The following is a 461373-nucleotide window of genomic DNA, read 5'->3' as shown; positions in this document are numbered from 1 at the left end:
GAGGGGGTGCAGGACCGCGACGCCGGACACGGTCAGGGTGCGGCGGTGTGCCCCAATGCCACCGTATGGTCCGGGACATTGCACGACCCCTACACGGGTTCGGTAGTCGCCTTCGAGCGTGGACAGGACACCTCCGACGCAGTCCAGATCGACCACGTCATCCCCCTGAACTACCTTTACGCGCATGGCGCCTGGGCGTGGGATGAACGCACCCGCCTGCTGGTGGCCAACGACCCGCTGAATCTTTTGGCCGTGGAGGGCCGGGCCAATCAAGAGAAGTCGAACTGCGGTCCGGCCACCTGCCCCGCCGGGTCCACACAGACGGGTACCTGGACTACCGCCGTCGGGCCCGGGTGGTGGCCGCCGGCCACCGGTTACCGCTGCGAGTACGCCCGGCGCTTCGTGAGTGTAGCCGCCGCCTATGAGCTCGGTCTGCCCGACGCCGATACCCGGGCGCTGCGTGATGTGCTTAGGGACTGCGCCGCCGGCGGCGACGGCGCGGTGTCCATCACCGAACGCATAGGCAGCCTCGGTGCGCGCGTGGGGCACGCGGTGGTTAATAACCGCGGCTATACGCTGGTGTGCGCGGCCGGGGCGATGCTGATCGGAGCGGGCTTGGTAGTGCGCGGGAGTAACGCCCTGCGCCCTGTCGGCACCGTCCGTGCCCGCCGCCGCACCCGCCGAGGTCGGTCGAAGTAACCGCCGAGGTCGGTCGAAGTAACCACCGAGGTCGGTCGAAGTAACCACCGAGGTCGGTCGAAGTAACCACCGAGGTCGGTCGAAGTAACCACCGAGGTCGGTCGAAGTAACCACCGAGTTTCGATGCCCTTCGTCTACCATGAGCATGTGGCGAATTCGTATGCGAGCCGAACGGCGGCAGGACTTGACCGGAGCGCTTCCAGCGCCAACGATCCGGCGTCAGCACGCGTGGACGTATGGCTTTGGAGTGTGCGCCAGGTGAAGTCTCGCTCCGCCGCTACCGCCGCCTGCCGCGCCGGACATGTGCGTATCAACGGAGAGACCGCCAAGCCTTCCCAGCATGTGAAAATCGGCGATGAGATCCGCTACCGCGTGCAGGGTTTCGACCGGCTGTTGCGGGTACAGCGCATTCTGGTCAAGCGCGTGGGAGCGCCGATCGCCCGTACCGCCTACACCGATTTCTCTCCCCCAAGGCCCAAGCCGTTGGATGTGCCGGCGGCGATCATCCGCGATCGCGGTGCCGGCCGCCCCACCAAGAAGGAGCGCCGTCAGCTCGACGCCCTGCGTGCCACCCAAGAATCTACGGTCGACATCGAGCACCTGCTCGACGCCGACTGAACGGGTCCGCGGCCGTGTCTGCTTCAGCTCGCGCCACTCTTGGCGCCGCCGCCATTGCGGCCCTGAGCGCTGTCGGCGCATTGGCGATTCGCCGACGTGAACTGGGCCCCGGGATTGACCGGGTGGCCCGTGAGTTGCGTGCACCGCTGTTGGTCATTGGGCGTGGCGCCGACGGCGTGCCTGAAGATCTTCCGACCGACTTCTCCTCGGTACTGTCATCGCGGGTGCCCGCACGTATCTTCCCCTCCGGGCTGGGACGGCATGACGCAATCATTTGCAGCGGCCGGGAGGTACCCGTGTGGCTGTATGAACCCTCCGCCCGTAGAAAAGGCCCGCCCACCAGCGCACTGATATGGCTTCATGGAGGCGGTTTCGTTGGTGGAAGCCCAGCCCAGGATCATCTGCTGTGTTCCAGGATCGCGCGGGAGCTTGGCATCCTGGTGGTGTCTGTTGATTACCGGCTCGCTCCGACCCACCCTTACCCTGCCCCACTTGACGACGCAGCCACCGTATTACGGTGGCTGCGGGAGCGGTCCGGGGAACTGGTAATCGATCCGGCCCGCATAGCGGTGGGAGGCGCCAGTGCGGGAGGCGGCCTTGCCGCCGCATTGGCTCAGCGCGCCCTGGATGAGGGGATGGCGATCGCCTTCCAAATGCTGATATATCCCATGCTCGATGACCGCACCGGCCTTGGCGGCATTGAGATCCCTGGACGCGGGGAGTTCGTGTGGACGGCGCGACGCAATGCCGAGAGTTGGGGCGCCTACCTGGGTCGTCCGGCGAACATCCGCCCGGCATCAGCGACGGGCACCGCACAGTCGCTTCCAGGACGTTGGGCAGTGCCCGCCCGCCGTGAGGACCTTTCAGGCCTGCCGGACGCCTGGATCGGCGTCGGTGATCTCGACCTGTTCATGGAGGAGGACATCACTTACGCCAAGCGTCTGCAGGCACAGGGGATCACGGCTCAACTGCGAATCGAGCCCGGCATGTACCACGGCGCCGACTACTGCACCTGGTCCGCGGCCATGCGGGACTTCCGCAGTGAGGCAGTTTCCGCCCTGGGCCGGGCGCTGCGATCCGCGGGTTGAGCAGCGGCGGGGTGTAGGCGACCGCTGAGCACCTATTGTTCACATCTCCTCGTGGGTCCGGGGATCGCCGTCGAAAAGCCGACCGTTTGGGCGGCCCAGAGCAGTGATCGCCTCGACCTCGGCGGCATCCAAGGTCACTGACGCCGCTGCGAGATTCTCCGTCCGCCTCTCGGCGGTGGCGGATTTGGGGATCGGGTGGACACCCCGGGCCACGTGCCAGGCCAAGATGGCCTGTGCCGGGGTGACCGAATGTGCGTGCGCGATCTGCTCAATGACCGGATCCGCTAGCACCTCCCGACCACGCCCCAGAGGGCTCCAGGCCTCGGTAAGGATGCCGTGCGCGGCGTTGTAGGCGACCTGCTCGGAGTTGGGAAAGTATGGGTGACTCTCAATCTGGTTGACGACGGGCAGCACACCCACCTCACGCTCAAGGCGCTGAAGGTGCTCTGGCAGGAAGTTGGAGACGCCGATTGCGCGGACTAGGCCGCGCTCGCGCGCCCTAACCAGGCCGTCCCAGGTCTCCACGTAGCGGTTCTGGGCCGGGTTGGGCCAATGAATCAGGTACAGGTCAATGGCGCCAATCGGGCTCATACGTGCCGCAGACTCCTCGACGGCGGCGATGGCCTCGTCGCGGCCGTAGTGGCGTCCGGGCACCTTGGAGGTGACGATGATCTCCTGGCGTTCGGCGACTCCCCGCTCGACCGCGCGAGCCACGCCGCGGGCGACGCAGCCCTCGTTCTCGTAGGAGAAGGCCGTGTCTATGAGCCGGTATCCGGCGGCGATCGCTTCGGTTACCGCGGCGGCCCCGGCTGCTCCCCGCAGTTTGTAGGTGCCGAAGCCGATTGCCGGGAGAGTGAAGCAGGCCTGCGTGTTCTGTGTCATGGTTACCTCCTGTCCGCAGCCTACGTGCCAACCCTCCGGCCCGCAGCGATTGGGCGGGTTTCTCAGCCTTGTCACCGGGAGCGATCAGCCGATTCGATCAAGCAGGGCGTCGACGGTGCGCAGGACACCGCCCTCCGTATTGGCCGGAGCGATCCAGTTGGCAACGGCCTGGATGCCGGGGTGGGCATTGGCCATAGCGAAGGAGAGCTCGGCACGGTCATACATGTCCAGATCGTTCAGGTAGTCCCCGAAGACCGCCGTCTGGGCTGGAGTGATGCCGACACGTTCCTGCAACGCGGCCAGGGCTCGCCCTTTAGAGGCGGTGGGCGACATCAGGTCTGTCCAGTGCTCTCCGGAGACCACGGCCTGTACGTCCGGCACGGCCGCCCTTAGTGCCTGCGAACTTCCGGCCTCGACGTCGCCGAAGTCGTATACGGCGACCTTCAGGGTCCGATCCAGTGGCACCGCGAGCAGGTCGTCAACCACTTCCAGTTCCCGGTAGTAACGGGATACCTCTTCCAGGAACGGCGGGTCTTGACGATCGATGTAGGCGCACTCGACTCCGGCCAGGACGGCGCCGACGTCGTAGCCGTCTATGCGCAGGTCGCGGGCGGTGTCAATGGCGGCGATTGTGTCATCCACACCGATCGTCTCGCAGTGTATGACCTGATCATCCTGAACCACCAGAGTGCCGTTCTCCGCGATGATGGGCGAGTTCTCAACTGCTTCGCCCAGCACGGCCCGAAGATTGGCCAGTTGACGTCCGGAGGCGGGGGCGAACAACACTCCGTGCTCGCGCATGCGCACCACCGCCTCGGCGAAGCCATTCGGCAACAGGCCCCTGCCGTCTAGAAGGGTGCCATCCATGTCGGTGACCACCAGTCTCAGGTCGATGGGCGCGGGCGGCAGCAGCGGGCGGACGGATCGTGGAACAGGCGATGCGGATCTTGTCACGGCGGCGATTGTTCCAGGCTAGAGGTCCAAGAAGGTAGCGAATCGGAAAGCAGTTGGTCAGATCATGCGCTCAATAACCTCGACGACGGCGGTTACGGCCAAAGCCAACACGGTGGCGCGAGCACCTTTGCCACCATGGCATGCACACTGGTGTCATGGCGCGGTCGGCTGAGGCGATGCCGCTGGTGGTGGTGCACCTCGGTGCTGCGCTTGGTGGTGCGGGTGCGGCGCACCTGTAGCAGCTGGGCCACCCCGGTGATCGCGGGGACCTCGGCCCAGGGCAGCGCCTTGAGCGTTGGCTGGTTTTCTTAATTGTCAACACATAGTCAGCGCTCCTCCACGGAATTTAGGAATCCCTACCGATTCAGTCCTCATCGTCAGGGGCGGTGACATCACCGCCGCGATCCAGGGTCGGATCCTGGGTCGCACCCGCAGTCGGGTTGGACGCGGACTCCTCCCCGTCCTCGGTCACCAACCCGGTGTCGGCAGCGTCGTCACCAGAGGCGGAGGTGTTGTCGCCCGTGGTCTGGATGTCGATGTCGGAAACGATCGTCTCGGGACGAAATACGACTCGGTAGTGATACGGGTCAGAGGTCGAGGCGTCGGGTCTTGGTCCTGTTTGTTGGATGCGCTGATTGTGGCCCTGCGGGGTGGGGGAGAGGGAGATGATCTGACCTGTGGTTATGAAGAGTTACTCGGCAGGTGCTTGCGTCGTCAGGGGCGTGGGTTTGTACGAGATGACACCGGGGGTGATGCGTGCGTGGCGTCGCCCAGGACCTGGGGGTCTGCCGGGGCACGCTGCGCGGCTGGCTGCACCGGTGGGGCACCGGAGGTAAGACCGGTCTGGATGGGGCACCGGCCCCCAGCCCGCTCAAACCCAACAGCAAGACCGGGGCGACAGCACCTGCTCAGGCCGGCGCTGACGGTGCACTGGCGCCAGCTGGGGAGTCGATGGAGGAGCGGGTGGTCCGCCCGAGTGGCGGCCAACGCCGCCTTGCGGGCGGAGCGGGCCAAGCTGACCCGGGAGAAGGGAGATCCTGCCGGCAGGCGGCCAAGCATGCCTTGTCGCGGTGGATGATCCGGTAGGGGCCGTCTGTCCGGTTTCGTCGCCGTCCATGCAGCCACCCATGGGGTGGGAGCGGCTTTGTGAGTTGCTGGAGGTAGCCCGCCCGCTCCTGACTGCGCCTGGAAGGCAGGTGCTCCCAACAGGGCGCAGCGGGCGGCGGCCGATACCGCACCGGGCCGAGCCGGTACGGGCCATCAATGCTGGTGACCGGGCCATGGGAGCCCCCAGGACCCGCCGCCGATGTGCCCAACCACAAGTACGTGGGCGACATTCCCCCACTGCGTGGCAGGTGCCCCCACCTATCTGCCGCTGGCTGACGGGAGCAAATCTGTATCTGGCCACCGTCATCGACCGCGCACGGCAGGCGCCTGGTCGGTTGGGCGATACCGCGAGCCGCATGCGCGCACATCCCTCGTGATCGACGCCAGGGTGCGGCAGCCGGCCTGCGCGCTAAGGCCGCCATACCGTGGGCTCGGGCTCCAGCAGCTCAGTCGCGGCAACGTCGGCGTTGTCGGCCAGGCTCACGCACCGCAGCGCCGGGTCGTCGTAGGTCGAGTAGTAGTAGGTGCCCGTCCGGGCCGAGAAGCCGCCGGTGTACAGCGTGCGCTCGTAGGCGCCGTCGGCCATGAGGGCGGCACCGTCCACCATGGAGACGTTACCCAGGGTGTGGAACAGCCGGGAGACATTTTCCGCCTCATTGTCCTTGACCGGGTAATGGGCGTTCAGGAATGCCGCCTTGGCGAACCTCGACGGCGAGTAGTAGTCGCCGGGAATGCCGCGCATGCCGGCGCCGGACCCGAAGGGCACGAGCTCGGCGTCGCGCCAGTGGGCAGCGTCGGGCAGGGAACCGTCGGCTGTGATGAAGGTGCGCAGGTTTTCCAAGTGCCAGTCGAAAGCGGGCTGGTTCGCCAAAGTGTCGACCGGGTTGTGGTGAATGTGCATGCCGTCCTTCATGTATTCCACCACAATGCTGCGCGTGCCGTCTCCGATGATCCAGTGCAGCAGGGAGACGCCGAGGTCATCGCTGACCGGTTTGGCCACGATGGCGGTGTCCGCCAACGCCGCCTCCACCTCGTTGACGGTGGTGAAGTTAGCGGCGATCCACAGGGGGAACTCGTAGGCGGCCACATTGGTCTTGCCGACCACCGGTCCGTCCTGGTAGCAGGCGTAGCCGGGGAAGTTCAGCCCGGCGACGGCCAGGCCGGAGTCGTTGCCGCAGTCGAAGTACAGCGGGTAGTCCTCAAGGACGATGCCCATGCCGATCACCGCGTGCGCGGCCGGAGCGCCGTCGCCGAACGCCGAGCGGATCATGAATCCCGACGGCACGACGACGATGCGCTCGCCATAGGACGTGCTCCAGTCCAGATTGCGCCCGAAGTACATATTGCCTTCGCTGTCAGTGAACCTGATCGCCGTACACATGGCAGCCTCTTTCCGTATGTGAGCGTTGACGAAATATTGACTGAACGGTGCCGGCCGGGCGCCTGCAAACAAATGTAGTACACCACTCAAGCGCATATGTGCTATTTCACCAATTCGATACGACCGGAGCCTTATCTGGGAAATCAATGAAATTGGGCTCCGGTTTTCCGGAGTGCTGTTGAACAGCTACGCCTTGCGCTGCTGTCAGATCGCTGTTTGTCCGGTACGCATGGGAACATGCTTGAGCTTGACTACGCGTTCCTCGCCGAGTATGCATCGATCCAGGACGGCAACCTTACGACAGTGGGAGGCTCGTTTACGCGGCTCGTGACGCCCCAGCTACCGGTTCAGGCGTTCCTCGCGGTTGCCGGACGCATCCGCTGCGACGAGCCGCAGCGCGAGACGGTCGATGTCACGATCCGGATCACCTCACCCGGAGATGACCAGTTGAAGATTGAGGCTACTAACCGTCTCGATGCGTCCGAGACCACCCACGCACCTTACGACGGGCACAAGCGGGGCATCATCTTCGCGGCGCAAATAGGCGTTCCCTTGATCGAAGCGGGCACCTACACCGTCGAGGTGGACATCGACGAAACTGAGGGGGTCGACCGCGTGCTCAAGTTCGAAGTGGTCACCGAGGGCCGCGGCGAGCAGTTCGAAGGCACGGCCGACGTATTCCCGGTTGCTGAGTGCCATGTCAGTCCTCTCCGTTCATGTTGAAGCCGTCCTGTATGGCGGTGGGTATCCCGGCGAAGCGGCGGGCTTTGCCGGTGATGTCTGCCCAGGCGGTTACCAGGCCGTTGAACAGGAGGGCGTCCTCGGTGTGATGCTGTTTCTCGGCCTCGTGGAAGAGCAGGAAGCCGAGTTCCCTGATGGAGTCCGGGCTGATGCGCCGCTGCGCCTGCGCGAGCAGCTGGGCGGTCCGTTCCACGCCTTCCTTGCCCATGACTGCGGCCAGGCGCACGGTGGCCTCCCAGATGCTGATGCGGTCGTCGGCCTCGGGGTTCCACTGCCCGTCCAGCTCTGAGGGCGTCAGCAGGCGGGCCTTGCCTCCGCGCGCCTGGAAGATGCCGCCGCGTTCGAGGGCGCCCAGGGAGGTGTCGCAGCTGCGCGCCAGCTGGTCGGCCAGGCCGGCGCTGCCCTGTCCACAACACGTCCTTTCATGTTCGACGGTGGCGGGCTAGCATACGTCCCGCCTCCGACACGTAAGCTCAAACCACATCGGGCCTGGGCAGCTCCCGCCCGGCAACCAGCTCCGCCACGCGGAAAACCTCCTCCAGGTCCGAGACCTCGCCGAGGTAGGTCAGCCGGTAAAGAAAGGTGCCGACCAGCATGTCCACGCAGGTTTCCGGGTCCGGTCCGTTCCACAGCCCGGCATCCGCAGCGCGGGCGACGGCGTCGATCGCCCCGTCTCGCAGGGGCGCGATCACGCGCTCCCGGTAGGCTGCCGCCGCCCGGGGATGCCCGGCGAGCTCCATACCCAGGCCGGGCAGCGCCGTCGTCAGGGGCGGGCGCATGAGTAGTCGCCAGGTGTGGACGATGAGGCGCGAGAAGTCCTCCAGCGGGTCATCCCCCGCCGGGAACTCGCGGGGTCCCAGGGCGGCGTCGACGGCGTCGACGGCCAGCTCGGGCAGGGATCGCCAGCGCCGGTAGATCGTGGATTTGGGGACGCCGGCGCGTGTGGCCACCTGGTCGATGCGCAGGCCGTGCAGGCCCACCTCGGTCAACAGGGTGAAGGTCTCTTGCAGGATGCGTTCGTCCAGCGCGGTGTCACGTGGCCGTCCGCCGCGGCGCGCATCTTGAACTCCAGCGTCCTCTGCCACGTCCGCCCCTCTCGCCTACCGGTGCGGGCGATTCTTCCATCCACCCCCGGATTTTCGCTACTCTTAGTTGCACAACTGTCGGTTGCGTAACGTTGGGAGGACTCATGGACGAGGTGGATCTGGCGACGTCGGGATTGTTCTTCTCCTGGCTCGCCCATGACCTGGAGGAGTACGCGACCATGCCCGGCCGCGCCCATCCCTTCATGCGCTCGCTGCCGTTCCTGCCCGAGGAGGTGCGCCTGCGCGGATTCTCCCGCGACCAGGTGCAGGTGGCACTGAGCCTGATGGGGGCACTGATGGCGGCCGCCTCCGTGGACGGCTTCCGCACCCGGGGGCGCTCGAGCTTCTACCAGGCAATGCTCTACGGCTACGGCATGCACGCCTTCATGCACCTGGCTTCGGCCGTACTCGCACGCGGTTACACACCGGGGTGCGCGACGGCGCTGCCCGTGGTGCTGCCGTTCTGGCGCTTCGCCAAGGCGGCGCTGCGGGCCGACGGCGTGGAGCCGAAGGCCGCCCGGTGGACGATCCCCGCCTTCCCCGTTGTAGGCGTCGTGCTGCACGGCGCGGGCTACCTGGCCGCCCGGCGCTGGCGGAGGCTGGCGGCATGAGGCGGCCGAGCCCGGTGGAGGCGGCCACGTTGGGACTGGCCGTCTGCTATCTGCTCAACGACGCGGAGGAGCTACTCACCTACCGCGCCTCCTCCGCCTGGCTGCCGGTGCTGTGCGCCGCACACGCCGGGGCGGAGTGCCTTCTTGCCGCAGTCGACCAGGCTGACGGTAACGTTGCCATGTAGCCCAAGCCGACCGAGGAGAATGGAGACAACCGCTGTGACACGGGTACTGGTGACCGGAACGAGTGCCGGACTTGGGCTGAGTGCCCTGGGCCACCTACTGGATGCCGGAGCGCAGGTGGTGGCGCATGTGCGCCGCGCGGAACAGCTCGACGCCGTCGGCCGCACTCTAGGCACGGATGTTCCCGGAGTCTTCGGGGACTTGGCGGACCGGGAGCAGGTGCGCGATGTGGCCGAGCAGGTTGCCAGACTCGGAGGCGTCGACGCGATCATCCACAACGCGGGTACCATGGATGAAAGCCTGGTGCTGGACGTTAATGTGATCGCCCCCTACTTGCTCACCGCACTGATTCCCGCACAGCGCCACGTTTACCTATCCTCCGGCATGCACCGCGGAGCTCGACTCAACACCACCCGCTTGGCCGAGGTGGATTGGACGGGCGCCCGGCCGACAGTGTCGTACTCGGACTCCAAGCTGCTGGTGACAGCGCTGGCCGCGGCGGCAGGCCGAATGCTGCCGGGCACGTGGACCAACGCCGTCGACCCGGGGTGGGTGCCCACGCGCATGGGCGGTAGCTGCGCGCCGGACGACCTTGAGGCCGGGCACCGCACCCAGGTCTGGTTGGCACTGGGCGAGGATCCACGCACCCTTGCCAACGCCTATTGGTATCACCTGAGCGTCCAGGAACCCGATCGGCGCGTTAAAGACACGGAGTTCCAGGACGGTGTCATCGCCGCCCTTGAGCAGGCCACTCAGACCCACCTGGGCTGAGCATCCCACAGCAGCGGCTCACTCTTCCTTCACCCGCCCATCCTCGTCTTCCGCAAGCCGCCAAGCCAGCAACGCTATCCAGGCCGAGCACGCCAACACCTGGACCATCTGCACCGGCCCCTGCGTTCCGGGCGCCAGCGCCGGTGCTGCCGCGCTGAACACCAGCAGACCCGCAACAACCACCGCGAAGCCGGCCACCGCCCGCACTCGGGCCGTCCAGCCGCCGCGCTCAGCCAGCCCCAGCGCCACCAGGGCGATAAGTGCCACCAGGGCCACCGATACGAGTACCGAGGCGGCCTCATGCAGGTGCCGTACCAGGCTGGGGGTTGCGGCACATACCGGATCCCTGCTTTCAGCGCACGGCAGGTTGAAAACCGTGTCCAGAACCGTTCCGACGCCCACCAGCGCCAACGCCGCAGCCGCGTGCGGGGCGCGCCCACCGATCCATCGTCTCCAACCTCGTCTTCCCAGCACGGCGATCACGGCAAATACGGCCGCAGCCGCAAGATCACCCAGGCGGAACAGCCACTGGTAAGGCTGATCCTGGGCGGCCAGTTCGGAGAGGTAGCCGGATAGTACCCGTGAGTCACCGTTGAGCGGCCACAGCAGCCAACTGTTGTAGGTGACCAGAACGAGCGCGGCCAGCACACCACGCAGCCGGCACAGACTCACAGCTCCGGCCTTACCAACGGGAAGGCAATCGTCTCCCGGATGGAGGCGCCGGTGAGCATCATGACCAGCCGGTCCAGGCCCATGCCGAGCCCTCCCGAGGGCGGCATGCCCTGCTCCAGTGCCCCCAGGAAAGCCTCGTCCAGCTCCATCGCCTCGGGATCACCCCCGGCAGCCGCCAGTGACTGAGCGGTCAGGCGTTCACGCTGAATCACCGGGTCAACCAGTTCAGAGTAGGCGGTGCCTACCTCGGCGCCGAACACAATCAGATCCCAGCGTTCGGCCAGCCTGGCGTCCTCCCGGTGAGGTCTGGTCAACGGCGATGTCTCCGCCGGGAAATCGGTGAAGAAGGTCGGAGCCACGGTGGTTGATTCCGCCAGGTGCTCGTACAGCTCCTGCATCATCGTTCCCCACCCCCAACGCGGATCGTAGGGCATAGCTATGGCGTCGGCGTGGGTGCGCAGCACCTCCACGGGCGTGTCCGGCCCGACGTCCTCCCCCAGACCCTCACAGACGGCCTGGCATACACTCACCGTCCGCCATGGGGCCGCCAGGTCAATCTCGTGCTCGGATCCTCCTACCCAGCCCCGGATCACCGTAGTCCCGAGGGCCTCCCGCGCAGCGGAGACAATCAGATCACGTGCCACATCCTTCATGACTCCGTAGTCGGCGTGGGCCTGATAGGCCTCCAGCATGGTGAACTCGGGGTTGTGCGTGGCGTCGGCCCCCTCGTTGCGGAAGTTGCGGCCGATCTCGAAGACCCGTTCCATGCCGCCGACCATAAGGCGCTTGAGGTACAGCTCCGGGGCGATACGCAGATACAGGTCAAGATCGTAGGCGTTAATGTGGGTTTTGAACGGGCGAGCGTTCGCTCCGCCGTGCACCGGCTGGAGAATGGGGGTCTCCACCTCCAGGTAGTCACGTCCCAGCAGCTCCCGGCGTACAGCCTGAATAGCGTGAGAGCGGGCGGTAACCATGGCGCGCTCCTTCGGGTCGACTATCAGCGCGAGGTGCCGCTGCCGCACCCGGGTCTCGGGGTCGCGGATGCCTCGCCGCTTATCCGGCAGGGGACGCAGTGCCTTCGAGGTCATGGACCAGTTGTTGGCCAGCAGGCTGCGGGTGCCGGTGCGTGAGGCACCCACCGTGCCGGAGACGACCACCTGGTCCCCGGCACGCACCAGCCGCCGGAACCGAGCGACGCCGTCGGCGCCGGTTGTGGCGCGCTCAAGCAGAATCTGCAAATCTCCACTGCGATCACGCAGATCCGCGAAGATGACACCGCCGTGGTCGCGTACCGCTAGGACTCTGCCGGCCACCCGGCATGCCCCTTGCGCCTGGCCGCAGGATGCGCTGACCTTCACTGACGGCGGGTAGGGGTCCAGGCCAGCGGCGAGCATGGCCTCACGGGAGGCCAGACGTGAGGCGAACTGCTTGGGGGGCCGCCTGCGCGAAGTGACGCTGACCGATCCCCTGCTGATGCCGGCCAGCAGTGCCGATTCCGCATCATCGCGGCGGGGCTGTTGAATGTCAGTGTTCGGCGAGAGCCAGGCGGGAGGGGACACAAAACCCTCCGCGATTCCCATGGTGAAGGCCACCCGGGCTAGATCCCCGCCGTCGGGATAGCAGATCATCCGGGGGAACCAGTCGGGATCGTACTTGGAGTTTGATCGATACAGGGATTCCAACTGCCACCAGCGGGAGGCCAGCAACAGCAGGCGCCGCCATAGACGGCGAATCGGCCCGGCACCGATCCGCTCCCCCTCAACAAAGGCTGATCGGAAGACGGCGAAATTCAACGACGCCCGGGTTAACCCCAGGTCAACCCCGTCGGTCATGAGCGCTGCGACCATGAATTCGGTTACGCCGTTGTCGGCCCGCGGGTGGCGCCTCATCACATCCAGGCTCAAGCCGTCCGATCCCCAGGGAGCGAAGGACAGCAGCGCAGCAACCTCTCCGCGCTCATCGCCGGGCGGGAACAGCGCCTCAACCATCACGCATTCGGAGTCTGAGGGGTCACCCAGGCGGCCCAACGCCATTGAGAATCCGCGTTCAGCCTCCCCTCCCAACCATTGCTGTGCCAGAGAGGCAAGAGACTCCAGCTCTTGGGCGGGGATCGAGCCATGCCGTCGGACTCGCACCCCGTATCCCATCTCCTTGAGACGACGAACCGGTCGGCGCACCTCGGACATCTCACCGATACGCGCGCGGGCGAAGTCCAATACGGCCTCATCACCGATATGCAGGGCCCGCAGTCCGGCGTCGGCATAGGCGCGAGCACCGGCCTCGGAGGCCCCAATGACGGCGGGCGTCCAGCCGAACTCTGCCGCACGGCGAACAAAGGCACGCGCTGCGGTCGGCCAGGTGGCCGGGTCCCCCAAGGGGTCACCCGAAGCTAGGGCAACTCCCTTGGCTACCCGGTAGACCACAGCCGAGTCGTCTACCAGTAGCACGGACTTGTCCCTACGGGTAGCGAAGTATCCCAGTGAGTCCGTTGGATGCTGCGCCAGCAGGGTACGCACACGACCCTCCTCCTGAGTGGTCATCTGCGCGATCTCCTTCTGGGATCGCAGCAACATCCCGAAGGCGATCAAGAAGCTGACCGTCCACCCGAATCCGAGCAGGCTGACCAACCACTGGGGGGAGGCATCCGCAATGAACAATTCACTCATCTGCCGCAGCCCCACACCCGATACGGCGAACTTGACGGCGATGGCCACAAGCGTCACGCACACGGCCATGAGCAGGAAGGCCCCGAAGGCGCGGCGACTGTTTCCCGGCTGGGAACGGACCGTGTAGCAGCGCCTATGCATCAGCAGCAGAATGAGGAACACCAGCAGGGTCACCACGTTCACCGTGAGGACGGACCGCATGTCAGCTAAGTCTGCTTCCTGAAGGGCGGCTATCAGGACAAGCACGTGCAGCACGGTTACCAGCACGGTCATCACCGTGAGCGCCGTCCAGGCAGACCGCTTGCGTTTGTCTGTACCCGCCGCGAGCAGAAGAATGACCACTCCGGTCAGCCAATCGATGGATGGCAGCGGAATCACCCACATGAAGATGAGCTCCAGCGCCGGTCCGATTCCGGGTTTGGAGTACAGCAAGGTGTCCGCCAACGCGAGGATGGCGATCGTGTACAGAAGCTTAGGCAGGAGCCGTGGGAATAGGGAATCGTGGGTCCGCATCGTCTGTGCTTGTTCCTTCCGGTCGATGGGTGCGCCCCAAGTGCACAGGGAAATATTCTTAGCAGATGCGACGTCGCGTGAATCGTTCTGACGCACGAGAACGGAAATGACATCCCCTACCCCGTTGAGAGGATCTCGCTCCTTCGGTCAGGTGAGTTCAACGATGCCCGGGCGAGGGAGTTGGAACGGACGATAGGTCAACCTACTGCCGCGCAATCGTTTGAGAGGAGGGCCTGCCGCGAAGGTGCCGTTTTCCCTACTGCCAACGGCTTCGCGATGCGGTCGGGCTGGCGGGATTTGAACCCACGACCCCTTGACCCCCAGTCAAGTGCGCTACCAAGCTGCGCCACAGCCCGTGTCCGCGCGGACCGTGCCGCTCGGAACATGGAAGACGATAACCCATGTTGGCGCCGCCGTCGAAATCCGTGGACGGTGACGCCGCTCACCGTCGCCGCCGAACCCTGGCAGCCACGTCGACCGAACTCGATGGTTATATCTGCCGACCTCGGCGGTAACAACGACCGACCTCGGCGGGGTGGAGGCGGTCAGGCGGAGGCGTTCCAGGCCTTGATGCCGCCCTCCAGGTTGGTCATGGGGCCCGCGTATCCGGCCGCCTCCAGCGCCTCGATGGCGCGGGCCGAGCGCACGCCCCCGGCGCAGTAGACGATCAGCTCCCGGTTCGGCTCCAACTCCCCACGGCGCTCGACCACTTGGTCGAGCGGAATGTGCGCCGCTCCGTCGATCGAGTCGAACTCGACCTCGTGCGGCTCACGCACGTCCAGCAGCGTGTAGGCCTGCCCGGGCAGCTCGCCCGCGGCGATGCGCTCGCGCAACTCGGCGGCGATGATCGTGTTCATGGTGCTCTCCTGTACTCGAGTATCGTGCTCCTGCCGCGGCCGGGCGCCGCACAGGGCCTCATAGTCCACCAGGCGGGTGATCGTCGGCTGGGAGCCGCACACGGGGCAGTCGGGGTTCTTGCCGATCGACAGCTCCCTAACGCTTCCCTCCCAGACGTTGACCAGCAGCATGCGGCCGATCAGCGGGCGCGCTCCCCCGATCACCAGTTTGAGCGCCTCCGCGGCCTGCATGGAACCGATGATGCCGGGCAGTACGCCCAGTACCCCGGCCTCGGCGCAGGACGGTACCGCACCCGCATCGGGCGGGCTCGGGTGCACGCAGCGGTAGCACGGTCCGCGCCGCGCATCGAATACGGTGACCTGGCCGTTAAAGCGCAGCACCGCCCCGTGCACGAGCGGTATTCCCAGCAGCACGCAGGCGTCCCCCAGCAGGTAGCGGGTGGGGAAGTTGTCGGTGCCGTCGATCACCACGTCCCAGCCGCGCAGCAGTTCCATGGCGTTGGCGCTGGTCAGGGCCTCCCGGTGGGTGACGATCTCCACGTCCGGGTTCAGGGCGGACACGGCCTGCCGCGCGGAGTCCACCTTGGCGCGGCCCGCGGCGGCGGTGGTGTGCAGCACCTGACGCTGCAGGTTGGAGACGGCGACGTCGTCGTCGTCAATGATGCCGAGCGTGCCCACGCCGGCGGCGGCCAAGTACAGGACGGCGGGCGAACCCAGGGCACCCGCGCCCACCACCAGGATGCGGGCGGCGCGGATACGCTGCTGCCCGCGCCCGCCCACCTCAGGCACAAGCGCGTTGCGCGAGTAGCGCATCCGCTCGGCGGCGGTGAGTGGGCGCAGGCGGGCGTCGTCGATCAGCGAGGGGAACTGCTCCCCCTCCCCCGGTGTCATGGTTCTACCGGAACCGCGGCGCGGCGGTCAGTGGCGCAGGCCGCGGTAGCGGTCGATCAGCTGCCGGGTGGAGGCATCCTGGGCGGCGTAGGCGGCCTCGTCGCCCCGCACGGCGGGGGCGATCTCCAGGGCGAGCTTCTTGCCGAGCTCTACGCCCCACTGGTCGAAGGAGTCGATGCCCCACACAATGCCCTCGGTGAAGGTGATGTGCTCGTACAGGGCGATCAGCTGCCCGACCACGGCGGGGGTGAGGGCCGGGGCGAGGATCGACGTCGTCGGCCGGTTGCCGGTGAACACGCGGGCCGGCACGATGGCCTCCGGGGTGCCCTCGGCGCGCACCTCCTCGGCGGTCTTGCCGAAGGCGAGGGCGGCGGTCTGGGCCAGGAAGTTGGACAGCAGCAGCTCGTGCACGTCCGCGTCGCCGTCCTTGACCGGGTGGGCCGGGTTGGCCACGGTGATGAAGTCGGCGGGGATGAGCCGGGTGCCCTGGTGGAGCAGCTGGAAGAAGGCGTGCTGGCCGTTGGTGCCGGGCTCGCCCCAGAAGATCTCCCCGGTGTCGGTAGCCGCGGGGCTGCCGTCCCAGCGCACGGACTTGCCGTTGGACTCCATGGTCAGCTGCTGCAGGTAGGCCGGGAAGCGGTGCAGGTACTGGGCGTAAGGCAGCACGGCGTGGGAGGCGGCCTGGAAGAAGTTCACGTACCAGACGTTGAGCAGGCCCATGAGCATGGGTACGTTCTCCGCCGGCGCCTTGGTGGCGAAGTGTTCGTCGACGGCGTGGAAGCCGGACAGGAAGTCGGCGAAGTTCTCCGGGCCGACGGTCACGGCCAGCACGGTGCCGACGGCGGAGTCCACCGAGTAGCGCCCGCCCACCCAGTTCCAGAAGCCGAAGGCGTTGGCCGGGTCGATGCCGAAGGCCTCCACCTTGTCCAGGGCGGTGGACACGGCCACGAAGTGCTTGGCGACGGCGCCGTCGGTGCTGATGTCGCGCGCGGCCAGCGCCTCCAGCAGCCAGGTGCGGGCCATGCGGGCGTTGGTGAGGGTCTCCAGGGTGGTGAAGGTCTTGGAGGCGATGATGAACAGGGTGGTCTCCGGGTCCAGGTCGGAGACCTTCTCGGCGCAGTCGTTGGGGTCGATGTTGGAGATGAAGCGGGCCTCGAGGCCCTCCTGCACGTATGGGCGCAGGGCCTCGTAGACCATGACCGGGCCGAGGTCGCTGCCGCCGATGCCGATGTTGACGACCGTCTCGATGCGCTTGCCGGTCACGCCGGTCCACTCCCCCGAGCGCACGCGGCGGGCGAAGGCGTAGATCTTCTCCAGGACCTCATGCACGTCGGCGACCACGTCCTGGCCGTCCACGGTGAGGGTGTCGGTGGCGGGCCGCCGCAGGGCGGTGTGCAGGACGGCACGGTCCTCGGTGACGTTGATGTGTTCGCCGGAGAACATGGCGTCACGGCGGCCGGGCACGTCCACGGCCTCGGCCAGCTCCACCAGGGCGTCGCGGACCTCGTCGGTCAGGAAGTTCTTGGACAGGTCGACGAACAGGTCGCCCATCTCGTAGGAGTAGCGCTCGGCGCGCTGCGGGTCCTGGGCGAACCAGGCGCGCAGGTCGGGCTCCATAGACTGGTGCAGCTCAGTGAGCCGCTTCCAGGCGGCCGTGGTGGTGGGGTCAACCGGTGTGCGTGTTGTCGACATGTCGCCAGTCTAGGCCGTCCGCTACCGTTACCGCATGGGAGACCTGGTGATCGGCGAGGACGGTCTGGCGCGGCCGGTGTGGGCGGCTGGCGACCCGCTGCTGCGCGACTACTACGACACCGAGTGGGGCATGCCCGTGCGCGACGAGCGCGGCGTGTTCGAGCGGCTCAGCCTGGAGGCCTTCCAGTCGGGCCTGTCCTGGCGCACCATCCTGGTCAAGCGGCCCGCCTTCCGGGAGGCCTTCGCCAACTTCCAGCCGGAGGCGGTGGCCGACTTCGGGGACGAGGATGTGGCCCGGCTGCTGGCCGACGCCCGGATCGTGCGCAACCGGGCCAAGATTCTGGCCACCATCAATAACGCCCGGGCCACCGTGGCCCTGCGGGATGCCGACGACGTCGACGGCGGCCTGGCGGGCCTGGTCTGGTCCTACCGGCCGGCGGCCACCCCCGCCCCGCGCACGCTGGCGGAGGCTCCTACGCGCTCGCCGGAGTCGGAGGCACTGGCCCGGCGCCTGAAGCGCCTGGGCTTCCGCTTCGTGGGCCCGACGACGGCGTTCGCGCTGATGGAGGCCATCGGCATTGTGGACACCCACCTGGTGGGCTCCTGGCGGCGCGGCTCGTCCGGGGTGTGGCACTAGGGCAAACATGCAATGCACATCCTCGAAGGAAGCGCCGCCCCGATGTCACGCCGGTTCGGTTGTGCCGCCCCGGAACACGGCCTCAATATTGTGCCCATCGGGGTCTAAGACGAAGGCCGCGTAATAGCCGGGCTGATAGTGTGGGCGTTCGCCCGGAGCACCGTTATCGGTACCTCCTGCCGCTAAAGCAGCTCGGTGAAAGGCCTCGACCTGGTCGACGGAACTCGCGCTCAGTGCCAAGTGGAGTGTCATCGGATTGGCCTCCGGCGTAAGCCAAACTTCCGGATGCGTGCGCCCGTCGTGATCGGCTGCGCCAAAAGCAACCATCGGCCCATGTTCCGCCACTACGGAATAACCGAGTGACGTCAACGTATGCTCGTAGAACACGCGTGATGCTTCTGGGTTACTCACGGCAAGGGACACGTGGTCAATCATGCCAGCGACGGTATCACATTGCACCGGCGCTTCTTGCGGCGGTTCTGGGTGACGATCCAAGCCACGTCCGGGTCGCCGACGTCGAGCGCATTGAACGCGGCTAGGCCCTCCTGCGGGTCGGACGCCACCGCAACGCTGAGCTCAGCCAGCGACGGCGTTGTGTCGACCATGCCTCGACGCTACAGCGCCAATATGGATTCGTACAGGTCGGCGCGGGGCACCACCTTCCCGGACAGATAGGTGCTCAGGCGCGACGTACTGGTCCCGAGCCGGCTCGCCACCTGTGCGCGTGAGAGTCCCGAGCGTTCCACCGCGGCCCGCATTCGCCGGGCCGCTAGCATTGCCCGCTCCTCTCGAGGAAGACCCTCAAGCCACAGGCGCACCAACGCGGCGCCGGGGTCGTCGCCAAGCACGTCACACGCGTCCAAGAACGCGGCGCGCGTCTCCGGATCACGGTCGCACGCCGCCTTGATCCGACGGTAGTCATCAAGATCCCCGCGCTCCACGGCAGTGATCTTCGCGTCGAACGGCCAGGTAGCTGGATCGTCAGCGGGATCGGCATCCACGTTGCGGAAGCTCAGCAATGTGCCATCTCCTCCGCTACGGCATGACATACCGCAGCCACTTCGGACCAGTCCTGCCATTTGGGAGACAACCCCTTGTATCGCGCCAGCTCGTTAACCGTGCGTATGTCGCTCGGCTGCGGCGATGCCAGGGCCAGTGCCAGGCTTGTGGTGGCAGAGTCCGATTCTGAAGCCTCGTAATACGAGTCCAGATCGTTGAGCACCTGCGCGGCGTATTGCGGTGAAGTCGCGTCGGCAAGAGCGGCAACGTCCAGGTAGTCACGGACCGAGCGTCGTTGGAGCAGCATCCAGCCCTTGATCCGCACCATCTCCTCATAGGTTGGGACCCGCAACTGAGCGCCGTTGTCGAGAGTGATGGCTTCCACTTCAAGTGGACGTGCCCTCCTGAGCTGTCGTAGCCCGGCCTCTACACCGTCCAACGCCCCCATGATCGTGTTCGGTCGTCGCGAATGGCGACCGGACAGTACCCAGCCATCGGTTGCTTCTACCGCATCAAGGACTGCGTCATAGCGTTCCGACAGGTCCGCGACAACATGGTCGTGAGCGAACGAGACCCTGTGTCGGGTGTAGAGACTCGCTGCTGAGCCTCCAACCATCACAGCGTCAGGAACCACCTGCTGCAATCTTGCGGCCGACTCGAAGACGCGCCGCATTCTCTCGTCCACCTCGGGCGTAGGCGCGGCAAGCGAAGGCGACGGTTCTCCCCGGGAGCTTGGCTCTCCAGAGGTATGTGATGGGTCACCCACAAGTGAATCATATCAGATCAGATAACTCACTACGGGCGGTTCCATGACATCCCGGCACAGCAACGACTGTATTCATGGACCAAAAGACGGTGCGCTCGACGACGGCTGGGCCGAGACTCGACCCAAACTGACCGCACACCCTGTCGCCCGGACAGAGACCTCACCACTCGGAGGCGCGCGCCAGACGCCTCGCGGGCGTGACCGCTACAACCACAGCGGTTGCCGCCACCCCGAGGCCGAGGGCGACCAACACGCACAGGCGCAGGCCGCCGAGTTCGAGCAGAACCCCGGCCGTGACCGGCACGACCGCCGAGATCGCGGCGATGACCAGCCCCACCAGCGCCAGAGCGCGTCCCTGTCCGGCTTTCGGCACCACGTGTTGGATGTAACCGAAGGTGCAGCCACTCGTGGCCGCGGTGGGCAACCCGACAAGTGCCAGCGTAACCGCCTGGACGACGGGTCGCGGTTGGACCAATACGGGAAGCACCGCAAGCGCGCACAGCAGCGATCCCACGGCGATGATCCTGCCGGCCCGCACGCGTTGAATCAGCCACGACGCGGGCAGCGCACCGACGAGCAAGCCCACCGCCATGAACGTGTTCAGCAGTCCCACTGCGGCGGTGGAGGCACCGGCCACGCGCAGGGCCATCTGCATTCCGTCTACCAGGAGCAAGACCTCCAGGCTTGACAGCATGGCCGAAGATGCCAGGGCCAGTACGGCCGGTCGGGTGAGTATTCGCAGCAGGCACCGCCAGGTCACCCCGGCTTCCGGGGTTGGTGGAGCAGTGCTCTCGCCGTCGTCGGCAAGCGGGTGCAGGTCCGCCCGCACGCGACTAATGCCGACGGCCTGACCGAGCGCACCAACCACCGAGGCCACGAATGGCACCCAGGAGCCCACCGCCAGCAGTAGCCCGGAAATCGGCTGCCCGATTATGTTGACGACGCCGTCACGTCCCCGGTTCACGGCCAGCGCGCCGGGCAGCCGTTCGCCGGAGACAATGCTCGGCAGGGCAGCGTCCGACGCCGTGCCGAAGACACCGGTGATGAGCCCCGCGGCTCCGGCGCACCCGGCGAGGAGGCCGAGCGAAAGCCTGCCGGTCACACACATGAGAGCAACCGCGGAATAGAGCACGGCCCGCAGCATCCCGGAGGCAATGATGGCCCAGCGTCGATCCACGCGATCCATCGCCATGCCGCCGGGTATGGAAAGCGCCGCAGCCGCCAATCCGGCGACCGTCGATACCAGGCCCGCCTGCGCCGTCGACCCGGTGACGTCCAGCGCGACCATCTCAGCGCGAAGGTGCCGACCACCGAGCCCAATTGCCAGGAGGTGTCGGCGCACAACCACGCCAGATAATCGGCCCGCCGTGATCCCACCGCCTCAGCCTATGACTTCTCGTATCGGTTCCGGGCCACAACCGCCGCGAAGAAATGTCCGAAACCGGCACGAACAAGCCCGCCGCCCCAATGCGCAGCTCAGTAACCGTTGGAATCGTGCGGATGCGAAATCACTCCGGGCGGCCGACTCCGGTGTTAATGCCGATCTTGGACATTCTGCCGCGCCCGGCGCACGCTCACGTCCGTGCGAAGCCGCCCTCAGCGCCGCTGGCGACGTTCGCGCACGCGCACGCCGATTTGGATCGGGGTGCCGGCGAAGCCGAACTCCTCACGCAGCCGGTTCTCGATGAAGCGCCGGTAACCGGCGTCCAGGAATCCGGTGGTGAAGATGACGATGCGCGGCGGGGCGGTCTGCACCTGGGTGGCGAACAGGATGCGCGGCTGCTTGCCGCCCCGCACCGGGTGCGGGCTGGCCGCCTGCAGCTCCCCCAGGAAGCCGTTGAGCCGCCCCGTGGGCACGCGGGTGTTCCAGCCGGCCAGGGCCGTGTCCAGGGCGCGCGCCAGCCGGTTGGTGTGCCAACCGGTGCGGGCGGAGAGGTTGATACGCGGGGCCCAGTCCACATGGGCGAGCTCGTGCTCCGCCTCCCACTCCAGCTGCTTGCGGCGGTCCTCATCCACCAGGTCCCACTTGTTGTTGACGATCACCAGGGCGCGCCCGGCGTCGACCACCTGCTGGATCACGCGGATGTCCTGCTCGGTGACGGCCTCGGAGGCGTCCAACAGGACCACGCCCACCTCGGCCTTCTCCACCGCCCCCTGGGTGCGCAGCACCGCGTAGTAGTCGGCGCCGCGCGCCTGCCGGATGCGGCGGCGGATGCCAGCGGTGTCCACCAGCACCCACTGGCGGCCGTCGAACTCCACCACCTCATCCACCGGGTCGCGGGTAGTGCCGGCCAGTTCATTGACCACCACCCGCTCGTTCCCGGCGAGCTGGTTCAGCAGGGAGGACTTGCCGACGTTGGGCCGCCCCACCAGGGCGATGCGGTGCAGGTCATCGCTGCGCTCCGGCCCGGCCACGGCGGACACCTCCGGCAGGATGGCGACGGCGGCGTCCAGCAGCTCCCCGCTGCCGCGCCCGTGCAGGGCGGAAACAGCGTAGGGCTCGCCCAGTCCCAGGGCCCACAGGGCGGCGGCATCGCCCTCCTGCACGGGCGAGTCGACCTTGTTGGCGGCCAGCACCACCGGCTTGCCGGAGCGGCGCAGCATCTTCACGATCCGGTCGTCGGCCTCGGTGACGCCCACACGGGCGTCCACCACCAGCAGCACCGCGTCGGCCAGGTCCACGGCAGCCTCGGCCTGTGCGGCGACGGCGGCGTCCAACCCAGCCACGTCGATCTCCCAGCCACCGGTGTCAACGATGGTGAAGCGCTTACCCGCCCACTCTGCCGGGTAGGAGACGCGGTCTCGGGTCACCCCGGGCACATCCTGCACTACGGCCGCCCTGCGGCCGAGGACCCGGTTGACGAGAGTGGACTTGCCCACGTTCGGCCGGCCGACAACGGCAAGGACGGGCAGGCCCGCCTCCAGGCCGACTTCGGCAGCGGGAATATCCTCCCCCGCGAGCAGGGCCCGGTCCTCCTCGTCTAGCTCGTAGTCGTCCAGTCCGGTACGCAGCGCGTCGGCACGGGCGTCCTCCAGCCGCTCGCGCTCGGCGCTCTCGGCGCGCGACTGCTCGACCAGCTCGGTGACGCGGGTGATGGTCTCCTCCAGCGTCAGGTTCGAGGTATCCACCGCGGTGACGCCCTCGGGGGCGGTGAGGAACTGGGAGACGGTGGCGTCGTCGCGGTCGCGGCGCACCACCTGGTCGCGCAGGGCGGCGGCATCCACGGCCTTTCCGGCGGCGTCCAGGTCGGCGGCGCGGCGGGCCAGCCGGGCCTGCTCACTGGCGGTCAGCAGCAGGCGCACGTCAGCGTCGGGGGCGACGACGGTGGTGATGTCGCGCCCCTCGGCGATGATGCCGGCGCCGCGGGAGAAGGAGCCGGCCAGGCCACCGGCCTCGGCGCGGATGATTTCACGCTGGAGCCGCGCCATCTCGGCGCGCACATCCAGGTTGGTGGCGACTTTGGAGACCACCGCGGACACGTGCGGCTCGCGGATGGCCTCGGCGATGTCCACCCCGTCGCAGACCACGCCCGGGGAACGGGGGTCCACCCCCATGTCCAGCGGCATGGCCTGCACGGCGTCGGTGACGGCCTCGGCGTCGTCGAAGTCTACACCGGTGCGCTCGCACCACCAGGCGGCCGCCCGGTACATGGCGCCTGTGTCCAGGTATGCCAGCCCCAGCGCGGCCGCAACCCGCTTGGACACCGTGGACTTGCCGGACCCGGACGGCCCGTCAATGGCGACGACGATTCCCATCTGCTCCTCCAACTGCCGACCCAGCGTGCTCCGGCGAGCTCCGGTCGGCCTCAGGGGGTAAGCGTCGCACAACCGTGCCGCCGGGCGCGGATCCACAGCAGATGAGTCCGCCCACAGCCGATCATCGGGTACCGTCTGCGGCCACCAGGGGCGCATAGCCGCCCCACACGGGCATGGGAACACCGAGGTGCTCGCCGGCCGCCAGCACCTCGAAGAAGCCGGCCCGCCACTCCTCGCGGCCATGTGCCATATGCGCCAGCACCATGCGGCGGGTGTCGGCCTGAGAGAACATGCGGCCCAGGCCCGCCGCGATGATCCTCGCCGGTAGGCGCAGCAGCGGCGCGGGTTGTATCCGGCCGGTAGCAATGCCCCGCGCCCGGCATACGGCGACTCCTTCGCGCAGCGCCAGCACCATCCGTTGCAGGGAGTCCCGGTCGGTGCACAGCCGGTCGTAGTCACCCGCTTCCAGCAGCGGGCCGAGGGTGACGGACTGTTGGAGGTAGTGCACGGCCAGCCAACCGGCCATGTCCCGCTCCCGTCGGACCGACAGCCCGGCACTGGTCAGGGCGGAGACGGCGGTGTCCAGGTCGGCCCGTTTCGCAGGCTCGTCCGCCTCCAGACGGGTGCCGTGGTGATAGAGCGTCGCCTCTATGCTCACCTCGCCGCCCGTGTCGGTGCGTCCCCCGCCGATCTGGCCGGGGAAGCCGAGGCAGTAGTCCTCCCGCGGCAGCCACTCCTGCAGCTGAGCGTCGATGTCCCAGTGGTTGAGCATGAACAGCAGGGACGTCCGCCCCGCAAGTGGCGCGACGGTTGGAAGCACCTCATGCAGGTGGAGCCGGTCCACCGTCACCAGCGTCAAGTCGGCCTCCACGGGCGCGGTGACAATCTCCGGAAGATACCGGCCGACCAGTGGCCGCCTGCCGCGGCCACCGCCTCCGCGGTGCAATCGCATCTGTACGCCGCGGCGCAGCTGCTCCGCGCGTCCTGGCCTGGTCAGGACTGTCGTCTCATGGCGTCGGCTCAGCAGCCAGCCGTGGCTCAGGCCGATCACGCCCGCCCCGACGATCAGGATGCGCATGCCGGTCTCCTCAGGACACGACCACGCGCCAGCCGCGGGCGTCCAGGGCCTCCTCCAGGCCCTGGGCGACGGCCGGCATGACCGAGAGCAGGGCCAGTCCGGCGCTCTGCCCGGGCGAATGCTCCATGGCGAAGTCCTCGATATTGACGCCCGCCTCGCCGACGTCGGAGAACAGACGACCCAGCGAGCCGGCGGAGTCCGGGACCAGTACCTGCACCTGTGCGTAGCGGCGCGGCGCCCCGCCGTGCTTGCCGGGTATGCGTTCCTGTCCGGCGTTGCCGCGGGTCATCACGTCCGTCACGGCCCCGACGGCGCCCGGCGCGATGGTGGCGGCATCCCCGGCGGCGGTGTAGGCCGAGTCGCCGGGGTCGACGGCGGCCGGCGCGATCCCGTCGATCAGGGCGTCCAGGTCCCCGCGCAGCTGTCGCAGCATGTCTGCCACCGGCCCGGCATTGCCGACCACGATGGCCGACCACAGCCGCGGATCGGAGGCGGCGATACGGGTGGTGTCGCGCAGGCCCTGCCCGGCCAGGCCGAGCGCGTTCTCGGGAAGCTGCTCCAGGCGGGCGGCCAGTAGGGAGCTGACCAATTGTGGGACGTGGCTGACGGCGGCGACGGCGGCGTCGTGCTCGGCAGCGCTCATGCGCACCGGTGTGGCGCCCACATCCACGGCCAGGTTGCGCACCGCCAACTCGGCCTCCGGGGCCGCCCCGTCCGCAACCACCACCCAGGGGCGTCCGGCGAACAGGTCGGAGTCGGCGGCGCCCGCACCGGAGCGCTCCCGCCCGGCCATGGGGTGCGAGCCGACGTACCGGCGCGCCGCAGCGCCGCCGCGGCGGCGCACCTCGGCGGCGATGCGCTCCTTGACGCTGGCCACGTCCGTGACCACCGCATCCGGATGTGCGGACAGTTCGCGCAGCACCACGCCGGCAGCCACGTCCGGTGGGGTCGCGACCACGATCAGCGCCGGCTCGGGGCTGCGCTCGTCACACACCTGCCCGGCCCCCATGTCCCGGGCCAGTGCCAGGGAGGTGGGTGAGGTGTCGGCCAGCTGCACCTGGACGCCCGCACCGGTCAGGGCCAGCGCCAGGGAGGTGCCCAGCAGCCCGGTGCCGACCACCAGCACCGGCCCTCGGGTGGACAGGACGGCCGAGGGGTTTCCGATGGCGCTCACAGCCCCACCTCCTGCTGCAGGGCGCTGACCTCCGCGCCGGTCAGTGCCCGCATGGCACCGGGGCGCAGGTCGCCTAGCGCCAGCGGTCCGATCCGGGTGCGAGACAGTCGGGTCACGGGGTGGCCAACGGCGGCCAGCATGCGGCGCACGATCCGGTTGCGTCCCGAATGCAGTGTTATTTCCACGATCGACGCTCCCGGGGCGGTGTCCTTGATCACCACGCGATCCGCGGCGATCTGACCGTCCTCCAGCTCGATTCCACGCTTGAGTCCACGCGCCACCCCCGGGCCGACGCGTCCCTTGACCACGGCCACATAGGTTTTAGCGACCTCGTAGCTAGGGTGGGTGAGCCGATGGGTGAGCTCGCCATCATTGGATAGCAGCAGCAGCCCCTCGGTCTCGGCGTCCAGACGGCCCACGTGCACCAGGCGGAGGGAGGCGGCCCGCTCGGGCCCGCCCAGCTCGGCGGCGTGCTCCTTCAGATACCTCTCGGCGTACTCGGCAACCGTGGGGCGTCCCTCCGGGTCCTCCATGGTGGTGACCACGCCGGCGGGCTTGTGCAGCATCACAGTTATGACATCGGGGTCGGTCAGCACCCGGGAACCGTCCACCCGGATCTCCTGGACGGCGGGGTCGACCCGTATTCCCGGCTCGGTGACCCGCACGCCGTCTACGCTGACTCTGCCGGCGGCAATCAATTGTTCGCATACGCGCCGCGAGCCCATCCCGGCGTGCGCCAGCACCTTCTGGAGTCGCTCCCCGCCAGCCGTGTACGGGTCGGACGGCGCGCCCTTGGAAGCGTGCTCCCGCTCGGCATCTCCCCGTCGGGTGTTAGCCGGGGCCGCGGTCTCGTAGTCGATCTCCTCCAGGTCGTCGGGGTCGTAGAATTCCTCGGCGCCGAAGTCCAGGCCTTCCCGGGCGCCGCGGGCGTCTTCGATGTTATTGATGTATTTGTTCACGGCAGCATCCTCACGGTGATCTCCTCCTCTATGTCTCCCAAGGTGGAGGCGTCTGGCAGGTAGGGGGCCAGGGCCGGCAGGTCCTCAAGCGAGTTCAGCCCCAGGTATTCCAGGAACTCGGCGGTGGTGCGGTACAGGATGGCACCGGAGGACTCGGTGCCGGCCTCCTCGATCAGCCCGCGGGCATGCAGCGTGCGCACCACCCCGTCTACGTTGACGCCGCGTACCGCCGCCACCCGACCGCGGGTGACGGGCTGACGGTAGGCGATCACGGCCAGAGTCTCCAGGGCCGCCTGCGATAGGCGTGCCGTGGCGCCGCCGATTACGAAGCGCTCTACGATCTCACTGAACCGGGGCGCGGAGGCAAGTCTCCAGCCGCCGGCGGCGCGCCGCAGCACGAAGCCGCGGGCCCGCACGGCGGTCGTGTCCTTTTCCGGACCGCCGTCGCCGCCACCGGACTCGCCGGCGTATTCGGCGGCGAGTGACTCCAGCAGCGCCTCCATGTCGTCCTCATGCGAGCCCAGGGCGGCCGCGAGGGCGGCGGCAGTGACCGGCTCATCCGCCACCACCAGGACTGCCTCAACAGCACGGCGTAACTCCTCCGGCGGCATGGACATTGACGCCGTTGACTCATCCGGGCCGCTCATGCGAACTCCTCCTCCAGCTCAGGTGACGCCATGGCAGCCATCTCCACCTCGCCCCGCCAGGTGATGGTGATCTCCTCCATGGGGGCGTCCTGGGCCAGGTCTACTCCACCTTGACGGTACAGGATCAGCACCGCCAGGAAGCGGGCGACGACCACGGCGGTACGGTCCGTGTCGGCGGTCAGCTCCTTAAATGTCAGGGTGCCTCGGCGGCGCAACCGTTCAGCGAGCAGCCGCAGCTGCTCCCCCACCGGGACGCGCTCGTGCAGGTGCACGGTCTGTACGCCCGGGTCGCGGGGCCGGCTGAAAACCTCGGCGGCGATGCGGGCCAGGTCCTGTGCACCGGCGGTGAACACCAGTCGGGGCAGCAGGGCCGCCAGTTCGGGTGGCAGCCCGACGGCGCGGGGGTGGGTGCGGGAGGCGTTCTCAGCGCGGGTACGGAAAGCGGCGGCCGCCTCCTTGTAGGCCCGGTACTGCAGCAGGCGGGCAAAGAGCAGATCGCGGGCCTCCAGCAGCTCCATGTCCTCATCCGTCTCCTCCGGGTCGTGGGGCAGCAGCCGGTGCGCCTTGAGCGCCAACAAAGTGGAGGCGACGACCAGGAATTCGCTGGCCTGCCCCAGGTCCCAGTCGGCGCGCATATAGGCGATGAACTCGTCGGTTACCTCCGCCAGGGCCAGTTCGGTGATGTCGAGTCGTTTGCGGGCTATGAGGGTGAGCAGCAGGTCGAAAGGGCCCTCGAACTGAGGCAGGTTGACATTGAATCCGGGCACCTGCGCGGGGCCGGACGGGACAGGCTCGTCCTGCGGCGGCCGGGCCTGGTCCCGGGGCGTGTTCGCAGCAGGGTTCTCAGGCGACATTGCCGCGGGCGATGACCTCCCGGGCCAGACGCCGGTAGGCCTCGGCTCCCGGGTGTCCGGGGGCATAGCTGGTGATGGGTTCGCTCGCGACGGAGGCGTCCGGAAACTTGACGGTGCGGCGTATCTGCGTGTCGAAGAGCTTGTCTCCGAATGCCTCGATCAGACGTTCGAGCACTTCCCGAGAGTGGAGGGTGCGCGGGTCCACCATGGTGGCCAGGATGCCATCGATCTGCAGACGCGGGTTGATTCGATCACGCACCCGGTCCACGGTCTCCACCAGCAGCGCCACGCCACGCAGCGCGAAGAACTCGGTCTCCAGAGGAATCATGACGCCATGGGCCGCCGTCAGCGCGTTGACGGTGAGCAGTCCTAGTGAGGGCTGGCAGTCCACGATGACGGCGTCATAATCATCCAGCACGGGACGTAGCACGCGAGCCAGCGCCTGCTCGCGGGCGACCTCGCCCACCAGCTGCACCTCAGCGGCCGAAAGGTCGATATTCGCGGGGATCAGATCCAGACCCGCAACGGAGGTGGAGTGGATGATCGGACGCACGTCCGGACGGACAGCCACCAGCATGTCGTAGACCGTCTTGTCCAACTCGTGCGCGTTAACTCCCAGGCCGGCGCTGGCCGCGCCCTGCGGGTCGAAGTCGACTACCAGCACACGACGCCCGTATTCGGCCAAGGCCGCGCCCAGATTAATGGTGGTGGTGGTCTTACCGACGCCGCCCTTCTGGTTGCACATGGCGATAACGCGGGCGGGGCCGTGCGATTCAAGCGGCGCCGGAACGGGGAAGACCTTCTCTTCCTCCTCCTGGAGGTACTCGGCAGTGGTCTCGGGCGGATCGATCAGGCCGGGTTGCTGGGCGTCACTCACACCGGCAGCCTAGTCGAAGTGCCGACGCGGGGCGCGGAGACGAACCCAGCTGCAGTCAACCGCGGGCGCGCGGGTGGCTGGTGGCATATACCTCGCGCAGATGGTCGACGGTGACCTTGGTGTAAATCTGAGTGGTGGTAACCGAGGCGTGGCCGAGCATCTCCTGCACCACGCGCACATCGGCACCGCCGGCAAGCAGATGCGTGGCAAAGGAGTGGCGCAGCGTGTGTGGAGAGATGCGCCGGTTCCCCTCAGCGGATGAGTCGTCGGCGCCCATCAGTGAGGCACGTCGGGCCGCCTGCTGTAGCACCGCCCATGCGGACTGCCGCGACAGGGGACGCCCGAGCGTGTTGAGGAAGACCTCCGGCACCCCCCGTCCCTTGGCCGCCAGCACGGGGCGTGAACGCACCAGGTAGGCCTCAAGGGCATCCCAGGCGTATCGGCCCACAGGCACGATCCGCTCCCGGCGGCCCTTGCCGAACAGGCGCAGGCATCCGGAAGCGGCGTCGAGATCGTCAACCACCAGTCCCACGGCCTCAGAGATGCGGGCGCCGGTGGCGTACAGGAGCTCCAACAGGGCGCGGTCGCGCAGGGAAACCGGGGAGTCATCGGTGCCTGCGGCCTCCAGAAGTCGACGCACCTCCTCAACGGTAAGCGCCTTCGGCAGGCGCCGCCCCACCTGCGGAGGCCGCACGGACACAGAAGGGTCGACGTCGGTTATGCCCTCGGCGTGAAGGAACTTGTGCCAGCCGCGTACAGCGGTGACGGTGCGGGAGACCGAGGACGCGGCCAGCGGACGGCCGCCGTCGGCGCCGGTGCGCAGGGTCTCTGAGAAAGCGGCCACATCCGCCTCACCGATCCGCGCGGGGGCGTTTATGGCACGAGAACGCAGGAACTCGGCGTACCGTTCCAGGTCACGCGCGTAGGCCGCCAGCGTATTCGAACTGAGCCCGCGCTCGACCCGCAGATGGGCCAGGTAGCCGACCCGCGCCCGCTCGAGAGCATCTCCGCGGGGGTCGACGGCGGGGTTGACGGGGACCGGCGCAGACGGTTTCGTGGCGTTCCCGCCCTTGTCAGGCGAAGCGGGCTACCAGCCCGAGACTGATAATGGTGGCCGCCCAAAGCAGAGCGACGCCTACGGTGATGCGGTTGAGGTTGCGCTCGGCGACTCCGGAGGATCCCGCCGAAGATGAGATACCGCCACCGAACATGTCGGACAGGCCACCGCCCCTGCCCTTATGCATCAGGATCGTCATGATCAAGAAGAAACTGGATAGCACCAGCAGCACTTGCAGGATGATGGTCAGTGCTCCCACGCCGTGTTCCCTTCGTCGTCTGTTGGGCCGGATCGGCCGATGTGGCGGTAGGGCCGATGCCGCCCGGTCGAGCGCGACTCTACCCGATGACCCGCCGATTGCGCGTGTGTGCGCCCGGATCCATGACGGACCCGGGCGCACACACGCTACCTGCAAAGAATCCGCAGCAGCTTAGCCGCGTCGGGATCAGGCTGAGGTATCAGGCGTAGAAACCGGCCATCTGCGCAAAGGAGTCGGCCTTCAGCGAGGCGCCGCCCACCAGGGCTCCGTCGATGTCCGCCTGGGCCATCAGCTCCTTGATGTTGGCGGGCTTGGCGGAGCCTCCGTAGAGGATGCGGGTGGCATCGGCGGTGGCGTCGCCGTAGTCAGAGCGCAGGGCCTGACGGATGGCGCCGCACACCTCCTGGGCGTCGGCCGCGGTGGCGGTCTCACCGGTGCCGATGGCCCAGATGGGCTCGTAGGCGATCACGATCTTGGCGACCTCCTCGGCGGACCAGCCCGCCAGAGCCGCACGGATCTGGCCCAGCACGAAGTCGACATGGGTGCCGGCCTTGCGGACCTCCAGGGCCTCGCCGCAGCACAGGATCGGCGTCATGCCGGCGTCCAGCACCTTCCGGGCCTTGGCGCCGACCAGTTCATCGGACTCATTGTGGTACTCGCGGCGCTCGGAGTGGCCCATAACCACATAGGTGCAGCCGAGCTTGGTGAGCATAGCGGTGGAGATCTCACCGGTGTAGGCACCGTTGTCGTGGATGGATACGTCCTGGGCGCCGTACTTAATGTCCAGGGAGTCGGCCTCCACCACGGTCTGGACGGAGCGGATGTCCGTGAACGGCGGAATCACCAAGACCTCACACTCGGTGTAGTCATGGCCGGCGTCGCTCAGGGCCATGGCCAGGCCCTGGAGCAGGTGGTTGGCCTCGAGGTGGTCGAGGTTCATCTTCCAGTTGCCCGCCATCAGCGGGGTGCGGTTGCTCATAATGGATGTTCCTTGCAGTCGGTGTGGGTTTGATTAGAAATGAAACCTTAGGGTCTCAGTCCTCGAGGACGGCGATGCCGGGCAGGGTCTTGCCCTCCAGCAACTCCAGGGAGGCACCGCCGCCGGTGGAGATGTGGGAGAAGGTGGACTCATCGAAGCCGAGCGTGCGCACGGCCGCGGCGGAGTCGCCACCACCGATCACGGAGAAGGCGTCTGAGTCCGAGATGGCCTGGGCCACGGCCTTGGTGCCCTCGGCGAAGGCCGGGAACTCGAATACGCCCATGGGGCCGTTCCAAACCACCGTCTTAGAGGAGGCGATCGCCCGGGCGAACAGCTCCCTGGTCTTGGGGCCGATATCCAGACCCATCTGGTCCGCGGGGATCGCGTCCGCGGACACCACGCTAGCCGGTGCATCCGGCTTGAACTCGGGGGCGACGACGGTGTCAACAGGCAGCAGCAGCTCCACCCCGTTCGCCTCGGCGGTCTCAAGGTATCCCTTGACCGTGTCGATCTGGTCCTTCTCCAACAGGGAGGTACCAACCTCGTGGCCCTGCGCGGCGAGGAAGGTGTAGGCCATGCCGCCGCCGATCAGCAGGCGGTCGGCCTTGCCCAGCAGATTGGCGATCACGCCGAGCTTGTCGGAGACCTTGGATCCTCCCAGCACCACCGTGTAGGGCCGGACGGGGTCGTTGACGGCCCTGCCCAGGGACTCGATCTCCTTAGCTACAAGCAGCCCGGAGGCGGCCGGGAGGATGCGGGCCACATCATAGACGGAGGCCTGCTTGCGGTGTACAACGCCGAAACCGTCGGAGACGAACACGTCGGCCAGTGCGGCCAGTTGCTCGGCGAAGGCGGCACGCTCGGCGTCATCCTTGGAGGTCTCGGCGGCGTTGAAGCGGACATTCTCCAGCAAGACGATGTTGCCGGGCTCCAAAGCGGCCACTGCCGCCTTGGCGCCCTCACCGACGGTGTCCTCGGCCAAAGTGACGTCCACACCGGCCAGTTCGGCCAGCCGTGTGGCGACCGGGGCCAGGGAGAAGTCGGGGTTGACCTGCCCCTTGGGGCGGCCCAGGTGAGCGGTGACAATCACCTTCGCGCCGGCGTCGAGCAGCGTCTTAAGAGTCGGCAGAGCGGCACGGATACGGCCGTCGTCGGTGATGTGCTTGTTTTCGTCGAGCGGGACGTTGAAATCGGAGCGGACCAGGACACGCTTGCCCTTCAGGTCACCGAGGGAGTCGATGGTCTTCATGAAACCTCGCAGTGTTGAGTATGGCGTCAGTATCGGGAGTTGTGGGTGTCGGGTTGTTGACCGAGCAGATACGACCGGACGCCCGCACATGCCGCGGCGTGTGCGGGCGTCCGTCGGTTGCTCACGGTGGTGAGTGCCGGCTGTGCGCGCGGCCTCAGGCGAGCTTCTCGCAGACCAGGGCGGTCAGCTGGACGAGACGGTTGGAGTAACCCCACTCGTTGTCGTACCAGGACACGACCTTGACCTGGTCGCCCTGCACCTTGGTGAGCTTGGAGTCGAAGACGGAGGAGTGGGCGTCACCGACGATGTCGGTGGAGACCAGGTCCTCCTCGGAGTAGGCAAGAACACCCTTGAGCGGGCCCTCAGCAGCGGCCTTGACGGCGGCGTTGATCTCCTCAACGGTGGCCGGCTTGGAGGGCTTGAAGGTCAGGTCCGTGACCGAGCCGGTCGGGACCGGAACGCGCATGGCGTAGCCGTCCAGCTTGCCCTTCAGCTGCGGGAGCACGAGGGCGACCGCGCGGGCGGCACCGGTGGAGGTCGGGACGATGTTGAGGGCGGCAGCGCGGGCGCGACGCAGGTCCTTGTGCGGCGCGTCATGGATGCGCTGGTCGCCGGTGTAGGCGTGAACGGTCACCATCAGGCCGTTCTCGATACCGAAGGCCTCGTCCAGCACCTTCGCCACGGGGGCGAGGCAGTTAGTGGTGCAGGAGGCGTTCGAGATGATGTTGTGCTTGGTGGTGTCGTAGTCCTGCTCGTTGACGCCGACCACGAAGGTGCCATCCTCATTCTTCGCCGGGGCAGAAATGACGACCTTCTTGGCGCCGGCGTCAATGTGCGCCTGGGCCTTGGTGGCGTCGGTGAAGAAACCGGTGGACTCCACGACGACGTCGACACCCAGATCCGCCCAGGGCAGGTTGCCGGGCTCGCGCTCGGCCAGGACGCGGATCGGCTTGCCATCAACGATGATGTTCTGCTCGTCGTAGGTGACCTCGGCGGCGAGGCGGCCCATGATGGAGTCGAACTTGAGGAGGTGGGCGAGGGTCTTGATGTCGGTCAGGTCGTTGACAGCCACGACCTCGAAGTCGGCGCCCTGCTCGAGGGCGGCGCGGAAGAAGTTGCGGCCGATGCGGCCGAAGCCGTTGATACCAACGCGGGTGGTCACTTTGTGTCCTCCTAGTGCGCATGGGCGCACATATTCGTAGCTCTTTGCACACACGGTGTGCCCCGGCCTTCGTGGGGTATTCACCCGTCCGATTACCGGCACGTTGAGTCTAGCGTCACGTGCCGGTCGCCGTGCAGGTTCGGACACGCCACGGGCGAACACACGGGCGCATCTCACATATCGAGCATGTCCTGGGTGAGCGCCGCCTCCGTGTCCGGCATACCCAGTTCGTGGGCGCGTTTGTCCGCCATGGCCAGCAGTCGGCGGATGCGTCCGGCCACCGCGTCCTTGGTCAGCGGCGGGTCGGCCATGCGACCGAGTTCCTCCAGGCTGGCCTGCTTGTTCTGAATACGCAGCCGGCCGGCCTGCACCAGGTGATCGGGAACGTCGTCTCCGAGGATCTCGAAGGCCCGTTCCACACGCGCCCCTGAGGTAACGGCCGCCCGCACCGAGCGGCGCAGGTTGGCGTCGTCGAAATTGGCTAAGCGGTTGGCCGTGCCCCGGGTCTCGCGGCGGGTGCGGCGCTCCACCCAGTTGGTATTGGCCTCCACCGCGCCCATCTTCTGCAGCAGAACGCTGATCGCCTCGCCGTCACGGACCACCACCCTGTCGGTGCCGCGCACCTCCCGGGCCTTGGCCGCCACTTCAAAACGGCGGGCGGCCCCAACCAGGGCGAGGGCGGCCTCCGAGCCGGGGCAGGTGATCTCCAGGGCGGAGGAGCGACCGGGCTCCGTCAGTGAACCACGGGCCAGAAAGGCGCCGCGCCAGGCCGCGGCGGAGGCATTGCGTCCGCCCTGAACCACGGCCACGGGCATACCGCGCACGGGTCGGCCGTGACCGTCCACCAGGCCGGTCAGTCGCGCCAGGTCACGGCCGCGATCGGTTACGCGCAGCACGTAGCGGCTGCCGCGGTGCAGGGAGCCGGCCTGCACCACTAGCACCTCGGGGGTCATGCCAAACAGCTCCCGCAAATCGCGGTGCAGTCGACGCACGGCGCCGCCGTGATCGAGTTCGGCCTCGACCACGATACGGCCGGAAACGATATGCAGGCCGCCGGCGAAGCGCAGCATTGAAGCTACCTCGGCACGCCGCTGGGCGGCGTTGTCGGTACTCACGCGTGCGAGCTCGTCCTTGACGGTAACCGTCAGCGACATGTGGTGGTGCTCCTGGTCTTAGCTGGTGTACGGAACGGTTGTGGCAGGGAACATTCAGGTTAGCGGCAATGCGCCGGCGATGTCGCCGACGATGCCGTCGAAGGCGTCCCGGAAGACGGCAGCCAGCCGCAAAGGATCATGGTGGCACAGTGCATCGCCCGTGCGCACCTGTCTCAGCACTAGAACCGCTCCCATCGACTCGGCGACGGCGCTCAGATCGGCCACATCCTCCACTACGCTGGGATCGGCGACGACCACATCCAGCCGCAGGGCGGGCGCATACTCCGCCAGGACGCGCAGGTGATCGGCCACGGTCATGTCATCGGTCTCACCGCTTTGGGCCGATAGGTTCAGCACCACTGCCTTACGCGCAGGGGTGCGCTCCAGCGCACGCCGCATGGAGGGCAGGATCAGGTGCGGCAGCACGGAGGTGTACCAGGAACCGGGGCCGAGGATCACCCAGTCGGCGGCGTCGATGGCATGGATCGCCTCAGGGTGGGCGTCCGCGTCCTCGGGAACCACCCGCACGTTCTCCATCCGGCCGCGGGTGGAGGCAACCGCCACCTGCCCGCAGACGCGCTGGCGGCTGTCGTCGTCAACGATATCCGCCTCGATGACCAGCGGGGAGGCGCTCATGGGGATCACGCGGCCATGGATGCTCAGCAACCGCCCGACCCAGTCCAGCCCCTCAACCTCGTTCCCCAGCAGCTGCCACAGGGCCAGTATGAGCAGGTTGCCCAGGGCGTGGTTGTTCAGCTCACCCTCACCGGAGAAGCGGTGCTGGAGCACATCGCGCCAGGTCAGACCCCATTCGGTCTCGTCGGTAAGGGCGGCCAGCGCCATGCGCAGGTCCCCGGGGGGCAGACAGTCGAACTCGCGGCGCAGTCGCCCCGAGGAGCCGCCGTCGTCGGCGACCGTGACCACGGCGGTAAGCCGATGGGTGACGTGGCGCAGGGCCCGCAGGGTGGCTGACAGCCCGTGCCCGCCGCCCAGGGCGACGACGGCCGGCCCCTCCTCACCGCGGCGGCTCCAGCCGGCCGAGTCGATGGTGGCACGGGTGCCGCGTGCACGGGTGTCGGACTCTGCCCCGTCTGCGGGCACAGCCAATGCGTCATGCCGGGATCCGCCCGGAATCTCACTCATGCTCGCCTCACTCCCTTCCCAGGTCCCGGTGCTGCACGGCCACCTTGAAGCCGGCGGATCGCAGGCTGGCGGCGATCCGTTCGGCGGTTGCCACCGAGCGGTGCTTGCCGCCGGTACAGCCCGCCGCGATGGTGACATTGGGTTTGAGCTCATCGACGTACCTGGGCAGCGCCGGAATCAGCAGGCCTACGTAACCGTCCACGAAGTCCGCTGCGCCGTCCTGCTGGAACACGTATTCGGCCACGGGCGCATCCCGTCCGGTCAGGTGCCGCAGCTCCGTAACCCAGTACGGGTTGGGGATGAAGCGGACGTCCAGGACGTGGTCGGCATCCATCGGCAGGCCGTATTTGAAGCCGAAGGACATGACCGTGACCTGCAGGGCCAGATCGGACTCGTGGGCGACCAGTTCACGGATGCGCCGGGCCAGATCGTGCACGGAGTAGTCGGTGGTATTAATGACCTCGTCGGCCGTGCCCTTGAGGCCGGCCAGCAGTGTGCGTTCATGCTGGATGCCGTCCAGGATCGAGCCGGTTCCCTGCAACGGGTGCGGACGGCGAGACGACTCGAAGCGGCGGATCAGCGCGGCGTCGGAGGCGTCCAGGAAGATCAGGCGGACCTCCACGCCGGTGTCGCGCAACTGCGCCAGGTACTGCATGAAGGAGGCGAAGAACTCGCGGCTGCGCACATCGACGACGGCGGCCAGCCGGTGCACGCCCGCGCCGACCGTGGTCATCATGCCGGCCAGCGCCGGCAGTAGCTGCGGGGGAAGATTGTCCACCACATACCAGTCGAGATCCTCCAGGGCGTTGGCGGCGCGAGAGCGCCCCGCACCCGACATGCCGGTGACAATGATCATCTCCGGCCGCTTGGCCGGAGGCACCGGGGCGGCCGCCTCGTCCAGGGCGGGAATGCCACGTGGCACCGTGTCCTTGAGCGGGTCCCTGCGCCTGCGCGGCGGGACGCCAGGCGGGAGCGGGGCGGTGGCGCGGTGGCCGGTCACAGGAACCGACGGCGGGATCCGGTCACGGCCGCCGTCCGGTGCGGGCGGACGGCCGGGGTCGGTTAGGTCCGGTGCATCCATGCCACCAGCATGGCACAACCAGCTGTGTCAGACCCGCGTAATTTCGGTAGCGTGGCCGTAGCAGTCGGCACCGAGATGCCGAAACAGAACGCACGCGCGCGCGTGCCGAGCAGCGGAGGTCGCCGTGACCGCATTCAACTCCTCCTCCCCCGCCGCCGAGGGCATCGGCACCCCGGACACGAAGTGCGCCACCCGCGTGGCGCTGCTCGGCTCGGGCGAACTGGGCAAGGAGGTCACGATCGCGCTGGCGCGTTTAGGGGTGGAGGTCACCGCGATCGACCGGTATGCGGGGGCCCCCGCCCAGCAGGTCGCGCATCACGCCCTGACCGTGGACATGTCCGACCCGGCGGCGCTTACGGCCGCGATCGAATCCACCGGGGCGAGGATCGTCGTGCCGGAGATCGAGGCCTTGGCGACCGATGCCCTGGTGGCACTGGAGCAGGCCGAGGCGGTGCGGGTGGTGCCCACCGCCAGGGCAGCTCGACTGACCATGGATCGGGAGGGCATACGTAGACTCGCCGCCGAGGAGCTCGGCCTGCCCACCAGCCCCTACGCCTTCGCCTCCAGTGCTCTGGAACTGGCCGCCGAGGCCGAACGGATCGGTTACCCATGCATCGTCAAGCCGGTGATGTCCTCCTCCGGGCACGGCCAGTGTCTGGTGCACGGCCCCAATGACGTGACCACCGCCTGGCGCCTGGCGACCACCCGGGGCCGGGTGGACCGGGGCCGGGTGATTGTGGAGGGGTTCATTGAATTCGACTCCGAGATCACGCTGCTGACGGTGCGCTCCCGCGACCCGCGCAGCGGCCGGACCGTCACCTCATTTTGTGAACCGATCGGGCACCGGCAGGTGGACGGGGACTACGTGGAGTCCTGGCAGCCGCACCCACTGCCCCCGGGCGCACGGGAGCGGGCACAGCAGGTCGCCGCCGCGGTGACGGAGGCACTGGGCGGCTGGGGCCTGTTCGGAGTGGAGCTGTTCATCTGCGGGCAGGAGGTGCTCTTCTCGGAGGTCTCCCCCCGCCCGCATGACACCGGCATGGTGACCCTGGCGAGCCAGCGTCTAAGTGAGTTTGAACTGCACGCCCGAGCCCTGCTGGGGCTGCCCGTGGATACGACGCTGCACTCCCCCGGTGCCTCCGCCGTCATCAAGTCGCCCCTCCAATCCGCGCCCGGCGCCGGGGTGAGCTACACGGGCGTGGCCCAGGCGCTGGCCGTGCCGGGCAGTGACCTGCGCCTGTTCGGCAAGCCCGATGCGCATCCGGGTCGACGCCTGGGTGTGGCCGTGGCCGCAGCCGAGGACATCGCCACGGCCCGGCGGCGCGCGCAGGAGGCGGCCGGGGCCGTCACCGTGACACACTCCGGCGGCGACGTTCCTTCGGCGCGGTGACCCTGGCCGTCCCGTCCCCGTAGCGCACGCCCTCCTCCGCCTTGACGGCGGCCACCAGCACGAAACTCAGGGTCACCAGCAGCGCCCAGCTGCCGAGCTTGCCGGTGTGCACCAGGTGCCACCCCGTCTGCTGGTCCGGGTAGCGCCACGCATTGAGGAATGTGCCGAGGTTCTCCGCCAACCATAGGAAGACCCCGATGAGCACGAATGACACGGAGGTGGGCATGCGGTAACGGTCACCGCCCACCGTGAAGTGCACCACGGAGCCCCACAGAGCCACGATGAACCCTCCCGCCACCGCCCAGCGCAGGTCCCAGATGAAATGGTGGGTGTAGAAGTTCGTATAGGCCGCCACCGCCAGGACCGTCACCGGCCAGCGGCGAAAGTCGGAGATGCGCAGGTCGAAACGCCGGAAGGCCTGGCAAATGTATGAGCCGACCGAGGCGTACATGAAACCCGAGAAGATCGGCACCCCACCCAGGCGCACCGCCCCGGCATCCGGGTAGGTCCATGAGCCCACGCGCACCTTGAAGACCTCCAGCGCCAGGCCGATAAGGTGGAAGGCGCAGATCACCGCCAGTTCACGCCAGGTCTCAAGCTTCAGCGCTACGAAGGCGATCTGCACCACTACCACGTAGATGAGCAGCGCGTCATAGCGTGCCAGTGGCAGGTCCATCCGGTTCCAGACGAGCACGGAGACCGCCATGCCGGCGAACACGGCGATCGGGAAGGCGCAACAGGCCAGTTGGATGGCGGCGAACTGGGCCAGGCGCAGCGGCAGCAGCCGCAACCGGCTCAACGGAGCGCGTTCTACAGGCATCTGCACACACTACCCAGTGCCCGGTTCGCACGCCGTGAGCCGGCTGCGGCCACTACTACTGCTCGCGCCGAGTTGGTCAGGCCTTCAGGCTGCCGCCATTGGAGGCGATCACCTCCCGATACCAGCCAAAGGACTTCTTGCGGTAGCGCTCCAGCGTGCCGGTGCCGTCGTCGTTGCGGTCCACGTAGATGAAGCCGTAGCGCTTGGACATCTGAGCGGTGGAGGCCGATACACAGTCGATGCAGCCCCAGGAGGTGTAGCCAATGACCTGCACGCCGTCGGCAACAGCCTCGCGCACCTGCACCAGGTGGTCGTTCATGTAATCAATCCGGTAGTCGTCCTCAACGGTGGGGACACCGTCGGGGCCGGTGATCAGCTCGTCGCGGGCGCCCAGGCCGTTCTCCACGATGAACAGGGGCTTGCCCCAGCGGTCCCAGTAGTCGTTCAGGATCGTGCGCAGGCCGCGCGGGTCGATGGCCCAACCCCACTGGGAGACCTCCAGGGTGGGGTTGACGACGCCGCCCATCAGGTTGCCACCGCTGGCCTCCCTCTCCTGGGTGGCGGTCTCACAGGAGGACATGTAGTAGGAGAAGGACACGAAGTCAACCGTGTGTTCGGCCAGGGTGCGGCGGTCGTCCTCGGTGATGTCCAGCTCGATGCCCTTATCCCGGAGCTTGCGCAGGAAGTAGCCGGGGTAGGTGCCGCGCACGTGCACGTCGCCGAAGGTGTAGTTGTCACGTTCGGCCTGCTTGGCGGCCCACACATCCCGCGGGTCCGGGGTAAGCGGGTAGAAGGGGATCGCCAGGATCATGCAGCCGACCTTCAGATCGGGGTTTACCTCGTGGGCGATACGGGTGGCGGAAGCGGAGGCCACCAGCTCGTGGTGGATCGCCTGGTACAGGTCCCGCTCGCTGAGCTCCTCCTTGGGAGTGTTGATGCCGCCGGACATGAAGGGCTCGTGGAGCACGGAGTTAATCTCGTTGAAGGTCAGCCAGTACTTCACCCGCTTGCCGTAGCGCTCGAACAGGGTGCGGGCGTAGTGCTCGAAGAAGCCGATCATGCGCCGGTCGGCCCAGCCGTTATAGGTCTGGGCGAGATGCAGCGGCGTCTCGTAGTGGCTGATGGTCACCAGCGGTTCGATTCCGTACTTCTCCAGTTCGTCCAGTACCCGGTCGTAAAAGGCCAGGCCGGCCTCGTTGGGCTCGGTCTCATCCCCCTTGGGGAAGATGCGAGACCAGGCGATGGAGAAGCGGAAGACCTTGAAGCCCATCTCCGCCAGCAGGGCGATGTCCTCGGCATAGCGGTGGTAGAAGTCGATGCCCTCCAGCTTGAGGTTGTCCGGGGTGGGGGCCTTAGTGCGGGGGCCGACGATGCCCTGGGGCATGACGTCCTGGACGCTCAGGCCCTTGCCGTCGGCGTCATAGGCGCCCTCGTACTGGTTGGCGGCCAGTGCGCCGCCCCACAGGAAGTCGTCGGGGAAATCGGAGGGGGTGGTTGGTGTCGACATGGGTGGGTTCTCCTTAAGAGTGTGGACTAGGTTCGTATCCCGGCTCAGGGCCGATTCTGCCCCGGTCAGTGGTCGATCTCGATGACGTCGACGTCGGCATCCACATCGGCGTCGACCACCGGGACCACGCCCGCCAGGCTCGCCGTGTTGGTGACTACCAGGATGGTGGTGGGGTCGTATCCGCCCTCACGCACAACCTCAAGGTCGACCTCGGCCAGCTCCTGGCCGCGTGCGACGCGCTGCCCCACGGTGACCTTCGGTGAAAAGCCCTTGCCCTCGAGCTGGACCGTGTCCAGACCGACGTGTACCAGCAGTTCCACACCGTCGTCAGTCTTGATGCCGTAGGCGTGCCCGGAGTCCATGACGGTAAGCAGCGTTCCGGCCGCGGGCGCGGTCACCGTGATCCGCCCGGATCCGCTGGGGCGCACGGCAACACCCCCGCCCAGCGCACCGGAGGAGAAGACGGGGTCGGCGACCTTCTCCAGCGGCATGGCCCGGCCGACCACTGGGGCGCCCAAGGTGGTGGTGGGCTCCGTGGAGGCCGTCGTCTGCTCGGTTTGCGCCTCCTGGGCCCCGGAGTCGGCGGCGTCGGCCTCGTTGAAACCAAGCACGAATGCCAGTACGAAACCGATGACTACGGCCACACCGATGCCGATGAATGTCACCGGCACATTGCCTTGTTGCAGCAGGGCCGAGATGCCGATCAGGGAAGGGAACACGAAGGATGAGGAGGCGCCGCCGCCGATGGCGATAATCGCTCCGCCCACGGCGCCGCCGATGCAGCCCGCGATGAAGGGGCGCTTCAGCGGCAGGTTAACGCCGTAGATGCCGGGCTCGGTGATGCCGGCGAGGAATGCCGAAAGCGTGGCGGGACCGGCAACCTGCCGCATCTGCGCCGAACGGGTGCGGATCATTACCGCGAGCATCGCGGCGGCCTGTGCCAGGACCGCGGCGAACAGTGGGGCCGCCATGAGTGAATAGCCGGGGTCGTCATAGTCGGCCAGCATGATGGGCACAAAGCCCCAGTGGACGCCGAACATGACGAACACCTGCCAGAAGGCGCCCATAACCGCACCCGCGGCCCAGGGCGCGGCACGGAACAGGGCCTGAATACCGCCGGAGATGCCGCCGGACAGGGCGGTGGTCACCGGACCGATGGTCATCAGCACCAGCGGCACCATAATCGTGAGCACCAGCAACGGCACCGCGAAGTTGCGGATGGTGGAGGGCAGCACTCGCTTGAGCCAGCGCTCCAGGTAGCCTTGGATCCAGGTGGAGAAGATAATCGGCAGCAGGGATGAGCTGTAGGAGGCCATGATCACGGGGATGCCGATGAAGGTCACCGAGTCGGCGTCCGCCAGGGCCGCAATATCCGGGTAGACCAGGGCGCCGGCGATCGCCACCGCCGTAATCTCGTTGGCTTTGAAGCGGCGCGCCGAGGAGATCGCCAGCACCACCGGCAGGAAGTAGAAGACGGAGTCGCCGGCGGCATTGAGGATCGTGTAGGTGGTGCCGGTGGCGGACATCCACTCCAGCGTGGTCAGCAGCGCCAACGTGGCTTTGATTAGGCCGGCGCCGGCCAGGGTCCACAGGACCGGGTTGATCAGCGCGGAGATCAACTTGATGAAGCGGTCGAAGAGGTTTCCCTCCTCCGCGGGCTGCTCGGCGGTCTCGGTCCCCGCCCCCAGCGAGGTAATGCGCCCCAGTTCCTCGTACAGCAACGGTACGTCGTTGCCGATCACCACCTGGTACTGGCCTCCGGCCTGAACGACGGTGACGACGCCGGGCATTTGCTTGATCTGCGCCGTCGCCGCCTTTGACTCCTCGGCCAGGACCAGGCGCAGGCGGGTGGCGCAGTGGGTCATGGAGCGGACATTGCCCTCACCTCCGACCTTGTCCAGCAGTTGCGACGCCAGCGCCGCGTAGTCCACTTTGGCCATGCCGATCCTCCTCGATTCGGTTGCCCGCGAGAGGTTGGGAAATAAAAAAGACCCGAGACGCCTGCGCAGAACTCTGCGAGTCGTCTCAGGTCTTGCCCCATGCGGGTAACAATCCTGGGCCCCGTTCGGGCCTCGCAACCCAGGATAGGACAGCTCAGCGCCATCACATCAGCGCAATACGAGGTGCCCTTGGTCACAGTGACTAATGTGACTGAGGGCGCGTGCGGTCAAGGCCGAGCTCCAGGCGCGCCACATGCATGGTCAGGTAAGCGGTCTCATCCTCCTGAACCGTGATTCCCAGGCGCATCTCCAACAGCTCTTTGACCCGCACCGCCACCCGGTAGGCCTGTGGATACCGCAGGCGCAGGGACTCGGCGATGACGCTTCCGGTGCCGTCCACCAGCTGCTCGCCGGTGCGGGCACGCACCAGGAAGTAACGCAGATGCACCGCGAAACGGGCAGCGTCGATCGACTCGGCGCGGAAGTCCTGCCCGTAGGCGGCCTTGAGAATATCCATCACCTGCCCGATCAGCTTGGACTGGCGCACCGCCTCCCGGGTTGAGGGAGCGCCTACGGCGGCGGCGAACAGGTGCAGAGCCAGGGCAACGGCCTCGCCCTCGGGCAGCTGTATCGCCTGGGCGCGGTTGAGTTCGGCGACCATGCGCTCGGCCAGCCGCAGCTCCTCCGGATGCAGGTGGGCGGCCTCGGCGCGCAGCGGGTAGTCCATGACTATGCCCGCGGCGGCCCGCTCCATGGCCTGGTTGACGTGGTCGACCACCGCCACGATCGTGGAGGATGGGACCGCCGTTCCCAGCTCCCTGGCGGCGGCGCGGAAAGTACGCTCGATCAGGGCTATCCGCTCCAGCGGAATCGCCGCCATCACCTCACCGACGGTTGCGGCATTCTCTGCCAGCACGTAGCGTCGCGCCACCCGGGAGGTGTCCACCTCCTGACCCGGTTTGCATTGGAAGCCGAGTCCGCGACCGGTCAGCACCGTTTCGCGCCCCAGCTCGTCGCGCGCCAGGATCACATTGTTGTTGAACACCCGCAGGATCTCCACCCGCTGGATTGTGTCATCGATCCGATGACACCGCAGCAGGCGTCGACTCCGCCGAGTCCACCTCCGCCCCGGTGGCCGTCCTAGCCCTTCCCCCATCGGCCAGCCGCCGTTGAATGGTTGCGGCCAGGGTCGGGCCGATGCCCTTCACGGCGGCGATCTGCTCGGGGGTGGCGGCCCGCAGGCGCTTGACCGAGCCGAACTCCTTAAGCAACGCCGCCTGTCGGGCCGGGCCGAGCCCGGGGATCGAGTCGAGCACGGATCGGGTCATTCCCGCCGAACGCTTCTTACGGTGGTGCGTGATGGCGAAGCGGTGGGACTCGTCGCGCAGGTACTGCAGCAGGTATAGGGCGGGTGAGGTGCGTGGCAGAACTATTGGGAACTCTTCACCCGGCACCCACACCTCCTCCAGGCGCTTGGCCAGGCCCACTAGGGGCACCTCCACGCCGAGTTCGTCGAGCACGGCCTGGGCGGCATTTACCTGCGGCAGGCCGCCGTCGACGACGACGAGCCCGGGCGTGTAGGAGAAGCGGCGCGGGCGGCCGGTGTCGGGGTCTACGGGGCCGGAGGCGGGAGTTACGCCGGCGCTGTCCGCGGCCACCACCGTCCCCACAGGCTCGCCGTCGACTGCCGCCGGTACGACGTCGTCGGCCATATCCTCCACGTACTGCCCGCCGAGACTCGCCGGTACGGAGCCGGACACCGGACCGGGGGTGCTGCGCTCAGCCAGCAGCCGCTTGAAGCGACGGGTGAGTACCTCATGCATGGCGGCGGTGTCGTCGGCGGCGCCGGATCCGTCCCGACCGCGGATAACGAAGCGCCGGTAGTCGGACTTCTTGGGGGCACCGTCCTCGAAGACGACCATGGAGCCGACCTGGTAGCTGCCCTGCGTGTGGGAGATGTCGTAGCACTCCACCCGCAGCGGGGCCTCCGGCAGGTCCAGGGCCTCGGCCAGTTCCTCCAGCGCCTGGGAGCGCTGGGTGAGGTCGCCGGCACGGCGGGTCTTGTGCTGGCGCAGCGCCTCCTCGGCGTTCTTGCGCACGTTGTCCATTAGGGCGGCCTTGTCCCCCCGCAGGGGCACGCGCAGCTCCACCCTGGCGCCGCGCAGACCGGTCAGCCAGTCGCGCACGGCCTCGGCATCGGACGGCAGGGCGGGCACCAGGATCTCCCGCGGCACCGCGGTGGTGGCGGTGTGAGTGACATCGTCGACGCTGGTTGCGCTCCGCTCGCGCCTGCCCGTACGGCTGCCATTCTCGGGGGCGGTGCGTTCCTGGGGCGCAGCGGGGGCCCGGTCGCCCACGCCTAGGGAGGTGGTGGGCCCGGAGCGTTCGGGGGCGCCGACGTCTGTGCCGACAGGAGCGGCGTCGGCGGGTTCGAGCAGGTCGGAGTAGACCTGCTGGAGGAGCCGCTCAATGAGTTCAGCGTCGGTGGCCTCCTCCACCAGGTCTATAACCCAGCCGCGCTGGCCGCGCACCCGCCCGCCGCGCACGTGGAAGACCTGCACGGCGGCAGTAAGCTCATCGCGTGTCAGGGCGAACACGTCGGCGTCGGTGGCCTCAGGCAACACCACCGTGTTCTGCTCAATGACCTTGCGCAGAGCCTCGGCGTCGTCGCGCAGGCGGGCCGCCTTCTCGAAGTCGAGCGCTTGGGCGGCAGCCCGCATCTGCGCCTCGACCTCGCGCAGGTAGGGACCGGTGCGGCCAGCCATGAAGGCGCAGAAGTCCTCGGCCAACGCCCGGTGGTCGGCGGGGCTGATGCGTCCCACGCAGGGTGCGGAGCACTTGTCTATGTAGCCCAGCAGGCACGGGCGACCGGAGGCGTGGGCGCGCTTGAACACCCCCGCCGAGCAAGAGCGGATGGGGAAGACGCGCAGCAGCTGGTCAAGGGTCTCCCGGATGGACCACACCTGCACGAAGGGCCCGAAGTACCGCACGCCGGGGCGGCGGGCGCCGCGCACGATCTGCGCCCGCGGATAGGTCTCCTGCATGGTGACCGCAAGATACGGGTAGGACTTGTCATCCTTGTACTTGACATTGAAGCGCGGGTTGAACTCCTTGATCCAGGAGTACTCCAGGGCCAGGGACTCCACCTCGGTGGACACCACCGTCCACTCCACCGCGCAGGCCGTGGTCACCATCCTCTGGGTGCGCGGATGCAGAGCGGCCAGGTCCTGGAAGTAGTTGCTCAGGCGGGCGCGCAGGTTCTTGGCCTTGCCGACGTAGATGACGCGCCCCTCGGCGTCAAGGAACCGATACACGCCCGGCGAGGTAGGGATGTCGCCGGGAGCGGGACGGTATGTCGACGGGTCGGCCATGGCAGGAGATTATGCGATCGCTTTCCTACCCGCGAAGATCGCCAGGAGCATCGGGGCGGTGGCCCGGCGGCCGGCTCCCGGGCCTTCGGCGCCTCCCCACGTGGTGCCGCGCGTTGGCCTGACGATTGGTGGCGTGCCCTAAGGGCGTGCGGATGGTGCATGGCCCGGCAGGCCGACGGGAGCCCATTCGCCATATCAACCGATCTCGGCGGTTATTGCTACCGACCTCGGCGGTAACGTCTACCGACCTCGGTGGAATCGCTTCCGGCCTGCGTGGTCCTGGCCCGGCACCGGGTCGCCACCTATGCTGTGATCATTGTCTCGGCTCGCCACATGCGCCTGTTCGGCCAGGGCCAACACCGTCCAGGAGTCACCCGTGTCCAGTTCTCCGCCCGCCCCGCCGGATCTGCCGGAACGGCGCGCACCCGCGTCGGCCACGGCATCGGCTCGGCCCCGCATCATCCTGATGGATGTGGACGGCACCTTGGTGACCTACACGAACGTGCTGCCCGACTCGGCCGTCAGCGCGGTCCGGCGGGCCCGGGCCACCGGGCATCGCGTCTATGTGACTACCGGGCGTTCCCGAGCGGAGGTGCCTGCACGCATCTGGAACATCGGCTTGGACGGCATGATCGGCGGCAACGGCGCCTACGTGGAGGATGACGGCGAGGTGCTACTGCACCGTCACCTGTCTCGTGACGACTGCGCCCGGATCGTGGCGTGGCTGCGGGCGCGCGGGCTAACCTTCTACCTGGAGTCGAACTCGGGCCTGTACGCGCCGGGGTCGTTCCCCGATACCGCTCGCGATGCGATTCGTGCCTATGCCGCCGGCAGGGGGCGCGATGACGCCGCGTCGCTGGAGGTGGCGGACGCACTGCCGGATCTAATACTCACCGAGCAGCTGATGCGCGAGGACGTCAACAAGATCAGCTTCGTGCTGTCCGGCCCGCAGGATGTCGAGGCCGCGCGGCACGCCTTCCCCGGGCTGCTCGTCGGTACCTGGGGCGGCCGCGGGCACGACGCCCTGTTCGGAGACGTCGCCCTGCCCGCGGCCAACAAGGTGGAGGCCATAGACGTGCTGCTGCGCCACCTGGGAGTGTCTCCCGCCGAGGCCGTGGCTTTTGGGGATGGCGCGGTGGACCTGGGCATGCTGGAGTACTGCGGGGTGGGCGTGGCGATGGGGAATGCCGCCCCGGAGGTGAAGGCGGCCGCCGACCTGGTGACCGACGACGTCGAGGACGACGGCCTGGCCAGGGCCTTCACCCACCTCGGCCTGATCGAGGAGCTCTGAGATGAGCCAAGCACCGGAAAGGGAAGGCGCCGCGGCGCCGCCTGCTCCCCCGGCCTGCCGGCCGCCGGGTCTGCGCGTAGTGGCGGTGGACATGGATGGCACCTTCCTGCGCGCCGGGTCCACCTACAACCGGGGCCGCTTCGCGCCGCTGCGCCGCCGCATGAGCAAGGCCGGGGTGCGCTTCGTGGTCGCCTCCGGCAATCAGGAGGCGCAGTTGCTCGGCTTCTTCCCGGCCGCTGAGGGCCCGGCTCCCGACGGCGTGGTGTCCGACAACGGGGCGATCGTGCTGGCCGATGGTGTCCGGCTGCTGGAGACGCACGTGCCCATGGATGCGCTGGCCCGGGTGCTGGCGGTGCTCGACGAGGACGCCGGGCTCGCCTTCATCGCCTCCGGCCCGGACGGCGCCTACCTGCGCGAGTCGGAGACGCCGCAGATGCGGGAGCTACTGACCTTCTACCACCCGCAGTACCAGTACGTCACGCACACCGCCGACATCAACGGCCACCGGGTATCCAAGATCGCGCTAGTGGACAAGCGCGGCTTCACGCAGGTCTTCCTGGACCGGTTGTCCGCGGCGCTGGAAGGAGCCATGGTGCCGGTGGTGTCCGGGCATGACAGCGTGGACCTGATCGTGCCCGGGCGGCACAAGGCCTCCGGGCTGGACGTGCTGCTGGACCACTGGGGCCTCACACGTGGTCAGGCCGCCGCCTTCGGGGACTCCGGCAATGACACGGAGATGCTGGCCGGCGTCGGCTACGGCATCGCCATGGGTAACGCTTCACCGGCCGCCCGGCGGGGCGCCCGCTTCACTGCGCCCGCCAATGACGACGACGGCGTGCTACAGGTCTTGGACGCCTGGTTCCCGGCCGACTGACTGGCGGGAGAAGCAAGGCGGTGGTGGGCGATACTGGGATCGAACCAGTGACCTCTTCCGTGTCAGGGAAGCGCGCTACCGCTGCGCCAATCGCCCGAGGTGGGTACCGGATTCGAACCGGTGTAAACGGCTTTGCAGGCCGGTGCCTAACCTCTCGGCCAACCCACCAGTGAGATGCTGGGAGGAACCCGGCTCCTCGGAGCGGATGACGGGACTCGAACCCGCGACCCTCACCTTGGCAAGGTGATGCTCTACCAACTGAGCCACATCCGCATGCGCAACGCTCGTCAGGCTCATCTGAACCCGTGAGCGCGGCTGAACCATAACACCCGACCCGGCCCGTCAGGCAAATACAAACACGGTGATCCACCTCACCGGCACTCCATTTGCCGGAACGGCCCTTGCACCGCTAATGTCTGCACCGCACCGGGCGATTGGCTCAGGGGTTAGAGCGCCTCGTTCACACCGAGGAGGTCACTGGTTCGATTCCAGTATCGCCCACCGGAAGCACGTGAGGCCCCGGACCGTCTGGTCCGGGGCCTCACGCATCCACCGCTTGAAACGACGCCGCCCCGCCTGCGAGCACTCAGCCCAGCCGAGCGCCGTCGGCCAGCACCCCAGGCGCGTCCTGCTCGCAGACAACCGCATCCCCGGTGGCGACGACCTCGGTCCCGAAGGTCCAGTCGCCCCGCACTGTCAGGCTGCGTGCGTCGCGGATGGAGGGGACCCCGTGCGGGAAGCGGGCCTCGAAGTCGGCGATCCGCTTGTAGTAGCGCGGGTCGAGGTCCACCACACAGGCCTGCTCTGGCACCTGCTGCAGCAGCCCGTCGGCGTCGACCTCATACACATCCGAACGCACCAACAGCAGATCATTGGTGGTCTTGACCGGCAGGAAGCGGCTACGCGGCACCTCCACGGCGGTGGCGCCGTCGAAGGCCTCCACGGCCGCCCCCATGGCGGTCTCCAGCTGAATGACCGGTGTCGAGGCGGGGTCCGCCGGGTCCACGGTCTTGTCATTGCGGATCAACGGCAGTCCCAGGATGCCACGACGCTCGACGAGGGTGTCCCGCAGCACCTCCAGGTCGAACCACAGGTTGTTGGTGTGGAAGAAGGGGTGGCGGAACTGGTCGGTGAAGTAGTGCATCTCCTCCGGCGGCGTCTGCGCGGTGTCCCGCAGGATGATGCGGCCGTCCGCCTTGCGCACGGCCAGGTGCCCGCCCTTGACGTCGGCGGGGGTGCGGCGACACATCTCCGGCGCGTAGGGCGCGCCGGAGGCGGCGAACCAGCCGGCTATGCGGGCAGAGGGCGCGGCGCCCAGGTTATCGGAGTTGGATGTCATCGCGTACTTGTAGCCGCGCTCCAGGAGCGTTTCCAGCACGCCGGAGGCGACCAGGGCGGTGTAGATGTCGCCGTGTCCAGGCGGGCACCACTCCAGGGACGGATCCGCCTCCCACTCCACCGGGGTGAGATCGTCGGCGCGCAGCTTCGGCTCCCGGTTCTGCAGAAAGTCCAACGGAATTCCCTCCACCTTGATGCCCGGGTGGGCGGCCAGGGCCGCGAGCGTGTCCTGGCGAGTGCGGAAGGAGTCCATGAAGATCAGCGGCAGGGTGACGTCATAGCGGGCGCGGGCGGCCATGACCTGGTCTACCAGCAGGTCCAGGAAGGTCTTGCCATCGCGTACCGGCAGCAGCGACTTGGCCCGGTCCATACCCATGGAGGTGCCGAGCCCGCCGTTGAGCTTGATGAGTACGGTCTTGCCCAGCGCCTTGCGGGCGGCGGCCTCGTCTACAGCGACGTCGTCAATGGAGTCGATCTGCGTGAGCGGTTCAATGGTGTCCTCGGGGAGGAGTCCGGTGGCTCCCTCCTCAAGCTCACGGTAGTAATGGCTGAAAACATCGATTGCCTGCTCGGCGACGCCGGCGTCGCGCATCTTTGCCTGGGCAGCGGCCAATCCTGTGGTGCTCATGGGCAAAGGCTATCCCACCGCGTGGAACTGCCCTCATCAAAGTCGTGACAAGGCCCGCGCTTTACCCGATCCTTGTCCCATGGAGCACTACGACAGTGCGCAACTCGATGATCTGATCACCCGCCTGGCCGCCCTTGAACACAAGGTAGATCGGCTGGAGAGTCAACTCGCCCATACGCCCACCGGCTCCGTCAAGCCCCGAGACACTGCTCCCACCCAGCCACAAGCAACTACCGCGTCACCGCCGGCGGCACGCAAGGGTCCTGCAGCGGAGGCGCTATATGACGACTTCGATCCCTTCCTCGCCCCCGGCCCCCGGTCGAGGCGGTCGCCCGTCCCTTCACCGACGGCAGTACACCCGACCGCCGTCGGATCGAGTCGCGCCGAACACAGACCGCCTGCGCCGCCGCGGCGTGAGGGCCCTGTGGGCTCTTATCTGCTTTCAGGTGCCGCCGGGCTCCTGGTAGTGCTGGCGGCTGTCAGCCTCATCGCGCTGGTTTGGGAGCAGATTCCCGACACCTGGAAGGTAGGCGGCCTGGGGCTGCTGGCCATCGGCATGACCACGGCGGGAACCACGCTGGCGGAGAATAAGCCGCGCCTACAAGTAGCGGCCGCCACCGTCACGGGCACGGGCGGAGCACTGGGATTCGTGACCATCATCGGCGCCGTGCAGATGCTGGGCGTGCAGGCAATCACGGCTCTGCCCCTGATGGCTGCGTGGGGATTCGTGCTGCTGCTGGTGTCCTGGACGACCCAACAGTTCTTCACGGCCGTAATCTCCGCCGTAGGGGCCCTGGTGACCGTGCTCTTCGCCTGTGCCCAGGCCAATGCCCAGCCCGGGCAGGCGACGCTGCTGTGGACGCTGGTAAACGGGTACGTAATCGTTCTGGCGGCGGTGTGCGCGCTGCTGCCGCACTACACGCCGCGCATGCGTCTGGTGCAGTGGTTCCCGACCACCTCAATAGTGGTTACCGCGACGGCGCTTTTGATCGGTCCCTTGGGTCTGCTGTCGGACAGGCCGCCAGCAGGGACCATGTTGCTGTGCCTGCCGGCCGTGGTGCTGTTGGCTCAGACGCACCACTCCGGGCGCTTGTTGTCCCTGGCGTCCGCGCCTCAGGCGGCCGCCTGGGAATGGGCGGGGATGGGTGCCGCTCTGACCCTTGCGGTGCTGCGCTTTGGACTGATGTCTGCCGTTGTCGAGGCACAGCCCGGCCTCAGTACGACTTTGATACTGGCCGCCGTGACCGCATCCACTGCCGCCCTGCTCACCTACGGCGGGACCGGAAACAGCTGGCCGCGAAGCGTGGTCGGCGTGAATCTTTGGGTGATGCTGGCAGTCGGCGGCGCTGCCTTCGCCGTTGACAAACGCCTGCTGCTCCCAGCGGTACTGGCACTGGCTCTGGCATCCGTGCCGGTGGTGGGCGGTGGTGGCGCCACACCCGTGCCGATGCTGCCGGGGACCGGCCTGGCAGCCCTGGCATTCGCCGTCACCCACCGGCCCCAGCCGGTTGTCGTGGGCCTGGCGATTGTCACGGTGATCATCGCAGTGGGACTTGGCGTGCTGCTGGAGAGCCGCCTGACCCCGGCCCCCGACGGACCTCCCGGCACTGCACGCTCCAATACGCACGCAGCCCAGTTGACCGCTGCCGCCTGGTTAATCGCCGCCGACCTGGTGGTGGTTCTGCCCGCACTGGTTGACGCATTGGTGCCGGGAACTACCACCGCAGCGCTTTTGGCGGCCTCCTGCGCCTTGGCGGTGTCGGGGCTGGGCCTGTTCACGCGCGGATGCACCCCGATGGCGCTGGTTTCGGGCGCGCGAGCCGGCGCCTTGGAGGGCGCGCGCAGTCTGCGCACTCCCCTGTCGCAGCACGTCCCGACCTTGTCCCGGCTCGGTTTCGGGCTGCTGTCCCTGCAAGCAGCGGTGACCCTCATGGCGGCCGATGCGACCCGCGCCACCTCCGGCGTGTTGACCGCCACACCCCTGTTGCTGCTGGGCCCGGCACTGATGGTGGCCGGTACACGACTATTGCTGCCCTGGCTCGGCCGCACTGCCCCGACCGTAGCGATCGCGGTCTCCTTGAGCCTGGCACTGTGGTGGTCGGCCGCGATTCTCACCGGCGCATCGCCAACCTCCATGTTCATCACAGCATTGGTGCTCGTAACCGGAGCGGTTTGCATCGTGGTCGGTTTCAGGGCCAGGGCGGTTGCATTGCGCCACTACGGGCTCACGCTAGTTATGGCTGTGGTGGTTAAGTTGGCGGTTCTGGATCTTTCCGACGGCAACTCGCTCACCCAGATCCTGGCGCTGCTGGTGGCGGGACTGGTGTGCTTCTGCCTGTCTTTGGCATACAACCGTTTCGCCAATGAGCAATCACGCCATGCCACCGCAACGGGTGCGGCAACGACCGGACCGGAGGATCACCAGGCGCCGCCGCACGCGTGAATGCATCGGCTGTTCTTTGAATGTTTTATGTACCCGGCGTTCCCGCCATATGCCATCACAATCCGGGCCGTGGGGAGTTCTCCCCGCCGCAGCGGCGTGACTTCGGCCCGCCACGACCGGATCCTTGAGGCATGGATACGGTCAACAGTGAGCAGCTCGAAGAGATCATCGAGCGCTTGACAACCCTCGAACGCAAGCTCGACTGGGTGGCCAAAAGGATCTCCCGTGATGGGTACCCCGCGCTCGGTTCTGCGGAGCGTCCGCAGCCACGCTCCGCGCCGGTCGCCTCCCAACCCGACCGGCCGACGACTTTACCGACATCGTCCTCCTCACCGGCCGCGCCCCCCACGGCGCAACCACCCCGGACCCCGGCCCTGGCCACGTACCCGCCGGCCAAGCCCGTTCAAAAGGCCCCCGCCGCCCCATCGCACAACGCCCCGGCAGCAGTGGCGCCGAGCGGCTCCACTGGCGCCGCCGCCAACGACCCGTTCTCCACGCGGCCCATACGGCAGAAGCGCAACGAGGGCAATATCGGCAGATACGTCCTGTCCGGAGCGGCCGCGTTCCTGATCGTGTCCGCGGCAGTCAGCCTCATAGCCCTGGTCTGGGACCAGATTCCCGACGGCGTGAAAGTGGGGGCGCTGGGTGTCGTCGCCGTCGCCCTGGTCGCCGCGGGCACGATTGTCAACCAGACGCGGGAGCGGCTGCAGGTGGCGGCTGCCACCCTCACGGGCACGGGCGGTGCGCTCGGCTTCGTCGCCGTCATTGGTGCCACGCTGATCGCCGGGTTGACGCCGGTCGCCGCCCTGGGACTGATGGTGGCCTGGGCCTTCGTGCTGCTGCTGGTGTCTTGTGTCACCGCGCAGTTCTTCACGGCCGTCATCTCCATGCTGGGGGCTCTGGTGACCGTCGGCTTCACCACCTGGCAGGTGGCAACGCACCCGGAACAGGCGATCCTGGCCTGGTCCCTGATCGATATCTACACCGTCGCCCTGGCCGCGGTGGCCGCGATACTGCCGCGCTTCACGCCGCGCATGCGCCTGGCGCCCTGGCTGCCGACCACCTCCATGGTGGTCACCGGCACCGTACTGCTGACCGGTCCCTCCCGGCTGCTGGTGACGCAGCCGCTCACCGGCATCGTGCTGCTCGCCGCGCCCTGCGCGGTGCTCCTGGCGCAGGCGTATCACTCCACACGTCTACTGGCCGGAGCTGGAGCGAAGGAGGCCGCCGGATACGAGTGGGCCGGTACCGGCATCATCCAGGCGTTGGCGTTGCTGATGCTCGCATCCGCTAACGGCGTGGCGTCATCCACGCGCAACGGCATGTCCATGGCGTTCCTGGTCCTGGCCTGTCTGGCCACGGCCGCCCTGCTCCCGCAGCAGGCCGCCTCCCCGTGGCTGCGCGTCGTCGCGCCGGTGAACCTGGGGACGGTGCTCTGCGTCGCGGCGGCCGTCTTCGCTTTGAATATCGCGCTGCTGCCGCCTGCGGTGGCGGCGGTGGTGCTGGCCGCCGTACCTGTGGTGCGTGTCGGTTACAGCGCCCCCGTGCTGGTGCTCCCCCTGTTCAGCGCGGCCGCGCTGGTGGTGGGGCTCTCCCCCGATCGCAGCACCGTGATGCTGGGTGTTCTGGCCGTACTCATCGGCGTGCTCCCGACCGCTTCTCTTGAGGCGCTGCTGGCGCCACCGCCCCCGCATTCCGAGGAGCACGCGAACCGGCACCTGTGGCTGTCCGCGGGGATGTGGGTCGCGGCCGGTCAGTTGGTACTGACCATCCCCCGGTTGCTGGACCGGCTGGTTCCCGCAGACGACCTCGGCGGAGCGGGCCGGATCATGGCGCCGCTGCTGGCGGGCGCCCTGGCGTTGGCGCTGGCCGGCATGGGAGCATTCACGTCCCGGTGCAGCCCGCGCATGCTCGTCTCGGGTCGGCGCGCGGGGCAGCTGGCAGGCGCTAACGACCTGCACACCCCGCTCGTACCCACGGCGCCGCCCCTGGCATGGCTGGGCGAAGCGCTGTTGACGGCGCTGGCCGTCGCGGTGCTGGTGCGCGCCGACTCCCTGGACTTCCCGCTGCTGGCGGCGCCGTTGGTCGCCCTGGCGCTGGCCCTCGTGGTGGTCGGCGGGCGGATGCTGCTGCCCTGGCTGCGGCACTCCGTGGTGTCGCCCACCGTGACGCTGACCATTGCGCTCTCGCAGAGCCTGGCCCTGTGGTGGTCGGTGATTATCCTCACCGGCGCCTCCGCCTCCTCCCTGCTGGTCACCGGTGTGGTGCTGGCGACCGGCGCCGCGTGCATCGTCATCGGATTCCGGCTGCGCGCCACCACGCTGCGCCACTACGGGCTCACCCTGGTACTGCTGGTGGTATTCAAACTGGCGTTGGTGGATCTGGCCGGACAGAACTCGCTCACGCGGATCCTGGCGCTCATGGTCGCCGGCGTCGTGTGCTTCGGTCTATCGCTCGCGTACAACCACTTAGCACAGGAGCAGGCTGACCAAGGCACGATCGGAACCAGCCCCGCCGACCAGCGCAGTCCAGCGGGCCGCGGTGGAGCACCGTATTCTCGGTGAGCTCGGGATGAGCGGAAAGGCTGAGACTCCGCCGCTCCTCGCCGCCCTGTCCGACGCTGCGGCCGGTCACCAGCCGCGCTCCGCCAGCCGGTGGGGGGCGGGCAGATCCGCCACGTTGATGCCCACCATCGCCTCTCCCAGTCCCCGGGACACCTCCGCGATCACGGCCGGGTCGTCGTAGGCGGCGGTGGCCCGCACAATCGCGGCCGCGCGGGCGGCAGGATCACCGGACTTGAAGATGCCGGAACCGACGAATACGCCATCGGCCCCGAGCTGCATCATCATGGCGGCATCGGCCGGCGTGGCGATACCACCGGCGGTGAGCAGTGGCACCGGCAGACTGCCGGTGCGGGCGACTTCGGCCACCAGCTCGTAGGGCGCGGCCAGTTCCTTCGCGGCGACGTAGAGCTCGTCCTCCCGCAGGCCGTGCAGCCGGGCGATCTCCTCCCTGATGGTGCGGATGTGGCGCGTGGCCTCCGACACGTCGCCGGTGCCGGCCTCGCCCTTGGAGCGGATCATGGCGGCGCCCTCTGCGATGCGGCGCAGTGCCTCACCCAGATTCGTGGCACCGCAGACAAAAGGCACGTTGAAACGATGCTTGTCGATGTGATGGGCGTAATCCGCCGGCGAGAGGACCTCGGATTCGTCGATATAGTCGATCCCCAGGTGCTCCAGGACCTGGGCCTCCACGAAGTGGCCGATTCGGGCCTTGGCCATCACGGGGATGGAGACCGCGTCGATGATGGCGGTGATCAAGTCGGGGTCGGACATGCGGGCCACGCCGCCCTGAGCACGGATATCCGCAGGGACGCGCTCAAGCGCCATGACGGCCACGGCGCCGGCGTCCTCGGCGATGCGGGCCTGCTCCGGGGTGACCACATCCATGATCACCCCACCCTTGAACCTATCGGCCAGACCCCGCTTGACCAGGGACGAGCCAGCAGCCGAGGGGGAGGAGGTGGCGGAATCCGGGACGACAGGAGTTTCGTGTGCGCTCATGGCGTCATGCTCGCGACACCCGTGGCTCATTGTCAGGTCCACTTTGAGGCGACTTCTTTGGACCACCGGATACCCTAGAGCCTAAATGAGCCTAGGAGTCGGCGCGTGGCGCAGCCGGTCCAACAGATAGCCAACAGGCATGGGAGGCAGTGTGCTAATCATTGACCGCAGGCAGCCGATTCCCCAGCAGGTGGTGGTGGACATTCGCGACCGCATCGCCCGCGGCGGCCTCGCCCCCGGGGATCCGCTGCCGGCCACCCGGGTACTCGCGCGCGATCTCGGCATCTCACGTGGCAGTGTCGTGGCCGCCTACGACCAGCTCGTCGCCGAAGGTTTTCTCATCGCCACCCACGGCGGCACCCGTGTCAATCCGAAACTGCCCGGACCCCAGCCGCGCAGACGCGCCGTCGCCCGGGCGGCGACTAAGACCTCTCCACCCACCGAGCTCAAGCCGGGGGCACCCGTAACCGGGGTGCTCACCACCGGACTGTGGCGCTCCGCCTGGCGGGCCGCCGCCGCCGATCCCCGGCCACACCCCGCCTCCGGCTCAGCCGAGCTGCGCGAACTGCTGGCCACACATATTCGACGCACCCGGCAGGTCGATGTAGATCCGGCGCACATCCTGGTCACTGCCGGGGCACGCGACGGCCTGCGGTTGGCCCTGTCCGCGATCGGTGGCTGTGAAGGAGACCTGAGTGCAGGGGCACTGGCGATTGAAGAGCCCGGCTATCCCTCGCTGATCGGGATTGCCCGGGCACTGGGCTGGCGCACGGTCCCGGTCGACACCACGGCCTTCCGGGACGTACAGGGGTCCCCTGAGCTTCCCACCGGGACGCAGGCGGTGCTGGTCACGCCGAATCATCAGTTCCCGTGGGGTGAGCGCATGCCCGCCGGGCAGCGCCTGTCCCTGCTGGCGGCGGCACGCCGGGCGGGGGCCATGATCATTGAGGACGACTATGACGCCGAGCTGCGCAGCGCACCCGCACCCCTGCTGTCTCTTGATCCTCGCGAACGCGTGGTCATGCTGGGTTCCTTCGCCAAGACACTCAGCCCCGCCGTCGGCCTGGGCTACCTGGTGGCCCCGGAAGATGTGACGACGCGGATGCGCCCATTGTGTGTGCCCGTGTCTGGGATCGTGCAGGATGCGATGACGCGCTTCCTGTCCCAGGACGGCCTGCGCCGCCATGTGGCCCAGGCACGTCGGATCGAACGAAAGCGGCGGGAATTGTTCACCGAGGTCTTCCCCGAGGGTGTCCCGATGGAGGGCGGCCTTCACGCCGTAGTCCTGCTGGCGCCGCAGGCGGATGAGGCGGATGCCGTGGCAGCCTGTCACCGCGCGGGCCTGGGCGTGGCCGCAATATCGACCTATTGGGCCTCCCCGGGGGCGCCGGTCGGCCCGGGCGTGGTGCTGGGACTCGGCGCCCGCACACCCGCATACCTGCAGGAGTTGCTGTTGCGGCTGCGGAAGGTGCTCGTTCCCTTTTGCCTTCAATCTCCTCCGGAGCGGGCCTGCCAGGGCTTCTGCCCGCCCGCGGCGGAGCCGGTCAGCTCGCCGCCCGCCGTTGCTCCATCATCTGTCTGAGGTAGCGCCCCGTCCAGGAGCCCTCAACACCGGCGACCTGCTCCGGGGTGCCGGTGGCGACGACGGTGCCGCCCCCCTTGCCGCCCTCTGGACCCATGTCGATGATCCAGTCGGCATTAGCGATCACATCCAGGTTGTGTTCGATCACCACCACGGAGTTGCCCTTGTCCACCAGTCCCTGCAGCACGCCCAGCAGTTTGCGGATGTCCTCGAAGTGCAGGCCGGTGGTGGGCTCGTCCAGCACGTAGATGGTGCGTCCCGTGGAGCGGCGCTGCAGCTCCGTGGCGAGCTTGACGCGCTGGGCCTCACCGCCAGACAGGGTGGTGGCGGCCTGCCCCAGGCGCACATAGCCGAGGCCGACCTCCACCAGCGTGTTCAGGTGCCGGGCGATGATGGGGGTGGCGGCGAAGAAGTCGGCCGCCTGGCTGATGGTCATGTCCAGAACGTCGGCGACGGTGGCGTCCTTGTAGCGGATCTCCAGGGTCTCCCGGTTGTAGCGGGCGCCGCCGCACACCTCGCAGGGCACGTACACATCCGGCAGGAAGTTCATCTCGATTTTAAGGGTGCCGTCACCCTTGCAGGCCTCGCAGCGCCCACCCTTGACGTTGAAGGAGAAGCGGCCGGGGCCGTAACCACGCACCTTAGACTCGGGTACGGACGCGAAGATCTTGCGGATGTGGTCCCACACGCCCGTGTAGGTGGCGGGGTTGGAGCGCGGGGTGCGGCCGATGGGCGACTGGTCCACGTGCACGACCTTGTCCAGGTTGTCCAAGCCGCGCACAGTCTTGTGCCGCCCGGGCACGCCTCGGGCGCGGTTGAGGCGATTAGCCAGCGCCTGGTACAGGATCGAGTTGACCAGGGAGGACTTGCCGGAGCCGGACACGCCGGTGACGGCGGTGAATACGCCCAGCGGGAAGGTGACGGTGACGTCCTTGAGATTGTTTTCCCGGGCGCCAACTACGGTAACGGATCTTCCCTTGACTGGCTTGCGGCGGCTGGCTGGCATCTCAATAGCACGACGGCCGGACAGGTAGTCGCCGGTGATCGAGGCGTCGGCCTGCAGCAGGCCGGCAACCTCACCGGTGTAGACGACCTGGCCGCCCCGCTCCCCCGCCCCGGGGCCGATGTCCACCACCCAGTCGGCAGAGCGGATGGTCTCCTCGTCGTGCTCGACGACGATCAGCGTATTGCCCAGGTCCCGCAGACGCTCCAGAGTCTCGATCAGACGGGTGTTGTCGCGCTGGTGCAGTCCGATGCTGGGCTCGTCCAGCACGTACAGCACGCCGACCAGCCCGGAGCCGATCTGGGTGGCCAGGCGGATGCGCTGCGCCTCCCCGCCGGACAGGGTGGCGGCACCGCGGGACAGGCTCAGGTAGTCCAGGCCGACGTCGACGAGGAAGCCCAGGCGGGCGGCTATCTCGTTCAGGACGCTGCCGGCGATCTGGGCGGCCTGGCCGGTCAGCTCCAGCCCGGCCAAGAAGTCGCGGCACTCGCTGATGGACAGGTCGCACAGCTGGGCGATGGACTTGTCTCCCACGCGCACCGCCAGCACCTCCGGCTTGAGCCGGGTGCCGTTACATACGGGGCAGGGGATCTCCCGCATGTACCCCTCGTAGCGCTCCTTGGACCATTCGGACTCGGTCTCGTCATGCTTGCGCATGACGTAGTTGAGGGCGCCCTCGAAGCCCGTGGAGTAGATGCGCTCCCGGCCCCAGCGGTTGCGGTAGCGGACCTTGACTTCGAAGTCCTTGCCGCGCAGGATCGCATCCTTGGCGCGCTCAGGCAGGGCCCGCCAGGGGGTGTCGACGTCGAAGGAGAGCTCCTCGCCCAGTGCCTGGAGCTGGCGGGTGAAGTACTTCTGGTGGCCGGCCCAGGGGGCGACGGCGCCCTCGGCCAGGGTGAGTTCCTCGTCGGGGACGACGAGTTCGGGGTCGACCTCCAGGCGGGTGCCGATGCCGGTGCAGGCCGGGCAGGCGCCGTAGGGGGCGTTGAAGGAGAAGGTGCGCGGCTCCATCTCATCCAGTTGGATCGGATGCTCGTTGGGGCAGGCGCGCTTCTCGGAGTAGCGGCGGGTGCGGCCGGGGTCGTCCTCGGCCAGATCCACCAGGTCGATGATGACCAGGCCGTCGGCCAGGCCCAGGGCGGTCTCCACCGAGTCGGTCAGACGCTGGCGGATGCCCTCGCGCACCACCAGCCGGTCGACCACCACCTCAATGTTGTGCTTGAGCTTCTTGTTCAGGGCGGGCACCTCCCCCAGCCGGTGGGTGGCGCCGTCGACGCGCACGCGGGAGAAGCCGCGGCCCTGCAGCTCGGTGAACAGCTCGGTGTACTCGCCCTTGCGGCCGCGGATCACGGGGGCGAGCACCTGGAAGCGGGTGCCGTCCCCCAGCTCCCGGATGTGGTCGACGATCTGCTGGGGCGTCTGGGAGGAGATGACGGCGTCGCAGACGGGGCAGTGCTGGATGCCGGCGCGCGCGTACAGCAGGCGCAGGTAGTCGTAGACCTCGGTGACGGTGCCCACCGTGGAGCGGGGGTTGCGGGAGGTGGACTTCTGGTCGATGGACACGGCCGGGGACAGGCCCTCGATGAAGTCGACGTCGGGCTTGTCCATCTGACCGAGGAACTGGCGGGCGTAGGAGGACAGCGACTCCACATAGCGGCGCTGCCCCTCGGCGAAGATCGTGTCGAAGGCGAGGGAGGACTTGCCCGAGCCGGACAGGCCGGTGAAGACGATCATCTTGTCCCGCGGGAGGTCGATGCCGATGCCCTGCAGGTTGTGCTCGCGGGCGCCACGGATGATGAGGGAGTCGTTCACGGGGTCAGAGTGTAGGGCCAAGGCCCCACCTTCGTACACCCGTTCGACTGTGCGCCCAGCCATCCAGCTACACCTTCGCATAACAATTCACCCACGCTCGTCAGCCGCCAGACTCACCAACCATGCAGCACATGGCGACGCACGACGCGACACGAAAGAAGCGTCACGACATATCTCCAGGTCAGAGGTCATTTCGACCAATCGATAAACAAAAGCACCCGCAAACAAGCAACAACACACACGACGCTGACATCGCGTAATGCAAGATACCGCAGTGCCCGCTAGACATCGATTTGGCGCACGCTAGCACGCAGGGTTGCGTACAGCAGACCACACATGCAGGCTGTTAGCGGAAGGCAAAAGGTCTTCATGTCCCTTCCCCTGAACGGATACTGACATGCAAATCCGCCGATCCCTTGCAGTCGCAGCGCTTCCGACCTCCCTCATTGCAACGCCGCCCGCACTGGCAGGAACAGCCGTCACTAGCGACGGAGCCGCCAAGGCGTGGAACTCTGGTAACACGCTCTACGTCACGGACACGAAGGGGGATGACCACGCCGTCTATGGCAACGCCAACCACACCGGCAACCGCCTGAACAACCACTCCGGCTACGGATCGACCGTCTCCAAGACGTACAACTTCAAGGTGACTGCAGTCCGAGCCTGCGTCAATCTTCAACTGCAATCCGACAGGTGCAGTGCCTGGCGCTGACGAACAATCGCATACTGTGTGCGTATGAGTCCCACGCCGCAGCAACGGTCAGCCCTTCTTCATGATAAGCCTGAGGAAGTGCTGACCGTTCAAGGCCTCACCGTCTCCTTCGGGGAGCGCACCGTCCTGGACACCCTGGATCTGACTCTGCAGGCAAGCACCACCACCGCGCTCATCGGCCCCTCCGGCTCCGGCAAGAGCACTCTGCTGTCCGCCATCCTCGGACTGCTGCGTGCCGACGCCGGCTCCATCACCATCTGCGGCGAGGCCATGCAGGCCGGCAACAGTGCCAGCATCGCCCGCATTCGCCGCGAGCACATCGGCATGGTCTTCCAGGACGGCTACCTCATCGATGAGCTGACCCCCGTGGAGAACATCATCGTGCCGGCGCTGGTGGCGGGCGTGCCCGCCACCGAAGCCGAGGAGCGCGCCCGCGCGATCCTGGCCGAGCTGGGACTGACCGTGCAGGAACGGGCCACGTCCTCCTTCTCCGGTGGTGAGCGCCAGCGCATCGCCATCGCCCGCGCACTCATCAACTCCCCACAACTGCTCATCGCCGACGAGCCCACCGGTTCACTGGACCCCGCCAACCGCGACCGCGTCATGGACACGTTGGTGGCCCTACCGCATCAGCTGGGCTGCGCCATCCTGCTGGTCACCCACGACCCCATGGTTGCACAGCGCGCAGATCACGTCATGGCGCTGACCGACGGGAAACTGACGGCGACGGATCACCAATCCGGGCTGGCGGCGGGCCGATGAACCGTCGTCTGCTGTCCGGTCTGCTGCGCATCGGCACCAGCCTGCGGCACTCGGAGTCCCGGCTGCTCGCGCGCACCCAGACCGTGGCCTTGTTCCTGGGGACGTGTCTGCTGTGCCTGAGCCTGGCCGGCCTCGCACTGACCTGGTTCGGGGATGCCCTGCACCGGGAGCGCGCCGAGTCCATTGCTCCGCAGCTGTGCGACGCGCAGGAGGCCACCGTCCTGTACCGCTTCGGCGGCTTTACCCAGGTGAACAACCGCCCGGTCACCGTCATCGTCCTCTCCCCACTGAGCGACGACGCCCCGTTGCCCCCGGGCGTGGACCAGTGGCCCGAGCCCGGCGAGGCCGTGGTCTCCCCCGCCCTCGCCCGAGACCTGACCGGGCAGTTGGAGGGGCTGTTCGGCCCCATCTCCGCCGAGATCGGCCTGGACGGCCTGGAGGTGCCACAGGAGCGGCGCGTGTACCTGCGCCCAACCGAACAGGCACTCAACGCGGATGGGATGGAGTCGATCTGCGGCTTCGGTGCAGTGGTTGAGGGCGGCGCCTACGCCGGCTCCGGCTCACTGAACGCCTCGCCCGTGGCGGAGGTACTGCTGCTGGTGGCCGGGGTGCTGCTGCTCCCCGCCCTCGGAGCCACCGCCTCCGCCTCCTCGCTGCGTGGGGAGGAGAACCGGCGGCGTATCACCGCCCTGGTGACCTCCGGTCTGCGCCGCCGCGACCTGGCGGTCATCGACCTGGCGGAGACCTGGCCGGGAATCCTCGGCGGTTTTGTGCTCGCGGGGGCGCTCACCGGCGTTGCCATGTACATGGATGTGCGCGTTCCGTGGGTGGACGCCTGGTTCCCGGCCGCGGATACGCGCCGGTTGGCCTGCCCCATTGTTGCCGCCCTGCTGATCGGCGCGGTGCTTACCGTCGCCATTGTGCTGCTCGGCCGCGGGCGCGGCCGCCACGTCGCCGTTCCCCGGCGGCATCACCGCCGCTGGCAGAAAGCCAGCCCGTCGCTGCTGCTCATCTGCGGTTTGCTTCTGGCGATTTGGTTCCCGCTGTGGAATCCCTCCTCCGTGTTCAAGCAGTTCGCCTATGCAATCGGCGTGGTGCTCACAGTGCTGGCGCTGCCCGGAGTCGTGACGGCGTTGTCCGCCTGGTGTGGGCGGATGCTGGCCCGCTGGGGCTACCGTCGCAGTCACGCCGGGCGCCTGATCGCAGGCCGCCAGTTGGTGTCCTTGTCCAAGGCCAGTAGCCATCTGGCACTGGCGATGACGCTGGCGCTGCTGGCCGGAGGCCAGATCCAGCTGTGGGCGAGTTCCATGTCCCCGCAGTACTTCGAGTCAGTAGAAACCCTGAACAGGTGGGGTGAGAAGGTCGCCGTCCTTGACCATCTGGATGCGGCCGCTGCTTCCGAGGATCTGGTTGCGCTCTTGCCCAATGAGGTTGGGGCATTCTCTGCCGGAACCGACTTCGACGAGTCGGATGCGGCCGACGCCGAACCGGTGCCCCATATCGAAGCCGGCTGCGAGCTGCTGTCCTCCTGGGGGCTGGACTGCGCCCAACAGCAGGTCGCGGCCACCGAACTGTTGACGAACGTTCCCGTCCTCGGGCAGGTGTACGAACTCGCCGGCGCAACCGACATTGAGATCACTCCAACGACCGACCCCGCCCAGATCATGCGCGGTTACGAGACCGGCAGCGGCGTTTACCTCATGTCGGTGAACGGCGCGGATCTCGATATGCGCGGGATCGAGCGGATGCTGCATGCAAATGCCCCTGGTGTGCAGATCATCACCCAGCCGCAGGAGTGGATTACCGCCGGTCAGGTGCAGTACATCCGCGCCCGCTGGACCGTGACCCTGGGCGCCGTCGGACTGTCGGTGCTGGCGATCGTGCTCGGGCTGGCACTGGCGCATGACTCCGCGCGTGCCGCCCGCAACCTGGCGCCTGTGGGCGCTCTGTCCGGTTCGGTGTCATGCGCAGCCTCGACGGCCCGCTGGCGCACCGGCGTGATCGTGCTCGCAGCCGGGCTGACCGCAACGGTCCTCTACCGCGTTTTGCCGATCGGCATGGCCCGAATCTCCACGGACAACGACATCGCCACATGGCAGCCCAGCAGCGCGTACGTTGCCGTCTGCTTGGCGATCACGGTGCTGGTAGCAGCCATTGCCAGCATCAGCGCGGCGCGCGCCACTGGACGTGCCACCCGCCGTTGGCGCCCCTGACCGCCCGTACGCGTCTCACCGGTCCCTCACCCGGCACCACCGCCAAGGCTCCTGAGCCGCTGCTCCCGCCTCTTCCTGGGCGGCGGGCATACGTTTTACGACCTTGGGGTGCGTTTCACGACCACCCCAAGGTCGTAAACCACACCCCAAGGTCGTGAATTGCGAGAGATGGCCGCGACAGGCATCCGCCGCGGCCACGGACAAGGTCCGGATCGCCCCCGCCATGTGGCGGCTCGGGCGTCTCCATAAGCCGGCCCCGTCAGCGGCTGATCAGGAACACCGGCTCCGGAGACTGCGATGATTCATCGACGAGCACATAGCCGGTCCCGTCCAGGCAGAAGTTCGCGATTCCAACACTTCCGTCCTCCGGATAGACCTCCGCGGCGCCCTCGCGCGCCGGCCCCACGGGGTGGGAGTCTGCGTAGGCCTGCACTGCATCGATGGGGTCAACCACCTTCAGCGCGGTGTCGAGCTGGAGTACCAAGTGCCAGTCTCCTCCTTCGGTGAGAACCGTGCCGCCGGAGTACCGGAAAGCCTCGGTCCCGTTCACCGTCCAGTAGGGAAGGCCGCCGACCTTGGTCTGGAGCGTGAAATCGAAGTCGTGCGGGTACGCAATACTCTCCGGCAAAGCGGCATGTCGGGCATCGAAGAACGCGGGCTCCAGGGATGCATCCACGCCGTCGTCGTGCACGCGCCACCGCAGCGCCCACAGCTCGAGCAGCACCGGTGTGCCCTCTGGCGCAGCTACTGCCATATCACCCAGTTCACCGAAGCCAACCAGCTCAACGCGGTTGCGGCCCGTGGCCGGCTCCCAAAAGGAGCAGATGCTGTAACGCTCGCACTTGAACACGAACATGACCTGACCCGCAGGCGTGTGAGGCAGCTGCGCGGACTCCCCGGCCTGGAGGAGGAAGGACATCGGCAGGCCACACTCGGCGCATAGAGGCCAGCCCCTGTCGACGGGCCACCCGAGCGGAAGACCGCCCACCTTCACGACCTCGCGGGGAATCGGGGACTGCGGCGCCCGGATCGTCCACTCGGGAATACGGCACAGCATGGCGCGAGCGTAGCCGATCAAGGACGCGCATCCCGGAGGCAGACGGCCGGGCCGGAGGATGGCTAGGCTGGCGGCATGAGCAAGATCTTCGCCGTCGAGTACCACTACGTCACCGACCAGGACGAGGCCATGGCCGCCCTCCGCCCCACCCACCGCGCCTTCAACGCCGCGCTGGCCGAGCAGGACCGGCTGCTCGCCGCCGGCCCCTACGTGGGCACGCATGACGCGCTCATCGTGGTGCGCGCCGACGACGCCGCCGGAGCCCTGGCCCTGCTGGAGGAGGACCCCTTCAACCAGGCTGGCTTCATCGCCGAGCGCATCCCCCACGAGTGGAACCCGGTGATCGGCGTCCTGGCCTGAGACCCCGCCGCCCGCCGATAATCAGGTCAGTTCACCAGGCCACGGCCGCGTAGGTGGTCCACCAGGCGGGGGCGCAGCAGGTAGACCGCCTCAATGCCCGCCACCGCGGCGGCGGAGACGATCAGGATCACCAACCAGGTGCCCGCCGCGGGCCAGGCCAGCAGGAAGAAGTCGCGCACCGCAGGCACGAACACGCCCAGCACCGCGATTCCGGCCATCGCCGCCACCAGGCCGAGCCGCCAGCCCAGCAGCGGCCGGGCCGTCAGCGTCAGTAGCCACAGTCCGGCGCACACCAGCACCAGGGTGGCGCCGGTAGTCACCTGCGCCTGTGCCGCCCCGGAGGCGACCAGCCAGGTGCGGGCCGCTAGGGTGGCGCAGCCGGCCACTAGTCCCGCCGGAACCGCCAGGGTCAGCACCCGGCCCAGGAAGCCGGCCCGGTAGCGGCGGGAGTTGGGGGCCAGAGCGAGAATGAAGGCCGGGACGCCAATGGTCAGGGACGACACGATGGTCAGCTGCCGCGGCAGGAACGGATAGGCGATGGCGGTCATGGACACCACCACGGCGATCAGCGAGGCGTAAACGGTCTTCGCCAGGAACAGCGAGGCGATGCGCTCGGTATTGGCCATGACCCGCCTGCCCTGCGCCACCACGCCCGGCAGGGCGGAGAACTCCCCCTTCAGCAGCACCAGTCGGGCCACCGCCTTGGTGGCGGGCGCCCCGTTGCCCATGGCTATGCCCAGGTCGGCGTCCTTCAGGGCCAGGGCGTCGTTGACGCCATCGCCGGTCATGGCCACCACCCGGCCCCGCGACTTGAGCGCCCGCACGAAGGCGCGCTTCTGCTCGGGGGTGACCCGCCCCAGCACGCTCGCCCCCTCCAGCGCGTCGGCCAGGCGCTCGGCCTCCGGTCCGTCCGGCTCCGCCTCCTGCGGCAGGGTGCGGGCGTCGACGGCGACCGGCTCTCCACCATCCGGCCCGGTCACGCCCGCGCGGCGGGCCACGGCGGCAACCGTGTCCGGGTTGTCCCCGGAGATCACCTTCACTTCCACGCCCTGCCCCCGGAAGTAGTCCAGGGTCTGGGCGGCATCGGGGCGGACCTCCTCGGCCAACACCACCAGCGCCACCGCCTCCAGACCACCGGGCAGCAGATGATCCTCGGCGCCCTCCCCGCAGGGCTCGCTCGAGCGGGCCAGCGCCACCACTCGGGCGCCGTCGGCGGCACGCTCGCGCGCCCGTACCAACACTTCCTCGCCGCCCTGAACGCCTCCCAGCACGATCTCCGGCGCACCCAGAACCCAAGTGGTGGCGTCGTAGCGTACGGCCGACCACTTGCGTCGTGAGGAGAAGGGTACGGCGACCTCCACCGAGCGGGAGCCGACCGCGGCGGCCCTCTCCCCCAGGTAGTCCGCCCCGGCGAGCCCGCGGGCGACGGCGACGGCGGTCGCATTGGGGTCCTCGCCGCCGCTCACGACGGCCAGCGCCTCCAGCACCTCCCGCCCCGGGGCGCCGCCGTCGGGGGCGGTGACCTCCTCCAGGCGGATCGCGCCGGTGGTGATCGTGCCGGTCTTGTCCAGGCACAGGGTGTCCACCCGGGCCAGGACCTCGACGGCGGGCAGCTCCTGCACCAGCACGTTTCGGCGCGCCAGCGCCAGGGAGGCGGTGGCGAAGTTGACGGAGGTGAGCAGCACCAGCCCCTGCGGCACCATGCCGATCACGCCGGCGATCCCGGCCACCAGCGCGAAGCGCCACTGCCCGGAGGTCAGGGCCTGCGTCACGCCGCCGTTCTGCCGCAGCTGCGACCAAACCAGCAACAGGGCCACGGGCACAATCACCCAGGAGATCCAGCGCAGCACCCGGTTGGTGCCCTCCTGCAGCTCGGAGCTGACCACCGAGTAGCGGCGGGCCTCACGGGCCAGCCGGTGGGCGTAGGCGTCGGCGCCGACCGCCGTGGTACGCACCAGGGCCGTGCCCGCGGTGACGGTGGTGCCGGACATGACCCGGTCCCCCGGCGTGGGCCGCACCGGGGCCGACTCACCGGTGAGTATCGATTCGTCCAGTTCCAGGTTGTCGCTGGTCAGCACCACCGCGTCGGCGGGGACCTGTTCGCCGCTGCGCAGCCGCAGCACGTCGTCGAGCACCACCTCGGCCACATCCACCTGCTGCTCGACTCCGTCGCGCAGCACGTGGGCACGTGGGGCCTCCAGGACGGACAGGCGATCCAGGGCCCGCTTGGCGCGTACTTCCGCAATGGTGCCGGTGGCCGTATTCAGCAGCAGCACGAAGCCGAACAGGGCGTCCTTCCAGGAGCCAAACAGGAGAATCAGCACCAGCGCGGTGCCGAGGATCGCATTGAATACGGTGAAGACATTGGCGCGCAGGATCGCGGCGGCGGAGCGAGAGCTGCGGTCCCGGTAGGCATTGGTTTTCCCGGCCTCGACGCGCTGGGCGACCTCATGGCTCGTCAGCCCGGTCGTATCCGGCATGGTGGCCAGGGCGGTTGTGGCGGGTGTCGTGGTCACGGGGTCAGCATGTACTTTCCTGCCCGGAACTTCCTGAGAAGGTCTCAGCGTGTTGGCGATTCAGGCGCCGGACTGTGCCGTGACGGTCGCATGCGTGGACTGGCCGATACCGCCGTCCGCCGCCTCGCTCTCGTCCCGCCGGGCGCGTCGGCGTGAGACGAGCACCGAGGCCACCACGGTGATGAGAATCACCACCACTATGAATCCGAGGGAGACGCCGATGTCGGGTTCGGGAATGACCTGCCAGGGCTCGCCGCCGTTAATGAAGGGCACCTCATTGGTGTGCAGGGCGTGGTTGATCAGCTTGAATCCAATGAACCCCAGGATTGCAGCCAGCCCGTAGTGCAGGAAGACCAGTCGGTCCAGCAGCCCGTCGATCAGGAAGTACAACTGCCGCAGCCCCAGCAGGGAGAAGGCATTGGCCGCGAACACCAGGTAGGGCTCGCTGGTCAGGGAGTAGATCGCCGGGATGGAGTCCACGGCGAACATCACGTCGGCGGTGCCGATGGCAATCACGCACAGCAGCATGGGAGTGATCATGGTGCGGCCGGCGTGCCGGTGAATGAGTTTGCCGCCGACGAATCCGTCGGTCATGGGCACCACCTTGGCCACCAGACGCACCAAACCTGTGGGCCGGTACTCCTCGTCGTCGTGCGCGTCGGGCTCCTCCACACCTTCAAGCGCCTGAGACACGGCCGTCCACGCCAGCCAGGCACCGAAGAGGTAGAAGATCCAGGAGAAGTTCTCGATCAGGGCGGCGCCCGCCAGAATGAAGGCCAGCCGCAGGAACAGGGAGATGATGATGCCAGCCAGCAGCACCTCCTGCTGATACTTCCGAGGCACCCGGAAGGCGGCAATCATAATGACGAACACGAACAGGTTGTCTATGCTCAGCGCCTTCTCGGTGATGTAGCCAGCGAAGTACTCCTGACCGTAGGTACCGCCCCAGATCGCCCACACGATGCCGCCGAACGCCACCGCCATGGCGATGTAGCCGATGGACCACTGGGCGGCTTCCTTCAGGGTGGGCTCATGCGGGGTGCGGACGTGACCGACGATGTCGATCGTGATCATCGTGACGATGACGGCGGCCAGGGCGAGCCAGCCGAGGGCGTGGACATCCACTACATGTACCTCCGGTACGGTTGTGGTACCGGAGGTCTCCTCCCGCCAGGGGCGCGGACGGCACCCGTCTTCTGGCCTGCGACGCCGGGGGCCGGGGCTGCCGCGGTGCGGTGCCGGTCCGGCCTGCCGTGATGACGACGTCGCTGTTGCTGGGAGTACTCCCCTCCGTATGGGCTTATGCCCCGAGTCTATCGCCGTGGCCCGGCGGACCCGCTACCCGGGGCGGTCCCACGCGGTGTGGGGTTGCCGACGCCGACGTGCTCCCCAACGCCGGTCGATACCACCTCAGGAGGCGGCCCGCATGTCACGCAGCTCCTTCTTCAGGTCCTGGATCTCATCGCGCAGACGCGCGGCCAGCTCGAAGTGCAGGTCCTCGGCGGCGGCGTGCATCTGGGCGGTTAGTTCCTGAATCAGCCCGGCCAGGTCCGACTGGGCTGCCCCGGCGAGCTTCTCGCGCACGGTGGCCTCGGCTGCCTGCTTGCGGCGGGAGACGACCTGCTTCTCTTCGTGTCCGCGGTAACCGCCAGCCAGCAGCTCGGCGGTGTCGACGTCTTCGCGGGCGAGCATGTCGGTCACGTCGGCGATCTTCTTGCGCAGCGGCTGCGGGTCGATGCCGCGGGCGGCGTTGTAGGCGAGCTGCTTGGTGCGGCGCCTCTCGGTCTCCTCAATGGCCTCCGTCATGGCGGGGGTGACCTGGTCGGCGTACATGTGCACCTCACCGGAGACGTTGCGGGCGGCCCGCCCGATCGTCTGAATCAGGGAGGTCGATGAGCGCAGGAAGCCCTCCTTGTCGGCGTCGAGGATCGCCACCAGCGACACCTCCGGCAGGTCCAGGCCCTCACGCAGCAGGTTGATGCCTACCAGCACGTCGAAGTCCCCCAGCCGCAGCGAGCGCAGTATCTCCACGCGGCGCAGGGTGTCAACATCGGAGTGCAGGTACTCCACGCGCACCCCCCGGTCGGCGAGGTAGGTGGTCAGGTCCTCGGCCATGCGCTTGGTCAGCGTGGTGACTAGGACGCGCTCGTGCTTGTCGACACGGCGACGCACCTCCTCCAGCAGGTCGTCGATCTGCCCCTCGGTGGGCTTGACGACGATCTTGGGGTCCACGAGCCCGGTGGGACGGATGATCTGCTCTACCACGCCGTCGGCGCGCCGGGTCTCATACGGGCCGGGGGTGGCGGACAGGTAGACGGTCTGCCCCACCCGATCTTCGAACTCGGCGAAAGTCAGGGGCCGGTTGTCCAGGGCGGAGGGTAGGCGGAAGCCGTGATCCACCAAGGTGCGCTTGCGGGAGGCGTCACCCTCGTGCATGGCGCCGATCTGCGGGACTGTCACGTGGGACTCGTCGATCACCAGCAGGAAGTCCTCGGGAAAGTAGTCCAGCAGCGTGTTGGGGGGCGTGCCCGGGGAGCGGCCGTCGATGTGCATGGAGTAGTTCTCCACCCCGGAGCAGGAGCCGATCTGCCGGAGCATCTCCAGGTCGTAGGTGGTGCGCATGCGCAGCCGCTGCGCCTCCAGCAACTTGCCGTCGCGCTCCAACACCGCCAGGCGCTCGGCTAGTTCCTCCTCGATACCGGCAACGGCCCGCTCCAGGCGCTCGGGTCCGGCCACATAGTGGGAGGCGGGGAACACAAACACCTCATTCACCTTGTCGATGATGTCTCCGGTGACCGGATGGAGGGTGGCCAGGGCGTCGATCTCATCTCCGAAGAACTCCACCCGGATGGCCAGTTCCTCATACATGGGGATGATCTCCACAGTGTCTCCACGCACGCGGAAGGTGCCGCGGGTAAAGTCGATGTCATTGCGCGTGTACTGCATGGTGACAAAGCGCCGCAGCAGCTCGTCGCGGTCGATCTGTTCCCCCACGTGTAGAGGAGTCATGCGGTCGACGTACTCCTGGGGGGTGCCCAGGCCGTAGATGCAGGACACGGAGGAGACCACCACCACGTCCCGGCGGGTGAGCAGGGAGTTGGTGGCGGAGTGGCGCAGCCGCTCGACCTCGTCGTTGATGGAGGAGTCCTTCTCAATGAAAGTGTCCGTCTGGGGGACGTAGGCCTCCGGCTGGTAGTAGTCGTAGTAGGAGACGAAGTACTCCACCGCGTTATTCGGCAGCAGCTCGCGGAACTCGGCGGCCATCTGGGCGGCCAGGGTCTTGTTGGGCTCCAGGATGAGGGTGGGGCGCTGCACCTGCTCTACCAGCCAGGCGGTGGTTGCCGACTTGCCGGTGCCGGTGGCACCCAACAGCACTATGTCCTTCTCCCCCGCGTTCAGCCGTTCGGCCAACTCGGCGATCGCCGTGGGCTGGTCACCGGAGGGCGTGTAGGGGCTGATGACCTCGAAGGGCTTGGCGGCGCGGCGCAGGTCGGTTACGGGACGCATGGCTCCAAGGCTACGCGCCACCCACGACACCTTCTACGCGTGCCTCAGGAGGTCATTGTGCGCTGATCGCAGCCGCCCTCCCAGAACAGGTAGGGATAGCTGCGCGCCTGGGCGTCGGTGGCACCGGCCGCCAGACCGCCGATGAGGGTCGCTGAGGTCAGCGCGAGGGCAGCTCTTGGGGTCAGAAGCGGGGCACGCATGGTGTAGTTCCTTCCTTGGTCCATTACCGGCAGGGTCGGTCGGGTCCTGGCAATGAGGCTATTGCGCCCGCGCTGGTGTTCCTATGGGGAGCGCTTCCTGCCCGACCCGCATCCCGCCTACATGGCGGAAAGCCGCTGCCAGAGCTCCTCAACGGAGCGCGCCAACTCCTCCAAGGATCCGGAGTTCGTCAGCACGACGTCGGCGACGGCGCGCCGCTCGGCGTCGGTGACCTGGGAGGCGATGCGCGCCAGGGCTTGTTCCCGCTCCAGGCCGCGGCGCTCCAGACGCGCCAACCGGGTCTCCAACTCCGCCTCCACCACCACGACGACGTCGAACATGCCCTCCATCTGCCCCTCCACGAGCAGAGGGACGTCATAGACCGCCACCGCGTCCACCGGCGCAGCCTCCAGGCGCGCCCAGGCCTCCGCGGCCACAAGCGGCAGGATGATCTCCTCCAGGCGGGCGCGGCGCAGCGGATCGGCGAAGACAATGCGGCCGAGTGCGGACCGATCCAGGGCTCCGTCCGCCCCCAGGACCCGTTCCCCGAACTCGGCGACAACCGCCGTGAGGCCCTCGCTGCCGGGGGCCACCACCTCACGGGCAATGGCGTCGGCGGACACGACCTCCGCTCCGCGGGCCGCCAGCAGGCGGGCGACTTCCGACTTGCCGGCGCCGATACCGCCGGTCAGCCCCACATACAGGGCGCGCCCGGTGCGCCGAGGGCGCGGGATGCGGGTGGAGGCCTTGAACATGGCAGTGCTCATGGCACCATCATGCCCGCTTCACCCCTCGGTCAGCTTCAACCCGGCCACGCACGCGATCAGCCCCGTTAGCAGCAGCACCCGCACCAGGGACACCGGCTCGGCGCCAGTGGACATCGCCCATACTGCGGTTGTGGCCGCCCCCACCGCGGTCCAAACCGCGTATCCCGTGCCAACAGGAATCTCCCGCAGCGCATAGGCCAGCCCAGTCATCGAGGTCAGGCAGGCCAGTAGGAACACAACCGTGGGCATCAACCGTGTGAATCCCTCGGACCGGCTCAGTGCGGTGGCCCAGACAGCCTCGAAAAGGCCGGAGCCGACCAATATCAGCCAGGACATGCACGCACCTTCCGCGGGGCCGTCCCCAAGTGTGATCCGTGGACTCCGGGTCGTCCCGGGTGGGGCTAGGCTAGCAGCTTCCCGCGGGCCGAGCCTCTGGCATCCACGCGGATTATTCTTCTTCCTCCGCCTGCTCCTCGGCTCGATGGCGGCCGCCCCGACCACGGCCGTAGGGGGCGATGGTCTGCTCCACCGCCAGGATGCGGTCGGTGACCCCTGGCGGTGGTGTCTTGCTGCGTTCGAGCTGCTCACGGCAGCGCTTGCACGCCTCCCGGGCCGCCGACGCCCGCGTATGGTCCTCCGACACGCCCTCAGCCATTCGTTCGGCCAGGGCAATCAGGGCCAGGGCGCTTGTCTCGGGATTCCCGACCGCCTCCACTAACGTCCCGATCCGCTCACCGAGACGCCCCATCGGCCAGGTATCCATCAGTTCACCCATCCGGGTCCAATGCGTCTGCGTGGCGTCCCGATCCGCGCGCGCGTGGGTGCCGCGAGCGGCCGTGGCCAAACTGGCACAGGCCAGCTCCACCCACCCCTGTGACAGGCACAGCTCGGTGGTGTCCAGCGCCTCCTTCTCGGCGCGCTCATCGGCACCCAGCTCCAACAGTAGGCGCGCAAAGGCAATGCGCAGGTCAACGACCGCCTCCAGCTGGGAGTCGTCGACCACTTCGGCAAGGGACTGGCCGACGACCTCCGCGGTGGTGATGGCTCGCTCGTGAACGGACTGAAGACCGTAACCGCGGGCTAGCACTAACAGCTGGTCGACCTCCGCCAGCAGGGCGCGACGATCCGTGAGTCTGGGCGCGGGGACGGCAGGACCGGTAACGGTGCCATAGGAGCGGCTTGCCAATCCGGCCGCCTCCGCCGCCATGCGGGACTCCGCCCGGTAGGAGATGGTGTTGTTGCCGTTGCGCCTGTCGAAGCAGGCCGCCAATGCGCGGGCGAAGGCGGTGACCGCGTCGTAGGCGTGGACGACGGTGTCCCAGCCGGTCACTGCCGGCGACTCAACCCACTGGTTGGGCCAGTTCAGGGTCGAGCCAATGGCGTTGGCTCCGTATCCCGCCCGATTGGCCTCGCGCAGGACCAGGCTGGTGCCCACGGCGGCATTGAGCAGGCTCCAGGCACTTGACTCCTCACCGGTGAGATCCGTGTGGCGCAGCCGGGCGAGTCCCCGCTCCCACTGCCCCGACAGTCCCAGGTACTCCAACTCATCCCCGAGCAGCCGCAGTCGCAATGGAACGGGTGCCTTGAGCAGCGTCAGTGAAGCCAGGGCGTCCTCCGCCTCCACCCGCCGGTGCTGGGCTAGATAGGGCAGCAGGCCGGCCGACAGTCTCAGGGCGGTGCCCGCCGGGTCGGCCTCGGGCCGGGTGGGCACCGCCGTCGTAGTGCGGATGACGCCGGAGTAGTCGTCGTGCATGCGCGCCGTCGCCAGGGTGGCGCCCAGATCGACCGTGTCGAAGGAGAACAGGCGAGCCACACGCAGGTTCTCCAGGGCGTCGGCGCTGCGACCGTAGTAGGTGCACAGCTCTACCTGCGCATAGCGCAGCGGCAGCACTGACAGGCCCGCACCGCGGCGCGCGGCGGTGCAGGAGGCAAGGGCCGCGTCGATGTCGTCGCTGGGCCGATCAGGATCTTCTCCCAGCCCGGCCAACCAGATTCGGTCCACGGCCGACAGCGCCCCGGCGAATTCCTCCGCCGCTCCCGCCGACGGCTCGCCTGCGGGCGGATCGGCGACAATGAGCCGATACAGCCGCTGCTGCGTTTGCGGGCTGCGCGGATCACCGGCGTCCCGGATCAGCGGGGCGAGCTCATCCCAGGTCGTCATTATCACTCCCGTACTCGGTGGATTCGCGGACTTGCCGATCGAGGCCCGTCCACCTGATGGTGGGCGGGCCTCGATCGTGGATACTCGTCACGCCGGCCGTGGAGACCGACGCCGACGGCCGCCTGCAGCCGGAATCAGTTGCCGGTCAGCTTCTCGCGCAGCGCGGCGAGCGCCTCATCGGAGGCGAGAGTGCCGGTGGCCTCGGACTGCGCGGTGGAGAAGGATGTGGCGGTCTCGGCCGGGGCGGCCTCGCCCTCCTCCTGGTCCTCCTCCAGGGCGCGGGCGACCTGAGCCTTGTGGGCCTCCCAGCGTGCCTGTGCGGCCGCGTACTCGGCCTCCCAGGCCTCCCGCTGGGCCTCGTAGCCCTCCAGCCACTCGTTGGTCTCCGGGTCGAAGCCCTCGGGGTACTTGTAGTTGCCGTTCTCGTCGTACTCCGCGGCCATGCCGTACAGCGACGGGTCGAAGTCGTCAGAGTTGGGGTCCACACCGTCGTTGGCCTGCTTAAGCGACAGGGAGATACGGCGGCGGTCCAGGTCGATGTCGATAACCTTGACGAAGACCTCGTCACCAACCTTGACGACCTGCTCGGGCAGCTCCACGTGACGCTGGGCCAGCTCGGAGATGTGCACCAGGCCCTCGATGCCGTCCTCCACACGCACGAACGCGCCGAAGGGGACCAGCTTAGTGACCTTGCCGGGCACAACCTGACCGATGGCGTGAGTGCGGGCGAAGGCCTGCCACGGATCCTCCTGCGTCGCCTTAAGCGACAGGGAGACGCGCTCGCGGTCGAAGTCGACGTCGAGCACCTCGACGGTGACCTCCTGGCCGACCTCGACGACCTCGGAGGGGTGATCGATGTGCTTCCAGGACAGCTCGGAGACGTGGACCAGGCCGTCCACACCACCCAGGTCCACGAAGGCACCGAAGTTGACGATGGAAGAGACCACGCCCGTGCGGACCTGGCCCTTCTGCAGGGTTTGCAGGAAGTTGGTGCGAACCTCGGACTGGGTCTGCTCGAGCCAGGCGCGACGGGAGAGGACCACGTTGTTGCGGTTCTTGTCCAGTTCGATGATCTTGGCCTCGAGCTCACGGCCGACGTAGGGCTGCAGGTCGCGCACCCGGCGCATCTCCACCAGCGAGGCGGGCAGGAAGCCGCGCAGGCCGACGTCGAGGATCAGGCCGCCCTTGACAACCTCGATGACGGTGCCGGAGACGACGCCGTCCTCCTCCTTGATGCGTTCGATGGTGCCCCAGGCGCGCTCGTACTGGGCGCGCTTCTTGCTCAGCAGCAGACGGCCCTCCTTGTCCTCCTTCTGAAGGACTAGGGCCTCGATTTCGTCACCGACGGAGACGATCTCCTCGGGGTCGACATCGTGCTTGATCGACAGTTCGCGAGCGAGGATGACGCCCTCGGTCTTGTAGCCGATGTCGAGGAGGACCTCATCGCGGTCGACCTTGACAACGGTGCCCTCGACGATGTCGCCGTCGTCGAAGTACTTGATGGTCTCGTCGACGGCGGCGAGGATCTCCTCGGTCGAGCCGATGTCGTTGACGGCGACCGGGGCGGGGCTGGGCGTAGTGGTGGTCATTGAGTGGTTGCTCCGAATATGGACAGAAGGGTCGGGTCAATAGATTCCACACGTCCCCCGCCGCGCGTGCCGGCCCGGACCGACGCCGCACCGCGGTTGGATGCCGTGAACGGCACCCAGGGGCGTGCGTGTGGAACCATACCAGCACGTTCCCAATCCGTGACTTGTGGGCGTGTCACAAAGACGGCCCGTATTTACGTGCAATTCCTCACGCTAGCCTCGGTGTCGCTCTTTGGAGGGGTCAGTGGGCGGCGTCGCGCCAGGTGGATCCGCGACCGACGGACACCTCCAGCGGCACCGACAACTCCGCCGCCCCGCTCATTTGCGCACGCACCAGTTCCTCTACGGCATCGACTTCCCCCGGGGCAACCTCCAGCAGCAGTTCGTCATGAATCTGCAGCAGGATGCGCGAACGCAGATCCGCGGCGGCAAGCGCCTCGGCGACATCGACCATCGCCTGTTTGACGATGTCGGCGGCGCTTCCCTGGATGGGGGCGTTCAGGGCGGCGCGCTCGGCCATTTCCCGGCGCTGGCGGTTGTCGCTGTTCAGATCGGGCAGGTAGCGGCGGCGCCCGAACATGGTCTGGGTCCAACCGTCGCGACGGGCCTGTTCCACCACATGTTCCAGGTACTCGCGCACCCGTCCGAAGCGGGCGAAGTAGGCCTCGCGCAGGGCGGCGGCATCGGCGGTTTCGACTCCGAGCTGGCGCGCCAATCCAAAGGTGGACAGTCCGTAGGCCAGCCCATAACTCATGGCCTTGACGTGACTGCGCTGTTCGGAGGTGACTTCGGCGACATCTATGCCGTTGACCATGGCGGCGACGTAGCGGTGCAGATCCTCTCCGGAGCGGAAGGCCTCGATCAGCGCCTCATCCGCGGACAGGTGCGCCATGATCCGCATTTCGATCTGGGAGTAGTCTGCGGTCAGCAGGCACTCGTACCCGTCTCCGACGGTGAAAGCCTCGCGAATGCGCATGCCCTCCTGGGTGCGGGCGGGGATGTTCTGCAGGTTGGGTTCAGTGGATGACAGTCGTCCCGTGGCCGCGATGGTCTGTTGGAAGGTGGTGTGGACACGGCCGTCGGGCATGATCGCCTTGCGCAGCCCCTCCACGGTCTGCCGCAGTTTGATGGCGTCGCGGTGCTCAAGCAGGTGCTCCAGGAAGGGGTGACTGGTCTTGATATACAGGGAGGCCAGCGCATCAGCGTCGGTGGTATAGCCGGTCTTTGTGCGGCGGGTCTTGGGCATCTTCAGCTCGTCGAAGAGCACCGTCTGCAGTTGCTTGGGGCTTGACAGGTTGAGCTCGTGCCCGGCGGCGGCGAAGGCACCCTCGGCGGCGTGAGTCACGCGCGCGTCCAACTCGGTCTGCCGCGCTGCCAGGACACGGTCGTTGACCGCGATGCCGGCGTCCTCCATCTGCGTCAGCGTCGCCGACACCGGCATCTCCAGGTCCAGGTACAGGTCCAGGACTCCGCGCTGGCGCATCTGCTCCTCCAGAGCCCGTTGCAAGGGCAGTAGCACAGTCGCCCGGTGGGCAGCGGCGAGCGCGGTAGCCGCGGGGGCGTCGTCGACGAGGGATTCCAGGTCGAAGGAACTTTGCGCCTGGTCGCTCTGTGGTGTGGCAAGCGCCTCCAGGTCGACGCCGAGCCACCGCTGCGCCAGTGAGGCGACGTCGTATGAGCGCTGCTCGGGACGGCACAGGTACCCGGCCAGCGACGGGTCGGCCACCACCCCGTCCAGGTGGATTCCGCGGGCACGCAGGGCATGCCAGGACCCCTTGGCGTCAGCGACGATCTTGGGCCGGTCGGCGTCGGCCAGCAGGGCGGACAGCGCCTGTTCGTCGGCCGGGTCGAGCAGCGACAGGTCGGCCACCAGCGCCGCCTCGCCGTCGGACAGCGCGATCATGGTCGCATCCCCCTGACCAGGGCGCAGAACCCCGCCGACGTCGAGTCCGAGCGGGACCTGCTCGCGCCGGGGCAGCCTGGCCTCGAGCCAGGTGGCCACGCCACCGGGATCGACGTCGTATCCCACCACGGCAATGGCTACGGTCTCCAGTCCGTCCGCGGGCGAATCCGCGGCAGTCGCCTGGGCCGCGACGGTCCCATCGGCGAAGGGCAGGATGCGTTCGGAGCGCCGCTTGAGGGTGCGGAACTCCAGGGCGTCCATGATGCGGGCGAGTTCCTCCCGGTCGGCGCCGCTCAGCTTCAGGTCGACGACGGGATCGAGTCCCAGATCCAGGTCGGTGAGCAGGTGGTTCAGGCGGCGGTTGCGCAGCACGTCGTCGAGGTGGTCGCGCAAGGACTGGCCGGCCTTGCCCTTGATCTGGTCGGCGTGGGCGATGATGCCGTCAAGCCCGTCGTACAGGCGGATCCACTTGGCAGCGGTTTTGGGGCCAACCCCAGGCACGCCTGGCAGATTATCCGAGGTCTCACCCACCAGCGCAGCCAGATGCGGGTAACGCTCGGGAGACACGCCGTAGCGGTCCTCGACCTCCGCCGGGGTCATGCGCCGCAGGGTGGACACGCCCTTGATGGGGTAGAGCACAGTGCAGTTCTCGGTCACTGTCTGAAAGGAGTCGCGGTCCCCGGAGCATATGAGCACCTCCATGCCCGCGCGCTGAGCCTGAGAGGCGACAGTGGCCAGAATGTCGTCCGCCTCGTAGCCCGATGAGGTTATGGCAGGAACTCTCATGGCCCCCAGCACCTCTTGGAGCAGTTCCACCTGACCGACGAAGGCCGGCGGCGTCTCCTCGCGGGTGCTCTTGTAGTCGGCGTACTCCTGCGTGCGGAAGGTGCCGCCGGGCAGATCGAAGGCGACGGCCACATGCGTGGGGCGCTCCTGCTCCAGCAGGGACAGGAACATGGACACGAAGCCGTAAACCGCGTTGGTGGACTGCCCGGTGCTGGTGGTGAAGTTCTCAGCGGGCAGCGCGTAAAAGGCGCGGAACGCCATGGAGTGGCCGTCTATCAGGAGAAGACGACCGGAAACATCCGGGTCGGCAGGGCTGGTCTCGGTGGTGCTCACCGTGACAGCCTAAGGGCATGAGCGACAAGGACCCCGTATCCCGCAATGCAGATGTGCCCGTGGCCTTCCCGGCCAAGTCGGCCCGCCCTTTCCCGGTGCCGCGGCCCGCCGGCTCCGCAGTATCAGCCACCAGCGCCCTGGGAACCTCCGGATTGGCGAGCACCGAGGGCGATACGCTGATGGCGACACTGCGCATGGAGCTGCAAGACCGTTCTGCCGAACGCACGGTAGTGCGCATGCCTGTGGACGGGGCCCGGCAGGTGACGGGGACGCTACACGGCGGTGCCAGTGCGGCACTGGTGGAGACGGCTGCGTCCGTGGCGGCGCGGGAGGGCGGTCCTGCTGGCACGGTCCCGGTCGGTGCCGAACTCCAGGTAAGTCATCTCAGGCCAGCCCGGCGCGGCTGGGTCACAGCCGTGGCCACACCCCTGCACCGGGGCGGTCGCAGCGCCGTCTACCAGGTGGAGATCAGCGACGAGGACGGAAACGTCGTTGCCCACGGCAGCTTGCGCTGCCTGTATGTCGAGGTCGACGGGTCCTGAGTGACCCTTGCCCGAGCTGTTCAAGACTCCTTCTTGGCCCCGCCGACCTGTTCGATGACGGCGTCGGCCACCTCACGCATGGTCAGGCGGCGGTTCATGGAGGTCTTCTGCAACCAGCGGAAGGCTTCGGGCTCACTAAGCCCCATCCGCTCCATCAGCAGGCCTTTGGCGCGGTCAACACGCTTGCGGGTTTCGAAGCGCTCCTGCAGGTCGGAGATCTCCGACTCCAGGGAGCGAATCTCCTCATGGCGGGACATGGCCACCTCGATAGCGGGGATCAGGTCTGCCGGGGTGAAGGGCTTGACCACGTAGGCCATGGCCCCTGCGGCACCGGCGCGCTCCACCAGTTCGGTTTGCGAGAAGGCCGTCAGCATCACCACGGCGCAGCCGTGCGCTTCGATAATGCGTTCAGCCGCGGTAATGCCGTCCAACACGGGCATCTTCACGTCCATGACACACAGGTCCGGCTCGTGCTCGCCGGCAAGGCGGATCGCCTCCTCCCCGTCGGCGGCCTCGGCGACCACCTCGTAGCCGGCATCGTTCAGCGTCTCGACGATGTCCAGGCGGATGAGGGTCTCGTCCTCGGCGACAAGGACTCTGCGGGTTCGGGAGGAAGTCGACTCGTTGCTCACGCCTCGATCCTAGTATGATCTCCCGCGTTGCGAGGTCCGCGCGCCGCCGAGTACGCTGGCACGCACGCCTCCGTAGCCCAATTGGCAGAGGCATCCGACTCAAAATCGGAGTGTTGTGGGTTCGAATCCCACCGGAGGTACCAACAGGCACAGATTCGCCCGGAACCGCAACGAAAGCGGCTCCGGGCGAAAGGCATGCCCCACCAACTCCCACCAACAGCCCTGCGGCAGCGGAGCGCGGCCGCCCCGCGGCATCCCAACTATCTGACGAACCGTCAGAGGTTCACAAAACAGTCACGACAATTTAGGGTAGGCAGAACTAAGTCATCCGTTCCGAGGGTAACAACCGAGGGACGGGCCGTCCTACGTTCTGAAGGAGCCACATGCGCGCCCATTCCTGTCCTCGGCGCACCGTCCTTCGGGCAGCCGCCGGCATCACCACGGCACTGCCCGCCATCCTCGCCGTCGGGGCCTGTTCCTCCCGCTCCGGCCAGGACGTGGCCGAGAACAGCGCCACGCTAACCGAACCGATCGTTATCACCGATCAGCGCGACAAGACCCACACCTTCACCCGACCGATCACAAGCATCGTCACCACGGTGATCCCCTCCCCATCGATCCTCACCGCGATCGACCAGAGCTACGACCGCATAGACGGCGTCAACGAGTCCACCGTCAAGCGCGACCGGGGCTCGGTGTTCGAGACGATGTTCCCTCAGGCCGTCTCGAACGACACCGTCGCCAACTCCGACTTCATCCCCAACGTCGAGGAGATCACCCGCATCAACCCCGACGTGGTCATCCAGTGGGCCGATCAGGGGGACTCCGCCACCTATATCGACCCCATTGAGGCCGCAGGTTACCCGGTGATCGGCCTGCGCTACGGCACCCAGGAGTATCTGGAACAGTGGATCCAGATATTCGCGACCCTGCTGCAACGCCAGGAGCGCGGCCAGCAGATCCTCCGGCGCATGCACCAGACCATCGCCTCCTTGAAAGCCTTCGCCGCCGAACAGAACGCCTCCCCCACGGTGCTATTCCTGCGCTCGGCCGGCGACTCCGGCTATAACGCCGGCATGAGCTCCACCCGCGGGTACATGAACACCTGGATGACACTATGCGGGGCCACGAATATCGGCGCCGACGTCGACTACTCGACCTCCAACGCCACCAGCGTGGAGCAACTGCTGGCGTGGGATCCGCAGATCATCTTCGTCTCCTCCATGACGGCCCTGACGCCCGCAGATCTATATGCCGACTCCGCCCTGTCGGAGTTGCAAGCCGTGAGGAATCACAGGGTTTACGCGGTTCCATCCGGCGGTTTCTGGTGGGATCCGCCCAGCGCCGAATCGCATCTGATGATGATGTGGGCAGCCCAGATCGCCTACCCGGACACCGCCGCCTTTGACCTGCGTGAGCAGCTGCGGGACAACTACGACTTCCTGTACGGCTACTCGCTTTCGGAGGACGAGATCGACCAGATCCTGCGGTTCGATGACAACACCGAGGCGCAGGGCTATGAGCAGTTCTCCCGCTGACGCCTCCCGCGGACAGCCCTGGCGCAACAGACCGTGGCTGACCGTAGGCATGATCGGGATGGTCTCGGCAGCCGTGTGCCTGCTGGCGCTGGCGGCGGGCCGCTTCAGCATCCCGGTGGTGGAGGTGGCCCGCATGCTGCTTGCCCGCGTGTTTCCGCTGGAGCGCACCTGGTACGCCCAAGAGGCGAGCATCGTCTTCGAAGTGAGATTACCGCGGGTGATCCTGTCATTCCTGGTCGGTGCAGCCCTGGCGACCTCGGGAGCCGTGCTGCAATCGGTGTTCCGCAACCCCCTGGTCAGCCCGCAGGTGCTCGGCGTTTCCGCCGGAGCGTCCTTCGGCGGAGTGTTGAGCATGGTGGCCGGACTGGGCTCGTCCTGGCTGGTGGGCGGCGCCTTCCTGTTCGGGCTTGGGGCGCTCGGCTGCGTGGTGGCCTTCAGCCGCATCGTCTCCAGCGCGCCGCTGCTGATGATCGTATTGGGCGGTGTGGTCATCAGCGCCCTGTTCAGCGCACTGACCTCCCTGCTCACCTATATTGCCGACCCATACCGGGATCTTCCCGCGATCACCTTCTGGCTGCTCGGCTCCCTGGCAACGGCCGGCTGGGGCGGCGTGTTAACGGCACTTCCGCCAATACTGGTGGGCGCCGTCACGGTCCTGCTGTTGCGCTGGCGACTCAACATCCTGTCTCTGGGCGACGACGACGCCCGTGCGTTGGGCGTGCCGCCCGCCCCCTACCGCAATGCGGCGCTACTGGCAGTGGCGCTGCTGACGGCCGCCGCCATCTCCGTATCCGGAGTCATCGGCTGGGTAGGGTTGCTCGTTCCCCACCTGGCCCGTCTGCTGGTGGGAGCCGACAACCGCGTGTTGCTCCCCGCCTCCTTCCTGCTGGGCGGCGGCTACCTCACGGCGGTGGACACGCTTGCCCGCTCCATCGCCTCGGTTGAGGTGCCGCTGGGCATTCTCACCGCGATCATCGGCGCCCCATTCTTCGTGGTCCTACTGGCGCGATTCAGAAGGCGGGTGTGGCTCAGTGACTAATACGCTCGGCAAAACAACCGATTCACCCCCTCCCAAGCGCTCAGGGGCGTTGCTGGACGCCACCGGCCTCGGCTTCCGCTACGGGCGCGGCGGATGGATCTTCCGCGGCGTGGATCTGCGAGTGGAGACGGGACAGGTGCTGGCGGTGCTGGGCCCCAATGCCCGCGGTAAGACCACGCTGGTCACTTGTCTGGCCGGGCTGCGCGGACCCACCGAGGGTGAGGTGACCCGGCGTGCGGTTGTCGGCTATGTTCCACAGTCCCACGGCGCTGCCGCAGCCTTCTCCGTGCTCAATATGGTGCTGATGGGGCGGGCCCGATTCATACGCGCCTACTCCAGCCCGGGCCGCGCCGACCACGAGGCCGCGCTAGCGGCAATGGACCGAGTCGGTATCAGTCACCTGCGCGACCGCAACTACCAGGCGCTTTCCGGCGGTGAACGTCAACTAGTGCTCATTGCCCGGGCACTGGCCACCGGTTGCCGCGTCCTAGTACTGGACGAGCCCGCCTCCGCATTGGACCTGCGTAACCAGGCCCGTGTGCTGGGCGTTCTGCATGCCCTGGCGAAGGACGGCATGGCCGTGGTGATGACCAGTCACCACCCGGAGCACGCCCTGCGGATCGCCGACCTAACGCTGCTGATCGTGGATGCCACGGACATTCGCATAGACGCCACCGCCAAGCTGCTGACCGGCACCACCCTGTCCTCCTTGTACGGCCTGCCGGTTACTACCCCCGAGGTGAACGTCGGCGGCCTGCCGCAGCGCGTCGTCGTTGCGGACTACGGCATCCGCAGACCTCCCGCCGCGCAGACCTCTGCCGCCAACACCCGCCATTCCAAGTAGAACGGAGCACACTCATGGCAACTGACCAACCGCTCTGGCTCACGCCGGTGCCCACTGGTGGCTCCCCCACCATGGGGGCCGTCACTGTACCGGAGGGGTTTCGGCCCCTCGACCCTTACGATCTGGACACCCGCGCAATCATGTGCGCGCCCGGCATCCTTGTCTCCGGCATGTGCGACCAGCGGCACCTGGCCCGCCACCGCGAGCTGTTCGACGCGTTCCTGCGCGCTGGCGGACGCATGCTGGTCAACGGTCATGTGGTCGAGCCCTGGGTGACTGACCTGCCCAAGTGGCGGCTACTGGAGTACCACGGTCCACGCGATCTGGGCATCACCCGCCTGGCCCCGCACCCGGTGTGGCACGGCATCGACGTTAAGGAGCTGCTGTACCGGACCGGGCCGTATACGCCCCGCACCCGGGAGAACCTGGAACGGTTCGGTGTAGCCGGCTTCTATGGCCGAGGTTACCTGTTGGACCTGCCGGAGGGCAGCACCACCATCAACGGCCTGGGTCCGTTGGAAGCGCCGATCGACGTAGAGATCCCGATGGGTGAGGGCCGTGTGGTGGTTCATGCCGGCCTGGACCTGGCCATCTTCGCCCGCACCCCGGGCACCACCCTCACTCGATTCACCGACAACATCCGCAACTGGCTTGGAGGCGCAGCATGACCCCCACATCCACACCGAACATCGGTTTGGCCCACACCGGAACCGGATCGCAGCTGCGGACCCTTGCCGACCCCGCCCTGCGCCCCTACCGCCCGGTGGACCTGTACCTGCCCGACGCGACAACGGCCGACTTCGCCGACCTTGATGCTCTGATAGTCGCGGACCGCTCGCACCCCCGGCTGCTCATGCGCCACGCCGCCGCCATGCACGCCGTCGCCGAGCGCGGCGGAACCCTGGTCGTCTTCGGGGAGAACTCCGCCCACGAATGGCTTCCGGGGCTGCAATGGCAGCCGCGCCCCACCAACTTCTGGTGGTGGCGCACCGGAGAGGACTCCGGCATGCGACGCCGCAGCCCGGAGCACCCCATCTGGGACTATCTGTCCGAGCGCTCGGTAATCTGGCACCACCACGGGATCTTCCGGCTACCCGACGGCGCGGTCCCACTGGTTGCGCTGGAGGAGGACGGTGCCGAGGCGGGCGTGACGACCTTCCTGGACGAGTCCAGCACGCCCGGCGCGATCCTGGTCACGACCATGGACCCCTGCTACCACCACGGGGCGGGCTTCATGCCGGGCGCAACCCAGCTGCTCTACTGCGTGCTGCGCTGGGCCGGCACCCGGTAGTCGCTGCGCTCCCCCACGGTGTGCACGCGGATAGAGTTGGTTGATCCGGGCGTGCCCGGAGGCATGCCGGCCACGATGATCACCTCGTCGCCCGGCTGGGCCAGGTGCTTGGCCTGCAACACCTCATCCACCTGATCAACCATGTCATCGGTGTGTTTGACCTCGGGGACCTCGTAGGTCTGCACGCCCCAGGAGACGGACAGCTGGTTGCGGGTGGAGCGCAGCGGCGTGAAGGCCAGCAGCGGGATGGTTGAACGCAGGCGGGACAGTCTGCGGGCGGTGTCCCCGGACTGGGTGAAAGTGACCAGGTAGGTGGCGTCAAGCTGCTCACCCATGTCTGCGGCCGCCCGGGTGATAGCACCGCCGCGGGTCTGCGGGTAGGAGCCCAGCGGGGCGATACGCTCGCCGCCGTTCTCCTCCACGTTCTCAATGATATTGGCCATGGTGCGCACCGCCTCGATCGGGTAGGCCCCCACGGAGGTCTCACCGGAGAGCATGACGGCGTCGGCACCGTCAAGGATGGCGTTGGCGCAGTCGGAGGCCTCGGCGCGGGTGGGGCGCGGGTTCTGGATCATTGACTCCAGCACCTGGGTGGCAACAATGACCGGCTTGGCCTGGCGGCGGGCCAGTTCGATGGCGCGCTTCTGCACCAGTGGCACCGCCTCCAGCGGCATCTCCACGCCGAGGTCGCCGCGGGCCACCATGATGCCGTCGAAGGCGGAGACAATGTCCAGCAGGTTCTCCACCGCCTGCGGCTTCTCGATCTTGGCGATCACCGGGATGCGCACGCCGGTCTCATCCATGATCTCGTGCACGTCCTTGATGTCCTCGGCGTTGCGCACGAAGGACAGGGCGATCAGGTCGGCGCCGATCTTGAGGGCCCAGCGCAGGTCCTCCCGATCCTTCTCGCTCAGAGCGGGCACGGACACGGCTACGCCGGGCAGGTTGATGCCCTTGTGGTTGGAGACATAGCCGGGCACCTCCACCCGGGTGACCACATCGGTGTCGGTGACAGCGGTGACCCGCACGGCCACATTGCCGTCGTCGATCAGCAGCCGGTCCCCGGGCCGGCAGTCACCGGGCAGGCCCTTGAAGGTGGTGGACACGCGCTTGACGGTGCCCAGGACATCGTCGGTGGTGATGGTGAATTCGTCGCCTTTGTTGAGCATGACCTTCTGGTCATCCACGAAGTTGCCCAGGCGGATCTTAGGGCCCTGCAGATCCACCAGGATCGCCACCGCTCGACCGGAGGCCTCTGCGGCGGCCCGGACGCGGGCGATGACCTCTTCCTGGTCTTCGGCGCGCCCGTGGGAGCGGTTTATGCGGCACACGTTCATGCCGGCGTCCACGAGCGCCTGCACCTGCTCGGGTGAGTCGGTGGCGGGCCCCAGGGTGCATACGATCTTCGCTCTGCGCATAGGGCAAGAGTAAATGACTCGCGCCCCGACTACGAGCACTCTCACGCGCTCACTAGCGGGTTGGGACCTTCGTCACCGCTGCTCGCGATTGACGTCATCGCGCACAGACCGGCGCGAGGCCCAGATGAAGCAGGCTAGCCCCACCAGGAAGATCAGGATGGAGGTCCACACGTTCAACCGCAGCCCGGCGATCAGCTGGGCGTCGTCAATGCGCAGGGACTCGATCCACACTCGTCCGGCCGTGTACACCATCAGGTAGGCCCACAGCAGGCGTCCGCCCACAGCCCCGTCACGCCGCCGTAGCCACCGCTCCAGCCAGATGAGGAAGGCGGCGCCGGCCAGGTTCCAAAGCGCCTCGTAAAGGAAGGTGGGGTGAAACAGGGTGCCGGAGGCGTAACCGGCCGGCAGGTGGGCGTCGTCTATCTGCAAGCCCCAGGGCAGGGTGGTCGGGGAGCCGAAGAGTTCCTGATTGAACCAGTTGCCCAGGCGCCCGATGGCCTGTGCCACCAGCAGGGCGGGGGCGACGGCGTCGGCGAAGGGCGCCCACCGCAGCCCCCGGCGTCGCAGCATCCAGGCCGCGGCAAGCGCACCGAAGAATATTCCTCCCCAGACTCCCAGGCCGCCGCGCCAGATCTGCGGGATCAGCGCCGGGTCGCCGGCGGCGCCGAAGTAGGCGTCCGGGGAGGTGACCACGTGGTACAGGCGTGCGCCAACGATGCCGGCAGGCACCGCCAGCAGGGCCACGTCCAGAACCTGGTCCTTGTCCCCGCCGGCGGCACGGTAGCGGCGGTCGGTCCACCACACGGCGACGAACACTCCGGCCAGAATGCACAATGCGTAGGCTCGCAGGGGGAACGGGCCCAGATGCCACACCCCCTGGGCGGGGCTGGGGATGTATGCCGCCGACACTACGGTCGGGCCGAACAGGGTTGCGGGCAATTACTACCCCTCTCGGTAGGTTGTGGGATGGAGCGCCGGGTGACTGCCGGCGGCGACCAACTCGGCGACGAACTGCTGGGGGTCGACGGAGCGGATGACGGCCTCACCCACGAGCACGACATCGGCACCGGCGCGGGCATAACTCATCACATCATGGGGGCCGCGCACACCCCCGGTGGCGATACGGGTCACGGTGGGCGGCAGCACCTGCGCGACCTGTTCGAAGCGGGAGCGGTCCACCTGTCGGGTCTCCGGATCACGAGCGTCAACCGCGACATAGCGCGCTCCGGTCTGTACGGCGGTCACGGCCTCACCTTGCGAGTGCGCCTGGACGACGGCGGCCATGCCCAGGGAGTGAGTGCGTTCAATCAGCGATTCCAGGATGAGGGGACGCAGACGGGCGTCCAGCATGAGCAGGTCGGCACCGTGGGCGCGGGCCTCATGCACCTGGTAGGGAGTGACCACGATGTCATTGACAAGCACGGGCACGTCCACCGCGGCACGCACGGCGTCCAGGTCCGCCAGTCGCCCGTTGGAGCGGACCGGCTCGGTGACCACCGATACACAGGCGGCACCACCGGCGGCGTAGAAGCCGGCGAGTATGGCCACGTCCCCGACACCGGACAGGTCCGCGAAGGTTGCAGTTGCGCGCTTGACCTCGGCGATCACAGTGACAGCCCGGCCCTCACTGCGCAGTGCGGCGGCGGCGTCACGGCAGGCCGGGGCGCCGCGTACCGCCTCCTTCAGCTGCGCCAGCGGGACCCGCCGTTCGCGTTCGGCCACACAGGCCCGCGCCGTGCCGGCGAGCTCTCCGAAGGTGTCCACCCGTCGATCACCCCCTTACGATTCTCAGCCCACATGGTTCCCGGAGGGAGCCTTGGAGGCAAATCCATCCCGGCTGGAGGGACGCTCCCCCACGCTGGCACCCAGATCGCCGCCGGCCAGGAAGCAGGTGCGCGCGCCGGTGTGGCAGGCGGGGCCTACCTGGTCCACCTCCACCAGCAGGGCGTCGCCGTCACAGTCCAGGGATACGGCCTTGACGTACTGGTGGTGTCCGGAGGCATCACCCTTGCGCCAGTACTCCTGCCGGGACCGCGACCAGTAGGTCACCCGTCCCTCGGTGAGGGTGCGACGCAGGGCCTCGTCGTTCATCCAGCCGACCATGAGCACCTCACGGGTGTCGTACTGCTGGACGACGGCGGCCACCAGGCCGTTCGCGTCCCGCTTTAGGCGGTCGGCCAGCTCGGCGGGCAGGGACTCGGGTGAAGCTGTCACCCCTGAATTCTCGCACGACTGCGGGCTCGTCCCGCTCATCGAATCCGGGACGATCAACCGCGCACAGGGTGTCCGGCCGCCCGCAACGCATCCTTGGCCTGCGCGATGGTCATGGTGCCGTAATGGAAGACGCTGGCGGCCAGGACGGCATCGGCGCCGTGGTCGGCGGCGGCGGAGAAGTCCTCGGGTCGGCCGGCGCCGCCGGAGGCAATCAGCGGAATGTGCACGGCGTTGCGCACAGCGTCAAGCATTTCCAGGTCGAACCCGTCGGTGACGCCGTCGGCGTCCATGGAGTTCAGCAGGATCTCACCGGCACCCAGTTGGGCGGCGCGCCCCGCCCATTCCACGGCGTCGATGCCGGTGGAGCGGGTGCCGCCGTGGGTGGTGACCTCGTAGCCGGAGGGCGTGCTCACCCCTTCCGGGCAGCGACGGGCATCCACGGAGAGCACCACCACCTGGTTGCCGAAGCGGGAGGCGACCTCGGCCAGCAGTTCCGGACGGTTGATGGCGGCGGTGTTGATGCCGACCTTGTCGGCGCCGGCCCGCAACAGCCGGTCGACGTCCTCCACGCTGCGCACCCCACCGCCGACGGTCAGCGGCACGAAAACCTGCTCGGCGGTGGCGGCCACCACCTCCAGCATGGTGGCACGGCCCTCGGAAGAGGCCGAGACGTCCAGGAAGGTGATCTCGTCGGCCCCCTGGGCGTCGTAGCGCGCAGCCAGCTCCACCGGATCTCCGGCATCGCGCAGACCCTTGAAGTTCACCCCCTTGACCACGCGGCCGTCCTTGACGTCCAGGCACGGGATGACACGCACGGCGACACTCATGTCTACTGCTCCTCCCTGCCCGCCGGTGGGCCGACGGCGGATCGCAAGCCCGTTTCGGGACCTGGAGTGACACGCACTACACCCTTGTCCTCGGGGCCCTGCGTGGTGGGCGCGGCGGTGGCGTCGGTCAGGGAGTCACCGGCGGCGACGGCGAGTATGTCTATGACCACCGCCAGCGCATCGTCACCGGCCGCCTGATCGGCCGGTAGCGCCAGCACGATGCGGCTGCCCACGGTGGAGTCCACCAGCTGCTGCGCAATACCAGCCATGGTATCGGACATGTTGATGGTGCCGGGGACGGTTGTGGCACCGTAACTGGAGGTGCGCAGCTCGGAATCGGACCAGTTGACGAAGGCGTAACGTGCGATGATCACGTCGCCGGAGTCGATCTGCCTTCCAGCTCCTGCCACAAGCACGGAGGCTGCGGCCCGGGTGGGCGCGCTCAACCCCTCAACGGATAGAGCCACGGTGCCGTCGGCGCTGAAGGTGACGGTGGGCATGCCGTCCACAGGTGCCCGCTCCTGCCCGGAGGCGGTGGTGGGCAGCACGTCGACGACGGTTATCTCGGTGGCCACGGCGCCGTCCTGCCCAGACACGGGAGCGCGCAGCACCAGGCGGGAGCCCTCGGTGACGCCGGTGACCGTATCAGCCAGTACTTCGCCGAGCGCGGTTTGGTCAACGGTGCCGCGGTATACGCGCACACCGCTGGAGGTTCCCGTGGTGTTCGCCCCGCTGGTTCCAGAGAAAGTGGATACGGACAGCAGGACGGCGTCGCCCTCGGACAGGGCGCGGCCCTCACCGGTGATCAACGTGTCCGTGGTGACGGCGGTTGCCGGCGCAAGCGGCGACAGCAGCGACACCACGGGAACGGACCCGACCCGCCCGGCCACCTCCACCACCGTTTCGATTGGGGCGTCGGCGGCGATTGCCTGCTCGGTAGCCGCCTCAGCCACCTCGTCGCCGTGTCCCATCCGGGACACGACCACGGGCACCAGCACGATCGCGGCGACGATCAGCACCGCCAGCACAACGGCGACGCGTCCCTTGGGACGAGGCCGCCCCAAGGCGGCGCCAATGGCTCGTTGGGCCCCGGTGACAGCGGGGGGCTCCGCCGCGGCGGATAGCGACTTAAGCGCCGCCGGCGCGGCGCCCGGCATGCCATGGGACTCCTCCTCCCGCAGGCGGGCGCGCTCCATCTCCCGCTCAAGCTCGCGCAACTGGCGGCGAGTCAGCGGTTTGCCGTCGGGCCCGCGTAGGGGCAGCGGCGTGGTCTTGTCGTCGTAAGAAATCATGGGCCGGTCACGAGTATGCCAGAGCGAGGCGGTTCAGGCGTATCTATGGCGGCCAGCAGTGCGTCCACACGCGTATCAACGGCGGCAAAGGGGTCACGCAGAGCCACCGAGCGGGAATGGCCGTCGTCCAACTTGAGGTTGACCCAGTCTACGGACAGGTCCCGGCGCAGGTCCTCGGCGCGGGCGATGGCGGCACCGCGCAGGTGGGCGCGGGTGGTGGCCGGGGGCGTGTCGACGGCGGCACGGCAGGCGTCGTCAGCAACGATGCGGGTCAACAACCCGGCCGCCTCCAGCCGGGGTCGCAGCCCGTCGCTGGGGTCGACGTCATGGTAGGCCAGGGCCAGGCGGGCCACGCGCGGGTCGTCCAGGGCGGTGTCGGCACGCTGCGCGTAGCGGGTCAACAGCTGCTGCTTGGCCGCCCAGTCCAGTTCTGTGGCCACCAGCGTGGGATTACCCGTGCGCACCGCTTCCAGGCCGCGCTCCCACAGGTCCAGCACACACCGGTGTGCGTCGGTCAGGTCGAGCTCGGCGTCGGCGTGTGCGCGCACGCGCACCAGGTGTTCAGTCTGCAGCTCTACGGGGGTGATGGTGCGTCCGTCCGCCAGCTCGAGCAGCACGGTGCCGCTCAGGTCGTGGCAGGTGTCGCGGATGGCACGCATGGGATCGGCCAGGCGCAGGTCGGACAGGTCGCCGCCGGCCTCCAGGTAGTCCAGCAGCAGGTCCATGGCGCCGACCTTGAGCAGGGTGGAGCCCTGGGCGATGTTGGAGTCCCCGACGATCACATGCATGCGCCGGTACTTCTCGGCGTCGGCGTGCGGCTCGTCGCGGGTGTTTATCAGGGGCCGGGCGCGGGTGGTGGCCGAGGAGACGGCGTCCTCCATCTGGTCGGCGCGCTGGGAGAAGACGTAGCGGGCGGGGCGCGAGCCTGTTGGGTCGGTGAGGATGTGCCCGGCGCCGACCAGGATCTGTCGAGTAACCAGGTGGGGCACCAGGGTGCGGGCGTCATTCCAGAAGTCCCCGCGGCGGCGCACCAGGTAGTTCTCGTGACAGCCGAAGCCAGTGCCCTGGGCGTCAAGGTTGTTCTTCAGCAGGTGGATGCGGCCGGGCACCTCCTGCGCAGCCAGGCGAGCGTTGGCCTGTGCGGCCAGGTCGGCCATGGTCAGTTCGCCTGCCCGGTCCTGGGCCAGCAGGTCGATGAGGTTATCGCATTCGGCGGTGGCGAACTCGGGGTGGGAGCCCACATCCAGGTACAGGCGCGCGCCGCCACGGGTGAACACGTTGGAGGAGCGGCCCCGGTCGATCAGGGGGGCGAATAGTTCACGGGCGGCGTGGTCGGCGTCCAGCGGCGGGGTTCCGCCAACCGTGGAGGCACAGGTGATGCCGTACTCGGTTTCGACGCCGAAGATCCGACGGGCGGGCGCGCGCCGAGTGCGGGGGGCGTCCGCGGGCGCCGTCACCGTCACTGCCCGCCCTTCTGGACGAAGCCCTGGACGAAGGCGGCAGCATTGGTCTCCAGGACGGTGTCGATTTCATCAAGGATGTCGTCGACTGCCGCGGCCTGCATCTGCCCGGAGCCGGCGGCCGGTTCCGGGTTGGGGGCGGCGGGCTCGGGGTTGGGCTGGATCTGCTCGTTCAGGCTCATGCGCGTGATTGACTTTCTGATTCTTCCGGCTCTGCGGGGGTGACGGCGGCTTGGACGGCGCCCAGGATACGTGCCGACTCGGCGTCCGAGACGGCCACGGCGTCGGGTAGTGGCAGGCGCAGCAGCTCGGCTCGCCCGGGCACGTCCAGCACCAGGCTGGTCCAGGAGGCGGCGACGACGGCCCCGTGGTTGGCTACCGCCGCGCCGCGGACTGCGGCGCGCGTGCCTGCGGGCGGCCGGTCAGCTGCGGCTTCCGCCTCGGCCTCGGTGACCAGGCGGCGGGTGCGGCCAGCGGCAATGAGCCTTTCGGCCAGGCCGCAGCCGGCGCGCAGGTCGGCCCACTGGATGTCGGCGGCGGCCAGGCGCGGGTCGTCCCAGCCGGTTCCGGAGCGCGCACGCAGCCCCTCGCACAGTTGCAGTTTGGCAACCCATTCGACCAGCTCGGCGGCACGATCGGTGGCCGCGCCCTGCTCGGGGGTGCCCAGGGAGGCGGCGTAAGCGGCGAGCGCGTCCAGGGTCTGCCCCCAAAGGCCGAGTGCCTGGGCGGTTTCTGTGCCAACGTGTTCGGCGTCGATGCCGCCGTAGTCCTCGCCCAGTGCGGCAGTAATCGCATCGAGGTGGGCGCGCTGGATCTCCAGTGCGGTCAGCGGGCCGCGGGCGGTGGCCAGCGCATAGGTGAGCGTCGGATCGTGGGACAGCGCCCAGTGCTCCTCCACCGGGTCGGCGGTGATACGCAAGTCGGCCAGCACCCCCAGCCCCTGACCGCGATCGTGGGCGCGCTCCAGGTACCACAGCAGCAGGTCGGTGGTGGCGACCTTCAGATAGGTGGGCACGTCGAAGCGGTTGGCGTCACCGTTGATGATGTGCAGGCGGCGGAAGCGGACGGCGTCGGCGTGCGGCTCGTCGCGGGTGTTGACGATGGGCCGGTTGAAGGTGGTTTGCAGGGCAATGTCGGTGCCCACATAGTCGGCGCGTTGGCTGATCTGGAAGCCGGGCGTCTCGCTGCGCTGCCCAATACCGATCCGGCCGGCACCGGCGAATACGGGCCGGGTAACAAGGAAGGGGATCAGGGCAGCGGCCAGCGTGTCGAAGGGCAGGTCACGGCGCACCAGGTAATTCTCGTGCGAGCCGTAGGCGGCACCCTTGCCGTCAACGTTGTTCTTGTACAGCACGACCTTGCCGTCGCGCGGGTCCAGGGCAGCCATGGCGCGGCGGGCGATCACCTCCCCGGCGCGGTCCCACACCAGCGCATCGCGGGGGGTGAGCACCTCCGGGGAGGAGTACTCGGGGTGGGCATGGTCCACGTACAGACGAGCACCGTTGGCGAGCACCGCGGTGGTGGCCTGCGGCAGGGCAGCCTCGGCAGCGCCAGGGCGCGGGCGCGTGCCCCACGGGGCCGGGGGGAGGTCGCCAGAGGGGGCGGGGCGGTCCGGGTCATCGGTGAGCTGACTGGGGTGGGCGGTGGCACGCTCCAGGCGGCCCCCGCGCAGGTCGGCGAGCGGATCCTCCCCCTCATAGTCCCAGTGGACGGCCTCACGCGCACCGGTGTCGGGACGCGAGACGCCGCCGTAGGCGGCCACGATCCGGCTGGCCATTACCACCGAGTTGGCGCGGGGGTTGCCCGGCTCGATTACTCCAAACTCCGTCTCCAGGCCCACGGGACGGTGCACCGGCCCGAAGTCAGTGCGATCAGTGCTGCCTGTTGTATTCATATGTGCTCAGTCCCCCTCCTGAATACGGCGTACCGCGTGGATGGGCCCGCTGCTGTGGCCTATGAAGCGGCCCGCGGACTCCGGGGCCGCGGCGGCGGTGATCTCCTCATTCTGCCGGGCCTCAACGGCGACCGCCGCGCGCAGCCGCTCAGTGGACAACCCGCCGTCCCCGCCGGCCAGCTCATCCTTAATGGCGGAGGTCTTGGCGCGGGCGACGATGGCGGCGAGCATGGCGCCGGAGACGAAGTCGGCCAGGTACAGGGTCTCGCGCCGCCCGGAGGCGTACATGATCTCCAGTACCGCGTTGGCCGGGTCACGGGCGTAAAGGTCGGCGACCACGGCCCGGCGCATGGCGGCGGCAGCGGCCTCCCGGTCGCCTCCGACCGCGGCCAGCGCCGCCGGGTCCAGGGGTAGGTCGGCACGCAGGTGCTTGGCGAGGATCTCCTGCGCACCGGCGGCGTCGGGGCGGTCGATGCGGATCTTCACGTCGAAACGGCCGGGCCGCAGGATCGCCGGGTCGATCATGTCCTCCCGGTTGGAGGCGCCGATGATGACCACGTTGTTCAGCGACTCCACACCGTCGATCTCGGTGAGGACCTGCGGCACGATCATGGTCTCCACGTCGGAGGAGACGCCGCTGCCGCGGGTGCGGAACAGGGCCTCCATCTCGTCGAAGAAGATCACCACCGGCCGGTCCTCGGCAGCGACCTTGCGGGCCTGGTCAAAGATGGCGCGTATCTGCCGCTCCGTCTCGCCGACGAACTTACTAAGCAGTTCCGGGCCCTTGATATTCAGGAAGGCGGCGTCCTGGACGCCGGCGCCCGTGGAGCGGGCCAGGGAGGTGGCGACCGCCTTGGCGATCAGGGTCTTGCCGCAGCCGGGCGGGCCGTACAGCAGCATGCCCTTGGGGGCCTGCAGCCCGTAGGCGCGGAACAGGTCGGGGTGGGCGAAGGGCAGTTCGAGGGAGTCACGGATCTGCTGAATCTGCGGGCCCAGGCCGCCGATGTCGTCCCAGGACACGTCCGGGGTCTCGGCGACCACCAGCTGCTGGACGCTGGTGCGGGCGATGCGGGCGGTTACCAGGTCGGCGCGCAGGTCGGTGGCGAGTGTGTCGCCGGGCCGCAGCGTGTCGGCGTCGAGGTGCCCGGCCAGCCGCACCACGCGGGTGGCGCCAGAGCCGGTGGTGACCAGGGCGCGGGCCGCGGACACCGCCGTGCGCTCGCCAGCGGTCGCGGCGTCGTCGACGTCGGCCAGCACCTCATCCAGGGTGACCGCCTCCCCGGTGTCGGGTGCGGGCAGGGCGTCAACCACAAGCATCTGGTCGTTGACGGCCACGCGCTGCCCCACTTCCAGCTCGGCCGTATCCAGATCGGGGTGCAGCCCCAGCCGCAGGTGACGTCCGCCCAGGGACACGTCGGCCTCGGCGGAGCCGGGTAGGCCGGTGAGCAGTCCCAGGGTGACGGGTGGGCGGGTGACGGCGTCGAGCTGGGCGCCGAGCTCGGCGATGCGCTCGCGGGCGGCGTTCAGGGCCGTCACGAGGCGCTCGTTCTTCGCGGACAGGCTGATGGCCTCCGCGCGGGCCTCACGCAGCTGATGGCTGGTGAAGTCGCGCGCCGGCATGCCCAAGGGCTGGGACTCACTCATGTTCCGACTCCTGCGGCCCGGGCAGGCCCGGCTGTACCGGGGTGGCGTCCTCGGGCTGCTTGGCCCGGCAGTCGCGCAATACCCGGCGAACCTTGCGGTCGGTGCTGGTGCGCTCCCCCACATCCTCGATGGTCCAGTAGCCGGCGTCGTCGTAGGCGCCGCGGGCGGGCGGGCGCTTACGGGTCAGCGGGGCGCAGTCCGCGGCGAGGCGGCGGGCGGAGACCAGGAAGCCGGTGTGGGCGACCATGCGGTGGTCGGGGCGCACGGCCAGGCCGTCCACGTGCCAACTGCGCACCATCGACTCCCAGGACTCGGGCTCGGTGAAACGCCTGGAGCGGCGCAGTGCCTCCACCGTGCGCGACAGCTGCGGAACCGTGGCGACGTAGGCGAGGAACACGCCGCCGGGCACCAGCGCGCGGGCGGCGGCGTCGATGTTCTCCCAGGGGGCGAGCATGTCCAGCACTACGCGGTCCACACTCGCGTCGGCGACGTGGGTGGGGACCACGTCGGCGAAGTCGCCGGTGCGCAGCTCCCAGGCGGGGTGGTGACGGCCGAACCAGGAATCGACGTTGGAGGCGGCGATCGCCGCGAAGTCGTGGCGTCGCTCGATGGAAAGCAGGTGGCCGCCCTCCCCGATCGCGGACAGCAGGCTCATGGTCAGGGCACCGGAACCGACCCCGGCCTCCAGCACGCGAGCACCGGGGAAGATGTCGGCGAAGGCGATCACCTGGGCGGCGTCCTTGGTGTAGACGACCTGGGCGCCGCGCGGCATGGACAGCACGTAGTCGGCCAGCAGCGGGCGCAGCAGCAGCAGTTCATGCCCGGATTCGGTGGTGATCACCGTGCCCTCGTCGCGGCCGACCACGTCGCGGTGGTAGAAACTGCCGCGCTGGGACTGGAAGTAGCCGCCGGGGTCGAGCACGAAAGTGTGCTTGCGGCCCTTGGAGTCGGTGACCTGCACGCGTTCGCCGTAGCGGAAGGGGCCACGGCGCCCGGCCTGCCCCAGCACCTGCTGGGTGGCCACGCGTGGCTGCACGGCGGGAGTGGTCTGCTCGCTCATCGGCCCCGAGTCTAGTGATCCCCGGGTACGTCGGCATTACGCGGTATGCCCGCGCACGCGCGTAGGCAGCGGAACGAGAACGGCTTCAGCGTGAGCGCCACGAGCAACGCCGGGAAAGGGCAAAACGCCGCCACCGGGGTCACTGACCTCCGACTTGCTCCGGCAGGTGGGCCACCACCGCGAGCTGAAGCGGAAGCCGGTCGCGCAGGGCCGGGTCGGCGAAGCGGAAACCCTCCGCACAGCGTTCCATGAGTTCGGGCCAACGGCACCAGGCGGAGTAGCGGGTCTCGGTCACCTCGTCGAGCACCAGCCCGGCAGCGAGCAGGGCGGTGAGGATCTCGCCGACGCCGTGGTTCCACTGGTGGCTGACCGTATGAGTGATGGCGGGCGCCCCGTCGGCGGCGGCGACGTAGGAGCCCGCATCCTCCCAGGTCATGGGGTCGGCGCATTGGAAGTAGGGCTCGTGGAGCATCAGGCCGCGACTGACGTCGTCGCCCACCGCCTGGAAGAGGGGATGATCATCGCGCAACACCAGACGGCCCCCGGGCCGCAGCAGCGAGACGACCACGCGGGCCCATGCCGCCACGTCGGGCAGCCAGCACAGTACCCCCAGAGACGTGTAGACGAGGTCGAAGTCCCCCACCAGCGCCTGACGGGCGTCGTAGACATTGGCCCGCACGAACTCGATGTCGGCGCCGGCACGCGCGGCGATGGACCTGGCGCGGCGCAGGGACCCGCCCGACAGGTCCAGCCCCACCACACGGCGGGCGCCCAGGCGTGCCAGGCTCACCGTGTCCAGGCCGAGGTGGCATTGAAGGTGCACAACGTCCAATCCGCTCAGGTCGCCCAGGCGCTTGCGGTCCGGGGCGATCTCGGCGGTGATGGCGGTCGGGGAGGCGAGCAGCGCCTCGATGCCGTAGCCACTGGCCTCGTGCAGTGCGGCGCGATCGTCCCAGTTGGCCCGGTTGTCGGCGAAGTAGGCGGCGCGGCGGGGCGGGTCGGCGGAACTCACGGCGTCAGTGTTCCACAGCCTGCGCCGGCGGCACCGCCCCGGGGCGTGGTTCAGTCCGTCGGCAGGCGGCGCGCGTCACCGATGCGGCCGACCAGCAGGTAGGCGCACCAGGCGCCGACAATGCCGACCAGCATGACGGCGACCATCGGCACTGCGCTCTGACCGCCGCCGGAGGAGGCCAGGGGCGCGGAGGTGCCGTTCGCGGCCGCCTGCGCCACGCCGAGCAGTGCGCTGGCCACGCCGGCAACATGCGGTGCCTCCCCCAGGGCCAGGGCGCTGGAGTTGCCGAAGATGAATGCCTGGGCGGACATCACCAGTAGGAATCCGGCACACAGCGGCACGAGGGCCACATCGAGCAGCAGCACGCTCACCGCGACGGCGCCGATGCCCACGGCGGAGATGCTCAGCCCCAGCCCGATGAGGCGGCGAATGCCCGCGTGCTGCACTAGGCGGGCGTTCAGGAGACTCAGCAGCATCTGGCTGCCCGCCGTGGCGGCGAAGAACACCGAGAACGTCAGCGCGCTCAGCCCCTTGATCTCCTGCAGCACGAATGATGAGGAGGAGATGTAGGCGAACATGGCGAACCCGGAGCAGGCGGAGGTGAGCATGTAGCCCAGGTAGCGGCGGTGGCGGAGCAGCTCCCCGGCGCCTTCAAGGAAGCGCCGTAATCCGTTGCCGTGCAGCCGCCGCTGCTCCGGCAGGGTCTCGGGCACGAAGACGGCGGCCATGACGGTCATGAACAATCCGAAGCCGACCAGGCACCAGAAGACGGCGCGCCACGAGGCGACGGTCAGTACGGCGCCGCCGGCCACCGGGGCGATCATGGGGGCGAGGGCTCCAACCGCCATGAGGATCGACATGGTAGAGGCCAGGCGTGGGCCGTGGGCAACGTCCACGAGCACCGCGCGTCCCACCACGGCGGCGGTGCCGCCGCCGAGCCCCTGCAGGAACCGACCCGCCAGCAGCACTGCGATGCCGGGCGCGAAGGCGCACACCACCGCACCGAGCGTGCACACCGCCCCGCCCAGAAGCATGGGACGACGCCGCCCGTAGCGGTCCGAGGCGGTTCCGCCGACCACCTGCCCCAGAGCCATGCCGATGAAGAAGGCGGTCAGGGTCAGTCCGACGGCGGTCGAGCTGGTACCCAGATCCACCGTGATGCGGGGGAAGGCCGGGGAGTACATGTCGGTGGCGAAGGGCGGAACGGCGTTCTGCACCGCCAGCGCAATGACAAGACCAACGGTCACGGTGGCGGGCTGCGGCCGATTCCGAGACAAGGACACTCCTAGATATTGAGATAGACACCGGGACAGAGACTGGGTTACTGGGTCGGGGCGGCGGTCTCAGCGGGCCCCGGTGGGGACGGCGCCGGTGACACGGCTGCCTTCCACCAGCACCAGCCAGCGGGAGACCGTGCGCGCCCGGGCCAGGGCGTCGGCCGCGCCCTGCCCGGTCATCTGGGTGGTGACGGCCGACGCCGGCAGCACGGTGCACACCTGGCCAACAGTCACGGCGCCGTCATCGGGCAGTCCGGAACGCTCCAGCTCCGCCAGGGCCGCGGCGTCGAGCACGCCCTGCAGCCGTACGGATTCGGCGACCAGTACGAGCGCCGCCCCCGCCTCCATCCGTCCGCGCGCGACGGCGAGCGACGTGTCCGCAGTCACGACGGCGACCGGTCGGGCCAGGGTGCGCAGATCGAGCCTGGCGGCGGCGCGACCGCCACGCCCCAGGCCGAGAACGCGCCAGGACGTGGTGGCGATCGGCCAGCCGACCATGACGGAGAGGATGAGACTGAAGGAGTCGGGTCGTGCGCCGGCGAGCAGCGGGGTCAGGATCCAGCGCCAGGCGATGCCCGCCACCACAACCAGTCCGCCCACGGCCGCCACCCGCCGGCCCAGTCGGCGCCTGCCGGTGAGCTGCTCGATCAGGGCGCTGAGCGCGTGTCCGCCGTCCAGCGGCAGGGCCGGCAGGGCGTTGAAGATCGCCAGGGCGAGGTTGACCCAGGTCAGGGTCCACACGGCCACGAACACGGGTGCGGGGCCCACCCGGGTGTCCAACAGGGTGCGCCCGAGCGCCCACAGGATCAGGTTCGCGGCCGGGCCGGCCAGGGAGGTGATTACATCCTTCCAGGGCCGCCATTGCTCTGCGGGGCCGAAGCTGGTGCGCCCACCCCACAGGTACAGCTCGTAGAGCACCGGCTTTCGTCCCAGCAACGTACCTGCCAGGCCATGGGCGAGCTCATGAATGAGGATACTCACGCCGACTCCGAGCACCACGGTTACAACAGTGCCCAGTACGGTCAAGAGGCTCTGGCCGTCAAGCAGCGCATGCAACACGGGGTACCAGCTGCCAGCGATGAGCAGGCCCAGTAGTAGCGAGGTGGGGGCGACGACGACGGGCGCGCCGCCCAGTGTGAACAGCGTCCAGGAGTCCGATCGGCGTCGGGCGGCAGAGGCGGTCATGCCCCGACCTTAGTGGCGCAGGCTCCACTCGCCTTGAAGGCGCCGGCATTCAACCGTCGGAATCCAATGCGTCCACGTTGTCGATCGTGATCCACACCGCTTGGGTGTAGTTGACGGCATCCACTTCCTCGCCCCTGATGAGCTTGTCCATGGTGTCGACTGCCAGCGCGCCGATGCCGGCGGTGTCTTGCGAGACCGTTCCCGCCATGCCTCCGTCGCGGATGGAGGCGACGCCGTCGTCGGTGGCATCTACACCCGACACATGCACCTGCTTATCCCGACCGGCATTGCTCAGTGCCTTCATTGCCCCCAGCGCCATCGAATCGTTCTGGGCGACAATCGCGTCTATATGCGTTCCGGTGGACAGCCAGTTCTCGGTGACGGTCAGGGCTTCGGCCGTATCCCAGTTAGCGGTCTGCTCGAGGACGATGCTGACCCCCGGGTGCTCCGCCAGTACCGCGTCGTAGCCCGCCTTGCGCTGTAGCTGTCCGTCGGAGCCCATAGGGCCGTACAGGACGGCGACCGCGCCCTGTTCACCTATCGCCTCGACGACCTGCGTCATTTGCAGTTCGCCCGCGGCGGTGTCATCGCCTCCGATATAGGAGGCGGCCCGTTCCTGCTGCTCGGCCTGCTGCACGATGGTGGCGATCGGGATCTGCGCCTCATTGGCCGCCTTGAGGCCCGGAGCGATGCCCTCCTTCGAGACGGGCTCGACCAGGATGCCGTCATACGCCTGCGCGACCGCGGACTCGATCTGACTGATCTGCGTGGCGGCGTCACTGTTACCGTCGAACACGGTTACTTCCAGGCCGAGTTCCCGGCCCTCGGCGACAGCGGCATTGGCCACCGTGGTCGTGAACGAGTTGGTCATGTGACTCATGACCAGCGCGATCCGCGTTTTCCCGTCAAAGTCACCGACCGTGCAGGCCGTGACCAGGGACGCGGCAACAAGCATGACGCCAACCGCTGCGAGTAAACGCCTCATGTTTCCTCTCCCTTCGAAATAGCGCTTACGCATGTCATTTCCGCCGCCGCGCCTTGACATCCAGGAGCACCGCCGTCACGATGATCGCGCCCTTGACGACCCGCTGGAAGTTGGCGTCTATTCCCAGGATGTCGAGCCCGTTGGCGATCACCGCGATCATCAGCGCGCCGATAAGCACGCCTGAGGCCCTTCCTCTTCCTCCCGACATGGACACGCCGCCAATTACCACCGCTGCGATCGCATCCAGTTCGTAGGACTCGCCGGCGGTGGGGGCACCGCTGATCGTACGAGAGGCCAACAGCACCCCGCAAAATCCAGCCAGCAGGCCCGCGATCACGAAGACCGAGACTTTCGAGCGCTTCACGTTGACGCCGGAAACCTCGGCCGCCACGGGATTGCCCCCGACGGCGTACACTCGTCGGCCGTATACCGTGCGGCGCAGCACGAAGGCGCAGACCAGGAAGATGACCAGCAGGTATATCGCCATCACGGGGAAACGCCCTATTCTGGCGCTGGCAACGGCCTCGAAGGTCTCTGAGACGTTGAAGATCGGGGCTCCGCCGGAGACGATCAGGGCCAGCCCGCGCACCGCTGTCATCGTGCCCAGGGTGACGATGAAAGATGGTATCGCTCCGTAGGCGACGCCGATTCCGTTGAGCAGGCCCACCAGCGCACCGACCAGAAGCGCCGCCAGAATCGGCACGATAACCGGGTACTCGCCGGGATGGGCGAGCATGGCGGCAACCACGCCCGCCAGGCCGATGGTTGAGCCCACGGACAGGTCTATCTCCCCGGAGATGATGACGAACATCATGCCCATCGCGAGGATTCCGTTGATCGTGGTCTGGACCAGTATCAGTAGCACATTGTTCACGCTGAGGAAGTGATGGCCGGGCGACACCAGCCACAGGCCGAACACAAGCGCGAGAAATACCAGCAGAATCCCCGCATCGCGGATCGACCATCCTCTTACCCTCTGTATGACAGCATTCATGATTCATCCTTCGAATCGCGAGGCGAGCTCCATGATCGCCTCCTGGGAGAATTCGGAACGTTCCAGCGTCCCGGTGCAGCGGCCCCCGGCCAGAACCATTATTCGATCACTGAGACCGATCAGCTCCCCCATCTCCGAGGAGATGAGGATGACGGCCTTCCCCCGCTCCACCAGGTCGCCGATGAGTTCGTAGATATCGCGTTTGGCGCCGACGTCGATTCCGCGGGTCGGCTCGTCGAAGACGACGACATCGGGCTCGGTCAGCATCCACTTGGCCAGCACGACCTTCTGCTGATTGCCACCGGACAGCTCGGCGACGTACTGGTTCGGAGAGGTGGCCCTAACCCGCAGTGATTGCATGTAGTCAGTGACGGTGCGCCGCTCCTTGCGCGGTGCTATGAGTCCGCCACTGAACAGTCGACCCAGGGAGGGCAGGGTCATGTTCTCCAGCACCGTACCGGCGAGATTGAGGCCGGTGCGCTTGCGGTCCTCCGTGATCAAGGCGATCCCATGGGCAATGGCGTCGGCGGGCCGCCGCAGTCGCACCTCAATGCCGTCGCGCCGCACCGCGCCCGCGGTATGAGTGCCGAATCCGAACAGCGACTGGACCAGCTCGGATCTGCCCGCGCCGACCAGCCCGCCGATGCCGAGGATCTCTCCGCGCCGCAGTGTCAGGCTGATGTCTTCAACATGTTCGGGAACGCTCCAGTGCCGCACTTCGAAGGCGGGTTCACCCAATGGCACCTGCCGTTTGGGGAAGACGTCGTCTATGCTCCTGCCGACCATGGCCTTGATCAGCGCCGGCTCGTCGAAGTCGGCCGCCGGTCCGCTGACCACGTTCTTGCCATCCCGAAGCACCGTTATGCGATCGGCTATGCGGAAGATCTCCTCCATCTTGTGGGAGATGTAGATGATGCCCACCCCCGCTTCGCGTAGGCTCCGGATCTGCGCGAACAGCTTGTCCACGTCGTCGTCGGCGATCGCGGAGGTCGGCTCGTCCATGATGATGATGCGGGCGTCCACGGACAGCGCCTTGGCGATCTCGACCTGTTGGCACTGGGCGACGGACAGGTCCCGCATGTAGGCGTCCGCGGACAGTTTCACGTCCAAAGAGTCCAGTAGGCCGATGGCCTCCCGGCGCATGCGCCGCAGGTCCGCCAGTCCCAGGCGGTCACGCGGTTCGCGGCCGATGAAGATGTTCTCGTACACGCGCATGTCCAGCACCGGGTTGAGCTCCTGGTGAATCATGGAGATGCCGTGATCCATTGCCCGGCGGGGCGAATCGATCCGGGTCGGGCGCCCGTCGATCAGTACCTGCCCGCCGTCTGCGTGCAGGGCACCGATGAGGATCCGCATGAGCGTGGATTTGCCAGCCCCGTTCTCCCCCATCAGGGCGTGCACCTCACCACCGCGCACATCCAGTGACACGTCGTCGAGCACTTGCACGCCTGTGAAGGACTTCGCTATTGCACGCGCCTGAAGCGCCACCTCGCCCATAACCGCTCCTTTGCGTAGACGATTCTGTGACCTGAAGCCTAGGACGACATTATTGTCCTGTCAATAGATTTTCATAGACTCAGCTCACCGCCGTCCACAGGGAGCGTTCGTGCATGGCTACGGCGCCGGGATGTGGATCCCCGGGCGGACCATCCCCCGTCACACCACCGGGCGGCGGTAGGTTCACCCATGTGAGTGAGCAACCCAATCGCCCCGCCGCCTCTCCGGTTCCCAGCGCCGCCCGCACTACGGGCCCCGGGGGCGGCGCAAGCCGCGGCGGCTCGGGACGTATGGCGCTGTCTCCGTCGCGGGCGAAGGACTTCATGCAGTGCCCACTGCTGTTCCGCCTGCGCACGGTTGACCGCCTACCGGAGCCGGGCTCCCTGGCCACCCATAAGGGAACCCTCGTGCATGCGGTGTTGGAGCGGCTCTACGATCTGCCGGCCCAAGACCGCACTAGCCAGGCCGCCCTGGACCTGCTGCCCGGACAGTGGGAGGCGCATAGGGCCAACAACCCGACGGTGATGGAGCTGTTCGATGATCCCACCCAGGTCGGCCCGTGGCTTCAGCAGGCCGAGGAACTGATCAGCGCCTATTTCCGGCTGGAGAACCCCAGACGACTAGAACCGGCCGAGCGCGAACTATTCGTCCAGACGCACACGCGCGACGGGCTGTTGCTGCGCGGCTTCATCGATCGGTTGGACATCGCCCCCGACGGCGCCATGCGCGTGGTCGACTACAAGACCGGACGCTCCCCCGGCCCACGCTTCCAGGAGGAGGCGCTGTTCCAGATGCGCTTCTACGCACTGGTGCTGTGGCGCCTGCGCGGCCGCGCCCCGGCGCGCCTGCAGATCGTCTATCTCAAGGATGGGCGCATCCTCACCCACGATCCGCGGTTGCCGGAACTGGAGGCGACTGAGGCCAGGCTCGCCCGCATCTGGGATGAGGTGGAGGACTGCGCCGCCGCCGGCGACTTTGCTCCCCACGCCTCCCGCCTGTGCGATTGGTGCGCATTTCAGGCGCTTTGTCCGCTGTTCGGCGGAACCACCCCCGAGCTGCCGGCCGATGGCGTAGAGCGGCTGCTCACCGCCCGGCCCGCAACAGCAGGACAGGCACGGGTCACCGGACCGTCTCACGAAGTGGTATCCCGTTGACGCAGACTACTCGGCCGCGCCTAGCATCATGGCCATGGTCGCCGACCGCGGTCGATGGCCTCTAGCAATACCCTCACCCTGTACGGAAGACGCACTCATGAGCTCCCAGATCGCAGCCCGCAGCCCCCGCGCACACCGCGGAGAGTGTTGCTGCATGCTCGACCTGGCCAGGGCTCAGTGAGGCAGCAGCACCCGAGTACTATTAGTCAGACTACTCATTCCCTGCTTCTTCCCCCGCCTGCCGCTGCAACGGCATGCACCGACAGGCAGCCCTGGTCAGGTCATGGCCACCCCCTCCAGTCGCGGGTGGGCCGTGTCTGCGGCCGACGGCGCCAACGCGCCGAAGCAGTCTCTCACCCGCGTCCTCAACCACACAGCCGCTGTCACAGCGGTTGGTGAAGTCAACCGAAGGACCACCATTGATATTCACCGGACTACTCGTTGGCGGCGTACTCGGACTTGTACTCCAACGCGGCCGCTTCTGCATCACCGGCGCCTTCCGAGACCTGTGGGTCTCCGGCTCCTGGCGGTGGATGACCGCCTTCCTGCTGGCCGTCGCCGTGCAGGCCGTCGGCGTCGCCCTACTCACGGCCACCGGCGCCATCACCCCTGAGGTGCCCACGCTTTCGGTGGTGGCCACCGCGGCCGGTTCCCTGCTGTTCGGCGTCGGTATTGTGCTGGCCGGAGGATGCGCCACCGGCACGTACTACCGCGCCGGCGAGGGCCTAGTGGGCTCATGGTTCGCCCTCATCGCCTACGCAGGCACCGCGGCCGCATCAAAAACCGGTGTCCTGGCTCCGGTAACCACGTGGGTCAAGGGTCTGTGGACCACGCAGCTGACCACGATCCCCGCCGCCTTCAGCCTGCCCGACTGGGTCGGTGTGCTCGCACTGTCGGCAGGGGTCGCCCTTCTCGTGCGGTGGCAACGCCGTCTTGCCGCCAACAGGCCGGTGACTTTGCAGCTGGCCCCTCAGCGCACCGGCCTGAACCACCTGCTGTTCGAGCGTGCCTGGAATCCGCTGCTCACGGGCGTGCTCGTCGGTCTGGTGGCGATCATCGCCTGGCCAGCGTCCTGGGCCTCCGGGCGCCACGACGGACTGGGAATCACCACGCCCTCGTCGAACCTCGTCGGCTGGTTGGTGACCGGCGACGAGAGCCGACTCGACTGGGGTGTGCTGCTGGTGCTCGGCATTCTCATTGGGGCGCATCTCAGCGCGCGCGCCTCGGGCGAGTTCCGTGTGCGCGTCCCCTCCGCCACCGTGATTCGGCGCTCAATCGCAGGCGGGCTACTCATGGGCGTGGGCGCCGCCTGGGCTGGCGGCTGCTCCATCGGCAACGCCCTGGTGCAAACCTCCCTGCTGTCCTGGCAGGGCTGGACCGCGCTGGTCTTCCAGGTGCTGGGCGTGGGCGCCACCGCCTACTTCACCCTGATTCGCCCACGCAACCAGCGGCGTGCCGCCCGCGCAGCAGGGGCATCACGCCCAACTGAGCACCTGGAGAACTCCAAGGCGGCGAGCGCAGTCGTGGCGACCCGCTGACCCGCCCCCTGTCATCTGGTCCCAGCACTCCCGACACACTGAAAGGATCCGACAATGCGTACAGTACTGGAAACCGAGGGCCTGGTCTGCCCGTTCCCCGTGATGGAGGCTGAGGAGGCGATGGCCGATCTGACCACCGGAGATGAGCTTGTCATCGCCTTCGACTGCACTCAGGGCACCCAGTCGCTGCCAGCCTGGGCGGCCGACAACGGCTACACGGTCACAGAGTTCGCCAAGACCGGTGAGGCCTCCTGGACCATCACCGTCCGCAAGTAGCCGACCTGCGCCCCGTTCGCCGTCCCATCCGATGAGCGGCGGGCGGGGCGCGCCGTCGGCGACCTGCACGCTTCGGCACGGCGTTAACCATACGGTTGGCACATGGAACACAGGAGGCTCGGACGCACCGGGTTGCGCGTCTCTTCGGTCGGGCTCGGCACTATGACCTGGGGGCGGGACACCGATGAGATCGAAGCCAAGGACCAGTTGGAGATCTTCCTCGACGCCGGAGGCACCCTGGTGGACACGGCCGCCTCCTACTGTGAGGGCGCCTCGGAGGAGGTCATCGGCCATCTGCTGACCGGGACGGTGGATCGTCGCGATTTGGTGCTGGTATCCAAGGCGGGCGTGCGCACTTGGCGCACCGGGGCGCGCTCTACCGTGGCCGATGCCTCCCGCGGGACCTTACTGGACACTTTGGACGAGTCACTGGCCCGTTTGAGCACCGATCACCTGGACCTGTGGCTGGTGCAGGTTCCGGATCCCACCACCCCCCTGGAGGAGACCGCCCACGCGCTGCGCGCCGCAGTTGTCACCGGTCGCACCCGCTATGTGGGGGTGTCGAATCATCCCGCCTGGGCCAGTGCGCATTTGGCGGGACTGCTGCGTGAGGCCGGTGGCCCAGGGATGGCCGCGGTGGAGGTGGAGCACTCGCTGCTGTCGCGCGGCATCGAGCGGGAGCTGCTGCCTGCCGCGCAGGGGCTCGGCTTCGGCGTGATCGGCTACGCCCCGCTGGGACGCGGCGTGTTGACGGGTAAGTACCGCGCCTCCACTCCCCCGGACTCCCGCGGAGCCTCCCCGCATTTGCGCTCCTACGTAGCCCCTTATCTGGATGAGCGGCACCAGGGGGTTGTGGAGGCCGTGGCCACTGCCGCCGTCGGACTGGACCGCAGGCCCGTGGAGGTCGCTCTGGCCTGGGCCCGCGATGCCCCCGCAATCGCCTCCACTATTGTCGGGGCCCGCACCCCCGGGCAGCTGCGCGGCGCCCTGGCCGCCGAGGACCTTAGGCTGCCGGTGCAGATCCGCCATGCCCTGGACGAGGTTACGGCACCCGCGATCGGTTATCCGGAGCGATTCTGAGCGACGGGCGTGGGGCGCTCAGCCCTCGTAGTCGTCCTCGTCCAACTCGCGATCGTCATAGTCGTCGTAATCATCGTCGACGTCGTCCTCATCGTAGTCGTCGAGGTCGTCATCATCGTCATCCTCTGCCTCTTCGTCATCCTCCTCGGAGTCGAAGGCGTCGAAGGGCAGCTCAATGCCGTAGGCGGTGAACAGGGCGTCATCGTAGGTGAAGAAGGCGTCCTGCAGGGAATCTTCCGCAACCACGACGGCCGGGGAGGTCTCATCACCCGTCGCGGCGGCGTCAAGATGCGCCTCGAAGGCGGCGATGAGTCGGTTGAGCGCTGACCGCGGGTCGTTCGTCATGTGGCACAGGATACAGGCTCGGCCCCGGGGCGCACCCAATCGGCCGAACAACGATCTAATTCAGTCCCCGGCGCCGAAGCAGCGGCGCGATCTGTGGGTTGCGGCCGCAATAGGCGCGGTAGGAAACCAGCGGATCACGGGAGTCCCCGCGGGAGAGGAACTCGCGGCGGAAGCGCTCCCCGGCCTCACGGTTGAGCCCGAGGTCGCCGTCCTTACCGCCTTCGCCGTCGGTGCGGAACCATTCGATGGTGTCGGCATCCATAACCTCGCTCCAAATGTAGGCGTAGTAGGCGGCTGCGTAACCGCCGCCGAATACGTGGGCGAAGTAGGTGGTGCGGTAGCGGGGCGGGACCAGGGCGTCGTCTATGCCGGCGCCCTCCAGCGCGGCGTGTTCGAAGGCCTCGACCGCGGTCACATCGGCGGGCACCTCCTGCGGTTCCAAGGTGTGCCAGGCCTGATCCAAGACGGCAGCGCCCAGATACTCGGTGGTGGCGTATCCCTGCCCGAATGCGCCTTGCCCGCGCAGTTTCTCGGCAAGAGACTCCGGCAGCGGAGCGCCGTTTTCCACGTGGCGGGCGTAGGAGGCGATCACCTGCGGATGCAGAGCCCACTTCTCGTTGACCTGGGAGGGGAACTCCACGACATCGCGGGGCACGTTGGTGCCCGAGGCACTGGGCCAGCGGGTGTCGGCGAACAGGCCGTGCAGAGCATGACCGAATTCGTGGAAGGCGGTGATGACATTGTCCCAGGTCAGCAGGGTGGGACCGGCTTCGGGCTTGGTCAGGTTGAGGCAGTTAATGACCACCGGCCTGCGACCAGTTAGATGGCTCTGCTCCACCAGGCAGTCCATCCAGGCGCCGCCGTGTTTGCCCGGACGGGCGTAGTAGTCGCCAATGAACAGCCCCAGCAGGGGCGCTTCGTCTCCCTCGCCGTCGCGCACCTCCCACACTCGCACGTCGGGGGCATACATGTGGGCGGCCAGATCGGGGCGCTCGTGGAAGGTGATGCCGTATAGGCGGCCCGCGGCGTAGAAGACGCCATGTTCAATGACGTTGTGCAGCTCCAGGTAGGGGGCGAGGGTGGCATCATCAATGCCGAAACGCTCCTTGCGCTCGGCCTCCTCGTAGCGCAGCCAGTCGGCGGGGCCGAAGATCTCACCGGGAAGGGTGTCCGGGTCGGCCGCCATGCGAGCGGCATATACCTCGCGGTCGCGGCGGGCATTGGCCATGGCCGGGGGCACCAGGCGGGTTAACAGCTCGCCGACGGCCTGGCCGGTGCGGGCGGCCGATTCGGATGCCACCAGTTCGGCGTGGTGAGGGTAGCCAAGCAGCCCGGCGCGTTCGGCCCGCAGCCTGGCCTCCTCCAGCACGAGGGCGCGGGTGTCGTACTCGCCGCTCAGACCGCGTCCGGTGGATCTGGCCAGTAGGGTCAGGCGCGCGGCGTGGGGCGTGGTGGTGGCCAGCTCGGGGGTGGCGGTGAAATTGGCAACCCCGGCGGCGTGCATCGCCTTGGTTGTCAAGGTGGCGAAGCGGGTGGAGAGGGCCGTCAGGCGGGCGTTGATGGCGCGCAGCCGGTCGGCATCTGAGCCGGTCAGGGCGACGCCCTCACGTTCGAACTCCTCCACGGCCAGGCGGATGTAGCGGGCGGTGGCGGCATCGATCACCTGACCGTCGGCATCCACGGGGACCTGGGCGGGGGTGGCCTCGGTGGCGGAGCGCACCAGCTCGTCGAGGCTCTTGAAGCGGCGATACAAGCGCTTATCAAGGCCATAAGCGTCCTCGTGGGCGGCCAGGTCGGGGGCCAGGGACTCCTCCAGCGCATCCAGCTCGGGACTGTCGGTGGCCGAGGTCAGGGTGTACAGCACGGTCAGGGCGCGGGACAGCAGCTCGCCGCTGCGTTCGACGGCGGCGACCGTGTTCTCCACGGTCGGCGCGGCGGGGTCGGCGGCAATCGCCTCCCACTCGGCGCGCTGGGCCGCCATGCCGGCCCGGATGGCGGGCTCGATGTCCGCGGGCTTCACGGCGGCGAAGTCGGGCAATTCCAGGTCAAGCTCCCAGGGGTGGGCAAAGGGGTTGGTCTCGGGAAGTGCATCCACCGCGGCGGGAGTCGAGTCGATCATGCGCAAATACTGCCACGGGTGCCATCAGAGCCCGAGCACGCCCTGAACGTCCGGCGGGAAGAAGCCGGGCCCCTTGAGGACCTTGCCGTCCTCCCGGTAGATCGGCTTGCCGTCCGCTCCGAGCTTGGACATGTTGGAGCGCTGCACCTCGGCCAGCACCGCCGCCAGGTCGATACCGGTCTCCAAGGCCATGCCGTAGATGACATAGACCAGGTCGGCCAGGGCGTCGGCGGCCTCCACCGTGTCGCGGGTGCCGTCGTCACTGGCCACGGCGCGCCGGAAGGCCTCCTCCATCTCGGTGCGCGCCGCCTTCCCGTAGACGGCGCCGGTCAGCTCGGCGAACTCCTCGGCAATGAGGCTCATGCGCATGTGCAGGCTCTCGCGGTCCAGGCTGGGCCCGTCGGTCTGGATCGGCAGCCCATAGGTGGCGTGGAACCGGCGCACCAGCGCCTCGGGGTCGTCCCCCTCGCGCTCGCCGACGGCGTCGGCTGGCACCAGTGCAGTGGCAACGCCATGGGTGTGTGAGGAGCCGGCCGCCTGCCCGTCCACCGTAACCGGACCATCCCAGGGGGCGGCGGGGCGGCGAAGGTCGGCGGGCAGGAGGGTGCCGACCCAGCCGTCGTGCAGCACGCCGTCGTTGGCGAGGAAGGAGCGCACTCGCCCCTCGCGGCGGAAGCCCAGCCCCCAGGCCACGCGCCAGGAGGCCCAGTTGGGCACGCCGTCGTGGATGTCGCAGCGCCAGCGCAGGGCGACTGCGTGTAGCGGACCATCCGGATCGAAGGCGGCGGCAATCAGCGCTCGGGCGGCCCGGGAGATGGTCCCGCGGCCGCGGGACTCGGGAGCCAGCCAGTAGCCGATATCCCAGGCGCCGTCGGCTTGACCGGAGACGCCCATCATGCCTACCAACCGGGCCGAGCCGTCAGCGGCGAGCTCGCGCACCGCCCAGTTCAGGTCGTTACCGGCCTCCCAGCCGGCGCGCACAATCCGCTGCACGAAATCCTCCGCATGCGCACGGGTGTAGCCGCGGGGAACGGTGGTCCACTCCTGAATATCGGGATCCTGACATACCTCCGCGATGCGGTCGATGTCGGCCTCGGTCGGGGCGGACAGCAGGAGCGCGGGCAGGCTGGCGCCGTCGCGGTACTCGGCGGGCACGCGGATCTCGAAGGGCTGCATGCGGCGAGCCTACCGGCAGCGCCGCATGCGGGTTTCCGCTCAGGCCGCGACGGCCTGACCTGCGGCGTTGGAGCGCGGCCCCCCGCGCAGTGCCGGCCAGCTCAGCAGCAGGACGATCCCGCCCAGCAGTCCATAAACCAGTGCCACCCAGGTGCCGTGGGCGTCGGCGAACCAGCCGACAATAGGCGGGGAGATAAGCATGATTACCCGGGCGAGCCAGGACACTAGTGTCAGCCCCATACCGGGGCGCAGGCCGGGAATGTCATCGGCCGCCGCGTAGGCCACCGGCACGGCCACGGCGCAACCGGCCCCGGAGATCACCATGCCCACCAGCGTGCCCGGAACCGAGCCGGCCAGCAGAGCGGCGCCCATGCCAACGGCAACGAGCACTCCTCCGCCGGCTATCACCCTGCGGGCGCCGAGCCGGTCGATGATTGCGTCGCCCAACAGCCGGCCGACGATCATGGTCGTCTGGAGCGAGACCAGGCCCATGCCCACCAGGCCGGGGGCCGCCCCCTGCTCGGTCAGCAGCAGCGAGGACCAGCTGCCGGTGACGTCCTCGGGGAACATGGCGGCTGCGCACATCAGCCCGAGCACCACCACCAGGACGATGGTGAGCGCCTTGGAGGGGGAGGCGACCGGGGCGGTGACGGCGCCCGCACCGACGCTCTCCCCGGCGGCGGCCTCCCCCGCTTGCCCTCCCTGCCCAGAGTCGGCCGGGTCACGATCGTCGGCGTCCGGCCCCTTGATGGTCCAGGGCAGTGCGGCACCGGAGACGACGGCGAGCAGAACCAGTACTCCGGCCATATGAATGCGGACCGGAACCCCGGCTCCGGCCATGGCCTGCCCCAGGGTGGCGCCCAGCACGGCCCCGAGCGACCAGGCGGCATGGAAGCTGGTGATGATGGAGCCGCCCCAGCGACGCTCCACGCGCAGGCCGTGGGCGTTCTGGGCCACATCGACAATCGCGTCCGTGCCGCCGACCCAGGCCAGACACAGGGCGAAAACGAGCCAGGAGTCGGCCATTCCGGCGCCGAGCAGGCCGAGGCCGAGCACGCTCATGCCCAGGCAGGCCACCCTGGCGGAGGTGAAGCGCGTGATGAGCCAGGAGGCCGCCAGACCCGCGATGAGCCCCCCGATTGAGTTGAACATGACGGCCTGCCCGAAGGCCGCCTTGGTGATACCCAGCTGCTCCAAGATCTCCGGGTAGCGGGGCACGAGGTTGGAAAATCCCAGTCCGTTGGCAAGGAACATCAGGTAGACGGCGATGCGGGCCTTGACGACGGCTGCAGGGTGCTTGCGTCCGGGCTGGGCGTCGGCGGTCACGGCGTTGTGGTCCTTGTTCAAGGTCGGCTGGGAGAACGGGCATTGACAAGGGCCGCGACCTACCGGCCACGGCCCCACTGCGGGTGTCCGAGGGGGGACTTGAACCCCCACGCCCTTTTAATCAGGCACTAGCACCTCAAGCTAGCGCGTCTACCTATTCCGCCACTCGGACTCGTCGCAATCGCCGCAGGGCACGGCCCCGGAACGCCGACTCAGGAAAGTTAACACGCTCCGGGCCAAGGCGGGCAAATCCACCCCGGGTGCCATGCATCACAGAGATTCGACTGCGATCCTGGTTCCCAGCGACATCGACTCCCCCGGGGCAAGACGTACCGCATTTTCTCCTACAAGGGCACTCTCCACACACAGCATGGAGGCGAACTCGTCGTCATCCATGTCTGACAGCGAGGCGGCGCCCGCACTCCAGGGATTCCACACCACCGTGTTGGCGGCGCGCACGCCGGTCACGCGCACGCGGCGCCCATAGGCCGGATCGGTGAGCGTGACCGCAGCGCCGGACGCGTAGACACGGTCCGTCTGTCCGGTGATGCGCAGCGGCCCGCGTTGCACCTGGTCGCCCCGCCCGGTCACCTTATCCAGGTAGGTGGCGCCGTCCAGGCCCATAAGCTCCACGGCCGTGACATCGCCGACCGCCAGGTAGGTGTGCAGGGCGGCCTCCACCGGCTCTTCCACATGGGCCCCGCCGGTGCGACGCAGGGAAAGGGTGAGGGCCAGCTCCTGTCCCACGTCAACCGCGTACAGTGCGGCAATCCCATCGCGTTCAAGGGCGAGTAGGGCATGCACCCCGCCGTCGGGCCGTGACTGAACGCTGCGCAACTGCCAGGGCGAGATCCGTCCCCAGCCGTGCGAGGGCCGCCGACTACCGCTGACGCCCGCACCGAACCAGGGCATACACAGCGGAACGCCGCCGCGGATTGCAGCTGCGCCGTCGAATACCGCCCGGCGGGAGGTGAAGATTACGGGCTTGCTGCCGCGCGGAGTCCATGCGGTCAGGTGAGCCCCGTGCAGGTAGATCTCGGCACTGCCTGCTGGAGCATCGATGAGCAGCCGCGGTTGGTCGCCCCGTCCCGGAGTCAGGGCCGCAGTCCGCGGCAGGCGGGGGCGCGTGGTGTCTGTGTTCATGGGTGCCACGCTAGTAGGGTGACCCGCGTACGCGAGCAACAGCGAGCCACGAAAATCCTGTCAGTCAACGCCGGAGCCGGTGAAGTGGACGGAGTGAAGACCAGATATGGCCGATGCGCAGCCTTCAACTGATGATAGGGATGAGGCGCCCGTTGCGCCCACGGAAGGTGGCGTGCAGACAGGCGCACCGGCGGCGTCGGAATCAGCGTTACGTAATTTCACCTCCCGTCTGCGGGAGGGACGTGACGTGCTGGGCCGCACAATCGATCGGGCCGAACGGGCCCGGCTAGATGCCCGCGAGCAGCAGCTACGCTATGACAATGCTGCGGACGTGGCTTCCGGCAGCGACAGCGTCGCTGACGGCACCGCCCCGCGCTCACCGCTCGACACCCTGCCGTCATGGCTGGTGCGCGGAGGGCTGGGGGCCTGGCTGCTGCTGGGACTGATCATTGTCATCGGGGCGGTGTTCTTCGCGACGTCAAGGGTGATCCCGGTGTTCGTCGGCGTGTTCATGGCGCTGGTGCTCACCTCGATTCTGCATCCGCTGGTTAATCTGTTCGCCCGGGTCATGCCCCGTTACCCGGCTACTTTCCTGGCCCTGCTCACCGCCCTGGCGCTCGTAGCTGGAATGGTCACCTACGTGGTCACCTCGGTCACGCACCAGTGGAACACGCTGGCCTCCCAATTCTCCGACGGCGTAGACACCATTGTGGACTTCATCGTCAACGGCCCCCTCCCACTGGACCTGACCCAGCAGGAGCTCATGGGGCAGCTGCAGCAGCTGCTCGAGCAGGGGCAGGACTACCTGATGAACAATGCACCCGCGCTGGCTACGGAGGTTCTGTCCAATGCGGGCACCGTGGTGAATATCTTCGCCGTGCTGGCATTGGCCATCTTCTCGACGATCTTCTTCCTGGCCTCTGGCGGCCGCATGTGGCGGTGGTTCCTCAACGAGCTTCCCGCCCGTATCCGTGAAGACGTCCATCACGCCGCCGGCGCCGGCTGGTACACCTTCGCGGGCTACGCCCGGGGCACCGTGATCGTGGCGCTTACCGATGGGATCATGTGTGGGGTCTTCCTCCAAATCGTCAGTGTGCCATTGGCCGCACCGCTGGCGGTCCTGGTGTTCATCGGCGCCTTCATTCCGATCATCGGCGCACCAACGGCCATGATCATCGCCATGGTGGTGGCCCTGGCCTCGAAGGGCTTTATCACCATGATTGTCGTGGGTCTGGGGGTGGCCGGCATCGGCCAGATCGAGGGGCATATTCTGCAGCCGCTGATCATGGGCCGGCAGGTCTCACTGCATCCGGTGGTGGTGATCATAGCCGTGGCCGTGGGCACCTACTCCGCCGGTCTGCTCGGGGCCATCGTGGCGGTACCGCTGGTGAGTGTGGCCTGGTCCGTCTACTCCGAGCTGCATACCAAGGACGCGCCGGTGGTCGGCGAGTTGCCGGCCTACTCCTCCGCGGACAAGGGCTGAGCGAGCCGAACCGTTCAGCACCAGTCGCGGCTGCCCGGCGAGGTGACGCCCGGCAGGGGCTGAAGGTGTTCAGCAACCAGCGCGGTGACGCCGTCGCCGGACTCGACCATTCCCCGTACCACTAGTGCCGCGGCCCGGCGTCCCGCATCACGGTAGCGCCGCCACATGCCCGCGGGGCAGATCACGTTGAGTAGGCCGGTCTCGTCCTCAAGATTGAGGAAGATCGTGCCCGCCGACGTCTGCGGCCGCTGCCTGTGAGTGACCAGCCCGGCCACCCGCACCCGACGCCCCGGCTCATGGTGCAGGACCTCGGCGACGGCGAGCACACCGGCGGCGGTGAGCCGGTCACGCTGAAAGACAATGGGTGAGTCCTGGGTGGACACTCCGGTCAGGCGCAGATCGGCGTCCTGACGTTCCCGGTCGCCCATTTCCGGCAGACGCGGTGCCCGAGCGCCGACGACAGTGCCGGGCAGCGGCGGCTGGTACCAGGCGGACCGGATACGATCGTGATTATGGCCGTGAGTGTGGCGCTGCCCGTACTCCTGCGACAGGACACCGGCGGACCATAGCGCCTCCCGGCGGGCAACGCCCAGAGAGGCTAAGGCACCGGAGGCGGCGAGTGCTTCTAGGCGGGGGCGGTTAAGACGCACGCGGCGAGCGAGGTCGGCGATGTCGGTGTAGGGGCCGTGGGCGCCGCGTTCGGCGACAATGTCAGCGGCGGCTTCCCCCAGTCCCTTTATGGGGATCAGGCCGAGACGGACGGCGAGTTCAGGGTGTACGTCGAGGGGACTGAGCGCCGTGGGATCTGCGTGCGCCTCTGCCTGCACCGAATCGGCGTCGCCCCTGGCCTCGACGCGGGCTTGCTCGTAGGAGAAGTTGACATCGGCGGGCAGTACCCGCACACCGTGGCGACGCGCGTCCGCGACCAGGGTCTGCGGGGACCAGAAACCCATGGGCTGGGCGGCAAGTATGCCGGCGTAGAAGTCCTCAGGCTTGCGGACCTTGAGCCAGGCGGAGGCGTAGACGAGGTAGGCGAAGGAGAAGGCATGAGACTCGGGGAACCCGAAGTCGGCGAAGGCACGGAGCTTGTCGAAGATGGTCTGCGCGGTCGCGGTGTCGATGCCCCGCTTCTCCATGCCGCGCACCAGCCGCTCGTGCAGGGCCTCCATGCGTTCCACGGAGCGCTTGGCCCCCATGGCCTGGCGCAAGGCGTCCGCCTCGGCCGGACTGAATCCGGCGGCATCCACGGCAATCTGCATGAGCTGCTCCTGGAACAGCGGGATTCCGAGGGTCTTGGCCAGGGCCGGCTTGAGGGACTCGTGCAGGTAGGTGACCTTCTCGCGTTTCAGGCGGCGGCGGATGTAGGGGTTTACGGCATCGCCCTGGATGGGGCCCGGGCGGATGAGGGCCACCTCCACGACAATGTCGTAGAACTCGCGCGGACGCAGGCGGGGCAGGGTGGCCATCTGGGCGCGAGACTCTACCTGGAAGACGCCGACCGTGTCGGCGGCGCCGAGCAGCCGGTACACGGCCGGATCTTCCTCGGGAAGCGTGTGCAGTCCCCAGGGGCGGCCCGTCTGAGCAGGACGCAGGACCCCACCGGGGGCCAGGTCCGGAACCGTCTCACCGCGCCGCGCCAGACCAGCGAAGGCCAGGCGCAGTGCGGTCAACTCTCCAAGTCCCAATAGGTCGAATTTGACCAGGCCCGCGGCGGCGCAGTCGTCCTTATCCCACTGCAGGACGGTGCGTCCCTCCATGGCGGACCAGCGCACAGGGCAGACCTCGGTGACGGGGCGGTCGGCCAGTACCATGCCGCCGGAGTGAATGCCCAGGTGTCGGGGCAGGCGCAGCAGGTGCTCGGCGACGTCGAGGACCTGCGCGGGAGGTGTATCCGCCCAGGCTTCTTGCATCCCGGCAGGATGTCCTAGGGCACGAGCGGCGTCGCGGATGGCTGAGCGGGGCCGGTAGGAGATGACGTTGGCGACTTGAGCGGCATAGTCGCGTCCGTAGTGGGAGTAGACGTGCTGAATGACCTCCTCGCGGCGGCAGGCCTCGATATCAAGGTCTATGTCCGGATACCCGGTCCGGCCCGGGGAGAGGAAACGTTCGAAGAGCATGTGGTGGCGAACGGCGTCCACCGCGGTGATGCCCAGGGCGTAGCAGACCGCGGAATTGGCTGCACTCCCCCGCCCCTGGCACAGAATGCCGGCGCTTTCACAGAAGTCGACGATGGCACGGACAATGAGGAAGTAGCCGGGGAAGCCTAGTGACTCGATGACATCGAGCTCGTGGGCGAGGACCCGCCAGGCCTCGGGATCCTCCGCCTCGGTGCCGTAGCGTGCCAGGGCGCCACGACGGGTGAGTTCACGCAGCCAGGTGGCCGGCGTGTGCCCCGCCGGTACCTTCGGAGCCGGCAGTCCGGGAGCGACGAGGGTGAGGTCGAAGGCGAGATCCTGGGCTATCTCGGCTGCGGTGTCGACGGCGTGCGACGCGCGACGGTGCAGGCGCGCCATGTCCTGTGGGCCGCGCAGCCAGCGCCCCAGGGCGGGCAGGTATCCGCGGGCGCCCTCCAGGTCGGTGCGCAGGCGGGTAGCGGTCAAAACATCCGCAAGACGGGAATCGGCCGGGCGGGCGCAGCGTACAGCGCCGGTGGCGAGGAGCGGCAGGCGGTGTTTGGCGGCCAGCTCGGTGAGCGCGGTGGTCACGGCGGCATCGGTGGGGCCGCCGCCCAAGAATATCTCGACGGCGACTGCATCGCGGCCGAAGAGGTCGGTCAGGTGTCCGAGGACGGCGTCGGCGACACCGAGATCCCAGGTGTCGGGACGCTGCGGGTCACCGAGAGCACGACGGAGCGGGCCGTTGGCGGTGCCGGTGAGGACCATACAGGTGGACCCGAGGGCAGCGAGATCTGGCAGCCGGTGAGCGGGATCCACACGTTTGCCGGCTGCCAGGTTATGGCTGGAGATGGCGGCACACAGCCGGTGGTAGCCGCGCGGGCCCCGGGCGAGTATGGGCAGGTGGGCGCCATCGGCCAGAGTGAGTTCGGTGCCGTAGACGGTTGCGACTGCGTGGTCTCGGCCGGCCTGAGCATGCCGGACGATTCCAGGCATGCCGTCATGATCGGTCAGGGCAAGGGCCTCAAGACCGAGTTCTGCTGCTGCGGCAACAAGGTCTTCGGGCTCGTTGGCGCCGTCGAGGAAGGAGTAGGCGGAGTGAGCATGTAGCTCGGCGTAGCGGTGGGTTCCGGTGGTGCCTACCGGCCCCGCCGCATCGGAAGCGCGGCCGCCAGTATCGGTATCGAGAGTCATGGCAGTGGTCCTCATGAATGTTCTTAGAAGAGCGGCTGGGTCCGTGTTGCCAACGGCTAGAACCTCGCACGGCCTCTTCTAGGCGTGCTTTAGAAGGGTGGGATTTGCTCAAGTAGTGGCGCCAGCCCCAGGTCGTGAAGGGCTTGAGGAAAGGGGGTGGTCTCGAATGCGCCGATGGGATGTCCGGGCCGGGGCCCGCGGCTGACTACTTGTACTTGTGGGGGTTGTGGGGGCAGACCGGGACGCGTCCCGGCACGAGTGGAGACACCGCCGAGCACCGCGGCAGTAGCGACGCCGGAGCCGCTGACAGGGGCAGTTCTCTGTGCTTGTGCTTGTGCTTGTTCCTGTGCCTGCGCAGCCAGGCTCAAGCCGTGCTCAAGCCGACTCACCACCGCGTTGTCAACCGCATCGGCCAGGTGTTGGGGTGCCTGCTGGGCGGGCGTGGCTAGTTGACGCGGCCCGACGCGGCGGGGCAGGAGGGTAATGGTGCCGTCGGGAGTGCGCCGGTAGCGGGCACCGGTGGGAGTAGTCCAGATCAGCGCGCCATCGCCGTCAGCCGTGTTCTGACGGCTGAGGGTCCAGCCGGGGGTGTGCTTGAGGCGGTGGTGCGCCTGACACAAGGCGGCGAGGTTGTTCAGGCTGGTAACGCCACCGGCAACCCAGGGAATGACATGGTCGACGTCGCAACGGGCTGCGGGAGTAGTGCAGCCGGGGAAGACGCATTCCTGATCACGGGCCTGCACCAGATCGCGTAGGCCGGCAGGCGGGCGATAGTGAGTGCGGCCCACGTCCAGCACCACCCCGGATAGTGGATCGGTGACCAGCCTGCGCCAAGTGCCACCGGCTGCCAGCGCCTTGGCTGTGGAGGCGGGAACCGCCACGCGACCGGCGCCGACCACAACCTCCGCCGCCCCAGCGGTCTCGGCTGCCTCGGCAGCCTCGATGGCCCGGGAGGCGGTAGCGTCCCCGGCGGACTCGTCCCCGGCGGACTCGTCCCCGGCAGCCTGCACGATCTCGGCGCCGGTGGGCACACTGCTCCCACGGACGCTGGTTGTGGGCAGACTGCTCCCACTGCCAGCGGCGGACAGACTCCTGCCGCTGGCTGTGGGCGGATCGCTCCCACCGCCACCGGGCAGGCTTTCTCCGCTGCCGTCGGGCAGGATCAGACTCAACGGCACGGTGACGTCAACGTTGATAGTGATTCCAGGTGGCGGGAACACCGGGCGTATGCCGGAGGGCGTCCACCAGGGACGGGATGGCTCCACCAGGCTGCTCAGCGCCCCCAATAGGCCCGGCAACGGCACCCCGTCCGGCAGCAAACCAGCGGCCCCTGGCCCACCCCCTTCAAAGGTAGGGCCGGTCGCACTGACAGCGGCGGTGAAGGTGGCAGGAGCCACATCGCCCGCGACGGCCGACGTTGGCGGCTCGCCATAGTCATCACCACCAGCGCCGTCGCTGTTGGCACCGTTGTGTTCGGCACCATCGCTGTTGATGCCGTCGCTGTTGGCGCCATTGATGTCTACGCCGCTGTCACGGCCGGTAACGGTGCTGGTGTTGTTGGTGTTGACGGTACGGCAGGCCAAGTTCTGGCTTCCTTGCAAGGTGCGCAGAGTCATGCCGGTAATGGCGTCGGCCCGCAACTGGGACAGTGTGCGATTGTCACCGCCGGCCCGCGCGCTGGCGGCGATCGCGTCCAGGGTGGCGTCCAGTAGCAGCGCATCCAGGCTCGGCAGCAGCAGACGCATCTCGTGGGTGCCCTCACCGGCCGGGCGGGGGCGGGTCACCCGCCGTGCCGCCACATCCCGCCTACGCCTGCCACTGATGCCCATGGGATCTAGGGAGGCCAGAGCCCGATCAATATCTCGTCCCAGCTGCGAGCAGGTGCGGCGTGGCGCGCGGGCCAGCACCCGTTCTTGCACCGCTGCCGCCGTGTCGGGGCTGACGTCCTGCAGACGGCGGACAATCAGAGCAGTCTTGGAGGTGTCCAGCAGACCGGCCCGGTGCAAGGCCTCCGTGGCTGCAAACTCGGGTTGCAGCAATGCCTGCCCACGGTCCAGGAGCAGGCCCGCACTGCTACGGGTGGTGCCGAGTCGGGCGGCGATTTCCCCGCTGGCGGTGAACCTCCGCTCATCATCGGTGACCAAGCACTCAAGTTCTCCGCCTGGCCCCCAGGGCGGGGTACCGCGGTTCATCTCCGCCGTTCTGGTCAGGCAGGCGGCGGCCACGCCCTCCGCCCAGGCCGCCCAAGCACCCAACCGGTGACAGGCCCCTACCAGTTCACTGAGCACCTGACCACCCAGGCATGCGAGTGCGTCGGCCCCCATGCCCTGCCCCCAGTCCGGTCCTAAGGCCCCGGCCAGCTCGCCCAACGCCTGCTCGGCCGGGCTAGTGACCGCGGTCAACACAGCGTCGGTATCAGGAATACTCAAAGCCTCATTGGCGTCCGCCGCGCCGTCGGTGTCATCAGTGGTGGCACCCGGGTGGGCGGGCACCAGCAGAACCGACAGCAGGCCCTCAATCAGATCTGCTAGGTCGGCACCCGCCGGCACCCCCGACAGACGCCCAACCAGATCCCCGACCTCATCTGGCAGGCTCCCGGCCGGATGTTGAGATTGAGGCTCTGGCAGGGGCTCAACCATCATCTTTACGGCAGCAGGTGGCGCCACCCGCCCCGCCCGGGCACGCCGGGCGGGTTGGCTCTCAACACCCCTACCTTCGAACATATGTACACAGTAGCGCGGGGGTCCGACACGAATTCGCCCTTCACGACCTCAAACACACCCACTCCCATGAGATGCGCATCACATTCCTCCGGGTGCGCCCCGGCCACGCCCAGCAAGCCCCGATCCACGGGCGCCACGGCGTCGCCCTCCGGCTCAGGCCATCGACACCGCAGCGACGGCAAGCGCCGCCAGAATCCAGGAGGCCATGGAACCGATATCGCCACGACCAGTGGCGACAGCGCACCCGCAGAGGATTTGGAGCCACGAGCAAGATTGAGAACGGCCGACACCAGCCCATTCGCCGGCGCTCCCAGAAGTATGACCACGCCCACGACGGCGCACGCCCGCGCCACCGGCGTACCAACGGGAGCAGCCAGCACGGCGCTGACTCCACAGCCGATGGCGAGCGCGATGAGCGACACCGCCTCACCCCACTTAGTGGGCGCGAGCATCTCCCAAACACTCCACACCACCGGGACGGCGATGGCGACCGCGACCCCGCCGGCGGCGAGCCCCAGCGGCCCGCGGGCGAGGAGTATCCCGACGGCCACGAGCGCCCCGGCCCCGCCGGCGGTAGCCATGACTCGCCGCCTCGAACGCCCCTCGCCGGCGAGTCGCCGCACCAGGACCGGCAGGGTGCTGGCGAGCCCGGCAAGTACCAGTACGAGCGCGGTCATTGCTGCGCCGCCAGCGGGTCGCGTCCCGTGCGCGCCGCGGCGGCGGCATCGAGCAGGGTTTGAGCCTCAATGAGGGCCGCCCCCACCCCACGGGAGAAGTCAGAGACGGCCTGCTGGCTGACCTTCTCCGCCCGGGCCACCTCGACCTGGGTGGTGCCGGCCAGTAGCGCCGTGGTCATGCGCCGCTGCCGCGGTCGTAGCCGGGCGACGGCCTGGTCGCGCAGCAGTAGCAGCGCATTGACAACCGCCTCGCTCTCCTGCGCGTCCCCCGGGACGACGGCGTCCTGCGCCACGCGCACCCAGGTGCGGCAGAACTCTCGGCCCGCATCCTGGGCGGCGTGAGCCCGCTCAATGGCCTCGCGCGCCGCCCACCACGCACTGCCGTCCTGAATGCCGGCGTCAGCGCCGGTGCCGCCGGCGTCGACAGAGACGGTCTCCACCCCTCCGACACCGATGCCGAAGCGCAGAGCCAGCCCCTCGGGCAGGAGTAGTTGGACACGCAGGGTGAGCGTCAAGGCGGCGGACAGCGAGGCGGCGATGGCCTGGAACTCGTCACCAACGGTGGCAACGGGTGACTGCGGCAAGGATCTTCTCGGAGGGTCGTTCGAGCCCAGGTACCCCGATGTGCGCCGACTCGCGTTCGCCGTCTCAGTGCCCTTCCCGGGCGCCTACTCCCCCGGCAGCACACCCCCGAATTCCAGGTAGCACTTGCCGCACAGGGACTCATAGGTGACGTCGACGCCGTCGATGGCAACCTGATCGCCGTCGAACACGAAGGCGCCACCCGCCTTCCGGGCGTTGAAGATGGCCTTGCGCCCACAGCGGCAGATCGTCTTCAGTTCCTCCAGGGAGTGGGCCACCTCCAGTAGGCGCCGCGATCCGGGGAAGCTCACAGTACGGAAGTCGGTGCGAATTCCGTAGGCCAGCACGGGAACGTCGTCCAGGAGCACAATCTCCATGAGCTGATCGACCTGCAGCGGGGTGAGGAACTGCGCCTCATCTACCAGCACGCAGTCAACCGCCTCCCGCGCCCCGACCCGGGGATCGGCGGCACGCTCACCCAGTGCGGCACATCGCACCAGAGCGCGGACGTCATCGGCGGCAGTGACGAGCAGGTCGACGCGACGGGTCATTCCCAACCGGGAGACGACGGTGTCGTCACCCTTGGTGTCGATGGCGGCCTTGACCAGGAGAACGCGCTGCCCACGCTCCTCATAATTATGGGCGGTCTGGAGCAGCCCGGTGGTCTTGCCCGAGTTCATCGCACCGTAGCGGAAGTAGAGCTTGGCCATGCGCGTCCTGATTCCTCTCCCGGAGTTGGTGGCACCCATCTGCACACCCTCCGGCACCTGCCCGTCGGGGTGCGGAAGGCCCGCGGCAGATGTTACCGGCTGGCTTTCACCCCGCCGCCGACGCCCACCACAGGGCGCACCCAGACTACGCTTATAGGCTCACCCTATGCAGCAGACCGTGGCCGTCCCACAGCGGGACCCCCGACCACTTCTCGCCCTCGTGGCGACGGCGGCTACCGCCGTATTCTCCTGGCTCGCGGTGAGCACAGAACTCGGACACTCCTTAGCCGCCTACGATCCTGCGGTCACGTCATTGATTGTGGGCATGCGCCACGGGCCCGTCACAGCCGTGGCATGGCCGCTCACGCACCTGGGCGGCACACTGGGGTTGACGGCGCTCACGGTGGCGGTCTGTGCGTTCTTCCTGTTGCACGGTCACAGGCTCCACGCCGCGGTGCTGGCCGGAGCCATGATCGGCTCCTCGTCACTGACTGTGCTGCTAAAAATCGTTTTCGCACGGTCACGCCCCTCCACCGCACTGCTTCTGGGAGAACCCGCATCCTCCTGGTCTTTCCCCTCCGGACACGCCTTCAACACCGGAGTCTTCGCAGGAGTCCTGGCAGGTTTCGTGCTGTTCTCCGCGACCCCACCGCTCCGCAAGGCACTGGCAGCCGTGGCGGCATGCACAACCACTGTGCTGGTGGGACTCTCGCGCATATACCTCGCCTATCACTGGTTCACCGACGTGCTCGCCGGCTGGAGCATCGCCCTGGCGTGGCTGTGCGTGGTCGGGGTCGTCGTTGTCACCATTCGACGGCGATCCCTCAGGAGTAGACGCCGTCAACCCACCAGCGGCCCGCACGGGCGAGCAGCAGGGGCGGACCAGCGTCGGTGATGACCTGTAGATAGGCGCGTCGTGACGCGCCCCCGGGCCGCCACCAGTGCTCATCAACGGGCCAGGGCCCGCCCCAGAGAATGACTCGCCGCCGCATAGGCCGACTCTCCGATTCATCTCCCCCGCTCCACTGCGATAACCGTGACGGCATCACCCCCTCGCCGGAACGGTCCACGGCCACAGCGGCTGGGACGGCAGTCAATTGGCCCTGACGATCGACGCCGACGTCCCGTCCGTGTGCGTCGAGCAGGACGGCGGGCAGCGGCTCAGGAGGGACAAGGGCGGGCGAGGGAGCCGGCAGCGCACCGTCCCAGGGGGCCTCGTCCAAAGTCTCCGCTAAGGTCTCCCCCCAGTCGATGAGGGCGACTCGTGAACGCGGATCTCGTCCGGGGCGCGGTACTGGAACACGGATACCGCCCACGCCCAGGAGGGATTCGACACGTCCGGCGGCGCGATGCGCCCGGCGCTCAGCCTGTTCCCCGGAAGTACTCCACAGACCGGTCTGGGCCGTGCCCGCGGGGGTGAGTCCGAGGGCGACAAGACGCAGGTGGGTCAGGGGCGCGGCGGGCGGGCGGCCGGAGCGACCGGCCAGCCATCCCTCAAGCTGCCAGCGCACGCGATCGGTGAGCTCGGTGGGCGAGAGCACGGTGTCAAGCATCCAGGAACGGCCCAGTTCCGCCCCATTCTCGCAGCGGGCCTCGACCCGGAGGCCTGCGGCCGACACTCCCAGGCAGATGAGCCGCTCGGACAATTGTTCGGCCAGGGAGCGTGCGGCCCAGGCGGCGGTATCGGCCCGCTCAATGGGCGGATCTAGCTGGGTCTGCGTGGCGACGTCGGCGGCGGGACGATCCGCCCGGGGCAGGGCCTCCCAGTCACCGGAGGCGAGGCGATGCAGCCGCTCCCCCTCAAGGCCGAAACGGGCGGCGACGTCGCGGCGGGGCAGGGTGGCCAGGTCGCCCAACCGGCGCAGACCGAATCGACCGAAGTCTTCCAGGAGAGGACCAGCCCGCCGACGCCCCTGCTCCGTGGCCAGGGCGTGCAGCAGGCTCTCCAGCGGCCAGGGGGCGAGGAAGTCCGGGGTATCCCCGGGCGGGATGATGACACCCCGGCGGGCGGCGAGGATGGCACCGAGCAGGGAATCGGCAATGCCCACCTGACACTCGACCCCCGGCCCAGCGGCCACGGCCTCGACGAGGGCGGCGGCCAACGGTTCCTCCCCGCCCGCCCACCGCGCGGGGCCATGGGCGGCAGACAGCGCCAGCCCGGGACGGGCGACAAGCGGATCGGCGAGAAAGTCAGAAAGGGAGTCCATGACGGTTTCATAGGCACGCGCCTCCCGATCGGGCTGCGGAGGCAGGACAACCAGTCCGGGACACAGCGAACGGGCCACCCGCAGTCGCATGCCACGGGCAATACCGACCGCGCGGGCAGGCGCCGAGGCTGCGACAACCCCTCTTCCGCCCACTACGGCGACGGGAGTCAGGGCCGGATCGGGCATATCGGGACGCTGCGCCTCCACAGTCAGGGCCACGACGGGCCAGTCCGGCGTCCACACGGCAATGAGCCGGGGTGCGCGAGGATCCGCAGTCGGCTTCGGAGCGGGCGTTCCCGCCGCGGGGACGAAGGGGGTCATGCGGTCTCCTCCTGCTGCCTGCGCGCCCCAGAACCGTTGACTAGAACCAGATGCGGTCCCGGCGCGGAAACCGGCTCCGGAACGGCAGGCACCTGCGGCACCTCGGGGCTCAGGTGTGCGCCCGCGGCGTCGAGCAGCAGTCGGACCCGTTCGGGACGGTGAGGGCTGCAAAGGGTCCAGGCGAGGTGTTGCAGATAACCCCCCTCAAACTCCCGCACCCCATTGTCCTCCTGAGTGCGGTTGCGCAACGGGATGACGTCTGAAGCAAAGTCGCCTCGCGCCTGTGGGTGAAGCGGAGAGGCAGTCAGGACGCGCGCTCCCTCCCAGGCGAAGGGGGTGAGGATCAGGCAGCGGCGCTCGCGGGCGCGGGCCAGGAGGGTGCGCCGGTCACGGGGGTGCAGGCAGGATGCGGCTGCGGAGGAGATCAGGAGTACGGAGACGCCGTCCAGCAGGGCTCCGAGGGAAGCCGTGAGCAGGTTGGGAGGCAGATCCGCGGCGGGGACGGCGAGCACCCGGGCAAGGTCCAGGCCCGCCTCGGCCGCGGCGCACCAGCCCAGCCCCTCATAACCGATGATGCCGCACCACTCAGTCCCGCCCTGGCGGAGGGCGGCCAGGACGAGAAGCGCCCCGACGGACCCGGTCAGGACCACCACGCCGGCAGCATCGGCACCCACCGGTAGGAGCGAGTCGATCGGCGTCTCTCCCGTTTCCGGGACAGGCACCGCGGCCGCGAGCGCGGTAGCTCCGACTACGTGCGAACTCCGCTCGGCGTCTGCCACTGCGCTCGCGACTTGTCCGGCCTCCCGCCCGCGCAGTCCGGCACGCTCTTCGGCATGAACCAGCGCCTCCCGGGCCGCAGCGAGACGATCTACACGAGCCGCGGTCCCTGATGCGGAGATGTCTTGCCGGGTATGCGCCATGGCTCCTCCTCCCAACAGGACATCTATCGAACACCTGTTCGATCTGTTGTTGCAAGCCTAGCTCCGGCCTCCGACATGAACTTCACCGGAGGCCGCATCTACAGTGGTTGTCTACAGTGGTTGATATCAGCCCGGCCAACAGCCTGGCCGGTCATCGTCCGACTCCGAGGAGGTCCGCCGTGACTGCAGCTCTGACGCGCACCCGTCCGCCCTTCCCCTACGACTCACTCCCAGCCGTCCCCGCCTTCACCCTGGCCTCCACCGATCTGGTGGACGGTGAACGCATGCCCGATCGCTTCACGGCGGTGCATGAGAACATCTCGCCCGAGTTGCACTGGTCCGGTTTCCCTGCCGCCACCCGCTCCTTCGTGGTCTCCTGCTTCGACCCGGACGCCCCCTCGCCGGCCGGCTGGTGGCACTGGACGGTGCAGGACTTGGACGCATCGGTGACCTGCCTGGCACAAGGCGTCGGTGAGTCCGATCTCCGTCTTGACGGGGCCGCCTTTCACGCCGTCAACGATTCGGGCACACACGCCTGGTCCGGTCCGTATCCGCCCGCCGGTGACGGCGATCACCGGTATATCTTCGCCGTGCACGCCCTGGACGTGGACACCCTAGGCCTGGACGACGACGCCTCTGCGACGACCGTGGCCGCACAGTGCTCCGTCCATGCCATTGCCCGAGCCCTATTGACGGTCACCTACTCTCAGCCGGGCGAGCCCGGCTCCGCCCCCTTCCTTCGGGAGGCATGACTAGTAACCGACTGGGGGCATGGCGCCGGGGAAGCCAAGACTTCGCCAGGCCTCGTACAGGCCCACGGCGGCTGAGTTGGCCAGGTTGAGCGAGCGGCTGCCGGGAAGCATGGGGATACGCGCCCGCCCGGTGACTCGTGGGTGTGCCATGACCTGTTCGGGCAGGCCGGTGGGCTCGGGGCCGAAGAGCAGGGCATCGTCCTGGCGCCAGAGAATATCGGTGTAAAGCGTGGTGGTGTGGGCGGTGAAGGCGAAGACGCGTCCGGGCACCTGCTCCAGGCACTCCTCCCAGGTGTCGTGCACGCGCGTGCGGGCTAGATCGTGGTAGTCCAGGCCGGCACGGCGCAGCTTGGCGTCATCCATGTCGAACAAGGGATCGACCAGATGGAGCATGGCCCCGGTGTTGGCGCTCAGCCGGATGGCGGCGCCGGAGTTGCCCGGAATGCGGGGTTTGAAGAAGACGACGTGAAGCACGCGGGACATCCTGCCACCGCCCCGTCGGCTTGTCGGCGCCGACGAGTTATCGGCGCTAACGTAGTGCTCAAGATCGGGGTTTTAGTTGGTGTGGTGCGCAAAGTCGGAGCTAACATGGTCTGAGAGGTTAACCCGGACCGGTGCTTGACAATCGCGGGTAAAACGTGCGAGGCGTGAGAACACGGTCGGCACGGGCGGGGGCCTGCCAGCACCAGCTGCCCGTTGACGCACCGACTCGCGACACACTACCCACCGGCACAGCTCCGCCCGATCCGCCACACCCGACAAACCACTCCGCCCTCCCACCGCAAACACCCAGGGACCACCATCCTGCAGATGGACCACCTGGCTGCCGTTGGACCACCTGAAACGCACTCTCAGACGGTCCAACCGCAAAAGCGCGGTCCAAGTACGAGGCCGGCAGCCGATCGGGCCCACACCCACCACCGCCAGCACCCACCCACACCCACATGAACCAAACCGGTCCACCTGAACGGTGGGGGCGAGCCCTCAACACGGGTTATAGGCGTAAACGTGGTGCTTTAGACCGGCGTGTCGTGGTGTTCTAGCTGGTTCGTCCGGCCCAGCCTTTGCGGGCCCAGAGGCCTTCTTCGGGGGTGGGTGTGGTGCCCCATCCGGCGGGGTGGCTGGTGGTGGGCTTGTTTGTTTTGGGTTTGGGTGTGCGGGCGCGCTGGGGGCGGCCTTGGGTGTGCCAGTCGGCCAGGATCACCGCGGGCGTGGCCGGTGCCTGGGTGTAGGTGTGCAGTGTCCATTCGGCGATGGCAGCCTGGTGATCAGTGGTGGCGCCGCGGTGGTGGCGCAGCCGGTCGCGGACCTGGGAGTTGATGGACTCTATGGGGTTGGTGGTGCGCTCGGCGGGGGTGGGGCGGGGCTTGCCGTCCGGGTCGGTCAGGTAGGCGAACAGCTGGCCCTGCTTGGCCAGGCGTTCCAGGCGCCGCCAGGCGCGGCGCGCCCGGGGGTGGGTGTACCACCACTTGCGGCCGGTGCGGGCGGCGGTTTGGGGGTCCTGCTGGGCGGTGGTGCGCTGATTCAGCCAGTCCTTGTACTGGATGCCGTAGTCGTTCAGGGTCACCAGCCACCTGGTGGCCTGCTCGGTGGTGGAGATGCTCAGCAGTTTGCGGGAGTGGCGTAGTAGGGCCTTGCCGGGGGTGGTCTTGGGATGGTGGGTCAGGTCACGGACGGTGTCGCGGTGCACGTGGATCAGACACCGCTGGATGGGAGTGCCCGGCCAGGTGGCGGCGATGGCCTTCAAGGCGCCGCCGGCCCCGTCGGTGGTTGCCAGGTCGGGCGGGGCCAGGTCGGCTAGCAGCGCCTGGTAGGCCGCCGCGCTCTCGGACGCGGCCCACTGCCAGGCGATCACGTGCGTGGGACTGCGGGCCACCAGGAGCACCCATTTGTGGGCCAGCCACATCCCGTCGATGAAGATCTGGGAGTACACCTCGCCGGTGACCGGCGGCTTGGGTACTGGGATGTCCCAGCACCAGGCCGTCCGGCGGCGAAACGCCCTGCCGCTACCACCGGAGATGTCGGCCTGGGAGCGGCTGCCGGTCGCCCAGTCGATGAATTCGCCCAGCACCGCCTGTTCGGCCCTACCCGGCGAGGGTGGGCGCGGCGCGGTGGCCAGGGACCGGCAGGCGGTGCACTTCCACCGCCTGGTGCCTGCGGCGGTGCGGCCGGACTTCTTCATCGGGGTCTGGCAGATCGGGCAGAGTCTTGCTCGTGGGGACCGTGTTCTCACGGCACGCACATCTACCCGCGAATGTCAAGCACCGCCCCGGATTAACCTCCCAGACCATAATCACTCCGACTTTCCCGCACCACAGCAACCAAAACCCCGATCTTAAGCACCACGTTCGCGCCGATAACTCTCAAACACCCACCCACACGAACCAAGCCCTCGAACCCGAAGTGCCCGAAACCCCAGTTTCGCGCCAATAACCCCCACCTTCGCGCCGATAACCCGCGCCGACGGGGCGGTGGTCTAAGGTACGGGGCTCAGCCCAGCGAGTCCAGGACTATGTTGAGCCCCTCCCCCATGGTCGGGTGGGAGATGGGGGCGTCACGCAGCTGCTGGAAAGGCATGCCAGCGAGCATGGCCACTTGGACGGCGGTGATGACCTCCCCGGCGCTCTCGCCGATGATCGCGGCGCCGAGGATGCGGTCGGTGTCGGCGTCAATGATCAGCTTGTAGAAACCGGTGGTGGCGCCCAGGGTCTTGGCGCGGGGCACGGCCGCGGTGGGGGTCTTGGCGACCCGCACATTGTGTCCGGCCGCTCGAGCCTGGGCCTCGGTGAGGCCGACGTGCCCGAGCTCGGGGGTGGTGAACACGGTCCAGGGGATGATCCGGCCGGCAGTCGAAGCCTCGCGGCCGTCCAGCAGGTCCCGCAACACGCGGAAGTCGTTCCAGGAGGCGTGGGTGAACATGGGGGTGCCGGCCACGTCCCCGGCGGCGTACACGCCGTCGGCGGTGGTGCGCAGTTGGTCGTCCACGCGCACGAAGCCGCGCTCTGTCAGCTCCACCCCGGCCGTCTCCAGCCCCAGGCCAGCGGTTACCGGGGTACGGCCCAGGGCGATAAGCAGGTGGGAGCCGGTGGCCTCGCGCCCGTCGTCGGTGTGCACCACCACCGGCCCGGAGCGGGCGGAGGAGCGCACGGCGCTCACACGGGCACCGGTGAGGATCTCCACGCCGAGGGTCTCCAGTCCGGCGGCAACCTCGGCGGCGACGTCGGCGTCCTCCCGGTTCAGCACGTGCTCGCCGGAGTGGAGCAGAGTTACGGGCACGCCCAGCATGCTCATCAGGCAGGCCATCTCCACACCGATGACTCCGCCGCCGAGGATGAGCAAGTGCCCGGGCAGTTCGGGCAGGGTGAGCAGGTCCTCACTGGTCCAGTAGGGGGCGTCGGCCAGACCCGGAATGTCGGGGACGGCCGGGGTGGTGCCGGTGTTGATCAGGACGCGCCGCCCCCGCACCAGGCGCTCGGCGCCGTCGCCAGTGGTGATCTCGACGGTGCGCGGGGCCACGAAGCGGGCGGTGCCGCGCACGAAGTCCATGCCGGAGTCGGCGAACATGGTCTCGTGGGCTGCCACCATGCCGCCCACGAGTCTTTCCTTACGTGCCCGCAGGGCAGAGATGTCGATATGGGCGCGGGTCAGCAGGGCGGTGTCGTCACGGGAGCTGGAGTCGTCGGCACCAAGCTCGGGCAGAGCCACGCCATAGGCGGCGGCACCCTGCACCTGATGCAGCACGCGTGCGGAGGTTATGAGGGTTTTAGTGGGGATGCAGGCGACATTGATGCAGGTGCCGCCGACTTTGTCCCGCTCGACCATGACTACGTCGTCTCCCTTGCGGGCACGCAGCATGGCCAGTGATTTGCCCGCTTTGCCTCCTCCGACGACGAGAAGGTCGACCTCCTGAACCTGTCCGGATGCGGTGACGGCGGTGGTGTCGCCCATTTACTTCTCCTCGGTCCTCATGCGGCCGCCCTCCGGCCGTCCTGTCGCACAGGCAACGCCCCACATGGCACGGTTCATTCCCGCTGCGCATTACCACCGCGGGGCGGCGCACCGTAGACTCGCCGGGTAGATTCGTCCCCCAATAGTCCCGCCCGTCACCCGAAGTCGAAGGGTTGTTTTGGTATGAACCAGCTGCGTGAACCGGCCGAGGTCTTCGCCGAGACACTCGGCTGGCAATCCGCCCTGGAACGCTCCGATCTGCTCGCCCCGCCCGTAGCCGCCGTGCTTGGCGCCCTCGCCGCTGCCCCGCAGGGGCGGGAACTGGCCCAGGAGGCGAAAGTGGTGGAGATCGACCCGGCCCTATCCGACACCGATGCCCTGAACGCACACTACTCACTGAACCCCGAGGCCACCGGGAACTGCGTACTGGTGGCGGGCAAGCGCTCCGGCGAGCGGCGCTTGGCGGCCTGCGTGGTGCGGGCCACCGACTTCGCCGACGTCAACCACCTGGTCAAGCAGCTGATCGACGTGCGCAAGGCGTCCTTCCTGCCCATGAAGCAGGCCGTGGAGATGAGCGGCATGGCCTACGGCGGCATCACCCCGGTCGGCCTGCCCTCCGAATGGCGGCTGCTGATCGACGCGCAGGTGGCTGCGCGCGACACGATGCTCATTGGCGCGGGTGTGCGTCATTCCAAGCTGCTGGTACCCGGGGCACTGCTAGCGGCCCTGCCTGGCGCCGAGGTAATCGAGGGGCTGGGCGTTACCCCCACCTGATCACATCCAGCGTCGCTGCGGCTCCCGACCACGCCGGCGCCCTACCGCACCTCAACCGTTGGCCGCAGGCATACCTGCGCTCGAGACAACCGCACTAGACGGAACCGGCACCGCCACACTTCAAAACCGAAAGAGCCGCTAATGTGCTAGCACCATATTCTTTGTAGGTACCCCTCGACTCTCTACGAGCCCCACCGCCTCAACAGGCGCCTAACGGCGGTGAAATAGCAGCACCGCCGTCGCAGCATGGGCGGGCCGCCGTCAACTCATCTCCGGCACCATCTCGATGGCACCGCAGGGGCACTCCTCCACGCAGATACCACAGCCCTTGCAGTAGTCGTAGTTGAAGGCGTAGCGCTTGCCGGGCTCCAACTTGATAACGGCGTTGTCCGGGCACACCCCGAAGCAGTTGTCGCACTCGAAGCAGTTGCCGCAGCTCATGCAGCGCCGCGCCTCGAACAGGGCGTCGTCCGCGTCCAGTCCCTGGACCACCTCGTCGAAAGTCTGGGAGCGGCGTGCCCCCTCCAGGCGCTCGCGCACCTGCTGGGGCGCGTCGGAGTAGTACCAGGAGTTGATGGCACCGATGTCGGCGAGCCGGTGGCGCTCCGGGTGCTGGTAGACCTCGCCGCGCAGGTAGGCATCGATGGTGCGAGCAGCCTGCTTGCCGTGTCCGATGCCCACAGTGACGGTGCGCTGGGAGGGCACCATATCTCCGCCGGCGAACAGACCCGGATGGCCGGTCATGAACTGCTCATCGACCTGTACCACACCGTCCTCGATGGTCAGGCCCTCCACCCCGTCGACCAGGCTCAGGTCCGATTCCTGCCCCAGGGCCAGGACCAGGGAGTCCGCCTCCAGGTCCTCGAACTGACCGGTGGGCTGCGGGAAGCCCGTCTCGTCCAGCTCCATCTTCTCGATGCGCAGATTGCCTGCATCGGCGTGCTGGACGGTGGACAACCATCGCATTTGGATGCCCTCTTCCAGGGCCTCAACCACCTCGGAGTCATGTGCGGGCATGCGTTCACGGGTGCGCCGGTAGACGATGATCGCCTCCTCGGCGCCCAGACGCTTGGCGGTGCGAGCGGCGTCGACGGCGGTGTTGCCGCCTCCGTAAACCACCACGCGCCTTCCCAGCATGAGCTGATCATCTGCGGCGCTGCCATCGGCCTGATGACCGTCCTCCACGTCCTTGAGCATGGTGACGGCATCAAGGATACGGGCGGTATCACCCGCCGGAATATAGGCGCGTCGCCCAACCTGGGCGCCGATGGCCAGGAAGACGGCGTCGAACTCGCCGGAGTCCAGATCCGGCGCAATGCGGTCCACCTTGCTGTCCAGTACGAAGCGGACCCCCATGGCCTCGATGCGTGCTATCTCCGCATCGAGCACATCGCGGGGCAGACGGTAGGCGGGGATGCCGTAGCGCATCATTCCGCCCGCCTTGGGGGCGGCGTCGCGAATGGTGACGGCGTGGCCACGGCGGCGCAGCTGGTAGGCGGCGCTCAGGCCGGCCGGGCCGGCCCCGATCACGAGCACATGCTTGCCGGTATCCGGCGCGCACGGGTCGGGCACCCACCCTTGGCGCAGCGCCTCGTCGCCGAGGAAGCGTTCGACGGCGTTGATGCCGACGGCCTCGTCCACCTGGCCGCGGTTGCAGGCGGTCTGGCAGGGGTGGTAGCACACCCGCCCCATGACCGCCGGCAGCGGGTTGTCCCGCATGATGGTGCGCCAGGCCCGCTCGTAGGAGCCGTCCTCGGCGTCGTAAAGCCATTTCTGGACATTCTCTCCGGCGGGACAGGCGTCGTTGCAGGGTGGCAGGAAGTCGCGATACACAGGTCGCTCCACCCGCCAGGCGCCGGTCTTGTTCTCCAAGGATGAGCCCATTGCCAGGGTGATGGCGAAGGGAGGAGTCCTTACGGCGTTGCCGGGTGCTGGTTCAGGCGTGGAGGTGGTGGGCATGTCAGTCCTCCTTGGGGGCGTTGTTGAGGTCGGCACGCGCGCCCAGGGTCGAGGCGGCGCCGGTGGCCGCGTCATTGAGAACCGGGGGCGCGTCGGGCCGTCCCACCAGGCCGTAGCGGCGGATGTTGCGGTCGGCGATCGCCTGGATGCGACCAATGGTCTCCTCGTCCCGGGTGGGGCGGAACAGGTGGGCGTAGCGGCGTTGGAGCACGAGGTAGTCCTCCACCGGTACCTGCCGGCGTATGGGGCTGGCCCCTGTGACCTCGCCGTACTCGGCCTCGAAGACGGGGAACAGTCCAGATTCCACGGCCAGGCGCGCAATGCGCACGGTATGTGAGGACTGCGATCCCCAGCCCAGCGGGCAGGGTACGAACACGTGGATGTAGCGGGGCCCATGCAGGCTCATGGCGTAGGTGACCTTACGTTCCAGATCGTGCAGGTCCGCGACGGTGGCCGTGGCCACATAGGGGATCTCATGGGCCATGGCGATGCGGGGCACATCCTTGCCCTGTCCGAACACGTTACCCGGGGAGTCCCCCACCGCCTGGGTGGTGGCGGTGCGGGCCGCCGGCGGGGTGGCACCCGAGCGCTGAACGCCGGTATTCATATAGGCCTCGTTGTCGTAGCAGACGTAAAGGACGTCGTCGCCGCGCTCGAACATCCCCGAAAGGCAGCCGAAGCCGATGTCTACGGTGCCGCCGTCGCCGCCTTGGGCCACCACCCGAATGTCGTCTCGTCCTTTCGCCTTGAGCCCCGCGGCCACGCCGGTGGCTACGGCGGGGGCATTGCCGAACAGCGAATGGAGCCAGGGCAGGCGCCAGGCCGACTCGGGGTAGGGCGAGGAGAAGACCTCCAAGCAACCGGTGGCGTTGACAGTAACCACGCGCTCTCCGGCGTCCTCGGCTGCCGACTGGGCGGCGTCGAGCACGTAGCGGGCCCCCAGTGCCTCCCCGCAGCCTTGGCAGGCCCGGTGGCCGGAAGTGAGTGCGTTATGCCGCTCCCGGCTGGACTGGATGGAGTGGACCTCCGGCAGAAGCCGGTTGCCCACGGCGAAGGAGCCGACCTGGTAGAAGCGCACTCGGCCGTTCGCTACCGGCGGTGGGGTGGTGGTGGAGGTGGATGACGTCTTCGTCATGATGCTGCTCCTTCCGTGCGCGGGCCGAGGGCCGCCAGGTGGGCGGCGATGGCGTTTTCATCCAGGTCCAGGAATTCCAGAGGTGCCAGTTCACCGCGATGGGCGCGGCGCAGGACCTCGGCCAGGGAATCCGCGGTGATGTCTCGCCCGCCCAGCCCCGCGGCCACCGTGGTCAAGACGAGCTCGGAGCCGCGGCCCCATAGAACACGACGCAGGTCCTCTTCGACGATGCCGCCGCGCCCCAGTGAGAAGGCGCGTTCCAAGCTCACCACCCGTTTGGCTCCGGCCAGTGCACGTGCCATGGCGGCGTCCGGGAAGGGCCGGAATGAGGTCAGGGAGACCAGACCCACAGCCACACCGTCGTCCCGAAGAACGTCGATTACGTCCTTGAGGGTCCCGGTGACCGAGCCCAGGGCCACCACCACCGTTTCGGCGTCCTGCGTGCGATAGGTGTGGAGGAGCCCGCCGGAATCCCTGCCGAATGCCTCGGCGAAGTCCCGCCCCACGCGTTCGACCACTGCGACGGCGGCCTGCTGCTTGCGGTGCGCCAGGTGGCGGACCTCCGTGAAGGCTTCGGGCCCCACCATCGCACCGATGGTTACGGGGTCCTCCGGGTCCAGAGTTTGGACGGGCTGGAACGGGGGAAGGAAGGCATCGACCTGCTCCTGCTCGGGTACGTCTACCCGCTCGACGGCGTGAGTGAGGACGAATCCGTCCATGCAGACCATAACCGGCAGGCTGAGCTCCTCGGCGATGCGGAAGGCCTGGACATGCAGGTCAGCGGCCTCCTGGTTGTCAGCGGCGAATAGCTGAAGCCAGCCGCAATCGCGTTGGCTCATGGTGTCGGACTGGTCGTTCCAAATGTTGATGGGGGCGCCGATGGCCCGGTTGGCCACGGTCATGACAATGGGCAGTCCCAGGCCGGAGGCGTTGTAGACGGCCTCCACCATGAACAACAGTCCCTGGGAGGCGGTGGCCGTGTAGGCCCGCGCGCCCGCGGCACTGGCGCCGATGGCTACTGACTGGGCAGCGAACTCGGATTCGACATTGACGTACTCGCTACGCAACTGCCCTGCTTTGACCAGCCGAGACAGCTCCTCCACGATGTGTGTCTGCGGCGAGATGGGGTAGGCACAAATCACATCCGGGCGACAGGCGGCCACGGTGGCCGCCACTGCCTTGGATCCCTCGATTTCACGCAGCACCGGCGTCCTCCTCACTGTCGTAGGTGGTCCGGAGTCGAGCCCCGGGGGGATCGCCGGACAACTTGTCCGCAACGATCGTGTGAGCGGCCCGGGCGGCCGCGATATTGCGCTCACCCACCCTCCCCGGGAAGCGGTCGGCAATGGCGGCACACACGGCCTGGATGCCGAGCACGTCGGTGACGGCCGTGAAGGCGCCCAGCAGAACGGCATTGGGCAGGGGGCGTCCCAGGTGTTCCATGGCCAATTCCGTTGCCGGAACAGTGAGGCGGTGTTCCGGGGGCACGGCGGCCACCGTGGCCGGGTCCAGGTCGAAGGCGTCAAAGGATCGCGCGGAGTTGATCAATGCGTAGCCGCCGCTACGCAGGCCAGCGAAGACGTTGATCGCGCCCAATAGGGTGGGGTCCTGGATGATAACCGCATCCGGGGACAGCACAGGTGCATGGGTGCGGATCGGACGGGTGTCAATCCGACAGTAGGAGACCACCGGCGCACCCGTGCGCTCGGAACCGAATGACGGGAAGGCCTGCGCATGACGGTCCTCCTTGAAGGCGGCATATGCCAGCAGGTCCGCGGCAGTCACCACCCCCTGGCCACCTCGACCGTGGATACGGATCTGGAACATCGGACCTCCTCGCCCAGCACTGGACGACGTCTTCATTGCTCGCGATCCACTTTATGACGCCCGACCGCAATAGTGAATACACTCACATCCCGCGCTCCGAAAGGGCATCCTTTCGTCCTGACAAACCACAGCAGACGGCTTAGGTTTAAACCTGACCGCGCAGAGACGATCAAGCGGCCGAACCGCCCCGGGGACGGTTTTCAAGCGGGGGCCGCCGGAGTGGGATTGGCACTATCGGCCCTCGCACCGCTCACGCCGGCCACCGCAACGCCCCCTCCCCCGGGGGCGCACGACCGCGCCAAAAAGGCAACGTTGTATTTCCATAATTACCGCAGAAGGGCTAGTGCTGTTCGCCCCGAGCCAGGCCACGCAGCACGTACTGCAGGATGCCGCCGTTACGGAAGTAGTCCGCCTCACCGGGGGTGTCGATGCGCACAGTCGCCTCGAAGGTGACCTGCTCGCCGTCGGCGCGCCGAGCGGTGACGGTCACCGTGCGAGGGGTGAGGCCGTCGTTGAGGGCAGTCAGCCCAGTGATGGAGAAGGTCTCGGTGCCGTCCAGGCCGACCGAGGCCGCCGACTGGCCCGCCGGGAACTGCAGCGGGACCACGCCCATGCCGATCAGGTTCGAGCGGTGAATACGCTCGAAGGACTCGGCTATGACCGCCTTGACACCCAGCAGGGCCGTACCCTTGGCCGCCCAGTCGCGTGAGGAGCCGGAGCCGTACTCCTTGCCGCCCAGCACCACCAGCGGCACGCCCGCCTCCTGATAGGCCTGGGCAGCGTCGAAGATGGAGTCGGTCTGGCCGGTGAGGAAGTTGCGGGTGTATCCGCCCTCCACGCCGTCGAGCAGCTGGTTGCGCAGGCGGATGTTGGCGAAGGTGCCGCGGATCATCACCTCGTGGTTGCCGCGACGCGAGCCATAGGAGTTGAAGTCCTTGCGGGCCACGCCGCGGGCGGCCAGGTAGCGGCCAGCCGGGGAGTCGGCCTTAATGGCGCCGGCCGGGGAGATGTGGTCGGTGGTCACCGAGTCGCCCAGCAGGGCTAGCACGCGGGCACCGGACACATCCTCCACCGGGGTCAGCTCCATGGTTAGGCCATCGAAGAAGGGGGCCTTGCGCACGTAGGTGGAGTCCTCATCCCAGGTGAAGGTCTCTCCCTCGGGAGTGTCCAAGCCCTGCCAGCGCGCGTCGCCGGCGAAGACGTCGGCGTAGTCGCGGGTGTACATCTCCCGGTCAATGGTGGCGTCGATGACGGCCTGCACCTCGGTGGGGTCGGGCCAGATGTCGGCCAGGAACACGTCCCGGCCCTCGCCGTCTTGCCCCAGCGGCTGCGTGGCGAAGTCGAAGTCCATGGTGCCGGCCAGGGCGTAGGCGATCACCAGTGGCGGGGAGGCCAGGTAGTTCATCTTCACGTCGGGGTTGATGCGCCCCTCGAAGTTGCGGTTGCCCGACAGCACCGAGACGACCGCCAGGTCAGCGTCGTTGACGGCGGCCGAGACCTCGGCGGGCAGCGGCCCGGAGTTACCGATGCAGGTGGCGCAGCCGTAGCCGACCAAGTTGAAGCCGAGCTCGTTCAGCGCGGGCCACAGCCCGGCCTTCTCGTAGTAGTCGGTAACCACCTGGGAGCCGGGGGCGGTGGAGGTCTTCACCCACGGCTTGGAGCGCAGCCCCTTGGCGACGGCGTTGCGGGCGAGCAGCCCGGCTGCCACCATCACCGAGGGATTGGAGGTGTTGGTGCAGGAGGTGATCGAAGCGATGGCCACGTGCCCGTGGTCCAGGGCCACCTGCGTGCCGTCCGCGAGGGTGACCGGCGTGGGCTTGTGGGGCTCGGCAGCGTAGGTGGGCAGGGCCTGCGCGAAGGCGGCTTTCGCACCGGACAGCTCGATGCGGTCCTGGGGCCGCTTGGGGCCGGCGATGGAGGGCACCACGGTGGACAGGTCCAGCTCCAGGTACTCGGAGTAGGTCGCCTGCCGGGACGGGTCGTGCCACAGGCCCTGCGCCTTGGTGTACTCCTCAACCAGGCGGATGTTTTCCTCGGAGCGGCCGGTCAGGCGCAGGTAGTCCAGGGTGACGTCGTCAATGGGGAAAATGGCTGCGGTGGAGCCGAACTCGGGGCTCATATTGCCGATGGTGGCGCGGTTGGCCAGCGGCACCGCGGCCACTCCCTCGCCGTAGAACTCCACGATCTTGCCGACCACCCCGTGGGCGCGCAGCATCTGGGTGATGGTGAGCACCACATCGGTGGCGGTGGCGCCGGCGGGGATGGAACCGGAGAGCTTGAAGCCGACCACGCGTGGGATCAGCATGGATACGGGCTGGCCGAGCATGGCGGCTTCCGCCTCGATGCCGCCCACGCCCCAGCCGAGCACGCCCAGGCCGTTGACCATGGTGGTGTGGGAGTCGGTGCCCACACAGGTGTCCGGGTAGGCCTGAGTGACGGGGGCGCCGTCGGCCCCGGTGGCCTGGCGGGTGAAGACGGTACGGGCCAGGTACTCGATGTTGACCTGGTGCACAATGCCGGTGCCCGGCGGGACCACGCGGAAGTTCGCCAGCGCGCCCTGGCCCCAGCGTAGGAACTGGTAGCGCTCGGCGTTGCGCTCGTACTCGCGCTCCTTGTTGCGTTCCAGGGAGCTGGACAGGCCGAAGGAGTCGATCTGCACAGAGTGGTCAATGACCATCTCCGCGGGGGCCAGCGGGTTGATGACCTCCGGATCACCGCCCAGCTCCGCCACGGCCTCACGCATCGTAGCCAGGTCAACGATGCAGGGCACCCCGGTGAAGTCCTGCATGACCACTCGCGCCGGGGTGAACTGGATCTCGGTGTCCGGCTCGGCGGCGGGATCCCAGGAGGCGAGCGCACGCACGTGGTCGGCGGTGACATTGGCGCCGTCCTCGGTACGCAGCAGGTTCTCCGCCAGGACCTTCAGGGCGTAGGGCAGGCGCTCTAAGCCGTCGACGGCGTCGAGCCGGAAGATCTCGTAGGCACGCCCGTCCACGTCGAGGGTGGCGCGGGAGCGGAAGCTGTCAAGACTCGTCAAGTTCGTTCCTGTTCGTCCTGGTGCGCGGTGACGCACGGGTTGCGCTCGTGTGGGTAATGGCCGCCGCCACGGTAGTCGACGGGCCGGCATCCGGCACAAATACGGCTCCGACCGTCTCACCGAGGCCGCGGCATACGCCACGCTCCCCTCACGAAAAGGTGGCGTCGGCCAGGTTGGCGGTGCTCAGCCGCGCTCCAGCACCGCGATGGTCTCGAAGTGATGGGTGTGAGGGAACATGTCCAATGCGCTCATGGCAACCGGTGGGTATCCGAGGGCCAGGAAGACACCCAGGTCGCGAGCCAGTGCGGCCGGGTCGCAGGCGACCAGCACCACCCGCCGCGGATTCAAGGCGGCCACGGCCTGGATTATTCCCCGGCCGGCACCCCGCCGCGGCGGGTCGAGTACAACCACGTCGGCGCCGCCGTGTCCGCCGCGAGCATCCACGTCGAAGCGTCCCAGACTAGAGACCGCCGCGGGGGTGACTCGTCCGGCGGACAGTTCTACCCCGGTGTAATCGTGAAGGGTGCGGCGGGCGTCGCCAACAGCCCGAGCATCTCCCTCCAGCGAACGCACCGCACCGGTCAACGCCGCCAGGGGCAGGGTGAACAATCCGGCTCCGGAGTACAGCTCCAGTACGCGTAGGTTGCCGGTACGGTCGGGGTCCAGCGGCGCATCTGCGGGGCGGGTGCCGGAGGCGGTTGGCGTCTGGGCGAGAGCGGCACGCACCACCCGGTCGACCAGCACGCTCGGCGCCTGGCGGTGGGCCTGCCAGAAGCCGTCGGCGTGCACGGAGTAGTGCAGCTCGCCCAGGCCCAGGCCGGAGGCGTCCACCACCTCGCCTACGCGCCTGCGGCCCGTGGAACGCCCGGATGCGGTAAGCACAGTGGGTTCCCGCCCGGTGTCGCCGGGATTGTCCAGCAGGACCAGCGGATCCCCTTCTGAAGGGGCCACCGCGTCCACGCGCATTCCGGGACGGAAGTGCTTACGCCACAGGGAGCGTTCGGTCAAGCCGAGGTCCTGGATGGCGCGTACCGCCAGGGGCAGGGTGCGCACGGGCAGGACGGCGCCGGAGCGGAAGCCGTGCATGCCGGCCTCGCCGGCCTCGGTGACGGTCAGGGACACGCGGGTGCGAGTGCCGGTGCCGGCACGTGCACGCACTCGTGGATCGGGGTCGGTCTCGGCGGCCGCCTCACCCGGCATGGGCTCTATCGACACGGCGCCGCCGGTGACGCCGGGCAGGGCGGATACCGCGTCGACTACGTCGCTGCCGCCGATGCGGCGCAGGCAGTCCGCCAGCACCCATCGCTTCCAGGTGCGCTGAGCCGGCAGGGCCACATGGGAGAGTTCGCCGCCTCCCACTCCCCCGGGGCCGGCCTCCTTCCAGCTGGGCCGCACTCTGTCAGGTGAGGCGGAAAGGATCTCGACGGCGTCGGCCCGCCAAATCTTGGCGTTCTTCTCCGTCATCACCGCCCGCACGGTCTCCCCGGGCAGGGCGTGGCGAACAAAGACGATGCGCCCAGAGGGCTCATCGGCGGGACGAGCCACGCAGTGGCCGCCGTGGGCGGGAGCACCGACGGTGAGGGTGATGTACTCCGGCGTGGCGGGCGCGAGGGCCGGCGGCCGGGGTGTGGCGTTGCGGCGGTGGGGACTCATGCATTCTCCTGGGGCGTCGTACGGAGGTGTGGGTGGTCGCTGGTCGCTTGCGCGGCTTGGGCGGTGGGCGGAGGCGTGCGGTTGGCACCGTCGGTGTCTGTGATGCCCCGCGGTGCGGTGATTCGAAGACCTTGGTGGATGTAGGTCTGGCCGGGAAGACCCAGCCGCCAAGGCACCGAGGCCACCACGACGCCGGGGGTCAGCAGCAGCGCGGCCTTCAGGGGCAGGGCCGTCCGGTTGTGCAGGGCCCGCTGCCACCAGTGCCGCACCAGGTACTCGGGCAGGAAGACGACCACTAGATCGCGGGGCGACTCGCGGCGCAAACTGCGCACATAGGACACGATGGGCCCGGTGACATCACGGTACGGGGAGTCCAGTATGGTCAAGGGCACCGGCAGTTCGGCGTGCTCCCAGTCATCCAGCAGTCCTTGTGCGACACCGTCGCCGGTGTCAACGGTTACGGCCTCAATGGACCGCGGTTGTGTTGACAGGGCGTAGGTCAACGCGCGCAGGGCGGGCCGGTGCAGGCGGGAGACCAGGACGATGGCGTGCACGTGTGCGGGTGCAGGCAGCGCGTCGGACGAGTCGTCAATTGCGACCTGATCGCCGAAGCGCCGATAGTGGCTGTGGATGCCGGTCATCACCAGGTAGAGCAGCGCGATGACCGCCACGGCGATCCAGACGCCGCGAGTGAACTCGGTCAGCAGGACGATCACCAGCACGGCACCGGTCCCGACCACGCCCATGCCGTTGATGAGGCGGGAACGGCGCATTCGGCGGCGGCCGACCGGATCGGTGGCAGTGGACAGCTGCCGGTTCCAGTGCCGCAGCATTCCCATCTGGGACAGGGTGAAGCAGATGAACACGCCCACGATGTACAGCTGGATCAGTCGGTTGGTGTTGGCTTGAAAACCGACGATGAAGGCGATGGCGCCGACCCACAGCACCATGGCGCCCCTGGCGTCTGGCTGATCGCCGCGCTTGGACGGGCGGCGGGGCAGGAACTCCTTGCCGCTGAGCGTGCCGGTAAGCACCGGCAAACCTTTGAAGGCGGAGCGGGCCGCCATTACCAGGATCAGGCCGGTGGTCAAGGTGACCAGATAGAACATGGGCGGAAAGCCCACGAACACGGCCGCGGCGACCTGGCCGATCACCGGGTACTGGTGGTAGTCCTCGCCCAGCGGCGCGCCGGCGTCGAGTAGATCGGTGGCGGGGTTGTCGACCATATGCACGCCGACGGCGCCGGCCAGATGCACCACGCCGATGAGCATGACGGCGGCGATCACACCGAGCAGCAGCAGGGTGGTGGCGGCATTGCTAGCTTTGGGTCGCTGGAAGCTGGGCACCCCGCCGGGGATGGCCTCCACGCCGGTCAGGGCGGCGCAACCGCAGGACCATGCGCGCAGAACCAGGAAAGCGCCAGCCAGTCCCGTCAGCCCCTGGTCCCAGCCTGATTGAGCAACCACCTCGTAGGCCGCGGAGGGTGCCCGTCCGAGAGTGCCGGTAAGCTCCTGAAAGGCGCCCACCACGGCCATGACCCCGATGGCCCCCATGTACAGGTATGCGGGCAGGGCAGCGCCACGGCCTGGCCCGCGGCTAGCACGCAGATTCATCAGCGTCAGCACGGTGACAATGCCGACGGCGATCTCCACCCTGTGAGTGGCCAGGGCGGGTACAGCGGCGACCAGGTAGCCGGCGGCGGAGGAGATGGAGACGGCAACTGTGAGTACGAAGTCACTGATCAGGGCCGAGGCGACCATGAGTCCCGCCCGTTGGCCGAGATTCTTGGATACCACCTCGTAGTCGCCCCCGCCGGAGGGGTAGGCGTGGATGGTCTGCCGGTAGGAGGCGACCACGAGCAGAAGTACGCCGGCAACGGCCAGGGCCACCCAGGGCGACACGGCGGTGGCGGCCAGGCCAGCCACCGCCAGGGTGAGAAGGATCTCGTCGGGGGCGTAGGCGACGGAGGACAGGACGTCGGCTCCGAGCACCGGTAGGGCGATCCGTTTGGGGAGAGGGGTCCGCCCCGCGGCCCGGCTGGGAACCGAGCGGCCGACGAGGAGCCGCTTGACGCGGTCGGCGAAGTCACGCACGAACCACGATGCTACGTCCGCCTCCGGCCTGGGCCAAGCCTCACGCCCGCCACCGAGGGAGTACCGTTCTTCCCGTGCACTTCGTCATCATGGGCTGCGGCCGGGTGGGGGCCTCCATGGCCTCTCAGCTGGACCACATGGGTCATTCGGTGGCCGTCATCGACCAGAACTCTGACGCGTTCCGGCGACTGCCGGCCACGTTCAACGGGCGTAAGGTCAAGGGCATCGGTTTTGACCGGGACGCGTTGGAGCAGGCGGGCATAGACGAGGCCTACGCCTTCGCAGCCGTTTCCAACGGTGACAATTCCAACGTGATCGCCGCGCGCGTGGCGCGGGAGCTGTTCGGCGTCGAACATGTGGTCGCCCGTATCTATGACCCCACTCGCGCCGACGTCTACGAACGGCTCGGCATCCCCACCGTGGCGACGGTGCGGCAGACGGCCGAGCACATGATGCGGCGTCTGCTGCCGGGCGGTGGGGCGCAGGAGTTCATGGATCCGTCGGGCGCGGCGGGACTAATCCAGCCGGACATGTCCTCGGCATGGGTTGGCACCACGATCGGCTCGCTGGAGGAACAGCTCGCGGTGCGGGTGGCCTGGTTGTCACGCGGGTCGGGAGTGGTCATCCCGCAGGCGAGTACCGTCATTCAGGAGCATGACCGACTGCATCTGGCCGCCTCCACGCAGCAGTTGTCGGCCGTTCAGCGCGCCCTGTCCCGCCCACCCGTCCAGGAGGTTTGAACATGAAGATCCTCATTGCGGGAGCAGGCTCGGTGGGACGCTCCATAGCCCGCGAACTGATCAGCCACGGACACACCGTCACCCTGGTGGACCGTGCTCCAGACGCCATGCGCATCGCTTCTGTTCCGGAAGCGGACTGGCAGTTGGCCGATGCTTGTGACGTGGGCTCACTGGCGGAGGCGGGCGCAGGCGACTGTGACGTGGTCGTCTCCGCCACCGGCGACGACAAGGTCAATCTGGTCGTCTCCCTGCTGGCTAAAACCGAATACGGGGTGCCGCGCACGGTGGCGCGGGTGAACAACCCGAAGAACGAGTGGCTGTTTGACGACACCTGGGGCGTGGATGTGGCCGTCTCCACCCCGCGCATCATGACGGCTCTGGTGGAGGAGGCCGTTAGCGTCGGCTCGCTGGTCCCCGTATTTACCTTCCACCAGTCCGCAGTGTTCATGCACGAGTTGACACTGCCGGACGACTCCCCCGTGATCGGCGAGCCGGTCGCTGAGGTGGATCTGCCGCCACACACACTTCTGGCCGCGATTCTGCGAGACTCCAGACCGATTCGGCCCGGCCGTGACGACAGGTTCGAGCGGGGCGATGAGCTGCTCTTCCTCACCGTGCAGGCCGGTGAGGCGGCGCTGAGTGAGATTCCGGCGATCTTCACAGGGGTTGCCGGGCCGCACGAGCCTAAGACCCCGGACGCGGGACCGGAGTCGGCCTGAGCACTGGGTTGACCACCTGCCATACAAACCACAGGGTCAGGGCGAACAGAGGCACGCCGAGCGCGAGCCGGGCCAGGCCGAGTGCACCTACGGCGGCCTCGCCAGCCAGGTACAAGGGCAGTTCTACTGTCAGCCGCAGTAAGAACATACCTGCCAGGATACCGGTTCCGACCCCGTAGCGGCGTCGTGCCTGCGGAGAGTCGGAATGCCCGTCGCCCGATGCCGTGCGCCAGATCCGGACGAACAGTCCTACCAAGGGTCGGCGCAGCAGCAGTGAGCCGCCGGTGACCGCCAGCCAGACGGCATTGATCACCAGACCCGTGGCATAGAAATTCGTGGCACTTCCTGAACGCCACGCCCACAGGGCACTGACGAGTGCCGCCGCCACACCGCCGAGCACCTGAGTCAGCGGCTGGCGAGCGCTCAGTCGGATCGCCAGGGCGGCGGCACTGACCGTCAAGGAGGCGAGCAGCGCGGCCGCCAGGTCTTGAGGACGCAGGGCAAGCACACACACGAACATGAGTGTGGGAGCAATTGACTCCAGGACGCCCCGCCAGCCGCCGACGGCCGCCGCGGCGTCGAAGCGATCGGCGTTAATGGTGCCGAGCCCGCTGTGGACGGGCGAGACGCCGGATCCGGACTGCTCGCTCATGGTGCCTCCCCGAGGATCTCGTAAAAAGGGTTGTAAATGCAGGGACGGGAGCGACCGGCCACCACCATGCCCTCGGCCCGAAGGCAGACACCCGGTCGTATGCCGGCGATCGCGCGTCTCCCCATCCAGATCAGGTCCACCACGCCGGTGCCGTCGTCGAGCTGACCGACCAACACCGGCTTGGCGGAGGCGGGTCGGTACGTGACGGCACGCAACACACCGGACACGTGGGCGCGTCTGCGCGGAATCAGATCCTTGACGGGGACGGCGTGCCGCCTCATCGCACCTCGGCGATGGTGGGGCCAGGCCGCAACGGGTCCAGGCCGGGCAGTTCCTCGGCCGCGGGGGCCGTGGTCACGCCGGGGGCGTGTAGCGGCAGGATCTCGCGGGGAGGACGGGCGGCACCGTCGCGCACCACAACGGTGTTGGCGAAGATCTCGCGCAGGGGACGGGCGGCGTCGGCGTCGGTTGCGGCGCGTCCCTGAAGTACGCCTCGCAGGAACCACCGTGGCCCGTCGACGCCGATGAAGCGGGCGGCCATGGTCGCACCGCGCCCTTCCGGAGTGCGCACCGGCACCTGGGCGAGAATCTCGACGCCGTGGTCACCATCGACGATCTCGTAAGTGGCCTTGGCACGAGTCAACTCGGCGGTGATGTCGCCGCGCAGGTCATCCCAGATGCCAGCGGTACGCGGCGCCGCGAAGGCGCGCAGCTCCAGTGTAGAACCGCCCAGGATCAGGACGGCGGCCGATGCCTCGGCGTCCCGGCCGGCCCGTTCCATACGGATCTGCATGCCGTCAACCGCGGGCACCCGCAGGGAGCCCAGGTCAACACGCCCCGCGGCTGCGGTGTCGGCAGGGACGGCATCGGCGTCCCAGGGGCCGGTCGCAGGCGCCTGCGGATCCTGCTGATCCGTCTCTTCGGCTTGGACGTCGTCACGGTTGCGTCGGGAGAACAGGCCCATGAGTCCGTCCTCCTATCAACCGGCGCAGTCCGTGCACACCGGCAGGCCGGTGGCATCGTCAACATACGCAAGGGAGCTGCGGTGGTGTACCAGGAAGCATTCCGAGCAGGTGAACTCGTCCTCCAACTGCGGGACGACGTGCACACTCAACTCCTCTCGGGACAGGTCGGCCCCGGGGAGTTCGAAGCCCTCGGCGACTTCGTTCTCATCCTCCTCAATCGCCTCCGAGGACTGATCCTTCTGACGAGCGGTGAGCTCCTCAATGGAATCGGCTTCGGGCTCGTCGTCGTTCTTGCGCGGGGCGTCGTAGTCGGTTGCCATGGCCTCGTCACTTTCTGTTGTGGACGGCTCTCGCTGGAGCTCTCGGGCAGCGACGGACGCTGCCGGGAACGGCCACGCACCCATCGGTGAACGATCGGTGAACGCGTGCCGCCCCTCTGAGCTAGGGCACGCGCACCATAGCACCACGCAGGCGCGGCGGGAACCGGCTGACCAGGCCGTACGCAGCGGCTATGGGCGAACAGGTCGCGAGCCTCTCACGTGCCACGCGGCCTCGCCTCCCCGATACGGGGCGGCTTAGGTGGCACGCTGAGACATGTGTCGGCTCGCCCGTCTCGTGCCGCACAGGGAACTGTAAGGAGGCCCGCGCCAATGATCGAGTTAGAGCTGTTGGGCGCCAACGGCGACACCATCGTCATGACCGACTCACGCGGTGAGCGCTACAGCATCGTGGTTGATGACGCGCTGCGGGCCGCCGTGAGACGTGCGCGCCCCGCGGCTCTGGCTCCGACCTCGCCTCCGCCCGTTCCCGGCCAGGCCGTCCGTCCTCGGGAGCTGCAGGCCCTTATGCGCGCCGGCGCCAGCGCCGAGGAGGTGGCCTCAGCCACCGGCCTTGATGTGGAGCATGTGCGCCGTTTCGAGGGGCCGGTCATCGCCGAGCGGCTGTGGGCGGTGCAGCAGGCCCAGGCCTGCCGGATTGGCTGGGAGAAGGACTCCCCCGTGCTGGGCGAGCTGGCGGTCGACCGGCTGGCCACACGCGGTGTTGAGCCGACAAGCCTCGAATGGGATGCCCTGCGGGAGGGCCGCGAGCCGTGGCAGATCGTGTTGACCTTCGTGCAGGGCGCTCAGGCCAAGCGCGCGCACTGGGAGCTGGATCTGACGGCCCGCTCCGTATCCGCTCTCGACGACGAGGCCCGGTGGCTGACGGAGGCTGGCGGTGCGCGCCGCCCCACCGTCTTTGACCAGGACTCCGCCGCGCCCGGAGCCGCGTCCCCGACCTCGCCGCCGTCGGCGCGCACTCCCGCCACGGCCTCCGAACCGCCGGACACGCCTGCGTCCGCAGTCGACATCACCGACGCGCTCTTGGCGGACTTGGCCTCCAACCGTGGGCGTCGGATCGAGACGCAGGCGCCCACCGAGGAGGACACTGCCCCACCGGACACCGGAAATACGCGGGCCGACACTCCCACACAGGGGCAGGCGCAGGTGGTGTCCATGTCTGAACGCCGTCGCGCTCACACCGGCAACCACCCTGCCGGCAGCCGCCTGCGGACCACGCCCACATCCGCTCCTGAGCAGGAGGACCGCTCGGAGGCCTCCGCCGCCCAGGAGGCATTGCCGGACATGCCCGCCGCGCCCGCCCCCAAGCCCAAACGACGCGCCCGGCGCTCGGTGCCCTCATGGGATGAGATCGTCTTCGGCGCCAAGCCGGAATAGCGGTGCACCGCGTATTTGTCCGGCGGGCGCACCCGTCAAGCCCGGGCCACCAACAGTGGCACCATCATCTCGGCCTCCGTAAGAGAACCGTGCACGCCCGGCATGGCCATCGCACTGTCGGAGTGGACACGCGGGTCAACCACCACCCAATTGTCGGCCATGGCAACCAGCACATCCCCCAGGACGCTTTCGGTGCGCTCCCCCACCGGCCCGAGTAGGGCGGTCGCCTCCCTGCCGGTGCCGACCCACAGGGCACGCTCACCCAACACCGTCCGCCATCGGTCGGCCACCGCCGCGGCGAGCTCGGGATCCGAATGCGGCACGTACAACTGGCTGAAGCGCGGCTCCCCGGCGACGGCGACGACGTCGCGAGACAGCTCGGGGTTGTCGGTCAGGTTCAGACGGCGAGCAGGTTCGGTGTCAACCATGCCGTGATCAGCGGTGAGCAGTACGCGGGTACCGGCGGGCACGCGCCGCAGCAGCTCCGCCATTGTGGAATCCAGGCGCTCGAGCTGAAGCAGCCAGTGCTCCGAGCGCCATCCATGCCTGTGGCCGGCGTGGTCCAGTTCGCCGACATACAGATAAACCAGCGGCACACCGCGTCGCAGGGCACCGGCGGCCAGCTCGGGCCGTTCCTCCATCCGATCGGCGCCCAGGTGAGGGGCGCCCCGCAGCGCCGCCTCGGTAAGGCCCGATCCGGCGAATCGCTTCGGTCCGATGGTTACGGCCGGTGGCACTGTCACAGCGGAACGTGGACCCGCGGTGAGCCGTTCAAACACCGTGGGCACGTCCTGCCAGTGACGCGGGTCGGGAGCTTTGCCCTCCCAGGTGATCAAGCTCAGGTTGTTCTCGGCGGCGGGGACTGTTCCAACCGGGAGCTTACGAGCCAACCGGGGGTTTAGAACACAGTATCCAACCATACCGGTGGCGCCAGGAAGGGCCCCTGTGCCCAGTGTGGTCAGGGCGGCGGCTGTCGTGGATGGCACGCAGGTGCGGGCGACGCCGCTCCCGGAAGTGGATTCGGCGTCAGACAGCAGACGCCGCAGCGTGGGTGCGTGTCCTCGGCGCTCCTGCAGTAGTTGCAGTCCCAGTCCGTCCACCAGCACGACTACGATCCCAGATGAGTCCTGCGCACCGCCGTCGCTAAGCAGTCCCCAGGCTCCGGCCGCCCGCTGCGCCTCGGCGGCGGTGACCGCCTCCGCCGGGCCTGCGCGCAGCGTCAACCCGGCGCCGACGGCGGCCGCCGCCAGGACCACGCGCAGGTGGGCGACGGTCATATGCGTGCCGCCGCTCGGGCGGTGGCCGCGGACAGGACGCGAGCGAAGTTCTCCGCCCGGGCCAGAGCCGCGTCGCCCTCCACCCCGGCGGCAACACGTACCACAATGTCGTCCGGAACGGACACGCCGGTCAGACCGTGGTCGGCCTGGCAATCGGGGTCCGCGCAGCTGGCGGGCTCGAGGTCTATGCGGCGCACGGAGCCCCATGACAGGGCGATGGTCATCTCCGTCAGGCGCCCGCCGTCGGCCGCCGGCTCACTGACCCCGCGCGTCAGGCCCACCGACCTGATCCGGGAGATGGGAACGGCCTCGCTGGTCGCCAGGGCCCCGGGCAGACCGTCCTCGCGGGGAGCGTCATCCACATGGACGATGATCAGCCGAGTGCCGGTCAGAGCCAGCACCGTCAGGTGCCGGTGGACGGCATCGTCGAAAACGGTTTCCGCCTGAACGAGGTCCACGAGCACCTCCTCCCCCGCAACAGCGGCGTCCAGTGTGCCTAGCACCAGCTCCGGGTAGTAGCCGGCGCGGGTGACCTCGTCGGCCAGGGACGTCGGGGTGGGGACCTCGTCCCCCGGGCGAGCCTGCGCAGTCCACGTCATGGGGCAGATCATGCCATCCTTCCGGTCACCCCGGGTGTCGTTGCCCCATCGGCGAAGCGACGAGACACAATGCGACCATGCCGAAGTCCGCACCACCGACACCCCCGCCCACCGACCATCTCATCGTGGAGCAAGACCTGCCCACGGAGATGCGTACCTCCTTCCTGGAGTACGCCTACTCGGTCATTTACGCGCGGGCCCTTCCGGACGCTCGGGACGGCCTGAAGCCGGTCCAGCGGCGCATCCTGTTCCAAATGGATCGGATGGGGCTGCGCCCGGACCGTCCGCATGTGAAGTCCTCCCGCGTGGTCGGCGACGTCATGGGGCGGCTGCACCCGCACGGGGATGTCGCCATCTACGAGGCGCTGGTGCGGCTGGCCCAGCCCTTCACCATGCGGTTGCCGCTGGTGGACGGGCACGGCAACTTCGGTTCCCTGGACGACGGCCCCGCCGCTCCTCGTTACACGGAGGCGCGTCTGGCCGCCCCCGCCCTGGCATTGACGGCGGATATCGACGAGGACACGGTCGACTTCACCCCGAATTACGACTACACCCTTACCGAACCTGAGGTGCTGCCGGCCTCCTTCCCTAACCTGTTGGTGAACGGGGCCTCCGGCATTGCGGTGGGCATGGCCACGAATATGCCGCCGCACAACCTGATCGAGGTGGTAGCGGCGGCCCGGCACCTGCTGGCACATCCGGATGCCACCCTGGAGGACTTGATGTCCTACGTGCCCGGACCGGATCTGCCGGCCGGCGGCATGATTGTGGGCCTGGACGGCATCCGCGAGGCCTACCGCACCGGGCGCGGCAAATTCTCCACGCGCGCCACCGCCCGCATCGAGAACATCACCGCCCGCAAGAAGGGCATTGTGGTCACCGAGCTGCCCTACCTGGTGGGACCGGAGAAGGTGATAGCCCGCATTAAGGAGACCGTGGCCTCCAAGAAGCTGCAGGGCATCACCGACGTGGCGGACCTGACGGACCGCAAGCACGGCACGCGCTTGGTGATCGGGGTGAAGAACGGCTACAACCCAGAGGCGGTGCTGGCCCAGCTGTACCGGTACACGCCTTTGGAGGACTCCTTCGGCATCAACAATGTGTGCCTGGTGGACGGTCAGCCGCGCACCCTCGGTCTGCGCGAGTTGCTGGACGTGTTCGTCCGCCACCGCCTGACGGTGGTGGAGCGCCGCACCCGCTTCCGCCTGGGCAAGCGGCGCGAGCGCCAGCACCTGGTGGAGGGCCTGCTGATCGCGATCCTGGATATCGACGAGGTCATCCAGGTAATCCGTTCCAGCGAGGATGCCGCTACGGCCCGTCGGCGGCTGATGCAGGTTTTCGACCTGTCCGAGCCGCAGGCCAACTACATTCTGGAACTGCAGCTGCGGCGCCTGACGAAGTTCTCCGTGATCGAGCTGGAGAAGGAGCGCGACGAGCTGGCGGCGGAGATCGCCGAGCTGGAGGCGATCCTGAATGACGAGTCACTGCTGCGGGACACAGTGTCCAGGGAACTGGGAGCAGTGGCGCAGGAGTTCGGCACGCCGCGGCGCACGGTGCTGTTGGAGGCGGCGGGCACGGGCGCGGGGGCTCTCAACGGCGGTGTGGGCGCGCCCGGCGGCACCGGAGCCTCGCAGGACAGACGGCGGGCCGCGGAGGTGAGTTTACGCGCCGGGAACGGTGAGGTGCCGTTGACGGTTCCGGACGATCCCTGCCAGGTGCTGCTGTCGGCCACCGGCCTGGTGGCCCGCGTGAGCGGGGCGGAGCCGGTGCCGCGCTCGGGCGGCCGGCAGCGCCATGACGCGCTTACCTCTCAGGTGGCGACTACGGCGCGCGGGCACGTCGGCGCAGTCACCGATACGGGTCGGCTGGTGCGCATGGAGGTGCTGTCCGCCCCGGAGGTGCCGCGCCTGGAAGGGGCGCCGTCGCTTGCCGGCGGTCAGCCCGCACAGCTGCTGGCCGATATCGAGCCGGACGAGCAGATCGTGGGACTGGTGCCGATCGGGTCTTGCGGTGCTGACTGCGCCACGCCGATTGTGCTGGCCACGGCAGCTGGCGTGATCAAGCGCGTCAAGCCGGGCAGTGAGCCCAAGAACGGCGACGCCTGGGAGATCATCTCCCTGGCCGAGGGCGACCGCGTGGTTTTCGCCGGGGTAGCGGCAGACTCCGACATACTGGTGTTGGTGACCTCCGATGCTCGCCTGTTGCGCTTCGAGGCGGCCAAGGTGCGTCCGCAGGGACGCGGCGCCAGCGGCATGGCGGGGGTGGCACTGCGCGAGGGGGCCCGGGTGGTCACCGCGGCGGCGGTACCTGACGACCTGCTGGCCGAGGCCGTGGTGGTCACGGTGGCAGACGGTACGGGGGCTCTGCCCGGCACGGGCTCGGGCAGTGTGAAGGTCACGCCCTTGGATCGGTACCCGGCCAAGGGGCGGGCAACCGGCGGGGTGCGCGCCCAGCGCTTCCTGCGCGGCGAGAACGAACTGGTATTCGCCTGGGTGGGAGTCGGACCGGCCCGAGCCGTGGGCAGTGGCGGCCAGCCGGTCGACCTGCCGGCGGCCGATGAGCGCAGGGACGCCTCGGGCACGCCCCTGCCCGCACCCATAACCGGGATCGGCTAAGGCATGTCATGTAAGTCGGGGTGATGTAGGCGTGGTGCCCGGGCCAAGTCAAGATGAGCCTCACAGGCTCTCGGGGCTACGCAACCAATCGGCGTCGGCCGCGCGCAGCCCCGTGTAGCCGCGGTCGCGCACGTGCGCAGCGGCGAGAATGCCGATCACAGTAGAGGGGTTATGCAATAGCCCCCGCATAACCGCGTCCACGGCCTCATCCAGGCGCACCCAGGTGGGCTTGAACTCGGCCTCTTCGGCCTCCCGGGGGATCCGCTCCTCCTCCGGCAGGAGCGTCAGCTCGCGGGCGAGGAAGGTGCGCGCCCCCTCGGTGGTGAACCCGGGTGAGGCGTAGGAGTCGACCAGCACGTCCCAGCGCGCCGCGATGTAGTCCGTCTCCTCAGCAAGTTCACGCTGCGCCGCTGCCAACGGCAGCTCCCCCGGAACATCCAACAGGCCGGCCGGGATCTCCCACAACATCGCCCGCACCGGATGACGGTACTGGCGAACCATGAGAATCTCGGCTGCCGCGTCGGCCTGCGAGGAGTCGTCGCCCTCCCGCAGCGCCACGATATTCACGGCGTCATGGTGCACCACCGTCTGGCGACGCACCGGGGAGAATCCCTCCGTCAGAACAATCGCATCATCGTCGACCGCGAATATCGGTCCCTCCCAGACGCGCTCATGACTGACCACCGAGCGCGTAAGTTCATGGACATCCCTCAAATCGTGCCGACTCAGCTCATTCACGGTTTTCTCCTCCGGTTGATACAGGTATCGGCAATAGTCAACGATGAGCGACAACCGCGTCCAGTTGGACAGCCAGATCGGCATTGTCCGGCAAAAGTGTCGCGGCCTGGCGAGCACGCCGCTGGGCCTCCTCCCGGGCCCGGGCATCCGTGAGCAACCGGTAAATCGCCTCGGCCAGCGCCTGTGGCTGTGGAGGTACCAGGGTGGCACCCCCACGAGCGGTTGCGGCGGTGCCACCCACATCGGTCGCGACAATCGCGGCTCCCGCCTGTAGCGCCTCCTGTAGCGCGATTGGCTGCCCCTCCCAAAGGCTGGTCTGCACGACCACGTCGGCCGCGCCCATGAGCGCCGGCACGTCCTCACGCCGCCCCAGCAGATTGACCGGCAGGGCATCGGCCCGGATACGTGCCTCGGCGGCGTCCAGCCCGGGTCCCTGGCCGGCAACCGCCCAGGACAGGCCAGCACTCGGCCCCGAATCGGTAGCGGCATGCGCAACCAGCAGCGCAGCGGTGTCCAGAAGCAGGTCCAGGCCCTTCTGGGGTGCCAGGCGAGCAACCGTCAGAATCCGTGTGGATGCTCCCCTCCACGCAGACTCAACCGATGAGGCACGCGGCGCCAGATCCTGGTTACTTCGCCGTGGAGCAGGTATCACGGCCAGATCCACCGTATCGGCTCCGCGGCTGCGTTGACGCTCGGCTATATCCGGGCTGACGGCCAACACATGATCGGCACGCGCAGCCACCAGTCCCTCCAGCCTATCCCCAAAGGCAGTGGTAAGACGTCCGCCCACCGGCTGATTGTGAATAGTCACCACCAGGCGAGTGCGTCCAGGTCGGCGTGCACCCAAGGCGAGGGCTGCCAGGGCGCCGGCGCGCAGACCGTGGGCGTGAATGACGTCGGCGCGGCGCCCGAGCCGCCGCAGACGGGCGAGGACGGCGCCGTCGCCGGGGCCGGGACGGGAGCCGATCGAAAGCACCTCGGTGCGGGCACGCCCGAAGTCGGCTTCCGCGATGACATCGGATGGCGCCTCCACGATCACGTCATGTCCCCCGTCGGCCAGTATCCGAGCGCACTCGGCCACATGCGCACGCATACCGCCGACGGCACTGCCCGACACCTCCAGGATGCGCAGCCGGTCCGCCTGCACCTGCGCGCCGGCAGGCGCTGAAGTTTCAGCCGGTGACGGGATCATCTCATCTCCTATGACTCGTGCGCATCCGAGGCGGCACTATCACCGGCCCCAGCATGCGCGGAAGGTCGCCTTAGAAAGATAGCGAACAGCTCACGGTCCGCCACGCAGATGGCCGCCCCCGTGGCGACGGCAGTGACCAGCGCCCCGGCAACAGCCGCCGTAACCCCGCCGACTACGCCTCCCGGCAGCCGGCTCAGCCAGCTGCAGATAAGCCCGGTTACCACGGCAACCGGGATCGCTGCCACCGATACGCGCACCGTCGGTGCCAGCACCCGTGGCCCCATAAGGCCCGCCAATACGGCCAGCAGCCCGAGGCCGGCAACACACATGCCAATCGTCGTTCCTACGGCCAGTCCCCTTAGGGTGGCCACGCCATCGCCCCCGTGCGGGGCCGCCAGTCGCACCGCCACCCATGAGGCCGGGACGACCGTGAGCCAGCCGGCCGCTGAGGCGCAGGCGGCGCCACGGGCCCTATCGGCGGCGTACAGTGCCCGGGTGACCTGGTAGATCAGGGCGTAGCCCACCAGGCCAGGAGCCAGCAGAGCCAGGCACGCGCTCATGCCATCGACGTCGGCCAACTGGGAGAAGAATCGCTCGGCACCGTCGGCTGCGGCCAACAGCATGCCGGCCCCGGCTACGGACACGCCCGTCACCAGCGCGGTGGAGCGAGCGGTGAGCAGACGGGCATTGTCACCACAGTCCTCATGGGTGAAGGCGGCAGCCAGGCGCGGGTAGATGACGGTTGCGACCGGCACGACCAGCACAGCGTAAGGCAGTAGGTAGATGGCCTGCGTGTACTGGTAGACGGCGACAGTGCCGGTGCTTCCTCCTGCACGGGCCAAGGCCAGCACGGCCAGGACGCTGAACTGTTGGGCGATCAGCGTCCACACCCCGGCGCCACCCAGGCGCAGTGCCTTCGCCGCGGTGCCGCGCCCCAGACGCAGAGTCGGCCGCAGCCGCAGTCCCAGCCGGTGTACCGGCCACAGCAGCGGCAAAGACAGCGCTGCAACCCCCAGCGTAGTGCCCCAACCGAGCACTCGCAGTGCCGTCGGGGAGGCCGTCTCCGCGTCAACGGTTAGCGTTCCGTACAGGGCATAGGTGCCCATGACCACCAGGCTGGACAGCACGGGTGTAAACGCTGGCCAAGTGAAGCGGCCGTGTGCCTGGAGCACACCGGTGAGCACCACACCTACGCCGTACAAGGGAACTTGGACGGCGAACATACGCAGGAAAGCCGCCACCAGGTCATGCTGGAGGACGGGATCCACCCCCCGAGAGACAGGGAACCAGCCGGCGATCGGACCGGCACATACCGCCAGAACAAGCGCAAGCGGGGTCAGGACCAGCAGCACCAGGCCCAGCAGGGCAGAGGTGGTGCGGGAGACTTCCTCACCGCGCCCGGCACCAACCGGGCCGGCCAACAGCGGGACAACGGTGGCTGCCAACGCCCCGCCCACAACCACCTCATAAAGCACGTTGGGGACCTGATTGGCGGTGGCATAGGCTCCAGCCACCGTGCCCGCTCCGACAGTGGTCGCCTGCACAATCCAACGCAGAAAACCGAGCGCCCGCGAAACCAGGGTCAACCCGGCCACTCCCCCTGCGGCGCCCAGGATTGCGCGTCCTGCGCCGCCTGGCGCATCCGCCCGGGAGGTTACGGAGTCTGCAGACACGGTGGTCACGGGGCGGTACGGTTCACGGGGCGCTGCGCCCGAGGCGATCAATGGCCGACAGGACGCGGTTGCCCTCAATGACACGGGTGAAGGAGACCCGCTCACTGGCCACAACCAGCCCCGTCCCGGTGATAGCAGCCGCGGCGCGCAGGGCCGCACTGGGATGGACGGCCAGGGCTGTCCCCACCAAAGCACCCAGGGAATTGGCGCCGGTGTCACCAAGCATGGTGTTCTCGCCCAAGTCCGCAGGCAGTGCGGCCGCGGCAGTACCCAGCGCCCCAGCCGCCAAAACGCGACTGGTGGAGGCGATTGGTCGCCGGTCGGCCAGCAGCGGCGCACAGGTCAGGATCGCCGCCTTGAGCGCACGTCCGGGGCGCAGGTCAAGCAGATTGTGAAGATTGGCCCAGGAGGCGATAACAACGGCACTGGTAGCGGCGTCCGCCGACGCGCGGATCACGCCGTCGTACCTGCGGGTAGCGGTGATAAACCCGCCGGCAACCAGAGCACCGCCGCCGATCACAGCCACCTTCAGCACCCCAGTGGTGAGATGGCCACGGCGCAGCGCCGCCAGGTGTCCCCGCAGCCCCTTCGCGGGGGTATCGCCGTCGTGGGCGCCGTCATCAAGATCATCAACCAGGCCCGCTGCGCCTGCCGCCGCTGCCGCCGTGACGGCCGCTAAGGCGCGCCTGGCGCTGGCCCGAACCGATCCTCCGTCGAACGGACCTGCCGCCAGAGATCCCGCCACCACGGCGCCCGCGGCTACGCCCACACCACCACGCAGACTCACGGTGCGGCCGCGATAGTTGACGCGCCGCAGCCTCGGTGACATACGGCTAAGGGCCCCTAATCCGGTGGAGCATGCCGCTGCGGCGATGCCGGCCGCTGCGGCGGCCGCCACCGGGGCGTGCCCGCCTGCCGGAACAATGGTTGGCGTCATGGTCTAAAGCGTAACCGGCGTCAGTTGGACACGGGCGGGATGATGGCGTCAGCTCCGTCATCGAATCCGTAATTCCCCACGGTACCCGCGGCGGTGGCGGCCAGCGCGAGAGGAGCGGATACCGCGGCGGTGGCCTGTCCGACGGAGTCCACCGTGGTCACCGGGGCCTTAGCGGTGCGCAGCGCCGAAACAATGTCCGCCTTGACATCCGCAGCGCCGACGACGACGGTTGTTGACGCCGAGGCGAGGCCCGTCAGTGCCGATACCCAGGCGCCGGCGTCCTGCTCCGGAGTGGCCGCTGCGGTCGGCTCTCCCCCCGCCGGAGAGGCAACCGTCCGCGGACCGATGACAACGATCATATCCGCCGGAGCGGACGGGGCAGCGTCCTCGGTTACTAGCGGGTTATCGGACGCGGTTAGCAGCCCCATCAGGGCGGCGGCGTTCTCGCCCTCGGTCGTCAGTGCGGCGGCCAGCCCCTGTCCGAGGATGGCATTCCCGTCCGTTGCGGCGCCCTCCAAATAGGGGGTGAATTGGCCGGAGTAAGTGGAACGGAATGACTCGCGGGCAGTCAGTGACCAGGCGGTGGTCAGGGAGACGCGCCCGGTGACGGCGGCGCCAGCGGTTTCGATCTCTTTGACGATGGCGTCAATGTCCCCGCCCTCAGCGTCCGGCAAGGTGACGACGGCGACCCTGCGGCCATTCAGCACGCCCGGCAACAGCGATGCGGCGGCCGCAGTGATGTAATCGTCACGGTCGTTGACTGCCGCCTCGGTCTGCTCCAAACGGGTCTGCAGATCGTTACGATCCGAGCGCAGGGAGGTGACCTGGTCGTTCAGGGCCGTTCCAAGCGAGTTTTGCAGCGGTCCGGCCCCAAGGACCACGCCCACGGCCAGGGCGAGAAAGACGGAGATGAGCGAGACCAGGTGGTAGCGGAAGTCAATCATGAAAGTTCCTGTACTTGCTCAGACGGAAGGTGTGTTCGGAGTGAGTCCCACCAGGGACCGGAAGAAGTTGACCAAGTCATCCCATACGGCACCGGACAGGCCTAGGAAGGTCTGGCCCGCGGGGGTGGCGGCGAGGGCGACGAACAGGGCGACCAGCCCTGCCAGGGCCAGCAGTCCCAGTTGCCAACCGGATATGCGGGTGCGGTACAGACGCGATACGCCCTTGGCGTCAATGAGACGTCCGCCGACCTTGAGCCGAGTCAGGAAGGTAGAGGACATACCGGCACGTCCCTTGTCAAGGAACTCCAACAGGGTGGCATGTGTGCCCAGGGCGACGATCAGTTCGGCACCGGAACCGTCGGCGATCAGCATGGCGATGTCCTCACTGGTGCCAGTGGCGGCGAACACCGTGTGCTCCACCCCGAGATCCTCGACGCGTTTAAGACCGGGGGCGCGCCCGTCACGGTAGGCGTGCACGATGATCTCGGCGCCCGCAGAAAGAGCCTTATCGGAGACGGAGTCCATATCTCCGACGATCATATCCAGTTTGAGTCCGGCCTCCAGCACCGCATCTGCGCCGCCGTCGACGCCTATGATGACGGGCTTATAGTCGCGGATGTAGGGCTTGAGGGCCTTCAGGTCCTCCTTGTACGAGTATCCGCGCACCACGACCAACACGTGCCGACCGCTTATAGGGGTGCGAATATCCGGCATCCCCACGCCGTTGAGCAACAGGTCGCGTTCCCCCCGCATGTACTCCATGGTGTTGGCCGCAAAAGCCTCCAGCTGAACCGAAAGTCCCTGCTTGGCCGCCTCCATTAGCGCATCAATGCTCTCCCGCGTCTGGACGACGCCCTGGGCGAGGATGCTGGAATCGCCGTCACCCTTCAGGCCCGGACCGGCCGCGCTATCCGCCGATTTCTCCGCCCCGGGGGCGTGCCGGTGGCCGGGACGCGCCTGCATGTGCACGGCGCCGGCATGCTTCGACTCGGGGTCGAGGTCAATGATGACGCGCTGGCCGTCGTGCAGCCGCATGATGTCGGGCCCCAGGTCGTCGATCAGGGGGATACCGGCATCAACCAGGATTCCGGGACCGAGGTTCGGATAGCGACCGGATACGGAAGGGGATGCATTCAGTACGGCCGCCGGCTTGCATTCGACTAGGGCCTCGGCGGCCACGCGATCGAGATCGAGGTGATCGATGACGGCAATATCCCCCGGCTGGAGCCGCTTGGTGAGCTTCTTGGTACGCGGATCCACCCGGACCGTGCCGCTGGGGCGGTCCGGTTCTGGCGGGGCCTGCTTGCGGAACAGGAACGGGAACCTCACGACCGGGATTCTGCCACGTTGGCGGCGTCGATCAGCTCAGCGGCATGCCGAAGGGCGGCTTCTGAGTTCTCATGGCCGGAGAGCATGCGAGCCAGTTCACGCAATCTGGCCCGCCCGGTGACGGCCACGACCCGGGTGCGCACGGTCGGATGGCCCGGCCCAGGTCTCCCAGGTGCCTGGGGGGTGTGCGCCTCATCTGCGGTAGTCTCCTTGAGCACCACCAACTGTGTGTCGGCCCAGGCCGCGACCTGGGCGAGATGCGTGACCACCACCACCTGGTAGCGACGGGCGAGCCGCGCCAGCCGCCGACCGATCTCCCGTGCGGCACGCCCACCCACGCCGGCGTCGATCTCATCGAATACGAATGTGCGCCGGTGGTGGGCGGAGGCACCGCCGGGCACCTCGGGTTCCGCGGCGGTTGACGCCGCCTCGGCCAGAACCACCTCGAGGGCCAGCATGATGCGTGACAATTCGCCGCCGGAGGCCCCTTTACCGAGCGGCAGTGCAGGGGCCCCGGGATGGGAGATGAGCTGCAGGGCGACGGTTTCGGCGCCGGTGGGCCCAGGCTCATCACGAGGCTGAAGATCTACCACCAGGCGCGCATCCTTCATCTCCAACCCGGCCAGTTCGGCATTGACCTCGTTTTGCAGGCGCTCGGCGAGGCGGAGCCGGGCGGTGGACAGTTCACCGGCGACGTCGGCCAGCTCACTTTCCGCCGCGTCCAGGGCCGCCGACAGGGACTCGGCGGTGCCGTGCGGCCCCTCGAGCTCATCCAGGCGGGCCGCGGCGGACTCGCCCCAGGCAAGCAGGGCGTCGACGTCGTCGATCCGGGTGCCCGGACCGCCGATCTCCTGGCAGGCCCTGGCCAGCTCCGCACGGCGCTCCTGCACCCATGCCAGCCGTGCGGGATCGGCGTCCAGGGAGTCGAGGTATTCAGTGAGTTCACCGGCCAAATCCGCGGCGAGGATGCCCAGTTGATGCAGGCGTTCGGCCATCGAGGTCAGTATCGGATCGACCCCGGCGACATGTGCCAGCGCCCGGTCCGCAGCGGCGGTCAGGGCCATTACGTCCGGCGACTCCACGGTGGTGTCCTCATCCCCGGATAACGCAATGCGCGCCGCGCAGGCGGCACGGCGCAGATCCTCAGCGTGGTCCAGACGCTCGGCCTCGGCGGTCAAGGCGGCGTCCTCCCCGGGTTGGGGAGCGAGCCGTTCCAGCTGTTCCAGCCAATGTCGCAGTTCCTCGGCCTCGACGCGACGCGCCTGGGCACCGGAGCGCCATTGCTCCAACGTCGCGGCGGCCGCGTTCCTGGCCTGATAGACCTCGGCATAACGGCGGCACAGTCCTGCATGGCTCGGCCCGCCGAGGCTGTCGAGGGCAGCTCGCTGAGCGGAGGCCGAACGTAGGCGCAGTTGATCCGCCTGCCCGTGTACGGACACCAGGCGGGATCCGACGTCGGCCAGGACCGCGGACGGTACGGCGTGACCGCCCAGGTGAGCACGAGAACGGCCGGAGGCCGGAATGACACGGGATGCCAACAACAAGTCGTCGTCGAGCTCGGCCCCGGACTCGGCGGCACGGGCGGCGGCAGGCGATGACGGCGAGAGCACGAAGGCCCCCTCCACCAGGGCGCGGGCGGCACCTGCCCTAACCACGGCGGACTCCGCGCGTTGCCCCAGTAACAGCCCCAGGGAGGTGAGCACCATGGTCTTGCCCGCCCCCGTCTCTCCGGTCAGCGCAGTCAACCCTGGGCTGAGGAACAAGTCGGCATCCTCAATCACCCCGAGGTTCTCAATGTGCAGGGACTCGATCACTGCGTGTCGCCATCCCGGCCCGCCAGCGTCGCGGAGGCGTCGGCGGTGCGCCACCCCTGCACAGGCAGATCGAATTTACGCACCAGGCGCGTGGCGAAGGGTGCGGTGTTCAGCCTCGCCAGACGCACCGGACGCTCGGCGCGGGTGATGCATATGCGTGACCCGGTCGGCGCGTCGAGGCAGCGGCGGCCGTCACACCACACCTCCGCGCCACCGAAGCCCGCATGATAGATGACGACCTCCAAGCGGGAGTCCGGCCCCACCACCAGCGGACGGGTGAACAGGGCATGGGCTGACAGCGGTACGAGCAGTAATGCCTCCACCTCCGGCCAGATGACCGGGCCGCCCCCCGAGTAGGCATATGCGGTCGAACCTGTGGGCGTGGCCATAACCAGTCCGTCACAACCGAAGGAGGAGACCGCCTGACCATCCACGCCCACAGCCACCTCCACCATGCGGGCCCGGTCACGCTTCTCCAGTGCGGCCTCATTCAGGGCCCAGTCGCGGGTCACCGAGCCATCGGGGGCCTGGACCTCAACATTGATGGTCATGCGGGTGTCGACCACGTACCGGCCGGCAACCAAATCGGCGACGACCTGTTCCACGGCGTCCGGATCCGCCTCCGCTAGGAAACCGACGTGGCCGGTGTTGACGCCCAGCAGCGGCACGTCCCGATCTCTAGCGACCTCGCTCGCGCGCAGAATTGTGCCATCTCCCCCCATGACCAGAACTAGGTCCACCTCACCTTCAAAGCCGGGCTCCACGGGCTGGACGCCGTGTGAGCGCAAGGCCGCCTCCGCTCGAGCGACGGCCGTGGCGGTCGGAGCCGCCTTACGGTGGGGCGGCACCGGTTTATCGTTCAGATCACGCTGTAGGAGCATGACACGCCGCAGTCGCGGCCGGTGAGGGATCGGATGGTTTCGAGCCCTCTGCTCGCTGGCTGCTCCCGAGTTTGCGGGGACGGATATCGGCGTGGTTTGTGTAGCGGTCTCGGTATCGGCCGTGGCATTACGAATGGTTCCGGTGGTCATCTCCGCCTCCTTCCGGGCGACGTCTGTGTTGGCTGTGGTTGGCTCCGGCAGGTCCAACGGATCCAGCGGGTCCAGCGGCGATGGCGCGCCGGACCTCATCCTGCAACGCCGGTCCGACCAGGTCCAGCGGTGAGCCGGCCCGCCCAGAGTGCATGCTCACAAAGTACTCGACATTTCCGGCGGGCCCGGGCAGCGGCGACGCGGTGACCGCATCGATTCCCATGTCCAAGGCATGGGCACATTCGCACACCTTCAGCACACATTCGAGATGCAGTGCCGGGTCACGGACCACGCCTCCTCGACCTAGGCGGTCTCTGCCGACCTCGAACTGGGGTTTGACCATTAGCAGCAGGTCGGCGTCTGACGAGGCGGCTCGGGCCAACGCCGGAAGCACGGTGGTTAGTGAGATGAAGGAGAGGTCGCCTACAACGAGCTCGGGTGCGGGCGCAACGGCGTGCGGATCGAGACTGCGCACATTCGTGCGTTCCAACACGGTCACGCGAGGATCGTTACGCAGGGACCAGGCGAGCTGGCCATAGCCGACGTCGACGGCAACCACCTGTGCCGCTCCCCGGCGCAGCAGCACGTCGGTAAAACCTCCGGTGGAGGCACCAGCGTCCAGGCAGCGTCTGCCGACGATGCGGGGAGCCAGGTCTCGTTTGGTCAAAGTATCGAGTGCGCCTGCCAGTTTATGGGCGCCACGAGACACATAGTCGTCGCAGGCCGGAGCGATAACTTCGATCGCCTGCGCCGGGTTGACTTGCCGGGCAGGCTTGGTGACCACCACGCCGTCGAGGGTGACCTGACCATCGTCAATGAGCCGTGCGGCATGAGTACGCGAGCGGGCGAGCCCGCGCCGCACGAGTTCGGAGTCGATACGAATCAGTCGTGCCATGCGGTTAAAAGTCGGTCCGTGGTCAGTGCTCGGTTAGACGCAGCTCGGATGAGAGCAGCTCGTGAAGGGATGCGAGCTGCGTGGCGCGTTCCTCCAGCGGCAGCCCGGCTATGGTCTCAAGCTTCGCAGCAAGGTCCGGGACGGGGGTGCGGGCGGCCTCGGATTCGGGTCGCGGAACCGGTCGGGGGGCGGCGGTCATCGGCATGCTCCAGACATCGCTGCAGTTCAGGAGACGACATTCAGTTCGGGTACATGCGGTACCTCGGTGCCACCGGCATGGGCATCGGCAAACTCCCAGAGGGCGCAGGCGAGGGCACGATATGCGTCAAGGCTGACTGTGGCGCAGGAGGCGTCGAGGATTCCCGCATTCCGATCCTCCAAGCCCGCATCGGTGACACGCCAGCACTCGTCGCCGACCTGCCACCAGCCCTGAACGCCGCTACCGATGCGTTCCGGCGCGGGGTGGGGTTCCAGCAGGCCGCGCAGATCCGTGTGCAGGAAGGTCGGCCTTTCCTCTGGCGAGGCAAGAAGCACATCGCGGGCAGTGCTGACACCCGTGAGCACATGCAAACCTGGTATGTCAGCTGCCCGGGCCCCGACGTGATCGGTGTTGAGCCGGTCGCCGACGGCGAGCGGCCTGGTTCCTCCTGAACGGCGCAGCGCACGCTGATAAATACCTGGGAAGGGTTTGCCTCCGGCCAACGGTCTGCGGCCTGAGGCATTGGCGATGGCGGCAACCAGGCTGCCGTTGCCCAGGGCGAAGCCCCGTTCGGTGGGCAGAGTGGCGTCGAGGTTGGTGGCCACATGCAACGCACCGTTGGTGATCGCATACAGCCCCTCGGACATCATGGCCCAGTCAACAGCCGCATCCCAGCCCTGGACGACGGCGGCGGGCCCGTCATCCGCGGAGGCCACGACCTTGAAGCCCTCGTCTGTGAGTGCCTGTCGCAGCCCCTCGCCGCCAACTACGAGCACGGAAGCGCCGTCGGGCAGGTGCTCATGCAACAGCGCCGCCGCATCCATGGCGGCAGAGAAGACTTCGTCCGGAGAGGCGGCGATGTCGTTGCGGGCGAGCTTGTTCACCACCGCCACCGGGGATCGCGAGGCGTTGTTCGTCACGAAGACCAGGCGCATCCCGTACTCACGCGCTCCATTGGCGCCATCGGCGGCGTGCGGAACCCTGGCGTCCCCGGAAAAACACACGCCGTCAAGGTCCAGGAGCGCCACGTCGTAGGCGGCGGCCAGGGGTCGGCCACAGCCGTATAAGAACCCCGAGTCGCCCTCGGGCTGGCTGCCGAGCAAACTGTCCATGCTGCCCCCTAAGCCTCAGTCTTCAACCGCAACCGCGGGAGCGTCTTCGTCGTCGGGGCCGAATGCACCGCCGTCGGGGCCGGCCTGACCGGACTCGGGACCAGGATCGACCAGGTCGCTGCCATGCCCTGACGGCGCCATGTCGTCGAGTGAATCAACTGGAGCCGGTGAACTATCACCTTGGTCAGCCCGCTCCTGTTCATCGTAGTCGTCCTCAATGTCATAGACCTCAACCGTCTGTGAGGAAGCGGAGTCGTCACCAAACCCGATGCGTTCGCGGATCTTGGCCGCCTCCTCTTCGCGCCCCAGCTCCTCCAATCGGTCGGCACGCACCGAATGGAGTCGGCGCAGGGTCTCTCGGTCGCCCCGGAACATCATGATCGCTTCCTCAATCACGACCAGTCCGAGCTCGCTGTGCCCCATATCATGGCGCACTCCTGAGACCACCATCGCAATCTCGGCCTCTTCGAGGTCGTCAAGCTGCCGAGGGTCAGCCTCCTGTGCCGCTTTCAAGGCCTGGTTAAAACGGCCAAGAGCTCGTTCGCAGTCCGCCTCAATGGCGCGGTGCAGATCCCGGCCGGACAACCGCCTGGCCGCCCGGATCTCACGTAGCGCTTCGTTGTAATGACCCGACAGATACGCTGCGATTCCCGCAGACTCCCGCACAACCGCCACACGACCTGCATGCGAAGCAGCGTAACGGGCGTGCTGATAGGCGGTCTGCGGATCCGAATCCAGCAGTCGCTGCACCATCACCAGGTGCCGCGCCACGTTGTCCGCATTGGCCCTTCCGAGGGCACGCAGCTCGCGTCGCGCCGAGGCTTCCAGATCCTGCGGAGCTACATCAGACGGTACCGGCGGCTCTGGAATACGGGGGCGCTGGGTTGGCTTCGTGCCACCCGCCCTCGCACTGCCGTATGCCTCTTGTCGACCTGTTCGACCGCCGGCGCCGCGGCGCCGCCCATATCCGTCGTTGCCACTGCCAGCGCCTCCGCCCCTGCTGCCATCCTGCCAGCCGCGCTCATGATGTCCTCTTCCCCTACGCCCTTCATGGGCTGACTGGGAGGAGTCGCCCTCATACCGACGGCGAAAACCGTGCCGGTCTCCACCCTTGCCCTGGCGGTTGCCCGAGCGGGAGCGGTCATCACGCCTGTCGTACGCCATGCTTCTTCTTTCTCACTCGTCGGCCGGCGCGGCAGGCGCCGTATGCGATAAGCACCAACCCTACTAGGCAGCGCCGCCTTTGGCGATCAAAACCTTGCGCCGCACGCCATACGCCCGTGCCATACACGCGGCCCGTAGACACTAACAACCAACCCTCGTTTGGTGTTGGTTGGGTGTTGGGTTGTGGGTGGGTGTGTGGTGCCGGCGGTGTCTTACTCTCCCGCCCGCCTGTGGGGGGCAGTACCATCAGCGCTGGGGGGCTTAGCTTCCGGGTTCGGTATGGGATCCGGGCGTTGCTTCCCCGCTATGACCACCGGCACCACGCATCCGCCAACAACCCCTGACCCTTGGGTGGGGTGTGGTGGTGGCTGGTGTGCTGGCTGGGTTGTGAACCGTACAGCGGATGCGCCCAACCACCCCGCCTTGTTTTGTTTCGGGGGGGTGGTTGCCTGCCACCAGGGGGGTGTGCCGGCACTATTGTGGTGCGGGCCCCTAGTGGTGTGGGGTTTGTCATTGTGCGTGTTTGCCGGGGGTGCTTCCCCAGGGTTTGTTGTTGGTGGTGTCGTGCTCGGGTGTGGTTACCCAACGGCGCTACCTGCTTGTCCACCTGCTTGTTGCGGTGGGTGCTTGCCCACCTGCTTTGTTGTGGTGGGTGCTTGTGTTGTATCGGCTGTTGTTAGTACCAGTCAGCTCACAAACAGGATTCACCCCACAGGGGCTGCCTGCTTCCACATCTGGCCTATCAACCCAGTAGTCTAACTGGGAGCCTACCAAACCCCCCATGTGGGGGGTTTGCGGAGACCTCATCTTGAAGACGGTTTCCCGCTTAGATGCTTTCAGCGGTTACCCGACCCGAACGTAGCCAACCAGCCATGCACCTGGCGGTACAACTGGCACACCAGAGGTTCGTCCGTCCCGGTCCTCTCGTACTAGGGACAGCCCTTCTCAAGTCTCCAACGCGCGCAGAGGATAGGGACCGAACTGTCTCACGACGTTCTAAACCCAGCTCGCGTACCGCTTTAATGGGCGAACAGCCCAACCCTTGGGACCTGCTCCAGCCCCAGGATGCGACGAGCCGACATCGAGGTGCCAAACCATGCCGTCGATATGGACTCTTGGGCAGGATCAGCCTGTTATCCCCGGGGTACCTTTTATCCGTTGAGCGACGACCCACCCACACGGGATCGCCGGATCACTAGCTCCCACTTTCGTGCCTGCTCGACCCGTCAGTCTCACAGTCAAGCCCTCTTGTGCGCTTGCACTCAACACCTGGTTACCGACCAGGATGAGAGAACCTTTGAGCGCCTCCGTTACCTTTTAGGAGGCAACCGCCCCAGTTAAACTACCCACCAGGCACTGTCCCTAACCCGGATCACGGGCCCAGGTTCAGACGCACGCCACCATCAGAGTGGTATCCCAACAACGACTCCACAACCGCTAGCGCGACCGCTTCACAGTCTCCCACCTATCCTGCACAAACAATAGCGGACGTCAATACCAAGCTGCAGTAAAGGTCCCGGGGTCTTTCCGTCCTTCTGCGCGTAACGAGCATCTTTACTCGTAATGCAATTTCGCCGAGCTCATGGTCGAGACAGCAGAGGAGTCGTTACGCCATTCGTGCAGGTCGGAACTTACCCGACAAGGAATTTCGCTACCTTAGGATGGTTATAGTTACCACCGCCGTTTACTGGGGCTTAGACTCACCGCTTCACCCCACAAAAATGGGACTAACAGATCCTCTTAACCTTCCAGCACCGGGCAGGCGTCAGTCCGTATACATCGCCTTACAGCTTCGCACGGACCTGTGTTTTTAGTAAACAGTCGCTCCTCCCTGGTCACTGCGACCCTCACCCCTAGCCCGCACAGGGCTTCAAGGCTCGGGCCCCCCTTCTCCCGAAGTTACGGGGGCATTTTGCCGAGTTCCTTAACCATGATTCACTCGCCCGCCTGGGCATACTCTGCCCGACCACCTGTGTCGGTTTAGGGTACGGGCGGTGAAGCACCTAACGTCGAGGCTTTTCTAGGCACCACAGGATCACCCCACTATCCCCCACCAAACAAGCAGGGTCACCATCACGCCTCACCCAACCCCCCAAAAACAGGGAGGCATGGCACCCGGATTTACCTGGGCGCCGGGCCACACGCTTGAACGGGACAAGCCATAAGCCCCGCCGGGCTACCAAAGTGCGTCACCCCTGTTAACACGCTTGCCTACCAGCACGGAGGACCCCCAGACCCACCGGCCCAACCCCACCCGCACGCCCGAAAGCACACGAGCGAAGCAAAAAAGACCAGCCGGGCGTGGGTTAGCACCCGCACGTCAGCATGGGCGGTACTCCACCGGTACGGGAATATCAACCCGTCATCCATCGACTACGCCTGTCGGCCTCGCCTTAGGCCCCGACTCACCCAGGGAGGACGAACCTGCCCCTGGAACCCTTGGTCATACGGCGCCGGGGAATCCCACCCCGGTCTCGCTACTCATGCCTGCATTCTCACTCCCACGCCGTCCACCCACGGTCACCCCCGGGCTTCACCCAACGCAGGACGCTCCCCTACCACCCGCCCACCCCCTAAAACAAGGGGCAGACAGGCCCGCGGCTTCGGCGGCACGCTTAAGCCCCGCTACATTATCGGCGCACGACCACTCGACCAGTGAGCTATTACGCACTCTTTCAAGGATGGCTGCTTCTAAGCCAACCTCCTGGCTGTCACCGCGACCGCACATCCTTTCCCACTTAGCGCACACTTAGGGGCCTTAGCCGGCGATCCGGGCTGTTTCCCTCTCGACCACGAAGCTTATCCCCCGCAGTCTCACTGCCACGCTCAACCAATACGGCATTCGGAGTTTGACTGGCATCAGCAACCCTGTAAGGCCCCTCAACCAACCAGTGCTCTACCTCCGCACGGCAACACGCAACGCTGCACCTAAATGCATTTCGGGGAGAACCAGCTATCACGGAGTTTGATTGGCCTTTCACCCCTACCCACAACTCATCCCCCCCGTTTTCAACCGAGGCGGGTTCGGTCCTCCACACGCTCTTACACGCGCCTCAACCTGGCCATGGGTAGATCACCCCGCTTCGGGTCCACAACGCGCCACTAACAACGCCCAACAACATTTCAGACTCGCTTTCGCTACGACTACCCCACACGGGTTAACCTCGCGACACGCCATGACTCGCAGGCTCATTCTTCAAAAGGCACGCCACCACCCACCAACCCAAAAAAAGGGCCAGCAGACTCTGACGGCTTGCAGGCGCCCGGTTTCAGGTACTCTTTCACTCCCCTCCCGGGGTACTTTTCACCATTCCCTCACGGTACTAATCCGCTATCGGTCACCAGGAAGTATTTAGGCAGCCAGGTGGTCCTGGCAGACTCACGCAAGACTCCACGAACCCCACGCGAAAAAGGGGAAAAAACACGCCCAAGCACGCGACCAGCAGGTTCAACCTACGGGGCTATCACCCTCTACGGCTCCCCATCCCAGAGAATCCGGCTACCCACCAACCAACGCACCGGCCCACGGCAGCAGACCAAACAGACACGCCCCACAACCCCGCAGCCGCAACCCCTGCCGAGTAATCACACGACCACGGTTTAACCTAATCCGCTTTCGCTCACCACTACTCACAGAATATCCTCTCCTACGGGTACTAAGATGTTTCACTTCCCCGCGTAACCCCCCACCCCCTATCAATTCAAGGGCAGGTGACACGACACAACTCGTGCCGGGTACCCCCATTCGGAAACCCTCGGATCACAGCCCGCAAGCCGGCTCCCCGAGGCATATCGTAGGCCACCACGTCCTTCATCGGCTCCCAGTGCCAAGGCATCCACCGAACGCCCAAAACAACAACACAACCAACCAAACCAAAACACAACAACAGGCAAAACGAACAAAACAAGCAAACCACGAACAACAACAAAACCAAGCAGACAACCACAAACAACAACAAAACAAACAAACAAAAACAATGCTCGCATCCGCTATACAGTTCACAACCAACCAGCCCACAACCCCCCAACACCAGCACCCACCAAACAGCAGGAAACACCAGCACCAGAAAGGAACAAGCCACCAGGGCGCGCAGCCCCGGAACCCGACAGCATGCCACCCCCAACCCCCACCACCAAAACAGCAGGAAAGAAGAAAGCCCCACCAGACCCAAACCACCACCACACAAGCAGCAGCCCAAACCCAGCGACGTGTCCGCCTGCCCAGCCAGCACCAAACAAAACTCCCTAGAAAGGAGGTGATCCAGCCGCACCTTCCGGTACGGCTACCTTGTTACGACTTCGTCCCAATCACCAGCCCCGCCTTCGACCGCTCCCCATAAGGCCACGGGCTTCGGGCGTCACCGGCTTTCATGACGTGACGGGCGGTGTGTACAAGGCCCGAGAACGTATTCACCGCGGCGTTGCTGATCCGCGATTACTAGCGACTCCAACTTCACGGTGCCGAGTTGCAGGCACCGATCCGAACTGAGACCGGCTTTAAGGGATTCGCCCCGCCTCACGGCATCGCAACCCACTGTACCGGCCATTGTAGCATGCGTGAAGCCCAAGACATAAGGGGCATGATGATTTGACGTCATCCCCACCCTCCTCCGAGTTCACCCCGGCAGTCTCCCGCGAGTCCCCACCCGAAGTGCTGGCAACACGAGACAGGGGTTGCGCTCGTTGCGGGACTTAACCCAACATCTCACGACACGAGCTGACGACAACCATGCACCACCTGCAGGCCAGCCCAAACCACAAAAAGCAGCAAGGGAACCACCGTCTCCGGCAGCAACCAGCCCATGTCAAGCCTTGGTAAGGTTCTTCGCGTTGCATCGAATTAATCCGCATGCTCCGCCGCTTGTGCGGGCCCCCGTCAATTCCTTTGAGTTTTAGCCTTGCGACCGTACTCCCCAGGCGGGGCACTTAACGCGTTAGCTACGGCGCAGAAACCCCGGAAAAGGGCCCCCACACCCAGTGCCCACCGTTTACAGCATGGACTACCAGGGTATCTAATCCTGTTCGCTCCCCACGCTTTCGCTCCTCAGCGTCAGCAACAGCCCAGAGACCCGCCTTCGCCACCGGTGTTCCTCCTGATATCTGCGCATTCCACCGCTACACCAGGAGTTCCAGCCTCCCCTACTGCGCTCAAGCCAGCCCGTACCCACCGCAAGCCCCCAGTTAAGCCAGAGGATTTCACGGCAGACGCAACCAGCCGCCTACAAGCCCTTTACGCCCAATAATTCCGGACAACGCTCGCGCCCTACGTATTACCGCGGCTGCTGGCACGTAGTTAGCCGGCGCTTCCTAACCCGGCTACCGTCAACCCACCCACAACAAGGAGCAGGCCTTCACCACCGGAAAAAGAGGTTCACAACCCGAAGGCCTCCATCCCTCACGCGACGTCGCTGCATCAGGCTTCCGCCCATTGTGCAATATTCCCCACTGCTGCCTCCCGCAGGAGTCTGGGCCGTATCTCAGTCCCAGTGTGACCGTCCACCCTCTCAGGCCGGCTACCCGTCAAAGCCTTGGTAAGCCATCACCCCACCAACAAGCTGATAAGCCGCGAGCCCATCCCCCACCAGAACAACCAAACAGTTGAACCTATACCAACCCACCCATGCAGGCAGGCCAGACCACCCCGTATTAGCCGCCCTTTCAAGCAGTTATCCAGGAGAAGAGGGCAGGTTACTCACGTGTTACTCACCCGTTCGCCACTAACCCACCCACCAAAAAAGCAAGCAGGCCCGTTCGACTTGCATGTGTTAAGCACGCCGCCAGCGTTCGTCCTGAGCCAGGATCAAACTCTCCAAACAAAACAAAAAACCAAACAAAGAAACCAACAAAAAAACACCAACCAAACAAACAAACACGACACACTATCGAGATCCCAAACAACACACCCAGCCAGCGATCCTGAGTCGCCTTATGGCGACCGTTCACTCCGACGAGCAGCATCCACAATCTTATGAGCAGGTCCGTACGCCGTCAAGTCCCGGGAACATGTTCCCGCTCACAGCCGGCTCCTCATCGATGTGGGTCCCGGCGAGGGCCTCCCTTGCGGGCGCCCTGCGCAACGCGACGAGCTGTACTTTAGCGCCTCGCGGCCTCAAGGCGTCAAACTGGGGAGGTATGAACCGTCCCACGTTAGACTCCGGCACCGGCTAACCCGGCAGGAGGCTGTTGGCGCACCGCATCAGGAATGGTGCCCAACAGCCTCCTGGTTCGCCGTCAGCTGGCGGCAGCCCATCCACCGTCATCTCCTTTCCGAAGCAACATCCGGCGCTACAGTCCGAAGGCTCGTCAACAGCTGGCGGCCGGCGTGCCGATCGGTCATACGGTCGCAAACTTGCGCACGGCCTTAGCAACCGCCGCAGCAACGCGCTTGTCGAAGGCTCCAGGGATGATGTAGACGGGACTGAGCTCCTCATCGGCGATCACATCGGCAATGCCCGTAGCGGCCGCGCGCAGTAGCTCCACGGAGATCTCGGTAATGCCGGTGTCCAGCAGACCGCGGAACAGCCCCGGGAAGGCCAAGACATTGTTGATCTGGTTGGGGAAGTCACTGCGACCTGTAGCGACCACGGCCGCGTAGTCAGCCGCTCCAACCGGATCCACCTCGGGCGTCGGGTTCGCCATGGCGAAGACGATCGACCCCTCGTTCATCACCGCCAGGTCCTTCGGCTCGAGCAGGTTGCCGCTCGATACGCCGATCAGGACATCGGCTCCCTCCAGACCTTCCTTGAGGGATCCGGACACCCGCCGCGGATTGGTGTTCTCGGCCAACCACCTGCGGTGCTCATTCATGCCCTCCGTGTGCTCGGCGTTGAGCGCACCGGAACGGCCGTATCCCACGATGTCGGTGGCACCGTGCGCCATCAACAGCCGAGCTATCGCGGAACCGGCCGCGCCGACGCCCGACAGCACGATACGTAGGTCCTCGATCTTCTTCTCCACGACCTTGAGCGCATTGATCAACGCCGCCAGGGTGACGATAGCCGTGCCGTGCTGGTCGTCGTGGAAGACGGGGATGTCAAGCTCCTCCCGCAGACGCGCCTCAATATCGAAGCACTTCGGGGCGGCGATGTCCTCAAGGTTGATACCGCCGTAGGCGGGAGCGATCGCCTTGACGATCTTGATGATCTCCTCGGGATCCTTGGTATCCAGCGCCACCGGCCAGGCATCGACGTCGCCGAACTGCTTGAACAGCACCGCCTTGCCCTCCATTACCGGCATCGCGGCCTCCGGTCCGATGTCTCCCAGGCCGAGCACCGCCGTGCCGTCGGTGACAACCGCAACCGTGTTCTTCTTGATGGTCAACTGCCGCGCCCGTTCAGGATGATCGTGAATGGCCTTGCACACGCGCGCCACGCCGGGGGTGTAGACGCGTGCCAGATCACGCCGGTTGTGGATGGGAGTACGCGGCGCGATCTCCACCTTTCCACCCACATGGGCGAGGAAAGTGGAGTCGCCGACATTGTGGACGATCACGCCGTCGAGTTCCCTGAGGGCCTTGACCAGTTCACCACGATGCTTGGAGTTGCGCGTGTCCGCGGTCAAGTCCACGATCAGGGTGTCGCCATCGGTGTCGGCGACATCGACGCCATTAACAATGGCTCCTGTTGCCGAGGCCGTGTCGACAAGCGTCGTGACGGCCTTCTGCGAGGCCGGTACCTCAAGGTGGAGCGCAACGGTGTAGCTGGGACTCGGCTTTGCCATGGGCTTGTTCCTCCGTTGGGGGCTCTAGAACAGACCAACGTCGGTCGCCGGTCTCAAGAACCTGGTTCTGCGACACAGAGCCTATCCCCATACGGCAGTAAAGAGCTCCGGCTGTCTCATGGTTGTGAACCAGGAGACAGCCGGAGGCCGGGTTGCCTGAAGCCGGAAGGCCGTCAGGCAGTCCGTTCGGGTGCCATTTACATCAGCCAGTCACCCGCTCCATCACCAGCTCGCGCACCCTGCGGGCGTCCGCCTGCCCCTTGGTAGCCTTCATAACAGCGCCGACAATGGCACCGACCGCCTTGACCTTGCCGCCGCGGATCTTGTCCGCGACGTCGGGGTTCGCAGCCAAGGCCTCGTCGACCGCAGCCAGCAGCGCGCCCTCATCGGAGAGGACCTCCAGTCCTCGGGCCGCGACCACAGTCTCCGGATCACCTTCTCCGGACAGCACGCCCTCCAGCACCTGACGGGCCAGCTTGTCGGTCAGACGACCGGAGTTGACCAGTTCCTGCAACTTCGCCACCTGTACCGGAGTAATGGGCAAGTCGTCCAGGGCCGTTTCCCGTTCCTTGGCAACGCGGGACAGTTCGCCCATCCACCACTTGCGGGCCGCCTGCCCTGTCGTACCGGCCAGCACCGTGGCTTCTATGACCTCAAGCGCGCCCGCATTGACGACGTCGCGCATCTCATCATCCGCCAGTCCCCACTCCGTCTTCAATCGACGCCGTCTAGCCGCCGGCATCTCGGGAAGATCGGCACGGATCTGCTCGACCCACTCCCGGCTGGGGGCCAGTGGCACCAGATCGGGCTCGGGGAAGTAGCGGTAGTCATCAGCATCGGATTTAACGCGTCCGGCACGGGTAGTGCCGTCGGCCTGACCATGACGAGTCTCCTGCTGCACCGTGCCGCCACCGGCCAAGATAGCCGCCTGGCGACTAATCTCATAGCGCACCACCGCGTCGATCCCGCGGAAGGTGTTGACGTTCTTGGTCTCGGTGCGCGTGCCCAGCGGGGCGTCGGGATCCTCCCGCAGCGATACGTTGACGTCGGCACGCACATTGCCGCGCTCCATCCGGGCCTCGGACACGCCCAGTGCCCGGAAGATGTCCCGCAGGGTGCGCACGTAGGAGGCGGCGATCTCCGGCGCCTTCTCACCGGCTCCCTCAATCGGCCGGGTGACGATCTCCACCAGGGGCACGCCTGCGCGGTTGTAGTCGACCAGAGAGTAGTCGGCGCCCTCAATGCGTCCGTCCACGCCTCCGACATGCACGTTCTTGCCGGCGTCCTCCTCCATATGGGCGCGCTCAATCGGCACCGTGAATACCGTTCCGTCCTCCAGCTCCACCGGGACGGCGCCATCGAAGGCGATCGGCTCGTCCGACTGGGAGGTCTGGAAGTCCTTACACAGGTCCGGGTAGAAGTAGTTCTTCCGGGCGAAACGGCAGGTCTCGGCGATCTGGCAGCCGAGGGCCAACCCGATCCGGATGGCGTACTCCACCCCCTTGCCGTTGACCACCGGCAGGGAGCCGGGCAGACCGGCACTGGTGGGCGTGACCATCGTGTTCGGTTGCGCGCCGAAGACGTTCGGGGCGGCGTCGAACATCTTGGTGGCCGTCCCCAGTTCCACATGCACCTCCAGACCGATAACCGGGTCAAAGCGACGCACGGCCTCTTTGAAGTCCATCAGTTCATCCATCACTGCACCTCCAGCTCTGGGGCCTGGGCGAGCAGGCGGCCGCCCCACTTGTTCTCCAACATCTGCTCAAGCACCGCGCCTGCCCGGTACAGGCGGTCGTCGGCCCGCTGGGGCGCCAGAATCTGGAATCCGACAGGCAGGCCGTCTCCGCTAAGACCGGAGGGCAGGCTCATAGCCGGCACGCCCGCCAGGTTGGCGGGGATCGTAGTTACATCCAGCTTGTACATCGCCAACGGGTCGTCCTTCTCCCCGAAGCGATAGGCGGTGACCGGTGCCGTCGGAGACACCAGCACGTCCGCCTGCTGCCAAGCGGCGGCGAAATCACGCTGCACCAGGGTTCGCACCTTCTGCGCCGAGCCGTAGTAGGCATCGTAATAGCCCGCGGACAGCACATGCGTGCCCAGGATGATGCGGCGCTTGACCTCATCGCCGAATCCGGCGCCGCGAGTGGCGGCCATGACCCTGTCCGCAGTCACCGGCCCCTCTGCGGGCTCAACGCGCAGACCGTAGCGCATGCCGTCGTAGCGGGCCAGGTTCGATGACGCCTCCGCCGGCATAATCAGGTAGTAGGCGTCCAGTGCGTACTCCAAATGCGGCAACGAGACGGTCTGCACCGCCGCACCAGCCTCCTCCAACAGCCCGAGCGCCTGGTGGAAGGAGTCAACGACATCCCTTTGGTAGCCCTCTCCCCCGTCAAGCTCGGCGATCACCCCGACACGCAGGCCGGTCAGGTCCACACCGGCCTGCGCCGCGCGCACCACATCGGCCATGCCGCGCGGAGCGTCAGGCAGGGAGGTGGAGTCGAGAGGATCATAAGAGCCGATTACGTCGTGCAGCAGGGCGGCGTCCAGCACCGTGCGGGCCATGGGGCCGGGAGTATCCAGAGAGGAGGCCATGGCTATGACGCCGAAGCGGGAGACCGTGCCGTAGGTGGGTTTGACGCCGACGGTGCCGGTAACCGCGGCGGGCTGCCGGATCGAGCCGCCGGTGTCGGTGCCCACCGCAACCGGCGCCTCGAATGCGCCGACAGCGGCCGCAGAACCGCCCGAGGAGCCGCCTGGAATGCGGCCAAGGTCCCAAGGGTTGGCGGTACGACCGAAGGCCGAGTGCTCGGTGGAACCGCCCATAGCGAACTCATCAAGGTTGGTCTTGCCCAGAATCGGCAGGTGGGCGGCGCGCAGATTCTTGACCAAGGTGGCGTCGTAAGGTGGCACCCAGCCTTCGAGAATCTTGGAGGCGGCGGTGGTGACCTGGCCGCGCGTAACAATCAGGTCCTTAACCGCCGTCGGCACGCCCGTCAGCTCCGGCAACGACTCGTCGGCCTCGGCTGCCCGCCGACGAGCGGCGTCGGCGGCGTCGGCGGCGGCCAGGGCCTTTTCGGCATCGACGTCGAGGAAGGCGCCTACCGCGCCGTCGACGGCGGCGATGCGGTCCAGGTGGAGCCGGGTCAGCTCGCGGGAGGAGATATCACCCGCTGCCAGGGCCGCGGCCTGTTGCGCCGCCGTCGAGCGAATGAGGGAATCGCCGGAGGCGGTCGCGATTTCGGAGCGAGCGAAGTTGTTCACGAGGCGGCGTCCTCTCCCAGAATGCGGGGCACCAGGAACGCGGAGTCCTCCGCAGCGGGCGCGCCAGCAAGCAGCTCTTCGACGTCGAGCGTCGGACCGGGCTTGTCCTCCCGCATCACATTGGCAAGTGGAACTGGGTGCGAGGTGGCGGGCAAGTCGGCGGTAACCACGCTGTTGACCCGGGCGAAGGAGGAAGCTACTGCGTCCAACTCGCCGGCCAGCCGCGCAACCTCCTCCTCACTCAGGGCCACACGGGCGAGCGCCGCCACGCGAATGACCTCGTCCTTGGAGATGGCAGACATGGACCGGAGTCTATCCACTCCCACGCTCCCCGCCACCACTGAGCAGCCGTCCGCGCCGGTTCCGACTGAAGCACCACTACTGCGCACGCAAGGCAGGTCGAGATCGCTGAGCCCTCACCCAACGGTCGCCGTCGCGTCGCAGTATCATTACAGATAGATGCTGGCACAGCATCCCGAGGAACGTCGATTGGCGAGTCTTCAACGTTCATGTGGCAAGTCACAGGCACGCCGTGACGGACAACATTGACATTCCCGGCGGGTGCCGGTGTGATTGACACGGAAGTCTCCGCGGTTGGAGCGGATGCCCCTTCGCAGGACACCGCTCAGTACGACCGTCGATGAATGAGGATCTTATGCACAGCGACAAGTTCCCCACCGGGCAGACCCCGGAGGAGTTCGACGAGTCGTCGACACCCGCCGGCGAACCCGCCGACACCGATGCCACCTCGGGCACGGTCCTGAACAGTCCGTACGGTCCGGCCACGGGCGTTACGCGGACCTCGATCCTTGCCGCTGCGCACAGCGCGGCAACAGCGAGCACGCCCGCCGAGGCCGCTCCGGTCGCTGGCACGCCGGAAGCGGTCGAAGTGGCCGCCGAGCCTATCCGCCTGGCAGCCTCGGCGAACGCCGGATCCGCCGAACACTTCGAGGTCGTCACCTCCCCCGATACGGCGGCCGCCGCCAAGCCGTCCCGGCGTCGCCGCTGGGCTATGTCCGCAGTCGCCGCAACGATTCTGCTGGTTGGTGTAGGCGGTTACGCCTACGCACAGCACTATTCCGATGTCGCCGTACCCGGCACCACGGTGGCGGGCACCGACGTGTCCGGTATGAGCCGTGACGCAATCATCAGCACTATCGAGTCCAGGGCACAGGCGGCCACCGTGACCGTCACCGGCGACGCAGATGCAACCGTATCCCTGTCCGAGCTGGGAACCACGATCGACGCGGCGGCGACCGCCGACGCCGCCATGAACCGTGGATCCGCCGTACTCGACCGCTTCAAGGCGCTGCTAAGCGGAGCGGACATAACAGTAGTTACCTCCAACGATGAGGCCGTGCTTAAGGACTACGCCGGCACCCTTGTCCCCGACGATCAGGCGAAGGCCCGCAACGCCTCCGTGGTGCTCAACGCCGATTCCACCGCCTTCGAGATCACCTCCTCAAGCGAGGGACTCAGCGTCGACACGACCGACCTGGCGCTAGCGGCGGCCCAGGCGGCACAGTCATTGAGTCCCGCCTCGGTGGAGGTCTCCTACGTCAACACCCCGCCCGCGGTGTCTGATGACGATGCCAAGACGGTCGCGGAAACGGCCAACGAGTGGATTTCGCAGGACGTAACCATCACCAACACCGATGGGACCGACTCCTACACCGCCGACGCCGCCACCAAGGCTTCCTGGATCATCATTACCGAGAACCTGGATGCCGCCCCCACGCTATCGATCGACAGTGACGCGGTGGCCCACTGGGTGGGCACTCAAGCGAACGCCGCCAATGTCACCCCGGTTGTCGGACAGCGAAACGTCAACTCCTCCGGTCAGGTCGTCGCCACCAGCGTCGAAGCGGTCGCCGGCCAGAAGGTTAACAACACCGAGACGATCACCGCGGCGATCAGCACCGCTCTGTCCAGCGGACAGGCCTACTCCGGCAGCTTCGAAATGACAACCGATGAGGAGCAGTGGGAGGAGCGCAAGATCGCCGACGGCGCTGAGAATCTGGCTTACCAGGCGGCTGACGGCGAGAAATGGGTCGACATCAACCTGTCCACCAAGACGGTGACCGCCTATGAGGGAGCGACGGTCGTGCGCGGCCCAGTCTCCGTCGTCGATGGTGCCGCCGCCACCCCCACCGTCACCGGCACCTACCACGTCTATCTGCAGTACGAGATCCAGACGATGCGCGGCCAGAACGCGGACGGCTCCAACTATGAGACGGAGAACGTCCCGTGGATCTCCTACTTCTACGAGGGCTACGCTCTGCACGGAGCCCCCTGGTGGTCAAGCTGGGGATTCTCCGCCTCGCATGGCTGCCTGAACATGCCGGTCGACGAGGCCAAGTGGATTTACGACTGGGTGGAGATCGGCACCACGGTGGTTAGCCACTACTGAAAGGCTTCCCCCACTACATCGGTACAACGGCATACGCGGCATGCGGTGGTCCGCCCCGGTTATTTCGACCGGGGCGGACCACCGCGTCAGGCCTGAAGTGCCGTGGGACCGCCAGCCAGCAATGCCTCGAATCCGGCCTCGTCCAGCAGCTCCAATCCCAGTTCACGCGCCCGGGTCTCCTTCGAGCCAGCATTTTCACCGACGACGACGTAGCTCGTCCGCCTGGAGACGCTTCCGGACGCCTTACCGCCATGCGCCACAATCGCCTCCTTGGCACCATCCCGGGTGAAGTGCTCAAGCGTACCGGTGACGACAACGGTCAGGCCCGCCAGCGTCTGAGGCACCTGACCGGCCGGCTCAGCGTCGTCGGCCATGCGCACTCCCGCCGCCTCCCAACGCACCAAGATCTGCTTGTGCCAGTCGGCCGCCAACCAGTCTTGCCAGGCCGCGGCAATGGTCGGGCCGACGCCGTCGACCTGCGCCAGCTCCTCCGAGCTCGCTGTGCGCAGCGCCTCCAGGGACCCGAAGCGGGCCGCCAGTGCCCGGGCCGCGGTGGGACCCACGTGGCGCACCGACAGGGCCACCAGTACTCGCCACAGGGGTCGCTGCTTGGCCTCCGCGAGCTGCGCGAGCACGGCGGTGGCGTTCTTTCCCGGGGCCGTCGGCCGTTTGATCTCACCGTTCTTGGCATAGGTCTGCTTGGACCAGAAGAAACGTTGCCAACGCCAATCCCCCGTCGGCTCGCCGCGGCTGGTGATAGGACGATAGACGAACACCTCACGCAGGTCCTCGGCCGTCAACTCGAACAGAGCGGCCTCACCGGTGAGCACCGGCCGCTGAACGGGCACTCCTGCCTGCGCTAACAGAGACTCCGCTGCACCGATCCGCTCGGCGGGAGGCAATGCTTCCAGCTCGGTGGCCGACAGGCGCAGACGGCCGCGCTCGGTCTCCAAGAAACGTCCGGCAGCAAGTGCGGCGAGTGCCTCGACGCGTCCGGCATCCGGCTGAGTCAGGGCGGAGGCGGCCTCGTCGCCCAGGCCCTCAACATCCAGGGCTCCCCGGGAACCGATGTGGGCGATGCGCTCGGTCAGCTGCGCCGGACACGAGCGCGTATTGGGGCAGCGCAGGTCGACGTCTCCCTCCTTGGCGGGGGCCAAGGTCGTCCCACAGGACGGACAGCAAGGTGGCATGGAGAAGTCTCGTTCCGAACCGTCGCGTCGCTCCAGCACGGGCCCAACGATCTCCGGAATCACGTCGCCCGCCTTGCGCACAACCACCAGGTCACCGATCTTCACGGCTTTACGGGCAACTTCGGAAGCGTTGTGGAGAGTGGCGCGAGACACGCGGGAACCAGCCACCACAACCGGCTCCATAACGCCGAATGGAGTGACACGGCCCGTACGCCCCACCTGCACGTCTATGTCGAGCAGCCGGGTGTGGACCTCCTCAGGCGGGTACTTGTACGCCGTCGCCCAGCGGGGAACACGCGAGGTGTGTCCCAACTCCTCCTGCAGTGCACGGGAGTCGATCTTGAACACGATGCCGTCGATCTCATGGAGCAGGTCATGGCGGTGGTCGGCGTAGCGGGCGATGTAGGCCTCCCGCTGAGCGCGTCCGCGCACGACCTGGTTGTAAGGGGACACCGGCAGTCCCCATCCGGCGAGCAACTCGTACCACCCGTGCTGCGCGGTGGGCAGCCGCTCCCCCGGCGCCGCAACGATGGCACCGATGCCGTGGGCGATCATCGCCAGCGGTCGGCCGGCCGTGACCGCGGGGTTCTTCTGCCGCAGCGATCCGGCAGCGGCGTTGCGCGGGTTGGCGAAAACCTGCAGGCGGGGACGGCCATCCGCCTCACGCTGAAGGTTCTCTGTGCGGCGGCGCTCGTTGAACTCTTGGAATGCCGCCACCGGGAAGTAAACCTCACCGCGCACCTCCAGCAGTGTCGGGTGCCAATCGCCGGAGAGCACCAGGGGTACCGATGCGATGGTACGCACATTACCGGTGACATCCTCACCCACTACGCCGTCACCCCGAGTGGCGGCGCGGGTGAGCACTCCGTTCTCGTAGGTCAGGGCAATTGCCAGGCCGTCAATCTTGACCTCCGCGGTCATCGGCAGTTCGGCGTCGCTCACGCCTGTCTCCATGACCATACGCCGGGCCCACTGCTCCACCTCATCCAGACTGAAGACGTCCTGGAGGGAATACATGCGCTCGTGATGCGGCGCCGCGGCGAAATCCGTGATCGGGCGCCCGCCGACGCTCTGAGTGGGAGAAGCGGGCTGTCGCAGTGCTGGATGAGCCTCCTCCAGGGACTCCAGTTCACGGTACAGGGAGTCGTATTCGGCGTCCGACCATGGGCTCTGGGAGTCGGTGGCGTCGTAGTAGGCATCACGGGCGCGCTCGATATCTCGGACCAGTGCAGTCCAGCGGGACCTTATGTCGGCAGGCACATCTGCCAGCGCTGCCGGAGTCGCGGGGCGGGCTTGGCTCATGGGTTCATCTTCCCCCAAACTGCGTCTGCACGAGGCAATCCATGATTGCACCGACGACACTGTGCCAGGCGGCAGGTCGTGCTGGGTGCCTCTTCCCGATATCCACAGTCATGGTCGGTAACAGCCCCTCCGAAGCGTCTCCACAGCCCTCACCCAGGGACACCGGGGAAGAGGCAGCCTCTTCCCATGCGATCCGTCTCCTCCGACACCGGCTCCCCACTGCGCCAGGATCATCATCTGCCCGTCCCGGGATCCAGCGCACTTGATGCCGAGGCTGTTGTGGCCGCGGCGGCCGCGCGCGCCGCACTGTCCTCGCCATGGCACCTGGCCGTCATCAGCGGCGACGACGAGGGTTTAGTGGTCCCACTGCCCGAACGCGGCACCGTGGGACGTGACGGGGTAATCACCGATCAGGCGGTCTCCCGCTCCCACCTGCGGGTAAGACAGACCGCCCGCGGCGTCCTGTTGTCAGACGCCGGTTCCGCCAATGGAGTGCGGGTGTGTCGACGCTGGTGCTGGCGCAAGCTGGGCACCCGTCCACGTAGTTTCCGGGAGGGCACCCGACTGCGCCTGGGAGACACGGTGGCGGAACTGCGACGCCGACCCGCGGACTTACATCTGCCGCAACCGCCCACCCCCGCTCAGAACCGCTGGATGCTGCTCGGGTCATTCCTGGCCGTCATGGTGCTTGGCGCATTGGGGATAGTGGCCATGCGCACCGGCAGCCGTGGGGCGATGGGGGCGTTGGCGGTGGCCCCCATGGGGATGATGGCGGTGCTGCGAGTGCTGCCCATGTTAGGACGGGGCGGCCGCGGCACGCGGCCAGGAAGGGCGGGATGGCGAGGGTGGCGGGCGCGCACGCCAGATCCCGCCGGCATGCTGCTGGCCGTGACGGTGCGCCACGCGGGCGCCGGCAATCATTCCGATGCGGGCGGTGACAAAGGAGACCGGGATGCCGTCCGGGCGTGGACCGGGCGGCGGCGCCGTCGCACCGTGCTAAGGGTTGCGGCGGGAGACCGTATCGCCTTGAGCGGTCCTGAGGCCACAGCCGCCATGCGCTGGTGGGGTGCACAGATGCTCGCCCGTGACGTCGGGCAGGTGCAGGCCGGAGAAGCGTCCGTACGCGTGTCCTGGGGGCCTGAGGGCAGGCGCAGCGAAGTGGCTGTGGCGGCCGCGGACGCCGGGACACCGACCAGGGCGGTCAGCGTGCTGCCGGTACGGGGCCACGCACCGAACCCCGGAAGGCGATGGTGGGAGGCACTGCTTACCGCTGCGGGACTGCCCCTGCCGCGGCACGCGGATGGCGCACAAGGAGATGGCCTGCCGGAGCAGGTGCGCCTAGAGGAGGTGTGTGCGGTACTGGACCGTGAAATCCTCCAGCGCCGTTGGCGGCAGACGGAGCCTACCGGGCTGTCCGCAGTGCTCGGGGTAGGTGCACGCGGCCCTGTGTCGGTTGATCTTGTCCGCGACGGACCGCATGCGCTGCTGGCCGGCACAACTGGCTCGGGCAAGTCGGAACTGCTCATATCCTGGCTGGTGCAGTTGGCGGCGACCCGGCCGCCCACGGCATTGAGTCTGGTCCTGGTTGATTACAAGGGCGGAGCCGCCTTCGGCCCCCTCGCCGAACTGCCGCACACGGCCGGGGTCCTGACCGACCTGGACGCGGCAGGTACGCGTCGGGCCCTGGCCTCCCTGGAGGCCGAGGTACGCCGTCGGGAGCGCTTACTGGCCCGCCACCGCGCCAAGGACGTCTCCTACCTGGGCCCGCAAGATGCGCCCGCACGGCTGGTGCTCGTGGTCGACGAGTTCGCCACTTTGGCGGCGGAGCATCCGCAGGTCCTGGACGCCCTGGTGCGCGTAGCCGCGCAGGGACGCAGTCTCGGCATTCATCTCATACTGGCCACCCAGCGTCCGGGTGGCGCGGTATCCCCCTCCATACGCGCAAACACGAACTTGCGTGTCTGCCTGCGGGTGCTGGACCCTGCGGATTCGCGCGATGTGCTGGGACACGACGGGGCCGCACGCCTTGAGCCGCATCCAGGCCGGGTACTGGTGACCGCCGGTACGCAGGCAGAGGACGACGGGGTGCTGCAGGCGCCCTGGTGCGGCCCGGAACCGCATTTGGCGACTCTGGTGGCCGAGATTGCCGCGGCCGACGATGCAACCCCGTGGCGCCCTTGGGCGCCCCCGCTGCCTGCCCGTGTCCAGCGACTCCAGGCACGCAGCCTGGCCGCCGCCCGGGGCCGTGATGTGACCGCTGCGGATGACTGTCCACAGCACTGGGCCTCGGCTCAGGGGCGCGCCGCCTGCCTTCTGGCACTGACGGACCTGCCGGAAGAACAGAGCCTGGGAACCTGGTACTGGTCTCCGGACGATCCGCTGCTGATCATGGCGGCACCGGGGTGTGGGCGCTCGACGGGCGCCTACGCTGCGGTCCTGGGGGCGCTGGCCAACGCCGTGGTGGCGCACGTGTGCGCCCAGCGCCAGACGCCCTTGACGCGACTGACCGGGCGCGCCGGGGTGGGCACGGTGGTAGGCGCGGACGATCCGCGCCGGCTGGCCCGCCTGTGGACCCTGGCCGCGGCCGGCTCCCTAAGCGGAGATCTGCTCGTGATAGACGACGTCGACGTCATGTTGGCGGCCGTCGATGAGGCGCTCGGGCCCGGCGAGGGCCAAACCCTGCTCGAATCGGTGGTGCGCGCAGCGACCTCCACTGGCACCGGTGTGCTGGTGGCCGCCCCGTTGACCGTGGCCAATGCACGTTGGGCCGTACCCCTGCGACGCCGACTGATCCTCGGTGCGGTGCAACCGGCGCAGGCCTCGCTGGCGGGGTTGCCGCGCGGGGTCGTCACAGGCTCCGGACCGGGGCGGGGAGTACTTCTCGACGGTGCTGAGTCGGTTGCCTGCCAGGTGGTTATGCCCGAGTCCGACGAGTTGGGCGCCCTTGGTCCGGGGCCGCGCCGGCTGGAAGAGATTCCCCGGACGGTGCCGGCGTCACCCGGAGTGTGGGCGGTGGGCGGGGATCAGGCCCGCCCGCTGCCGGTGCCTGATGAAAGTGTGCTCGTGGTGGGGCCACCGGGATCGGGGCGCAGCACCGCGGTAGCGGCCCTGGCCCGCTGTGTCGGTGACCTACCGGGCGCCCACCCGCCGCTTGTCGTAGACGACCTGGATCTCAGCGACACCGCGACGCAGGCGCAGGTGGAGACGGCAGTCGGTCGGGGACAACGAGTCATCGCCGCAGCAACCACGGAGCGCGCCGCGGGAACCTATCGCGGGCCACTGGCCCTACTGCGGGAGCGGGGCGCGGTCGTGGTGCTCTGGCCGGGGCTCGGTCCGGCGACTCAGGCAGCTGGCCGCCAGCTGCGAGGCGCTATTGATCCGCGCGGCACGACCGTGCCGGGGCGAGGTGTACTCGTATGGCGTGGCTGCGTCACGCCGCTGCAGGTGGCCGGTCCGACCGGTCCGCAGGCACCGCCAGGGCGGAGGGAGACCGCAACCGGAGGTCGCCCAACCTGAGAATTGCCGCCCCACGCGCCCGTCTGATACCGTGACTTGTAAGCGAGCCGAGATAACGCCCCTGTATCCGTTGCAGAAACACAGCAGTTGAATGTGACCATCACGACAGGCCGTCGGCACAGGTCTCACTGATGAGGTCTTGCCCCGGCCCGGTCGGCATGTGAAAGTTGGGGCAGGACGCGGTGGTCCAGCGCCCGCCTCGGCGAATTCGGGACGGTACGTAAAGCGCACCGCAGCAGTATTCAAGTCCCCGAAGGGAGCCCCTATGGACTGGCGGAGCCAGGCAGCTTGTCTCACGGTTGACCCGGAACTCTTCTTCCCCGTAGGCAACACCGGCCCCGCGATCGCACAGATCGCCGAGGCCAAGGCCGTGTGCGCCCGCTGCGAGGTGGTCGACACCTGCCTCAAGTGGGCCCTTGAGAACGGTCAGGATGCCGGCGTCTGGGGAGGCATGAGTGAGGACGAGCGGCGCTCGCTCAAGCGGCGCGCCGCCCGGGCGCGCCGCTCCTCCTAAAACTCCACACGCGCCACGGCCGCACGACGATCGGTCGACGCCGAGCCGCACCCCCGGCGGACACCTAGGAATCCCCAAGTTGGGCGCGTACAACCACATCCGTGCCGCGCCCGCAGTCGGCTGGCCGCCAGTCGATTGAGCCACGCAACTCTCCGCGCACAAGTGTGCTCACAATGCGGGTTCCGAGTCCCGTCATCTCCGTTCCGGGAACCAGACCGGCCCCATCATCAATGACATGCACGGTCAGTCGATTCCCGTCACGCTGCGCCCGTACCGTAACGGTGCCATCACGGTCCTCCAGACCGTGCTCGACCGCATTGGTCACCAGCTCGGCCAAAACGGTTGCCAACGCCTGGGCCACGTCGGCATCAACCACGCCGAACCGCCCCTCCAGGCGCGTGGACACCTTGCCGGTGGGGGTGGCCACGGCTGCTGCGGAACGCAGCACCGACGAGAACACCGCATCGAAGTCAACCTTTTCATCCACGTTCTGACTGAGCGCAGCGTGCACGGTTGCGATGGTGCCCACCCGGCGCTCGGCCTCTGTCAGAGCCGTGCGCGTCTCCTCATTCGTGGCACGTCGGGCCTGCATTCGCAGCAATGCGGATACTGTCTGCAAGTTATTCTTGACACGGTGGTGGATCTCACGGATCGTGGCGTCCTTGTTCATCAAGACCTGTTCCCGATGCCGGATCTCGGACACGTCGCGCACTAACAAAAAGGCACCCGCCCTGGCGCCGTCCCGTCGCAGGGGGATCGAGCGCAGTGAAAGGAACACTCCGCCGACCTCCACCTCGGTCAGCCAGGCCTGTCGGCCCATCAGGACCACCGCCATGGTCTCATCCACCGGCGTGCGTTCGGGGATGATGGAGGTGACCGCTTCCGCGAGCTGGCAGCCCTCAATGTCTCCGGCCAAGCCCAGTCGGTGGAAACAGGACTGGGCATTGGGCGAGGCGTAGGTGACTACGCCGTCGTCGTCGAGACTGACGACGCCATCACCGACCCTAGGAGTACCGTGGCGCACTCCGGTGGCGGCGCCATTGATGGGAAAGGCGCCCTGCGCGATCATCAGGCACAGGGCATCGGCCAGCTCTTCGAGAGGCTTGTCCACGATGCGGCCGCCACGCAGCACCCCCACGGCGGTCTCACGGGTCACCACGGCAATGGCCTGTGAGTCATGGACAACCGGCACATACTCCTCGCGCACTGCCGAGGAACCAGTCCACTCCGGCGCGGCCGCAACCACGATCTGTCCACTCATAAGCGCCTCAAGAGCCATGGCCTCACGAGCAGCGGGCATGCGCCGCCCGATCACATCCTCCAAGTGCACTGTGGCACCCGTGGCCGGACGTGAATGCGCTGCGGCGACGAAACGGCCGGAGTCCGTGCGCACCCACAGGACTAGGTCCGATACCGACAGGTCGGCGATCACCTGCCAGTCCGCCATGAGCTGATGCAACCAGTCGAGGTCGGCGGGAGGCAGACTGACCACACCGCGGACCGAGGAGGGCAGAAGACTCGACACACCCCGATGCTACCGGGGTCCGGAACCTCGAGCCGCCCCACCGGATGAGGACCGCCCAGCGGCTAAATTCCCAGAGATCTAATCGCGACTCATCGTCGCCGCCTGCCCCAGTCAGGGCCGGGCCGTGGCAGGATCATGGTTATGAAGAAGCAAGTCACGATCACCTACCCCGCCGACCCGACCCGCGTCGCCGCCATGCTCGCCGACCCCGCCTACCAGCGCGATCGCTTCGCACGTTTCAACCTGGAGGACGCACACGTAGACGTCGCCGCGCGGGGCCGCGGCTTTGTGGCAACCATCTCCGGCTCGGTCCCGCCATCTCGGCTGCCTGCGGCCGCTGCTCGTCTGGTCCGCTCGGCCGTATCCTTCGGTCTGACGGAGTCTTGGGGCGAGCCCGGAGCAGACGGATCGCGCAGCGGCAGCGTGGAGATCACCGTCAAGGGTGCTCCCGTCAAGGCCGGCGCCACCACCGTTATGCGCCCCGACTCCGACGGCCAGGCAACATCGGTTGTTGTCGATCTGGAGCTGTCAGTGACAGTGCCACTGGTGGGACGTAGCGTTGAAGAGAAGGCACTGGCGCAGATCGGCCGGGTCGTCTCGGATGAAGAACGCCGCGCCGCTGCCTGGCTCGCCGCCGCGTGAGATCAATCCGGAGGCGACAGGCGGCGGTCGGCTGACGGCTATTCCGATTCCGCCCTACGCGCATGACCTGGTCGCGTCCGCGCGACCATGACACGATCTGCCCATGAACGATCTCGACGACGTCATCACCCCCACCGAAGCCAACTCCGTGTGGGCCGAACGCACCGGCACCCGTCAGTATCTGGGCCACAACTCCCGCGGCGCCCAGGTGCGAGTGGGCATGGGCGAGGGCGAGTTCTCCCCTGGGGAACTCATCAAGATCGCCCTGGGCACCTGCAACACCTTGTCTGCTGATCATCGCCTGGCCAAGGCGCTTGGTGAAGACTTCGACGCCAATGTCGTGGTGTCCACGCTGAAGCATGGGGAGGAAGAGCGATACACCGACTTCGACGTGCAGATCGTCGCTGATTTCGCCTCCCTGACCCCCGAGCAGCGGCAAACGCTCAATGAGCGCGTCGAACGGGCCATTGAGCGCGGCTGCACTGTCGGCCACACCATCGAGCACGGCGCCGGCGTACGCCTGCACCTGTTTGACGACCCCGAAGCGTGACTGCCCGTCGCCACCACCTTCCGCGATCGACATCAGCTGGCCGATCGCCCGATAGAGTTGCCGCACCTGTTTAACATACGGAGGCGAACTGATGACCGTGACGGAGGCCGACGGCAAGTATCCGTACCTGGCGCAGTTGGGATTGACACCTCCCGTCGGCGTTGACGTCGGCTACGAGGAGTTACTGGCCGAGGTGCTGGAGCACGGCGTGCCCAAGGGGGACCGCACCGGCACCGGCACACGCTCGGTGTTCGCCCGGCAACTTCGCTACGACCTGACGGCCGGCTTCCCGCGAATAACTACGAAGTTCGTGGCCATGAAGGCCGTCAAGGGCGAGTTGCTTTGGTTCCTCCGAGGCGACATGAACGCCCGCTGGCTGCAGGAGCGAGGCATCACCATCTGGGATGAATGGGCCGACCCCGACGGGGAACTCGGCCCCGTGTACGGCCGGCAGTGGCGCAGCTGGCCGGCGCGGGACGGTGGGACCATCGACCAGATAACCGACCTGGTGAACACCTTGCGCCGCGATCCCGACTCGCGCCGCATGCTGGTATCGGCCTGGAATGTCAGCGACCTGGACCGGATGGCCCTGGCCCCCTGCCACGCCTTCTTCCAGTGCTATGCGGCCGAAGGCAGACTGTCCTTACAGGTCTACCAGCGCTCGGCGGATATGTTCCTGGGGGTGCCTTTCAACATAGCCTCCTATGCCCTGCTGACCCATATGCTGGCACAGCAGGCGGGTATGGAGGTTGGAGAGCTGGTGTGGACCGGTGGCGACTGCCACATCTACAGCAACCACTTCGTCCAGGTGCGCGAGCAGCTCTCCCGAGTTCCGCAGGCTTACCCCTTCCCCAAGTTGCGATTGAATCCCGCGAATTCAATCGACACATACGCCATGGAAGACATTGACGCCTCCGCCGGTTACAGGCACCATCCGACCATCAAGGCCCCGGTGGCGGTGTGAGCGATCACGTATCCGTCGGGGCGATCTGGGCGCAGGATCGCGACGGCATCATTGGCGCCGATGGCGGCATGTTGTGGCGGGTACCCGCCGATTTCCGTCATTTTCGGGCCGCTACCCTGGGCTGCGCCGTAGTCATGGGACGTACCACCTGGGAGTCGATCGGGTGTGCTCTACCGGGCCGAGAAGGCATTGTGCTGACCCGGCGGAGCGACTGGGAGGCACCGGGGGCACTGGTCGCCCATGATCTTCGCACCGGATTGTCCGAGGCACGCGACGCCGTCGGCCAACTGGGACCAGATCCGCGTGATGGCGACTACCGCCGCCTGCCGCGTGTGTGGATCATCGGCGGGGGCCTGGTGTACGCGCAGGCGCTTGCGGTCGGAGTAGTCGATCATTTGGTCATCTCTACCATTGATATTGACGCCGCGGCCCGGGCGAAGGCGCGTGGAGTCCCGCCCCGAACACTCACCAGGGCCCCGCTCCTAGGCGAGCAATGGCGCCATGCCCGCGACCGCTCCGATCCCCCCGGCTCCTGGCGTCCCGCATCCGGCGACGCCGCTTGGCGTGTGGACCACTGGTTGCGGTTAACGCGCGGTGGGGTGTGGAGCACTTAATTCCTTGCTCCACACCCCATCACGTATTCGGCTACGGGTGCAAGACCCTGGTCATCTCCTCACGAGTAGCGCTTCTCGAAGATGCGCTCAAGCTCCTCCAGGCTGTGCCCCTTGGTCTCCGGTAGGAACCTGACATAGAAGGCCAAAGAACCCAGATTGATCAGGGCGAAGACAAAGAAGGCGTTGCCCTGAATCAGTTCGATGAGATTGGGGAAGGCGAAGGCCACGATGACGTTGCCCACCCAGTTGGAGAACACGGCCACGCCGTTGGCCAGGCCGCGCACCCTCATGGGGAAGATCTCCGACAGCATGAGCCAGAAGGTCACCCCGATGAAGCACTGCATGAAGAACAGGAAGGTCAGCATGAACAGCAGCACCAGGTAACTGCGTGCGGTGGACTCCGGCAGCAGGAAGACCAGACCCAGGGCGATGAGCGAGGCCACGCAGCCGGTCTGGCCGGTGATGATCATGCGCCGTCTGGGGAATCGTTTGAGGAAGAAGACGATGCCGATATACACCGAGATCACCGAGACCACCCCGTTGGCGATCGTCGCCACGATAGACGGCTGTGTCCCCAGCCCGGTGGAGATGAGGATCGTGGGCGCGTAGTACATGATCCCATTGACTCCGGTGAGCTGAGACAGGAAGGCCAGCCCGATACCGATCAAGGTGATCCTGCGAATCCAGGGAACACGCAGATCCGCCCAGGTCCCCTTGCCCGCGGCGCGCTCCTCATCCACGCGGCGCAGAATGTCCCGTCCCTCATCCTCAACGGCGTCGGGCATGCGGACCTCGTTGAGGACCTTCCACATCTCCTGTGCGCGGTCCTTCCCCGCCAGCCAGCGGGGAGACTCCGGAAGCAGGTGGATGCCGATCCACAGTCCGATGGCGGGCAGGGTCGCCAGAACCAGCATCCATCGCCAGGCGTGGGCGCCGGGCCAGGCGGTGGCGATGACGGCGTTGCTCACGTAGGCCACCAATTGCCCGGTCACGATCATCAACTCGTTGCGCGAAACCATGGTCCCACGGATCTCCACTGGAGAGATCTCAGACAGGTAGACCGGGACGGTGGCCGAGGCGCCTCCCACTGCCAGGCCCAGAATGAACCGGAAGGCCACCAGAATCCAGTATGAGGGTGCCAGCGCGCAGCCCAGGGCGCCGACAAGGAAGATGACGGCAACCGTCATAATGTTCTTCTTGCGCCCGTAGCGGTCCGACAGGCGCCCACCCGCGAGCGCGCCGACGGCGGCCCCCACGGTCAGGGCGGTAGTGACCACGGACTCTTCGAAGGATCCCAGGGCTAGTCCGCCTTCCGACACCGGGTTCTTCAGGAAGGGCAGTGCACCGGAGATGACGCCCGTGTCATAGCCGAACAACAGGCCGCCCAGGGTGGCGATCGAGCGGATAGTGAACAGCCTGCGGTCGACCTGACGCCGAGTGGACTCCCCTTGGATGGTGTGGGCGCTCATGATCTCCCCCTACCACCGCCGCCGTCGGCGGTCTCAACGGTGAAGGTGCGGATGAACTCCTCCAGCGCCGCATCGGACACGGAGGTGGAGCCGTCCGGACCCTGGCCGTGGGCCCAGGCCTCCATGCCGATATTGCCGCGGTAGCCGGCTTCGGCAAGCGCCTGGGCGATCGCCCTGTAGTTGACTTCCCCGGTGCCGGGCTGGGCGCGTCCGGGGACATCGGCCACCTGAATCTCCCCCACCCAGGGCAGGCTCTGGCGACACAGCTCGATAAGGTTCCCCTCGCCGATCTGGGCGTGATAGAGGTCCAGGTTCATCCTCAGCCACGGAGAGTCCACCGCCTGAACCAGGGTGCGGGTGTCCCTGGCCAGGGCGAAGGGGCAGCCGGGGTGATCCACAGGGAGGTTGAGGTTCTCCAGGGTGAACACCCGACCCTCACGCTGTCCCAGTTCGGCCAGGTGCCGCAGGGTGTCCGCTGCACGCAGCCAGTCGGCCGGCGAGGGGTGCTCGTTCGCGACCACGGGTATACCCCCCTCACCCAGACCGGTTCCGTGGACGTTGAGAACTGGACAGGACAGCCTCTCGGCCGCGCGCAACGAGTCTTCGGCGGTGGACAGGAAGCGGGCGCTGCCTTCGTCCGTGGTCAGGTCGCCCTCCACATAGCCGGTCATGGAGACGATGGGCACACCGGTGGCCGCCAGGGCGTCCAAGTCCTTGGTGGTCCAGTCCCAGATCTCCACATTGATGCCATGCGCAGCAATCGCTTCTACGCGCTGCAGGAAGGGACGGTCCAGATAGATCATCTCGGCGCAGGCGGCGAGGGTGAAGGGGTTGTTGGCGGATACGTCCGTGGAACTCATCGGGTTACCTCCTCAAGACGAACGGTGCGGGACTGCTGGATGGAGACGATGGCGGCACGGGCAATCTGGAGTGCCTTGACCCCGTCGTCACCGGTTGGGATATCCGGCTGACCGCCCCGGATGGCCTCCACGAAGGCTTTGAACTCCCCCACGTAGGCGCCGTGCAGCAAGTCGGTGTCCGCCCGAGAGGTGTCGTATGCGACTCCGCCCGGTCCGAAGTACTCCATGTCACTGGTGCGTCCGCTGCCGGCTGTAGCCATGCCGCCATCGCCGAATACCTCCCCGCGCACGTCGTACCCGTAGCTGGCGGAGAAGCTCGCCTCCGCAGTGGCGAAGGCGCCGTTGTCGAAGCGCAGGGTGACCATCGCGGTGTCGAGGAAGCCGTCGTCGCGAGCATCGGGACGAATGAGGGCGTCGGCATGGGCGGTCACCGTGTCCACCTCGGCACCCGGGTTGAGCCACCGTAGCGTGTCGAAATCGTGGATGAGAGTCTCCAGGAAGATCGTCCACAGCGGAATACGGGCCGGTTCTCCGCCGAAGGGGCCGGGATCACGCGTAAGTGAACGCAACAGCTGCGGGGTACCGATGCGGCCGTCAGCCACAGCCCGGCGGGCGGCGATGAACCCGGGAGCGAAGCGGCGGTTGAAGCCGACCTGGAGCACCACGCCGGCGCGCCTGGCGGCCTCTACGCACTGGGCGGCCTCATCGAGTTCAGTGGTGATCGGCTTTTCCGTGAAGACGTGCTTGCCGGCGCTGGCGGCCTCCACGATCAGATCGCGGTGCAGAGCCGCCGGGGTGGTGATGACTACCGCGTCAATGTCGGGATCGGACAGCACACCGGAAGCCTCGGCCTCCGCGCGGGCCCCGAGCGGAGCGGCCAGCTTCTGCGCAGCCTCGACCCGCGGATCCACAACCGCCACCAGTTCAGCGCTGTGGATGTCGTGGGCGATGGCCGTGGCGTGATGCGTACCGATGCGGCCAGCCCCGATCAGGGCGAGGCGTACCGGTGGCGCGGGACTATTAATCATGGGATGACTCCTTCGTCTTGTGCCGCGAGCGCTCAGGGCGGCGCGGCGCTGGATCACAAGGGCCGCATCACCGCGACCTTTGTGATGACAAAGAAGCTAGCACGTTCTAGTCCCTCCTTGACTTGCCCGAACCTCATCCTGTAAGTCAACAGTCAGTTTCCGCCACGATTTCAGTCATCTTCATGGGCGGGTTCTCGACGCCTTCGCCTATAATTACAGAGATTTTAGTTTACGCACTGTAGGCTCAGAGTCGGACAATCACCGCAGCGGGAGAAGTGGAGAATGCATGGCACAGCGGCAACGCAAGGCGGTCACGCTGGCTGATGTCGCTAGGGAGGCCAACTGCTCGGTATCGCTCGTGTCCATCGTCATGCGTGATGCCGCCGGCGCTTCCCAGGAAACGCGGCGCCGGGTCAAAGCGGTCGCTGCACGGCTGGGATACCGGCCGGATCAGCGCGCACGAGCACTGCGATCCGCCCGATCGGGCCAGATCGGTGTGACCTTCGATGTCCACCAGCCCTTCCACGCCGAAATCATTGACGGCCTATATGCCGCTGCCGAGGCAGGAGACCATGAGCTCGTCCTTTCCGCCGTCGTCAGGGCGGTGGATGATCGCCGCGCCGCCGAGACCCTACTGCGTGACCGCTGCGAGGCGCTGATCATGATCGGTCCATCCCTGGGAACGGCGCGCCTGAGGATGCTGGCAGATGAGGTGCCCGTAGTCGCAGTGGCCCGCCCGCTGTCATGCCCTGGCGTGGACGTAGTCAGAATCGATGACCGGGGCGGGGTGGCCGCAGCCGTCGACCACCTAGTGCGTCTCGGGCACCGCCGCATCGTGCATGTCGACGGCGGAAACGCGCCGTCGAGCCCGGAGCGTCGTGCGGGATATCTCGCAGCGATGGAGACCCATGGGCTGTTAGCCGAGGCGGAGATCATCGCTGGCGGCCTGGAACAAGAGCACGGTATACGCGCAGCCGCGCACATGCTCACCTCCAGTGATCCGCCGACCGCGGTGTCGGCCTTCAACGATCGGGTGGCCTCCGGGGTGATCCAGGGGCTGCTTTCCGCCGGGGTGGGAGTCCCGGGTCAGGTCAGTGTGATCGGCTTCGACAATGCGAGGCGCTTCGACTCCGGCCTGGTGCCGTTGACCACCATCGACCAGAATCCCGCGCTCATGTCGCAACTGGCCCTGGACCGGGCCGTCGGACGGGCTGCCAACCGCTTTCTGCCCACCGAACAGGTGCTGATCCCTCGGCTGATCGAACGTGCTTCCACCGGGCCGGTCAACGGGACCGCGAAGTGACCAGCTCGGCTCACCACCGGACGGGCCTATTGGCTTGAACCTATTCGCGCTGAGAGGACCTACTTAATGCCCTGCTCGGTGAGCCAGTCGGTGGCGATCGTGGCGGAGTCAAGCTGCTCGTCCACCGAGCGGGCGTTGAGTGCGCGCAGTGCCTCGGTGGTCAACAGTGCACAGACGGCATTGATCGCGGTGACGGCGCCCTCATCAAGGTCGGCGGCGACCAGCGGCGTGACGTTCTGCGGCAGGATCAGGGCCTTCGGGTCCTCCAGGACGACCAGGTCGTTGGCGTCGATGGCAGGCGAGGAGGTGTAGATATCGGCCGCCTGTACCGTTCCGTCCGTAAGGGCTCCGACGGTGAGCGACCCGCCGGAGTCCTCCACGGGGTAGACGTCGGCATCCACCCCGTAGACGGCTTTGATGCCCGTCGGGCCGTAGGGACGCGACTTGAACTCGGAGTTCGCCGCCACCATGACGGTGCCGTCGAGCTTGGCCAGGTCACCGATGGAGACCAGGCCGTATTCCTCGGCGAGCTCGCTGGTCACGGTATAGGAGTCCTGGTCGGTAGCCTGGGCGTAATCGAGCACCATCAGCGTCTCCGGCAGCACGTCCGCCAGGGCAGCGTGTACGGAGTCGGAGTCCGTTGCGCCTGTCTCAGAGTCGTAGTACTGCAGCAGGTTGCCGCCGTACTCGGGCAGCACGTCGATCGCCCCGGACTCGAGCTCGGGGATGTAGACCTCGCGCTGCCCAATCTGATACTGGCGGTCGACGGTGAAGCCGGCCTGCTCGAGCGCTTGGGCGTACAGCTCGGCGATGATCTCATTGGAGTAGTACTGCTGGCTGCCCACCACGATGGCGGAGCCGGCACCGGAGGAGGACAAGGGGTCAGAGCTAGAGCATGCGGTGAGCGTGGCGGCCACGGCGAGCAGCCCGCCGCCGGCCAAGGCACTGCGACGAGTGAGCACCGTGTGCTTGTCAGCATTGGGTTTCACTGGGATTCCTTTCGGTTGCGTGCGCCTACCGGGGTGACGGCGCGCTGGAGGAGGATAAAGAGGAGCTCGGACAGCAGAGCCAGGGCGATGACCATGAGCGAGGAGGCCAGCATCATGCCGTAGTACTGGGTCTTGAGCCCCAGAAACATCAGCCGCCCTAGTCCGCCGGCGCCGGTGTAGGCGGCCAGTGTCGCCGTGGCGATCACCTGCAGCGTGGCCGACCGCAGGCCGCCCACGAGCAGCGCAGCGCCCAGCGGGATCTCCACGCGGGTGAGTATCTGGACCTCACTCATGCCGCTGGCGCGGGCGCCGTCGACGGCGACGGTGTCCGCGGACTCAATGCCGGTGTAGGCACCGGCCAGTACGCTGGGCAGTGCCAGGACGATGAAGGCGAGCATGGGGGCGGACAACCCCACGCCGAGAGCCAGTGCGAACAGGGTGATTAGACCCAGGGTGGGCAGGGCCCGTACGGCGCCGGCCAGGGCGACTGCGGCGCCCTTACCATGCCCGGTGTGTCCGATCCACCAGCCCAGTGGGACACCGATTACGGCGGCAACGGCCACCCCCAGCAGCGAGTACCCGATGTGCTGCGCCAGCAACCGCCCTATGCCAAGTGAACCGGACCAGTTGGCGGCGGTGAGGATGTAGGCGATCGCCTCACCGAGGTAGTTCATACCGTCGCCTCCTCGCGCGCGTGGGTGCTACGCGTCCACGGCAGCAGCACCCGGCCGCACAGCACAACCAGGGCGTCGAGCGTGACCGCGAGCAGTGCGGTGGCGAGGATGCCGACGAGGATCTCTACGGTGATGCCTCGCTGAAAGCCGTCGGTGAATAGCCAGCCCAGGCTGCGCACGCCCAGCACCGCCCCGACCGTGGTCAGCGAGACTGTGGAGACGGTGACGACGCGAAGTCCGGCCACAATCGCGGGGCCCGCCAGCGGCAGCTCCACGGTGGCAAAGCGGCGCAGCGGCCCCATCCCCATGGCGGTGGCGGCGTCGAGCACCCGCTGATCGACGGCGTCAAGCGCATCAACCGTAGTGGGCACCATCAGCGCCAGACCGTAGAGCGTGAGCGCCACCACCACATTGAGCGTGTCCCGGATGCCGGTGCCGAGCACGACCGGCAGGATCACGAACAGCGCCAGGGAGGGGATGGCATACAGCAGGGAGGCGCCCGAGACCAGGATGCCGCGCAGCGGCCCGAGCCACTGGGTCAGGCGGGCAATCGGAATAGCGAGCAGCAGGGTCGCAAGAATCGCGGGCACCGCCTGACTGACGTGGGCGAGCAGGTAGGAGGCGATTGCCGGGAGGTTGTTGAGGACCCAGGTCACTAGTGCATCTCCGCGTCCGTATCGATCCGCCCTATGGCGCGGCCGGCCCGGTCCAGGACCACCCGGCTGCCGGCGACGTCGGCCAGACGCAAGGCGCGGTCGGCGTCGTCAAGGCCGAGGAACTGAGTCACGAAGTCATCGGCGGGATCGGCGAGCAACTGGGCACTGGTGCCGCGTTGTGCGATCTGGGCGCCCTCGCGCAAAAGGATGATTTCATCACCGAGCATCAGGGCCTCGTCTACGTCGTGAGTGACGAAGATGATCGTTTTGGCCAACTCACCCTGGATGCGCAGCAGCTGCCGCTGCAGGTCGCGGCGCACCAGCGGATCCACGGCGCCGAATGGCTCGTCCATCAGCAGCACGCCCGGATCGGCCGCGAGGGCCCGGGCCACGCCGACGCGCTGGGCCTGCCCTCCGGACAGCTGTCCCGGATAGCGATCGGCCAGCTCCGAGTCCAGGCCCAGCATGTCCATAAGTCTGTGGGCGCGCCTTCGAGCCGCGGAGCGGTCGGTGCCGTTGAGCCGCGGCACCAGGGTGATGTTGTCCAGCACCCGTCGATGCGGCAGCAGTCCGGCGTTCTGCATGACATAACCAATGGAGCGACGCAGTGCCACAGGATCGCCGTCGTGGACGTCCTTGCCGTTTAGAAGAATCCTGCCGGCAGTGGGCTCGACCATCCGGTTGACCATGCGCAACAGCGTGGTCTTACCGCAGCCTGACGAACCGAGCAGGACGGTAATGGATCCGGCGGGCAGGATGGCGGAGAAGGAGTCGACGGCGGCCCGCGGATTTGCGGATCCGTTGACGGGAGCCGGATAACGCTTGGTGACGTCGGAGAACTCTATGGCACCGGTTCCAACGGCGGCCGACTCGGAATCCTTCGTGACCAACACGGATGCGTCGGCTTCCGGCGTGCCGGTGCGCATTCCCATGCGACTGTCTCCTCTCCCGCGCCTAGCGGCGACGTCATCTACCGTAACAACGCTTGGCGAATATGTCGATTCGATGTAGTGTGTCGTCGTGCTTGAGCTTAAGATCCTGGGGTTCCTCGATGAGGGACCGCTGCATGGCTATGAGCTGCGGCGCCGGATCGTTGAGCTGGACGGGCCGGGCGGCCGCCTGTCGGAAGGTGCCCTTTACCCCGCCCTGGCGCGGCTGGAGAAAGCCGGGTCGATCATCCGCACCGACGAGCCCGGGGCCCGGGGCCGTCCACGCAAGCGCATCGAGATCACCGTCACTGGTCGCCGCCGCCTGCACGAGCGCTTGAGGCACCCGAGCAAAACCGATATCGCATCCATGCCCCGGTTCTTGGTGGTGCTCGCCTTCCTGTCCCGCCTGCCCGACGCCGACGAGCGCACGGCCGTGCTGCGCCGTCGTCTGGAGGTTCTGCGCAAACCGGCACCGGCGTTTTTTTACGACGACGGCGTCCCGCACCGCTCCGAAACCGAGACGGACCCATACCGGCGCGGCATGATCCGTATCGTGGCCTCCTCTCGCCGAGCAGAGACCGCCTGGCTGGAGGAGATCCTGGCGGGATCGAGCACGCCGAGCCCCGGCGACGCTTCCGAATCCACGCACCCGCCCGCCCCACCGCGGGCGGCCCACAGCCCGTCACGTACCAGCACTGCATGAGGAGCAACGGCCGATGAGCACGAACCGCCCCTACTCCCTCACGGCTACCGGACCCGCCACACCCGCGACCATGCGCGCCGCCGTGCTGACCGCCCCGGGCATTGAGAACCTGCACGTGACCAACGTACCCGTCCCGCAGCCGCGCCCCGGCTGGGTGCGGATCAAGGTCATGGCCTTCGGTCTGAACCGCAGCGAATACCACTCGGTTACCGGACAGGCCGGCGGCATGAGCTATCCGCGCGTGCTGGGGATCGAGGCCTCCGGGATCGTGGATCTGGATCCGCAAGGGCGCCTGCCCTCAGGGACCCAGGTGGTCACCATGATGGGTGGTATGGGAAGAGCCTTCGACGGCGGCTATGCCCAGTACGTGGTGGTGCCGCGCGAGCAGGTCCTCACCTTTGACTCCGGCCTGCCGTGGGAGGTCATCGGCTCGGTGCCCGAAACACTGCAGACCGCCCATGGATCGCTTACCACCGGACTGAATCTGCAAGCCGGCCAGAGCCTGCTGATACGTGGCGGTACCTCGGCCCTGGGCCTGGCCACCGCGGCCCTCGCCGTCGACATGGGCTGCACGGTCTACGCCACCTCCCGACGCCGAGCTGGGCTCGAACTGCTCGCTTCCCGAGGTGTGACGGCACTGCGCGATGACGGCGCGGTGGCCGAGCAGGTGCGCGGGTACCAACCCGGCGGCGTGGACGCGGTGCTGGAACTCGTGGGCGTGCCCACACTGCGCGACTCACTGCTGGCAACCGCCGTGCATGGCACCGTGTGCTTTACCGGCATGCTGTCCGACTCGTGGACCATCACGGAGTTCTACCCGATGGACTGGATTCCGAACGGCGTGCGGCTGACCACATACTCGGGCCAGGCCTCCGACCTGCCCGCTGCCGAGTTGCAGCGGGTACTGGACAGGATCGAGGCTGGTGTGCTGAACCTCCTGCCCGTGCATACCTACCCGCTAGATGAGATCGTCCGCGCGCAGCAGGATATGGCCGCCTGCGCACACACCGGCAAGCTGGTCGGACTTCCCTGGGCCTGACCGGCACCATCCCCCAGAATACTCGGGGACACCACTGCGCGTTCGTCACCGCCTAAAACGGTGACGAACACGCGATCCCGCGGTCCGAGCTGTTACTACAGCCGCATGATGTCAATGATTCACATGCGTTAGTTCGGCGGGGTGGACGCCTCTATCACGGTTTGCGACCGTCCGCCGCAGACAGGCTCTGCGCTCAACCGGTGATCAGTCTGAAGGCAATCGCCAGCACAATCGCGTTGTAGAAGAAGGCCAGGACGGAGTGCACAACCACCGTCCAACGCAGGCGCCGAGAGATAACCGTCACATCCGATGTGGCAAACGTGGTTCCCACAGTCAGGGAGAAGTACACGTAATCCGTCAGATCCGCGTCCGCCGTGCCCGGGAACTTGAGGGACGGTCCATACAGGTGATCCAGGCGCTCGTAGTGTCGGGCGTACCCCAGATGGAGCAGCGCCCAACCGAGCATCGCGGTGAGTACCGTGATAATCGTGGCAGCGACTTGAAGTACCCGGGTCAAAGTGGCGGCCTGCACCGGGCCGTAAGCGGTGGCCAAGTGGTCGATCAGTTCCTGGGGAACATTGGCTCCGGCCAATCCATTGAGCAGACCCACTAGCGCCGCGATCACCGGCGCTGTCCCCAGCACGGCGATCAGCCACCGCGGCAGGCTCAGCACCGACTCCCGTATTTCAACACCATCATCCAAAACTCGGCGCCGCCACGCCGCCCAGCCCACAACCGCAACGTAGAACAGCGCTACCAGGACCCAGGCGGCGGAGCAGTATGCGGCCGGCTCGCTGTCTCCCCCAAGTATTGCCACAAGCCCCACAACGATGAGAATCGCCTCTGCAACAAGGCCAAGAAGACTCGATCGTTTCATAGCCGAAGCCTGCCACGGCCGCCCGCCTGGACGCGAATGCATCGCTCCCACATACCCGTGGGAGAAGACGTTTTCAGCGCCGCTGCGCGACCTCGTCGCTGTAGTCGCCGGCCACAACCTCGACTCGGTTGCCCTCAGGGTCGAGTAGGACCGCCTCATAGTAGCCATCCCCGGTCTGACGGGGCCCGTCTATCACCGACACCCCAGCCGCGCGGGCCCGGGCGGCCAGATCGTCGACGCCCGCACGGTCGGGCAGGGCGAAGGAGATGTGTGCCCAGCCGCACATCTCCGTGTCTGGGTGGGTAACGACGTCGGGGCGGCTCATCAGTTCCAACCGAGTCCCCCGGCGGCCCGCCGCGCGGGCGCCGTCGTCGAAGTTGAGGATATAGGTGCGCAGCCCGGTCCGCGGGTTGTGGTACTGGCCGTTGGCGTGCCCGCCGAACCAGTGCAGGTAGAAGTCGCGGGTGGCCTCCAGGTCTGCGACCCAGAGGGCGGCGTGGTCTATGCGGGGCATGGCCTGTCCTTCCAGGAGCGTCGTCGGCGGCGTCGGCTGCACACCGATGCGGCCCAGTCTGGCAGATGCATCGTCCCCGGCGACACGTTTGAGTGCCGCCGGGGACGATGCCCATTGCGTTCGGGAAGGACTGGCCACCCGGCTCACTCGTCCGCGGCGGACGGATGAGTCATATCGGCCGGGACCACCCAGGCGTCGAACTCGGCTTCGGTGACGAAGCCCAGCTCGAGGGCGGACTCGCGCAGAGACAGGCCCTTCTGGTGGGCGTTCTTGGCGATCTTGGAGGCCTTGTCGTAGCCGATGTGGCGGTTGAGCGCGGTGACCTGCATGAGGTTGGAATCCAGGTTCGCCTGGATCTTCTCCCGGTTGGGCTCGATGCCGTAGGCGCAGTGCTCGTCGAAGGACACGCATGCGTCACCGAGCAGCTGGATGGACTCCAGCACGCACCAGGCCATGACCGGCTTGAACACGTTGAGCTGGAAGTTGCCCTGGCTGCCGGCGAAACCGACGGTCGCGTCATTACCAAAGACCTTGGTGGCGACCATGGTCATGGCCTCGCACTGGGTGGGGTTGACCTTGCCGGGCATGATGGAGGAGCCGGGCTCATTCTCGGGGATGATCAGCTCGCCGATACCGTTGCGGGGGCCAGAGGCGTACCAGCGCACGTCGTTGGCGATCTTCATCAGGGCGTCGGCCAGCACCCGCAGCGCGCCGGAGACCAGCACCAGGGCGTCGTGGGCGCCGAGCGCAGCGAAGAGGTTGTCGGCCTGCTTGAAGTCGATGCCGGTCTCCTGGCTGATCTTCTTCGCGGTTAGCTCCCCGAACTTCGGGTGGGCGTTTAGGCCAGTACCCACTGCGGTGCCGCCGATAGCGAGTTCACGGGCACGGGAGTCGGCATAGCGGATGCCGTCCAGGGCGAAGTCGATCTGCGCGACCCACCCGGAGATAACCTGGCTCAGGCGGATCGGGGTGGCGTCCTGGAGGTGGGTGCGGCCGACCATGACTACGTCGTCGAATTCCTTGGCCTTGGCATCCAGGGTGTCACGCAGCCGCTGCACGCGCGGGTACATGGCCGTGAGTTCCTCGACGACTGCGATGTGCATGGCCGTGGGGAAAGTGTCGTTGGAGGACTGGCCGCGGTTGACGTGGTCGTTGGGGTGGACGGGGGTCTTGGAGCCCATCTGGCCGCCGGCCAGCTCGATGGCCCGGTTGGAGATGACCTCGTTGGCGTTCATATTTGACTGCGTGCCCGACCCGGTCTGGAAGACGACGAGCGGGAAGTGGGAGTCGAGCTCACCGGAGATTACCTCGTCGCCGGCCTGGGCGATCAGGTCCGCGATCTCTGTGGGCAGCTCACCCAGCTCGGCGTTGGCCAGGGCGGCGGACTTCTTGAGCACGCCCAGGGCCCGGATGAGGGGGCGAGTGAGTACGAAGGTCTCGCGGCCGATGTCGAAGTTGTGCAGGGAGCGTTCGGTCTGGGCGCCCCAATAGCGGTCGGAGGCGACCTCAACGGTGCCCATGGAGTCTGATTCGGTGCGCGTCGTCGCGCCGGTGGAATTCTCAGGTGCCATGGTCCAAGGCTAGCCGGATGCGGAGGCGCGCGGGCGGGGACGGGCGTCCTATGTCCGTACCTGTGTGCTGCGAAAGGCATAGCCCTGCGACCGGCGCGGGCCAGGGCATTACGCCCCGCCCGCGATCCTAGAGGGCAGCCAATACCACCTCGATGCCTGCGATAAGAGTGTGGTGAGCGCCAGCCACAAGGCGCACGACCTCGGCTGGATCGGTGGTAGCGGCCGCGAAGGACAGGTCGGATACGACGCTCATTCCGGCTACCCGCACGCCCAGTTGGTGCAGGGCGATCGCCTCCAGAACCGTGGACATACCTACGCAATCGGCTCCGAGGGCCGCCAGCATGCGGGACTCGGCCGGGGTCTGGTACTCCGGTCCACGCACCATGGCGTACACGCCGGAGCGCTGGGTATGCGCGCTAAGAACGGCCGTCAGCTCCGGGTCCCACAGGTCGCGCTGGTCGACGAACACGGTGCCGGCAAAGGGTGAGGCGCCGGAGAGGTTGAGGTGATCGGTGATCGTCATGACCTCCCCGATCGCCCAGTCCCGCAGGCAGCCGTTGGCGTTGATCAGGACGGCGGCCCGCACGCCGGTGGCGGCCGCGGCCCGGGCCAGGGCGACGACGGCGCCGGGCCCGCGCCCCTCATACAGGTGGGTGCGCCCGTGCGCAACCAGGACGCGCCTGCTCCCGGATGAGGTGGCGGGCGCCGTGCCGGAGTCGTCCGCATAGACCGGAGGCGGTGGAAGTAGCCGCTCATAGGAGTCGAGCCGATCGACATGTCCGGGTGCGACCGGTGCGTTGATCCCGGGCAGATCGGACAGCGGCAGTGACGCCGTCGGCGCGCCCCAGGCGTCCAGGGCGCCGTCGGCGCCCGATCCGAGCACGACCAGCACGTCGTGGTGGGCGGCGCCGGTGCGCCGGGCGATCTGGTGCGCGGCCTCCACGGCGGGGCCGGGTCCGGCGGCGCCCCCGGACGCGTCGAGGGCGGCGAGCAACTCGGCGGGAACGCCGTCGGGCCCTAGTGGGGACTGCGGGAGGGGGCCGACGGTGCTCATGCCTGCTCCCCCGCCTGCTCCTGGGCTTGCACGCGGCGCCTGCCAAGGAGCAGGTGCCCGAGCAGGCCGATCAGCAGCGCCACAAGAACGCCCAGGTTGGCACTGGCCCAGGCGCCGTCGCGGCCGCCCAGCGGACCGAGCAGATAACCCTGCCAGCTCAGCCAGGAGGCGGCGGAGTTGACCACCAGCCCCCAGCCGACACCGGAGCCGAGGACGACCAGCGTGATCGCCTCCAGGTTGACCGCGCCGTAGACGCCGTCGGGGGTGAACAGGGCGGCCTCGTCGTAGTCGCGACGGCGCAAGCACACCTCTGCGAGCATGACACCCGCCCAGGCGGCGATCACCACGCCCAGGGTGGTCAGGAAGCCCTGGAAGGGCCCAAGGAAGTCCTTCGCCCCGAAGATGACGGCGATGGTGCCAAGGCTCATGATGGTCGCGTCAATGGCGGTGGCCACATGGCGCCTCACAGGCACGCCGGTGGCCAGCAGGGACAGTCCCGAGGAGTACAGGTCCATGATGATGCCGCCGGCCAGTCCCAGGACGGCGACCACGGCAAAGGGGATCAGGAACCAGGTGGGCAAGATGGTGGTCAGGGCGCCAATGGGGTCGGCGTCGATGGCGGTGCCGAGTTCGGGATCGGAGCCCACCAGCATGATGCCGGCGATCACGAGGATGACCACGGGCAGGGAGGAGCCGATGGTGGTCCAGGCGATCACGCCGGTGGTGGAGGCGCCGCGCGGCAGGTAGCGGGAGTAGTCGGCGGCGGCATTGACCCAGCCCAGGCCGAAGCCGGTGGCGACCATGACCAGGGCGCCGATAAAGGCGGCCGCCGAGCCGGCGGGCAGCGCTGCCAGCGCAGAGAAGTCGATCTGCGGGGAGACCAGCAGCAGGTAGATCATGGTAAGTATGCCCGTGGCCCAGGTGATCCAGGTCTGCACCCGCATAATCATGTCAAAGCCGAGGATGCCAGCGCTTGCCGCCAGTCCCACGGTCAGTAGGAAGCCTACGATCTGGGCTCCGAGCTCATTGTTCCATCCAAGGGCCTGCATCACCGTGGCGGAGGCGAGGGACGCGGATACGCACAGCACCGTTTCCCAGCCGACGGTGAGGATCCAGGAGATGGCCGCGGACAGGCGGTTGCCGTAGTAGCCGAAGGCGGCACGGGACAGCGCGAGAGTCGGAGCACTGCCCCGCTTGCCGAGCACGGCTATGAAGCCGCACAGCAAGAAGGAGACGATCACCCCGACGACGCCGGCGACCAGCGCCTGGGCGAAGGACAGGCCGAAGCCAAGCACCCAGGCGCCCCAGGACAGGCCGAGCACCGAGATGTTGGCGGCGAACCAGGGCATGAACAGGTCGCGGGGGCGCCCCTTGCGCTCGGACTCGGCGATAACGTCCAGCCCGGCATTCTCAATGCGGGTGGTGTTCGTCTCCACGGCTGGGACGCAAGCAGCGGTCTGGGCGCCGGACCCGGCGGCCTGCACGGCGGCAGCCGTCGAAACCGCGGATTCGGTTGGTAGGGATGGGGAATCTGTCATGGTGGGAAACTACCGCAGCGGTGTTGTGCGGGGACGATCCCGAGTTACCAGCCACCCGTGCATGGCATAGCAAAACCGCCCGGTTCCGAGGAGCCCTCCTCGGAACCGGGCGGCAGAAGGCCCCGGCACCTGCTGGTGCCGGGGCCTCGGTGGTAGCGGGGGCAGGATTCGAACCTGCGACCTCCGGGTTATGAGCCCGGCGAGCTACCGAACTGCTCCACCCCGCGTCGTGGTCAGTACCCTAGTCCGCCGCCCCGCAGGACCGCAAACTCGGGCGACGTGCCCTTGCTCACCACGACGCATCCGCTACTCACGCTACTCAGCCCTGGGCGTCGAGCTGCTGCTGGGCGGCGACAGCGCGGTTAAGGGCGTCGGTCAGCCGGTTCTGGGCGTCCCCGTAGGCGGACCAGTCGCCGTCCTGCATCGCCTTACCCGCGTCATCCATGGCTGTCTGCGCGTCGGACAACGCGGTGGCCAGATCGGCAGCCGGGTCGCCGGAACCCGTGGTCGCCCCCGGTGTGGGCGTGGTGCTCGGCTGCGTCGTGGCCGCCGCACTCGCCTGCTCGGTCGGCTCAGCGGTGGGCACGCTCTGATCGGCCCCTTCCTCCGTCTCTGACGAGGTGTCGTTGGCCGCCGCGGCATCGCCGTCCACGGCTTCCTCCCCCGTGGTGGCACCCGAGTCGCCGCCGAACACCTGGTCCAGCGCCTCAGAGAGCGTGTCGGCAAAGCCGACCTTGTCACCGAAGGAGACCAGTACCTCACGCAACAGCGGATATTGCGTCCCAGAGGAGGCCTGCACATACACCGGCTGCACGTACAACAGCCCGCCGCCCACCGGCAGGGTCAGCAGGTTGCCACGGATCACCTCCGAACCCTGCTGCGAGAGCAGGTTCAGCACCTGAGAGACGGTGGCGTTGGAGTTGAAGTTGTTCTGCACCTGGCCGGGACCGGACACGTTCGAGGAGCGCGGCAGCTCCAACAGCCTCAGCTTGCCGTAGTCGGGGTTGCGTCCGCCGTTCTCGCCACCGGCCGTCTCCGAATCCACCGCCAGGAAGCCGGTGAGCACGTTGCGGTCGGTGTTACCACCAATGATGTAGACGCTGGACAGGGAGAAGGTCGCCTCATCCTGGTCCGGCATCTTCAGTGTCAAGTAGTACGGGGCCTGCGCCTCGTCACCGGACTTGGTCGGGTCATCGGGTACTTTCCAGAAGTCACCACCGGAGTAGAAGTCCTCCGGGTCGGTGACGTGGTAGTTGGCCAGCACGGTGCGCTGGACCTTAAACAGGTCCTCCGGGTAGCGCATATGCGCCATCAGGTCGGTGCTCATCTGGCTCATCGGGGTCACCGAGCCGGGGAAGACCGCCTTCCAGGCGGCGAGGATCGGGTCGTTCTCATCCCACTCGTACAGGGTCACGGAGCCGTCGTAGGCATCGACCACCGCCTTGACCGAGTTGCGCACGTAATTGGACTCCTCCGGGGCGCCCAGCAGGGCGGAGCCGGAGGTGGCGTCACTCATCGTGTCCTCAAGGGACTCGTGTTGGGAGTAGGGGTAATTATTGGTTGTGGTGTAGCCGTCGAGGATCCACACGACCCGCTTAGGAGTGGAGGCGTCGTCGTCATCATCCACGACCGCCGGGTAGGGGCTGCCGTCCAGGGTCAGCCACGGCGCTACCTGTGCCACCCGATCAGCGGGGTTGCGGTTGTACAGGATCTGCGACCCACTGCGCACCTCTTGGGAGAACAGGATGTTCATCTCCTGGAAGCGCACGGCGTACAGCAGACGGTTCCAGGGATTGGACACGTCCGGTCCGCCGTCCCCATCAAATGTGGTGTTGACCTGCCCGGACGGCGCGGAGTCGTCGGGGTAGTCCAGCTCGCGGGGGTTGCCGCCGTCGTCGCCGCCCACGATCGAATACGACGGCGAAGCCTGGCCGAAGTAAATGCGCGGCTCGTACTCGCCCAAGTCTCCGACAGAGGGAATGCCGCCCTCCCAGAAGGACGGGTAGCCACCGGAAGCGACGGTGTTGCCGTAGGCCGTGACCACGCCGTAGCCGTGCGTGTAGACGGTATGTTCGTTGACCCATGTGCGCTGGTTGGCGTCCAGACCATCAAAGTTCAGCTCGCGCACGGCTATTACGGTGTCGCGGCTGGCACCGTCTATGCGGTACCGGTCGACGTTCAGTGAGGAGGCGAAGGAGTAGTACTGCTTGTTCTGCTGCAACTGCCGGAAGGTCGGCGAGACCAGGTTGGGATCCAACAGGCGGATCGAAGTGGTCGACTCTGCGTCCTCCAACAGCTGACCGGCCTCCGCTGTCGTCTTGGCATCGTAATCGGTGGTCTCCACATCATCCAGGCCGTAAGCGGTCAATGTGGCCTTGATATTTCGGTCGATGTAAGGGGCCTCCTCACGCTGGGCGTTGGGATTGACCACGAATCTTTGGATCACCGCGGGATAGGCGGCCCCGATCAGCAGCGCGGACACGATCATCACGGCCACGCCGGTGATCGGCAACCGCCAGGAGCTGGAGCGCATGGAGAACACGAACAGCGCCGCGACCACCACACTGATGGCCGCCAGTATCGCGTTTGCGGGAATGGAAGCGTTGACGTCGGTGTAGCCGGCCCCGTCGAATCGCGCGTTGGAGGCGTACAGGGAGCTGTAGCGCCCCAGCCAGTAGGAGCCGCCCCGCAGGAGGGCGAACAGGGCCAGGAACACCGTCAGGTGCACCCGGGCCGCCCGGGTGAAGTGCGGGGTGCGTGCCACGGAGATGCCACCGTACACGTAATGGATAACAACGCTGCAGATGCCCGCGAACACGACCACACGGGTCAGATATGACACCACCAGCTCCAACACCGGCAGAATGAACACGTAGAATGACACGTCCAGCCCGAACTGCGGATCCGCCGTACCGAAGGACTGGGAATTCACGGCGAGCAGCACCTCCCGCCAGCGGGGAGCCACGTCCCAGGCGGAGCTGGTCAGCGCCAGCACCGCGGGAATGATCCAGGTCACCTGCCGCTGAACTGGTTCAAGGGCCGACCGATAAGCCTCGAGGTTGCGGGACGCCTCGTCCCGGGGCAAGCCGATCTCGCGGGCGCGGTAGGCCAGCCGTATGGCCGCGAAGACGGCCACGAACATGATCAGGAATCCGATCAGGAACATTCCCCCCGTGGCGATCCACTGGGTCCAGATCACCCGGGAGAAACCCAGCTGGCTGTACCAGAGCACTTCCGTCCAGGTACGCGAGCAGAACCCGATGATGCCGGCGAGCGCAGCGAGGATACCCACAGTCAGGGACAGCGGTCCGGGCCGACGCCGTCCACCGGGGCCGCTCGGCCGTGTGGGCGGGCGGGTGGCTCCCGATCCGCCGCCAGGGCGCTGCTGACGGCCCGGGCGGGCCGCACCGGAGGCGCGTCGGGCCGTCCCTAGACCGAAGAGGGCGGAGGGATCAAAAGCGGATCCGAAAGGCCTGGAATCCTCCGCTCCGTCCTCCTCGGGTTTGTTGTCCTCAGAATTCTCCCCGTCGTCGGCGGCGTCCGCGGCCCCCGAAGCGGCGGCCGTCCCGCGGCCGGCTCCTCGGGCGTCCTCAGAGCTGTCGGCCTGGAAGAAGCCACCGCGCACGCGGTCATCCCGGCTGTCCGTCTCAGGGGAGTCGGCGGAAGCGGACTCGTCGTCGGGCTTGTCGATAGGATCGTCTTCGGGCCTGGTGGTCACGTTCACGCTCCGTGTCGTTCCGTGTCATGGTGCGTGCGCCACAGCGCACGGTGGCGGGCGCCGGTGGCGCCGCCGTGGCCAATCGTCGCACAGGTCACGTCAGGCCCACAAAACCTCAGCCCATTCCTGGTCGCCGTTGCGCCGCGGATCAGCCCGGCGGCGAGCGCCTGGCTGCCCAGACCGGAAGCATCATCGACTCGGCCACGATGGCGCCCCAACATACTCACATGGCGATGAGACGATGACGCTATGAGCCAGTACACGACTCCCGACGCTGCCGCGACCCGAAACGACCCCTTGCCCTCCCCCGCAATGCCCGCGTCCAGGCAGGCCGCCCTCACGCGCGTGGTGACACAATTGGAAGAACACGTGGCACGGGTCGGATGGGATGCGCCGGTTGGGGTGTTCGCCCTGGTGCGCACCGCCGTCCTGCTGAAGGATCCGGAACTGGTCCAGATGCTGGACGCGGACGCACTGGCCGAGGCCCGTGCCGAACCGCAGTCGCTGACCGCGATCGAGCAAGGGGATCTGCCGCGTGCGCAGAACCTGGAGGAACTACTGGCGGGCATTGTATGGCCGCAGGATGTGGACGGAACGGCCGTGGCCACGGAGCGAATGGTGCTGCCCGCCCAGGCCGAGCGCGAAGCAGCGGCAATAGAGGACCCTCAGGAGCGCACCGCCTATCTGCTGGCACGCCCGGACCGGGATGATGTGCGCATCGTCGTGGGTGTGCTGCGGTCCGGGGAGTCTTGGTGCGTCCTGCGCACCCGTTCCCACGACTCCTCCGATCGGACGGCAGGCGGGGCCGATTTAGTCCCCGACCTGGTCGAGGCCCTCCGACGCACCCTTGAGTAACCGGCTCAGTGACCCTCGGGCCGATCCTGTCCCGACTCGGAGTTGCCGGCGTCGGCGTCCTTGGCGCCATCGGCGTATCCGAGCGTGCCGTCAAGCAAGGAGGCCAGGTCTGCGTCCATCTGCGCGTCCATATCCTGGGCGGCCCGTCGCATGGTCAAAAAATCCTCCGGATTGGCCAGCTCCGCTGCCGTCGGAACCACATCGGGGTGACGCCAGAAGGCGTCCCGGTCCGCATCCCCCAGTTCGGCACCGAGCTGCTCCCACAGCCGTGCGGCCTCGCGCACTCGGCGGGGACGGAACTCCAGGCCGATCAGCCGGGCGAAGACCTGCTCGGCAGGACCGCCCTGGACACGTCGACGACGCACCATTTCACGCAGGGCTACGGCGAGCGGGAGGTGCGGCGCCAGGGCGCGCGCCGTAACCACCTCGACCCAGCCCTCAACCAGCGCCAACAGAGTCTCTAGGTTCTCCAGGGCCTCCTTCTGGGCGGCCGTATCCTGCGGCGAGAACATGCCCGATTCCAGCGCCCGCCGTATGGCTTCCGGATCGTTGGGGTCGACCTGCGCGACCGCCTGCTCCACGGCTTCGACATCAATGACGATGCCGCGCGTATAGGCCTCGACGGCGGCCAGCAGCTGGCTGCGCAGCCACGGCACATGCGCGTACAGGCGGGCGGCGGCAGCCTCCCGAACCGCCAGGAAGAGTCGAACCTGCTCGACGTCGGCCTCCAGTTCGGCGGCGAATGTGGCTACATTGGTCGGTACCAGCGCGGTGCCCGACTCCCGCATGAGAGGCAGGCCGACATCAGTGGCGGCAACCGCCTGGCGGCCGAGTTCACCGATGGCCTGCCCGAGCTGCAGGCCGAAAGCGGTGCCCGCCATGGAACGCATAAGTTTGCCGAGAGCACCCATGTGGGCGGCCGCGGCCTCGGAGTCGGGCAGTCGGTTTATCTGCTGCTCCAGCGCGTCGGCCAGTGCGGAGGTGGCGGCGTCGGCCACGGGGGCGCACACCTCCTTCCAGACCGGCAGTGTGCGCTCGACCCATTTCGAGCGCGTCCAGGCCTCTCTTGGTCCTGGGGCCGGCATGAAGTCGGTAGCGGCATCGAGCCAAAGATCCGCCACCGCCAGGGCGTCACGTATTCTCTCGGCGTCCGCGGCCGTGATGACCGGATCTGCGTCGCCGCGCACGGTGCGCAGTGCCAGGTCTTGGCCCATCGCCCAATTGACGGTGCCGCCGCCGGCCCCGGCGAACAGCTGTTGTAATTGCGCTTGCAGACCGCCGAGCTGGGCGGGAGTCAGGCGGGACAAGTCGCCCATGCCGCTCATCTGTGCGAGCCGTTCCGGGTCGACACCCGATGCCCGCAACGCAGCCACCGCGTCGGCCGCCATCTGGGGGCCGAACATGGCGGCGAGCATCTGCTCAATCGCGTCGAAGGGGTCCTCGGTCATGGGTTCCTCTCGGTGGTTCCGGCACGTGTGCGCCGCCCGGGACGCCGGGCCGGTCGCCTGATGAAAACACTCAGATCATGTCACCCATTCCTGAGTGCGGGCCATGGCCGGCTGCGTAGCCAGCCGATGAGCAGGTGACGATTGCACAGTTCCCAGATACAGACGTCATGATGTTCTCGTGACACAGACCCCTTCCGACGACTCCATGGAGTCCGGTCCGGACTCCGCCCCTGCTACGACGCCGCCGCCCGAACCTGGCTCCGACGCCGATCCCGACACCACCCAGGGCCTGTTCCGCGGCAGGCGCCGGGCCTGGTTGCTCGCCGGCCTGGCTGCCGTGGTGGCGCTAGTGATTGCGGGCGCGACGGTGCCGATAAACAAGGTTATTCAGGCACCCGGCCCCACCTGGAACGTCCTGGCCGACACCTCCGATGGAGCGGAGCAGGACCTGTTGACCGTAACCGGCACCCAGACCTATGACACTACCGGCGCCCTACGCATGACCACCGTTTCTGTATCGGGATGTCCGGGCTACCCGGTCACCTTCTTCATGCTGCTGGACGCCTGGCTCAGCAGCGACAAGACGGTCCTGGATCGAGATCAGGTGTGCCCGGAGTCGCTGAGCGCAGAGCAGGTGGAGAAGGTCAACCAGGCGCAGATGACCAGTTCGCAGGACGCCGCCGTGGTCGCCGCGCTTATGGAGACCGGTGAGGCCAACCGCATGATCCTCACCGTTGAGGGGACGGTGGATGAGCAACAGGGCGCCGACGTCCTGCCCGGCGATGTGCTGGAGTCCATCACCACCGCCGACGGCGAGACGACCAACATCACCTCCTACCCCCAGTTGCGCGAACTGATGACCACAATCGCCCCGGCCACGCCCCTGACGCTGCAGGTGGACAGGGAAGGCTCGAAGGTGAACGTCGCGCTGACCACAATCAGCCCCCAGGATTCTGACGGGGATGGACATCCCGACTCAGACGGCTCCCTACTCGGGTTGAGCTTATCGGCACAGGCCGACTCGGACATCGACGCATCCTTTGGCCTTTCCGACGTGGGCGGTCCGAGCGCGGGTACCATCTTCGCACTGGGGATCATTGACGAAATCACTCCCGGAGACCTGACCGGCGGACAGGACATCGCCGGCACCGGCACGATCGCCATCGACGGCACTATCGGAGCGATCGGGGGCATCAAGCAGAAGATGGCAGGCGCGCGCCAGGACGGCTCCGAGTACTTCCTGGCCCCCACCACCAACTGTCAAGAGGTGGTAGGCAATGTCCCCGATGGTCTGAATGTATATGCGGTGGGAACACTTCACGAGGCGGTTGAGGCGGTCCAGGCTATTGCCGTGCAGGATACGGACGGGTTGATGACCTGCGAGACGGTACTTGGAGGTGACTGAGCCCCTGCCTCAGCCGAGGCAGGGGCTCTCCGGGCGGGTTTTCCACAGGCCGCGAATCGGTACTGGCGGCCCGCACGGGCACCCTGCCATGCTGAAGCCGATGCCGTCGACACAGGTGCCGACGGGAACAGACAGGAGCAGTCATGCGTATCCGCGGCCAGTCCCCCGTCTTATGGCGCGCCCCCGGAGAGAGCCAGATCGGGGCCGAGCCGGGTCACGCCCTCATCCTGTCCGGGCTGACCAGCGGGGAACAGCTGTTGCTGGATCGGCTCCCCGACGAGATTCGCCCCGCTGGTATCTACCGCGCCGCCCGTTGGAGTCGAGTGCCCTTGGAGCGAGCCCGCGCCATCGTCTCTGACCTGTGCGAAGCGGGTGTCATCGACAGCTCCCCCGACCCTCCGGACAATGCCGACACGCTCTACTGGGACCGGCTGTCCACCGATCCGTCCGAGCGCGCCGGCATGCTACGGGCCGCCAGCGTCGCCCTACTGGGCGGCGGCGAGTTGGCCCGCGACATCATCCGCCTGCTGGTGGAGGCCGGAGTGCCCACCATCCTGCCCGACGACGACGCCCTGGCCGACTGGGCAACGAATCTGTCTGCCGCGGTACACACCCGGGCCCCATTGAATCTGCGGCCCGATGTGGTCGTCTCCCTGCAGGGACACGTGATCGATCCGGTGCCCTCACGAGATCTGGCGCGGGAGGGCATCTCGCATCTGCCGGTGGTGGTGAGGGAAGTGAGCGTGCGGGTGGGACCGCTGGTGGCCGAGAACTCGCCTGTGTGCACCACCTGTCTGGACCTGTGGGAGCGAGACGCCGACCCCTGCTGGCCGGCCCTGGCCACACAACTTCGGCTGCTGCCGGCTCCAGTGATAGAGCGACTACTGCTGCATCAGGCGGCAGCACTGGCTGCCCGAGCGGTTCTCGATGTCGTCACCGGCAGGGGCTCCCAATGGGAGGGGCGCAGTGTGGAACTGTCCGCCACCGACGCCGTGGGCGTAGCGCGCCGCTGGCGCCCTCACCCCGAGTGCCTATGCCTCCAACTGGCGGCCGAGGAGGGCTGCGACGCCGGGTCGGAGCCGGAGGCCGCGGACGCTTCCCGCTATTGCTGATCCACCTGGCTGAATTCACGCACGATCCGTAGCACGTCGGGCCCATACTCTTTGAGCTTGACGGCGCCGACCCCGCGGATCAGAGACAGCTGCGCGAGCACGCCCGGCTTGACGACGGCGATCGACCGCAGGGTGGCATCGGCGAACACGGTGTACGCCGGCTTCGATCCCTCCTTGGCGACCTGTGAGCGCCAGGCGCGCAACTGCTCGAACAGGGCCACGGTAGCCGGATCGTTGTCTGCCTCGAACTGCTCCGCCGCCTCCTTGGCGCGGGCGCGCGGCCCCTTGCCGGAGCTGGAGCGGCGGCGCGCGGGGGTGTCGGCGTCGGTGGGCCAGATACCATCCAGGAACCGGGAGGGCTTGCGGGAGGCGCGGCCGCCGGGATTGCGGGCGCGTGCGTAGGAGATCACTAGGTGCTCGCGGGCGCGGGTGACGCCCACGTACAGCAGGCGCCGCTCCTCCTCAATTGCGGCGGGCCCTTCTGCCAGGGAGATCGGCAGCAGCCCCTCGCAGGCGCCGATCAGCAGCACCGCATCCCACTCCAGTCCCTTGGCGGCGTGCAGGGATGACAGGGTGACACCGTCGACGGTGGGGGCGTTCTGGGCCTCCGCCCGGGCGGTGAGTTCGGCCACGAGCCCGTCCAGGTCGGTGCCCCGTCGCTGGCCGAGCTGATCCGCCAGTTCCACAATCGCATTCAGGGAGTCCCAACGCTCGCGCATGGCCCCACGGGCTGCCGGCGGCTGCTCACTCCAGCCCTCCCGGGACAGCACCATGCGAGTATCTGCACCGGGGTCGCCGGTGAGCTGAGCGCGCTCAGTGCGGGCGGCGGCGCGCAGCAGCACCATGGCGCGCTTGACCTCCTCGCGTTCGAAGAAGCGCTCCCCGCCGCGCACCAGGTAGCCGATGCCGGCGTCGGCCAGCGCCTGCTCTACCACCTCTGACTGGGAGTTGGTGCGGTACAGGACGGCGATCTCGGACAAGTCCACTCCGGCCGCCCGCAGCCGCTGCACCTGGGCGGCAACCCCGGCGGCCTCGGCGACGTCGTCGTCATAAGCCTCGAAGCGCACGGCCGGGCCGGACGGCCGCTGCGCCTGCAGCTGCACCGCCCCGGCCGGCAGGGACAGGGCCCCAGCACCGCGCCGCGAGCGCGACAGCACCCGGTTGGCCAGCGACACCACCTGCGGGGTGGAGCGATAGTCGCGAGTCAGCCGCACGGTGCGGGCACCTTCGTAGCGGGAGGCGAAACCGGTGAGGAATTCGGGGGTGGCGCCCGTGAAGGAGTAGATGGTCTGGGAGACGTCGCCGACCACGCACAGCTGGCGGCGCCGGCCCAGCCACAAGTCCAGCAGCCGCTGCTGAAGCGGGGAGACGTCCTGGTACTCGTCGACCACGAAGTGCTTGTACTGGCCGCGGATCTGGGCGGCAATGTCTTCGCGGTCCTTGAGGATGCCGACCATCAGCAGCAGCACGTCCTCAAAGTCGATCACGCCCCGCTCCGCCTTGACTTCCTCGTATACGGCCAGCAGACGGGCGACGGTGGCCGGATCCAGGTCCCCCACCCCGACTCGCCCCTGGGCGGCGGCCGCCTGGGCATAGTCCTCCGGGAGGGTCATGGTCACCTTGGCCCATTCGACTTCGGCGGCCAGATCACGGATTAGGGCGCGGTCCGTACTCAAGCCCAGCCGGTGGGCGGCAATGCCGACCAGACGACCCTTGTGACCCTCGATCTCATGACGGCGCCCGCCGATGGCGGTGGGCCAGAAGTAGGTCAGCTGGCGCAGGGCCGCAGAATGGAAGGTGCGCGCCTGGGCCCCGTGCACGCCCAGGTCGGCCAGGCGCGAGCGCATCTCTCCGGCGGCGCGGGCGGTGAAGGTGACGGCCAGGACCTGGGTGGGCTGGTAGGCGCCCACCGCCACCCCATGGGCGATGCGGTAGGTGATCGCCCGGGTCTTGCCGGTGCCGGCGCCCGCCAGCACGCACAGGGCGCCTTCCAGGTGCTCGGCTACCTGGCGCTGGTCGGGGTCAAGGGCGTCGAGCAGTTGGGCGGGACTGGGCAAAGCGCCGGGCGTGCCCGCGGGGCGCGGGGCGTCGGCTGCCTGGGCGTGGTCGTTCATCGCGGCCCAGCCTGCCACGCCTGGCTGACACGATTAGCCGGCACCTCTCCCGCCGGCCGCGGCGGGGCCGGTCCTGGCACGCGCGAGTGGGCAATCAGCCGATGGGACCGCCATACCAGTCCTCTATCAGCATCCGGGCAATGGAGGTGGGGCCGGGCAGGACCACGGCGCCAGCGGCGATGGCCTCGGCGAGTTCAACGCGGCTGAGCACGACGGTGTCGGTCACCTCATTGCCGTCGGGGCGGGCCAGGTGCTCGCCGGGCGCCAGGCGGGCCCGGTAGCCGAGCATGAGAGAGCGGGGGAAGGGCCAGGGCTGAGAGGCGACGAACTCCACACTGGCGACTTTCAGCCCGGTCTCCTCGGCGACCTCGCGGGCGACGGCGGCCTCCGCGGACTCCCCCGCCTCCACGAAGCCTGCAACGGTGGAGTAGCGATGCCGATCCCAGGTGGCGCCGTGGACCAGGACGATGCGGTCGGCGTCGTCGGTAACGGCCATGATGACGGCGGGGTCGGTGCGGGGGAAACTGAGGGCATCGCAGTTGGTGCACAGCCGCGCCCACCCGGCCTGGACGATCCGGGTGCGGCCGCCGCACAGGGCACAAAAGCCGGAGCGGGCGTGCCAGGCGGCTAGGGCGCTGGCGGGGGTTGCCAGCCCGGCGTCGTGGGCGTCCAGTTCCGCGCCGACGGCCCGCAGTGCGGACAGCGGGTAGCGGTCCAGGACGGCGCTGAGGGCGGGGTGGGGGTTCCCGGCGCCCTCGGCGTCGGTGGTTGAGGCGAGGTCGTCGGCGGGGACGACGGCGGCGATCCAGGCCGCCCCGGCGGCGTCGCCGGTGCCGGTGCCCTGTTCGCGCCCCAGGTAGAAGCAGGTCAGGCCGGTGACGTCGAGGTCGGTGGCGGTCAGGGGCGCGAGCCGGGGACGGGCGGCGCCAGTGGAATCGGCACGTCCGGGCCGCCAGACGGCGGCGTCACGGTCGTGCGGGGCGGCGGGCGCGAGGCCGTCGTCGGGCGGGTCGGCGGCGGTGACCGGGGTATCCAGTGCTATGCGGCCGCGAGCATCCACCAGCAGCAGGCGGGTGTCGGGATCGGCGGCCAGCCGGTCCAGCAGGTCCGGCTCGCCGCGGCGAGAGGCGTCGCGGTCGGTGGTGGCGCGGGACAGGGAGCGGGCCGCGGCTCCATTCGGTCCGGGCGCGGATGCTGGGCGGACAGGGTCGGGCTGCGGCGCGGAGGTCATGCGGGCAGCCTATCTGTGACCGGATTGGGTGGGACGGATACGCTGCCCGCATGAGTTCCGGAAGCGCCGTCACGCGCGTCTACCTCGATCATGCCGCCACCACACCCATACGGGCTGAGGTGGCCGAACAGGTGGCCCGCGATCTGGCCGATGGCCTGGGCGGGTGGGCGAATCCGGCGGCGCAGCACGCCTCGGGGCGCCGGATCGGGGCGATGTTGGCCCGGGCGCGTTCCCGGCTGGCTGCGGCGCTGGGGGTGGATCCGCATGAGGTGATCTTCACCGGCGGCGGTACGGAAGCGGATGCGTTGGCGGTCGCTGGGCGGGTGCTGGCGGCCCGGGCCGCCGGGGTTGAACGCCCGCGCGTAATCACCTCCCCGATCGAGCATCCGGCGGTGCTGGACAGTGCACGCACCGCCGCAGCGCAGTTGGGCGGCGAGCATGTGCAGCTGCCCGTGGACGGCGCCGGACGGGTACCCGTCAGCGCGCTCGGGCCGGCGCTGGCGGACGGGGCCGCCCTGGTGAGCGTGATGGCGGCGAATAACGAGACCGGTCTGGTGCAGGATCTGGCCGGGATCGTGGCGGCGGTACGCGCTGCGACTGGGACGGGCCGTCCGGGCGCGCCAGGGTACGTGCCCGTGCACACCGATGCGGTGGCGTCGGTGGGCCGGGTGCCGCTGGACTTTCACGGCTCGGGGCTGGACGCGCTGTCGCTGAGCGGGCACAAGCTCGGGGCGCCGGTGGGCGTCGGCGCCCTGATTGCGCGGCGAGACTTCTCCCTGGTGGCGCCCACCGGGGGCGGGCGCCAGGAGCGGGGACTGCGCTCGGGCACGCAGGACGTGGTCGGGGCGCGGGCACTGGCCCTGGCCGTGGAGCTGACCGTGGCCGAGCTGGCGGCGGAGGCGGCACGGCTGGAGGCGCTGCGCGCGCGCCTGCTGGCTGAGGCGACGGCACTGGCGGGTGTGCACGCGACCCTGCCCGATGATGCGACGCACCTGCCCGGCACGGCCCACCTGTGGGTGGAGGATGCCGACGCCGAGGCGCTGCTCATGGCGCTGGATATGGCGGGTATCGACGTTTCGGCCGGGTCGGCCTGCCATGCGGGGGTTTCGCAGCCGAGCCACGTCATGCTGGCGATGGGTTACGACGAGGAGGCGGCACGGGCGACGCTGCGCTGCTCCATGGGCCGGGAGACGAGTGCCGAGGATGTTGAGCGCCTGCTGGCGGTCTTGCCCGACGCCGTGGACGCCGCTCGCCGAGCCCGGCAGTTCAGGCACAGGAGTAGTACCCCTCCCTCCCGTCGAGTTCGGTCGATATAACCATCGAGTTCGGTTGTTGTGGCCGGGGTGCGATGGGTTTTCCACAGGGTGTTGGTTGGGGGTGGCGGTTGTGGTGGGTGTGTGGGTACGGTTGCCTGGCGTCGGCGCTTTGGCTGGCGCGCCTGTTAGTCCCGTTAGGGTCCTCACCGAGGAGGCCGTGCCCGTTATGTCTACCGTCCCCTTACTCCATTCGATGCCGCATCGGCGCCGGGCTGCGGTCGGGTTCGCTCGTCTGGCGGCCTTGTCCGTGGTGGTTGCCTGGCTGGCACTGGGTGGGGGTTGTTCGCGTGGAAGCGCCACCAGTGGTTTCAGTCCCACCTGGACCCCATCAGCGACTGTCAGTGCTAGTGCCGCGCCCACGCTGTCGCCGGAACAGGCCGCGGCCAGAGCCACCGCCCTGGCCATGGAGCCGCCTGATCCCTACACCCCACAGTTCACCCCCGAAGGCGCCATCACCGCAGCCACATACTTCCTCAGCCTGTTCCCCTACATGTACGCGACTGGCGACCTCGACGCCTGGAAGAACATGAGTGACGACAACTGCGAATTCTGCAACAACGCAATGAATGATGCTGCAGCACTGCACGACATCGACGGTTGGGCAGATCCGTGGGTTCAAGAGATAACCGCCTTAGGTTGGCGGATCGACGATACCGATCCCAACCGCTACGTCATACGAATCAACGTGGTGTCTCAAGCCCACACCGAGAACCCAGGCAGCAACAAACCTTCACGAACGGTAGAAAAGTCAGAAGGTCCACTGTTAATCCAGATGTATTGGCGAGGCCACGACTGGACGATAGAAGCAGGCGAACCAGAATGATTCACTCAAATGCGACACCTAAAGCCATTCTCGCAATTTTGCTATTGTTTACCTCCACAATCTCACCAGCATTCGCAGCCAACAACAACTCACCCAACCAAGTACACGCCAAAGCTGTAGCAAATTCGGTGATTGTTTCTGGTGGGGTGTCTTATGATGTGGTGGTGTCGGTTCCGGGTGGGTCGGGTGGGGGCGGTGTCACTGTTGAGGGCGGCACTGGTGGGGTGTTCGATGAGAGGGCCGCTTTTATGGCGAGTTTGTCTTATGCCATGTGCTTCGGTATGAGAATGGGCGTGAACGTCGGAATGCGTGCTGTTGTGCTTGATCCTGACGAGTGCGCCACCGATGCCGCGGCGGCAACCAGCGTCCAAGCCTCCGACGGCACCACCGTGGTGGTTAAGGTCACTGCCGCCGATGTGTCCACCCTGCTGGCCGAGGGCTCAGGCATCACCCGCCAGCCGCCGGGCCCAGAAGTACTGCTGACCAAGGACTTCATCGTCTACACCAGCCCCGACACCCAGGTCCTGACCACCACCGTAGCCGGAACCGAAGTAACCATCCACGCCACCCCCACCTCCTACACCTGGAACTGGGGAGACGGCACCACCACAACCACCACCGACCCCGGCGCACCCTGGCCCAACCAGACCCTCACCCACCGCTACACCCGCACCGCCACCGACGTCACCACCACCCTTACCACCACCTGGAAAGCCACCTACACCCCCAACGGCGGCACCACCACCCCCGTGGTCGGAACCATCACCACCACCAACACCACCACCCCCTACAACATCGTCCGCACCATCACCTACCTCACCGACCAAGCCGAAACCCAACAAGGACACTAACCAAACGACCTTGAACGCGTTCGCCTATGCGCATCCCGGCTGCAGTTACCCGGCGCATCCAGCGTCCAGAGGTGTTCTGCCCAACATCACGCAAGCCCACCCATGGCGGTAGGCTGCAACCCGCCCACCCGGGCACCTGCAGAACTAATACGGCGGAAGGAGCACACGTGCGGGTACTGGCTGCCATGTCCGGCGGAGTCGACTCCGCCGTTGCCGCGGCGCGCGTCGTCGAGGCCGGCCACGAGGTGGTCGGCGTACACATGGCTCTGACCCGTAACCGGGCCGCCGCCCGCTCCGGAGCCCGCGGCTGCTGCTCCATCGAGGACGCCGGCGATGCCCGCTGGGCCGCCGAGATCCTGGGTATCCCCTTCTATGTGTGGGATCTGTCGGAGGAGTTCGAGGAGCGGGTGGTCGCCGACTTCCTGTCCGAGTACCGCGCCGGCCGCACCCCCAACCCGTGCGTTCGCTGCAATGAACGGGTCAAGTTCGACGTACTGCTGGAGCGCGGCCTCGCCTTGGGATTCGACGCCGTCGTCACCGGTCACTACGCCCGCCTACACGGCGGCGCCGCCTACGGCCAGCCCGGCCAGGTCGATTCCCTGGAGCTGCACCGCGCTGCCGATGTGGCCAAGGACCAGTCCTACGTGCTGGCCGTCTCCGGACGCGAGGGCCTCTCCCGAGCAATCTTCCCCCTCGGCGATGCCCCGTCCAAGGCCGCGGTGCGCGCCGAGGCGGAGCGCCGCGGCCTGCCGGTGGCGGACAAGCCGGACTCCTACGACATCTGCTTCGTCGCCGACGGCGATACCCGCGGCTTCCTGCAGCGCAGCCTCGGCGTTCAGGAGGGCAACCTCGTCTCCCCCGACGGTGAGGTGCTCGGCACCCACGACGGCTACTTCGGCTTCACCGTCGGCCAGCGCAAGGGACTGGGCCTAACCCGTCCCGCCGCCGACGGCCGTCCCCGCTACGTGATCGCCACACGTCCGAGTACCAATGAGGTCGTGGTCGGCTCCGCCGAACTGCTGCAGCGCACCGTGGTCGATGGCAAGGACCTGGTGCTGCTGGACCGGCCCGATTCGCTTCCCGACGGCGCCGGCTGGCAGGACGTGGCCGTACAGGTGCGCGCCCACGGCCGCCCGGTGCCCGCCGACGTGACCGTAGACACCACCGCCGGCACGCTGCACGCCGTGCTACGCCAGCCCTTGCGGGGCCTGGCCGCTGGCCAGAGCGTCGTCGTCTATGGCGGGGAAGACGGGGGCCGGGTGCTGGCCCAGGCGACGGTCGCCTAAGCCAATCAAAACTCCGGGTCACCCGGGGGAAGTCAGGTCTTAAGCACTAGATCGGGGTCGTCAACGACACGGCCGAGGATCCGGTAGACCAGACCTGCGAGTAGCGCCAGCGCTACACCCGTAAACGCTACAAAAGTATGGTTGAGGAGAATCGCACCGGTGGCTTGGGAGATGATCGAAGCCACCAGCGGCAGAAAGAAGAAGACGACCACCCCCTGAGCGGACTGCACCGAGCGCGCCCTGTTAGAGATGGCCACGATAGACCCGACTATGACGAAGGCCAGAAGCGGTATCAGTGCGGCGACGGCGACCACCCAGGTCAGATCGGGGAAGAAGACGCTCCCCATGACCGGCCACCCGGCGACGTTGACTATCGCGGTGAAGACCACGAAAACGATCCAGGTGACTACCACGGCCGGAATGGTGGAGGCCAGAGTCTTGGCCAGGAAGATCTCGCGGATGGAGGCCGGCCCGTAAAGCAGACCGTCGAGAGTACGCCGTTCACGCTCCCCCACGAATGCCGCGGAGGCGCTGGCGGTGGCGACCACCATCGGAATGAGAAGGAACATGGGAGCGAAGACATACATCGTTATGGCCGTGATTATGATCTCCTGAGTTCCCGAACCCGGTGCAACCGCCGCACCCACACGCTCCAAGAAGGCCTCCATCCCGTGTAGCTGCTTGACGGCGTCCCCAGAGTTCGCCACCAGTCCGACGGCCAGTCCCGGTAGCAGAACATTGAACAGCACCGGGAACAGCACTACGGGGACCAGGGCGTTGACATCGCGCAGAGCCCTCCTCCACTCGTTGCGAATCAGCGCCTTCACCCGGGCGCGGGAAGGCTGTTCGATTACTCCGGTCATGAATGCTCCTATAAGGGATGGTGCGTGTTGCCGTTTTGTTCCGGGCCGTCTTGAATGGTTGCGAAATACAGTTCCTTGAGCGAGTGGGATCTAGGAGTCGCCGCGTTCACGCGCACACCGGCGGCAACCAGGTCGGCAACCAATCGGGCCGCACGATTAGGATCACCGGGGGCGTCGTCGGGAAGAGGAATACAAACCACCCCTCGGGAGAGGTATGCGTCCGGTCCGGCAGCATCCAGCGCCTCCCGGACGTCCGGAGTAGAAACATCCAGAACCGCGGTGGGCCAACGCCTGCGGATGAGCTCATCGACTGCGCCTTGAGCAACCAGACGCCCTTGATCGAGGATGCCTACTAGATCACATACATTCGCGAATCCGTGCAGTTGATGGGTGCACACGAATACCGCTGCGCCCTGGTCCGCGATCCGGCGCAGGTATTCGAGGAGTTCCTCGGCGGCCTCGGGGTCCAGACCCGCCGTCGGCTCATCAAGAAAGACGACTTCCGGGCGCGCCAGGAGCGTGCGCGCCAAAACGGCCTTAAGCGCCATACCCTTGCTGAACTCTCCGAGCCTGGAATCCAGTCGCTCGGCGAGGCCGAACATCTCGGCGAGCTCCTCGGTGCGGGTACGCACATGATCGGCCTTCATTCCCATAAGCTCACCCCAGAAGGCGAGGTTCTCGCGCAGACTTAGCTCCTGGTAGAGGGAGTAGTCGGACTGCACGCCCACGCGGGAGCGCAGGCTCGGTGCACTGTCGCGGGTAACCGTTCTGCCCAGTAGTTCTATCCTCCCGGAGTCCGCAGGAATCAGCCCCGTGAGCAGCCGGACACTGGTGGTCTTGCCGGACCCGTTGGGGCCCAGCAGGCCGAAAACGCTGCCACGCCCGATCTCCAGGGTCAGTCCGGCGAGCACCGGTCTTCCCCCAATTGAGCGCCTCACATTCACGGCTCGCACGGCGGGAGACTCGCCGGGTTGCGAACTCTCGTCCATATTCCCTCCCCCAAGACCAGCTGCGGTCCGCATAACCGATTCTTTTGGCCGGAGCAATCAGCGCAGGGATGTGTGGTGCTCGATGGAGCGCACCGCCCACCAACTCATGGCCGCCGCGAGGATCGGCCCGATGATCAGCATTCCCATGCCTATGATAGAAGGATCGTTCCCGGTATTAATGGAGTCGAGGAACTGACTCCACATGATTCGGCTCGTGAGTTCACCGGTGGTCAGGTCCAGACTGAAAGGCACGAATAAGGCAGTCACCAACCCGATGAGTTGATTGACCGCGTACAGGATCACCACTCCGATCAGTGGCGCTCCGAACCCGAGGTGGTTCCAGGGCTCCTGGGCGCCGATGCTCATCACGGCGGCGACTTGCAAAATAGTCACGGCCAAGGAGAGTGGAATCGACACGATCCAAAGCACTCGCGCAGCGGTTGAGGCGGTTAGCCACATGGCCTTTAACGGCTCCAGTGCATCGCCCAGTGACGAGCCATTGCTATGGGCGAGCACGCCGAACCATGCCAGCAGGCAGGCGGCGCCCAGCAGGCCGGCGATGAGAACCGCCAAATACGAGTAAAGCGTCTTGGCGGCGAAGATCGTGCGCCCACGCACCGGAAGCGTCATGGTCAGGTATCCGCGCGGACCATACATGGACTGCCAGTACTCGGTTACCACTAGAGCGCCGACTATGGTCGGGACGGCGACGGCGGCCAGCATGGATATCAGTTGCAGCAGGAAGGCGATCACAGTGACAGACTCCAACAGGCGCCACAGACCCAATGAGACGATGAAGACAACAAGGGCCACGCCCACCGCTGCGGCACTGCGCGGCGCCTGTGCACGGATCTCCTCGGTGAATAATGTGCGCAACATCAGTGGTACTCCTTCCGGAACAGGGTGTCCAGGCTCATGCCGTGAGCCTGGCGCAGGTCATCGGCGTCACCCGCGAGCAGCAGGCGCCCGTCCTTGAGGAAGACGACGGAATCGACGATCGGCTCCACGTCAGCGATCAGGTGGGTGGAGATGACCATTAGCGCATCGGGATCGAAGTTGCGCAGGACGCCGCTGAGGATCACGTCGCGCGCGGCCGGATCCACCCCGGAGATGGGCTCATCCAGCAGGTAGACGCGGGCGCGGCGCGCCATGATCAGACTGACGCGCAGCTTCTCCCCCATGCCCTTGCTCATCTCCTTCAGGCTCCGGTCCTCGGGCAGGCCGAAGAACTCGACCAACTCACGGGCACGGTCGGCGTCGAAGTCAGGGAAGAGCCGGGAGAACATGGCGATGGCCTGCTCGGCCTTGAGCCCCGAGGCCAGGAATTCGGCGTCGGGAAGGAAGGCGACCTGTGCCTTGGACTCCGGTCCGGGAGCATGTCCGCCTATCCGTACCCGACCGTCATAGTCGGACAGCAGGCCGGCCAGGATCTTCAGTAGGGTGGTCTTGCCCGAGCCGTTGGAGCCCATGAGGCCGACTATCCGGCCCGTCGGCAGGTCCAGGGACAGGTCCATCAGTGCCGGGCGACCACGGTAGGCCTTGGTCAGGCCGGACACCGACACCAGCGGCGCCTCGCCGCCGGGAATGGGCACGGAGGTGAAACGCGCCGCGGGTGACGGCGCTTGCAGTGGGTGCTGGTTCATGAGGATTCTCCTGTGTCTGCCGGGGATAGGCGCAGTTCCCAACGCTCCTGCAGGAGCGCGGCGGCCTGCGGAAGATCCATGCCGACAGCGGCGAGGGCGGTGATAAAGGCGTCCGTGGCGCCGGTGGCAAGTTCCCGGCGGACGGCGTCGACGACGGCGGTATCCGTGGTGACGAAGCGGCCGGCGGTCCGCTCGGTGCCGGTCAGCCCGGTGCGGTCAAGCTCGCCGAGAGCGCGTTGGACGGTGTTGGGGTTGACGCCGGACTGCGTGGCGAGTTCGCGCACGGAGGGTATCCGGGCGCCGATCGGCCAGGTGCCGGTGACGATCCGCAGACGGAAGTCGTCGACCAGTTGCAGCCAGATCGGCCGGGAGCCGTCAAGATCCACAAGGCCTCCCTCTGTTGGGTGTACGGGTGTGCTCATGAGCGCAGCGGGCAGAAGGCCGGCCGACCATCTGTATTACTGCACTAGTACAGTGACACATGCGGTCTCGGGCTGTCAACCCGGTTCCCCCACTGGCAGCACTCGCCCGGGAACCACTTGCTGCACCAGTCGCCCGGCAGGAGGACGGCGGCCGAGATGCCGCCATATCAACCGAACTCGACGGTTATATCGACCGAACTCGATGAAGAGCTCGAAGAAAGAGGCGCCCTACCTCGGGAGAACCGAGACAGGGCGCCACACGAGCAATCACTCCAGCTCGACGCCCCATGTCACCACGCGGCGGCCCGAGTCCGGAAGCAATCGACGTTCAGCCGCGCAAGCGAGCCAACTCCTCAACAAGTTGGGGAACCACCTGGGCCACATCTCCGACGACGCCGTAGTCGGCCATCTCGAAGATCGGGGCCTCGGAGTCGTCACAGATAGCGACGATCGTGCCGGCACCCTGAATACCGCTGGTGTGATGGACGGCGCCGGACACACCGAGCCCGATATACAGGCGTGGGGCGATGGAGACACCCGTCTGCCCCACCTGCGCGGAACGCTCGATCCAGCCCTCGTCACAGGCGACACGGGTGGCCCCAATAGCGGCCTGAAGCGGGTCGGCAAGGGTATGCACCAGGTCCAGATCGCCGTCGATGCCGCGTCCGACCACCACGACCCGCTGCGCCTCGGACAGGTCGGGGCCAGCGGCGGCGGCGCCGACCTCGCGGGAGATGACCTTGACAGCGACGGCCTCAGAGCTTAGCGGCACCTCTAGCTCCTCCACGCCAAGCACCTCTTCACCTGCGGTAGCCGGCATGGCAGCGGCCGCACTGGGATGCACGGAGATGACCGGCGTCCTGTCCGCCTGTGCCGAAACGGTCATGGTGGTGGACCAGGTGCCGGAGAGGACCAACTTGGAAGCGCGCAGCTCGTTGCCGACCACCTGCAGATCGCCAACATCGGAGGCACAGGCGGAGTCCAGCAGCACCGCAGCACGCCCGGCAATCTCCTTGCCGCGGTAGTCACTTCCGACCAGCACGGCGGCCGGACCTACCGCACCTACGGCGGCGACAACGGCATCGGCGGCCACGGCGGCCACCGCCTGATCACCGCCCAACTGGGCTGCGAGCAAGCGGGTGGCGCCAGCAGCACCGATAGCCCTGGCGGCATCTGCATTCACACCGCCCAGGACCAGAGCGACGACGTCGGCACCGGTAAGCTCACGGGCGGTGGCAACTAGGCCCAGTGCGGCGCTGGAGGGTGCACCTTCGGGGGTGCAATCCACCAACACCAGGATGGGGGCGCCCAGGATGCCGGTCGCAGCGGAGGATGTGGTTTCAGACATGGGTTGCAGTCTTCCTTCCGGTTCGGATCCGCTCACGCAAGGTCGTTCTCGACCAGCCAACCGGCCAGTTCGCGTCCCGCCTCGCCGGCGTCAGTACGGATAATGCCTGCCTGCCGGGCGGGCCGCTCGGTGAAACCGACGACGGCGATAGCGGGCCCGGCAACGTCGGTCAGACCGAGATCGGCCAGGTCCCAGGTCTCCACCGGCTTCTTGCGGGCCGCACGCATGGCGGCGAAATTGGGGTAACGCGGCTCGTTGGCCTGGTCGGTGACAGATACCAGTGCGGGCAACGGGGCGCGGAGCACCTCCCGGACGGTTCCGGTGGCACGGGTGATGGTCGCCTCATCCACACTGACCTCCAGCGAACTCGCCAAGGTCAGGGCCGGCACGTGCAGGGCGGCAGCCAGCGCTCCGGGCAGCATGGAAGTCATGGCGTCCAAAGAGGCCATACCGGTAACCACCAAGTCCACGTCTCCGGTTCCGCCGTCGGCGGTGCCACCGATCCTAGACACGGCAGCAGCGAGGGTACGCGCAGTAGTGGGGACATCAGCACCCGCCAGAGCGTCGTCACTGACCACGACTCCGGAGTCGGCCCCCATCTGCAGGGCACGGCGCACGCCGTCCTCGGCATCCTCGGGCCCCATACACAGGGCGATCACCTGTCCACCCAGGTCTTCGACCAGCGAAACGGCGGCTTCGACGGCGTTCTCGTCAAGCTCGTTGAGAACGTCCTCCTCTCCGCGGACCAGGCGCCCCTCCTCCAGGCGGCGCTGGGACTGCACATCAGGGACGTGCTTGATGCACACGACTATTTTCATGCGTACAAGATTGCCATATCGCGCCACCCTCACCGGTGAGCCGTCAGTCACCCCACCGCAGCCACGGCCCGAAGCGGACGGCGACAACCCGTCCACTACGCCTTGTCTCGGTGCCGGACACAGACCACCCGAAACAGCCCGCACAGCCTGCCCAAACACCGCCACGCCTACCCTCACTAGCACGGCCACAGTTCCGACAGGTAAATCGTCGGTCACGAACGACGGTCACGAAGTAGCGTCGCGCGCTCCGGTACCAGACAATATGCTTCATGCCCATGTCCTCCACGCCAGAGCCGCACCCCGCTGCCCGCGCCGACTCCGACGCCTCGGACCGTACTCTCCTGGGCGCCCGGCTCCTTGAGGACGGCGCCGACTTCGTAGTGGTGGCGCCGCGCGCCGACGCGGTCGACCTGTGTCTGTTCCAGGTCGACGCCGCCGGTGACATCACCTCCGAGCGACGCATCGGCATGCACGGCCCCGTTCGCGGCGCCTGGAGCGCGCACGTGCCCGGAGTGCAAGCCGGGCAGCGTTACGGTTATCGGGTGTATGGGCAGTGGAACCCGTCGGAGGGGCTACTGTTCAATCCCCGCAAACTGCTGCTCGACCCCTACGCACGTGCCATAGACGGCTCCCCTCGCCTTGGCCCCGAGCTGTACGCTCACGCGGTGGACGCCGCGCTGGCCCCAACCGACGTCCCCTTCCTCCGCTCGGAACTGGACTCGGCGGGCCACACCGCTCTCGGCGTCGTCACCGGCGCACAGTTCCCGGTGGTCCCCGGGCCGAAGGTGCCGGAGGAGCGCACTGTCATCTACGAGACGCATGTCAAGGGCTTCACTCACTCCATGCCCGGCGTCCCACCGCAACTGCGCGGTACTTACGCGGGCCTGGCACACCCGGCCGCCATATCGCACCTGCACTCCCTAGGCATAACCACAGTGGAGTTGCTGCCCGTGCACGCGTCCTTCTCCGAGGCCTTCCTTCTTCAGCGCCAACGGACGAACTACTGGGGCTACTCCACCCTGTCCTACTTCGCTCCCGAACCCTCCTACGCCACCCAGGCCGCCCGAGAGGCCGGACCGCAGGCCGTCCTGGACGAGTTCCGCGGCATGGTCTCACTGCTGCACGAGGCCGGACTCGAGGTCATCATGGACGTGGTCTACAACCACACCTGCGAGTCGGGTATGGACGGGCCCGCCCTGTCACTACGGGGTCTGGACAACCTCGAGTACTACCTCCACGCCCCCTACCGACCCGCCCAGTACGTGGACGTCACGGGAACCGGCAATACGGTGGACTTCCGCTCCACCCGGGCGGTGCAGCTGGTGCTGGACTCGCTGCGGTACTGGGCGGGAGACGTCGGCATAGACGGCTTCCGCTTCGATCTGGCGGTCACGCTGGGCCGGGATGCCTCTGAATTCCAGTCACGCCACCCTCTGCTGATAGGTATGGCCACCGACCCGGTGCTACAGCACACCAAGTTGATCGCCGAGCCCTGGGACATCGGGCCGGGCGGCTGGCGCACGGGTGAGTTCCCGGCTCCCTTCCACGACTGGAATGACCGCTACCGCGGCACAGTACGCTCCTTCTGGCTGCACGACGCCTCCGAGATGTCCAAGGGCCGCCCCGGCAACGACCTGCGGGATCTGGCCACCCGTCTGAGCGGCAGCGCAGACATGTTCAGCTACGGCGAGTACCCGGGCGGGCGCGGACCACTGGCATCGATCAACTTTGTCACCGCTCACGACGGCTTCACCCTGCGAGACCTGGTCTGCTACGACTACAAGCACAACCTGGCCAATGGCGAGGACAACCGTGACGGCACCGACGACAACCGTTCATGGAACCACGGTTTCGAGGGCCCACTGCCGGAGGGCATGGGCGGAGGACCGATCGAGATCCTGCGGCGCCGATCCTCCCGCAATGTGCTGGCCACGCTGCTGGTGTCAGCCGGCACGCCCATGCTGCTGGGTGGTGACGAAATGGGACGAACCCAGGGGGGCAACAACAACTCCTACTGCCAGGACTCGGAAATCTCCTGGTTCGACTGGAATCTGACCACCTGGCAGCGAGACCTGATCGCCACCACGCATTTCCTGATCCGCCTGCGCGATCAACACCCCGTGCTGCGTCCTACGACATTCGCCTCGGGGTCCACCCCGGAAGGCGACACACTTCCCGACCTGTCCTGGTACCGGGCCAATTCCGACCCCATGGATGTGGCCGCCTGGCATGATCCTTGGACCCGCGTGGTGCAGATGCTCCGCTCCGGCACCCCCATGGGCGACGCCGACCTGCTGCTGGTAATCAACGGCTCCCTGAGCCAGGAGGACGTCACGCTCCCCGATGGTCATGGCACTGACTGGCACCTGATGTGGGACTCCACCTGGGCCGTGCCACGCCCTCACACCTCAGCCTTCGCTCTCGCACACCGGGTAAGCCGGGGACCGGCCGCTCAGGCACGCGCGGTCAACCCCACCCGTGCTCGAGCCTCCCGGTCGGGAGCCACCGATTGCCGCCAGGACCGGCCCGGCGACACCACCACCCTGGACGCTCTGTCTCTGCGGATCTATCTGTCCGGCGAGCAGCTGATCGGCATGCCCAAGAAGTAGTAACACTCACACACCGAGATCGGTCTAAGTGCGTGCCGAGATCGGTCGAAATGCCTGCTCTTCCGGTTTGGGGGTGTGGTGGTGCCGGTTCGGGTTGGTGCGGTTGTCTTGTTTGCTGTGGTTGACGGTGGTGCGCGTGGTGCCGGTGTGCCTGCGGTCGACGGTTGAGGTGCCGTAGAGGGCGTTGGCGTGGTCGGGAACCGTCCTGGCTGGGAAGCGCCTGGTTCATCGGCCAAGACGTCCGCGCCTCTCGGATAGCAGGCCGGGTGGGCAACCAGATGCGGGGCCTGCTCGCCACGCCAAGGCGGTTGGCCGGCACCTGAGAGCCAAGGTGTCCAGATTCGGCACAAACAGTCTTGCCGCACCCGATACCGCCCACCACAACCGCATGATTCCAACGACCCCAAGGAGGTCCGCACACCTAGCCGGCGCGTTTGTCCCGAATCTGGACACTTCCCCCGACCCACCAACCCCACCGACCGAACTCGATGGTTATATCAACCGAACTCGATGGTTATATCGACCGAACTCGGCGGACGCGGCCTCAAACCGGAAGAACCCGATTCCAGTCGGGCGGCAGACGACCCTTAGGATGGCGGCCATGACCCAGCACGACGTGACCATAGGTTCCCCCTCCGCCGGCGACGCCGCCAACGGCGCAGATGCGGGCGATATCCTGTCACGATCCACCGATGTGGCCTCCCTCACCCGTTCCCTCGCCCGTAGTGCCGAGATCGAGGCCGATCTGGATGTCAACCCCGCCCGCTACCGGATGCTCACGGGCGTGCGACCTACCGGGAACATGCACCTGGGCCATTACTTCGGCACTATGCACTCCTGGAAGGGCATCCAGGATCGGGGTGTGGACACCTGGATTCTGGTAGCCGATTACCAGGTGATCACCGACCGTGACGGCGTAGGCCCGATCCGCGAGCGCGTACTGTCGCTAGTGGCGGACGCCCTTGCCGTAGGCGTGGACCCACAGCGCTCTACGATCTTCGCCCACTCGGCCGTTCCGGCCGCCAACCAGCTGATGCTGCCATTCCTCTCCCTGGTAACCGAGTCCGAGCTGCACCGCAATCCGACGGTCAAGGCCGAGCTGGAGGCCACCGACGGGCGTGCCATGACCGGCCTGATGCTCACCTACCCGGTGCACCAGGCCGCCGACATCCTGTTCTGCCAGGCGAACCTGGTGCCGGTGGGCAAGGACCAACTGCCCCACCTGGAGCAGGCCCGGATGATCGCCCAGCGCTTCGACAAGCGCTATGGGCGCGCGGTCAAGGAGCACCCGGTCTTCCGCCGTCCGGAGGCGCTGCTGTCACAGGCTCCACTGCTGCTGGGCCTGGACGGGGAGAAGATGAGCAAGTCGCGCCACAACACGATCGAGTTGCGCATGAGTGCCGATGAGACCGCCAGACTGCTCAAGCGGGCCAAGACCGATTCCGACCGGCACATCACCTACGATCCCGAGGGCCGCCCGGAGGTGGCGAACCTCCTCACACTGGCATCCCTGTGCGGAGCCGGGGAACCGCAGGAGCTGGCTGAGCGGATCGGCGACGGTGGTGCCGGCATGCTCAAAAAGATCACCACCGAAGCGGTAAATGATTTCTTCGCCCCTATTCGTGCACGCCGCGCCGAGTTGGCCGCCGACGAGGACTACCTGCTGCAGGTGTTGTCCGATGGCAACGCCAGGGCCAATGCGGTGGCCGAGCGGACCCTCGACGCGGTGCGCGAGGCCATGCACATGAACTACTGAGACGCCGGGGCGGCCACATGCGCGCTCGCGGACGGGTACGCTTGCGCTGTGACCCCTAACACGACGCCGCGCACGGCGAAGACGACGCCCACCAGCCACGTAGCCCCCGCCGACCCGGCGACGCCCGCACCCGCAGAGGTTCCGCGGCCGGCGCCCTACGCCCCGGTCGGCCGCATCCCAGTGACAGAGGTATTCCCTGTCGTCGAGGACGGCCGCTGGCCCGCCAAGGCGGTGCCAGAAGAGGTCTTCCCGATCCGAGCCACGGTTTTCCGGGAGGGGCACGACCGTTTCGGTGCCACCGCCGTGTTGGTCCGCCCCGACGGCAGCGATGGCCCCAGTGCCCGCATGTACGAGGTCGGCATCGGCCTGGACCGATACGAGACGCACCTGGCCGCTGACGCCCCGGGCGACTGGGGCATCCGCGTGGACGGGTGGTCGGACCCTTACGGAACCTGGGCGCACGACGCCGGGGTGAAGGTGCCCGCCGGCGTCGACGTCGACCTCATGCTGGAGGAGGGGGCGCGCGTACTGGAGCGCGCGGCCTCCGTGGAGGGCCGTGAGGAGGCCGATGCAGAGGTGTTGCTGAATGCCGCAGTTGCGCTGCGCGACCAGGCCGCCTCAGCCACAGAACGTCTGGCCGCCGGCCTGTCCGAGGAAGTGACCGCAGTCCTGGACCGACTGCCATTGCGCGACCATGTCTCCCCATCGGCCACCTACCCCCTGCAGGTCGACCGGCGCCGCGCCCTGTCCGGCTCGTGGTATGAGATCTTCCCGCGTTCGCTGGGCGCCCGTAAGGATGACAATGGCGTCTGGCACACCGGGACCCTGCAGTCGGCCGCCCGCCGACTAGACCGCATCGCCGCCATGGGTTTCGACGTGCTGTATCTGACCCCGATCTCGCCCATCGGCACCACTAACCGCAAAGGCCGCAACAACACGCTGAACGCCCAGCCCGAGGATCCCGGATCCCCCTACGGTATCGGCTCGCCAGATGGCGGCCACGACGCCATCAATCCCGAGCTGGGCACCTTCGAGGACTTCGACGCCCTGGTGATGCGCGCCCGTGAACTGGGCATGGAGGTGGCCCTGGACCTGGCACTGCAATGCTCGCCCGACCACCCCTGGGTGTCCGAGCATCCGGAATGGTTCACGATCCTGGCCGACGGTTCCATTGCTTATGCGGAGAACCCGCCCAAGAAGTACCAGGATATCTACCCCCTCAACTTCGACAACGACCCCGAGGGCATCTACCAGGCGATCCTGCAGGTGGTGCGTACCTGGATCAGCCACGGGGTAACGATCTTCCGTGTGGACAACCCGCACACCAAGCCCCTGCCCTTCTGGCAGCGTCTCATTCGGCAGGTGCGCGCGGACAACCCGGAGGTACTGTTCCTGGCGGAGGCCTTCACCCGTCCCGCCATGATGCGCACCCTGGCGAAGATCGGCTTCCACCAGTCCTACACCTACTTTGCCTGGCGCAACACCAAGAAGGAGCTGACCGACTACCTGGTGGAGTTGTCTCAGGAGACCGCCCACATCATGCGGCCCACCTTCTGGCCAACTACTCACGACATCCTCACCCCCTTCATGACCAACGGGAAGGTTCCCGCCTTCAAACTGCGGGCGGTGCTGGCCGCCACCATGTCGCCCACCTGGGGCATCTACTCCGGCTACGAATTGGCCGAGTCCGTGCCGCGGCCCGGATTTGAGGAGCAGATCGACAACGAGAAGTACGAATTCAAACAGCGCGACTTCGGCGCCGCCCGCGTCAATGGCATCGAAGACCTGCTCACCCGCCTGAACGCAGCCCGCCATGCCCACCCGGCGCTGCAGCAGTTGCGCGACGTCTGGTTCCACGCCACCAGCGATGATTCGCTGATCGCCTACTCTAAGCGGGTCGACGCCGCCCACAGCGCCACCGGCAAGGACGACGTTGTGCTCGTGGTGGTCAACCTGGACCCCTATGGTGCCCGCGAGGGAGAGATCTATCTGAATCTGGAACAGCTGGGCCTGCCCGGCTGGGTGGATGGTTCTCAGCCGGTGCTGCGGGTAACCGATGAGTTGACCGGTGACACCTACGACTGGTCCGGACAGAACTATGTGCGTTTGGACCCGTTTGCGGGACGCGTCGCCCACGTCTTCAGCGTCGAGCCACTGTGACCACCGCGATCGACCGGCACCGAATCATCAACGATCAGTATTAAGGAGCCCAGTGAGCGTTCCCGGTGTTCCCAACCTCCCCGCCCAGCCACGGCCCGGCCTGCGCCCAGACCCGGACTGGTTCCGCACCGCGGTGTTCTACGAGGCGCTGCTGCGCTCCTTCGCGGACTCCAATGGCGATGGCGTCGGCGACTTCCGCGGACTGGCCTCGCGGCTGGACTACCTGGCCTGGCTGGGGGTGGACGCGATCTGGATCCCGCCCTTCTACCCGTCGCCCATGCGCGACGGCGGCTACGACATCGCCGACTACACCGGCGTAGACCCCCGCTACGGGACGATGGATGACTTCCGCGCCCTGGTGACGCAAGCACATGAGCGGGGCATCCGCGTCGTCATCGACATGGTGCTGAACCACACCTCCGACGCCCACCCCTGGTTTCAGGCCTCCCGCCGCGACCCGGACGGTCCCTACGGGGACTTCTACGTGTGGGCGGATGACGACTCGAGCTACGCCGACGCGCGCATCATCTTCGTGGACACCGAGCGCTCGAACTGGGCCTTTGACGAGTTGCGTGGCCAGTACTACTGGCACCGCTTCTTCTCCCACCAGCCGGACTTGAACTACGACAACCCGGAGGTGGTTGACGCGGTCCACGAGGTGGTGCGGTTCTGGGCACGCACCGGAGTGGACGGGTTCCGCCTGGATGCCATCCCATACCTGGTGGAGCGGGAGGGCACCAACTGCGAGAATCTGCCCGGAACGCATCACCTGATCGCCGGCCTGCGGGAAATGCTCGACCGGGAGTTCCCAGGCACCATCACCATTGCGGAGGCCAATCAGTGGCCGCAGGACGTTGTGGCCTACTTTGGCACCCCGCAGGCACCCGAATGCACCATGTGCTTCCATTTCCCCGTCATGCCGCGCATCTTCTCCTCACTGCGCGAGGGTGAGGCCACGGCAATCCGCGAGGTGCTTCAGGCGACCCCGCCGATTCCGCCGCACGGCCAGTGGGGCACCTTCCTGCGCAATCACGATGAGTTGACCCTGGAAATGGTCACGGAAGCCGAGCGAGAGCGCATGTACCACTGGTATGCGCCACAGGCGCGCATGCGCGCCAATGTCGGTATTCGCCGGCGCCTGGCCCCCCTGTTGGGCGATTCACGCGCCGAGCTGGAGTTGGCCCACGTGCTGCTGCTGTCGCTGCCCGGCTCGCCCTGCCTGTACTACGGCGACGAGATCGGCATGGGGGAGAACATCTGGCTGCCCGATCGCGATGCGGTGCGCACCCCCATGCAGTGGGACCACTCGGCGAATATGGGCTTCTCCGCCTGTGCGGATCCGGCCGAGCTGACCCTGCCGCTGATCTCTGCCGTCGACTACGCCGAACGCTGCGTGGCCGACGCACTGGAAGAGCCGGAGTCGCTGCTGCACTTCCTAAAGGACGTGCTGCGGGTGCGGCGCGAGCATCCCGTCCTGGGGCGTGGGGACTTTCACCTGCGCCCGGCCTCCGACGCCGCCGTCCTGGCCCACACCCGTGCCGACACTCCCCCGGGTGGCGACGCCAGTGAGACCAACGACGGCGAGACGCTGCTGTGCCTGGCGAATCTGGCCAACCGTCCCTGCGAGGCAGTGGTGGAGGTACCCGAGCTAGCCGGTTGCAGCACACACACCGTGTTGGCCGCGGACTCGGCGACGGCGTCGCCCGCCATCGACGCCCGGGGGCGGTTGACCGCCGCACTGCCCGCGCACGGTTACCGGTGGCTGAGGGTGTCCCCCGGGGAGGGCTTATGAGCGGCCCGATCAGTGCCGTCCCCTGCCCCCCGACCTGGCCCGATGATGCCGCCCTGCTGCCGGCATTGGAGGCCTGGATGGGACAGCGCCGTTGGTTCCCTCTCAAGGGCGAACCCTTACAAGGGCCCTTGAGTATCGTGCGCCGGTGGGAGTTGGCCGACGGCGTGCACGATCTGCTGGTAGCGGTTCCCCGCGCGGAGGGGGAGCCAGTTCTCATGCACGTGCCTTTGGTGCTGGAATCGGCCGCCGCACTGGCCGACTTCACCGCCGTCGGCGAGGCCGATGGCAATGCGGGTTTCATCCTGCCCTACCCCGATACCGCCGTAGCGGACCGGTCTGCCGTACAGGTGGCACTGGTCGACGGCGCCCATCACCCGCGCTTCTGGCGTGCCTGGGCGCAGGCGGCCCTCGCGGCCGGAACTACGCTCGGCAAGGCTGGAGCGGCGGCGATTGCGCAGCGCGCCGACCGGCTGCGGGTGACCACCGCAGAGCAGTCCAACACCTCCGTGGTCATGCCCGCTCCGGGCGACAATCCTGCGGCGGGGGACGCGGACGCGGCCACGGGGGACCTGATCGTCAAGTTGTTTCGCGTGCTCGCGCCGGGACGTAACCCGGACGTGGAGGTGTCGGTTGCGCTGGCGCGCAACGGCTGGGAGCGAGTACGCACCCCGGTGGCTTGGACCACGCAGACCTGGACCGACCCGGACAGCGGCGTCGAACAGTCCGCCGACACGGCGGTGGCCTGCACCTTCATCCCCCGGGCTGATGACGGCTTCGAACTGTTCTGCGCGCTTGCCGGCGCTGATGACCTGAACGGGCCACAGCGCCGGCGGAGCCTCGCCCTGGCGCGCGACCTGGGCGAGACCACCGCCCAGATGCACGCCCACCTGGCCGCAGCCATGGGCACCACCCCACCGCCCGTGCCCGCCGAGTTGGCCGCGGCACTGCGCGCGCGAGCCGACTGGGCGATGGCCGAGGTGCCCGAGCTGGAAATCCGACTGCCGTCTCTGCGCGCACGCGTAGAGACGGTTCTGACCGAGCTGGCGGCGCTGGACCGCCTGGAGCCGGCCACACGGGTGCATGGCGACTACCACCTGGGGCAGGTGCTTAACGCCGTAGACGAAGGCTGCTGGTATGTACTGGACTTCGAGGGCGAGCCGCTGCGCCCGTTGGCCGAGCGTAGCCGCCCGGGCCAGCCCCTGCGGGACGTGGCTGGAATGCTGCGTTCCTTCGACTACGCCGCCGAGGTCGGCCACGCGTCCCACCCCGACTGGTTGAATGCGGTTCGCGGCGCTTTCCTGGACGGCTATTGGGCCGCTCGTCCAGCAGCCGTCAACGGAGGCGGCCCCGGGCGAGATAGTAAGCGGACAACGCTGCTCAACGCCCTCGAGTTAGATAAGGCCCTGTACGAGGCGGTCTACGAGGCCCGCAACCGCCCCGACTGGCTCTCGATTCCCCTGCATGGAATGGAGGTGATTCTAACCACCTGACGCTCAATCGCCTTGTGCGCAGTCAGCGAGGCGCGAGATGCGTCCTCCACGCCGGGTTGCACCGGTATAAAGTCCCCCCTCAGCCGGTCACCGCATGGGAGAGTGAGAACATGACCGACGTCACCAGCCCCGAACCCACCCACGAATCCAACGACGCCCCACCGCCGGATGCCGCCGGCCCCGCGCCCGTCCCGGTGGACCCCTGGGTCCTCGCGGATGTCGCCTACGCCCGGTATCACAATCCGCACGAGGTCCTGGGCGCCCATGTCGGCGCCGAAGGCGTGACCATCCGCACGGTGCGCCACCTCGCCGACGCAGTCGTCGTCGTCACGCCCACGGGCTCCTATCCGGCCCGGCACGAACAGGACGGCGTTTGGGTTGCCGTTGTTCCCGGGGATGAGATCCCGGACTACCGGATCAAAGTGACCTACGGGGAGGAGACCATCACCGTTGACGACCCCTATCGGTTCCTACCGACCCTGGGCGAGATGGACACCTATCTCATCTCTGAGGGCCGCCATGAGGAGCTTTGGGAGGTGCTGGGCGCCCGCATCAAGCACTACTCCGGCACCATGGGGGACGTCGAGGGTGTCGCCTTCGCCGTATGGGCGCCCAACGCACGGGCCGTGCGCGTGGTCGGCGACTTCAACTACTGGGACGGCACCGCCTCCGCCATGCGCTCCCTGGGCTCCTCCGGGGTGTGGGAATTATTCATCCCCGGCGTGGGTGTGGGTGCCCGCTACAAGTTCGAACTGTGCTTCCAGGACGGCTCCTGGCACCAGAAGGCCGACCCGATGGCCCGGGCCACCGAGGTCCCGCCCGCCACCGCCTCCGTGGTCACCGACCGCTTCCACGAGTGGGGCGACGAGGACTGGATGTCCCGCCGCGCCGTCACCGACCCGCACTCCGGGCCGATGAGCGTGTACGAGGTGCATATCGGCTCCTGGCGGCAGGGTCTGGGGTACCGCGGTCTGGCCGATGAGCTGGTCCCCTACGTCAAGGACGCCGGCTTCACCCATGTGGAGTTTATGCCCGTGGCCGAACACCCCTTCGGCGGCTCCTGGGGCTACCAGGTATCCGGCTACTACGCCCCCACCGCGAGATTCGGAACTCCGGATGATTTCAGGTACCTGGTGGACCAGCTCCACCAGGCCGGCATCGGCGTCATCCTTGACTGGGTTCCCGCCCACTTCCCCAAGGACGAATGGGCGCTGGCGCGCTTCGACGGCACCGCCCTGTATGAGGACCCGGACCCTCAGCGCGGCGAACACCCCGACTGGGGCACCTACGTGTTCAACTTCGGCCGCAATGAGGTGCGCAACTTCCTGGTGGCCAACGCCCTGTACTGGCTGGGAGAGTTCCACATCGACGGTCTGCGCGTGGACGCCGTCGCCTCCATGCTCTACCTGGACTACTCCCGCGAGGAGGGCCAGTGGCACCCCAACCAGTTCGGCGGTAGGGAGAATCTGGAGGCCATCAGCTTCCTGCAGGAAGCCACCGCTACCGCCTATCGGAAGAACCCCGGCACGGTCATGATCGCCGAGGAGTCCACCGCCTGGCCGGGCGTGACCGCCCCCACCGAGTACGGCGGATTGGGTTTCGGCCTGAAGTGGAACATGGGTTGGATGAACGACACCCTGCGCTACCTGGACGAGGAACCCATCAACCGGCGCTACCACCACGGGGAACTGACATTCTCCCTGGTGTACGCCTTCTCCGAGCAGTTCATCCTGCCACTGAGCCACGACGAGGTAGTGCACGGCAAGGGCTCGCTGCTGTCCAAGATGCCCGGCGACGCCTGGCAGGAACTGGCCGGCCTGCGCGCCCTGTACGCCTACCAGTGGTCGCATCCCGGCAAGCAGCTGCTGTTCATGGGCCAGGAGTTCGGGCAGGGATCGGAGTGGAACTCGGACAACTCCCTGGACTGGTGGATCCTGGACGATCCGGGACACACCGGCCTGCTGCGGCTGGTGACCGACCTGAACGCCTTCTACAAGGACTCCCCCGCCCTGTGGTCCGACGACTTCTCCCACCGCGGCTTTGAGTGGATCGAGGCGGGCGACGGCGACCACAACGTCCTGTCCTACCTGCGCAAGGGCACCGGGCCGGACGGGCGTTCCGACCTGGTGGCGGTGATCGTCAACTTCGCCGGCACCCCGCATGAGGGGTACCGGGTGGGCTTGCCCTTCGCCGGCGGCTGGGACGAGGTCATCAACACCGACGCCCCCGAGTACGGCGGTTCCGGCGTGGGCAACCTCGGTCATGTCGAGGCCGAGGAGCTGCCCTGGAACGGTCGTCCCGCCTCGGTGCGGCTGCGGGTCCCCCCGATGGGCGCCATCTTCCTGCGGCCTTCGCGAGACTGACCCACGAAGCGGGCGGGTAACCACCCGCTTGACGCAGGGGCCCGGCGGCGCTTCAGCGCCGCCGGGCCCCTCGCGGTGCGTGACGACCTCGTCTACTCCGGTGGCCAGTGCGCCATTTGGTCGAGGTAGTCCCGTACCTCCGCGACGCCTGGTCCCCCTCCGAGGATTTGTTCATCCGGGCCGCGCCCCCGCCGTGGGTGGAGCAGGTGCCAGGCCCGGCACTCCAGCAGGGTCCGGTAGACGAAGGCTTCGACGCTGGGCGCCACCCACACGGAAACGTCGTCGACCAGTTCTATCGCGGCGTCCAAGGGCTCGGCGGTCTCGTCCTGCTCCAGTGCAGTGTCCAGGGCGCGCCACATCGCCTCCTCGGCCGCGTCGTCCCGGGTCCACAGGGCCACGACCCAACCGTCCTCGGGAGTGATCCAGCAGTACCAGGCGGTGCAGTCCTGCTGGTCGCTCAGGAAGCGGACACAGGCGGCATGAGGGTGTCCTACGGGCCGCAGCACAGGCGAAGGATCCGTCCAGCACCCGGTCGTCGATTCGTCGTCCATCCGGGCGCACACCGCTGAGCAGCACAGGTAGAGTCTCAAGTCCTCGGGCAGCTCGAGTCCCAGGGCATGCAATTGCGCCTGTAGGACGTCGCATTCGGTCACCCGGTCGGGCAGGTCCGGCGTAGCCCCCTCCGGCCCGGTCAGCCAGTCGAAGTCGCCGTCGAACCGGACATTCAGCGTCGGCAGTGTCTCCAGGGGGACGATGCCATAGGTGCCCTCGATCTTTCGCGGCCCCAGCTCCGCGCACACCCAACCGGCACGCATCGCCGTCGCATCCGCATTTGGGCCATGTGCAGTTTCTCCGCTCACGATGATCACACTAGCGTGAGCCGGGCGGCCCGGCGCGTCTCACACCCGCCGACGCAGGCGACCTCTCGGCCCTTATGACGCCGATCAACGGCATCCGCGCCGCCGGTCGCGGTCACGACCACACCGGTGTGACCAACAAACCGGCCCGGTGACGTCGCCGAGACCGGTATGGTCCGGGTGCGTGCATGTGTGCGGTCCCCGCCCAGTAGCGAGACACACGATATGTACCCTTTTCTGCCGTTGCAGCCCCATTGCAACGGTGGCATCCGTAGTCTGACAAGGGAAGAAGAATGACGCAGAACCTGGTCCAGGCCGTGCCGTCGCAGGTCCGGTCCGCCTCTGGTCGTCCCGCCGGCGCCTCCACGCAGATGGAAGTGTGGCAGGGCCTGTCCGCCGCCGTCGTCGACGCCATCGCTGACGACTGGTACGCCACCGAGCAGAAGTATCGCGCCAGCAGGATGGAGCACTACTTCTCCGCCGAGTTCCTCGAGGGACGCGCACTGCTGAACAACCTGACCAACCTGGGTCTGGTCGAGGAGGCCACCCGGGCCGTCAACGCCTTCGGGCAGAACCTCACCGATATCCTTGAGCAGGAGCCCGACGCCGCTCTTGGCAACGGGGGCCTGGGACGCCTGGCCGCCTGCTTCCTGGACTCCTGCGCCACCTTGGACCTACCCGTGGCCGGCTACGGCATCCTTTACCGCTACGGCCTGTTCAAGCAGCTGTTCGAGGACGGTTTCCAGACTGAGCACCCCGACCCGTGGATGGAGGACGGCTATCCCTTCGTGGTTCGCCGCGAGGAGGCGCAGCGCATTGTGCGTTATGACGACCTGACCGTGCGCGCCGTCCCCTACGACATGCCGATCACCGGTTATGGCACCAAGAACGTGGTGACGCTGCGACTATGGCGGGCCGAGCCGATGGAGGAATTCGACTACGACGCCTTCAACTCCCAGCGCTTTACCGACGCGATCGTTGAGCGCGAGCGCACCGCGGACATCTCCCGCGTGCTCTACCCCAACGACACCACCTATGAGGGCAAGGTGCTGCGGGTACGCCAGCAGTACTTCTTCTGCTCGGCCTCCCTGCAGGAGATCGTCGACAACTACGTCACCCACCACGGCGAGGACCTGAGCGGCTTTGCCGACTTCAACTCCATCCAGCTCAATGACACCCACCCGGTGCTTGCCATTCCTGAGCTTATGCGCCTGCTCATGGACGTCCACCACCTGGGGTGGGACCAGGCCTGGGCGATCGTCACCAAGACCTTCGCCTACACCAACCACACGGTGCTGGCCGAGGCTCTGGAAACCTGGGAGATGTCCATCTTCGAGCGCCTGTTCCCGCGCATCACCGAGATCGTCCGTGAGATCGACCGTCGCTTCCGCCAGGACATGGCCAAGCGCGGCGTCGACCAGATGCGCATTGATTACATGGCCCCCCTGGCCGGGGACAAGGTCCGCATGGCCTGGATCGCCTGCTACGCCTCCTACTCGATCAACGGTGTGGCCGCGCTGCACACCGAGATCATCAAGCGCGACACGCTCAAGGAGTGGCATGACGTCTGGCCCGAGCGCTTCAACAACAAGACCAACGGCGTGACTCCGCGCCGCTGGCTACGCCAGTGCAATCCGCGGCTGTCCGCGCTGCTGGACGAGGTGACCGGCTCGGATGCCTGGGTCAAGGACCTGTCCCTGCTCAGCACCCACACCGACGGCGCCGATGACGCCCTGCTGGACCGGCTGGCCGAGATCAAGCACGCCAACAAGGTGGACTTCGCGGCCTGGGTGGCCAAGCGCGAAGGCGTTGAGATCGATCCCGACGCCATCTTCGATGTTCAGATCAAGCGCCTGCACGAGTACAAGCGCCAGCTGCTCAACGCGATCTACATCCTGGACCTGTACTTCCGTATGAAGGAAGACCCTTCGCTGCAGGTACCTCCGCGCGTGTTCATCTTCGGCGCCAAGGCGGCCCCTGGATACATCCGCGCCAAGGCCATCATCAAGCTGATCAACGCCATCGCAGACCTGGTCAACAATGACCCGGTGGTCTCCAAGACCCTGAAGGTCGTGTTCATCCACAACTACAACGTCTCCCCCGCCGAGCACATCATCCCTGCCGCGGACGTCTCCGAGCAGATCTCCATGGCCGGCAAGGAGGCCTCGGGCACCTCCAATATGAAGTTCATGATGAACGGCGCTCTCACCCTGGGCACGCTCGACGGCGCAAACGTGGAGATCCTGGACGCCGTTGGGGACGACAACGCCTACATCTTCGGAGCCACCGAGGATGAGCTGCCGTCGCTGCGCGCCGCCTACGATCCGCACGCCACCTACGAGACCGTTCCCGGGCTCAAGCGGGTGCTGGATGCCTTCACCGACGGCACCCTGGATGACAACGGCTCCGGCTGGTTCGCGGATCTGCGTCGCAGTCTGTTGGATGGCGGGAACGAACCGGCCGACGTCTACTACGTGCTCGGCGACTTCGCCGCCTACCGGGAGGCGAAGGACGCCATGGCCGCCGACTACGCCGACCAGCGCGCCTGGCAGCGCAAGGCGTGGGTGAACATCACCCGCTCCGGTCGTTTCTCCTCCGACCGCACCATCAGCGACTACGCCAAGGTGTGGGGCATCGAGCCGCAGCCGATCGCCTGACAGCTACGAACTTCGGCCAGTAGCGACGGCGCCCGTCCCCTTCGTCTGGGGGCGGGCGCCGTTGGCGTGTGCCGTGCGCGGTAGATCACCGTGAACTCCGGCGGACCGCAGCGGATTGCTGCGAGTCGCAGTGGATCTCAGCGGCTCGCGGTGTCTCCCGCACATCGCAGCGGACGCCGGCGGGTCCGGTTGATCGCGGTAAGTGGATCACCGTCACCGAGCGGGAAGGTTCGGTAGCTCGCTTAATGGTTCGTTCCCACGGCTCGACGATTCGGCACTTCCGGCGACGGTTCGTACCTTCTGGTCAACGATTCGTACTTTCTTACGACGGTACGTACCCCTAGGTGCCGAACCGTCGCATAAATGTACGAATCGCCGGTACCAAGTGCCGAACCGCCAACCAAAGGTACGAACCGTCAGCCCGGGACCGTCGCACCGCCCCTTGGCGGTGGGACGGCCCCGGACGGTCTGCGAGGACATGACCCTCGCGAGGCCTCAGGCGATGCCGGGAGCGGAGAAGGCGGCCTGGAAATCGGCCGCAAACGCGTCCACCGCCGATTCCACCTGGGGCAGGGCCAGCATGGCGTCCAACACGTCGGCACCGATAGTCGCCGTATGCGCGCCAGCAGCAGCCGCATCGGTGACCTGTTTGCTGTTCTTGAAGCTGGCCGCCAGGATGCGGGTGGGCACGCCCTCACGGTCGATCTCCCGGCGCAGGGCGCCGATCACCGCATAGGGGTCCACATCCGCATTGGACATCCGGTTCACATACGGAGCCAGGTAGTCCACACCGGCCGCCGTCGCCAGGAGCCCCTGCGCCGTGGAGTAGATGGCCGTTGCGGTCACCCTCACGCCCTGCGCCTTGAGCCGGCGCATGGCGGGCAGCCCGGCCGCCGTCGTCGGAATCTTGATAAGAGTGGACCGGCCCACCAGTTCGCGAATTACGTCGGCCTCCCGCAGCATGCCCGCGGTATCCCGGGCCACGACCTGAACGTGAAGGTCACCGTCACCGACCAGCTCCCGAATGGTGCGCAGGCCGCGCCCAAAATCCGTCAGGCCTGCGGCCCTGAGGATCGTGGGATTGGTGGTGACCCCGATAAGGGGGAAGGTGTTCAGCGCCCGCTCGACCCGATCCGGCCGGGCGTCGTCAATGAGGAACTGCATGATGGTCTGTCCTGTCTCGTGGATGTATGCCGGCCGTCACAGGCTCTGCTCGGTGCGGGCGATGATGTCGTCCTGGGTCTGCTTGGACAACACCACGAAGAAGGCGCTGTAGCCGGCGACGCGGACGATGAGGTCGCGGTGTCGTTCGGGGTGCGCCTGAGCGTCCAGGAGCACGGCTCGGTCGACCACGTTGTACTGGACGTGGAAGCCGTGGAGCCGGTTGAAAAAAGCGCGCAGCATGGCGATGAGCTTGGCCCGATCCTCGGGGCGCGTGAGAATCTGCGGATTGACCTTTTGATTGAGCAGTACCCCGCCGGTGATGCGGCCGGTGTCCAGCTTGGATACCGACTTCAATACGGCTGTCGGGCCGTTGACATCGGCACCGTGGCTGGGCGAACAGCCCTCGGCGAGCGGCTCACCGGCGTGGCGGCCGTCGGGTGTAGCCGCTGTGGAGGCGCCCTGTGGCACATTCGCCGATATGGAGGAGGTTCCGGCGTAGTAGGTGCCGCCGATAGGACCACGTCCGTAGCGGGAGTTCTTGTACTTGAAGATCTCATTGATGTCGGTGGCGTAGGCCCGTACCAGCAGTTCATCGACATAGTCGTCGTCGTTGCCGTACTTGGGCGCGGCGACCAGGAGCTTGCGGATGCGCTCGCCCTCCTTGCCGGCGAAGTCGGACTGGAGGGCGTCCCACAGCTGGGCGCCGGTGATGGCGCCGTCCTCGAAGACGACCTTCTTGATGGCGGCCAGGCAGTCGCCGAGATTGGCGATGCCGACCTGGAGACCTGAGACGAAGTCGTAGACGGCACCGCCCTCCTTGAGGGTCTTGCCGCGGTCGATGCAATCGTCCACCAGTCCGGAGCACAGCAGGTCGGGGACCTTGTGCTCCAAGGCCAGGTCGCAGGAGGCGTCCAGAATGATGCAGTGGCGCTGAAACTCCCTGATGGTGCAGTCCCAGGCGTCCATCACCTGGTCGAAGGAAGTCATCTCCCGCAGATGCCCGCAGGCCGGGGCCAGGCGGGTACCGGAGGCGGGGTCAACGCCGTCGTTCAGGGCGACCAGGAGCGCCTTGGGGAAGTTGAGGAAGCTCATGCCGGTGCAGCGGTAGCCCCACCGGCCCGGAACGGCTACCTCCACGCAACCGATCGCCGAATAGTCGTGGGCATCGGCTGTGGAGACTCCGTGGTCAATCAGCGAGGGGATGATGATCTCGTCGCTATTGAAGGCCGGCATGCCGGTGCCCAGGCGCATGAGTTCGACGGCCTCGTTCATGAAGTGGTCACTCATCCCGCGGTGGTAGCGCACGGTCAGATTGGGCTGAGGCAGGTGGGTCTGCGCCACAGAGGCCATTATCAGATAGGACAGGTGGTTCACGGCGTCGGATCCGTCCGCGTGCTGTCCCCCGATGGTGACGTTCTGGTACAGGGGGCTGCCGGCGGAGAACCGGGTGTGACTCCAGGAGCGGATCTTGTTGACGGTGAAGGTTTTCAACCACAGGTTGGTCAGCAGCTCGGTGGCGGAGGCCTCACTCTCGCGGCGGGCTTCCAGGTCCTCGCGCAGGAAGGGCCACAGGTACTGGTCCAGGCGCCCGTATGACAGGGAATGTCCGTTGGACTCGATCTGCAGGGCCACATGTACCAGCCAGATCGACTGCACGGCCTCATGGAAGGTTGTGGCCGGATGCTCGGGAACCACCTGCAGCACACGGGCCATCTCCCGCAGCTCACCCTGGCGCCTCGGGTCTGTCTCGGCGGCGGCGAGCTGTTCGGCGAGGGCCGAGTACCTATGAGCGAAGGCGACGACGGCGTCGAAGACGACTATCAGGCTGCGGTAGAAGGCGGCCATCTCGAGCTGGGCAGGATCCGCCAGGTCCAGGGCTTGGAGAGCCTCCTGGGCGCGCCGCCGATAGGCGGACAGTCCCTCGGCCAGCAGACGCCGGTAGTTCACGGCAATGTGGGCGTCCCCGGAGGTGATATTGCCCTCGGGGTGAATGATGCCCAGGTCGTAGAAACGCTTGGAGTCGGCGGGCATGAGGGCCAGGGCGTGCTCCTTGAGGGTACGGCCGCGCCAGAACGGAGCGATCTCCCTCAAGGTCTGCTTGGCATGTTCAGAGATCGTGAAGCGGTCGCCGGGGCGCTGATCGAGTTCGTCAACTTCGGCAATGACCCAGTCCATGGCGTATTCAGGCATGATGGGCGCCGCCCGGTTGGTGCTGGCCTGGTTTCCGGCCAGGCGGGAGGCAGGCTCGATATAGATGGTCATCTGCTCCAGGACATTCTTTAGCATCAGGGCCCGAACCATGTTCAGCGGCTGATCAGAATTGTCCCGGTAGGTCCGGGTGGTGATGACGGCGCGTTCGACGCAGACACTGGGTTCTGCATCCATGAGCTCCTCACGCCAGGCGCTCATGCGCTCGGTGAGTCCGCCGAAGTGGGGGCCGCCCAGACCTATGGGGATGTGAGGGACACTGGTTATTGTCATCTGTTCACTCCTCTTCTCGCACGCCGGTGCCCGTATGGCTTGCCGGGGCGGGCTGTCTGGCTGCCCCGGTGGCAGCGGCGTCGCCGACGGCGTCGGTCGGGTGGGTGGTGACGGAGCCGTCCGCCGACACCGCGGCGACGCGGACACCGGCATCGGTGAGGGCGGTGAGATGGGTGAGGTCTCCCGCCGAGTCCGTCCACACGGTGGATACGGCCGAGGCCTCCAGCAGCGGGACCGGTCCGTGAGCGCCGAGCTTCTCGGACTCGGTTATGACGACGACGCGTTCCGCGCGCTCGGCCAGCGCTCGCACCGCAGTTGCACGCATATAGTCGCGGCCAGTGAAACCATGAGCGGAGACGAAGCCGTCGGTGCCGATGAACAGCTGGTCTACCAGGAACTGCCCGGCGCACAGCTCGACCATGGGGCCGACCATGACGCGGGAGTCCGCCTGCTGCTCGCCGCCCAGGAGGATCACGCGCGTGGATGGGAAGGCACGCAGCCGCTCTGCGATGAATGCCGAGTTGGTGATAATCGTCGTGCCGGAGTGCTGCGCGGCGATCTGCTCGGCAAGTAGCGTGCAGCATGAGCCCGCCTCCACCATGACCGTCTCCCCGTCACGGACACTGCCGGCCGCGGCCCGGGCGATGCGGACCTTGTCCGCGTAGTGGTAGGCGAGCCGACCGGCCGGGTCGTCGGCGGAGACCAGTACGGCGTAGCCGCGCTCCCTACGTATCAGACCCCGGGACTCCAGCTCGTCAAGATCCTTACGGATGGTGACGGCGGAGACATCGGTCAGCTGCGCCAACCCGGTCACGGCGATGCGTCCGGCGGAGACGATCGCCTCCAGAACAGCGGTCTGGCGAATGCTCATGGGATTCACACCCGGCCTCCTACCGTACGAAACTGCGAAGCGCTTCATTTGAAGCGGCATCACCAGGATACTGGCGTCGGAGAACTTGAATCAGGCCCAAGGTCCTTCGTTAACAAGTTACACTGCTTTCAATCGAAAGGAGTTGGGTGATGGTTTCCGGGAACCCCGCCGCGCCGGCCCGGCCCCCACTCCCGGCTACTGCCGGCGTGGTTTTCAACATTCAGCGCTTCTCCTTGCATGACGGGCCCGGCATCCGCACCGTGGTCTTCCTGAAGGGCTGTCCACTGGCATGCCCCTGGTGCGCCAATCCCGAATCGATCAATCCCGGCATCGAACGCCTCCTCGACCCCAGTACCGGGGAGACCACCCTCGCCGGCCAGACCCGCACGCTCGCCGAGGTGGTCAAGGAGTGTGAGGCGGATCGCCCCTTCTTTGAGCAGTCCGGTGGTGGCGTCACCGTCTCGGGCGGCGAACCGATGATGCAGCATGCCTTCACCACCGCACTGCTTCAAGAGTTGCGGCAACGCGGCATACATACCGCGATGGAGTCCACCGGGCAGGTGGCCCCGCAGCTCTTCGACCGGGCACTGAGTCACCTCGATTACCTGCTGATGGACGTCAAGCACCACGACCGCAAGGCGCACAAGGCGTGGACCGGCAGCTACAACGACCTGCCACTGTGCAATCTCTCCCGCGCACTGAAGCGCGGCATCCGCACGCAGGTGCGCATCCCCGTCATCCCCGGCGTCAATGACACGCTCGCCGACGCGGCCGGCTTTTCCGCCCTGCTGCACGCATTGGGGATCGGGCATGTGCAGCTGCTGCCCTTCCACCAGTTCGGCGAGCGCAAGTATGCACTGCTGGGGCGTCCCTACCGAATGGCCGGGGTCGCTGCCCTGCATCCCGAGGACCTGTCGGACTACCGCGACGTTATGGTCCACGCGGGAATCAATGCTTTTTTCTAAGTGTCGGTGGCCCTAAGGCGCTCCCCCACTCCCGGAGCGCTCCGGCCCAGGCCAGCGGCGATGCAGCCGCTCAGTAAAGGATGGTGGCAAGCTGTCGACGTGCGCGGGCGACCTCCGGGGCAGTGGTCCCGATGATGGTGAACAGCTCCAGTAGGCGCAACCGGGCGCGTTCGCGCTCTTCACCGGTGTGAGCGCGCACGGCCTCCAGGGCGCGGCCCAGACAGGCGTTGACATCGCCCTGGGCGAGAGCGGCGTCGGCGCCTGCCAGTTGGGTGTCCAGGTCTGCCCCCGGGGCATCGGCCGCAGCCAGCAGCGCCACCGGGTCCTGGCCGTCCATGCGGGCCAGCATGCGAATCTGATCGCGCGCCGCCTTCAAGTCGTCGTCCGCCGGTGACTGGGCGATCGCATGTTCATAGACCTTCTCGGCCGCGGTCCAATCCCCCCGCTCGATGGCCTCCCGGGCCTGACGCTCAACCTCGGTCTCCTCCGGCTCGGTGGGTTCGGCCATGTGCGCCGCGGCGTCGAGATCCAAGCGGCCGTCAACCCCATTGCGGGCAGCCACCTCCAGCAGCTGGTCCAGCAAGGCGCGCAGCTGCTCCTCGGGCGCACTGCCCTGGAACATCGGCACCGGCTGCCCCGCGATCAGCGCCACCACCGTGGGCACCGCAGTTACCTGCAGTGCCTGGGCCACTTCCGGGGCGGCGTCAACATCCACGCGAGCCAGCTGGAAACTACCCGCATACTCGACTACCAGTCGTTCCAGCAGGTCCACCAGGTCCACCGACGCCTGTGCGCGGGAACTGTGCATCACCACCACAACCGGCACGCGGGCCGAGCCCTCGGCGATCTCGCGCAGGTTCTGTGCATCCACGTCGACTACGAGCCCACCCGGTCGGCCATTGTGGGCTGCACCGGCAGCCGGCTCGGCGGGGGTCGAGCCCTGCTTGGGCGCGAAGGAGGACAGGTCAACGGCACCGAACATGCTCATGGTGTGCCTTTCCCGGGCTGTGCCCGCAATTGTTCATTCGCTCGCTTATGAACTGGAGCGTAGTCCTCGACAATGGCGTTAGCCGCGCCCGTTCGCCCCGGGCGTCAGTCCCGCGCGTCTTCAGCCGGCGCCTGGGAGTCGTCACGGGACACCGAGGCCAGCACGAGGTCCATACCCAGGGCGGTGGCGGTGGCATCGGCGTCCGCCGCCGGAATGAGGAAGGCGACAATAACGTCGTACTTGGCGGTGACCGTGCCCACCACCTCCTGGTTGTCCCCCATCAGGGAGCCCACGGTGCTGTCCGCCAGAGACAGCGTCGAACCGGCCACTGTCTTCTTATAGACGGTGGAGAAGCTCAGAGTCGTCATGGTGATCACGCCGCCATCAGCGGTGCGCAGGCTCTTGAAGCCGTCCGAGCCGGCCTCTGCGGTTACGCTGACTTCTCCCGCCTCGGACAGGTCGACGGCCCGCTCGGCGGCGATCCGCTGCCGCAAGACATCGTCGGCGAAGGCTTTTCCGTTGTCGCCTTCGGGATTGTTCAGTGCATCCACGTAGGCTGCGAGCACGTCCTGCGGGCTGGCCTTCAGATCGGAGGAATCGTCCGCAGCTAGCTGCTCGGTGCCTATGGCTGGGGCGTAGGTGGACGGGATCTCCACACCGGCGAAGAACTGGGTCCAGCCCCACAGCTGGTAGTTCTCACGGGCGGAGTCCTGGGTCAGGGCCAGTAGATAGCCCTGCTCATCATCCGCGAAGTCGGTGATGGTGAGCACCGTGCGCGGGAAGTCCGCGGCCAGGGCGACGGTCCCCGCCTGGCTGGTGGTGTTGAAGACGTGCACGAAGGTGTCATCCGCCGTGGCCTTGGCGACGGCGTACTCCTCGCCGCGTACGCGCGCGGCCGGGCCGGTCAGGTAACCGGCCAGTGCGTCTGCGTTCTTATCCTTGTCCGCCGCATCCAGGCCGGCCTGGATGCGCTCTAGGATCATAGTCAGCCGCTCGGAGTCCAGCACCGGCTGCGGGGTGGCGGTGCCGGTGGCGGCGGTATTCGTGGGCACATCCTGGGAGCAGGCGGCAAGGGCGGCGGCGAGCGCGGTCGCGGACGCCGAGGTGATCAAAGCGCGTCGGCTGGTAATCATGCGTGGGGCTCCTGGTCAGACTCGTCGGTGCGTTCGTTCATACCGGAGGCGTCGACGTCCGACTCACCGTGGTAGCGAGCCCCATCACCGCCCATGGCCTGTTCATAGGTCGATAGACCGTCAAATCCGCCCCAGTCGAAGTCGGTCGTCTCCGCGCCGACGGAGTCGGTCTCCTGACCGGCGACAGTGAAGGGCTGTACGGCGTCCAAGTCACGGGTGGAGCGATAGGCGGCTGTGGCCTCGACGTCCAGGCCCGGAACGACGGCGCTGCCACGGGCCGGACCGGAGGCATCCACGGCGTCGGATACTGACGGATCCTGCGCGTCGGGCGCCTCATACACCGGAGGAACAGCGGGCGCTTGAACCCCGCCTACGTATACGGCGCCGGTGCGCGGGTCGACCCATTCCTCCCCGGCCGCCTCGGCGCGCTCCTTGTCCCGCTGCTCGCGGCGAGTGAGCCGGCGCTCCGGATCGCCAATCTGGGGGATACCCACCGTGGCCACGGAGTCGGCCTGCGCCATACGCGCCGCCCGGTCCGCGGCACGGCTACGGCGCTGCTCGTCGGCGTAGCGCATCTGAATGTCGATCAGGAACAGGAATACACCCACCAGCAGCAGCAGGCCACCCAGAACCAGACCGGGGATCAGCCACGGGGTGGACACGTGCCGCGGCCACGAAAGCGTCATCTGGGGAGCATTCGAGGAGCCGTCGGTGGCCAGGAGAACAACCAGATCGGAGCCGGCAGTGTCAAGTTCCAGCGTGGCCGATCCGGTCCCGGACTTCGTGGTTATCCACAGGTCGGAGTCGGCGGGGTCGGCGTTGCTGTTCTCCAAGGCGGTGCATCCGTCCGCGTCAGCCGACGCCGGGTCCTGTGCCTGCGCGGTGCTCTCACCGGCGGCATCGGAGGCGGTGGGAGCGGCCCCGTCTTGAGGGCAGGAGGTGGTGACCACATCGGAGGACAGCGTGTCCCAGTCGGTCAAGCCGGTCACCACAATGTGGGGATCCGACGCAAGCCAGGCCTCCACGTCCTGCGCATGGCCGACTGCGATAAGTACCCGCTGATCCGCCGAGGCGGCCGTCGCCGTCACCTCAACGTCGGAGTCGACCAGGCTCAAAACACCGGGTTCGGTGACCACATAGTGCTGGTCTGGGCTCTGGGCGAGGCTGGCACGGGCAGTTGAGCTAGGACGCCACACGGTGGCGGAGCACACTGCCAGGACGATGGTGATCAGGCCGAGAACGGCGATAATCACGCTCAGGATCCGTCGTTTCACGACGTGGTTCTCCTAGGACTCGTGGACATGGACTCGCCGACAGAGACGGCGGGCGTGCGAGACTCGCACGGACGTCGCAGGGACGACGTCTGAGGCGGCCAGGCGACAGAATCCCATGACCGCCGCCGGTTCGCACCGGTCCCGGCCAAGATCACAGTTTGCTGCGCCATAAGCGGAAGCCTAGGGCAAAGTCGGTCCCAACGCCGGTTGTGCGCCACCGACGCGCCAAATGAGGCCGGCCATTGGACTCCCAACGGTCGGTACGAAGGGGGCTTGGCGCGGTTTGACCGTGACACCTGATAACGGTGGGAGCTTGCCGATTCCATGCGGAATGACCAGGGGTTACCCTGGGGCGGTGGGGCCGTCCCGACCCGGCCCAGGAGGAGATTTGACGTGGCCGAGGACACCGAAGAGTTCGCCGTAACCATGCGTGGGTATGACCGTGCCCAGGTGGATCAACGCCTGGAAGCGCTCAACCGCCAGTTGAAGGACGCCCGCAGAGAGGTCGCCAGCCTCGACCAGCGGGCCATGACCCTGGCCGGTGAACTGGCTGAGGCGCAGCGCCGTCTACGGGAGACCGATAAACCGACCTATGCGGGTCTTGGCTCGCGTATTGAACAGCTGCTGCGCAACGCGGAGGAGCAAAGCGCCTCCGTTCTGTCCAAGGCCAATGCCGAGGCCAACGCCCTGCTTACACGCACACGGGCGAACGCCGCCAACCTGTCTGAGCGCAGTTCCTCCGAGGCGGCGACGCTCCTGTCCGATGCACGCCGAGAGGCCGCGGAGCTGCGTACCCGTTCAGAGAGCGAGGCGGAGACCACCCTATCCAATGCCCAGGCGCGTGCGGACGAGCTCGTGGGCACCGCCGAGCGACGAGCCGCTCAGATCACCGCGGACGCCGAATCGGCCGCCACGGAGATGCGTGCCACAGCGGAGCGGGAGGCCCAACTCGTGCGCGCTGAGGCCAAGAAGGCCGCCGCAGAACTGTCCATATCCTCCGAGCGCGAAACCACCTCCTTGCGTGAGACCGCCGCTCAGGAGGCGGAGGAGCTGCGCCGGACCTCCACCGAGCAGGCCGACTCGGTGCTCGCCTCCGCCCGCGAGGAGGCCAGCCTCACCGTGGAGAAGGCCCGCAGTGAGGCAGAAGAGTTGCTAACCGCGGCGCGCCGCGAATCCGAGGAACTACGGCGGACCGCGCAGGCCGAGGCCGACTCCGCCCGGGCGGAGGCCGCCGAGCTGCGCCAACAGACCACCCTTGATGTCGCCGCCGCCCACGAGGCCGCCGCCCGGGAGGACGCCGCCGCTCACGAATCCACACGCGCCCGCATCGCCGAGATGCATGAGCAGGCCCAGGTGCAGGCTGCCGAGGCCGAGTCCCGGTTGCAGGAAGCGCTGGAGCGTGCCGAGTCGGTGCGTGCGCAGACCGATCAGTCGGCTCAGGCGCGCCGGGAGGAATCAATCCGGCAGGCGGAGGAGATTCTGCGACAGGCCCGCGAGGAGGCCAAGCAACTGGTGGACGACGCCCGGGCCGATGCCGACGCGGAGAAGTCCGCGGCCGCGCGGGACGTGGAGGAGTTGGAGCGTCAGCGCGACTCCGTTGCCAACTACCTGGAAGAGATGCGCGGTGTACTGGGCAGCGCTGTGCCACCGACCCCGGTGTTGTCCGATGTGATCGCCGAGGTGATGAACATCGACGCCGACGAGGCGGCGACGCATGACGTGGGGGCGCAGGAGGCCGCCACGCAGGCGACGCCCAGTACCGACGCAGAACAGTCCGCTGCAGCGCCGGACGGCCAGGCCGAATCCGCCAAGAAGAAGCCCAAGGCGTCACGCGGCAACGCGCTGGTGTCCTGACCGGTGTCTTAACTCCGATTGTCGGGCGCAAGGCCGCGGCCGGCCGGCTGGTAAGCGGACCGGCTGCGGCGCCCGTCAGGGCCAGGCACGACGCACCATGCCAAGCGCGTCGTCCAGGCTCATGCCCAGCGAGTGCATGGTGGTCACAAAGCGCAGCACTTCGCGTTCGCCCGCCACACCGGATTGATCGCGGACGAAGGTGCCGCGTCGGCCACGCCCTTCGATGTATCCCTGTACTTCGAGTTCACGGTAGGCCTTCGCCACCGTATTCACGGCGATACTCAGTTCGGTGGCCAGTGCGCGTGTGGGAGGCAGACGAGTACCTGCGGGAAGAGTTCCGGCGTCGATGGCGGCGGCGATCGCTGCACAGACCTGGGAGAAGAAGGGCTCCGCGGAGGTGGGGTCAAGGTCTATATCGAGGCTGGCGGTGCGCGTCCGCAGCGCAGGCGGCACAGTGTTTTCGGGAGGGCGTTGCGGGGGCTGTGTGGGAATGCTCATACTTCTAGTGTGCGGCAACTGAGCCGTAGATACCACAGTTCCACCGTGCCTCGTAGGCTACGGGTATGCCTATCACCGATTCCGGCTCCTTCCCCACCAGCAGTGATGCATCGGAACCCGCCCACACCGCGCAGGGAGCAGGAGCGGACACGGATTGGACTCGGCGCCGTCGTGAAGCGGCGGCGGAGCGGGCACGCATGCTTGGTGTCCAGCAGGAGGCGGAGCATCGTCGCGCCGCCCGGATCGTGTCCCTTTTCGTTGCCGTGGCCCGGGAGGAGGGTCTGGAGCCGGTGCCGCTGAGAGTCAGGGGTTACGGAAGCGGATCGGCACGCACCCCACTGACCGGTTGGTACTTGCGTCAGGACCAGTCGGTTGCGATAGACACCGCGGGGCGCTTCTACATCCTGACCCGGCCGCTGGGCATTCGCGACCGGCTGTTCGGGGTGACGCCGACTGATGAACCGGTTCCCATGACGATCGGTGAAGGCGGCCGCGATGGCGACATCGTGCCCCTGCGCACGGCACTGGAGCGGTTGTTGCCCGGATGGGAGGAGCAATCCCCCGAACCGTTGGCCTGATTATTAGGCTGATAACGCTGCTACCAGTCGCCTCACCACAGGCTGCGGTCCCAGCAGGAGGTGTGCCAATGGCGGCGTTCCTCCAGCCCCCGATCCGGCCCGAACAGCGACTCGTTGCTCCAGGCCACGATATGCGGCGTGTCGGCGGGAATCGTCTGGTTGCATCCGGGGCAGACATAGGTCTTGGCCCCTCCGCGCACACGCCGCACCGTAAACTGCTCGCCCCTGGGGCCTGCTTGCGTGCGCGGCAGCGATTCCAGTCGGCGCATATCGAGTGGTCTATGCCCGGCCCCGTAGGGACGCTTGGAATTGCGGGATCCTCGGCGTGCCATGGACCCGACTGTAGCGCCTACCGACATGGTCCTTGCCAATGCCGCCATTGACGGTCGGTTCCCCCGGTAATGCGGCTCTTCGGGTTTGGGGGTGTGGTCGTTCGGGTGTGTGGGGTGGTTGTCGGTGTTGGGCGTTGTTGTTCGCCCGGGTGGGCGCGGTGGTGGGGACGCGTCGAGGAGGTGAGGTTGGCCGGCGACGATGTGGCCCGGCCCTCCAGGATGCCGCCCGGGAGGGCATTCTCGACGGCCGGGCGGCGTGCCAGGGCGACGTTTTGCACGACCCTGGGCAACGCTACACATCCCTCGTGCGCGTTCCACGACCCCGGATGTGCTGGGGCGGGCGATCGCCGGCGACGCTACACAGCCCTCGTGCGCGTCCCACGACCCCGCGGTGGTCGTGCAACACACCAAGATCGTGCAGCACATACATAGGCGCAGGACGAACGCCACCACCACCCCGACACACACCCGCGACAACCCCACCACCACACCCTCAAACCCGAAGAACCGGTAATGCCAGGACGCGTCCGGCCCCGATCCTGCTGGAGTACCAGGATCGGGGCCGGAGTAAATGCCTGCGGGCACTGACCGGATCAGATCAGGCCCATGCCGGCGACGGCGTTCTTCTCCTCAACCAGCTCGGCGGCAGAGGCGTCGATCTTGGTGCGGGAGAAGTCGTCGATCTCCAGGCCCTGGACGATCTTCCACTCCCCGTTCTCGGCGGTGCAGGGGAAGGAGGAGATGATCCCCTCGGGCACCCCGTAGGAGCCGTCGGACATGACCGCGGCCGAGGTCCACGCAGAGGTGGTGCCCAGGCACCAGTCGCGCACGTGGTCGATGGCGGCCGAGGCCGCGGAGGCGGCTGAGGAGGCGCCGCGGGCCTCAATGATGGCGGCGCCGCGCTTGGCAACGGTGGGGATGAAGTCGTCCTCCACCCAGGCACGGTCGGCCAGGATGTCGGAGACCGGCTCGCCCTTGATGGTGGCGTGGGTCAGGTCGGGGTACTGGGTGGTGGAGTGGTTGCCCCAGATGGCGACCTTTTCGATGTCAGAGACATGGCAGTCGGCCTTGGCGGCAAGCTGAGCCAAGGCCCGGTTGTGGTCCAGGCGGGTCATGGCGGTGAAGCGGGTGGCCGGGATATCGCCTGCATGGGAGGCGGCGATCAGCGCGTTGGTGTTGGCGGGGTTGCCGACCACGAGGACCTTGATGTCGTCGGCGGCGCCGGCTGCCAGTGCCTTGCCCTGGGGGCCGAAGATGCCGCCGTTGGCGGAAAGCAGGTCCGAACGCTCCATGCCGGCCTTGCGGGGCATGGAGCCGACCAGGAAGGCGATGTTGGCGCCCTCGAAGGCCTGCTCGGGGTCGTCGAAGATGTCCACGGAGCCGAGCGTGGAGAAGGCCGAGTCGAACAGCTCCATGGCGGTGCCCTCAGCGGCCTTGACGGCCTGCGGGATCTCCAGCAGGCGCAGGTTCACGCGCTGGTCAGGACCGAGCAGGGCACCGGAGGCGATGCGGAACAACAGCGCGTAGCCGATGTTGCCGGCGGCACCGGTGACGGTGATGTTGACGGGGGCGTTGGCCATGAAGGACTCCTTTGAGACACGAGACAGTCAGTTGGGGCCCCTGAGGGCCGGTATGTCCAAGCCTATGCCGTGACATGGGTCAGTGGCTGGGACGATAGCCGGAGCACGGACGGCGAGCCGACGAGATCTGAGCTACACCACGCGGTGGGTACCCCTGGACGACAAGGCCGGCGCGAAATCACTCACAGGTGCCTTCTTGAGCGCGGTATATCCGGTGCGTCCGTCTCCCGGGGCACCGCCCCGCCGCTGAACGGCCTGCCGGCAGGCGCCGCGCCTCAGCGGCTGACGGCGTTGGGGCCGGCGGCCGCGGCGGAGGCCTCAAGCTCCTCCGCACTGACGACGCCGTCGACGCTGACCCGATCCAGGTACTTCATACCGTCGAAGGCGAGTTCCCGGGTGTTCTCCGGGTCGCCCTCGGGGCCGATACGGCCGTGGGCGAGCCGGTCCACGACTATGGCGATGGCACCGTCCCCGGTCACGTTGGTGGCGGTGCCGAAGGCGTCCAGGGCGATGTAGGTAGCGATCATTAGGGCCACCTGGGCGTCATCGAAGCCGAGCATGCTTGACAGCAGGCCGGTGGCGGCCATGATGGCGCCGCCGGGGACCCCCGGGGCCGCCACCATCGTGATCCCGAGCATGAAGATGAAACCGATCCACTGGGCGGCGGATACGCCGATGCCCTGAGTGATGGCAATCGCGAAGGCGAAGGCGAAGATCTTGGAGGTGGAGCCGGCCAGGTGGATGGTGGCGCACAGCGGCACGGTGAAGGAGGCGACCGCGTCGGCAACACCGTTCTTGCGGGCCTGTCGTAGCGTCACAGGGATGGTGGCGGCGGATGAGGAGGTACCCAGGGCGGTGAGGTAGGCGGGCAGCATGGTGACCAGTGCCTTGATGGGGTTCTTGCGTCCGATCGCCCCGGCCACCAGGTACTGAATGGACAGGATCACGAGTTCGAGCACCAGCACAACTACGACTACGCGCAGCAGCGTGCGCATAATCGCCCAGGCCTCACCGGTGTAGGTCAGGTTCAGGAAGATACCGAAGATGTGCAGCGGCAGCAGCGGGATGATGATCCGCTCGATCAGAGAGGTGATGATGGCGCGGAACTCGATAAAGCCCTTGCGCATGACCCCACGGGGCACCATGGACAGTCCGATTCCGATTACGAAGCTGAGCAGCAGTGCGGTCATGACTCCGACGGGGGCGGGCATCTCCACACTGAAATAGGTCTCCAGGGCGCTGCCGGGCTCCTCGACGTCGCTGAGTGTGGTGCCGGAGAGCACCCTTGGTAGCACCGCCGCACAGGCCAGGTAGGTGACGAAGCCGGCGAACAGGGTGGAGCTGTAGGCGATGGCGGCAGTAATGGCCAGCCAACGGCCGGCGCCACGTCCCAGATCGGCGATGGCCGGTGTGACCAGGCCGATAATTATCAGCGGGATGGAGAAGCTCAGGAACTGGCTGAACAGGTCGGAGAAGGTGGCGAAAACACGACCCACCGGAACGGGCACCAGGTGCCTGCCGCTCACCTGGATCGAGCCGAGCACAAGCGCCAGGATGATGGCCGCCAGCACCCACACCAGGATGCCGGCACGAGCCAGGAACCGGCGAACGGATCCCGGGGACGCCTGCCCTTCGGAACGTTCAGGATGCGGGGATGGGTTACTCATTTGCTGCCTTCCGGCTGGGATCGGGCGGTCGGGGACCGCTTGTCGGGCCGCAGCATGCCACAGTCTGGCCACCTCGCGCGCGGCGGTACCGCCCAGTGGCCCTCCCAAGCACCGAAGGCGCCGCTAACCAGCCAGCGGCTCCAGCTCGTCCGCTTGGATCAGTGCACGCGTGGAAGATTCGCGTAATAAGACAGGACGAACAGCCCGACGGCGAGCGCCGCCCCGAAGATCACGTCGAAGGCGCGTCCGCGGGCGGCGATCCAGGTACCGTCAGGCCGTTGGAGCCGGATGACCGCCAGCACCGCCACCTCCAGACCGAGCCAGATCACGGCCAAATGGCGATGCCCCAGCACTGACAGCACCGGCACGGCCGCCAACCAGGCGGATACGGCGACCACCGCCAGGGTGCGGTACGGCTGTTGGCGTTTCGGACAGTCATCCCCGGCGCCGCCAGGGTCGGGGGCGGGCGCGGCGGTGGGTTTATCGGCCGACGGCGCTGCGTCGACCGCCCCGTTCTGATCGGTCACGCCTGCCACCCTATCTCTCCTGCGCCGCCGACACAGCGGCGAGCATCAGTGGGCGAAATGGCGGGTGCCGGTCAGGTACATAGTGATACCGGCCTGTCGGGCGGCGGCGATGACCTCCTCATCGCGAATGGACCCTCCGGGCTGAACCACCGCCCGCACACCGGCGTCGATGAGGACCTGCAGACCATCGGCGAAGGGGAAGAAGGCATCCGAGGCGGCGACGGCTCCACGGGCACGCTGGGGAACCACGGCATCGGCTCGCTCTCCGGCGGCGTCCCCGGTGGCGCGGGCGCCGAGAGTGTTGGCGCGCTCGACGGCCAGCTTGCAGGAGTCGACCCGGTTGACCTGCCCCATGCCGACGCCGACGGTCGCCCCGTCCCTGGCCAGCAGGATCGCATTGGAGCGCACGGCCCTGACAGTGCGCCAGGCGAAGTCAAGGTCTGCCAGCGTGGCGGCGTCGGCCTCCTGTCCGGATACCAATTCCCATCCGGACGGACGGTCGCCGGGGGCATTGAGCGCGTCACGTTCCTGGATGACCGCGCCGCCGGAGATCTGTTTCACTTCCCAGCCCTCGCGCTCGGGCGGGGCAACCACGAGAATGCGTAGGCCCTTCTTGGTCGACAGGATCTGCACTGCCTCATCGTCGTAGGCGGGCGCGGCAATGACCTCGGTGAAGATCGGCTTGATCTGGCGCGCCATGGCCGCAGTAACGGTGGTGTTCGCGGCGATTACCCCACCATATGCGGATACGGGGTCGCAGGCGTGGGCCCTGCGATGGGCCTCGGCCACGTCGCCCGCCGTAGAAATGGCCACACCGCAGGGATTGGCGTGCTTGATGATCGCCACGCAGGTGGTATCCCCGTGGTCGTAGGCGGCCCGAACGGCGGCGTCGGTGTCGGTGTAGTTGTTGTAGCTCATCTCCTTGCCGGACAGTTGGCGGGCGCCGGCCACGCCCGCTGCCGGCTTCGCACCAGCGATCGCGTAAACGGCGGCACGTTGGTGGGGGTTCTCGCCGTAGCGCAGCGTGCTCAGGCGCGTGTAGGCGTCTGCGACGCGATCCGGTGGGGCCGGCACGGATGGGGCGGCGCCGTCGAGCTCGATCTGCCCGGCGAACCAGGAGGCGACGGCCGCGTCATAGGCGGCGGTGTGGGCGTAGGCGGCCGCCGCCAGGGCCCGACGCCGGGTGAGACTGAAACCGCCTACCGCCACGGCGTCAACCACCTCGGCGTAACGGTCCGGGTCCACCACGACGGTAACCGAAGCATGATTTTTCGCCGCGGCGCGCACCATGGCGGGCCCGCCTATGTCGATCTGTTCCACGCAGGCGTCGAAACCCGCGCCGGATGAGACCGTCTGGCTAAAGGGATACAGGTTGACCACGACCAGGTCGATGGGTGCCACGTCCAACTCGTCCAGCTGGGCCAGGTGCTCGGGCTTGCGCCGGTCGGCGAGGAGGCCGGCGTGGATACGCGGATGGAGGGTTTTGACACGCCCGTCCAGGCACTCGGGGAAGCCGGTGACCTCCTCTACGGCGGTGACCGGAAGACCGGCCGCGGCGATGGCGGCGGCCGTGGAGCCAGTGGAGATGATCTCAACGCCGTGGTCGGTCAAGGCGGCGGCCAGCTCAATCAACCCGGTCTTGTCATAGACCGAGACCAGGGCGCGCCTGATAGCAATGCGCTCGGACGCGTCCTGAGCGGCGGGTGCGGGAGAGGTCGGTAAGGGGGCCTGGGAGGTCACGGTTGCTCCTGTTGTGCCGGTGCGGCGGGACGCCCAGGCGGGCGACGCCCCGTTGGGGATTACCGATATCCGGTCGGCCGCTCCCCGGTGGTGCCCCACCCTCGCCAGTCGCGGCCAGTATCAGCCTACCGTCTTGCGGTCCGCACCTTGAGGCGTTCGCGTACGCCTTCGCCAGCGGCGCTGGTGGCGGCGGTGGTCGCGCGCACACCACGGCGAGTCAGCATGCGGGTGCGTGGATGAGGCAGTACCGCAATTAGGCCGACACCCACCAGCACCATCAGGGCGACAATCGCAGCTACGTAGCCGCAGTGCGGTCCGACATCGGTCATGCGCCCCGGCCCGACCTGCCCGCAGGCCGCCAAGCAGGCCGCCAGCACCCCGCAGGCGCTCAGCACAGCCGCCGTCGCCGTCGTCGCCGCCGCCTGCCGCAGCGGCAATGTGCGCAACACACCCCGCTGCCGCCAAGCCACCGCTGCAGCCGCCAGCACGATGAGGAACGGCAAGAATGCGCCCCAGGCACCCACCGCTGCGGTGGGCAGTCCCCCCAGGAGCGGCAGCCCGGGCACCGCCCCGGCCTGCACCCGGGTGGGTGAGAAGACCGAGCCGGCGCCCACCACGAATCCGGGCCCCGCCGTCCAGGACAGCGCCCATACCATCGCGGTGGGCAGCCAGCCGATTTGCAGCAGGATAAGACCCGCCGTCGCCATGAGTCCGCCACCGGCGAGGGCGTCATGCAGGCGGGAGACTCGGCCTGCACCGGCGATCAGGCCCACAAGTGTGACCACGGCGGCGAGCACGATCAGTGCCACGGCCAAATCACGACACATGCGTAGCGCCACCCCGATCCACTCCGGCAGCCGCTCCCACCGAACCGACGCCGTCCGCCAGCCCCGGCCGGCCCGCTGCAGGGCGACGGCGGTGATCAGCCCGGCCAGTGCGCTCACCCCGATCACCGCGGTCCAGCCACGCGAGGCGACCGAGCCGGTGGTTGTCACGATCAGCAGGGTCGTCAGTCCGCTGGCGCCGACGGCGAGAGCCCCGGCGGCGGGTCCACTGAGCCGAGCACGGCGCACCGAGGAGCGGATCAGCCAGGCCTGTAGCAGGGTCACGCCCAGCAGCGGCAGACTGAGCGTGCCGTACTGGTCCTCACCACCCACGACGCCGCCGAACCCAAGACTCCACAGTCCCGTGCCGGTGCGCAGCACCGCTCCCAGAGACAGGGCCGCCGCGGCGTCCCTAGAGGAGGAAGCCAGGTACAGGGCGAGGGTCGGAAGTACCACGAGCGCCCAGCCGAACACCACGGACTCCACACCGGCCCGCACGGCCAGGGGCCAGCCGGGGGGCAGGATACGACTGACGGCACCGCCGTCCAGTTGCGCTTGGGAGTGACCGCGCATCCGTTCCCCATGATTCATGCCCCGTCTCCATCCTCTCAAGGCCCTGGTCTCGGCGGCGTCGGGCCGGTGGCACCGACACTAACGCGCGCCGCCGGGCGCACCGGGGCGGGACACGGTCAGCGCCGGGCGAAGTCGGCAACAGCGGACAGCGGCGCTGCGGCGCACACCACACTAGAATCAGATGCAGCGCCGGAGAGCCGACGCCAACGGAAGGACCCATCATGTCTAACGACGCGCAGCGCGAAGAAGCGGCCGGCCGGGCGGCCGGAGAAACAGTGGACACTGCCCCTACCGAGAATCCCGTACGTATCGGGGTACTCACCTCCGGCGGTGACGCGCAGGGCATGAACGCGGCGGTACGCGCCGTTGTGCGCACCGCACTGCGCATGGGCGCCGAACCCTACGCGGTTATGGAGGGATGGGCGGGGGCGGTTGCCGGCGGCGACGGTGTCCGCAGGCTGGAGTGGGACTCGGTCGGCTCCATCTTGCACCGGGGTGGCACCATAATCGGCACCGCCCGCTCCGCGGAGTTCCGCGAGCGCTCCGGGCAGTTGGCCGCGTGTCGCAACCTGTTGGAGCACGACATCGACCGGCTGGTTGTAATCGGCGGCGACGGATCCCTGACCGGCACCAACGAGTTCCGCGAGAACTGGCCGTCCTTGGTGGCCGAACTGGCCGAGCGCGGCGAGATCAGCGCGCAGACGGCCGCCGCGCACCCGGTGCTGATGGTCACCGGTATCGTCGGCTCGATCGACAACGACCTGGTGGGCGCGGATATGACCATTGGCGCCGATTCAGCCCTGCATCGCATTCTCGAGGCCATTGATGACATCTCCTCCACCGCGGCCTCGCATCAGCGCACCTTCATCGTGGAGGTCATGGGCCGGCACTGCGGCTACCTTGCGCTGATGGCCGCGGTGGCCGGGGGCTGCGATTACGTGCTCGTCCCCGAGCTGCCTCCGGGCGAGGGCTGGGAGGAGGACATGTGCCGCAAGTTGTCCAAGGGGCGGGAGGCCGGTCGCCGTGAGTCCATGGTCATCGTGGCCGAGGGCGCCACCGACCGCTCCGGCAATCCCATCACCGCCGATGATGTCAAACGGGTCATGGCTGAGCGCCTGGGCGAGGAGGCCCGGGTGACGATCCTGGGACACGTCCAGCGCGGTGGCAAGCCAAGCGCCTACGACCGCTGGATGTCCACTCTGCTCGGCTGCACCGCCGCACGCGAGGTGGTCTTGGCCACGCCCGGGAGTGAGCCGGTGATCATCGCCGAACGACGCAACCGCATTCAGCGCCTGCCCATGATGGAGCAGGTCCGTGCCACCCGTGCCGTCAAGGACCTGGTTGCAGCCGGCGACTACCGGGGCGCTGTGGCGGCGCGTGGGGCCAGCTTCGAACAGATGCTCGGGATCTTCGAGACCATGTCCACCCCGCCTGAGCTAGACCCGGCCGCCGAGGGCGCACTGAGCGCCGATGCGGGCCGTTCCCGGCGCGTGGCAATCGTGCATGCCGGTGGCCTGGCCCCGGGGATGAACACGGCGGCGCGGGCCGCGGTGCGCCTGGGCCTGGATCATGGCTTCACCATGCTCGGCGTATACGGAGGTTTCCCCGGCCTGCTGGACGGGAATGTGCGCGAACTGTCCTGGGAGGACGTTGAGGGCTGGGTTGGTGACGGCGGTGCTGAATTGGGCACCCGTCGAGACATCCCCAGCATTGAGCAATTGTACGCCCTCGGAAGGGCCATCGAGTCCCACCGGATCGACGCCATGCTGGTCATTGGCGGTTTCAACGCCTATTTGGCGGCGCATAAACTGGTCACCGAGCGCGGCCGCTACCCGGCCTTCAAGATCCCCTTGATCTGTGTGCCCGCATCCATCGACAACAACCTGCCCGGCTCGGAGCTGTCCGTGGGGGCCGACACGGCCCTGAACAGCGCGGTGGAGGCCTTGGACGCCATTAAGCAGTCGGCGGCAGCGTCGCGCCGCTGTTTCGTGGCCGAGGCGATGGGCCGCCGCTGCGGCTACCTGACACTTATGAGCGGCATCGCCACTGGTGCCGAGCGGGTCTACCTCAATGAGGAGGGCCTGACGCTGAGCAAGCTGGCCCAGGACTCGGCCCGCATGGTGGAGTCCTTCCGTTCGGGGCGCAAGCTCTACCTGGTGATCCGTAACGAGCAGGCCAGCGAGAACTACACCCTGGACGTGCTGGCGAAGATCTTCTCCGAGGAGAGCGAGGGCCTGTACGACGTGCGCCCGGCCCAGATCGGCCACCTGCAGCAGGGCGGAGACCCAACCGCCTTCGACCGCATCATGGCCACCAAGTTGGTAGCACACGCACTCGACCTGCTCGCCGGTCAGTTGGATGCCGGCACCTACCATTCCAGCTACGTGGGCCTCGTGGAGGGCCGGATCACGCATCACCGCCTGGAGCGCATGGATGATGAGCTCGACCTTGGTGCGCGCCGTCCGCTGCACCAGTGGTGGATGGGACTGCGCGACGCCATTGGTTTGGTCAACAAGAACCTGGGGGTCATGTCGGCCGCGGACGTACCGGACTTCGGGGATACGGTCTCCCGGGCCGCGTCGGCCGGGGAAAGGGACTGAAGCCGCGCGCAGGACCAGCACCCTCGCCGCTTCGGGCATGATGCGGATATGGTGACAATCGCCGATGTCGCGCGGCACGCCGGTGTCTCGCCGAAGACCGTGTCCAATGTGCTCAACGGATACCGCTATCTGCGCCCCGAGACCAAGGAACGGGTGGAGATGGCCATCCGGGAGTTGGGGTACACGGTCAACCTCGCCGCACGCGGTTTGCGGCGCGGACGCACCGGAATGATCACCTTGGCCGTTCCCGATCTGCGCGACCCCTATCTGGCCGAACTGTCCGGGCAGGTCATCCACGCCGCCGAGCACGAGGGCGGCCGCGTGCTGGTCACGCAGACCTGGGGCCAGCGCGAACGCGAACTGGACGTGCTGCACGGCGCGAACCGGCATTTCACCGATGGCACGATTCTCAGTCCGCAGGCTCTGGGACCGCAGGACATGGATCAGTACCGGGTCGACTTCCCCCTGGTACTGCTCGGCGAGCGCGTGGATCCGCCCGATCTGGACCGGGTGACTCTGCCGAATGCGGCCGCGGCACAGGCGCTGACTGCCTATCTGCTCGGCCTGGGGTGCCGCCGGGTGGTGCTGTTGGGCTGCGCATCGGGCACCGACCATGGCTCTGCACCTCTGCGCGAGCAGGGATTCCGTGACGCGCACGCAAAGATGGGCATCGGTATTGATCAGCGTCTGCTGCTTTCGGAGTCGACCTGGCGTCTGCCTCAGGGAGTGCAGAGGATGAACGCCTTCATCGACTCGGGAACACCCTTCGACGCCGTGGTGGCGATGAACGACGCTCTGGCCATCGGTGCCCTGCACAGTTTCCGCGCCCATGGCATTCCCGTACCAGACGCCGTGAAAGTAGTGGGCATCGACAATATTGAGGACGCTTCATTCACCAGTCCTACGCTGACCTCCTTGTCCGTGGACCACCGGGAGTTCGCGCGCGCGGCCATTCGCCTGCTGCTGACGCGCATCGACGAGCACCACCGCGATCCCGAGCTACCGCGCCGTCCCAAGGAACTCATCCAGCCGGCCTTCCGCATCGAGGTGCGCCAGTCCACCGGAGGAATTCCGGTGGACGACGGCGTGATCGGCGCATCCGGTATCGACCCGAACAGGGATGACCTTCAAATCACTTCGAGTTGAGTGAGGCTGCCGCCGGCCGGGAAGAAACACCTGAGTGCTTCAATCCGCCGTTCCGCTTCGGAGGGTCCGGACAGGGGGATGACTCGTGTCTCCTCCGGCCAACGGAATGTAAGCCGACGTTTGACGGCTCGGGACCAGGTGCCTTCGAGGCATACAGCCACCTCCAGGTCGGTGCTGCCGGTTCCGGTCAGAGTAATGACCCGGGCTGGTTCGGGACGGTCCAGCTCGATCTCCAAAAGCGCACCGGCAGGCAGCACGACCTCGGTGGCCGCGGTGTCATCGACAAGGGCTGCGACTCCCGGTAGTGTCGAGCGCAGATTCCCCGAATGAGCCTTATCCCGCAGGTATTCGTCGGTGGGCATTGATGCGAGACGAGCACCCATCCCCCAGCCGTGCGGCTTGGAATCGACCCGCACCCGGATTTCTGTATCGGCATGCAGTACCGAAGCAGTCAACACTGGGACGTCCACCGCGCGTCCATTGACCTCTACATCGGCGATGTAGTTCCCGTTCCCCTCGCGAGTCACGGATAGGACAGTTCCGTCACAGCGAGTCCAGCGCACCGCGGGCAGTTGCGGCGCGGAGATCACGAACTCGCCCGAGCCCACGTCAAGCGGATACAGGCCCATGGCAACAAACAGCCACCAGGCGCTGAACTCACCGTTGTCCTCGTCTCCCGGCCAGCCCTGGCCGATGCGGCCGCCGGTGAACAGGTGGGTGAAGGCTTCGGCCAGCACCTCGGCGCAGCGGTCGGACCGATCGGAATGCAAGTACATGAAAGGTACGTGGTGGGCGGGCTGATTGCAGACGGCGAACTGTCCCATGCCGATCGCTCGGGCCTCGGTCATCTCGTGGAGGATGTGCCCGTAGGTCCCCCGCTGGGAGGCGGCTGCCTTTTCCGGGTCCTGGAAGTAGGCGTCTAGTTTGCGCCCCAGCGCGGTGGGCCCACCCAGGGCGTTGACCAGCCAGTCGACGTCGTGAACCGCTGAGAATGCCATTCCCCAACCGTTCGTCTCGGTGTATCCCCCGCCCCATTGTCGCGGGTTGAAGTGTTCCGGGGGCACCTCCCACGCGCCGTCGGCATGGCGTCCCAGGAGGAAGCCGGAGTGCGAATCGAACAGGTTGCGCCAGCGCAGCGAGCGGTTGGCGAAATAGAAGGCCTCCGCCTCCAGATCCGCCCGCGGCTCACCCCTGGCGTCGCGGGCGAGTCGACTCGCCCATCGTGCAATGGCGGCGTCGTCAAGCGCGTTCTGAACCGTCCAGCTCAGACCCTCCGGCACATCGGAGTCGACATAGTCGCGGAATCGCGCGGCGCGATTGTTTCTGCGACCGATTTCAGTGCTGGGCGCAGGGGTCATGGCGTTACGCAGGGCAGACAGGTAGGCCGTTTCCCGGTCGAATTCGACACCATGCGCACAGGCATCAGCGAAGATCACGTCAGAATCGGTGCCTACCATGCAGTCGATGAAGCCGGGGGCAGTCCATCTGCCCATCCAGCCGCCGTCGCGGAACAGCTGTAGCATCCCGTTGAGCAGCTTCCCGGCGCGCTCGGGCATGAGCAGGTGGTAAGCGGGCCAACTGGACCGGTAGGTGTCCCAATACCCGTTGTTAACATAAAGTTCTCCGGGCAACACGCGACACCCGGTGACCGTGTCGGTGTGCTCGCGCTCGAGGGGCAGTGCCACGGCCGCATGCGCCATGCACGGGCTGTGCGCGCCCGCGACGTTCTCATGAGCGATGTTGGGGTAACACAGCAGCCGGTACAGACCGGTGTAGGCGGCTTCACGCTGCGGTGCCGTGGCGCCGTCCAACTCGAGCGCCCCGAGCGCTTGCCTCCAGGCATCGTGCGCCGTCCGCCGCAGCTCCTCGAAACTGCGTCCCTGCGACTCAAGACTGAGGTTTCGCCACGCCTGCTCCACGGAGATGAATGAGGTGGCCAGACGCACCTCGTGCGTGCCCGCAGGAAGGGCGACATGGGCGGCCTGGGAGCACACTCGACCGGCATCGTCATAGGCGGGCTCCCCACGGATTCCGCCTGGTATCTCGCCTACGAAGAACATTCGGGGAGGGCTGGGATGCGAGGGCCGCAGTTCGTTTCCGGGCGCCCAACCGTGCAGCGACATCCCCACATCGGTGGCTCCGGTGCACAACCGACCGGCGAAGGCCTGATCTGCGGTCAGGCCGCCGGCACGCGGCAGGTGTATGCGCAGGGCGGCCGTACGAGCCGTCGCGGTCATCTCCAACTCGATGCCGCCGTCCAGCAGTACTCGATAATAGTCCGGGAGGGCAACCTCATCGTCATGGCGGAATTGCAGTGACCGCAATCTTGGATCCAGTACGGGCGTATCCAGATAGGGCATGATCTGCACCGATCCGCGATCTCCTATCCAGGGACTGGGCTGATGGCTCAGTGCCACGGCCTCCAACCGCGGGTGCGGGTCCCCGTGCCATCGATACAGCCAGCGGCGGGTGCGCGCATTAGTGACCGGCGTAACAAAATTCATGCCGTGTGGCATACAGACCGCCGGCAACGTGTTACCGCGTGAGAAGCCACGACCGGAGTGCGTTCCGCGGGTGGTGCGCACGTAGTCGACCACATCCTCCGCGTCACCCACTCCTTCCACTTCCGTCACCACGCGCACCTGAATCCAGCCGTAACCGTGGTCGGCGTGCGCTATCAGTCTGACCGCACGCAGCGAAGTTCCCGCCGGTAGCTCCTCGAGCGACACCCGCCACAGATTCCACTGCTCGGGGATCAGGGCGGTGGCTGCCAGGTGGGGCGGACGCTTGGGCGGCGAAGCGGTCAGATCGCGTCCGTCGTCGTCGTACAGGTGCCAAAGCCCGCCCCTGCCGTTGTCCACGCCGATACCCAAGGCAGTGGAAGCGCGATCTGGCACTCCGTCCCGCTGCAGCAGCAGCTGCGGGAACAGGGCAACTTCAAGAATCTCCCCCGCGGCGGCCGGACGGTCGGGAAGACCGATGCCGACGTGGCCCGCGGCCAGGACCGTATAGGTTCTGACCTCCCCTTCGAACAGGCCACAGCCCGCGGTCGAGCTCGGCGGCGCCCCCGGACCGCGTGAAGCTGCGAAGCGGACTGCCTGAGAGGTTGCGGAAGTCGTCATGGCGGCTCTCTTTCCATCCGACGAGCATGCATGTACACTCATAGTACATCGTGGTACTACAACGCTGTACTACCGCCTGTACTAGGTGCGCCGATGCACCGTCGCCTCAGCCGCAAAGGAGCCTAAAATGTCGACACGTCTCTTCCGCCCGTCACGCCGCGCGGTGCTCGCCTACGGCGGTATCACCGCAGCCGGCCTGCTGGCAGCCTGTGGGTCATCGGGCTCGGGTTCAGCCAACGGCTCCGATGCGAACAGCATCGAGATGTGGGCGCGCGGCGGTGCCACCACCGCCGATGCCTATGCCGAGATCGTCCCCACTCTCGAGCAGGCCACCGGCATCACCGTCAACTTCTCCACGGTTGACAACTTCGGCCAGGAATTGCAGAGCCGGGCCCAGTCCAAGAACCTGCCCGACCTGTGGATCAACGATGACGTCCTATTAGGCACCTACCAGCGTCAAGGCCTCCTGCGCGAGATCATCCTGGACGACTACACCGAGGCATCCGGCATCGCTGACGCACGTTGGGAGGAGACTCAGATCGACGGCGGTACCTACGCCGTGCCCTACTCCCGGCAAACGATGGTCGACTGCTTCCGCTCCGACTGGCTGGACAAGCTCGGCCTGTCGGTACCTACCACATGGGAGGAGTATGTCGCCTTCCTTGATGCCATTGCCACGCAGGATCCCGACGGCGACGGCACCGCAAACACCTACGGAACCAATATTGCCGGAACCGTGAAGAACGGGTACCTCGCTCGCTGGGCCATGAGCTACATCTGGCAGGGCGGCGGCTCATTTTGGACCGACAACAGCGACGGCACTTTCTCGGTGAACACCACCTCGAAGGAGACGGTATCCGCAGTGCAATGGATCCAGGAGATGTTCGCCGTCGGCGGGCGCGTTCAACCCGGAGCCCTTACAGCGGACACCTCCGTATCCACACCCTTCTTCGCAGAGGGGAAGGTGGGGCACACGCTGACCGGCCCATACCAGTTCTCCGCCATGGACCAGGCACCAGGAAAAGATCTCTACGTGGTCGCTCCGGCCCCTGCCGGTCCACGCGGCAGCACGGTCCTGGCCGAGGGAGAGAACATCTACGTCTCGGCCGGCACCGAGAAGCTGGAAGCCATCAACAAGGTCGTCTCCTGGTTCATCTCCGAACAGGGGCAGACCACCTGCATGACCAACAGCAAACAACCGGTGGTGAGGGTTCCGGTACGTTCCGACATGGATGCGGCCGCGATCTACGACGACGAACGCTGGGGCGTAGTCCAGGACGCCCTGGCCGAATCCTCACAAGTGTTCCCCGCCGTCGCAGATGCATTGGCAATCAAGCAGGTCATTGCCGAGTCCCTCAACACCATAGTTTCCAGCCCGGAGCAGGACCCGACGGCCGAGCTCAACAATCTCAAGGACGAGCTGGAAAACGTCTTTGACGGGCTGGGGCTGTTGTGACCAGCTCCCGCGACGCTCTGCCTGGCGCGCACAAGCGGCTGCCCATTCCAAAGGCAACCACCCTTACCATGTGGCTGCTACTGACGCCGGCGCTGCTGCTGGCCGTAATGTTCAAGTTCATCCCGCTGGCAGAGGGGATCTACTACAGCTTCCACAAGGTGACCCCGTACCTCGGCAACACCTGGGTGGGACTGGACAACTACGCCAAGGTACTCGGTTCCTCCGGATTCATCGACGCCCTGGGGCACACCGTTATTCTGGCCGGTGTCCAGACCGCGGGAAGCGTTATCGGCGGTCTGTTGCTCGCGCTCATGCTGGAAGGATCAAGCCTGGGGCTGTGGCTAACCCGCACGGTGGTGGTTCTGCCGGTGGTCACCGCGACAGCGGTTATCGGTGAGATCTGGCGCATTATCTACTTCCCGGATGCCGACGGCTTCCTTAACACCATTCTCGCCTGGTTCCACCTCGGACCGTTCCCCTTCCTGGACAGTCCAAGGACCGCACTGATATCAGTAGCCGCGGTGGGCATCTGGGCGGGCGCCCCCTACAACATGGTGATTTTCCTGGCCGGTTTGGCGGGTATCGACAGGAATCTTTACGAAGCCGCGGCAGTCGACGGCGCCGGCCGGTGGCGACGCCTATGGAGCATCGTTATCCCCAGCCTGCGCAGCTCCATGGTGATCGTCCTGACACTCGCCGCGATCCGCGCACTGGGTATCTTCACCGAGGTCTACGTGCTGACCGGCGGCGGTCCCGCGAACTCGACAACCACCTGGATGACGCAGGTGTACACGCAAGGTTTCGACCGCAGCGACGTCGGTGTCGCCAGCGCCGCATCCATACTGCTGCTGGCCACAACGCTCACGCTCACAATCATCGTCCGCTGGTTGACTGCACGCAGGAGCGAATCATGAAGGGCATGGGCGGGCCTGCGCCGAGCCGCTTCGACTCCGCACTCGGATGGACCGCGGCGCCGAGTTCCACAGTGATCAGACTGGTGATCGCCGCGGTGCTATTGGCCGTTTTCGGCGTCCCATTTCTCACAGTCGTTTCAAGCGCATTCAGTCACACCTCAGACCCAACCCAGCTCGCAGTGCTGCCGACGGACCCCACCCTGGACAACTTCCGCGCAGCAGGCGAATGGCGCCTGTTCACCTACCTGCGCAACTCCCTGATCATCGCCGGGGGCGGTCTGCTGCTGCAGATGACCGCGTCAGTGCTCGCCGGTTACGCCCTGTCCCGACGCAAGTTCCGCGGACAGGCGCTGGTAATGCTGCTGTTCCTCATAACCATGATGCTGCCTGAGGAGGTGATCGCGGTCCCGCTGTCCATTGTGTTGGGCGATCTGCCGTTACTGGGAATCAACCTCAAGGGCACGGTCTTGGCGATCATCCTGCCGGTAGGCATCTGGGGATTCTCGATCATGGTCATGACCGAGTTCATGCGGGACATCCCCGAGGAGATATGCGAGGCGGCCCGGCTCGACGGTCTCAGCGAGATCGGCGTGCTAGGTAGGATCGTGCTGCCGATGTGCAAGCCCGCCCTGGGTGTCATCACCATTTTCGGCTTCATCATGATCTGGAATCAATACCTGCTTCCATTGATCGCCTCCGACGGCCCGGGCTCATACACCATCACCGTTGCCATCGCACTTCTGCGGGACGATCCATCCGGATCGACGGGACTGCTCGCGGCCGGCTCCGTCCTGGCACTGGCACCGAGCCTGATTGTTTATCTCTTGCTGCAGAGTTCTCTGGTGCGGGGAATTACCGCAGGGGCGGGGAAGTAGGTAGGCGAAGATCCCCAGAGCGTTCGTCGTTTCACCGCATCGGACGGGGCTCGCCGGACGAGATGCCGGTAGGGTCATCCGGTGACCCCACGACGATCCACGTCCCCCGCCTACTCGCGTACCCATGTCGGCGTGCGCCTGGTGGTTGCCGCTCTACTGGCAGGCGTGGCCGCGGGCCTGATTGGCATGGCAATGGCCCTCCTCCTGGAGGGCTTCGAATGGCTGTTCTACGGCGTGAGCGAGGGGACGCTGCCACAGCGGGTGCAGGCGGCCGCACCCTGGCGACGAGTGTTGGCGCCGGCCGCTGGCGGACTGCTCGCCGGCGCCCTGTGGTGGTGGGAGCGGAGCACCGGCGGCGTGGTGAGTGTGGAGGCGGCGGTCGGTGACGTCTCTGGCCACACCGCCCGCCGCATGGGCCTGCTACGCCCCTTCGCCGACGGCGTGCTGCAGGTGCTCACAGTGGGCGCTGGCAACTCGGTGGGGCGTGAGGGCGCACCCCGGCTCATGGCCGGAGCTGTCGCCGCCCGGCTCGTCTCACGCCTAAATCTGGAACCGAAGACCGCCCGGACGCTGGTGGCCGCGGCGGCCGGGGCGGGACTGGCGGCCATGTACAACGCGCCCCTGGGCGGAGCCGCCTTCGCCGTCGAAATCACCATGGTGGCCGGCATGCGGCGGCGGGGCGTATGGCTGGCCCTGCCAATGAGTCTGCTGGCCACGGTCGTATCCTGGCTGCACTCGGGCGGGCAGCCTACCTTCCAGGTAACCGTGGGCGCGCCCGATACCGCGACGCTAGTGGCGGTGCTGCCGGTGGCGGGAGTAGCAGCCCTGTTGGGTGCGGGAGCGCGGTCGCTGTGGAGGCGGCTTAAGGATCACCGACTGCCGGATTCTTGGGCGTTGCCACTAGGAATCGGGGCGGCCGGTCTGCTCACGGGTTCGTCGTCCTTGTGGCTGCCGGTGCTGCCGGGCAATGGCCGCGACGCCCTGGAAGCGGCACTGCTATCCCCCGCCACCGCCCCAGCGCTGATGGGCCTGGTCGGCGTCGTCGTACTCAAGCCGCTGCTGACCGGCCTGACCCTGGGTGCGGGCGCAACCGGCGGACTGCTGGCTCCCTCATTCGCCCTGGGCGGCAGCGCCGGGGCCGCGATCGGCGTCGCCGCGAACCTGGCCGGTTGGCATGTGAGTATTCCAGCACTGGCACTGATTGGGGCCGGCGCGGTGCTGTCTACCACGCAGCGGGCCCCGGTGTTCGGCACGGTATTCGTGTGGGAACTGGCTCGCGGCCCCCTGTGGTTGCTGGCGATAATGGCGCTGGTATCACTATGCTGCTGGCGGTTGACGGCGCCCCGCCGTTCATCGGAGGTCTCTTTCTACGCGCGCTAGAGCAGCCAGAAGCTTTGAGTGCCGTCGCTGCTGCCGGACGCGCCAGGCTATTGGGCGCGGTCTGCATGGCGGTCCTTGTCCGCCTGTGCAGAACGCGATTCCCGAGGAAGTGGCGCTGCGCCCACATATGCGATAGAGGTTCCTGACAAGGTGGTCTTCGGCCTGCCTGCGCTGCTTCATGAGCAATTTTGACCTGGCGGCGATCGTCGAAGTCGCGCTTGGACCATCCCGGAACCGGAACGAGGCCGTCGAGAACCGAGACACCAACCTGGTTAGCCGCCTCCTTTGCGATTTCGAGCAGACGTGCAGCGTGGGAAGGATGGAGCCCATTCTCAAACTCCTCAATTGCAAGCACTACCCCAGGAATGGGACCCTGGCCTTGCAGACCGATAGCGTCCGGTCCCCGACCTCCAGCAATGTTGACACGGTCATCAGCGCCGTCGCCGCGGCGATGAACCGTAAGACTCCGTCGCACATGGAGTCGCGCCCAGTGACAATCGTCAGCCGGTCGAACGCCATCACGGCGTACCGGTAAGATTTGAAACGCTCGAGCTGCACCTGCGCCAGTCATGCATGGGACATGGTCTAAACCATAGTCGCATCTCGGGTGTCGGTGTCACAGAGTGCGGCGCAGAATGATCGAGTCCCATCCCGGCAGGCGCGCAGGCACACCGGTGCCGGAGGCGGCCGCAGCGCCTGCAGGCAGGGAGGCCACCAGCACGCGCTCGGCGTCGTCCCACTCCCCCAGATTGACTCCCTCGGCGGCCAGCCGCTCGCGCAGGGCGGAGCCGGCTCCGGTGTCCAGTCCGGCGCGCGCGCACGAGGCGATCAGGAGAACCTGCTCGTGCTCGCCGTCGGCGCCCACGTGCTCGCGCAACAGCGCCCAGGAGTCGGGGGCGTCGGCGTCCAGGAGGCGGAAGGTGCCCAGGGCGACGGCGTCGTCATGGTGGCGCAGGTCGATAAGCGACTGGTAGTGCTCCAAGACGCTGCCGGGCACGCCCGCCTGGGCGGCGGCGTTGATCTCCTCGTAGTTGGGGGCGACATCGATCCAGGGGGTGCCCGTGGTGAAGCCGGCGTGTGCGGTCGCATCCCACTGCACCGGGGTTCGGGCGTTGTCGCGGGAGTTGACGGCCAGACCGGCAAGCAGCTTCTCCGGGTCGTCGCCGACGCCGGTGCGCTCGCGGAAGTAGTTGATGGACTCCAGGTCTCGGTAGGAGTCGATGCCGTGGAAGACGGTGTTGGTCTGGCCGAGCTCCTCCCCCTGATAGATGTAGGGGGTGCCGCGGTGCAGGTGGAGAATAGAGGCGATGGTCTTGGCGCTTGTCTCTCGCCAGGCGGGGTCGTCGTCGCCGAAGCGGGAGACGGCGCGCGGCTGGTCGTGGTTGTCCCAGTAGTTGGAGTTCCAGCCACTCTCTGCGGTGATCCGACCATCGGCGTCGACCTCGGGGGCGAGGGCGGCCTGCCAGCCGGCGAGGTTGCGCTTGAGGGCAGCACGGTCCAAGGGTTGCGGGTCGAACTTGCCGCCGGGGCCGTCGGTCAGGCCCACATGCTCGAACTGGAAGACCATGTCCACCTCGGCGTTGGCCGGGTCGGTGTAGCGGGAGGCCTCGGCGGTGGTCACTCCAGGCGTCTCACCGACGGTAATGATGTGCCGGGAACGGGGGGCGAATACCGCCTGGTTCATCTCATGTAGGAATTCGTGTACGCGCGGCCCATTGGCCACCAGTGTGGCGCCGTCGCCGTACAGGGCACCGTCCGGACGCGGCCCATCGACGAGCGGGTAGGTCTTGGAGATCAGGTTGATGACATCCATGCGGAATCCGTCCACCCCGCGGTCCAGCCAACGCCCCATCATGTCGTAGACGGCGCGGCGCACCTGCGGGTTCTCCCAGTTCAGATCCGGCTGCTTGACGGAGAACAGATGCAGGTAGAACTCCTGCGTGTCCTCATCCCACTGCCAGGCCGGCCCGGAGAAGAAGGACCCCCAGTTGGTGGGTTCAGTGCCGGGCTCGCCCGCCTTCAGCCCGGGAACCTCGCGGGCGGGCCGCCAGATGTACCAATCCCGTTTGGGGCTGTTCTTCGCACTGCGGGACTCGGCGAACCAGGGGTGCTCGTCGGAGGTGTGGTTGACCACCAGGTCCATGACCAGGCGCATACCGCGCGCGTGCAGACCGGCGATCAGCGCGTCCAAATCGGCCAGGGAACCGAAGAGCGGGTCGATGTCCTCGTAGTCGGAGATGTCGTAGCCGTTGTCGTCCTGCGGGGAGCGGTAGACGGGGCTGAGCCAGACCACGTCGACGCCGAGGGCGTCCAGGTGGTCCAGGCGGGCGGTGATGCCGGGGATGTCGCCGTAACCGTCGCCGTTGGTGTCCTGGAATGAGCGCGGGTAGATCTGGTAGACGACGGCGCGGCGCCACCAGTCGGGCTCCTGGCCGACATGACGGGGACTGACGACGAACGACGCTTGAGTCATGGCGAGAACCTTCCGGAATGGGTTAGATCTGGATTCGGGGTGCACGACGACGGTATCCATGCCCCCGGGATGTGGTTATGACCGGCACTTATCGCCATTGACACCGGTAGCAGTGCGCCACCGGTGCCGGTCCGGCCTTACTGGCCTGAGCCTACGGCAAAGCGGTGGTGCGGTAAACCTGCTCTTCCGGTTCATGGGTGAAGTGGTGTTGGTTCGGGTTGGTGCGGTGATCATGTTGGATGTGGTTGCTGGTGGTGGCGGATGGTGAAGATGTGCCCGCGGTCGATGGTTGAGATGATGTAGAGGCCAGCGGGGTCGGGAAGTTCGTCCCACGCCGGCACTGACGCGGCGGCGCGTCCTTCCGGGCATTGGCTTTTTGAGCACTCTCGGTGTCTGCGTATGGCAGTGCCGCTTCCGCACCAACAATCCAAGGACCCCTGGCGTCCCTCTTCAGCACCACCGATATCGCCGAGCCTCTGGTTGGACAAGGGGTCGGCTGGGCGACCTGATGCACTGGCCTGCTCGCCACGTGATGGCAGTTGCCAGCACATGAAACGCCAAAGTGTCCAGATCCGGGACAAACACGCCACCCGGCTCAACAGGCGCCCTCAGATCCGGCGGAATCATGCGCATCTGGTGGGCGCCGTCGGGCGCGGGGACATCGCTTGCGCCGAATCCGGACATTCCCCCGACCCACCAGCCCCACCAACCGAACTCGATGGTTATATCGACCGAACTCGACACCCTCAAACCAGAAGAGCCCCGTACGGGTCGGGACGCCTTGGTCCCGACCCGTACGACCCGCTCACTTCTGGCTGCCACGCATCACGCCGGAGATGACCCAGCGCTGAGCAATGACGTAGACCAGGAACATCGGGGCAATCGCCATCAGGTAGGAGGCGAAGGAAACCGGGTAGTTCGTGTTGAACTGTCCTTGGAAGACGTACTGGGCCAGCGGCAGAGTCGCCTTGGTCTGGTCGGTGAGAATCACCAGCGGGAGCAGGAAGTCGTTCCACGCCCACAGGCAGGTCAGGATCCCCACCGTGGCGTTCATGGGAGACAGCAGCGGGAAGATGATCCGCCAGAAGATCGTCCAGCGGCCGGCGCCGTCCATGGCGGCCGCCTCCTCCAACTCCTCCGGGATGGACTTTATGAAGGAGGTGTACATCAGGATGTTGAAGGCCAAGCCGTAAACCACGTACAGCAGGATCAGGCCGGCCTCATTGTCCAGATGCAGCAGCGCGGTCTCCTTGACCACAGGCAGCATGATGATCGGGAAGGGCACGAACAAGGCCGCCACGAAATAGTAATACAGGCGCCGGAACCAGGGGCGGTGCATGTTGCGGCCCAGCGCGTAGGCCACCATCGAGTTGGACAGCAGGGTAAAAACGGTGGCACCCACGGTGATAATGGAGGAGGTCAGCACACGCCGCGGATAGGAGGTCATCTCCCAGGCGGTGGAGAAGTTGTCCAGACTCCAGGAGCGGGGCGGTGCCCAGCCGGAGGTGGCCAGCTCCTCAGGAGTTTTGAAAGCGGTGACCACGGTGAAGTACAGCGGTACCAGCACCGTGAGGCTGAGCACGACTGCCAGCAGGGTGGTCCACCAGTTGGTGCGGCCGAATACTCCCTTAGAGCCGTGGCGGACCCGGTAGATCTCAGGATCGGCCGTACCGATGCGGCTCGAACCGGCTGCCGGGTTCTCGACCGCGCCGGCGGGGTCGGAAACGTTAGCGGTTGTGGCGGTCATGGCGGATCAGACCCTTTCCTGGCTCTGGGTGAAGCGGAGCTGGGCGAAGGACAGCGCCACCACAATGAGGAAGTAGATGACGCCGTTCGCCGTCTGGTAGGCGTACTCGCCGCCCTGGAAGCCGTTCTTGAAGATCAGGTAGGAGATGGACTGGGTGGCAGTGCCCGGGCCACCGGAGGTCAGGGCGACGATCTGGTCGAAAACCCCCAGGAAGCCCTTGAATGACAACACCATGTTGATGCCCAGGTAGGGGATGATCAGCGGCAGGGTCATGGACCAAAGCCGCCGCACCGGGCCCGCGCCGTCTATCGCGGAGGCCTCGTAGATCTCCTCAGGCACGGTCTGCAGGCCCGCCAGGTAGATGATCGTGTTGTAGGCGACCGACTGCCACACGCCGACGACGACGATGGCCAGCCACGCCAGGTCCTCATTGGCCAGCAGCGAGGTGCTCAGCCACTCCCAGCCCAGAGCCTGCCCGATCTGCGGCAGGTTGTTGGTGAACAGGTAGCTGAAGATGTAGGAGACCACCAGCACCGGCAGGATGTAGGGCACGAAGAACACGCCCCTGAAGAAGCTGCGCGCCTTCATCTTGGAGTTCAGTACGAGCGCCAGCCCCAGGGCGATGATGTTGGTCAGGATGGAGGCGACTATCGCGTACTTGAAGGTGAAAAGGTATGAGCCCCAGATGATATCGTCGGTGAACAGGTTCTTGTAGTTGGTCAAGCCGACGAAATGCCAGTCGCCGTAGCCCTTGAAGTTGGTGAAGGTGTAGAAGATGCCCGTGAGCAGCGGAATCGTCAGTAGCACCGTGAATACGAGCGCCGCGGGAAGAAGCATCCAGATGAAGGCCGGATCTACCTTCTTGGCCTGGTTGTCCGGGATTGTGCGAGGCGCTGCCTGCGGGTCGCTGGCACGCGGCGCGGTGGCGGTTTGTGTGGTCATGGTGATTTGCTCCTCCTGCCTCAGGCCGTCTCATTGATGCGGCGCACGACCTTGTCCCACTGGGTGTCCAAGGTGGTAATGAGCTGGTCCAAGTCGCCGTTGAACAGGTACTGCTGCATATAGGCGTTCAGGGTGATCGCCGGCGGGAAGTTGTGGTCAGAGTATGTGGCCACGCGCCCGGCGTCGAAGTAGGGCTGGAGCCCCTCCAGGGCGGGGTCCTGTGCGGACAGCGTCGTCAGGGTCGGGTAGGCGACCTGCTCGGCGCAATAGGCAGTCACGTTCGCCTCGTCCATCAGGTACTTGAAGAAGCGCAGATTCTCCTCCAGGTGGGTGGGGCTCTCACCCATGGTTAGGGCCACGTCAACGCCGGAGACGACCTTGGTGTCGGCCGCGTTGTCGGCGGGGGTGGCGAAGGTACCCAGGTTAATGTCCGGGTTGTAGGAGCGGATGGCGGGAATGGCATAGGTGCCGTGCCAGTACATGGCGGCCTTACCCTGGGCGAAGCCCTGGTTCCCGTCGTTGTACCCCAGGGCGGCCTTGTCGGCGTTGCCGTACTGGACCGCCTGGTGCATCTTCTTGAACACCGGAGTCAATTCAGCGAAGGAGGTGCCCGAGTCCAGGTCACGGCGCTGGTCGTACCAGGCGGCGACGCCGTCGGTGAGGAAGGAACCGGATAGGGAGGAGAAGGCGGGGGCTCCGGTCCAGTTGTCCTTGATGGCCCAGTAAAAGGGGTCAATCCCCTGGGCGGTGAGCTCGTCACAGATTTCGATGAGCTCGTCCCAGGTGGTCGGCGGCGCGACGCCGGCGGAGTCAAAGACATCCCGGTTGTAGATGATGCCCGAGCCGTTGTCGGCGAAGGCCACGCCGTTGGTCTGCCCCTGGCCACCGGTGCCGAGCGTGTCCAGGATGGAGGCGATCGACGGGTTCACGCCGTCGAGCAGGTCGGTGCGGTTGAAATCGTAGAAGATGCCGGTATCTGCTAGCGCCCCGTAGTTGTAATCGCCGTTGATGGTGATCAGGTCGGGGATGTCGCCCTTGACCAGGCGGGCGCGCAGTGAGGTGATGTTGTCGGCCTGGAAGTTCTGAGTGACGACGATGTCCGGGTTGGCGGCGTTGAAGTCGGCACAGATCTGATCGAACAGGGCGATGGCCTCGCTCTTGAACTGGAAAAGTTCAAGATGGACCTTTCCATCTCCCGACGAGCAGCCGGCGAGGGTGCCGCCCATGGCCGCCAGCGCCGCCGCCGTCGCCGTACCGGCGAGGAAGGAGCGCCTGCTCAGTGCTGTCATAGTTTCCTCCGTGCATCCTTGCTGAGGTTGGGGTGGCATTGCCGCCGAAGCGAGCGACGGACAAGAATATTCTGACTCAAAACAAACCCATGCGCAAGCCCTCCTGTCGCAATCAACGACTCCGGGTCGGGCATGATGGGGTCATGGCCGACTCGAACGCCCCGGCCGGGCCCGAAACACCCACATCGCCCTGGACCGCTCTAAGCGACACCCAGCGCGAGATCGTGCTGGCCCTGCTGCGGCACGGACGATTGCTGCGCCCCGAGATCATGCGCATTGTCGGCATCTCTCCCGGATCGGTCACCCGGCTGACGACGCCGTTGGTGGAAGCCGGACTGCTCACCGTGCACACCCAGCAGGTCGCCGACACCGGTAGGCCGCAGTCGCCACTGGAGGTGCGGGCCAACGCCGAGTCGGTGGTGGGAGTCGGACTTTCAACGAATCTACTCACTGCGGTGCTGACCGACCTACGCCTGGGCATTCTCGCCACCGTACGCCGCCCTCTGACAAGCCACGACCCAGCCGATATCGTCGGGGAACTGGCTGCAGCACTCACCGATCTCGCCGCTGCCGCCGCAGACGCCCCGCCGCCCTCCTGCCTGGGGGTAAGCCTGGGCGGAACGGCGCGCGACGGGCGCACGGTGGACGAGGCGGTGTTTTACGGCTGGCACCGAGCACCTCTGGCCGATCTCATTGAGGCCCGAGCGGGCGTGCCCACCATCATCGGCAATGACCTGAGCGCTCTGACGCTGCGGGAGGCGTGGTTCGGAGTGGGACGGGAACACGGCCGCTTCAGCCTGCTAACGGTGGGGGCCGGCGTTGGGCACGGCCTGGTAGTAGACGGTCGGGTCGTGACCAATGCCGACGCCGAGATGGGCCTGCTGGGAATAGTGCCCGTGCCCGACGGCGGCCGACCCGCCAGGGCAGTAGCGGCGATGGACTGCCTGACCAATGAAGCACTCGAGCGCGCTTGGGTACAGCACGACCACGACCGGCTGACAGCGGCGGACATCGTCGAGCTGGCGACTGCGGGTGACACCGACGCCGTTACCCTCTGCGCTTCCTACGCGCGCAGGCTGGGCCGTCTGCTGGGTATGGCTGCGGCCTTCACCTTGCCCGAGGTCGTCGTGATTGCCGGCGAGCGTGCCGCCATTGCCGCGCTCTTCGAAGACGAGGTACAACAGGGGATCGCCGCGGTGCGCCGCGCCAGCGCAACTCCACTCGATGTGGTGGTGCGCGAGCACGACCGCGCCGAATGGGCCACCGGCGCCGCTGCCCTGGCCCTGCGCGCCCGCGTCCTGGGCAAGCTTTGACGGCTCTTCCGTTTTGAGGGTGTACTGGGTGGGTGCGGGCCCGGCCGACTGTTGGCCGCGTACTTGGACCGCGTCTCTGCGGTTGGACCCCGTTACTGCGGTTGGACCGGCTTCTGCGGTTGGACTGTCTGAGAGTGCGTTTCAGGCAGTCCAACGGCCGCCAGACGGTCCAACGGCCGCCAGGCAGTCCGGGTGTGGGGGTGTTGGTTCGGGCCGGTGGGGTTGCCTTGGACGCCGGCGCACCCAAGGTCAACGGTCAAGATGCCCTAGGCCTAGGCCGCGGATGTCGCCGGCATGGCCGGCAGCCAGGCCCGGCCTCGCAGCGGCCGGGCTGGACTGTGGGCCCGGTTTGTCGTCAAAGACGTCCCAGCAATCGGACAAGGGGAGGCCGGGTCGGCGACCAGGAGGCCCTGGCCTGCCCACCCCACCAGGGCGGCAAGCCGGAACCTGGGAGCCAAAGTGTCCAGAATCGGCACAAACACCCCGCCCCTCCCAGCGCACGCCCTCAGATTCGTTGGAATCATGCGGATCTGGTGAGCGGCGTCGGGCGGGGGAACATCGTTCGTGCCGAATCTGGACACTTCCCCGCCCCACCAGCCCCACCAACCGAACTCGATCGTCATATCTACCGAACTCGACGGTTATATCGGCCGAACTCGGCGAACACACCACAAACCGGAGGAACCGCTTTGACGTTATGCAGCACCATCGCATCTTCCCCACCCCACATCTGCCTCTGCAGCAGCCTCTCTCCGGCTCCCGGCAAGAGCACGGACCACAGCCGCTGGTCAACCCGAGACACGCACTGCACCCGACTTCCAGTGAATCAGAGAGAACCACACAGCGACATACTTAAGTGAGTTCTATCACGCCGAAGTGCGTGATGGCACATCTCGTGCTAGCATAGCGAATGCAGTGCCACGATCCCCCAGAATGAAGTCGCGCCATGTCCCGAATAATGGACAGCTCGATTCACCCCAAGTCCCATTTTGCACGGCATATCCTGGCAACGGTCATAGTTGCCGCAGGTGTCTGCGGGATCTCCGCGGCACTGGGACATGGCGACAACATCCCGCTGATCCTCCTCGCCGCACCCGTTGTAGGCGCCCTTGAGGCAACTGCGGTGACGTGGCGGTCCAAACAACGGGGCCAGTAGCAAGAGACTTAGCGCTCTAGGCAAGAAGTGCGTACGCAGTACCCCATTCAAGGTGCTGCGTAGGCACTCATCTTCGCTCGGGCCGCGCAACAGGCGGCTCCCCAAGACCGTGGGTATCGGTCACCGGCATTCGGGCACCCAAGCGTAATTGGCTACATTCCCCAAGGCGAGCAGGCAACTCTAGAGGTCAGTCACGATTCACCTGTCGGGGATAGCCGCCGGCCCGAGCGTTCCTCCCTCCTGCCAGGAGACCGGGAGGACGATTTGCCGCGGGGCGCCGTCGCCGTCGCGCAGCTCCTCCATTAGGAAGGAGACCGCAGTGGCGGCCTTGTCGCGTATAGGCTGACGCACCGTTGTCAGCGGCGGGTTGAAGTAGTCGACCAAGGCCAGGCCGTCAAACCCGACGACCGACACGTCCTCGGGGACTCGCCGTCCGGCTTCGCGCAGCCCCTTGACGACGCCGAGCGCGAGTACGTCGCCGGAGGCGAATACGGCGGTTATGGCAGGCTCGCGTTCCAGGATCCGACCCGCAATGGCAACGCCCTCGGCAAAGTCGACCTCGCTGAGTAACACGTCATGTCTATGGACGCCGCCTCCGTGGGCGGCCAATCCCTCCCGTAGTCCGTGCAGACGCTGGCGAACCACCCCGGGTACGTCCACCGTGGGTCCGACGAAGGCCACACGCCGATGCCCCACAGCCCCGAGCCGCTCGCCCACCATGCGGGCTCCGCCGGCGTCGTCGACGTTGACGTAGGAGACCTCCTCCGTCTCCCGGTATGCATCAATGAAAACTGCGGGAATGCCGGAACGCTCCAGGAACTCGCCGGGAGCCATGCGGGTGGTGGCCATGACGACCGCCCCGGCAACATTCCATGAGCGCAGTTGCGCGACCGTGTCCTCCGCCTTGGAGGCGCCGCACAGCATGAGCGCGTGGCCCTCAGCGCGGGCCGCCTGCTCGCAGACACCTACGAACAGCGATTCATACGGCGTCTCCAACGCGGGGCGCCCCGGAACCGCCTCGTAGACCAGGGCGAGGATCCGTGAGGACGAGCCCGCCAGCGAGCGGGCCGCGGCACTGGGCACGTACCCCAGGGCGGCAATGGCCTCCTGCACGCGGGCGACGGTGGGCTCCGAGACCTTGCCGGTGCGGCCATTGATGACATTGGACACCGTCATGGCGCTCACACCCGCACGCGCCGCCACATCCTTCAGCGTCGCCATTGTCCCCCTCACACGGAGTGTCTTCTAGCGACCCGCTCGTTCGGGCCCCGACACCGGATTCTTACACAGGCGCGCCTCGCGATCGGTTCGGAGGGCGGCCCATGCGCTACGCTTTCGTTTACCGCAACACCTCGTGGCGTCAGGTTGCTTTCGCCGCCCGATGAAATACCCGAAAGGCCGCACATGACCTCACCCCTCTCTCCCGGATCCGAGCGGCCGCGCCCGGCGCCGGCCGCCGTCGGCGCCGTCGTCGCCGGCCCCGACTGGAGGTTCACGGTGCTGACCTCCCGGCTGATCCGCATGGAGCACTCCCCCGCCGGCAACTTCGTCGATGCCGCCACACAGCTGGTGGTCTCCCGGGATCTGGGCCCGGTGCCGGACTTTGAAGTACGCCGCAGCCATGACCGCGTGGAGATCATCACCGAGCACCTGCACCTGACTTATCAGCCCTCGCGCGGTTTCACCCGTTCCGGGCTCGCCGTGACACTGCGCACCGCGGTCATAGGCGTTCACGGCGGTGCCTGGCGCTACGGGGACAGGTGGGACCCGGAAGAGCTCTACCGCACCAATCTCGGCGGCACCGTCCGCACGCTAGACACCGTCGACGGCGCCACCCACGTCAACCCCGGTCTGCTGTCAATAACCGGCTTCTCTGTGCTCGACGACTCCGGTTCCCTGCTGGTACAGGAGGATGAGTGGGTGCGTCCACGTCCGCATTCCGACCCTGCCTCCGGCCAGACACCGGACCAGGACCTGTACTTCTTCGGTTATGGGCAGGACTACCGCGCCGCTCTGCGCGACTTCTTCGCCCTTACCGGCCCCACACCACTGATTCCGCGCGCGCTGCTGGGAAACTGGTGGAGCCGTTACCACAAGTACTCCGCAGATTCCTATCTGGCCCTGATGGACCGGTTCGCCACCGAACAGCTGCCCTTCTCCGTCGCTGTGATCGATATGGACTGGCATCTGGTGGACATCGACCCGGCGATCGGCAACGGCTGGACCGGCTACACCTGGAACCGGGAACTGTTCCCCGATCCGGAGGGCTTCCTGAAGGCCCTGCACGAGCGCGGCATGCAGGTGACGCTCAATCTGCACCCCGCCGCAGGTATACGCCGCCACGAGGACGCCTATGCGCCCGTGGCCCGCGCTCTGGGCATGGATCCCGCCACGGGTGCGGACATCCCCTTCAACATCGGGGACAAGGCTTTCACTGCCGCCTACCTGGAGCATGCCCACCACACCCTGGAGGAGCAGGGCGTCGACTTCTGGTGGCTGGACTGGCAGCAGGGCGGTGCTACGGATATTCCGGGGCTGGACCCGCTGTGGATGCTCAACCACGTCCACTATCTCGACTCCGGCCGCGAGCGCAGCGGCCCCGGCCAGGTGCCCTACCGGCGCCGGCCCATCACCTTTTCACGCTTCGCCGATGCCTCCAGTCACCGCACCCCGATCGGCTTCTCCGGGGACACGGTCACCACCTGGGAGTCGTTGCGCTTCCAGCCGGAGTTCACCGCCACCTCCGCCAATATCGGTTACTACTGGTGGTCCAACGACATCGGCGGGCACATGCTCGGCGTCAAGGATGATCAGATGGCTGCGCGCTGGGTGCAGCTGGGCTGCTTCTCCCCCATCAACCGGATGCACTCCACCGCCTCGGTGTTCAACTCCAAGGAGCCGTGGCGCTACTCGCGCGACGCCCGTGCCACCATGAACGCGCATCTGCGCCTGCGGCACCGGCTCGTGCCCTACCTGTACACCTGGGCGCGGCGCGCCCACACCGAGGGGATCGGCCCCGTACGTCCGCTCTACCACGACCATCCCTGGTCCATGGGTGCCTACGACAACCGCAACGAGTTCTGCTTCGGAGATCTGATCATCGTGCCGCTCACATGCCCCACTGACACGGCCACTAAGCTGGCGCAGGAGCAGGCCTGGCTGCCGCAGGGCGTCTGGTTCGACCTGCCCACCGGCCGCCGCTACGACGCCGACGCCGCCGCCGGCCGCATACTCACCTTCTCCCGGCCCCTGGAGCAGCTGCCCGTCCTGGCGCGGGCCGGCAGCATCATTGTGGGCGCCGAGGACTTCGCCGAGCCTGCGGGAGACAATCCGCGTCATCTGTCCGTGGTGGTGGTGCCCGGCGCCAACGGCGAATTCGTGCTCGAGGAGGACGATGGCTCTCCCGAGCCCGGGCCCGACGCCGTGGTGCGCACCCGCTTTACACTCACCTGGGACAAGCCCGCGGCTTCTGCCCGCCTGGAGATCACTCAGGAGGGTGCGCAAGGCGTCGTGCCAGAGGAGCGGGAGATCACCGTGCACCTGCTGTCCACTGGCGGTCAGGCCACGGCCCGCGTGAACGGTACTTGCGTCCCCACCAAGGAGCGTCCAGCCGATGGATTCACCCTCGGCGGCGGCCTGGACATCTCCCTTGGGACAATACGCGCGGCCGACGGCGTCATGCTCGAGCTTTCGGGCGTGCACATGCGGCCCCCGACACCGGCCGACGAGGTCTTCCGGATCCTTGAGCCCGCCCAGATGTCATATCCGGCCAAGGACCGGGCCTGGGAAGTCGTCTCCTCCGGCGTGACCGGCGGCGCGCTACTCGGGGGGCTGCGCGCGGCGGGGGTACCCGAGGTCATTTTGGCCGCCGTCGCCGAGATCGCCTGAAACGACCGCAACCGCCGGTTCCGGTACGTTTTCAGTGAAGGCCTCAATCATTTAGACGGGGCGGCGGTGCGGTGGAACCGTGGTCGATGAGCCGTGAGGCGACCAGTTCGACACCGGATACAGACCGATCCTCCTGGGAATGCAGTAGCAGTGCACCCGCTCTGCGCCCGAGGGCGGGCCGGTCCACCCCCACTTCGGTCACCAGATCCCCGGTCGGACTGCGCGCCACGGTCAAAGCGAGGGATACCAGGGACGCCTCCTGCGGTACGCGCAGTCCACGCGCCCAGGCCGCCGCGACCAGTCCCTCCAGCGCACTGGGATTGTTGGACACCACGGCGGTGCATTCGTCGGCCAGGCCGCAGGGCTTCACCTCCCGCGCACCGGCGATGACATTGTCCGAGCAGGAACGGAACACCGCCTCCACGCCGTGCCTGCGGGCCGCCGCCTGCACGCCCCGAGTCTGCGCCGCGTAGGCGTTGGAACGGTCGGCGTGAATGTTGCGCATGAGGAACAGAATGCGACGATGGCCCAACTCCACCAGGTGGCTCACGGCCAGGTCTGCCATTTGCTCGAAGTCCGCGTCCACCCCCGGTGCGCCGCCAGCCCGGTAGGAGGTGCCGATGAGCACGGTCGGCACCCTCTCCGCCAAGAGGTACTCCTCGCGTTCGTCTTCACGTGCCACATCCATGAGCACGGCCGCACCCAATGCGCGGGAGTGGACCAGTCCCTCCAGTGCCGGTGATCGGGAGTGTTGACCCACAGGCACGAACACTTGGAAGCCGAGGGGCTCCACGCTCTCGCGTACCCCCTCAACGTATTCGAGGTCGTTGGAGTCTATGCCGGAGCGCTGCATGCGGAACAGCACCCCTACCGTTCGAACCGAACGGGCCGCCAGCATGGAGGCATGTCGATTGGGCCGGTAGCCGAGCTCGTCGATGGCGCGTTGTACCCGTTCCCGGGTGGCGCGAGTCGTGGGCCGCTGTCCCGTCAGAACGTAGGTCACGGTGGACGGAGAGACCCCGGCCAGGCGTGCGACATCGGCGCGGGTGGCCATGTGTCCTCCTTCCGGGACCTGCCGGGCCGCGTCCCGGCTTCAGTTCATGGGGCCAGCCACACCGTAGCGTTCGCGGGGACGGTTACGCAGTCCGCGCGAGCACCCATATGCCCGTTCCAGGACTGCACCAGTATCGTGCCAGCCAGAGGCAGCTGGAGATCCTCTTCACCCGTGTTCACGACCACGGTGACCTCGCCGTTGCGCAAGGCCAGCACCTGCTCGGGCATACCCTCCAGCCATTGGACCTCACCGCGCCCCAGCCGCCATTCGCGCCTGGTAGCGATGGCACGCCGGTACATGACCAGGGTCGAGTCGGGGTCGGTCTCCTGGATGGACGGGGCGTAGCTGCCCCAGCCCTCCGGCTGCGGCAGCCAACTCAGGCCGGTTGTGTTGAAACCGCAGGCCGGGGCGTCGTCGTCCCAGGGCAGGGGCACGCGGCAGCCGTCGCGTCCGCGCGTCTGTTTGCCGGTGCGCAGCCAGGCCGGGTCTTGGCGGGCAGCGTCTTCCATAGTGGTGTGCTCGGGCAGGCCTAGTTCCTCCCCCTGGAACAGGTACATGCCGCCGGGAAGTCCTAGGGCGAATAGGGTGGCGGCGCGGGCTCGCCGCAGTCCCAGTGCGGCGTCCGGTTGGGGATCGTCCACGCCGATGCCGTCGTCGGGCTCACTGCCAGGCGCGTACCCGAAACGGGTGGCATGGCGAACGACGTCGTGATTTGACAGCACCCAGGTGGTTGGGGCGCCGACGGCGGCGTTTGCGGCCATGGAGGTCTCGATCACGCGCCGCAGGTCGGATGCGCGCCAGGCGGATTTGAGGTAGTTGAAGTTGAAGGCCTGGCTCATCTCGTCCTCGCGGACGTACCGGGCCATATGCTCGGGTGGATCCACCCACGCCTCAGCCACCAGCAGGATGTCGGGACGGACGGCGCCCAGCACCCGCCGCCAGTCCCGGTAGATCTCATGGACGCCGGGCTGGTCGAACATGGGGCCACTGTCGGCGGTTTTTGCGATGGTCTTCCCATCCTCGTCCACCGCGATTCCCCGCCAGCGGTCGGCGCCCAGGGCGTCGTCGGGAAGGCCTGGGGCCTTGACCAGACCGTGGGCCACATCCACGCGGAAGCCGTCCACGCCGCGGGCAACCCAGAAGCGCAGGAACTCCCGGAACATCTCCCGTACCTCGGGGTGATCCCAGTTGAAGTCGGGCTGCTGGGCGGCGAATAGGTGCAAATACCACCAGTTGCGGTCCTCGGGTTTTCCGGTCAGTGACTGAACCCGGGTCCAGGCCGGGCCGCCGAACAGGCTGCCCCAATTGTTGGGTGGCCCGTCCGGGCTGTGGCGGAAGATGTATCGGTCGCGCTCGGGAGAACCGGGACCGGCTGCCAGGGCGGCGCGGAACCAGGCGTGCTGGTCGGAGGAGTGGTTGGGGACAACATCGACTACCACCTTGATTCCGGCAGCGCGGGCCGCGGCGACCATAGCGTCGAAATCCGCCAGCGTGCCGTACTCGGGGGCCACGTCGAAGTAGTCGGCCACGTCATAGCCAGCGTCCACCTGCGGGGAGGGGTAGAAGGGCGACAGCCAAATGGCGTCCACCCCCAGGGCGGCCAGATGGTCCATATGGGAGGTGATGCCGGGCAGGTCGCCCAGACCATCACCGTCGGAGTCGGCGAAGGAACGGGGGTAGATCTGGTAGATGACGGCGTCACGCCACCAGGCTTCCTGGTCGCTGCGCGCGGTGATTACGGGAGCAAGCGAGGTCATTGGGGTCGTTCCTGGAATGGGTCGAGCGTGCACGCGCCGCAGTGGGCGCACGAACGCGAGGCGGATGGGGCACGTGTCGGACCATGGGACTCAACCAAGTCCGTATGCGGGAAAACAGGGCGAGGTGCCGGGGCCGGGCGCACCTTCCCTCTGGCGCGCCCGGCCCGTCCGGTCACTGCTTCAGTCCGCCGGCGGCGAGGCCGGCGACAATACGGCGCTGGAACAAAAGCACCATGATCACCAGCGGCAGTGTCATTACCACTCCCGCGGCCATCTGTGAGCCGAAGGGCGTGTTGAACTGAGAGGCGCCGGTGAACTTGGACAGCAGCACGGTCGCGGGCTGCATGGCGGGATTGTTGATCATCGTGACGGCTACCAGGAACTCGTTCCAGGCACCGATGAAGATGATGATCGCGGTGGTGAAAATGCCCGGTGCCGCGATCGGCAGGATCACCTTGCGGAACGCCTGCCCGGGGGTGCAGCCGTCCACCATGGCGGACTGCTCAAGCTCCTGGGGCATCTGCCGGAAGAAGCTGGTCAGGTTCCACACCGCCAGCGGCAGTGAGAACGACAGATCCGGGATGATCATGGCCTGGTAGGTGTTGATCCAGTTCCAAGCGGAGAAGTTCTTCAGCAGCGGCACAATAATCGCCACGAGCGGGAACATGGAGGTGGCCAGCACCACCAGCAGCAGCACGCCCTTGCCACGGAAGTCCAGGCGGGCCAGTGCGTAGGAGGCGAAGGTGGCGATTGCGAGGGCGACCACGGTGACAACCACGGAGACGATCAGCGAGTTGATCAGGCCCTGACCGAAGTTGTTCTTGGTGGAGAAGACCGCCTGGTAGTTCTCGAAGGAGACGTGCCGCGGCCACCAGGTGTTCTCGAAAATCTCGATGTCCGGACGCAGCGAGGACACCACCATCCAGTAGAACGGCGCGAGACAGTAGATGACGATCAGGAAAATACCGAAGGTGGACAGCGCGCCTGCCCAGTCGATCTTCCTCCTGGGATGATCGCTCGCAGACATCGAGGCCGTTGCCGCACTCATGACTTACTCCTCTCGCTGGTTCTGGCGATGGTGTTATCACTAGTCGCGCCGACGGCGGCGGGGCGGCCCTGAGGCAGGAAGACGGTGGCGGGCAGCTTGCGGCGCCGCCCGCCACCGCTGCGCGGAGCGGTGGCGCCCAGATCGGCGTGGGTGATTCGTGTGAAGGCGAAGGCGAAGATGAACACGTACAGGAACAGGATGAGCGCATACGCGGCCGCCGAGCCGTAACGCAGGTTTGAGGCCTCGTCCTGAACGAGCATGGAGATGGTCTCAACCGAGTTCTTGCGCGGCCCGATGAGGATGTAGGGCAGGTCGAACATGCGCAGCGCATCAAGGGCGCGGAAGAGCACGGCGACCACCAGGGCCGGCTTGACTAGCGGCAGCGTGATCTTGGTAAAGCGCTTCCAGGCGTTCGCGCCGTCGATCTTGGCGGCCTCATAGACCTCGTCCGGAATGACCTGGAGACCGGCGAGCGTGAGCAGACCGATGTAGGGCGCGGTCTTCCACACGTCGGCGATGATGATGGCCAGCTTGGCGGAGGCGTTGCCCGAGGCCCACATGATGTGCTGGCCCAGGATGGCGTTGGCCACGCCGTTCTGGTTGAAGATCCAGCCCCACAGGATCGCGGAGACGGCGGTGGGGATGGCCCACGGTACCAGGATCGCCGCGCGGACAAACCCTCTCCCGCGCATGGCCCGGTGCATGATCAGTGCCATTGCCACGCCCAGGATGGTCTCCAGCACCACGGTGACCACGCCGAACAGCGTGGTGTTCCAGGCAGCCGTCCAGAAGCGGGATCCGGCGTCGGTGAAGATGCTGGTGTAGTTGTCCAACCCGACGAAGGGCTCGACGTCGGAAACGAATCCGGTCTCGGGGTCGAGTCCCGGCTTGCCGTAAAGGGACTGCTGCAGCGACTGGAATACGGGAACAATGATAACGATCGTCAGGACGATGATCGTCGGGGTGATCAGCAGCCATGCCAGGCGGGACTGTGCCCGACTGGCTTTAGACCGACGGTTTACGTCCGGCACATAGATATTCGTGCTCATTTGCCTGCTTTGTCTCTACTCGTTGGGCTCGCTGAACTCTCCGGCCTGCCTGAACTCGATGTTCCCTCCAGACCTGGTCCGTGAGGTCGCGGAGGAGAGGAGCGGAGCGAACTGTGGTTCGGCGTTCGGCCTGCGCTGGTGGGGCGGGTCGCACCACGCCCCACCAGCGGTCAGACCTTGAATAGTTACCAGCCAGCGGTGTTGTCCGAGCGCGTCAGGCCAGGGCCTTCAGCGAGGTCTCAAGGTTGCTGATGGCTTCCTCGGCCGTGGCCTGCTGCTGCACCGCCGGATAGAGGGCGTCCTGGATCGCGGCGGTAACGTCGCCGTATGCGACTGCCTTCGGGCGTCCTTGCGCCGAGTCGAGGGACTCACGCAGGGTGGGCAGGTAGGGGAACTTCTCCAGCATCTCGGAGTCCTCATAAAGGGAACCGAGGATGGGGGCGAGGGTCTGAGTTTCGAGCGCGTACTGCTCGGACTCTTGGCTGGTCCACCACTGGACGAACTTCAGCGCCGTGGCCTTGTTCTTGGAGTAGGTGGAGATGCCGCAGTTGTGTCCGCCCAGGGTGGGGACGAAGGCCTTGCCGTCGATGGTGGGCAGGGCGGCGACGCCAAACTTCTCCTCACCGAGGGCCGCAAGGTTGTTGGCGTACTGGTAGGGCCACTGCCGGTAGAAGAGCAGATTACCGGCCTCGAAGGCGTTGCGGCCGTCCTCCTCCTTCCATTCCAGAGACTCGGCGGGGATGTATCCGTCCTTGAAACCGTCGATCAGGATCTGCAGACCGGCAATGGCCTCCGGGGAATTGATGGTGACATTGCCCTCGTCGTCGTAGAAGGAACCGCCCGCGGTGTTGATGAACTCGCTGGCGCAGCAGGTCAGCCCCTCGTACTTGGCGAACTGGCCACCGAATCCGCCTATGTTCTCGTGCCCGGGCAGGGCGCGCACGGCGTCGATGGCGGACTTGACCTCATCCCAGGTGGTAGGGACCTCAACGCCCGCCTCCTGAAGGAAGTCCTTGCGGTAGAACATGATGGAGGAGTCCGTAGCGAATGGCATTCCATACAGGACGTCCCTGTACAGGCCGGTCTCCCACACCGATTCGATGATGTCATCGTTCTTCAGCTCGTCCGCGGGTAGGGGCACGACCCACTGATTCGCCGCGAACTCGGCCACCCAGACATTGTCGATCGAGATCACGTCGTAGGCGTCGGACTGGGTCTGCGCGTTGTTGATGAGTGACTGGCGCTGCTGGTCGGCCTCTGAAGACAGCTCGATCAGCGTCACCTTCTCATCGGGGTACAGCTCGTTCCACTGATCGATGCGCTCCTGGACCTTGCCGTCAGAGTTGTCCTTGCCCTGCACCCAGGTGATTGGGCCGGTGCCGGTGAAGTCGGCCGTGGAGACAGCCGATGCGCCCCCGCCCGGATTGTTGGAGTCGCCTCTGCTGCACGCTGCCGCGGCCGAAAGGGCCGCGATGACGGCGGAGCCCTGAATGAACCGGCGACGGGGAAGGTTGGATGACATGTGATTCCTCCTTGAAACACCATCGGCGGGTGGACGGCTACGTCGTATGGGAACCCGCCGTCGACGCGCGTCGACTGGATGGCCAGGCCGATGTTAGTCGGCCCCAGTTCCGTACACCGAACAATGAACAGGACCGAAAGCATTCGTTGCCATACCGTAACTTCATGGGTGGATGCTCACAAGGACGCACGGGCAGGGACCCGGGGCCCGCTAAAGTCGATTCGCGCCTCGGAACCGGCCTCATCCCAGCCTGGTCCCAGCCCCGTCTGAAGCGCCGCCGCCCGCGCTACGCCCACGCTAGACGGTCCAATCCCCCTGTCGCACCGACCGCCCGGATGGTTAGGATGATCCCAACAACGCAGTCCCGCCTCAACGGAGAGCAACAGCCATGACCGCCAACACCATCAATGAGGTCGCCCAGAACCTCAATACCGCCACTGCCGACGCCGACCGCTCCTACGACCCACATCTGGCGGATCTGGCCCGCCGGGCCGCCGCCGAGGGCACTGTGCTGCTCACCAATGACGGCGTGCTACCGCTGTCCCCCGCCGAACCGGTGGCTGTATTCGGCCGGGTTCAGATCGATTGGTTCGCGGTCGGCTACGGATCAGGAGGAGACGTCAATGCCGTGTACACCACCAACCTGCTGGGCAGCCTGGTCGAGCAGGGGGTGAACGTCGATACGGAGGTGGCCTCCGTCTACCGGCAGTGGTGCGAGGCCCAGGAGCCTCCAACGGAGGAGTGGGGCAACTGGCCGCGCTTCTACCCGGAAATGGAGGTCGATCAGGAACTGATCGCCCAGGCGGCCTCCCGGGCACGCATCGCTGTGGTCGTGATCGGCAGGGCGGCCGGTGAGGACCGAGAGAACGTACTGGAGCCGGGCGCCTATTACCTGACCGATACCGAACGCGCCCTGCTGGAGCGGGTCACCGCAGACTTCGAGAGCACCGTGGTGATCGTTAACTCCGGCAATGTGATGGACCTTTCTTGGGCGCAGGAACTCGGTGTATCTGCACTGCTGCTGGCCTGGCCCGGCGGCATGGAGGGAGGCAGAGCGGTTGCCGACGTGCTCATCGGAGCCGCCGAGCCGGGCGGACGCCTCACCGATACGATTGCCCGCGCCTATGAGGACTATCCCTCGGCCGCGAACTTCGGTGGACAAGAGTTCAACAACTATGCCGAGGACGTGTTCGTCGGCTACCGCTACTTCGAGACCTTTGCCCCGGAGAAGGTGCTGTTCCCCTTCGGCCACGGCCTGGGCTACACCTCCTTCGATCTGGCCGGGGCGAGCCTGGACGACACCGCCCGTCCGGGCGTCGTTACGACTGATACCACGGATATCGCCGTACGGGTGCGGGTTACCAATACCGGCCCGCGTCCCGGGTCCACCGTAATTCAGGCCTACCGGGGCGCGCCCGCCGAGGCGGCGCTGCCGCGCCCGTCCCGGGAACTGGTCGCCTTCGCCCGCACCGGCATGATTGCCCCGGGCGAGGCCCAGGAGGTGACGCTCTCCTTCCCGCGCGAGCGCCTGGCCGCCTTCGACGACGACGGCCGGACCGGTCACGCCCACGCCTGGGTCGTGGAGGCGGGAACCTACCCGGTGCACGTGGGCACCTCGGTGCGGCAGACCATCGAGGTCGGCGCCGTCGTCGTGGAGGAGACCGAGGTGGTCGAGCAGCTTCAGGAGGCGCTCGCCCCCTCCCCCGACGCTCCCTTCGACCGCATGACTGTGACACGCGACGCGGACGGCCGGGCGCAGGTCAGCTGGGAGGCCGTACCCACATCCACCGTCGATCTGCGCGAGCGGATCCTGGCGCGTCTGCCAGAGGCGATCCCCCCCACCGGTGACGTCGGTATCCGCTTCCCCGATGTGGTCGCCGGCCGCGCCACACTGGAGGACTTCGTGGCCCAGCTGGACGTGGAGGATCTGGCGCAGCTGGCCTACGGGGATGTGGAGATGAACTCCCCGCTGGGCGCACCGGGCAATGCTGGCGCCTTCGGCGGGCTGACCGAGCGTCTGCGGGAACTCGGTATTCCGCCGGTAATCACCACCGACGGCCCGTCGGGTATCCGTGTTTCCGCCTACGCCAGCCTGCTGCCCTGCGGCACTGCCTTGGCCTCCACCTGGGATGCGCCGCTGCTGGAGGAGCTGGCGTCCCTGCACGGGCAGGAGATGCTCCGCAAGGGCTCGGACGTGCTGCTGGCACCCGGCATGAATATTCACCGCGACCCGTTGTGCGGGCGCAACTTCGAGTACTACTCGGAGGACCCGCTGCTGACCGGACTTGCCGCCGCAGCCGTGGTGCGCGGCGTCCAATCGCAGGGGGTATCGGCCTGCCCGAAGCACTTCGCGGCCAACAACCAGGAGACCAACCGCATCTACAACGACTCGCGGGTCTCCGCCAGGGCGCTGCGGGAGATCTACCTGCGCGGCTTCCGCATCTGCGTACAGGAGTCGAACCCGCTCAACATCATGACCAGCTACAACAAGATCAACGGCCAGTGGGCCCACTACAACTACGACCTGGTCACCACGATTCTGCGCGGCGAGTGGGGCTACCGGGGCAATGTGATGACCGACTGGTGGATGCGCTACGCCCCCGACCCGCTCTTCCCGCAGCTGAAGGACTCCGCCACCCGGGTGCGCGCGGGCGTGGACGTGCTCATGCCCGGCGGCATCACCTGGTCATCCACCCGTGCGGACGGCCATGACGACGCCATCGTGGACGGCTACTCGCCAGATGACACCAGCGGCGAGCACCTCACCTTGGGCGAGCTGCAACAGACAGCGCTGCACGTGCTGGGCATGGCGGCCACCACCCCGGCGGCCCGGGCGGCGGCGAACACGGCCGACTGATTGCCAGTAGGGGTGCGGTGCCGAGCCCGCCGCACCCCTACTGCGCCGGCACACGGCCGTTGCGACGCGGCAGCAGCAGCCCGCGGCGGCGGGCCACCAGTAGCATGGCTATACCCGCCGCGGTGCACAGCACCACCGCCACCAGCGAACCCTCGATCCCCATTTCCCCGCCGGTGAGCAGCTCGGGACCGGAGAAGCGGGCCTCGAACAGGCCGCGCCCCATGCCGTTGCCGGAGACGTCGGAGCCGAAGATGCCGCCCTGGAAGAAGTTCCAGGCCACATGCGTGCCGAAGGCCAACCAGAGGCGGCGCGTGACCAGGTAGCAGGCGCCCAGCAGTACACCTGCCTCAAGCATGATTGCCACGGCGCCGAATTCGCTCGCCTCCGGGTTGGTTATATGCGCTATCCCGAAAAGCACTGCGGTCAGTGCCAGTGCCCAGCCGGTGCCAAGCCACTGCTCTGCCAGCCGCAGCAGCACGCCCCGGAACAGGATCTCCTCCGCAAAACCCGCGGCCAGCCCGGAGGATGCACCGATGAGTATGCCCGCATCCCATCCCACTGCCGTCACCCGATAGCAGCCGACCGCCGCGAGCACCGCCACCACCACGCTCATCAGCAGGGCGCCCAGTCCCATCCCAACCAGGAACTCGTGGAGCTTCCTGGGGCCGGCCAGCTCGGTGACGGTGGTCCCGCGGATACACCGCATCAGCACCCAATAGCCCGTCACCGCGGCCAATGCGGAAAGCGACGCGGCCAGCAAGAAGCTCACCGGGTGACTGTTCCAAGTCACCGGCGTACCCGGCTCACCTTCCCCGATCAGCCCCGCCAGCGGATAAACGCTGATTCCCGCGGTCAATTCTGCCGCCGCGAAGACGGCCAGTCCCGCCAGCAATTGCCAGCCCCAACGCCGGGCCGCTGCCGGAGCACGGCGGGCCTGCGGCAACGCAGCCGGGAGCGTCCGGTCCAGTGTCCCGAGCACACCGCCGCTCATGCTTGACCACCGACCCGCAGCACCTGCCCGTCGGGGGCGGTGACCACGGCTACCGGAGTTGGTTCCAGGCGCAGCTCGACGGCGAGGCTCTGCCCGCCGGGGCCCACCGTCTCGTAGCTGTAGACGCGGTTGTCCAGGCTGGTAGTCACTGTGGAGGCGGTGGTCAGCCACGGGTTGCGGCGGCGCAGGCCGATAAGTTCCTGGTGCAGGCGCAGCATGGGCGCTCCCAGAGGTGAGAGCTGTTCGGGGCCGGAGGGGAAGGCGGGGCGCACCTCATCATCTCCGCCGATCCGCTCGGTTTTGGCCCCGCGGAAGGCCTGCTCATCCCCGTAGTAGATCGCCGGGCTGCCGCCGACAGTCAACAGCAGCACCACGGCCAGGGCCATCTTGGCATCACCCAGGCGGGTGGCGATACGGGTGACGTCGTGGTTGCCGATGAAGGTCAGGGGCGTGAAACCGGCGAGCAGCTCATTGTGCCGTTTTAGACACCAGTCAAGTTCGAAGAAGTTCTCATCCAGCAGTGAGCTCCAGATCGCCTTCCACAGCTCGTACTGCGTCACCGAGTCCATGCCGGAACGGGCCACGATGTCGGCGTAGTCGCCGTGGATCACCTCGCCCATGAACCAGGCCGCGGGGAACTCCTCGCGTACACGCGGCAGCACCCGGGCCCAGAACTCCGGCGGCACGGCGTAAGCGGCATCCAGGCGCCAGGCCGCCGCTCCGCGGCGCAGCCAGTGACGCATGACATCGACAACCAGGTCGACGACGGCGTCGGAGTCGTGGTTGAAGGTAGCCAGGCCCCGGTGCCCCTCAAAGTCCTGGTGCACCAAGCCATCGGCAGTGTGCTCCAGGCGGAACAGTTCCTGGGCCGCCTTGTCCCCGGCCAGGGCGTCACGGAAGCGGGGGTGGGCGGTGCCTACGTGGTTGAACACGCCGTCAAGCATGACGTTGATGCCGCGCCGCCGGCAGGCGGCGATCAGCCGGTCAAAGGCGGCGTCATCCCCCAGGCGCGGGTCGATGGAGTAGAAGTCAACCGTGTCATAACCGTGGGTCTCGGAAGTGAAGATCGGCCCGAGCGCCAGGCCGTTGGCGCCCAGTTCGATCAGGTAGTCCAGCCAGGGCTCCAGGGCGTCCAGACGCGGGGTGAGCACCCGCTCGGCCTGCGTGGGGCGGACCGGCGCGCCGGTGAAGCCCAGCGGGTAGACGTGCCACCAGATGCAGGAATCACTCCAAGAGGACACGGACACTCCTCAACACTCAATCGGTGTGGCTTCGCCGAGCGGCTCCCGGGTGCGAACCTGCACGATCATGCACGGGACGATCCGGGCTCTAGACGCGACCCACCTCTGTCTGCTTCCAATAAGCATGGCCAACGTAACATAGACGCCGCTCACCGTGGGCTGCGCCGCACCGACCACGCCCCGGTGTGCTCACCGATTCAGCAGTAGCCTCAGCCTCTCAGACAACCCGTCAGGTCTTCCAGTTAAATCCGCTCTATCGGTGCGAGCCGCAGCACCAGGCGCTTGGTGGCCGGGGCGCCGTCGACGATGAACTCCACGCGGGCGACCGTGGAACGGCCCGTACCCTCAATGGCGATCACGCTGCCCTCACCATAGGACTTATGGCGCACCCGATCCCCGGCCCTCAGCCCGGCCACGGCCTCGGGTAGAGCGGAGTCACCCGGACCCGCGGCCTCGGACCCGGACTGCGCCGAGGGCCCCAGGCGAACGGGTTTGCCGCGCGCTGCCAAACGCTTGGCGCGGCGGGCCTCGGCCCGATCCTTGGGGGTCTCCACCCGCCCCAGCCTGCCGGTTCGGGTGCGCCGGCCGGCGCCGATGGCCGGAGCGAAGTCGCCGTCGTCGTCGGGGGCCTCCTCAACGCGGCGCCCGTAACCACGGCGCGCACCGAAGCCGCCATCTTCCCAGGAGGACCCCCAGCCGGTGCCACCGCCGCGCAGAGCATCCATGGAGGAGGCCAAGCGCTTCCACTCGATCGTGTCTTCAGGTACGTCGTCCACAAACCGCGAGGGCGGCATCGCGGTGGCACTCCCCCAGGCGGAGCGTACGGCGGCACGGGTCAGGTACAGGCGCTCGCGGGCGCGGGTGACGGCCACGTAGGCCAGGCGGCGTTCCTCGGCCAGCTCGGTCTCGTCGGCCAGCGAGCGCGAGTGCGGAAAGGTTCCGTCCTCCAGGCCGGTGACGAATACGACCGGGTACTCCAGCCCCTTGGCGGTGTGCACGGTCATCAGCGTGACCTGTCCCTGCTCCCGGGAACCATCCTGATCGTTCGCGTCCGTACTGGGGGGCAACTGGTCGGAGTCGGCCACCAGCGAGACCCGCTCGAGGAAGTCGGCGAGTGTGCCGTCGGGGTTTGCGGCCTGGAAGTCGGAGGCGACGGCGTGCAGCTCGGCCAGGTTCTCCACGCGGCTGGCGTCCTGCGGGTCGTCGCTGGCGCGCAACTCAGCCAGGTAACCGGAGGCGTCCAGGGCGGCGTCGAGGATGTCGGCCACGCCGTCGCCGGCATCCCGTCCGTGGCGCAGGGAGGTGAGCAGCTCGTGGAAGCCCGTCACCTGCCGGGTGGCGCGCGTGGTCAGCCCGACGACGGCGGGCGGCACCGTAATCTCACCGTCCCCCGTGTCTCCGACCGGACCCGGTCTGGGAGCGCCGGCGGCGTCAGCCACGGCGGTGCCGAAGGAGACAGCGTGGCGGGCGGCGTGCTCGGCCAGGGCGGCCTCCGCCTTGTCCCCTAGACCGCGCTTGGGGACGTTCAGGACGCGGCGGATGGAGACGTCGTCGTCGGGGTTGTCGACGGCGCGCAGGTAGGCAATGGCGTCTTTGATCTCGCGCCGCTCGTAGAAGCGGGTGCCGCCGACTACCTTGTAGGGCTGGCCGGAGCGGACGAAGGCCTCCTCCAGCGCCCGGGATTGGGCGTTGGTGCGGTAGAAGATGGCGACATCGCGGGGGTAGACGCCGCACTCGTCGGCCAGCCGGTCGATCTCGGAGCTGATCCAGCGGGCCTCGTCGTGCTCGGAGTCGGCCACGTAGCCGGTGATCTTGGGGCCGTCGCCGGAGGCGGTCCACAGGTTCTTCTCCCGCCGCCCGGTGTTGCGGGCGATCACCGCGTTAGCGGCGGACAGGATGTTCTGGGTGGAGCGGTAGTTCTGCTCCAGCAGGATCGTCCGGGCGCTGGGGTAGTCCTGCTCGAACTCCTCGATGTTGCGGATGGTGGCACCGCGGAAGGCGTAAATGGACTGGTCGGAGTCGCCCACGACGGTCAGCTCCCCGGGCGGTACGGGCGAGCCGGCACCGGAGGTGCCCGGGCCACCCACCAGTTCGCGCACCAGCACGTACTGGGCGTGGTTGGTGTCCTGGTACTCGTCCACCAGCACGTGCCGGAAGCGGCGCCGATACATCTCCGCCACCGCCGGCTTGGTCTGCAGCAGCTGGACGGTGCGCATGATCAGGTCGTCGAAGTCCAGGGCGTTGGCCGCCAGTAGGCGCCGTGCGTAGGCGCTGTAGACCTCGGTCAGGTGCCGCTCGAAGGGGTTGGAGGTCACCGCGCGCTCGGCGAACTCCTCCGGGGTGATCAGCTCGTTCTTCAGGTCCGAGATGCGGGCGGCGAAGGTCTTGGGGGTGAAGCGCTTGGGGTCGATGCCGAGCTCGCGCACGATCAGGGTGATCAGGCGGGTGGAGTCGGCGGCGTCGTAGATGGAGAAGGTGGAGCGCAGCCCGGCGGCCTCGTGCTCGCGCCGCAGGATACGCACGCAGGCGGAGTGGAAGGTAGACACCCACATGCGCTCTCCGGCTGGCCCCACCAGGCCGGCCACGCGCTCGCGCATCTCCGCGGCGGCCTTATTGGTGAAGGTGATGGCGAGGATCTCACCGGGGTGGGCCCGGCCGGTGGCCAGCAGGTACGCGATACGGTGGGTGAGCACCCGGGTCTTGCCGCTGCCGGCGCCGGCGATGATCAGCAGCGGGGAGCCGGCGTGGGTTACGGCCTGCTCCTGCGCGGGGTTGAGGCCCGCAAGCAGGTCCGCCGGGTCGGTGGTGATGCCGTAGCCGCGCAGGGCGCCGGGGCCGACCGTCCGGTTCGCTGCGCCCTCGGCGTCGACACCGGCGCGTACGCGTGCGGCGGCGGCGTTGGCCTGAGCGCGGGCAACAAGAGCCGAGACCTCGGCCTGGCGCTCCTCCCAGGTGGAGGCGACGGCGGCCACGTCGGCGGCTGAGGGGGCAGAGGCCTCCTCCGCGGGGTCGTAGGCGGCCAGGTCTTCCTCGGCCGGAGGCTCGACGTCGGCCCACGAGTCGTCGTCCCAGCCGGCGCCGGCCGGGTCGAGTGAGGGCAGGGCGGCCTCCGGCGGAGGCATGGCCTCGGAGCCAGGCATGGGCAGTGCACCGAAGAGGGAGTTCGTCGCGTCGTTCATCTCGGGGCCAAGCCTAGACGGTCGACTCGAGACGGCGCGCACCGCGGCGGCTCCCAGCCTCCGCATCCGTGGCGGAGTATCCCTCGTTCCAGTCCACCGGCTGGGCATCTGGCGCTTGCCGCCAGCAAGTCATGTGACAGTTCGTAGCAGCCTCTTGGGCGGGAGGAAGGCTTCTGCGAGACTGGAGCCATGATCGCCGCCGTTATAGTTGACCCGGACGTAGTCAAGGACGCCTGTCAGCGCTTCGGCGTGGCACGGCTTCGAATCTTCGGTTCCGCAGTTAGCGGCTCCTTCGATCAGGCAACTAGCGACGTCGATTTTCTCGTGGACTTCCAGGAGGGCCGAGGCAGCCGCTTCGACGATTTCTTTGGTCTGCAGGAGGCCTTAGAGCAGGCAACGGGCCGCGCCGTAGACCTAGTGACCACAGATTCTCTTCGTAACCCCTACTTCCGGGAGTCGGTTCTGGCCACGGCAGAGGACCTTTATGTGCGGTGACAAAGCGGCCTACCTATGGGATGCGGCCGAGGCCGCACGGTCCGTGATCGCCTTTGTCGACGGTATCGGTTGGGAACAATTCGCTTCGGACGCAATGCGACGTTCCGCAGTTGAGCGTCAACTCGAGATCCTCGGCGAGTCGCTCAACCGCCTACGCCGAACTGATCCTCAAACAGCAGAACGGATACCGGATGTGCATCGCATCGTGGGTATGCGTAATATCCTCGCGCACGAGTATGGAACGGTGGATGTCAGACTCGTCTACGAGGCCGCTACGCAGAAGATTCCGACACTGCTGCCACAGATTGAGGCGCTATTACCGGCTCTTCCGGTTTGAGGGTGTGGTGGTCGTTGTCGATGGGTGCCGGACCGGGACCGCGACCATCGACGACGCACGTCGGCGATCTTGATGCCCTACTCAACACGCCCCCGGACCCAAGGCATGACCGCCCGGGCGCAGACCCGACGTGTGCACCCGTACTCCCCGGGGTGACGGTTCGTCACTTCGCATGACGGTTCGTCACTTGGCACCAACGCTTCGGCACTTCCGGCGACGGTACGTACCCCTGGGTGCCGAACCGTCACAAGAAGGTGCGAATCGTTGATCAGATCATACGAACCCTGACGCGAAGGTACGAACCGTCACGGCAACACACGAATCCTCAGGCCAACACCCCCTCAAAGGCCAAGAAGCGGTCTCAGTACGTCACAAGTGCCGGTCTCGATGTGTCACAAGTGCCGGTCTCAGCGGCCAACCCGCCCAGCCCAGCCGCGCAGGCGCCCTCCAACCCAGACACACACGCCACCACCACCCAACGAACCACCACACCCCCCAAACACCCTCTGCTGGAGCCAGCGGCTGAGAGCGGCTGCTATGAGCGGCTCGGGCTTTGGAGAAGAACTGGCTTCCGCCTGGGGCGACTGCACCACTCCTCAAAACTGTCCGAGATCGGCATAAAGGAGCCTGAGACGGCGGGTGACACCTAGCAGATCGTTGATATTCCGCACTTTCGTCGGCCTCGATGCCGCCGAGCGGAGGGGTTTACGCCGATCTCGGACATTTCCACCATGGGGCGGGAGCCGGGTCAGGATCGCGCCCAGGCATCGGCGGCCTGCGCCCAGGCCCCGTAGTACTGGGCATCACCGGTGGAGTATAGGCGCTCCCAGGCGTCAGCAACCTCACCGGGAAAAAGCTCGGTGACGCGCATGACTTCCGCGGTGAAGGGCACGGCGTTGAGGCCCGATGCCGTGGTCACGCCGCGGTCGGAGACCACGACGGCGTTGACGTAGCGGTCGGCTCCTCGATAGCCGCTCGCAGCCAGGAAGTCCGAGGAGTTGGAGGTGTGCCTGCGCTCGTTGAGCACGCCGGCCCGTGCCAGCAGGTAGGTGGCGCCGCAGATGGCTGCCACCGGCACCTGCGCTGTGAGCATTTCCCCGACAGTAGCGATCAGTCGTTCGTGTCCCGCGTGGTAGTAGTCCCCTCCCGGGATGACCAGGGCCGCCAGGGCGCCCTCTGCTCGCAGCGCGGACAACGCTCCGAGGTCCGCCGTGGGGGTGATCGGCATACCTCCCTGCGACCGCACGGGTTCGAGGCCATCGCCCACCAGCAGCAGTTGGAACCGTCCAGGACGCATGCGCTCGGCCACCGTGATCTGTGCTGTCAGGTAGGCGTACTCCCAGTCAGCCATGGTGTCGGTGACGTAAAGGGCGATTGAACGGCGGTGCATGGCGCTTCCTCTCGTGTGGCGGGTTCGCGGCAGATTCAATCACGGCGGTCAGACGTCATCAGCGACTCGCCAACGTCCTCGTGGGCTGATCCGCGTCTAGAAACAACCCAGCGATGGGAGGCGCGCCTTCCTGAAGTACAGGACACCGGCACCGTCATCCGTTGAGCAAAACGACGGCTGAGCCCGCCCCCGCATTCGGGAGGCGGGCTCAGCCGTCACCGCATCAAGGAGAGCGCGTCAGTAGTCGCGCGTCTCGGAGATCACGAAATGCTGCTCGCGGCGGCTGATGCGCCAGTTGCCGTCGCGCAGGACCAGGGTGTCGATGTAGCGGATCGAGTGGGACAGGAGCACGTCCCTGCCGTCCTGCTCCTGTACGAGCAGGGCCTGGCCGTAGTGGACGTCGGTGGCGGTGTCGCCGTCGATCGTGATGACCTGCTGACCGTTGATGTGGAAGGAGGTCTTGACGCCGACCATGGCGGCTCCGAAGAGTTCGACGAGCTGGTCGGCGCCATCGAATTCCATCATCTTGGAGCCGTCGGCGTTGTAGACCACGACGTGCGTGTCCGGGGTGAACAGCTTGGACTGCTCGGCGACGTCTACCTCCAGGTTGGAGAAGCGGTCAACGACCTCGCGGATGGCGTCCTTGTGCTCGAGTTCGGTAGGCATGACTGTTCTCACTTTCTCAGGGTGATTCGGGTTTGGGCTGCGCGTCTGCGCCGTCCGGCTATGCGGCTACTTCTCGCGGATTACTTGCGCCGGTATGCCTGCGACGATGCCGCGGGGCGGAACGTTTTTGATGACTGCCTCTCTTAGCCGTCACTTGCCAAGTCGGGCGAGGTCGTCCTGGACGCGCTGCGGCTCGCTGGCCAGCGGCACGTTGTTAGTGTCGAGCACGCCGTCGATCACACCTTCCTCATCCGCGCGCGTCGCGGCGAACAGGGCCTCGAAGTCGGTGACCGGGTCGCCGGCCTTGCTGAAGATCTCCACGGTGCGGCGCGCGCCGGAAGGGTTGAGCGTTCCCTCCAGGAGCACCTGGGCGATATGACGCCGATCGACCCCGGGCTGCCCGGTGACCAGGTCACCCTGCCGCAGGTCGATCTGGCGGTCCGCCGGCCCCTGGTAGTCGAACCAGCCGGGGCGCACAATGGTGTAAGGGCGGCCGGAGGCGCGCAGGAAGCGCTCGGCGCGACGCTTCCATTCCACCCACGGATACTTGCTGAGTTCGTCGCCAGCGGAGTGAGAGGCGCTCATGGTGGTCATGAGGCTGATGTGGGTCGCGCTGTCCCCCAGGGCGTCGACGACGGCGCGGACCACGTCGTAGAAGGTGGCGCCGTCCCTGCCATCGTGGTCGGTGCCGTGGGTGAGGATGACGGCGTCCACGTCCGCGACGAGCGGACGCAGCGCCTCGGCGTCAACTGGTGACGCCTCGACGATCTCGGCGCCCTCGGGCAGCCAGCGGCGCGCCCGCCGAGCGTTGCGCGTCTGGGCCTTAACGGTGTGACCGCCCTGGAGGACCTCCTCGACGACGACGCGTCCAACTTTTCCGGTTGATCCGATCACAAGGACAGTAGCCATGTGGAAACTCCGTTCAGAAGGGTTCGACTGGACAGAGACGGCGGAATCGATCACGCAAGTCCGCCGTCGTCCACTGTGCAGACGAGTCTGCCCGGTGGCCGCGCGATCAGCCAGGACCCGCCGGTACCCCGTTGCCAGGGCCGGTCTGCTTCGGCGTGGCGACTCGGGCGAGGACGTTGACACTGACTTGCACACCTGCTCGCCTACTGGCGCAGGACTGCGATCCCCTTGTCCGGCTAGGTACCAGGGCAATGCGCCAGGACGGGCGAGTACCTACCAGTGCCGTCACCCACTGCTCACACTCGCTCGCACCTTCCCACAGCCCAGACCTATCACCTCGCTCCAAATTTTCTTACGAATCCTAATAGTCTTACTTTTCTTACTCGTGTAGCCTACGGCCATGACCACACCACCAGGACCACCCCCCGGCAAGTTCGCAATCACCATCACACTCGGCCCCAAGGGCCAGATCGTCATCCCCAAGGCCGCCCGCGAACTGTGCGGGATCCAGCCGGGGGATAGCATCCTCCTCCTGGCAGACGCCGAGCAGGGCATCGCCATCGTTCGTCAGGAACTCTTCGAGGAATTCTTCGCCGCCACCCTGGGCGGCGCTGCGCCGCCTCCGGTAGCGCCCACCACCGCCCAGCCGCCAACCGCCTCGCGCACCCCCGGGGATGAGTCATGAGCGCCGTCGTCTGCAAGGACGTCACCCAGCACTTCGGCGACCTGACCGCCCTCGACTCGGTCAGCCTGGAGATCCACACCGGAGAGATCTTTGGGATCATCGGCCCCAACGGCGCCGGGAAGACCACTCTTCTCAGCCGAATCGAGGGACTGGCCACGCCGACGTCGGGCAGCATCGAGGTTCTGGGCCTGGACCCGATCGCCGATGCCCATGCCCTGTCCCTGCGCACCGGTATCCAACTGCAACAGGCCGCCCTGCCACCGCGACTCAAGGTCGGCGAGGTGCTGGAGCTCTTCTCCTCCTTCTTCCCCCGCACCCAGCCGTGGCGTCCTCTCCTGGAGCGCCTGGGCATCGCCGCCAAGACGGTCTCCTATGTGGACAGGCTCTCCGGTGGGGAGCGCCAGCGGGTCTTCATCGCCCTGGCCCTGCTGCACGAGCCCGAGCTGGTGTTCCTCGACGAGCTGACCACGGCCCTGGACCCGCAGGCTCGCCTGGCCATGTGGGACGTCGTGCGCGACATCCGCGACGACGGCACCACGGTGGTCCTGACCACCCATTACATGGAGGAGGCGGAGGCCCTGTGCGACCGTGTGGGCATAATCGACCACGGCCGTCTCATCGCCATGGATACCGTCCCCGCCCTCATCTCCGCCCACGGCGGCCCCGCTACCCTTCAGCTCGAACTGGCCCAGGAGGCGCAGGAGTCCCTGTCCGGGCTCGAGGGCGTGACCGGCGTCGAGCGGGGGCACGGCGCCACCGGCACGCCCACCGCGACTGTGCACGGGACCGGGGGCTTCGCCCAGCGGGTCCTGGAGCACCTGAACAGCTGCGGCGTGACCGTGCACGCCATGTCCACCACCGCCCCGTCCCTGGAGGACGTCTTCTTGAACCTCACCGGCCGTTCGATGCGAGAGGAGCGCTGAGATGCGTGCCTACAAGACCCTGACGGTAATGCTCATCCGCTCGTCCCTGCGCGAGCCGATCGGCCTGTTCTTCTCCATCGTCTTCGCACCCCTGCTGGTGGCGATCCTGGGCGTGGTCTTCGGCAACGACCCGATGCCACAGTTCGGCAATCGAGGTTTCGTCGACGCGATCCTGCCGTCCTGCGCCGCCATGGTCATGGGTATGACCGGCTTCATGCTGCTGCCGATCAGTCAGCTCCAGGCCCGCGAATCCGGTGCCCTGAGCCGCCTGCGCGCCACGCCCCTGAGCCCGTGGACGTACGTTGCCGCAGACCTGACCGTCAACGCGTTCATCACCCTGGTCGGCGTCATACTGGCGCTGCTGGTCGGCTCGCTCGGATTCGGCGCCACGATGAGCGGCAGCGCGGTCGGCGTGCTGGGCGCCGCCACCCTGGGGCTGGTCGCGTTCCTGACCCTGGGTTACGCGCTGGCCGCAATATACCCCGGCTCCAAGGCGGCCAACGGGATCGGCAACGGCCTGTTCCTCACATCGATCCTGACCTCAGGAGCCTTCGTCCCCACCGCCGAGTTACCCGCGGGCCTGGAGCGGATCCAAAAGGTTTCCCCCTTCTATTACCTCTCCGAGCTGCTGCGCGGACAGTGGACCGGACAGGCATGGTCCCAGTACACAACAGCCGTGGTGGTACTCGTCATCATGACAGTGGTCTGCGCGACCCTGGGGGCCCGCTTATTCAAGTGGGGTGCGTAGCAGCGCGGAACCGCAGATGCCGACCGTGGACAGCAGCCCTACTCGGTGTCCAGTTCAGAGGCGAGAATCCCAGCGAGCTGCCGCAAATCTGTGTCCAGGACGTCAGCAAGCATTGCCGCCTCCGCCAGTGCTTCACGCGAGACCGCATCGCTGAGCACTACCGGGGGGAGGACATCGACTGGGCGACCGAGCACGCGGCGCATTCCCTCGGTGAGACCAGCAATCCGCATAAGTGTGCGCCGATTAGGGTCCTCAAGGCCAACGAGGATGTCGAGGTCCGACTGTTAACCGGCATCGCCCGGCGCGACCGAGCCGAACACCCGCGGGGCGGAGGTACCGAAGATAGGTGTCAGGCCCGTGAGGCTCTCTCACTGACAGCCCGTAGGTAGCGGTCGCGACCGGTGAGGTCCTGGCCGGTGACCGCCTCGGTGAAGCCGGCACCGAGGGCGGCCTGGCGCAGCGCGGTCCCCTGCCCGGCGTCGTGTTCCATGACCAGCACCCCGCCGGGGCGCAGGAGGGCCGCCGCCCGTTTCACGATGGCGCGGGGTATCGCCAACCCGTCCCCTCCCCCGCCATAGAGGGCCAGGTCCGGGTCATGCCGCTCGGTCTCCAGATCTTCCACCGCTCCCGCGGGCACGTACGGCGGGTTGGAGACGACCACATCGACTCGCCCGTCCAATTCGGCGAGCACGGCCGGGTCGGTGGCGTCGCCGCGGATCACCCTCACCCGGCTCGGTACCAGGCGTTGACAATTCTCACGCGCCAGGTCGACGGCGGAGGGGGCTTTTTCAACCGCCAACACACGAGCGGTGGAGACCTCCCTGGCAACGGAGGCAGCAATGGCGCCCGACCCGGTGCACAGGTCCACGACCACCGGGGCGCGCCTCTCACCCGCCGCGACCGCGCGGGCGGCATCAATTGCCACCCCGGCAACCACCTCGGTCTCGGGGCGGACGATGAACACTCCCGGCCGGGCGGTCAGCTCCAGCCCCCGGAACCACATGATGCCGACAATGTGCTGGAGCGGCTCCCGGGTGGCCCGGCGCTCCACCAACTCCGCGTAGGCGACCGGGAAATCCTCCGGGGCGCCGTCGGCGAGCAGCACCGGCCGGCACAGCAGGTGTTCGGCCAGTAGCCGGGCGTCGTTCTCCGCCGAGGCCACCCCGGCCCGCGCCAGCGTGCGTCCGGCCTCACGCACCATCCGCCGCAGCGCGTAACGGTCGATCGCGCTCACAACTGCTCGCCGGCAGCGGCCAAGCGCTCGGCTTCGTCCATGGCGATCGCCGAATCGATGACAGGCCCGAGGTCGCCGTCGAGCACGGCGTCGAGGTTGTAGGCCTTGTAGCCGGTGCGGTGGTCGGCGATGCGGTTCTCGGGGAAGTTGTAGGTGCGGATGCGCTCGGAGCGGTCGACCGTACGCACCTGGGAGCGGCGGGTGGCAGCATCTTCAGCTGCCTGGGCAGCGGCGCGCTCGGCCAGCAGCCGGGCCCGCAGCACGCGCAGCGCCGCCTCCTTGTTCTGCAACTGAGACTTCTCATTCTGCATGGACACGACGATCCCCGTGGGCAGGTGGGTGATGCGCACGGCGGAGTCGGTGGTGTTCACGGACTGTCCGCCCGGCCCGGAGGAGCGGAACACGTCAATGCGCAGGTCGGCCGGGTCGATCTCCAGCTCGCCCGGGTCATCGGCCTCCGGCATCACCAGTACGCCGGCGGCGGAGGTGTGGATGCGACCCTGGCTCTCGGTCACGGGGACGCGCTGAACCCGGTGCACGCCCGCCTCATACTTCAGGTGCGCCCACACTCCGTCGGCCGGCTCGACGGCACCCTTCGCCTTGATGGCCAGGCGCACGTCCTTGTAGCCGCCGAGCTCGGAGTCGGTGGCGTCCATGACCTCCACGGCCCAACCCATGCGTTCGGCGTAGCGGGTGTACATGCGGGCCAGGTCGGAGGCGAACAGGGCCGATTCTTCCCCGCCTTCACCGGCCTTGACCTCGATGATCACATCGCGCGCGTCGTCGGGGTCGTGCGGGGTCAGCACCTCACGCAGGCGGGCGGCGGCATCCTGCTCGGCCTGGCGCAGGGCGGGCAGCTCGGCCGCGAAGTCCGCGTCGTCACGCGCCAGCTCAACGGCGTCGGCCAAGTCCACAGCGGCTGCCCTCCAAGCCCGGTGTGCCTCCACGACGCGTCCGAGCTCGGCATAGCGGCGACCCAGGCGGCGCAGAGCACCAGGGTCGGCGGCGACGGCGGGATCTGCCATTTGCCGCTCGATATCGGCATGCTCCTGCAGCAGGGGCGCGACGGCGGAGAAGTCCTCGGCGCTCACAACTCACCTTTCTCCGCCTGGCGCGGGCGGACTGGATATAACGGCGCCAGATTAGACCTTGGGGTACGTTCCATGCGCATCGAGCGGCCGTGGAACGTACCCCAAAGTCATGAATCGTCGAAGTGACGAGAAGCGTGATGTGCTTACTTCTTGCGCTTGCCGTAACGGGCCTCGAAGCGGGCCACACGGCCACCTGTGTCGAGGATCTTCTGCTTGCCGGTGTAGAACGGGTGGCACTCCGAGCACACATCCACGCGGATCTCACCGGAGGTGACGGTGGAACGAGTCTCGAAGCGGTTGCCGCAGGTGCACGTCACCGTGGTGGGCGCGTACTCGGGGTGAATACCCTGCTTCATGTTTCTCCTTGGGGTTTCTGAGGGTCCCGGGTCCCACGCGGGCGCGCGGGTGAACCGGAGGCCGGTCGGATATTTTGCCACCCCGGCCCGGGACACGACAAGGTAGTGCGCCACCGCATCAAGTGAGACCGGCCACCGAGTTCGGCTGCTATAAACATCGAGATCGGTTGATTTTCATAGACGAGCGGTCCGCTCCCATGCGGGGCCAGTGGGCGGGGAGGCGAACGCCGAGGGTCCGCCTCCCCCTCCCATGCGCACGGCTGTCAGGCGAGCTTGGTGTCGTCGTCGGCGTCGGCCAGAGAACTGCCCTGCGGAGTGGTCTTGGAGATGACCATGAGGAACTCCGCGTTGGACTGGGTCTCCTTCATCTTGCCCAGCACCAGTTCCAGAGCCTGCTGCTGCTCCAAGCCGGAGAAGAGCCGCCGCAGGCGCCACATGATCTTCAACTGGGCAGGGTCGATGAGCAACTCCTCGCGGCGCGTGGAGGACGCGGCGACGTCGACCGCCGGGAAGACGCGTCGTTCGGCCAGCTGCCTCGACAGACGCAGCTCCATGTTGCCGGTGCCCTTGAACTCCTCGAAGATGACCTCATCCATCTTGGAACCGGTCTCCACCAGCGCGGTGGCCAGGATCGTCAGGCTGCCGCCGTTCTCAATGTTGCGGGCGGCGCCGAAGAACCGCTTGGGCGGATACAGTGCACTGGCATCCACACCACCGGACAGGATGCGGCCGGAGGCAGGCGCGGCCAGGTTGTATGCGCGTCCCAAACGGGTAATGGAGTCGAGCAGCACCACCACGTCCTGCCCCAGCTCCACCAGCCGCTTGGCGCGTTCGATGGCGAGTTCGGCGACGGTGGTGTGGTCGGATGCGGGGCGGTCGAAGGTGGAGGCGATGACCTCGCCCTTGACCGTGCGCTGCATGTCGGTGACCTCTTCTGGCCGCTCATCCACCAGGACCACCATAAGGTGTGCCTCGGGGTTATTGATGGCGATAGCGTTGGCGATCTGCTGCAGGATGATCGTCTTACCGGCCTTGGGCGGGGACACGATCAAACCGCGCTGCCCCTTGCCGATCGGTGAGACCAAGTCGATGATGCGGGGCGTAAGTGCCTTGGGCGTGGTCTCCAGGCGTAGTTGCTCCTGCGGATACAGAGGCGTGAGTTTAGTGAACTCCGGGCGCCGCTTGGCACGCTCGGGCTCCATGCCGTTGACCGTTTCCACCGACACCAGCGGCTTGTACTTCAGCCTGTTGGCGCGGTTTTGCCGACGTCCGCGCCCGGAGCCACCGCCCGAGCCGGCATTGTCGCCGTTCTCGCGCACCCAGCCGGTGACGGCGTCTCCGGCACGCAGCCCGTTGTCCTTGATCTGCTGTCCGCTTACGTATACGTCCTTGGGACCGGGCAGGTAGCCGGAGGTCCGCAGGTAGGCGTGCTGATGGTCGGCGACGTCAAGGATGCCAGCGACCGGCAACAGGACCTCATCGTCCCGGGAGTGCTGTCCGCGCCCGTCCTGGTTGGAGTCGTAATCTCCCCGCCCATCACGATCGCGGCGCTTGCGGCCGCGCCGACGGCGTCCGCCGCGGTTATCCTCATCGGACTGCTCGTCCCAGTCGTTGCCAGGCCGGCGGCGACGTTCTCCCGGCTCAACAGTCGGGGTGCCGGTGGCGTCGGCCAGGTCTCGCATGAGGGCGGCCTTGGCGTCGGCGTGGTCCTCGGGGGCGTTGTCGTTTCCGGTTCGGCGTTCAGGTGCACCGGAGGCGGCTTGAACGCGCCGCCGAGGGCGCCGGAGGCCATCCTGGCCCTCATGCGTTACCGCAGCCCCATCGCGGCGGACTCCGCCGGGGCGCACGGCGCGCGCGGGTGCCGCCTGCACGGAGGAATCCGACGCCTCCGAACGCTGCGGCAGGTCAAGGGTCAGTGGCTCGGAAGGACCGGAAGGCACGTCCTTGGGTGCGCCGGCAGCGGCGATGACTCGACGTCGGGAACGGGCCCGGGCGGAAGAATCACCCGTCTGTTCCGAAACCGGATCGAGATCCGGCGCGCCCGTCGTCTTTCGTGAAACTGGCGCGTTTGTGGCCACGTCCTGTCCGGGATTCGACGTGGCTGCGGTGTCCGCGGAAGGAGCCGATCGCCCACGGCGCCCGACGGCGGTGGAAGGCCCGGCCTGCTCGGTCGTCTGTCCCGGGGTTGTGCGCACTGCGGGGGCGACGGAAGCAGCGGAGTCATTGGTCTGGTGTTCGCGGATCGCGGCGATCAGCTCGCTTTTCCGCATACGTGAGGTGCCCTTTAGCCCCATGGTTGAGGCGAGCCTTTGAAGCTCGGCCAGCCGCATGGTTGATAGCGGAGGGCGCGCGCTGGAAATCTCGGTCACGAGTGTCCTTAACGGTGTGAGCATCGGCCAGGAATGGCAGATGTATCTGGGACTGTCCCGGATTATCACGGGTGAAGTCGTGCACCGGTGAAGTCCGTGGCAGGGCCTGCGGCCTCGGCCCGGTGCGCATGCGGCGCGCCGCCTAGCGCTGGCTCGCCGCCACACAAAACTCTAGCAGACATTGGGGGCTCTGATTCACATCACCAAGCGTGGTGGATGTGAACCCTTTTACACCAGTTGTGCGCCGGCCAGATCGATGCCGGGGCGCAGCACCGTCCAACCGTGGCGTTCCAGAGTGAACCGGGTCTGCTGAGACAAGTCTGCCAGGACCAGCACCGTGGGCCCGGCTCCGGAGATGACCGCCGGATAGCCCTGCTCACGCAGGGAGTCCATTACCGCCATGGATGCGGGCAACACGCCGCGCCGGTACTCCTGGTGGAGCCGGTCCTCGGTGCCGGCCATGAGCAGGTCGGGGCGGCCGGCAAGCGCCAGCATGAGGATCGCGGCCCGAGAGGTGTTGAACAGGGCGTCGGCGCGCGGAACTGAATCGGGCAGAACCTTACGGGCCTCCTCGGTGCTCAGCCGCGTCGTTGACGGCGGCACCAGCAGGCTCACCGCCAGGGTGGCGTCCACCGGCATGGGTGCGGAGCGGGGTGTGCCGTCGACCTCGATCCAGGCGACGGTGGCACCACCGAATACCGCCGGGGCGACGTTGTCCGGGTGTCCTTCGAAGCCGGTAGCGATTCGGAAGACCTCTTCGTCCGGAAGCGCCTCAGGGTCCGACAGCAGGCCCCGGGCGAGCATGAGCCCGGCGACGGCGGCGCTTGCCGAGGAACCCATACCACCACCGTGGGGGATGCGGTTAATACAGCGCATCTCGAAGCCAGCCTGGGGGGCGCCGGCCGCGTCCAGGCCAGCACGCAGGGCACGCACCACCAGGTTGGAGTCGTCGGTGGGGACGATGCCCTCCCCCACGCCCTGTACCGTGACCTTGGTGGCGCCCACGATGGGACGGACCTCTACTTCGTCGTAGTAGGTGAAGGCCATGCCGAAGGAGTCGAAGCCTGGACCCATATTCGCGGTGGTCGCGGGCACGCGCACCGTAGCGCATTCGTTGGACAGTCTCATCGCGCTGTCACAGTCCCTCTACACGGCGGGTGGAGACGACCTCGGCTACGCGCTCCTGGGCACGCAGCCCGTCCACAGCGGCTTCAAGCCTGCCCACCGGAGCAGCATGAGTGACAATGGTCACCAGCGCAAGTTCGTCGCCGACGTCAACGTAACTGGCCTGCCGCACGGAGTTAATTGAGACGTCATAGTCACCGAATACCTGGGCGACAGCTGCTAGCGAACCGGGCGCGTCGGCTACACGCAGCTGGATCTGATAGCGGGTCAGTGCCTGTTCGGGGGGCAGAATCGGCAGCTCGGCATAGCTGGACTCACGGGGAGCCTGCCCTCCGTTGACGCGGTGAGCGGCAGCGGCGACGACGTCGGATAGCACGGCAGAGGCGGTGGGGGTGCCGCCGGCTCCTTGCCCGTAGAACATCAGCCGCCCGGCGGCCTCGGCATCGACCAGCACGGCGTTGAAGCCGCCGCGAACGCTGGCGAGCGGGTGATCCGCGGGTACCAGGGCGGGGTGCACACGCACGGAGATACCGTTGGCCTGCTCGTCCTCGCAGCGCTGGGCGATGGCCAGAAGTTTGAGCTCGCAGCCGGAGGCGTGGGCCTCGCGAATGTCGTCGGAGGTGATGGAGCGGATGCCCTCGACCTCGACGTCGTCGAGACCGACGCGCGTGTGGAAGGCGAGGGAGGCGATGATGGCGGCCTTGGCGGCGGCGTCGAGCCCGTCGACGTCGGCGGTGGGGTCGGCCTCGGCGTAGCCGAGCTCCTGGGCAGCGGCGAGGGCGGTGTCGAAGGACAGGCCCTTGGTGCTCATCTCGTCCAAGATGTAGTTGGTGGTGCCGTTGACGATGCCGAGCACGCTGGTGACGCGGTCCCCGGCCATGGACTCGCGCAGGGCGTAGACAACGGGGATGGCGCCGGCGACGGCGGCCTCGTAGTAGAAGTCGGTGTTCGCCTCGGCGGCGGCCGCGTACAGCTCGGGGCCGTGCGCGGCGATCAGGGCCTTGTTGCCGGTGATCACACTGGCTCCGGAGGCGAAGGCTGCCAGTATCAGGCTGCGGGCGGGCTCAATACCGCCGATAAGTTCAACCACGATGTCATTGGAGGTGGCCACAGTCTGGGCATCGTCGGTGAGCAGCTCGCGTGGGACGGCGTCATCTCGGGGGGCGTCCACGTCGCGGACGGCAACGCCGGTGATCTCCAGGCGCGCGCCAGAGCGGGCGGCGAAGTCATCGGCCTGTTCGAGCAGGAGCCGAATCACCTGGGTGCCGACGGTGCCGGAGCCGAGGACACCGACTCGCAGTGTGGGGCGCTGCGGCCTCGCCGCCGCCGGGGCCGGCTGCGCCGTTTCCTGGGCTGCCTGCTGTTTCACGGGAACCACCTCGAGTGCGTGCGGGCTCGCCGGGGCGGGCGAGCATGACTCGGCACAGCATAGGCGGCTTCAGGAAGTCCGTGCTTCCTCGGCCCAGAGGACTGCGGCGGGAGCGGGAAAGCGGAGTCAGACCTCGGTTTGTTCCTCCAAGAGGTGGATGATGCGCTCGCGTTCTTGGTTCAAGGCGTCAGCGGTTCCACAATGGCCTTGGGCCTGCGCCGCATGCGCTGCATGGGCGAGTACTTCTGCCAGGTCCCGGTAGGCCTGGGGCGTACCTACGGTGTCTACAAGCTCACGGCATATTGTCAGTGCTTCCCGGAAGGCATCGCCCGCCACGGCCCAATCGTCACGAGCCTGCGCCACCCACCCCACGTTATCCAGTGCAGCCGCCAAGTCACGGCGTGCCTGCGGCTTATCATCAACATCGGCCAACTCCCTACGTATTGCCAGCGACTCCGCGTAGACCTCACCCGCAACTTCCAAGTCGCCACGCGCCTCAGCAACTCCCCCAACGTGGTCCAGCGAGACCGTCAAGTCACGCCGCGCCTGCGGCGTGCCCAGCTCGCTGGCCAGCTCCCTACAGATTGCCAGCGACTCCCCGTATGCCAAGGCCGCTGAGCTGAACTCACCGCGCTCCTGCGCCACATCACCCACACGATTCAGCGAGATCGACAAACCACGCCGAGCCTGCGGCGTGCCCAGCTCGCTGGCCAGCTCCCTACAGATTGCCAGCGACTCCGCGTAGACCTCACTCGCAACTTCCAAGTCGCCACGCGCCTCAGCCACCCATCCCGCATTTTGAAGCAGAGCCGCCAGGTCACCCCTCGCCTGCGGCGTGCCCAGGTCTTCCGTCAGTTCCCGCGCAATCTCCGCGGACTCCTCGTAGACCATTTGCGCCTGTCCCCATTCAGCGCGCGCCTCGGCCGCATCCCCAACATTGTTAAGCGACACCAGTAAATCGCGCCGAGCCTCCGGCGTACCCAAGTCTTCCGCCAGTTCCCGCGCAATCTCCGCGGACTCCTCGTAGACCATTTGCGCCTGCACCAATTCGCCGCGCTCCTGCGCCACATCACCCACACGGTTCAGCGAGATCGACAAATCACGCCGTGCCTCGGCCGTACCCAACTCACCGGCCAACTCCCGCGATATCTCCAATGCCTCCCCATACGCCCGGCCCGCCACCTCCCACTCGCCACGTTCCTGCGCCACATCACCCACACGGTTCAGCGAGATCGACAAATCACGCCGTGCCTCGGCCGTACCCAACTCACCGGCCAACTCCCGCGATATCTCCAATGCCTCCCCATACGCCCGGCCCGCCACCTCCCACTCGCCACGTTCCTGCGCCACATCACCCACACGGTTCAGCGAGATCGACAAATCACGCCGTGCCTCGGCCGTACCCAACTCACCGGCCAACTCCCGCGATATCTCCAATGCCTCCCCATACGCCCGGCCCGCCACCTCCCACTCGCCACGAGCCTCGGCCACTCGCCCCACGCTTTTAAGCGCAGTCACCAAGTCACCCCGCGTCTCCGGCGCACCCAAAGCACCAACCAACTTCCGGCCACGATCCACCAAATAGTCGGCCGCCAACCCCGCAGAGTCCAAAGCGCCGAACGCAACACCGATTTGCCACGCAGCCGCGATGACCTGGACGGCAAACGCATCAGGCATTTTCTTAGCTCTCTCTACACACGCAGCAAGAATAACCTCAACGGCAGTCGCATCACCAAGCATCCCAGCAATTTCAGCCCGTACCAGACCGAACAGAACTCCCCCCACGATCGATTGCCCCCAGTTATACTTCTCCAGCAAGCGGCGCGCGGCAATCGGATCATTTAGGAGCAGGCGGCGGACCCTTTCCACTTCACGCAACACTCTCGCCGCCTCGTCACTCCGCAGGTCGGGCGGCAGCGTGATCCGCCACGCGGATTGATTGCCGTCACCCCCGAGCACACGAGCTTCAGCGTCAAATGCGGGTACGTCCGTGAACTCCGAGTGGTCCGCTGCTCGGCTTGCAATCTTGAGTGTCAGCGAGCGTACGGACCACAGGTCCACGGCCTCCCGCACGGCGTCGACCAAAAGCTCGGTGGGCCCGCTGATGATGACACAGCCCGTTATGTGCTGCACCATTCTCACCCTGAGTTCGTTCAACCGGTGCAAGGCAACAATGCGCTGGGCGCCATCCCAGGCATCAATCCAGAGCACGCCCGGCGCCGACGGGCTGCGGGAGAGCCACTGGGCAACACCTTCGCCCTGTGGGGCCTCATGCCAGTGAGTGTGCGCTCGCGCCGCCCACATCCGCGCACGAGAGCACATATCCTCAATTTGATCACGGGACTGGGCCGCAATGAACACTACCGTACCTTGACCCACTGTCCAGTCCAGATGGTGGCGCAACTCCGACCATGCCTCATCTACGCCTATGATGCGCAAAGGCTCCGGATCCCACATATTCAGGACTGCTCATTCATGTCCGCCACCAGCGGCTCAAGCAAGGGATGCACGCCGTACCAGTTGACAGTTCCGTTACGGTAGCACATCATAGCGCCTCGTGCCTGCAGTTCCCAGGCAAGCGCCGAGCGTTCCCGGGGAACCCGCAGGTATTTAGTTCGTTGTACATCGACCAGAATTTCCAAGTGCTCCTCGCTCAATCCGACGTCAAGGTTGGAACGCTCCCTGTTTTCCGCACTCTCAATCTCAACGACGTCAACCGGTAGAGCTCCCTCCTTGAGGAGCAGACCTGCTACCAGCCGGAAAAGGTCGCGAAATAATCCGCCGGAGTCGCGTATCACGCGATCAACCTGATCACCCAGTAACCGCTCCAGGTTCCGCTCCGGCGCGCGGCGGGATAGCACTTCACGGAGCAGCTCAATACCCTCAGCACAGTCTGAGCCGTCCCTCTCGCGCACCTTCACATTCAGGACCGGCCATCGTTGCCCGCGCCACCCCGGTGGATTCGCATGGATGGGGACTGTGTAGACCACGTGCATGCCAGGCAGAGCAAGTTCATCGGCGTAGACGGAAAACAGCGACTCCACAGACTCACGCACCTGATCGAAGGTGTCTGCCCGCCCCCGGTAGTGGTCGATAGAGTCCACGATGAATACCGGAGTGCGCTCGCCCGGCAGGTCCGCAACCACATCGGTGAAGAACTGGTGGATCTCTTTCCGGAATACGGCCCGATTAGACTCCAGCGCCTTTCTCACCTGCGCCCGGAAGGACTCATCATCACGCAGAGTTGCGCGCAGACCCAACGCAACCGGCCCTACTCCCACCTGCGTATGAATAGCCCCGTCCTGGCCCCAGCCCGCCGAGATCGGCCCGGCGGAGGCCTCCATGTTTACGTTCATTCGTCCCAGAAAATCCCAGAGACGTTCACGAAGCTTGTCCTGCGGCAGGCCAGCATCCTCACAGTTGTCAACGAAGCCCGCGGCCAGGCCCACAAGGAATGTGCCCTCATCAATCGGCAGTTCGGTGTTGAAGTAGTCCTCAACATCCCAGTACACGGGGACGTATCGCTCCGGATCTAGCTTGCGCCGCAGGCGCATCAGCTCCGTGGTCTTGCCCGCTCCCCGGTAGCCGGAGAGCAGCTGCACTGAGCCGCCGGTGGTGAAGTCAATGGCGTTAATGATCTCGGCAACCAGGTCAGGCCCAGCTGGTCCGTTAGGACTGGCGTAGATCGGCACGTAGAAGCGTTCGTACTCGTCCTCTTCGGACATGCTGCGTCCCTGCTGGATGTTCAGGGCCTGGTAGAAGGCCTTGCGGTACTCGCGGTCGCTGAGAGCCATGCGCAGATCATAAACGGTGCGACCGGACCGGAGAACAGGCCGCCAGAGCCATCCTTGGCCCCGCCAGAGCGGCATCCAAAGCATGCCATGACGCCACCTGCGCTCGGATCACCGCAGCCCCCGCACCACCCTAGCGCTGAGCACGCCCCAAGCTGCCAGTGAAGACAAGCTCAGTGCGAGTCCCGAGACGGTGTACAGGGACGGGGTGATAGCAACCACGAGCAGCAGGGCGATCAGGATGCAGGTCGCCAGCGTCCAGACAACCAGTGGGCGATCTCCAGTCAACCGAGCGGTAGTGCGTCCGCGGCCCGAGGGGCCGTCGTAGCGCCCCCAGGCCGGGGGCGGGGTCTCCAGGGAAGAGCGCGTCATGTCCATATCCCGACAGTAAGGAAGATCTCACCTGCGCAGTACGTCCCCGGGGTGGAATCACGGCCTGTGCTACTCCTCCTCAGGGAGTAGGGGTATTCCCCCAAGGGCTCAGTGCTCACCGCCCACCGCCGAGCTCACTCATGTAGAGCATGTAAAACGGTTGAGATTATCCAGTCATGAACGCTCAACCCGTGGACAGCCCGCATGGCCCCCGGCGCAGTCCTCTGGCTCCAGTCCCGCCGTCGCCGGCAGCACCCGTACCGTCAGCCTCCGCGAACTCAACCAGCGCTCCGGACGCATCGTCGCCGACGTCGTCTCCTCCCTTCGCCCCGTCACCATCACCGACCGTGGCCGCCCAGTGGTCCGGCTGGTGCCTATCGAACCCGACGAAACACCCTATGAGCGTCTGCTACGCGAAGGACTCATCCAAGAGGCCACGCACGAGCGAACCGGGCCGATCCCGCGTTCCCTGCCCCCCGAAGGGATGACACTTCAACAGCTACCGGACGAGGATCAGGAGGAATCGCGACAACATACCTCGACACTTCCGTGATCGGCCTCGTTCTTCTTGACCAAGAAGGCACAGACTCCGCACAGGCCATACTGGAGGCAGCGATCCACAGGGACAGACTCATATCCTCAGTTCTGTTCAAAATCGAGACCGCAAGACTCGCTCACCGCACCAGGATCACCGAGGAAGCAGCGGCGTAGGCGCTCAGTGATGTGAGCCTCGTCGGAATCAACAACGACGTCATCGAGCGCGCGTTCATTCGTGGGCGAGCTCAAGTCGCTGGATGCGATTCACCTGACCACAGCCCTCATCCTGGATGATCCGCGCGACCCGGTGACAGTCCTCACTCATGGCATGCGCCTGGCCAAAGCCGCCCGCACACAAGGGCTCCGCACATTCGACCCGGCAGAACCGTCGGCTTAGTCCGTTTAGTTCCCCTCCAGGGCAAGCAGGTCGGCGATGGTCTCCGGGCGCAGCACCCACCCCTGTTGGCCGTCCTCAACCCAGGCGACGCCGGGACGGGTGAACAGGTTGTAGTTGCTGGCCATGGAGCGCCCGTAGGCGCCGGTGGCCGGAATGGCCAGCACGTCCCCGACCACAAGGTCGGCGGGCAGGTCCACGTCGCGCGCGACCACGTCGCCACTCTCACAGTGCTTGCCGACCACGCGCGCGCGTACCAGTCCGGCCTCCGGGTCGGGGCGCCGATTGGCCACTAGTGCCGTATAGGCGGCGTCGTAGAGGGCCGGGCGGATGTTGTCGCTCATGCCGCCGTCCACACTCACGTACAGGCGGGCGGTCCCCTCCCCCAGCTCCACACGCTTGAGCCCGGTCACCGTGTACAGGGTGACCATGGCCGGTCCGGCAATCGAGCGGCCTGGCTCCACCGACACCTGCGGCACGGCGTCGCCCAGCTCGGCGCACAAGCCACGGACCGCCTCGGCCAGGGCGCGTGCCACCTCTGCGGGTGAAGGGGCCACTGGGTCGGCGCCGGTGTAGGCGATCCCGTAGCCGCCGCCCAGGTCCACCTCCTCGCACAGCACGCCGGTGGCCTTGGCGATCTGGTGGCGCAGTCTCAGCACGACTCCGACGGCCTCACGGAAACCGGCCAGGTCGAAGATCTGGGAGCCGATGTGGGAGTGCAGCCCGTGCAGGGTCAGTTCCGGGGCGGCGACTACGGCACGGGCAGCGTCCAGTGCGGCGCCGGTGACCACGGAAATGCCGAACTTCTGATCCTCGTGGGCGGTGGAGATGTACTCGTGCCCGCCGGCGTGGATGCCTGTGGTCAGCCGCAGCATGACCGAGCCGGTCTCCGCCGGACCGTAGACGCCGGCCTCACGCAGGTGACGCACGGCAGCGGCTGCTTGGCCGATCTCCTCGGCCGAGTCTAAGACCAGGTGGCCCACGCGGTGGGCCAGAGCCGTCGCGATCTCGGCCTCCGTCTTGCCGTTGCCGTGCAGGCCCAGCCGAGTGGCGCGCTCGGTGGCGGCCTCGCCGTCGACGTCGCCCAAGGCTGCCAGCCCGATGGCCAGTTCCCCGGCGGAAGCGGTGTCGATACCCATGCCCTCGGACAGGACGGTGCGGGCTACGCGGGTGGTCAGGAAGGCCTTGCCGGCGTAGTAGGCCTGGCCACCGTTCATGCCGTAGTCGGGCCAGAATTCCTCGGCCATGGCGGCAACCCAGGTGGCGGCGCGTCCGCGCAGGTCGGCCTCGTCCAAGACGAATACGGGAGTGGGGGCTTCGGCGAGGATCTCCCCCACGCTGCGCCCACCGATCTCCAGGGCGCCATCGGCGCGACGTCGGGCCGACCATGGCCACAGGTCCGGGCGGGCCTCGGGCTCAGGGGCCACCAAAGCGCCCAGGGGGGCCTCGCCCGGGGGTACGGCGCTCATCACATGCGCTCCGGAGCGCTCACGCCCAGCAGGCCGAGCCCGTTGGCGATGACCTGGCCGACGGCGTCGTTGACCCACAGGCGGGCGACGTGCCCGGCGTCGACCGGGTCGTCGCCGCGCGGAGTGACGCGGGTGGCGCCGTACCAGGTGTGGTAGGCGGCGGCAAGGCTCTCGAGGTAGCGGGCCACGCGGTGCTGCTCGCGCAGGGCGGCCGCCTGGGCGACGATGGCCGGGTACTGGGCGAGTACGCCCAGCAGCTGGGAGTCGTGGGGGGTGTCCAGCTGGGCGGGGTCGAAGCCGGCCTCGCGGGTCACGCCCCGCTCGATGGCGTTGCGGGCCACCGAGCGGACGCGGGCGTGGGCGTACTGGACGTAGTAGACGGGGTTGTCGTTGGAGGTGGAGGCCAGCAGGTTCAGGTCGATGTCGATCATGGAGTCCATGGAGGAGCGGGCCAGGGCGTAGCGGGCCGCATCCACGCCGACGGCGTCGACCAGGTCCTCCAAGGTAACCACGGTGCCGGCACGCTTGGACATGCGCACCGGCTGGCCGTCGCGCACCAGGTTAACCAGCTGGCCGATGATGATCTGCATGTTGACGCCGGGCTCGTCGCCGTAAGCGGCACACATGGCCATCATGCGACCGATGTAGCCGTGGTGGTCGGCGCCGAGCAGGTAGATGGCGCAGTCGGCGCCGCGGGCGCGCTTATCCAGATAGTAGGCGACGTCGGCGGCGAAGTAGGCGGGATCGCCGTCGGACTTGATCAGGACGCGGTCCTTGTCGTCGCCGAAGTCGGTGGTGCGCAGCCAGGTGGCGCCGTCGGCCTCGAAGATAACACCGCGCTCGCGCAGGCGGCCGATCGCGCGGTCGACGGCGCCGGAGGTGTGCAGGGAGTCCTCGTGGAAGAAGACGTCGAAGTCGGTACGGAAGTCGTGCAGCTCGGCCTTGACGGCGGCGAACATCAGGTCCACACCGCGGGCGCGGAAGACCTCGGTGGCCTCAGCGTCGGGCAGGCCGGCGGGGTCGGGGCGGCCTGCGGCAGCCTCGTCCGCGGTAACCCGCGCGGCGATCTCCCCGATGTAGGAGCCGCCGTAGCCGTCCTCGGGGATCTCCTGGCCGCGGGCGGCGGCGAGTAGGGAGCGGGCGAAACGGTCGATCTGGGTGCCGTGGTCGTTGAAGTAGTACTCGCGGGTAACCTCGGCGCCGCAGGCGGCCATGATGCGGGCCAGGGAGTCGCCGACGGCGGCCCAGCGGGCGCCGCCCAAGTGCACCGGGCCGGTGGGGTTGGCGGAGACGTACTCTAGGTTGATGTGCTGGCCAGCCAAGGAGTCATTGGTGCCGTAGGCAGTGCCGGCGTTGAGAATGGTGCGGGCGAGCTCGCCGGCGCTGGCGGCGTCCAGGCGGATGTTGAGGAAGCCGGGGCCAGCGACCTCGGCGGAGGCGACGCCGTCCAGGGCGCCCACGCGCTCGGCCAGCAGCTGGGCCAGAGCGCGCGGGTTGGTGCCGGCCTTCTTGGCCAGCTGCATGGCTACGTTGGTGGCCCAGTCGCCGTGCTCGCGGGATCGGGGGCGCTCGACCTTGGGGACCGGCACCTCCTCCACTGGCAGGGCGAGACTGCCGTCACTGGCGGCGGCGATGAGGATGTTGCGGATCGCTTCGGCGAGCTCTTCTGGGGTCACGCGCGCCAGCGTACCGGCAGTGCCCCATCCCGCCGAAACCAGCGCCATTCCCACGCCGAGTTCGGTCGAAATAACCACCGAGTTCGGTAGAGGTTACTGCCGAGGTCGGTAGAAGTTACTGCCGAGGTCGGTCGATATGGCCCTGACGTACCGCGCGGCGCTGCGCGTGCGGTACGTCAGCGCCCGGAGCGTCACCTGCCCAGCAGCTGTCGGTTTCTTCCGGGCGCCCTGCCGCCGCCGGTTCGGCGACGACGGCTTCCCCCCTCTGTCCAGGGGCTCGGCAAAGTCGTTGGGTGGTCATGGGGTTGTTAGGAGTTTGATGGCTTTGGTGGGTCTTCGTGTCATGGCCCGGTTGGCTGAGGCGATGCCGGTGGTGGCCGGGTCGTCGTAGATGGTGCGGATCAGGCTTATGGCCAGGTTCCGCAGGGTGGCCATCACCTGCGGCCCGGAGCCGGTCCTGAGTTGGTGGCGGTCCTCGTCATAGGTGACATCCCGTACCCAGTGAACACGGTTTTCTATCGCCCAGTGGCCCTGTATCCAGGCGGCGACTTGCTCGGGCGGGGCCTGCTCGGGCGGTATGGAGCAGACCAGGTAGACGACCTCGGTGCTGCGCTTGGACTTCTTGCTGCCGTCGGGCTGGTGCTTGGTGGTGGTGCGGGTGCGGCGTACCTGTAGTACTTGGGCCGCGCTGGGAAACTCAATCCAGTCCGGGGTTGCCACGGCTTTGATGGTGCGGCGCACCCGCCGCCCATGAGAGCAGTCAACCCCCGACACGGCGGGGACGTCCTTCCAGGGCAGCGCCTTCAGCTTCGCCCTGAGACTGGGCTGGTTGTTCTTGACCGTCAGCAGGTAGTCGGCGCCCCGGTCGCGTATCCACTGCGCTGTGTCGGTCTGGGTGTGCAGTGCGTCAGCAGTCACGACCGCTCCGGTAAGGTCATGGGGCGCCAGCAGCTGTTTCAGGGCGGGTATCTCACTGGTCTTGTCGGCCACGCGCTGCTGGGCCACCACCGCCCCGGACTCCTGGTCCAGCGCCGCCAGCAGGTGCGGCACCCCACCGCCACCATCACCGCCGCCATCATCACCGTCTCCGCTGTTGTTGTTCTTGGGTTTGGCGCCGCGCATGGTCTTGCCGTCCACCGCGATAATCCTGCGTCCGTCGATGGTGCCGGTGCGGGTGAGCACCCACGAGGCGATCCGAGCGTCAAGGTCGTCGGCGTCCAGGCCGGCCAGGGCGCGGCGGATCGTCGACTCCGACGGGATGCCCCGGTCTTGTGGTAGTCCCAGCTGCTGTAGTTGGCCGCCGGTCAGGTCGCGGGCGTGCTCCCAGATCGCCAGCAGGGTGCGGCAGCCGGCCAGCACCCCCACCGCCGCCAAAGCCAGCACAGTGTCCAGGCGGTGACGCACCCCGCGCCGATCACGCGGGTCCGGGACAGTGGCGAACACCCCTGTCAGGGGCTGGCGCGACAAGGCAGGAGTGGTGGATGATGACACAGCGGCGCGACCATCCAAGGCAATGGCTTTTTCGAACACCTCCATCGTCTCCGACGGGTCGCGCCGCACCCCCACCAACACACCGAAAACCCCTAACAACCCACAACCCAGCCAACGACTTTGCCGAACCCCTGCCCCTCTGTCTGCTGCCGCGCGGTAGCGGCTGCACCAGTTCACGCCACCAAACGTTGGGCATGGGTCCGAGGTGCGGCGTCCCGAGATAGCTGTTATCGGCGTCTACAGCCCCAGTTCAACGTCTCCGACACTCGCTCAGATGTGCGTGAGATCTTCCGTACATATTTACGTGAAGATCTACGTACGTTATGGCCGTCGTGCGAACTCGCCTTGAAACAGTCCGAAGCACCGTCGATTCTGCACCGATTCAAAATACCGAGCGCACACATGTGGTCCGTCAAGCCGCCCGACGCAGGCTTCCCTACAGAGGAGTAGAATTTCGGGAACCCGAAACCATGTGAGGAGGTCGACCGTGTCCGATCCCGGCCACATCCCCGACGCCGTCGACGACATCGTGCGCAAGCACGCCCCCAAGTCGCGCCCACCCCGGCACCGGCTGCTGGCGCTGCTCGGCCCGGCCTTCGTGGCCGCGGTCGCCTACGTGGACCCCGGCAACGTGGCCGCGAATATCACCGCCGGCGCCCGCTATGGCTACACGCTGGTGTGGGTACTGGTACTGGCCAATGCCATGGCGGTACTAATCCAGTACCAGAGCGCCAAGCTCGGCATTGTCACCGGCCGCTCGCTGCCACAGGTGCTCGGGGACCGGCTCGGCCGTGGCCCGCGCCTGGCCTACTGGGCACAGGCGGAGCTGGTCGCCGCCGCCACTGACCTGGCCGAGGTGATCGGCGGCGCCGTTGCTCTGCACCTGCTGTTCAACATCCCGCTGCTGACCGGCGGCGTAATCATCGGCGTCGTCTCCATGCTGCTGCTGGCCCTGCAGGAGCGCCGCAGCCAGCGCACCTTTGAGGGGGCAGTGGTGGCGCTCCTGGTGGTGGTGACGATCGGCTTCGTGGGCGGGCTGCTCATCGCCCCGCCCGACTGGGGCGAGACCTTCGCCGGCCTCATCCCCCGCCTACAGGGCTCGGGTAGCCTACTGGTGGCCGCCTCCATGCTCGGCGCCACCGTCATGCCACACGCCATTTACCTGCATTCTTCCCTGGTGCGCGACCACCACGAGGAGATCGGTGAGGGGCACGCCGAGCGCCAGGCCGACGGCCCCACCCCAATTTCAGACGACGGCGCACCCGCCACTCCCGGTGGTACCACCCATGCCGACGGCGCCTCCTCCGGGCAGGCACGCACCGGTCGGCTTATCCGTGCCACGCGCGTAGACGTGATCTGGGCGCTGGCGCTGGCCGGCGGCGTCAACATTGCCCTGCTGCTACTGGCCGCCTCCGCCCTGTCCGGCGCAGACGGCACCGACACGATCGAGGGGGCGCACGCCGCCATCACCGCCTCGCTGGGGCCGATAGTTGGAGCCGTGTTCGCCATTGGACTGTTGGCATCCGGGCTGGCATCGACGTCAGTGGGCGCCTACGCCGGCAGCGAGATCATGGCGGGCCTGCTGCACATCCGCGTGCCCCTGCTGGCCCGTCGCGCAGTCACGCTGGTGCCGGCGCTGATCATCATCGCCGTAGGGGCCGAGCCCACCTGGGCGCTCGTGCTCAGCCAGGTGGTGCTGTCCTTCGGGATCCCACTGGCGATCGTGCCGCTGATGCGGGCAACGGGCTCGGAACAGGTAATGGGCCGGTGGCGCGACGGCGCATTACTGCGCTGGACCTCCCGCGCGGCGGCGGCGCTCATCATCGTGCTTAATCTGGCGCTGGTGGTCCTCACACTTACGGGTAACGGGTGAACACCAGGGCGTACACGTCGGCGAACACCACAGGACGCCGGTTTCCGTCCAGTGCCCGAACGCTGGTACAGTCACGCCTCGGGCCCCGGTAGCTCAGTGGATAGAGCGTCTGCCTCCGGAGCAGAAGGCCGCAGGTTCGAATCCTGTCCGGGGCACCGGCCCCGAGCCCCCGCCCGACCCCGAGTCGGCGGGGGCTTCGTCGATCCTGAGGGACGCTGTAACAGAATGCCTCTGAGTCCCTGGCAGCTCAAGGCACCGTCGCGCGTCGGTGGCCGCCGTTACGCTGAACGTGCCTTCTCCGGCACCTCCTCTCGGAACACTCAATGTCCTTGGCCGGGAAGGTAGGAGCCAGGAGGGAGGTGGGGGCCATGTCCAAGCCGAAAGGCCGACATGCCAAAGTCCGCAAGGGCATCCGCAAGGGCGAGTTATCGGCGCGAACGTGGTGCTTAAGATCGGGGTTTTGGTTGCTGTGGTGCGGGAAAGTCGGAGTGATTATGGTCTGGGAGGTTAATCCGGGGCGGTGCTTGACATTCGCGGGTAGATGTGCGTGCCGTGAGAACACGGTCCCCACGAGCAAGACTCTGCCCGATCTGCCAGACCCCGATGAAGAAGTCCGGCCGCACCGCCGCAGGCACCAGGCGGTGGAAGTGCACCGCCTGCCGGTCCTCAACCACCGCGCCGCGCCCACCCTCGCCGGGTAGGGCCGAACAGGCGGTGCTGGGCGAATTCATCGACTGGGCGACCGGCAGCCGCTCCCAGGCCGACATCTCCGGTGGTAGCGGCAGGGCGTTTCGCCGCCGGACGGCCTGGTGCTGGGACATCCCAGTACCCAAGCCGCCGGTCACCGGCGAGGTGTACTCCCAGATCTTCATCGACGGGATGTGGCTGGCCCACAAATGGGTGCTCCTGGTGGCCCGCAGTCCCACGCACGTGATCGCCTGGCAGTGGGCCGCGTCCGAGAGCGCGGCGGCCTACCAGGCGCTGCTAGCCGACCTGGCCCCGCCCGACCTGGCAACCACCGACGGGGCCGGCGGCGCCTTGAAGGCCATCGCCGCCACCTGGCCGGGCACTCCCATCCAGCGGTGTCTGATCCACGTGCACCGCGACACCGTCCGTGACCTGACCCACCATCCCAAGACCACCCCCGGCAAGGCCCTACTACGCCACTCCCGCAAACTGCTGAGCATCTCCACCACCGAGCAGGCCACCAGGTGGCTGGTGACCCTGAACGACTACGGCATCCAGTACAAGGACTGGCTGAATCAGCGCACCACCGCCCAGCAGGACCCCCAAACCGCCGCCCGCACCGGCCGCAAGTGGTGGTACACCCACCCCCGGGCGCGCCGCGCCTGGCGGCGCCTGGAACGCCTGGCCAAGCAGGGCCAGCTGTTCGCCTACCTGACCGACCCGGACGGCAAGCCCCGCCCCACCCCCGCCGAGCGCACCACCAACCCCATAGAGTCCATCAACTCCCAGGTCCGCGACCGGCTGCGCCACCACCGCGGCGCCACCACTGATCACCAGGCTGCCATCGCCGAATGGACACTGCACACCTACACCCAGGCACCGGCCACGCCCGCGGTGATCCTGGCCGACTGGCACACCCAAGGCCGCCCCCAGCGCGCCCGCACACCCAAACCCAAAACAAACAAGCCCACCACCAGCCACCCCGCCGGATGGGGCACCACACCCACCCCCGAAGAAGGCCTCTGGGCCCGCAAAGGCTGGGCCGGACGAACCAGCTAGAACACCACGACACGCCGGTCTAAAGCACCACGTTTACGCCTATAACCCGCAAGGGCAAGGGAATGGCCCGGCAGGTGAGCGAAGTGTTCGAAGCTCTCGCTCATCCGATCCGGGCCATTGGTGTCCTTGTGGATGCCCTCAGCAGGTGGCTCAACTGAACTGCCTGCGTCGGGGAGCCATCCGTATGCCACCGGGTGGCTCCCCTCTATTGTGCCCGCGGCGGATCTCGCTGGCAAGCCAAATAGGCGCAAGACAGGTCGGGTTGTTATCCGTCAGGGCCGGGCCTCGGCGTTCCCCACACGCTACTGCACTGCGATCAGCGCGCGCCGGCGGCGAGATCCCGGTCGGTGTCGAAGATGACGCGGTCCTCGGCCACGGTCAACTCCCCGGAGCGGTTGTCACCGAAGCGGCGTCCTCTGCTCCGTCCCGTCCAAGGCTCCCATCCGGGTTCACCGGTCTCAACGAAGCTCAACCACGCCGAGTGCATCGCGTCCGCGAGCGCCTGCGGCGGGGCGGCGCCGAGCGTGTGCTCGCAGTAGGGCTCGCTCAGGCAGTCGAAGGCGAAGGGAATCTCCATGCAGTGTGTGGCCAGTCCCGCCCTTCCGCCGCAGTAGCTGAATTCATAGGCATAGCTGCCGGCCGGGCCACCGGCGGGACCCGCCGTCCCCCCGATGCCCTCGGCTCCCTCACTCGCCTTCCCGGCGTGCTCAGCGCGGGCTAGGAACCATCCCGCGAGCGGAACATGGAAGGTCGCGTCCGAGATGAGGTTGCCGATCACCATATGCGGGGCGTCGGCGTGCTCGGGGTGTGCCGCTAGCAGCCGGTCGGCCATCGCCTCGCTCATGCCACCGGCCACCAACACCTCGCGCGGATCGTGTCCAGCCATCGCCTCGGCGTAGGCCATGCCGGCTAAGGCGAAGTCGTGCGTGGTCGAGCCGGCAAGAATCGGGACCTGCGCCCCGTCTCCCCGCCGCATGGCCTGCCGGATCGGGGCGGAGATGATCTCACCGTCAACGGTTGGGCAGAAGGGAATGTCGGTTCCGGGCCGGGCGATGCCCGCAAGCACTCCGGCTACGGCGGCCACCGGATCGGCTCCGGCTGCGGTGACGCTGCCTTCATCGCCACCATCGTTGTCGGAGCCCAAAGCATTTTGCGCGGTGAAGATCTCGTCGTAACTGCGCGAACGGAACCCGGCGAGCGCAGGCTCCACGCTGAGGGCCGCGGCCATGCGGGCGGCGTTATCGGCGTTGCGCGCGGCCTGCAGGTCAGGCACGGCGCCGGACTCGGAGATTATGGCGCGGAACAGGCCCCGGGCGCGGGGCACCGACAACAGCACCAGGCCATTGCCGCCGCCGGCGCTCTGCCCGCCGATCGTAACCTTGGCAGGGTCGCCGCCGAAACGGGCAATGTTGTCCCGCACCCACTCCAGGGCCATGACCTGGTCCAGTACGGCCCGGTTGTAGGGGGCGTCGGAATCCGGGATGAACCCGTAGCCGTCAAAACCGAGCCGGTAGGCGATCGACACGGTTACCACGCCGTCGCGGTTAAAAGCGGCGCCGTCGTACCAGGGCGAGTTGTGGGAGCCGGAGGTCCAGCCGCCGCCGTGAATCCACACCAGCACCGGCAGGCGAGCGCTGTCGTCACCGGGTGTGGGGGTGAAGACGTTGAGGGTGAGGGTGTCCTCCCCGGGCACACTCGGCTCGGGGATGGCCGGATCAGCGAAGATCGAGCCGCGTTGCGGGGTGGCGCCGGGAAGAACTGCGGCAAGCTCACCCTTCCAGCGCCCGCGCGGCACGGGAGCCAGAAATCGCAGATCCCCCACCGGCGCCTGCGCGTAGGGGATGCCGTAAAAGGCGGCCGAGCGCTCGTACCTGGCGGCCGGACCGACCCGGTCTGGGGCGGATACGATCTCACGCCATACTCCGCACACCGTCCCGGCGGTGGTTTCCACCCGAGGACCAGCCAGCCCCATGGGGACGGCGATTGGCGTGGAGGCGACGTGCGGGGAGGGAGGCGGTGTGGAAGTGGCCATGATCCGATTCTCGCCCCACGACCGCCCGCTCGTCACCAGTTAGACATCGGGATATTGTCCTTATTCCTCCACCCGAGCGCCTCCGCCGAGCACTTCCAGAGCCAGGGCGGGGCGGTCGGTGATGACGGCGTCGACGCCCCGGGAGGCCAGCGAACGCATCTGTTCAGGCTCATCCACGGTCCACACGTGCACCTCGAGCCCGGCGGCATGCGCCTGCGCTATGAAGCGCCGCGTAACCACGGGCACGCGATGGAATCTGACCGGCACCTGGACGGCGTCGACCCGCCCCCTGGTCCAGGCCCAGCGGGTGTGCGGCACCGGTACGGCCGCCTCGCTGAGCAGCATGAGCCCAGCGACGTCACCGATCCCAAGGGATGTGATGGCCCGCGGCTCCTGACGCCGCAGCATCGCCAGACGGCGCGCCGAGAAGGAGGCGAAACGCACCCGTGCCAGCGCGTCGGCCGCGCGCACCGTCTGCAGTGCCGGTTGAACGACCGCGGAGTCCTTCAGATCGATGTTGAAGCGGATTCCGGGGTGAGCGGCCAGGGCATCGTCCAGACGCACATGAGGGCGGCCGTCGCCGGCGTCTACCTTGGACAGTTCCTGCCAGGTCAAGTCGGCGATACGTCGCTCGTCACCGGCGGTACGCGTCAGGTCGGGGTCGTGGGAGAGGACGACGACGCCGTCGGCGGTGGCCCGCAGATCGGTCTCCATCCAGGTCAGGCCGAGTCCGGCCACATGTTCGACGGCGGTCCACGTGTTCTCGGGGGCCTCGCCGCCTCCGCCCCGGTGGGCGACTACGGCGCAGCGGCGGGTGGGACTCATGAAGGGAATTCTCGCAGGCTACCGTGGCGCATGCAGGCGTTCAGGAGCAGTCTGTGGTCAACTCGGCGGCGCCGTGCTCCGCGAGCCACGCCTCCGGCTCCACTGATGAGGAGTCCTCGGTGTCATCGGCGGTACGCACCTCGAAGTGCAGGTGCGGGCCGGTGGAGTAGCCGGTGGAGCCAGCGCCGGCAATGAGCTGCCCGGCCTCCACCTTCTCGCCCTCGGAGACGTAGATGCCGTCCTCGTACATGTGCAGGTATCGGGTGTACCAGACCTCACCGTCGATCTCATGCTTAATGGTGACAGTGCCGGTGCCGCCATCCATGCCGGCGGCGACGACGGTGCCGGAGGCGGCCGCGTAGATCGGTGTGCCCGTGGGCGCCGCATAGTCCTGGCCGGCGTGGAGTTTCATGTACCCCAAGGTGGGGTGCAGGCGGTAGCCGTACGGGGAGGAGACCGTGTAGGTGCCGGCGATCATGGGGTGGAAGACCTCGGGGGCGGAGTTGAAGGCCGCGGTGTCACCCGAGGCTCCGGCGGTCTGAACGGCACAGGTGGCGGAGGCGTTCTCGTATGCCTCGCGAATGCGGGCCAGGGTGGCGGCGTCGGGAACGTTGGACAGTTCAGGGTCGGATTCGGTGTCAACATCGGCGTCGGAGCCGAGTACGGCGGCCGCTACAGAAGAGGAGGAGTCGGTAGTTCCTGGTTCGGTGGGCTCCGCGGAGCTGCTGCTCGACGCCGCCACCGCCTGCGGGCTGGTCAACAAATTAGAGCTCAGGGGGGCGACTACGGTTACTAGGGCGAGGACCACGAGCACACCGGCCCGCCCGACCGCACCGATGCGGCTGTGCCGCCGTGAGGGAGGAAGATAAGGGGACGGTCCGGCGTCATCCTCCGCCGTCGGACGGTGATCATGCTCCGACTCACGGCTGTAATGCCGATGAGTGCGGGTAACGCTCGCCGCCGTACGGGCGGGCGGGCGCGATGAAGGCTTGTAAGAGGGAGGCAGGTCGACGGTCTGTACCGCGGGCTCGTGCCCACGTTCCGCTACGGCGGCCTCCCGCTCCCGTTGTGCTGCTCGCTCCGCGTCACGGCGTTGACGCCGTGTCATGGGCTGTTCGGCCACGCAGTGCCTCCAGAGGTAGTACTCGCGGCCACCGTCGCGGCCGACCGCAGCACTCTAGCCAAATGTATAGGTCAGCGCCAGGACGGTGGTCACACCGCTTCCAGGTCCTCCCCCTGCCTGCGCTTGCGTCGCTGGAAAGCGTCGCGCTGCATGGCGTCGTGCACCTCGCCGACGAGTTCTTCAAGGATGTCCTCCAGGAAGACCACGCCGATCGTATTGCCGGACGAGTCCTGGACTCGGCCCAGATGGGCGCCGGAGCGCTGCATGGCGGCCAACACGTCCTCGGCCTCGTCACCTGCATGCACGGGGACCAGGGCGCGCACCCGCCATGACGGAACCGGCCCGGTGCGTTCATCGCCGTCGGCGTACAGCACATCCTTTAGGTGCAAGTAGCCAATCACACCCGCATCCCCGGCGACGGAGGGGTCATCTGGCTGCGCCCCGGCGACGACCGAACGGTCTCCGACCGGGGCTGCCGGCCGGACACCGGCTCGGACAATCGGGAAACGGGAGTATCCCGTGGCGGCCACCGCCTGCTCGACGTCCTGCGGCGTGCATCCGACAGGCAGGGTGAACAGCGAACCCACCGGCACCATCACACCGCTGGCGTTCTCCTCGGTGAATTCCAGGGCTCCGGATAACAGACCGGTGTCATCGTCGAGGACACCTTCAGCGGTTGAACGCTCCACAATGGAGGCGACCTCGGCGGCGTTGAAGGTGGCCGATACCTCCTCCCGCGTCTGCACGCCGCACAGGTGCAGCACCCCATTGGCGAAGCCGTTCAGGGCGCCGATGATGGGGCCCAGCAGCCGGGAGATGCGTAGGAGCGTCGGCACCACCCAGCGGGCGGCGGTCTCGGGCGCGGCTATGGACAGGTTCTTGGGCAGCATCTCCCCGACCACTACATGGGCGTACACCACGAGTACGAGGGCGACCGCCACGGCGATCGCATGAGCCCCCGCGCCACCTACCCCGAGCCGTTCCAACAACGGGGTGAGCAGGCGGGCGATGGCCGGTTCTGCCACCACGCCCAGGCCGGTGGAGCAGACGGTCACTCCCAGCTGGGCGGTGGCGAGCATGCGGGATACGTTCTGGAGCGCCCACAAGGCGGTGGCGGCGCGCCGGTCGCCGGACTCCGCAAGCGGTTCAAGCCGGGCGCGGCGTGAGGAGGTGACGGCGAACTCCGCCGCCACGAAGAAGGCGTTACCGGCCAGCAGCACCACGGTCAGCAGGAGGGCCAGGGAGGTACTCATCGTTGCGGCTCCTGTCCCCCGGGGCCGGCTTCGGGCGTCTCAGGGGCGGGATGTGGGTGAATGCGTAGGCGGGTTATGCGGCGCCCCTCCATGGCCTCTACCGTGATAAGTGCCTGTGACGTCTCCACGGCGGCGCCGACCTCCGGGATGCGCCCGAGTTCGGTCATCACCAGGCCGGCGAGGGTCTCATATGGACCGTCGTCGGGAACACGCACACCAGCGCGGTCGGCGAGCTCATCGGGGCGCAGCCATCCGGGTACCAGCCAGTCCCCCGCTGTGTCGGCGTGGGCGCCTAAGCGGCGCCGGTCGTGCTCATCGGCGACGTCGCCGACGATCTCCTCAATGGCGTCCTCCAGGGTTACTACACCAGCGGTGCCACCGTACTCGTCGACGACCAGCGCCATCTGACTGCCGGTGTCGCGCAGCTCCACCAGCAGCGCGTCCAGCGGCATGGTCTCCGGCACGCGGTGGGCGGGAGTCATCAGCGAGGAGGAGGTGACCGGGACGTCAGGACGCTTGTCGTAGGGGACCGCGATCACCCGTCGCAGATGCACGATGCCGAGCACGTCGTCGGCGTCGTCTCCCAGGACGGGAAAGCGGGAGTGGCCGGTGGCCCGTGCCAGGGCGACAACGGCCTCGGCCGTGTCCTGATCGGTCAGTGTGTGCAACCTGCCGCGGTCGGTCATGACATCGACCGCGGTCAGTCGCCCCACGCCGATCGAGCGCGTCAACAGCGCGGCGGTGGTGACGTCCAGGACGCCCTCGTCGGCGCTGTGACGCACTAGGGCGGCCAGCTCGGAGGCAGAACGGGTGCCGCTGATCTCTTCGGCGGGCTCGATTCCCATGCGGTGCAGGACCCGGTTGGCCGTCCCGTTGAGCACGGATATTACGGGCCGCAGCAGTGCGCTGAAGCCCATGAGGAAGGGGGTTACCGCCCGGGCCGCCCGCATGGGATCGGACAGGGTGGCGTTCTTGGGAATGAGTTCACCCACAACCATGGAGAAGGCATTGACGATGATCAGGGCAGCGGCAGCAGCCGCGCCTACGGCCACGGACTGCGCCAGCCAGCTGGACATCACCCGGGTCAGAAGCGTTGCCAGCGCCGCCTGCATGGTGTACCCAAGCAGAATCGTCGTCAGGGTAATGCCCACCTGGGCGCCCGACAGGAGAGTGGACAAGCGGCTCAGAGCCCGACGGACCCTGGCGGCGCCCCGATCGCCGGCAGCGGCGCGCGTGTCCACGGTGGAGGGGTCCAAGGCCACCAGGGAGAACTCCCCGGCGACGAAAAGTGCGGTTCCGGCCGTCAGCAGCACGCCGACGGCGACCATGAGCCATTCCCTCACGCGCAGCCTCCGGCCAGTATCCGGTGACGGGAGTAGGGGTGGGGGTGATCGGGATCTGAACTGGTGCGTGCGGGGCGCTTGCGCGCCCGGCGAGCGTGTCGTCGCATAGTGCAGGCACGTTATCACTCCATCGCCCTACTAAGACGCCGCGCGGCGCCGGGCACGCGGGCCCGGCGGTGGCAGGATGGGGCCAGGAAGTCGTCAACAGGTGAGGAGGGGTTCCGGGTGGCTATGGACGATGTGAGTCTGTGCTTCGTCGGCGACGAACTGGTGTCCGGCTATGGGGACGCCCGCGCCCTGGGCTGGACGGGCCGGGTGATGGCACGCACGCCGCGTGAGTTGGACATCATGTGGAACACGCTTGCCGTTCCCGGTGAGACGACTGCGCAGCTGGCCGAGCGTTGGCAGGGCGAGGTCGCCCGCCGCAGCACGCACACGGGGCTAAACCGCCTGGTGATCGGGGTCGGAGTGGGGGATGTGCTCGCCGGCGTATCCCCTGCGCGTTCTCGACTGGCCATTGCCAACGTGTTGGACGCCGCCTCCGGCGAGCACCGCTCCTGCTTCGTGGTGGGTCCGCCGCCGCTGCCCAGCGCCGACCCCGACGGGACCGCGGCGCTGTCGCGAGCGGTCGGCGAGGTCTGCCAGCGTCGGGGCATACCGTTTGTGGAGACCTTCGAGCCGTTGCGCAATCACGACCAGTGGCTGACCGACGTCGTGCCCGACGGCGGGACGCACCCGGGTCAGACCGGCTATGGGCTGCTGGCATGGCTGGTGCTGCATCGCGGCTGGTATGAGTGGTTGGGCGTGTCGGCGCCGCGCTGAGCCAGACCCGGACAACCCGGTATGGCGACGGCTTCGTCCCATACGGCCATCCGGACCGGGGAGGGGCTTCCCATCCGGGACATCACCCGTTAGAATCATCACATTTCTTCGCGGCTCTTCCTGAAGGTCGATGGAGAGGGGCGCGGCTGAACTCGACCTCGATGATGAGTGAGGAACGATCGTGCACGCATCTATTCCACGACGCGCCTTCCTCAGCCTCGGCACCGCCGCGGCGATGGCGGTAGGCGGCTGTTCTATGACCAATGACCGCGCCGAAACCGCCGGGACCATCCCACCCGCCTCGGGTCCGGTGACGCTGACATACTGGTCGTGGCTGAAGGATCTGCAGACGGTCGCCGACCTGTACAGCCGCGTCAACCCGAATGTGAGGGTGGATGTGACCTGGATCCCCTCCTCCACCTCCGGCGGATACCAGAAGCTCTACTCCGCATTGGCCGCCGGCGGCGGACCCGATATCGGTCAGGTGGAGATGCGCATGATCCCCGAGTTCGTCCTCGCCGGCGACCTGGTGGACATCTCGCGTTACGGCGCACGGGACCACCAGGAGCGTTTCGACCCCGCTGCCTGGAGCTATGTGGACCTGGCCGACGGCGTGTATGGCATCCCGCAGGACACGGGCCCGGTGGCGATGTTCTACCGCACGGACGTATTCGATGAAGTGGGCGCCTCACCGCCCACCACCTGGCAGGAATGGGCGGACACCGCCCGACTCATAAAGGACAGTCGGCCCGGCACCTACATGGATGTGTTCAATGTGGCCGACGGAAATATGTTCGCCACACTTTGTCAGCAGGCGGGCGGCAACTGGTTCATGCCCGAGGGCGAGGAATGGATTATCAACCTCACCGATCAGGCCTGCCTCCAGGTCGCTTCCTTCTGGGACACGGCGATCGACGACGCGCTGGTCAACACCGCATTCGGAGCCTTCTCCTCCCCCTGGATGTCTGCCATGGGCGCGGGCTCCCTGGCCACCCACACCAACGGCTCCTGGGCGGACGCCCTGATCGAGGCCGTTCCAGGTGGCGCGGGTAAGTTCAAGGTAGCCCCCATGCCCCGCTGGGACACCGGTTACGGGTCGAGTTACTCCGGCGGATCGACTGCCGCGGTCATGGCCAACTCCCAACATCCGCAGGAGGCCACTGACTTCATCATCTGGATGCACACCGACCCCCAGGCCCTGGACTCGCTGATCACCAATTGCGGGACCGGGTGGTCCCCGGCGGCGGTGTACATCGGCCAGGTGCGCGAGGGCCCCAGCGAGTTCTTCTCGGGCCAGAGCTACAACACCGAGGTGATCGCGCCCATGGCGCGGGAGCAGAACCTGGACTGGCTCTGGCCGCCGTTGTGCCAGCAGTCGATCAATATCGTCGCCGATGGGATGCGGCGCAAACTCACCGACGGCACCTCGCTGGTGGACTCCCTGGCGATTAGTCAGGCCGAGATCGTTGAGGCCTTCCAGCGTCGTGGTCTGCGAGCCAGGGAGGCGGAACAGTGAAGAAGAACGCCGCGCCGTACCTGCTGGTGGCGCCATTCATGCTGGTGTTCCTACTGACCTTCATCGTGCCGATCGTGGTGGCCGTGGCGCAGTCCTTCACCCGCACCGGCTACGCCGGACTGTACGGTGAGGGCGGCACCACCGAGACCTTCGCGGGTTGGGACAATTACGCCACTGCCCTGGCCAACGCCAACTTCACCCAGTCCATCGGGCGGGTGCTGTTGTTCGGCGTTGTGCAGGTGACCGTCATGATCGCGGCGGCCACTGTCCTGGCACTGCTGCTGGAGTCGGCGGCGGCGCGCTGGCCCGGCCTGTTCCGGGCCCTTTACTTCATGCCCTACGGTGTGCCCGGGGTGATCGCCACGATCCTGTGGTCCTTCCTGTATATTCCCGGGCTCTCACCGATCGTGGACGCCCTTGCGGTGGTGGGCATCGAGTACGACTTCCTAGCCGAGGGCAATGTGCTGTGGTCCATCGCCAACATCGTCACCTGGGCGTACACCGGCTACAACATGCTCATCATCATCGCCCAGCTGAAGGCGATCCCGGCCGAGGTGTACGAGGCCGCGAAGGTCGACGGGGCGGGGCCGGTGCGCATAGCCACCTCTATTCAGATCCCGCTTATCCGCCCGGCGCTGCTGCTGACCATCGTCTTTTCCATCATCGGCACCCTGCAGCTGTTCGCCGAGCCGCAGATCCTGGCAACGATCGCCCCGGCGATCAACACCGAGTACACGCCCAACTACTCCGCCTACACCTGGGCTTTCCAGTACAACGACTACGGCGTGGCGGCTGCCGAGGCGGTCATCATAGCGGCGGCGGCATTCATTCTGTCCTTCATATTCCTGCGGGCCACCACCGGACGAGGAGGGGACTGACATGGCAGATCGCAGCAGCCGCGAGGCCGGGACACGCCGATCCACGACCTTCTTCGTCACCAGCGTCCTGGTGCTGGTGTCGCTGTACTTCATCATCCCGGTCCTGTGGGTGGTCATCAACGCCACCAAGACCACCGATGATCTGTTCTCCACCAACGGCTTCTGGTTCGGTGGAAGTTTCGCCCTGGTGGAGAATCTTCGCAATGTCCTGACCTCCAACGGTGGGATCTTCCCGCGCTGGTTCATCAACTCCCTGCTCTACTCTGGTGCCGGGGCGCTGCTGGCCACGTACTTTGCGGCAGCAGCGGGCTACGCCCTTTCCAAGTACCAGTTCCGCGGGAAGAACCTCATGTTCGGGCTGGTCATGGGCGGGGTGCTGGTTCCCGGAACCGCTACGGCGCTGCCGCTGTTCCTCGTGTTCAGCCGGATCGGGATCACCAACACCTACTTGGCGGTACTCATACCCGCCGTCGTTTCCCCCTTCGGCCTGTTCCTGTGCCGGATCTACGCCGACGCCGCGGTGTCCACCTCGCTGCTCGAGGCCGGCCGGATTGACGGGGCCGGAGAGCTGACTATCTTCCACCGGATCGCGCTGCGGCAGATGGTGCCCGCCCTGGTGACCGTGTTCCTGTTCCAGTTCGTGGCGATCTGGAACAACTACTTCCTACCGTTGATCATGCTCGCCGACGAGCGCCTCTACCCCATCACCCTGGGACTGAACACGTGGCTGTCCCAAACCAACCGATTGCCGGAGTTCTATCAGTTGACCATCGGCGGGGCACTGCTGAGCGTCATTCCGCTGGCGCTTCTCATGCTCGTGCTCCAGCGGTTCTGGAAGGGCGGACTCACCGAGGGCGCCGTCAAGGAGTGATCAGAGTGATCAGGAGGACGCCTCCTCCAGGGCGGGCAGCCAGGCCAGAACCTCATCCAGTCCCGCACGCAGATCGGTGGCGAAGCCGTCGTCGTACCAGTTGCGCAAGACGCACATGATCGCCCAGATCACGCCCGAGGCCAGTACCCGGGCGGTACGGAACGTCCAGCGCCCGGATGCGGCCGCAACCCGGGCGATGGCGTCGACCTCCTGGTTGATCACCAGTGACATGGCCCCCTGAACGGAGGGGACCTCGAAGCACAGGCGGGCGCGGAGCATGACCGTCTCCGCGGCGTCAACGAAGTGATCCGCCCAGAGGTCGTCCAGAACACGAGTCACGGCGTCGGCCAGGCCGGCCCCCTGCGCCAAGTGATGCCCCAGTTGGTCACGAATGCGGTCGTCGTACTCGTCGTGAAGGACGAGGCCCTCCTTGGTTCCGAAGTATCGGTAGACGGTGCTGGGCGAAACCAGCGCGGCCTCGGCAATCTGCTCGATGCTCACGGCATCGAAGCCGCGGGCCTGGAACAGGCAGAGCGCCACTTCCTGAATGTGGCGCATGGTCGCCGCCTTCTTGCGCGCGCGCAGGCCCGGGCGCGGCGCCGGCGCCGCGGCGGCCGAGGACGAATCAACCACGGACGCCACCACCTCCTGTCGCCTCGCTGTCGCCCAGCACTGTCACCTCACGGGCTTGACAGTCACACCCTATCAAGTAGAGTCACTCTCATGAGAGAGGCACTGTCAGAATTTGTCGTGGACGCCTCTGGACTCGTCAAGCGCTTCGGAAGGGTCACTGCGCTGGATGAACTCGATCTGACCGTGTCCCGCGGCGAGGTGCACGGATTCCTCGGCCCCAATGGCGCCGGGAAGTCCACTACCATTCGTGCCGCGCTCGGCCAGCTGCGGCTGGACCGTGGCCGTGTCGAGGTGTTGGGCCTGGACGCGTGGGACCACGCCGTGGACATCCACGCCCGCCTGGCCTACGTGCCCGGGGACACCATGCTGTGGCCCGGACTGACCGGCGGACAGTGCGTCGACCTGCTCGGCGGCTTCCACGGAGGGATGAACCGCAGGCGCCGCAACGAACTCATTGAGCGCTTCGATCTCGACCCCACACGGCGCTTCCGCGCCTATTCCAAGGGCAACCGGCAGAAGGTCGCACTCGTGGCGGCACTGGCCTGCGACGTCGAGCTGCTCATCCTGGACGAGCCCACCTCCGGGCTCGACCCCGTCATGGAGGCCGTCTTCCAACAGGTAGTAGCCGAACGCGCCGCAGCGGGCGCCACGGTGCTGCTCTCAAGTCACATCCTGGCCGAGGTCGAGGCCCTGTGTGAGACAGTCACCGTGGTTCGCGCCGGGCGCGCCGTCTTCACCGGCCGCCTGGACGAGCTGCGTTCCGGCCGGGCCACCGCCGTCGACACCGTCACCCCCGCACCGGTACCGGAACTGAGGCTGATCGGAGGAGTCGACCGTTTGCAGACCGATGAGGCGCACCTGGGGGTGCGCACCACCCTTCTGGCCACCGCCGAGGCCCTGCCCGCAGTTCTGGCGGCGCTGAGCACGGCGCGCCCCACACAGCTCATAATCAGCCCGCCGAGCCTCGAACAGCTGTTCCTGGACAGCTACACCGCGAACGGCGGTGACCCGCGGTGAACCGCTCCCTCCGCCTGTTCGGCGCCCGTCCCCTTGCCGGAATGGGCCGGATGACATCCCTGGGTCTGCGCACCTCCTGGCCGGCCCTGGCCCTGACCGCGGGGACCTGCGTGGTCCTAGTCGTGGCGGTCGCCATCGGCGTCAAGGGCCTGTATCCGACTGCGTCCTCCCGGGTGGAGTACGCCGCCACCGCGGGCGCGTCGATTCCAAGCATCGCCTTCAACGGGCGCGCCTACGGTTTGACCTCGTTGGGCGGAATCACCGGGGCGGAGGTGGGTTTCATGGGGCAGCTGCTGTTTCCGATCGTGGCTCTACTGGCGGCCATCCGCCTTACGCGTCGTGAGGAGGAGACCGGCCGCACCGAGCTGCTGACCGCCTCGCGGGTGGGACGACTGGCGCCCCTGGCGGCGGCGACCGTGCTGCTGGTGCTCACCGCTCTCGCCACCGGAATGCTTATGACGGCCGGTATGGCGGCGGCGGGGCTGCCCGCCCGGGGATCCGCCTGGTACGCAGCCGGAGCGAGTGCCTGCATGCTGCTGTTCGCCGCTGTCGGTCTCCTGCTGGGCCAGTTGTGCCAGCAGGCGGTTACCGCGCGGCAGCTCGGAATCGGCCTCGTGGTGATCGCCTTCCTCATCCGTTTCGTCGTCGATGGCCTGGAGTGGGAGACGACCTGGGCCAGTCCACTCGGGTGGCTGCCGGAGGTGCGCGCCTTCGACTCCCCTCAGGCCTGGCCCTTGGCGGCTTATGGCGCCGCTGCACTCGTCCTGCTCGTCGTTTGCGCGGTCGCGGCCGAGCGTCGCGACGCAGGAGCCGGCGTATTCGCCCCGCGTCCGGGCCCGGGCCGTGGTCCTGAGGTGCAGCGGGCCTGGCGGCTGGCGCTGTTGCTGGAACGGAACGCGACGACGCCATTGCTCCTCCTCACCTGCCTGTGGACGCTCTTCATTGGACTGTTCAGCGAGGAGATGACCGAGATCATCCAGGACAACCCCTCCTTGCTGGCGGCGATGGGGCTGAAGCGGGGCACGGATCTCATGGCAGCCATGGCCTCGACCGTCATGGTCGCCTCCGCCGGAGCCGCCGCCGTGCAGGGAGCCTCTCGCCTGGGGGCGGAGGAGTTAGCCGGGCGCCTGGGAATGCTGCTGTCCACCCGCTGCAGTCGGCCGCGCATGTAGGCCGGCTGGTGGACGGCGACCTTGCTGTCCGCCGCGGTGGTGCTGACCGCCTCCGCGCTGCTACTGGGGGTGAGCACCTGGGCGGCGACCGGGCGGAGGGAGGCATTCAGCACGGCGCTGAGGATCGGCGGCTGCTATCTGGTCCCCGTTCTTCTCATCGGTGCCGCCGCCGCGCTGCTCGCAGCCCTCGGCCCGCGCTGGCCGGTGTTGAGCTGGGCGATCGTTGTCTGGACGACGGTGGTCGGCTTCCTCGCCGAGGCGCTGGACCTGCCTGAATGGGCACGGGACCTGTCACCGGCGCACGCGGTCGGCGTGCTGCCCATCGATGACCCCGACCTGCGCATGATCGGCCACCAGGGCGGCGCGGCGCTCGTGCTGCTGGTCGCGTCCCTGCTCGTCTTCCAACGGCGGAGTCTGCGGGCGGGCTGAGGCCACAGCGATACGCCTGGGGCAAGCGGCTCGCAAAACCGACCGGCCCAGCGGAGGCGGTCACACCGCCTTGACGAAGACGGCCGGCCACCAACAACGGTGACCGGCCGTCTTCGATGCCTGCCCAGGTGCGCCTCAGCGCCACCGGCCTCAGGCGTTGGGACGCTTGCCGTGGTTGGCGCTCTTCTTGGCCCTTGCACGACGTTTACGACCGCGCTTGCTCATTGGTGCCTCCTCATTCAATGGTGGTTCGTATCCGCCCCGAGGGGCACGGAACGCCGGGAATTATGGCATATCGGAGCTGACGCTGCCAGCCTGGCGCCACGACTAATTCGCCCGCACGGGCCAACTCGACCGCTGCGCCGCCCCGTCAACTACCGACCTTCTACGTGCACAAAGGTCGTGGTGACCCGCGTGGTGGAGGACACGGATGTGGTCGAAGACGTGATTGATGCGGTGGACAGATATCCCAGGACGCGAGCGCGCAGCGCCGCCGGCGCCTGCTCGGCGCAGCGCGAACGCACCAGTTCACGCAGATGGCGTTCGGCGTCGGCGGCACGGGAGCAGTGCTCACAGGAGGCGACATGTTCAGCCAAGCGGGCCTCGAGGTCCTGATCGACCTCGTGGTCGAGGAACCGCTCGAGGTGAGCGCGGGCCTCCGTGCACGAGCAGGGTTCGGTCCGGTAGTTGTTGGCCATTAGTTCTTCTCCTGGTCGCTCGTGTAGCCCAGCTGTCTGGCGTGGTCCGCCAATAGCTCGCGCAGCTGTCGACGCCCGCGGTGCAGACGGGACATGACGGTGCCGATCGGGGTGCCCATGATCTCGGCGATCTCCTTGTAGGAGAATCCCTCGACATCGGCCAGGTAGACGGCCAGGCGCCGTTCCTCGCTGAGCTCCCCCAAAGCGGACTTGATCTCCTCGTCCGGAAGCTCGTCCAGGGCGAGGTTCTCGGCGCTGGGCAGTCCGACAGAGTCATGGGACGCGGCCCGGTGCAACTGCCAGTCCTCAACCGTATCGGCGTCGGACTGCTGCGGTTCGCGCTGCTTCTTGCGGTAGGTGTTAATGAAGGTATTGGTCAGGATGCGGTAGAGCCAGGCCTTCAGATTCGTCCCGGGCCGATACTGGTGAAAGGCGCCGAAGGCCCGGGCGTAGGTGTCCTGCACCAGGTCCTCGGCGTCGGCCGGGTTGCGGGTCATGCGCAGGGCGGCACCGTAGAGCTGATCCAGATAGGGCAACGCGTCCGCCTCGAAACGGGCCGCACGCGCCTCGGCGGATTCCTCGGCGGGGGCACGGTCGAGGTGGTCCAGGTCTGCCTGGTCGGAGGACGCATGCGCGGTGCCACTTGGTGGGCCCGCCGGGCTGAGATTGTCTGTGTCCATCATCGACCACGAGCCTAGCCCGCCGCAGCCCTTGATGCGCCGCGACGCCGGACCGCGCACAGGCGTGGATGGGGGCGGCTTCACGGCCGCTGCAGGAAGTACGGAGGAAGTGATCATCGCCGTCTTCAACGATGGTTCGCGCCCACACATTCCCGCATGTCCTCGCCCACTACTGGCACCGACGGGCGCGGTGCGGGAGGATGGGGGCATGAACTTTCTGCGTAGCATCACCCGTCCGGCTCTCGCCGCCCCCTTCGTTGTCGATGGCATTGACGCCCTCGCCCGGCCCAGGCGGCACGTGGAGAAGTTCGAGAAGGTGCAGCCCGCTTTAGAGCGGGCCGGGCTGCCGCCGGTACTGCACTCCGACGCGGAGCTGCTCACCCGTATAAGCGGGGCAGTGAGCGTGCTTGCTGGACTGGGGCTGGCCACCGGACGGGCGCCGCGCACCTGCGCCGCGGTTCTGGCCACGCTTAACATCCCGCTGACCCTGGTCAACAACCCAGTATGGGCCGTGAAGGGCCAGGAAGCGCGCAAACAGGCACTGTCCGGCCTAATGCGCTCCGCCGCCGTCGGGGCGGGACTGGCACTGTCCGCGGTAGACCGACAGGGGCGTCCCTCACTGGCATGGCAACGGGAGAACCGACGCCAGGTCAAGGCTGCCATTGCCCAGGCTCAGGCGCAGGTGCGGGCCCAGTACGAACCGGCGGCGTCGGCCTGAATCGAGCTTTCCGCTCCGTGGGCTTGGAGACCTGGGAGAGCCTTACGGGCAGGGCGGGTGCCTTGGCGGCGTCGGGGCCAGTTCGACCGCCTTGGGCACCAGTCATCGCCGGGCCACGCTAGGCTCATCACTGATGATCCCCCTACGGCCGCCGCCGATACCGGGGACGGCCCGCACACGCCCGCGAGGAACACGAAGGAACACGACCGGTGACCGACCAGAACGCCCCCGCCGCGACTACAGACATCATCTACACGCTGACTGACGAGGCGCCCATGTTGGCGACCCGTTCCCTGCTGCCGATCATCAAGGGCTTCACCCGCGCCGCCGATGTGAGCGTGGGCACAGCGGACATCTCCCTTGCGGGCCGCATCCTGGCGGCCTTCGGCCTGGCCGATGACGACCTGGCCCGGCTCGGCGCCCTGACCGCGGAGCCGACCGCCACCATCATCAAGCTTCCCAATGTCTCCGCCTCCCTGCCGCAGCTCAAGACCGCCATCGCCGAGCTGCGCGAGAAGGGCTACGACCTGCCCGATTATCCCGATGAGCCGAGCACCCGGACCGAGCGGGAAGTGCGCGCCGCCTACGACGCCGTCAAGGGCAGCGCCGTCAACCCGGTGCTGCGCGAGGGCAACTCCGACCGGCGAGCCCCGCTGGCGGTGAAGGCCTACGCGCGTTCCCACCCGCACTCCATGGGCACCTGGAGCCCGGAGTCCAAGACACGCGTTGCCACCATGGACGGCGGCGATTTCCGCCACAATGAGCTCTCGGTGGTGATCCCGGAGGCGGGTACGGTACAGATTCGGCTGGTTCCGGCCGATGGCGGGCAGCCGGTGGTGCTGCGCGAGGCGCTGCCGGTCACGGCAGGTGAAGTGGTGGACGCCACCTTCATGTCGGCCCGGGCGCTGGATGAGTTCCTAATCGGGGCCAATGCCGCAGCCAAAGCCGATGACGTGCTGCTGTCGGTGCACTTGAAGGCGACCATGATGAAGGTCTCCGACCCGCTGATTTTCGGGCACGTGGTGCGGGCCTTCTTCCCCATGACCTTCAACGCCTTCGGCTGCGTACTGGCGGAGGCCGGGCTGCGCGCGGAGGACGGTCTGGCATCCATCCTGGCGGGGATTGACGCCCTACCGGAGCGCGAGAAGATCCGGGCGTGCATTGATGAGGAGATGTCACTGGGCCCACGCCTGAGCATGGTGGACTCCACTCGCGGCGTGACCAACCTGCATGTGCCCTCCGACGTGATCATCGACGCCTCCATGCCGGCCATGATCCGCGCCGGCGGCAAACTGTGGGACGCCGACGGCGGACAGGACGACACCCTCGCCGTCATCCCCGACTCCTCCTACGCGGGCGTCTATCAGGCCGTCATTGATGACTGCAAGACGCACGGCGCCCTGGACCCGTCCACCATGGGGTCGGTGCCGAATGTGGGGCTGATGGCCCGCAAGGCCGAGGAGTACGGCAGCCACGACAAGACCTTCCTGATACCCGCAGACGGAACCGTCGAGGTGGTCGTCACCGCAGGTACGGGCAACCCGACCGGCACGGTGCTGCTGTCCCACGCCGTAGAGGCCGAAGACATCTGGCGGGCATGCCAGACGCAGGACGCAGCCGTACGCGACTGGGTGCACCTGGCCGTGACGCGGGCGCGCGCCACCGGGGCGCCGGCCGTGTTCTGGCTGGATCCCGAGCGTGCCCACGACCGCACCATTGCCTCCCTGGTGGAGCGTTACCTGGCGGAGGAGGACACCGCCGGCCTGGACATCCGCATACTGGACCCGGTCGCGGCCACGCGGCTGTCCCTGGAGCGGGCTCGCCGCGGCGAGGACACGATCTCGGTGACCGGGAACGTGCTGCGCGATTACAACACGGACCTGTTCCCCATCCTGGAGGTGGGTACCAGCGCCAAGATGCTGTCGGTGGTGCCGCTGATGAACGGCGGCGGCCTGTATGAGACCGGCGCCGGCGGCTCCGCCCCCAAGCACGTGCGCCAGCTGCTGGAAGAGAACTATCTGCGTTGGGACTCCCTGGGGGAGTTCCTGGCGCTGGCGGAGGCGCTGCGGCACGTAGCACAGGTGAACGGGAACCCGCGCGCCACGGTGCTGGCCGATGCCCTGGATGCGGCCACCACCACGCTGCTTAACGAGGAGCGCTCCCCCGCGCGTCGCCTGGGCGGTATTGACAACCGCGGCTCCCACGTCTGGCTGGCCCTGTACTGGGCGCGCGAACTGGCGGCGCAGACGGCGGACGCCGACCTAGCGGCCCGCTTTGCGCCCGTGGCCGAGCGGCTGGCCGCGGTCAATGAGCAAGTGCAGGCCGAGTTGGTGGCGGTCCAGGGGCGCCCGGTCGAGCTGGGTGGCTACTACCTGCCCGACCCGGCCCTAGCCGACGCAGTTATGCGTCCGAGCGCGGCCCTGAACGCCATCGTCGACGCGCTGTGATCTGACCGTGTCGGCGACCGACATGCGGCCATCGACGCGGTCATCATGCGTGGGAAGCAGCAATGACGCTCTTCCGCAGACAATGGAGGGGCTAGGTGTCAAGCCCCGGGTTTTGTGGAGGGTGTTTTATCTGGCGCCGGTGGTTGCTGGCTGGGGTTGGTTGATGGTGGTCTGCTCGCCGACGTCCATGACCTTTGCCTCGGCCTCTGCCTCGGGCTCGGGCTCTGCCTCGGGGTCGGGGTCGGTGATGGTGTCGGTGTCGTCTGGTGGGGTGTATGCCTGCTCGTGCTGGACGGGGTTGTGCATGCCTGTGGCGCAGTGAGGCCGGGTGTTGCCTGACCAGTTGGGCCCACTGGGCGGTAGCGAACACGGGCGTCGTCGATGCCCTGCCAGGGGGCCGTGGGAGTCGAGGTAATGGCGGCCCAAGGATCAGTTCCGCCTTGTACAGCCAGTATCAGGGCCTCGGCCAGAGCGAAGCCGAAAGGAAGTCGCCCTCGGGTGCCCACCGAGGCCACAGCGTCGTAGTCCGAGCAGGGCCTGCCCGCACTCGTATTGCCCGGTACAGCCGCACCCCGGTCGGAGTGATGGATCAGGCCGGTAAGGTCGGCTCCTTCGCGCCTGCGTTGCCAGATCCCCATGCGTAGGGCGTCCAACGCAAGGTCGGTATACAAGCTCGTAGAGGTCTGCCACCCGATGATCCGACGCGAGCAGCACGTCGGCGGGCGAAAGCCACATACGCCCAGCCCGACAGGGTGCGCACATAGGTGGGGGCACTCTTCCACGTTGATTTGCTTCAGCGTTCGTGTCCGGTTTTGGGCTGAGGATCAGACCGCATGGGTAGGGTCTTGGTGACACCTTGAGGAGGGTGGGCGATGAGCAGTGATGCTGACACGACGAGGGGTTGGGGGCGTCGGGCCAAGGTGTTGGTGTCGCCTTGGCAGAAGTATGAGATCTACGTAAGGCTGATGCGAGAGGAGGTCACGGTGGGGGCGGCTGCGACCGAGGCCGGAGTGGGGCCGCCCCTACGATCGTGAGGCTGCGGCAGGTCGCCAGGCAAGGCGCCTTGGACGCGCCTGCGGCCTCGGGGTGCGGGTTCGTCTGGCAAGTCGGCTCGTGATGTCGAGCTTGAGCAGGCCAGGGCCGAGATCGACCGCTTGACCCGTACGGTGACCCAGCAGGCGGCGGGGTTGGTGGTGCCGAAGAAAAGGGGGGCTCGGTGGGATGCCCGGTGCCCCGGTCCCCGCCCGGGTGGATGCGCCCGCCGGGCAGGGGCTTTCGGGGGCTGGTGGACTACGCCACCGGTCAGGGCTGGACCGTGGCTAAGGCCTGCGGGGGTCCTGGGACTGGCCGAGCGAGGCTACCGGCGCCGGGGCACGGCGCCAGGGGCGGGGTAGGACTGGCCGACCTCCTGGCCTGGCGCCGCTGCGGGTGCCCTGATGCCGTGCGAGACCCGTGGCGAATTGTGGATGCCTTCGAGACTTTCGGTGACAACGGGCTTCCTCTCACCGTCGCCTGGCCCCGCCGAGGCTCCTACAACGGGTTGTTCTGGGCGTCGGCCTCCACTGCCGGCAGGGTCCTAAAGTGACCACGAGCTTCGGTCCCGGGCATCCCGCCCGGCCAGCGCGCTCCAAGCGTCGTGCGTTCCCCGACCCGGCGACGTACAAGCCCAACTCGATCCTGGGTCCACCGACTCCACTCACATCGTCTCCGCCTGCTCCATGACTGTGCTGACCGGCCGTGGATCTGGTCTGGCGCAAGTGGATCACCCACGAAAGTCTCCAGCGAACAGACCCACCACCAGGCCCCGGCTCGCCCTCACACAGGCCCCGGGGGCGCCGAAGGCCTGTGTGATGCCGCCCAGGGGACCAGCCTCGGGCCCTGAAGCGCCGGCTGACGCTTGACGGAGACGACGAACTGACCCCGATCCTGTTGGCGGTGTCCGACAACGGCCCCCCAGATTGACAAGCTGCCCAGCACCCGCAGGTCCATGGCCATGGTCGCCATCGCCCAGCACTCCCGCCACGCCCGGCGACACGCGGCCGACCAGGCCCGGGGTCGAGTCCCCGGGCGGAACACTCAAGGCGCCAGTGGCCTGGCCTGCTGGCAATCACCGATCCCGCTGCCCCTGAGGGCCGAACTCGACTGTGTGCGCACCGAGTACAACAACCCGGCGCTTGCACTCCGCAAGCCGGCTACGTCACACCCCTGGACGAGCACACCGGGCGCGGGCCGGCCATCCGCAAGGCCCGCCAGGAAGGCCTGAAACGGGCCGCTCAGCAGCGCCTTGCCTACAACCGCAAACAACGAGACAATCAAACCAACCAAGAAGACCACGATGATGTCTGATCCAACCGCCCCAAGCGGACATTAACGCTGAAACAGGTCACACGTAGTGGGGGAATGTCCACACGTCCACAACTCATTGCCTGAAAGCCGAGAAGTGCCTGCCCGCCAGGTCCGCCGGGCACTGCTCCCTTAGGAGCGCTGCGCGTGGTACGCGGTGATTTGGCGCGGCCGGTGGCCGTGCAGGCCCATGGCCCGCATCAACCGCACCCGCGGTGCAGCAGGCGCCGCATGCCCCAGCCCATGCCGCTCACGGGACTCAGGCCGATTCAGCATCGCGTGCATCTTCCTGGCGCCCAGTACGCAGTAGTTGTCCTCATGCACTCTGCTGATTTCGGCCTTCAGAGCCTGGTCGCGCACAGCCCTGGCACTGGGGGGACGGGACTTGCGGGCGCGGTAGGCGGAAGGGGCGATCTTGACGCCGACGCTGACAAGCGCCTGGCAGAACCGGCACAGACCCCAAGGTCCGCCTTGTTGCCCGTCAATGAAGGAATCGATGACCTCTACCGGCGCTCACACTCCGCCCGGGGCGCATATACGCGCACCGCCTTGCGCAGGATCTCATTGGCCCGCCCCCTGCTCGCGTACTTCCTTCTCCAGCTCCCGGATCCGCTGGGCATCCTGGCTCGTGGTTCCCGGCCGGGCGCGGCCATCGATCTCGGCCTCCTTCACCCAGGTACGCAACGCCTCGAGGCGGGGCGCCCAACTCCTCGGCGATCCTACGGATCGCCCCCCTTAGACCGCTCGGGGTCCCGGCGGGCCCCTGCACACCCCATCCGGGTAGCCCGCTCCCACAACTCCCAATGGTACTTCCTTTGCGCACTCCCGACAGTGATCCTTCCGTGCGTTCACTGCCTCCATCAAACCCGGTACAGTTCAGAATCGAGGAAGAAGATCGTATGGCAAATACCCTCCGTGCCACGATAACGATACCGTGGTTACATCAGCATGCGGAACTCGCGCATGTAACTCAGTGACGACATCCGCTGGTTCTACCCCATGCAACGACCAATCCCCACAGCCACTGGGGTCGCGGTACCGGGCGAAGTAGTCAAGATCGATATCGAGGAGAAGAGCCTCAGTATGCAACGGAGGCAATTGTTCAAGTGTACAGACGACAACCTCCGTCTCTCCAGTCGTAAATCGATATGGACTTTTGTGGCGCCCCAGTTCCGCGAACGATGTGATACTGATTCCCCCAAATTGTCGTATGAGCAGTTCTTGGAGCTGCCGCGGACTGTTGAACCACGCCTCGTCCGGAACTACCCAGAAGAGTTCGGATACCATTCCGGCCGACAGCGCCACACCAAGCCAATTTGCTATGTCGAAGCGTCCCTCCCGTGTATGCAAGAAGCAATCCCGCTAATGCAAACCTCCAAAGCTATGCTCTCGGTCCGCCGCCAGTCTTCCAGTCTCCTCGGAGAGCCAGCCGATGTCCAGGTGAGCGTCCAGGTGGACACAAAGCGCTTCCCGCACGTCATGATTCTCCCATACGCGCAATGCAGTGCTATGGTTCTCCATCACGTAAAGCGAGCCACCTGGCAGTCTCATTGACTGTCCCCTCATTCGATCCGCAGCCTAAGCAGCGCGTAGACTCCAGAGCACGTAATCACCAGTCCGACTCCTGCAGCAGTCGAAACCGGGCCCAATCTGTTCACCGCCAAGCCCGTGAATCCACCACCAAGCAGGTACCCCAGGGTTCCGACTGCGCCGATTGCCGAGATCACTGTCGCACGCAGGTGATCCGGCGACAATTCCTGCTCCAGGTACTCGTCGATCACATTTGACACACCATATGTAGCATTGAATAAGAAGAAGGCAATGAATGCTACAATGACGGAACCATTGCTTGCCGCGAACACGACGAAACAAAGTCCTGCCAAAACCAAACTTACCGAGAAATTTCGGGCCGCGGCCGACGTATCGCCCGCCAGCGGAGTAGCCGTGCCAGCGCCGACGAGCCCGCCGACTGATCCGATGGTAGCGAGCAGAGCGTAAGTGGCGTCTGGCGCCGCCAGCACGCGATCGACAAACACCACAAGCAATGGTTCCTGAACACCGAGTCCGAACCACAGGAGCGTGGTCGAAACCGTTAACGTGAATAGCGCAGGCGTGAAGCGCACCAAGCGCCAGCCGTCTGCGAGCCGCTGACCTAGACGTGGCCGCGACTCCGACGCAGACTCTCCGTTTAGGACGTGGTCATGATCTGCATTGCGCATCAAGGATAGCGACTCCTGGTAAATCGGCGCAGGAGCGCTGCGGAACCTGACCATGTCCAGCAAACCGCCAAGCGCACTAATGAGTGCCATGATCCCGAATACTTCTCGACCGGCCACATGCGTGAGAAATGCAAGTACACCGCCCCCGACAATTCCGGCGAAGGTAGTCACGATCATCAGCATTGAATTAACCGCGACACGCAGCGGACCTGTTGTAAGCTGCGCGACAAGCGCATAGCGCGCAGGCTTCGTAATGGCGGAAATAGACGTGATGGCAAAAGCGAGGAGCAAGAGAATAGGCAGAGACCAATTCGCGGTCAACAGCGCGCACAGAAGAGCACGCACGAGTCCGCACACGCCTAGAAGTAGTCGCCGGTTCCAACGGTCAGCCAACCCTGAGCACAACGGAGCGACCACTAGGTTAGGCAAGAAAGTGATCACGAACAGAGCGCTGACAGCGAGTGGAGATGAACCGGTATCCCGGTAGACGTGGATGGTCAACAAGAGGTTGATGACAACAACAGCTAGGCTGCCCAGAAGGGACCCTGCCAGCAGACTTGAGGTGTCTAATCGACTAAACACCATCCTGTTGTGGGCGATCGTGCTCCGAACCGCCGCATTGAGCCTATTCGCCACCATCATGCATTCGCCGCCAGAGGGTCGTCATGTGCCTGCGTCCACTGCGGTTGTCCCATACCTCCATCAACGACGCTTCGCTCCACCTCTAAGATAGCGGCAATCAGAGACTCCCCGAGGACATCCGTCTCGGCATCCGTGATAGATAATGGCGGGCCCAACCGTATTTGGGGACCAACGCGGCACAGGACTCTGTGCCGCATAAAGATTGGCTTACAAAGAGCGGCGAACGCGAATGGGTCCGCAAAACGGTCCATCGTCGCGCGGTCACGTACGAGCTCGATGGTGAGTAACAAGCCTTTGCCACGTATGTCCCCCAGGATTGAGCAGTTCGCCAAACCTTCGGTTAACATACGCGTGAGTCGTTCGCCTTGACGGCGAGCATTTTCTGGGAGTTCCTCGCGCTCCAGAATATCGAGGTTGGCCATTGCCGCCGCGCAGGCTACCGGATGACCGGAAAAAGTGTAACCATGAACGAAACCGTCCTCGTCGAGGTCCTCAGTGATGTCGGCACGGGTAAGCACTGCGGCCAACGGAACATAGCCGCTAGTCATCCCCTTCCCGAGCACGAGAATATCCGGCTCGACACCCCAATGCTGTAACCCGAACCATTCTCCAGTTCGACCGAACCCAGTAACAATCTCGTCCGCGATCAGCATGACGCCGTACTCGTCACAGATAGAGCGAATGAGCGGCCAGTATTCATCGGGTGGTACATGCGCCGAGGAGGCGGCGGAGATCGGTTCCGCAATGACGGCACCGACCTTCTCCGGTCCAGCTTTCTCGAGAGTATCGCGCAACATGTGCGCACAAGCGACACCACAGGATGAATAGCTAAGACCTAACGGGCACCGTATGCATGTCGGGTGCGGAATAAACGAAGCACCGGGGACCGGTGGCGCGAAGGGCCAGCGCCACTCGGGAAAACCAGTGACGCTCAATGCGCCCCAGGTCGCGCCATGATACGACAACTCGCGGCCGATCACTTTGTATCGCGGGGTACCCCGTACTGCCCAGCGCTGACGGACCATCTTCAGCGCCGTCTCTACCGCCTCCGACCCACCTGATGTGAAAAAGACCCGATCGTAAGTACCGGGAACGAGAGCCAGCAGTCGTTCCGCCAACGCGACGGTAGTCGAATTAGTATATCCCTCATTGAGTATGAGCGGCAGCCGTTGAGCCTGGCGCGCAATAGCCTCAACGATTGCCGTGCGGCCATGGCCCGCGTTCACAACCCACGCACCCGCCATTGCGTCGATGACGCGCGTGCCGTCTGCTTTAGAAAGATAGATGCCTTCAGCTTTGTCTAGGACAAGGGGCCCGTGGTATTCGATCTGGTCACGCCGCATATTGCCCATCCACAAGTGGCGACGCACCAAGGCCGACCAATCGGTTGCGGCCCGAATCTCTGCACTATCCCCAGCCTCTAGTCCATCCATGTATGTCATCGTGTCTCCAACCTATCCACGCTGTCCCGCTGTTCGGCACCGTCTGGGGTACGCAGCCACACCTTCACGATCTCCTCGACGTCTTCAGGAGCTGTCCGCTCGAGGCTCAACGCGAGTACATTGGCGTGATTAAATAGCCTGACCTGTTCGGCCGGCTCCCGGTCGCTGCATACCGCCGCATGCGCACCTGGTATTTTATTCGCCGCCATAGCTACGCCCGTACCGGTTGAACAGCACGCAACTCCGCGTCGCGCGCGCCGGCAAGCGACAGCGTTACCCACTTGATGCCCCACATCTACCCAATCACCCCCGTGTGCAGGGACGGAATGTATGTCATGCCCCAGCTCGATCAGCACTTCTTCAAGCCTACGCACAACAGGGTGGTCAGACTGGTCACTTCCCCATGCGATCTTCATATGCTCTCCTCTGACGAGATGGGCTCCGGGGCCCGTCGCAGAATAGTTGGACTAGGTTCCGATCATAAGTAGAGGGCTGCGTCACCGTATTCAAGGAATCGCAGTCCGCGCCGAACCGCTTCATTGTAGAAATCCATGACCTCATCTGGAATGCTGGGTGTTTTTTGGACTCTTGGTTGTTGTGTGTTTGTCAGGCTGCTTTCGGGGTGGCGGCCTGTTGTAGTTCGCGTTCGAACTGGTTGGGTGTGCGGTAACCGATCCCCGAGTGCAGACGTGTCTGATTATACGTCAATTCAATCCACGACACCACATCCCGTATCGCCTTGTCCCGGGTGGGTTAGACCATACGATGCACGCGCTCATTCTTCAGTGTCGCGCCCATCGACTCCGCCCACACACTTATCCGGCTCTTCGTGTTTAGGGGTGTAGTAGTTGGTTGCGGGAGCCGCTGGCGTGGATGAGGCTGCGTATGGTGGTTGTTGGTTAGATTCCTGTAGCCCAGGGCGATGCCGTGTAGGTGTTCCAGGCGGGGCGTTGACTGCTTGGGTGGGTCTGTTGGATGTGTCGCGGTGATCGGTAGTGGGCCAGGATGTCGTCGCGCCGCTGGTTGAGGGTCTTGGCCAGCGACTTCAGCTCTTCGAGGGCGTCAGGCACACTGGTGGTGAGCGAGTCGATGACCTCGCTCATCAACTGCTTGCCCTGGGTGGGGGTCTTGGCGCGGTAGGCGGACATAATCTTCTGGTACACCGCCCAGGTGGTCTGTTCCGGTTTGTTGTGGGGGTCGGCGAACAGTTGCTCGAGACGCTCCCAGCCCTTGTCGCTCACCAGCCCCGCCCCGGTGCGCAGCAGGCGCCTGGCCTTGGTGCAGGGGATCGTCCTTACGCCCCCGGCCGCCCGGTGGTCTGGCGCTGGGTACGGCGACGGCACTGGTCCAGCTTGTGTGCGGCCAGTGCTACTACGCGGGTAGGGGTCCATCACCTCCGTTGCGCCGGGTAGGGCCGCGGTGGCGGTCCTGGGAACCGGTGAAACCGTCCATAGCGACCACCTCGATCCGGCTGCGCCAGGCCTCGGGCTGATCCTGGAGCCACTGCTTGAAAACCTGCTTGGACCGGCCCGGGGCCATGCCCCGGCAGACGGGAGGGGCCCGTCCGGTCGCGCACCGGGGTCAGGTCAATGATGACGGTGACGTACCGGTCGCCCTTGCGGGTATGCCGCCAGGCAATGGGGGCACCTCTCGCTTGAGAGCGCCAGCGCGCGGGGGAGTCGTCTACCCCGTGGACCTCCACACCGGCCAGACGGCCGGGATCATTGATCAAGCGGTCCTTGGCCCGCTCAAGGACGGCCTCATTGGCGGTGTGCCAGGACACCCCCAGCGACGCTGCTACGCGCGCCACGGACATGAACTCCACCCCCACGGCCCGGATCGCCCACTCCTTGGCCGCCTGGGTCAGCAAAGCCCGCTTGGCCGCGGCCCTAGAACAGTCTTGGCGCCACACGCGATCGCATCCCTGGCAGCGCCACCGCCGCGACCGGACCAGCAGGTGTGTGGGACGCCAGCCCAACGGCACGTGCGCCAGGCGCCTGGACACGGTCCCCACCGCCACGCCCTGGGCCCCACACCGCCTACACAACGCATCCTCCTCAGCCACCCGTAGGCGGCACTCCACCAGCGCCTCGCAAGGGGTGATCCGCTGGCCGGTGGCAACCAGCCCCAGGGCGTCCAGGCCCAGGAAACTAGCAAGATCAGCAGCAGTGAAGGTAGTGTCAGCCATGTCGAGGTCTCCGTGATCGGTAGTGTTAAGAAGCCCACCAATCATCGGGGACCTCGACCCACACCCGCCCCTGCGACACACGCACCCGCCACTACCCACCACCACACCCCCAAACACGAAGAGCCACTTTACTCGCATCAAGGCCTTCACCCGGCGTATACCTGCCTGACCACGGCGCTGACGGCTACACTCCGCACTGATGGCGCATACATATGCATCTACCGCCTTTCACCTGGCATCATGTCATTATGAGTACCGCTCCTTCCGCAATTCCATGGCGAGCCCCAGCGCCCACCGGCCCGCTGGACGCCGTCGTGGACCTGCCGGGCTCGAAGTCGCTTACGGCCCGGGTGTTGGTGGCGGCGGCGGTGGCGGAGGGCCCGACGACGCTGCGCGGCACCCTGCGCTCGCGCGATACCGAGCTCATGCGCGCCGCCCTGACCACGCTTGGGGCGCGCTTTGAGGAACTGTCCGGGCAGCCCGACGTCGGTTCCTCCACCGCCCTGCGGGTCACGCCCGCGCCGCGCCCGTTCCCGGCCGGCGCCGGCGCCGACGGCGTGACCCGTATCGACTGCGGCCTGGCCGGGACGGTGATGCGCTTCATACCGCCGCTGGCCGCGCTGGCCGACGCGCCGGTTCTCTTCGACGGCGACGCCGCCGCCCGCCAGCGCCCGTTGGCCCCGCTCCTGGACGCCCTGGAGGATCTCGGCGCGCAGGTCGCCTATCTGGGTGAGCCCGGCTTCCTGCCCGCACGGGTGGGGCCGGGTGACGGGCGCCTGCGGCGCCCCGCCGACCCGGTGCGTCCCGACGCACCGCACCGGGTGGGTGTGGACGCCTCCGGCTCCTCCCAGTTCCTGTCCGCGCTGCTGCTGGCCGGATGCCTGCTGCCCGGCGGACTGGCCGTCACCCCCACCGGGCCGGTGCCGTCCCTGCCGCATGTGGCCATGACCGTGGAGTTCCTGCGCGAGCGCGGCCTCACCGTGGACGAGCCGGACGCCGACGCCCCCGTCGGCGCGCGCACCTGGACGGTGCACCCGGGCGCGCCACGGGACGGCGCGGTGTCAATTGAGCCGGACCTGTCTAACGCCGGCCCCTTCCTGGCGGCGGCACTGGTGGCCGGCGGACGAGTGGGCGTGCGCCACTGGCCGAAGCGCACCACTCAGGCCGGAGACGCCTGGCGGTGGCTGCTGCCCGTCCTGGGCGGCACCGTCGAGGAAACCCGTGATGCGGACGGCTCGCTCACGCTGTCTGCCGTCGGCACCGGTAATCTGCGCGGGATCGACGCCGACCTGTCCGCCGTCGGGGAGCTGACCCCCACGGTCGCCGCACTGGCGGCCCTGGCCTCGGTGCAGGGGCACGCCTCGCGCCTACGCGGCATCGGCCACCTGCGCGGGCACGAGACCGACCGCCTGGCCGCACTGACCACCGAGATCAATCGCATCGGCGGGACGGCCCGCCAGACCGCCGACGGCTTGGAAATCGCCGCCCTGCCCGCCGGGCAGCGCCTACACCCGGCCCGGCTGCGCGCCTACGCCGACCACCGGATGGCGACCTTCGCGGCCGTAGTCGGCCTGGGGGTGAGCGGCGTGGAGGTGGACGACATCGCCTGCACCGCCAAGACCCTGCCCGACTTCCCCGGCCTGTGGGCCAAGCTGCTCGCCGACCGGGAGGGGCACTGATGGCCCGCCGCGACATCGGCACCGACGATCCGCGCGTACGGGTGCGCCCCGGTAAGCGCTCACGCCCGCGCACCAAGCAGCGCCCGGCCCACGCCGACGCCGTCCCCGGCATGGTCACCCGCATCGACCGCGGCCATTACCGCATCCGCCTGGAGGACCCCGCTCTCACCGCCGACGGCTCCGGGGACATCACGGCGATGAAGGCCCGCGAGCTGGGACGCGGGAAGGTCGTGGTCGGGGACCGGGTCGCCGTAGTCGGGGACGTCTCCGGCCGCAAGGACACTCTCGCCCGCATGGTGCGCATTGAGGAGCGCCACGCCCTGCTGCGCCGCAGCGCGGAGGACGGGGATACGGCCGGCACGGAGAAGCCGGTGGTGGCCAACGCCGACCTGCTGGTGATCGTCACCGCCCTGGCGGACCCGGAACCGCGCCCGCGCATGATCGACCGGTATCTGGTGGCCGCCTACGACGCCGGCATGGAGCCACTGCTGATCCTGACCAAGGCGGACCTGGCCGACGCCGATGCGCTGCTGGAGCTGTACGAGCCGCTGGGGCTGCGCTCGGTCGCCACGCACCTGGATCCCTCCAGCCGGGCCGAGGCCTCCCGCGCCGGCGAGGGCGTCGAGGCGGTGCGGGCGCTTATCGGCGGGCGCACCTCGGTGTTCGTCGGCCATTCCGGGGTAGGCAAGTCGACGCTCATCAACGCGCTCGTGCCCGGGGCGGAGCGGGTCACCGGGGAGGTGAACGTGGTCACCGGTCGCGGCCGCCACACCTCCACCAACCTGCAGGCGTTGGAGCTACCGGGAGGCGGCTGGGTGATCGACACCCCCGGGGTGCGCTCCTTCGGGGTGGCGCACGTGTCCAGCACGGATGTGCTGCGCGGATTCCCGGACCTGGCCGCCGTCGCCGAGGACTGCCCGCGCGGCTGCACGCACGAGGCGGGCGTGATCGAGTGCGCCCTGGACGAGTGGTCCGCCGAGGCCGCGCTGGATCCGGCGGACCGCGTGCGGCGCCGATCCCGCGTGGACTCCTTCCGGCGCCTGCTGGCCCCCGCCCTGGAGGCGGAGGACCCGACGACGCCGACGGCGCACCGCCGGTGAGACCGTGCCCGCCCCGCAGTGAGCCGGGGCCGGCACGGATGCGTTCGCCTGGGGCCTACGGCTGGGTGGCTGCAGCTTTTTCCCGCTGCGTATCGGCTTCCGAGCGCGGTCACACTCACCACCGTCGCTACCGGCAGCACCAGGTTGATTGCGAGAACCGCCGCAGGAGACAGGAATGTCAAGGCGGCTCCAACAGGCGGAGCGATGACCCGGGAGATAAGCGCGGTCATTGAATGCAGGTGCGAGGTGAAGCGGAAGGACATCTCGGTGTCCACCGCCGCCATCTCCGCGCCGTACAGTTCCTCGGCAACGTCCAAAACCAAGGGGATCGGCGAGGAGGCGATCAGGTACCCGGCCAGCACCGGACCGACCCCCATACCGGCGCCCTCCAGCACCAGCGCGATCAGCAGCAGTGCGACGTCGTATACCTCGCACGCGGTCAGCACCCGGCCCGGCCGCCACCGCGCAACGGCCTTGACCATGAGCGGTGCGAGCAGATCCTCAATGTTGGTCAGGGTGGACTAAAAGGCGATCCAGACCGCCGGAAGGGTCGCGGCTACCACCAGCGCGGGCGCGACCCCGGTCACCACCGCCGAGCCCGTGGCTGACAAGACCCAGCCGAAAAGCATCGCCTGCCGCGAGCGTGTCACAAGCCTGCTGCGGCCCGGAGCGACTTGCCGCGTCACTTACACCACCGTCTCTCTGCATGCGTCGAGAACTAGTGTCGCGTGTCGTTAGTTCTTAAACGGTTGGTTGGGTGGGATCATGGGGTGGTGGGTGAAGCAGCGGTGCTCTGCGTTGCTTGGAATGACACAGCTTGTTGTAGGTCCGACTGTTCCGGGAGAAGATCTCCTTCGGGGTGAGTGCGAGAGCAGGAAACTGCAGTGTGTGGGCGCATGTTGGGGGACGTGACGTCGGTCGGTCTAGCCGAGGGGGTGACCCTGCCCAGAGCCTTGACATGCCTGGGATTCACCTTGGGCCGCGCTCGACGCCCCGCCGCTGCCGGTTTACTGGGCCCTCACCCGCCCCGCGCACCCACGGGAGCGATAACCGTATTTGCGGCAGAAACGCCCCCGGTTCGGCGGTCTGCTTCCTCCCTGCCCGGCCGCAGCGGGTGTTAGCCTGAGCGCATGTCCGCTCCCCCTACTGCCGCGGCGCGTCCGCCCCGTCCCGCCTGGGTGGACCTGTCCACGCGGGCCGAGCTGTCTCAGGCACGCAGGCGGGTGCTCGAGGAGGTCGAACACGCCCCCTCCCCGTTGACTGCTGCACAGTTGGCCCGGGCGCTGAATCTGCACCACAACACTGTGCGCGAGCATCTGGACGCCCTGGCGGAGGCTGGCCTGGTCACAGTCTCCACCAGCCCCACCGGACGCCGGGGGCGCCCCGCCCTGCGCTATACGCCTGCCGGCCCCGATCCGGCACAGGTAGTCGGTTCCTTCTTGGCCCTGTTGGACGCAATCATTGAGCACCTCGGCGACGGGGAGCAGGCCCGACACCGGGCCCTGGAGATCGGCCGCCAATGGGCGCAACTGACTCCCCCGGAGCCTGCTAGTGCTCCCGCGCGGGCTACCACCTCGGCAGAGCAGTTGTCCCGCCTGCTGCCCCACCTGTCGCTCATGGGATTCGCCCCCGCCTTCGACGGTGGACATATCATCCTGAAGGCCTGCCCCTTGGTCACCGCCTCCCGTCCTCCGCACCCGTTGGTGTGCATGATGCATGAGGGGTTTCTGAACGAGCGTTACATCCAGGCGCCGGCCGGCGGGCACCACGACGCCGACGACGGCGCCGCTGACGTCGGGCTCCGCTTCACGCTGACTCCGCTGTGCGCCGACGGCTGTCACCTCACGGCAATCGCCGAAACGCACACCCAGACGGACACCGAATCGGCGGGTTACGGCGCCGCTCCCCGCTCACTCAACCGGTGACCTTCAGATACCCCATGGCCCCCTTCTCCATGTCTGCGAAGGCGTGGCTCACCAGGGTGTAGGTTCCGGGCGCGGGCGGCACGCATTCGACGAAGCCTCCCTGGGCGGGTTGCAGCCCCAGTGCTTGTCCTCCACCGGACCAGGCGGCACCCAGGTGCGCAGGGCCGCCGAGCGTCCAGTTCCCTTCGCTGAAGACCTGATCGAATTGCAGTCCAACGGCGTGGAATGACGTCGGCAACGATGGCCCGGCATCCAGCACCCAGATGCGCACGCGTTCGCCCGGCTCGGCCGTCAGGGGCCGGTCCCGGTATTGGAAGGCGATGCCATTGAAAGCTATTAGGTCGGGTGTCTTGGTCGCCACCTTGTCCGCATCCGTCTCGCCGCCCTCGGGACCGAGGTAGATCTCGGACTGGATCAGCACGTACTCGCGGTCCGCCCGCCCCAGTCCGGGCGGATCGATGATGACGGCGCCGTGCATGCCGGAGGCCAGGTGCACGCTCATGGGCGCGGTGGAGCAGTGGTACAGCCAGATGCCGGAGCGCTGTGCGGCGAACTCATAGACGAGGGACTCGCCGGGGTCGATAGAGCGCATCACCTCATCGGGTGGGATCACACCGGCATGGAAATCGATCGAATGACTCATAGATCCGTCGTTGACCAGGGTGACGCGGAAGGTGTCACCCACCTTTCCGCGCAGCACCGGGCCGGGGACCCCTCCGTTGTAAGTCATGCGCCTCTGCGTGACGCCGCCGCCCACGTACATGGTCTGCTCGGTGACGTTGAAGGTGTATTCGTGGACGGTGGTGGAGGTGTCTGCAGGCGCCAGGGCGGCGTCGAAGGCCGCCACCCCCTCGGGCAGGACGGCAGCGTGGTCAGCTACGGCAGCGCCGCCCCGGCCAGGCGCGATCGTGGTGGTCGGGGCGGTCGCAACCCGCCCGGAGGCGGTGATATGAAGCACCATGCCCTGGGCGCGATGGCCGGCAATGGAGCACCAGGCCTCCAACGGACCAGAGACGATACCTGCGTCGAGGCTGCCGGTATCTCCGACTGCGACCCTTCCGGTGGACACGGTGGTGCCGTCGGCCATTTGGACCACCAGGTCGTGGACCTGATCGCCGGTGTTGCTCAGGGCGAGCACCAGCCGGTCGCCGACAGGCACTTCCACTGTTTCGGGCACGAAACGCATCCCCTCCACCTCCACTGTGACCGCGGTGGTCCTACCAGAGGCCGCAGCGCCCTCGGCGTCGGCTGGCATGGTGCTGCAGGCCCGCCAAGCGGCCGCGCCGGCGCCGGCAACAACCGCTCCGCCAGCCGTGAGCAGACCCAGTAGTACCCCACGGCGGTCCAGCCGCGCCGTAGCCGGCTCCTTCCCGCCGGCGGCGCCGATACCTCCGCCACTGCTGACGGCGGGCGCGGTACCCGCGGTTACGGCCGCCCGGTTCGGCAACATGCGGGAGTCCGCCCCGGCATTGGATGCTTCCTGATCGCCCACCCGTTCCTGGTCCCGACCGGGCCCTTTTGTTTCATGGTTGCTGCTCATCGGTGTCCTTCCCACTGGTTCCCTCCGGTTTGCCGGCGGCGTTCTCGGCGCGGGTGGCCGATACCCCCCGATCCGGTTCGCCTCTCCCGCCGTGTACGACCCGCCGCACGGCCAGGATGATTCCCACAAGCACATAGCCGACCACGGCGCCAGCACCCATCGCCCCGGCCAGCCGTATCTCCCAGGGCAGCACCTGTACGACGGCCAATAACAGGCACAGGTTCGCGGCCACCGTCCGATAGGTCGCGGCCCGGTCCATGATGGCGTTGGTGGCTCGGGCAGCAGCGGGACCGCCGCCGAGCATGACGGGCGTCAAATAGCTCAGTGCGGCGGCCACGATCTGCAAGGCGAAACCCGCCCCCAGGGCGATGCGGACGGTGTGTACGACCTCCCGAGAAGAGGCGAGGTCGTCGGCGAGGGCAATGCCGGTTCCGATATAGCCCATGCAGACTCCCAGCCAGCCCACGGCGGCCGCCGCGCTCATGGTGGCAAATGACGTGGGTGGCACGCGCCGAGCCGTGACCGCGGCCGGCAGGATCACGGTGGCGGCACCCAGCAGGTACACAATCACGCCGATACCCGCGACCGGTTGCCACAGTCCCGCGCAGGCGGTGGCGGTGGTGCCGATTATGAGGGCCGGCAGGCCGCGAGCGGCCCAGCGCGCCGCAGTGGGCTCCATTCTGGTGCGCAACATAGTCGGCCAGAGCACTGTGAGTGTTCCCAGTACGGTGATGCCGACGAAGCCCAGCAGCATGGTGGCGGTGTGAGCCAGGTACAGGATGTCGGCGAGTGCGGCGGCACCGCTCCCATCCGCCCATGACGTCAGGTAGCCGAACGCCGCGCCGACGGCGAACGCGCCGAGTGCTGCCACGTAGTGACTGGCCAGCGGCGCCATTGCGGGGGCGAGCGCACGCCGGTACTGCACGCAGATCGCTGTCATACCCGTCAACGCGCAGCCGATCACCAGCACCACTCCGGTCAGGGTGAGAACGTGCCGTCCGGAGGTCATGCCGGCCAGCACTGCGGCCGCACCCAGGCTATGAGCGTACAGACGCACATCAATCAGGGTCGCCCCGCCCAGGGCCGGACGGTGCAGCAGGGTATCGGCGAAATGGGCGGACCAGATGGTTATGGCCGAGCCGATCCCGCCGAGCAGCAGCGCATGCAGCGGCAGCCAGGCGCCCCAGCCTGCCAGGGGCCCGCCAATGACCCCGATGGTGAGCACTGCCGCGGTGACGAACCAGGCCAGCACCACGGCGTTGCGGCGAATCTGGGTGCGCCGCCGACGACGCCTGGGCGGGTGTACCCGACCGCCCGCTCTACTCATCGGGCGGGTCCCGACTGGGACTGCAGCCACCTTGTTTTCCACGCCCACTACCGTAATAAAATATGGGGGTTGCCAACAATTGCGTGCGGCACACCTAGGCATCCGCCGCCGCACGTTGGGAACATCTGAACCGAACCATGCACCAGGAGACATCCGTGAGCGAAGACCCGAAGTTCATCCCCATCCAGGAGGCTCCCTCTCACAGCACCTGCGGCTGCGGCGCGGCCCATGAGGAGCGCCTGGCGCTGGACGTGCGCCCGATACCGCATCGTCTGCGCCACCCGGCTGTGCTCGGCGCAGTCTCCTCTCTGCGCGTGGGCGAGGGTTTCGACCTGCTCGCCCCACATGTGCCCACGCCACTGCTGGCCCAGATCGACCAGCTGCCCATCACCGTCAAGCACACGCTGGTGGAGGCCGAGGACGGCTTCGCCCGCGTGGAGATCATCCGGGTGGGCTGATTACTATCGCCGTATGAGTGCGTCGGCCCTCACCACTGCGTCCACGACGGTCCCCAAGCAGCTGGTGGACCGTTTCGGGCGTACCGTGCGCGACCTGCGACTGTCGGTTACCGACCGCTGCAACCTGCGCTGCACTTACTGCATGCCAGCGCAAGGACTGCAGTGGCTGCCGGGACCACAGTTGCTGACCGTGGATGAGATCGCCCGCCTGGCACGCCTGGCCGTGGAGCAACTGGGGGTCGAACGCGTCCGCCTGACCGGAGGGGAGCCGCTACTGCGACGAGACCTGGAGGACATAGTCGCCGCCGTCGCCGCCCTGCGCACGCGCCATACCGGGGATAAGCCGGACATCGGCCTGACCACCAACGGTCTGGGGCTGGACCGGCGAGCAGCCGGGCTGCGCACCGCCGGACTGGACCGCGTGAACATCTCCATCGACACCCTAGACCAGCGTGAATATGCGACTCTGACGCGACGCGATCGCTTGGCGGACGTGCTGCGCGGAGTGGACGGAGCGCAGGCGGCCGGCTTGTTCCCCATCAAGGTCAATGCGGTGGCCGTGCCAGGTGAACTCACCGAGCGGGCGCCGCGGCTGTTGGCTCAGTGTCTGCGCCGCGGCTGGCAACTCCGCTTCATTGAGCACATGCCGCTGGGGCCGCACGGTTCCTGGCGGGCGGAGGAGGTCGTAGGGGCACAGCAGGTGTTGACGGTGCTGCGGGAGGCGGGCTTCGCGCTTACACCCGTCGGCCGGCCCGACCGGCGCCCTGCGGCGCTGTGGGAGGTGGCCGCGGGCAGCGAGTCGGACGGCCAGTACTATCCGGCGGGAAGGGTCGGGATAATAGCCTCGGTGACAGCGCCGTTCTGCGACGACTGCGACCGCACCCGGCTGACTGCCGATGGCAAACTGCTGAGCTGTCTGTTCGGGACCGCGGAAGTGGACCTGCGTGGTCCCATGCGAGCCGGGGCGAGCGACGAGGAACTAGCCCGCATTTGGGCCCGTGCCGCCTGGGACAAGCCCAGGGCGCACGGCACCGACGATCCACAGACGATATCCGGCGGGTTCACCGCGCCCACGCGGACCATGTCTGCTATCGGCGGCTGATACGGCCACGACTCCACCACCTCGAGTTCGCCTTCTATAGCCATCGAGTTCGGTTGAAGTGGCAGGCTGTCGGCCAGCGCCGAAGGCCCGACATGGCGACCGCGGCATCCGCGGTTATAAGGTCAACACTTAAGACCGCCTCCGGTGACCGCCCTGCGGCAGTAATCATTGGGCGCAGACGACTACAAGGAGAAACGCTTGGCCGACACCGTCGAGACCCGCACAAGCACAAATGCCACCGACACCATAGCCATCGAGGTGCACTACTTCGCCGCGGCGGCAGATGCCGCCGGTCGCACCGAGGAGAGGCTGGAGCTGCCTACCGGCACGACCCTGGCAGGGTTGCGTGAGCTTCTGGCCGGGCGTGGCCTGGAGATGGCCAAGGTGATCGGCGTATCCAGTTACCTGATCAATTCGCTCTCAACTCCGGCCGATTCACTGGCGGAGCTGCACGAGCGCGATCGGGTGGACGTCCTGCCTCCTTTCGCGGGTGGCTGAGTCGGTGGACAGCGGATCTACCGTGCAGGATCTGGCAGGATCAGGGCAGATTCGACCAGGTGCTGGAACCGTCTGTGAACAACTGCTGCTTCCAGACGGGCAGGCGCGTCTTAACCTCCTCAACGATGTCATGCACGGCGTCGAAGGCGGCGACACGATGATCGGCACTAACCGCCACCGCCAACGCCGTGTCCCCCACGGCCAGATCTCCCACACGGTGCATGACGCACACCTTCCGCAGCCCCGGGCGGTCGGCGATCTCGGCTGCGATCCCCGCGATGACCGCATTCGCGCTGGGGTGCGCCGCGTAGTTGATAGCGATGACCCCACGCCCGCCGTCGTGATTGCGGACCCTGCCATCGAAGGTGGCGACGGCGCCGGCCGCCGGATCCGCGACGGCGTCGGCGAGCCGAGCGGTGTCGATCGGCTCCGGGGTGACGTCGGCGCAGATGACCAGGGCCCGGGGCGACGACGTCCCGACGTCGGCGACGTCCTCGACATGTCCGGGGAACGGATTGGTCTGGGTCACTGTGGTCTCCTGTTCGCAAGTCGCAGAATCTCCGAATGGGCCGCGGCGCGGCCAAAGGATGCGGCACTGGGGCGCTGAGGAGGTTACACGCCAGCCGCCTGCCACGGTCCCACCCCACTGCGGCGACAGGGCATGATGTTCCGGTCGACACGCCTTCTCCCCACTCCGCCCGCCCCCGTCACAACTGCACGATCGCATCATTAGGACTCCTCAATGACCTCAACCATGCTGCCGCCCGAGGACTACCTCGCCCAGGTGCTCGCTGCGCTGACGCCGCTCGCCCCGGTCGAGGTCCCGCTGGAACAGGCCCACGGTCTGGTCCTGGCCGAGGATGTGCCGGCCGCCGCACCAGTACCCCCCTGGACAAACTCGGCCATGGACGGCTACGCGGTGCGCGCGGCCGACGTCGTCGGGGCCATGCATGCCCCCGTAATCCTGCCGGTGATGGGTGACGTGCCCGCCGGGGCGGTTCCGGAACCGCTGGCCGCGGGAACCGCGCAGCGGATCATGACCGGCGCCATGTTGCCCGCGCAAGCCGATGCGGTTGTCAGGGTAGAGGACACCGATCAGCCGCCCGGGGCTGTACCGCTGCCCAGGCAGGTAGAGGTTCGCACCGCCGTCGCCCCGGGCACCAACGTGCGGCAAGCCGGTGAGGACGTGGCGGCGGGCCAAACCGTATTGAAGAGCGGGACCGTATTGAAGGCCACCGCGGTATCGGCCGCCGCCTCCGCAGGCCACCGGATGGTACGAGCGGTGCCGCGCCCCCGAGTCGCCGTCGTGGTCACGGGCGCAGAGTTGGCACAGGCGGGTCGCCAGCCCGCAGCCGGCACCATCCCGGACTCCAACGGCCCAATGCTGGCGGGACTGGTGGGCGAGCACGGTGCCCGACTCGTAGCCGTCCTACGCAGCGCCGACACTCCGGCGGCACTGGCCGATGCCCTGCGCGAGGCGGCCATCGACGTCGACTTGATCGTTACTTCCGGGGGCGTGTCGGCGGGGGCCTTTGATCCATTCACCGCACTGGCCGCCGCACGCGGGCAGGCAGATGGCCCCGCCGGGAACGACATCGAACTGACCACGGCCGCGGTTGCGATGCAGCCGGGCAAGCCCCAGGGCTACGGATCCGTGCGTGCCCGGGACGGGCGCCTGGTGCCGGTGATAGGACTGCCCGGCAATCCTGTGAGCGTGCTGGTGTCATTTACGACGATCGTCGCCCCCGCCCTAGCCCGGCTGTCCGGCCACGACACCACCCGCGGGCGCGGCTCCCGGGACGGGGAAACACGGCTGACTAGGGCGCGGGCCGCCGTCGGCTGGCGCAGCCCGCGCCGGCGCCGCCAGTATGTGCCGGTACGCTTCGTCGCCCCGCCGAAGCCGCTTCCCACCGGAGCGTTACCGGGAGGTATCTGGGTGGCACCGTCGCACTACCTGGGATCGGGCTCCCACCTAGTCGCCTCACTGCCGACGGCGCAGGCACTGGCAGTCGTGGAGACCGACGACGACGCCGTCGCGGCGGGCGACCAGGTGCTGTTGCTCCCACTGTCATCGCCCGCAGGGCCGCTGCCACCCGCATATGGGCCCCCCGTCGCCAAATCCTCAAGGCCGGCCCCGTCCGCCGCGTCCCCACGAACAGAGGCGGCCCTCCGCCTCGGGCATCTGGACTCCTCGGGCACCGCCCGGATGGTGGACGTGTCGGGGAAGCGGACCACCGTCCGCACCGCGACCGCCACGGCCTTCGTGGCGTGCTCGCCGGCGATCATCAGGGCGTTGCGGGACCATGCCGTACCCAAGGGGGATGTGCTCGCAGTGGCACGCGTAGCAGGCATAGCTGCCACCAAGAAGGTGCCTGATCTGCTCCCCCTGGCGCACGTCATTGGTATCCACGGCTGCCAGGTGGACCTTCAGGTCACCGACGACGGTGTGCGCGTAGAGGCCACGGTGCGCACTGCCGACCGCACGGGAGTGGAGATGGAGGCGCTCACCGCAGTCACCGTTGCCGGGCTGGCAGTGATCGACATGGTCAAGGGCGTAGACCGGGAGGTGGCGCTGCGCGAGGCAAGAGTGATTGCCAAGTCCGGGGGCCGCTCCGGTGACTGGGTGCGGCCGGATGGCGCCGATGCGGGCAACATCGTGGAGGCGAATGCCCCGGACGGGGCCGGGCAGGAGCTCTCTTGACAACAGGTGAGCGGCTGGACGTCGTCGTGCTGGCCGGGGGCACCGCGCGACGCCTGGACGGAGCGTCGAAGCCGGATGTGGTCGTGGGCGGGGCGCGTCTGCTCGACCATGTGTTGGACGGAGTGGCATTCGTACGGGACCGGCTGCCGCCCGGTCAAGTGGTCGTAGTGGCCCCTGAGAGCGTGCTGGTCCCACCCGGGGTACTACGTGCCCTCGAAGATCCCCCTTTAGGCGGACCTGTGGCAGGAATAGCGGCCGGACTGGCGCGGCTCAGCACGACCGTCTCCGGCAATGGATCGGAGGAGACAATGAGCGGGACGGTTACGGACGTGCCCGCACCGCTTACCGCCGTCGTCACCTGTGATGCGCCAGAGGCGTGGCGCGCCCTGCCAGCGCTGGCGAAAGAGCTGGAGGATCACGCGGGTGCCGACGGAGCCTGCGCCGTAGACCACGGCCAGGTCCAGTACCTGCTGGGCATATACCGGACTGCCGCACTGGCGGAGCGGGTTGCGCCGGGAGGCGCGGCACTTCGGGATGTGGCGGTGCGACGGACGCTGGGCGGCATGGATCTGATCCGTCTCGAGCTTTCCAAGCGAGGAGAAAAGCTCGCACACGTCGCCCGCGACCTGGACACCTGGGCGGACATCCGTGCCTACGCCTCCCACCCCCATCCTCGAGTTCGGTCGATATAACTGCCGAGTTCGGTCGATATGACTGCCGAGTTCGGTCGATATGACTGCCGAGTTCGGTCGATATAACTGCCGAGTTCGGTCGATATGACGCTCAACGCATCGCCGCCGCTGCCTGCCAAATGGTCACCCGGCTAGACGACGCAACTCTCGCTTCGTCCTCAGCCCGCTGATCGGGCGTTCTTCGCATGCCGTGCGCGGCAGCAGCATGTGCAGCATGCTCAGTGCACCGTCGGTATCTCGCACCTCTTCCGGGGAGAAATGGGCTACTTCGAAACCGCATTCCGCGAATGCCTCATCACGCGCGGCTCTCCTCGCAAGCACGGCGTCGACGCCGTTCGCCAGCTTGATCATGCCGTCAACCTCCGCAGCTCTGCGAACTTCCCGCCAGCCGAGATCCGCGTAGAAGGTGGTCGCTCCGGTGTGCAGCGGCATCTGCGGCGTAGGCGCAATGATCCCATTGGCCAGGCAGATCCGACGCAGCTCCGTCTCATATGGCGACTGACTCCAGGGGGATGCGGCCTCGATCACGGCACGGGCTCGCCTTACCCCACGCTCACGACGGCGTCCATCCAACCGCGCCATGACTCGCGCGCGTAAGGCGTTCGCTTCTCGGTTGATTTCATCGGCGCGATCCCAGGGGCGGTCGACGACGTCGGCGCCCTGCCGCCCGCTGGAGTTGAGCGGCATGGCACCGGTGACCACCGCGAACAGGGAGTCGACGGCGACCATTGCCGCGTCCGGTTCGAGGAAACGCGCGCAGTCCTCAATAGTGCGTTCGATCCTGGTGACTCTCAGCCCTCCAACTACAATGATGTCGTCCTCGGGGATTGGAAAGCGGTGTCGAGTGATGGGGCGTGACGCGAGTGCCCGACGGCGATCGAGAGGATGGAGGTCTCGGCTAGGAGGACGCGTGGGGTCATGCCGCGTCGGAGGGCGACGCAGGCCGGTGGGGCGGTAAGGCACCGCCAGGTGCAGCGATTGCGGCGTGCGCCAGGTCGCCCCGCCGTGCAGCAGAACTGCGCTCTCGAGCACAACCACCCCCTTGAGGGCATCCACCCGAAAGGCTTCGAGCATTGCGTTGTGCGTGGCCGCTTGTTGCTCCCATACCGCGGCGTCATGTGCGACGTGCACGTAGGTGTCCCGCTGGATCTGGGTGAGCCGGCCGGAAACCACACCGGCCTCCAGCAGACTGCGCCCCACAGTAGAGCGTCGCACCAACACCGGCGGGATGGCTTGTGAAGGGTTATGACAAGACATGCTGTTGTTCATGAGGACAGGGTGCAGGAACGGAGCCACTCGGTGACGAACGCCTGTGAATGCCAAAGCACGGGGCTGCTCTGAAGTACTCCTGTGGACGGCGGCAACCGAACTCGGCAGTCACATCGACCGAACTCGGCAGTCACATCGACCGAACTCGGCAGTCACATCGACCGAACTCGGCGGAGGGGAGGCGGATTCAGTGGTCACCGCCGCCGAGTTGCTCCAGAATGTGCGGAACCAAAGGCCCCACCACGGCGATGGTGTCCTTAACACCGCCGCGCGACCCGGGGGCATTGACCACCAGCGCACCATCGGCATCGCGACTGGTCACCCCCACAAGCCCGCGCGACAGACTCGACAACGGCGTCTGGGTCAGTCCGTAGGCGCGGATCTGCGCCTCAATACCCTCCAGCCGCACCGCCAGCAGCGGCGCGGTGCCCTCGGGGGTCAGGTCGCGCGGAGTGACACCGGTGCCACCGGTGGTCAACACCACCCGGGCACCGCCCGCAACAGCATCCTCAATGGCGGCACGCACCGACTCCACCCCGTCGGGAACCACCTTCACGGCATCGGCCACGACGTCGTGCTCCCGCAGCAGCCGCACGGCCAGCGGCCCGGAGACATCCTCCCGCTTCCCGCTGACGCAGCGGTCGGAGACGGTGATGACGGCGCCACTTACCGGCACCGGCAATGGGTGGAGAGCCTTCTGGCGTACAGGAACCACCCGCGTTGTGCTGGAAGGCTCTGCCGCCGAGCCGGAGTTGGAGTGATGGGGCGTCATTCGACTCATACCGACCACGGTAGTAGGCGAGGGCGATTCTCATCCGCCCACCCGTATTCCACCGCGCTCCCGCAACCGCCCTCCCCAGTGCCCATCGACCGTGGGCCACGGCCCACCACCGCCTATTAGCTCACAACCATCTTCCTTATTACGGAATCCGCCGTAAAAAAGATATGGGGTGCAGTCGGCCTGATTCCAGCCGAAAGATTCTCCGGTCGCCGACCCGTTGCCCGGTCGGGCATCATGCGGGAATCACCAATCACCCCGCGGACCAACCCCCGCGGACAACGTCGGGGTCACGCCCGGTCAACTCACTGTTACTTCGCCCCCTACCCCCAGGAGTCACAGCACCATGAGTCAGCTCGATACTTCCGGCCGCGTCTTGAGCGGCTGGAACCCGGAGGAGCCGGACGGCTGGTCGGCGTCAATCGCCTGGCGAACCCTGGCCATCACTACCTTCTCACTCATGCTCGGCTTCACGGTGTGGTTCCTGCCCAGCGCCGTCGCCCCACGCCTGAACGAGATCGGCTTCGAGCTGACCAACAACCAAATCTACTGGATCACCTCCATGCCGGGCCTGTCCTGCGGGGCGCTGAGACTGATCTACATGTTCCTGCCGGCCACTATCGGCTCGCGCAAGATGATCGGCTGGTCCTCCCTGCTGTACGTCCTGCCGATGCTCGGTTGGTTCTTCGCCGTACAGAACCCGGCCACCTCCTTCGGCACGCTGCTGGCACTGTCCTTCACCTGCGGCATCGGTGCCGCCACCTTCTCCGGTTACATGCCCTCCACCGGCTTCTTCTTCCCTAAGCGCCTGTCCGGCACGGCCCTGGGCCTGCAGGGCGGCCTGGGCAACATGGGTATGAGCGTTATCCAGCTGGCCGCCCCATTCCTGATGAGCACGAGCCTGCTCGGGCTCACCTGGGTGACCCCCTACGCCGACGGCGCCCCACGGGTATTCAACGCCACCGTCTTCTTCCTGCCGTGGTCCGTGATCGCTGCGGCCCTGGCCTTCGCCTACATCAAGGACGTGCCGGTCAAGGCCAATGTCCGCCAGCAGCTTGACATCTTCGGCAACGTCGACACCTGGCTGATGACGGTCCTGTACATCATGACCTTCGGCATCTTCTCCGGTTTCGCCGCGCAGACCGCCAACATCATCAACAACAACTACGGCGCCACCTCCCCGCTGGCGCAGACGCTGGCCGCCGCCGACCTGCCCAAGGGCGCCTCCTACGCCTTTATTGGCACACTGTTGGGCTCCTTCCTGCGCTTCGCCTGGGGACCCCTGTGCGACCGCTTCGGCGGTGCGATCTGGACCTTCGTCTCCGCCGTCGGCATGTCCGCAACCATGGCCTTCTGCGGCTGGCAGGTGGCCACCGCCGACAGCGCCGGCGACTTCCCCGTGTTCATGATCGGCCTGCTGGCCATGTTCTTCTTCGCCGGAGTCGGCAACGCCTCCACCTTCAAACAGATGCCCATGATCATGCCTAAGCGTCAGGCCGGCGGAGCCATCGGCTTCACCGCCGCCGTGGCGGCGCTCGGCCCCTTCCTGGTCGGCATCGCCCTGACCCTGATGCCCACTCACGCCTTCTTCTACGGCTGCTCGGTCTTCTGCGTGCTGTGCGCCGTGATCTGCTGGATCCGCTACGCCGGCCCCTCCGCCAAACGGCCCGGCTGACACCCCCCGACGACGACGCCGTCGCCGTCCCAGCCACACTGAATCGGCGGCCCGGCCGACTCATCACACCGCTCCAAGTTCCGCCCATACCTCCAGCCACACCGCCAAGGACCCGCGATGAGCACACCCACCGCCCCGATCGTCCCCGGACCCGACGTCAGGGTTGAGAACGCCCCGGGACTGTTCGCCCTGGGCTCCTACCTGCGCCGGGGGAAGCCATCCGCCGACGCCCGCCGGCTATTCCTCGAGGGCGGCCGCGACGCCGACACCTTCTACCGGCATCGATGGAGCCACGACAAGACGGTGCACTCCACCCACGGGGTGAACTGCACCGGCTCATGTGCCTGGGAGGTATACGTCACCGACGGCGTGATCACCTGGGAGAAGCAGATCACCGACTACCCCACTACCGGGCCGGACATGCCCGAGTACGAACCCCGCGGCTGCCCGCGCGGCGCCGCCTTCTCCTGGTACACCTACTCCCCCACCCGCATCCGCTACCCGTATGTGCGCAGCGTGCTGCTGGACGCCTTCCGCACCGCCCGCCGTCAGCACGACGGCGACGCCGTCGCCGCCTGGGCACAGGTCACTGGAGATCCGGAGACCTCCCGCGCCTACAAGTCGGCGCGCGGGCGAGGCGGCATGGTGCGGGTCGGCTGGGACGAGGCGATGGAGCTGATCGCCGCCGCCTACGTGCACACCATTCGCAACTGGGGGCCGGACCGGTGCGTCGGCTTCTCCGTCATCCCGGCCATGTCGATGATCTCCTACGGGGCCGGCGCCCGCTTCCACGAGCTCATCGGCGGCACCATGCTGTCCTTCTACGACTGGTACGCGGACCTGCCGCCGGCCTCCCCACAGGTGTTCGGCGACCAGACCGACGTCCCGGAGGCGGGCGACTGGTACAACGCCCAGTACCTGATCATGTGGGGGTCGAACCTGCCGCTGACCCGCACCCCGGACGCACACTTCATGACCGAGGCCCGCTACCACGGCCAGAAGGTGGTGGCCGTCTCCCCCGACTACGCCGACAACACCAAGTTCGCCGACCAGTGGCTGCGGGTGGCCCCCGGCACCGACGGAGCACTCGGGATGGCCATGGGGCACGTGATCCTGTCCGAATTCCACGTCGGACGGCGCGAGTCCTTCTTCCTGGAGTACATGCGCCGTCACACCGACGCCCCGTTCCTGGTAGAGCTGGTCCCCGCCCCCGACGGCTCCGGAACGGTTCCGGGCCGCTTCGTCACCGCCGAGGGCGTGGCCGGGGTGGCCGACAACCTGCCCCGCGGCGAGTTCCGCCCTCTGGTGTGGGACCGCGAGCGCGGCCCCGCCGACCCCGGCGGCACACTGGCCGACCGCTTCACCCCCGAGGGCGAGGGCAAGTGGAACCTGCTCATGGAGGGCGTGGACCCGATCATGTCCATCGCCGACCTCGCCGGCGGCGCGGCCGCCGACCCCGCGAGCCCACCCGCCCCGGCAAGCGACGTCGTCGTCGAGCCGACGGAGATCCTGCTGCCCCGCTTCGATCTGCCCGGCTCGCAGACCCCCACCGGCAGCGTCGGCGGCGGCGTGGTCCGGCGGGGCGTGCCCGCCACCCGCCTGCCCGACGGGCGCCTGGTCACCACCGTCTACGACCTGCTGCTTGCCGACTACGCGGTGGCCCGTCCCGGCCTGCCCGGCCAGTGGCCGGCCGACTACCACGACGCCACCGTCCCGGGCACACCCGCCTGGGCCGCCGAGCTGACCGGCGTGCCCGGCCCGGCCACCATCCGGGTGGCGCGGGACTTCGCCGTCAACGCCATCGAGTCCGGCGGCCGCTCCCAGATCGTCATGGGGGCCGGCATCAACCACTACTACCACGCCGACCAGATCTACCGGACCCTGCTGGCGCTGACCTCCATGTGCGCCACCCAGGGCGTCAACGGCGGCGGCTGGGCCCACTACGTCGGCCAGGAGAAGGTCCGCCCCATCGCCGGCTGGTCGCAGTTCGCCTTCGCCCTGGACTGGCACCGGCCCGCGCGGCAGATGATCTCCACCGGCTTCTGGTACCTGACCACCGACCAGTGGCGCTACGACGACACCCCGGCCGACCGGCTGGCCTCCCCGCTGGGTGCCGGCACCCTGGCGGGCAAGACCGCCTCAGACACCCTGGTGGAGGCGATGCGGCGCGGCTGGACGCCCTCCTACCCGACCTTCGACCGCAATCCGCTGCTGCTGGGGCAGCAGGCCGCCGCCGCGGGCATGGGCCCCAAGGACTACGTCGTCGACCAGCTGAACCGGGGTGAGCTGCGCTTCGCCTGCGAGGACCCGGACGCCCCGGAGAACTTCCCCCGCATCCTGGCCTCCTGGCGCACCAACCTGCTCGGCTCCTCCGCCAAGGGCACCGAGTTCTTCCTGCGCCACATGGTCGGCTCCGGCGGCGACGTGAACGCCGTGGAGACCCCCGCCGGACGCCGTCCGGTGTCCATGACCTGGCGGGAGGAGGCGCCCCAGGGCAAGTTGGACCTGATGTGGACGGCGGACTTCCGCAACACCTCCACCACGCTGCACTCCGACGTCGTGCTGCCGGCGGCCACCTGGTATGAGAAGTACGACCTGTCCACTACGGATATGCACCCCTTCATCCACTCCTTCAACCTGGCGATCGACCCGCCGTGGGAGGCGCGCAGCGACTTCGACATCTACCAGCAGCTGGCCGAGCTGGTCAGCGCCTGGGCGCCCAAGTACCTGGGCACCCAGACCGACGTGGTGGCCGCCCCGCTGACCCACGACACCCCCGACGCCATGACCATGCCGCACGGGGATGTCTCCGCCCTGCCGCAGGCGTGGGTGCCGGGCGTGACCATGCCCAAGCTGGTGCCGATCGAGCGGGACTACACCCAGATCCGCAACAAGTTCGACGCCGTCGGCCCCCTGGTGGAGTCCCCCGGCATCCCCATCAAGGGCATCATGCTGCACCCGGAGCGGGAGATGGAGCGGCTGCGGCGCGCCCACGGCACCGGCGTCGGCGCGGCGGCGGGCCGTCCACTGATCGACACCCCCATCCGGGCCGGCGACGCCGTCATGCACATGTCCGGCGCCACCAACGGGCACCTGGCCACCCAGGGTTGGCAGACCCTGTCCCAGCGCACCGGCACCCCGCTGGTGGAGCTGAGCGAGGAGGAGGCCGGCAAGCAGGTCACCTTCGCCGACACCCAGGTCAAGCCGCAGCCGGTGATCACCACCCCGGAGTGGTCCGGCTCGGAGCACGGCGGCAGGCGCTACTCGGCCTTCGTGGTCAATGTGGAGCACGCCAAGCCCTGGCACACGCTCACCGGCCGCATGCACTACTACCTGGACCACGACTGGATGCGGGACATGGGTGAGTCGCTGCCTACCTTCCGCCCGCCCCTGGACTTCGCCGCCCTGTACGGGGAGGCCGCACCCGGGCAGGTGGGCACCACCCCCGACGGTGCAGTGCAGGTGGCCGTGCGCTACCTGACGGTTCACAACAAGTGGGCGATTCACTCCCAGTACTACGACAACCTGCACATGCTCACCCTGGGCCGGGGCGGCCAGACCATCTGGATGAGCCCCACCGATGCAGACAAGATCGGGGTGCGGGACAACGAGTGGGTGGAGGCTTACAACCGCAACGGGATCGTGTCCGCCCGGGCGGTCGTCTCCCACCGCATACCCGAGGGCACGGTGTTCATGCACCATGCCCAGGATCGCACCATGAACACGCCGCTGACCGAGACCTCGGGACGCCGCGGCGGTACCCACAACTCGCTGACCCGCATCGTGCTCAAGCCCAGCCACTTCGCGGGCGGATACGCCCAGTTGTCCTACGCCTTCAACTACATCGGCCCCACCGGCAATAACCGCGACGAGGTCACCCTCATTCGTCGTCGCACCAACCAGGAGGTGACCTTCTGATGAAGGTGATGGCCCAGATCGCCATGGTGATGAACCTGGACAAGTGCATCGGCTGCCACACGTGCTCGGTCACCTGCAAGCAGGCGTGGACCAACCGCGAGGGCACCGAGTACATGTGGTTCAACAACGTCGAGACGCGCCCCGGCGTCGGCTACCCCAAGGGCTGGGAGGACCAGGAACGCTGGCGCGGCGGCTGGGAGCGCACCGCCGGCGGACGGCTGCGGCCCCGCTCCGGCGGGAGGCTGCGCCGCCTGGCGCAGATCTTCGCCAACCCGGACATGCCGAGCGTTCAGGACTATTACGAGCCATGGACCTACGAGTACGATCGACTGCTGTCCGCCCCGAAGGACTCCCCCAACATTCCGGTGGCGCGCGCCAAGAGCCAGCTGACCGGCGAGTACCTGCCCACGATCCAGTGGGGCCCCAACTGGGATGACGACCTGGGCGGCTCCACCCAGACGCTGTCCGAGGACCCGATCGTGGCGGGCATGAGTCAGAAGATCGCCACCGAGATCGACCAGGCCTTCATGTTCTACCTGCCGCGCATCTGCGAGCACTGCCTGAACCCGACCTGCGTGTCCGCCTGCCCCTCCGGAGCCATGTACAAGCGCAGCGAGGACGGCATCGTACTGGTGGACCAGGACGCCTGCCGCGGCTGGCGCATGTGCGTGTCCGCCTGCCCGTACAAGAAGGTCTACTTCAACCACGCCACCGGCAAGGCCGAGAAGTGCACCCTGTGCTACCCGCGCCTTGAGGCCGGCGAGCCCACCGTCTGCTCCGAGACCTGCGTGGGGCGCCTGCGGTACTTGGGGGTGCTCCTGTACGACGCCGACCGGGTCTCTCAGGCGGCAGCCGTCGCGGACCCGCAGGACCTGTACCCGGCACAGCGGGAGATCCTCCTGGACCCCCACGATCCGGAGGTGGTGCGGGCGGCCCGCCAGGCGGGCGTGCCCGCCTCCTGGGTGCAGGCCGCCCAGAACTCCCCGGTGTGGGACCTGATCTCCACCTACCGGGTGGCGCTGCCGCTGCACCCGGAGTACCGCACCATGCCGATGGTCTGGTACATCCCGCCGCTGTCGCCGGTGGTGGACGAGGTCGCCGCCGCCGGCCTGGACGGGGAGGACCACAGGGTGCTGCTGACCGCCGTGTCCGAGATGCGCATTCCCCTGGAGTACCTGGCGGGCCTGTTCACCGCCGGGGACACCGACGCGGTGGAGCTGGTGCTGCGCCGGCTGGCGGCCATGCGCTCCCACATGCGGCAGGTGCGCCTGGGACGTGAGGCCGACCCGGCCATCGCCGCCGCCGTCGGCATGAGCGGACAGGAGCTGGAGGCCATGTACCGGCTGCTGGCCATCGCCAAGTACGACGACCGCTACGTCATTCCCACCGCCAGCCCGGAGGTGCCGCGGGGCATGACCGCCATGGGTGAGGATGTGCGCACGCTGCTGGGTGAGGGCGCCCCCGCCGCCTGCGGCGCCGCCGCCGCATCCCAGGGCGTGGGCGGCCCGGTGAGCCTGCCGCTGCCGACCGTGCGCCGTTCCCCGGTGCCGTCCGCCGGCCCCGGCCTCGGGGTGGGCCAGGCCGGTCGAGCCGAGGGCCGCTGACATGGCGATGAAGACCGGTGAAGACGTGGCGCCGCCGGTGGCCGCGGTGAGGGTTGACGCCGCCGCGCGGGCCATCGTCCATATGAGCGCCTCCCTGCTGCTCGACTACCCGGCCGAGGGCACTTTCACCGAGCGGCTCGACGCCGTCGCCGCAACCCTGGCCGGTGCCCCTGGGCTGCCGGAGGCACTCCGCGCGCCGCTGGAGGACTTTGTGGCGCAGGCGCGCAGCAGGGGTACGCGCGCCCTGGCCGAGCATTATGTGGAGGTATTCGACCGGCGCCGCCGCTGCTGCCTGTACCTGAGCTATTACGCCGTCGGCGACACCCGCTACCGGGGCGCCGCGCTGCTGGCCTTCAAGCAGGCCCTGGCCGCCACCGGCTACGAGCTGGAACGCGACGAACTGCCCGACTACCTGCCGGTGGTGCTGGAGCTGAGCGCCCGCAGCGGGGATGAGGTCGCCGATGTGCTGCTGTCCTCGCATCGGGACGGCCTGGAGGTGCTGCGCCGGGCCCTGGCCGACGCCGCCTCCCCCTATGCCCGCCTACTCGACGCCGTCGTCGCCACCCTGGAGCCGGTGGACGAGGCCACCGCGCAGCGGGTGCGGGCCCTGGTCGCCGCTGGCCCGCCCACCGAGACGGTGGGTGTCACCGACACGCTGCCCTTCCCGACCATGCCGCCGACGACGCCCGTTGGCCTCCCACCGCGACACCTGCCCGTTCACGCCACCCGCACCGACCCGCCACCTGCCTCCAACCCGCCGACATCTCCCGCCGGATTCACTCCCACCAGTAACCAGGAGCAGTCATGAGCACCTTCGAGTCGGCGGTCTTGTGGACCGCCCTGCCCTATGCGTCCTTCGTCCTGCTGGCGGCGGGACTGATCTGGCGCTACCGCACCGACCAGTTCGGGTGGACCAGCCGCTCCTCGCAGTGGCAGGAGTCGGCCATCCTGCGCTGGGCATCCCCCCTGTTCCACTTCGGGATCCTGCTGGTGGCGCTGGGGCACTTCATGGGCCTGGTGATCCCCAAGAGCTGGACCGAAGCGGCCGGTGTCCCCGAGCACATCTACCACCTCATGGCCGTGATCCCCGGATCGATTGCCGGGCTGATGACCCTGGTGGGTCTGGCGGGACTGCTCTACCGGCGCATCGTGGTCAAGTCGGTGCGCCTGGCGACCACGCGCAACGACATCTTCATGTACGTGCTGCTGGCGGTGCCCGTGTGCCTGGGTGCGTGGGCGACGCTGTCCACACAGTTGCTGGGCGGCGCCGACGGCGGTTACGACTACCGGGAGACGATCAGTCCCTGGTTCCGGTCGATCTTCGCCCTGCATCCGGCCCCGGAACTGATGGCGGACGTGCCCATGGTGTTCAAACTGCACGTGGTGGCGGGCCTGCTGCTGTTCGCCGTCTGGCCCTTCACCCGACTCGTCCACGCGGTCTCCGCGCCGGTGGGGTATGTGACCCGGCCCTACGTGGTCTACCGCTCCCGCCCGGGCGCCACCGCCACCGTGCGGCCGCGCCGCGGCTGGTTGCCGGTGCACACGCAGGGCACCGGCAACCAGGGCGCCGACGACCTCACCCCCTCCCAGGGCGCCTGATAACCGCCCCCGCTTCACCGAGTTCGGTCATTATTACCATCGAGATCGGTCGATATGACCATCGAGTTCGGTTGGTGGGGCCGGCGGGGCGGGGGAAAGTGTCCGGATTCGGGGCTCTTTGTGTTTGTGGGTGTGGTGGGTGCTGTCAAGCCCCGGGTTTTGTGGCTCTTCGTGTTTGAAGGGTGTGGTGGATGGGCGGGGTGTGTGGGTGGTGGTTTGTGTGTAGGTCCCGGTGGGCGCGGCGGGCGGCGGCGGGATGGCTCGCCGTGAGTCTTGGTGGCTCGCGGTGGATCGTGCCCGACAGTTCGGGTGCTGGCCCGACGGTTCGTGCCCGACGGTTCGTGCCCGACGGTTCGTGTGTTGCGGTCAATGATTCGCCGCTTGTTTCGGCGGTTTGGCGGGTTGTACGAGCCGTGGTTGTTCATACCGAATCGTTGGTGGCACCTGAGGAACCGTCTGCCCCGTGAGGCCATCTGATGAAACCGTCCCATGGATGTCAAGAACCAGCACCTCGCGCCCCAGGGCGCGGCCGCCCGGAACAACCACGCGAAGCCCGTCCTCGGGCGCCGCACCGCGTTCGAACACGGGAGGCTGCGTTCGAGTGAGGGAGGGGCCGTCACACGGCCGACCAGAACACACCGCCGACCACACACCCAAACACGAAGAGCCGATTTAGGCAACCACCATATCGACCGAACTCGACGGTTATATCGACCGAACTCGATGGTTATATCGACCGAACTCGACGGAAGTCGGGAAGTCGGGGAGCGTGCCGGTAGCCTGGCGCTTGGAACCCGGCCCGACAGCGCGCCTCGAGAACGCCCACGAATCGAAGGGAACATCCGCATGCAACTGTCATGCCGCAGCAACTCGCTCACGGCCCCATGCACTCGCCGCGCCGCCCTGAGCGCCGCCGCGCTCCTGACCGCGCTGTCGGCTGCGGCCTGCTCCGCCACCGCCCCCTCCTCAGGTGCGACTTCCCCCGCCACCGGCGCCTCCACAACCGACACGGGCCTTTCCGGCCAGGTCGTAGTCTTAGCCGCCGCCTCCCTGCAAGATGCCTTCGAGGACATCGCCGTGCAGTTCCAACAGGTACATCCCGACGCCTCCGTGACTTTCGACTTCCAGGGCTCGCAGGACCTGGTGACTGCGCTGTCCGAAGGCGCGCAGGCCGATGTGCTTGCCACCGCCAGCAACTCCACCATGGACGACGCCGCCAGCCGGTCTCTGCTCGCCGAGCCGACCGAGTTCGCCACCAATGCGCTCGCCCTCATCGTCCCGCCCGGCAACCCCGCCGGCGTGACCGGCATCAACGACGGCTCCCTGGACGGTGTCGACCTGGTCATCTGCGCGCCCGAAGTGCCCTGTGGCGAAGCCGCCCAAACCCTCGCCAAGCAGCTCGGCGTCACATTGACCCCGGTTTCTGAGGAACAGAAAGTCACCGACGTGCGCGGCAAGGTTGAATCCGGCGAGGCCGACGCCGGTATCGTCTACACCACCGATGCAGCCGCTGCTGGCGACGCCGTCGAAGTCATCTCCCTGCCCGACAACCGCGTTGTCAACCACTACCCGATCGCGCTCACACGGGACACCGTGAACCCCGACGCCGCACAGGCCTTCATCGATCTGGTCCTGTCCGACGCCGGCCAGGCGATCCTGGCCGAGCACGGCTTCGGTGCCCCCATCGGCCGGTGAGCCGACCGATGACCGACGAGGCGGTCCCTGCCCGCACCGGTGGCGTACACCGGTCTGCCGGGCGTTCGCGGGCTACCCGCGCCCAGCCACCGGTCTGGGTGGTACTCCTGGCCGTCATCGGCGCCTGCGCCACCATCCTGCCCTTTGTCGGCCTGGGCACCCGCGTGGCCTGGGCCCAGCTGCCCGAACTGCTCGGTTCGCAGTCCGCCCGTCTAGCGCTGGGTCTGTCGCTGCGCACCTGCCTGCTGGCGACCGTCATCGCGGTCGTGCTGGGTGTGCCGTTGGCGATCGTGCTGTCCCACGAATGGCCTGGCGTGCGCTTGGCCCGGGTGCTGGCGGTGCTGCCCATGACCATGCCGCCGGTGGTGGCCGGCACGGCCCTGCTGGCCACGCTGGGCAAACGGGGCTTGCTCGGCCCGCTTCTGGACGTACTTGGCGTGCAGATCTCCTTCACCACCGCCGCCGTGGTGATCGCCCAGGTGTTCGTCTCCCTGCCCTACCTGGTGGTCACGCTGGAGGCGGCTCTGCGCTCGCGCGACACCCGCCCGGAGATGATCGCCCGCACACTCGGCGCCCGTCCAACGACGGTGCTGACCCGTATCACACTGCCGCTGGCCGCTCCGGCCCTGGCGCGCGGCACGGCCCTGGCGCTGGGACGCAGCCTGGGCGAGTTTGGTGCCACCATCGCTTTCGCCGGCTCACGCGAGGGCGTCACCCGCACCGTGCCGCTGGCGGTATACCTGGAGCGGGAGCACGACGCCCCCACCGCCCTGGCCCTAGCAGTGGTACTCATCGCCGCCTCGTTCCTGGTGGTCGGCGCCACGAGCGTACGCTGGGACGCCCTTGGTCGTCGTCTGACCGGAATTGGGCGGCCTGCGCGCAACGTCGGCGCCCTCGCGAGCGGCACGGCCGTCCCCGACGACGACGACGTCCCCGCCACTCCCTCGGAGTCGCCGCCGGCGGACACGCCCGTCCCGTATGGCAGGGCGGTGCACGTGTGCTTCACCTGCGCCGCCCGGGACGTGGCCGTTGATCTGAGCATTCCGGCCGGCCATACTCTGGCCCTGATCGGGTCCAACGGCTCGGGGAAATCCACCGTGTGTGACGTGGTCTCGGGGCTGCTGGATGCCACCGGCGGACAGGTCCGCCTGGGCGAGCGGGTGGTGGACGGCCCGGAAGGATTCGTACCCGCCGGTCGTCGCGGCGTGGCTCTGCTAGCTCAGTCCCCCGGCCTCTTTCCCCACATGTCGGTGCTGGACAACGTCGCCTTCGGCCCACGCTGCCTGGGCACCTCACGCACCGCCGCCCGACAGGTTGCCTACGCGGAGTTGGCCGCCGTCGGCGCCACACATCTGGCGGAACGTCGCGGGGACGAGCTGTCCGGCGGACAGGCGGCCCGCGTCGCTCTGGCCCGCGCCCTGGCCACCCGTCCCGCGGTGCTGGTGCTGGATGAGCCGACCGCTGCCATCGATGTGGCGGCACGCCAGCAGCTGCGCTCCCTGCTGGCCCGCCGCACTGCCCGTGACGCACTGACGGTTTTGCTGGTCACCCACGATGTGGCGGAGGTGGCCGCTCTGGCCGACGACGTCGCCGTACTGAGTCGGGGAAGGGTGATTGAATCCGGGCCTACATCCCAGGTCCTGGCCACCCCGAAGACCGCGTTCACGGCCCGACTGACCGGGACGACGCTGCTGCGCGGCACCCTCGCCGGAAGTTCCGACCGTCCGCTCCTGCGGCTGGCGGACGGCACCGAGGTGGCGGCCGCCCCGGTCGCCGAAGCGAGCGCACGGAATGAGTTCAGGCGCGGCGAGCCGGCCTTGGTGCTGCTGCCGCCCGAGGCGGTGGCCCTGTATCCCCGCAATCCCGGAACCGCTTCCGCGGCCGCGTCCGCCCCGGCGGGCAGCCCCCGCAATGCTCTGAGCGCAACGGTGCGGGAGATAGGTGGCGGAGGGCTCATGACGGTGGTGCTGGAATTGGACGACGGGCAGTTGCTGCGCGCCCTGCTAACGGCGGCCGCGGTCGCCGAGTTGTCGCTGCGTCCTGGGCTGCTGGTGACGGCGGTGATCAAGGCAGCCCAGGTGCGCATCGTGCCCTCATGGGGGCGCGAGTAGGGGGCGAGTAGGGGGCGAGTATGCCCCACCGGCTGCGCAGAGGCGCTAGAATTTCTGGCACAGATGTCCCATTCTGGCGGTGTCGGGCATCAAGACCTCGCAAAGGAGCTGGCCGTGGACGATTCACCCACCCCGACCGACCACGGCGCGTCGGCGCCACCGGAACAGGCCGACCACGCCCGGCCCACCACTCCGGCGATCGAGCTCGAACTGGTCGAACGCAAGAATCGCAGCCTGGCCGAGGCCCTGCGCACCGCCCGCTCCGAACTGGCCGCCGCCCGAGCCGAAATCGAGCGCCTGAGTGCCCCGGCCCTGACCTACGCCACCCTGCTACGCGTCGCCGACCCCCTCCAGCGCACCCTCGACGTCTCCCAGTCCGGGCGCCGCATGCGGGTGCGGGCCGCGACCGCTCTGCCCCTTGGCGGCCTAGAGCCCGGCACGAGCCTGCTGCTCAACGCCAACCTCGACGCCGTGTCCACCGCCCCCACCGGCGATGTCGGTGAACTGGTGGGTCTGGAGCAGCGTCTGGACGACACCCATGTGCTGGTCGCCGTGCGCAGTGAGGATGTGCGCGTCTTGCGCCTGACTCCGGCGCTGGCCCGCGAGCGCCTGCGCCCCGGTGACAGCCTCATGGCCGACCTCAAGGATGGTTTTGCCCTGTCCATTGTGGCCCGGCGCGAGGTTGAGGATCTGCTGTTGGAGACTGCCCCGAACACCCCCTGGGAGGCCATCGGCGGCCTGGACGCCACCATCAAGCGCATACGCGACACCATCGAGCTGCCCATGACCCACCCCGAACTCTTTGCCGAACACCGACTGCGGCCGCCGCGAGGCCTGCTGCTCTACGGGCCGCCGGGTGTGGGCAAGACCCTGATAGCCAAGGCTGTGGCCACCTCCCTGGCGTATACGACCGGGCGGCGTACCCATTTCCTGAGCATCAAGGGGCCACAGTTGCTGGACAAGTATGTCGGGGAGACCGAGCGCCGCATCCGTCTGATCTTCACCAGGGCCCGAGACAAGGCCGACCGGGGCGTGCCGGTGGTGATCTTCTTCGACGAGATGGAGTCGCTGTTCCGCACCCGCGGCACCGGGGTGTCCTCGGACGTGGAGACCACGGTGGTCCCACAGCTGCTGGCGGAGATCGACGGCGTGGAGGAGATGCGCAATATCGTGGTCATCGGAGCCTCCAACCGCGAGGACATGATCGATCCGGCGATCCTGCGGCCAGGGCGTCTGGACGTGCGGGTTCGCATTGACCGCCCCGATCCGGAGGCCTGCCGTGAGATCCTCTCGCGTTATCTCACCACCGACCTGCCCCTGGCCCCGGAGGAGATCGACGCCGCGGGATCACCACAGGCGGCGGTGTCCGTTATGGGTGAGGCGCTGCTGGCCGCCCTGTTCACCCGGGACCAGACCACCGCCGTGCTGCAGGTGCATCGGCGCTCGGGTGCTGTGGAGACCTGGCATCTAGCGGATCTGGTCTCCGGGGCCATGATCTCCTCAGTGGTCGGGCGCGCCAAGGCCGCCGCCATCCAGGAGGCACTGGCGGGCAGGCCAGGACTGACTACCCGCCATCTGCTGGAGGCGGTTCGCGCGGAGGTCACCGAAACCGCCGACCTGCCCGGCGCCTCCGATCCCGAGGAGTGGGCGCGGGTGGTCGGCAGGGGCAGACGCACCGACCCTGTCGTCGCCCTGGTCCCGGCGGGTGGAAAGGAGTCACTATGATCACCGTGCGGCGAGTCATGGGCGTAGAGACCGAGTACGCCCTGATCGACCGAGATGACCCCGCGGCCGACCCTGAGACCCTGGCCTCGCAGTTGCTCTACGCCTATGCCCGCCAGGCGGCCGCCGAGGGCGCCCCCTCCACATTGCATGTTCCAGCCGAGGACTCGCGTGAACTCGAGTGGGGAGCGGGCTGCCGCTTCGACTACTCCGGGGAGTTACCCACCCGTGATGCCCGCGATGGGCGTGACCACGTTCTTGCCCGGGAGGCCCGCACCGATCTGGAGGCGGGGGCGGTGCTCACCGGAGCTCCGGTCCGCTGGATCCAGCGGGTTGACCGCTTCGGCCAGCACTACTACCGGGGTTCGGCCACACACACCACCAACGGCGCACGCATATACGTGGACCACACCCATCCCGAGTACGCCGCACCGGAGGCGTACGGCCCCTGGAGGCGGTGCGTTACGACCGCGCCGGCGACCGGCTCATGCATCGCGCGGAGCAAGCGCTGTCGGCTCGGCGTCCCGGCCGCATCCAGGTCATTAAGAACAACACCGACGGACACGGCTCGGCCTGGGGCGCCCACGAGTCCTACGCGGTTGACCGGGGGGTTCCCTGGAAACTGCTGACCGACCTGCTTGTGCCATTCCTCGTAAGCCGGACGGTTCTGTGTGGCTCGGGGAGAGTGGGCATAGGGCCGGCGGGTGAGGTACCCGGTTTCCAGATGCTGGCCCGCGCTGACTTCGTGGAGCAGGAGGTCTCGCTATACACCACGCGCGAGCGTCCCATCGTCAACACGCGTGACGAGCCCCACGCCGATGCCTCCCGCTGGCGCCGTCTGCACGTCATCACCGCAGACTCTTCGAGCCTGGCCGTCAGCGCCCTGCTGCGACTGGGGTCCACAGCAGCGCTGCTGTCGCTGGTGGAGAGTTTCCCCGAACGCGCCCGGGCACTGGCCGACCGCCTGGCATTGGCCGACCCGGTGACGGCCATCAGGGCCTTCTCCCATGACCCGACTGTGCAGGTGCGTTGCCCTCTGGCCGCCGGTGGTGAGGTGAGCGCCCTGGAGATGCAGCGGGTCTTCCTCCAGGAGGTGCGGGAGGCTGCGGTTCAGCCATCCGGCACTACGGGGGTGGATACCCCGGCGCATGGAGTGCGCCCGGAGGAGGAGACCGCATTGGTGCTCGACCTGTGGGGTGAGGCCCTCGACGCCCTGCGGGCTGGCCCCGAGCACGCCGCCCACCTGGTGGAGTGGTGTGCAAAACTGACACTGCTGGAGCAGCTGCGCTCACGCTACGGCTGCGGCTGGGACGACGCCCGGCTGCGGGCCGCCGACCTGCAGTTCAGCGTGGTCGATCCGACCACTTCGCTAGCCGCCCGCTTGGAGCGGGCCGGCTCGGTGCGCACCGTGCTGGACGAGGCCGAGGTACAGGCCGCGGTGACGACGGCTCCGGCCGACACTAGGGCCGGGGGACGGGCGGCGCTGCTGCGGCTCTTCCCCGAGCGGGTCTGGGCGGCCAGTTGGACCTCGGTGCTGGTTGACATCGGCGCCCGCCACCTGCTGCGGGTCACCCTGTCCGATCCTGGCAGCCCGACGGCGGCGCAGGTCGAGCAGGCGGCGCGCGCCGCCCGTGAGCGCCTGTCCCGCCCAGATTCCGGCGCCGTCATCCCCTCCGACGCCGATGCTGGCTCCACGCCCCCCTCCCCCAGGTCTCAGGAGGCCGCCGTACTCGTGGCGACGCTGGAGGCACTGGGCCTGGAGGTTCCGCCCGAGCCGAAGACCTACGGATGGGACGAGGGCGTCTACGCCCAGCACCAGCAACGCCCGCAGGCCACGTGAACACCACCGACCGTCAGCCGCAACCTGACACCTAAAGGAGGAACCCATGTCAGAACGTATCCATGCTCGGGTCTCCCACGACGACTCCGAGTCCGAACCCGAGAGCCCGCCGGCGGCTCCGCCGCAGGCCCAGTCCCAGGGCCTGGACGAGGTGCTCGACGGCATCGACGACGTCCTGGAGGTTAACGCCCTTACCTTCGTGCAGAACTTCCGCCAGCAGGGCGGGCAATGATCGCCCCTAAGGGGCGCCTACACCGCGTCGTCGGCATTGAGACCGAGTACGGGGTCACCAGCTCCTACCTGGGTACCCAGGTCCACGAGGTCGCACCGCTGAGCGTGGAGGAGGCGGTGCAGGAGATCTTTCACGGCGCCGATTCCGTGCCCAGCGGCACCCACCGCTTCACCACCTCCGGAGCGCGCCTGTACGTGGACATCGGCCAGCACCCGGAGTTCGCGGGCCCGGAGTGCTTGTGGACCAGCGACGTCGTCGCTCAGGATCTGGCCGGGGACGCCCGACTGTGCGCGATGGCGCAGGCCGCCAATGACCGCCTGGCTGCGCGCGGTGTGCGCGTGCACGTACTTAAGTCCAACACCGACGGGTGGGGGGCAACCTTCGGTTGCCACGAGAACTATCAGGTCGCACGCGACGCTCGACTGCCGCTGGGCGGACTCATAGGTCTGCTGGCGGCACGCCAGGTGCTCGCCGGTGCCGGCGTATTGCCCGGTCCGGCTCAGGAGCCCGACTTCACGGGGGCGATAGGTCCGTTGCGCTACTCGGCACGCGCCGAGCACATCCGCGCGGCGGCCTCCGATGATCCCACCCACGAGCGGGCCTTCATCAACACCCGCGACGAACCGCATGCCGACGCCGATCGGTGGCGTCGCCTGCATGTGGTGGCCGGGGACTCGGCCATAAGTCCCTGGACGACGGCGCTGAAGGTCGTGCTCCTGGACGCCGCCCTGACCGCGGCCGAACGGGGGCTGTGGGATCTGGCCGAATGTGAGCTGGTAGACCCGGCCGCGGCGGCCCGGGCGTGGAGCCTGGACCCGCTCACGCCCTGTGCACGGCCTGAGCGGGCACCGGTGACCTGCCCGCAGCTGTTGGAGACCGCCCTGATCCGCCTTGAGGCCCTCGAGCAGGAGCGCGACTGTCTGAAGGCGCGAGTCATGGATCTAGCACGGCGCGGTACTGATGCGCTGCGCACGGGTGATACCTCGACGGTGAGCACCGAGCTGGACTGGGCCATCAAATACACGGTGCTGGCGCGTGTGGCCGAACGCTCCCCGCAGGGCTGGGCCGATCCCCGGGTGCGAAGAGCCGAACTTGCCTACCACGACCTGTCCCCCGCAACGGGTCTGCGCGAACCGCTTACGGCAGCAGGCCTGATGGCGCCGCTGGTGGGGCCCGAGCAGGTCAAGACGGCATGTCAGCGCGCTCCTGATGGCACTCGGGCCTCCCTGCGGGGCCGGGTGGTGGAGGCCTGCAACCACACACGGCGCCATGCCTCCATAGGCTGGGCGCATGTACGCCTGGACCGCCCGCCCAGCCCACAGATTGATCTGCCCGATCCCCAGGCTACCGACGACCCACAGGTCGAGGCCTTGCTGGAACGCATTGCGGCACTCGGCCCCGCTCTGGGCACCGACTAGGACACGGGGCGACGCAACCCCAGCAACCACATGAGGTACAGCCCACCGCAGGCGGCGCACAGCAGCCCGACCGGGATCTGGAAGGGGGCCAGCAGCCGCTGCGCCAGCAGGTCGGCGACCACCAGCAGCGCGGATCCCATGGCGGCGGAGACAGACAGGGTCAATCCCGCCGTCCGGGCCAGCCGCTGCGCCAGTTGGGGCGCGGCCAGCGCCAGGAATCCGATGGGACCGGCCACGGATACGCATACGGCCGCCAGCACCACCCCGTAGCCGAGCATGGCGGCGCGCAGCCGTCCCACACCCAGCCCGAGGGAGGTGGCGGCGTCGTCGCCCAGTTCCAGGACCGCCGCCGGGCGGCCGAGCCCGATTGACAGTGGGATGAGGAGGGCGGCGGCGAGGATCAGGGGCCTTACCTGCACCCAGGTGATGGCATTGAGCGAACCGTACTGCCAGGCGCGGGCCACCTCAGCCTCCTGAATGGTTGCGCGCGAGAGCAGGTAGTCATTGAGCGCAGACAGCGTCTGGGAGAGGGCGACGCCGGCCAGCACCAGGTTCTCACCGGCGCCCCCGCGGCGCATGGCCACAGCGACCACGACAACGGCGGTGGCCAATCCGCCGACTGTGGTGCCCAGGGCGATGGTTAGGGTGGAGGAGGCGGTGGAAACCAGGATGACGAGCAGGCCGCCGGTGGTGGCGCCGGTGGTGAAGCCGACTATGTCAGGGCTGCCCAGCGGGTTGCGGGACAGGCTCTGGAACACGGCGCCGGAGACGGCCAGCATGCCGCCGATCAGGACGGCGGCGATCACGCGGGGCAGACGCTGCCCCAGCACGATGAACCGGTCCAGGTCGCTGCCGCCGCCGACCACCACGCGCAACGCCTCGGTGGTCGACAGCTCGTAGGCACCGGTAAGCAGCGTGTATACGCCGACCCCAACGGCCACTGCCGCCAGTGTCATCGCCACCGCCAGGGCGCGGCGACGCACCAGCAGGGTGCCCGCTCCCGGGCGCAGCAACAGGCGCCCGGCCGGCGGACCTACGGCTTTAAGGGAACCGGAGCGCCAAAAGCCGCTGTCGTCCGGCGGCGCGGCCCCGTTTTCTGACGGTTCGTGGGCGCGCTCGCAACGCGGGGTATCAATCACCGGGTCGACTCCCCGCGTCGCAGCACCATGGACAACAGCACGGGCCCGCCGATGAAGGCGGTGACCACGCCCGCCTCCAACTCGTCGGGGCGGATCAGGATGCGCCCCACAATGTCGGCGGTCAGCAGCAGGATCGGCCCGGCAAGCAGGGAGACGACCAACAACCGGCGCTGATCGGCACCCAGGAATAACCGCAGCACATGGGGCACCACCAGCCCGACGAATGAGATGGGACCGACCGCAGCCGTCGCCGCTCCGCACAGCAGGGTGATGGAGACCAGCGCCAGCACCCGAGCCCGTTTCAGCCGCGCACCGAGTGCGGTTGCCTGCTCCTCCCCCAGCGCCAGGACATTGAGCGTGTGCCCGGAGGTGAGGGCCAGGACCAGTCCGACGGCCAGAAACGGTGCCACCCAGACCAGTAGGGTGGCGTCGCGGCCCTCGAGTGCGCCGACCACCCAGAAGCGGTAGGAGTCGAAGGCTCTGGTGTCGTACATGGTGATGGTGCCGGTGATCGCGTTCAGGCTTGCACCCAGGGCGATGCCGGCCAGAACCAGTCGGGTAGGGCCGGCCTGAACGTTACGGCCAGCCATTAGCTGGACCAGGCCGGCTGCCAGTGCCGCACCTGCGAAGGCGAACCACAAGTATCCGGATACACCCGTGATGCCGCCCAGCCATACGGACAGCACCACCGCCAGGGAGGCACCGGCATTCACCCCGAGAATGCCGGGCTCAGCCAAGGGGTTGCGTGTCAGGGCCTGCATAACCACTCCGGCCACGGCCAGGGCGGCGCCGGTGACGACGCCGAGGGCGGTGCGGGGTAGACGCAACTGCCATACGATCAGGGAGGCGATCGTGTCATCGTGGGCGCGCAGCCCCTGCCAGGCCTCGGAGATCCCCATTGGCCGGGAGCCGACGGCGAGACTGAGCAGACACAGAGCGGCCAGCAGGCCGAGGCCGCCCAGCAGTGCTCCGGCATTCAATGCGAAGGGGCGGACATCACTTGCACGATACACAGTTCTTTAGGATAGCCTCACCACATGATTTCTCTACTTTCTCGCCGCACCGCCCTGGGCGCACTCGGCGCCGCCGTCACCGTCCCCCTCCTAGCCGCCTGCTCCGGCTCGACGTCCTCCAACACCGAGGCCTCTACCGCCTCCAGCGTCTCCGGAGCCGCGAATACGGCCAACACCGCCGTCCCCGCCACCATCCCCGAGGGCATGGGCTCCGGATCCGGCGACGACGTCTTCCCCCGCACCGTCACCCACTTCCTGGGCGAGACCGCCATTGGTGCCACCCCGAAGCGGGTGGTGATCATCTCTACCGGACAGTTGGATGCGTCCCTGACGCTGGGAGTCGTGCCGGTGGGTGCCACCTCCGGCGACGGCGCCGGCACCGTACCGGACTATCTTCCTGCAGCCTTCCCCGAGCACGCCGACGCCCTGGCCGCGATCACCGACGTGGGCTCGCGCACCGAGCCGAGTGTGGAGAAGATCGCGAATCTGTCCCCCGACCTGATCTTGATGAACGTCGCCGGCAAAGACGCCGAATCCCTGTACAGCTCACTGACCGAGATCGCCCCGACGGTGGCCACGCAGGGCACCGGGCAATACTGGAAGCAGGACTTCCTGCTGCTGGCCGACGCCCTGGGCAAGCCGGAGACGGCCCAGGCCTGGCTGGACGCCTTCCACGCCGACGCCGCCTCCGCCGGGAGCGGCGTGCCCGCGAGCACCACCGTGTCCCTGCTGCGTAAGAACGGCGACCGCACCCGCATCTTCGGGGCCGTATCCTTCGCCGGCTCGGTACTGGCCGACATGGGGGTGGCCCGACCGGACACCCAGACCTTCACCGACGACACCTCCATCGACATCTCCGAGGAGCAGCTCGACCAAGCCGACGCCGATTGGATCCTGTTCGGCGTGCAGGGCGGGGACGCCTCCGAGTTGACGGGCATGTCGCTATGGCCGACGCTCTCGGCCGTGCGGGCCGACCAGGTCGTGCAGGTGGAGGACGACCCCTTCTACCTCAATGCTGGCCCGACAGCGGCCCTGTTCGTCCTGGACGCAGTCAGCACCACGGTGAAGTGAGCGCCGGTCACGGGGCCCGGGTAACAAACGGCGAGCCACACACCATGTCCGCCAAGACCGCCGGGGATCAGGCCGCCCCGAGTCGGCGCAGCGAGCTGCAGGCTCGGGGCGTGTGCCTGTCTTACCATCCCGAGCACCCGGTGGTGTCCGACCTGAGTGTGCGCGTGCCTCCGGGCGAGGTGACCTTGATCGTGGGCCCAAACGCCTGCGGGAAGTCCACGCTGCTGCGCGCCCTGAGCCGGGTGCTCGTCCCGGACTCCGGGCAGGTGCTACTCGACGGGGAGGATGCCGCGCGCATCCGCCCGAAGTCCTTCGCCCGCAGGGTGGGGCTGTTGGCGCAGTCCTCTATCGCGCCTGCAGGGATCACGGTGCACGAACTGGTGGCGCGGGGCCGCTACCCCCACCAGTCTCTGCTGCACCAGTGGTCCAGGCAGGACGACGAGGCGGTGACAGCCGCAATGGCGCGCACTCATGTCACCGACCTGGCCCGCAGGCGGGTCGCCTCCCTGTCGGGCGGGCAGCGGCAGCGCGTGTGGATCGCCTTGGCGCTGGCCCAACGCACCGATGTGCTGCTACTGGATGAGCCGACCACGTACCTGGACCTGGCCCACCAGGTGGATGTGTTGGAGCTGTGCCGGGAGCTGAATAACGAGCTGGGCACCACGATCGTTGCCGTGCTGCACGATCTGAATCAGGCGTGCCGCTATGCCGATCGAATCATCGCCATGCGTGCGGGCCGCATCCTGGCCAACGGCGCCCCGCGGGAGGTGATCACCCCGCAGTTGGTTGCTGAGGTGTTCGGCCTGGAAGTTCACGTAATCCGGGACCCGCTCACTGACACTCCGCTGGTGCTGCCGGTGCCGCGTGGTAAGAGGTAGCACACCCTCGTTTCGTGGGTCGCACGGCACCGGCTGGCGCGTCTCCAGGCACTGTTAATACCTGGCGTAGCGGCGGCAATCGGCCTTAACCTATGCAGTGAGGAGCATTTGGTGCCAAATGCCGCCCGGCCCATCCCGAATCAAGGAGTTCTCGTGACTGCCACCGCCCTGCCCGAGACCATGCGTGCCGTGATTATGCGCGGCCCCGACGACGTCGTCGTCGAGGACGTGGAAGTGCCCCGCGTGGTCAAGCCCACCGACGTCGTCATCAAACTGGCAGCCGCCTGCATCTGCGGCTCCGACCTGTGGCCCTACCGCGGCCTGGAACCTGTAGAGAACCGCCCCATGGGACACGAGTACGTGGGCACCATCGTGGAGGCCGGTGAGCAGGTCAAGACCCTCAAGGTCGGCGACTTCGTGATCGGCTCCTTCATGCTGTCGGACGGCACCTGTGAGATCTGCCAGGCCGGCTACCCGTCTCGCTGCGCCAACGCCGGCCACTACACCGGCTCCCAGGCGCAGTACATGCGTGTGGAACTGGCCGACGGCTCGCTGGTGGCCGTGCCCGGAGGCGAGCCCGAGGACCCCGACCGCCTGGCCGACTACCTGGCCGCCTCCGACGTGCTGGGCACCGGGTGGTTCGGCGCCGAAGCCGCCGAGGCCGGGCCCGGCAAGACCATCGCCGTTGTCGGCGACGGCGCCGTGGGCCTGTCCGCGGTGCTGGCCGCCAAGACTCTCGGCGCCGAGAAGGTCATCGTCTTCTCCCGCCACGAGGACCGGGCCGCCCTGGCCCGCGAATTCGGGGCCGACGTGGTCATTCCCGAGCGCGGCGAGGAGGGTGCCGCCAAGGTCAAGGAGCTGACCGGCGGCTACGGCGCCCACGGTGTGGTCGAGGCGGTGGGCAGCCAGGTCTCCATGGACCAGGCCATCGCCTCCTGCCGACCCGGCGGCTACGTCGGCTTCGTGGGTGTTAGCCACGACCAGCAGATCGAGGGCCTGGGCCTGTTCTTCTCCCAGGTGCACTTGCACGGCGGCCCGGCCCCTGTGCGCCGTCTCCTACCCGACCTGATCAAGCGTATCCAGGCCGGTGAGATCCACCCTGGTAAGGTCTTCACCACCCGTATCCCACTGGACGACGCCGCCGAGGGCTACAAGGCCATGGACGAGCGCCGCGAGATCAAGGTCTTGCTTGAGGTCTGAGCCGGTGACACCCACTGTTGATCCGCAGGGGGCGGCGCCGTCGTCGGGCATGCGGCCGGGCAACGGCGCCGCCCTCGGCCCACAGGACCTTGTGGCCCATACGGCCGCGGGGCTGCCGATCCCCAGTGGCTCGCCGCTCGCAGCGGTCGCCGGGAGGGCGACGCAGGAGGCTCTGCGGGTGACGGCCGAACTCAACGGGCCGTACCACACCCCCGACGAGGTTCAGGATCTTTTCGCGCGCCTGACCGGCACGCCCGTGAACCGAACCCTCGGGCTGGTGCCGCCATTCCACACCGACTTCGGCCGCAATATTCGTATCGGCCAAAACGTCTTCATCAACGCCGGGTGCTGTTTCCAGGACCAGGGCGGCATCACCATCGGCGATCGAGTGCTGATCGGCCACCGCGTGGTGCTGGCGACCCTCAACCACGCCGAGCCGGTGGCCGAGCGCGGCACGCTGCTGCCCGCCCCCATCTCCATCGGCGACGACGTGTGGATCGGGGCGGGCGCCGTCGTCTGCCCGGGGGTAAGCGTCGGGGCCGGTGCGATAGTGGCCGCCGCAGCGGTGGTCACTCGGGACGTGCCCGCGGGCGTTGTGGTGGGCGGCGTGCCCGCCCGGGTGCTGCGCAAGGTGAAAACGGCGTCGGGCTAGCGGCGGCCTGGTCTCCCGCTGATCCCCTGCGGACCGACGCGCTGATGTGGAACTACACTGTACGTGGCGTAGCGGCAAACAAAGTTTCCCGGGAGTTTCACGGCTCTTCCGGTTGAGGCCGCGTTCGCCGAGTTCGGTAGATATAACCAACGAGTTCGGTCGATATAACCAACGAGTTCGGTAGATATAACCAACGAGTTCGGTCGATATGACCAACGAGTTCGGTTGGTGGGCCGGCGGGCCCGGGGAAATTGCCCAGATTCGACACAAACGATGCTCCCCGCCCGGCGTCGCCTACCAGGTCCGCATGGGTCCAACGAATCTGAGGGCGCCTACCCGCGCAGACAGCGCGCTCATACCGATTCTGGACACTTTGTCGTTTCATGTGCCGGCCCGCCGCCCTGGTGGGGCGAGCAGGCGTCTGGTTGCAGACCGACCCACACCCACGCACTACACCTTCAAACCGGAAGAGCCTATCCGGCTCTTCGTGTTTGGTGGGTGCGGTGCGCTTACGAGTGAGGGCGCCGGGGCCCGGGCGACCATCGTCGCGGCGTGAGGCGCACCGACATCCGCAGGGACTGCTGCTCGTCAACGTGTTGACACTGTTGGCGGAGCATGACTATCCTGATGCAACCGATCTCAGCAATCGATCTCGAAGAGGAGCGATCGCGGTGTCGGTCGAGCTGTACGACCTTTCCCGCCCGGCCACCGGATAGTCCTCACCGGTCAATGCGCTGAGTCCAACACCCCAACCGAAGGCATGGTGATGACGACATATGGACAAGGCCCGAACCCTTGTTCTGGGAGCCTCCCATTGGCACGTGCCGCTGTATGCCGAAAGAATCGCTGCCCGGCACAACGTCATCGGCCTCTCGGATCCGGACGCCCGGCGGATCCAACGCCTGGCGGACCTGTGGGAAACACCCGCCTACACCGACTGGCGCCGGATGATCGATGAGTCCAAAGACATCGATCTTGCCTACGTCTTCGTTCCTCACTCCCAGATGAGGCGGGCCTGCCTGGCTCTCATCGAACGCGGAGTCGCAATCGTCGTCGAAAAGCCTGCGGGCATCTCGCAGGCAGAACTGCGCGACATCAAGCACGCCGCACAAGCCGCTGGCGTCCCGATCGCAGTTCCCCTGGTCCAGCGGGGTGGTCCCGTCGACCTGTGGCTGTCAAAGGCCGGCCGCTGCGTGTACGAGTCGGTGCAGTTCATCGCCGGTCCTCCCTCGCGTTACCAGGAGACCAGCCCCTGGATGCTTGACGCCGCCCGGTCCGGAGGCGGCTGTACGGTCAACCTTGCTCCCCACTTCGTCGATCTCTTCCTCCAATCCGCGCAGGCGGAGGACGCCTCGGTCGTTGCCGCGATGTCATCGGCCCTGCATGGCACCGAGGTGGAGGACTACTCCACGCTGACGATCCGCACCGGCGATGGCCGCATCGCGACGATCGAGACGGGATACGCCTTCCCGTCCTCTCCTCTCAAACGGCACTGCTCCTACATGCGCATCGGACCGCACGGGACGGCGAGCGTCTGGTCCGATGGGCGCGCCTGGTTCACCTCGGTGGACGGGTCCACCGAGACCTCGGAGTTCGACGTCGACTCTGATCCGCTATACCCCGTGTTCGTCGATAATGTCGCCGAGCGGTTGGATCGTGGATTCGAGGGCCTCCCGACGATTGATGATCTCGAGAAGACCATGTCTCTGATCTGGCTGGCTTACGACTACAGCCGACGAGGAGACAGCCATGACAAGCACCACCCCGAGCATTGACGATGTTGCAGCAGCAGCCGGAGTTCACCGATCGACCGTGTCACGCACATTCTCACGGCCCGAGGCCGTCAAGCAATCCACCCGCGAGCATGTGCTCCGCGTGGCCGAGGAGCTGGGGTACAAGATGAGTCCCCTCGCCCAGGCCCTCCGGACGAAGACCAGCACCCTGGTGCCCCTTCTCGTCCCCGACATCACCAACCCGTACTTCGCGGAGCTGGCCAAGGCCATGACGGCCGCCGCCGACGAACGCGGGTATCAGCTGGTGCTGTGCGTCACCGGTAACGACCCCGATGCGGAGACGCGTTACCTCGAGGCGATGAAGTCGATGTACGCCCCTTTCGCGATCATCGCTCCCTACTCCTACGAGTACCCCGACGGCGCTCGTATCGCCGGGTTCGGACGCCGCGGTGTCGTCATCGACCGGGGCGAGGGCGGGGATGGAGTGTCCACTGTCAGCCTCGACAACGCGCGGGGAATTGCCCTGGCGTTGGAGCATCTGTGCGAACTCGGCCATACGGCGATCGCATACGTGTCGGGACTGGCAGGTACGCGCACAGCGGCCGATCGGCGTGAAGCCTATCTCGCCCTGTCCGAGCAGCGCGGCCTCGTCCCCACCGAGCTGTCCGCAACCGCCCTCGACGCCGACCTCGGTGATTCCGTCGCCGACCAGATTCTGGCGATGCAGGAGCGTCCCACCGCCATCATTGCAGGCAACGACCTTGTCGCATTCCGCCTCATCAGTGCGCTCGGAACGCGCGGAATCCGCGTTCCCGAGGATATCTCCATCACCGGTTTCGACGGGTTGCCCCTGGGTGCCTCGTTCAACCCACCGCTCACATCGGTGCGTCAGCCGATCACCGAAATGGGTGCCGCCGCCCTGGGAGTCGCCCAGCGGGTGGCCGAAGGCGCGCCGGTTGAACACATTGTGCTCGAACCCGATCTGCTCATTCGCTCATCGACGAGGAGGATTTCATGACCGATCGGCTACTACCAGGCCTGCAGTACGTTGATCATGTCGCTTTCACGGTGCCGAACCTCGACGAAGCCGTCGACTTCTTCGTTGAGGTGCTCGGCGCCGAGGAGCTATACCGCTCGCGCCGCGGGCCGGAGGGGGACTACATGTCTGTGAACTTCGACGTCCCCGACGATGCGTCGCTTACTCTCGCCATGCTCCGTCTGCCCCCGAATCTCAATGTCGAGCTCTTCGAGTGGCAGGCCGATGGCCAGCGCATGGAGCATCCGCGCCACTGCGACCGGGGCGGCCACCACCTGTGCTTCGTCGTCGACGACGTCGACGCGGCAGTGGCTCATCTGAAGACAATTGAGGGCGTGCGCATCCTGGGCGAGCGCAAGGAGGTCGCCGCGGACAGCCCCCTGGTCGCCGGAAACCGCTGGATTTACCTGGTCACTCCGTGGGGGCTCCTGATGGAGCTAGTGGACCGCTCCCGCGTAGCCGATCCCCCGCGCTTCGTCGGCCCCGCAGACTGGATCTCTCCGAAGGAGCAATGAACCGTGATTATCGCCGGTCATACCATGGGCACTCCGGACCACGACCTGGCGGGGGCGCTGCGCCTCTTCCGTGACGCCGGCCTGGAGGCCGCCGAAGTGATCTATCAGGACGACTACCCCAGCGGCATACCCACGGCGGCTCCGGGCGCCACCGCCGAAGCCGCCCGCATCGCCGACGGCGAGGGCGTACCAATTATCGGGCTCACCCCCTACACGACTTCGATCAATAGCCTCGACGACGCCGAATGGCACGCCGGAATCGACGAGTTCCGCTACTGCATCGACGCCGCACACACGCTTGCAGCCACGGCGATCCGTGTTTACGCGGGCTCCTGGCATCCTGGGGACACCGAGCACGAGGCGCAGTGGGCCAGGCTGCGCGAGGCGCTGGCGTTCCTGGGGCCCGAGGCGCGCGCCGCTGGCGCCGTGCTCTGCGTGGAGAACCACTTCGGCACCATGACCCAGACCGCCGCCGACACCGCCAAGCTAGTGCGTGAGGTCGACGACGCCGGCGTCCGCGTCCTGTACGACCAGGCGAATCTCACCTTCACCCATGACGAGGCCTGGCAGGACGCCTTCGCCGTGCAGGGCGATCTCATCGGCCACGTCCATGTCAAGGACCTTGTTTTCAAGGACCCCGATGCCCCCTTCCGCGCCGCGGGAACCGCCCGCGTCGAGGCGGATGAAAGGGCCGTGCGCTCGCGCGTGGTCGGTACAGGAGTACTCCCCTGGCCCGAGATTCTCCGCGCGCTGATCGCCACCGGCTACGACGGCGCCCTATCGCTCGAGTACGAATACCGCTGGCATCCGCAGGACCTGCCCGAACCCGCCGTCGGCTTCGCGCAGTCCGTGATCAATCTCAACAAGATTCTCAAGGAGGCAAACGCATGAGCAACGCACTTCGCGTCGGCGTCGTCGGCCACGGCAATATCGCCACCATCGCCCAGCTGCCGACGCTCGTTACCCGTGACGACGTCGAGATGGCTGCACTCGTCAGCATTCTGCCTGACCCCGAACCGGTCAAGCGCCGTTGGGGTTTCCAGCACGCCTACCCGACACTTGAGGCTGCGCTCGATGCCCAGGATCTCGATGCGGTCTTCGTCTTGACTCCCCGCTCCGAGCATCTCGCCATGACCAGGACCGCGCTGGAAGCGGGCGTCGACGTCTTCTGCGAAAAGCCTCTGGCCACCACTGCCACCGGCGCGCAAATGCTCGCTGAGACCGCCGAGAAGAATGGCCGTATCCTCCAGGTCGGCTTCAACCGCCGCTTCGCCCCGGTGTATGCCGCGGCGCACGAATCCTTCGGTGAGGCCGGAGCGACCTTCTGCGTCGCTCAGAAGAACCGCGCGGGTTCCGAATATCGTGCCACCTTCGAGAACGCCATCCACATGGTCGACCTGGTCCGTTGGTTCTGCGGCGGCGAACCCGTCGAGGTCACCGCCTACGCGGCCGGAGAGGACGAATGGGAGGAGGACGGCATCTCGGCGCTGATCCATTTCGACAACGGGCATACCGGTGTCGTCGTCGGCGCGCGCAATGCTGGCGGCTGGAATGAGAGGCTGGACGCCTACGGGCAAATGACGTCCGCATCGGTGATCGCCCCCGATTCGGTGACGATCACCCGCCCGGAGGGCACCTCGCTGCGCGAGATGACCCCTGAGAACTTCGGTTGGGCCACGGCCACCGAGACCATGGGATTCGCCGGTGCCGTCCACCACTTCCTCGATCGCGTCCGGGACCGTGGCGTCCCACTGGTCTCGGGGACAGAGGCTGTGAAAACCCAGCAGCTGCTCGAACGCATCCTGGAAGTCAGCGGTCTGCCAACAGACGAACAGCCCGGCCGTGTCTGGTCCAGCCACGCCAAGAAGTGACCGGGCAAGAATTGACCAGGCGGCCCCGTAGCCAATGAGGCTGCGGGGCCGCCTTCGGAAATAGCGCCGCTGGCGGTGTCCGCGGGTGTCGCCGAGTACCTGCGCACTGCGTGCCGGACCAATTCAGGAGAACAGGTGATGCGCCGATGCGCGCAGTTCTTCAGCGGTCGCGCCGGGGTAGCCGAAGAACTCGAGGTAGGCCGGGATCAACTCGAGCAGCATCGTCGAACCGCCTTGAACTGTGCAGCCGCGCGCGGCCGCCGCCCGGAGGAGGGGGGTGTCGTCGGTGCTCAGCACTACGTCGCCGACGAATGACCCGGGCGCGATCCGATCTACATCGACCGACATCGGGTCGGTTGGCTTCATACCGAGGGGAGTTGCGTTGATGACGACGTCGTATCCCTCGGGATCGTTCGATCCGATCCGCAGCTCCACGTTCGGGTAGTAGTTGTGGATGCGCTCGCCAAGGGCCTCGGAGGCCGCATTGTTCGGATCCGACAGGGCGATCGCACTGACGCCGGCGCCGGCCAACGAGGCCGCGATCGCCGAGCCGACCCCGCCGCTGCCGACCACGAGGGCGCGTTTGTCTTCGGGATCGATACCCTTGCCACGCATGCCGCGGACGAAGCCTGCGCCGTCGAACTGGTCGGCTAGGGTCGTGCCATCGTCGCGCAGGAGGACGGCGTTCGTTGCGCCGGCGATGGCGGCGGTGGCGGTCACCTCGTCGACGAGTTCAATCGTGGAGATCTTGTGGGGCATGGTGACCAGGGCTCCGCGCAGATTCGTCAGCCGCATGACGGCGCGGAAGAAGCCGGGGTAGTCATCGGCTTTGATCCCCATGGGCACAACGCACACGTCGTGGCCGTGGGCGTCGAACCAGGGATTGCAGATCAGGGATGATTTGAAGGTGCGTGTGGGATAGCCCAAGTGGGCGATGATCATGGTGTTTCCGCTGAGCGTCATGGTCTCTTCCTTGAGGTTTGGGCGGGACGGATCAGATGAGGAGGTTGGACTCGTCGGTGAGTTCGTCGTCCTCGTCGGCATCCTTGTGGATTTCGCGCAGTTCGACGCCCCTCCAGGCGCAGGTGATATTGCCGTGCTGCGCCCAGTAGGAGTCCCAGTCAGCGAGTTTGGCGGCGTCGCGTGCCAGTCCGCGTGCGCGCAGGCGGGCCTTAAGCAGTTCGGGCGCGACGTGGATCTGGATGACCTTGATGCGGGTCTCGGTGGGCCAGTCGAAGCGGCGACGGGCCGAGGTGACGAAGTCGGGGTCGGCGAGGAAGGGGCTGAAGGGGGCGTCGAGGACGACCGAGTTGCCCAGGCGCAGGTTCTGGCCGGCGACGTCGAGCAGGGAGTCGTACTCGAGCGGCAACAGCGTCGTGGTGTAGTAGTCGTTCGACTCTCGGTCTCCGGCCTCGTAGCCCGCTGCGACGAGACCCGCCTCGACGAAGCGGGCGCTCATCGCGTCCTTATCCAGGTAGGTGGCGTGCAGGTGGCGGGCGATTCGCCGGGCCCGCAGTGACTTACCCGATCCCGCCGTGCCGATGATGATGTAGACCGTGGGCGTAGTCACCTTTCGACCGCCTCGACAGCTGCCATGAAGGTACGGGCCGCATCGGTGACTCGGGTGAAGTCGCCGTCGCGCTGCCAAGCCTTGGTGACGGCGGAGCCCACGCCGACGGAGAGGACACCCAGGTCGAACCAGTCCTTGACGTTGTCGGCGGTGACGCCGCCGGCCGGCAGAACGGCGACCTGATCGAGCGGGGCGAGGAGCGCCTTGGCGAAGGGGATCCCGTTGTTCTCCGTGGGGAAGATCTTAATAATGTCCGCTCCGGCCTGGACCGAGTTGACTACCTCCGTCGGGGTGAAGGCACCGCTGATGGTCGGGATCTGGTAGCGGTTGGCGACTCGGATCATCTCCGGGTTGAGCTGCGGACTAACGAGGAATGAGGCTCCGTGGGAGATCGCGTCGTAGGCGGCATAACCATCGAGGACCGTTCCCGCGCCGACGACGACGCCGTCGGCGCGGTACTGCTCGGACAAGCGGTTGATCAGTCCGATCGCCCCCGGCACGGTCAGGGGAATCTCAAGCGCACGGAAGCCGCCCTCGATGGCGGCGTGGCAGACTCGCTCGGCGGAGTCGAGTTCCGGAAGGCGGACAATGAGCACTGCTCCGGAGTCGTGGATCGTGTTGAGGGTTGTGAGCTTCTTGAACATCTTTGTCCTCCGTCGGGGCGGGGTGGTTGACAAGATCATGGCACGATGCGCACCCTTCTTGCAACCGATCTCAGCAATCGGTCTCATTGCGGCAAGACGCAATCGCCTTGCATTCGGCTCGTGCACCGCCGCCCTCGCCGAATGCCGCTACCCACATCCACCAGGAGCTCTCAATGTCGACGAACCCACCTGCGGTCGCTGGGCCGACGCCTCCCGCTGAGGCATCGGCACGGCCCCACACCATCAACCTCATTGCCGGAACGGTCGGCCACTTCGTCGAGTGGTACGACTGGTACGTCTACGGGCTGATGGCGGCCATCTTCGCGCCACATATCTTCCCCAGCGATTCCCGACTCGCCTCCCTCTTGGCCGCCTTCCTGACCTACGCGATCGGCTTCATCATCCGACCGATGTCCGGATTCATCATCTCTCCCCTCGCAGACCGCTTCGGACGCAGGATCGTGCTGTCGCTGTCGGTGTCCGGTATGGCGCTCGGCGCCCTGATCATCGGCCTGACGCCCGGCTACGAGACCATCGGCGTTGCAGCCCCAATCCTGTTCGTGATAGCTCGCATCATGCAGGGCATATCGGCCGGAGGCGAGGCCCAGTCGGCGATCTCCTTCATGGTTGAACACGCTCCGGCCCACCGCCGCGGCCTGTACGGCTCCTTCTCGAACACGGCATCCGGACTGGCGACCTTGGCCGCCACGGGAGCCGCGGCCTTGTCGACTGCAGCCTTTTCTCCCGAGACTCTGGACGCATGGGGCTGGCGCGTCCCCTTCATCGTCGGCGGCGTACTGGGCATTTTCGGGCTCATTCTGCGTACTCACTCCGACGAGAGCCCAGAATATGAGGCCCAGTCGAAAGCCAACAAGAAGCCCTCGAAGGGACGCGTCGGTTACCTTCTGCGCCACTACCCCAAGCAACTGATCCAAACCGCCGCCCTGTCGGCGCCTGCTGTCGCTTACTACACCTGGGCGACTTTCCTGCCCACCTACGCGGAACTCACGTCGGGTCGTGACAACACTTCGACTCTCGCCGGCTCCGTGATCGGTCTGTGCATTCTGGTCGTAGTCGTACCCTTCTGCGGCTGGCTGTCAGATCGCATCGGACGGCGCCTGATCTTCCCCATCATCGGCGCCATCGGTATGGTAGTACTCTTCTACCCCCTCATGATGGCTCTCAGGTACCCCGGCTTCGGCGTCTACGTCGCCGTAGCCGCCAGCGGATGGGTCGTGCTGGGAATTTGGCAGGCGGTCTACCCGACGATCCAGGCGGAGCTCTTCCCGGCCTCCCTGCGAGTCTCCGGTATTGGGGTGGCGCACCAGTTCGTCATCGCAACCCTGGGCGGCACCGCCCCGCTGATCGCCACTGCGTTCATCAACGCCGGCCACCCGAATTGGATCCCGATCTACATGAGCGTCATCGTGCTTATCTGCCTGCTGATCTACTTCACGATCCCCGAGACCGGCTCGAAGACCCCACGCGCCACGGTCGCCATGGAAGACCGTGAGGTCGTCGAGGGTGAGAAGAGGGCCTGAACACTTGCACAAATCCGTTTGATTCATGATCCCGCACCACCGAGGGGAGCCGACCCGCCAACAGCCCGGCTCCCCTCACCCGTTTCAGTGGAGCGGCAGGCTCATTCAAGGACCCGCCCGAGTTGGCCGAGTACCTGGGCGCGTTTCTCAGCACCGAGGATCGCTAGCCGGTGACTTCGTGTCATGGGGTGCCGGTACGCTGGCCGACATGAATCTTCTGGAGCGTGCCGCGAACCGACGCCAGGCGGCACTGGGGAGCCTTGACGCGGCCAATCAGGCCGCGTTGGGGCAGTTCTTCACGCCTGTTGCGGTCGCGCGGATCATGGCGGATCTGGTTCGTCTGCCGGAGTCGGGTACGTTGCGGGTTCTGGATCCCGGGGCAGGGTCCGGCGTGTTGTCCGCCGCCCTCGTGGATCGCCTGCGGCGGGAACGCCCGAATCTCCAGGTGTCGCTCACCGCGGTGGAGTTGGACGCGCGGTTGTGGCCGGCACTGACGGAGACGCTTGCCGACTGTGCTGCTGAGTCGGCAGTACGCACGTCGTTGGTCAAGAGCGACTTCGTGCAGTGGGCGCTGCACACAGATGAGCGCTTCGACCTGGTGATTCAGAATCCGCCTTACCGCAAGATCCGCTCTCGCTCGACGCTGGATTCCGATCTTCGTAGCGCGGGCATAGCCGTACCGAACATCTACGCCGGCTTCATGGCACTTGGCACACTCCTGCTGGACGCCGGCGGCGGGCAACAGGTGTCCATCACGCCCCGTTCATGGATGAACGGCACCTATTTCGGCCATTTCCGCCGCACGTTGCTGGCGTCTTTCGGGATCGACGCCATCCACACATTCCAGTCGCGATCCGAGGTGTTCGGTGACCTGGGAGTGCTTCAGGAGACGATCATCGTGTCTGCCATCAACGGCCCGCAGCCGAACACAGTTCGTCTCTCCTCGTCGGTGGATCACCGCGACGAGCCGGCAGTTCGCCGAGTACCGGCCTCCCGGGTAGTAACAGATGACTTCGTGTTCGTACCCGCCTCCTCCCAGGATGCCGAGGCGATCGAGTGGATGGCTTGCGCCAGACACACGCTTGCCGATCTTGGCATGATGGTCTCAACCGGGCGGGTGGTGGACTTCCGATCCCGCGAATACTTGGCATACGAAACGGCTGACGATGCCGTGCCGATGGTGTACCCATCCAATATTACCCGGCAGCGAGTGGTGCATCCCCGCGATAGCGTGAGGAAACCGCAGTGGTTCCGTGCGACTGAACCGGTGCGTACCAAGTTCCTGGTACCGGCAGGCACCTATGTTCTAGTCAAGCGCTTCTCCGCGAAGGAGGAGAAGCGGCGCCTGGTCGCCGCCGTGTGGTCCGACGACGGCAGACGGCCGGCGTTCGACAACAAGTTGAACTACATCCACTGCGCTGGCCACGGCCTGGACCCGGAGGTTGCTGCCGGCTTAGCGGTCTGGCTGAACTCTAAACCGGTTGACGATTACTTCCGAGTCTTCTCCGGCCACACCCAGGTCAACGCCGGTGATCTGCGGCAGATGCGGTTCCCCAGCCTGGACCAGCTGCGCCGACTCGGCGAGAGCACGCACGATCCTGAAGAGGCCATCCGCAGGGTAATGGGCATGACGCGCATGGAGGCCGCATGAGCACCGTCCAGGAGGCGCAGGCAATACTCCGCGCATTCGACTTCGACCGGCAACGGACAAACGAACAGGCCGGCCGCACGCTACTTGCTCTGGCAGGGTTGGATGAGAACAGCGCGTGGGCCGATGCTACAAACAAGCGGATGGGCGTGCGGCAGATCCTAGACTGGATGCGCGGGCCGCTACATCATCCAATCGCGGAGAACACGCGGGAGACCATACGTAGGTTCGTGCTACACCAGTTCGTTGACGCAGGCTTCTGCCTCCATAACGACGATGACCCTTCGCGGGCGACCAACTCGTCGAAGAACAACTACCGCCTGAATCCGGAGGCCTTGCTGACGATCCGGCTCTACGGAACCCCCGACTTCGGTCCCGCTATTGAGGAATACGTCGCTGAGGCGGGCAGTCTCGCCGCCAAGTACCAAGCGGCCCGCGATCTGGCCCGTATCCCAGTGACCACGCCCGAGGGGGATACTTTCACGTTGAAGGCAGGTGGGCAGAACGTCCTCATCAAGGCGATGGTCGAGGAGTTTTGTGCTTGCTTCGTGCCCGGCGGTGAGGTGCTATACGTCGGCGATGCCGACGACAAGCTAGCAACGTTCGAGCGCGAGCGTCTCGCGGCACTCGGCGTGAATGTGGACAAGCACGGAAAAATGCCAGACCTCGTGGTCTACCACGCGGACAAGAACTGGTTATTCCTCATGGAGGCGGCATCGACCCACGGTCCCGTGGACCACATTCGCTACAGCGAACTATCCAGCCTGTTTTCACGATCAACCGCCGACCTCGTATACGTGTCCTGCTTCCCCGACCGCTCGGTCATGCGCAGATTCCTCCCCGACCTGGCCTGGGAGACGGAGGTCTGGCTGGCTTCCGAACCCACACACATGATCCACCTGAACGGCGAGAAGTTCTTAGGGCCGTACCAGCACTGACGTGGGTAATCCCCGGCAGCTGTCCCATGTCACCCAGTGGCTGCGACTCGGACAGGGACGCTGAAAGTCACCGTCCACCGCGCCTCACCCCGGTATACGACGAACTCACCGCCGAGCGTCTCCACGCGGCGCCGCGCGTCAACCAGACCCAGGCCGGAGGACAATGCGGCGTCCGTATTCTGTGTCGCATCGACTGTGTTGGTGACCATGCAGTCGAAGACATCGTCATCGGCATCCATCACTACTCTGGCCAACCCATCGGAGGCCGTGTGTTTGGCGGCGTTGTCAACGAGTTCGTCGATCACGCGTAGAACCTGCTGGTGAGTGCCTGGGGTGAAGACCTCTTCGGCCAATAGTTGCACCCCGTCGACCTCCAGCGAAGCCCCGCGATCAGCAAGCACACGACGTGCATCCGCCAGGGTCTGCGCGAGCGGTCGTGGCGGCCTCGACGCCACACGGAGTACGACATCGTCACCGGCGTCTGTGGTCATGCTCTGTAGACCGCGTCGCAACTGCGCTACCGCCGTGCGCACCGGCTCTATGATTGCGTCGAGTTCCCGACTCAGTTGCTCGTCACCTGCGTGGGCGATCTTCAGCTGCTCGCCTGTCATAACCGCATACGTAAGGTCGCGCGCGACCGTGTCATGCAGTTCCGCAGCCATAAGCCTGCGCTGCCGAAGCCGGGCCACACGCCTGCGACGGACGTCACGGCGAGCCTGATCGCGCTGCTGGCGGAGCATCTCCCCCAGCACCAGGCAGGGAACGCCCGTGGTTACCGGCCACACGAACGCGGCCCACAAGGGCTCGTCCGCGGCGGGCAGCAACAACAGCGGCAGCGTGATGATGCAGACGAGCGAGTAAACCATCCACCGCGGCCGGCCTCGTGCCATCAGTATGGAAACCGAGCCCCACGCGGCTATAGACGCCACGATCCCCGTGTCTTGAGGGACAGACACGGCGAACCAAGTAACCACAACGCTCAGAGTGGTACCGATCGCAGGCACTGCCGATGTCAGGGGCAGAGCAAGCACCGCCAGTGCAGTAAGACTGATCGCCGCTGGTTCTCTCGGGAGCGACGCGAAGAAGAGCGCGAAGGTGAAAAAGAAGCCTGCCATGCCCGCGTGTAGCAGGTGGGTGCGCAGCGTGGGACGCCACGCACCAGGCTCGTCATGGCCGGAAGAACGATACGATCGCGGGAGGAAGTGAAGCATGGCGAGGAAGGTTCAGCGAGGACGGTTTCCAACCTAAGCTTAGCGGTGTGCCCACTTCTAGTGTCCGTCCCGACGGGAAGCCCGACGTCGAACCGATTCGGGTAGTCGTGGTAGACGATGAAATCTACGTACTGCGGGCCCTGCAGGCCTACCTCAGCAAGTCTCCGCAGATACAGGTCCTCGGCGCCTTCCCCTCCGCCACCGACGCACTCTCCTTTCTACGGGGGACCCACGCCGATGTCGTCCTCACCGATGTGGCCATGCCCGGCATGGACGGCCTGGAACTGTTGTCGCGGCTGAAGCAGGAATCCCCAACTACAGCCGTCGTGGTACTCACCGGCTTGGACGACGACGCGACCATGATGGATGCGCTGAGCCGCCATGCGAACGGTTTCCTCCTCAAGAGCGCCGAACCGGATGATGTGGTCCGCGCTGTCGTCGCCGCTTACGACGGCGGTACTCCCCTATCGCCGGAAGCTGCCTCCAGACTGGTCGCAAACCACCTGCGCCCGGTTATGCCGGACCGGCCGTCCGGCATAACCGCTGCGGAGCACGAAGTGCTCACCCTGTTGTGCGACGGCATGTCCAATGCGGAAATCGCGGAAGAGCTGGTCGAGTCGGAGAGCACGGTGAAGCGACACGTGTCCAGCCTGATGCGCAAGTACGGGGTGAACTCTCGGCTCCGGCTCGTCGTCACGGCCAACAAGGCCGGCCACCAGCCATCCTGAGATACTCGGAATTCACTCCTGAGCAATCGCGGTGACAGGGACCACCGACGCGGCACGGCTGCTGGGACGCAGGGCCGCGAGCACGCCTACGGCTGCAGCCGCCAGCAGGATTGCCACTAGTTGTAGCCAGGGCACTCGCAGTACGAGTTCCGACCCGCCGTCGGCGCCCATGACCGCCGCTACGGCGGCCAAGCCCAGGACCGCCCCCAGGACAACTCCGATCACGCCTCCCAGCAGCGAGGTCATGACCGACTCCGTGATGAAAAGTCCTCCTACATGACGCCGTTGCACGCCCATAGCACGCAGTACCCCGATCTCCCGGATCCGCTCCAGCACGCTCACATCCGTGGTGTTGGCCATGCCGGACAAAGCGATGAGCAACGTGAAAGCCAAGACCACAGCGATGACCGAGATTATCCAGTTGAGGTACTCAGCAAACGCGGTTCGACCTGCTGCCGTGGTCGTGATGTAGTAACCCTCGCCTTGTAGGAGTTGACGCACCTGCGAACCTGGATCAGCGTTACTCCCGTCACCCACAGTGCGCGCCCACAGGGATGAACTCGTCGGATTGTCCCCGACTAGTTTCTCCGCGACCGCGGGCGTAATAACCGGCCCGAAGCCGCCCTCCTCCACGTGTACGGTAAGTTCCACACTGCCCGCAGGCCCCGTGAGCGTCACGGACGTACCCTCGGGACGGCCGTAGATCTCTCCAACAATCAACGTGTTGTCGTCAAGACCCTCCAGTCCGTTGTGGGAGCGTATGACCGGAGCGACTTCAGCTACATCCACCGCAGATACGGTTATCTCGTTGTCTGCCGTCGTTTCCGGAGTAATCCCCAGATCAAATGTCGGCACCAGGACCGTCCGGTCTACATTTTCCAGGTTCTCTACCCGGGCGATCAGTTTCGATGTATCGGAATTGGCGGGGATACCACTGACCCGGATGTCTACGGGGCTACCGCTGTTGATATATCCATTCATGGATGCCCGAGCGCTGGCAATACCGGTGACCAGGGTGGAGGCAACAGCCACGGACACCAACAGCGAGGCAGTGGTAGCGGCGGCGCGCCCCGGGTTACGGGCGAGATTGCGAGTGGCGAGTTGCAGCACCGGGCGCCGGTCACCACCTGCGAGCCGCTCCGTGGCGCGGGAGGCGCCGATAACCAGCAACGGAAGTCCCACTAGCAGGCCCAGTACCAGAAGCACTGCGCCAGCTGCCGTGTACTCGACGACTCGCGCCTGAATGCTCAATCCGGTGATCACCAAACCGATCACGACTACCACAAGCCCAACGATGGCACTCACCACGCGCCCGCGGCTAAGTGACCGTTCATCGGCCACCTGCCCAGTCAGGGCTACCAGGGGCGAGACCCGGGTGGCGCGGCGGGCCGGACGCAGCACCGCCACCAACGTCACCAAGGTACTCAGGAAGACACCCAGGAGAAGCGACTGCCATGATACCGTGAAGTACTGCCATTCCAGACCTTCGATCAGGCCTGCGCGTGACACCAGCGTGGCCAATCCAATGCCAAGCCCGGCGCCCATAACCGAACCAAGTAACCCGGTGATCAGGCCGGTGCGCAGCACCGACCCGAGCACTTGACGGCGGGTTGCGCCGATGCAGCGCAGCAGACCGGTCTGGCGCGCCTGTCTGGCCACCAGCGTAGTGAAGGTAGTCGCAATCACGATTCCCGCCACGACGGCACATACCGGCCCCAGCAACCGGAACAGTGTCATTGTCACCGAATTCACCGAACTTTGTCCGGAACTCCGCATGACCACAATATCGGAGGCGCTGTAAACACCCGCCCCAGGCTGAGAAGTCTGCGCGGCCTTTTCGACTGATGTCATGAGCGCTTCGATGCTCGTACCAGCCGCACCTGTCACGTAGAGGACTACGGGAGTCTCCGGAACACCGAGCACCACACGTTCTTCCGCAGTCGCAAATACATAAGCCGCGCCTGCCCCCAGCCGAGTGATCTCGGCACCAGGCTGGATTATGCCCACAACCGTTGCAGTTGAACTCGCTTCGGCATCAGAATCCGGTTGGAAGGAAACGGTGTTTCCGACTTCAAGATCCTGGGTCTGCGCAGCCGCCGGGGAGAGGGCTACCTCTCCTTCCTTCTCCGGCAGGCGCCCCGCCGTCAAACGCGTGCCACCGCGTATCTCCGGCACCTCCAGCACGAACGGATGCGAGTCGTACGCAGAACCGGCCGGATGCATAATCCACGTCGACCCCTCAATGTAGGGGCGCACACTGGCCACGCCGTCGGCGGCGGCAACGTCCTGAACCGCCTGCTCGGGCAGGGTCCCGTCCGTGGCGTCGTCATGGCTGTCGGCGATGACGACCACGTCGGCGTCGCCGACCGAGGCGCGAGCCGCCGCCGTCATCTGGGCGGTCGAGGAATCGGAGATGATGAGACTTACAACGATGAGTGCTGCGCTCATGACTACGGCCACCAGGGCGGCGACGGTGCGGCGCAGGTCGAGCATGGGAGGCATCAGTGGGCCCCCTGCACTGCGGTCGGTGGGGCGGCGTGCTGGCCGGCAGGGCGGGCGAGCACGTCGTCGCCGACGATCCGCCCATCGCGCAGCCGAATAATCCGGTTGGTGGCCCCGGCCGCGTTCTGATCATGGGTGACCATGACCACCGTCTGCCCCAGGGCCTCACACATGCGGGCCAGCGTCTCCAGCAGGGAGGCGGCCGACGCGGTGTCCAGAGCACCGGTGGGCTCGTCGGCGAAGACGACCTCCGGCCGCCCCACCAGCGCACGGGCCACCGCCACACGCTGCTGCTGGCCACCGGACAGCTCACTGGGCCGATGCTCCAACCGGTCCCCGATCCCCAGGGAATCAATGACGGCGTCATACCAGTCCCGCTCGGGTTTGCGGTGGGCCAGCCGCAACGGCAACAAGATGTTCTCCTCCGCGGTCAACTGCGGCAGCAGATTGAAGGCCTGGAACACGAAACCGAGCCGGTCGCGACGCACCGCCGTCAGCTGGCGGTCATTCATACGGGCCAGGTCCTTCCCGGCGATGAACACGGCGCCGGAGTTCGGGGTATCCAGGCCAGCCAGGCAGTGCAGCAGGGTGGACTTGCCCGAACCAGAGGGCCCCATGACGGCCACGAACTGGCCCCGACTGACGGCCAGCGATACGTGGTCCAGGGCGGTGACCTGCGCGCCGCCGGTACCGTAGATCTTAGTGAGCATGCGGGCCTCAACCACTTTCGGCACGGCGGGGTCGGCACCGGACAGACCCAAGTAGGTGGACTCGGTGGGGGCGGACATGGGGGATTCCTCCGTAACGGGTTCTATTAGCTTGACGGAACCAACTCTAGAATCCGTAGAATCCGTTGAAAATACGCTGAAAGGCGGAACTACCGGCCAGACACGAACGAAAGTCTCAACGCCACCTACTACCTCCGCACCACCCCACCATCACCCTCCAGGACGAGACCACAGCCACACCCGCTCGGGGTAATCCCTGACGCCGGCCAACCGCCCAGTACGAGCTGGGGCCCGCGGCAGGGACTAACGCAATTGGGCTACCCCAGAATGTCCGGAACCGGCATAGCCGAACCTTTCACGTCGAGTCGGTGCTGGCCGATACAACGTGACTGCGCCACCCGCTCGGTGCGGGTGGCGCAGTCAAATGCGTAGGCAAGGTCAGCTGAGCTCTACTCCTGCGCCAGCGCGCTCAAGGGGACGACGGCGGCGGCGCGGCCGGCGGGCCGCAGCGCCGCCAGCACGCCGATGGTCGCCGAGGCCACCAGGATCCCGGCGAGTCCCAGCCAGGGCACCTGCAACACCAGGCTGTCCGCGGCATCGAGCCCGAATACGGCAACCAGGGCCGCCATGCCGAACACCGTCCCCATAACCGCCCCGAGCACCCCGCCCAGCAGGGAGGTGAGCACGGCCTCGGTGATGAACAGGCTCCGTACCTGGCCGCGCTGCACCCCAGTGGCGCGCAGCACCCCGATCTCCCGGAAGCGTTCCAACACGCTAACGTCCGTGGTGTTGGCCAGCCCAGACAGGGTGATCAACAGCGTGAAGGCCAGAACCGCAACGATGATGGTGACAATGCGGTTCACCTCGCTGGAAAGGCCGGCACGCTCGGTGGCAGAGCTGCTGACCACCAGTTCGGGCCGCTGCAGCGCGTCACGCACCGCGGTGACCACACTCGTGTCGGTACCGTCACCGACGGTACGCACCCATAGGGACAGGGCCGTCGGCTCATCTCCCGCCAACTGGCTGGCGACCGCCGGGGAGACTACCGGCCCGAGGCCGCCCTCGGCCAGGTGAACGGTCAGTTCCCTGCTGCCCCTGGAGCCGGTGAGGGTGACGGCGGCGCCCTCCTCCAGGCGGTACTCGCGGGAGAGGACGAGGGTGTCGTCGTCGAGGCCCTCCAGACTTTTGTCGGAGCGCACCACCGGGGCGGCCGCGGCCGTATCCACTGCGGAGACGGTGATCTCATCGACGTCGTCGGCGCTCGGAGTGATGCCCGCTTCGAGCGCTGGAATCACCGTCGCCTTCTCAACGCCGTCCGCCTGCTCAACCCGGGCGGCCAGTGCCGCCGCGTCATCGGCGGTGGCGATTCCGTCCACCCGGATGTCAACCGGCGCGTTGGCGGCTATGATTGCATTCATAGACGCGTTCAGGCTGATAAGGCCGGCCAGCAGGGTGGCACCTACCGTAACCGTGACCAGTAGAGAGGCGGTGGTGGCGGCGGCACGCCCCGGGTTGCGAGCGAGGTTGCGGGCCGCCAGCTGCAGCACGGGCCGACGGGCCCCGCCGCCGAGCCGCTCCACCAGCCGGGCCCCGCCGACCACGATCAACGGCAGCCCCGCCAGCACGCCCAGCACCATGAGCACCGCGCCCAGGGCCGTGTAGATGACCACCTGCGCCCAGATGCTCAGCCAGGTGATGCCCAGGCCGATCAGGGCCACCACCACCCCGGCAGCGGCGGTCCCCATCCGGCGGCGGCTGAGCGTACGCTCGTCGGCCACCTGCCCGGTCAGGGCCACCAGTGGAGACACGCGGGTGGCTTGACGGGCCGGGCGCAGCACCGCCGCCAGCGTCACCGCGGTGCTGAGCACCACCGACAGCACCATCGTCTGCCGGTTGACCGTCAGGTAGTGCGCCTCCAAGCCTTCCACCAGTCCGGAGCGAGCCACCAGCGAGGCCAGCGCCACGCCCAGGAGGGAGCCGATGATTGAGCCGACCAGGCCGGTCGCCAGAGCGCTGCGCAGCACCGAACCGAACACCTGGGTCCGCCCCGCACCGATGCAGCGCAGCAGACCGGTCTGCCGGGCCTGCCGCGCCAACAGGGTGGAGAAGGTCGTGGCGATCACGATCCCGGCCACCACCGCGCACACCGGGCCGAGCAGCTGCAGCAGCATCTGCGTGGTGGAGTTCATGTCACCCATGTTGGACGCGCGCATCATGACGATGTCGGAGGCGGTGTAGACGCTGGCGCCCAGGCCGTTCGCGTGGAGTGTCTGGGAGACGGAGTCCATGAGATCCTGTGTGCTCGTGCCCGCCGAGCCGGTCACGTACAGGGCCGCCGGCGCCGTCGACAGGCCCAGGGCGGCGCGTTCGTCGGCGGTGGCGAAGATGTACTGCTCACCGGCGTCCCAACGGGTGATCTCGGGCCCAGGGGCGATCACGCCCACTACTGTGGCGGCGGTATGCGTACCCGCCCGGTCCTCCTTCAGGGCGATGGCGCTGCCGACCGCGACGTCCTGCCTAGCCACCGAGGGCGAGACCGCTATCTCTCCCTCCTTCTCCGGCAGGCGTCCCTCGACCAAGCGAGTGCCGCCGGACAGGGGCGGCACGTCCAGTACATAGGTGAATTCGGTGCCGCCGGAATCACCCATGCGGTCGATCCAGATCGTTCCCTCCGAATAGCTACGCACGCCGGCCACGCCCGGAGCCGCCGCGATGGTGGAGGCCGCGGCCTCGGACAGTTCCCCGCCCTGCTCGGGCAGTACGACGACGTCGGCGTTTCCGACGCTGGCACGGGCGGCGGCGGTCATCTGGGTGGTGGCCGTGTCGGAGATGATGAAGCTGAAGACGATCAGGGCCGCGCTCATGGCCACCGCCACCAGGGCGGCCAGGGTACGGCGCAGGTCGAGCATGGCGGGCATGGGTGGGGCTCCTTCGCTTGGGTTCCGGGTGCTCCGAGCGGCTGAGGCTCACGCTACGAGCCGCCCGTAGCACCCGAAACCTCACTTTGACGGAACTCTCCGGGGTCCCGCGGTATGAAAGCGGCACCGCCTCCTGCGCCTTTAGATTCGCGCCGGCTCCTCCCGAGGTAGGAGGCCGGCTGCCCTTTCGCCGCGGCAATCGGGCCGCTCGCGGCGGTGCCGGAGCCGGAGACGAGCCGCGGGCGTCTACTCTCGTGCCATGAGCAGCAACGCCGGTTCCTCCCCCACGCCGCCCGCCGCCGAGCGCCGTTGGCGCGATGACCTGCATCTGGCGCATACGATCGCCGACCAGGTGGACCCGCTCACCCAGGCACGCTTCGACGCCCAGGACTTCGAGGTGGAGACCAAGCCCGACCTGACACCCGTGACCGCGGCCGACCGCGAGGCCGAGCGGATGATTCGCGACTATCTGGCCCGCGCCCGCACCCGCGACTCCGTGCTCGGGGAGGAGTTCGGCACCACCGGCCACTCCCCCCGCCAGTGGGTGATCGACCCGATCGACGGGACCAAGAACTTCGTGCGGGGCGTGCCCGTATGGGCCACCCTCATCAGCCTGGTGGAGGATGGCGAGGTCGTCGTCGGCCTGGTCTCCGCGCCCGCACTGGGGCGGCGCTGGTGGGCGGTGCGCGGCGGCGGCGCCTGGACCGGCCGCTCCCTGGCCTCGGCCCGCCAGTTGCACGTGTCCAGTGTGGCCGGCCTTGAGGACGCCTCCCTGTCCTACTCCTCACTGTCCGGCTGGGCGGAGCGGCGGCGGCTGCGCGGCATGCTGTCGCTGATGCAGGCGTGCTGGCGCACCCGCGCCTACGGGGACTTCTGGTCCTACATGCTGCTGGCCGAGGGAGCCGTGGACCTGGCCGCCGAGCCGGAGCTGGAACTGTATGACATGGGCGCGCTGGTGCCGATCGTCACCGAGGCCGGAGGCCGCTTCACCTCCCTGGCAGGAGAGTCGGGCCCCTGGGGCGGCAGTGCGGTAGCCACCAACACCCTGCTGCACGAGGCGGTGCTGGAGCACCTGTCCGCCGAGACCGACTGATCCGGACGATCACGTCGAGTCCGGAACCGCTGAGGCCTGTTCCACACCTCCGAGTGCTCACGGGGCAGTCCCCGCCCGGTAGCCTCTCAGGGAGTCAACCGCATCCGAGCCCTGGGAGCCTCATGAACTGGCTGCACGCCGTCATCCTCGGCATTGTCGAGGGCATCACCGAGTTCTTGCCCGTGTCCTCCACCGGACACCTGAACATCGTTGAGAAGCTACTGGACTACAAGATCAACGATGTTGGCATGACCGCTTTCACCGCCGTCATCCAGGTCGGCGCGATCCTGGCCGCCGTCGTCTACTTCTGGGGCGACATCGTGCGCATTGTGACCGCTTGGCTCAAGGGCCTGACCAACGCCGATGCCCGCACCGACCCCGATTACACGCTCGGTTGGGGCATCATCCTCGGCTCGATCCCCGTGGCCGTGGTAGGCCTGGTACTGAAGGACTTCATTGAGGTCACTTCCCGATCCCTGTGGGTGATCGCCGGAGCGTTGATCCTGTGGTCCGGGGTCATGTGGCTGGCCGACCGGCGCAGTGAAGGCCCTAGCGGTGCCGCCCATACCTCTGCGGGCAAGGGAATGCGGGAGGTCTCCATCAAGGACGCCCTCATCATCGGCTGTTTCCAGGCGCTCTCTCCTATGCTGCCGGGTATCTCCCGCTCGGGGGCGACGATCTCCGCGGGACTGTTCCTGCGCTTTGATCGGGTCACCGCCACCCGTCTGTCCTTCTTCATGGGCATCCCGGCGCTGCTGGCCGCCGGCGCCCTGGAGGCCGTCACCGCCGCCGGGGACATCTCCAATACGGTCGGATGGGGGGCTACGGCGATCGCCACGGTCGTTTCCGGCCTGGTCGCCTATGCGACGATCGCCTGGCTACTGCGCTTCGTCTCGTCCAACAAGTTCACCGGCTTCCTGATCTACCGCGTACTGCTGGGGCTGGTGATCATTGTGCTGGTTGCCACCGGCACGATCGCCGCCTGAGATCGGGCTGCAGCCCGCTCACCGGCGCGCCTCGCCGTCAAACTGTCCAAATCCGGCAGGAACGCCGTGCTCAGCCGCCTGCTGCGCGACCACGGTCGGCGGCGGTCAGTGACCGAGGTCACCGCGCGCACACCGTACACCAAATACCCCCTGGGGCATCTTCCCGGGCAGGCGCCCGCGCCCAGAATGGGCGCCAAATGTCGCCCCCACGGCACGACGACGCGATCGGCATTGAGGCCGCCGAGGTGCTGGCCAAGCGCGGCATCACCACCACCGTCGGCGACGCCACCGTGTCCACCGATCCGATCACCGGCGTCCGCCGTCCCATTCCCCTGGCCGGCCCGGCGAACCGTGCGGGGCGGCTGGTGGCCGACTTCATCATGGATCCCGAGCACGCCCGGCCGATTCCCGCGCCGCTGGGAACCGCCATTGTGCGCGCCGGGGAGATGACGGCGGCGGTCACCGGCGCCGACCGCGCCGGGCTGGGCGTTGCGGACCTGATCTACCTGGACCTGGCCTACGCCCCGCCCTTCGGTCAGGCGAAGGACCCGGTGAACCTGGTGGGGATGTTGGGGGCGAACGTCCTGAACGGCACCGTGGAGGTGTGGGATGTGCGCGACCTGGAGCAGGTCCGGCGCACCCAACTCGCAGCGCTGCCAAGGCCACGCCGCCGAGCCCGCCTCGTTAGCCGCGCGTCGGGCTTCCTGCGCGGCCTCTTCGGGCGCCGGTAGCCCCCGCAAACCGTACGAGGCTGCACCGCCTGTGAACAGGTATTCCGCTAACCCTCGACCACGGGCACATCCGTCAGGCGCCAAGGCAGCGGATTCACCTCCGTGTCGGCCGGACGGTCCACGATGACGGTGTCCTCACCGGTATCGGGCCAGGCGATACACACGCGCATAACCTGCCCCGCATTCAATGAGCCAGTGAGGCTGAGCTCCGCCAAGGGGCGATGGGACTCCCTGTCCGGGGGCAGGTAATCGACGGGAAACACATAGCTGCCACCGGAGAGCAGGGTGACACCGCTGGCCGCGGAGGCGCTGCTGAGCCCGCCCGACTCCCCGCGGGCGTTATTCAGTCCCCAACCGGAGCCGTCGGTCAGCGCCTGCTCGGCCGACACCCCGGTTTCTCCCTCACCACCGGTCAGCACGAGCTCGCCCAACAACAGGCCGCCGCGCCTGGTGACCCGTTCCAGGGTGATGGTGAGGTCACTGCCCTCGCCGTCGGGATCGGGGATGGTCACGCCGTCGGGGCCGGGCGCGCTGGGGCCCTCCGGCTTGGGGACCGAGGCTGTGGCCGCGGGCGCGTTCAGGGTGCCCGCAGTGCCGCCGGTGGGCGTGATGACGATCTCCACGCGCCGATTGGCGGCGCGAGCGGCGTCGTCCGTGCCCTGCTCTCGCGGCTCCTTCTCGCCCTTACCCGAAACGGCCACTTCCCAGGCGGACAGATCGGTCAACTCCCCCAGGCGGTCGGAGACGGCCTGGGCGCGGCGCTCGGACAGCCCCTGGTTGTAGTCGTCGTCGTTGACGTCATCGGTGTGCCCGGTAATGGTCAGGGTCCCGCCGTCGGGGTATTCCGCGATCGTGTCGGCGGTATCGCCCAGCAACGCGTCCGCGTCTAAGGTCAGATCGGAGGAGTCGACCTCAAAGGTGACGTCCCCAGAGATGGTCACGGTAACGTCCTTAGCGGTGGTCAATCCAGTGCCGGAGCCGTCAACGGCCTCCGTGTAGCGCTCCAACGCAATGGGCGCGGCAAGCTCGGCGTTGGGCTTGGCCTCCGCCAGGATCGCCTGGGCATCCAAGTCGGGCACCGTATCCAGGTCCACAACTGACACCTGAAAGAAGCCGGTCGTGGCCAACAGCACCGTGACGGTGGAAACCTCGGCGTCAACGGCGCCGCAGACAATCTGCAGGTCCACGGACTCACCCGGCTTTATGGAATCGCTCGAGTAGTCGGTGTGCGTGGACAGCCAAACGCGACTGCCCTCGGGGTCGACGATCCGCAGCGGCTGGGTACCGTAGTCCTCGTCCAGGTAGTTGCCAACCCAAGTGACCCCCGGGGAGCAGTAGGTGTCCTGGTTGGGATCGTCCTCGGGACGTTCTACGTGTATGAGCAGGATCGACGACGACTCATCAACACGCACCAGCGGCCCGACCTCCACATCGAGGGTGTTGCCCTCGAGCACGTCGGTCACTCGTTGCAGCGAGGTGGTGGCCTGTGCAGCAGGCGTCGAGGCCGCGGTTCCCGAGGATGTGGCATCGTCGGCATCGGTGGGGTCCGAGGTTGGTGAGCCGGAGCAGGCAGCCAGTGCGCCCAGTCCCCCGACCACCGCGGGGAGAGTGAGCGCGCCACGGCGTGAGAGCACCGGAACAGCGCGAGTAGAAACGGGCATGGATGCACCTTCAAAGATTCCAACGACAACGTCAATATATCTATACCATAACACGCCCTGTCCGGCCGCACCGCGACTGCCCGAATTCGGCACGAACGACCCTGTTGGGCGGAAGTTCATCCCGGAGACCCGCGTCATTCCAACGATTTTGGAATCGCGCCTCACCGCCCCGGGTGCGTTTTAGTCGATCTCGGACATTTTCACCCCTCCTTGGCGCAGGCAGGCTGGACGCCACCCGCTAAGCACCTCGAATTCGTGTCGGAGGCTTGTGAGAGGCTGCGGACATGCGGATCCTCCACACCTCCGGCTGGCACCTCGGGCGCACCTTCCACGGCCGGGTGCTCGACGACGCCCAGACCCACCCGTTTAGCCCGCCTAGACGGAAGCCGATTACTAGCGGTAAACTCCGATGACGAAGCCAATGAAGTATCGCGATCTGGCGCGCTTGCTCATCAAGGCGGGCTTCACGGCCCGCCGAGGCAAAGGTGACCACGAAGTCTGGCGCTGCGGCTCAGAGATCGTCGTGATCACCCGCACCCCTGAGGTCTCACCGAAGGTGACCCGCGACGCGCTGCGAGCGATTGAGAGGAGCAAGGCATGAACCAGAGCCTTACGGTTATGGCCACCCGCTGGTCAGGTGGCTGGGAGCTTGAGCTCGACGACGACCACCACACGCAGGTGACCCACCTCGACCGGGCACGCCAGCAGGTCGTCGATTACCTCGATACCGTCGACGAAACCACCGACCACTCCAGCTGGAAGATCGACATTGTCCCCGAAGTCGATTCCCTCGCCCAGGTTCGTGCTGCCAAAGAGACCGCTGCCCGTGCCAAGGCGCTGCAGGAAGAAGCGACCGCTGCCTGGCGAGAAGCCGCCCTCGCTCTGCGCGCCGAAGGCTTATCCGTCTCCGACACCGCCGCCATCATGGGCATTTCCCGCGGCCGGGTCTCCCAGCTCACCGCCACAGGCTGACAGTGGAGGGTCTGCCGACCGACCTCGATAAGGCCGTTTACTGACGACATGGCATGCGCCGCCTAGACGCCACCCGCTAAGCACCTCGAATTCGTGTCGGAGGCTTGTGAGAGGCTGCGGGCATGCGGATCCTCCACACCTCCGACTGGCACCTCGGGCGCACCTTCCACGGCCGGGTGCTCGATGACGCCCAGGCCGTCTTCGCCGAGCACCTGATTGAGGTGGTCAAGGCCGAGGGCGTCGATGCCGTCGTCATCTCCGGTGACGTCTACGACCGCGCCATCCCGCCCACCGCCGCCGTCCGCCTGCTCGACGACACCCTGTGCCGCCTGGCGGACCGCACGCGCGTGGTGCTCACCCCCGGCAACCACGACTCCGCCCAGCGGCTCGGCTTCGCCGCTGCCCTGCTGCGTGAGGGGCTGGACCTGCGCGTGCGCGTGGCCGACGTCGACCGGCCCGTCATCATCCCCGACGCCGCCGGTCATCCCGGCCTGTACGTCTACGCCCTGCCCTACCTCGACCCCGATGCCGCCCGCGAGTCCCTGCCACCCCTGCTGGCCGCACGCCTCGGGGAGGGGCCGGTCGAACCGGAGGCGCAGGCCGACGCCGACTCCCCCGCCGACCCGGCTGCGTTCCCCGGTCCCTCCGATGCAGCCGCGTCCCCAGCCGCCGGCGGCCCCGCCCTGCTGCCGCGCAGCCACGAGGCGGTGGTCTGCGCAGCGCTGCGGCTGGTGGCGCACGACTTGGCTGAGCGGCGTGCTGACGACGCGTCCAGGGTGCCCGCGCTGGCCATGGCGCACGCCTTCGTCGTCGGCGGGCAGGCGACCCCCGACTCCGAGCGGGACATCCGCGTCGGCGGGGTGGACTGCGTGCCGGCGGGCGTGTTCACCACGCTCGGCGGCTCGCCCCTGGCCAACGCCTCCGGCGGGCTCGACTACGTGGCCCTCGGCCACCTGCACCGCCCTCAAGAGCTGCACTTCCCCACCGCCGGGGGCGACACCGCCACAGCCAGCGCTCCGGGAGCCGATGCGTACCCATTCGCCGCGCACGCCCCCACACGCCCGCGCCTGGTCTACTCCGGCAGCCCACTGCCCTTCTCCTTCCCCGAGGCCGACGCCACCAAGTCCTCCGTGCTGCTGGAACTGGGCCCCACCGGCGTGACCCGCATGGAACGGATCCCCACCCCCACCCCCTACCGGGCCACCACGCTGCACGGCACACTCGATCAGCTCCTCGCCCCTGCGAATGCGGTCTACACCCGCGACTGGGTGCGCGTGGAACTCACCGGCCCCATGCTCCCGGGCACCATGGCGCAGCTCAAGGAACGGTTCCCCAACCTGCTGGCCTTCTCCCACACCCGTCCCGAGCAGACCGAGCGCGAAACCATCACAGTCACCCGCGCCTCGGACCCGGTGGACGTGGCCGACCGCTTCCTGACCGAGATGCTCGGTCACCGCCCCACCCGGGCCCAGCACGCCATCATGGCCGCGGCCTACGACGCCGCCCGCGCCGACGCCCAGCTCAAGGAGGACCGCTGATGCGCCTGCACCGCCTAACCATCACGGGGGTGGGCCCCTTCCCCGGCACCGAGACCATCGACTTCGACCGCTTCGCCGACTCCGGCCGCTTCCTGCTAACCGGTCCCACCGGCTCGGGCAAGACCACCATTATCGACGCCATCGTCTTCGCACTCTACGGGGATGTGGCCGACTCCGACGGTTCCTCCAAACAACGCATCCGCTCCACACTGGTGACTCCCACCGCTCCCAGCGAGGTCGAACTCGTCTTCTCCACCTCCGCCGGGGTCTACCGCATCGCGCGCACGCCCGAGTACATGCGCCCCAAGCGGCGTGGCAGCGGAACCACCAGGCAGAACGCCTCCGTGAAGCTGTGGCGGCTGTCCGCCCCGGACGGGAAAGCCCTCAGCGAGCCGATCACGCGCGTCGGCGAGGTGGACTCCGAGCTCCGCCGTATCGTGGGGTTGAAACGGACTCAGTTCACTCAGACCGTCGTCCTTCCCCAGGGGAAGTTCGCCCAGTTCCTGAGAGCCGAATCCAAACAGCGTCATGACCTGCTGCGCGACGTATTCGGCACCTCGATCTTCGATCGCATGCAGGAGGCGCTGCGCAGCCGCGGCCGATCCCTGGAGCAGCGGGCGGAGTCGGCCCGTCAGACCCTGCGCGCCCGCGCCGAGGTCCTGGCACCCCTGCTTCACGACGCCGAGCCCGAAGCATCCGCCGCCCCAGGCGACGCCGCCAGCTCCTCCCCCGGGGACGGCCCCGCCGGCAACGCCGAAGTCGTCGAATCCCCCGATGCACATGCCAGCTCTCCCGGAGACAGCGGTACGCCAGCCACGCTGCCGCCCTCTCCCGCCACACGGCTGGAGGCCCTCGTCGCCGCCCGCGTGCCTGATGCCGAAGCCATCGCATCCATCGGTCACGCCGCCGTCCAGGCCGCGCAAGCAGCAGCCGAGCCGGCGCGCCAGGCCCTGGAAATGGCCGGCATCACCCGTCAGGAGGCGGCCGACGCCGTCAACGCCGCCATCGCGTTGCAGGACCGTCTGGATCGTCGCGCACGCCTGGTGGCCGAGCAGCAGCAGCTCGACGCCTGCGCCGCTCAGGACGCTGCCGATGCCGCGCGCGCCGACGCGGCCCGCCGGGCCACCTCCGTCCTCCCCGTGCTGACCCGCGCGCAGGACTCAGCCCGGTCCGCCCACGAGGCCCGTGAGCTGGCCGTTGCGGTACTCGAAGAGAACCGGCCCCCTGCCGCCGAGCAGTCAGTGCCCGGCCCGCAAAGCCCCACCGACGCGCCAGAGACCGACAACTGCTCACGCCAAACGAACGCCGACGCCGCGGCCACGATAACCGCAGCCGAATACGAGCCGGCGCTGGCGTCCCTGAACGAGCTCGCTCCGCTGATTCCGAATGCCGATTCCATCAGCCCCGACGGCCCGGATGACCCCATGGCGCTCCCAGTCCTGGACGCCCTCACGCAGTCCGCCCGCACCATTACCGCCCGCAGCCACGCCCTGCGCACCCGGGCGGGGACTCTCAGCGCCGTCGTCGAGTTGGAGAATGGACTGTCCTCCCGCACCCAGGAGGCGGAGGCCGCACAGCAGCGTCTCGCCGCCGATCAGGACAATGCCGAAGATGTCGCCGCCCAGCTGGCCCAACGGCCCGGGTTGCAGGTCGAGTTGGAGACGTCCCTGGCCGCTGCGCGCGCCGCACAGGCGAGACTGCCGGAGCTGGGCGTGCAACGGGACGCCTGCGTCGAACGTCTCGACGCCTCCCGACGCGCCGATGCCCTGACCGCCCGCATCGCCGCCGCGCATGACGCCGTCGAGGCCGCCACTGCCGCGGCACGAGACGCCAACGCGCTCGTCTCCCAGCAGCGCGAGGCCTGGATCAGTGCCACGGCCGGCTCGATCGTCACCGAACTCGTGGCCGGGCAGCCCTGCCCGGTATGCGGCTCAACCGAGCATCCCGCCCCCGCCGTTCCCGGTCAAGGAACCGTCTCCCGCGCAGACGTCCAGGCCGCGGAGGCGGCGCAGCGCCAGGCCGACGCAGAGCTGGCGGCGCAGGTCAAGAGCCACGAGGCGCTGGTGGCCGAGCAGACCACGGCCCGCACCGCCGCCGGGCAGGCCAGCACGGCTGAGCTCATCCAAGCACTGGAAGCTGCGCAGCGTGAACTCGATGCTGCGCAGCAGGCCGCCGCACCGGTGCCGGAGCTGGAGTCACGCCTCGGTGACTTCACCCGCGTCACGGAACAGCTGCGTGACCAGCTCGACCAGCGGCGTGCCGAGCTCGCACGGGACCGTGCCCGGCTGGACTCCCAGGTGGAAGCCCTCAGCCGAGATCGGGAGCGCTGCCGCACCGCACAGGGAGGGCACGACTCCGTCGCCGCACACATGCGTGCCCTAAGCGAGGCCGCCGAGGCCGCCGGGCAGCTGGCGGACCTGCTCACCCGTACATCCGAGACCGCCAGAACCGTCGTGCACGACCGTGCCGAACTGGCAGATGCCATCGCCCAGGCCGGATTCGTCTCCGCCGCTGCCGCGAGCGCGGCCTATCTGACCGGCCCCGAGCTAGCCGCCCTGGAACAGAAGGTCGCCGAGGCCGCCGCACGGCGTGAACGCGTCCGGCACGGCCTGACCCAGGATGAGACCATCGCATCCCTCACCGGCCAGGAAACCGCCGATGTCGAGGGCGCGCGCCGGCGGCTGGCCACCGCCGAATCCACCTACCACGCGGCAATGGCGGCGCGGGAGCAGGCCCGCTCCCGCCTTAACCGGGTGCAAGAGGCCGCCGACGCGGTCAACGACGCCGCCACCGCCCTAACCGCCGTGGTCGAGGATTCCGCCGCGCTGTGGGAGGTCGTAGCCGTGGCCTCCGGCTACAACGATTCCGCCACCCCGCTGGCCACCTGGGTGCTGCTGGAGCGGTTCAAGGAAGTGCTCGTATTCGCCAACCAGCGCCTGTCCCAGATGTCCGCGGGACGCTACGAGCTCGTACATGTTGACGACGAGGCCGGCTCCAGGAGCCGCACCGACCGCGGACTGGGGCTCGGTGTCATCGACCGCTTCTCCGACTCCGGTGTGCGCGACCCCAAGACGCTGTCCGGTGGGGAGACCTTCTACGTATCCTTGTCCCTCGCCCTGGCCCTGGCCGACGTGGTCACGGCCGAGTCCGGTGGGGTGAGCATGGAGACGCTGTTCATTGATGAGGGCTTCGGTTCCCTGGACCCCGAGACCCTGCAGAATGTATTGGCCGAGCTGGGCCGTCTACAGGCCGGCGGACGCACCGTCGGCATCGTCTCGCACGTGGAGGAGCTACGCCGGCAGGTGGCCGACCGCATCGAAATCACCCGTTCGCCCTCCGGGTCCAAGCTGCGGGTAATAGCCTCCTAGCGCGGGGAAGCGGCCAACTCTTGTGCGAGCACGCTGCGCTCAGATATGTCGTACCACAGCAGGTCCGCATCGGCGGCCCGCTCAAAGGCGGCCTCATCCCCGGTGCGGGCGGCGCGCACATCGGATTCGGCGTCCGCCTCATCCACAAGCAGCGCCGCGACGGCGTCCCACTCCACCGGTTCTGTCACCTCCACGGTGCCCGGGAGCACCTCTCCCGTCACCGGCACCTCCCACACCTGGGTGTCCTCAACATCCGCGGCGATCACCACGCGCCGGTCTACCTCCGCCTCCGCGCCCGGTACGGCCAGCAGCATCACCGAGGCGTCGGCAGCGCACAGGCTCGCAGATACCTCCAGCCCCTCCTGATCCTCCTCAGGAAACGCTCCGGCCAGTGTGGGCGTGACGGCGTGGCCGGTGCGAGGACTGATCCGTGGAGCGGCCAGGTCACGGGCGGTGGCGGGAAGATAGACGCGCATGTGCCCAAGTGTGCCCCAACCACGGGCCTACGGCGCCGCTTTCTCGGCCGCGACCAGCGCGCTGACATCCCAGTGCTATCAGCTCTGTAGGTCGATGCCCTTGGCTCCGCGGCGTCAATGTGATGTGCTGCGGGTATGAACTGGGACAGCCTCCTAGCCGATCTGGAAAGCCGTTTCGATGCTGAGCGGCGCGCCGACATCACCGCCGAGGCCGCCGACCTCGCCGAGGCCGAGATCGCCGACCTGCATCTAGCAGACCGATTGCGCGGTGCCAGTGGCCGCACCGTACACCTGCGCACCCGCGGCGGCGCTGCCGTGGACGGAGTCGTGCTGCGCGCCGAGGAATCCTTCGTGCTGATCGGCGAGGGGGAGGGAATCCAGTCACTGGTTCCGCTACCCGCGATCACCTTGGCATCACCCCTGCCGGGCCCCGCACCGGCTCCCGTCGGAGGCCGGCGTCCGAGTATCCAAGCCGCATTGCGGGAACTGGCCCGCGCCGGAACGCGCGTGCGCGTGATCTTCGCCGCGCAGGAGGTCACGGGGCGGCTGTCTCGGGTGGGAGCCGACTACATCGACGTTGTCCGCGACGGCATCACCCCCGGACACGCCGCCGGAGCATTCACAATTGCGCTGCCTACGATTGAGGTGGTCCGCAGCAGGTGACGGCGTGCCGCCGTCACCAAGCATCCAGACACCCGTACGCTACGGCGCCTTGGCGGACCCGGAGGCCACCATCTCCCGGGTGGCGGCAAGCTGCCGCTCAACGTACTCGTCGAAGGCGCTCTCCGGCACCCGCCACAGGTGGCGCGCCCCGACCTGGATAGCCGGAAGCTCCCCGGATTGAATCAAGGATCTCACCCCCTGAGCGGACAGCTGGAGGTGCTCGGCTACTTCAGCGATGGTCAAAAACTTGTCCGGCATGGAACCATGATCTCACCATCTTGCCCTCTGCGCCATAGTCGAACATACTTGTGGATAACCAACGATGCTCTCAGAGCATCCAAAGCCCTGATCGTGCTCTAGGAGGATGCCGTGAGCTCAGCGCAACGAAGCGCTCCCAGCCCCGCCGACGCCCAGCCCCGTCGCCCGCCGCGCAGGCGCCTGCGCCGCCCCGGATGGAGGGATCCACGTCTCGCCGGCGGGTTGGTGCTGATCGGGGCGTCCGTGGCACTGGGCTCCTGGGCCGTCAGCGCCGCCGCCCAGACCGAACAGCTATATGTGCTCACACAAGACGTCGCCCCCGGAACCGATTTAACCGCAGACGGGGTCCTGTCGCTGATCGACGCCCATCCCGGAACTGCCGCCTACGTGGCGGCCGGCGACCTTTCCGATGACGCGGTCGCCACTCGTTCCCTACACGCGGGCGAGCTGCTGCCGGCCGGAGCAGTCGGCAGCGCTTCAGATCTAGAGTTGCGGGCGGTGGTGCTTGATGTCGCCTCCGGCCTGCCCGCAGCCGCGGGCGCCGGAGACGTAGTAGACCTGTGGCAGTTGCCCGCCACCCAGGCCACGGCCCAGGACGCGGGTTCCGCCGAAGTGGTGGCCCAGGGGCTGCTTATCTCCTCCGTGGGGCAAACCGGCAGCAGCCTCATTGGCGGCACCAATGTGCAGGTCGAAGTGCTGGTCCCGCAGGATGCGGTGGCTAAGGTGCTCACCGCCGTGGGCGCAGCCGGTCCGCTCGTACTCGTGCCCACCGGCCAGGGACAGTGACATGATGGACGGCCACGGCACCCCGGCCGCACCGGTTCCGCGCGGCGTGCTGTTAGCACTGGACGATGACGCCGGAATCCTGCGCGCCATCAACGCGCCCGGCTCGGGAATGACGGTGGTGCGACGCTGTGCGGACACAACCGAACTGCTCAGCGCCGCCCTCGCCGGTCTGGGAGGACTGGCAGTTGTGGGCACGGACTTCGACGAGCTCGACCGCACCGTGATCGACCGTCTGAGCCGGGCCGGCGTAACCGGACTCTTACTGGCCCCCGACGCCGACCGCGAGCGCTGGTCGGGGGTCGGCTGGCCGGTGGAGTCCTACGCCACCCCTCCTGCCGAGGTGTGCGCCCGGCTGCAGGCGATCGGCCGCGGCAGGACCACTCCACCGGAAGCGCCCGCACCCGCCGCCCCGCTCGCATCCGGCCAGGTCTCGCAGGAGGAGGTGGACCTGTGGGAGGAGTTCGAAGCGGCAGCAGCGCCACATACACCGTCTTACTCACCGCTGCCGGATCAGGCCGCCGTGAATGCTGAGACCGCATCCGCACGCGGCGCACTGGTGGTCGTCTGGGGGCCACAGGGCGCGCCGGGACGCTCCACCCTCGCCGCCGCACTGGCCGCCGGACTCGCCGACGAAACGATCTTGGTCGATGCCGACGTCGAGGCCCCCAGTCTAACTCAGCTGCTCGGTCTGCCCGAGGACTCCTCCGCCCTGGCCACGGCGGCGCGGCTGGCCTCTCGGGGACGCCTGGATGCCGAGGTCCTGGATCGCATACTGGTCCCGGTCAGCGACGGCTGCAGGCTGTTGACCGGTCTGGGCCGGCCCGGCCGCTGGCGTGAGCTGCCGCCCGCGGCGATGCCGGAAGTGTGGGAACGGTGCCGATTCTCAGCCCCCTGGACGGTCGTGGACGTCGCCGGAGGGCAGGTCGACGACGCCATTGATGACTTCACCTTAGAGCCTGGACGCGGCGCCGTGACGGCGGAGCTGTTACGAAGCGCGGACGTGGTGGTGATCGTCGGCGCCGGCGATCCGATTGGGGTGCGCCGGCTGCTGCAACTCATTGACGACCTGGATGATGATATACGGCCCTCCGGACGCGTGGAGGTGGTCGTCAACCGGGTGCGCGCAGCGGCAGCCGGCCCGGCTCCGCAGCGGGCGGTGCGCCAGGCGCTGGCCCGTTTCGGCGGCGTGGAGGAAGTCACCGTACTGCCCGATGACGCGCAGACGGCGGACCGGTGTCTGATGGAGGGGCGTTCCGTGCTCGAGGCTGCCCCGGCCTCACCGCTCGGGAAGGCGATGGCGGAGCTGGTCGACCGGATCGACCCGCATTCAGGTGCTGTGGCCCGCGCGGGACTAGCCTCTCGGGGCGCCCTCATACGCGCCATCGCGGCTTTGATGCGTTCGCGTCGGACACGGCCTCCCGCCAAAACCGAAACGGCGGCCGATGATGGCGGCGCAGCGAACACCAGACACCACGGCACGGCCCGCGTAACCGGTTCGGCCGACGGCGGCGATATGAGGGCCGCTGCCATCGGGGCCCCAACCCCGGCGCCTCCACCGCCTCCCCAGGCGCATCCCGCCGTCGTCTCGGAGCGTGGCACCACCGCTTTGGAGGCCGCCCCCACCGCGCTGACGAGCGGTGGGGGCGAACGTACCGATCAGGACTCTCCCCGGCGGCGCAGAAACGGACGCCACCGGGCTTGACCGGACGCATCGCTCGGGGTCCGCATAGCAGCATCCGGCGTGGCCGCACGGCAGTGGCTGCGGTCATTTGCGCCCGGGCATCGATTACGGCCCGGGGAAGACGGCTGAGCTCAGGCCCGCACCCCTTGCCACCCGCCGCGACAAACAACCCCCTTGACACGACTAACATTATCGACCATGATCTAACATCATTAAAGATGATCAACGGTGATGGAGAGATACATGAGCTTGCCGACAGCACCTTCCCTAGCTGCGGGAGCGCTGCAACGCCGCCTGGCACTGGCCGCCGTGGGCCTGGTCTGCGCGATCCTGTTCCCGCTGCTGGCCACCACAGCGGTCCACAGCGCCCACCGTCTGTTGGAGCTGCCGCCCACCTGGTGGGGAACCGCCCAACTCACCGCGGCCATCACCGGCGTTGCCTGCACGGCCGGCGCCGCGGGCGCCCTATGGCATATAGCCTCCGTTATCCTGGCCCTGGTGGCCTCAAGGGACACCGCACAGTCAACCGCTCCCGACACCCGCCCCGCCCCCGGCGCCCGAACCGCCCGAAGGCTACTGCACCAATGGGGCGCTCCCCTGGTACGACGGATTGCCGCGGGCGCCGTCGTCGCCGGCATAACCGCCGGTCCGGCGCTGGCCGCCCCAAATACCAGCACCGACGACCTGGGCTGGCATTCCACCGTGACCGCAACCGCCGACTCAGAGGCCTCCAGTCATTCACCGGCTGACACGGCACCGGAGCAGGAAGCGGACAGTGCCCATGCGACCCCCTCCCATCGCGTCGCCGCTGGCGAGTCCCTGTGGTCCATCACCGCCGGCGAGCTGGGAGCGGACGCGTCACCGGCGGACATCGCCTCCGCCTGGCCACAGCTGTATCGCGCCAATGCCGAAGCGATCGGCACCGATCCCGGACTCATATATCCCGACACGCTCCTGACCGTGCCCGAATTCATAGACGAGTCCGACGCATAAGCGCCCACCCCGCCTGACCGCAGGAGGAGTTCCATGTCAGCCACAGCCGTTACCGCCCAGCCGTCCCGCAGCGCAACGTCGGCGCCCACCGAACCCGACCGGCGCTCGGAGTCCCGGCCCGCCCGTTCCCGGCGACGCACCGGGCCTACGCCGCCCTCCGGCCCAATCCCTACCCGGCGCCAGGCCACAGGCTCCACCGCGGGCGCGGTCGAGCACCGCCCAAGTGTGGACGGCGCGCAAAGACCGCGGCAGTGGGACCGGATGTCCTTCCGTCCCGCCCTGCGCAAGGCCGACGGACGTGTCAGGGACCTTGCGCGCCCTGACGACCTCACATCAGGTTCCTCCGCCACCGGTGCGCAGCGCACTGCGGCCATGCCGGATCCCGCACGCTTCGCCGCAGTGGTGGTGACCGCCGCCGCGGAGGTGCTGTCCGGTCAGCGGCGGGCCGACAACCTCGCCCGGTGGACCACGCCGGAGCTGTTCGCGGCGCTAGCGCGACGGGCGGGGCTGGCCCGGCGGCTCCTCGGCCAGGCGCCCGCCACCCGGCCGCGCCCGCGCTCCGTACACGCCCAGCAGCCCGATAACGGCTGCTGTGAGGTCACGATCCTGCTCGATGACGGCGACCGCGTTCGGGCCGCGGCCGCCCGCCTGGAGGCATTCCGGGGCCGCTGGCTACTGGCCGCACTGGAGATCGCCTGAAACCGCTGCGTAAACGCCACTAAGCCGATGGACTCCGATCCGGCGTCCTGGCGGTTCTCGCGGAGGGGCGCACCCGCTGGCCGCTACCTACGGCGCTTCTTAGCGGCCGCTCTGCGTTGCTTACGGTTGCCGCCGGCCCCGGCCGCGGCACCCGCCCCGGCGCCGGAAACCGCCGTTTTGGCGCCGCCCCGTCCCCCGACCGCGGGAGCCGAAGTGGCGGTGGCGGTGCCGTCCTCGGAGGGCGCCGTGTAGGTGATGCGCTGACTCATCGGCTCCTGGCCGGTGGTGCCCAGGACGCTACCGCCCGCGCCGCGGCCGCGGGCACCGGCCCGGCCGCCCGCCTTGGCCTCAGAGCCCGCGCTCTCTTCACCGGCGGCGGCCCGCGCCTCCTGCTCGGCGGCGGCACGGGCCGCGGCGGCGTCGAAACGGGCGGCGTTGGCGAAGACCTGTTCAACGGTCTCCTCCCGGATCCCCTCCATCATCGCCTTGAACATGTGCGCGCCCTCATTGGCGTACTCCACCAACGGGTCGCGCTGGGCCATGGCGCGCAGACCGATACCCTCCTTGAGATAGTCCATCTCATACAGGTGTTCGCGCCAGCGCTTGTCCACTACGGCCAGCAGTACGCGCCGTTCCAGGGTGCGCATGGGCTCTTCCCCCAGCTGGGCACGGGCGATCGGATTGTCGCCCAGGCGCCTCTCGGCATCCTCGTAGGCGACGGCGGCGTCATCACTGAGCTCCTCTGTGAGCCGCTCGGTGGACAGCAGGTCGCGGCCGCCGACATCCTCGATCAGGTCCTCCTGGGTCAGGCTGATCGGGTAGAGATGGGCCAGGTCGTTCCACAGGGCGTCCAGGTCCCACTCATCCGGGCGGCCCTCCTGGGTGCGCGAGGCCACGATGGTGCCGACCGCCTGGGCGCGGAAGCCAGCCAGCTGCGGCTCCAGGTCCTCCCCGTCCAGGACGCGGCGGCGCTCGGAATAGACCTTCTCGCGCTGCTCGGTCATGACGTCGTCGTACTTCAGAACGTTCTTGCGGATCTCGTAGTTGCGCGACTCCACCTGCCGCTGGGCGGAGGCGATGGCACGGGTGACCATCTTCGACTCGATCGGCACGTCGTCGGGGTAGGCGCCGGAGTTCATGATGCGCTGCGCCGCACCGGAGGCGAACATGCGCATCAGGTCGTCTTCCATGGACAGGTAGAAGCGGGACTCACCCGGGTCTCCCTGACGGCCGGAGCGTCCGCGCAGCTGGTTGTCGATGCGGCGGGACTCGTGCCGCTCGGTGCCCAGTACGTACAGGCCGCCCAGTTCGACCACCTCATCATGCTCGGCGGCGCAGGCCTCCTGGGCCGCGGCGAGCGCCTTGGGCCAGGCCTTCTCGTACTCCTCGGCGTTCTCCTCCGGATCCAGTCCCGCCTCCTTCAGGGCGGACACGGCGATGTGCTCGGCGTTACCGCCGAGCATGATGTCGGTGCCACGGCCGGCCATATTGGTGGCCACGGTGACGGCACCCTTGCGGCCCGCCAGGGCGACGACGGCGGCCTCGCGGGCGTGCTGCTTGGCGTTGAGCACCTCGTGCGGAATGCCCCGTTCTTTCAGTAGTCGTGAGAGCTGCTCGGACTTTTCCACACTGGTGGTGCCCACCAGGACCGGCTGGCCGGTCGCGTGGCGTTCGACGATGTCATCGACCACGGCGGCGAGCTTGGCGGCCACATTCGTGTAGACCAGGTCCGGCTGATCCTGGCGGATCATCGGCTTGTTGGTGGGGATGGGTACCACGCCGATGCCGTAGGTGCCAGCGAACTCGGCGGCCTCGGTCTCAGCGGTGCCGGTCATGCCTGAGCGGGAACCCTCTGGGTACAGGCGGAAGTAATTCTGCAGGGTGATGGTGGCCAGGGTCTGGTTCTCGGCCTTGATGTCCACCCGCTCCTTGGCCTCAATGGCCTGATGCATGCCCTCGTTGTAGCGCCGCCCGGGCAGGACGCGGCCGGTGTGCTCGTCAACAATGAGCACCTCACCGTCACGCACGATGTAGTCCTTGTCCAGGTGGAACAGCTCCTTGGCCTTGATGGCGTTGTTCAGAAAGCCGATCAGGGGCGTGTTCTCGGACTCGTAGAGGTTGTCTATGCCCAGGTAGTCCTCCACCCGCTCGATGCCGGGGGCGAGCACACCGACAGTGCGCTTCTTCTCATCGACCTCATAGTCGCGTCCGGCGCGCAGCCGCTGGGCGAGCTTGGCGAACTCCTTGTACCACTTGTTGACATCACCGGTGGCGGGGCCGGAGATGATCAACGGCGTGCGGGCCTCATCAATCAAGATGGAGTCGACCTCGTCGACGATCACGAAGGCATGCCCGCGCTGGACCAGGTCCTCCGGGCGCTGAGCCATATTGTCACGCAGATAGTCGAAGCCGAACTCGTTGTTGGTGCCGTAGGTGATGTCGCACTGGTACTGCTTGCGCCGTTCGGCGGGCCTCTGGGTGGCCAGCACGCAGCCGGTGGTCAGCCCCAGGAAACGGTGGACGCGGCCCATCAGATCGGACTGGTACTCGGCCAGGTAGTCGTTGACGGTGACCACGTGTACGCCCTTACCGGTCAGGGCCCGCAGATAGGAGGGCATGGTAGCCACCAGGGTCTTGCCCTCACCGGTCTTCATCTCCGCGATATTGCCCCGGTGCAGGGCGGCGCCGCCCATGATCTGCACATGGTAGGGACGCTGTCCCAGCACGCGGTCGGCCGCCTCCACCACCGTGGCGAAGGCCTCCGGCAAGAGTTCGTCGAGGGTCTCCCCGTCGGTGTAGCGCTGCTTCAGTTCCGCAGTCTGCTCGCGCAGCTCAACATCGGTGAACTCCTTGTAGTCCTCGGCGAGGGCCTCGACCTGGGTGGCGAGGGCGTCAAGCCTCTTGAGGGTGCGCCCCTCACCGATACGAAGGATCCGATCGACGATCGACACGCTGATTTCTCCCCTGGTAGCTGATGGGGTCTCGCCGTGGTGCGGCGGCCGTGGCCGGCGGGACCCATGCCCGACTGTCCGGGCGCGAACGCCTCTCATGGTATGCCATCGGCCCGGTGCCGCCCGGTGGCATGGTGCACTATCGCTGACCGCAAAGGTTTTGGAACCGCTCAAGGCCGCCCACCGTGATCCACAACCCCGGTTCGGAGCAGTCCCCGGCGCCCGCCTGTGGATCTTGGCCTCACCGATCGCCCAGGAACCATGCCGACGGCGCACACTGGCGTACATGCTTCACCATCCGCTCTCCATGCTCACCGAGGCGGCCCGCGTGGGTCTGCCGACCGCCTGCGCCGGCTGCGGCCGGTGGGACGTGACCCTATGCGAGGACTGTGCAGCTCTGCTGACCGCGCCGCCGCACCGGGTAGAGCACGCCGATGCTGCCGCAGGACTGCCCGTTTGGGCTTTGGCCGCCTACACCGGGCCGGTGCGATCCCTGGTGCTGAGATGGAAGAACGGATTGCGGGAGGATCTGGGAGCGGTGATGTCCACTGCAGGGGAGCGGGCCGGGAGGTGGCTCAGCGATTGTCTGAGCGCCGAGGTGTTGGCGGCGGCAAGCGACGCAACCCTGCTGGTGATTCCAGCTCCTTCGGGACTGCGCCGCCGGCTGAGCGGAAGGCTGGTGGCGGCCGAACTGGCTGACGCCGTCGCCCGAGGCCTTGCCGCGGCCTGGTCCGATGCGCATCCGGCGGCAGTACACAAGCCGGCAGTGGTGGCCAGCGCGGACGTGCTGCGGCGCCGCCTCGGTGCGGGCGCAGCGCATCAGGCCGGTCGCTCCGCCGCCCAACGGCGCGCCAACCGCTCGGTGCCGCCGCGGCTGATGGCTTCGGTGCGCGGCCAGAGCGTCTTGCTGGTGGATGACGTGGTCACCACCGGGGCGACGCTGGGCGCCTGCGCGCGGGCCCTGACAGGGGCGGGGGCGGTTGTCGGGGGCGCCCTGGTGGTGGCGGCCACCCCGCCGCCGTCCCGGGCTCGTCCGCCCCAACTCCCCGGCGGCCCCTCCCCCTCACTCACCGAGGTCGGTCGAAATAACCACCGAGGTCGGTCGATGTGGCGACGTTACCCGCCACGATGCGGTGCGGCGGACGTGGCGGCTCAGGAAATGGTGTAGGTTTGTGTCGTAACGCACATGACAGCGCGGCGGCCAGGGCAGGCTCCGCGCCCCGGTTTTCGCCGGCAGCACAGGAGGAGGTGGCTGACCACTCCGAAGCTCGCCGCGAGGTGCGGCGGGTGTTTCCCCTAGCCCGATCCCCTCACAAGGATCACCCGGACTGAGAAAGAGGTTCCACCATGGACATTACCGTCGTCGGCCGCAACGCGGAGATCAGCTCCCGTCTGCGGGACTACGTCGAGGAGAAGGCCACCAAGGTCGAGCAGTTCGACCCGCGTGTTCAACGCGTCGAGGTCGAGATCACCCACGAGCGCAACCCGCGTCAGGCGGACACCGCCGAGCGCGCGGAGATCACCGTGATCTCCAAGGGCCCGGTGATCCGGGCCGAGGCCAGCTCCTCCGACCGCTTCGCCGCCTTCGACATCGCCATGGGGAAGTTGACCGAGCGCCTGCGCCGGGCGCGGGACCGGAAGAAGAACCACCGCCGCCACATCATCGAGATCCCCGAGCCGACACCGCAGGTCGCCGCCGAGGAGCCCCAGGTGCTGCCAACCGATGACCTGCCCATTGAGGACTCGCCCGCAGCCCCGACCGAGCCGGGAGTGGCGGTGGAGTCCCAGTTGGGTGACTCTCCGGTGGTGGTACGCCAGAAGCTCCACGAGGCGGTGCCGATGACCGTGGACGAGGCCCTCTACCAGATGGAACTGGTCGGCCACCCCTTCTACCTGTTCATTGAGAAGTCCACCATGCAGCCCTGCGCCGTCTACCACCGACACGGGTGGACCTACGGCGTCATCCGCCTGAACGCCCGGGTCAACACCGGCGACTGACCAACGGAACCTCCTGTCCGTCGCTCCGCGTGCACTCGTGCACGCGGAGCGACTGGCGTCAGGGGACAACGGACGGGACTCCCGGAGCCAGCGGCCCCTCCCTCCCGGTCAGGCGAGCGGATAGGCGATGTCGGTCACGTCGGTTGCGCTAACGCGCCAGGCGGCACCACTGTGCTGCCAGATTCGACCGGCGGAGTCGGTGAGTTGCACGGTGCCGGTGGCACGGTCGGCGGTCAGCGCCACCGCGGCCGGAGAAGTAATGTCGGTGGCCAGCGGGCCGCCGACGGCCAGGCACTCCACACCCGAGGCAGCCGCCTTGTCCTGTCCCGCTGCGGCTGGCGGCAGCACCGCAATGCTCACCGGGTCGTACCAGACGACCGCATCCGTCCGGGCCCCGACGGCGGCCGGCAGCTCCAAGGGATCACCCAGGCCGGTCGGGGCGTTTCCGTCACGGATAACCGCGGCCACGCTCACCCGCTCCCCGGCGCCTCCGGAGCGGTGACGCACCACTATGCGGGCGGACTCGGCGGACAGGTCAAAGGCCAGCACCTCCCGACCGTTGAGCCAGGGAGCATTGAGGGCGGCGCGTCGCCCCCGGCCGTCGACCGCCAGCAGCGCGCCACCGGTGGCGGTCCAAACCCAACCGTGGCGATCGGCGATGGGGGGCAGCAGGCTTTGAGCGTCCTCATCATCGTCGGCCTCCCCGACCGACAAAATGACGTCTGCCACACCGGCGCCCGGAAGCACCCGCAGCAGGCTGGACCGTTTCAGAGCGTATACGGCGCCATCGGAACCCAGCGCAGGGTGCGAGACGGGATCGACGCCCAGCGTCTGCGCCGTCACCAGCGTGGTGCGCGTGGAAGTTGTGCCTTGAACGACCGCGCCCGCACACATGCCGACCACCGCGCCGGGTTCGGCCGCAACCGCGGGCAGCGCGGCCGCAGCACCGAGATCGCGCCCATCGGCGCGCACGGTAACCCCCTGCACCTGACCGGCGCCGTCATCGACCGCGCCCGCCAGGGTGGCGCGGATCTGGGCTACCAGCAGCCCCGCCTGTTCCGGGTCCGATGAACCGGTGTCCGCCAGACCGGTCAGATCTACGCTCGCAGCACCGTCCTCTACGACGACGCCGTCGTCCCCGATCCCGGCACCCTGGGGAACCGCCGTAGTCACGCCCGCAGCCAGCCAGGTAGACGGTCCACCCAGCAGCGCTTCGATCAGGCGTCGAGGCAACTCGTGGCGCGGCAACCAACGTAGCTCCGGGACCAGACGGGAGCGGTCGGGAGTCAGGAAGTACAGGGGCGCGGCCGCGAAATCGGCGGTCAGGTCACCGTCGGACAGGAGCATGCCGCCGGGCAGTTCGGCAATGCGCCACTGGCCTGCATCATCGGTCGCCAGCACGTATTGGCAGACGTGGTCGACCTCGACCTCGTCCGTGAATGCTCCCGCGGGGCCGACGGCGCCGATCAGGTCAACCGTCACGCTCACCTGGTTGTCCATCAGGGCGATGACCGGTGCCGTCGTGCCGTCGTAGACCTTCACCGTGGCGGTAGGTTGCCAGGAGGCGGAGGCGGTGTCGGTCAGGAAGGCACGGGCCGTGGAGAAGTCGTCAAAGAACCCGGCGGCGCAGGCACGCAGAAAGCCGGTGATGATCTCCTCCGGGGCGGCACCGTCGGCGGGACCGGCCGCGGTCTGTACCAGCTGAAGGTCGGAGCCGCCCACTGCTCCGGACTCGCTGACCTCTCCCGAGGTTGGCAGCGCGGTGCAGGCTGCGAGCGCTCCAGCGCCGCCCAGCATCAGGGCGGTCAGCGCCCGCCGCCGAGGAAGTTCCCCTGCGCGGAGATTTCGGCCGCGGTCGGTCTCCTTCACCGGTGTCCGTCCTCCTGCCGTGAGCGCCCCGACACATCTTCGGGGGTGTGTGCGGTCGGCATCTGCCCCGCGCCTGGTGCGGACAGGCGCCCGGACGGCACCGACTCGCCTGGGGCGGGGCCGGCCATATCACTGGCAGCGCCGTCCTGACCAAGCACCTCGCCGCGGTCGACGTCGGAACGCCGGGACGCCGGTGACGGGGTGAGCGGCGGGGGCACGGCCTGTTCGCCTTCGCTTTCCACGGTGCGCGCACCGACGCGAGACACGGGCGGGGCGTCGTCGGGGACCACGTTCAAAGGGCCGGGCTTGGTGAAAGTTCCGGCGGTGGCTCCGGGACCGAGGCGGCGCGGCAGAGTGAGCAAGAAGGAAGCGCCGTCGGCCGGCCATCCCCAAGCCGTGAGTGTGCCGCCGTGCAGTACAGCATCCTCCAGGGAGATGGAAAGTCCCAGCCCGGTCCCGCCCAAGGTGCGTTTCCGGGAGGGATCGGCGCGGTAGAAGCGGTCGAAGACCTTCTTGACCACGTCCGGGCTCATTCCCACCCCGTGGTCGCGCACGCGCACCGCCACGGCGTCGGCTCCTGCGGCGACGGTGATGTCAATGGGTGAGCCCTCGGCGTGCTCAAGGGCATTAACGATCAGGTTGCGCAAAATGCGCTCGACCCGGGCCACATCCACCTCCGCAACAACGGGTGTGTCGGGAACATGCAGACGGATCTGGGAGCCGGAGGCCTCCACGTGGACGGCGACCAAATCGAGCACGCTGCGCAGAGTGGAGGTGATATCCGCCTCGGCGGCGCGCAGCTGCACCCTGCCGGAGTCGATGCGAGAGATCTCCAGCAGGTCAGACAACATCTGCTCGAAGCGGTCGATCTCCCGTATGAGTATCTCCAGGCTACGGGCGGCAAAGGGATCGTGGATCTCCTCACGGGCCTGCCAGATCTGCTCGGCGGCCAGCCGAATGGAGGCCAGCGGTGTACGCAACTCGTGAGAGACGTCGGAGACGAACAGCTTCTCCACCTTCGACAAGTTCTCCCACGCCTGGATCTGCGCCTCCAGCGAATCGGCCATATTGTTGAAGGAGCGGGAAAGCGTGGCGATCTCATTCTCACCCGACACCGGCAGCCGCTCGTTGAGATGCCCGGCGGCCAGCCGCTGGGCGGCCAGCGAGGCGCGGCGGATGGGCATCAGCACGCGTGAGGTCAACGCCCACAGGCCGATAATGAGCATCAGCAGGAAGCCGGCACCGGCAATGATGATCGCCCGGGTGGCCAGGTCGATCACATGCTGTTCTGGAGCCAGGGTGTAAACCAGGAACAGGTCGTATTTCCCGGCCAGCGGCAGGTTGACGCGCGAACCGACGACCAGTCCCGGCTCGATGCCATCATCGTCGGGGATGCCCACAGACTGGGAGTACTGGGCGCCGAGCCGTCCAGCCCCCAGCTGCGCGACCAGCTCGTCGGTGACCAGCGCGGCCAGATCGGCGTCGGTGGCGAGGTCATTGATGACGGTGGTGGAGGTCTCGTCCTCGGCCCGCCGCAGGGACACGCCCACACCACCGGCGCCGGCGAAGGAGTCATTGATGGTGGACAGTTGCGCCTGCGCGGCAATGGTCAGATCATCGGTCGTCTCGACCACGGCCGTGTCGAATGCGGCCTGGGCGGCAGTTGTGCGCTGGTGGGCGTCACCGAGTATGGCCGCACGCCGTTCGGTGAAGACGTCGTTGCGGATAGTGACGGTTACCGCCACGAGCAGAATCGCAATGAGCACCACGCCCGCAACGGTGGCGAATAGCACCATGGAGGTCCCCAACGAACGGCGTGCCGCCTGCAGTGGAGACGGCACGCCGTGACGCCCCGCATGCCGACCAGGACCTTGAACGTCCATGGTCAGCGCCCTACGGGACCGAGGGGGCAAGGGAGGGCGAGATCAGTTGCCGGCACTCCCACGGTCACTTGCCGTCGCCGGCGCGGTAGCCGACGCCGCGCACGGTGACCACGATGCTGGGGTGCTCGGGGTCCTTCTCGATCTTGGCACGCAGGCGCTGCACGTGAACGTTCACCAGTCGGGTGTCAGCGGCGTGCTGATAGCCCCAGACCTGCTCCAGCAGCTCCTCGCGGGTGAACACCTTCCAAGGGGTGCGAGCGAGAGTGACCAGCAGATCGAACTCCAGAGGCGTAAGGTTAATCACGGTGTCACCGCGGTGCACCTGGTGACCGGACACATCGATGTCCAGATCCCCGGCCCGCACATGCTCGGCACCATTGGCGTCGGTGTTGCGGCGCAGACGGGTGCGTACGCGGGCGAGAAGTTCCTTTGACTTGAAAGGCTTGGTGACGTAGTCGTCCGCGCCGGCCTCGAGCCCGGCGACGACGTCCTGTGTGTCGGTACGTGCCGTGAGCATGATGATCGGAACATCGGACTCGGCGCGAATAAGCTTGCAGATCTCCACGCCATCGAGTCCCGGGAGCATCAAGTCCAATAGGACCAAATCCGGATCCGTCTCGTGGAAGGCTTCGAGTGCCTTCGCACCGTCGGCGCAGAAGGACGGAGTGTAGTCCTCCGCCTCCAGCATGATGCCGATCATCTCGGCCAGGGCAGTATCATCGTCAACGACCAGAATGCGAGTGCGCATGACGCCTATCTTGACACGTACGCCAGGCACACATGGACCCCACACGCCTCACCGTGACGTTCATCATACAATATTTAGGGTCTCCTAAACACTTCCTCCGCCACCTGTTTTCTCATCCTCGCGGGGGAGAACGACGACTTCACCGGTATGAAACAGTTGACCCATGAGCAGCGAGAACACCGGATGGCAGCCCCCCTCGGACGGCGATCTTCCCGGCCACACACCCACCCCTGGAGGTGGCGCCAACCCATCACCGCCTACTTTCGGCCTACAGGCAGAACCGGTCCAGGGCGCCACCTCCGGCCCTCAGTACGGTCAGTACGCCCAACAGGCCGGCGCCAACCCCATGGGACCGGCAGGCTTCTTCGCAGCTCCCAAGCCCGGCATCATCCCGCTGCGACCACTGAGCATCACCGAGATCATCGGCGGCGCCTTCGAATCCCTGCGCGCCAACCCGCGAGCCATGTTCCTGCCGGCCCTGTTGGTGATGGGCGCAGCCGGCCTGCTTTCCGCCGTACTGACCTACGTCACAATGAACTCCTTGTTCAGGCAGATCGAGTCCTTGGTCGAATACGACCCGTATGACTCCTCGGCGTCCGAAATTGACATCTTCAGAGGCATGTTCTCCCTGTTCAGCGGTGTGCTCGGCACCTCCGTGGTGAGCCAGGTGATCACCTTCCTCGCCACCACAATCCTGACCGGCCTGCTGATCGTGACGGTATCCCGGTCGGTTCTGGGCCGCATAGCCACCCCCGCGGAGGTGTGGGAGCGCACCCGGCCGCGCCTGCTGGCCCTGATCGGCCAGTCCATCTTGATCAACGTGATCAGCGCCTTGGGGGCCTTACTGGTCATCGGCGCCGGAGCCGTGCTCGTCGGCGGACTTTTCTACGCCACCAATGCCGGTGACGGATCCGGGAACGGCCTGGCGCTGTTCGCGCTGCTGACTCTGCTGCTGGCGATCGCCTCCGTTATCGCCACACTCTTCCTGTACGTACGCCTGTCCGTGTCAGGGGCAGCACTGATCCTGGAGAACGTCGGCGTGTGGGAGGGCATACGTCGTTCCTGGCAGTTGACGCGCGGCAACTTCTGGCGTGTTCTAGGCACGCTTTTGCTGACGTACCTGATCGTTAGTGTCATCTCCTCCATCCTCGGCGGCATCGTCGGCTTCATCAGCGGCACCGGTACCTTCTTGGCGGGCCCCGGGGCCTCGGCTCTGCTGGTGGCCGTGTCCGCCTTCATCGGTGGTCTGCTAGAGGCGGCAATCAGGCCGTTCTCCTCCGCTGCGACCGCCCTGATTTACATCGACCTGCGCATGCGCCAGGAGGGCCTTGACGTCGAGCTGCGCCGTTCAGCCGGAGCATCGGTGGTCTAAAGGAATAGTTAGGAGCACCAGCCAGATGAGGAAATCGGACTGATAGCGCATGCTGACCGTCATGACCCCGCCAGCGTCGCCTCCCGTCGCCGTTCACCACCTGTCCGCGCGCATTGTGAGCGCGGCTCCCGCTGAAGTTCCGGCCACTCCCGACGCCGATTCGGCCCGCCGCGCCGCCGCCGAGGAGCTGGCCAAGCCCGAGTACCGACAGACCACCAGCCTATGGGACCGGATATGGCAGTGGCTGAGCGAGCACCTTGACCTACGCGCCGCCGTGCCCGGAGCACCGCCGTGGCTGTCCGTGCTGCTGGTGATCGTGCTGGTGATCGCCCTGCTGGCCGCGCTGGTGCTGCTGTTCACTCGCGTCACTTGGGCGCGTCGTGCGTCCCGCTCCGACGCCGCACTGTTCGAGGACGACCGCGACGCCGCCGCCCTGGCCCGGGCCGCGGACGCCGCCGCCGCAACGGGCGACTGGGCGACTGCCGTGGTGGAGCGCTTTCGGGCGATTGTGCGTTCCTTGGACGAACGCGGCGCCATTGAGGACTACCCCGGCATGACCGCACACGAGGCGGCTCGGCTCGCCTCCCAACCGCTGGGTGAGCTCTCCGGCCACATGGATCAGGCCGCCCGCCTGTTCGACGCCGTGCGTTACGGGCAGGTCAAACCGACTTCAGCCCAGGACGCCTGGATGCGCGACTTCGCCGAACAGGTTTCCCGCGCCGCCCTCGCCCCGGCGCCACGGGCCGAGCAGGTGCTCGCATGAGCGCCGCCCCGGCTATGACGCCGACTTCCGGTGAATCCGCCCGACACGACGACTCCGGAGACCAGGTGGTCGGCGCTCGGCTGAGCGACCGGCTGCGCCGGTGGCGCCCCTTCCTGGCCGCCGCAGCGCTGCTCGTACTCGTCGCCCTGGCCACCTTGTTGACCAGCCCCCGGACATCGAAAGTCCCCTACGCCATCGACAACCCCCATGATGACGGCGCCCGTGCACTGGCCGAGCTGCTGCGCGATGAGGGCGTGGACGTCACCAACGTGGAGTCGACCGACGCGGCCCTGAATGCCGCCGTGGACGGCGCCACCGTGGTCGTGCTCAACGCCGGCCAACTGAGTTTCTCCGAACGCTGGCAACTGGCCCAGGTGGGTCAAAACGTAGTGGTGCTCGGAGCCCTGTACCAGAATCTGAGCGGTCTGACGGAAGTGACCTCCAAAGGCAGCTCCGCGGACGAGGGCACAACCCTCAAGCCGGAGTGCTCGGATCCCGACGCCGTGGCTGCGCAGACCCTGGCGGGATCCACCGGATCCGTCGACCTGGAGTATGTCGAAGATGCCGTCGGTTGCTTCCCGGTCGGCCAGAACACCTACGCCTATGCCACCGCCGACCTGGACGGAGGCGGCACACTACGGGTGATCGCCGATCCGCGTATCGTCACCAATGCCAAGCTCACCACCGCCGGCAACGCCTCCTTGGCCATCCGCGCCCTGGGGCACAACGAGCGTGTGGTCTGGCTCGACGCCTCCCGGCTGGGCCTGGTCACAACCGTCTGGGAAAGCCCTCTGCGGCCGCCCTGGCTACCGGTGCTGATGCTGCTCGGCGTGATCGTCGCAGTAGCGTTGGCGTTTGTACGCGGCCGCCGCTTCGGTCGGCTCGTATCCGAGGACCTGCCGGTTGTGGTGCACGCCACCGAGACCGCCGTGGGACGGGGGCGCCTGTACCGCCGTGCCGGGGACCGCGCCCGTGCCGCCCAGGCACTGCGGGCGGGTACCGCTCTGCGACTCGGACGCGCCCTGGGACTGCCCGCCGCCGCCTCCCGCGAGGAACTGCTGCAAGCCACTGAACGGGCGGGCGGCAGGCCGACCACCCAGATAGACCATGCCCTTTACGGGCCCACCCCCGCCAACGACCAGGACCTGGCGGACCTGGCCGTGCACCTGGAACAGATCGAGAGCGAGGTCCACCAACGATGACCACTCCCCCAAGCCCTCAAGTCGACCCGACCCGCCGGGTAGACGAGCGCGATGTGCCCACCACGGCACTGCCAACAGGCAGCGCCCACAACTACGGCGTCGCCCCAGCCGCCCAGGAGGACGCCCAGGGCACGGAACCGGCTGCGGCCGCCGCGCACGCCCCAGCCCCGGCGGACACGGCGTCGACAGCATCCGTGAGTGCCACGGACCCGCGCTCACGCCTGGTCTCCGTGCGCTCCGAAGTCGCCAAGGCGGTGGTGGGGCAGGATCCCGCGGTCACCGGGCTGGTGATCGCCATGCTCGCCGGCGGACATGTGCTGCTGGAAGGCGTGCCCGGGGTGGCCAAGACGCTGCTGGTGCGAGCCCTGGCCACATCCCTGGACGTCGATACCAAGCGCCTGCAGTTCACGCCCGACCTGATGCCCGGAGATGTGACCGGCTCGTTGATCTACGACGCGCGCACCGCCGAGTTCTCCTTCCGTGAGGGCCCGGTTTTCACCAACCTGCTACTGGCGGATGAGATCAACCGCACCCCGCCCAAGACCCAGGCCGCCCTCCTGGAGGCTATGGAGGAGCACCAGGTGTCGGTGGACGGCACCCCGCGCGCCCTGCCAGACCCGTTCATGGTGGTTGCCACCCAGAACCCGGTCGAATACGAGGGCACCTATCCTCTGCCGGAAGCACAACTGGACCGCTTCCTGCTCAAGCTCATCCTTCCCCTGCCCGAACGCGGTGAGGAGATCGAGGTTCTGTCCCGCCACTCCACCGGTTTCAACCCCCGGGATCTGCCGGAGGCAGGCCTACACGCCGTCGCCTCCCCGGCCGATCTGGCCACCGCTCGCGAGCAGGTTCGGACCGTCGACGCCTCGCCGGAGGTGCTCGCCTACATAATCGACCTGGTACGGGCCACCCGTACCTCACCCTCGGTGTCGTTGGGCGTGTCTCCCCGCGGGGCGACGGCACTGCTGGCGACCGCCAAGGCTTGGGCGTGGCTGTCGGGCCGCGGCTTCGTGACTCCCGACGACGTCAAGGCGCTGGCCCTACCTACCTTGCGTCACCGTATCCAGCTGCGGGCCGAGGCTGAGCTTGAGGGAGTGTCCACCGAATCCGTTATCAACGGCGCCCTGCGTCAGGTGCCGGTGCCCCGCTGACCGGGATGAGTCGCCGTGCCCGCGGGCCCAGCCTGACCCTGCCCTCGACACCCGATCATCCAACCGCTGCTGAGAGGAGGCACCCGTGTACCTGACGATGCGCACCGTCTGGCTGCTCGCCGCCGGCGCCGTGTTCGTACTGCTTCAACCCAGACCGGCCACGGCACTGGCATGGACGGCTCTGGTGGCGCTGCTGGTGACCGTCGACGTGGTCGCGGCACCCTCGCCGCGAGGCCTGCGCGCCACCCGGGCAGTGGCCCGATCCGTGCGCCTGGGCGAGACGACCACCGACACCGTGACCCTGACCAACACCACCGGCCGCGCGATGTCCCTACGGGTCCGCGATGCCTGGCCGCCATCGGCCGGAGCCTCGGGAGAGCGGCGAGAACTGAACATTCCCGCCGGCAGGCGCAGTCGGATGCGTACGTCCCTGACGCCCACCCGCCGTGGGGATCGCACAGCCGACCTGGTCACGGTGCGGGTACGCGGCCCGTTGGGCCTGGCCGGGCGGCAGGCCTCGTTGACGGTGCCAGCTCGCCTGCGGGTGCTGCCCCGATTCTCCTCCCGCCGTCACCTTCCCAGCCGATTGGCTCGGCTCCGGGAGATGGACGGTCGCAGTGCCGTCATGGTCAGGGGCGCCGGAACCGAGTTCGATTCCCTGCGCGAATACGTAGTCGGTGATGACGTGCGCTCCATCGACTGGCGTTCCACGGCCCGGCGTGGTGATGTGGTGGTGCGCACCTGGCGGCCGGAACGGGACCGACGCGTGCTGATCCTGGTTGACACCGGACGGATGGCGGCGGCCCGACTCGACGACGCCCCGCGCCTGGACGCCCAGATCGAGGCGACGCTGCTGATGGCGGCGCTAGCCTCACGTGCCGGCGACCGGGTTGACGCCGTTGCCCTGGATGTGGAGACCCGGGCGCAGGTGCGAGGCGTTTCCGGGCCCGCCCTGCTGGGCGCCCTGGCGGATGCCTTCGCCCCGCTGCAGCCGGCGCTGGTGGAGACCGACTGGACGCTGGTGGCGGCAACCGTGGAGGCCTCCTTGTCACAGCATGCCTTCGTGGTTGTGCTCACCGGCCTGGACGGGTCGGGGACGAATACGGCCATGCTGCGGGCGTTGGCGACCATGGCGCGCAAGCACACGGTGGTGGTGGCATCGGCCACCGATCCCGGTCTGGAGCGCCTGCGTTCGCGGCGCGACGACGCCGAATCGGTCTACACGGCGGCCGCAGCCGAACGAGACCTGGTGGAGCTCGACGCGGTGCGCACGCGTCTGCGCCGCGCCGGGGTGGAGGTGGTGGAGGCCGGGCCGGGTGCACTGCCCCCCGCGCTCGCGGACACCTACCTGGCTCTCAAGGCCGCAGGGAGGCTCTAATGATGGGGAGCCAACCAAGCGGTTCAGCCGACCTCCTCCTGGATGGCGCCGGCATCTTCGGTGTCCAGATCGCCGGTGTGTCCGGCCAGGACGGCACGGCGGCCGGGCAGCAGCGTGTAAGCCCAGAACACCGCCAGGGCCAGCAGTCCGATCAGTGCTTTGAGCGGCCAGGGCAGCGCGGACGGGGTGACGAAGGCCTCGATGAACCCGCAGACCGCCAGTGCCGCCGTCAAACCGACCGCGACGGTGATCAGGGAGCGTCCCTCGGCTGCCAGAGCCACGCCCCGCGATCTGGGACCCGGCACGAGGATCGTCCAGAACAGCTTCAGTCCGGCGGCACCGGCCACGAATACGCAGGTCAGCTCCAACAGCCCATGCGGGGTGATCAGGGCGAAGAACTGCCCAAGCAGGTCGTGATCGGCCATGATGGCGCCCGCCCGCCCAAGATTCGCGGCGTTGACGTACAACAGGTAGGCGGGAAGGACCCCGGTGATGCCGCCGGCCACGCACACCGCGGCCAGGCGCGCATTATTTGTCCATACGAAGCCGGCGAAGTCACGCGCCGAGTACTGGGAGTAGTAGGCCTCGAAGGACTCCTCCGCGTAGGTGTCGAGTTGGCTCTGGGTGCCCAGAGCGCTCATCGCTTCCGGAGAACGCAAAATCCACACGCCCACGATCAGCGCGATGGCTATCTCCACAACTGTCACCGCCAGCGTCCACCAGCGCAGCCGATACAGTGCCGCAGGAACGGACTGGAGCCAGAAACGACGTACATCGCTTGCGCGTGCCTCGCGCGCGCCGGTGATGCGGCCGCGAGCGGAGGCGATGCGGGTAGACAGCTGTGCCAACAGAACCGGATCGGGCGCACCGGTGCGAATGCGCGAGAAGTGGCCTGCCGCGGCCCGGTAAAGGGTCACCAGTTCATCCGCCTCGGCGCCGGTAAGGCGACGTCGGGCCGTGAGCTGTCCCAGGCGGTCCCACTGATCACGGTGCGCGGCTACATAGGCATCAATGTCCACGAGGGGAGTCTGTCATGACCAACGGGGATGCCGCCTCATCCGAGCGAATGATGACGCCGGATCTGATGGTTACCGGGGAGGCGGTGGCATTGGAGGTGCTGCCAGCCTCCCCCGGCTCCCGGATCCTGGCGGGGTTCATCGACTACGCCCTATACAGCGCGGGACTGGTCGCTACGATAATCACCGGCTTCACGATCGGCGAAAGCATCTTCCCCGACCCCTCCGAGGCCCTGGTGCTGGCACTGGTGTCGCTGGTGTTCCTGGGGTGGGTTGTGGGGGCGCCTCTGGCCGTAGAGGTGCTCACCCGGGGGCGTTCAGCCGGGCGAATGGTGACTGGTTCGCGCATTGTGCGCGACGACGGCGGTGCGGTGCGTTTGCGCCACAGCCTGGTGCGGGCGTTGGTGGGAGTCGTTGAGATCTGGCTGCTCGCGGGCACACCGGCCATGGCTGCCTGTGTAGTCACCCGCCGCGGCAAGCGCCTGGGTGACCTGCTCGCCGGCACCTATGCCGTACGCGACCGCAACGGCGCTTCCGACGCACCACCGATTCTCATGCCGCCCGAGCTGGCCGGTTGGGCGGCCGCTGCCGACCTGCGTGCCCTGCCGGGGCATCTGGCTCTGGTCGCCCGCACCTTCTTGCAGCGCGCCTCAACGATGCAGCCGCAGGCGCGGGTCCGTTTGGCCATGCAGTTAGCAGCGCAGGCCGAACCCTATGTGGCTCCGCCACCGCCCCCGCACACGCACCCGGAGCGTTTCCTCGCGGCGATTCTGGCGGCGCGGCGGGATCGCGAGTTCATGCTGGAGCTGCGGGACCGCCGGCTGGAGGACCGGGCCAGGGACGCCCTGGGGTCGCAGCCGCATCAGGTGCATCCGCCCGCCTAGTCCTCGTCCTTGTCTCCCCGCAGTACACGCAGGTGTCCGCGACGGGTGATCTCACCGTCCCCCAGACCGGTCAGATGATCGGGCAGGGGCTCGGTCAATGAGGTCGGCAGCAGCCCGGCGGGACGACCCGCATGCTCGGCGGGCTGCGGCCTGGGGCGGGGCGTCCGCGAGGCCTCGCGGACGGCGTCGGCCAGGGCGGTCAGGTCGTCCTCCGACGGCGGGGCCGGCTGGAAGTCGGTGGCGAGTCTGATCACTTGCCAGCCGCGCGGAGCCGTGAAGGACTCTACATGTTTCTCGCACAGGTCGTAGGCCTCGGGCTGCGCCTGAGTTGCCAGCGGTCCCAGCACGATCGTGGAGTCGGCGTACACGCTCGTCAAGGTGGCAACCGCCGGATTCTCGCACCCGGGCCGGCGGCAGTGTCGGACTCTTCTCACGCCCGCAGGCTACCGCGCGGCGAGCCGGACCGGTGGGAGCCGCGGCCATGTGCCGGGGTGCTTCCAAGCACGCGGCCGGGACCGCAGATCACAGATCGGGGTCGATCTCCTCCGGGCGGCGCCCGAGCATGAGCGCCACCTGCTCCACCATCACGCGTCGAACGAGTTCGGCCAGCTCGGCATTGCCACGGGCCCGGGAGGCGATGGGCCGCCGATACAGGACTATGCGCGTGGCCAGCCCGGCGCGAGGCTCGGCGGCGAATCCCCGTCCGAGAACCACGCCGGCCTCCCAAGGCGCAGGATCCGAAGGCGGCACCTCCTCCACCGCGAACTGCATCTGAGCGATCTCCGGATGGCGGCGGGCCAGGTCATCGGCAGCATCGATGATCATGGCGTCGAAGCGTTCGGCACGAGTGTGCCAGGCCGGCAGATTGGGCGGCAGCAGGGGACCCCGCAGCCCCCTGCCGTGCCGGTCACGTCGACGGGGCGAGGCGGGGATGCGCGCAGGATGCGGATTGGGCGGCCGATGCACATCTCCCACACTAGATGATCCTCGGCGCTTGACGTCTTGACCGCGTTGGCCCGTGCTCGTCCTGTGTGGAGCGTCAGTGCAGCAGAAGGCTGCGGGTTGCCTGGGTAAGTGCATCCGGAACCGTGGGCACCACGGATATGAGCGTGCCGGGCACCTGGCCGGAGGCCTCGGCGGTGATCACGGCGGCCGCGCAGAAACGACTTCCACTCGTGCCGGCGATCACCAGCGCCGAGACTTCTTCGGGAACCTCGGGGGTCAGTGTGGTGGCGGCCGGGACCTCGATCTCCTTGGTCCATTGCCCGTCGACTGATGTCAGAGTGATGGCGGTGGCGGCCTGACCGGAGTTGGTCAGTAACAGGGTCGCGCTCAGACCCTCGTTACGGGGCAGGGCCAGCATCGACCCCTCCGCGGCGTCGGCGGCGGAGGCCTGCACCCAGGCGGTATCGTGGGCGAGGGCACCGGAGCGTTCGGGATACTCCCCCGCACTGCGCACAAGCCGGGCGGCGGCTGCGACGGCGACGTCGGAGGTCACGTGCACTGCGTAGGCACCAGGATCGACGCCCGCCAAGGAGATGTCGAACACGGCGCCGGGATCCACAGTCACGGCGGTGGCGCCGGGCAGCTCCTGCTCACCGTCCGCACCGATCAGGGAGATCGAGACGGTTGCGGGGGCACCCGCAGGATTGACCACGCGCACGGCCGGTGTATCGGAGGATGTGGCGCCGGCGACCTCCGTCTGGCCCTGATCGGCGGCCTCGACGAGCACCACACCGGGGATGGTCATATCCCTGGCGGGCGCGGCACCGGCGGTGAGCACGTCCACTCCTGCGGGCGTTTCCCCGTCGAGTGACTCGGTTACCAGTGCCGCGATCAACTGGCCGCCATCCGCCTCCACGCTCAGGGCCAGACGATCGTCCAGCGCTCCGGCGGCCTCTAGCAGCACCGAGGCGGTTTTGCCAGCGGCGACGGAGACCTGCCCGGAGGACGGAAGCGTGAGTTCGCCGGTGGAGCCATACAGGTGGATAGTGGCGGTGACGGTGGTCACGCCGGGGTTGGTCAGCCGCAGCTCGGACGACGATCCGAGGGCGGCCGACCCGCCGACGATCCAAGCCACGGAGGCGGGCGGGGTGCAGGGGGTGGCGGTAAGTCCGCGCAGGTCGCCGCCGGCGGTCACGGTGGTGACCTGGCCGATAGCACCGGAGGATGTACCGGCGGGCGCCTCAACGGAAAGCACGCCGCCTTCGGCATCCTCCAGCGTGGTGGTGACCTGCTCAAGCTCGGTGCCGCCGTAGCTGAGGGTAGAGTCCGGTTCGAGGGCGGTGATGGTGGTGGATGCGTTCGTTTCAGCGAGGTCTACGCCACCGATGGTGTTGCCCGGCCCGGCTGGGCAGGCGTAGATGGAGTCGCCCGAGGGCGCAGACACCGCCGTGGCAGTCACATCCCGGCTGGAGGCCCGGGGGGTGCCGGTCCCCCACCAGGTCAGAGCCACGACGGCGGCCAGGACCAGGAGCGCCGAGGCGACACGACCGACTACGGCGAACAGTTTACGGCGGGAGACGCTCATACGATGCTCCTCCTGCGGCGCAGGGGCAGGGCGAAAAGGATGGTGATGAACCAGACGACCTGGATGCCGCGGGCGGCGATGGCGCCGAGGACGGTGCCGTGGGTGACGACTAGTTCGCCACCGTCAGCAGGGACGATGAAGGCCGCGCGCCAAGATCCGGCCGCATCGGTGGCGGTGGTGGTCTGCAGGGTCCGGCCGTTCAGGGTGGCCCGCCAGGCGCCGTCGTCGCGCTCGGCCAGTAGGAGGAGACGTCGCCCGGAGCCCGCGTTAATGGTGGTACGAACTACGGTGCGGCCGGTGGCGGCGGCAGGAACGGTGGTGGTGACGTCGGCATCGATAAGCACTACCCGGGCGGATTCGGGGGCACTGGCGGGGGCTACGCGCCAGGAGGTGCCGGAGTCGGTGCGGGCCAGCTGCTCCAGGCCGGGGGTGGCTTCCAGGCCGGCGCGCGTGGACGCGGTCAGGTCGTCACCGGCGGCCTCGTTCAACAAGACGACGGCGACCCCGTGGGCGGCCAGGGCATCGGCAAGGGCTTCATCCTGGCCGGCGACGGCACGCACCACGAGGTCGGCCAGCTCGGCATCCGCCGGATCGGTCAGGACCGTGGTCAGCGCGTCAGCGGCCTGCGTCGCTTCGGTTGAGGTGGCCGCCGGCGCGAGGGTTTCCGCGCTCACGCGTGCAGTGAACTGGGCAGTCAGCACGTCGGGCGTCGTATCGGCCAGCTGGGCGCCGTCACCGCGCCAGATGCGCACACGCAATCCGGATTCGGTCGCGGTCAGCACCAGGACTCTTCCGGCAGCGGAGGAGGACTGCATCTCCGCTGCGATCACTGGTATCTGACTGCCGGCCGGTCGCAGCGCCATCACGTCGGCGTCGGCGCCGGCGGCGGTGGAGGTGCGTGCAGTAAGGGCCCAGGCCCCGCCCACGGTCAGTGGGGCAGCAACCGCCAGGACGCATACGCCGATCAGGCCCAGGTGCGCCCGGCGCCGCCAACCGTGGGCGCCGGCTGGCACAGCCGCATAGGCGGCATCCCCGGCGGCTAGGGCCGCGGCGAGCAGACCGGCCTGAGCGAAGGAGACGCCGATGCCGGCCCAGCCGGTGACGGTCACGGAGCCGGTGCCGTCACTCAGAGTGCCGACTGCGGTGATGACGCGTGTGGCGGCGGCGGCCAGGCCCAGCCCGCCCAGGGCTATCAGGAATCCAGCCCGGGCCCGGTTGCCGCGGTGACCCGCGGTCAGTAGGCCGCAGAGGGCGGCGGCGGGTAGGACTGCGAGCAGCATCTTGGCGGTCAGTGCAATGGCCGGGTCGGCGACCAGGGACTCGACGTCTACGGGCATGCCCAGCAGGGTCTCTATGGTGCTGGGCGGGGCGGCGGTGATGGGCAGGCCGGCGTCGGTGAACAGGTAGCGCAGGGCCTCGCTTGCCTCCGCGGCCTGGGCTAGCCGGAGGGCGCGCCACCAGGCGGGGATGGCGGTGGCGACCACCGGCACGAGCGTGAACAGCAGCCGCAGGGCGCTGCGGCGCTCACACACCGCCAACAGGATCAGGCCGATCACGATCGGTGCGGCGGTGACAGGGGCGGCGGCGACTATGACACTGAGAAGAAGCCCGGCCACGGCGGCGGCGGTGGGTGAACCGGGTCCGTAGCTCTCCGGGGTGGGCGGGGGCGCCGCAGCGGCGGGAATTGCAGAGCCATGGGACTCGGCGTCGTCGGGATCAGTCGTCTCCGAATCGTTGGCCTCGGAGTCGGATGCAGCCGCGGCGGCCTCAACACCCTGCGCAGCGGTGGAGTCCTGGGGATCCTGCTCCGGGGTTCCGGGGCCCCGGGATGCTCCGGTGTGCTCCGGATCGGCGGCTTCGGGCTCCGTGGCAGGTTTCAGAACGGGGGCATCTGGATCGAGCATGGCCGCGTCCGCGACGGCGTCGGAGTACACGGCGATCACGGCCTCCTCGGAGACTCCGGTCGCGGTGACCTCCGCATCATCGGCGGGGTTCGCGGCTTCGGCCTGGTCGGCCAGTTCGGCCAGATCCTCAATACGGGCGGAGGCGAACTGGTCGAGTTCGTCCTTCTCCTGCTGGCTGGCATGACGGGCGCCAACCATTCCAGATACGACCACGTCGCGGCGGTCCGCCCCCACGGCCCGAGCAAGCGCAGTCAACGCCCACGGCAATGTCAGGTGCACGATTACGGCGGTTAGCCGCCCCTGCCCGACTCCCAGCAGCAGCGCCGGCGCCAGCGCCCACACGCCGGCAGCCCAGGCGCGCAGCAAGTTGTTGCGGGTCACGGTGCCAGCGGCGTACCAGGCTCCCAGGGCTGCCAATGGCAACGCCAGAACCAGCATAATGTGCACCAAGGCGTCGCCGTCGATCCCAAGCCATGATCCGACCACCAGGGGCGGGACGAGTGCGGCCAGCAAGGGATTCAGCGCCGCGGGGTAGCCATCGCCGGAAGCGGCCCAGGTGGACCAGGCGGCGTCCCACAGCTCGCGCCAATCGGCCCCCAGGCCGGGCAGGGCGCCACCGGTCACCGCGCGGGCGACCAGGACCTGCGAGAGTCCCACTGCGCCGAGGGCTCCCACCACCAACAGGATGCCTGCTAGGGTGACACGCCGACGCCTGGTCAAGACGGCCAATTCGCGCAGTTCCAGTTCACTGCGAGCGGCCTCGCGGGCGGCACGCTCACGCTCCTGGCGACGCCGATCACGGCGCGCGGCGCGGATGTCGGCGGCGCTGATATAAAGCTCGGCTAGCACGGAGCGGCGCACGGTCTGGTGTTCCGCCAGACGTTTGCGTCCGCGGCGAATAGTGGCACCTGCGCGGGCCACCGCAAGCGCAGCGGCCATCTCATCGCGGGCCAAGGCAGGCGTCTTAGTCAACAGTCGCCAGGAGGCGCGCGCCAGCCCGAGCAACACAAACCAGGCCAGCAGGACCCACACCGGCCGGGCGGAGAAAGTCGCCCATGCGGTGAGCTGGGCGATGCGCCGGGCACAGAAGGACCGATCCGGATCGGGTTGGGCAATGGCGCTGGCTGGCGCCGGATCTAAGGAGCTTCCCGAGCGGTGTCCGCGGCCGAGCCGGTGCGAGTCACGGGCCTGCTGCGCCGGACGCAGGCCCAGGTAGCCAGCGCGCCGGTGCCGGATGACCGCATTGGGCACCACCACCACGCGGTGCCCGGCGAGGCGCACGGCCCTGGACAGTTCCAGGCCGTCATCGAAGACCGGGAAGGCGGGGGAGGTTCCATCAAGCTGGTCCCAGATCACGCGGTTGATCAACGCCCCGGCAGTGCCGACGGCGAGCATATCGGAGCGGTCGTCGTGCTGGCCCTGGTCGACCTCCCCCTCAACGACGTCGTTGGCGCGACGGGCGGAAGCGGTTGTGCGCAGGCCCACCTCCAACAGCTCGTGTGGTCGGTCCCAGTCAACCTGTTTGGGACCGGCCAGGGCGACGGAGCGGGCGGTGTGGACGGCTGCGAGCAGGCGCCCCAGGCAGTCCGGCTCGGGAGCGGAGTCGTCGTGCAGCAGCCACAGCCAGGCGCCGTCGGAGTTGTCGGCCGGGGGCACGTCGGTGCTGGCGACGCGGCGGACCTCGGTGTCAGAGATCGGTGACATGGCACCGGTTGGACCGGTGAGCTGTCCGGATGATGTCATGGAGCCGTCCGCCGAGCCCGCACTGCCGGAACCGGAACGGTGTTCGGCATCTGTACGACGCCGCTTGCGGTTGCCCTTGGCGATCAGGTCGGCATATTTGTTCAGTCCGCGTTTAACGGCGTCGCCGAAGCCCGTTGCCTCGGGGGCGTGCACCACGCGCACGGCGGCAACGGCGTCGACACCGGAGTCCAGCACCGCCTCCTCTATGGGAGTGCCGTCGCCGAGCCCGTTGGCGCGCGAAGCGACGTCCACGATCAATAGCACATCCGGGGCCACGACCTGATCAGCCAGGGCCCGCAGGGTTCTAGGCAGATAAGGGGTGACCCCGGCTGAAACAAGGACCGCGAGGGTTCCGCCGGGGGCAGGCTGCTGTGTGGCGCTTCCCGCCCGACTCATACAGCGCGCCGTTTGAGCTTGCGCCGCTCGCGCTCTGACAGTCCTCCCCAGATCCCGAAGCGCTCGTCGTTGGCCAGAGCGTACTCCAGGCACTCCTCGCGGACTTCACAGGAGGCACACACGCGCTTGGCTTCGCGGGTGGAGCCTCCCTTCTCAGGGAAGAAGGCCTCCGGGTCGGTCTGAGCGCACAACGCGCGCTCCTGCCAGGCCAGCGGGCCCTCATCAGGATCGTCGTCGCCGAGCAGAAGGAGGAGCGCCTCGTCGTCGGCGTCATCGGACCGCTCGAGCGGCCCGTCGCCGAGGATGTTCCACACGATGGCTTCCCTTCAAGATACGGACGATGTCTATGTAGAATTACACGGCTGTGAGCCGCTGTGAGTCAAGCCGGGGCTGAGAAATTCACTCAATCGCGACGGCCCTCACACCGTCACGCACACACGGGTCCCCACAGCGGTTTTCACGCGGCGTGACGCGGCCCGCCCGGCCACGCCGGAAGGACACCACAGCAGTGTCAACCTTCTTCATGACAATTTGCTGAGGAAATTCTGAGTGTCAGGGTTGGGGCGTATCACTTCCGCCGGCTCGGCGGCTCTGTCAGGATCCGGGTGTGAACCAAGACCCAACCGACGCGCTGACCTCACTGCTGCCCACCGCCACGGACTCCGACCGCCCCTGGCTGGTGTGGTACGCACCGGGTGAGCGCATGGAATTGACGGGGCGTGTGCTGCACATGTGGCAGTGCAAAATCGCGAATCTGCTTGTTGAGGAGGCGCTGGGCGCCGATCTCCAGGCGGGTCTACTCGTGCACCTGGACACGGGCGTGCACTGGCGCACGATCACTTGGAGCTGCGGAGCCTGGTTGACCGGAGCAGCGGTGACCTTCACCTCTTACACCGATGCCAAGGCCCGGATCCTGCCCGCGCAAGGGCGGGCCCGCCATGTGGATGTCTCGGTGGCGTTCACCCCATCGGGACTGGATGCCGATGCCGAGGTGCAGGTATTGGTTCCACGTGAGTCTCTGGCGCTGCGCCGGCCCGGCCCTGCGCCGCCGCTGACGCTCGATGGTGCCGCCGACGTCGCCTCCCGCGCGGACTGGTTCCCCGCCCGACCGTTCGACGGGCATAGGGTGGCGATCGTGTCAGACCCTGCGGCGCCCGTTAACGTCCAGGCGGGCGCGGAGCTGTCGCGCAAGGCGCTGGCCACCGGCCCGAATAGTTCCACTCCCGCGGCGGACGGCACCGATCTTGCCGTCCCGCGGACAGCAGGTGGGGACCTCCGCCATGCGGGAGGTGCCGTGCTGGTTAGGGCCGTTACGCCCCTGGAGGCGGTACGCGGTGTGCTCGCCGCGTGGCGAGCCGAACGGGCAGCGGTCCTCCTCTCCCCCGAGGCCGACCCCGATCTGGTCCGGTCGGCCGCCCGCCAGGAGGGCACCGAAGCGGATTGTTGAGAACGCCGCCACGAACCCTACGGCACGTCGGCCTGGACCACCGTGCCCTCCCCCTGCACGGCCAGGGTGCGTTCGTCGGCACCGACGAATAGTGCCTGTCCGCGGACCAGTCGTGCCTGCCCTGCCGGCGTGGTAATTGTGGTGTCTCCCTCGGTCGCCACCACGATCCGCGGTCCCCGGCCAGGCACCTGCACCCGCCCATCGGAGGGGACTACGGTGGTCATCAACAGTTCGAAGTCGTCCACGGGCGCGTAATAGGCGCGGGTGGCACGGGACAGATACTCGGGGGCCGGACGCACCGGTGGCGCCGCCACGTAATCCACGCAGGCCAGCATCTCCGGCACGTCCGCGTGCTTGGTGGTCAACCCGGCCCGCAGCACGTTGTCGGAGGAGGCCATCACTTCGATGCCCATGCCGGTTACGTAGGCGTGCACACTGCCCGCAGGCACGAACAGCGCCTCCCCCGGGCGCAGCGTGACGGGATTGAGCAGCAGTGCCGCGGCCACCCCCGGATCTCCGGGGAATGACCTCCACATGCTGATCACGTTGGAGTCCACCCGCCGCGACGGCGAGGCGCCGGCGGTAAGGCGGGCGTCGATCTCGGCCACCAGCGCGGCAGTGTCCTCCGCATCCGGTCGGGTGGCAGCAGAGACCAGATCGGTGAACACCTGCCGGATCCCGAAGCGCGTCGGGTTCAGCCGCAGGGTGCGGCGCATGCGTCTGGCCAGCGGGGAGCGCAGTTCCGCCAGCACCTCGGCCGCACGCCGCGGCGCCCGGAAACCAGCGACTGCCTCGAAGTGAGTAAGCGCCAGCACCATCTCCGGCTTGTGGTTGGTGTCCTTGTAGTTGCGGACCGGACTGTCCAGGGGGACGCCGGCCGCATCCTCCAGCCCGTACCCCTCCACGGCCTGCTCCAGTGAGGGGTGCACCTGAAGGGAGAGTACCCGGGCGGGGGCGATCAGCTTGAGCAGGAAGGGCAGCTTGGGGCCGAAGCGGCGCACCACGTCCTCGCCGAGTAGGCGCTGCGGATCGGAGTCGATCAGTGCCGCGAGCGTGCCCGTCCCGGCGCGAGTACGCCCGGCGGGGTGGGCGCCGAACCACTGTTCGGCCCACGGCTCGCCGTCCGTAGCGACCCCGAGGAACTCCGGGATGGCCTCGGGCGATCCCCAGTCGTAGCGCTGCCGCGCGCCCTCAAGTCGTTCCATGAGCGCCAACGGTAGCCGACGCGCGGGCGGCCGCGACGAGCCCGCCCGGCCACGCCGGCGGGGTTCACATAACGCATCCGGCGCTTTTGCGGCGGGATTGGCCTCGAATGAGCCACACTGTGCCCATGCGAGGAATCATTCTGGCCGGCGGCTCCGGCACACGACTGCACCCGATCACTCTGGCAACCTGCAAGCAGCTGCTGCCGGTGTATGACAAGCCGATGATCTATTACCCCCTGTGCACCCTCATGCTCGCGCAGATCGAGGACATCCTGGTCATCACCACTCCCGGCGACGAGGCCACCTTCAAACGGCTCCTCGGCGACGGCTCCCAGTTCGGCGTGAACCTGGACTACAAGGTGCAGCAGGTCCCCAACGGACTGGCGCAGGCCTTCGTGCTGGGAGAGGAGTTCATCGGCAACCAGCCGGCCGCTCTGGTGCTGGGAGACAACATCTTCTACGGCACCGGCCTGGGCACGCGCCTGCGTCGAAACACCAGTCCCGAGGGTGGAGTCGTATACGCCTACCAGGTCGCAGACCCTACCGCCTACGGCGTGGTTGAGTTCGACGCCGATTTCAAGGCCATCTCCATTGAGGAGAAGCCCGACCATCCCAAGTCCGACTACGCCGTGCCCGGCCTGTACTTCTACGACAATGACGTGGTGGAGGTCGCCAAGAGCCTTGAGCCCTCGGCACGCGGCGAGTATGAGATCACCGATGTCAACCGCGCCTATCTGGAGGCCGGCCGACTCAGCGTGGAGGTACTTCCTCGCGGTACCGCCTGGCTGGACACCGGCACCTTCGACTCCTTGGCCGACGCCACCAGTTTCGTGCGCACAGTCCAGCACCGGCAGGGAATGAAGATCGGCTGCCCGGAAGAGGTCGCCTGGCGCATGGGCTTCATCGACGACGACGGCCTGCGCGAGCGCGCCGAACCGCTGGTCAAGTCGGGCTACGGCCAGTATCTTCTCGGACTGCTCGAGCGTGTCCGGCACTAATGCCGATCCGCACCGCCGCGCACCGGGCTCACTGTTCGCCCGCTAATCGTGCACGATGTATTTCACGCCCGGTCGGGCCCCACACCGTGGTCTCGGGCCCGACCGGTGTAGCGCAGGTGGAGCACCAATAACTGGACCGCCTGGCTGCCGATGGACCGCCTGGCTGCCGTTGGACTGCCTGAAACGCACTTTCAGACGGTCCAACCGCAGGAACGCGGTCCAAGTACGGGGCCGGCAGCCGACTGGGACCACACCCTAAAACCCGAAGAGCCGGATAAGCCGGTGTGGGCGGGAACCGCTTGGACTGCTCCGATCCACACCCACCCAGCCCGATAGGATTCGGGCGACACACCGGGCGGACCACCGTGTCGCGCTACCGCCCGACCACACCGATCTTAAGGAGTCCCGTGACCGACGCCGCCGCCTCCCCAGCTCCGATTTCCGCCGCCGACTTGGAGCTGCTCAAGCCGCTCGGCGTGCAGACCACCCCGATCCCCGGCTTCCTGCGCATCGACCTGACCGTGCATGGAGACAACCGCGGCTGGTTCAAGGAGAACTGGCAGCGGGAGAAGATGACCGCCCTGGGGCTGCCGGACTTCGGGCCGGTGCAGAACAACATCTCCTTCAACGACGAAGTCGGAGTCACCCGCGGCATCCACGCCGAGCCATGGGACAAGTACGTGTCGGTGGCCACCGGTCGGGTCTTCGGCGCCTGGGTGGATCTGCGCGAGGGTCCCACCTTCGGAACCGTGTATACCGCCGAGATCGATCCGTCGGTGGCCGTGTTCGTACCGAGGGGCGTGGGTAACGCCTACCAGACGCTGGAGCCCAATACCGCCTACACCTACCTGGTCAACGATCACTGGTCGCCCGACGCTCAGTACACGTTCCTGAACCTGGCTGACGAGACCGTCTCCGTGCCCTGGCCGATCCCGCTGGAGCGCGCGATCCAATCGGATAAGGACCGCGCCCATCCGCGCCTGGCCGACGTCGTCCCCTTCCCTGCCGATGACGCCGCAGCCTCAGCGCCGGTGCACGCCGGGCGCGTACTGGTCACCGGCTGCAAGGGCCAGCTAGGCCGTGAACTGATGAAGCAGCTGCCCGAAGCCGGCTACTGTCCCACCGGTGTGGATCTGCCGGAAGTGGACATTTCCGACGCCGAAGCCATGGCTGCCTGGGACTGGTCCGCATACGACGTCATAATCAACGCGGCTGCCTGGACGGACGTGGACGGAGCCGAGTCCAGTGAGGGGCGGCGCCAGTCCTGGCGGGCCAATGCCACCGGCCCGGCCAATTTGGCCCGTGAGGCGGCCCGCCACGATCTGACCCTGGTACACATCTCCAGCGAGTACACCTTCGACGGCGAATCAGAGCCCCACACCGAGGCCGAGGCCCCCAGCCCGCTGGGCGTGTACGGTCAGTCGAAGGCGGGCGGTGACGCCGCCGTCGAGGCCGCCCCCAGGCACTACCTGGTGCGCACCTCCTGGGTGGTGGGCGACGGCAAGAACTTCGCCAAGACCATGGCCTCGCTGGCGGCCCGCGGCATCGCCCCGAAGGTGGTGGACGACCAGACCGGCCGCCTCACCTTCACCACGGACCTGGCCGCCGGCATCATCCACCTGCTGCGCACCGGCGCCGAATTCGGCACCTACAACCTGTCCGGTGAGGGCCCCGTGGTGTCCTGGTGCGACGTTGCCAAGCGGGTTTTCGAGCTGGTGGGCCACAGCGCGGAGGAGGTCACGCCGGTGACCACCGCCGAGTACTATGCGGGGCAGGAGGGCATCGCCCCCCGCCCGCTTCGCAGCGCCCTGGACCTGACCAAGATCGAGGCGACCGGCTTCACCCCGGGCAACTCCATGGAGCGTCTGGAAGCCTACGTGCCCACCATCGAGCTGTGAACGATTGCGGGCGGGCGGGCACGTGGGCGGCCTGAACCGACACACGCTTCAGACCCGGACCTAGACACCATGGGGATCGCCCGTGCAGTCAATCACCTAGCGCCGGCCGCCTCATCCCCAGCACACCGATGCCTATGACGGCGCCTACCCATATGGCCAGTGCCGCACCGAGAAGCGTTGAGGCCGCCATCGGCCAGGTGATGAATCCCCCACCGGCGTTCGTGGCCTGTTGGCCCTGCTGCCACCACCAGGGTACGAACAACGCCGCCCACGCCACGAACCAGGCTCCGGTTAGTATCCCGGCAAGTGGACGCGGCCGGGTCAGACCGGTACCCATGAGCACCGCTAGGGCGACTAGTGCGGGCAACAGGTAGCGCGGATGCAGGCCGCCTCCGCCGGCCGAGTACTTCAACTGCATCACCAGAATCAGTGCGGCTTCAACCGCTAGCAGGCCGGTTACGGCCGCATCCGTCCAGGTAGCACGCCTGCGCACAACCGCCACGGCCACCGCTAACAATCCGCCCAGCGCTGGCACCCCGATCACAAGCAGCCCGATCCCTCCCTGCGCGGGGACCGGAACGAACAGTGACAGCAGTCTCCGCCAGGTTTCCGGCTGCGAGGCGAGTTCCCCCATGGAGACGCGCACGGCATTGAGGTGCTCCGCCGCCCAATCGGGATGGCCTCCGGTGATAGTCCCGGTCAGACGCAGATTGCGCAGGTAGAACCACCCGCAGGACAGCAGCACCAACACGCCGATGGCAATGGCCTTGGCCAGCCCGGTCCACCTCCCCCACCGGTCCCTGTTGGCGCCGCGGACCATTCCCTCGGCCGCGACCGCCGTCAGGCACACGGCAACAACAACCATCAAAGACAGTCTGGTCAACAGGGCCGCACAGCAGGCGGCCGTCAGCAGAAACCATCGCCGCGATGAAGGACCGGACCGGATGAACCTACAGGCAACAGCAATGCACGCCGCCATCAGCGCCGTCGCCAGGGTGTCGTTGTAGACGGCCCCGGCAACTCCCAGCATGGAGCAGCACAGCGCGGCAATCAATGTGGCAGCGGGGCCGAGCAGGGCATTGCCGGGAAAGGCCGACCTGGC

The 461373-nt window shown here is 67.4% G+C and carries 367 protein-coding genes, 9 tRNA genes, 3 rRNA genes, 3 pseudogenes and 1 riboswitch (2 of these 383 cut by a window edge); of the genes and pseudogenes, 150 read left to right on the top strand and 232 right to left on the bottom strand.

Annotation, left to right across the window (positions count from 1 at the left end; translation table 11 throughout):
- From CWT10_RS07565 to CWT10_RS07555, 3 genes are all read left to right on the top strand, one after another.
- Positions 1-699, top strand: partial view of an HNH endonuclease family protein gene (locus tag CWT10_RS07565; RefSeq protein WP_103064383.1) — the 3' portion only. Its footprint begins 351 nt before the window's first position; only the last 699 of its 1050 coding nucleotides appear in the window; its start codon lies off the left edge, out of view; it ends in the stop codon at positions 697-699.
- Between the two features lie 147 nt (positions 700-846).
- Positions 847-1317, top strand: coding sequence for an RNA-binding S4 domain-containing protein (locus CWT10_RS07560; protein ID WP_425320995.1), 471 nt, complete (start codon positions 847-849; stop codon positions 1315-1317).
- Between the two features lie 14 nt (positions 1318-1331).
- On the top strand, positions 1332-2405 hold the full coding sequence (locus CWT10_RS07555; protein ID WP_199176403.1) for an alpha/beta hydrolase: 1074 nt from the start codon (positions 1332-1334) through the stop codon (positions 2403-2405).
- Between the two features lie 39 nt (positions 2406-2444).
- On the opposite strand, the gene CWT10_RS07550 is transcribed toward CWT10_RS07555, so the two are convergent.
- The 3 genes from CWT10_RS07550 to bsh all read right to left on the bottom strand — a co-directional run bounded on the left by CWT10_RS07550 (position 2445) and on the right by bsh (position 6729).
- Complete coding sequence (locus CWT10_RS07550; protein WP_103064381.1) at positions 2445-3287, bottom strand: aldo/keto reductase; 843 nt, start codon at positions 3285-3287, stop codon at positions 2445-2447.
- An 84-nt stretch (positions 3288-3371) separates the two neighbouring features.
- The gene (locus CWT10_RS07545; RefSeq protein WP_103064462.1) at positions 3372-4154 is read right to left on the bottom strand and encodes an HAD hydrolase family protein; all 783 of its coding nucleotides are present in this window, start codon (positions 4152-4154) and stop codon (positions 3372-3374) included.
- Between the two features lie 1603 nt (positions 4155-5757).
- Positions 5758-6729 (bottom strand): choloylglycine hydrolase, encoded by a 972-nt coding sequence (gene bsh / locus CWT10_RS07535; protein WP_103064380.1) that lies wholly within the window; start codon positions 6727-6729, stop codon positions 5758-5760.
- A gap of 237 nt (positions 6730-6966) precedes the next feature.
- Between bsh and CWT10_RS07530 the strand changes: the two genes are divergently transcribed.
- Positions 6967-7452: a DUF6941 family protein gene (locus tag CWT10_RS07530; protein ID WP_174721948.1), complete on the top strand. Its 486-nt coding sequence runs from the start codon at positions 6967-6969 to the stop codon at positions 7450-7452.
- On the opposite strand, the gene CWT10_RS07525 is transcribed toward CWT10_RS07530, so the two are convergent.
- On the bottom strand, positions 7430-7696 hold the full coding sequence (locus tag CWT10_RS07525) for a hypothetical protein (RefSeq protein ID WP_103064379.1): 267 nt from the start codon (positions 7694-7696) through the stop codon (positions 7430-7432). The genes CWT10_RS07530 and CWT10_RS07525 overlap by 23 nt on opposite strands.
- A 247-nt stretch (positions 7697-7943) precedes the next feature.
- Entirely contained in the window at positions 7944-8555 is a 612-nt protein-coding gene (locus CWT10_RS07520) for a TetR/AcrR family transcriptional regulator (RefSeq protein ID WP_103064378.1), read from the bottom strand.
- Between the two features lie 104 nt (positions 8556-8659).
- Between CWT10_RS07520 and CWT10_RS07515 the strand changes: the two genes are divergently transcribed.
- From CWT10_RS07515 to CWT10_RS07505, 3 genes are read left to right on the top strand one after another with little or no spacing between them, the layout of a single operon-like run.
- Complete coding sequence (locus CWT10_RS07515; protein WP_103064377.1) at positions 8660-9166, top strand: HXXEE domain-containing protein; 507 nt, start codon at positions 8660-8662, stop codon at positions 9164-9166.
- Entirely contained in the window at positions 9163-9351 is a 189-nt protein-coding gene (locus CWT10_RS07510) for a hypothetical protein (protein ID WP_128683336.1), read from the top strand. The genes CWT10_RS07515 and CWT10_RS07510 overlap by 4 nt, the downstream gene beginning before the upstream one ends.
- A 19-nt stretch (positions 9352-9370) precedes the next feature.
- Positions 9371-10120, top strand: coding sequence for an SDR family NAD(P)-dependent oxidoreductase (locus CWT10_RS07505; protein ID WP_199176402.1), 750 nt, complete (start codon positions 9371-9373; stop codon positions 10118-10120).
- A gap of 18 nt (positions 10121-10138) precedes the next feature.
- Here the strand turns inward: CWT10_RS07505 and CWT10_RS07500 are convergent, their stop codons facing one another.
- The 5 genes from CWT10_RS07500 to pgi all read right to left on the bottom strand — a co-directional run bounded on the left by CWT10_RS07500 (position 10139) and on the right by pgi (position 17411).
- Positions 10139-10792 carry a DUF998 domain-containing protein gene (locus tag CWT10_RS07500; protein WP_233188400.1) on the bottom strand — a complete coding sequence of 218 codons (654 nt, stop codon included), beginning with the start codon at positions 10790-10792 and terminating at the stop codon, positions 10139-10141.
- Positions 10789-13971, bottom strand: a complete 3183-nt coding sequence (lysX, locus tag CWT10_RS07495; protein ID WP_103064376.1) for a bifunctional lysylphosphatidylglycerol synthetase/lysine--tRNA ligase LysX — start codon at positions 13969-13971, stop codon at positions 10789-10791. Before lysX ends, CWT10_RS07500 begins: the two co-directional genes overlap by 4 nt.
- 282 nt (positions 13972-14253) lie before the next feature.
- Positions 14254-14327, bottom strand: a tRNA-Pro gene (locus tag CWT10_RS07490).
- Between the two features lie 189 nt (positions 14328-14516).
- Positions 14517-15719, bottom strand: a complete 1203-nt coding sequence (gene moeB / locus CWT10_RS07485; protein ID WP_103064375.1) for a molybdopterin-synthase adenylyltransferase MoeB — start codon at positions 15717-15719, stop codon at positions 14517-14519.
- Between the two features lie 27 nt (positions 15720-15746).
- Positions 15747-17411 (bottom strand): glucose-6-phosphate isomerase, encoded by a 1665-nt coding sequence (pgi, locus tag CWT10_RS07480; RefSeq protein ID WP_103064374.1) that lies wholly within the window; start codon positions 17409-17411, stop codon positions 15747-15749.
- 34 nt (positions 17412-17445) lie between these two features.
- Between pgi and CWT10_RS07475 the strand changes: the two genes are divergently transcribed.
- Positions 17446-18048: a DNA-3-methyladenine glycosylase I gene (locus CWT10_RS07475; RefSeq protein WP_103064373.1), complete on the top strand. Its 603-nt coding sequence runs from the start codon at positions 17446-17448 to the stop codon at positions 18046-18048.
- Positions 18049-18093: 45 nt separating this feature from the next.
- Here the strand turns inward: CWT10_RS07475 and CWT10_RS07470 are convergent, their stop codons facing one another.
- The 20 genes from CWT10_RS07470 to rapZ all read right to left on the bottom strand — a co-directional run bounded on the left by CWT10_RS07470 (position 18094) and on the right by rapZ (position 37242).
- Positions 18094-18483 (bottom strand): VOC family protein, encoded by a 390-nt coding sequence (locus CWT10_RS07470; RefSeq protein ID WP_103064372.1) that lies wholly within the window; start codon positions 18481-18483, stop codon positions 18094-18096.
- Positions 18480-18653: a hypothetical protein gene (locus tag CWT10_RS07465; RefSeq protein ID WP_199176401.1), complete on the bottom strand. Its 174-nt coding sequence runs from the start codon at positions 18651-18653 to the stop codon at positions 18480-18482. The genes CWT10_RS07470 and CWT10_RS07465 overlap by 4 nt, the downstream gene beginning before the upstream one ends.
- 9 nt (positions 18654-18662) lie before the next feature.
- Positions 18663-19067 (bottom strand): helix-turn-helix domain-containing protein, encoded by a 405-nt coding sequence (locus tag CWT10_RS07460; RefSeq protein ID WP_158247712.1) that lies wholly within the window; start codon positions 19065-19067, stop codon positions 18663-18665.
- Entirely contained in the window at positions 19061-19720 is a 660-nt protein-coding gene (locus tag CWT10_RS07455) for a hypothetical protein (protein WP_199176400.1), read from the bottom strand. The genes CWT10_RS07460 and CWT10_RS07455 overlap by 7 nt, the downstream gene beginning before the upstream one ends.
- A 253-nt stretch (positions 19721-19973) precedes the next feature.
- A complete protein-coding gene (locus CWT10_RS07450; protein WP_103064370.1) occupies positions 19974-21101 on the bottom strand; it encodes an MFS transporter in 1128 nt (375 codons plus the stop codon).
- A gap of 308 nt (positions 21102-21409) precedes the next feature.
- Positions 21410-23569, bottom strand: coding sequence for a bifunctional cytidylate kinase/GTPase Der (gene der, locus CWT10_RS07445; RefSeq protein WP_103064369.1), 2160 nt, complete (start codon positions 23567-23569; stop codon positions 21410-21412).
- A gap of 121 nt (positions 23570-23690) precedes the next feature.
- Positions 23691-24647 carry a ketopantoate reductase family protein gene (locus CWT10_RS07440; protein ID WP_103064368.1) on the bottom strand — a complete coding sequence of 319 codons (957 nt, stop codon included), beginning with the start codon at positions 24645-24647 and terminating at the stop codon, positions 23691-23693.
- Positions 24648-24657: 10 nt separating this feature from the next.
- Positions 24658-25821 carry a prephenate dehydrogenase gene (locus tag CWT10_RS07435; protein WP_128683334.1) on the bottom strand — a complete coding sequence of 388 codons (1164 nt, stop codon included), beginning with the start codon at positions 25819-25821 and terminating at the stop codon, positions 24658-24660.
- Complete coding sequence (locus tag CWT10_RS07430; RefSeq protein WP_416171731.1) at positions 25818-26690, bottom strand: pseudouridine synthase; 873 nt, start codon at positions 26688-26690, stop codon at positions 25818-25820. The genes CWT10_RS07435 and CWT10_RS07430 overlap by 4 nt, the downstream gene beginning before the upstream one ends.
- Positions 26691-26776: 86 nt before the next feature.
- Positions 26777-27427, bottom strand: a complete 651-nt coding sequence (scpB, locus tag CWT10_RS07425) for an SMC-Scp complex subunit ScpB (protein ID WP_416171730.1) — start codon at positions 27425-27427, stop codon at positions 26777-26779.
- Positions 27424-28281, bottom strand: coding sequence for a segregation and condensation protein A (locus CWT10_RS07420; RefSeq protein ID WP_103064366.1), 858 nt, complete (start codon positions 28279-28281; stop codon positions 27424-27426). Before CWT10_RS07420 ends, scpB begins: the two co-directional genes overlap by 4 nt.
- Positions 28271-29158 (bottom strand): ParA family protein, encoded by an 888-nt coding sequence (locus tag CWT10_RS07415; RefSeq protein ID WP_103064365.1) that lies wholly within the window; start codon positions 29156-29158, stop codon positions 28271-28273. Before CWT10_RS07415 ends, CWT10_RS07420 begins: the two co-directional genes overlap by 11 nt.
- A gap of 55 nt (positions 29159-29213) precedes the next feature.
- Positions 29214-30134: a site-specific tyrosine recombinase XerD gene (locus CWT10_RS07410; RefSeq protein ID WP_103064364.1), complete on the bottom strand. Its 921-nt coding sequence runs from the start codon at positions 30132-30134 to the stop codon at positions 29214-29216.
- A gap of 97 nt (positions 30135-30231) precedes the next feature.
- Entirely contained in the window at positions 30232-30474 is a 243-nt protein-coding gene (gene secG, locus CWT10_RS07405; RefSeq protein WP_103064363.1) for a preprotein translocase subunit SecG, read from the bottom strand.
- 199 nt (positions 30475-30673) lie between these two features.
- Positions 30674-31453 (bottom strand): triose-phosphate isomerase, encoded by a 780-nt coding sequence (gene tpiA / locus CWT10_RS07400; protein ID WP_103064362.1) that lies wholly within the window; start codon positions 31451-31453, stop codon positions 30674-30676.
- A 55-nt stretch (positions 31454-31508) separates the two neighbouring features.
- Positions 31509-32702 carry a phosphoglycerate kinase gene (locus CWT10_RS07395; RefSeq protein WP_103064361.1) on the bottom strand — a complete coding sequence of 398 codons (1194 nt, stop codon included), beginning with the start codon at positions 32700-32702 and terminating at the stop codon, positions 31509-31511.
- 154 nt (positions 32703-32856) lie between these two features.
- On the bottom strand, positions 32857-33864 hold the full coding sequence (gene gap / locus CWT10_RS07390; RefSeq protein ID WP_103064360.1) for a type I glyceraldehyde-3-phosphate dehydrogenase: 1008 nt from the start codon (positions 33862-33864) through the stop codon (positions 32857-32859).
- A gap of 173 nt (positions 33865-34037) precedes the next feature.
- A complete protein-coding gene (gene whiA, locus CWT10_RS07385) occupies positions 34038-35018 on the bottom strand; it encodes a DNA-binding protein WhiA (RefSeq protein ID WP_103064359.1) in 981 nt (326 codons plus the stop codon).
- Positions 35019-35072: 54 nt separating this feature from the next.
- Positions 35073-36161: a gluconeogenesis factor YvcK family protein gene (locus tag CWT10_RS07380; protein ID WP_103064358.1), complete on the bottom strand. Its 1089-nt coding sequence runs from the start codon at positions 36159-36161 to the stop codon at positions 35073-35075.
- Between the two features lie 7 nt (positions 36162-36168).
- A complete protein-coding gene (rapZ, locus tag CWT10_RS07375) occupies positions 36169-37242 on the bottom strand; it encodes an RNase adapter RapZ (protein WP_103064357.1) in 1074 nt (357 codons plus the stop codon).
- A gap of 124 nt (positions 37243-37366) precedes the next feature.
- Between rapZ and purT the strand changes: the two genes are divergently transcribed.
- On the top strand, positions 37367-38632 hold the full coding sequence (gene purT / locus CWT10_RS07370; protein WP_103064356.1) for a formate-dependent phosphoribosylglycinamide formyltransferase: 1266 nt from the start codon (positions 37367-37369) through the stop codon (positions 38630-38632).
- Here the strand turns inward: purT and CWT10_RS07365 are convergent.
- The 5 genes from CWT10_RS07365 to uvrC all read right to left on the bottom strand — a co-directional run bounded on the left by CWT10_RS07365 (position 38589) and on the right by uvrC (position 46270).
- Positions 38589-39452 (bottom strand): DUF817 domain-containing protein, encoded by an 864-nt coding sequence (locus CWT10_RS07365; protein ID WP_103064355.1) that lies wholly within the window; start codon positions 39450-39452, stop codon positions 38589-38591. The two genes, purT and CWT10_RS07365, sit on opposite strands and share 44 nt — an antisense overlap.
- A 76-nt stretch (positions 39453-39528) precedes the next feature.
- A complete protein-coding gene (locus CWT10_RS07360) occupies positions 39529-40959 on the bottom strand; it encodes a glycoside hydrolase family 1 protein (RefSeq protein WP_103064354.1) in 1431 nt (476 codons plus the stop codon).
- Positions 40960-41024: 65 nt separating this feature from the next.
- A complete protein-coding gene (locus tag CWT10_RS07355; RefSeq protein ID WP_103064353.1) occupies positions 41025-42899 on the bottom strand; it encodes a beta-glucoside-specific PTS transporter subunit IIABC in 1875 nt (624 codons plus the stop codon).
- A gap of 202 nt (positions 42900-43101) precedes the next feature.
- A complete protein-coding gene (locus CWT10_RS07350) occupies positions 43102-43959 on the bottom strand; it encodes a PRD domain-containing protein (RefSeq protein ID WP_103064352.1) in 858 nt (285 codons plus the stop codon).
- Positions 43960-43972: 13 nt separating this feature from the next.
- Positions 43973-46270, bottom strand: coding sequence for an excinuclease ABC subunit UvrC (gene uvrC, locus CWT10_RS07345; protein WP_103064351.1), 2298 nt, complete (start codon positions 46268-46270; stop codon positions 43973-43975).
- Between the two features lie 376 nt (positions 46271-46646).
- Here uvrC and CWT10_RS07340 point away from each other — a divergent pair, with 376 nt between their 5' ends.
- Positions 46647-47561, top strand: a complete 915-nt coding sequence (locus CWT10_RS07340) for an HAD family hydrolase (RefSeq protein WP_269843834.1) — start codon at positions 46647-46649, stop codon at positions 47559-47561.
- 1 nt (position 47562) lies between these two features.
- Positions 47563-48435: a Cof-type HAD-IIB family hydrolase gene (locus tag CWT10_RS07335; RefSeq protein ID WP_103064350.1), complete on the top strand. Its 873-nt coding sequence runs from the start codon at positions 47563-47565 to the stop codon at positions 48433-48435.
- Positions 48436-48456: 21 nt separating this feature from the next.
- Here the strand turns inward: CWT10_RS07335 and CWT10_RS07330 are convergent.
- The 3 genes from CWT10_RS07330 to CWT10_RS07320 form a co-directional block, all read right to left on the bottom strand.
- Positions 48457-48531: transfer RNA gene (locus CWT10_RS07330), tRNA-Val, on the bottom strand.
- A 1-nt stretch (position 48532) separates the two neighbouring features.
- Positions 48533-48603, bottom strand: a tRNA-Cys gene (locus CWT10_RS07325).
- Positions 48604-48635: 32 nt separating this feature from the next.
- Positions 48636-48708 (bottom strand) — tRNA-Gly (locus CWT10_RS07320).
- A 155-nt stretch (positions 48709-48863) separates the two neighbouring features.
- Here CWT10_RS07320 and CWT10_RS07315 point away from each other — a divergent pair.
- A tRNA-Val gene (locus tag CWT10_RS07315) sits at positions 48864-48936 on the top strand.
- A gap of 85 nt (positions 48937-49021) precedes the next feature.
- On the opposite strand, the gene CWT10_RS07310 is transcribed toward CWT10_RS07315, so the two are convergent.
- Positions 49022-50401 (bottom strand): UTP--glucose-1-phosphate uridylyltransferase, encoded by a 1380-nt coding sequence (locus tag CWT10_RS07310; RefSeq protein ID WP_103064349.1) that lies wholly within the window; start codon positions 50399-50401, stop codon positions 49022-49024.
- Between the two features lie 79 nt (positions 50402-50480).
- Here CWT10_RS07310 and CWT10_RS07305 point away from each other — a divergent pair, with 79 nt between their 5' ends.
- Both CWT10_RS07305 and CWT10_RS07300 read left to right on the top strand, forming a co-directional pair.
- Entirely contained in the window at positions 50481-52844 is a 2364-nt protein-coding gene (locus CWT10_RS07305) for a DUF2339 domain-containing protein (protein ID WP_158247711.1), read from the top strand.
- A 131-nt stretch (positions 52845-52975) separates the two neighbouring features.
- Positions 52976-55408, top strand: coding sequence for a DUF2339 domain-containing protein (locus CWT10_RS07300; RefSeq protein WP_103064347.1), 2433 nt, complete (start codon positions 52976-52978; stop codon positions 55406-55408).
- A gap of 66 nt (positions 55409-55474) precedes the next feature.
- On the opposite strand, the gene pdxS is transcribed toward CWT10_RS07300, so the two are convergent.
- Complete coding sequence (gene pdxS / locus CWT10_RS07295; RefSeq protein ID WP_103064346.1) at positions 55475-56407, bottom strand: pyridoxal 5'-phosphate synthase lyase subunit PdxS; 933 nt, start codon at positions 56405-56407, stop codon at positions 55475-55477.
- 139 nt (positions 56408-56546) lie between these two features.
- On the opposite strand from pdxS, the gene pdxR reads away from it, so the two are divergent.
- Positions 56547-57989, top strand: coding sequence for a MocR-like pyridoxine biosynthesis transcription factor PdxR (gene pdxR, locus CWT10_RS07290; protein ID WP_103064345.1), 1443 nt, complete (start codon positions 56547-56549; stop codon positions 57987-57989).
- Here the strand turns inward: pdxR and uvrA are convergent.
- On the bottom strand, positions 57952-60804 hold the full coding sequence (gene uvrA, locus CWT10_RS07285; RefSeq protein ID WP_103064455.1) for an excinuclease ABC subunit UvrA: 2853 nt from the start codon (positions 60802-60804) through the stop codon (positions 57952-57954). The two genes, pdxR and uvrA, sit on opposite strands and share 38 nt — an antisense overlap.
- A 397-nt stretch (positions 60805-61201) precedes the next feature.
- On the opposite strand from uvrA, the gene CWT10_RS07280 reads away from it, so the two are divergent.
- The 3 genes from CWT10_RS07280 (at position 61202) to CWT10_RS07270 (ending at position 64491) form a co-directional block, all read left to right on the top strand.
- On the top strand, positions 61202-61516 hold the full coding sequence (locus CWT10_RS07280) for a hypothetical protein (RefSeq protein ID WP_103064344.1): 315 nt from the start codon (positions 61202-61204) through the stop codon (positions 61514-61516).
- A 78-nt stretch (positions 61517-61594) separates the two neighbouring features.
- Positions 61595-62278 (top strand): ABC transporter ATP-binding protein, encoded by a 684-nt coding sequence (locus CWT10_RS07275; RefSeq protein ID WP_199176399.1) that lies wholly within the window; start codon positions 61595-61597, stop codon positions 62276-62278.
- The gene (locus CWT10_RS07270; RefSeq protein WP_103064342.1) at positions 62275-64491 is read left to right on the top strand and encodes a hypothetical protein; all 2217 of its coding nucleotides are present in this window, start codon (positions 62275-62277) and stop codon (positions 64489-64491) included. Before CWT10_RS07275 ends, CWT10_RS07270 begins: the two co-directional genes overlap by 4 nt.
- Before the next feature lie 259 nt (positions 64492-64750).
- On the opposite strand, the gene CWT10_RS07265 is transcribed toward CWT10_RS07270, so the two are convergent.
- Complete coding sequence (locus CWT10_RS07265) at positions 64751-65548, bottom strand: hypothetical protein (RefSeq protein ID WP_128683332.1); 798 nt, start codon at positions 65546-65548, stop codon at positions 64751-64753.
- Positions 65549-65623: 75 nt separating this feature from the next.
- Between CWT10_RS07265 and CWT10_RS07260 the strand changes: the two genes are divergently transcribed.
- A complete protein-coding gene (locus tag CWT10_RS07260) occupies positions 65624-65908 on the top strand; it encodes a YciI family protein (RefSeq protein WP_086615570.1) in 285 nt (94 codons plus the stop codon).
- A gap of 26 nt (positions 65909-65934) precedes the next feature.
- On the opposite strand, the gene CWT10_RS07255 is transcribed toward CWT10_RS07260, so the two are convergent.
- The 9 genes from CWT10_RS07255 to polA form a co-directional block, all read right to left on the bottom strand.
- The gene (locus tag CWT10_RS07255) at positions 65935-68388 is read right to left on the bottom strand and encodes an HAD-IC family P-type ATPase (protein ID WP_103064454.1); all 2454 of its coding nucleotides are present in this window, start codon (positions 68386-68388) and stop codon (positions 65935-65937) included.
- A 96-nt stretch (positions 68389-68484) separates the two neighbouring features.
- Positions 68485-69549 carry a TerC family protein gene (locus CWT10_RS07250; protein ID WP_103064340.1) on the bottom strand — a complete coding sequence of 355 codons (1065 nt, stop codon included), beginning with the start codon at positions 69547-69549 and terminating at the stop codon, positions 68485-68487.
- A gap of 285 nt (positions 69550-69834) precedes the next feature.
- Positions 69835-71931 (bottom strand): excinuclease ABC subunit UvrB, encoded by a 2097-nt coding sequence (uvrB, locus tag CWT10_RS07245; RefSeq protein WP_103064339.1) that lies wholly within the window; start codon positions 71929-71931, stop codon positions 69835-69837.
- Between the two features lie 44 nt (positions 71932-71975).
- On the bottom strand, positions 71976-72131 hold the full coding sequence (locus CWT10_RS16765; RefSeq protein ID WP_158247710.1) for a hypothetical protein: 156 nt from the start codon (positions 72129-72131) through the stop codon (positions 71976-71978).
- A 117-nt stretch (positions 72132-72248) separates the two neighbouring features.
- A complete protein-coding gene (gene coaE / locus CWT10_RS07240; RefSeq protein WP_103064453.1) occupies positions 72249-72827 on the bottom strand; it encodes a dephospho-CoA kinase in 579 nt (192 codons plus the stop codon).
- Between the two features lie 87 nt (positions 72828-72914).
- On the bottom strand, positions 72915-73232 hold the full coding sequence (locus CWT10_RS07235) for a DMT family transporter (protein WP_103064338.1): 318 nt from the start codon (positions 73230-73232) through the stop codon (positions 72915-72917).
- A gap of 112 nt (positions 73233-73344) precedes the next feature.
- A complete protein-coding gene (locus CWT10_RS07230) occupies positions 73345-75057 on the bottom strand; it encodes a hypothetical protein (protein ID WP_103064337.1) in 1713 nt (570 codons plus the stop codon).
- Positions 75058-75191: 134 nt separating this feature from the next.
- Positions 75192-76646 carry a 30S ribosomal protein S1 gene (gene rpsA / locus CWT10_RS07225; RefSeq protein WP_103064336.1) on the bottom strand — a complete coding sequence of 485 codons (1455 nt, stop codon included), beginning with the start codon at positions 76644-76646 and terminating at the stop codon, positions 75192-75194.
- 241 nt (positions 76647-76887) lie between these two features.
- Positions 76888-79596 carry a DNA polymerase I gene (polA, locus tag CWT10_RS07220; protein ID WP_233188406.1) on the bottom strand — a complete coding sequence of 903 codons (2709 nt, stop codon included), beginning with the start codon at positions 79594-79596 and terminating at the stop codon, positions 76888-76890.
- Positions 79597-79685: 89 nt separating this feature from the next.
- Here polA and CWT10_RS07215 point away from each other — a divergent pair, with 89 nt between their 5' ends.
- Positions 79686-80210, top strand: a complete 525-nt coding sequence (locus tag CWT10_RS07215; protein WP_103064334.1) for a PaaI family thioesterase — start codon at positions 79686-79688, stop codon at positions 80208-80210.
- A 20-nt stretch (positions 80211-80230) separates the two neighbouring features.
- Here the strand turns inward: CWT10_RS07215 and CWT10_RS07210 are convergent, their stop codons facing one another.
- Entirely contained in the window at positions 80231-80842 is a 612-nt protein-coding gene (locus CWT10_RS07210; RefSeq protein WP_103064333.1) for an ANTAR domain-containing response regulator, read from the bottom strand.
- 66 nt (positions 80843-80908) lie between these two features.
- Between CWT10_RS07210 and CWT10_RS07205 the strand changes: the two genes are divergently transcribed.
- The 6 genes from CWT10_RS07205 to CWT10_RS07180 all read left to right on the top strand — a co-directional run bounded on the left by CWT10_RS07205 (position 80909) and on the right by CWT10_RS07180 (position 85554).
- Positions 80909-80985, top strand: a tRNA-Leu gene (locus tag CWT10_RS07205).
- A gap of 240 nt (positions 80986-81225) precedes the next feature.
- Positions 81226-82380, top strand: a complete 1155-nt coding sequence (locus tag CWT10_RS07200) for an ABC transporter substrate-binding protein (protein WP_103064332.1) — start codon at positions 81226-81228, stop codon at positions 82378-82380.
- Positions 82361-83419, top strand: a complete 1059-nt coding sequence (locus CWT10_RS07195) for a FecCD family ABC transporter permease (protein WP_103064331.1) — start codon at positions 82361-82363, stop codon at positions 83417-83419. Before CWT10_RS07200 ends, CWT10_RS07195 begins: the two co-directional genes overlap by 20 nt.
- Complete coding sequence (locus tag CWT10_RS07190; protein WP_199176397.1) at positions 83412-84263, top strand: ABC transporter ATP-binding protein; 852 nt, start codon at positions 83412-83414, stop codon at positions 84261-84263. The genes CWT10_RS07195 and CWT10_RS07190 overlap by 8 nt, the downstream gene beginning before the upstream one ends.
- Positions 84264-84277: 14 nt before the next feature.
- Positions 84278-84931 carry a hypothetical protein gene (locus tag CWT10_RS07185; protein ID WP_103064329.1) on the top strand — a complete coding sequence of 218 codons (654 nt, stop codon included), beginning with the start codon at positions 84278-84280 and terminating at the stop codon, positions 84929-84931.
- Positions 84928-85554, top strand: coding sequence for a hypothetical protein (locus CWT10_RS07180; protein WP_103064328.1), 627 nt, complete (start codon positions 84928-84930; stop codon positions 85552-85554). Before CWT10_RS07185 ends, CWT10_RS07180 begins: the two co-directional genes overlap by 4 nt.
- Here the strand turns inward: CWT10_RS07180 and pyk are convergent.
- From pyk to CWT10_RS07095, 17 genes are all read right to left on the bottom strand, one after another.
- Positions 85521-86972: a pyruvate kinase gene (pyk, locus tag CWT10_RS07175; protein WP_103064327.1), complete on the bottom strand. Its 1452-nt coding sequence runs from the start codon at positions 86970-86972 to the stop codon at positions 85521-85523. The two genes, CWT10_RS07180 and pyk, sit on opposite strands and share 34 nt — an antisense overlap.
- Positions 86973-87044: 72 nt before the next feature.
- Positions 87045-87911 (bottom strand): prolipoprotein diacylglyceryl transferase, encoded by an 867-nt coding sequence (gene lgt / locus CWT10_RS07170; protein ID WP_233188398.1) that lies wholly within the window; start codon positions 87909-87911, stop codon positions 87045-87047.
- 3 nt (positions 87912-87914) lie between these two features.
- Entirely contained in the window at positions 87915-88736 is an 822-nt protein-coding gene (locus tag CWT10_RS07165) for an indole-3-glycerol phosphate synthase TrpC (RefSeq protein WP_103064326.1), read from the bottom strand.
- A 24-nt stretch (positions 88737-88760) separates the two neighbouring features.
- Entirely contained in the window at positions 88761-89186 is a 426-nt protein-coding gene (gene hisI, locus CWT10_RS07160) for a phosphoribosyl-AMP cyclohydrolase (RefSeq protein ID WP_233188397.1), read from the bottom strand.
- A gap of 53 nt (positions 89187-89239) precedes the next feature.
- The gene (gene hisF, locus CWT10_RS07155) at positions 89240-90013 is read right to left on the bottom strand and encodes an imidazole glycerol phosphate synthase subunit HisF (RefSeq protein ID WP_103064325.1); all 774 of its coding nucleotides are present in this window, start codon (positions 90011-90013) and stop codon (positions 89240-89242) included.
- 2 nt (positions 90014-90015) lie between these two features.
- Positions 90016-91305: an FKBP-type peptidyl-prolyl cis-trans isomerase gene (locus tag CWT10_RS07150; RefSeq protein WP_103064324.1), complete on the bottom strand. Its 1290-nt coding sequence runs from the start codon at positions 91303-91305 to the stop codon at positions 90016-90018.
- A complete protein-coding gene (gene pafA / locus CWT10_RS07145; protein WP_233188396.1) occupies positions 91302-92768 on the bottom strand; it encodes a Pup--protein ligase in 1467 nt (488 codons plus the stop codon). The genes CWT10_RS07150 and pafA overlap by 4 nt, the downstream gene beginning before the upstream one ends.
- Entirely contained in the window at positions 92765-92947 is a 183-nt protein-coding gene (locus CWT10_RS07140) for a ubiquitin-like protein Pup (protein WP_103064323.1), read from the bottom strand. The genes pafA and CWT10_RS07140 overlap by 4 nt, the downstream gene beginning before the upstream one ends.
- On the bottom strand, positions 92944-94659 hold the full coding sequence (gene dop / locus CWT10_RS07135) for a depupylase/deamidase Dop (protein ID WP_103064322.1): 1716 nt from the start codon (positions 94657-94659) through the stop codon (positions 92944-92946). Before dop ends, CWT10_RS07140 begins: the two co-directional genes overlap by 4 nt.
- A 6-nt stretch (positions 94660-94665) precedes the next feature.
- Positions 94666-96303, bottom strand: coding sequence for a proteasome ATPase (gene arc, locus CWT10_RS07130; RefSeq protein WP_103064321.1), 1638 nt, complete (start codon positions 96301-96303; stop codon positions 94666-94668).
- Complete coding sequence (locus CWT10_RS07125; RefSeq protein ID WP_103064320.1) at positions 96296-97363, bottom strand: tRNA (adenine-N1)-methyltransferase; 1068 nt, start codon at positions 97361-97363, stop codon at positions 96296-96298. Before CWT10_RS07125 ends, arc (CWT10_RS07130) begins: the two co-directional genes overlap by 8 nt.
- Positions 97364-97502: 139 nt before the next feature.
- Positions 97503-98375: a class I SAM-dependent methyltransferase gene (locus CWT10_RS07120; protein ID WP_103064319.1), complete on the bottom strand. Its 873-nt coding sequence runs from the start codon at positions 98373-98375 to the stop codon at positions 97503-97505.
- A gap of 50 nt (positions 98376-98425) precedes the next feature.
- Positions 98426-99622 carry a multidrug effflux MFS transporter gene (locus CWT10_RS07115; protein ID WP_233188395.1) on the bottom strand — a complete coding sequence of 399 codons (1197 nt, stop codon included), beginning with the start codon at positions 99620-99622 and terminating at the stop codon, positions 98426-98428.
- Between the two features lie 96 nt (positions 99623-99718).
- Complete coding sequence (locus tag CWT10_RS07110; RefSeq protein ID WP_103064317.1) at positions 99719-100837, bottom strand: site-2 protease family protein; 1119 nt, start codon at positions 100835-100837, stop codon at positions 99719-99721.
- 49 nt (positions 100838-100886) lie between these two features.
- Positions 100887-101822, bottom strand: a complete 936-nt coding sequence (locus tag CWT10_RS07105) for a sugar ABC transporter substrate-binding protein (RefSeq protein ID WP_103064316.1) — start codon at positions 101820-101822, stop codon at positions 100887-100889.
- Between the two features lie 34 nt (positions 101823-101856).
- On the bottom strand, positions 101857-102816 hold the full coding sequence (locus CWT10_RS07100; protein ID WP_174721947.1) for an ABC transporter permease: 960 nt from the start codon (positions 102814-102816) through the stop codon (positions 101857-101859).
- A gap of 3 nt (positions 102817-102819) precedes the next feature.
- Positions 102820-104313 carry a sugar ABC transporter ATP-binding protein gene (locus CWT10_RS07095; protein WP_103064315.1) on the bottom strand — a complete coding sequence of 498 codons (1494 nt, stop codon included), beginning with the start codon at positions 104311-104313 and terminating at the stop codon, positions 102820-102822.
- 296 nt (positions 104314-104609) lie between these two features.
- Between CWT10_RS07095 and CWT10_RS07090 the strand changes: the two genes are divergently transcribed.
- The 4 genes from CWT10_RS07090 to CWT10_RS07075 all read left to right on the top strand — a co-directional run bounded on the left by CWT10_RS07090 (position 104610) and on the right by CWT10_RS07075 (position 108361).
- Entirely contained in the window at positions 104610-105467 is an 858-nt protein-coding gene (locus CWT10_RS07090; RefSeq protein ID WP_103064448.1) for a RecB family exonuclease, read from the top strand.
- Between the two features lie 419 nt (positions 105468-105886).
- Positions 105887-107005, top strand: a complete 1119-nt coding sequence (locus CWT10_RS07085; RefSeq protein ID WP_103064314.1) for a YeeE/YedE family protein — start codon at positions 105887-105889, stop codon at positions 107003-107005.
- A 54-nt stretch (positions 107006-107059) separates the two neighbouring features.
- Complete coding sequence (locus tag CWT10_RS07080; protein ID WP_103064313.1) at positions 107060-107281, top strand: sulfurtransferase TusA family protein; 222 nt, start codon at positions 107060-107062, stop codon at positions 107279-107281.
- 102 nt (positions 107282-107383) lie between these two features.
- Entirely contained in the window at positions 107384-108361 is a 978-nt protein-coding gene (locus CWT10_RS07075; protein ID WP_103064312.1) for an aldo/keto reductase, read from the top strand.
- 18 nt (positions 108362-108379) lie between these two features.
- Here the strand turns inward: CWT10_RS07075 and CWT10_RS07070 are convergent, their stop codons facing one another.
- The 6 genes from CWT10_RS07070 to CWT10_RS07045 form a co-directional block, all read right to left on the bottom strand.
- Positions 108380-108706, bottom strand: coding sequence for a DNA primase (locus tag CWT10_RS07070; protein WP_103064311.1), 327 nt, complete (start codon positions 108704-108706; stop codon positions 108380-108382).
- A 55-nt stretch (positions 108707-108761) separates the two neighbouring features.
- A complete protein-coding gene (locus CWT10_RS07065) occupies positions 108762-110825 on the bottom strand; it encodes a M3 family metallopeptidase (RefSeq protein ID WP_103064310.1) in 2064 nt (687 codons plus the stop codon).
- A 24-nt stretch (positions 110826-110849) separates the two neighbouring features.
- A complete protein-coding gene (locus tag CWT10_RS07060) occupies positions 110850-112001 on the bottom strand; it encodes a bifunctional GNAT family N-acetyltransferase/nucleoside triphosphate pyrophosphohydrolase family protein (protein ID WP_103064309.1) in 1152 nt (383 codons plus the stop codon).
- 39 nt (positions 112002-112040) lie between these two features.
- Positions 112041-113255 carry an MFS transporter gene (locus CWT10_RS07055; protein WP_103064447.1) on the bottom strand — a complete coding sequence of 405 codons (1215 nt, stop codon included), beginning with the start codon at positions 113253-113255 and terminating at the stop codon, positions 112041-112043.
- 156 nt (positions 113256-113411) lie between these two features.
- A tRNA-Leu gene (locus tag CWT10_RS07050) sits at positions 113412-113499 on the bottom strand.
- A gap of 98 nt (positions 113500-113597) precedes the next feature.
- Positions 113598-114470 (bottom strand): D-hexose-6-phosphate mutarotase, encoded by an 873-nt coding sequence (locus CWT10_RS07045; protein WP_103064308.1) that lies wholly within the window; start codon positions 114468-114470, stop codon positions 113598-113600.
- 106 nt (positions 114471-114576) lie between these two features.
- Between CWT10_RS07045 and CWT10_RS07040 the strand changes: the two genes are divergently transcribed.
- Entirely contained in the window at positions 114577-115953 is a 1377-nt protein-coding gene (locus CWT10_RS07040; protein WP_103064307.1) for an AI-2E family transporter, read from the top strand.
- 14 nt (positions 115954-115967) lie between these two features.
- Here CWT10_RS07040 and CWT10_RS07035 read toward each other — a convergent pair whose 3' ends face one another.
- The 5 genes from CWT10_RS07035 to CWT10_RS07015 form a co-directional block, all read right to left on the bottom strand.
- Positions 115968-119261, bottom strand: coding sequence for an error-prone DNA polymerase (locus CWT10_RS07035; protein WP_103064306.1), 3294 nt, complete (start codon positions 119259-119261; stop codon positions 115968-115970).
- A gap of 89 nt (positions 119262-119350) precedes the next feature.
- The gene (locus tag CWT10_RS07030; RefSeq protein ID WP_233188393.1) at positions 119351-121984 is read right to left on the bottom strand and encodes an HNH endonuclease signature motif containing protein; all 2634 of its coding nucleotides are present in this window, start codon (positions 121982-121984) and stop codon (positions 119351-119353) included.
- Entirely contained in the window at positions 121906-122661 is a 756-nt protein-coding gene (locus CWT10_RS07025; protein ID WP_103064305.1) for a hypothetical protein, read from the bottom strand. Before CWT10_RS07025 ends, CWT10_RS07030 begins: the two co-directional genes overlap by 79 nt.
- The gene (locus CWT10_RS07020; RefSeq protein ID WP_233188392.1) at positions 122658-123245 is read right to left on the bottom strand and encodes a SatD family protein; all 588 of its coding nucleotides are present in this window, start codon (positions 123243-123245) and stop codon (positions 122658-122660) included. Before CWT10_RS07020 ends, CWT10_RS07025 begins: the two co-directional genes overlap by 4 nt.
- A gap of 84 nt (positions 123246-123329) precedes the next feature.
- Complete coding sequence (locus CWT10_RS07015) at positions 123330-123953, bottom strand: thymidine kinase (protein WP_103064303.1); 624 nt, start codon at positions 123951-123953, stop codon at positions 123330-123332.
- A gap of 166 nt (positions 123954-124119) precedes the next feature.
- On the opposite strand from CWT10_RS07015, the gene CWT10_RS07010 reads away from it, so the two are divergent.
- Positions 124120-124848: a phosphatase PAP2 family protein gene (locus CWT10_RS07010; protein WP_103064302.1), complete on the top strand. Its 729-nt coding sequence runs from the start codon at positions 124120-124122 to the stop codon at positions 124846-124848.
- On the opposite strand, the gene CWT10_RS07005 is transcribed toward CWT10_RS07010, so the two are convergent.
- Positions 124778-126481, bottom strand: a complete 1704-nt coding sequence (locus CWT10_RS07005; RefSeq protein ID WP_103064301.1) for a DNA polymerase Y family protein — start codon at positions 126479-126481, stop codon at positions 124778-124780. The genes CWT10_RS07010 and CWT10_RS07005 overlap by 71 nt on opposite strands.
- Positions 126478-127401: a hypothetical protein gene (locus tag CWT10_RS07000; protein WP_103064300.1), complete on the bottom strand. Its 924-nt coding sequence runs from the start codon at positions 127399-127401 to the stop codon at positions 126478-126480. The genes CWT10_RS07005 and CWT10_RS07000 overlap by 4 nt, the downstream gene beginning before the upstream one ends.
- A gap of 179 nt (positions 127402-127580) precedes the next feature.
- On the opposite strand from CWT10_RS07000, the gene CWT10_RS06995 reads away from it, so the two are divergent.
- Complete coding sequence (locus CWT10_RS06995) at positions 127581-128153, top strand: YbhB/YbcL family Raf kinase inhibitor-like protein (RefSeq protein WP_103064299.1); 573 nt, start codon at positions 127581-127583, stop codon at positions 128151-128153.
- Here CWT10_RS06995 and CWT10_RS06990 read toward each other — a convergent pair whose 3' ends face one another.
- The 3 genes from CWT10_RS06990 to CWT10_RS06980 all read right to left on the bottom strand — a co-directional run bounded on the left by CWT10_RS06990 (position 128154) and on the right by CWT10_RS06980 (position 132101).
- The gene (locus tag CWT10_RS06990; RefSeq protein WP_103064298.1) at positions 128154-128627 is read right to left on the bottom strand and encodes a tRNA (cytidine(34)-2'-O)-methyltransferase; all 474 of its coding nucleotides are present in this window, start codon (positions 128625-128627) and stop codon (positions 128154-128156) included.
- Positions 128628-129192: 565 nt separating this feature from the next.
- Positions 129193-130386: an IS1249 family transposase gene (locus CWT10_RS06985; protein ID WP_280525553.1), complete on the bottom strand. Its 1194-nt coding sequence runs from the start codon at positions 130384-130386 to the stop codon at positions 129193-129195.
- A gap of 257 nt (positions 130387-130643) precedes the next feature.
- Positions 130644-132101 (bottom strand): dihydrolipoyl dehydrogenase family protein, encoded by a 1458-nt coding sequence (locus tag CWT10_RS06980; protein WP_103062074.1) that lies wholly within the window; start codon positions 132099-132101, stop codon positions 130644-130646.
- A gap of 183 nt (positions 132102-132284) precedes the next feature.
- On the opposite strand from CWT10_RS06980, the gene CWT10_RS06975 reads away from it, so the two are divergent.
- On the top strand, positions 132285-132875 hold the full coding sequence (locus CWT10_RS06975; protein ID WP_103062075.1) for a YbaK/EbsC family protein: 591 nt from the start codon (positions 132285-132287) through the stop codon (positions 132873-132875).
- Between the two features lie 261 nt (positions 132876-133136).
- On the opposite strand, the gene CWT10_RS06970 is transcribed toward CWT10_RS06975, so the two are convergent.
- From CWT10_RS06970 to CWT10_RS06940, 7 genes are all read right to left on the bottom strand, one after another.
- The gene (locus CWT10_RS06970) at positions 133137-134834 is read right to left on the bottom strand and encodes an NAD(P)-binding protein (protein ID WP_103062076.1); all 1698 of its coding nucleotides are present in this window, start codon (positions 134832-134834) and stop codon (positions 133137-133139) included.
- A 1-nt stretch (position 134835) separates the two neighbouring features.
- Positions 134836-135969, bottom strand: coding sequence for a thiamine pyrophosphate-dependent enzyme (locus CWT10_RS06965; protein WP_103062077.1), 1134 nt, complete (start codon positions 135967-135969; stop codon positions 134836-134838).
- Positions 135966-137174, bottom strand: coding sequence for a pyruvate ferredoxin oxidoreductase (gene porA, locus CWT10_RS06960; RefSeq protein ID WP_103062078.1), 1209 nt, complete (start codon positions 137172-137174; stop codon positions 135966-135968). The genes CWT10_RS06965 and porA overlap by 4 nt, the downstream gene beginning before the upstream one ends.
- On the bottom strand, positions 137164-137796 hold the full coding sequence (locus CWT10_RS06955; protein ID WP_103062079.1) for a 2-oxoacid:acceptor oxidoreductase family protein: 633 nt from the start codon (positions 137794-137796) through the stop codon (positions 137164-137166). Before CWT10_RS06955 ends, porA begins: the two co-directional genes overlap by 11 nt.
- Before the next feature lie 340 nt (positions 137797-138136).
- The gene (acnA, locus tag CWT10_RS06950; RefSeq protein ID WP_103062080.1) at positions 138137-140833 is read right to left on the bottom strand and encodes an aconitate hydratase AcnA; all 2697 of its coding nucleotides are present in this window, start codon (positions 140831-140833) and stop codon (positions 138137-138139) included.
- Positions 140834-141016: 183 nt separating this feature from the next.
- A complete protein-coding gene (locus tag CWT10_RS06945; protein ID WP_103062081.1) occupies positions 141017-142486 on the bottom strand; it encodes a class I SAM-dependent RNA methyltransferase in 1470 nt (489 codons plus the stop codon).
- On the bottom strand, positions 142483-144579 hold the full coding sequence (locus tag CWT10_RS06940; protein ID WP_103062082.1) for an APC family permease: 2097 nt from the start codon (positions 144577-144579) through the stop codon (positions 142483-142485). The genes CWT10_RS06945 and CWT10_RS06940 overlap by 4 nt, the downstream gene beginning before the upstream one ends.
- A 74-nt stretch (positions 144580-144653) precedes the next feature.
- On the opposite strand from CWT10_RS06940, the gene CWT10_RS06935 reads away from it, so the two are divergent.
- Positions 144654-145319 carry a potassium channel family protein gene (locus CWT10_RS06935; RefSeq protein WP_103062083.1) on the top strand — a complete coding sequence of 222 codons (666 nt, stop codon included), beginning with the start codon at positions 144654-144656 and terminating at the stop codon, positions 145317-145319.
- Positions 145320-145321: 2 nt separating this feature from the next.
- A complete protein-coding gene (locus tag CWT10_RS06930; RefSeq protein ID WP_103062084.1) occupies positions 145322-146038 on the top strand; it encodes a potassium channel family protein in 717 nt (238 codons plus the stop codon).
- Here the strand turns inward: CWT10_RS06930 and CWT10_RS06925 are convergent.
- From CWT10_RS06925 to CWT10_RS06910, 4 genes are read right to left on the bottom strand one after another with little or no spacing between them, the layout of a single operon-like run.
- Positions 146004-146690 (bottom strand): DUF3159 domain-containing protein, encoded by a 687-nt coding sequence (locus CWT10_RS06925; RefSeq protein WP_103062085.1) that lies wholly within the window; start codon positions 146688-146690, stop codon positions 146004-146006. The two genes, CWT10_RS06930 and CWT10_RS06925, sit on opposite strands and share 35 nt — an antisense overlap.
- Positions 146687-146971, bottom strand: a complete 285-nt coding sequence (locus CWT10_RS06920; RefSeq protein ID WP_416171685.1) for a nucleotide-binding protein — start codon at positions 146969-146971, stop codon at positions 146687-146689. The genes CWT10_RS06925 and CWT10_RS06920 overlap by 4 nt, the downstream gene beginning before the upstream one ends.
- A complete protein-coding gene (locus tag CWT10_RS06915) occupies positions 146968-147654 on the bottom strand; it encodes a DUF3710 domain-containing protein (protein ID WP_103062086.1) in 687 nt (228 codons plus the stop codon). Before CWT10_RS06915 ends, CWT10_RS06920 begins: the two co-directional genes overlap by 4 nt.
- A 15-nt stretch (positions 147655-147669) precedes the next feature.
- Positions 147670-147975, bottom strand: coding sequence for a DUF4193 domain-containing protein (locus CWT10_RS06910; RefSeq protein ID WP_103062087.1), 306 nt, complete (start codon positions 147973-147975; stop codon positions 147670-147672).
- Between the two features lie 330 nt (positions 147976-148305).
- Here CWT10_RS06910 and sepH point away from each other — a divergent pair, with 330 nt between their 5' ends.
- Entirely contained in the window at positions 148306-149370 is a 1065-nt protein-coding gene (gene sepH, locus CWT10_RS06905) for a septation protein SepH (RefSeq protein WP_103062088.1), read from the top strand.
- 35 nt (positions 149371-149405) lie between these two features.
- On the opposite strand, the gene CWT10_RS06900 is transcribed toward sepH, so the two are convergent.
- Positions 149406-150647, bottom strand: a complete 1242-nt coding sequence (locus tag CWT10_RS06900) for an alkaline phosphatase family protein (protein WP_103062089.1) — start codon at positions 150645-150647, stop codon at positions 149406-149408.
- Positions 150644-151246 (bottom strand): DUF5998 family protein, encoded by a 603-nt coding sequence (locus CWT10_RS06895; protein ID WP_103062102.1) that lies wholly within the window; start codon positions 151244-151246, stop codon positions 150644-150646. The genes CWT10_RS06900 and CWT10_RS06895 overlap by 4 nt, the downstream gene beginning before the upstream one ends.
- A 77-nt stretch (positions 151247-151323) precedes the next feature.
- On the opposite strand from CWT10_RS06895, the gene CWT10_RS06890 reads away from it, so the two are divergent.
- Positions 151324-153861, top strand: coding sequence for a DNA gyrase/topoisomerase IV subunit A (locus CWT10_RS06890; RefSeq protein WP_103062090.1), 2538 nt, complete (start codon positions 151324-151326; stop codon positions 153859-153861).
- A gap of 60 nt (positions 153862-153921) precedes the next feature.
- Here CWT10_RS06890 and CWT10_RS06885 read toward each other — a convergent pair whose 3' ends face one another.
- The 19 genes from CWT10_RS06885 to gatC form a co-directional block, all read right to left on the bottom strand.
- A complete protein-coding gene (locus tag CWT10_RS06885; protein WP_416171687.1) occupies positions 153922-154590 on the bottom strand; it encodes an NUDIX domain-containing protein in 669 nt (222 codons plus the stop codon).
- A gap of 46 nt (positions 154591-154636) precedes the next feature.
- Entirely contained in the window at positions 154637-155791 is a 1155-nt protein-coding gene (locus CWT10_RS06880; RefSeq protein ID WP_103062092.1) for a glycosyltransferase family 4 protein, read from the bottom strand.
- 8 nt (positions 155792-155799) lie between these two features.
- The gene (murJ, locus tag CWT10_RS06875; RefSeq protein ID WP_416171686.1) at positions 155800-157473 is read right to left on the bottom strand and encodes a murein biosynthesis integral membrane protein MurJ; all 1674 of its coding nucleotides are present in this window, start codon (positions 157471-157473) and stop codon (positions 155800-155802) included.
- A gap of 13 nt (positions 157474-157486) precedes the next feature.
- A complete protein-coding gene (locus CWT10_RS06870; protein WP_103062093.1) occupies positions 157487-158401 on the bottom strand; it encodes a hypothetical protein in 915 nt (304 codons plus the stop codon).
- 20 nt (positions 158402-158421) lie between these two features.
- The gene (locus CWT10_RS06865; RefSeq protein WP_103062094.1) at positions 158422-159345 is read right to left on the bottom strand and encodes a copper transporter; all 924 of its coding nucleotides are present in this window, start codon (positions 159343-159345) and stop codon (positions 158422-158424) included.
- Between the two features lie 18 nt (positions 159346-159363).
- The gene (gene steA, locus CWT10_RS06860; RefSeq protein ID WP_103062095.1) at positions 159364-160674 is read right to left on the bottom strand and encodes a putative cytokinetic ring protein SteA; all 1311 of its coding nucleotides are present in this window, start codon (positions 160672-160674) and stop codon (positions 159364-159366) included.
- Positions 160671-162488 carry a DNA repair protein RecN gene (gene recN / locus CWT10_RS06855; RefSeq protein WP_103062096.1) on the bottom strand — a complete coding sequence of 606 codons (1818 nt, stop codon included), beginning with the start codon at positions 162486-162488 and terminating at the stop codon, positions 160671-160673. The genes steA and recN overlap by 4 nt, the downstream gene beginning before the upstream one ends.
- The gene (locus CWT10_RS06850) at positions 162485-163369 is read right to left on the bottom strand and encodes an NAD kinase (RefSeq protein ID WP_103062097.1); all 885 of its coding nucleotides are present in this window, start codon (positions 163367-163369) and stop codon (positions 162485-162487) included. Before CWT10_RS06850 ends, recN begins: the two co-directional genes overlap by 4 nt.
- A 127-nt stretch (positions 163370-163496) precedes the next feature.
- On the bottom strand, positions 163497-164414 hold the full coding sequence (locus CWT10_RS06845; protein WP_103062098.1) for a TlyA family RNA methyltransferase: 918 nt from the start codon (positions 164412-164414) through the stop codon (positions 163497-163499).
- A 22-nt stretch (positions 164415-164436) separates the two neighbouring features.
- Positions 164437-164613, bottom strand: coding sequence for a hypothetical protein (locus tag CWT10_RS06840; RefSeq protein ID WP_233188021.1), 177 nt, complete (start codon positions 164611-164613; stop codon positions 164437-164439).
- Positions 164614-164639: 26 nt separating this feature from the next.
- Complete coding sequence (locus tag CWT10_RS06835; protein WP_103062100.1) at positions 164640-165725, bottom strand: HAD-IIA family hydrolase; 1086 nt, start codon at positions 165723-165725, stop codon at positions 164640-164642.
- 15 nt (positions 165726-165740) lie between these two features.
- Entirely contained in the window at positions 165741-166478 is a 738-nt protein-coding gene (locus CWT10_RS06830) for a hypothetical protein (protein ID WP_233188022.1), read from the bottom strand.
- Between the two features lie 610 nt (positions 166479-167088).
- Positions 167089-167207 (bottom strand): 5S ribosomal RNA (gene rrf, locus CWT10_RS06825).
- A gap of 337 nt (positions 167208-167544) precedes the next feature.
- Positions 167545-170752, bottom strand: a 23S ribosomal RNA gene (locus CWT10_RS06820).
- A 386-nt stretch (positions 170753-171138) separates the two neighbouring features.
- Positions 171139-172705: ribosomal RNA gene (locus tag CWT10_RS06815) — 16S ribosomal RNA — on the bottom strand.
- The 16S, 23S and 5S rRNA genes sit together here, the layout of an rRNA operon.
- A gap of 517 nt (positions 172706-173222) precedes the next feature.
- The gene (locus tag CWT10_RS06810; protein WP_103062611.1) at positions 173223-174608 is read right to left on the bottom strand and encodes an NAD-dependent malic enzyme; all 1386 of its coding nucleotides are present in this window, start codon (positions 174606-174608) and stop codon (positions 173223-173225) included.
- Positions 174609-174810: 202 nt separating this feature from the next.
- The gene (gene gatB, locus CWT10_RS06805) at positions 174811-176304 is read right to left on the bottom strand and encodes an Asp-tRNA(Asn)/Glu-tRNA(Gln) amidotransferase subunit GatB (RefSeq protein WP_174721943.1); all 1494 of its coding nucleotides are present in this window, start codon (positions 176302-176304) and stop codon (positions 174811-174813) included.
- Entirely contained in the window at positions 176304-177869 is a 1566-nt protein-coding gene (gene gatA, locus CWT10_RS06800) for an Asp-tRNA(Asn)/Glu-tRNA(Gln) amidotransferase subunit GatA (protein WP_416171703.1), read from the bottom strand. The genes gatB and gatA overlap by 1 nt, the downstream gene beginning before the upstream one ends.
- Positions 177866-178171: an Asp-tRNA(Asn)/Glu-tRNA(Gln) amidotransferase subunit GatC gene (gatC, locus tag CWT10_RS06795; RefSeq protein WP_103062609.1), complete on the bottom strand. Its 306-nt coding sequence runs from the start codon at positions 178169-178171 to the stop codon at positions 177866-177868. The genes gatA and gatC overlap by 4 nt, the downstream gene beginning before the upstream one ends.
- 353 nt (positions 178172-178524) lie before the next feature.
- On the opposite strand from gatC, the gene CWT10_RS06790 reads away from it, so the two are divergent.
- Positions 178525-180279, top strand: coding sequence for a L,D-transpeptidase (locus CWT10_RS06790; RefSeq protein ID WP_128683329.1), 1755 nt, complete (start codon positions 178525-178527; stop codon positions 180277-180279).
- A gap of 86 nt (positions 180280-180365) precedes the next feature.
- Here CWT10_RS06790 and ligA read toward each other — a convergent pair whose 3' ends face one another.
- On the bottom strand, positions 180366-182771 hold the full coding sequence (gene ligA, locus CWT10_RS06785) for an NAD-dependent DNA ligase LigA (protein WP_103062607.1): 2406 nt from the start codon (positions 182769-182771) through the stop codon (positions 180366-180368).
- Between the two features lie 186 nt (positions 182772-182957).
- Here ligA and CWT10_RS06780 point away from each other — a divergent pair, with 186 nt between their 5' ends.
- Both CWT10_RS06780 and CWT10_RS06775 read left to right on the top strand, forming a co-directional pair.
- On the top strand, positions 182958-186287 hold the full coding sequence (locus CWT10_RS06780; protein ID WP_103062606.1) for a type VII secretion EssC family protein: 3330 nt from the start codon (positions 182958-182960) through the stop codon (positions 186285-186287).
- Positions 186288-186552: 265 nt separating this feature from the next.
- A complete protein-coding gene (locus CWT10_RS06775) occupies positions 186553-186801 on the top strand; it encodes a WhiB family transcriptional regulator (protein WP_026407660.1) in 249 nt (82 codons plus the stop codon).
- Between the two features lie 64 nt (positions 186802-186865).
- On the opposite strand, the gene CWT10_RS06770 is transcribed toward CWT10_RS06775, so the two are convergent.
- Positions 186866-188326 (bottom strand): sensor histidine kinase, encoded by a 1461-nt coding sequence (locus CWT10_RS06770; RefSeq protein ID WP_103062605.1) that lies wholly within the window; start codon positions 188324-188326, stop codon positions 186866-186868.
- A gap of 141 nt (positions 188327-188467) precedes the next feature.
- On the opposite strand from CWT10_RS06770, the gene CWT10_RS06765 reads away from it, so the two are divergent.
- From CWT10_RS06765 to CWT10_RS06750, 4 genes are all read left to right on the top strand, one after another.
- Positions 188468-188968 carry a DUF2505 domain-containing protein gene (locus CWT10_RS06765; RefSeq protein WP_103062604.1) on the top strand — a complete coding sequence of 167 codons (501 nt, stop codon included), beginning with the start codon at positions 188468-188470 and terminating at the stop codon, positions 188966-188968.
- 103 nt (positions 188969-189071) lie between these two features.
- The gene (locus CWT10_RS06760; RefSeq protein ID WP_103062603.1) at positions 189072-189518 is read left to right on the top strand and encodes an OsmC family protein; all 447 of its coding nucleotides are present in this window, start codon (positions 189072-189074) and stop codon (positions 189516-189518) included.
- Positions 189519-189609: 91 nt separating this feature from the next.
- Complete coding sequence (locus tag CWT10_RS06755) at positions 189610-190482, top strand: thymidylate synthase (protein WP_103062602.1); 873 nt, start codon at positions 189610-189612, stop codon at positions 190480-190482.
- Complete coding sequence (locus CWT10_RS06750) at positions 190479-191096, top strand: dihydrofolate reductase (protein WP_103062601.1); 618 nt, start codon at positions 190479-190481, stop codon at positions 191094-191096. The genes CWT10_RS06755 and CWT10_RS06750 overlap by 4 nt, the downstream gene beginning before the upstream one ends.
- A 59-nt stretch (positions 191097-191155) precedes the next feature.
- Here CWT10_RS06750 and CWT10_RS06745 read toward each other — a convergent pair whose 3' ends face one another.
- The 3 genes from CWT10_RS06745 to CWT10_RS06735 are packed head-to-tail and all read right to left on the bottom strand — an operon-like array spanning position 191156 to position 194453.
- The gene (locus CWT10_RS06745; protein WP_103062600.1) at positions 191156-192565 is read right to left on the bottom strand and encodes a sugar porter family MFS transporter; all 1410 of its coding nucleotides are present in this window, start codon (positions 192563-192565) and stop codon (positions 191156-191158) included.
- Positions 192562-193425 carry a TIM barrel protein gene (locus CWT10_RS06740; protein WP_103062599.1) on the bottom strand — a complete coding sequence of 288 codons (864 nt, stop codon included), beginning with the start codon at positions 193423-193425 and terminating at the stop codon, positions 192562-192564. Before CWT10_RS06740 ends, CWT10_RS06745 begins: the two co-directional genes overlap by 4 nt.
- The gene (locus CWT10_RS06735; RefSeq protein ID WP_103062598.1) at positions 193422-194453 is read right to left on the bottom strand and encodes a Gfo/Idh/MocA family oxidoreductase; all 1032 of its coding nucleotides are present in this window, start codon (positions 194451-194453) and stop codon (positions 193422-193424) included. The genes CWT10_RS06740 and CWT10_RS06735 overlap by 4 nt, the downstream gene beginning before the upstream one ends.
- Before the next feature lie 286 nt (positions 194454-194739).
- Here CWT10_RS06735 and CWT10_RS06730 point away from each other — a divergent pair, with 286 nt between their 5' ends.
- Positions 194740-195756: a LacI family DNA-binding transcriptional regulator gene (locus tag CWT10_RS06730; RefSeq protein WP_103062597.1), complete on the top strand. Its 1017-nt coding sequence runs from the start codon at positions 194740-194742 to the stop codon at positions 195754-195756.
- Positions 195757-195815: 59 nt separating this feature from the next.
- On the opposite strand, the gene CWT10_RS06725 is transcribed toward CWT10_RS06730, so the two are convergent.
- From CWT10_RS06725 to CWT10_RS06710, 4 genes are read right to left on the bottom strand one after another with little or no spacing between them, the layout of a single operon-like run.
- Positions 195816-196751, bottom strand: coding sequence for an ABC transporter substrate-binding protein (locus CWT10_RS06725; protein WP_103062596.1), 936 nt, complete (start codon positions 196749-196751; stop codon positions 195816-195818).
- On the bottom strand, positions 196742-197419 hold the full coding sequence (locus CWT10_RS06720) for an ABC transporter permease (RefSeq protein WP_103062595.1): 678 nt from the start codon (positions 197417-197419) through the stop codon (positions 196742-196744). The genes CWT10_RS06725 and CWT10_RS06720 overlap by 10 nt, the downstream gene beginning before the upstream one ends.
- Positions 197416-198075: an ABC transporter permease gene (locus tag CWT10_RS06715; protein WP_103062594.1), complete on the bottom strand. Its 660-nt coding sequence runs from the start codon at positions 198073-198075 to the stop codon at positions 197416-197418. The genes CWT10_RS06720 and CWT10_RS06715 overlap by 4 nt, the downstream gene beginning before the upstream one ends.
- Entirely contained in the window at positions 198075-199001 is a 927-nt protein-coding gene (locus CWT10_RS06710; RefSeq protein ID WP_103062615.1) for an ABC transporter ATP-binding protein, read from the bottom strand. The genes CWT10_RS06715 and CWT10_RS06710 overlap by 1 nt, the downstream gene beginning before the upstream one ends.
- 94 nt (positions 199002-199095) lie before the next feature.
- Here CWT10_RS06710 and CWT10_RS06705 point away from each other — a divergent pair, with 94 nt between their 5' ends.
- Together CWT10_RS06705 and CWT10_RS06700 are read left to right on the top strand one after the other, a co-directional pair.
- Positions 199096-199707 carry a PadR family transcriptional regulator gene (locus tag CWT10_RS06705; RefSeq protein WP_103062593.1) on the top strand — a complete coding sequence of 204 codons (612 nt, stop codon included), beginning with the start codon at positions 199096-199098 and terminating at the stop codon, positions 199705-199707.
- Positions 199708-199720: 13 nt separating this feature from the next.
- Complete coding sequence (locus tag CWT10_RS06700) at positions 199721-200746, top strand: zinc-binding dehydrogenase (RefSeq protein ID WP_199176326.1); 1026 nt, start codon at positions 199721-199723, stop codon at positions 200744-200746.
- Positions 200747-200939: 193 nt separating this feature from the next.
- Here CWT10_RS06700 and CWT10_RS06695 read toward each other — a convergent pair whose 3' ends face one another.
- The 7 genes from CWT10_RS06695 to CWT10_RS06665 form a co-directional block, all read right to left on the bottom strand.
- Positions 200940-201623 carry a DUF1345 domain-containing protein gene (locus CWT10_RS06695; RefSeq protein WP_103062592.1) on the bottom strand — a complete coding sequence of 228 codons (684 nt, stop codon included), beginning with the start codon at positions 201621-201623 and terminating at the stop codon, positions 200940-200942.
- Positions 201624-201696: 73 nt separating this feature from the next.
- Complete coding sequence (locus CWT10_RS06690) at positions 201697-202137, bottom strand: VOC family protein (protein WP_103062591.1); 441 nt, start codon at positions 202135-202137, stop codon at positions 201697-201699.
- 143 nt (positions 202138-202280) lie between these two features.
- The gene (gene fumC / locus CWT10_RS06685; protein WP_103062590.1) at positions 202281-203708 is read right to left on the bottom strand and encodes a class II fumarate hydratase; all 1428 of its coding nucleotides are present in this window, start codon (positions 203706-203708) and stop codon (positions 202281-202283) included.
- Between the two features lie 127 nt (positions 203709-203835).
- Positions 203836-204762, bottom strand: a complete 927-nt coding sequence (locus CWT10_RS06680; protein WP_103062589.1) for a purine-nucleoside phosphorylase — start codon at positions 204760-204762, stop codon at positions 203836-203838.
- Entirely contained in the window at positions 204759-206300 is a 1542-nt protein-coding gene (locus CWT10_RS06675; RefSeq protein WP_103062588.1) for a purine-cytosine permease family protein, read from the bottom strand. The genes CWT10_RS06680 and CWT10_RS06675 overlap by 4 nt, the downstream gene beginning before the upstream one ends.
- Positions 206301-206450: 150 nt before the next feature.
- Positions 206451-206527 (bottom strand) — tRNA-Met (locus CWT10_RS06670).
- A 92-nt stretch (positions 206528-206619) separates the two neighbouring features.
- Positions 206620-210018 (bottom strand): UPF0182 family membrane protein, encoded by a 3399-nt coding sequence (locus tag CWT10_RS06665; RefSeq protein WP_233188080.1) that lies wholly within the window; start codon positions 210016-210018, stop codon positions 206620-206622.
- A 249-nt stretch (positions 210019-210267) separates the two neighbouring features.
- On the opposite strand from CWT10_RS06665, the gene CWT10_RS06660 reads away from it, so the two are divergent.
- On the top strand, positions 210268-210873 hold the full coding sequence (locus CWT10_RS06660; RefSeq protein WP_103062587.1) for a PPA1309 family protein: 606 nt from the start codon (positions 210268-210270) through the stop codon (positions 210871-210873).
- A gap of 5 nt (positions 210874-210878) precedes the next feature.
- On the opposite strand, the gene CWT10_RS06655 is transcribed toward CWT10_RS06660, so the two are convergent.
- A complete protein-coding gene (locus CWT10_RS06655) occupies positions 210879-212321 on the bottom strand; it encodes a zinc-dependent metalloprotease (RefSeq protein WP_103062586.1) in 1443 nt (480 codons plus the stop codon).
- A gap of 178 nt (positions 212322-212499) precedes the next feature.
- On the opposite strand from CWT10_RS06655, the gene CWT10_RS06650 reads away from it, so the two are divergent.
- Both CWT10_RS06650 and CWT10_RS06645 read left to right on the top strand, forming a co-directional pair.
- Positions 212500-213726: a YlbL family protein gene (locus CWT10_RS06650; RefSeq protein WP_233188079.1), complete on the top strand. Its 1227-nt coding sequence runs from the start codon at positions 212500-212502 to the stop codon at positions 213724-213726.
- 143 nt (positions 213727-213869) lie between these two features.
- Entirely contained in the window at positions 213870-214838 is a 969-nt protein-coding gene (locus CWT10_RS06645; protein ID WP_103062585.1) for a thiamine biosynthesis protein ThiF, read from the top strand.
- On the opposite strand, the gene CWT10_RS06640 is transcribed toward CWT10_RS06645, so the two are convergent.
- Positions 214829-216952, bottom strand: a complete 2124-nt coding sequence (locus tag CWT10_RS06640) for an ATP-dependent helicase (protein ID WP_103062584.1) — start codon at positions 216950-216952, stop codon at positions 214829-214831. The two genes, CWT10_RS06645 and CWT10_RS06640, sit on opposite strands and share 10 nt — an antisense overlap.
- 94 nt (positions 216953-217046) lie before the next feature.
- The gene (gene nudC / locus CWT10_RS06635; RefSeq protein WP_103062583.1) at positions 217047-218183 is read right to left on the bottom strand and encodes an NAD(+) diphosphatase; all 1137 of its coding nucleotides are present in this window, start codon (positions 218181-218183) and stop codon (positions 217047-217049) included.
- A 50-nt stretch (positions 218184-218233) separates the two neighbouring features.
- On the opposite strand from nudC, the gene CWT10_RS06630 reads away from it, so the two are divergent.
- The 4 genes from CWT10_RS06630 to mnmA all read left to right on the top strand — a co-directional run bounded on the left by CWT10_RS06630 (position 218234) and on the right by mnmA (position 222459).
- Positions 218234-219499 (top strand): cysteine desulfurase family protein, encoded by a 1266-nt coding sequence (locus CWT10_RS06630; RefSeq protein WP_103062582.1) that lies wholly within the window; start codon positions 218234-218236, stop codon positions 219497-219499.
- 247 nt (positions 219500-219746) lie between these two features.
- Positions 219747-220322, top strand: a complete 576-nt coding sequence (locus CWT10_RS06625) for a DUF6318 family protein (RefSeq protein WP_244936788.1) — start codon at positions 219747-219749, stop codon at positions 220320-220322.
- A gap of 164 nt (positions 220323-220486) precedes the next feature.
- Positions 220487-221173 carry a zinc transporter gene (locus CWT10_RS06620; RefSeq protein WP_244936784.1) on the top strand — a complete coding sequence of 229 codons (687 nt, stop codon included), beginning with the start codon at positions 220487-220489 and terminating at the stop codon, positions 221171-221173.
- 167 nt (positions 221174-221340) lie between these two features.
- The gene (mnmA, locus tag CWT10_RS06615) at positions 221341-222459 is read left to right on the top strand and encodes a tRNA 2-thiouridine(34) synthase MnmA (protein ID WP_103063181.1); all 1119 of its coding nucleotides are present in this window, start codon (positions 221341-221343) and stop codon (positions 222457-222459) included.
- Positions 222460-222491: 32 nt separating this feature from the next.
- Here mnmA and CWT10_RS06610 read toward each other — a convergent pair whose 3' ends face one another.
- The 7 genes from CWT10_RS06610 to CWT10_RS06580 all read right to left on the bottom strand — a co-directional run bounded on the left by CWT10_RS06610 (position 222492) and on the right by CWT10_RS06580 (position 228542).
- Positions 222492-223322, bottom strand: a complete 831-nt coding sequence (locus CWT10_RS06610) for an ABC transporter permease subunit (protein WP_103063115.1) — start codon at positions 223320-223322, stop codon at positions 222492-222494.
- A gap of 8 nt (positions 223323-223330) precedes the next feature.
- A complete protein-coding gene (locus CWT10_RS06605) occupies positions 223331-224311 on the bottom strand; it encodes an ABC transporter ATP-binding protein (RefSeq protein ID WP_158247651.1) in 981 nt (326 codons plus the stop codon).
- A 57-nt stretch (positions 224312-224368) separates the two neighbouring features.
- Entirely contained in the window at positions 224369-225190 is an 822-nt protein-coding gene (locus CWT10_RS06600; protein WP_103063117.1) for a hypothetical protein, read from the bottom strand.
- Positions 225190-225954, bottom strand: a complete 765-nt coding sequence (locus CWT10_RS06595; RefSeq protein WP_103063118.1) for an ABC transporter ATP-binding protein — start codon at positions 225952-225954, stop codon at positions 225190-225192. The genes CWT10_RS06600 and CWT10_RS06595 overlap by 1 nt, the downstream gene beginning before the upstream one ends.
- Positions 225951-226340, bottom strand: coding sequence for a GntR family transcriptional regulator (locus CWT10_RS06590; RefSeq protein WP_103063119.1), 390 nt, complete (start codon positions 226338-226340; stop codon positions 225951-225953). The genes CWT10_RS06595 and CWT10_RS06590 overlap by 4 nt, the downstream gene beginning before the upstream one ends.
- Before the next feature lie 364 nt (positions 226341-226704).
- Positions 226705-227724: an electron transfer flavoprotein subunit alpha/FixB family protein gene (locus tag CWT10_RS06585; RefSeq protein ID WP_103063120.1), complete on the bottom strand. Its 1020-nt coding sequence runs from the start codon at positions 227722-227724 to the stop codon at positions 226705-226707.
- Between the two features lie 32 nt (positions 227725-227756).
- Positions 227757-228542, bottom strand: coding sequence for an electron transfer flavoprotein subunit beta/FixA family protein (locus CWT10_RS06580; RefSeq protein WP_103063121.1), 786 nt, complete (start codon positions 228540-228542; stop codon positions 227757-227759).
- 275 nt (positions 228543-228817) lie between these two features.
- Here CWT10_RS06580 and glgX point away from each other — a divergent pair, with 275 nt between their 5' ends.
- The 6 genes from glgX to glgB all read left to right on the top strand — a co-directional run bounded on the left by glgX (position 228818) and on the right by glgB (position 240712).
- Complete coding sequence (gene glgX / locus CWT10_RS06575) at positions 228818-231151, top strand: glycogen debranching protein GlgX (protein ID WP_103063122.1); 2334 nt, start codon at positions 228818-228820, stop codon at positions 231149-231151.
- Positions 231152-231752: 601 nt separating this feature from the next.
- The gene (gene trpS / locus CWT10_RS06570) at positions 231753-232907 is read left to right on the top strand and encodes a tryptophan--tRNA ligase (protein ID WP_233188146.1); all 1155 of its coding nucleotides are present in this window, start codon (positions 231753-231755) and stop codon (positions 232905-232907) included.
- 48 nt (positions 232908-232955) lie between these two features.
- Positions 232956-235067 (top strand): alpha-1,4-glucan--maltose-1-phosphate maltosyltransferase, encoded by a 2112-nt coding sequence (locus tag CWT10_RS06565; protein ID WP_103063123.1) that lies wholly within the window; start codon positions 232956-232958, stop codon positions 235065-235067.
- Between the two features lie 52 nt (positions 235068-235119).
- Positions 235120-236859, top strand: a complete 1740-nt coding sequence (treS, locus tag CWT10_RS06560) for a maltose alpha-D-glucosyltransferase (protein WP_233188147.1) — start codon at positions 235120-235122, stop codon at positions 236857-236859.
- Positions 236856-238349, top strand: a complete 1494-nt coding sequence (locus tag CWT10_RS06555; RefSeq protein WP_103063125.1) for a phosphotransferase — start codon at positions 236856-236858, stop codon at positions 238347-238349. The genes treS and CWT10_RS06555 overlap by 4 nt, the downstream gene beginning before the upstream one ends.
- 110 nt (positions 238350-238459) lie before the next feature.
- On the top strand, positions 238460-240712 hold the full coding sequence (gene glgB / locus CWT10_RS06550) for a 1,4-alpha-glucan branching protein GlgB (protein ID WP_233188148.1): 2253 nt from the start codon (positions 238460-238462) through the stop codon (positions 240710-240712).
- A gap of 92 nt (positions 240713-240804) precedes the next feature.
- Here glgB and CWT10_RS06545 read toward each other — a convergent pair whose 3' ends face one another.
- On the bottom strand, positions 240805-241572 hold the full coding sequence (locus tag CWT10_RS06545; protein WP_128683326.1) for a hypothetical protein: 768 nt from the start codon (positions 241570-241572) through the stop codon (positions 240805-240807).
- A 290-nt stretch (positions 241573-241862) separates the two neighbouring features.
- On the opposite strand from CWT10_RS06545, the gene CWT10_RS06540 reads away from it, so the two are divergent.
- Positions 241863-244226 carry a glycogen/starch/alpha-glucan phosphorylase gene (locus CWT10_RS06540; RefSeq protein WP_103063127.1) on the top strand — a complete coding sequence of 788 codons (2364 nt, stop codon included), beginning with the start codon at positions 241863-241865 and terminating at the stop codon, positions 244224-244226.
- 495 nt (positions 244227-244721) lie between these two features.
- Here CWT10_RS06540 and CWT10_RS06535 read toward each other — a convergent pair whose 3' ends face one another.
- Genes CWT10_RS06535 through CWT10_RS06525 form a run of 3 tightly spaced genes read right to left on the bottom strand, consistent with a single transcriptional unit; the run spans position 244722 to position 248742 of the window.
- Positions 244722-245390: a fructose-6-phosphate aldolase gene (locus CWT10_RS06535; RefSeq protein WP_103063128.1), complete on the bottom strand. Its 669-nt coding sequence runs from the start codon at positions 245388-245390 to the stop codon at positions 244722-244724.
- A gap of 36 nt (positions 245391-245426) precedes the next feature.
- Positions 245427-247871, bottom strand: coding sequence for a glycyl radical protein (locus CWT10_RS06530; protein WP_103063129.1), 2445 nt, complete (start codon positions 247869-247871; stop codon positions 245427-245429).
- A gap of 4 nt (positions 247872-247875) precedes the next feature.
- Complete coding sequence (locus CWT10_RS06525) at positions 247876-248742, bottom strand: DeoR/GlpR family DNA-binding transcription regulator (protein WP_168190761.1); 867 nt, start codon at positions 248740-248742, stop codon at positions 247876-247878.
- Positions 248743-248891: 149 nt separating this feature from the next.
- On the opposite strand from CWT10_RS06525, the gene CWT10_RS06520 reads away from it, so the two are divergent.
- On the top strand, positions 248892-249707 hold the full coding sequence (locus tag CWT10_RS06520) for a radical SAM protein (protein WP_103063131.1): 816 nt from the start codon (positions 248892-248894) through the stop codon (positions 249705-249707).
- A gap of 70 nt (positions 249708-249777) precedes the next feature.
- On the opposite strand, the gene CWT10_RS06515 is transcribed toward CWT10_RS06520, so the two are convergent.
- The 3 genes from CWT10_RS06515 to CWT10_RS06505 form a co-directional block, all read right to left on the bottom strand.
- Positions 249778-250695 carry a tetratricopeptide repeat protein gene (locus tag CWT10_RS06515; protein ID WP_103063132.1) on the bottom strand — a complete coding sequence of 306 codons (918 nt, stop codon included), beginning with the start codon at positions 250693-250695 and terminating at the stop codon, positions 249778-249780.
- A gap of 104 nt (positions 250696-250799) precedes the next feature.
- Positions 250800-251828, bottom strand: a complete 1029-nt coding sequence (locus tag CWT10_RS06510; protein ID WP_103063133.1) for a hypothetical protein — start codon at positions 251826-251828, stop codon at positions 250800-250802.
- Complete coding sequence (locus tag CWT10_RS06505) at positions 251825-253102, bottom strand: hypothetical protein (RefSeq protein WP_174721942.1); 1278 nt, start codon at positions 253100-253102, stop codon at positions 251825-251827. The genes CWT10_RS06510 and CWT10_RS06505 overlap by 4 nt, the downstream gene beginning before the upstream one ends.
- Positions 253103-253495: 393 nt before the next feature.
- On the opposite strand from CWT10_RS06505, the gene CWT10_RS06500 reads away from it, so the two are divergent.
- A complete protein-coding gene (locus CWT10_RS06500; RefSeq protein ID WP_128683325.1) occupies positions 253496-254956 on the top strand; it encodes a DivIVA domain-containing protein in 1461 nt (486 codons plus the stop codon).
- Between the two features lie 75 nt (positions 254957-255031).
- Here the strand turns inward: CWT10_RS06500 and CWT10_RS06495 are convergent, their stop codons facing one another.
- Positions 255032-255454, bottom strand: coding sequence for a GntR family transcriptional regulator (locus CWT10_RS06495; protein ID WP_103063134.1), 423 nt, complete (start codon positions 255452-255454; stop codon positions 255032-255034).
- A gap of 65 nt (positions 255455-255519) precedes the next feature.
- Here CWT10_RS06495 and CWT10_RS06490 point away from each other — a divergent pair, with 65 nt between their 5' ends.
- Entirely contained in the window at positions 255520-256032 is a 513-nt protein-coding gene (locus tag CWT10_RS06490) for a hypothetical protein (protein WP_103063135.1), read from the top strand.
- Positions 256033-256064: 32 nt separating this feature from the next.
- On the opposite strand, the gene CWT10_RS06485 is transcribed toward CWT10_RS06490, so the two are convergent.
- The 6 genes from CWT10_RS06485 to CWT10_RS06460 form a co-directional block, all read right to left on the bottom strand.
- Positions 256065-256364 (bottom strand): hypothetical protein, encoded by a 300-nt coding sequence (locus CWT10_RS06485; RefSeq protein ID WP_103063136.1) that lies wholly within the window; start codon positions 256362-256364, stop codon positions 256065-256067.
- A gap of 593 nt (positions 256365-256957) precedes the next feature.
- Positions 256958-257944 carry a malate dehydrogenase gene (locus tag CWT10_RS06480; RefSeq protein ID WP_103063137.1) on the bottom strand — a complete coding sequence of 329 codons (987 nt, stop codon included), beginning with the start codon at positions 257942-257944 and terminating at the stop codon, positions 256958-256960.
- A gap of 275 nt (positions 257945-258219) precedes the next feature.
- Positions 258220-259611: a dicarboxylate/amino acid:cation symporter gene (locus CWT10_RS06475; protein ID WP_103063138.1), complete on the bottom strand. Its 1392-nt coding sequence runs from the start codon at positions 259609-259611 to the stop codon at positions 258220-258222.
- A gap of 158 nt (positions 259612-259769) precedes the next feature.
- Positions 259770-260138 carry a hypothetical protein gene (locus CWT10_RS06470; protein ID WP_233188149.1) on the bottom strand — a complete coding sequence of 123 codons (369 nt, stop codon included), beginning with the start codon at positions 260136-260138 and terminating at the stop codon, positions 259770-259772.
- 45 nt (positions 260139-260183) lie between these two features.
- Positions 260184-261878, bottom strand: coding sequence for a bifunctional phosphoribosylaminoimidazolecarboxamide formyltransferase/IMP cyclohydrolase (purH, locus tag CWT10_RS06465; RefSeq protein WP_103063139.1), 1695 nt, complete (start codon positions 261876-261878; stop codon positions 260184-260186).
- Positions 261879-261902: 24 nt separating this feature from the next.
- Positions 261903-262000, bottom strand: a riboswitch (ZMP/ZTP riboswitch).
- A gap of 3 nt (positions 262001-262003) precedes the next feature.
- Positions 262004-263293 (bottom strand): cell division protein PerM, encoded by a 1290-nt coding sequence (locus CWT10_RS06460; RefSeq protein ID WP_103063140.1) that lies wholly within the window; start codon positions 263291-263293, stop codon positions 262004-262006.
- 203 nt (positions 263294-263496) lie between these two features.
- Here CWT10_RS06460 and CWT10_RS06455 point away from each other — a divergent pair, with 203 nt between their 5' ends.
- Complete coding sequence (locus tag CWT10_RS06455; protein ID WP_103063141.1) at positions 263497-265875, top strand: 6-phosphofructokinase; 2379 nt, start codon at positions 263497-263499, stop codon at positions 265873-265875.
- Positions 265876-265923: 48 nt separating this feature from the next.
- The gene (locus CWT10_RS06450; protein ID WP_103063142.1) at positions 265924-267021 is read left to right on the top strand and encodes a LacI family DNA-binding transcriptional regulator; all 1098 of its coding nucleotides are present in this window, start codon (positions 265924-265926) and stop codon (positions 267019-267021) included.
- Here CWT10_RS06450 and CWT10_RS06445 read toward each other — a convergent pair.
- On the bottom strand, positions 267003-270143 hold the full coding sequence (locus CWT10_RS06445; protein ID WP_158247654.1) for a GH92 family glycosyl hydrolase: 3141 nt from the start codon (positions 270141-270143) through the stop codon (positions 267003-267005). The two genes, CWT10_RS06450 and CWT10_RS06445, sit on opposite strands and share 19 nt — an antisense overlap.
- Positions 270144-270270: 127 nt before the next feature.
- Between CWT10_RS06445 and CWT10_RS06440 the strand changes: the two genes are divergently transcribed.
- The 4 genes from CWT10_RS06440 to CWT10_RS06425 all read left to right on the top strand — a co-directional run bounded on the left by CWT10_RS06440 (position 270271) and on the right by CWT10_RS06425 (position 274768).
- The gene (locus tag CWT10_RS06440) at positions 270271-271599 is read left to right on the top strand and encodes an ABC transporter substrate-binding protein (protein ID WP_103063144.1); all 1329 of its coding nucleotides are present in this window, start codon (positions 270271-270273) and stop codon (positions 271597-271599) included.
- Between the two features lie 68 nt (positions 271600-271667).
- Positions 271668-272513, top strand: a complete 846-nt coding sequence (locus CWT10_RS06435; protein WP_103063185.1) for a carbohydrate ABC transporter permease — start codon at positions 271668-271670, stop codon at positions 272511-272513.
- Positions 272510-273388, top strand: coding sequence for a carbohydrate ABC transporter permease (locus CWT10_RS06430; RefSeq protein WP_103063145.1), 879 nt, complete (start codon positions 272510-272512; stop codon positions 273386-273388). Before CWT10_RS06435 ends, CWT10_RS06430 begins: the two co-directional genes overlap by 4 nt.
- Positions 273389-273469: 81 nt before the next feature.
- Positions 273470-274768 (top strand): chloride channel protein, encoded by a 1299-nt coding sequence (locus tag CWT10_RS06425; protein ID WP_416171711.1) that lies wholly within the window; start codon positions 273470-273472, stop codon positions 274766-274768.
- Positions 274769-275384: 616 nt separating this feature from the next.
- Here the strand turns inward: CWT10_RS06425 and CWT10_RS06420 are convergent.
- The 4 genes from CWT10_RS06420 to CWT10_RS06405 all read right to left on the bottom strand — a co-directional run bounded on the left by CWT10_RS06420 (position 275385) and on the right by CWT10_RS06405 (position 281219).
- Positions 275385-277241, bottom strand: a complete 1857-nt coding sequence (locus CWT10_RS06420; RefSeq protein WP_103063147.1) for an alpha-glucosidase — start codon at positions 277239-277241, stop codon at positions 275385-275387.
- A gap of 805 nt (positions 277242-278046) precedes the next feature.
- Positions 278047-278988 (bottom strand): carbohydrate ABC transporter permease, encoded by a 942-nt coding sequence (locus CWT10_RS06415; protein ID WP_233188150.1) that lies wholly within the window; start codon positions 278986-278988, stop codon positions 278047-278049.
- 6 nt (positions 278989-278994) lie between these two features.
- A complete protein-coding gene (locus CWT10_RS06410; protein WP_233188151.1) occupies positions 278995-279930 on the bottom strand; it encodes a carbohydrate ABC transporter permease in 936 nt (311 codons plus the stop codon).
- A gap of 20 nt (positions 279931-279950) precedes the next feature.
- Entirely contained in the window at positions 279951-281219 is a 1269-nt protein-coding gene (locus tag CWT10_RS06405; protein ID WP_103063148.1) for an ABC transporter substrate-binding protein, read from the bottom strand.
- A 143-nt stretch (positions 281220-281362) separates the two neighbouring features.
- On the opposite strand from CWT10_RS06405, the gene CWT10_RS06400 reads away from it, so the two are divergent.
- A complete protein-coding gene (locus tag CWT10_RS06400) occupies positions 281363-282532 on the top strand; it encodes an ROK family transcriptional regulator (protein WP_103063149.1) in 1170 nt (389 codons plus the stop codon).
- A gap of 1354 nt (positions 282533-283886) precedes the next feature.
- Here CWT10_RS06400 and CWT10_RS06395 read toward each other — a convergent pair.
- Entirely contained in the window at positions 283887-284909 is a 1023-nt protein-coding gene (locus CWT10_RS06395; RefSeq protein WP_103063150.1) for a LacI family DNA-binding transcriptional regulator, read from the bottom strand.
- A gap of 183 nt (positions 284910-285092) precedes the next feature.
- On the opposite strand from CWT10_RS06395, the gene CWT10_RS06390 reads away from it, so the two are divergent.
- Positions 285093-287576 carry a TIM-barrel domain-containing protein gene (locus CWT10_RS06390; protein ID WP_103063151.1) on the top strand — a complete coding sequence of 828 codons (2484 nt, stop codon included), beginning with the start codon at positions 285093-285095 and terminating at the stop codon, positions 287574-287576.
- Positions 287577-287619: 43 nt separating this feature from the next.
- Here CWT10_RS06390 and CWT10_RS06385 read toward each other — a convergent pair whose 3' ends face one another.
- From CWT10_RS06385 to CWT10_RS06365, 5 genes are all read right to left on the bottom strand, one after another.
- Positions 287620-288630, bottom strand: a complete 1011-nt coding sequence (locus tag CWT10_RS06385) for a LacI family DNA-binding transcriptional regulator (protein WP_103063152.1) — start codon at positions 288628-288630, stop codon at positions 287620-287622.
- 44 nt (positions 288631-288674) lie between these two features.
- Positions 288675-290387 carry a glycoside hydrolase family 13 protein gene (locus CWT10_RS06380; protein WP_103063153.1) on the bottom strand — a complete coding sequence of 571 codons (1713 nt, stop codon included), beginning with the start codon at positions 290385-290387 and terminating at the stop codon, positions 288675-288677.
- Positions 290388-290559: 172 nt separating this feature from the next.
- Complete coding sequence (locus tag CWT10_RS06375) at positions 290560-291414, bottom strand: carbohydrate ABC transporter permease (protein ID WP_233188158.1); 855 nt, start codon at positions 291412-291414, stop codon at positions 290560-290562.
- A 17-nt stretch (positions 291415-291431) separates the two neighbouring features.
- Positions 291432-292484 carry a carbohydrate ABC transporter permease gene (locus CWT10_RS06370; RefSeq protein ID WP_103063155.1) on the bottom strand — a complete coding sequence of 351 codons (1053 nt, stop codon included), beginning with the start codon at positions 292482-292484 and terminating at the stop codon, positions 291432-291434.
- Between the two features lie 214 nt (positions 292485-292698).
- Positions 292699-294006, bottom strand: a complete 1308-nt coding sequence (locus CWT10_RS06365; protein WP_103063156.1) for an ABC transporter substrate-binding protein — start codon at positions 294004-294006, stop codon at positions 292699-292701.
- A 388-nt stretch (positions 294007-294394) separates the two neighbouring features.
- On the opposite strand from CWT10_RS06365, the gene CWT10_RS06360 reads away from it, so the two are divergent.
- The gene (locus CWT10_RS06360; protein ID WP_103063157.1) at positions 294395-296863 is read left to right on the top strand and encodes a glycoside hydrolase family 3 protein; all 2469 of its coding nucleotides are present in this window, start codon (positions 294395-294397) and stop codon (positions 296861-296863) included.
- A gap of 37 nt (positions 296864-296900) precedes the next feature.
- Here the strand turns inward: CWT10_RS06360 and CWT10_RS06355 are convergent, their stop codons facing one another.
- The 3 genes from CWT10_RS06355 to CWT10_RS06345 form a co-directional block, all read right to left on the bottom strand.
- Positions 296901-297854, bottom strand: a complete 954-nt coding sequence (locus CWT10_RS06355; protein ID WP_103063158.1) for a CPBP family intramembrane glutamic endopeptidase — start codon at positions 297852-297854, stop codon at positions 296901-296903.
- Positions 297851-299095, bottom strand: a complete 1245-nt coding sequence (locus tag CWT10_RS06350; protein ID WP_103063159.1) for an alpha-amylase family protein — start codon at positions 299093-299095, stop codon at positions 297851-297853. Before CWT10_RS06350 ends, CWT10_RS06355 begins: the two co-directional genes overlap by 4 nt.
- 242 nt (positions 299096-299337) lie before the next feature.
- Positions 299338-302274 carry a UvrD-helicase domain-containing protein gene (locus CWT10_RS06345; RefSeq protein WP_103063160.1) on the bottom strand — a complete coding sequence of 979 codons (2937 nt, stop codon included), beginning with the start codon at positions 302272-302274 and terminating at the stop codon, positions 299338-299340.
- Between the two features lie 189 nt (positions 302275-302463).
- Between CWT10_RS06345 and CWT10_RS06340 the strand changes: the two genes are divergently transcribed.
- Entirely contained in the window at positions 302464-302769 is a 306-nt protein-coding gene (locus tag CWT10_RS06340; protein ID WP_103063161.1) for a nucleotidyltransferase family protein, read from the top strand.
- Positions 302759-303106 carry a HepT-like ribonuclease domain-containing protein gene (locus tag CWT10_RS06335; protein WP_103063162.1) on the top strand — a complete coding sequence of 116 codons (348 nt, stop codon included), beginning with the start codon at positions 302759-302761 and terminating at the stop codon, positions 303104-303106. Before CWT10_RS06340 ends, CWT10_RS06335 begins: the two co-directional genes overlap by 11 nt.
- Before the next feature lie 748 nt (positions 303107-303854).
- Here the strand turns inward: CWT10_RS06335 and CWT10_RS06330 are convergent.
- From CWT10_RS06330 to CWT10_RS06320, 3 genes are all read right to left on the bottom strand, one after another.
- Positions 303855-304496 carry a DJ-1/PfpI family protein gene (locus CWT10_RS06330; RefSeq protein ID WP_103063163.1) on the bottom strand — a complete coding sequence of 214 codons (642 nt, stop codon included), beginning with the start codon at positions 304494-304496 and terminating at the stop codon, positions 303855-303857.
- 237 nt (positions 304497-304733) lie between these two features.
- Positions 304734-305162 carry a nuclear transport factor 2 family protein gene (locus CWT10_RS06325; RefSeq protein ID WP_103063164.1) on the bottom strand — a complete coding sequence of 143 codons (429 nt, stop codon included), beginning with the start codon at positions 305160-305162 and terminating at the stop codon, positions 304734-304736.
- Between the two features lie 150 nt (positions 305163-305312).
- Entirely contained in the window at positions 305313-306071 is a 759-nt protein-coding gene (locus CWT10_RS06320) for an NAD(P)H-binding protein (RefSeq protein WP_103063165.1), read from the bottom strand.
- Between the two features lie 400 nt (positions 306072-306471).
- Between CWT10_RS06320 and CWT10_RS06315 the strand changes: the two genes are divergently transcribed.
- Genes CWT10_RS06315 through CWT10_RS06305 form a run of 3 tightly spaced genes read left to right on the top strand, consistent with a single transcriptional unit; the run spans position 306472 to position 308427 of the window.
- Positions 306472-306756 carry an AbrB/MazE/SpoVT family DNA-binding domain-containing protein gene (locus tag CWT10_RS06315; protein WP_103063166.1) on the top strand — a complete coding sequence of 95 codons (285 nt, stop codon included), beginning with the start codon at positions 306472-306474 and terminating at the stop codon, positions 306754-306756.
- On the top strand, positions 306753-307679 hold the full coding sequence (locus CWT10_RS06310) for an ABC transporter ATP-binding protein (protein ID WP_103063167.1): 927 nt from the start codon (positions 306753-306755) through the stop codon (positions 307677-307679). Before CWT10_RS06315 ends, CWT10_RS06310 begins: the two co-directional genes overlap by 4 nt.
- A 1-nt stretch (position 307680) precedes the next feature.
- Complete coding sequence (locus CWT10_RS06305) at positions 307681-308427, top strand: ABC transporter permease (protein ID WP_103063168.1); 747 nt, start codon at positions 307681-307683, stop codon at positions 308425-308427.
- A gap of 38 nt (positions 308428-308465) precedes the next feature.
- Here the strand turns inward: CWT10_RS06305 and CWT10_RS16760 are convergent, their stop codons facing one another.
- From CWT10_RS16760 to CWT10_RS06260, 10 genes are all read right to left on the bottom strand, one after another.
- Entirely contained in the window at positions 308466-308621 is a 156-nt protein-coding gene (locus tag CWT10_RS16760; protein WP_158247655.1) for a hypothetical protein, read from the bottom strand.
- 155 nt (positions 308622-308776) lie between these two features.
- Positions 308777-309661, bottom strand: coding sequence for a peptide chain release factor N(5)-glutamine methyltransferase (gene prmC, locus CWT10_RS06300; RefSeq protein WP_233188152.1), 885 nt, complete (start codon positions 309659-309661; stop codon positions 308777-308779).
- The gene (gene prfA, locus CWT10_RS06295) at positions 309658-310752 is read right to left on the bottom strand and encodes a peptide chain release factor 1 (RefSeq protein WP_103063170.1); all 1095 of its coding nucleotides are present in this window, start codon (positions 310750-310752) and stop codon (positions 309658-309660) included. The genes prmC and prfA overlap by 4 nt, the downstream gene beginning before the upstream one ends.
- A 143-nt stretch (positions 310753-310895) precedes the next feature.
- Positions 310896-311108: a 50S ribosomal protein L31 gene (gene rpmE / locus CWT10_RS06290; RefSeq protein ID WP_103063171.1), complete on the bottom strand. Its 213-nt coding sequence runs from the start codon at positions 311106-311108 to the stop codon at positions 310896-310898.
- Between the two features lie 263 nt (positions 311109-311371).
- Complete coding sequence (rho, locus tag CWT10_RS06285) at positions 311372-313477, bottom strand: transcription termination factor Rho (protein WP_103063172.1); 2106 nt, start codon at positions 313475-313477, stop codon at positions 311372-311374.
- A 228-nt stretch (positions 313478-313705) separates the two neighbouring features.
- Positions 313706-314605, bottom strand: coding sequence for a homoserine kinase (gene thrB / locus CWT10_RS06280; protein ID WP_103063173.1), 900 nt, complete (start codon positions 314603-314605; stop codon positions 313706-313708).
- 7 nt (positions 314606-314612) lie between these two features.
- The gene (locus tag CWT10_RS06275; RefSeq protein ID WP_103063174.1) at positions 314613-315971 is read right to left on the bottom strand and encodes a homoserine dehydrogenase; all 1359 of its coding nucleotides are present in this window, start codon (positions 315969-315971) and stop codon (positions 314613-314615) included.
- A 126-nt stretch (positions 315972-316097) separates the two neighbouring features.
- Complete coding sequence (locus CWT10_RS06270; RefSeq protein ID WP_168190760.1) at positions 316098-318107, bottom strand: tetratricopeptide repeat protein; 2010 nt, start codon at positions 318105-318107, stop codon at positions 316098-316100.
- A 323-nt stretch (positions 318108-318430) separates the two neighbouring features.
- Positions 318431-319765: a hypothetical protein gene (locus CWT10_RS06265; RefSeq protein WP_103063176.1), complete on the bottom strand. Its 1335-nt coding sequence runs from the start codon at positions 319763-319765 to the stop codon at positions 318431-318433.
- A 108-nt stretch (positions 319766-319873) separates the two neighbouring features.
- The gene (locus tag CWT10_RS06260) at positions 319874-320134 is read right to left on the bottom strand and encodes a hypothetical protein (protein WP_128683321.1); all 261 of its coding nucleotides are present in this window, start codon (positions 320132-320134) and stop codon (positions 319874-319876) included.
- 160 nt (positions 320135-320294) lie between these two features.
- Here CWT10_RS06260 and CWT10_RS06255 point away from each other — a divergent pair, with 160 nt between their 5' ends.
- Positions 320295-320687 carry a type II toxin-antitoxin system Phd/YefM family antitoxin gene (locus CWT10_RS06255; RefSeq protein ID WP_103063178.1) on the top strand — a complete coding sequence of 131 codons (393 nt, stop codon included), beginning with the start codon at positions 320295-320297 and terminating at the stop codon, positions 320685-320687.
- Positions 320688-320906: 219 nt separating this feature from the next.
- On the top strand, positions 320907-321068 hold the full coding sequence (locus CWT10_RS17335) for a PIN domain-containing protein (RefSeq protein WP_233188153.1): 162 nt from the start codon (positions 320907-320909) through the stop codon (positions 321066-321068).
- Positions 321069-321073: 5 nt separating this feature from the next.
- On the opposite strand, the gene lysA is transcribed toward CWT10_RS17335, so the two are convergent.
- From lysA to CWT10_RS06235, 3 genes are all read right to left on the bottom strand, one after another.
- On the bottom strand, positions 321074-322534 hold the full coding sequence (lysA, locus tag CWT10_RS06245; protein WP_168190759.1) for a diaminopimelate decarboxylase: 1461 nt from the start codon (positions 322532-322534) through the stop codon (positions 321074-321076).
- On the bottom strand, positions 322534-324210 hold the full coding sequence (gene argS / locus CWT10_RS06240) for an arginine--tRNA ligase (RefSeq protein WP_174721988.1): 1677 nt from the start codon (positions 324208-324210) through the stop codon (positions 322534-322536). Before argS ends, lysA begins: the two co-directional genes overlap by 1 nt.
- Positions 324211-324507: 297 nt before the next feature.
- On the bottom strand, positions 324508-325800 hold the full coding sequence (locus CWT10_RS06235; protein ID WP_244936783.1) for an ISAs1 family transposase: 1293 nt from the start codon (positions 325798-325800) through the stop codon (positions 324508-324510).
- A gap of 430 nt (positions 325801-326230) precedes the next feature.
- On the opposite strand from CWT10_RS06235, the gene CWT10_RS06230 reads away from it, so the two are divergent.
- The 3 genes from CWT10_RS06230 to CWT10_RS06220 all read left to right on the top strand — a co-directional run bounded on the left by CWT10_RS06230 (position 326231) and on the right by CWT10_RS06220 (position 329320).
- Positions 326231-327574: an Nramp family divalent metal transporter gene (locus tag CWT10_RS06230; protein ID WP_233188160.1), complete on the top strand. Its 1344-nt coding sequence runs from the start codon at positions 326231-326233 to the stop codon at positions 327572-327574.
- An 82-nt stretch (positions 327575-327656) separates the two neighbouring features.
- Positions 327657-327729, top strand: a tRNA-Arg gene (locus tag CWT10_RS06225).
- A 388-nt stretch (positions 327730-328117) separates the two neighbouring features.
- Positions 328118-329320, top strand: a complete 1203-nt coding sequence (locus CWT10_RS06220; RefSeq protein WP_342353552.1) for an IS1249 family transposase — start codon at positions 328118-328120, stop codon at positions 329318-329320.
- A gap of 316 nt (positions 329321-329636) precedes the next feature.
- Here the strand turns inward: CWT10_RS06220 and CWT10_RS06215 are convergent, their stop codons facing one another.
- The 5 genes from CWT10_RS06215 to CWT10_RS06195 all read right to left on the bottom strand — a co-directional run bounded on the left by CWT10_RS06215 (position 329637) and on the right by CWT10_RS06195 (position 335881).
- Entirely contained in the window at positions 329637-331352 is a 1716-nt protein-coding gene (locus tag CWT10_RS06215; protein ID WP_103064293.1) for a carboxylesterase family protein, read from the bottom strand.
- Positions 331353-331412: 60 nt separating this feature from the next.
- Positions 331413-332177, bottom strand: coding sequence for a glycerophosphodiester phosphodiesterase family protein (locus CWT10_RS06210; protein WP_103064292.1), 765 nt, complete (start codon positions 332175-332177; stop codon positions 331413-331415).
- Positions 332178-332217: 40 nt separating this feature from the next.
- Positions 332218-333300, bottom strand: coding sequence for a M23 family metallopeptidase (locus tag CWT10_RS06205; RefSeq protein WP_233188389.1), 1083 nt, complete (start codon positions 333298-333300; stop codon positions 332218-332220).
- Positions 333301-333389: 89 nt separating this feature from the next.
- Positions 333390-334553 (bottom strand): hemolysin family protein, encoded by a 1164-nt coding sequence (locus tag CWT10_RS06200; RefSeq protein WP_103064291.1) that lies wholly within the window; start codon positions 334551-334553, stop codon positions 333390-333392.
- Positions 334550-335881: a hemolysin family protein gene (locus tag CWT10_RS06195; RefSeq protein WP_103064290.1), complete on the bottom strand. Its 1332-nt coding sequence runs from the start codon at positions 335879-335881 to the stop codon at positions 334550-334552. Before CWT10_RS06195 ends, CWT10_RS06200 begins: the two co-directional genes overlap by 4 nt.
- 246 nt (positions 335882-336127) lie before the next feature.
- On the opposite strand from CWT10_RS06195, the gene CWT10_RS06190 reads away from it, so the two are divergent.
- The 4 genes from CWT10_RS06190 (at position 336128) to CWT10_RS06175 (ending at position 339983) form a co-directional block, all read left to right on the top strand.
- Positions 336128-336718, top strand: a complete 591-nt coding sequence (locus tag CWT10_RS06190) for a GDSL-type esterase/lipase family protein (RefSeq protein ID WP_103064289.1) — start codon at positions 336128-336130, stop codon at positions 336716-336718.
- A 181-nt stretch (positions 336719-336899) separates the two neighbouring features.
- A complete protein-coding gene (locus CWT10_RS06185) occupies positions 336900-338234 on the top strand; it encodes an ABC transporter substrate-binding protein (protein ID WP_199176395.1) in 1335 nt (444 codons plus the stop codon).
- Positions 338231-339112 carry a carbohydrate ABC transporter permease gene (locus CWT10_RS06180; RefSeq protein WP_218937331.1) on the top strand — a complete coding sequence of 294 codons (882 nt, stop codon included), beginning with the start codon at positions 338231-338233 and terminating at the stop codon, positions 339110-339112. Before CWT10_RS06185 ends, CWT10_RS06180 begins: the two co-directional genes overlap by 4 nt.
- A 1-nt stretch (position 339113) precedes the next feature.
- On the top strand, positions 339114-339983 hold the full coding sequence (locus CWT10_RS06175; RefSeq protein WP_103064288.1) for a carbohydrate ABC transporter permease: 870 nt from the start codon (positions 339114-339116) through the stop codon (positions 339981-339983).
- Between the two features lie 9 nt (positions 339984-339992).
- Here the strand turns inward: CWT10_RS06175 and CWT10_RS06170 are convergent, their stop codons facing one another.
- Positions 339993-340616, bottom strand: a complete 624-nt coding sequence (locus CWT10_RS06170; RefSeq protein WP_244936782.1) for a TetR/AcrR family transcriptional regulator — start codon at positions 340614-340616, stop codon at positions 339993-339995.
- A 90-nt stretch (positions 340617-340706) separates the two neighbouring features.
- Here CWT10_RS06170 and CWT10_RS06165 point away from each other — a divergent pair, with 90 nt between their 5' ends.
- The 3 genes from CWT10_RS06165 to CWT10_RS17330 are packed head-to-tail and all read left to right on the top strand — an operon-like array spanning position 340707 to position 343234.
- Complete coding sequence (locus CWT10_RS06165; protein ID WP_103064286.1) at positions 340707-341633, top strand: ABC transporter ATP-binding protein; 927 nt, start codon at positions 340707-340709, stop codon at positions 341631-341633.
- The gene (locus tag CWT10_RS06160) at positions 341630-342805 is read left to right on the top strand and encodes an ABC transporter (RefSeq protein ID WP_233188388.1); all 1176 of its coding nucleotides are present in this window, start codon (positions 341630-341632) and stop codon (positions 342803-342805) included. The genes CWT10_RS06165 and CWT10_RS06160 overlap by 4 nt, the downstream gene beginning before the upstream one ends.
- Before the next feature lie 21 nt (positions 342806-342826).
- Positions 342827-343234 carry a hypothetical protein gene (locus CWT10_RS17330; RefSeq protein WP_233188387.1) on the top strand — a complete coding sequence of 136 codons (408 nt, stop codon included), beginning with the start codon at positions 342827-342829 and terminating at the stop codon, positions 343232-343234.
- Positions 343235-343384: 150 nt separating this feature from the next.
- On the opposite strand, the gene CWT10_RS17945 is transcribed toward CWT10_RS17330, so the two are convergent.
- The 3 genes from CWT10_RS17945 to CWT10_RS06150 form a co-directional block, all read right to left on the bottom strand.
- Complete coding sequence (locus tag CWT10_RS17945) at positions 343385-343459, bottom strand: 50S ribosomal protein bL37 (protein ID WP_416171729.1); 75 nt, start codon at positions 343457-343459, stop codon at positions 343385-343387.
- A gap of 149 nt (positions 343460-343608) precedes the next feature.
- A complete protein-coding gene (gene rsrA, locus CWT10_RS06155) occupies positions 343609-343932 on the bottom strand; it encodes a mycothiol system anti-sigma-R factor (RefSeq protein WP_103064285.1) in 324 nt (107 codons plus the stop codon).
- Positions 343932-344615 carry a sigma-70 family RNA polymerase sigma factor gene (locus CWT10_RS06150; RefSeq protein ID WP_233188386.1) on the bottom strand — a complete coding sequence of 228 codons (684 nt, stop codon included), beginning with the start codon at positions 344613-344615 and terminating at the stop codon, positions 343932-343934. The genes rsrA and CWT10_RS06150 overlap by 1 nt, the downstream gene beginning before the upstream one ends.
- Positions 344616-344820: 205 nt before the next feature.
- On the opposite strand from CWT10_RS06150, the gene CWT10_RS06145 reads away from it, so the two are divergent.
- Together CWT10_RS06145 and CWT10_RS06140 are read left to right on the top strand one after the other, a co-directional pair.
- Positions 344821-345330 (top strand): DoxX family membrane protein, encoded by a 510-nt coding sequence (locus CWT10_RS06145; protein WP_103064284.1) that lies wholly within the window; start codon positions 344821-344823, stop codon positions 345328-345330.
- Positions 345331-345539: 209 nt separating this feature from the next.
- Positions 345540-347777 carry an NADP-dependent isocitrate dehydrogenase gene (locus CWT10_RS06140; protein ID WP_103064283.1) on the top strand — a complete coding sequence of 746 codons (2238 nt, stop codon included), beginning with the start codon at positions 345540-345542 and terminating at the stop codon, positions 347775-347777.
- A 126-nt stretch (positions 347778-347903) separates the two neighbouring features.
- Here the strand turns inward: CWT10_RS06140 and CWT10_RS06135 are convergent, their stop codons facing one another.
- A complete protein-coding gene (locus CWT10_RS06135) occupies positions 347904-348083 on the bottom strand; it encodes a hypothetical protein (protein ID WP_103064282.1) in 180 nt (59 codons plus the stop codon).
- A 566-nt stretch (positions 348084-348649) separates the two neighbouring features.
- Here CWT10_RS06135 and CWT10_RS16940 point away from each other — a divergent pair.
- Entirely contained in the window at positions 348650-348811 is a 162-nt protein-coding gene (locus CWT10_RS16940) for a hypothetical protein (RefSeq protein ID WP_174721940.1), read from the top strand.
- A 1441-nt stretch (positions 348812-350252) separates the two neighbouring features.
- On the opposite strand, the gene CWT10_RS17940 is transcribed toward CWT10_RS16940, so the two are convergent.
- The 6 genes and pseudogenes from CWT10_RS17940 to CWT10_RS06105 all read right to left on the bottom strand — a co-directional run bounded on the left by CWT10_RS17940 (position 350253) and on the right by CWT10_RS06105 (position 356611).
- Positions 350253-350480: an IS3 family transposase gene (locus CWT10_RS17940; RefSeq protein ID WP_158247709.1), complete on the bottom strand. Its 228-nt coding sequence runs from the start codon at positions 350478-350480 to the stop codon at positions 350253-350255.
- A 201-nt stretch (positions 350481-350681) separates the two neighbouring features.
- Positions 350682-350804: a hypothetical protein gene (locus tag CWT10_RS17655; RefSeq protein WP_269843829.1), complete on the bottom strand. Its 123-nt coding sequence runs from the start codon at positions 350802-350804 to the stop codon at positions 350682-350684.
- 878 nt (positions 350805-351682) lie between these two features.
- A complete protein-coding gene (locus CWT10_RS06120; RefSeq protein ID WP_103064278.1) occupies positions 351683-352981 on the bottom strand; it encodes an MFS transporter in 1299 nt (432 codons plus the stop codon).
- Positions 352978-354423 carry an aminotransferase family protein gene (locus CWT10_RS06115; RefSeq protein ID WP_103064277.1) on the bottom strand — a complete coding sequence of 482 codons (1446 nt, stop codon included), beginning with the start codon at positions 354421-354423 and terminating at the stop codon, positions 352978-352980. The genes CWT10_RS06120 and CWT10_RS06115 overlap by 4 nt, the downstream gene beginning before the upstream one ends.
- Entirely contained in the window at positions 354420-354839 is a 420-nt protein-coding gene (locus tag CWT10_RS17935) for an RpiB/LacA/LacB family sugar-phosphate isomerase (RefSeq protein WP_103064276.1), read from the bottom strand. Before CWT10_RS17935 ends, CWT10_RS06115 begins: the two co-directional genes overlap by 4 nt.
- A 417-nt stretch (positions 354840-355256) precedes the next feature.
- Positions 355257-356611, bottom strand: a pseudogene (locus tag CWT10_RS06105) (ISL3 family transposase).
- 248 nt (positions 356612-356859) lie between these two features.
- Here CWT10_RS06105 and aroA point away from each other — a divergent pair.
- The 3 genes from aroA (at position 356860) to CWT10_RS06090 (ending at position 361315) form a co-directional block, all read left to right on the top strand.
- Positions 356860-358290 carry a 3-phosphoshikimate 1-carboxyvinyltransferase gene (gene aroA, locus CWT10_RS06100; RefSeq protein WP_103061946.1) on the top strand — a complete coding sequence of 477 codons (1431 nt, stop codon included), beginning with the start codon at positions 356860-356862 and terminating at the stop codon, positions 358288-358290.
- Complete coding sequence (rsgA, locus tag CWT10_RS06095; RefSeq protein WP_103061937.1) at positions 358290-359390, top strand: ribosome small subunit-dependent GTPase A; 1101 nt, start codon at positions 358290-358292, stop codon at positions 359388-359390. The genes aroA and rsgA overlap by 1 nt, the downstream gene beginning before the upstream one ends.
- Before the next feature lie 1130 nt (positions 359391-360520).
- Entirely contained in the window at positions 360521-361315 is a 795-nt protein-coding gene (locus CWT10_RS06090) for a helix-turn-helix transcriptional regulator (protein WP_103061935.1), read from the top strand.
- Here CWT10_RS06090 and CWT10_RS06085 read toward each other — a convergent pair.
- Entirely contained in the window at positions 361305-362855 is a 1551-nt protein-coding gene (locus CWT10_RS06085) for a multicopper oxidase domain-containing protein (protein ID WP_168190758.1), read from the bottom strand. The two genes, CWT10_RS06090 and CWT10_RS06085, sit on opposite strands and share 11 nt — an antisense overlap.
- On the bottom strand, positions 362839-364182 hold the full coding sequence (locus tag CWT10_RS06080) for a hypothetical protein (protein WP_128683317.1): 1344 nt from the start codon (positions 364180-364182) through the stop codon (positions 362839-362841). The genes CWT10_RS06085 and CWT10_RS06080 overlap by 17 nt, the downstream gene beginning before the upstream one ends.
- Before the next feature lie 155 nt (positions 364183-364337).
- Here CWT10_RS06080 and CWT10_RS06075 point away from each other — a divergent pair, with 155 nt between their 5' ends.
- The 3 genes from CWT10_RS06075 to CWT10_RS06065 all read left to right on the top strand — a co-directional run bounded on the left by CWT10_RS06075 (position 364338) and on the right by CWT10_RS06065 (position 366240).
- A complete protein-coding gene (locus CWT10_RS06075) occupies positions 364338-364640 on the top strand; it encodes a DUF2249 domain-containing protein (RefSeq protein WP_103061933.1) in 303 nt (100 codons plus the stop codon).
- Between the two features lie 13 nt (positions 364641-364653).
- Positions 364654-365742, top strand: coding sequence for a GTP 3',8-cyclase MoaA (gene moaA, locus CWT10_RS06070; protein ID WP_103061932.1), 1089 nt, complete (start codon positions 364654-364656; stop codon positions 365740-365742).
- Positions 365743-365988: 246 nt separating this feature from the next.
- Positions 365989-366240 carry a MoaD/ThiS family protein gene (locus CWT10_RS06065; RefSeq protein WP_416171681.1) on the top strand — a complete coding sequence of 84 codons (252 nt, stop codon included), beginning with the start codon at positions 365989-365991 and terminating at the stop codon, positions 366238-366240.
- A 40-nt stretch (positions 366241-366280) separates the two neighbouring features.
- Here the strand turns inward: CWT10_RS06065 and CWT10_RS17325 are convergent, their stop codons facing one another.
- Positions 366281-366769, bottom strand: coding sequence for a molybdenum cofactor biosynthesis protein MoaE (locus tag CWT10_RS17325; RefSeq protein WP_416171680.1), 489 nt, complete (start codon positions 366767-366769; stop codon positions 366281-366283).
- 213 nt (positions 366770-366982) lie between these two features.
- On the opposite strand from CWT10_RS17325, the pseudogene CWT10_RS06055 reads away from it, so the two are divergent.
- The 3 genes and pseudogenes from CWT10_RS06055 to mobA form a co-directional block, all read left to right on the top strand.
- Positions 366983-368296: pseudogene (locus CWT10_RS06055) on the top strand (molybdopterin molybdotransferase MoeA); the annotation flags it as partial.
- A gap of 126 nt (positions 368297-368422) precedes the next feature.
- On the top strand, positions 368423-368941 hold the full coding sequence (moaC, locus tag CWT10_RS06050; protein ID WP_269843706.1) for a cyclic pyranopterin monophosphate synthase MoaC: 519 nt from the start codon (positions 368423-368425) through the stop codon (positions 368939-368941).
- A complete protein-coding gene (gene mobA / locus CWT10_RS06045; RefSeq protein ID WP_103061930.1) occupies positions 368938-369633 on the top strand; it encodes a molybdenum cofactor guanylyltransferase in 696 nt (231 codons plus the stop codon). Before moaC ends, mobA begins: the two co-directional genes overlap by 4 nt.
- Before the next feature lie 123 nt (positions 369634-369756).
- Here the strand turns inward: mobA and CWT10_RS06040 are convergent, their stop codons facing one another.
- On the bottom strand, positions 369757-370902 hold the full coding sequence (locus CWT10_RS06040; protein ID WP_128683315.1) for a hypothetical protein: 1146 nt from the start codon (positions 370900-370902) through the stop codon (positions 369757-369759).
- Positions 370903-371089: 187 nt separating this feature from the next.
- Positions 371090-371683 (bottom strand): MogA/MoaB family molybdenum cofactor biosynthesis protein, encoded by a 594-nt coding sequence (locus CWT10_RS06035; RefSeq protein WP_168190757.1) that lies wholly within the window; start codon positions 371681-371683, stop codon positions 371090-371092.
- A gap of 343 nt (positions 371684-372026) precedes the next feature.
- On the opposite strand from CWT10_RS06035, the gene CWT10_RS06030 reads away from it, so the two are divergent.
- From CWT10_RS06030 to CWT10_RS05980, 11 genes and pseudogenes are all read left to right on the top strand, one after another.
- Entirely contained in the window at positions 372027-373355 is a 1329-nt protein-coding gene (locus CWT10_RS06030; RefSeq protein WP_103061927.1) for an MFS transporter, read from the top strand.
- A gap of 117 nt (positions 373356-373472) precedes the next feature.
- Positions 373473-377273, top strand: a complete 3801-nt coding sequence (locus CWT10_RS06025) for a nitrate reductase subunit alpha (RefSeq protein WP_103061926.1) — start codon at positions 373473-373475, stop codon at positions 377271-377273.
- Positions 377273-378877 (top strand): nitrate reductase subunit beta, encoded by a 1605-nt coding sequence (gene narH / locus CWT10_RS06020; protein WP_103061925.1) that lies wholly within the window; start codon positions 377273-377275, stop codon positions 378875-378877. Before CWT10_RS06025 ends, narH begins: the two co-directional genes overlap by 1 nt.
- A 7-nt stretch (positions 378878-378884) precedes the next feature.
- Positions 378885-379685, top strand: a complete 801-nt coding sequence (narJ, locus tag CWT10_RS06015) for a nitrate reductase molybdenum cofactor assembly chaperone (RefSeq protein ID WP_233188002.1) — start codon at positions 378885-378887, stop codon at positions 379683-379685.
- Positions 379682-380476 carry a respiratory nitrate reductase subunit gamma gene (narI, locus tag CWT10_RS06010; RefSeq protein ID WP_103061923.1) on the top strand — a complete coding sequence of 265 codons (795 nt, stop codon included), beginning with the start codon at positions 379682-379684 and terminating at the stop codon, positions 380474-380476. The genes narJ and narI overlap by 4 nt, the downstream gene beginning before the upstream one ends.
- An 846-nt stretch (positions 380477-381322) precedes the next feature.
- Complete coding sequence (modA, locus tag CWT10_RS06005; RefSeq protein ID WP_103061922.1) at positions 381323-382171, top strand: molybdate ABC transporter substrate-binding protein; 849 nt, start codon at positions 381323-381325, stop codon at positions 382169-382171.
- A complete protein-coding gene (gene modB / locus CWT10_RS06000) occupies positions 382168-384282 on the top strand; it encodes a molybdate ABC transporter permease subunit (RefSeq protein WP_332881175.1) in 2115 nt (704 codons plus the stop codon). The genes modA and modB overlap by 4 nt, the downstream gene beginning before the upstream one ends.
- Positions 384283-384396: 114 nt before the next feature.
- Positions 384397-386007, top strand: coding sequence for a proteasome ATPase (arc, locus tag CWT10_RS05995; protein ID WP_233188000.1), 1611 nt, complete (start codon positions 384397-384399; stop codon positions 386005-386007).
- Positions 386004-387844 (top strand): annotated as a pseudogene (locus CWT10_RS05990) (proteasome accessory factor PafA2 family protein). Before arc (CWT10_RS05995) ends, CWT10_RS05990 begins: the two are co-directional and overlap by 4 nt.
- A gap of 46 nt (positions 387845-387890) precedes the next feature.
- On the top strand, positions 387891-388076 hold the full coding sequence (locus tag CWT10_RS05985; protein WP_103061918.1) for a ubiquitin-like protein Pup: 186 nt from the start codon (positions 387891-387893) through the stop codon (positions 388074-388076).
- The gene (locus tag CWT10_RS05980; protein ID WP_103061917.1) at positions 388073-389494 is read left to right on the top strand and encodes a proteasome accessory factor PafA2 family protein; all 1422 of its coding nucleotides are present in this window, start codon (positions 388073-388075) and stop codon (positions 389492-389494) included. The genes CWT10_RS05985 and CWT10_RS05980 overlap by 4 nt, the downstream gene beginning before the upstream one ends.
- Here CWT10_RS05980 and CWT10_RS05975 read toward each other — a convergent pair.
- The gene (locus tag CWT10_RS05975) at positions 389491-390633 is read right to left on the bottom strand and encodes a FecCD family ABC transporter permease (RefSeq protein WP_416171679.1); all 1143 of its coding nucleotides are present in this window, start codon (positions 390631-390633) and stop codon (positions 389491-389493) included. The two genes, CWT10_RS05980 and CWT10_RS05975, sit on opposite strands and share 4 nt — an antisense overlap.
- Positions 390630-391613, bottom strand: coding sequence for a FecCD family ABC transporter permease (locus tag CWT10_RS05970; protein ID WP_269843705.1), 984 nt, complete (start codon positions 391611-391613; stop codon positions 390630-390632). The genes CWT10_RS05975 and CWT10_RS05970 overlap by 4 nt, the downstream gene beginning before the upstream one ends.
- A gap of 57 nt (positions 391614-391670) precedes the next feature.
- Here CWT10_RS05970 and CWT10_RS05965 point away from each other — a divergent pair, with 57 nt between their 5' ends.
- From CWT10_RS05965 to CWT10_RS05925, 9 genes are all read left to right on the top strand, one after another.
- The gene (locus tag CWT10_RS05965; RefSeq protein ID WP_103061915.1) at positions 391671-392717 is read left to right on the top strand and encodes an ABC transporter substrate-binding protein; all 1047 of its coding nucleotides are present in this window, start codon (positions 391671-391673) and stop codon (positions 392715-392717) included.
- 44 nt (positions 392718-392761) lie between these two features.
- Positions 392762-393595 (top strand): ABC transporter ATP-binding protein, encoded by an 834-nt coding sequence (locus CWT10_RS05960; protein ID WP_103061914.1) that lies wholly within the window; start codon positions 392762-392764, stop codon positions 393593-393595.
- A gap of 180 nt (positions 393596-393775) precedes the next feature.
- A complete protein-coding gene (locus CWT10_RS05955) occupies positions 393776-394795 on the top strand; it encodes a zinc-binding dehydrogenase (protein ID WP_103061941.1) in 1020 nt (339 codons plus the stop codon).
- Positions 394796-394799: 4 nt separating this feature from the next.
- Positions 394800-395447, top strand: coding sequence for a DapH/DapD/GlmU-related protein (locus CWT10_RS05950; protein WP_233187999.1), 648 nt, complete (start codon positions 394800-394802; stop codon positions 395445-395447).
- 821 nt (positions 395448-396268) lie between these two features.
- On the top strand, positions 396269-397222 hold the full coding sequence (locus CWT10_RS05945; RefSeq protein ID WP_199176300.1) for a Gfo/Idh/MocA family protein: 954 nt from the start codon (positions 396269-396271) through the stop codon (positions 397220-397222).
- Positions 397197-398198 (top strand): substrate-binding domain-containing protein, encoded by a 1002-nt coding sequence (locus tag CWT10_RS05940; RefSeq protein ID WP_103061911.1) that lies wholly within the window; start codon positions 397197-397199, stop codon positions 398196-398198. The genes CWT10_RS05945 and CWT10_RS05940 overlap by 26 nt, the downstream gene beginning before the upstream one ends.
- Positions 398195-398731: a VOC family protein gene (locus CWT10_RS05935; RefSeq protein ID WP_103061910.1), complete on the top strand. Its 537-nt coding sequence runs from the start codon at positions 398195-398197 to the stop codon at positions 398729-398731. Before CWT10_RS05940 ends, CWT10_RS05935 begins: the two co-directional genes overlap by 4 nt.
- A gap of 3 nt (positions 398732-398734) precedes the next feature.
- Positions 398735-399622: a sugar phosphate isomerase/epimerase family protein gene (locus tag CWT10_RS05930; protein ID WP_103061909.1), complete on the top strand. Its 888-nt coding sequence runs from the start codon at positions 398735-398737 to the stop codon at positions 399620-399622.
- Positions 399619-400602, top strand: coding sequence for a Gfo/Idh/MocA family protein (locus CWT10_RS05925; protein WP_103061908.1), 984 nt, complete (start codon positions 399619-399621; stop codon positions 400600-400602). The genes CWT10_RS05930 and CWT10_RS05925 overlap by 4 nt, the downstream gene beginning before the upstream one ends.
- Before the next feature lie 123 nt (positions 400603-400725).
- Here the strand turns inward: CWT10_RS05925 and CWT10_RS05920 are convergent, their stop codons facing one another.
- The 3 genes from CWT10_RS05920 to CWT10_RS05910 are packed head-to-tail and all read right to left on the bottom strand — an operon-like array spanning position 400726 to position 402816.
- A complete protein-coding gene (locus CWT10_RS05920) occupies positions 400726-401565 on the bottom strand; it encodes a shikimate dehydrogenase family protein (RefSeq protein ID WP_103061907.1) in 840 nt (279 codons plus the stop codon).
- 31 nt (positions 401566-401596) lie between these two features.
- Positions 401597-402172 (bottom strand): P-loop nucleotide/nucleoside kinase family protein, encoded by a 576-nt coding sequence (locus CWT10_RS05915; protein WP_103061906.1) that lies wholly within the window; start codon positions 402170-402172, stop codon positions 401597-401599.
- Entirely contained in the window at positions 402169-402816 is a 648-nt protein-coding gene (locus CWT10_RS05910) for a bifunctional 4-hydroxy-2-oxoglutarate aldolase/2-dehydro-3-deoxy-phosphogluconate aldolase (RefSeq protein ID WP_103061905.1), read from the bottom strand. Before CWT10_RS05910 ends, CWT10_RS05915 begins: the two co-directional genes overlap by 4 nt.
- 173 nt (positions 402817-402989) lie before the next feature.
- Between CWT10_RS05910 and CWT10_RS05905 the strand changes: the two genes are divergently transcribed.
- From CWT10_RS05905 to CWT10_RS05895, 3 genes are all read left to right on the top strand, one after another.
- Positions 402990-404357: an MFS transporter gene (locus tag CWT10_RS05905; protein WP_103061904.1), complete on the top strand. Its 1368-nt coding sequence runs from the start codon at positions 402990-402992 to the stop codon at positions 404355-404357.
- Positions 404358-404565: 208 nt separating this feature from the next.
- On the top strand, positions 404566-406008 hold the full coding sequence (locus CWT10_RS05900; RefSeq protein WP_158247584.1) for an Eco57I restriction-modification methylase domain-containing protein: 1443 nt from the start codon (positions 404566-404568) through the stop codon (positions 406006-406008).
- Complete coding sequence (locus CWT10_RS05895; RefSeq protein ID WP_103061902.1) at positions 406005-406943, top strand: BsuBI/PstI family type II restriction endonuclease; 939 nt, start codon at positions 406005-406007, stop codon at positions 406941-406943. Before CWT10_RS05900 ends, CWT10_RS05895 begins: the two co-directional genes overlap by 4 nt.
- A gap of 29 nt (positions 406944-406972) precedes the next feature.
- Here the strand turns inward: CWT10_RS05895 and CWT10_RS05890 are convergent, their stop codons facing one another.
- The gene (locus CWT10_RS05890) at positions 406973-407809 is read right to left on the bottom strand and encodes a sensor histidine kinase (protein ID WP_158247583.1); all 837 of its coding nucleotides are present in this window, start codon (positions 407807-407809) and stop codon (positions 406973-406975) included.
- 392 nt (positions 407810-408201) lie between these two features.
- Here CWT10_RS05890 and CWT10_RS05885 point away from each other — a divergent pair, with 392 nt between their 5' ends.
- A complete protein-coding gene (locus CWT10_RS05885; protein WP_103061900.1) occupies positions 408202-408882 on the top strand; it encodes a response regulator in 681 nt (226 codons plus the stop codon).
- A 12-nt stretch (positions 408883-408894) separates the two neighbouring features.
- Here CWT10_RS05885 and CWT10_RS05880 read toward each other — a convergent pair whose 3' ends face one another.
- From CWT10_RS05880 to CWT10_RS05870, 3 genes are all read right to left on the bottom strand, one after another.
- On the bottom strand, positions 408895-411384 hold the full coding sequence (locus CWT10_RS05880) for an FtsX-like permease family protein (RefSeq protein ID WP_103061899.1): 2490 nt from the start codon (positions 411382-411384) through the stop codon (positions 408895-408897).
- Entirely contained in the window at positions 411384-412172 is a 789-nt protein-coding gene (locus CWT10_RS05875) for an ABC transporter ATP-binding protein (RefSeq protein WP_103061898.1), read from the bottom strand. The genes CWT10_RS05880 and CWT10_RS05875 overlap by 1 nt, the downstream gene beginning before the upstream one ends.
- 389 nt (positions 412173-412561) lie before the next feature.
- Positions 412562-415030 carry an ABC transporter permease gene (locus CWT10_RS05870; RefSeq protein WP_103061897.1) on the bottom strand — a complete coding sequence of 823 codons (2469 nt, stop codon included), beginning with the start codon at positions 415028-415030 and terminating at the stop codon, positions 412562-412564.
- Between the two features lie 259 nt (positions 415031-415289).
- On the opposite strand from CWT10_RS05870, the gene hisN reads away from it, so the two are divergent.
- From hisN to CWT10_RS17930, 3 genes are all read left to right on the top strand, one after another.
- Complete coding sequence (hisN, locus tag CWT10_RS05865; protein ID WP_103061896.1) at positions 415290-416123, top strand: histidinol-phosphatase; 834 nt, start codon at positions 415290-415292, stop codon at positions 416121-416123.
- A gap of 122 nt (positions 416124-416245) precedes the next feature.
- Complete coding sequence (locus CWT10_RS05860) at positions 416246-417109, top strand: undecaprenyl-diphosphate phosphatase (RefSeq protein ID WP_103061895.1); 864 nt, start codon at positions 416246-416248, stop codon at positions 417107-417109.
- A 197-nt stretch (positions 417110-417306) separates the two neighbouring features.
- Positions 417307-417840, top strand: a complete 534-nt coding sequence (locus CWT10_RS17930) for a hypothetical protein (protein ID WP_416171678.1) — start codon at positions 417307-417309, stop codon at positions 417838-417840.
- A gap of 47 nt (positions 417841-417887) precedes the next feature.
- Here CWT10_RS17930 and CWT10_RS05850 read toward each other — a convergent pair whose 3' ends face one another.
- Entirely contained in the window at positions 417888-419501 is a 1614-nt protein-coding gene (locus tag CWT10_RS05850; RefSeq protein ID WP_158247582.1) for an OmpA family protein, read from the bottom strand.
- A 421-nt stretch (positions 419502-419922) separates the two neighbouring features.
- On the opposite strand from CWT10_RS05850, the gene CWT10_RS05845 reads away from it, so the two are divergent.
- The 4 genes from CWT10_RS05845 to CWT10_RS05830 all read left to right on the top strand — a co-directional run bounded on the left by CWT10_RS05845 (position 419923) and on the right by CWT10_RS05830 (position 425379).
- Complete coding sequence (locus CWT10_RS05845) at positions 419923-420102, top strand: type II toxin-antitoxin system HicA family toxin (RefSeq protein ID WP_103061893.1); 180 nt, start codon at positions 419923-419925, stop codon at positions 420100-420102.
- Positions 420099-420473: a helix-turn-helix domain-containing protein gene (locus CWT10_RS05840; RefSeq protein ID WP_103061892.1), complete on the top strand. Its 375-nt coding sequence runs from the start codon at positions 420099-420101 to the stop codon at positions 420471-420473. Before CWT10_RS05845 ends, CWT10_RS05840 begins: the two co-directional genes overlap by 4 nt.
- A 122-nt stretch (positions 420474-420595) precedes the next feature.
- Positions 420596-422011 carry an exonuclease SbcCD subunit D gene (locus CWT10_RS05835; RefSeq protein ID WP_103061891.1) on the top strand — a complete coding sequence of 472 codons (1416 nt, stop codon included), beginning with the start codon at positions 420596-420598 and terminating at the stop codon, positions 422009-422011.
- On the top strand, positions 422011-425379 hold the full coding sequence (locus CWT10_RS05830; protein ID WP_103061890.1) for an AAA family ATPase: 3369 nt from the start codon (positions 422011-422013) through the stop codon (positions 425377-425379). The genes CWT10_RS05835 and CWT10_RS05830 overlap by 1 nt, the downstream gene beginning before the upstream one ends.
- On the opposite strand, the gene CWT10_RS05825 is transcribed toward CWT10_RS05830, so the two are convergent.
- Complete coding sequence (locus CWT10_RS05825; RefSeq protein ID WP_103061889.1) at positions 425376-425855, bottom strand: DUF6912 family protein; 480 nt, start codon at positions 425853-425855, stop codon at positions 425376-425378. The genes CWT10_RS05830 and CWT10_RS05825 overlap by 4 nt on opposite strands.
- Before the next feature lie 135 nt (positions 425856-425990).
- Between CWT10_RS05825 and CWT10_RS05820 the strand changes: the two genes are divergently transcribed.
- Positions 425991-426518, top strand: a complete 528-nt coding sequence (locus CWT10_RS05820; RefSeq protein ID WP_103061888.1) for a Fis family transcriptional regulator — start codon at positions 425991-425993, stop codon at positions 426516-426518.
- A 39-nt stretch (positions 426519-426557) separates the two neighbouring features.
- On the opposite strand, the gene CWT10_RS05815 is transcribed toward CWT10_RS05820, so the two are convergent.
- Entirely contained in the window at positions 426558-426776 is a 219-nt protein-coding gene (locus CWT10_RS05815; protein ID WP_103061887.1) for a helix-turn-helix domain-containing protein, read from the bottom strand.
- A gap of 111 nt (positions 426777-426887) precedes the next feature.
- On the opposite strand from CWT10_RS05815, the gene CWT10_RS05810 reads away from it, so the two are divergent.
- The 4 genes from CWT10_RS05810 to CWT10_RS17315 all read left to right on the top strand — a co-directional run bounded on the left by CWT10_RS05810 (position 426888) and on the right by CWT10_RS17315 (position 430935).
- Positions 426888-427562 carry a hypothetical protein gene (locus CWT10_RS05810; protein ID WP_233187998.1) on the top strand — a complete coding sequence of 225 codons (675 nt, stop codon included), beginning with the start codon at positions 426888-426890 and terminating at the stop codon, positions 427560-427562.
- 1 nt (position 427563) lies between these two features.
- Positions 427564-429264, top strand: coding sequence for a CpaE/TadZ family protein (locus tag CWT10_RS05805; RefSeq protein WP_233187997.1), 1701 nt, complete (start codon positions 427564-427566; stop codon positions 429262-429264).
- Positions 429265-429486: 222 nt separating this feature from the next.
- Positions 429487-430236, top strand: a complete 750-nt coding sequence (locus CWT10_RS05800) for a LysM peptidoglycan-binding domain-containing protein (RefSeq protein WP_103061886.1) — start codon at positions 429487-429489, stop codon at positions 430234-430236.
- 33 nt (positions 430237-430269) lie between these two features.
- Positions 430270-430935, top strand: a complete 666-nt coding sequence (locus CWT10_RS17315) for an Rv3235 family protein (RefSeq protein ID WP_233187996.1) — start codon at positions 430270-430272, stop codon at positions 430933-430935.
- 83 nt (positions 430936-431018) lie between these two features.
- Here the strand turns inward: CWT10_RS17315 and secA are convergent, their stop codons facing one another.
- Positions 431019-433886 carry a preprotein translocase subunit SecA gene (gene secA, locus CWT10_RS05790; RefSeq protein WP_128683313.1) on the bottom strand — a complete coding sequence of 956 codons (2868 nt, stop codon included), beginning with the start codon at positions 433884-433886 and terminating at the stop codon, positions 431019-431021.
- Positions 433887-434172: 286 nt separating this feature from the next.
- On the opposite strand from secA, the gene CWT10_RS05785 reads away from it, so the two are divergent.
- Together CWT10_RS05785 and hpf are read left to right on the top strand one after the other, a co-directional pair.
- Complete coding sequence (locus tag CWT10_RS05785; RefSeq protein ID WP_103063616.1) at positions 434173-435054, top strand: ComF family protein; 882 nt, start codon at positions 434173-434175, stop codon at positions 435052-435054.
- A gap of 179 nt (positions 435055-435233) precedes the next feature.
- Complete coding sequence (gene hpf, locus CWT10_RS05780; protein ID WP_103063617.1) at positions 435234-435884, top strand: ribosome hibernation-promoting factor, HPF/YfiA family; 651 nt, start codon at positions 435234-435236, stop codon at positions 435882-435884.
- 108 nt (positions 435885-435992) lie between these two features.
- Here hpf and CWT10_RS05775 read toward each other — a convergent pair whose 3' ends face one another.
- The 3 genes from CWT10_RS05775 to mtrA all read right to left on the bottom strand — a co-directional run bounded on the left by CWT10_RS05775 (position 435993) and on the right by mtrA (position 440384).
- On the bottom strand, positions 435993-437753 hold the full coding sequence (locus CWT10_RS05775) for an LpqB family beta-propeller domain-containing protein (protein ID WP_244936780.1): 1761 nt from the start codon (positions 437751-437753) through the stop codon (positions 435993-435995).
- On the bottom strand, positions 437750-439594 hold the full coding sequence (mtrB, locus tag CWT10_RS05770; protein ID WP_233188225.1) for an MtrAB system histidine kinase MtrB: 1845 nt from the start codon (positions 439592-439594) through the stop codon (positions 437750-437752). Before mtrB ends, CWT10_RS05775 begins: the two co-directional genes overlap by 4 nt.
- Before the next feature lie 106 nt (positions 439595-439700).
- Entirely contained in the window at positions 439701-440384 is a 684-nt protein-coding gene (mtrA, locus tag CWT10_RS05765; RefSeq protein WP_103063619.1) for an MtrAB system response regulator MtrA, read from the bottom strand.
- 163 nt (positions 440385-440547) lie between these two features.
- On the opposite strand from mtrA, the gene CWT10_RS05760 reads away from it, so the two are divergent.
- The 5 genes from CWT10_RS05760 (at position 440548) to CWT10_RS05740 (ending at position 446250) form a co-directional block, all read left to right on the top strand.
- Positions 440548-441756: a DUF7847 domain-containing protein gene (locus CWT10_RS05760; RefSeq protein WP_103063620.1), complete on the top strand. Its 1209-nt coding sequence runs from the start codon at positions 440548-440550 to the stop codon at positions 441754-441756.
- A gap of 61 nt (positions 441757-441817) precedes the next feature.
- Positions 441818-442519, top strand: coding sequence for a DUF4129 domain-containing protein (locus tag CWT10_RS05755; RefSeq protein ID WP_103063649.1), 702 nt, complete (start codon positions 441818-441820; stop codon positions 442517-442519).
- Positions 442516-443721: a DUF4350 domain-containing protein gene (locus tag CWT10_RS05750; RefSeq protein ID WP_233188226.1), complete on the top strand. Its 1206-nt coding sequence runs from the start codon at positions 442516-442518 to the stop codon at positions 443719-443721. The genes CWT10_RS05755 and CWT10_RS05750 overlap by 4 nt, the downstream gene beginning before the upstream one ends.
- Positions 443718-444872, top strand: a complete 1155-nt coding sequence (locus tag CWT10_RS05745; protein WP_233188227.1) for an AAA family ATPase — start codon at positions 443718-443720, stop codon at positions 444870-444872. Before CWT10_RS05750 ends, CWT10_RS05745 begins: the two co-directional genes overlap by 4 nt.
- Positions 444873-444957: 85 nt before the next feature.
- On the top strand, positions 444958-446250 hold the full coding sequence (locus tag CWT10_RS05740) for a DUF58 domain-containing protein (protein ID WP_103063622.1): 1293 nt from the start codon (positions 444958-444960) through the stop codon (positions 446248-446250).
- 23 nt (positions 446251-446273) lie between these two features.
- Here the strand turns inward: CWT10_RS05740 and CWT10_RS05735 are convergent, their stop codons facing one another.
- On the bottom strand, positions 446274-447269 hold the full coding sequence (locus CWT10_RS05735) for a stage II sporulation protein M (RefSeq protein ID WP_103063623.1): 996 nt from the start codon (positions 447267-447269) through the stop codon (positions 446274-446276).
- Positions 447270-447283: 14 nt separating this feature from the next.
- Between CWT10_RS05735 and CWT10_RS05730 the strand changes: the two genes are divergently transcribed.
- Entirely contained in the window at positions 447284-448150 is an 867-nt protein-coding gene (locus tag CWT10_RS05730; protein WP_103063624.1) for an RDD family protein, read from the top strand.
- On the opposite strand, the gene CWT10_RS05725 is transcribed toward CWT10_RS05730, so the two are convergent.
- The 5 genes from CWT10_RS05725 to CWT10_RS05705 form a co-directional block, all read right to left on the bottom strand.
- Positions 448147-448584, bottom strand: a complete 438-nt coding sequence (locus CWT10_RS05725; RefSeq protein WP_128683309.1) for a DUF3499 domain-containing protein — start codon at positions 448582-448584, stop codon at positions 448147-448149. The genes CWT10_RS05730 and CWT10_RS05725 overlap by 4 nt on opposite strands.
- Before the next feature lie 88 nt (positions 448585-448672).
- Positions 448673-449116 (bottom strand): metallopeptidase family protein, encoded by a 444-nt coding sequence (locus tag CWT10_RS05720; protein WP_332881195.1) that lies wholly within the window; start codon positions 449114-449116, stop codon positions 448673-448675.
- A 73-nt stretch (positions 449117-449189) separates the two neighbouring features.
- Positions 449190-450680 (bottom strand): DUF5719 family protein, encoded by a 1491-nt coding sequence (locus CWT10_RS05715; protein WP_103063625.1) that lies wholly within the window; start codon positions 450678-450680, stop codon positions 449190-449192.
- Complete coding sequence (locus CWT10_RS05710; RefSeq protein ID WP_103063626.1) at positions 450677-454723, bottom strand: glycosyltransferase; 4047 nt, start codon at positions 454721-454723, stop codon at positions 450677-450679. Before CWT10_RS05710 ends, CWT10_RS05715 begins: the two co-directional genes overlap by 4 nt.
- Complete coding sequence (locus tag CWT10_RS05705) at positions 454720-454968, bottom strand: WhiB family transcriptional regulator (RefSeq protein WP_275405338.1); 249 nt, start codon at positions 454966-454968, stop codon at positions 454720-454722. The genes CWT10_RS05710 and CWT10_RS05705 overlap by 4 nt, the downstream gene beginning before the upstream one ends.
- Positions 454969-455330: 362 nt before the next feature.
- Between CWT10_RS05705 and CWT10_RS05700 the strand changes: the two genes are divergently transcribed.
- Positions 455331-456170 (top strand): TIGR03089 family protein, encoded by an 840-nt coding sequence (locus CWT10_RS05700; RefSeq protein WP_103063627.1) that lies wholly within the window; start codon positions 455331-455333, stop codon positions 456168-456170.
- A gap of 17 nt (positions 456171-456187) precedes the next feature.
- Here CWT10_RS05700 and manA read toward each other — a convergent pair whose 3' ends face one another.
- Positions 456188-457375: a mannose-6-phosphate isomerase, class I gene (gene manA, locus CWT10_RS05695; protein ID WP_103063628.1), complete on the bottom strand. Its 1188-nt coding sequence runs from the start codon at positions 457373-457375 to the stop codon at positions 456188-456190.
- 125 nt (positions 457376-457500) lie between these two features.
- On the opposite strand from manA, the gene rfbA reads away from it, so the two are divergent.
- A complete protein-coding gene (rfbA, locus tag CWT10_RS05690) occupies positions 457501-458373 on the top strand; it encodes a glucose-1-phosphate thymidylyltransferase RfbA (RefSeq protein ID WP_103063629.1) in 873 nt (290 codons plus the stop codon).
- Between the two features lie 452 nt (positions 458374-458825).
- Entirely contained in the window at positions 458826-460271 is a 1446-nt protein-coding gene (locus tag CWT10_RS05685; RefSeq protein ID WP_103063652.1) for a sugar nucleotide-binding protein, read from the top strand.
- 88 nt (positions 460272-460359) lie between these two features.
- Here the strand turns inward: CWT10_RS05685 and CWT10_RS05680 are convergent, their stop codons facing one another.
- Positions 460360-461373 carry the 3' portion of a DUF2142 domain-containing protein gene (locus tag CWT10_RS05680; protein WP_128683307.1) on the bottom strand. Its footprint extends 444 nt past the window's final position, so 1014 of the gene's 1458 nt are visible here — the last part of the coding sequence; the start codon falls outside the window, past its right edge; its stop codon occupies positions 460360-460362.

Origin of the sequence: Actinomyces qiguomingii, assembly GCF_004102025.1 — a bacterium.
In the GTDB taxonomy this organism is placed as follows: Bacteria; Actinomycetota; Actinomycetes; order Actinomycetales; family Actinomycetaceae; genus Actinomyces; species Actinomyces qiguomingii.
Note: the sequence above shows the minus strand (reverse complement) of the source record. Positions and strands in the feature narration are given on the sequence as shown.

Coding starts and splice junctions, on each gene's coding strand:
- CWT10_RS06330 (WP_103063163.1), bottom strand. CDS start 304,496: ATGCACCGCCGTTCAATCGCCCTTTACGTCACCGACACCATGGCTGAC.
- CWT10_RS06035 (WP_168190757.1), bottom strand. CDS start 371,683: ATGAGTCGAATGACGCCCCATCACTCCAACTCCGGCTCGGCGGCAGAG.
- CWT10_RS06380 (WP_103063153.1), bottom strand. CDS start 290,387: ATGACCTCGCTTGCTCCCGTAATCACCGCGCGCAGCGACCAGGAAGCC.
- CWT10_RS07310 (WP_103064349.1), bottom strand. CDS start 50,401: ATGAGCACCACAGGATTGGCCGCTGCCCAGGCAAAGATGCGCGACGCC.
- CWT10_RS06790 (WP_128683329.1), top strand. CDS start 178,525: ATGCACAGCGACAAGTTCCCCACCGGGCAGACCCCGGAGGAGTTCGAC.
- CWT10_RS06405 (WP_103063148.1), bottom strand. CDS start 281,219: ATGACAGCACTGAGCAGGCGCTCCTTCCTCGCCGGTACGGCGACGGCG.
- CWT10_RS17935 (WP_103064276.1), bottom strand. CDS start 354,839: ATGAAGATCGCATGGGGAAGTGACCAGTCTGACCACCCTGTTGTGCGT.
- gatB (WP_174721943.1), bottom strand. CDS start 176,304: ATGGATGAACTGATGGACTTCAAAGAGGCCGTGCGTCGCTTTGACCCG.
- CWT10_RS06915 (WP_103062086.1), bottom strand. CDS start 147,654: ATGGGCCTGTTCTCCCGACGCAACCGTGACGACGTCCAAGCCGAAGAG.
- pgi (WP_103064374.1), bottom strand. CDS start 17,411: ATGTCGACAACACGCACACCGGTTGACCCCACCACCACGGCCGCCTGG.
- hisF (WP_103064325.1), bottom strand. CDS start 90,013: ATGAGTGTCGCCGTGCGTGTCATCCCGTGCCTGGACGTCAAGGACGGC.
- CWT10_RS05910 (WP_103061905.1), bottom strand. CDS start 402,816: ATGTTCAAGAAGCTCACAACCCTCAACACGATCCACGACTCCGGAGCA.
- uvrB (WP_103064339.1), bottom strand. CDS start 71,931: ATGCGTCCCGTAACCGACCTGCGCCGCGCCGCCAAGCCCTTCGAGGTC.
- CWT10_RS07440 (WP_103064368.1), bottom strand. CDS start 24,647: ATGCGCATCCTGATCGTCGGGGCGGGCGTGATCGGCCTGAGCCACGGC.
- CWT10_RS06925 (WP_103062085.1), bottom strand. CDS start 146,690: ATGAGCGAGCAGTCCGGATCCGGCGTCTCGCCCGTCCACAGCGGGCTC.
- CWT10_RS06270 (WP_168190760.1), bottom strand. CDS start 318,107: ATGGTGCAGCACATAACGGGCTGTGTCATCATCAGCGGGCCCACCGAG.
- CWT10_RS07280 (WP_103064344.1), top strand. CDS start 61,202: ATGCAAATCCGCCGATCCCTTGCAGTCGCAGCGCTTCCGACCTCCCTC.
- CWT10_RS06535 (WP_103063128.1), bottom strand. CDS start 245,390: ATGCAGTTCCTCATTGACGACGCCCGGCCGGATCGGGTCGAGCGGGCG.
- CWT10_RS07080 (WP_103064313.1), top strand. CDS start 107,060: ATGCGTACAGTACTGGAAACCGAGGGCCTGGTCTGCCCGTTCCCCGTG.
- polA (WP_233188406.1), bottom strand. CDS start 79,596: ATGGCGTTCCGCGCCTTTTACGCGCTGCCCGCTGAGAACTTCACCACC.
- CWT10_RS06025 (WP_103061926.1), top strand. CDS start 373,473: ATGAGCACACCCACCGCCCCGATCGTCCCCGGACCCGACGTCAGGGTT.
- narH (WP_103061925.1), top strand. CDS start 377,273: ATGAAGGTGATGGCCCAGATCGCCATGGTGATGAACCTGGACAAGTGC.
- CWT10_RS07030 (WP_233188393.1), bottom strand. CDS start 121,984: ATGTTCGAAGGTAGGGGTGTTGAGAGCCAACCCGCCCGGCGTGCCCGG.
- CWT10_RS07450 (WP_103064370.1), bottom strand. CDS start 21,101: ATGGTCGCGCTGGACGTCACCGGGTCGACGGCGCAGGCGGGCCTGGTA.
- CWT10_RS06600 (WP_103063117.1), bottom strand. CDS start 225,190: ATGTTGCGCACATTATTCACCGAGGAGATCCGTGCACAGGCGCCGCGC.
- CWT10_RS07270 (WP_103064342.1), top strand. CDS start 62,275: ATGAACCGTCGTCTGCTGTCCGGTCTGCTGCGCATCGGCACCAGCCTG.
- rsgA (WP_103061937.1), top strand. CDS start 358,290: ATGGCCCGCCGCGACATCGGCACCGACGATCCGCGCGTACGGGTGCGC.
- CWT10_RS07095 (WP_103064315.1), bottom strand. CDS start 104,313: ATGGGCGAGGTGGCGCTTCAGGCGCGTGCAATAGCGAAGTCCTTCACA.
- CWT10_RS06525 (WP_168190761.1), bottom strand. CDS start 248,742: ATGAGCATTCGCCAGACCGCTGTTCTGGAGGCGATCGTCTCCGCCGGA.
- CWT10_RS06415 (WP_233188150.1), bottom strand. CDS start 278,988: ATGACCGCCACAACCGCTAACGTTTCCGACCCCGCCGGCGCGGTCGAG.
- CWT10_RS07360 (WP_103064354.1), bottom strand. CDS start 40,959: ATGTCGACACCAACCACCCCCTCCGATTTCCCCGACGACTTCCTGTGG.
- CWT10_RS05920 (WP_103061907.1), bottom strand. CDS start 401,565: ATGACGCTCAGCGGAAACACCATGATCATCGCCCACTTGGGCTATCCC.
- CWT10_RS06980 (WP_103062074.1), bottom strand. CDS start 132,101: ATGGGCGACACCACCGCCGTCACCGCATCCGGACAGGTTCAGGAGGTC.
- CWT10_RS06810 (WP_103062611.1), bottom strand. CDS start 174,608: ATGGCAAAGCCGAGTCCCAGCTACACCGTTGCGCTCCACCTTGAGGTA.
- CWT10_RS06710 (WP_103062615.1), bottom strand. CDS start 199,001: ATGCGCACCGGCACGCCGGAAGCCGACGCATCCGTGTTGGTCACGAAG.
- CWT10_RS06740 (WP_103062599.1), bottom strand. CDS start 193,425: ATGAGTTCCACGGACGTATCCGCCAACAACCCCTTCACCCTCGCCGCC.
- ligA (WP_103062607.1), bottom strand. CDS start 182,771: ATGAGCCAAGCCCGCCCCGCGACTCCGGCAGCGCTGGCAGATGTGCCT.
- CWT10_RS05750 (WP_233188226.1), top strand. CDS start 442,516: ATGAGCGCCGCCCCGGCTATGACGCCGACTTCCGGTGAATCCGCCCGA.
- CWT10_RS06780 (WP_103062606.1), top strand. CDS start 182,958: ATGCGATCCGTCTCCTCCGACACCGGCTCCCCACTGCGCCAGGATCAT.
- CWT10_RS06745 (WP_103062600.1), bottom strand. CDS start 192,565: ATGAGCGCCCACACCATCCAAGGGGAGTCCACTCGGCGTCAGGTCGAC.
- CWT10_RS05940 (WP_103061911.1), top strand. CDS start 397,197: ATGACAAGCACCACCCCGAGCATTGACGATGTTGCAGCAGCAGCCGGA.
- CWT10_RS05845 (WP_103061893.1), top strand. CDS start 419,923: ATGAAGTATCGCGATCTGGCGCGCTTGCTCATCAAGGCGGGCTTCACG.
- CWT10_RS06880 (WP_103062092.1), bottom strand. CDS start 155,791: ATGATCCCGTCACCGGCTGAAACTTCAGCGCCTGCCGGCGCGCAGGTG.
- CWT10_RS06580 (WP_103063121.1), bottom strand. CDS start 228,542: ATGAAAATAGTCGTGTGCATCAAGCACGTCCCTGATGTGCAGTCCCAG.
- CWT10_RS07180 (WP_103064328.1), top strand. CDS start 84,928: ATGACCCCCACATCCACACCGAACATCGGTTTGGCCCACACCGGAACC.
- CWT10_RS06215 (WP_103064293.1), bottom strand. CDS start 331,352: ATGGCCACTTCCACACCGCCTCCCTCCCCGCACGTCGCCTCCACGCCA.
- CWT10_RS06490 (WP_103063135.1), top strand. CDS start 255,520: ATGCCTATCACCGATTCCGGCTCCTTCCCCACCAGCAGTGATGCATCG.
- CWT10_RS05830 (WP_103061890.1), top strand. CDS start 422,011: ATGCGCCTGCACCGCCTAACCATCACGGGGGTGGGCCCCTTCCCCGGC.
- manA (WP_103063628.1), bottom strand. CDS start 457,375: ATGGAACGACTTGAGGGCGCGCGGCAGCGCTACGACTGGGGATCGCCC.
- CWT10_RS06760 (WP_103062603.1), top strand. CDS start 189,072: ATGAACGATCTCGACGACGTCATCACCCCCACCGAAGCCAACTCCGTG.
- CWT10_RS07465 (WP_199176401.1), bottom strand. CDS start 18,653: ATGGTCGACACAACGCCGTCGCTGGCTGAGCTCAGCGTTGCGGTGGCG.
- CWT10_RS06460 (WP_103063140.1), bottom strand. CDS start 263,293: ATGAATCATGGGGAACGGATGCGCGGTCACTCCCAAGCGCAACTGGAC.
- CWT10_RS05730 (WP_103063624.1), top strand. CDS start 447,284: ATGACCAACGGGGATGCCGCCTCATCCGAGCGAATGATGACGCCGGAT.
- CWT10_RS06755 (WP_103062602.1), top strand. CDS start 189,610: ATGACCGTGACGGAGGCCGACGGCAAGTATCCGTACCTGGCGCAGTTG.
- CWT10_RS06090 (WP_103061935.1), top strand. CDS start 360,521: ATGTCCGCTCCCCCTACTGCCGCGGCGCGTCCGCCCCGTCCCGCCTGG.
- CWT10_RS06310 (WP_103063167.1), top strand. CDS start 306,753: ATGAGCGCCGTCGTCTGCAAGGACGTCACCCAGCACTTCGGCGACCTG.
- CWT10_RS06410 (WP_233188151.1), bottom strand. CDS start 279,930: ATGACCACACAAACCGCCACCGCGCCGCGTGCCAGCGACCCGCAGGCA.
- CWT10_RS06630 (WP_103062582.1), top strand. CDS start 218,234: ATGAGTTCCGGAAGCGCCGTCACGCGCGTCTACCTCGATCATGCCGCC.
- CWT10_RS06520 (WP_103063131.1), top strand. CDS start 248,892: ATGGTTTCCGGGAACCCCGCCGCGCCGGCCCGGCCCCCACTCCCGGCT.
- CWT10_RS06475 (WP_103063138.1), bottom strand. CDS start 259,611: ATGAGTAACCCATCCCCGCATCCTGAACGTTCCGAAGGGCAGGCGTCC.
- pdxS (WP_103064346.1), bottom strand. CDS start 56,407: ATGAGCGCACACGAAACTCCTGTCGTCCCGGATTCCGCCACCTCCTCC.
- CWT10_RS06115 (WP_103064277.1), bottom strand. CDS start 354,423: ATGACATACATGGATGGACTAGAGGCTGGGGATAGTGCAGAGATTCGG.
- CWT10_RS07510 (WP_128683336.1), top strand. CDS start 9,163: ATGAGGCGGCCGAGCCCGGTGGAGGCGGCCACGTTGGGACTGGCCGTC.
- CWT10_RS07300 (WP_103064347.1), top strand. CDS start 52,976: ATGGATACGGTCAACAGTGAGCAGCTCGAAGAGATCATCGAGCGCTTG.
- CWT10_RS17930 (WP_416171678.1), top strand. CDS start 417,307: ATGTCGCCCCCACGGCACGACGACGCGATCGGCATTGAGGCCGCCGAG.
- CWT10_RS06355 (WP_103063158.1), bottom strand. CDS start 297,854: ATGAGCGGCGGTGTGCTCGGGACACTGGACCGGACGCTCCCGGCTGCG.
- CWT10_RS05815 (WP_103061887.1), bottom strand. CDS start 426,776: ATGCCGGACAAGTTTTTGACCATCGCTGAAGTAGCCGAGCACCTCCAG.
- CWT10_RS07100 (WP_174721947.1), bottom strand. CDS start 102,816: ATGAATGCTGTCATACAGAGGGTAAGAGGATGGTCGATCCGCGATGCG.
- CWT10_RS07185 (WP_103064329.1), top strand. CDS start 84,278: ATGGCAACTGACCAACCGCTCTGGCTCACGCCGGTGCCCACTGGTGGC.
- CWT10_RS07055 (WP_103064447.1), bottom strand. CDS start 113,255: ATGTTCCTTGCCAACGGACTGGGATTTTCCAACCTCGTGCCCCGCTAC.
- CWT10_RS06085 (WP_168190758.1), bottom strand. CDS start 362,855: ATGAGCAGCAACCATGAAACAAAAGGGCCCGGTCGGGACCAGGAACGG.
- CWT10_RS05900 (WP_158247584.1), top strand. CDS start 404,566: ATGAATCTTCTGGAGCGTGCCGCGAACCGACGCCAGGCGGCACTGGGG.
- rpmE (WP_103063171.1), bottom strand. CDS start 311,108: ATGAAGCAGGGTATTCACCCCGAGTACGCGCCCACCACGGTGACGTGC.
- tpiA (WP_103064362.1), bottom strand. CDS start 31,453: ATGAGCAACCGCACCCCGCTGATGGCGGGCAACTGGAAGATGAACCTC.
- CWT10_RS05905 (WP_103061904.1), top strand. CDS start 402,990: ATGTCGACGAACCCACCTGCGGTCGCTGGGCCGACGCCTCCCGCTGAG.
- fumC (WP_103062590.1), bottom strand. CDS start 203,708: ATGGCACCTGAGAATTCCACCGGCGCGACGACGCGCACCGAATCAGAC.
- CWT10_RS07150 (WP_103064324.1), bottom strand. CDS start 91,305: ATGATTTCTTACGACGACAAGACCACGCCGCTGCCCCTACGCGGGCCC.
- CWT10_RS06305 (WP_103063168.1), top strand. CDS start 307,681: ATGCGTGCCTACAAGACCCTGACGGTAATGCTCATCCGCTCGTCCCTG.
- lysX (WP_103064376.1), bottom strand. CDS start 13,971: ATGCGGACCCACGATTCCCTATTCCCACGGCTCCTGCCTAAGCTTCTG.
- CWT10_RS07230 (WP_103064337.1), bottom strand. CDS start 75,057: ATGACGACCTGGGATGAGCTCGCCCCGCTGATCCGGGACGCCGGTGAT.
- CWT10_RS07365 (WP_103064355.1), bottom strand. CDS start 39,452: ATGCCTGTAGAACGCGCTCCGTTGAGCCGGTTGCGGCTGCTGCCGCTG.
- CWT10_RS06375 (WP_233188158.1), bottom strand. CDS start 291,414: ATGTCTGCGAGCGATCATCCCAGGAGGAAGATCGACTGGGCAGGCGCG.
- CWT10_RS06340 (WP_103063161.1), top strand. CDS start 302,464: ATGATCGCCGCCGTTATAGTTGACCCGGACGTAGTCAAGGACGCCTGT.
- CWT10_RS06675 (WP_103062588.1), bottom strand. CDS start 206,300: ATGACAGATTCCCCATCCCTACCAACCGAATCCGCGGTTTCGACGGCT.
- CWT10_RS07260 (WP_086615570.1), top strand. CDS start 65,624: ATGAGCAAGATCTTCGCCGTCGAGTACCACTACGTCACCGACCAGGAC.
- CWT10_RS05875 (WP_103061898.1), bottom strand. CDS start 412,172: ATGTCCGCCCCCACCGAGTCCACCTACTTGGGTCTGTCCGGTGCCGAC.
- CWT10_RS06395 (WP_103063150.1), bottom strand. CDS start 284,909: ATGGCGACGCTGAAGGATGTGGCGGCGCGTGCGGGTGTGAGCGCCATG.
- CWT10_RS06515 (WP_103063132.1), bottom strand. CDS start 250,695: ATGAGCATGTTCGGTGCCGTTGACCTGTCCTCCTTCGCGCCCAAGCAG.
- CWT10_RS05860 (WP_103061895.1), top strand. CDS start 416,246: ATGAACTGGCTGCACGCCGTCATCCTCGGCATTGTCGAGGGCATCACC.
- glgX (WP_103063122.1), top strand. CDS start 228,818: ATGTCCTCCACGCCAGAGCCGCACCCCGCTGCCCGCGCCGACTCCGAC.
- hisN (WP_103061896.1), top strand. CDS start 415,290: ATGAGCAGCAACGCCGGTTCCTCCCCCACGCCGCCCGCCGCCGAGCGC.
- CWT10_RS06955 (WP_103062079.1), bottom strand. CDS start 137,796: ATGTTCCAGATCCGTATCCACGGTCGAGGTGGCCAGGGGGTGGTGACT.
- CWT10_RS07515 (WP_103064377.1), top strand. CDS start 8,660: ATGGACGAGGTGGATCTGGCGACGTCGGGATTGTTCTTCTCCTGGCTC.
- CWT10_RS06680 (WP_103062589.1), bottom strand. CDS start 204,762: ATGAGCACCGTCGGCCCCCTCCCGCAGTCCCCACTAGGGCCCGACGGC.
- CWT10_RS05925 (WP_103061908.1), top strand. CDS start 399,619: ATGAGCAACGCACTTCGCGTCGGCGTCGTCGGCCACGGCAATATCGCC.
- CWT10_RS07070 (WP_103064311.1), bottom strand. CDS start 108,706: ATGACGAACGACCCGCGGTCAGCGCTCAACCGACTCATCGCCGCCTTC.
- CWT10_RS06870 (WP_103062093.1), bottom strand. CDS start 158,401: ATGACGCCAACCATTGTTCCGGCAGGCGGGCACGCCCCGGTGGCGGCC.
- CWT10_RS06660 (WP_103062587.1), top strand. CDS start 210,268: ATGAGCCAGTACACGACTCCCGACGCTGCCGCGACCCGAAACGACCCC.
- CWT10_RS05895 (WP_103061902.1), top strand. CDS start 406,005: ATGAGCACCGTCCAGGAGGCGCAGGCAATACTCCGCGCATTCGACTTC.
- CWT10_RS06610 (WP_103063115.1), bottom strand. CDS start 223,322: ATGACCGGAGTAATCGAACAGCCTTCCCGCGCCCGGGTGAAGGCGCTG.
- CWT10_RS06840 (WP_233188021.1), bottom strand. CDS start 164,613: ATGACCGCCGCCCCCCGACCGGTTCCGCGACCCGAATCCGAGGCCGCC.
- CWT10_RS07195 (WP_103064331.1), top strand. CDS start 82,361: ATGAGCAGTTCTCCCGCTGACGCCTCCCGCGGACAGCCCTGGCGCAAC.
- CWT10_RS06865 (WP_103062094.1), bottom strand. CDS start 159,345: ATGATTGACTTCCGCTACCACCTGGTCTCGCTCATCTCCGTCTTTCTC.
- pdxR (WP_103064345.1), top strand. CDS start 56,547: ATGGGAGGCAGTGTGCTAATCATTGACCGCAGGCAGCCGATTCCCCAG.
- rpsA (WP_103064336.1), bottom strand. CDS start 76,646: ATGACCACCACTACGCCCAGCCCCGCCCCGGTCGCCGTCAACGACATC.
- CWT10_RS07255 (WP_103064454.1), bottom strand. CDS start 68,388: ATGCCGGATACGACCGGGCTGACGAGCCATGAGGTCGCCCAGCGCGTC.
- CWT10_RS06510 (WP_103063133.1), bottom strand. CDS start 251,828: ATGATTACCAGCCGACGCGCTTTGATCACCTCGGCGTCCGCGACCGCG.
- rfbA (WP_103063629.1), top strand. CDS start 457,501: ATGCGAGGAATCATTCTGGCCGGCGGCTCCGGCACACGACTGCACCCG.
- CWT10_RS07235 (WP_103064338.1), bottom strand. CDS start 73,232: ATGTCCTGGCTGATATTGGTCGGCTCCGGCCTTTTCGAGGCTGTCTGG.
- glgB (WP_233188148.1), top strand. CDS start 238,460: ATGACCGACGTCACCAGCCCCGAACCCACCCACGAATCCAACGACGCC.
- CWT10_RS06695 (WP_103062592.1), bottom strand. CDS start 201,623: ATGAAACGATCGAGTCTTCTTGGCCTTGTTGCAGAGGCGATTCTCATC.
- CWT10_RS07045 (WP_103064308.1), bottom strand. CDS start 114,470: ATGAACACAGACACCACGCGCCCCCGCCTGCCGCGGACTGCGGCCCTG.
- CWT10_RS05960 (WP_103061914.1), top strand. CDS start 392,762: ATGTCCGCCAAGACCGCCGGGGATCAGGCCGCCCCGAGTCGGCGCAGC.
- CWT10_RS06480 (WP_103063137.1), bottom strand. CDS start 257,944: ATGGCCAACGCCCCCGTCAACATCACCGTCACCGGTGCCGCCGGCAAC.
- CWT10_RS05710 (WP_103063626.1), bottom strand. CDS start 454,723: ATGAGTCGGGCGGGAAGCGCCACACAGCAGCCTGCCCCCGGCGGAACC.
- CWT10_RS07455 (WP_199176400.1), bottom strand. CDS start 19,720: ATGCGGCGCGTCTTCGAGTCGGCCGCAAGATTGCAGCAGGTGGTTCCT.
- CWT10_RS06360 (WP_103063157.1), top strand. CDS start 294,395: ATGACCGCCAACACCATCAATGAGGTCGCCCAGAACCTCAATACCGCC.
- CWT10_RS06450 (WP_103063142.1), top strand. CDS start 265,924: ATGGTGACAATCGCCGATGTCGCGCGGCACGCCGGTGTCTCGCCGAAG.
- CWT10_RS06845 (WP_103062098.1), bottom strand. CDS start 164,414: ATGGCACGACTGATTCGTATCGACTCCGAACTCGTGCGGCGCGGGCTC.
- CWT10_RS06265 (WP_103063176.1), bottom strand. CDS start 319,765: ATGGCTCTCAGCGACCGCGAGTACCGCAAGGCCTTCTACCAGGCCCTG.
- narJ (WP_233188002.1), top strand. CDS start 378,885: ATGAAGACCGGTGAAGACGTGGCGCCGCCGGTGGCCGCGGTGAGGGTT.
- CWT10_RS06400 (WP_103063149.1), top strand. CDS start 281,363: ATGGCCGACTCGAACGCCCCGGCCGGGCCCGAAACACCCACATCGCCC.
- CWT10_RS07040 (WP_103064307.1), top strand. CDS start 114,577: ATGGCCGATGCGCAGCCTTCAACTGATGATAGGGATGAGGCGCCCGTT.
- CWT10_RS07015 (WP_103064303.1), bottom strand. CDS start 123,953: ATGGCCAAGCTCTACTTCCGCTACGGTGCGATGAACTCGGGCAAGACC.
- CWT10_RS07125 (WP_103064320.1), bottom strand. CDS start 97,363: ATGAGCGAGCAGACCACTCCCGCCGTGCAGCCACGCGTGGCCACCCAG.
- CWT10_RS06165 (WP_103064286.1), top strand. CDS start 340,707: ATGAGAGAGGCACTGTCAGAATTTGTCGTGGACGCCTCTGGACTCGTC.
- CWT10_RS05890 (WP_158247583.1), bottom strand. CDS start 407,809: ATGGTTTACTCGCTCGTCTGCATCATCACGCTGCCGCTGTTGTTGCTG.
- moeB (WP_103064375.1), bottom strand. CDS start 15,719: ATGACACCGGGGGAGGGGGAGCAGTTCCCCTCGCTGATCGACGACGCC.
- CWT10_RS07550 (WP_103064381.1), bottom strand. CDS start 3,287: ATGACACAGAACACGCAGGCCTGCTTCACTCTCCCGGCAATCGGCTTC.
- CWT10_RS07355 (WP_103064353.1), bottom strand. CDS start 42,899: ATGGCCAAAGTGGACTACGCGGCGCTGGCGTCGCAACTGCTGGACAAG.
- CWT10_RS05760 (WP_103063620.1), top strand. CDS start 440,548: ATGAGCAGCGAGAACACCGGATGGCAGCCCCCCTCGGACGGCGATCTT.
- CWT10_RS07395 (WP_103064361.1), bottom strand. CDS start 32,702: ATGAAGACCATCGACTCCCTCGGTGACCTGAAGGGCAAGCGTGTCCTG.
- CWT10_RS06325 (WP_103063164.1), bottom strand. CDS start 305,162: ATGCCTACCGAACTCGAGCACAAGGACGCCATCCGCGAGGTCGTTGAC.
- CWT10_RS06440 (WP_103063144.1), top strand. CDS start 270,271: ATGTCGACACGTCTCTTCCGCCCGTCACGCCGCGCGGTGCTCGCCTAC.
- CWT10_RS05955 (WP_103061941.1), top strand. CDS start 393,776: ATGCGTGCCGTGATTATGCGCGGCCCCGACGACGTCGTCGTCGAGGAC.
- CWT10_RS07505 (WP_199176402.1), top strand. CDS start 9,371: ATGGAGACAACCGCTGTGACACGGGTACTGGTGACCGGAACGAGTGCC.
- arc (WP_103064321.1), bottom strand. CDS start 96,303: ATGAGTGAGTCCCAGCCCTTGGGCATGCCGGCGCGCGACTTCACCAGC.
- CWT10_RS06930 (WP_103062084.1), top strand. CDS start 145,322: ATGAAGATCCTCATTGCGGGAGCAGGCTCGGTGGGACGCTCCATAGCC.
- CWT10_RS06485 (WP_103063136.1), bottom strand. CDS start 256,364: ATGGCACGCCGAGGATCCCGCAATTCCAAGCGTCCCTACGGGGCCGGG.
- CWT10_RS06910 (WP_103062087.1), bottom strand. CDS start 147,975: ATGGCAACCGACTACGACGCCCCGCGCAAGAACGACGACGAGCCCGAA.
- CWT10_RS05965 (WP_103061915.1), top strand. CDS start 391,671: ATGATTTCTCTACTTTCTCGCCGCACCGCCCTGGGCGCACTCGGCGCC.
- CWT10_RS06690 (WP_103062591.1), bottom strand. CDS start 202,137: ATGCCCCGCATAGACCACGCCGCCCTCTGGGTCGCAGACCTGGAGGCC.
- CWT10_RS07420 (WP_103064366.1), bottom strand. CDS start 28,281: ATGTCGCCTGAGAACCCTGCTGCGAACACGCCCCGGGACCAGGCCCGG.
- CWT10_RS06260 (WP_128683321.1), bottom strand. CDS start 320,134: ATGACGCGCTCTTCCCTGGAGACCCCGCCCCCGGCCTGGGGGCGCTAC.
- CWT10_RS06765 (WP_103062604.1), top strand. CDS start 188,468: ATGAAGAAGCAAGTCACGATCACCTACCCCGCCGACCCGACCCGCGTC.
- rapZ (WP_103064357.1), bottom strand. CDS start 37,242: ATGGATGCACCGGACCTAACCGACCCCGGCCGTCCGCCCGCACCGGAC.
- nudC (WP_103062583.1), bottom strand. CDS start 218,183: ATGACCTCCGCGCCGCAGCCCGACCCTGTCCGCCCAGCATCCGCGCCC.
- CWT10_RS06435 (WP_103063185.1), top strand. CDS start 271,668: ATGTGGCTGCTACTGACGCCGGCGCTGCTGCTGGCCGTAATGTTCAAG.
- CWT10_RS05850 (WP_158247582.1), bottom strand. CDS start 419,501: ATGCCCGTTTCTACTCGCGCTGTTCCGGTGCTCTCACGCCGTGGCGCG.
- mtrA (WP_103063619.1), bottom strand. CDS start 440,384: ATGCGCACTCGCATTCTGGTCGTTGACGATGATACTGCCCTGGCCGAG.
- CWT10_RS06145 (WP_103064284.1), top strand. CDS start 344,821: ATGAACTTTCTGCGTAGCATCACCCGTCCGGCTCTCGCCGCCCCCTTC.
- CWT10_RS06835 (WP_103062100.1), bottom strand. CDS start 165,725: ATGGACAGTTTGCTCGGCAGCCAGCCCGAGGGCGACTCGGGGTTCTTA.
- CWT10_RS06175 (WP_103064288.1), top strand. CDS start 339,114: ATGGCAGATCGCAGCAGCCGCGAGGCCGGGACACGCCGATCCACGACC.
- CWT10_RS16765 (WP_158247710.1), bottom strand. CDS start 72,131: ATGCGTGCCCCGCTTCTGACCCCAAGAGCTGCCCTCGCGCTGACCTCA.
- CWT10_RS07010 (WP_103064302.1), top strand. CDS start 124,120: ATGCAGCAGACCGTGGCCGTCCCACAGCGGGACCCCCGACCACTTCTC.
- CWT10_RS06720 (WP_103062595.1), bottom strand. CDS start 197,419: ATGAACTACCTCGGTGAGGCGATCGCCTACATCCTCACCGCCGCCAAC.
- CWT10_RS05985 (WP_103061918.1), top strand. CDS start 387,891: ATGTCAGAACGTATCCATGCTCGGGTCTCCCACGACGACTCCGAGTCC.
- CWT10_RS07200 (WP_103064332.1), top strand. CDS start 81,226: ATGCGCGCCCATTCCTGTCCTCGGCGCACCGTCCTTCGGGCAGCCGCC.
- CWT10_RS06595 (WP_103063118.1), bottom strand. CDS start 225,954: ATGAACCAGCACCCACTGCAAGCGCCGTCACCCGCGGCGCGTTTCACC.
- CWT10_RS06585 (WP_103063120.1), bottom strand. CDS start 227,724: ATGTCTGAAACCACATCCTCCGCTGCGACCGGCATCCTGGGCGCCCCC.
- trpS (WP_233188146.1), top strand. CDS start 231,753: ATGACCCAGCACGACGTGACCATAGGTTCCCCCTCCGCCGGCGACGCC.
- dop (WP_103064322.1), bottom strand. CDS start 94,659: ATGAATACAACAGGCAGCACTGATCGCACTGACTTCGGGCCGGTGCAC.
- CWT10_RS05870 (WP_103061897.1), bottom strand. CDS start 415,030: ATGCCCGCCATGCTCGACCTGCGCCGTACCCTGGCCGCCCTGGTGGCG.
- CWT10_RS05825 (WP_103061889.1), bottom strand. CDS start 425,855: ATGCGCGTCTATCTTCCCGCCACCGCCCGTGACCTGGCCGCTCCACGG.
- CWT10_RS06730 (WP_103062597.1), top strand. CDS start 194,740: ATGGCACAGCGGCAACGCAAGGCGGTCACGCTGGCTGATGTCGCTAGG.
- bsh (WP_103064380.1), bottom strand. CDS start 6,729: ATGTGTACGGCGATCAGGTTCACTGACAGCGAAGGCAATATGTACTTC.
- CWT10_RS07530 (WP_174721948.1), top strand. CDS start 6,967: ATGCTTGAGCTTGACTACGCGTTCCTCGCCGAGTATGCATCGATCCAG.
- CWT10_RS06335 (WP_103063162.1), top strand. CDS start 302,759: ATGTGCGGTGACAAAGCGGCCTACCTATGGGATGCGGCCGAGGCCGCA.
- CWT10_RS06735 (WP_103062598.1), bottom strand. CDS start 194,453: ATGATTAATAGTCCCGCGCCACCGGTACGCCTCGCCCTGATCGGGGCT.
- CWT10_RS06645 (WP_103062585.1), top strand. CDS start 213,870: ATGCGTATCCGCGGCCAGTCCCCCGTCTTATGGCGCGCCCCCGGAGAG.
- CWT10_RS06385 (WP_103063152.1), bottom strand. CDS start 288,630: ATGGCCACCCGCGCCGATGTCGCACGCCTGGCCGGGGTCTCTCCGTCC.
- scpB (WP_416171730.1), bottom strand. CDS start 27,427: ATGAGCGGCCCGGATGAGTCAACGGCGTCAATGTCCATGCCGCCGGAG.
- CWT10_RS07335 (WP_103064350.1), top strand. CDS start 47,563: ATGAGCCAAGCACCGGAAAGGGAAGGCGCCGCGGCGCCGCCTGCTCCC.
- CWT10_RS06530 (WP_103063129.1), bottom strand. CDS start 247,871: ATGACAATAACCAGTGTCCCTCACATCCCCATAGGTCTGGGCGGCCCC.
- CWT10_RS07545 (WP_103064462.1), bottom strand. CDS start 4,154: ATGGATGGCACCCTTCTAGACGGCAGGGGCCTGTTGCCGAATGGCTTC.
- CWT10_RS06640 (WP_103062584.1), bottom strand. CDS start 216,952: ATGAACGACCACGCCCAGGCAGCCGACGCCCCGCGCCCCGCGGGCACG.
- CWT10_RS06455 (WP_103063141.1), top strand. CDS start 263,497: ATGTCTAACGACGCGCAGCGCGAAGAAGCGGCCGGCCGGGCGGCCGGA.
- CWT10_RS07000 (WP_103064300.1), bottom strand. CDS start 127,401: ATGGCGCATACCCGGCAAGACATCTCCGCATCAGGGACCGCGGCTCGT.
- CWT10_RS06495 (WP_103063134.1), bottom strand. CDS start 255,454: ATGAGCATTCCCACACAGCCCCCGCAACGCCCTCCCGAAAACACTGTG.
- CWT10_RS06120 (WP_103064278.1), bottom strand. CDS start 352,981: ATGATGGTGGCGAATAGGCTCAATGCGGCGGTTCGGAGCACGATCGCC.
- CWT10_RS06605 (WP_158247651.1), bottom strand. CDS start 224,311: ATGGACGAGAGTTCGCAACCCGGCGAGTCTCCCGCCGTGCGAGCCGTG.
- CWT10_RS06080 (WP_128683317.1), bottom strand. CDS start 364,182: ATGAGTAGAGCGGGCGGTCGGGTACACCCGCCCAGGCGTCGTCGGCGG.
- CWT10_RS07215 (WP_103064334.1), top strand. CDS start 79,686: ATGAGCGACAAGGACCCCGTATCCCGCAATGCAGATGTGCCCGTGGCC.
- CWT10_RS06895 (WP_103062102.1), bottom strand. CDS start 151,246: ATGACGTGGACTGCGCAGGCTCGCCCGGGGGACGAGGTCCCCACCCCG.
- der (WP_103064369.1), bottom strand. CDS start 23,569: ATGGGAATCGTCGTCGCCATTGACGGGCCGTCCGGGTCCGGCAAGTCC.
- CWT10_RS07065 (WP_103064310.1), bottom strand. CDS start 110,825: ATGATCGACTCGACTCCCGCCGCGGTGGATGCACTTCCCGAGACCAAC.
- lysA (WP_168190759.1), bottom strand. CDS start 322,534: ATGAGCGCCGTACCCCCGGGCGAGGCCCCCCTGGGCGCTTTGGTGGCC.
- CWT10_RS07005 (WP_103064301.1), bottom strand. CDS start 126,481: ATGACCCCCTTCGTCCCCGCGGCGGGAACGCCCGCTCCGAAGCCGACT.
- CWT10_RS07110 (WP_103064317.1), bottom strand. CDS start 100,837: ATGACCGCCTCTGCCGCCCGACGCCGATCGGACTCCTGGACGCTGTTC.
- CWT10_RS06920 (WP_416171685.1), bottom strand. CDS start 146,971: ATGAGGCGGCACGCCGTCCCCGTCAAGGATCTGATTCCGCGCAGACGC.
- CWT10_RS06975 (WP_103062075.1), top strand. CDS start 132,285: ATGAACCAGCTGCGTGAACCGGCCGAGGTCTTCGCCGAGACACTCGGC.
- CWT10_RS07305 (WP_158247711.1), top strand. CDS start 50,481: ATGGAGCACTACGACAGTGCGCAACTCGATGATCTGATCACCCGCCTG.
- CWT10_RS06420 (WP_103063147.1), bottom strand. CDS start 277,241: ATGACTCAAGCGTCGTTCGTCGTCAGTCCCCGTCATGTCGGCCAGGAG.
- CWT10_RS06655 (WP_103062586.1), bottom strand. CDS start 212,321: ATGACCGAGGACCCCTTCGACGCGATTGAGCAGATGCTCGCCGCCATG.
- CWT10_RS06040 (WP_128683315.1), bottom strand. CDS start 370,902: ATGAACAACAGCATGTCTTGTCATAACCCTTCACAAGCCATCCCGCCG.
- CWT10_RS06365 (WP_103063156.1), bottom strand. CDS start 294,006: ATGTCATCCAACCTTCCCCGTCGCCGGTTCATTCAGGGCTCCGCCGTC.
- CWT10_RS06775 (WP_026407660.1), top strand. CDS start 186,553: ATGGACTGGCGGAGCCAGGCAGCTTGTCTCACGGTTGACCCGGAACTC.
- uvrC (WP_103064351.1), bottom strand. CDS start 46,270: ATGGCCGACCCGTCGACATACCGTCCCGCTCCCGGCGACATCCCTACC.
- CWT10_RS05805 (WP_233187997.1), top strand. CDS start 427,564: ATGATGGACGGCCACGGCACCCCGGCCGCACCGGTTCCGCGCGGCGTG.
- CWT10_RS05745 (WP_233188227.1), top strand. CDS start 443,718: ATGACCACTCCCCCAAGCCCTCAAGTCGACCCGACCCGCCGGGTAGAC.
- CWT10_RS07025 (WP_103064305.1), bottom strand. CDS start 122,661: ATGACCGCGCTCGTACTGGTACTTGCCGGGCTCGCCAGCACCCTGCCG.
- CWT10_RS06970 (WP_103062076.1), bottom strand. CDS start 134,834: ATGCCCACCACCTCCACGCCTGAACCAGCACCCGGCAACGCCGTAAGG.
- CWT10_RS07060 (WP_103064309.1), bottom strand. CDS start 112,001: ATGCAGCCCTTCGAGATCCGCGTGCCCGCCGAGTACCGCGACGGCGCC.
- CWT10_RS05715 (WP_103063625.1), bottom strand. CDS start 450,680: ATGAGCGTCTCCCGCCGTAAACTGTTCGCCGTAGTCGGTCGTGTCGCC.
- CWT10_RS06700 (WP_199176326.1), top strand. CDS start 199,721: ATGAGCACGAACCGCCCCTACTCCCTCACGGCTACCGGACCCGCCACA.
- CWT10_RS06370 (WP_103063155.1), bottom strand. CDS start 292,484: ATGAGCACGAATATCTATGTGCCGGACGTAAACCGTCGGTCTAAAGCC.
- CWT10_RS06135 (WP_103064282.1), bottom strand. CDS start 348,083: ATGCACAACCCCGTCCAGCACGAGCAGGCATACACCCCACCAGACGAC.
- modA (WP_103061922.1), top strand. CDS start 381,323: ATGCAACTGTCATGCCGCAGCAACTCGCTCACGGCCCCATGCACTCGC.
- CWT10_RS06900 (WP_103062089.1), bottom strand. CDS start 150,647: ATGACCGTCGCCCACCTGCGCGTGGTCCTGGCGGCGGCCGCCGTCGGC.
- hpf (WP_103063617.1), top strand. CDS start 435,234: ATGGACATTACCGTCGTCGGCCGCAACGCGGAGATCAGCTCCCGTCTG.
- CWT10_RS06195 (WP_103064290.1), bottom strand. CDS start 335,881: ATGGTCGCCGTCGGCGTGCTGCTGACGGCCGGAACCGCACTTTTCGTC.
- CWT10_RS05980 (WP_103061917.1), top strand. CDS start 388,073: ATGATCGCCCCTAAGGGGCGCCTACACCGCGTCGTCGGCATTGAGACC.
- CWT10_RS05880 (WP_103061899.1), bottom strand. CDS start 411,384: ATGCCTCCCATGCTCGACCTGCGCCGCACCGTCGCCGCCCTGGTGGCC.
- rsrA (WP_103064285.1), bottom strand. CDS start 343,932: ATGGCCAACAACTACCGGACCGAACCCTGCTCGTGCACGGAGGCCCGC.
- CWT10_RS05835 (WP_103061891.1), top strand. CDS start 420,596: ATGCGGATCCTCCACACCTCCGACTGGCACCTCGGGCGCACCTTCCAC.
- CWT10_RS07475 (WP_103064373.1), top strand. CDS start 17,446: ATGGGAGACCTGGTGATCGGCGAGGACGGTCTGGCGCGGCCGGTGTGG.
- CWT10_RS16940 (WP_174721940.1), top strand. CDS start 348,650: ATGAGCAGTGATGCTGACACGACGAGGGGTTGGGGGCGTCGGGCCAAG.
- CWT10_RS05785 (WP_103063616.1), top strand. CDS start 434,173: ATGCTTCACCATCCGCTCTCCATGCTCACCGAGGCGGCCCGCGTGGGT.
- CWT10_RS17315 (WP_233187996.1), top strand. CDS start 430,270: ATGTCAGCCACAGCCGTTACCGCCCAGCCGTCCCGCAGCGCAACGTCG.
- thrB (WP_103063173.1), bottom strand. CDS start 314,605: ATGAGACTGTCCAACGAATGCGCTACGGTGCGCGTGCCCGCGACCACC.
- CWT10_RS06850 (WP_103062097.1), bottom strand. CDS start 163,369: ATGCTCCTACAGCGTGATCTGAACGATAAACCGGTGCCGCCCCACCGT.
- CWT10_RS06555 (WP_103063125.1), top strand. CDS start 236,856: ATGAGCGGCCCGATCAGTGCCGTCCCCTGCCCCCCGACCTGGCCCGAT.
- CWT10_RS07105 (WP_103064316.1), bottom strand. CDS start 101,822: ATGAGGCGTTTACTCGCAGCGGTTGGCGTCATGCTTGTTGCCGCGTCC.
- whiA (WP_103064359.1), bottom strand. CDS start 35,018: ATGTCGCTGACGGTTACCGTCAAGGACGAGCTCGCACGCGTGAGTACC.
- CWT10_RS06200 (WP_103064291.1), bottom strand. CDS start 334,553: ATGAGTACCTCCCTGGCCCTCCTGCTGACCGTGGTGCTGCTGGCCGGT.
- CWT10_RS06345 (WP_103063160.1), bottom strand. CDS start 302,274: ATGAACGACGCGACGAACTCCCTCTTCGGTGCACTGCCCATGCCTGGC.
- CWT10_RS06210 (WP_103064292.1), bottom strand. CDS start 332,177: ATGAGTCCCACCCGCCGCTGCGCCGTAGTCGCCCACCGGGGCGGAGGC.
- CWT10_RS06945 (WP_103062081.1), bottom strand. CDS start 142,486: ATGAGTCCCCACCGCCGCAACGCCACACCCCGGCCGCCGGCCCTCGCG.
- CWT10_RS06190 (WP_103064289.1), top strand. CDS start 336,128: ATGGACGATGTGAGTCTGTGCTTCGTCGGCGACGAACTGGTGTCCGGC.
- CWT10_RS06320 (WP_103063165.1), bottom strand. CDS start 306,071: ATGGCTACTGTCCTTGTGATCGGATCAACCGGAAAAGTTGGACGCGTC.
- CWT10_RS05935 (WP_103061910.1), top strand. CDS start 398,195: ATGACCGATCGGCTACTACCAGGCCTGCAGTACGTTGATCATGTCGCT.
- CWT10_RS07140 (WP_103064323.1), bottom strand. CDS start 92,947: ATGAGCCTGAACGAGCAGATCCAGCCCAACCCCGAGCCCGCCGCCCCC.
- CWT10_RS05820 (WP_103061888.1), top strand. CDS start 425,991: ATGAACTGGGACAGCCTCCTAGCCGATCTGGAAAGCCGTTTCGATGCT.
- CWT10_RS06390 (WP_103063151.1), top strand. CDS start 285,093: ATGACCTCACCCCTCTCTCCCGGATCCGAGCGGCCGCGCCCGGCGCCG.
- aroA (WP_103061946.1), top strand. CDS start 356,860: ATGAGTACCGCTCCTTCCGCAATTCCATGGCGAGCCCCAGCGCCCACC.
- CWT10_RS06965 (WP_103062077.1), bottom strand. CDS start 135,969: ATGACGAAGACGTCATCCACCTCCACCACCACCCCACCGCCGGTAGCG.
- CWT10_RS07265 (WP_128683332.1), bottom strand. CDS start 65,548: ATGCTGTGCCGTATTCCCGAGTGGACGATCCGGGCGCCGCAGTCCCCG.
- CWT10_RS06445 (WP_158247654.1), bottom strand. CDS start 270,143: ATGACGACTTCCGCAACCTCTCAGGCAGTCCGCTTCGCAGCTTCACGC.
- CWT10_RS05840 (WP_103061892.1), top strand. CDS start 420,099: ATGAACCAGAGCCTTACGGTTATGGCCACCCGCTGGTCAGGTGGCTGG.
- CWT10_RS06315 (WP_103063166.1), top strand. CDS start 306,472: ATGACCACACCACCAGGACCACCCCCCGGCAAGTTCGCAATCACCATC.
- pyk (WP_103064327.1), bottom strand. CDS start 86,972: ATGCGCAGAGCGAAGATCGTATGCACCCTGGGGCCCGCCACCGACTCA.
- CWT10_RS06430 (WP_103063145.1), top strand. CDS start 272,510: ATGAAGGGCATGGGCGGGCCTGCGCCGAGCCGCTTCGACTCCGCACTC.
- CWT10_RS06830 (WP_233188022.1), bottom strand. CDS start 166,478: ATGGTGCAGCGACTGCTGGATTCGGATCCGCAGACCGCCTATCAGCAC.
- CWT10_RS07035 (WP_103064306.1), bottom strand. CDS start 119,261: ATGACTCTCGATACCGATACTGGCGGCCGCGCTTCCGATGCGGCGGGG.
- CWT10_RS07380 (WP_103064358.1), bottom strand. CDS start 36,161: ATGAGTGAGATTCCGGGCGGATCCCGGCATGACGCATTGGCTGTGCCC.
- CWT10_RS06030 (WP_103061927.1), top strand. CDS start 372,027: ATGAGTCAGCTCGATACTTCCGGCCGCGTCTTGAGCGGCTGGAACCCG.
- CWT10_RS07470 (WP_103064372.1), bottom strand. CDS start 18,483: ATGATTGACCACGTGTCCCTTGCCGTGAGTAACCCAGAAGCATCACGC.
- CWT10_RS05755 (WP_103063649.1), top strand. CDS start 441,818: ATGACCCCGCCAGCGTCGCCTCCCGTCGCCGTTCACCACCTGTCCGCG.
- CWT10_RS06890 (WP_103062090.1), top strand. CDS start 151,324: ATGCCGAAGTCCGCACCACCGACACCCCCGCCCACCGACCATCTCATC.
- moaA (WP_103061932.1), top strand. CDS start 364,654: ATGAGTGCGTCGGCCCTCACCACTGCGTCCACGACGGTCCCCAAGCAG.
- CWT10_RS05800 (WP_103061886.1), top strand. CDS start 429,487: ATGAGCTTGCCGACAGCACCTTCCCTAGCTGCGGGAGCGCTGCAACGC.
- CWT10_RS06540 (WP_103063127.1), top strand. CDS start 241,863: ATGACGCAGAACCTGGTCCAGGCCGTGCCGTCGCAGGTCCGGTCCGCC.
- sepH (WP_103062088.1), top strand. CDS start 148,306: ATGATCGAGTTAGAGCTGTTGGGCGCCAACGGCGACACCATCGTCATG.
- CWT10_RS07075 (WP_103064312.1), top strand. CDS start 107,384: ATGGAACACAGGAGGCTCGGACGCACCGGGTTGCGCGTCTCTTCGGTC.
- narI (WP_103061923.1), top strand. CDS start 379,682: ATGAGCACCTTCGAGTCGGCGGTCTTGTGGACCGCCCTGCCCTATGCG.
- gatC (WP_103062609.1), bottom strand. CDS start 178,171: ATGTCTGCCATCTCCAAGGACGAGGTCATTCGCGTGGCGGCGCTCGCC.
- CWT10_RS06150 (WP_233188386.1), bottom strand. CDS start 344,615: ATGATGGACACAGACAATCTCAGCCCGGCGGGCCCACCAAGTGGCACC.